At 28.8% G+C, this 461,373-nt stretch carries 419 protein-coding genes, 1 tRNA gene, 1 CRISPR repeat array, 2 riboswitches and 4 other annotated features (2 of these 427 running past the window's edge); of the genes, 104 read left to right on the top strand and 316 right to left on the bottom strand.

Annotation, left to right across the window (positions count from 1 at the left end; all coding sequences use genetic code 11):
- The 9 genes from IC175_RS09340 to treC form a co-directional block, all read right to left on the bottom strand.
- On the bottom strand, nt 1-489 hold the 5' portion of the coding sequence (locus IC175_RS09340) for a glycosyltransferase family 4 protein (RefSeq protein WP_227824754.1). It extends 747 nt beyond the left edge of the window; 489 of the gene's 1,236 nt are visible here — the first part of the coding sequence; it begins with the start codon at nt 487-489; the stop codon falls past the left edge of the window.
- Nucleotides 490-533: 44 nt separating this feature from the next.
- The gene (locus tag IC175_RS09335) at nt 534-1,388 is read right to left on the bottom strand and encodes a hypothetical protein (protein ID WP_227845563.1); all 855 of its coding nucleotides are present in this window, start codon (nt 1,386-1,388) and stop codon (nt 534-536) included.
- Between the two features lie 128 nt (nt 1,389-1,516).
- Nucleotides 1,517-2,692 (bottom strand): phosphoribosylaminoimidazolecarboxamide formyltransferase, encoded by a 1,176-nt coding sequence (locus IC175_RS09330; protein ID WP_227433342.1) that lies wholly within the window; start codon nt 2,690-2,692, stop codon nt 1,517-1,519.
- A 98-nt stretch (nt 2,693-2,790) separates the two neighbouring features.
- Entirely contained in the window at nt 2,791-3,675 is an 885-nt protein-coding gene (locus IC175_RS09325; protein WP_227433343.1) for a fumarylacetoacetate hydrolase family protein, read from the bottom strand.
- Nucleotides 3,676-4,029: 354 nt separating this feature from the next.
- Entirely contained in the window at nt 4,030-4,542 is a 513-nt protein-coding gene (locus IC175_RS09320; RefSeq protein ID WP_227433344.1) for a PTS glucose transporter subunit IIA, read from the bottom strand.
- A gap of 60 nt (nt 4,543-4,602) precedes the next feature.
- On the bottom strand, nt 4,603-5,385 hold the full coding sequence (locus IC175_RS09315; protein ID WP_227433345.1) for a sulfite exporter TauE/SafE family protein: 783 nt from the start codon (nt 5,383-5,385) through the stop codon (nt 4,603-4,605).
- Nucleotides 5,386-5,477: 92 nt separating this feature from the next.
- The gene (locus IC175_RS09310; protein WP_227433346.1) at nt 5,478-6,599 is read right to left on the bottom strand and encodes a radical SAM/SPASM domain-containing protein; all 1,122 of its coding nucleotides are present in this window, start codon (nt 6,597-6,599) and stop codon (nt 5,478-5,480) included.
- Nucleotides 6,600-6,646: 47 nt separating this feature from the next.
- Nucleotides 6,647-8,011, bottom strand: a complete 1,365-nt coding sequence (locus IC175_RS09305) for a sulfatase (protein ID WP_227433347.1) — start codon at nt 8,009-8,011, stop codon at nt 6,647-6,649.
- Between the two features lie 18 nt (nt 8,012-8,029).
- A complete protein-coding gene (gene treC, locus IC175_RS09300; protein ID WP_227851455.1) occupies nt 8,030-9,688 on the bottom strand; it encodes an alpha,alpha-phosphotrehalase in 1,659 nt (552 codons plus the stop codon).
- Nucleotides 9,689-9,969: 281 nt separating this feature from the next.
- On the opposite strand from treC, the gene treB reads away from it, so the two are divergent.
- The gene (gene treB / locus IC175_RS09295) at nt 9,970-11,409 is read left to right on the top strand and encodes a PTS trehalose transporter subunit IIBC (protein WP_227433349.1); all 1,440 of its coding nucleotides are present in this window, start codon (nt 9,970-9,972) and stop codon (nt 11,407-11,409) included.
- A 112-nt stretch (nt 11,410-11,521) separates the two neighbouring features.
- Here treB and treR read toward each other — a convergent pair whose 3' ends face one another.
- The 9 genes from treR to nifV form a co-directional block, all read right to left on the bottom strand.
- The gene (treR, locus tag IC175_RS09290) at nt 11,522-12,244 is read right to left on the bottom strand and encodes a trehalose operon repressor (RefSeq protein WP_413927240.1); all 723 of its coding nucleotides are present in this window, start codon (nt 12,242-12,244) and stop codon (nt 11,522-11,524) included.
- 314 nt (nt 12,245-12,558) lie between these two features.
- A complete protein-coding gene (locus IC175_RS09285) occupies nt 12,559-13,254 on the bottom strand; it encodes a CPBP family intramembrane glutamic endopeptidase (protein WP_227433658.1) in 696 nt (231 codons plus the stop codon).
- 28 nt (nt 13,255-13,282) lie between these two features.
- A complete protein-coding gene (locus IC175_RS09280) occupies nt 13,283-13,594 on the bottom strand; it encodes a helix-turn-helix domain-containing protein (protein WP_227433351.1) in 312 nt (103 codons plus the stop codon).
- A gap of 189 nt (nt 13,595-13,783) precedes the next feature.
- On the bottom strand, nt 13,784-14,305 hold the full coding sequence (locus tag IC175_RS09275) for a nitroreductase family protein (protein WP_227851454.1): 522 nt from the start codon (nt 14,303-14,305) through the stop codon (nt 13,784-13,786).
- 97 nt (nt 14,306-14,402) lie between these two features.
- Nucleotides 14,403-14,897 (bottom strand): GNAT family N-acetyltransferase, encoded by a 495-nt coding sequence (locus IC175_RS09270; protein ID WP_227824747.1) that lies wholly within the window; start codon nt 14,895-14,897, stop codon nt 14,403-14,405.
- A 33-nt stretch (nt 14,898-14,930) separates the two neighbouring features.
- Nucleotides 14,931-15,380 (bottom strand): MarR family winged helix-turn-helix transcriptional regulator, encoded by a 450-nt coding sequence (locus IC175_RS09265; RefSeq protein WP_227482971.1) that lies wholly within the window; start codon nt 15,378-15,380, stop codon nt 14,931-14,933.
- A 242-nt stretch (nt 15,381-15,622) separates the two neighbouring features.
- Nucleotides 15,623-16,615 carry an isocitrate/isopropylmalate dehydrogenase family protein gene (locus IC175_RS09260; protein ID WP_227482972.1) on the bottom strand — a complete coding sequence of 331 codons (993 nt, stop codon included), beginning with the start codon at nt 16,613-16,615 and terminating at the stop codon, nt 15,623-15,625.
- A gap of 20 nt (nt 16,616-16,635) precedes the next feature.
- Nucleotides 16,636-18,561 carry an aconitate hydratase gene (locus IC175_RS09255; protein WP_227433356.1) on the bottom strand — a complete coding sequence of 642 codons (1,926 nt, stop codon included), beginning with the start codon at nt 18,559-18,561 and terminating at the stop codon, nt 16,636-16,638.
- 24 nt (nt 18,562-18,585) lie between these two features.
- On the bottom strand, nt 18,586-19,779 hold the full coding sequence (gene nifV / locus IC175_RS09250) for a homocitrate synthase (protein WP_227433357.1): 1,194 nt from the start codon (nt 19,777-19,779) through the stop codon (nt 18,586-18,588).
- 456 nt (nt 19,780-20,235) lie between these two features.
- Between nifV and IC175_RS09245 the strand changes: the two genes are divergently transcribed.
- Nucleotides 20,236-21,363 carry a DEAD/DEAH box helicase gene (locus IC175_RS09245; protein ID WP_227863168.1) on the top strand — a complete coding sequence of 376 codons (1,128 nt, stop codon included), beginning with the start codon at nt 20,236-20,238 and terminating at the stop codon, nt 21,361-21,363.
- Nucleotides 21,364-21,657: 294 nt separating this feature from the next.
- On the opposite strand, the gene IC175_RS09240 is transcribed toward IC175_RS09245, so the two are convergent.
- From IC175_RS09240 to IC175_RS09185, 13 genes are all read right to left on the bottom strand, one after another.
- The gene (locus tag IC175_RS09240) at nt 21,658-22,848 is read right to left on the bottom strand and encodes a hypothetical protein (RefSeq protein WP_227433359.1); all 1,191 of its coding nucleotides are present in this window, start codon (nt 22,846-22,848) and stop codon (nt 21,658-21,660) included.
- A 646-nt stretch (nt 22,849-23,494) separates the two neighbouring features.
- A complete protein-coding gene (locus IC175_RS09235) occupies nt 23,495-24,310 on the bottom strand; it encodes an MBL fold metallo-hydrolase (protein WP_227433360.1) in 816 nt (271 codons plus the stop codon).
- Nucleotides 24,311-24,487: 177 nt separating this feature from the next.
- Complete coding sequence (locus IC175_RS09230) at nt 24,488-25,939, bottom strand: glutamate synthase-related protein (protein ID WP_227845558.1); 1,452 nt, start codon at nt 25,937-25,939, stop codon at nt 24,488-24,490.
- Nucleotides 25,940-26,072: 133 nt separating this feature from the next.
- Complete coding sequence (locus tag IC175_RS09225) at nt 26,073-26,459, bottom strand: desulfoferrodoxin family protein (protein ID WP_227433362.1); 387 nt, start codon at nt 26,457-26,459, stop codon at nt 26,073-26,075.
- Between the two features lie 37 nt (nt 26,460-26,496).
- On the bottom strand, nt 26,497-26,886 hold the full coding sequence (locus IC175_RS09220; protein ID WP_227433363.1) for a Fur family transcriptional regulator: 390 nt from the start codon (nt 26,884-26,886) through the stop codon (nt 26,497-26,499).
- Between the two features lie 31 nt (nt 26,887-26,917).
- Nucleotides 26,918-27,454, bottom strand: a complete 537-nt coding sequence (gene rbr / locus IC175_RS09215; protein ID WP_227433364.1) for a rubrerythrin — start codon at nt 27,452-27,454, stop codon at nt 26,918-26,920.
- Nucleotides 27,455-27,560: 106 nt separating this feature from the next.
- Nucleotides 27,561-27,701 (bottom strand): [Fe-Fe] hydrogenase large subunit C-terminal domain-containing protein, encoded by a 141-nt coding sequence (locus IC175_RS19655; RefSeq protein ID WP_413926630.1) that lies wholly within the window; start codon nt 27,699-27,701, stop codon nt 27,561-27,563.
- Nucleotides 27,702-27,721: 20 nt separating this feature from the next.
- Nucleotides 27,722-27,820 (bottom strand): [Fe-Fe] hydrogenase large subunit C-terminal domain-containing protein, encoded by a 99-nt coding sequence (locus IC175_RS19650; protein ID WP_413927123.1) that lies wholly within the window; start codon nt 27,818-27,820, stop codon nt 27,722-27,724.
- A 183-nt stretch (nt 27,821-28,003) separates the two neighbouring features.
- Entirely contained in the window at nt 28,004-28,306 is a 303-nt protein-coding gene (locus IC175_RS09205; RefSeq protein WP_227433365.1) for a PTS sugar transporter subunit IIBC, read from the bottom strand.
- A gap of 21 nt (nt 28,307-28,327) precedes the next feature.
- Nucleotides 28,328-28,738, bottom strand: a complete 411-nt coding sequence (locus IC175_RS09200) for a universal stress protein (protein WP_227433366.1) — start codon at nt 28,736-28,738, stop codon at nt 28,328-28,330.
- A gap of 205 nt (nt 28,739-28,943) precedes the next feature.
- On the bottom strand, nt 28,944-30,872 hold the full coding sequence (locus IC175_RS09195) for an EAL domain-containing protein (RefSeq protein WP_227433367.1): 1,929 nt from the start codon (nt 30,870-30,872) through the stop codon (nt 28,944-28,946).
- A gap of 189 nt (nt 30,873-31,061) precedes the next feature.
- Nucleotides 31,062-31,550 (bottom strand): flavodoxin family protein, encoded by a 489-nt coding sequence (locus tag IC175_RS09190; RefSeq protein ID WP_227433368.1) that lies wholly within the window; start codon nt 31,548-31,550, stop codon nt 31,062-31,064.
- 114 nt (nt 31,551-31,664) lie between these two features.
- Nucleotides 31,665-32,675: a DUF4116 domain-containing protein gene (locus IC175_RS09185; protein ID WP_227433369.1), complete on the bottom strand. Its 1,011-nt coding sequence runs from the start codon at nt 32,673-32,675 to the stop codon at nt 31,665-31,667.
- A gap of 512 nt (nt 32,676-33,187) precedes the next feature.
- Between IC175_RS09185 and IC175_RS09180 the strand changes: the two genes are divergently transcribed.
- Nucleotides 33,188-33,532: a hypothetical protein gene (locus tag IC175_RS09180; RefSeq protein ID WP_227433370.1), complete on the top strand. Its 345-nt coding sequence runs from the start codon at nt 33,188-33,190 to the stop codon at nt 33,530-33,532.
- Between the two features lie 162 nt (nt 33,533-33,694).
- Here the strand turns inward: IC175_RS09180 and IC175_RS09175 are convergent, their stop codons facing one another.
- The 10 genes from IC175_RS09175 to nadE all read right to left on the bottom strand — a co-directional run bounded on the left by IC175_RS09175 (nt 33,695) and on the right by nadE (nt 44,239).
- The gene (locus IC175_RS09175) at nt 33,695-35,071 is read right to left on the bottom strand and encodes a sigma-54 interaction domain-containing protein (protein WP_227433371.1); all 1,377 of its coding nucleotides are present in this window, start codon (nt 35,069-35,071) and stop codon (nt 33,695-33,697) included.
- Between the two features lie 98 nt (nt 35,072-35,169).
- Nucleotides 35,170-36,189, bottom strand: a complete 1,020-nt coding sequence (locus tag IC175_RS09170; protein ID WP_413926925.1) for an electron transfer flavoprotein subunit alpha/FixB family protein — start codon at nt 36,187-36,189, stop codon at nt 35,170-35,172.
- Between the two features lie 13 nt (nt 36,190-36,202).
- A complete protein-coding gene (locus tag IC175_RS09165; RefSeq protein ID WP_227433373.1) occupies nt 36,203-36,997 on the bottom strand; it encodes an electron transfer flavoprotein subunit beta/FixA family protein in 795 nt (264 codons plus the stop codon).
- Between the two features lie 10 nt (nt 36,998-37,007).
- Nucleotides 37,008-38,150 carry an acryloyl-CoA reductase gene (gene acrC / locus IC175_RS09160; RefSeq protein ID WP_227433374.1) on the bottom strand — a complete coding sequence of 381 codons (1,143 nt, stop codon included), beginning with the start codon at nt 38,148-38,150 and terminating at the stop codon, nt 37,008-37,010.
- Nucleotides 38,151-38,168: 18 nt separating this feature from the next.
- Nucleotides 38,169-39,401, bottom strand: coding sequence for a CaiB/BaiF CoA transferase family protein (locus tag IC175_RS09155; protein WP_227851453.1), 1,233 nt, complete (start codon nt 39,399-39,401; stop codon nt 38,169-38,171).
- A gap of 137 nt (nt 39,402-39,538) precedes the next feature.
- Entirely contained in the window at nt 39,539-40,879 is a 1,341-nt protein-coding gene (locus tag IC175_RS09150) for a GntP family permease (RefSeq protein WP_227482978.1), read from the bottom strand.
- A gap of 100 nt (nt 40,880-40,979) precedes the next feature.
- The gene (locus IC175_RS09145; RefSeq protein WP_227482979.1) at nt 40,980-41,774 is read right to left on the bottom strand and encodes an enoyl-CoA hydratase-related protein; all 795 of its coding nucleotides are present in this window, start codon (nt 41,772-41,774) and stop codon (nt 40,980-40,982) included.
- Nucleotides 41,775-42,377: 603 nt separating this feature from the next.
- On the bottom strand, nt 42,378-42,536 hold the full coding sequence (locus IC175_RS09140) for a hypothetical protein (RefSeq protein WP_227433378.1): 159 nt from the start codon (nt 42,534-42,536) through the stop codon (nt 42,378-42,380).
- Nucleotides 42,537-42,678: 142 nt separating this feature from the next.
- Nucleotides 42,679-43,401: a YebC/PmpR family DNA-binding transcriptional regulator gene (locus tag IC175_RS09135; RefSeq protein WP_227851452.1), complete on the bottom strand. Its 723-nt coding sequence runs from the start codon at nt 43,399-43,401 to the stop codon at nt 42,679-42,681.
- Nucleotides 43,402-43,483: 82 nt separating this feature from the next.
- The gene (gene nadE / locus IC175_RS09130; protein WP_227433380.1) at nt 43,484-44,239 is read right to left on the bottom strand and encodes an NAD(+) synthase; all 756 of its coding nucleotides are present in this window, start codon (nt 44,237-44,239) and stop codon (nt 43,484-43,486) included.
- 177 nt (nt 44,240-44,416) lie between these two features.
- Between nadE and IC175_RS09125 the strand changes: the two genes are divergently transcribed.
- Nucleotides 44,417-44,803 carry a sulfite exporter TauE/SafE family protein gene (locus IC175_RS09125; RefSeq protein WP_227433381.1) on the top strand — a complete coding sequence of 129 codons (387 nt, stop codon included), beginning with the start codon at nt 44,417-44,419 and terminating at the stop codon, nt 44,801-44,803.
- Entirely contained in the window at nt 44,803-45,174 is a 372-nt protein-coding gene (locus IC175_RS09120; RefSeq protein ID WP_227433382.1) for a sulfite exporter TauE/SafE family protein, read from the top strand. The genes IC175_RS09125 and IC175_RS09120 overlap by 1 nt, the downstream gene beginning before the upstream one ends.
- A gap of 118 nt (nt 45,175-45,292) precedes the next feature.
- Here the strand turns inward: IC175_RS09120 and IC175_RS09115 are convergent, their stop codons facing one another.
- The 4 genes from IC175_RS09115 to hflX form a co-directional block, all read right to left on the bottom strand.
- Nucleotides 45,293-45,937 (bottom strand): YigZ family protein, encoded by a 645-nt coding sequence (locus IC175_RS09115; protein WP_227482980.1) that lies wholly within the window; start codon nt 45,935-45,937, stop codon nt 45,293-45,295.
- Between the two features lie 289 nt (nt 45,938-46,226).
- Nucleotides 46,227-46,670, bottom strand: coding sequence for an NUDIX domain-containing protein (locus IC175_RS09110; RefSeq protein WP_227433384.1), 444 nt, complete (start codon nt 46,668-46,670; stop codon nt 46,227-46,229).
- Between the two features lie 85 nt (nt 46,671-46,755).
- Nucleotides 46,756-47,424, bottom strand: a complete 669-nt coding sequence (locus tag IC175_RS09105; protein ID WP_227845553.1) for a HEAT repeat domain-containing protein — start codon at nt 47,422-47,424, stop codon at nt 46,756-46,758.
- Nucleotides 47,425-47,431: 7 nt separating this feature from the next.
- Nucleotides 47,432-48,715, bottom strand: coding sequence for a GTPase HflX (hflX, locus tag IC175_RS09100; RefSeq protein ID WP_227482981.1), 1,284 nt, complete (start codon nt 48,713-48,715; stop codon nt 47,432-47,434).
- Between the two features lie 208 nt (nt 48,716-48,923).
- Between hflX and IC175_RS09095 the strand changes: the two genes are divergently transcribed.
- Nucleotides 48,924-49,184 carry a cysteine-rich small domain-containing protein gene (locus IC175_RS09095; RefSeq protein WP_227433387.1) on the top strand — a complete coding sequence of 87 codons (261 nt, stop codon included), beginning with the start codon at nt 48,924-48,926 and terminating at the stop codon, nt 49,182-49,184.
- A gap of 107 nt (nt 49,185-49,291) precedes the next feature.
- Here the strand turns inward: IC175_RS09095 and IC175_RS09090 are convergent, their stop codons facing one another.
- The 4 genes from IC175_RS09090 to IC175_RS09075 all read right to left on the bottom strand — a co-directional run bounded on the left by IC175_RS09090 (nt 49,292) and on the right by IC175_RS09075 (nt 53,385).
- A complete protein-coding gene (locus IC175_RS09090; RefSeq protein WP_227851451.1) occupies nt 49,292-49,933 on the bottom strand; it encodes a TIGR01906 family membrane protein in 642 nt (213 codons plus the stop codon).
- Nucleotides 49,934-49,961: 28 nt separating this feature from the next.
- On the bottom strand, nt 49,962-51,512 hold the full coding sequence (locus IC175_RS09085; RefSeq protein ID WP_227433389.1) for an ABC-F family ATP-binding cassette domain-containing protein: 1,551 nt from the start codon (nt 51,510-51,512) through the stop codon (nt 49,962-49,964).
- A gap of 469 nt (nt 51,513-51,981) precedes the next feature.
- Nucleotides 51,982-52,158, bottom strand: a complete 177-nt coding sequence (locus IC175_RS09080; protein WP_227433390.1) for a hypothetical protein — start codon at nt 52,156-52,158, stop codon at nt 51,982-51,984.
- 342 nt (nt 52,159-52,500) lie between these two features.
- Complete coding sequence (locus IC175_RS09075) at nt 52,501-53,385, bottom strand: N-acetylmuramoyl-L-alanine amidase family protein (RefSeq protein WP_227433391.1); 885 nt, start codon at nt 53,383-53,385, stop codon at nt 52,501-52,503.
- Nucleotides 53,386-53,612: 227 nt separating this feature from the next.
- On the opposite strand from IC175_RS09075, the gene IC175_RS09070 reads away from it, so the two are divergent.
- Nucleotides 53,613-54,620, top strand: coding sequence for a SpoIVB peptidase S55 domain-containing protein (locus IC175_RS09070; RefSeq protein ID WP_227433392.1), 1,008 nt, complete (start codon nt 53,613-53,615; stop codon nt 54,618-54,620).
- A gap of 261 nt (nt 54,621-54,881) precedes the next feature.
- Here the strand turns inward: IC175_RS09070 and yunB are convergent, their stop codons facing one another.
- Nucleotides 54,882-55,580: a sporulation protein YunB gene (gene yunB, locus IC175_RS09065; protein WP_227433393.1), complete on the bottom strand. Its 699-nt coding sequence runs from the start codon at nt 55,578-55,580 to the stop codon at nt 54,882-54,884.
- 214 nt (nt 55,581-55,794) lie between these two features.
- On the opposite strand from yunB, the gene IC175_RS09060 reads away from it, so the two are divergent.
- On the top strand, nt 55,795-58,470 hold the full coding sequence (locus tag IC175_RS09060; protein ID WP_227835916.1) for a transglycosylase domain-containing protein: 2,676 nt from the start codon (nt 55,795-55,797) through the stop codon (nt 58,468-58,470).
- A gap of 210 nt (nt 58,471-58,680) precedes the next feature.
- Here IC175_RS09060 and IC175_RS09055 read toward each other — a convergent pair whose 3' ends face one another.
- The 4 genes from IC175_RS09055 to IC175_RS09040 are packed head-to-tail and all read right to left on the bottom strand — an operon-like array spanning nt 58,681 to nt 62,127.
- Nucleotides 58,681-59,616 carry a DUF1177 domain-containing protein gene (locus IC175_RS09055; protein WP_227433395.1) on the bottom strand — a complete coding sequence of 312 codons (936 nt, stop codon included), beginning with the start codon at nt 59,614-59,616 and terminating at the stop codon, nt 58,681-58,683.
- Between the two features lie 39 nt (nt 59,617-59,655).
- Nucleotides 59,656-60,801 carry a M20 family metallopeptidase gene (locus tag IC175_RS09050; protein ID WP_227433396.1) on the bottom strand — a complete coding sequence of 382 codons (1,146 nt, stop codon included), beginning with the start codon at nt 60,799-60,801 and terminating at the stop codon, nt 59,656-59,658.
- 13 nt (nt 60,802-60,814) lie between these two features.
- Nucleotides 60,815-61,279, bottom strand: a complete 465-nt coding sequence (locus IC175_RS09045) for a hypothetical protein (protein ID WP_227433397.1) — start codon at nt 61,277-61,279, stop codon at nt 60,815-60,817.
- 14 nt (nt 61,280-61,293) lie between these two features.
- Nucleotides 61,294-62,127, bottom strand: a complete 834-nt coding sequence (locus tag IC175_RS09040) for a DUF3100 domain-containing protein (protein WP_227433398.1) — start codon at nt 62,125-62,127, stop codon at nt 61,294-61,296.
- Nucleotides 62,128-62,275: 148 nt separating this feature from the next.
- Here IC175_RS09040 and IC175_RS09035 point away from each other — a divergent pair, with 148 nt between their 5' ends.
- Complete coding sequence (locus tag IC175_RS09035; RefSeq protein WP_227433399.1) at nt 62,276-63,148, top strand: LysR family transcriptional regulator; 873 nt, start codon at nt 62,276-62,278, stop codon at nt 63,146-63,148.
- A gap of 130 nt (nt 63,149-63,278) precedes the next feature.
- Here the strand turns inward: IC175_RS09035 and IC175_RS09030 are convergent, their stop codons facing one another.
- From IC175_RS09030 to IC175_RS08995, 8 genes are all read right to left on the bottom strand, one after another.
- Nucleotides 63,279-64,298, bottom strand: coding sequence for a LacI family DNA-binding transcriptional regulator (locus IC175_RS09030; RefSeq protein ID WP_227482987.1), 1,020 nt, complete (start codon nt 64,296-64,298; stop codon nt 63,279-63,281).
- A 169-nt stretch (nt 64,299-64,467) separates the two neighbouring features.
- Nucleotides 64,468-64,830, bottom strand: a complete 363-nt coding sequence (spoVAE, locus tag IC175_RS09025; RefSeq protein WP_227433401.1) for a stage V sporulation protein AE — start codon at nt 64,828-64,830, stop codon at nt 64,468-64,470.
- A gap of 12 nt (nt 64,831-64,842) precedes the next feature.
- Nucleotides 64,843-65,856, bottom strand: coding sequence for a stage V sporulation protein AD (spoVAD, locus tag IC175_RS09020; protein WP_227433402.1), 1,014 nt, complete (start codon nt 65,854-65,856; stop codon nt 64,843-64,845).
- 155 nt (nt 65,857-66,011) lie between these two features.
- Nucleotides 66,012-66,449: a stage V sporulation protein AC gene (gene spoVAC, locus IC175_RS09015; protein WP_021425350.1), complete on the bottom strand. Its 438-nt coding sequence runs from the start codon at nt 66,447-66,449 to the stop codon at nt 66,012-66,014.
- A gap of 238 nt (nt 66,450-66,687) precedes the next feature.
- Nucleotides 66,688-67,452, bottom strand: a complete 765-nt coding sequence (sigF, locus tag IC175_RS09010) for an RNA polymerase sporulation sigma factor SigF (protein ID WP_227433403.1) — start codon at nt 67,450-67,452, stop codon at nt 66,688-66,690.
- A gap of 22 nt (nt 67,453-67,474) precedes the next feature.
- Nucleotides 67,475-67,903, bottom strand: a complete 429-nt coding sequence (gene spoIIAB / locus IC175_RS09005) for an anti-sigma F factor (protein ID WP_227433404.1) — start codon at nt 67,901-67,903, stop codon at nt 67,475-67,477.
- 13 nt (nt 67,904-67,916) lie between these two features.
- Complete coding sequence (spoIIAA, locus tag IC175_RS09000; protein WP_227433405.1) at nt 67,917-68,252, bottom strand: anti-sigma F factor antagonist; 336 nt, start codon at nt 68,250-68,252, stop codon at nt 67,917-67,919.
- An 86-nt stretch (nt 68,253-68,338) separates the two neighbouring features.
- Nucleotides 68,339-70,429 carry a molybdopterin-dependent oxidoreductase gene (locus IC175_RS08995; RefSeq protein ID WP_227851450.1) on the bottom strand — a complete coding sequence of 697 codons (2,091 nt, stop codon included), beginning with the start codon at nt 70,427-70,429 and terminating at the stop codon, nt 68,339-68,341.
- Between the two features lie 178 nt (nt 70,430-70,607).
- On the opposite strand from IC175_RS08995, the gene IC175_RS08990 reads away from it, so the two are divergent.
- Entirely contained in the window at nt 70,608-70,793 is a 186-nt protein-coding gene (locus IC175_RS08990) for a DUF6506 family protein (RefSeq protein WP_413927239.1), read from the top strand.
- A gap of 315 nt (nt 70,794-71,108) precedes the next feature.
- On the opposite strand, the gene IC175_RS08985 is transcribed toward IC175_RS08990, so the two are convergent.
- Nucleotides 71,109-72,722, bottom strand: coding sequence for a DEAD/DEAH box helicase (locus IC175_RS08985; protein ID WP_227433407.1), 1,614 nt, complete (start codon nt 72,720-72,722; stop codon nt 71,109-71,111).
- Between the two features lie 90 nt (nt 72,723-72,812).
- A complete protein-coding gene (locus IC175_RS08980) occupies nt 72,813-73,808 on the bottom strand; it encodes a calcium/sodium antiporter (protein ID WP_227824741.1) in 996 nt (331 codons plus the stop codon).
- Between the two features lie 360 nt (nt 73,809-74,168).
- Between IC175_RS08980 and pflB the strand changes: the two genes are divergently transcribed.
- Both pflB and pflA read left to right on the top strand, forming a co-directional pair.
- Nucleotides 74,169-76,400, top strand: coding sequence for a formate C-acetyltransferase (gene pflB / locus IC175_RS08975; protein ID WP_227433409.1), 2,232 nt, complete (start codon nt 74,169-74,171; stop codon nt 76,398-76,400).
- A gap of 159 nt (nt 76,401-76,559) precedes the next feature.
- Nucleotides 76,560-77,294 carry a pyruvate formate-lyase-activating protein gene (gene pflA / locus IC175_RS08970; RefSeq protein WP_227851449.1) on the top strand — a complete coding sequence of 245 codons (735 nt, stop codon included), beginning with the start codon at nt 76,560-76,562 and terminating at the stop codon, nt 77,292-77,294.
- A 102-nt stretch (nt 77,295-77,396) separates the two neighbouring features.
- On the opposite strand, the gene IC175_RS08965 is transcribed toward pflA, so the two are convergent.
- The 20 genes from IC175_RS08965 to IC175_RS08865 all read right to left on the bottom strand — a co-directional run bounded on the left by IC175_RS08965 (nt 77,397) and on the right by IC175_RS08865 (nt 102,899).
- Nucleotides 77,397-79,067 carry a GGDEF and EAL domain-containing protein gene (locus IC175_RS08965; RefSeq protein ID WP_227851448.1) on the bottom strand — a complete coding sequence of 557 codons (1,671 nt, stop codon included), beginning with the start codon at nt 79,065-79,067 and terminating at the stop codon, nt 77,397-77,399.
- A 127-nt stretch (nt 79,068-79,194) separates the two neighbouring features.
- Nucleotides 79,195-81,810 carry a cell wall-binding repeat-containing protein gene (locus tag IC175_RS08960; protein ID WP_227851447.1) on the bottom strand — a complete coding sequence of 872 codons (2,616 nt, stop codon included), beginning with the start codon at nt 81,808-81,810 and terminating at the stop codon, nt 79,195-79,197.
- 169 nt (nt 81,811-81,979) lie between these two features.
- Nucleotides 81,980-83,683 (bottom strand): hypothetical protein, encoded by a 1,704-nt coding sequence (locus IC175_RS08955; protein WP_227834731.1) that lies wholly within the window; start codon nt 83,681-83,683, stop codon nt 81,980-81,982.
- Nucleotides 83,684-84,668: 985 nt separating this feature from the next.
- A complete protein-coding gene (locus tag IC175_RS08950; RefSeq protein WP_227851446.1) occupies nt 84,669-85,328 on the bottom strand; it encodes a hypothetical protein in 660 nt (219 codons plus the stop codon).
- Nucleotides 85,329-85,337: 9 nt separating this feature from the next.
- On the bottom strand, nt 85,338-85,526 hold the full coding sequence (locus IC175_RS08945) for a hypothetical protein (protein WP_227834732.1): 189 nt from the start codon (nt 85,524-85,526) through the stop codon (nt 85,338-85,340).
- A 24-nt stretch (nt 85,527-85,550) separates the two neighbouring features.
- Nucleotides 85,551-86,189 (bottom strand): nitroreductase, encoded by a 639-nt coding sequence (locus IC175_RS08940; RefSeq protein WP_227433416.1) that lies wholly within the window; start codon nt 86,187-86,189, stop codon nt 85,551-85,553.
- Nucleotides 86,190-86,442: 253 nt separating this feature from the next.
- Nucleotides 86,443-87,252 (bottom strand): prepilin-type N-terminal cleavage/methylation domain-containing protein, encoded by an 810-nt coding sequence (locus IC175_RS19550; protein ID WP_285894813.1) that lies wholly within the window; start codon nt 87,250-87,252, stop codon nt 86,443-86,445.
- A gap of 46 nt (nt 87,253-87,298) precedes the next feature.
- Nucleotides 87,299-87,673, bottom strand: coding sequence for a fluoride efflux transporter CrcB (gene crcB / locus IC175_RS08925; RefSeq protein WP_227433417.1), 375 nt, complete (start codon nt 87,671-87,673; stop codon nt 87,299-87,301).
- Nucleotides 87,674-87,711: 38 nt separating this feature from the next.
- Nucleotides 87,712-88,887, bottom strand: coding sequence for a tRNA uracil 4-sulfurtransferase ThiI (gene thiI / locus IC175_RS08920; RefSeq protein WP_227851445.1), 1,176 nt, complete (start codon nt 88,885-88,887; stop codon nt 87,712-87,714).
- A 45-nt stretch (nt 88,888-88,932) separates the two neighbouring features.
- A complete protein-coding gene (locus tag IC175_RS08915; RefSeq protein ID WP_227433419.1) occupies nt 88,933-90,084 on the bottom strand; it encodes a cysteine desulfurase family protein in 1,152 nt (383 codons plus the stop codon).
- A gap of 657 nt (nt 90,085-90,741) precedes the next feature.
- Nucleotides 90,742-91,464, bottom strand: coding sequence for an amino acid ABC transporter ATP-binding protein (locus IC175_RS08910; RefSeq protein ID WP_227433420.1), 723 nt, complete (start codon nt 91,462-91,464; stop codon nt 90,742-90,744).
- Nucleotides 91,465-91,522: 58 nt separating this feature from the next.
- The gene (locus IC175_RS08905; protein WP_227433421.1) at nt 91,523-92,200 is read right to left on the bottom strand and encodes an amino acid ABC transporter permease; all 678 of its coding nucleotides are present in this window, start codon (nt 92,198-92,200) and stop codon (nt 91,523-91,525) included.
- A gap of 27 nt (nt 92,201-92,227) precedes the next feature.
- A complete protein-coding gene (locus IC175_RS08900; protein ID WP_227831276.1) occupies nt 92,228-93,043 on the bottom strand; it encodes a transporter substrate-binding domain-containing protein in 816 nt (271 codons plus the stop codon).
- Nucleotides 93,044-93,271: 228 nt separating this feature from the next.
- Nucleotides 93,272-93,486, bottom strand: a binding site (T-box leader).
- A gap of 344 nt (nt 93,487-93,830) precedes the next feature.
- Nucleotides 93,831-95,897, bottom strand: coding sequence for an ATP-dependent helicase (locus tag IC175_RS08895; protein ID WP_227824733.1), 2,067 nt, complete (start codon nt 95,895-95,897; stop codon nt 93,831-93,833).
- Nucleotides 95,898-95,975: 78 nt separating this feature from the next.
- Nucleotides 95,976-99,005, bottom strand: a complete 3,030-nt coding sequence (locus IC175_RS08890; protein WP_227851444.1) for an EAL domain-containing protein — start codon at nt 99,003-99,005, stop codon at nt 95,976-95,978.
- Between the two features lie 50 nt (nt 99,006-99,055).
- A complete protein-coding gene (locus IC175_RS08885; RefSeq protein ID WP_227824731.1) occupies nt 99,056-100,516 on the bottom strand; it encodes an extracellular solute-binding protein in 1,461 nt (486 codons plus the stop codon).
- Nucleotides 100,517-100,608: 92 nt separating this feature from the next.
- Nucleotides 100,609-100,983: a hypothetical protein gene (locus tag IC175_RS08880; protein WP_227433426.1), complete on the bottom strand. Its 375-nt coding sequence runs from the start codon at nt 100,981-100,983 to the stop codon at nt 100,609-100,611.
- 180 nt (nt 100,984-101,163) lie between these two features.
- Nucleotides 101,164-101,904, bottom strand: coding sequence for a flagellar motor protein MotB (locus tag IC175_RS08875; RefSeq protein WP_227433427.1), 741 nt, complete (start codon nt 101,902-101,904; stop codon nt 101,164-101,166).
- A 20-nt stretch (nt 101,905-101,924) separates the two neighbouring features.
- Nucleotides 101,925-102,713: a flagellar motor protein gene (locus IC175_RS08870; protein ID WP_227433428.1), complete on the bottom strand. Its 789-nt coding sequence runs from the start codon at nt 102,711-102,713 to the stop codon at nt 101,925-101,927.
- Between the two features lie 95 nt (nt 102,714-102,808).
- Nucleotides 102,809-102,899, bottom strand: a tRNA-Ser gene (locus IC175_RS08865).
- 259 nt (nt 102,900-103,158) lie between these two features.
- Here IC175_RS08865 and IC175_RS08860 point away from each other — a divergent pair.
- Nucleotides 103,159-103,923, top strand: coding sequence for a DeoR/GlpR family DNA-binding transcription regulator (locus IC175_RS08860; RefSeq protein WP_227433429.1), 765 nt, complete (start codon nt 103,159-103,161; stop codon nt 103,921-103,923).
- A 200-nt stretch (nt 103,924-104,123) separates the two neighbouring features.
- Here the strand turns inward: IC175_RS08860 and IC175_RS08855 are convergent, their stop codons facing one another.
- Nucleotides 104,124-105,239 (bottom strand): ethanolamine utilization protein EutH, encoded by a 1,116-nt coding sequence (locus IC175_RS08855; protein ID WP_227433430.1) that lies wholly within the window; start codon nt 105,237-105,239, stop codon nt 104,124-104,126.
- Nucleotides 105,240-105,278: 39 nt separating this feature from the next.
- A complete protein-coding gene (gene glpK, locus IC175_RS08850) occupies nt 105,279-106,805 on the bottom strand; it encodes a glycerol kinase GlpK (RefSeq protein WP_227433431.1) in 1,527 nt (508 codons plus the stop codon).
- 291 nt (nt 106,806-107,096) lie between these two features.
- On the opposite strand from glpK, the gene IC175_RS08845 reads away from it, so the two are divergent.
- Nucleotides 107,097-108,194 (top strand): pyridoxal-phosphate-dependent aminotransferase family protein, encoded by a 1,098-nt coding sequence (locus IC175_RS08845; RefSeq protein ID WP_227433432.1) that lies wholly within the window; start codon nt 107,097-107,099, stop codon nt 108,192-108,194.
- Between the two features lie 358 nt (nt 108,195-108,552).
- Here the strand turns inward: IC175_RS08845 and IC175_RS08840 are convergent, their stop codons facing one another.
- Nucleotides 108,553-109,065 carry a hypothetical protein gene (locus IC175_RS08840; RefSeq protein ID WP_227433433.1) on the bottom strand — a complete coding sequence of 171 codons (513 nt, stop codon included), beginning with the start codon at nt 109,063-109,065 and terminating at the stop codon, nt 108,553-108,555.
- A gap of 551 nt (nt 109,066-109,616) precedes the next feature.
- Between IC175_RS08840 and IC175_RS08835 the strand changes: the two genes are divergently transcribed.
- Nucleotides 109,617-110,495 (top strand): DUF4300 family protein, encoded by an 879-nt coding sequence (locus IC175_RS08835; RefSeq protein WP_227851443.1) that lies wholly within the window; start codon nt 109,617-109,619, stop codon nt 110,493-110,495.
- Nucleotides 110,496-110,728: 233 nt separating this feature from the next.
- Here IC175_RS08835 and hisJ read toward each other — a convergent pair whose 3' ends face one another.
- The 25 genes from hisJ to IC175_RS08710 form a co-directional block, all read right to left on the bottom strand.
- A complete protein-coding gene (gene hisJ / locus IC175_RS08830; protein WP_227851442.1) occupies nt 110,729-111,508 on the bottom strand; it encodes a histidinol-phosphatase HisJ in 780 nt (259 codons plus the stop codon).
- Nucleotides 111,509-111,720: 212 nt separating this feature from the next.
- A complete protein-coding gene (locus IC175_RS08825; protein ID WP_227835907.1) occupies nt 111,721-112,074 on the bottom strand; it encodes a zinc transporter in 354 nt (117 codons plus the stop codon).
- 15 nt (nt 112,075-112,089) lie between these two features.
- A complete protein-coding gene (locus tag IC175_RS08820) occupies nt 112,090-112,506 on the bottom strand; it encodes a DUF3842 family protein (RefSeq protein ID WP_227433437.1) in 417 nt (138 codons plus the stop codon).
- 18 nt (nt 112,507-112,524) lie between these two features.
- The gene (locus tag IC175_RS08815; protein WP_227433438.1) at nt 112,525-112,716 is read right to left on the bottom strand and encodes a CooT family nickel-binding protein; all 192 of its coding nucleotides are present in this window, start codon (nt 112,714-112,716) and stop codon (nt 112,525-112,527) included.
- Nucleotides 112,717-112,866: 150 nt separating this feature from the next.
- Nucleotides 112,867-113,682 (bottom strand): biotin/lipoate A/B protein ligase family protein, encoded by an 816-nt coding sequence (locus tag IC175_RS08810; RefSeq protein WP_227433439.1) that lies wholly within the window; start codon nt 113,680-113,682, stop codon nt 112,867-112,869.
- Between the two features lie 46 nt (nt 113,683-113,728).
- Nucleotides 113,729-114,667, bottom strand: coding sequence for a radical SAM protein (locus IC175_RS08805; RefSeq protein ID WP_227433440.1), 939 nt, complete (start codon nt 114,665-114,667; stop codon nt 113,729-113,731).
- Nucleotides 114,664-115,536, bottom strand: coding sequence for a radical SAM protein (locus IC175_RS08800; protein ID WP_227433441.1), 873 nt, complete (start codon nt 115,534-115,536; stop codon nt 114,664-114,666). The genes IC175_RS08805 and IC175_RS08800 overlap by 4 nt, the downstream gene beginning before the upstream one ends.
- Before the next feature lie 59 nt (nt 115,537-115,595).
- Complete coding sequence (gene acsV / locus IC175_RS08795; RefSeq protein ID WP_227433442.1) at nt 115,596-117,524, bottom strand: corrinoid activation/regeneration protein AcsV; 1,929 nt, start codon at nt 117,522-117,524, stop codon at nt 115,596-115,598.
- Nucleotides 117,525-117,636: 112 nt separating this feature from the next.
- A complete protein-coding gene (gene gcvH, locus IC175_RS08790) occupies nt 117,637-118,014 on the bottom strand; it encodes a glycine cleavage system protein GcvH (RefSeq protein ID WP_003418363.1) in 378 nt (125 codons plus the stop codon).
- A gap of 86 nt (nt 118,015-118,100) precedes the next feature.
- Nucleotides 118,101-120,227: an acetyl-CoA decarbonylase/synthase complex subunit alpha/beta gene (acsB, locus tag IC175_RS08785; protein WP_227433443.1), complete on the bottom strand. Its 2,127-nt coding sequence runs from the start codon at nt 120,225-120,227 to the stop codon at nt 118,101-118,103.
- A 56-nt stretch (nt 120,228-120,283) separates the two neighbouring features.
- A complete protein-coding gene (acsE, locus tag IC175_RS08780) occupies nt 120,284-121,090 on the bottom strand; it encodes a carbon monoxide dehydrogenase/acetyl-CoA synthase methytransferase subunit (RefSeq protein ID WP_227851441.1) in 807 nt (268 codons plus the stop codon).
- Nucleotides 121,091-121,139: 49 nt separating this feature from the next.
- Nucleotides 121,140-122,507: an acetyl-CoA decarbonylase/synthase complex subunit gamma gene (acsC, locus tag IC175_RS08775; protein ID WP_227851440.1), complete on the bottom strand. Its 1,368-nt coding sequence runs from the start codon at nt 122,505-122,507 to the stop codon at nt 121,140-121,142.
- Nucleotides 122,508-122,537: 30 nt separating this feature from the next.
- A complete protein-coding gene (gene acsD / locus IC175_RS08770; protein WP_227433446.1) occupies nt 122,538-123,482 on the bottom strand; it encodes an acetyl-CoA decarbonylase/synthase complex subunit delta in 945 nt (314 codons plus the stop codon).
- A gap of 19 nt (nt 123,483-123,501) precedes the next feature.
- Nucleotides 123,502-124,272: a carbon monoxide dehydrogenase accessory protein CooC gene (locus tag IC175_RS08765; RefSeq protein WP_021383511.1), complete on the bottom strand. Its 771-nt coding sequence runs from the start codon at nt 124,270-124,272 to the stop codon at nt 123,502-123,504.
- Between the two features lie 55 nt (nt 124,273-124,327).
- A complete protein-coding gene (gene lpdA / locus IC175_RS08760) occupies nt 124,328-125,713 on the bottom strand; it encodes a dihydrolipoyl dehydrogenase (protein WP_227433447.1) in 1,386 nt (461 codons plus the stop codon).
- Between the two features lie 41 nt (nt 125,714-125,754).
- Nucleotides 125,755-126,636, bottom strand: a complete 882-nt coding sequence (locus IC175_RS08755; protein WP_003432262.1) for a methylenetetrahydrofolate reductase — start codon at nt 126,634-126,636, stop codon at nt 125,755-125,757.
- A 35-nt stretch (nt 126,637-126,671) separates the two neighbouring features.
- Entirely contained in the window at nt 126,672-127,346 is a 675-nt protein-coding gene (locus IC175_RS08750; RefSeq protein WP_227433448.1) for a methylenetetrahydrofolate reductase C-terminal domain-containing protein, read from the bottom strand.
- Nucleotides 127,347-127,381: 35 nt separating this feature from the next.
- Nucleotides 127,382-128,254: a bifunctional 5,10-methylenetetrahydrofolate dehydrogenase/5,10-methenyltetrahydrofolate cyclohydrolase gene (locus IC175_RS08745; RefSeq protein ID WP_227433449.1), complete on the bottom strand. Its 873-nt coding sequence runs from the start codon at nt 128,252-128,254 to the stop codon at nt 127,382-127,384.
- Nucleotides 128,255-128,345: 91 nt separating this feature from the next.
- A complete protein-coding gene (locus IC175_RS08740; protein WP_227433450.1) occupies nt 128,346-128,978 on the bottom strand; it encodes a cyclodeaminase/cyclohydrolase family protein in 633 nt (210 codons plus the stop codon).
- A gap of 84 nt (nt 128,979-129,062) precedes the next feature.
- Nucleotides 129,063-130,739 carry a formate--tetrahydrofolate ligase gene (locus IC175_RS08735; RefSeq protein WP_227433451.1) on the bottom strand — a complete coding sequence of 559 codons (1,677 nt, stop codon included), beginning with the start codon at nt 130,737-130,739 and terminating at the stop codon, nt 129,063-129,065.
- A 241-nt stretch (nt 130,740-130,980) separates the two neighbouring features.
- Nucleotides 130,981-131,760: an AAA family ATPase gene (locus IC175_RS08730; protein ID WP_227433452.1), complete on the bottom strand. Its 780-nt coding sequence runs from the start codon at nt 131,758-131,760 to the stop codon at nt 130,981-130,983.
- Nucleotides 131,761-132,060: 300 nt separating this feature from the next.
- Nucleotides 132,061-133,980 carry an anaerobic carbon-monoxide dehydrogenase catalytic subunit gene (gene cooS / locus IC175_RS08725; protein ID WP_227433453.1) on the bottom strand — a complete coding sequence of 640 codons (1,920 nt, stop codon included), beginning with the start codon at nt 133,978-133,980 and terminating at the stop codon, nt 132,061-132,063.
- A 612-nt stretch (nt 133,981-134,592) separates the two neighbouring features.
- The gene (locus IC175_RS08720; RefSeq protein ID WP_227433454.1) at nt 134,593-135,504 is read right to left on the bottom strand and encodes a bifunctional enoyl-CoA hydratase/phosphate acetyltransferase; all 912 of its coding nucleotides are present in this window, start codon (nt 135,502-135,504) and stop codon (nt 134,593-134,595) included.
- 336 nt (nt 135,505-135,840) lie between these two features.
- Nucleotides 135,841-136,983: a tetratricopeptide repeat protein gene (locus IC175_RS08715; RefSeq protein ID WP_227851439.1), complete on the bottom strand. Its 1,143-nt coding sequence runs from the start codon at nt 136,981-136,983 to the stop codon at nt 135,841-135,843.
- 17 nt (nt 136,984-137,000) lie between these two features.
- Nucleotides 137,001-138,755, bottom strand: a complete 1,755-nt coding sequence (locus IC175_RS08710; RefSeq protein ID WP_227483006.1) for a B12-binding domain-containing radical SAM protein — start codon at nt 138,753-138,755, stop codon at nt 137,001-137,003.
- Between the two features lie 134 nt (nt 138,756-138,889).
- Between IC175_RS08710 and IC175_RS08705 the strand changes: the two genes are divergently transcribed.
- Entirely contained in the window at nt 138,890-139,096 is a 207-nt protein-coding gene (locus IC175_RS08705) for a hypothetical protein (protein WP_227433457.1), read from the top strand.
- A 4-nt stretch (nt 139,097-139,100) separates the two neighbouring features.
- Here IC175_RS08705 and IC175_RS08700 read toward each other — a convergent pair whose 3' ends face one another.
- The 4 genes from IC175_RS08700 to IC175_RS08685 all read right to left on the bottom strand — a co-directional run bounded on the left by IC175_RS08700 (nt 139,101) and on the right by IC175_RS08685 (nt 144,971).
- The gene (locus IC175_RS08700; RefSeq protein WP_227483007.1) at nt 139,101-140,024 is read right to left on the bottom strand and encodes a hypothetical protein; all 924 of its coding nucleotides are present in this window, start codon (nt 140,022-140,024) and stop codon (nt 139,101-139,103) included.
- Between the two features lie 252 nt (nt 140,025-140,276).
- Nucleotides 140,277-141,977, bottom strand: a complete 1,701-nt coding sequence (gene argS, locus IC175_RS08695) for an arginine--tRNA ligase (RefSeq protein ID WP_227433459.1) — start codon at nt 141,975-141,977, stop codon at nt 140,277-140,279.
- Nucleotides 141,978-142,154: 177 nt separating this feature from the next.
- Nucleotides 142,155-142,571, bottom strand: coding sequence for a DUF523 domain-containing protein (locus IC175_RS08690; RefSeq protein ID WP_227433460.1), 417 nt, complete (start codon nt 142,569-142,571; stop codon nt 142,155-142,157).
- A gap of 21 nt (nt 142,572-142,592) precedes the next feature.
- Nucleotides 142,593-144,971, bottom strand: coding sequence for an endonuclease MutS2 (locus tag IC175_RS08685; protein ID WP_227851438.1), 2,379 nt, complete (start codon nt 144,969-144,971; stop codon nt 142,593-142,595).
- A gap of 322 nt (nt 144,972-145,293) precedes the next feature.
- Between IC175_RS08685 and IC175_RS08680 the strand changes: the two genes are divergently transcribed.
- Nucleotides 145,294-146,745, top strand: a complete 1,452-nt coding sequence (locus IC175_RS08680; RefSeq protein WP_227851437.1) for an aminoacyl-histidine dipeptidase — start codon at nt 145,294-145,296, stop codon at nt 146,743-146,745.
- A gap of 316 nt (nt 146,746-147,061) precedes the next feature.
- On the opposite strand, the gene IC175_RS19645 is transcribed toward IC175_RS08680, so the two are convergent.
- From IC175_RS19645 to IC175_RS08620, 12 genes are all read right to left on the bottom strand, one after another.
- The gene (locus IC175_RS19645; RefSeq protein ID WP_227851436.1) at nt 147,062-149,530 is read right to left on the bottom strand and encodes a diguanylate cyclase domain-containing protein; all 2,469 of its coding nucleotides are present in this window, start codon (nt 149,528-149,530) and stop codon (nt 147,062-147,064) included.
- Between the two features lie 238 nt (nt 149,531-149,768).
- The gene (locus IC175_RS08670) at nt 149,769-150,590 is read right to left on the bottom strand and encodes a nitroreductase family protein (protein WP_227824721.1); all 822 of its coding nucleotides are present in this window, start codon (nt 150,588-150,590) and stop codon (nt 149,769-149,771) included.
- Nucleotides 150,591-150,694: 104 nt separating this feature from the next.
- A complete protein-coding gene (locus tag IC175_RS08665) occupies nt 150,695-151,171 on the bottom strand; it encodes an NUDIX hydrolase (protein ID WP_227433465.1) in 477 nt (158 codons plus the stop codon).
- 211 nt (nt 151,172-151,382) lie between these two features.
- On the bottom strand, nt 151,383-151,961 hold the full coding sequence (locus IC175_RS08660; protein WP_227851435.1) for an HD domain-containing protein: 579 nt from the start codon (nt 151,959-151,961) through the stop codon (nt 151,383-151,385).
- Between the two features lie 103 nt (nt 151,962-152,064).
- The gene (locus IC175_RS08655; RefSeq protein WP_227851434.1) at nt 152,065-154,590 is read right to left on the bottom strand and encodes a U32 family peptidase; all 2,526 of its coding nucleotides are present in this window, start codon (nt 154,588-154,590) and stop codon (nt 152,065-152,067) included.
- A 125-nt stretch (nt 154,591-154,715) separates the two neighbouring features.
- Nucleotides 154,716-155,399 (bottom strand): YoaK family protein, encoded by a 684-nt coding sequence (locus tag IC175_RS08650; protein ID WP_227433468.1) that lies wholly within the window; start codon nt 155,397-155,399, stop codon nt 154,716-154,718.
- Nucleotides 155,400-155,602: 203 nt separating this feature from the next.
- Nucleotides 155,603-156,193, bottom strand: coding sequence for a cell division protein ZapA (gene zapA / locus IC175_RS08645; RefSeq protein WP_227433469.1), 591 nt, complete (start codon nt 156,191-156,193; stop codon nt 155,603-155,605).
- A 23-nt stretch (nt 156,194-156,216) separates the two neighbouring features.
- Nucleotides 156,217-158,610, bottom strand: coding sequence for a phenylalanine--tRNA ligase subunit beta (gene pheT, locus IC175_RS08640; RefSeq protein WP_227851433.1), 2,394 nt, complete (start codon nt 158,608-158,610; stop codon nt 156,217-156,219).
- Nucleotides 158,611-158,626: 16 nt separating this feature from the next.
- Nucleotides 158,627-159,646 carry a phenylalanine--tRNA ligase subunit alpha gene (pheS, locus tag IC175_RS08635; RefSeq protein ID WP_227433471.1) on the bottom strand — a complete coding sequence of 340 codons (1,020 nt, stop codon included), beginning with the start codon at nt 159,644-159,646 and terminating at the stop codon, nt 158,627-158,629.
- 49 nt (nt 159,647-159,695) lie between these two features.
- Nucleotides 159,696-159,930, bottom strand: a binding site (T-box leader).
- A 198-nt stretch (nt 159,931-160,128) separates the two neighbouring features.
- Complete coding sequence (locus IC175_RS08630; RefSeq protein WP_227845533.1) at nt 160,129-160,926, bottom strand: TrmH family RNA methyltransferase; 798 nt, start codon at nt 160,924-160,926, stop codon at nt 160,129-160,131.
- Between the two features lie 199 nt (nt 160,927-161,125).
- A complete protein-coding gene (locus tag IC175_RS08625) occupies nt 161,126-161,797 on the bottom strand; it encodes a potassium channel family protein (protein ID WP_227433473.1) in 672 nt (223 codons plus the stop codon).
- A 216-nt stretch (nt 161,798-162,013) separates the two neighbouring features.
- Entirely contained in the window at nt 162,014-163,390 is a 1,377-nt protein-coding gene (locus IC175_RS08620) for a TrkH family potassium uptake protein (RefSeq protein ID WP_227433474.1), read from the bottom strand.
- 427 nt (nt 163,391-163,817) lie between these two features.
- Here IC175_RS08620 and IC175_RS08615 point away from each other — a divergent pair, with 427 nt between their 5' ends.
- On the top strand, nt 163,818-165,560 hold the full coding sequence (locus IC175_RS08615; RefSeq protein WP_227845532.1) for a peptidase M3: 1,743 nt from the start codon (nt 163,818-163,820) through the stop codon (nt 165,558-165,560).
- A 261-nt stretch (nt 165,561-165,821) separates the two neighbouring features.
- Here IC175_RS08615 and IC175_RS08610 read toward each other — a convergent pair whose 3' ends face one another.
- Nucleotides 165,822-166,130 (bottom strand): hypothetical protein, encoded by a 309-nt coding sequence (locus tag IC175_RS08610; RefSeq protein ID WP_227845531.1) that lies wholly within the window; start codon nt 166,128-166,130, stop codon nt 165,822-165,824.
- 121 nt (nt 166,131-166,251) lie between these two features.
- On the opposite strand from IC175_RS08610, the gene IC175_RS08605 reads away from it, so the two are divergent.
- Nucleotides 166,252-167,070 (top strand): MerR family transcriptional regulator, encoded by an 819-nt coding sequence (locus IC175_RS08605; protein WP_227433477.1) that lies wholly within the window; start codon nt 166,252-166,254, stop codon nt 167,068-167,070.
- 376 nt (nt 167,071-167,446) lie between these two features.
- Here the strand turns inward: IC175_RS08605 and IC175_RS08600 are convergent, their stop codons facing one another.
- Nucleotides 167,447-168,010, bottom strand: a complete 564-nt coding sequence (locus IC175_RS08600) for a GNAT family N-acetyltransferase (protein ID WP_227831293.1) — start codon at nt 168,008-168,010, stop codon at nt 167,447-167,449.
- A gap of 51 nt (nt 168,011-168,061) precedes the next feature.
- A complete protein-coding gene (locus IC175_RS08595) occupies nt 168,062-168,955 on the bottom strand; it encodes a LysR family transcriptional regulator (protein WP_227433479.1) in 894 nt (297 codons plus the stop codon).
- Nucleotides 168,956-169,123: 168 nt separating this feature from the next.
- Between IC175_RS08595 and IC175_RS08590 the strand changes: the two genes are divergently transcribed.
- From IC175_RS08590 to IC175_RS08575, 4 genes are read left to right on the top strand one after another with little or no spacing between them, the layout of a single operon-like run.
- A complete protein-coding gene (locus IC175_RS08590; RefSeq protein WP_227483017.1) occupies nt 169,124-170,296 on the top strand; it encodes an iron-containing alcohol dehydrogenase in 1,173 nt (390 codons plus the stop codon).
- Between the two features lie 24 nt (nt 170,297-170,320).
- Nucleotides 170,321-170,893, top strand: a complete 573-nt coding sequence (locus IC175_RS08585; protein ID WP_227433660.1) for a DapH/DapD/GlmU-related protein — start codon at nt 170,321-170,323, stop codon at nt 170,891-170,893.
- A 4-nt stretch (nt 170,894-170,897) separates the two neighbouring features.
- Nucleotides 170,898-171,446, top strand: coding sequence for a flavodoxin family protein (locus tag IC175_RS08580; RefSeq protein ID WP_227433481.1), 549 nt, complete (start codon nt 170,898-170,900; stop codon nt 171,444-171,446).
- A 4-nt stretch (nt 171,447-171,450) separates the two neighbouring features.
- Nucleotides 171,451-172,011 (top strand): cyclophilin-like fold protein, encoded by a 561-nt coding sequence (locus IC175_RS08575; protein ID WP_227851432.1) that lies wholly within the window; start codon nt 171,451-171,453, stop codon nt 172,009-172,011.
- A gap of 61 nt (nt 172,012-172,072) precedes the next feature.
- Here IC175_RS08575 and IC175_RS08570 read toward each other — a convergent pair whose 3' ends face one another.
- From IC175_RS08570 to infC, 8 genes are all read right to left on the bottom strand, one after another.
- The gene (locus IC175_RS08570; RefSeq protein WP_227851431.1) at nt 172,073-173,158 is read right to left on the bottom strand and encodes a diguanylate cyclase; all 1,086 of its coding nucleotides are present in this window, start codon (nt 173,156-173,158) and stop codon (nt 172,073-172,075) included.
- 656 nt (nt 173,159-173,814) lie between these two features.
- Complete coding sequence (locus tag IC175_RS08565) at nt 173,815-175,704, bottom strand: metallophosphoesterase (RefSeq protein WP_227851430.1); 1,890 nt, start codon at nt 175,702-175,704, stop codon at nt 173,815-173,817.
- Nucleotides 175,705-175,888: 184 nt separating this feature from the next.
- Nucleotides 175,889-177,835: a metallophosphoesterase gene (locus IC175_RS08560; RefSeq protein WP_227851429.1), complete on the bottom strand. Its 1,947-nt coding sequence runs from the start codon at nt 177,833-177,835 to the stop codon at nt 175,889-175,891.
- Nucleotides 177,836-178,411: 576 nt separating this feature from the next.
- Nucleotides 178,412-179,329: an exopolyphosphatase gene (locus IC175_RS08555; RefSeq protein ID WP_227483022.1), complete on the bottom strand. Its 918-nt coding sequence runs from the start codon at nt 179,327-179,329 to the stop codon at nt 178,412-178,414.
- A gap of 538 nt (nt 179,330-179,867) precedes the next feature.
- Nucleotides 179,868-180,404, bottom strand: a complete 537-nt coding sequence (locus IC175_RS08550) for a helix-turn-helix domain-containing protein (RefSeq protein ID WP_227483023.1) — start codon at nt 180,402-180,404, stop codon at nt 179,868-179,870.
- Nucleotides 180,405-180,567: 163 nt separating this feature from the next.
- Nucleotides 180,568-180,924, bottom strand: coding sequence for a 50S ribosomal protein L20 (gene rplT, locus IC175_RS08545; protein ID WP_227433488.1), 357 nt, complete (start codon nt 180,922-180,924; stop codon nt 180,568-180,570).
- 60 nt (nt 180,925-180,984) lie between these two features.
- On the bottom strand, nt 180,985-181,179 hold the full coding sequence (gene rpmI, locus IC175_RS08540; RefSeq protein WP_003418222.1) for a 50S ribosomal protein L35: 195 nt from the start codon (nt 181,177-181,179) through the stop codon (nt 180,985-180,987).
- 27 nt (nt 181,180-181,206) lie between these two features.
- Complete coding sequence (infC, locus tag IC175_RS08535) at nt 181,207-181,716, bottom strand: translation initiation factor IF-3 (RefSeq protein WP_227433661.1); 510 nt, start codon at nt 181,714-181,716, stop codon at nt 181,207-181,209.
- A gap of 28 nt (nt 181,717-181,744) precedes the next feature.
- Nucleotides 181,745-181,887 (bottom strand) — a sequence feature (ribosomal protein L20 leader region).
- Nucleotides 181,888-182,445: 558 nt separating this feature from the next.
- Between infC and IC175_RS08530 the strand changes: the two genes are divergently transcribed.
- Together IC175_RS08530 and IC175_RS08525 are read left to right on the top strand one after the other, a co-directional pair.
- Nucleotides 182,446-183,849: an ATP-dependent metallopeptidase FtsH/Yme1/Tma family protein gene (locus IC175_RS08530; protein ID WP_227433489.1), complete on the top strand. Its 1,404-nt coding sequence runs from the start codon at nt 182,446-182,448 to the stop codon at nt 183,847-183,849.
- A gap of 524 nt (nt 183,850-184,373) precedes the next feature.
- Nucleotides 184,374-187,700: a cell wall-binding repeat-containing protein gene (locus IC175_RS08525; protein ID WP_227851428.1), complete on the top strand. Its 3,327-nt coding sequence runs from the start codon at nt 184,374-184,376 to the stop codon at nt 187,698-187,700.
- Nucleotides 187,701-187,840: 140 nt separating this feature from the next.
- On the opposite strand, the gene IC175_RS08520 is transcribed toward IC175_RS08525, so the two are convergent.
- The 6 genes from IC175_RS08520 to IC175_RS08495 form a co-directional block, all read right to left on the bottom strand.
- Nucleotides 187,841-188,863, bottom strand: a complete 1,023-nt coding sequence (locus tag IC175_RS08520; protein WP_227851427.1) for a LacI family DNA-binding transcriptional regulator — start codon at nt 188,861-188,863, stop codon at nt 187,841-187,843.
- A gap of 55 nt (nt 188,864-188,918) precedes the next feature.
- Nucleotides 188,919-190,517, bottom strand: coding sequence for a sodium:solute symporter (locus IC175_RS08515; protein WP_227851426.1), 1,599 nt, complete (start codon nt 190,515-190,517; stop codon nt 188,919-188,921).
- Nucleotides 190,518-190,557: 40 nt separating this feature from the next.
- Complete coding sequence (locus tag IC175_RS08510) at nt 190,558-191,832, bottom strand: MFS transporter (protein ID WP_227851425.1); 1,275 nt, start codon at nt 191,830-191,832, stop codon at nt 190,558-190,560.
- Between the two features lie 137 nt (nt 191,833-191,969).
- Nucleotides 191,970-193,268, bottom strand: a complete 1,299-nt coding sequence (locus IC175_RS08505; protein WP_255615831.1) for an ester cyclase — start codon at nt 193,266-193,268, stop codon at nt 191,970-191,972.
- Nucleotides 193,269-193,318: 50 nt separating this feature from the next.
- Nucleotides 193,319-194,326: a nuclear transport factor 2 family protein gene (locus IC175_RS08500; RefSeq protein WP_227483027.1), complete on the bottom strand. Its 1,008-nt coding sequence runs from the start codon at nt 194,324-194,326 to the stop codon at nt 193,319-193,321.
- Nucleotides 194,327-194,741: 415 nt separating this feature from the next.
- Nucleotides 194,742-195,332 carry a hypothetical protein gene (locus IC175_RS08495; RefSeq protein WP_227851424.1) on the bottom strand — a complete coding sequence of 197 codons (591 nt, stop codon included), beginning with the start codon at nt 195,330-195,332 and terminating at the stop codon, nt 194,742-194,744.
- A 300-nt stretch (nt 195,333-195,632) separates the two neighbouring features.
- Here IC175_RS08495 and IC175_RS08490 point away from each other — a divergent pair, with 300 nt between their 5' ends.
- A complete protein-coding gene (locus tag IC175_RS08490) occupies nt 195,633-196,130 on the top strand; it encodes an RNA polymerase sigma factor (protein WP_227433496.1) in 498 nt (165 codons plus the stop codon).
- Nucleotides 196,108-196,887, top strand: a complete 780-nt coding sequence (locus IC175_RS08485) for a hypothetical protein (RefSeq protein WP_227851423.1) — start codon at nt 196,108-196,110, stop codon at nt 196,885-196,887. The genes IC175_RS08490 and IC175_RS08485 overlap by 23 nt, the downstream gene beginning before the upstream one ends.
- Nucleotides 196,888-197,271: 384 nt before the next feature.
- Here IC175_RS08485 and helD read toward each other — a convergent pair whose 3' ends face one another.
- The 9 genes from helD to IC175_RS08440 all read right to left on the bottom strand — a co-directional run bounded on the left by helD (nt 197,272) and on the right by IC175_RS08440 (nt 208,523).
- Nucleotides 197,272-199,515, bottom strand: coding sequence for an RNA polymerase recycling motor HelD (helD, locus tag IC175_RS08480; protein WP_227851422.1), 2,244 nt, complete (start codon nt 199,513-199,515; stop codon nt 197,272-197,274).
- A 129-nt stretch (nt 199,516-199,644) separates the two neighbouring features.
- Nucleotides 199,645-200,454: a MarR family winged helix-turn-helix transcriptional regulator gene (locus IC175_RS08475; protein WP_227483030.1), complete on the bottom strand. Its 810-nt coding sequence runs from the start codon at nt 200,452-200,454 to the stop codon at nt 199,645-199,647.
- An 810-nt stretch (nt 200,455-201,264) separates the two neighbouring features.
- Nucleotides 201,265-201,972 (bottom strand): SAM-dependent methyltransferase, encoded by a 708-nt coding sequence (locus IC175_RS08470; RefSeq protein WP_227433502.1) that lies wholly within the window; start codon nt 201,970-201,972, stop codon nt 201,265-201,267.
- 488 nt (nt 201,973-202,460) lie between these two features.
- Complete coding sequence (locus tag IC175_RS08465; RefSeq protein ID WP_227851421.1) at nt 202,461-203,330, bottom strand: Nif3-like dinuclear metal center hexameric protein; 870 nt, start codon at nt 203,328-203,330, stop codon at nt 202,461-202,463.
- A 213-nt stretch (nt 203,331-203,543) separates the two neighbouring features.
- Entirely contained in the window at nt 203,544-203,987 is a 444-nt protein-coding gene (locus tag IC175_RS08460) for a DUF3788 family protein (RefSeq protein ID WP_227483035.1), read from the bottom strand.
- A gap of 52 nt (nt 203,988-204,039) precedes the next feature.
- Nucleotides 204,040-204,507, bottom strand: coding sequence for a VOC family protein (locus IC175_RS08455; RefSeq protein ID WP_227483036.1), 468 nt, complete (start codon nt 204,505-204,507; stop codon nt 204,040-204,042).
- A 531-nt stretch (nt 204,508-205,038) separates the two neighbouring features.
- Complete coding sequence (locus IC175_RS08450; RefSeq protein ID WP_227433507.1) at nt 205,039-205,410, bottom strand: BlaI/MecI/CopY family transcriptional regulator; 372 nt, start codon at nt 205,408-205,410, stop codon at nt 205,039-205,041.
- 959 nt (nt 205,411-206,369) lie between these two features.
- Nucleotides 206,370-207,776, bottom strand: coding sequence for a sensor histidine kinase (locus tag IC175_RS08445; RefSeq protein WP_227851420.1), 1,407 nt, complete (start codon nt 207,774-207,776; stop codon nt 206,370-206,372).
- A 39-nt stretch (nt 207,777-207,815) separates the two neighbouring features.
- A complete protein-coding gene (locus IC175_RS08440) occupies nt 207,816-208,523 on the bottom strand; it encodes a response regulator transcription factor (protein ID WP_227831313.1) in 708 nt (235 codons plus the stop codon).
- A gap of 193 nt (nt 208,524-208,716) precedes the next feature.
- Between IC175_RS08440 and IC175_RS08435 the strand changes: the two genes are divergently transcribed.
- The 7 genes from IC175_RS08435 to IC175_RS08405 all read left to right on the top strand — a co-directional run bounded on the left by IC175_RS08435 (nt 208,717) and on the right by IC175_RS08405 (nt 212,718).
- Nucleotides 208,717-209,631 carry an ATP-binding cassette domain-containing protein gene (locus IC175_RS08435; protein ID WP_227851419.1) on the top strand — a complete coding sequence of 305 codons (915 nt, stop codon included), beginning with the start codon at nt 208,717-208,719 and terminating at the stop codon, nt 209,629-209,631.
- Nucleotides 209,631-210,392 (top strand): ABC transporter permease, encoded by a 762-nt coding sequence (locus tag IC175_RS08430; RefSeq protein ID WP_227483040.1) that lies wholly within the window; start codon nt 209,631-209,633, stop codon nt 210,390-210,392. The genes IC175_RS08435 and IC175_RS08430 overlap by 1 nt, the downstream gene beginning before the upstream one ends.
- An 11-nt stretch (nt 210,393-210,403) precedes the next feature.
- Nucleotides 210,404-211,141 carry an ABC transporter permease gene (locus tag IC175_RS08425; RefSeq protein ID WP_227831315.1) on the top strand — a complete coding sequence of 246 codons (738 nt, stop codon included), beginning with the start codon at nt 210,404-210,406 and terminating at the stop codon, nt 211,139-211,141.
- A gap of 168 nt (nt 211,142-211,309) precedes the next feature.
- Nucleotides 211,310-211,450, top strand: a complete 141-nt coding sequence (locus IC175_RS08420; RefSeq protein ID WP_227831316.1) for a hypothetical protein — start codon at nt 211,310-211,312, stop codon at nt 211,448-211,450.
- A 139-nt stretch (nt 211,451-211,589) separates the two neighbouring features.
- A complete protein-coding gene (locus tag IC175_RS08415) occupies nt 211,590-212,105 on the top strand; it encodes a GNAT family N-acetyltransferase (protein ID WP_255613107.1) in 516 nt (171 codons plus the stop codon).
- A 55-nt stretch (nt 212,106-212,160) separates the two neighbouring features.
- Nucleotides 212,161-212,418, top strand: a complete 258-nt coding sequence (locus tag IC175_RS08410; protein WP_227433515.1) for a TfoX/Sxy family protein — start codon at nt 212,161-212,163, stop codon at nt 212,416-212,418.
- A gap of 15 nt (nt 212,419-212,433) precedes the next feature.
- Nucleotides 212,434-212,718: a DUF3795 domain-containing protein gene (locus IC175_RS08405; RefSeq protein WP_227433516.1), complete on the top strand. Its 285-nt coding sequence runs from the start codon at nt 212,434-212,436 to the stop codon at nt 212,716-212,718.
- A gap of 147 nt (nt 212,719-212,865) precedes the next feature.
- On the opposite strand, the gene IC175_RS08400 is transcribed toward IC175_RS08405, so the two are convergent.
- Entirely contained in the window at nt 212,866-213,111 is a 246-nt protein-coding gene (locus IC175_RS08400) for a helix-hairpin-helix domain-containing protein (RefSeq protein WP_227845516.1), read from the bottom strand.
- Between the two features lie 462 nt (nt 213,112-213,573).
- Here IC175_RS08400 and IC175_RS08395 point away from each other — a divergent pair, with 462 nt between their 5' ends.
- Nucleotides 213,574-214,404, top strand: a complete 831-nt coding sequence (locus IC175_RS08395; protein ID WP_227835886.1) for a MerR family transcriptional regulator — start codon at nt 213,574-213,576, stop codon at nt 214,402-214,404.
- Between the two features lie 71 nt (nt 214,405-214,475).
- Here IC175_RS08395 and IC175_RS08390 read toward each other — a convergent pair whose 3' ends face one another.
- From IC175_RS08390 to IC175_RS08260, 28 genes are all read right to left on the bottom strand, one after another.
- Entirely contained in the window at nt 214,476-214,949 is a 474-nt protein-coding gene (locus IC175_RS08390; protein ID WP_227831319.1) for a cupin domain-containing protein, read from the bottom strand.
- 56 nt (nt 214,950-215,005) lie between these two features.
- Nucleotides 215,006-215,278, bottom strand: a complete 273-nt coding sequence (locus IC175_RS08385) for a EutN/CcmL family microcompartment protein (RefSeq protein WP_227824686.1) — start codon at nt 215,276-215,278, stop codon at nt 215,006-215,008.
- Between the two features lie 12 nt (nt 215,279-215,290).
- Nucleotides 215,291-215,992 carry a TIGR02536 family ethanolamine utilization protein gene (locus IC175_RS08380; RefSeq protein ID WP_227851418.1) on the bottom strand — a complete coding sequence of 234 codons (702 nt, stop codon included), beginning with the start codon at nt 215,990-215,992 and terminating at the stop codon, nt 215,291-215,293.
- Between the two features lie 24 nt (nt 215,993-216,016).
- Nucleotides 216,017-216,643 carry an ethanolamine utilization phosphate acetyltransferase EutD gene (gene eutD, locus IC175_RS08375; protein WP_227824684.1) on the bottom strand — a complete coding sequence of 209 codons (627 nt, stop codon included), beginning with the start codon at nt 216,641-216,643 and terminating at the stop codon, nt 216,017-216,019.
- Between the two features lie 13 nt (nt 216,644-216,656).
- Nucleotides 216,657-217,427 (bottom strand): cobalamin adenosyltransferase, encoded by a 771-nt coding sequence (locus tag IC175_RS08370; RefSeq protein ID WP_227824683.1) that lies wholly within the window; start codon nt 217,425-217,427, stop codon nt 216,657-216,659.
- Nucleotides 217,428-217,526: 99 nt separating this feature from the next.
- A complete protein-coding gene (locus tag IC175_RS08365) occupies nt 217,527-217,814 on the bottom strand; it encodes a BMC domain-containing protein (protein WP_227824682.1) in 288 nt (95 codons plus the stop codon).
- 60 nt (nt 217,815-217,874) lie between these two features.
- On the bottom strand, nt 217,875-219,344 hold the full coding sequence (locus tag IC175_RS08360) for an acetaldehyde dehydrogenase (acetylating) (RefSeq protein WP_227851417.1): 1,470 nt from the start codon (nt 219,342-219,344) through the stop codon (nt 217,875-217,877).
- A 2-nt stretch (nt 219,345-219,346) separates the two neighbouring features.
- Nucleotides 219,347-219,997 carry a BMC domain-containing protein gene (locus IC175_RS19545; RefSeq protein WP_285894768.1) on the bottom strand — a complete coding sequence of 217 codons (651 nt, stop codon included), beginning with the start codon at nt 219,995-219,997 and terminating at the stop codon, nt 219,347-219,349.
- A gap of 6 nt (nt 219,998-220,003) precedes the next feature.
- A complete protein-coding gene (gene eutL / locus IC175_RS08350) occupies nt 220,004-220,657 on the bottom strand; it encodes an ethanolamine utilization microcompartment protein EutL (protein WP_227835882.1) in 654 nt (217 codons plus the stop codon).
- Nucleotides 220,658-220,678: 21 nt separating this feature from the next.
- The gene (eutC, locus tag IC175_RS08345) at nt 220,679-221,572 is read right to left on the bottom strand and encodes an ethanolamine ammonia-lyase subunit EutC (protein ID WP_227831325.1); all 894 of its coding nucleotides are present in this window, start codon (nt 221,570-221,572) and stop codon (nt 220,679-220,681) included.
- Between the two features lie 12 nt (nt 221,573-221,584).
- Nucleotides 221,585-222,949 carry an ethanolamine ammonia-lyase subunit EutB gene (locus tag IC175_RS08340; protein ID WP_227824678.1) on the bottom strand — a complete coding sequence of 455 codons (1,365 nt, stop codon included), beginning with the start codon at nt 222,947-222,949 and terminating at the stop codon, nt 221,585-221,587.
- Nucleotides 222,950-222,965: 16 nt separating this feature from the next.
- Complete coding sequence (eutA, locus tag IC175_RS08335) at nt 222,966-224,399, bottom strand: ethanolamine ammonia-lyase reactivating factor EutA (protein ID WP_227851416.1); 1,434 nt, start codon at nt 224,397-224,399, stop codon at nt 222,966-222,968.
- A gap of 59 nt (nt 224,400-224,458) precedes the next feature.
- Nucleotides 224,459-224,914, bottom strand: coding sequence for a EutP/PduV family microcompartment system protein (locus IC175_RS08330; protein WP_227824676.1), 456 nt, complete (start codon nt 224,912-224,914; stop codon nt 224,459-224,461).
- Between the two features lies 1 nt (nt 224,915).
- Nucleotides 224,916-225,266 (bottom strand): ethanolamine utilization microcompartment protein EutS, encoded by a 351-nt coding sequence (gene eutS / locus IC175_RS08325; RefSeq protein WP_227824675.1) that lies wholly within the window; start codon nt 225,264-225,266, stop codon nt 224,916-224,918.
- Between the two features lie 27 nt (nt 225,267-225,293).
- Nucleotides 225,294-226,424, bottom strand: coding sequence for a 1-propanol dehydrogenase PduQ (locus tag IC175_RS08320; RefSeq protein ID WP_227851415.1), 1,131 nt, complete (start codon nt 226,422-226,424; stop codon nt 225,294-225,296).
- Between the two features lie 158 nt (nt 226,425-226,582).
- Complete coding sequence (speB, locus tag IC175_RS08315) at nt 226,583-227,542, bottom strand: agmatinase (RefSeq protein WP_227824673.1); 960 nt, start codon at nt 227,540-227,542, stop codon at nt 226,583-226,585.
- A gap of 52 nt (nt 227,543-227,594) precedes the next feature.
- Nucleotides 227,595-228,803: an ethanolamine utilization protein EutH gene (locus IC175_RS08310; RefSeq protein ID WP_227851414.1), complete on the bottom strand. Its 1,209-nt coding sequence runs from the start codon at nt 228,801-228,803 to the stop codon at nt 227,595-227,597.
- Nucleotides 228,804-228,887: 84 nt separating this feature from the next.
- On the bottom strand, nt 228,888-229,898 hold the full coding sequence (locus tag IC175_RS08305; protein ID WP_227824671.1) for a choline/ethanolamine kinase family protein: 1,011 nt from the start codon (nt 229,896-229,898) through the stop codon (nt 228,888-228,890).
- Between the two features lie 334 nt (nt 229,899-230,232).
- Nucleotides 230,233-230,415 (bottom strand): hypothetical protein, encoded by a 183-nt coding sequence (locus IC175_RS08300; RefSeq protein ID WP_227851413.1) that lies wholly within the window; start codon nt 230,413-230,415, stop codon nt 230,233-230,235.
- 187 nt (nt 230,416-230,602) lie between these two features.
- Nucleotides 230,603-230,908 carry a hypothetical protein gene (locus IC175_RS08295; RefSeq protein WP_227433518.1) on the bottom strand — a complete coding sequence of 102 codons (306 nt, stop codon included), beginning with the start codon at nt 230,906-230,908 and terminating at the stop codon, nt 230,603-230,605.
- A 342-nt stretch (nt 230,909-231,250) separates the two neighbouring features.
- Entirely contained in the window at nt 231,251-231,424 is a 174-nt protein-coding gene (locus IC175_RS19640; RefSeq protein ID WP_413927238.1) for an MATE family efflux transporter, read from the bottom strand.
- Nucleotides 231,387-231,512: a hypothetical protein gene (locus IC175_RS19635; RefSeq protein WP_413927241.1), complete on the bottom strand. Its 126-nt coding sequence runs from the start codon at nt 231,510-231,512 to the stop codon at nt 231,387-231,389. The genes IC175_RS19640 and IC175_RS19635 overlap by 38 nt, the downstream gene beginning before the upstream one ends.
- Nucleotides 231,513-231,711: 199 nt before the next feature.
- Nucleotides 231,712-232,320: a class I SAM-dependent methyltransferase gene (locus tag IC175_RS08285; RefSeq protein ID WP_227824669.1), complete on the bottom strand. Its 609-nt coding sequence runs from the start codon at nt 232,318-232,320 to the stop codon at nt 231,712-231,714.
- A 447-nt stretch (nt 232,321-232,767) separates the two neighbouring features.
- Nucleotides 232,768-233,550, bottom strand: a complete 783-nt coding sequence (locus tag IC175_RS08280) for a helix-turn-helix domain-containing protein (RefSeq protein WP_227845514.1) — start codon at nt 233,548-233,550, stop codon at nt 232,768-232,770.
- A gap of 396 nt (nt 233,551-233,946) precedes the next feature.
- The gene (locus IC175_RS08275) at nt 233,947-234,390 is read right to left on the bottom strand and encodes a GNAT family N-acetyltransferase (protein ID WP_227433521.1); all 444 of its coding nucleotides are present in this window, start codon (nt 234,388-234,390) and stop codon (nt 233,947-233,949) included.
- Between the two features lie 234 nt (nt 234,391-234,624).
- Nucleotides 234,625-235,551: an SPL family radical SAM protein gene (locus IC175_RS08270; RefSeq protein ID WP_413926927.1), complete on the bottom strand. Its 927-nt coding sequence runs from the start codon at nt 235,549-235,551 to the stop codon at nt 234,625-234,627.
- Nucleotides 235,544-235,762, bottom strand: a complete 219-nt coding sequence (locus IC175_RS08265; protein WP_227824666.1) for a DNA alkylation repair protein — start codon at nt 235,760-235,762, stop codon at nt 235,544-235,546. Before IC175_RS08265 ends, IC175_RS08270 begins: the two co-directional genes overlap by 8 nt.
- A 120-nt stretch (nt 235,763-235,882) precedes the next feature.
- Entirely contained in the window at nt 235,883-236,419 is a 537-nt protein-coding gene (locus tag IC175_RS08260) for a PadR family transcriptional regulator (protein ID WP_227824665.1), read from the bottom strand.
- 124 nt (nt 236,420-236,543) lie between these two features.
- On the opposite strand from IC175_RS08260, the gene IC175_RS08255 reads away from it, so the two are divergent.
- From IC175_RS08255 to IC175_RS08230, 6 genes are all read left to right on the top strand, one after another.
- Nucleotides 236,544-237,914, top strand: a complete 1,371-nt coding sequence (locus tag IC175_RS08255) for an MATE family efflux transporter (protein ID WP_227824664.1) — start codon at nt 236,544-236,546, stop codon at nt 237,912-237,914.
- 361 nt (nt 237,915-238,275) lie between these two features.
- A complete protein-coding gene (locus tag IC175_RS08250) occupies nt 238,276-238,953 on the top strand; it encodes a Crp/Fnr family transcriptional regulator (RefSeq protein ID WP_227824663.1) in 678 nt (225 codons plus the stop codon).
- A gap of 635 nt (nt 238,954-239,588) precedes the next feature.
- Nucleotides 239,589-241,001, top strand: a complete 1,413-nt coding sequence (locus tag IC175_RS08245; protein ID WP_227433526.1) for a DASS family sodium-coupled anion symporter — start codon at nt 239,589-239,591, stop codon at nt 240,999-241,001.
- 36 nt (nt 241,002-241,037) lie between these two features.
- Nucleotides 241,038-242,177, top strand: a complete 1,140-nt coding sequence (locus IC175_RS08240) for an amidohydrolase family protein (protein WP_227433527.1) — start codon at nt 241,038-241,040, stop codon at nt 242,175-242,177.
- 14 nt (nt 242,178-242,191) lie between these two features.
- Nucleotides 242,192-243,175: a hydroxyacid dehydrogenase gene (locus IC175_RS08235; RefSeq protein ID WP_227851412.1), complete on the top strand. Its 984-nt coding sequence runs from the start codon at nt 242,192-242,194 to the stop codon at nt 243,173-243,175.
- 33 nt (nt 243,176-243,208) lie between these two features.
- Nucleotides 243,209-243,907 (top strand): RraA family protein, encoded by a 699-nt coding sequence (locus IC175_RS08230; protein WP_227433529.1) that lies wholly within the window; start codon nt 243,209-243,211, stop codon nt 243,905-243,907.
- A gap of 126 nt (nt 243,908-244,033) precedes the next feature.
- Here IC175_RS08230 and IC175_RS08225 read toward each other — a convergent pair whose 3' ends face one another.
- The 4 genes from IC175_RS08225 to IC175_RS08210 all read right to left on the bottom strand — a co-directional run bounded on the left by IC175_RS08225 (nt 244,034) and on the right by IC175_RS08210 (nt 249,085).
- Nucleotides 244,034-245,923 carry a sigma 54-interacting transcriptional regulator gene (locus IC175_RS08225; protein WP_227824661.1) on the bottom strand — a complete coding sequence of 630 codons (1,890 nt, stop codon included), beginning with the start codon at nt 245,921-245,923 and terminating at the stop codon, nt 244,034-244,036.
- Between the two features lie 813 nt (nt 245,924-246,736).
- Entirely contained in the window at nt 246,737-247,651 is a 915-nt protein-coding gene (locus tag IC175_RS08220) for a hypothetical protein (protein ID WP_227851411.1), read from the bottom strand.
- A complete protein-coding gene (locus IC175_RS08215) occupies nt 247,638-248,393 on the bottom strand; it encodes an ATP-binding cassette domain-containing protein (protein WP_227483056.1) in 756 nt (251 codons plus the stop codon). The genes IC175_RS08220 and IC175_RS08215 overlap by 14 nt, the downstream gene beginning before the upstream one ends.
- On the bottom strand, nt 248,393-249,085 hold the full coding sequence (locus tag IC175_RS08210) for a GTP-binding protein (RefSeq protein WP_227433533.1): 693 nt from the start codon (nt 249,083-249,085) through the stop codon (nt 248,393-248,395). The genes IC175_RS08215 and IC175_RS08210 overlap by 1 nt, the downstream gene beginning before the upstream one ends.
- Nucleotides 249,086-249,275: 190 nt before the next feature.
- Here IC175_RS08210 and IC175_RS08205 point away from each other — a divergent pair, with 190 nt between their 5' ends.
- Genes IC175_RS08205 through IC175_RS08190 form a run of 4 tightly spaced genes read left to right on the top strand, consistent with a single transcriptional unit; the run spans nt 249,276 to nt 252,316 of the window.
- Nucleotides 249,276-249,926: a Crp/Fnr family transcriptional regulator gene (locus IC175_RS08205; RefSeq protein ID WP_227433534.1), complete on the top strand. Its 651-nt coding sequence runs from the start codon at nt 249,276-249,278 to the stop codon at nt 249,924-249,926.
- Between the two features lie 49 nt (nt 249,927-249,975).
- The gene (locus IC175_RS08200; protein ID WP_227433535.1) at nt 249,976-250,983 is read left to right on the top strand and encodes an ABC transporter substrate-binding protein; all 1,008 of its coding nucleotides are present in this window, start codon (nt 249,976-249,978) and stop codon (nt 250,981-250,983) included.
- The gene (locus IC175_RS08195) at nt 250,952-251,719 is read left to right on the top strand and encodes an ABC transporter permease subunit (RefSeq protein ID WP_227433536.1); all 768 of its coding nucleotides are present in this window, start codon (nt 250,952-250,954) and stop codon (nt 251,717-251,719) included. Before IC175_RS08200 ends, IC175_RS08195 begins: the two co-directional genes overlap by 32 nt.
- The gene (locus tag IC175_RS08190; protein ID WP_227851410.1) at nt 251,720-252,316 is read left to right on the top strand and encodes an ATP-binding cassette domain-containing protein; all 597 of its coding nucleotides are present in this window, start codon (nt 251,720-251,722) and stop codon (nt 252,314-252,316) included.
- 201 nt (nt 252,317-252,517) lie between these two features.
- Here IC175_RS08190 and IC175_RS08185 read toward each other — a convergent pair whose 3' ends face one another.
- The 8 genes from IC175_RS08185 to IC175_RS08150 all read right to left on the bottom strand — a co-directional run bounded on the left by IC175_RS08185 (nt 252,518) and on the right by IC175_RS08150 (nt 259,184).
- Nucleotides 252,518-252,667, bottom strand: a complete 150-nt coding sequence (locus IC175_RS08185) for a type I toxin-antitoxin system toxin (RefSeq protein WP_227824658.1) — start codon at nt 252,665-252,667, stop codon at nt 252,518-252,520.
- Between the two features lie 356 nt (nt 252,668-253,023).
- Nucleotides 253,024-253,605: a 4Fe-4S binding protein gene (locus IC175_RS08180; protein WP_227433539.1), complete on the bottom strand. Its 582-nt coding sequence runs from the start codon at nt 253,603-253,605 to the stop codon at nt 253,024-253,026.
- A complete protein-coding gene (locus IC175_RS08175; RefSeq protein ID WP_227824657.1) occupies nt 253,598-253,828 on the bottom strand; it encodes a 4Fe-4S dicluster-binding protein in 231 nt (76 codons plus the stop codon). The genes IC175_RS08180 and IC175_RS08175 overlap by 8 nt, the downstream gene beginning before the upstream one ends.
- 250 nt (nt 253,829-254,078) lie before the next feature.
- Complete coding sequence (locus tag IC175_RS08170; RefSeq protein ID WP_227433541.1) at nt 254,079-254,354, bottom strand: Mor transcription activator family protein; 276 nt, start codon at nt 254,352-254,354, stop codon at nt 254,079-254,081.
- Nucleotides 254,355-254,420: 66 nt separating this feature from the next.
- Nucleotides 254,421-255,722, bottom strand: coding sequence for a DnaB-like helicase C-terminal domain-containing protein (locus IC175_RS08165; protein ID WP_227433542.1), 1,302 nt, complete (start codon nt 255,720-255,722; stop codon nt 254,421-254,423).
- A 272-nt stretch (nt 255,723-255,994) separates the two neighbouring features.
- Entirely contained in the window at nt 255,995-257,389 is a 1,395-nt protein-coding gene (locus IC175_RS08160; protein ID WP_227851409.1) for a conserved phage C-terminal domain-containing protein, read from the bottom strand.
- Between the two features lie 452 nt (nt 257,390-257,841).
- Entirely contained in the window at nt 257,842-258,099 is a 258-nt protein-coding gene (locus IC175_RS08155) for a Mor transcription activator family protein (protein WP_227433544.1), read from the bottom strand.
- Nucleotides 258,100-258,413: 314 nt separating this feature from the next.
- Nucleotides 258,414-259,184, bottom strand: coding sequence for a nucleoside phosphorylase (locus tag IC175_RS08150; protein ID WP_227851408.1), 771 nt, complete (start codon nt 259,182-259,184; stop codon nt 258,414-258,416).
- 423 nt (nt 259,185-259,607) lie between these two features.
- Between IC175_RS08150 and IC175_RS08145 the strand changes: the two genes are divergently transcribed.
- From IC175_RS08145 to IC175_RS08120, 6 genes are all read left to right on the top strand, one after another.
- The gene (locus tag IC175_RS08145; RefSeq protein ID WP_227433546.1) at nt 259,608-259,829 is read left to right on the top strand and encodes a DUF1659 domain-containing protein; all 222 of its coding nucleotides are present in this window, start codon (nt 259,608-259,610) and stop codon (nt 259,827-259,829) included.
- A gap of 309 nt (nt 259,830-260,138) precedes the next feature.
- Nucleotides 260,139-260,363, top strand: coding sequence for a DUF2922 domain-containing protein (locus IC175_RS08140; RefSeq protein WP_227851407.1), 225 nt, complete (start codon nt 260,139-260,141; stop codon nt 260,361-260,363).
- 16 nt (nt 260,364-260,379) lie between these two features.
- Complete coding sequence (locus IC175_RS08135) at nt 260,380-260,529, top strand: YvrJ family protein (RefSeq protein ID WP_227433548.1); 150 nt, start codon at nt 260,380-260,382, stop codon at nt 260,527-260,529.
- A gap of 256 nt (nt 260,530-260,785) precedes the next feature.
- Nucleotides 260,786-261,223, top strand: coding sequence for a LytTR family DNA-binding domain-containing protein (locus IC175_RS08130; protein WP_227433549.1), 438 nt, complete (start codon nt 260,786-260,788; stop codon nt 261,221-261,223).
- A 251-nt stretch (nt 261,224-261,474) separates the two neighbouring features.
- Nucleotides 261,475-262,248, top strand: coding sequence for a CPBP family intramembrane metalloprotease (locus IC175_RS08125; protein WP_227851406.1), 774 nt, complete (start codon nt 261,475-261,477; stop codon nt 262,246-262,248).
- Nucleotides 262,249-262,348: 100 nt separating this feature from the next.
- A complete protein-coding gene (locus IC175_RS08120; RefSeq protein WP_227433551.1) occupies nt 262,349-263,176 on the top strand; it encodes a MerR family transcriptional regulator in 828 nt (275 codons plus the stop codon).
- Nucleotides 263,177-263,882: 706 nt separating this feature from the next.
- Here the strand turns inward: IC175_RS08120 and IC175_RS08115 are convergent.
- Both IC175_RS08115 and IC175_RS08110 read right to left on the bottom strand, forming a co-directional pair.
- Nucleotides 263,883-265,202, bottom strand: coding sequence for an ATP-binding protein (locus tag IC175_RS08115; protein ID WP_227851405.1), 1,320 nt, complete (start codon nt 265,200-265,202; stop codon nt 263,883-263,885).
- On the bottom strand, nt 265,196-265,906 hold the full coding sequence (locus IC175_RS08110; RefSeq protein WP_227433561.1) for a LytR/AlgR family response regulator transcription factor: 711 nt from the start codon (nt 265,904-265,906) through the stop codon (nt 265,196-265,198). The genes IC175_RS08115 and IC175_RS08110 overlap by 7 nt, the downstream gene beginning before the upstream one ends.
- 904 nt (nt 265,907-266,810) lie before the next feature.
- On the opposite strand from IC175_RS08110, the gene IC175_RS08105 reads away from it, so the two are divergent.
- The 6 genes from IC175_RS08105 to IC175_RS08080 all read left to right on the top strand — a co-directional run bounded on the left by IC175_RS08105 (nt 266,811) and on the right by IC175_RS08080 (nt 273,124).
- Nucleotides 266,811-267,392, top strand: coding sequence for a TetR/AcrR family transcriptional regulator (locus IC175_RS08105; protein WP_227433562.1), 582 nt, complete (start codon nt 266,811-266,813; stop codon nt 267,390-267,392).
- Nucleotides 267,393-267,593: 201 nt separating this feature from the next.
- On the top strand, nt 267,594-267,770 hold the full coding sequence (locus IC175_RS08100; protein ID WP_227433563.1) for a hypothetical protein: 177 nt from the start codon (nt 267,594-267,596) through the stop codon (nt 267,768-267,770).
- A gap of 228 nt (nt 267,771-267,998) precedes the next feature.
- Nucleotides 267,999-268,751 carry an ABC transporter ATP-binding protein gene (locus IC175_RS08095; protein ID WP_227483064.1) on the top strand — a complete coding sequence of 251 codons (753 nt, stop codon included), beginning with the start codon at nt 267,999-268,001 and terminating at the stop codon, nt 268,749-268,751.
- Entirely contained in the window at nt 268,741-270,861 is a 2,121-nt protein-coding gene (locus IC175_RS08090) for an FtsX-like permease family protein (protein ID WP_227851404.1), read from the top strand. Before IC175_RS08095 ends, IC175_RS08090 begins: the two co-directional genes overlap by 11 nt.
- Nucleotides 270,862-271,056: 195 nt before the next feature.
- Nucleotides 271,057-271,767 carry a LytR/AlgR family response regulator transcription factor gene (locus IC175_RS08085; protein ID WP_227433566.1) on the top strand — a complete coding sequence of 237 codons (711 nt, stop codon included), beginning with the start codon at nt 271,057-271,059 and terminating at the stop codon, nt 271,765-271,767.
- Between the two features lie 19 nt (nt 271,768-271,786).
- Nucleotides 271,787-273,124: a sensor histidine kinase gene (locus tag IC175_RS08080; protein ID WP_227433567.1), complete on the top strand. Its 1,338-nt coding sequence runs from the start codon at nt 271,787-271,789 to the stop codon at nt 273,122-273,124.
- Between the two features lie 214 nt (nt 273,125-273,338).
- On the opposite strand, the gene IC175_RS08075 is transcribed toward IC175_RS08080, so the two are convergent.
- The 10 genes from IC175_RS08075 to IC175_RS08030 all read right to left on the bottom strand — a co-directional run bounded on the left by IC175_RS08075 (nt 273,339) and on the right by IC175_RS08030 (nt 282,001).
- Nucleotides 273,339-273,908, bottom strand: a complete 570-nt coding sequence (locus IC175_RS08075; RefSeq protein WP_227433568.1) for a GrpB family protein — start codon at nt 273,906-273,908, stop codon at nt 273,339-273,341.
- Between the two features lie 110 nt (nt 273,909-274,018).
- On the bottom strand, nt 274,019-274,747 hold the full coding sequence (locus tag IC175_RS08070) for a HEAT repeat domain-containing protein (protein ID WP_227483068.1): 729 nt from the start codon (nt 274,745-274,747) through the stop codon (nt 274,019-274,021).
- A 42-nt stretch (nt 274,748-274,789) separates the two neighbouring features.
- Complete coding sequence (locus IC175_RS08065) at nt 274,790-274,882, bottom strand: aminoglycoside 6-adenylyltransferase (protein ID WP_227433570.1); 93 nt, start codon at nt 274,880-274,882, stop codon at nt 274,790-274,792.
- Nucleotides 274,883-275,241: 359 nt separating this feature from the next.
- Nucleotides 275,242-276,693, bottom strand: coding sequence for a sensor histidine kinase (locus IC175_RS08060; protein ID WP_255613356.1), 1,452 nt, complete (start codon nt 276,691-276,693; stop codon nt 275,242-275,244).
- 19 nt (nt 276,694-276,712) lie between these two features.
- Nucleotides 276,713-277,405, bottom strand: a complete 693-nt coding sequence (locus tag IC175_RS08055; protein ID WP_227831356.1) for a response regulator transcription factor — start codon at nt 277,403-277,405, stop codon at nt 276,713-276,715.
- Nucleotides 277,406-277,518: 113 nt separating this feature from the next.
- Entirely contained in the window at nt 277,519-278,286 is a 768-nt protein-coding gene (locus tag IC175_RS08050) for a lantibiotic immunity ABC transporter MutG family permease subunit (protein WP_227483069.1), read from the bottom strand.
- On the bottom strand, nt 278,283-279,053 hold the full coding sequence (locus tag IC175_RS08045) for a lantibiotic immunity ABC transporter MutE/EpiE family permease subunit (RefSeq protein WP_227845500.1): 771 nt from the start codon (nt 279,051-279,053) through the stop codon (nt 278,283-278,285). Before IC175_RS08045 ends, IC175_RS08050 begins: the two co-directional genes overlap by 4 nt.
- A gap of 1 nt (nt 279,054) precedes the next feature.
- Nucleotides 279,055-279,753 (bottom strand): lantibiotic protection ABC transporter ATP-binding protein, encoded by a 699-nt coding sequence (locus IC175_RS08040; RefSeq protein WP_227433574.1) that lies wholly within the window; start codon nt 279,751-279,753, stop codon nt 279,055-279,057.
- 380 nt (nt 279,754-280,133) lie between these two features.
- The gene (locus IC175_RS08035) at nt 280,134-280,670 is read right to left on the bottom strand and encodes an IbrB-like domain-containing protein (protein ID WP_227433575.1); all 537 of its coding nucleotides are present in this window, start codon (nt 280,668-280,670) and stop codon (nt 280,134-280,136) included.
- Complete coding sequence (locus tag IC175_RS08030; protein ID WP_227433576.1) at nt 280,667-282,001, bottom strand: phosphoadenosine phosphosulfate reductase; 1,335 nt, start codon at nt 281,999-282,001, stop codon at nt 280,667-280,669. The genes IC175_RS08035 and IC175_RS08030 overlap by 4 nt, the downstream gene beginning before the upstream one ends.
- 961 nt (nt 282,002-282,962) lie before the next feature.
- On the opposite strand from IC175_RS08030, the gene IC175_RS08025 reads away from it, so the two are divergent.
- On the top strand, nt 282,963-283,298 hold the full coding sequence (locus tag IC175_RS08025) for a hypothetical protein (protein ID WP_227824643.1): 336 nt from the start codon (nt 282,963-282,965) through the stop codon (nt 283,296-283,298).
- A gap of 146 nt (nt 283,299-283,444) precedes the next feature.
- Nucleotides 283,445-283,726, top strand: coding sequence for an FMN-binding protein (locus IC175_RS08020; protein ID WP_227845498.1), 282 nt, complete (start codon nt 283,445-283,447; stop codon nt 283,724-283,726).
- 129 nt (nt 283,727-283,855) lie between these two features.
- On the opposite strand, the gene IC175_RS08015 is transcribed toward IC175_RS08020, so the two are convergent.
- Complete coding sequence (locus IC175_RS08015) at nt 283,856-284,017, bottom strand: type I toxin-antitoxin system toxin (RefSeq protein ID WP_227433577.1); 162 nt, start codon at nt 284,015-284,017, stop codon at nt 283,856-283,858.
- Between the two features lie 745 nt (nt 284,018-284,762).
- Here IC175_RS08015 and IC175_RS08010 point away from each other — a divergent pair.
- Both IC175_RS08010 and IC175_RS08005 read left to right on the top strand, forming a co-directional pair.
- The gene (locus IC175_RS08010) at nt 284,763-285,161 is read left to right on the top strand and encodes a DUF6110 family protein (RefSeq protein WP_227433578.1); all 399 of its coding nucleotides are present in this window, start codon (nt 284,763-284,765) and stop codon (nt 285,159-285,161) included.
- Nucleotides 285,162-285,247: 86 nt separating this feature from the next.
- Complete coding sequence (locus tag IC175_RS08005) at nt 285,248-287,347, top strand: heavy metal translocating P-type ATPase (RefSeq protein WP_227433579.1); 2,100 nt, start codon at nt 285,248-285,250, stop codon at nt 287,345-287,347.
- A gap of 167 nt (nt 287,348-287,514) precedes the next feature.
- On the opposite strand, the gene IC175_RS08000 is transcribed toward IC175_RS08005, so the two are convergent.
- From IC175_RS08000 to IC175_RS07985, 4 genes are all read right to left on the bottom strand, one after another.
- Entirely contained in the window at nt 287,515-292,719 is a 5,205-nt protein-coding gene (locus IC175_RS08000) for a GTPase (protein WP_227851403.1), read from the bottom strand.
- A gap of 14 nt (nt 292,720-292,733) precedes the next feature.
- The gene (locus tag IC175_RS07995; RefSeq protein ID WP_227834792.1) at nt 292,734-295,235 is read right to left on the bottom strand and encodes an ATP-binding protein; all 2,502 of its coding nucleotides are present in this window, start codon (nt 295,233-295,235) and stop codon (nt 292,734-292,736) included.
- Between the two features lie 615 nt (nt 295,236-295,850).
- Nucleotides 295,851-297,086 (bottom strand): MFS transporter, encoded by a 1,236-nt coding sequence (locus IC175_RS07990; protein WP_227851402.1) that lies wholly within the window; start codon nt 297,084-297,086, stop codon nt 295,851-295,853.
- Between the two features lie 318 nt (nt 297,087-297,404).
- A complete protein-coding gene (locus IC175_RS07985; protein WP_227433583.1) occupies nt 297,405-297,872 on the bottom strand; it encodes a MarR family transcriptional regulator in 468 nt (155 codons plus the stop codon).
- A gap of 608 nt (nt 297,873-298,480) precedes the next feature.
- On the opposite strand from IC175_RS07985, the gene IC175_RS19430 reads away from it, so the two are divergent.
- A complete protein-coding gene (locus tag IC175_RS19430; RefSeq protein ID WP_255606096.1) occupies nt 298,481-298,606 on the top strand; it encodes a hypothetical protein in 126 nt (41 codons plus the stop codon).
- Nucleotides 298,607-299,095: 489 nt separating this feature from the next.
- Here the strand turns inward: IC175_RS19430 and IC175_RS07980 are convergent, their stop codons facing one another.
- On the bottom strand, nt 299,096-300,556 hold the full coding sequence (locus IC175_RS07980; protein WP_227433587.1) for an NADP-dependent glyceraldehyde-3-phosphate dehydrogenase: 1,461 nt from the start codon (nt 300,554-300,556) through the stop codon (nt 299,096-299,098).
- A 475-nt stretch (nt 300,557-301,031) separates the two neighbouring features.
- Between IC175_RS07980 and IC175_RS19630 the strand changes: the two genes are divergently transcribed.
- The 5 genes from IC175_RS19630 to IC175_RS07955 all read left to right on the top strand — a co-directional run bounded on the left by IC175_RS19630 (nt 301,032) and on the right by IC175_RS07955 (nt 304,517).
- The gene (locus IC175_RS19630; RefSeq protein ID WP_227851401.1) at nt 301,032-301,187 is read left to right on the top strand and encodes a 4Fe-4S binding protein; all 156 of its coding nucleotides are present in this window, start codon (nt 301,032-301,034) and stop codon (nt 301,185-301,187) included.
- Nucleotides 301,188-301,383: 196 nt separating this feature from the next.
- Nucleotides 301,384-301,962: a TetR/AcrR family transcriptional regulator gene (locus IC175_RS07970; protein WP_227433588.1), complete on the top strand. Its 579-nt coding sequence runs from the start codon at nt 301,384-301,386 to the stop codon at nt 301,960-301,962.
- Between the two features lie 181 nt (nt 301,963-302,143).
- Nucleotides 302,144-302,377 carry a hypothetical protein gene (locus tag IC175_RS07965; protein ID WP_227483080.1) on the top strand — a complete coding sequence of 78 codons (234 nt, stop codon included), beginning with the start codon at nt 302,144-302,146 and terminating at the stop codon, nt 302,375-302,377.
- Between the two features lie 8 nt (nt 302,378-302,385).
- Nucleotides 302,386-303,648, top strand: a complete 1,263-nt coding sequence (locus tag IC175_RS07960; protein WP_227851400.1) for an MFS transporter — start codon at nt 302,386-302,388, stop codon at nt 303,646-303,648.
- A gap of 299 nt (nt 303,649-303,947) precedes the next feature.
- Nucleotides 303,948-304,517 (top strand): hydrolase, encoded by a 570-nt coding sequence (locus IC175_RS07955; protein WP_227433591.1) that lies wholly within the window; start codon nt 303,948-303,950, stop codon nt 304,515-304,517.
- Between the two features lie 451 nt (nt 304,518-304,968).
- On the opposite strand, the gene IC175_RS07950 is transcribed toward IC175_RS07955, so the two are convergent.
- The gene (locus tag IC175_RS07950; protein WP_227433592.1) at nt 304,969-306,306 is read right to left on the bottom strand and encodes an ATP-binding protein; all 1,338 of its coding nucleotides are present in this window, start codon (nt 306,304-306,306) and stop codon (nt 304,969-304,971) included.
- A gap of 375 nt (nt 306,307-306,681) precedes the next feature.
- On the opposite strand from IC175_RS07950, the gene IC175_RS07945 reads away from it, so the two are divergent.
- The 3 genes from IC175_RS07945 to IC175_RS07935 are packed head-to-tail and all read left to right on the top strand — an operon-like array spanning nt 306,682 to nt 308,745.
- Complete coding sequence (locus IC175_RS07945) at nt 306,682-307,002, top strand: PadR family transcriptional regulator (RefSeq protein WP_227433593.1); 321 nt, start codon at nt 306,682-306,684, stop codon at nt 307,000-307,002.
- Between the two features lie 11 nt (nt 307,003-307,013).
- Nucleotides 307,014-307,691: a TMEM198/TM7SF3 family protein gene (locus IC175_RS07940; protein WP_227483083.1), complete on the top strand. Its 678-nt coding sequence runs from the start codon at nt 307,014-307,016 to the stop codon at nt 307,689-307,691.
- Entirely contained in the window at nt 307,684-308,745 is a 1,062-nt protein-coding gene (locus IC175_RS07935) for a DUF4097 family beta strand repeat-containing protein (RefSeq protein WP_227835838.1), read from the top strand. Before IC175_RS07940 ends, IC175_RS07935 begins: the two co-directional genes overlap by 8 nt.
- A 248-nt stretch (nt 308,746-308,993) precedes the next feature.
- Here the strand turns inward: IC175_RS07935 and thrS are convergent, their stop codons facing one another.
- The 12 genes from thrS to queG form a co-directional block, all read right to left on the bottom strand.
- Nucleotides 308,994-310,913 carry a threonine--tRNA ligase gene (gene thrS, locus IC175_RS07930; protein WP_227433596.1) on the bottom strand — a complete coding sequence of 640 codons (1,920 nt, stop codon included), beginning with the start codon at nt 310,911-310,913 and terminating at the stop codon, nt 308,994-308,996.
- 63 nt (nt 310,914-310,976) lie between these two features.
- Nucleotides 310,977-311,214, bottom strand: a binding site (T-box leader).
- Nucleotides 311,215-311,421: 207 nt separating this feature from the next.
- Nucleotides 311,422-312,024, bottom strand: a complete 603-nt coding sequence (locus tag IC175_RS07925) for a DUF445 domain-containing protein (RefSeq protein ID WP_227433597.1) — start codon at nt 312,022-312,024, stop codon at nt 311,422-311,424.
- 248 nt (nt 312,025-312,272) lie between these two features.
- The gene (locus IC175_RS07920; protein WP_227433598.1) at nt 312,273-313,091 is read right to left on the bottom strand and encodes a putative sporulation protein YtxC; all 819 of its coding nucleotides are present in this window, start codon (nt 313,089-313,091) and stop codon (nt 312,273-312,275) included.
- Nucleotides 313,092-313,093: 2 nt separating this feature from the next.
- The gene (locus tag IC175_RS07915; protein WP_227433599.1) at nt 313,094-313,855 is read right to left on the bottom strand and encodes a DUF6873 family GME fold protein; all 762 of its coding nucleotides are present in this window, start codon (nt 313,853-313,855) and stop codon (nt 313,094-313,096) included.
- Between the two features lie 161 nt (nt 313,856-314,016).
- Nucleotides 314,017-314,520, bottom strand: coding sequence for a hypothetical protein (locus IC175_RS07910; protein WP_227851399.1), 504 nt, complete (start codon nt 314,518-314,520; stop codon nt 314,017-314,019).
- Between the two features lie 67 nt (nt 314,521-314,587).
- Complete coding sequence (locus IC175_RS07905; RefSeq protein WP_227851398.1) at nt 314,588-315,697, bottom strand: BMP family ABC transporter substrate-binding protein; 1,110 nt, start codon at nt 315,695-315,697, stop codon at nt 314,588-314,590.
- A gap of 40 nt (nt 315,698-315,737) precedes the next feature.
- The gene (locus IC175_RS07900; protein ID WP_227433602.1) at nt 315,738-316,742 is read right to left on the bottom strand and encodes a BMP family ABC transporter substrate-binding protein; all 1,005 of its coding nucleotides are present in this window, start codon (nt 316,740-316,742) and stop codon (nt 315,738-315,740) included.
- 289 nt (nt 316,743-317,031) lie between these two features.
- Nucleotides 317,032-317,880 carry a DegV family protein gene (locus tag IC175_RS07895; protein WP_227433603.1) on the bottom strand — a complete coding sequence of 283 codons (849 nt, stop codon included), beginning with the start codon at nt 317,878-317,880 and terminating at the stop codon, nt 317,032-317,034.
- A 35-nt stretch (nt 317,881-317,915) separates the two neighbouring features.
- Nucleotides 317,916-318,386, bottom strand: coding sequence for a tRNA (uridine(34)/cytosine(34)/5-carboxymethylaminomethyluridine(34)-2'-O)-methyltransferase TrmL (gene trmL / locus IC175_RS07890; RefSeq protein WP_227433604.1), 471 nt, complete (start codon nt 318,384-318,386; stop codon nt 317,916-317,918).
- A 193-nt stretch (nt 318,387-318,579) separates the two neighbouring features.
- On the bottom strand, nt 318,580-319,500 hold the full coding sequence (gene nth, locus IC175_RS07885) for an endonuclease III (protein WP_255615830.1): 921 nt from the start codon (nt 319,498-319,500) through the stop codon (nt 318,580-318,582).
- 188 nt (nt 319,501-319,688) lie between these two features.
- Nucleotides 319,689-321,926, bottom strand: coding sequence for an ATP-binding protein (locus IC175_RS07880; RefSeq protein ID WP_227851397.1), 2,238 nt, complete (start codon nt 321,924-321,926; stop codon nt 319,689-319,691).
- A 105-nt stretch (nt 321,927-322,031) separates the two neighbouring features.
- A complete protein-coding gene (gene queG, locus IC175_RS07875; protein WP_227483643.1) occupies nt 322,032-322,946 on the bottom strand; it encodes a tRNA epoxyqueuosine(34) reductase QueG in 915 nt (304 codons plus the stop codon).
- Nucleotides 322,947-323,525: 579 nt separating this feature from the next.
- On the opposite strand from queG, the gene IC175_RS07870 reads away from it, so the two are divergent.
- On the top strand, nt 323,526-323,930 hold the full coding sequence (locus IC175_RS07870; protein WP_227433607.1) for a RusA family crossover junction endodeoxyribonuclease: 405 nt from the start codon (nt 323,526-323,528) through the stop codon (nt 323,928-323,930).
- A gap of 202 nt (nt 323,931-324,132) precedes the next feature.
- Here IC175_RS07870 and IC175_RS07865 read toward each other — a convergent pair whose 3' ends face one another.
- The 10 genes from IC175_RS07865 to IC175_RS07820 form a co-directional block, all read right to left on the bottom strand.
- Nucleotides 324,133-325,128 carry an aldo/keto reductase gene (locus IC175_RS07865; protein WP_227824629.1) on the bottom strand — a complete coding sequence of 332 codons (996 nt, stop codon included), beginning with the start codon at nt 325,126-325,128 and terminating at the stop codon, nt 324,133-324,135.
- 300 nt (nt 325,129-325,428) lie between these two features.
- Nucleotides 325,429-326,265 carry a deoxyribonuclease IV gene (locus IC175_RS07860; protein WP_227433609.1) on the bottom strand — a complete coding sequence of 279 codons (837 nt, stop codon included), beginning with the start codon at nt 326,263-326,265 and terminating at the stop codon, nt 325,429-325,431.
- Nucleotides 326,266-326,562: 297 nt separating this feature from the next.
- On the bottom strand, nt 326,563-327,126 hold the full coding sequence (locus IC175_RS07855; protein ID WP_227433610.1) for an ArsR/SmtB family transcription factor: 564 nt from the start codon (nt 327,124-327,126) through the stop codon (nt 326,563-326,565).
- A gap of 97 nt (nt 327,127-327,223) precedes the next feature.
- A complete protein-coding gene (gene glsA, locus IC175_RS07850) occupies nt 327,224-328,153 on the bottom strand; it encodes a glutaminase A (RefSeq protein WP_227483645.1) in 930 nt (309 codons plus the stop codon).
- A gap of 345 nt (nt 328,154-328,498) precedes the next feature.
- Nucleotides 328,499-330,166 (bottom strand): nucleoside kinase, encoded by a 1,668-nt coding sequence (locus IC175_RS07845; RefSeq protein ID WP_227433612.1) that lies wholly within the window; start codon nt 330,164-330,166, stop codon nt 328,499-328,501.
- Between the two features lie 73 nt (nt 330,167-330,239).
- Nucleotides 330,240-330,995 carry a TIM barrel protein gene (locus IC175_RS07840; protein ID WP_227851396.1) on the bottom strand — a complete coding sequence of 252 codons (756 nt, stop codon included), beginning with the start codon at nt 330,993-330,995 and terminating at the stop codon, nt 330,240-330,242.
- A gap of 9 nt (nt 330,996-331,004) precedes the next feature.
- Nucleotides 331,005-331,541: a signal peptidase I gene (gene lepB / locus IC175_RS07835; protein WP_227433614.1), complete on the bottom strand. Its 537-nt coding sequence runs from the start codon at nt 331,539-331,541 to the stop codon at nt 331,005-331,007.
- A 174-nt stretch (nt 331,542-331,715) separates the two neighbouring features.
- Nucleotides 331,716-332,252 carry a signal peptidase I gene (gene lepB / locus IC175_RS07830; RefSeq protein ID WP_227433615.1) on the bottom strand — a complete coding sequence of 179 codons (537 nt, stop codon included), beginning with the start codon at nt 332,250-332,252 and terminating at the stop codon, nt 331,716-331,718.
- A 100-nt stretch (nt 332,253-332,352) separates the two neighbouring features.
- The gene (locus tag IC175_RS07825) at nt 332,353-333,663 is read right to left on the bottom strand and encodes an RsmB/NOP family class I SAM-dependent RNA methyltransferase (RefSeq protein ID WP_227834802.1); all 1,311 of its coding nucleotides are present in this window, start codon (nt 333,661-333,663) and stop codon (nt 332,353-332,355) included.
- A 41-nt stretch (nt 333,664-333,704) separates the two neighbouring features.
- On the bottom strand, nt 333,705-334,457 hold the full coding sequence (locus IC175_RS07820) for a PrsW family intramembrane metalloprotease (protein WP_227483648.1): 753 nt from the start codon (nt 334,455-334,457) through the stop codon (nt 333,705-333,707).
- 250 nt (nt 334,458-334,707) lie between these two features.
- Between IC175_RS07820 and sleC the strand changes: the two genes are divergently transcribed.
- Entirely contained in the window at nt 334,708-335,979 is a 1,272-nt protein-coding gene (sleC, locus tag IC175_RS07815; RefSeq protein ID WP_227433618.1) for a spore cortex-lytic germination protein SleC, read from the top strand.
- Nucleotides 335,980-336,197: 218 nt separating this feature from the next.
- Here the strand turns inward: sleC and IC175_RS07810 are convergent, their stop codons facing one another.
- The 23 genes from IC175_RS07810 to IC175_RS07700 form a co-directional block, all read right to left on the bottom strand.
- The gene (locus tag IC175_RS07810; RefSeq protein WP_227845487.1) at nt 336,198-336,854 is read right to left on the bottom strand and encodes a hypothetical protein; all 657 of its coding nucleotides are present in this window, start codon (nt 336,852-336,854) and stop codon (nt 336,198-336,200) included.
- A 363-nt stretch (nt 336,855-337,217) separates the two neighbouring features.
- Nucleotides 337,218-337,793, bottom strand: coding sequence for an indolepyruvate oxidoreductase subunit beta (locus IC175_RS07805; RefSeq protein WP_227851395.1), 576 nt, complete (start codon nt 337,791-337,793; stop codon nt 337,218-337,220).
- Nucleotides 337,793-339,574: an indolepyruvate ferredoxin oxidoreductase subunit alpha gene (iorA, locus tag IC175_RS07800; RefSeq protein WP_227851394.1), complete on the bottom strand. Its 1,782-nt coding sequence runs from the start codon at nt 339,572-339,574 to the stop codon at nt 337,793-337,795. Before iorA ends, IC175_RS07805 begins: the two co-directional genes overlap by 1 nt.
- Nucleotides 339,575-340,000: 426 nt before the next feature.
- Complete coding sequence (locus IC175_RS07795; RefSeq protein ID WP_227433622.1) at nt 340,001-340,396, bottom strand: hypothetical protein; 396 nt, start codon at nt 340,394-340,396, stop codon at nt 340,001-340,003.
- Between the two features lie 411 nt (nt 340,397-340,807).
- A complete protein-coding gene (locus IC175_RS07790) occupies nt 340,808-341,215 on the bottom strand; it encodes a hypothetical protein (protein WP_227433623.1) in 408 nt (135 codons plus the stop codon).
- A gap of 213 nt (nt 341,216-341,428) precedes the next feature.
- Complete coding sequence (locus IC175_RS07785) at nt 341,429-342,751, bottom strand: M56 family metallopeptidase (protein ID WP_227845485.1); 1,323 nt, start codon at nt 342,749-342,751, stop codon at nt 341,429-341,431.
- A gap of 10 nt (nt 342,752-342,761) precedes the next feature.
- Nucleotides 342,762-343,121 carry a BlaI/MecI/CopY family transcriptional regulator gene (locus IC175_RS07780; protein WP_227433625.1) on the bottom strand — a complete coding sequence of 120 codons (360 nt, stop codon included), beginning with the start codon at nt 343,119-343,121 and terminating at the stop codon, nt 342,762-342,764.
- A 204-nt stretch (nt 343,122-343,325) separates the two neighbouring features.
- Nucleotides 343,326-344,105 carry a DUF975 family protein gene (locus IC175_RS07775; protein WP_227433626.1) on the bottom strand — a complete coding sequence of 260 codons (780 nt, stop codon included), beginning with the start codon at nt 344,103-344,105 and terminating at the stop codon, nt 343,326-343,328.
- Nucleotides 344,106-344,392: 287 nt separating this feature from the next.
- On the bottom strand, nt 344,393-345,004 hold the full coding sequence (locus IC175_RS07770; RefSeq protein ID WP_227433627.1) for a hypothetical protein: 612 nt from the start codon (nt 345,002-345,004) through the stop codon (nt 344,393-344,395).
- Nucleotides 345,005-345,096: 92 nt separating this feature from the next.
- Nucleotides 345,097-346,086, bottom strand: a complete 990-nt coding sequence (locus tag IC175_RS07765; protein WP_227433628.1) for an ornithine cyclodeaminase family protein — start codon at nt 346,084-346,086, stop codon at nt 345,097-345,099.
- A gap of 107 nt (nt 346,087-346,193) precedes the next feature.
- Entirely contained in the window at nt 346,194-347,057 is an 864-nt protein-coding gene (locus IC175_RS07760) for a DUF3298 and DUF4163 domain-containing protein (RefSeq protein ID WP_227433629.1), read from the bottom strand.
- A gap of 119 nt (nt 347,058-347,176) precedes the next feature.
- Nucleotides 347,177-347,758, bottom strand: a complete 582-nt coding sequence (locus IC175_RS07755) for a CheB methylesterase domain-containing protein (protein WP_227483650.1) — start codon at nt 347,756-347,758, stop codon at nt 347,177-347,179.
- 39 nt (nt 347,759-347,797) lie between these two features.
- Nucleotides 347,798-348,601 (bottom strand): CheR family methyltransferase, encoded by an 804-nt coding sequence (locus IC175_RS07750; protein WP_227851393.1) that lies wholly within the window; start codon nt 348,599-348,601, stop codon nt 347,798-347,800.
- A gap of 36 nt (nt 348,602-348,637) precedes the next feature.
- The gene (locus tag IC175_RS07745) at nt 348,638-349,078 is read right to left on the bottom strand and encodes a chemotaxis protein CheW (protein WP_227433632.1); all 441 of its coding nucleotides are present in this window, start codon (nt 349,076-349,078) and stop codon (nt 348,638-348,640) included.
- A 12-nt stretch (nt 349,079-349,090) separates the two neighbouring features.
- Nucleotides 349,091-351,217 (bottom strand): chemotaxis protein CheA, encoded by a 2,127-nt coding sequence (locus tag IC175_RS07740; protein WP_227433633.1) that lies wholly within the window; start codon nt 351,215-351,217, stop codon nt 349,091-349,093.
- 61 nt (nt 351,218-351,278) lie between these two features.
- Nucleotides 351,279-352,982 (bottom strand): methyl-accepting chemotaxis protein, encoded by a 1,704-nt coding sequence (locus tag IC175_RS07735; protein WP_227433634.1) that lies wholly within the window; start codon nt 352,980-352,982, stop codon nt 351,279-351,281.
- 41 nt (nt 352,983-353,023) lie between these two features.
- Nucleotides 353,024-353,983, bottom strand: a complete 960-nt coding sequence (locus IC175_RS07730) for a diguanylate cyclase (RefSeq protein WP_227433635.1) — start codon at nt 353,981-353,983, stop codon at nt 353,024-353,026.
- A gap of 146 nt (nt 353,984-354,129) precedes the next feature.
- A complete protein-coding gene (locus IC175_RS07725; RefSeq protein WP_227433636.1) occupies nt 354,130-354,636 on the bottom strand; it encodes a chemotaxis protein CheW in 507 nt (168 codons plus the stop codon).
- Between the two features lie 40 nt (nt 354,637-354,676).
- Complete coding sequence (locus IC175_RS07720; protein ID WP_227433637.1) at nt 354,677-355,162, bottom strand: chemotaxis protein CheD; 486 nt, start codon at nt 355,160-355,162, stop codon at nt 354,677-354,679.
- Nucleotides 355,159-355,743 (bottom strand): chemotaxis protein CheC, encoded by a 585-nt coding sequence (locus tag IC175_RS19625; protein ID WP_227851480.1) that lies wholly within the window; start codon nt 355,741-355,743, stop codon nt 355,159-355,161. The genes IC175_RS07720 and IC175_RS19625 overlap by 4 nt, the downstream gene beginning before the upstream one ends.
- Before the next feature lie 97 nt (nt 355,744-355,840).
- Nucleotides 355,841-356,203 (bottom strand): response regulator, encoded by a 363-nt coding sequence (locus IC175_RS07710; protein ID WP_227433638.1) that lies wholly within the window; start codon nt 356,201-356,203, stop codon nt 355,841-355,843.
- Nucleotides 356,204-356,801: 598 nt separating this feature from the next.
- Nucleotides 356,802-357,302 carry a GyrI-like domain-containing protein gene (locus tag IC175_RS07705; RefSeq protein WP_227824623.1) on the bottom strand — a complete coding sequence of 167 codons (501 nt, stop codon included), beginning with the start codon at nt 357,300-357,302 and terminating at the stop codon, nt 356,802-356,804.
- Nucleotides 357,303-357,429: 127 nt separating this feature from the next.
- Nucleotides 357,430-358,341 (bottom strand): helix-turn-helix transcriptional regulator, encoded by a 912-nt coding sequence (locus IC175_RS07700; RefSeq protein WP_227851392.1) that lies wholly within the window; start codon nt 358,339-358,341, stop codon nt 357,430-357,432.
- 353 nt (nt 358,342-358,694) lie between these two features.
- On the opposite strand from IC175_RS07700, the gene IC175_RS07695 reads away from it, so the two are divergent.
- The 4 genes from IC175_RS07695 to IC175_RS07680 all read left to right on the top strand — a co-directional run bounded on the left by IC175_RS07695 (nt 358,695) and on the right by IC175_RS07680 (nt 362,451).
- Nucleotides 358,695-359,546 carry a DUF3100 domain-containing protein gene (locus IC175_RS07695; protein WP_227483653.1) on the top strand — a complete coding sequence of 284 codons (852 nt, stop codon included), beginning with the start codon at nt 358,695-358,697 and terminating at the stop codon, nt 359,544-359,546.
- Between the two features lie 3 nt (nt 359,547-359,549).
- Entirely contained in the window at nt 359,550-360,020 is a 471-nt protein-coding gene (locus IC175_RS07690; RefSeq protein WP_227433642.1) for a hypothetical protein, read from the top strand.
- A 12-nt stretch (nt 360,021-360,032) separates the two neighbouring features.
- On the top strand, nt 360,033-361,343 hold the full coding sequence (locus IC175_RS07685; RefSeq protein WP_227433643.1) for a M20 family metallopeptidase: 1,311 nt from the start codon (nt 360,033-360,035) through the stop codon (nt 361,341-361,343).
- A gap of 244 nt (nt 361,344-361,587) precedes the next feature.
- Complete coding sequence (locus IC175_RS07680) at nt 361,588-362,451, top strand: MerR family transcriptional regulator (protein ID WP_227834806.1); 864 nt, start codon at nt 361,588-361,590, stop codon at nt 362,449-362,451.
- Between the two features lie 376 nt (nt 362,452-362,827).
- On the opposite strand, the gene IC175_RS07675 is transcribed toward IC175_RS07680, so the two are convergent.
- A complete protein-coding gene (locus tag IC175_RS07675) occupies nt 362,828-363,889 on the bottom strand; it encodes a GGDEF domain-containing protein (protein ID WP_227433645.1) in 1,062 nt (353 codons plus the stop codon).
- 864 nt (nt 363,890-364,753) lie between these two features.
- On the opposite strand from IC175_RS07675, the gene IC175_RS07670 reads away from it, so the two are divergent.
- A complete protein-coding gene (locus tag IC175_RS07670; protein ID WP_227433646.1) occupies nt 364,754-366,295 on the top strand; it encodes an AbgT family transporter in 1,542 nt (513 codons plus the stop codon).
- Between the two features lie 34 nt (nt 366,296-366,329).
- Entirely contained in the window at nt 366,330-367,448 is a 1,119-nt protein-coding gene (locus tag IC175_RS07665) for a M20/M25/M40 family metallo-hydrolase (RefSeq protein ID WP_227433647.1), read from the top strand.
- Nucleotides 367,449-367,626: 178 nt separating this feature from the next.
- On the opposite strand, the gene IC175_RS07660 is transcribed toward IC175_RS07665, so the two are convergent.
- From IC175_RS07660 to IC175_RS07630, 7 genes are all read right to left on the bottom strand, one after another.
- Entirely contained in the window at nt 367,627-368,937 is a 1,311-nt protein-coding gene (locus IC175_RS07660; RefSeq protein ID WP_227851391.1) for a transcriptional regulator, read from the bottom strand.
- Nucleotides 368,938-369,195: 258 nt separating this feature from the next.
- On the bottom strand, nt 369,196-372,318 hold the full coding sequence (locus IC175_RS07655) for a bifunctional diguanylate cyclase/phosphodiesterase (protein WP_227851390.1): 3,123 nt from the start codon (nt 372,316-372,318) through the stop codon (nt 369,196-369,198).
- A gap of 778 nt (nt 372,319-373,096) precedes the next feature.
- Nucleotides 373,097-373,801: a response regulator gene (locus IC175_RS07650; protein ID WP_227433650.1), complete on the bottom strand. Its 705-nt coding sequence runs from the start codon at nt 373,799-373,801 to the stop codon at nt 373,097-373,099.
- Nucleotides 373,792-375,399, bottom strand: a complete 1,608-nt coding sequence (locus tag IC175_RS07645) for an ATP-binding protein (RefSeq protein ID WP_227433651.1) — start codon at nt 375,397-375,399, stop codon at nt 373,792-373,794. Before IC175_RS07645 ends, IC175_RS07650 begins: the two co-directional genes overlap by 10 nt.
- A 263-nt stretch (nt 375,400-375,662) precedes the next feature.
- Nucleotides 375,663-376,841, bottom strand: coding sequence for a hypothetical protein (locus IC175_RS07640; protein WP_227433652.1), 1,179 nt, complete (start codon nt 376,839-376,841; stop codon nt 375,663-375,665).
- A 228-nt stretch (nt 376,842-377,069) separates the two neighbouring features.
- The gene (locus tag IC175_RS07635) at nt 377,070-377,564 is read right to left on the bottom strand and encodes a threonine/serine exporter family protein (protein WP_227824615.1); all 495 of its coding nucleotides are present in this window, start codon (nt 377,562-377,564) and stop codon (nt 377,070-377,072) included.
- Nucleotides 377,565-378,326, bottom strand: a complete 762-nt coding sequence (locus IC175_RS07630; protein ID WP_227483657.1) for a threonine/serine exporter family protein — start codon at nt 378,324-378,326, stop codon at nt 377,565-377,567.
- Nucleotides 378,327-379,012: 686 nt separating this feature from the next.
- On the opposite strand from IC175_RS07630, the gene IC175_RS07625 reads away from it, so the two are divergent.
- A complete protein-coding gene (locus IC175_RS07625; RefSeq protein ID WP_227851389.1) occupies nt 379,013-381,847 on the top strand; it encodes a sigma-54-dependent transcriptional regulator in 2,835 nt (944 codons plus the stop codon).
- Nucleotides 381,848-381,888: 41 nt separating this feature from the next.
- Nucleotides 381,889-383,133 (top strand): D-alanyl-D-alanine carboxypeptidase family protein, encoded by a 1,245-nt coding sequence (locus IC175_RS07620; protein WP_227824613.1) that lies wholly within the window; start codon nt 381,889-381,891, stop codon nt 383,131-383,133.
- A 377-nt stretch (nt 383,134-383,510) separates the two neighbouring features.
- Here the strand turns inward: IC175_RS07620 and IC175_RS07615 are convergent, their stop codons facing one another.
- The 7 genes from IC175_RS07615 to IC175_RS07585 all read right to left on the bottom strand — a co-directional run bounded on the left by IC175_RS07615 (nt 383,511) and on the right by IC175_RS07585 (nt 389,708).
- Nucleotides 383,511-384,896: a sensor histidine kinase gene (locus IC175_RS07615; protein WP_227836367.1), complete on the bottom strand. Its 1,386-nt coding sequence runs from the start codon at nt 384,894-384,896 to the stop codon at nt 383,511-383,513.
- Nucleotides 384,889-385,536, bottom strand: coding sequence for a response regulator transcription factor (locus IC175_RS07610; RefSeq protein WP_227483339.1), 648 nt, complete (start codon nt 385,534-385,536; stop codon nt 384,889-384,891). Before IC175_RS07610 ends, IC175_RS07615 begins: the two co-directional genes overlap by 8 nt.
- Nucleotides 385,537-386,016: 480 nt before the next feature.
- Nucleotides 386,017-386,856: a PTS system mannose/fructose/sorbose family transporter subunit IID gene (locus IC175_RS07605; RefSeq protein WP_227435256.1), complete on the bottom strand. Its 840-nt coding sequence runs from the start codon at nt 386,854-386,856 to the stop codon at nt 386,017-386,019.
- 24 nt (nt 386,857-386,880) lie between these two features.
- Nucleotides 386,881-387,639 (bottom strand): PTS mannose/fructose/sorbose/N-acetylgalactosamine transporter subunit IIC, encoded by a 759-nt coding sequence (locus IC175_RS07600; RefSeq protein ID WP_227435258.1) that lies wholly within the window; start codon nt 387,637-387,639, stop codon nt 386,881-386,883.
- Between the two features lie 43 nt (nt 387,640-387,682).
- Nucleotides 387,683-388,156, bottom strand: coding sequence for a PTS sugar transporter subunit IIB (locus IC175_RS07595; RefSeq protein ID WP_227483340.1), 474 nt, complete (start codon nt 388,154-388,156; stop codon nt 387,683-387,685).
- A gap of 28 nt (nt 388,157-388,184) precedes the next feature.
- Nucleotides 388,185-388,601 carry a PTS sugar transporter subunit IIA gene (locus IC175_RS07590; protein ID WP_413926642.1) on the bottom strand — a complete coding sequence of 139 codons (417 nt, stop codon included), beginning with the start codon at nt 388,599-388,601 and terminating at the stop codon, nt 388,185-388,187.
- A gap of 54 nt (nt 388,602-388,655) precedes the next feature.
- On the bottom strand, nt 388,656-389,708 hold the full coding sequence (locus tag IC175_RS07585; RefSeq protein ID WP_227435264.1) for a galactitol-1-phosphate 5-dehydrogenase: 1,053 nt from the start codon (nt 389,706-389,708) through the stop codon (nt 388,656-388,658).
- A 397-nt stretch (nt 389,709-390,105) separates the two neighbouring features.
- Here IC175_RS07585 and IC175_RS07580 point away from each other — a divergent pair, with 397 nt between their 5' ends.
- The gene (locus IC175_RS07580) at nt 390,106-390,786 is read left to right on the top strand and encodes a phosphoribosylaminoimidazolesuccinocarboxamide synthase (RefSeq protein WP_227435267.1); all 681 of its coding nucleotides are present in this window, start codon (nt 390,106-390,108) and stop codon (nt 390,784-390,786) included.
- Nucleotides 390,787-391,056: 270 nt separating this feature from the next.
- Here the strand turns inward: IC175_RS07580 and sugE are convergent, their stop codons facing one another.
- Entirely contained in the window at nt 391,057-391,377 is a 321-nt protein-coding gene (gene sugE / locus IC175_RS07575; RefSeq protein ID WP_227435269.1) for a quaternary ammonium compound efflux SMR transporter SugE, read from the bottom strand.
- Between the two features lie 72 nt (nt 391,378-391,449).
- A riboswitch (guanidine-I (ykkC/yxkD leader) is annotated at nt 391,450-391,555 on the bottom strand.
- Nucleotides 391,556-391,772: 217 nt separating this feature from the next.
- Between sugE and IC175_RS07570 the strand changes: the two genes are divergently transcribed.
- Entirely contained in the window at nt 391,773-392,600 is an 828-nt protein-coding gene (locus IC175_RS07570; RefSeq protein ID WP_227435271.1) for a carbon-nitrogen hydrolase family protein, read from the top strand.
- A 111-nt stretch (nt 392,601-392,711) separates the two neighbouring features.
- On the opposite strand, the gene IC175_RS07565 is transcribed toward IC175_RS07570, so the two are convergent.
- On the bottom strand, nt 392,712-393,494 hold the full coding sequence (locus tag IC175_RS07565; protein ID WP_227435272.1) for an EFR1 family ferrodoxin: 783 nt from the start codon (nt 393,492-393,494) through the stop codon (nt 392,712-392,714).
- 263 nt (nt 393,495-393,757) lie between these two features.
- Here IC175_RS07565 and IC175_RS07560 point away from each other — a divergent pair, with 263 nt between their 5' ends.
- Both IC175_RS07560 and IC175_RS07555 read left to right on the top strand, forming a co-directional pair.
- Nucleotides 393,758-394,432, top strand: coding sequence for a response regulator transcription factor (locus IC175_RS07560; protein ID WP_227435274.1), 675 nt, complete (start codon nt 393,758-393,760; stop codon nt 394,430-394,432).
- Entirely contained in the window at nt 394,420-395,580 is a 1,161-nt protein-coding gene (locus tag IC175_RS07555; RefSeq protein WP_227851388.1) for a sensor histidine kinase, read from the top strand. The genes IC175_RS07560 and IC175_RS07555 overlap by 13 nt, the downstream gene beginning before the upstream one ends.
- Before the next feature lie 342 nt (nt 395,581-395,922).
- On the opposite strand, the gene IC175_RS07550 is transcribed toward IC175_RS07555, so the two are convergent.
- Nucleotides 395,923-397,911: a sensor domain-containing diguanylate cyclase gene (locus IC175_RS07550; protein ID WP_227435278.1), complete on the bottom strand. Its 1,989-nt coding sequence runs from the start codon at nt 397,909-397,911 to the stop codon at nt 395,923-395,925.
- 590 nt (nt 397,912-398,501) lie between these two features.
- Here IC175_RS07550 and IC175_RS07545 point away from each other — a divergent pair.
- Together IC175_RS07545 and IC175_RS07540 are read left to right on the top strand one after the other, a co-directional pair.
- Nucleotides 398,502-399,170: an ABC transporter ATP-binding protein gene (locus IC175_RS07545; RefSeq protein WP_227483347.1), complete on the top strand. Its 669-nt coding sequence runs from the start codon at nt 398,502-398,504 to the stop codon at nt 399,168-399,170.
- Between the two features lie 2 nt (nt 399,171-399,172).
- Nucleotides 399,173-401,647 carry an ABC transporter permease gene (locus IC175_RS07540; RefSeq protein WP_227851387.1) on the top strand — a complete coding sequence of 825 codons (2,475 nt, stop codon included), beginning with the start codon at nt 399,173-399,175 and terminating at the stop codon, nt 401,645-401,647.
- 354 nt (nt 401,648-402,001) lie between these two features.
- On the opposite strand, the gene IC175_RS07535 is transcribed toward IC175_RS07540, so the two are convergent.
- Nucleotides 402,002-402,517 carry a hypothetical protein gene (locus tag IC175_RS07535; protein WP_227831707.1) on the bottom strand — a complete coding sequence of 172 codons (516 nt, stop codon included), beginning with the start codon at nt 402,515-402,517 and terminating at the stop codon, nt 402,002-402,004.
- Between the two features lie 372 nt (nt 402,518-402,889).
- Here IC175_RS07535 and IC175_RS07530 point away from each other — a divergent pair, with 372 nt between their 5' ends.
- Nucleotides 402,890-403,513, top strand: coding sequence for a uracil-DNA glycosylase family protein (locus tag IC175_RS07530; RefSeq protein ID WP_227435286.1), 624 nt, complete (start codon nt 402,890-402,892; stop codon nt 403,511-403,513).
- 155 nt (nt 403,514-403,668) lie between these two features.
- On the opposite strand, the gene IC175_RS07525 is transcribed toward IC175_RS07530, so the two are convergent.
- The 3 genes from IC175_RS07525 to IC175_RS07515 all read right to left on the bottom strand — a co-directional run bounded on the left by IC175_RS07525 (nt 403,669) and on the right by IC175_RS07515 (nt 405,632).
- Nucleotides 403,669-404,448: an EFR1 family ferrodoxin gene (locus IC175_RS07525; RefSeq protein WP_227851386.1), complete on the bottom strand. Its 780-nt coding sequence runs from the start codon at nt 404,446-404,448 to the stop codon at nt 403,669-403,671.
- 69 nt (nt 404,449-404,517) lie between these two features.
- Nucleotides 404,518-404,943, bottom strand: coding sequence for a MarR family transcriptional regulator (locus IC175_RS07520; RefSeq protein WP_227435289.1), 426 nt, complete (start codon nt 404,941-404,943; stop codon nt 404,518-404,520).
- Between the two features lie 11 nt (nt 404,944-404,954).
- Entirely contained in the window at nt 404,955-405,632 is a 678-nt protein-coding gene (locus IC175_RS07515; protein WP_227851385.1) for a flavodoxin family protein, read from the bottom strand.
- Nucleotides 405,633-405,893: 261 nt separating this feature from the next.
- Between IC175_RS07515 and IC175_RS07510 the strand changes: the two genes are divergently transcribed.
- On the top strand, nt 405,894-406,280 hold the full coding sequence (locus IC175_RS07510; protein WP_227435294.1) for a BlaI/MecI/CopY family transcriptional regulator: 387 nt from the start codon (nt 405,894-405,896) through the stop codon (nt 406,278-406,280).
- A 2-nt stretch (nt 406,281-406,282) separates the two neighbouring features.
- On the top strand, nt 406,283-408,085 hold the full coding sequence (locus IC175_RS07505; RefSeq protein ID WP_227851384.1) for a BlaR1 family beta-lactam sensor/signal transducer: 1,803 nt from the start codon (nt 406,283-406,285) through the stop codon (nt 408,083-408,085).
- Nucleotides 408,086-408,513: 428 nt separating this feature from the next.
- Here IC175_RS07505 and IC175_RS07500 read toward each other — a convergent pair whose 3' ends face one another.
- Entirely contained in the window at nt 408,514-410,592 is a 2,079-nt protein-coding gene (locus IC175_RS07500) for a penicillin-binding transpeptidase domain-containing protein (RefSeq protein ID WP_227851383.1), read from the bottom strand.
- 344 nt (nt 410,593-410,936) lie between these two features.
- On the opposite strand from IC175_RS07500, the gene IC175_RS07495 reads away from it, so the two are divergent.
- Entirely contained in the window at nt 410,937-411,515 is a 579-nt protein-coding gene (locus IC175_RS07495) for a TetR/AcrR family transcriptional regulator (RefSeq protein WP_227851382.1), read from the top strand.
- The gene (locus tag IC175_RS07490; RefSeq protein WP_227851381.1) at nt 411,508-412,167 is read left to right on the top strand and encodes a CatA-like O-acetyltransferase; all 660 of its coding nucleotides are present in this window, start codon (nt 411,508-411,510) and stop codon (nt 412,165-412,167) included. Before IC175_RS07495 ends, IC175_RS07490 begins: the two co-directional genes overlap by 8 nt.
- A 129-nt stretch (nt 412,168-412,296) precedes the next feature.
- Here IC175_RS07490 and IC175_RS07485 read toward each other — a convergent pair whose 3' ends face one another.
- The 5 genes from IC175_RS07485 to IC175_RS07465 form a co-directional block, all read right to left on the bottom strand.
- On the bottom strand, nt 412,297-413,349 hold the full coding sequence (locus IC175_RS07485; protein ID WP_227851380.1) for an ABC transporter permease: 1,053 nt from the start codon (nt 413,347-413,349) through the stop codon (nt 412,297-412,299).
- Nucleotides 413,349-414,089, bottom strand: coding sequence for an ABC transporter permease (locus IC175_RS07480; RefSeq protein WP_227851379.1), 741 nt, complete (start codon nt 414,087-414,089; stop codon nt 413,349-413,351). The genes IC175_RS07485 and IC175_RS07480 overlap by 1 nt, the downstream gene beginning before the upstream one ends.
- Nucleotides 414,090-414,092: 3 nt before the next feature.
- Nucleotides 414,093-414,851, bottom strand: coding sequence for an ABC transporter ATP-binding protein (locus tag IC175_RS07475; RefSeq protein ID WP_227846185.1), 759 nt, complete (start codon nt 414,849-414,851; stop codon nt 414,093-414,095).
- A gap of 101 nt (nt 414,852-414,952) precedes the next feature.
- On the bottom strand, nt 414,953-415,663 hold the full coding sequence (locus tag IC175_RS07470) for a PadR family transcriptional regulator (RefSeq protein WP_227851479.1): 711 nt from the start codon (nt 415,661-415,663) through the stop codon (nt 414,953-414,955).
- Nucleotides 415,664-415,781: 118 nt separating this feature from the next.
- On the bottom strand, nt 415,782-416,390 hold the full coding sequence (locus IC175_RS07465; protein WP_227483358.1) for an MBL fold metallo-hydrolase: 609 nt from the start codon (nt 416,388-416,390) through the stop codon (nt 415,782-415,784).
- A 167-nt stretch (nt 416,391-416,557) separates the two neighbouring features.
- Here IC175_RS07465 and IC175_RS07460 point away from each other — a divergent pair, with 167 nt between their 5' ends.
- The 4 genes from IC175_RS07460 to IC175_RS07445 all read left to right on the top strand — a co-directional run bounded on the left by IC175_RS07460 (nt 416,558) and on the right by IC175_RS07445 (nt 419,513).
- Nucleotides 416,558-417,196, top strand: coding sequence for a TetR/AcrR family transcriptional regulator (locus tag IC175_RS07460; RefSeq protein ID WP_227851378.1), 639 nt, complete (start codon nt 416,558-416,560; stop codon nt 417,194-417,196).
- Between the two features lie 161 nt (nt 417,197-417,357).
- Nucleotides 417,358-417,555 carry a hypothetical protein gene (locus IC175_RS07455; RefSeq protein ID WP_227435321.1) on the top strand — a complete coding sequence of 66 codons (198 nt, stop codon included), beginning with the start codon at nt 417,358-417,360 and terminating at the stop codon, nt 417,553-417,555.
- A gap of 114 nt (nt 417,556-417,669) precedes the next feature.
- Nucleotides 417,670-418,332, top strand: a complete 663-nt coding sequence (locus IC175_RS07450; protein WP_227435324.1) for a response regulator transcription factor — start codon at nt 417,670-417,672, stop codon at nt 418,330-418,332.
- Nucleotides 418,332-419,513 (top strand): sensor histidine kinase, encoded by a 1,182-nt coding sequence (locus IC175_RS07445; protein WP_227825121.1) that lies wholly within the window; start codon nt 418,332-418,334, stop codon nt 419,511-419,513. Before IC175_RS07450 ends, IC175_RS07445 begins: the two co-directional genes overlap by 1 nt.
- A 129-nt stretch (nt 419,514-419,642) precedes the next feature.
- On the opposite strand, the gene IC175_RS07440 is transcribed toward IC175_RS07445, so the two are convergent.
- The 4 genes from IC175_RS07440 to IC175_RS07425 form a co-directional block, all read right to left on the bottom strand.
- Entirely contained in the window at nt 419,643-422,303 is a 2,661-nt protein-coding gene (locus tag IC175_RS07440) for an ABC transporter permease (protein WP_227851377.1), read from the bottom strand.
- Nucleotides 422,300-422,983 carry an ABC transporter ATP-binding protein gene (locus IC175_RS07435; protein WP_227435330.1) on the bottom strand — a complete coding sequence of 228 codons (684 nt, stop codon included), beginning with the start codon at nt 422,981-422,983 and terminating at the stop codon, nt 422,300-422,302. The genes IC175_RS07440 and IC175_RS07435 overlap by 4 nt, the downstream gene beginning before the upstream one ends.
- A gap of 294 nt (nt 422,984-423,277) precedes the next feature.
- Nucleotides 423,278-424,213: a penicillin-binding transpeptidase domain-containing protein gene (locus IC175_RS07430; RefSeq protein ID WP_227851376.1), complete on the bottom strand. Its 936-nt coding sequence runs from the start codon at nt 424,211-424,213 to the stop codon at nt 423,278-423,280.
- A gap of 28 nt (nt 424,214-424,241) precedes the next feature.
- Nucleotides 424,242-424,958 carry a hypothetical protein gene (locus IC175_RS07425; RefSeq protein WP_227851375.1) on the bottom strand — a complete coding sequence of 239 codons (717 nt, stop codon included), beginning with the start codon at nt 424,956-424,958 and terminating at the stop codon, nt 424,242-424,244.
- A gap of 335 nt (nt 424,959-425,293) precedes the next feature.
- Here IC175_RS07425 and IC175_RS07420 point away from each other — a divergent pair, with 335 nt between their 5' ends.
- The 4 genes from IC175_RS07420 to IC175_RS07405 all read left to right on the top strand — a co-directional run bounded on the left by IC175_RS07420 (nt 425,294) and on the right by IC175_RS07405 (nt 430,029).
- Nucleotides 425,294-427,537, top strand: a complete 2,244-nt coding sequence (locus tag IC175_RS07420) for an excinuclease ABC subunit UvrA (RefSeq protein WP_227851374.1) — start codon at nt 425,294-425,296, stop codon at nt 427,535-427,537.
- Between the two features lie 571 nt (nt 427,538-428,108).
- A complete protein-coding gene (locus IC175_RS07415; RefSeq protein WP_227831723.1) occupies nt 428,109-428,774 on the top strand; it encodes a TetR/AcrR family transcriptional regulator in 666 nt (221 codons plus the stop codon).
- Nucleotides 428,775-428,830: 56 nt separating this feature from the next.
- Nucleotides 428,831-429,616 (top strand): type II CAAX endopeptidase family protein, encoded by a 786-nt coding sequence (locus IC175_RS07410; protein WP_227851373.1) that lies wholly within the window; start codon nt 428,831-428,833, stop codon nt 429,614-429,616.
- Nucleotides 429,617-429,675: 59 nt separating this feature from the next.
- Nucleotides 429,676-430,029, top strand: coding sequence for a hypothetical protein (locus IC175_RS07405; RefSeq protein WP_227851372.1), 354 nt, complete (start codon nt 429,676-429,678; stop codon nt 430,027-430,029).
- On the opposite strand, the gene IC175_RS19620 is transcribed toward IC175_RS07405, so the two are convergent.
- The 4 genes from IC175_RS19620 to IC175_RS07385 all read right to left on the bottom strand — a co-directional run bounded on the left by IC175_RS19620 (nt 430,013) and on the right by IC175_RS07385 (nt 434,863).
- Entirely contained in the window at nt 430,013-430,315 is a 303-nt protein-coding gene (locus tag IC175_RS19620) for a DUF4368 domain-containing protein (protein ID WP_413926643.1), read from the bottom strand. The genes IC175_RS07405 and IC175_RS19620 overlap by 17 nt on opposite strands.
- 89 nt (nt 430,316-430,404) lie before the next feature.
- On the bottom strand, nt 430,405-432,522 hold the full coding sequence (locus IC175_RS07395; protein ID WP_227851371.1) for a UvrD-helicase domain-containing protein: 2,118 nt from the start codon (nt 432,520-432,522) through the stop codon (nt 430,405-430,407).
- 251 nt (nt 432,523-432,773) lie between these two features.
- The gene (locus IC175_RS07390; protein WP_227435346.1) at nt 432,774-433,628 is read right to left on the bottom strand and encodes a helix-turn-helix transcriptional regulator; all 855 of its coding nucleotides are present in this window, start codon (nt 433,626-433,628) and stop codon (nt 432,774-432,776) included.
- Between the two features lie 341 nt (nt 433,629-433,969).
- Nucleotides 433,970-434,863, bottom strand: coding sequence for a LysR family transcriptional regulator (locus tag IC175_RS07385; protein ID WP_227851370.1), 894 nt, complete (start codon nt 434,861-434,863; stop codon nt 433,970-433,972).
- 120 nt (nt 434,864-434,983) lie between these two features.
- On the opposite strand from IC175_RS07385, the gene IC175_RS07380 reads away from it, so the two are divergent.
- Nucleotides 434,984-436,306 carry an MATE family efflux transporter gene (locus IC175_RS07380; RefSeq protein ID WP_227851369.1) on the top strand — a complete coding sequence of 441 codons (1,323 nt, stop codon included), beginning with the start codon at nt 434,984-434,986 and terminating at the stop codon, nt 436,304-436,306.
- A gap of 204 nt (nt 436,307-436,510) precedes the next feature.
- Here IC175_RS07380 and IC175_RS07375 read toward each other — a convergent pair whose 3' ends face one another.
- The 5 genes from IC175_RS07375 to IC175_RS07355 form a co-directional block, all read right to left on the bottom strand.
- Nucleotides 436,511-436,867, bottom strand: a complete 357-nt coding sequence (locus tag IC175_RS07375) for a VOC family protein (RefSeq protein WP_227435351.1) — start codon at nt 436,865-436,867, stop codon at nt 436,511-436,513.
- 312 nt (nt 436,868-437,179) lie between these two features.
- Entirely contained in the window at nt 437,180-437,659 is a 480-nt protein-coding gene (locus IC175_RS07370) for a GyrI-like domain-containing protein (protein WP_227851368.1), read from the bottom strand.
- A 426-nt stretch (nt 437,660-438,085) separates the two neighbouring features.
- Nucleotides 438,086-438,934, bottom strand: coding sequence for a PRD domain-containing protein (locus IC175_RS07365; protein WP_227483371.1), 849 nt, complete (start codon nt 438,932-438,934; stop codon nt 438,086-438,088).
- 24 nt (nt 438,935-438,958) lie between these two features.
- Nucleotides 438,959-440,365, bottom strand: a complete 1,407-nt coding sequence (locus tag IC175_RS07360; RefSeq protein ID WP_227836360.1) for a glycoside hydrolase family 1 protein — start codon at nt 440,363-440,365, stop codon at nt 438,959-438,961.
- A gap of 85 nt (nt 440,366-440,450) precedes the next feature.
- Nucleotides 440,451-442,322 carry a beta-glucoside-specific PTS transporter subunit IIABC gene (locus IC175_RS07355; RefSeq protein WP_227836359.1) on the bottom strand — a complete coding sequence of 624 codons (1,872 nt, stop codon included), beginning with the start codon at nt 442,320-442,322 and terminating at the stop codon, nt 440,451-440,453.
- 341 nt (nt 442,323-442,663) lie between these two features.
- Between IC175_RS07355 and IC175_RS07350 the strand changes: the two genes are divergently transcribed.
- Both IC175_RS07350 and IC175_RS07345 read left to right on the top strand, forming a co-directional pair.
- Entirely contained in the window at nt 442,664-443,851 is a 1,188-nt protein-coding gene (locus tag IC175_RS07350; protein ID WP_227435376.1) for an MFS transporter, read from the top strand.
- A gap of 24 nt (nt 443,852-443,875) precedes the next feature.
- Nucleotides 443,876-444,568 carry a FadR/GntR family transcriptional regulator gene (locus tag IC175_RS07345; RefSeq protein ID WP_227435378.1) on the top strand — a complete coding sequence of 231 codons (693 nt, stop codon included), beginning with the start codon at nt 443,876-443,878 and terminating at the stop codon, nt 444,566-444,568.
- A 438-nt stretch (nt 444,569-445,006) separates the two neighbouring features.
- On the opposite strand, the gene IC175_RS07340 is transcribed toward IC175_RS07345, so the two are convergent.
- The 9 genes from IC175_RS07340 to vanR all read right to left on the bottom strand — a co-directional run bounded on the left by IC175_RS07340 (nt 445,007) and on the right by vanR (nt 451,753).
- Nucleotides 445,007-445,471 (bottom strand): VOC family protein, encoded by a 465-nt coding sequence (locus IC175_RS07340; RefSeq protein WP_227483374.1) that lies wholly within the window; start codon nt 445,469-445,471, stop codon nt 445,007-445,009.
- A 163-nt stretch (nt 445,472-445,634) separates the two neighbouring features.
- On the bottom strand, nt 445,635-445,898 hold the full coding sequence (locus IC175_RS07335) for a hypothetical protein (RefSeq protein ID WP_227836358.1): 264 nt from the start codon (nt 445,896-445,898) through the stop codon (nt 445,635-445,637).
- Nucleotides 445,899-445,916: 18 nt separating this feature from the next.
- Nucleotides 445,917-446,339 (bottom strand): SHOCT-like domain-containing protein, encoded by a 423-nt coding sequence (locus IC175_RS07330; RefSeq protein ID WP_227851367.1) that lies wholly within the window; start codon nt 446,337-446,339, stop codon nt 445,917-445,919.
- 100 nt (nt 446,340-446,439) lie between these two features.
- A complete protein-coding gene (locus IC175_RS07325; protein ID WP_227836357.1) occupies nt 446,440-446,811 on the bottom strand; it encodes a DUF2089 domain-containing protein in 372 nt (123 codons plus the stop codon).
- A gap of 339 nt (nt 446,812-447,150) precedes the next feature.
- Nucleotides 447,151-448,398, bottom strand: coding sequence for an ABC transporter permease (locus IC175_RS07320; protein WP_255615828.1), 1,248 nt, complete (start codon nt 448,396-448,398; stop codon nt 447,151-447,153).
- Complete coding sequence (locus tag IC175_RS07315) at nt 448,399-449,286, bottom strand: ABC transporter ATP-binding protein (protein ID WP_227435388.1); 888 nt, start codon at nt 449,284-449,286, stop codon at nt 448,399-448,401. It abuts the gene before it with no gap.
- 133 nt (nt 449,287-449,419) lie between these two features.
- Nucleotides 449,420-450,478: a sensor histidine kinase gene (locus IC175_RS07310; RefSeq protein WP_227836356.1), complete on the bottom strand. Its 1,059-nt coding sequence runs from the start codon at nt 450,476-450,478 to the stop codon at nt 449,420-449,422.
- A gap of 28 nt (nt 450,479-450,506) precedes the next feature.
- Nucleotides 450,507-451,022, bottom strand: a complete 516-nt coding sequence (locus IC175_RS07305; protein WP_227435392.1) for a VanZ family protein — start codon at nt 451,020-451,022, stop codon at nt 450,507-450,509.
- A gap of 35 nt (nt 451,023-451,057) precedes the next feature.
- Nucleotides 451,058-451,753: a VanR-ABDEGLN family response regulator transcription factor gene (gene vanR, locus IC175_RS07300; RefSeq protein ID WP_227851366.1), complete on the bottom strand. Its 696-nt coding sequence runs from the start codon at nt 451,751-451,753 to the stop codon at nt 451,058-451,060.
- Between the two features lie 592 nt (nt 451,754-452,345).
- Nucleotides 452,346-452,442, top strand: a riboswitch (cyclic di-GMP riboswitch).
- A 52-nt stretch (nt 452,443-452,494) separates the two neighbouring features.
- Here vanR and IC175_RS07295 point away from each other — a divergent pair.
- On the top strand, nt 452,495-452,671 hold the full coding sequence (locus tag IC175_RS07295; protein WP_003416990.1) for a hypothetical protein: 177 nt from the start codon (nt 452,495-452,497) through the stop codon (nt 452,669-452,671).
- A 318-nt stretch (nt 452,672-452,989) separates the two neighbouring features.
- Here the strand turns inward: IC175_RS07295 and IC175_RS07290 are convergent, their stop codons facing one another.
- The 7 genes from IC175_RS07290 to IC175_RS07260 all read right to left on the bottom strand — a co-directional run bounded on the left by IC175_RS07290 (nt 452,990) and on the right by IC175_RS07260 (nt 460,301).
- Nucleotides 452,990-453,499, bottom strand: coding sequence for a VanZ family protein (locus tag IC175_RS07290; protein ID WP_227851365.1), 510 nt, complete (start codon nt 453,497-453,499; stop codon nt 452,990-452,992).
- A gap of 727 nt (nt 453,500-454,226) precedes the next feature.
- Nucleotides 454,227-454,787: a hypothetical protein gene (locus IC175_RS07285; RefSeq protein ID WP_227851364.1), complete on the bottom strand. Its 561-nt coding sequence runs from the start codon at nt 454,785-454,787 to the stop codon at nt 454,227-454,229.
- Between the two features lie 174 nt (nt 454,788-454,961).
- Nucleotides 454,962-455,120: a type I toxin-antitoxin system toxin gene (locus tag IC175_RS07280; RefSeq protein ID WP_021369367.1), complete on the bottom strand. Its 159-nt coding sequence runs from the start codon at nt 455,118-455,120 to the stop codon at nt 454,962-454,964.
- A 582-nt stretch (nt 455,121-455,702) separates the two neighbouring features.
- Nucleotides 455,703-455,879 carry a hypothetical protein gene (locus IC175_RS07275; RefSeq protein WP_227851363.1) on the bottom strand — a complete coding sequence of 59 codons (177 nt, stop codon included), beginning with the start codon at nt 455,877-455,879 and terminating at the stop codon, nt 455,703-455,705.
- A 59-nt stretch (nt 455,880-455,938) separates the two neighbouring features.
- Entirely contained in the window at nt 455,939-456,751 is an 813-nt protein-coding gene (locus IC175_RS07270) for a Bro-N domain-containing protein (RefSeq protein ID WP_227851362.1), read from the bottom strand.
- A gap of 120 nt (nt 456,752-456,871) precedes the next feature.
- Nucleotides 456,872-457,054, bottom strand: coding sequence for a CopG family transcriptional regulator (locus tag IC175_RS07265; RefSeq protein ID WP_227851361.1), 183 nt, complete (start codon nt 457,052-457,054; stop codon nt 456,872-456,874).
- A 161-nt stretch (nt 457,055-457,215) separates the two neighbouring features.
- Nucleotides 457,216-458,491: a CRISPR direct-repeat array (repeat unit 29 nt; unit sequence ATTTACATACCACATAGTTAATATAAAAC).
- A gap of 250 nt (nt 458,492-458,741) precedes the next feature.
- Nucleotides 458,742-460,301 carry a cell wall-binding repeat-containing protein gene (locus IC175_RS07260; protein WP_227851360.1) on the bottom strand — a complete coding sequence of 520 codons (1,560 nt, stop codon included), beginning with the start codon at nt 460,299-460,301 and terminating at the stop codon, nt 458,742-458,744.
- A 291-nt stretch (nt 460,302-460,592) separates the two neighbouring features.
- On the opposite strand from IC175_RS07260, the gene IC175_RS07255 reads away from it, so the two are divergent.
- On the top strand, nt 460,593-461,373 hold the 5' portion of the coding sequence (locus IC175_RS07255; RefSeq protein ID WP_227851359.1) for a site-specific integrase. It continues 347 nt past the right edge of the window; only the first 781 of its 1,128 coding nucleotides appear in the window; it begins with the start codon at nt 460,593-460,595; its stop codon lies off the right edge, out of view.

Raw genomic sequence — 461,373 nt, 5'->3', positions numbered from 1 at the left:
TTTTTTTATATTTGATATTATATATTCTTTTTCTAAATCTATAGTATTTAACTGTCTTAAACAAGTCCCATGACAAACAGACATAACTTTAATATCTTTCACAATCTCTCTGACAAATGCTGTTAAAAGATATAAATGATGACATATTATAATATCTGGCTTAAAATCTTCCATAGCTCTGTCTATATTTATTTTAAATTGATGTTTTAATCTATCTATCATTTCTACATTTAAATCTCTATATCTAGTACTTTCATATGGCATAGAATCACTCATTCCTACAACAGGAAAATTTAGTTCTCCACAATTATACTTTACTGGATAAAAACTTATATCACTTGAAAAACAGTTTACATTGTCATTAACATCTATACCTGCAATTACAGCTTGCTCATGACCTATTTTTTCAAACCCTTTTATCATACCACACATGTATATTCCACTACCCGTACTATTTGGTTTTTGTGTTATTATATGAAGAATTTTCACTTTTTTACTTACCGCCCCTCTAAAATTAAACAATTTCATATAATCTAATCATTATATATATCTAGATACAAACAGGATGAATCATCTTTTACTTTAAATCTTGGAACTTTAATTGCTTTATAGTCGTTATCCTCAAAGTCTCTAACTTCATTATGTATATATCCTATACCAAATTTTTCTGCTATACGTATCAATTCTTCTTCTTTTATGAGGTTATACCTATCACATGCACTTGTAAAGCCATCACTTGTTAACATCAATTGAAAATCTTTTTTTATTTCTAAGTATCCATATATTGAATTTTCCACAGCATCCTCATCAAAATCCAATATCCAGTATCCATCTTTGGTATTCTTTTTCAATCTATTGCTTACTATTGTATCCATGACACTTGACTTTATCTCATCAAAAGTCATTTCTTTTAAATTAGAAAACTTACTCATTTCATCAAACACAGCATTATCAAATTTACAGATAGTTCTATCTTTTATGACTTTAGAATCTCCATTTTTAATAAACAAAGCACAATCTCCTAATAAAAAATACTCTACTTTATTTTCATGAAACTTAACAATGACTATAGAACTTGATGGCAAATCTAATTTTTCGACCTTTATTCCATTTAATTTCATCTCATACTCTTTTTTAACTTCTTTTATCCCACTACTGATAATACTCTTTAATGATTCTTCTCTATTCATATTTTTATATAAATACTTATTCCACCACTGAACATACCATCTTGCATCGCTTTCATTTGATACTAAGTTTTTTCCATTGAGCCCTGTCGCACCATCCAAAATCCACGCACCAAATGGGCTTATACCAACTACATCTTCATTAAATTTAGCTGTACCCTGACTACACAATAGGCTATAGTCTCTTATATTTAAAGCCATATCATCCTCCAAATTGAATATCTAAAAATAAAGTTCTATTTAAAATTATACAGCAAATAAAAAAATCTACAACAAAACTTGTTGTAGATTTTTAATTTAATCAGTATTTAATTTATATTCTTTACACTTTAATGATGGAACAATCTATTTTTAGTAAATGCCATAACTATATTGTACTTATTGCAAGTTAATATAACATTATCATCACGAATAGAGCCACCTGGTTGTGCTATAAAACTTACTCCACTTCTTTTAGCACGTTCTATATTATCTCCAAATGGGAAAAATGCATCAGAACCAAGAGCTACTCCTGTTAGAGTTTTAAGCCATGCTCTTTTACCTTCTCCAGTAAGAGGTTCTGGTTTTTCTTCAAAGAAATTTTGCCATATACCATCAGCAAGTACATCCATATAATCATCAGAAAGATATACATCAATAGTATTATCTCTATCTGGACGACCTATATCTTTTTTAAATTTTAAATTTAATACTTTAGGATGTTGGCGAAGATACCAAATATCAGCTTTATTACCTGCAAGTCTAGTACAGTGAATACGTGATTGTTGTCCTGCACCTACTCCTATTACTTGTCCATCTTTAACATAACAAACTGAGTTTGATTGTGTATATTTTAATGTGATAAGAGCTATAATTAAATCACGCTTTGCGTTATCTGTAAAGATTTTATTATCAGTTGGGATATCTTTTAACAGGTCTTCATTTATTAATATTTCATTTCTGCCTTGTTCAAAAGTAATTCCATAAACATCCTTTGTTTCAATAGGTTCAGGAGTATAATTTTCATCAATTTTTACAATATTGTAATTACCTTTACGCTTTCCTTTTAATATTTCAAGAGCCTCATCTGTATATCCTGGGGCTATTACACCATCAGAAACCTCTCTCGCTATAATAGTTGCAGTTTCTTTATCACACACATCTGAAAGTGCTATAAAATCTCCATAAGAAGACATTCTATCTGCCCCTCTTGCCATTGCATAAGCACAAGCTAATGGAGAAAGCTCTAAATCATCAACAAAGTATATTTGCTTTAAAGTATCTGATAAAGGTATACCTACTGCTGCACCTGCTGGACTTACATGTTTAAATGAAGTTGCTGCTGGAAGACCAGTAGCCTCTTTTAATTCTTTTACAAGTTGCCAACTATTAAATGCATCCAAAAAATTTATGTATCCAGGCTTTCCATTTAATACTTCTATAGGAAGTTCTCCATTTTTCATATAAATCTTTGATGGTTTTTGGTTTGGATTACAGCCATACTTTAGTTCTAGTTCTTTTGCCATATACTCATCCCTCTCTATAGTAAATTAATCTTAAATTTGACTAATCCCATATTAATTAAATTATTCGTACTAATAAAATTATATGGCATATTTATCCATTAATCAACTATATTTTTTAAAACTCCTATTCCTTCGACTTTACATTCAACCACATCACCATGTTTTAAATATACTTGAGGATTCATTCCCATAGCAACACCTGCTGGAGTTCCAGTTGAAATTATATCTCCTGGTTTTAGAGTCATTCCTCTTGATAAATCACTTATTACAGTAGGTATATCAAATATAAAATATTTTGTATTAGAATCTTGTCTTACTTCTCCATTTACCACACTACTTATATCCAGTTTTAAAGGATGCTCAAATTCTTCTTTATGTACTATGCAAGGCCCCATAGAGGTATGTGTATCTAAACTTTTTCCTCTATACCACTGCACATGTTTGTCTTGAAGTGCTCTTTCACTTATATCATTCATTATTGTATATCCAAATATATATTCATAGGCATCTTCTTTTGATATATTTATACCTTCTTTTCCTATAATTACTGCTAGCTCTGATTCATAATCCAGCTTTTCTACTAAATCTCCATGCAAACTTATCTTATCATCTACTCCAATTGCCTTATCTGCTCTTTTAGAGAAATAAATTGGATAGTCTGGCATAACTACATTTTTTATAACACCATCTGGAATTTCATTGACATGGTCTTTATAGTTTAGACCTAAACATATAATATCTTTTTTAGGTCTTACAATTGGGGAACATAATTTCACTTCTTCTAACTTATAACACTTTGCATTTTCAAATGAATTGTTTTTTATTTTTTCTAAATCACCTGTAGATACATTTTCAATAAAATCATTCATATCTGTATATAATTTACTTAATCCCAAACTATTAATTTCATATATACTATTTGCTTCTGAGTTAAATACACCTATATTTTCTTCATTGCCAGTACAGAAAGTTACAAATTTCATTTCTATTCCTCCATTCAATAATTTGATTAATAATATTTTATTTTTATTAGTTTATATCAATTGTAATAGATAATATATATATGTCAATATATATTTAAAAATAGAGTTCTAAAAAGTATAACAATTCATAAATATCAGAAATTATTATAAGTAATATAATTAGTAAAAGTAAAATAATTATAAGAATGGAGTTTTAAAAACTTTATTTATGCAGATAAATTTTCTATAAAACACAATAAAAAAAAGGTATCCTTAATAAAATAAGCATACCTACACTCTTTCAATATTATTATATACAGCCATTTTATAGTTATAATATTTTTTATTTAGACAAAACCTCTTGGTAAAACCTATTTACTTATAAACTTTCATTAAATCTTCTCCAATACATATATCTCCAGTTCTTAAAATTTCAACTCTATCTATGTCATAAGAATTGGTTATAACTATAGGAGTTATAACAGATTTAACGCTTTTTTTAATTTTTTCTAAATTAAATCTTATAAGTTTTTGCCCACAGTAAACTTTATCTCCTGCATTTACTAATACTTCAAATCCATCTCCATTCATCTTTACAGTATCTAATCCGATATGTATTAGTATCTCCAAACCATCTTCACTCTTTATGCATATAGCATGTTTAGATGGCAAAAACACTTGAATCACCTCACCATCAACAGGAGAAGATACGACTCCTTCTTGTGGCTCTATAGCAATCCCATCACCTAGCATTTTACTAGAAAAAGCATCATCAGGAACATCAGTTATACTTAATACTTTCCCTGTAAGTGGCGATTGTAATATTCCTTTTATATAATTACTTTTTACTTCTTCATTTTTATTTTTTGAGAATAACTTTTTGAACATATTAAATCTCCTCATTCCAATAATTTAAATTAACTTCTCGTATTATCTACATTATACACTTTAATTCATAAAATATATTACCTGAAATATACTATATATATTTATTCCAGTAATAATTATAGTCATATACGAGAACATATATTTAACTCTTTTGTCATCCATATTTTTACTAATAGAGGAACCTATAATTCCTCCCAACACTGCTCCTATTATCATAAAAGGTAATCCAGATAAATCATATATACCAAACCCTGTATTTATGAAAACTGTAACTAACTTTGAAATATTAGAAAATAAAATAGTTATAATGGAATTAAACGCAGCTTCTTTAACTGATAATCCAAATAATATTGTAAACACGGCCACATTTATAGGACCTCCACCTATTCCTAAAAATGAAGATGTAACCCCTAAAAAAATGCCAACAATAAAATATGTAATGTTAGTATTAAACTTAACATTTAAACTTTTATCTCTATATAAATAAACCATTACTAACAAAATAATCATCATAATATTTTGAGTTATTTTTATTATAGAAGGATTATTTACATATGAAATAGATAAATCTAATAACCTTTGACCTATAGTACCTCCTAATACTGATGCTACACCAATTAAAATAAGTCTAAAGTTTATTTTAAAAAGTTTTGATTTAATTTGTTTATATACAGAAACAATTGCCATCGATAACACAGTAAAAGATGATAACACACTTATAGTTGAAACATCAAATATTCCAATCAAATCTAGTACTGGCTTTATTATTACACCTCCACCAATACCTGTTATAGCTCCTATAGTTGTTGAAAGTACAGCTATTGCAAATAAAATTACATTCATTTAAAACCATCCTAACTAAATTTACTCTGCTCAAAACCCTTTAATTATACATAATTTTTAATCACTTTAACTTAGAATGCTAAATACTAAAATTATTTTGGTATTTGATTTTTATATACTAATACTGATATTTTTTCTAAATCACCAAAAGTAGACATTAAAAATTCTTTATATCCACAGTAATTATTACTAGAATCAATATACATAGAATTTTTCATTCTTTTGCATCCACCACCACATATTTTGTGAAAATTACACTTTAAACAAATACTTTCTTTGTTTATATCTTTATGCAAAAATTCTTGCATTTTAGATTTTCTTAAAATATCCAATAAAGTGTTATCTTTTATATTACCTAAATTAAAGTTATCTAGTACATAAAAATCACATGGATATACACTTCCATCAGCCTCTATTACAAATTGCGGTTGGCATTTCCCAATTATCCCACAGGTACTAGGAATTCCTGTAATTAAAACAGATATAAGATTATCGAACAAATTAATACTTATATAATTTCCTTTATCAAACTCATTTTTCCAAAGCTTAAATATTATTTTATAAAAGTATGCAAAATATTTAGGTTCTAAAGAGTACTCTGACTTAGTTTTACAGTCTAAATCATCTAAACAAGGTATAAATTGTATATACTTCACATTGTTTAATTTTATAAAATTAAAAACCTCTTTTGGATTAAGTGCAATCTGTTTTGTCAAAACACACAGTATGTTAAAGTTTATCTTGTGTGTTTCCAGTAGTTTTTTTGTATTTATTACATCTATATAACTTCCCTTATTATCTGAATATACACGATTTTTATCATGCAAGTCTTCTAGTAAATCTAATGATAATCCTACTAAAAAATTATTTTTCTTTAAGAACTCACACCATTGATTATCAATAAGAGTTCCATTCGTTTGAATAGAGTAGTTTACTGTTATATTTTTTTTTATTTTACTAACATACTCAATAAAATATTGGAAAAATCTTAATCCAGCTAAAGTAGGCTCTCCACCTTGAAAAGCAAATGTAACTATATCTCCATTATCCAAAATTTCAAATGTATTATTTACTATGTTTTTTATAGTGTCTTCCTGCATAATACCATAGGATTTTACTTCTCTTAAATCACTCACATTTCCATAAAAACAATATCTACATCTCAAATTACATAACGATGAAACAGGTTTAATTAAAACTGATATACTTTTCATTATAAAAGACCTTCTTTATTAAATATTTTTTACTTGTTTAATATTTTCTACTTATCAGATAATAGTCTATAATATTCGTCTCTTCCTGGATAAGCTCTACCCTCTTCTATTTCTGTTTTCCATCTACTTGAGCCTGTTCCTTTTACAGGTCCTTTTAAAAGTGGGTCATTCGTTTCTAACATCCAATTATCAACTTTCTTTCTCAATTCCTCTGCTATGTCTTGATAATCTGAATCATTTATCAGATTATTTTCTTCTAGTGGGTCTTTTCTTAAATCATAAAGTTCTTCTTTATCATTAGGAACATAAAATTTATCTCTAACAGCTTTACCTGATAAACTCAAATGTGAATCAACTGTAATATATATTTTAGGCCCATCTTCAAAATTTTTAACATAGCTATATTCATTAGTCCTTATGCCTCTCATTGGTCTATATTGGTCATGCCATGTCATTTCTGTAAAGAATGAGTCTCTACCTATATCTTCATTAGTTTTTAATAAATTGGCAAAACTTTCTCCATCTATATTTTTAGGAATTTCAGCTTCTATTAAATCTAGTATCGTTGGCAATAAATCAACATTACATAATAATGCTTCTTTTTTTACATTTTTTTGAGAGGAATTAGGTAATAAAATTATAAGTGCTGTCTCTAATCCTGCTTCTTTTAACATTCCTTTAGCTCCTGGAAAAGCAACTCCATGGTCTGTTGTCAGTATAACAATTGTATTTTTATCTAATCCTGTTTCTTGTAATTTATTATATATTTTGCCTATTGCCTTATCCAATACTTTTGCTGAACCATTATATAAAGCTATATCTTTTCTTACATCTTCTGTATCGGGTAAAAACTTAAATACCTCTACTTCATCCAATTTATCTGCATAAGGTTTATATTCATCAAAATCTCTATGTGTTTCAAAAAATCCTATATTTAAATAAAATGGCTTTTCCTGATTTTCTTTATATTCCTCTAAAAATTTAACTGCCTCTTTAGCAACCTTAGGAGCTCTATCCCCTGGAACCGCTATAAAATTATCATATCCTAAGTCATAGGTTGAAGAAAATACTCTATCTTTTATTGGTGGTGCTTCATTTATTGTTTCATGGCTTAGTCCTATTAATGTTGTTTCATATCCGTTTTTTTGTAACTCCATAGGAAGTGTTGTATGTTTAGAATCTATACAAAATCCTAGATGTGCAAGTCCCATTAACCCATTATTGTGAGGGTATAATCCAGTTAGTATACTTCCTCTACTTGGACTGCATTGAGGTGCTGCACAAAAATAATTATCAAATTGAATTCCTTCTTGAGCTAATTTATTTATACATGGAGTTTCCACATTATATCCATAGTTACTGAATTTTCTACCACTGTCATGAGAAATCATAAGTAAAATATTTGGTTTCATTAATACTACCTCTTTCCATTATTTTTTTATATCCTTACTATAAAATGCTACTGTTTCATAAGGTCTTAACTCTAACTTAGGTTCTAAATCTCGCTTTTCATAGTTCCCTATCAAATATGTAAATGATTTTCCTAAAAATTCCTCACTAATCTCAACTTCAACTTCACAATCATAGAAGTTGTTAAATACTATTAATCTTTCATCTTCTAAGCCTCTAACATAAGCATAAACCTTATCATTATCTAGTAAAATTCCCTTATAGGAACCTTCAGATATAATATTTAATTGCTTTCTTAAAGATATTAACTTTTGATAGAAGTTAAAAATTGACCCTTCTTTAAGTTCCTTTTCAACATTTATCTCTTTATAATTTTCAGCTATTTTAATCCATGGCTTCCCATTTGTAAAACCTGCATTTAATTTATCTGACCACTGCATAGGTGTACGACTATTATCTCTGGATTTGGACTTTATAATATTCATTATTGTTTCTTTTTCAATTTTATTTTTTAAAAATTCACTATACGCATTATGAGTTTCAACATCTAAATAATCATCTATTCTTTCAAAATTTGGATTTGTCATACCTATTTCTTCACCTTGATATATATATGGTGTTCCTCTTAATAGATGTATTGTAGCAGCTAACATTTTTGATGCTTCAACTCTGTATTCTTCATTACAAAATCTACTAATAGCTCTTGGTTGGTCATGATTATTCCAAAATAGTGCATTCCAGCCACCGCCACTTTCAATCTTTTCTTGCCATTCATTTAAGAGTTTTTTCAACATCATAAAGTCAAAAGGCATATCACTCCACTTTTCTCCATTTTCATAATCTACTTTTAGATGATGAAAATTAAATGTCATTGAAAGCTCTTTTTCTTTTGGAGAAGAATATAATATACAATTTTCAATAGCTGTTGAAGACATTTCTCCAACAGTTGTTATGCCCTCAACTCTTCCAAAAGTTTCTTTATTCATTTCTTTAATAAATTCATGGACAATAGGTTTATCTGTATACATTTCTTTTCCTATATTATTTGTAGAGTCTTTCAATTCTTCATCTTTGCCAATTACATTTATTACATCAAACCTAAATCCCTTAACTCCTCTATCTATCCAAAAATTTACAACTTTATATAATTCTTCCCTAACCTCAGGATTACGCCAGTTGAGGTCGGCTTGTGTAACATCATATAAGTGTAAGTAGTACTTATCTGTATCCCCAAATTTTCCCCAAGCATCTCCACCAAATTTAGATTTCCAATTTGTTGGTAGTTGATTATTTTCTTTGCCATCTCTAATGAAGTAGAAATCTTGATACTTTTTATCTCCTGCCAAAGCTTTTTTAAACCATTTATGTTCTGTTGATGTGTGATTTAACACCATATCCAGCATCAACTCTATATTATATTTTTTACTTTCATCCACTAACTTTTCAAAATCCTCCATAGTTCCAAACATAGAATCTATTGATGTATAGTCAGCAATATCATATCCATTATCCCTTTGTGGAGAAACAAAAAATGGGTTAATCCAAATTATATCTACACCTAATTTATATAAATAAGGTAATTTCTCTATAATTCCTTTTAAATCTCCTATCCCATCATTATTAGAATCATTAAATGATTTTGGATATATTTGATAAATAACTTTCTTCTTGAAATCCATACGCAAATTTTTCCTTTCATTTTTGTCTAGACAATTTTTATATTTTTATAATAAACCTTTTTTTTGTTAAAATCAATATTTACTCTAAATAAAAAAATATATTCCCTATACTCCTTCCAAATTTTCTCTTACTTTTCTGATTTTCCAATAATATACAATTTATATTTTAGTAATTAAATTTCAGAAAAATTTAGGATAACGTTGACATAAAAATTTCTCTATGGTATATTATTTTCAAGATTTGTCTATACAACATCACATTCTAAGGGGGAGGTAATTTTATGAGTACATTAAAAGAAAATACATATCATAAAGAGCAGGTTGAACAAATCCTTGAAGCAATTGGGGGAGTAGAGAATATAATATCTGCAACACACTGTATTACTAGATTAAGATTTGCTCTAAATTCAGAAAGTAAAGTTAATGTAAAGCAATTAGAACAAATAGATATAGTGAAAGGAAGCTTTACCTCAAATGGTCAATTTCAAGTTATTATAGGTCCAGGTCTTGTGAATAAAGTTTATGCTACATTAATAGAAATTACGGGGCTTAAGGAAGCAACAAAATCTGAGGTTAAAGAGATTTCTAATAAAAAATTAAATCCACTTCAAAAAGCTATAAAGGTGTTGGCAGATATATTCATTCCTATATTACCTGCTATAGTTGCCTCTGGTTTATTGATGGGTATAAATAATCTACTTGCTAACCCAGGAATTTTCTATGAACAACCCTTTTTAGAAGTTCATAGCAATTGGGCTGGTATATCTAATATGATTAATCTTATAGCAAATACTTCTTTTTCATTTTTACCTGCACTAATAGGTTGGTCAGCCGTTAAAAAGTTTGGAGGAAATCCTGTACTTGGTATTGTATTAGGTCTTATTTTAATTAATCCAGATTTAATGCCTGGTGCACAATACTCTAAAACACCTGAAGCTGTTACTTACTGGAATATATTAGGTTTTAATATTGCTAAAATAGGCTATCAAGGACAAGTAATCCCTGTTTTATGTTCTTCTTATCTTCTAGCAACAATTGAAAAGTTCTTAACTAAAAAAATTCCTGAGATGGTTCAACTTATTTTTGTTGCTCCTCTTACATTATTAATAACTGGTTTCTTAACATTCTCTATCATAGGTCCTATAACAATGTCATTTGCAAACTTAATTACAAGTGGAATTCTTGGATTATTTGAAATTAATGCAGTCCTTGCAGGAGCACTTTTTGGATTCATATTATCTCCATTGGTTATAACAGGAATGCATCACTTATTCTTAGGTATAAATTTACAAATGATAGGTACTTTAGGATTTGCTACATTATGGCCAATACAAGTTATGGCTAGCCTTGGTCAAGGTGCAGCAGCTTTGACAATGTTCTTTATATTAAAAAATAAAAAAATCAAGGGTGTTGCATTAACAGCTTCAATTTCAGCTTGGTTAGGTATTACTGAACCTGCAATATTTGGTATAAACTTACGTTATCGTTTCCCATTCATAGCATCTATGATAGGTGCAGGTATAGCTGGAGGGGTTGTATCTTACTTTAATGTTAAAGCAAGTTCTATAGGTATATCAGGGTTACCAGCGTTTTTATCTATATTTACAGACCAATGGGGTGTTTACTTCTTGGCAATGGGACTTTCTATAGCCATTACTTGTATCCTTACATACATATTCTCAAAGAGCAAATACTTTAATAAAGAATTTATAGAAAATTAAATAATATATGGTCTAATAAAAAAAGAGTGTCTAAATATACTGAAACTCAATCATTAGAATTTTGATTTAACAATTGAGGGTACAGTACAAAAAAGACACTCTTTTTATATAATTAAAGATTTCTTCTTCTTGCAAAATCTACAAATCTAAATGTATCAACTCTATGTCTAGATTCATGATACTGAAATAATCTTGTATCTTCTAAATAAACTTCACTTCGTATCACTACAACATGTGTGTCTGTTCCAACATCTAGCAATATTTTATCTTCTTCTGTAACAGGAGCTACTGTTACTTCTTTATTTGCATAACCTATTTTTAGTTCTAAATTTTTCTCTATATAATTAAATATTGAACTTTGAACCGCTGTTAATGGTATTTCTGGTATTATTTCAGATATAAAGTAATCTTTATCTAAAATAACAGCTTCTCCATTAATTTTTCTAAGCCTTTCAACTGCTATAATCTTAGTTTTTGTATCTATATCTAGTTTTTTACAAATTTCTAAAGGCATAATCTCCTTTTTATTTTTTAGTACACTTATTTCTGTATCTAAATTTTTATTCTTTTGTAATTCATTGAAACTAATCAACCCTGACCCTTCTATTTCAAATTTATTTATATCTAAAACAATAGCCCCTTTACCTTGTTTTTTTTGTATAAACCCCTTCTCTAGTAAAAGCGACTGTGCTTTTCTAATAGTTTCTCTTGATACTCGATATTTTTGAGCAAGCTTTACTTCTGTTGGTAAAAGCTCTCCTACTTCATATACATTATTTCTTATATCTTTCTCTAAATCTAAATATATTTCATAAAATTTCTTCAAGTAAATCACTCTCATTCATAATTAGTTTTAGTTTGTACACTCATCTTATTTTATATAAATATCATATTATTGGCTAACCTGTCAAATAGTCTTCTTAATATTTAAAAAAATAAATTGTATAAGTAATACAATTTATTTCTTACTTGTGATAGAAAATATATTTACATTCAATTTGTATTGTAGCAATTTATCCAGTTCTTATATAAATTTATTAAAATAACTTCATACAAAAAAATAAACTCCAGATACTAGAGTTTATTTTATATATGTAGCTATCATTTATTCTCTTCATGCACTTATTACAATTATTTAAGTATATATAATCATATTATCTGTCTAGTAAGTATAGTAAACAGACTTCTCAATATTATACAAAAGCTTACATCTTTAAATCTTGACTTAACAATACCAAGTATAATACCAAAAACAGTACCTATAATAATTTTTGAAATAACAACTTCAAATGTATAGTAAGAGTTATTATATAACATTATGTAATTACGTATAACATCTATATATCCTATATTATAAATACCAGATAAGATAGATGTTATACATACAACTTTACTCTTTGATTTTATAAAATTGTTTAAATAATTCCAGATGTACTCTCTAAAAAATAATTCTTCAAATACTGGAATTATTAATACAGATAAAGTCATCATAGTTACATTAAAAAACATATAGCTTCTATTATAATAAATTGAGATTACAGCTAGAGATAAGACTACTATAAAAAGTATCAACTTACACCTTTTTATAAGTACACTATCTTTATTTTCCTTGAAAGCTTCTGTAATCTTTCTATTTCTCATTTTATTATACAAAGAACTATTTTTCAAAAATAAAATTAATGATAATCCAACTAGTGTAAAAGAAATTAAATTTACAATATTAAAATTTTCAAGAGTAAATTCAAATTGACTTAGAAGTATATAATTTAAAATCATTCTTACTATCTGAACTATGAACATCAATGAAATAGAATCTATTATACATTTTTTATAACTATACTTCATCCCCAATTTAAATCACCCCATGTGTATACTAATCGTAAAGTCCATTTAGTACTCTACTCACAGTTGCTTTACTCCAACTTGTTTCACTTGAAATTTCTTTATAGCTTAAACCATCTCTTCTCAAGTTTTTTATATTATTTATATCATCATCAGTAATTTGCTTTTCCTTTGGCTTAAGACTATTTTTATAACTTCTAAGTCTATCTAATTCTGATTTCAAACTATCTACTTCAAATTGTTTTTTTTGAAGCTTACTCTCATAAGAGTCTCTCATTTCATTAAATTCTTTGATGTAATTTACTTTCCAATCCTCATCAATTTTTGTTTTAAATATACCCATATTTGAACCTCCTTAAATTTTGTTACTATAGTTATGTATCGATTATAAACATTAATTTCTATACTTATCTTTAAAATCCTTGTACATAACCCTTATATAAGTTAGTAAAATTCAGATATATTTTTACAATTTTAAATATATATTAACAATATCAAAAAAACATACTGTCTTAATATAATATATTATACATTAAAATTTATTAAAATGGACTTTTTCATAATCCAAATCAGAGTCACAGTATGATTTTTTTTCTTCATCAGGGTAGCCTATAGAAATTATACATTCTACACTGTACTTATCAGGTATGTTCAGTTCATCTCTAATATATTTATCAGCATCTATACTATCATCATGCATCCTATTTCTTACCTGTATCCAACAAGAACCTAATCCAAGCTCATGAGATTGAAGCTGTATATATGAAGCAGCAATACTTGCATCTTCTATCCAAACATCATTTTTTTCTTTATCTCCAATAACTACAATAGCTAAAGGTGCATTTTTTAGGAAAAACCCACCACCTTTAGTCCTACACTGAGATAAATTAGTCAATGTTTCTTTATCGTCTACCACGATAAATTCCCATGTTCTAAGTCCCTTTGATGATGGTGCTAAAAGAACCGCTTTTAATATCTTATCTAACTTCTCTTTTTCTACTTCAATATTTTTATACTTTCTAATACTTCTTCTTTTTTTTAGAAATTCAATCATCTAAATAAACCCTTTCATAATAGCATACATTTGGCTTACATTATTCCCCTACTAGTACTAAAAATGTATCCTTTAGCCTTTGTATGATAAATACTTTTTATAATATTTTATCATAACAATAGAAAGATTTCTCTTTTCCTAGGAAACTCATTTCACCAATTTTAATAAAGCCACATTTTATAAGCAATGAATTCATCTTTGAGTTTATTGAATATGTATCACTCTTTAAATATGATACATTGTTTTCTTTAGCTAATTCTTCAGCAAAATTAACTAGTCTAGATGCAATTCCCATCTTTCTAAAACTTGGATTTACTGCCATTCTATGTACTACCATAGCCTTATCATTAGATGACCAATTTAAATCTATATATTCTTTAGGTTCATCATAATTAATACATATAAATCCTGCTATTTTTCCATCTACTTCTTCTACATATAAATCTTGTTTCTCAATGTCAGAAATAAAGTCTTTATCTGATGGATAATTTTCATCCCACTGTGTATTATTATAGCCTTTCATTTCTTCAACTGTTGATTTTATAATTCCCATAATACTATCTAAGTCACTTATATTTGCTTTTCTAATCATAAAAATATCTCCTTATATTCATCCATTAATTTATTATCTTTTTACTCTAAACCATTCTTCTTCTATATTTTTTCTCATTTTCTCTAGTATATTATTTGCTGTTTGCTTCTCTTCATCTGTAAGATTATTAAAACATATTTCTATACTTCTATTTTCTTCTTCAATTATTAGCTCATATACTTCTAAAGATTTATTGGTAGGAGTTAAATTGTATCCTCTTTTGTCAAACTCATCTTGCTTTTTATCTACATATCCAGCTTTTATTAACTTCTGTATAGCTTTAGTTGTAGTGGCCTTATCTACTTTTAACACATTTGATAATTCTACAAGGTTTATTCCAGGATTTTCACAAATTCGTGTTAAAAAAGTAAATTGCCCTTTTTGTAACTTTAATTCTTTGTACTTCATATCATTTATTGAATTTACTGCTCTAGATAAAGTACCAACTTCTCTTAATATATTACTGTCTAAAGTTTTAATCAAATGCACCTCCAATCAATATCTCTAAATTCAAAATATTTTTAGTTGAACTTTCAACTATATTTGTATATTACCATATATTGGTTGAATACTCAACTAAAAAAACAACTTTTTTACATTTATTTTTGTTTTTGACTGGATGTTTACAAATATATCATTACAAAACTAAATTAAGAGCTGTTAATTGTCCCATATACAATTAACAGCTCTTTTTAAAACTTACATCATATTATTATAAACAACAACTAAATATACTTACATACCTCATCTGCAAATTCGGTAGTTGAAGCTGAACCACCTAAATCTACAGTTAATTTGCTTCCATCAAGAAATACTTTTTCTAGAGCTGTTTCTATCTTTTGTGCATTTTCATATTCTCCTAAATATCTAAGCATCATTACTGATGATTGAATAAGCGCTGTTGGATTAGCCTTATTTTGCCCAGCTATTTGTGGAGCACTTCCATGAACAGCTTCAAATATAGCACAATCTTTACCAATGTTTGCACTTGGAATTATACCCAAGCCTCCAACAAGACCAGCTCCTAAATCAGATAGTATATCTCCATAAAGATTTGGCATTACCATTACATCATAATTTTCTGGATTTAAAACTAAGTTCATAGCTGCTGCATCTACAATTAAATCATCATACTCAACACCATGTTTTGATGCTACTTCTCTAAATACATCTAAAAACAAACCATCAGACATTTTCATTATATTCGCTTTATGTATAGCAGTGACTTTTTTTCTCTTGTTATCTTTAACATAGTTACATGCAAAGTCAACAATTCTCTCACTTGCTCCTCTTGTTATTATCTTTATACTTTCAGCTGCATAATCACCTATCTTATGCTCTATACCAGCATATAAGTCTTCTGTATTTTCCCTTACTACAACTAAATCAACATCTTCATATCTTGACTTTATACCTTTAAAACTCTTAATTGGTCTTAAATTAACATATAAATCTAATGCTTGTCTCAAAGTTACATTTACACTTCTAAACCCTTTCCCCACAGGAGTAGTGATTGGACCTTTTATAGCTATTTTGTTCTTTTTTATACTATCTATAATATATTGAGGAAGTGGAGTTCCATATTCCTCAATAACTGCTTCTCCTGCATTAACTTCTTCCCATTCTATCTCTACTCCAGTAGCTTCTACAACCTTTTTCATAGCTTTCGCAACTTCTGGTCCTATTCCATCTCCTGGTATAAGTGTCACTTTATACATCAATATTCCCTCTTTTCATATTAATTAGCTTGATTCTTAGTGTAATTTAATTTTCCACCTGCTTTTAATACATCAACTTCTTTTGCTGATAATTCTACTTTAACTTTGAAAGAAGCTCCTTTACTTATATTCTTAACCTCTAAAACACCGCTATCTAAATTATCTAAAATATTTGGTATTTCCAGATTATCTAAAAGAGATAAATTTTCATAATCTTTTTCATCACAAAACTCCATTGGAATTATTCCACTGTTTATTAAATTGGCTTTGTGTATTCTTGCAAAACTTTTTACTATTACTCCTTTAACACCAAGATATAATGGTGCTAAAGCAGCGTGTTCTCTGCTTGAACCTTGTCCATAGTTGTCTCCACCAATTATAAATCCACCATTATTATCTTTTGCTCTTTGAGGAAACTCTGTATCCACAGTATTAAAACAATAGTTTGCAAGATATGGTATGTTACTTCTAAAAGGAAGTAACTTGGCATTTGATGGCATTATATGGTCAGTAGTTATATTATCTTCTGTCTTTAATATTACGTTTCCGCTTATAGACTCACTTAGTTCTGTGTTAAGAGGGAAAGGTTTTATATTAGGACCTCTAACTACTTCTACATCACTTCCTACATCAGAAGGCTTTATTATCATACTATCATCTATTAAAAATTCACTTACATCTAAGTTTTCAAATTTAACATCAAATTCTCTTGGGTCTGTAAGTTCTCCTTTTATAGCACTTACTGCTGCTACTTCTGGGCTCACTAAATATACTTGTGCTGATAGAGTTCCACTTCTTCCATAGAAGTTTCTATTGAAAGTTCTTAAGGATACAGAATCAGTTCCTGGAGATTGCCCCATACCTATACATGGCCCACAAGAGTTTTCTAATATTCTAGCTCCAGCACTTATTATATCTCCTAAAGCTCCATTTCTAGCTATCATTTCCATAACCTGTCTTGAGCCTGGTGCTATTACCAAACTTACATTCTTATGAACTTTGTTTCCTTTTAAGATTTGAGCTACTTTCATTAAGTCTTCATAAGAAGAATTTGTACAGCTTCCTATCGCAACTTGGTCTATTTTTATCTTTCCTATATTTTCAACTTCATCTACATTATCTGGACTATGAGGCTTTGCAGCTAATGGTTTTAATTCATCTAAGTTTATAGTAATCTCTTCATCATAAACTGCATCTGAATCAGGTTTTAGTTCCATCCATGCATCTTCTCTTCCTTGACTCTTAAAAAACTCTAATGTTTTTTCATCACTTGGGAATATTGAAGTAGTTGCTCCAAGTTCAGCTCCCATGTTTGTTATTGTGGCTCTTTGTGGAACAGATAGATTTTTAACTCCTTCTCCTCCATATTCGTAGACTTTACCTACGCCCCCTTTTACAGTTTGTTTTCTCAACACTTCTAATATTATATCTTTTGAAGATACCATATTATTTAATTTTCCAACTAAGTTTACCTTACAGACGATTGGTGCTTTTATATAGTATGCTCCTCCTGCCATAGCTAGAGCAACATCCAATCCCCCAGCACCAATAGCCATCATACCAACACCACCAGCAGTAGGCGTGTGACTATCAGAACCCAAAAGTGTATCTCCTGGTGTTGAAAATCTTTCTAAAAATACTTGATGGCAGATACCATTTCCTGGTTTAGAAAAATAAACACCGTATTTGTCAGCTACTGTTTGTATATATTTATGGTCATCTGCATTTTCAAATCCTTGTTGTAACATATTATGGTCTACAAATGCAACACTTCTTTTTGTTTTTACTTTATCTATGCCCATAGCTTCTAATTGAAGATATGTCATTGTTCCAGTGGAATCTTGTGTTAAAGTCTGGTCTATTTTTATCCCAATTGAATTGCCAGCAACAGCCTCTCCATCCACTATATGTTTTTTGATTATTTTATAAACTATATTATCTCCCATACTTTCCTCCTAAACAATTATATCTTAAATATATGAACCTCTAACTGCTTCTTCTTCTGTTGTACCTTTTTCATGTGCTAGTATATCACAATATAATTGAAGAATCTCTTTATCCATCAAACTTCTTTTCAATCTTATAGATGTAGCTCTTATTGCATTTAATAATTTGGTAGCGTTTTCTGGAGAAATATACATTTCATATTCACTCAATTTATTTATTACTGCTGCTCTTCCTGAATGCTTTCCTATTACTATTTTTCTTTCAAGATTTACTTCACTTGGGTCAAATGGTTCATAGTTATGTGGGTCTTTTAATGCTCCATCAGCATGTATACCAGATTCATGTATAAACATATTATCTCCAACTACTGGTTTCCATGTAGGAAGTATTCTTCCTGATGCTTGTGACACATATTCACATATTCCTCTAAATTTTCTAGTATCTACGTTATTTAAATCACATTTATAGATGCATTTAAGTGCCATTAAAACTTCTTCTAATGCTGCATTTCCAGCTCTTTCGCCTAAGCCATTAACTGTAACTCCAACATAATTTGCTCCTGCTGCTAATCCTGCAAGTGCATTTGCAGTTGCCATACCAAAATCATTATGTGTATGCATTTCTATGTCAAAATTAGTTCTTTCGTAAAGAGTTTCTATTGCATTTTTTATAGAAAAAGGATTCATAACTCCTACTGTATCACAATATCTAAATCTATCTGCTCCTGCTTGCTTTCCAACATTTATAAACTCAGTTAAGAAGTCGATATCCGCTCTTGAAGCATCTTCTCCATTTACTGAAACATATAATCCGTTTTTCTTTGCAAATTCAACTGTCTTAGCCATATTCTCTAAAACCCAACCTCTAGAAGTTCTAAGTTTATTTTCTATATGAATATCAGATACTGATATTGATATGGCTACTGCATCAACACCACAAGAAATAGATTCTTCAACATCTTTTATCACTGCTCTATTCCAAGCCATTATATCTGCTTTTAAATTTCTATTACATATGTGCTTTATTACATTTTTTTCGTCTCCACCCATAGTAGGTATACCAACTTCAATTTGGTCAACACCTAAATCACTTAACATTTCAGCAATCATTATTTTTTCTCTATTCGCAAATACAACCCCAGCTGTTTGTTCCCCATCTCTTAAAGTAGTATCTACTATTTTGATTTCCTTTGCTCTATCTTTTGATATAATGCACATATTAATGCCCCCCTTAGTATACATTTAGTTTTAATAATATTAGGTCTTATCTTTCAGTGATGTCTCTAACTTTTGATTATTTTTTTATTTTTTATTCATTTTAATTTCATTTGCAATTTATTTTTTTAGCTTTTCATATCTTGTAATCTATTATATTACTTTATATTAATTATTGCACTATATTTTTTCCTTTTTGTGAAAACTTCTTAAAAATGAAAGTTATTATGTTTTTCTTGCATTTTAATTTAATTTATAAATAGATTTATTTTCAAAAAACCTTTTAAAATAAACCTATAAAATTCTAGCTAAAATCTAATTTAATCTACACTATATTTTAAGAGTTATACACTATATTTTTAAACTATATAAATAATAAATAAATAATAATCGAAAAAATTACTAAAAATACTTACAAATATGATATTATTAATTGATTAATAAAATAGAAAATTTTTCATGAAAGGTAAGATAATAATGGATTTTAAGAGCTTAGGAATTAGCGAAAATACTATAAATATTATAAAAACATCAGGAATAACAACACCTACACCTATACAAAAAGAAAGTATCCCCTTAATAAAATCAGGAAAAGATGTCATAGCCGAAGCGCAGACTGGGACAGGTAAAACACTGGCTTTCCTGCTTCCGATATTTGAGAATATATCATTAGATGTAGATGATATACAAGTACTTGTACTGTCTCCAACTAGAGAACTTGCTATTCAAATAACAGAAGAAGCTATAAAACTTAAAGAATCTAAGGATATAAATATTCTAGCAGCTTATGGTGGAAAAGACATTGGTTCTCAGATAAAAAAACTAAAAGGAAATATTCATATGATTATAGCTACACCAGGTAGACTTCTAGACCACTTAAATAGAAAAACAATTGACCTTAGCAAATTAAAAACTTTTGTTTTAGATGAAGCAGACCAAATGTTGCTTATGGGATTTAAAAATGAAGTTGAAGCTATTTTAAAAGAAACTTCAAATAAAAAACAGACATTATGCTTTTCTGCAACTATGGATTCTCAAGTTAAAAAATTAGCTTATAGATATACAAAAAATCCTGTTGTTGTTTCTATTGAAAAAGAAGAAATTACTCTTACTAATATAAAGCAGGAAGTAGTAGAAACTACAGATAGAAAGAAATTAGATGCTTTATGCAGTGTTTTAAATGAAGACAATCCTTTTATGGCTATAATATTCTGTAGAACTAAAAGAAGAGTTGACAACCTTGAAGAGGCTCTTGCTATACGAGGATATAATTGTCAAAAGTTGCATAGTGATATTGCACAATCAAAGCGAGAAAGAATAATGAAATCATTTAGAAATTTAGAAATACAATATTTAATAGCCACAGATGTAGCTTCTCGAGGTCTTGATATATCTGGAGTAAGTCACATATATAATTACGATTTACCAGAAACGCCTGAAGACTATATTCATCGTATTGGTAGAACTGGTAGAGCTGGAGAACAGGGTTATACTTGTGCTTTTATTGACCCTAAAAATGAGAGAATGTTAAGTGAAATTGAAACAGCTATAGAATCTAAAATTAATAGAAGAATTATAGAATTATAATATATAAGGCAACTATCAAATAATAAAACATATTTTCAATATTTATTGTATAAATAAAGACAGTATAAATAAAAATTGAATAAAGTCATAAATAAAAATGTATGCGTACTTATCCTAGATAAATTCACATACATTTTTATATTTTACTTTATTTTCATATCATTTCATTTTAATAATATTGTTAACATCATTTTAAATTTTTTCTGCTATTAATATTATATTAATTTTTCACTTAAATCATCATTAATGAATCTTTTCTAGACCATCTTTTTATACTTAAACTACTAATTTATACTATAAATTCTCAACATTCTCATCTAAATCAGCTGGCCACTTAGCCTCTGGATGTTCTTTTGCAAATTTCTTATTCTTATAGTGACCTAATGTTAGAAAAGGTATAACTATAGTGAATAGACCAAGATAGCCACAATACCCATATCCATACTTAACTATGTTACTTAACCCTGTCAAAGATATAAGCATTGATACTATCATTATTGCACATGCTGTAAATACTCTTCTTTTCATTTTTGAAGAAAGGAAAGAAAGTGCTTTATGGTCTTCAAATCTATTTACAAGACCAAATATTGTAGTTACTCCTGTAGACATCAAACAAAGGAATAGTGCTACATTATAAATTATGTATATAGTGTTATTTCCAGATTGACCTGCAACATAAAGAGTAGGAAGAGTTGTTTGCCCAGCAGCAGTAAATTCTCTATACCATCCCATTAACATAGTTACAGCAAGCCCCAACGCAACTGCATTCATAACAAATGAAACTAGCATTGCTTTAGTAGCTTCTTTGGAATTTTTAAGAAGTGGTCTTGAACAGCTTGCAAGTGTAGGTATAACAACTGATTGGAATCCTGCATAAATAAGAGTATTAAGTATTGGCTTAAAGTATCCAGGTGTGAAGCTCGTTTTATTTGAAAATATTTCAGATATTTCTGGTACCTTAGCTTTTATACCCACTATGAAAATAGTAAGAGTACATACTAATATAGCTATTGTCATTGCTGTTGCTGCTTTAGATACAAGCATAGCTCCAAATATAGTAAAAACAAGAAGTACAATTCCGATAATAAAGACAGCTATAAAATAATTAATTCCTATACTTTGGAAAACTGCTGCTGCACCTGCTATAACAGCACTTACAGCTATTAAAACCATTAAATAATAATATATCTCCCATATTATTTCAAGCTTTGGATATGGATTCCAAAGTTCACAAAATAAGTCCTTATAATTCTTACAATTATTATTATTATACATTATAATAACTTCTCTCATAGTGGCAGTAAGTATAATCATTGCTAAAATTGCCATGAGTGGTGCAATCCATCCATATTGCACATAATACTGTGTTTCTTGATTACCTGTAGCAAACCCTCCACCTGCATGCGAACTAAAAAGAACACTTGCAACTCCAAATATAGCTAGAATAGAGCCTGTTGCTTTTGCTTTTTTTACATTTTTTTGCATAAAATCATCCTCTCTAGAAATAATAGTAAAAATTTATAATTTAACATACATTTGACAAAAGAATAACATTTTTGTCAAGTTAATTCAACCATAATTTTTCTAAAAATTTACAATTTTAGTTTTTTTATTTCTAATTAGGTAAATTTTATATATTTATTTTATTATTATGAATTAATAATATTTTTATATCTTGTTATTTTATATGAAATCGTTTTTACAGTGTTAAATTTTTTACAAATCAATTTCTATAATTAGAAAATACTTAACATACCTATAATGGTCATAATTATTTATTACTGTATTTGCGTTCTTATTGAAATCATTAAGATTTATATATAAAAATAAATTTATATTTAAAATAATATTGTATTTAGATAAACTAATTTAATTTATTTCTCTTATATCATTATTATTAATACATGATATAATTATCTACTAATGAAAATACTAAATAATTAAAAATAACTCTTCTTTCAACAAATTAATACTATACATTTCTATTTATCTTAAAATAAATACATAATATAAAAAAGATACTTTCTTTTAGAAAGTATCTTTTTGCTTTTAATTTATACACCTGTAGTTGTTGTTAATTCCCTTAATTTTTTTAAATAAAATTTATTTTTCCAAACTCATTATTAATATACTATATATTTATGGTTAATCCTACTCCAACTTCATTTACATTTAACATTTCATTCATCTTGGCTTTTGCCTTAAAAGAAACACAGTGACAAGGATACAACATTTTTATTTCTTCTTTTTTTAAATATTGAATAGTACTATCTAGTCTATCATCCAATTCAAAAAGATGAAAACCACCCAAGATTCCAGCAATTCTATCATCACCACATAATTTTTTGGCATACTCCACTATATTACAAATTCCACTATGAGAACATCCTGTAACAATAAAAACACCTTTATCGGTCTTACATGCTATAGCTGAATCATCTAAAACATAATCATCCTCCCATAAATCTTCTGATTTATATTTTCCTATTTTAGCTCTTTTTTCAAAATTATTTACAGATGGAATCTCTCCTAAGAATATACAATTTTCACTTATCTTAAAAGGTTTGTTAGTTGGTTCATACATAAAAGTATTTCTAACTTTCTCAATAGAAAATGGTGCTCCTATATTATCCTCCCCACATTTTTTAGGTTCAAAACAATTAGGGTGTGCTATAAGTTTAACTTTAGATAAATCATATTTATTTTCTAAAAATTGAATACCCCTTGTATGGTCATTATGTCCATGAGAAAAAATAATATGAGTCAAGTCACCTAAATCTATATCCATTTTTTCAGCATTTGATATAAATATTTCTGAATATCCTGCATCAAATAAAATTCTATTTCCATCAATTTCAATATAGTAACTAACTGCTGGTTCTCCAACAAAGTATCTATCAATATATGTATTATTATCAACGAGAACTTGTATCTGCATTTTTTCCATACTAATCACTCCTTAAATTGTTGTTTAGTTTAATAGTACGATATTACAAGGTATTTTACAATTTAATCTCTCCAATTTTCACATTAAAAAAGAGAATTCTATAATATAAAATTCTCTTTTTATAAAATCTATTTTCTTTTATAAACTCATATTTTTAAATAGTTTTCTTTATAAAATTTATACATGTTGTATATTCGTATAATTTGATATTTCAGAGTTAACTGTATATAAATCATCAACGCTCAAATCATGTATATCTTTATGACCAGAAATTCTAGCAAAAGTCTTAAGTTCTTCTAGACTAACATTTAAGAAATTTGCCACTCTATTTGCACTATTTTCTATATGTAATCTTTTTCTTAACTCCTCATCTTGAGTAGCTACTCCTACAGGACACTTACCAGAACCACATATACGATATTGTTGACACGCTGCTGCCATAAGTGCAGAACTAGCAATAGCAATTGCATCAGCTCCCATAGCTATAGCCTTAGCAAAGTCAGTAGATATACGAAGCCCACCTGTTATAACTAAATCTATATCTAATCCATGTGTATCTATGTATTTTCTAGCACGATAAAGAGCAAATATTGTTGGAACTGAAGTTGCATCCTTAAGTAACTTTGGACTTGCTCCAGTAGCTCCACCACGTCCATCAATAGTCATAAAATCAGGTTTAGCATAAGCTATAAATTCCATATCTTTCTCAATGTGTCCTGCTGAAATTTTAATACCAATTGGACGTCCTTCTGAAACTTCTCTAAGTTCATCTACAAGTTTCTTTAAGTCTTCTTTTGATTGTATTTCTTCAAAACAAGATGGGCTTATAACATCTTGCCCCACAGGTTTATTTCTAACTTTTGCAATTTCTTCAGTTACTTTTTCACCAGGAAGATGACCTCCCATTCCAGGCTTTGTTCCCTGACCAATTTTTATCTCTATAGCATCAGAATTTTTAAGATTTTCTTCAGTTACACTATATTTATTTGGTACATATTCAAAAATATACTTATATGAAGCTTCCTTTTCTTCTGGTAATATACCACCTTCACCACTACACATAGCTGTTTTATTTTTAGCTGCACCTTTTGCTAAAGCTATTTTTAACTCTTTAGACAAAGCTCCAAATGACATGTGAGAAATATAAACTGGATTTTCTATTACCATAGGCTTTTTTGCTTTTTTTCCTATTATCGTTGTTGTATTTACTTCATCATGTTCATTTAGCGGTAATGGATTTAATTGAGCTCCCATAATTAAAATATCATCCCAAGAAATTACTGGTAGTTTAGTTTTCATAGGCTCTATTATAGACTTTCCTGTAACAGCCATTTCATGAATTATATCCATATGTTGTTCAACTTCATCATCTCTTCTTAAATATGTATTTAAATAATTTAAATCGCCTGTTTTTTCACTACTCACATCAGATTTTTCTTGAACAGATGCTTCTATTTTATTTTCTTTCTTTTCTTCACCTTCAAAATACACTGTACTTATTTTTCCAAAATAACTACGACCCTTTGTACATACAGGACATGTCCAGTCTTCACTTAACTCATCCCATGTTTTATCATTTTTAGATTCATCATAAATATATCCACAAACACTACATTTATAAATTGACATATTATTTTCTCCTTATACGCTATTAATCTCAAAATAAATTAAGATTTGAGATTATATAAATTTATAGGAGGCTATTTTTATAGAAATAAATTTCTATTTTTTAGCCTCCTTTTTAATTCAGTTTATTTAAATATTACAATTCAGCTTTCCATAATCCATGTAAATTACAATAAGCATATGCAGATATTACTTTATCGTCATCATTCAAAGCAAATTTAACTACAGGTTCTCCATCTACTGCTAGACATTTACGTTGACCACCTTGTTCAGTCATAAGATACACCCATGCTATATGATGTTCTTTAGTCATTGGATGAGCAACACTACTCACTTTAACAGTAACATTATTTCCATCTACTTCAATCACAGGCACATGTTTTTCAACTGCTGCATCTGTTGTATTAGGAACAAGCTCTTTCATAGGCTTTCCACAACAGAAAACAGGAACACCTGCACTGTGTATCATCCCTATAAGATTACCACAAGTCTCACATATAAAAAATCTTTTTTCACTACACATAAACTCACCTCATTAATTATTTTTAGAATTTGAAAAGTTAACCTACTTGACTACACTTTCTACAATTATTACAAATCCCTTTAAAACTTATGTTATAAGATGTTATTTTTATGTCTGTTTCTTCTGATATTGATTCTTTTAAATTGCTAAGAATTTCAGATTCTAAATCGTACACCTCTCCACATACTTCACATATAATATGATAGTGATTTTCTATTCTACCATCAAATCTATCTGGATTTCCTGGAATACTAACTTTTTTTATAAAACCATGTTCTGTTAGCTGAGCTAAATTTCTATACACAGTCCCTAAGCTTAAACTCGGATTATCTTTTTTTAGACTTTCATACAAACAATCAGCAGTAGGATGAACTGGATTATTTAATATTTCATTTAAAATTAGTTCTCTTTGTTTAGAAAATTTCATAGTTAACATTCCTTTTTAATTATAATAATTTTTAATAGTTTTCAGCTTTTATATTGAAATAAGCTTTTGGATGGTCACATACAGGGCATTTTTCTGGTGCTTCAGTACCTACATACACATGACCACAGTTTTGACATTGCCAAACAACTTCTTCTTCTCTTTTAAATATTTTTCCTTCATTTAGGTTTTCTAAAAGTTTTAAGTATCTTTCTTCATGTTCTTTTTCTATTCTTCCAACAGCTTCAAATAAATAAGCTATTTTGTCAAATCCTTCTTCTCTAGCTTCTTTAGCAAATGTTGCATACATGTCAGTCCACTCATAATTTTCACCTGCTGCTGCATCTTTTAAATTTTCTTCTGTTGAAGGCATTCCATCATGTAAAAGTTTAAACCATAGTTTTGCATGTTCTTTTTCATTGTTAGCAGTTTCCTCAAATATAGCAGCTATTTGATTGTAACCTTCTTTTTTAGCTTTTGATGCATAGTATGTATATTTATTTCTTGCTTCTGATTCCCCTGCAAATCCTGCCATTAAATTCTTTTCTGTTTTAGTTCCTTTTAAGTTCATAATTAATTCCTCCCTTTTTAATAATAGTAATGATTACTATTTCTATATTTATATAGTATATTAATTTCCACATTTTGTCAACTATATATAATATTATTTTTTTTATTTAAATATTCTCATTTTCTAATATATTATTTAACATATAATTTTTAGAATTATATTCTGTATATAAATTTGGTATCAGTTCTGGATAAAATGTTTCTACAAACTTAACCCAAACTGGACAGCAACTTGTAAATTTAGTGATTTATCATTCTTTGTTATAAGCTATATTAATTCAGATGCTTCTTCCATAATGGTTAAATCAGCTGAAAATGTAGTATCAAATACATAATCTGCCCCTAATTTTCTTAAAGCAGAAACCATCTTTTCTTCAACATATATTCATCCCTAAGTATTGCAGGATTGTCCTTTTCAATAGGAATTCTAACTTCAGTAAATGAGTGTTTCATCTAAATATTGTCTAATAACAAATATAATTTAATCCTCAATATTAAAAAAGCTTCAAGTAAATACTATTTACTTGAAGCTTTTCCTATATTTTTAAGATTAATTTAAATCTATTAAAATTTCATTTACTATAGATTTTGCATCACTTATTATATATTTTGGTTCGACCTCATAAAACTCCCTATCTATAAATCTATCAATCTTTTCTATACCCTCTATAGAATCACTTGTAACAAATAACACTATAGATGCATCTTCTATATCATACATAGAAAGTTCATTTTTTATACTTCCATCGTTTTGAATTTCATAAACTAAGTCAAACCCTAAAATATTTGCAGCTTCTTTAAGAGAATTTGAACTTTTTTCACTTTCACAAACTGCTGCTATTTTTTTATTCATATTTCAGATACCTCACTAATTCTACTCCGGTACAATCATTACTATACACTTTGCTTGTTTAACTACACTTGCTGTTACTGAACCTATCATTCTTGTTAGACCTTTTTTAGTAGATTTTGTCATAACTATAATATCTACATTATCTTCTTTTGCTTTTCTAATTATTTCATCTCCTGGATAACCAAAAGTAAAATGAACTTTAACATCATACTCTCCCATTATCTCTGCTGCTCTGTCCAGGATTCGTCTTCCTAAGTTCTCAGAATTCTTTATCTCTTCAGCTAGGGATATGCCATCAATAAATACTAGTTCTTTTACATTCATTATTTCCACTTCGACTTCATCTTTTTTGAATATTCCTTGTATAAATTCCAAAGAATGCATACTTCTTTCTGTTCCATCAATTGGTACTAATATTTTCTTTTTATTCATGTCACATCTTCCTTTCTTACGTTAGAATAATTAAGTAAAATATATATTTTAAGCTATAAAAATATATAATAAATCTTTACTCTAGGAATTAATAATAAATATTAATAATATATATAATAATTTTAATATTTATTATTGTGTTAATTTTATAATATTTAGCTAATAGTGTCAATGAACAAAATTGTAATTAAAAAAATAAAGGGTATTAAACTGTAAAAGCATTTTCTCTCAACAAATCCCTTAAAATTTCCTCTGGAACAGGTTTAGAAAAATAATACCCTTGTAAATATTCACAATTCATAGACTTTAAATCTTTAGCGTATTCAATGGTTTCAACACCTTCTGCTACAGCTTTCATATTTAATTTATTTATAAGAGATATAATAGTTTCAACTGTGAGTTTATGCTTACTATCTTCATTCATAGACCAAATCAGACTCTTATCTAACTTAATTACTGAAAATGGTAAGGAAAGCATATTAGTAACTCCAGAATAACCTATCCCAAAATCGTCAAGTGCAAATTTAACCCCTAAAGTAATTAATTTTTCCATTGTCTCTCTAATTATATTAAATGAACCTGATGCCACAGTTTCTGTAATTTCAAGTTTAAATTTATTTGGTGACACTTTGTATTTTTTCATAATATCAAACAAATCATCAGCCAAATTCTTTTGCATGCATTGTACTACAGAAAGATTGACAGCTATGGTATCTAACTTTAAATCTTCAAAATCATCACTAGCTATAAATTTACATACCTTCTCAAAAACCACTAACCCAATTGAATTAATAAGACCTGTCTGCTCTGCAATTGGTATAAATTCATCTGGTGGTATAAACCCTAACTCTTTATGTTCTAGCCTAATCAAAGCCTCTGCTAAAGCAAATCTATCTTTACTAGTAGAAAATATAGGCTGATAATATACATCAAAGCCATCATTTTCTAGAGCTTCTTTCAAACAATTTTTTATTATATGTTTTTTCTTTATCTTTTCACTTATAGATGCATCTGCATAAATAACTTGTCTTGATTCAGAGCGTTTTGCTTCATGTATAGAGAAATCAATTGCAACTATAACATCTTCTGTCGTTTCAGCATTTTCTGGAAAAGAAACAACTGCAATACTAGTTGATAAGTTAAAACTTATCTCTTCTATTAGCCATGCTTTTTTAAATCTTTCTTCTATCTGTTTAGTAATTTTCTCTGGAGATATACCTAACTGGCTATTAACAACAATAGAAAATATATCTCCTCCTATTCTATACACATGATTTACATCATGAATATGAATCAAATATTTACCAACCTCTTTTAATGCAATATCTCCATTTTTAGTTCCAAAGGTTTCATTCATAAATTTGAAATCATCAAGAGCAATTGTAATGATAAATCCTGATTGTTCAGTATTTATATTTAAATCTAGTTCTTGAATAAAGGATTGTCTATTAAGTACACCAGTAAGGTCATCAATGATAAGACCTCTATTCTGCATGGAGAGATATGTCAAGAGCAAACTACATGCACATGCTGTTCCTGTAAGAAGATACTGTAAAAAAATTGCCTGCAAAATAATTGCTATAATTGAAACTATGAGAAAACCTCTAATAGCCCATATTTTAGATTCATGCATTGCTTTTTTGTATTTAAAAGATAAAAATGCCGAATATATTGCATAAAAGAAAAATGATAAAAAAGTTGCAGCATATCCATAACCACGTACATAACCTGTTTCTTTTGACAGTCCAAATAAAATGTGTGTAAAAGGATTAGTTATAGATAGAATCATACAAATTATAAGTGGTATAGATAAAAATAAAAGCTTTTTTTTCATATATCTAATATCTTGATAAATAATAGCCATGACATAAAATAATACAAGAGCCGCTGGTATTGGCAATAAAAATAAATATATTTGATTCAATGAAGCAGTTAAAAAAATTGGAAGTTTGTCTATATTATTTAGACAAAGTGAGCCTAAAACATTTGAAATTATGAATAAAAATGAACAAATTAAAAGTGCACAATATATTTTATTTTGTAAAGTAGGTATAAATTTACTTTTAAAAAAGTATACCATCAAAAAAATAACTATAATTGCAGAAAAAATTTCATATTCTATATGCCATACCATAAACTTACCTCACTATTATCGTTTAATTTTATCTATTTTATTTAATATAATATGTTTACAATCATATTATAATTCATATTGATAGCATATTGAGTAATTTTATGGAAAATTTTTATTTGTATACAATTTTTACCTTAAATCCCCATTAAAACATTAAACTTATTTCAAGCATTGTTATGTATATAGAAATTAAGCAAATAATTCTTTTGCTTTTGTAGCAATTCTTTCTCCAAATATTACAGCTTTTTCGTCTTGTATTTCTGGTCCTTCAATTGAATGTACATGTCCTAAATGTATAAATGGTTTTCCTAAAGAGCCACCTCCAGAGTACACAAGCATTCCCTTAACCATTAAATGCCCTACTATAGTAAGAATTGCTACATCAGGACCTCCACAGACATAGTCACATGTAGCAAAAACTGCTCCCAACTTGCCAGCTAGATTTATCTTTTTTGAATCCTCATCAAACCATTTTTTTACTTCCCAAGTTGTATTAGCTAAATATGTTGGTGTTCCAAATATTACTGCTTTACTTTCATTTAAATACTCTGTATCAATACTATCTAATCTCATAAGTCTAACTTCTATTCCGTCTACCTTTTTAGCACCATCTTCTATTAACTTAGCTACCCTTTCTGTGTTTCCACTTCTTGTTTGATACAATATTGTAATTTTCAATTTCAATCCCTCCTTAATGTGTAATAAAAATAATTTATTATATGTCAAATTATAGCACTTATTTTACTATCCTACAAAGAACTATCCAATTATTATTTAATTAACTATTTTATATTAAAAAATCCCCAAACTCACCTTTAACTTATTTATTTCAATCTCAACTATATCTGATATATCTTCAAAAGACATGCCTCTATCATGAAGTTTTCCTGCAATTTTGATTTTTGCATTTTCTTCTCCTTTTTTAATCAAAGCTCTATTTTCTTTTTCTATTACATTTCTAACGTATCTTTTTGCAAATGGCTCATTGCCATCGCATAAAACTTTATATTTTTCTTTATCTCCTTTGACAAAACTAAGAGCTCTTTTATCTTGTTTAACAGCCTCTGTGCAAATTTCTTCTGTTTGTTCTTTCACAAATTTTAGAGCCATTCCATATTGTCTCACTGCTTTCAAGCATATTCCAACAGTCTGTTCCTTTACAAATTCTAAAGCCATACCGTTTTGTCTTACAGCTCTTAGACATATTGTTTCTGTCTGATTTTTTACAAACTTCAAATCAAGCCCATTTTGTCTTACTGCTTCCATACATATTTCTTCTGTCTGATTTTCCACCCATTTTAGGTTATAACTACATTGTTTAACTGCTTCCATACATATTTTATCTGTTTGATTTTTTACCCTTGCTAATCCAAATTCACTATTTCTAACTGCTTCTATACATATTTCTTCTGTTTGCTCTTTTACAAATGCTAAAGCTGTACCATTTTTTTCAACAGCTCTTAAACATAATTCTTCTGTCTGATTTTCTATATATTTTAATGCTGTTCCATCTTGACTAAGTGCTAACATACATATTTCTTCTGTTGGATCTTCAACAAATTCTAACATTCTCCAATCTTGCTTGACTGCTTCTATACATATTTTTTCTGTTTGATTATCAACACACTTTATTGCATTACAATTTTGTTTAACAGCCTCCAGACATATCTTTTCTGTTTGATTTTTTATGTATATTAAATTTAATCCATTTTGCTTTACTATTTCTAAATACTCATCTTCTGTTTTATTGTCAAAGTCATCATTATCTATTGATTCAAATATATCATTTTTATTCTCTTGCATATTTTAAGTTCACTCCTTATAAATTTTATAAAATTCAATAAATTTACTATCATTTTTATTTTATCAAATAATATAAGAATTTTTCAGTCTTGTTTTTTTTTATAAAATCATTTGTGTGTTAAAAAATAAATTAATTGCTTTAATTCCAGTATACAATACCCAAAATATGTGGTATATTTTAACTATAATATATTTTTATATATTACAGTTGAGATATTTAAAGTTAAATTTATATAAAATACCTTTATTTATATATCATCTTTATTTATATATCATTTAGATTGGATATATTTTTTATTTTCTTTTTTAGTTTTTCGGGTTAGTAAGGGGTTAGTAATTTAGATTTTCATAGGAAATTATTTTTAAAATTAGTTTTTATTTATAGCTAATTTATTTATGTTGTAATTAAATAAAACTAAATATAATTTAAATAATTCCTTGAGATAAATTTAATAAAACTTAGAGTCCTTATCTAAGCTTAAAATACTAAAATTATTAGGAGGATATAAATTATGGACCAAATTAAGCGCTTACACGAATTGCAACAAAAGTCATACTTAACTAAAGAAGAATTTGAGGAGTTAAAAAACAACACATATATTGAAAAATTTGAATTGAGAGATGAATGTGACAACTCTTATATTTATAATTTTTACACTAATGATAAATGTAATGATATAAAATTTATAAAATCACAATTTATTGTTACTCTTATAAAAAACGGTTTTTTATGTGATTGTGGTGGTGTATTTAGACAAAAGAAAATAGTTGATGAATATGATTACGGATATAATGCTATATATAAATGTGATTCTTGTGGAAAAGAACTTGATAAAGAAGTGGAAAATTATGATTAAATAATAAGATAAATATTTTAAAACATTTTTTATAAATATTAAATAAAGTAAAAATCACTCTAATTTTGAACTATACCCACTGTTTTATACAGTTAAAACAGTGGGTATAGTTCACTGTATAAGGGTGATTTTTTGTGTGCCTAAATCTTAATTCAAGTCATCTTAATTGTTTAATTCAATTTCATACTTTTTTATTTTCTTATACAAAAGACTTTTGTGTATTCCCATAACCTCTGCTGCCTTGGAACATTTCCAATTGTACTTCCTTAATACATCAATAATTAAACTCTTCTCATAATTTTCAACCATTTCATGAATTGAGCAATTACTATCCACATTACATTGAGCTACTCTGCTTATATTATCCATTTTAGATGGAAGGTCACACATCATAATGACCATATCATCACTTACAGCATAAGCACTTTTTATTACATTTTGCAGTTCTCTTATATTTCCTGGCCAAATATAGTTAATAAAACAATTTTTAACTTTATCACTTAAAACCTTCAATTCCTTATATTCAACATTCAATTTATTTAGTATATAATTTGCTAACAATAAAATATCATCTTGTCTGTCCTTTAATTCCATCATATGAATATTTATTACATTTAACCTATAGTATAAATCTTCTCTAAATAATCCCTCTTCAACCATTTTACTTAAATTCTTTCTTGTAGCAGAGATTACTCTTACATCTATTTTTATAGTTTTAAGACCTCCAACTGGTTCTATTTCACTTTCCTGAAGAACTCTTAAAAGTTTTGCTTGCATGGTCAAAGGCATGTCACCTATTTCATCTAAGAAGATTGTGCCATTATTTGCAACTAAAAACTTACCTTTTTTGCCTCCTTTTTTTGCTCCTGTAAAAGCTCCTTCGTCATACCCAAATAGCTCTGATTCTAATAGTTCTTCTGGTATTGCAGCACAGTTTATACTAACCATAGGCTTGTCTGCTCTACTGCTATTATTGTGAATTGCTCTAGCAAAGACTTCTTTACCTGTACCTGTTTCACCTGTTAAAAGCACTGAGAAGTTCGTTTTAGAAGCTTTCATACCTGTTTTCTTAAGTTCTATGAAATCTCTATTTTCACCTATGAGCTTGTCAAAACTACATTTATCCTTGAACTGTTCTTTATAATATTGGAGTTCCATATATTCTGACATTAACTTTTTAGCTACATCAAAGGATTGTAATCTAAATTTAACTTGAGCTACCCCTGCAACTACTTCTCCATTATCATTCTCCACATAAGACCTACTTACTATTACACTTTTTTCTTTTGTTTTTCCACCTGAGTAATGGTGTATAGCTCCTTCTTCACAATATTTATCTCTCATAATATCTAACATTTTTGTATTTGGTATAATACTTTGTATATTGTGTCCTATTATATCGTCTCTTTCTTTCCCTAAGAAGTCACAATATTTATCGTTAATATCTATGATTACTCCATCTTTATTTACAACAATAAAACCATCATCAGTCATGGATAATACTCTTGCAAATATATCCTTATACCAGTGCTCTTTCATTGTTTCATCCCTCCACTATAACCTTCAGCAAAAATAATAAGTCTTACAATACAATATTATAAGACTTACCATTCTATATATTCAATGTTTTCTAGAAGTTACCTATTTAATGATTCTATCATTTCAGGTAGAATTTCATATAAATCCCCTACAATTCCATAGTCACATATACTGAAAATAGGTGCCTTTGAATCTTTATTTATAGCAACTATATATTTAGAATCACTCATACCTGCTAAATGCTGTATTGCTCCAGATATCCCGCACGCAATGTATAACTCTGGTCTAACAGTAGTTCCTGTTTGTCCCACTTGATGAGAATGTTCTATCCACCCTGAATCTACTGCCGCTCTTGAAGCACCAATTTCTGCCCCCAATTTATCAGCTAATTCTTTTATTAGTTCAAATCCTTCTGCCCTCTTTAATCCTCTTCCTGCTGATACTATTATTCTAGCATCAGTTAGATTTATAGATTTCTTTTCTTTTGGAAGAATTTCTACTAATCTAGTTCTAATCATTTTTTCATTAAGTTCTGGAGTAACAACCTCTAAAACTCCAGTCTTTGATTCAGTTCTTACAGCTTTTGCCATAACACCTGGTCGAACTGTTGACATCTGTGGTCTATTTTTTGGACAAACAATAGTAGCCATTAAATTTCCACCAAAGGCTGGTCTTGTTTGTAATAACTTATTATCTGTTGAATCTATTTCAAGTTTTGTACAGTCAGCAGTTAGACCTGTTCCAACTTTACCTGCAATTCTAGGTGCGATATCTCTTCCTATAGAAGTAGCTCCAACTAGTACAACCTCTGGCTTTTTCTCTTCAATTAAACCTGCAATTGAAATTGCATATCCATCAGTTGTGAAATCTTTAAGAAGAGGGTCGTTGATATAATAAGCTTTATCAACACTATAGTGAAGTAACTCCTTTACTTCTTTCTCTACTTCATATCCAGCTATTACAACTGCAAGCTCTTTTCCTAATTGGTCAGCAAGCTTTCTTCCTTCACCAATAAGTTCTATAGTAACAGGATTTATTTTACCTTCCCTTTGCTCTCCTATTACCCAAACACCATTATAATCATTTAAATTTATACCTTGATTAACTTTTGCTCTCATCATCTTAACACTCCTATACTAGTTTCAAATCGAATAGTATTTCTATTAGTTTCTCAGCTTTTTCCTTTTTATTTATACCTTCGATTATTTCATTATGCTTGTCTTTAACTGGTACAAAAGACTTGTAAACATTTGTAGGCGAACCCTTTAATCCAATTTGAGTTGTATCAACAGCTAAGTCTTCAAGTGTTAACACAGTAATCTTTGCATCTCCATTATTGTAAGCTTCTAAGATTCCTTTGACACTTGGATATCTTGGATTATTTAACTCTTTTATAGCAGTTAATAAAACTGGCATCTTTGCTTCTATTAAATAATCTCCTGTCTCTGTATAACGAGTTACTAGTAATTTATCATCTTGAACCTTTACTTCTTTTGCATATGTAACCTGTGGGACACCTAAGAATTCTGCAACCTCTGGTCCAACCTGAGCTGTATCTCCATCTATAGCTTGTCTTCCACAGAATATTACATCATACTTTCCAACCTTCTCTATAGCAGCAGCAATAATTGTAGATGTAGCCCAAGTGTCTGAACCACCAAAAGCTCTATCTGAAATTAAATATGCTTCGTCAGCACCCATTGCCAAAGCTTCTTTTAAAGCACTTTTAGCTTGAGGGGGTCCCATGCTTACAACCTTAATCACTGCTCCTAGTTCATCTTTTATTTTTAAAGCTTCTTCTAAAGCATTTCTATCATCTGGATTGATTATACTTGGTACACCATCTCTTATTAGAGTACCTGTCTCTTTATTTATTTTAACTTCGTTAGTATCTGGAACTTGCTTTAAACAAACAACTATATTCATGCTCTTCCTCCTATCCTAGTACTGCTCTTGAAATAACAACCTTGTGTATTTCTGAAGTACCTTCGTAAATTTCTGTTATCTTGGCATCTCTGTACATTCTCTCTAATGGATAATCCTTCATATATCCATATCCTCCATGGATTTGAAGAGCTAGGTTTGTAACCTCTCTTGCAGTACGTGACGCATTGTATTTTGCCATAGCAGCTTCTTTAGTGTGTCTTTCCCCTCTAGCTTTCAAGTCTGCAGCATAATATACTAACAACTTTGCTGATTCCACCATAGTCGCCATATCTGCTATATACCATTGAATACCTTGCAAAGCTGAAATTGGCTTGCCAAACTGAACTCTTTCTTTAGAATATTTGATACTCTCTTCTAAAGCACCTTCCGCAATTCCTACAGCTTGAGCTCCAACTCCAATTCTTGCTCCATCTAGACAAGTCATAGCTATGTTAAAGCCTTTCCCTTCTTTTCCTAATAAATTAGACTTTGGAACTCTACAATTATCAAATATTAACTCTGCAGTTTCTGAACCATGGATACCCATTTTTTCTTCAATTTTTCCTATTGAAAAACCTGGCGTACCTTTGTCAACGATGATAGCAGACATGCCCTTTATTCCCTTTGATGGCTCTGTCAATGCAAATATTATTAATGATTCTGCTTGACCTCCACCAGAAATAAAACACTTAGTCCCATTTAAGACGTATTCATCAGTTGCTTCATCAATAATTGCAGTTGTTGCAGCTCTTGCAGCATCTGAACCAGCATTAGGCTCAGTTAAAGCAAAGGCACCTACACACCCACCTTCAGCCATCATTGGAAGGTATTTTTTCTTTTGTTCCTCAGTACCAAATTTCAAAATAGCTTGAGCGTATATTGTGTGTATTGATAATATTGCTGCAGATGCTGCACATTTTTTGGCAACCTCAGTAACAACAATTACCTTTTCTATATCTGCTCCACCAGAACCGCCATACTCTACAGGTGTTCCAATACCATTAAAGCCTATTTTAGCCATTTTGCTAAAAAGCTCTCTTGGAAAAATACCTGTTCTATCTGTTTCAGCAGCTATTGGTGCTATTTCATTCTCTGCAAATTCTTTTGCTACTCTTTGAAGCATTAGTTGTGCTTCTGTTAATCTAAAATCCATAAAATTTCCTCCTATTCATTAACGTACTTCACATGTTTCTTTATTCATTGCTACAATTCCAGACTCAATTAGAACTTCTATATCAGAATCACTGTATCCAAGCTCTCTCAATATCTCATCTGAATGTTCTCCTATAAGTGGAGCATCACAAGTCATGTTAACTTCAATGTTCCCAAACTTAACTGGAGTGGATGCAAGCATTGTCTTATTTCCACTTTTACTTGTATGTTCATATATATAGTTATTAGCAATAGCTTGTTCATCAGTTACCACATCATTAACATGTTGAATTCTCTCATGGGCTATATCCGCAGTAGTAAGCTTTTCAACCATCTCATTTTGAGTAAATTTTGCAAATTCACCATCCAAAATATTAATAAGTTCTGTAGCATTTTTCTTACTTTCTACTGAAGATGCAAATTTCTCTTCTTTTATTAAATCTTCTCTTCCAAATAATCTGCAAAGTGCCTCAAAATATCTTTCATGCTCTAGAATGCTTAAGAATATCCACTTTCCATCCTTACAACGATAAGAGTTTATTACTGGAGAAATGGCATTTTTTCTAGTTTTTGGATACTCATCACTAAACTGTGTAGATGCTAATAAAGATGATGCATTCCATATTGCTTGTCCAAATAAAGATGCCATTACTTTTTGTCCTTTTCCAGTCTTAGCTTGTTGGTATAAAGCTGCACATATACCTCCAGATAAACTGCAAGAAGTTGTGGCATCTCCAAAGGCTATAGGTGGGTTTATTGGACTTGTATCCTTCTCTGCAATATCAAGCATAGCTCCACTTCTTGCCCAAAAAGCAACTGTATCAAAACCTGCATTATCCTTAGCAGGTCCGAAATCACCAAAACCATTTATTTGTCCCCAGATAAGATGTGGATGCTTTTTACTTAATGATTCATAGTCAAGACCTAGTCTTTTTAGCGCTCCTGTTCTATAGCTTGAAACAAATACGTTTGCTTCACTTAAAAGCTTATCCATAATTTCAATTCCAGCCTCACTCTTAAGATTTATAGACAAGCCTCTTTTATTTGAATTATATGTGCTGTAAAAAGGATTATTATAATCATCTATTGGCATTGTCATTGTTGCCCCTGTCTTTCTTCCTGGGTCTCCAAAGCTTGGTTCTACCTTAATAACATCAGCACCCCAGTCAGCTAATATTTTAGAAGTACCTGGACCTGCTACAAAATATGTTAAGTCAATGACCTTAACTCCTTCTAATGGTTTATTTAACACTTTCAATTCCTCCTTATACTGTCAACTTGTTATTTTAAATATGGTATTTATGTTATTAAAACATAAAATTTATTATACATACTTTGAAAATTGATTCTACAATATCAAAATATAATTTATACTTTTTATCTTTTCTGTTATGGTAATCCTGGGAACATCGTAAACAGAAGAACTGCTACTACAGTTCCAATAATCGGGGTTAAAACAGTTACCCAGAATATTGGCATATAAGCATCCTTATGTGATTCATTACATAGACCATTTGTTACAGTAACGATATATCCATTATGTGGAAGCGAATCTAATGCTGCTGACGAAATTGCCATAGTTCTAGTTAATGCAGCAGCAGAAACACCCTTAGCTAAAAATACTGGTCCAAGAAGTGGAGCCGCAATTCCAAGTCCACCTGAAGCTGACCCACAGATACCTGCAATAACTGTAGTCCCAACTGCAGCCCCTGCAATAGGAGGTCCAGGAATATTAGTCATAGCATTAACTATGAAGTCAAAACCAACTGCTGATTTTACAACTGAGCCAAATGCAACTACAGCACAAGTATTACATATTGCTACTACTGTAGTTTTACATGCATCACCAACATGTCCAACTATTTTGGTATTATCTTGATATTTATTTAACAATAAATACACTAATAAAGCTCCAATAAATACTCCTACCTCAATTGGTACTATTGCTTTTCCATTAATTTTCACATTGATTATCAAGATTGATACTATTAATGGAATTAATGCAATTAGACCATTAGGACCATTTTCTCTCTTGGAATTAGTTGCTGCTACTTCATCAAATGTATCTGATTCATGTGCTATAAAATGCCCACCATTAGCCTTTTCTTTTGAAACCATTTTGTATAAAATAATGCTTCCAACTATAAACATTACTGCACATGATATAAATCCATTTACTGCTCCAGCCATAATATCTGTTCCTAATGTTGAAGCTGGGACAATATTCTGAATCTGAGGTGCCCCTGGTGCAACCATAGCAAAAGTTGAACATCCAAAAGTCAAGGCTGCTGGTATAAATCGTCGTGGCAAATCAGCTTCTTTAAAAATTTCTAAAGCTATCGGAAACACAGCAAAACTTACAACAAAAACGCTTACTCCCCCATAGGCTAATATTCCACAAGCTATTGGAATAGAAAGTAATGCTTTATCCTTCCCAATCCATCTTACAATCATCTTAGCAATAGATTTTGCTCCTCCAGTAATCTCCATTATTTTTCCCATTAAGGTACCTGTTAGGAAAATAAAGAAATTTGCCTGAAGAAATCCAACAAATCCTGTCATATAATCCACCTTAAGTGCATCATACACATTTAAATTTCCTGTTATAGCAACTAATAATGAACATACAATTGCTATTATAAAAATATTTACGCCCTTCATAACCATTACAACTAGAAGGGATAGGGCTATGATAATCCCTACTAAACTTATAATTACTCCCGTATTCATAAATTAACTCCTTTTAAAATTAAACTATAAAACTATATGTATTTTTTCACGAAATTTAGATTTTAAATATGTTCTATATTTGTTTCAATAGTTATAATAGCTACTTATTTTCAAAAATCGGTTTTCTCTTTTCTATAAAGGCATTCATTCCTTCTTGCTTATCTCTTGTAGCAAAAGTTAAACCTGCAATATCTTTCTCTAATTCAAGAGCATTTTTTAAATCCATATCTATCCCCTTATTAATAACAACTTTTGCATATCTTATTGCTATTGGTGCTTTTTCAACTATTTGGTTCATCATATTCATCGACTCTTGTAAAAGCAAATCACTTGGAACCACTTTATTAATAAGACCAATAGATTTAGCTTCTTCTGCATCTACTTGCCTTCCTGTAAAAATTAATTCTTTGGCTATCCCAGTTCCAACAAGTCTTGATAATCTTTGAGTTCCACCAAAACATGGAATGACTCCTAAATTAACTTCAGGTTGCCCAAATATAGCCTTTTCTGATGCAATTCTAATGTCACAGCTCATAGCAAGTTCACATCCACCACCTAATGCATATCCATTAACTGCTGCTATTACTGTTTTCTCAAGAGCTTCAATTTTATCGAAAATCCCTTGGGCATAACCTGCATATTTTCTGCCTTCTTCACTTTTATAGTTTTGCATCTGACGTATGTCAGCTCCAGCTACAAAAACTTTGCCTTCTCCAGTAATAATAACTCCTAATATTTCATCCTTTTCTGATACTACATCAATAACTTGAGATAATTCTCTAAGAGTGTCATTGTTAAGAGCATTTAAAGCTTTAGGTCTATTTATAGTAATAACACAGACTTTATCCTTAACTTCCACCTTAAGATTTTTCAAATTGTCCATTACAAATCCCATCATATTCCCCCCATTATTTATTGTTATTTTTTCTACACTTTCTTGTTAATATATAGTAGCAAGTTCTACGCCAACTTATATTTAATTTCTCTATTTTTGTTAAAAAACTGTTTTTTTTGATAAAATAAACAAAATATACATAAATTTCACTGAATTTTTAATAGTTTTTAACTTTAGAATTGATTAGATTGTAATTCACGAAAGAATTTTTATCCAATAAAACCCATAAAACAATATTTTTGTCTCATTTTCGAGAAAATACTTAAAAAACACAGTCTCATTTTTGAGAATGTGGTCTCATTTTTGATATTTTCATTAAAATAGTTTAAGTAACATATCCACAAGTTTATTTGAACTCTAATAAAGAAGCCTTTATTCAACATATAAATAGTTTATTCTCTATTAATTTAAATAGTTAATACTTTAGTTTAGTACATCTATCTATCTGTTCCAATAGTATAAATTTTTTAACGAAAATAGGAAAATCCAAAAAGACTTAGTGTCTAAATAGATTTTCCTATCTTAAATGCTTCTGATAATTTTAGATTTGATTTACAATTTTTAGAAGATAATGAATATTATATTTATACTTTTCCTCTAAAATTAGATAACTCCATTTTCTTTTAAATCATTTATTTTACCACTATCAAAGCCAAGCCAACTTCTATAAATTTCCTCATTATTTTCTCCTAAAGATGGCGCTGGTACATTAATTTGAGCTTTTGTTGTCATCAACTTAACTGGATTTCCATTGACTCTCATATCTCCTATAATAGGATGTTTAATATCTACAATATTTTATAAGATATATTTTTATAGACATAAAAACACCTCTGAACCATATTAACATATTATTATGCAAACATGGCTCAGAGGTGTATACATTTCTAAGATATTAGAATATTTATTCTTCCATTTCCCAGTTATGATATATATCTTGAACATCATCATCTTCTTCAAGCATATCAACTAATTTATTCATCATTTTTAAATGAGATTCTTCAGTTAGTACAGTTGTAGTTTGAGGTATCATCTTTACATCAGCAGATATAAATTCATACCCTTTTGCTTTTAATTCATCACGAACACTAGAAAAATCTTCTGGTGTAGTTATTATTTCATAACCATCTTCTTCTGTTATAAAATCTTCAGCACCTGCTTCTAATGCAACATCCATTAATTCTTCCTCTGAAACGTCATCTCCTGCACCAACTAATATTTGTCCTTTGTTATCAAACATAAAAGACACACATCCAGTAGTTCCTAGGTTTCCTCCGTTTTTATCAAAGTAATATCTTACATTACCAGCAGTTCTATTTTTATTGTCAGTTAAAGTCTCTACTATAACAGCAACCCCACCAGGTCCATATCCTTCATAAACTATAGTTTCATAGTCTTCTCCAGCACCTGCACCAGCACCTTTAGCAACAGCTCTATCTATATTATCATTTGGCATATTATCTGCCTTAGCTTTTTCTATAGCTGTTTTTAATGCTGCATTATATTCTGGGTCTGCTCCACCTTCTTTAGCTGCAACGGCTATTGCTCTAGCATGTTTAGTAAATATTTTTGCTCTTTGAGCATCTTGTTTACCTTTTCTATTAATTATATTTCCTATACGTCCCATATTTCCACTCCTTAATACGTACAATTAATTATTCTAATTTTTATCACTTGTAAATTTTATCACAAATCTTGAAAATAGTAAATTAGAACTTAGGAGGTTGTGCAGGCGTTTTTCTCTTGTGTTCACTTATTCTATGAAGTCTTTCTATTATCTCTTGGTCTCTTTGAGGAACTTCATCTAATCTACCTTCTAATACAGCATCTATCATATTGTAAGTAGTTCCCATTTCATTTTCATCTGTTTGTCCTTCCCAAAGACCTGCTGAAGGAGCTTTATTTATTAAATCTTCATGAACACCAAGTTCTTTTGCCCATTCGTATACTTCAGCTTTAGTTAAATTTGCAATTGGTAAAATGTCAACTCCACCATCACCAAACTTAGTAAAGTATCCAGTGTGTATTTCTGCAGCATTATCTGTACCAACAACTAAATATCCTAAGTTATTAGCAATTGTGTAAATAGTACTCATTCTTACTCTTGCTCTTAAATTTGCATCTGTCATTTTTAAATATTCTTCTCTATATAAATGTTTCTCTTTTAAATTTCCTACCACCATGTCTAATATAGCACTTTGTGGTTCTATAAGGTCTAAATCAAGATATTCTATATCACATCCTTCTATAACCTTAAGTGCATCTTCTCTATCTTGAGGATTACTTTTTATGCTCATTATAACTCCCATAGAGTTTTCTGGAAAAGCTTTTTTAATTAAATTGGCAACTACTGCTGAATCAATTCCTCCAGATACACCAACAATTAATCCTTTTGCATTTGCCTCATTAACCTTATTTTTAAGCCATTCTACAGTTTTGTCTATTTGTATTTTTATATTCGACATTGTTATCTCCTCTCAATTTACTACTTTGTTTTAATATATTATACCATATATTAATATGTTGTTTTAACATGTTTTTTTTTATTCAAATTTAAGCAAAAATGAAAGATTATATTTAATATTATTTTATATAAATATAATTTGCCTATTTTGGTAAAACTATTTTAGAAGGTGGTTTTTATGAAAAATACTAATAACTTAAGGAAAAAATATTTTGATTTCAATATAAAAAATACGATAATTGGAGTATTTACAGGATTTATAAACGGAGTATTTGGCTCTGGAGGTGGTACTCTTTTAGTCCCAATATTAAATGATATTGTGAAGGTAGAAGAACATAAATCTCATGCAACAGCTCTTTCTATAATCATTTTCTTGACAACAGCAAGTTCTGTTTTATATGTTTCTAAAGGAACTTACGACATTAACTTAACAATAAAAGTTGCGGCAGGAAGTATTGTTGGTGGTATTATAGGGGCTAAATTACTAAATAAAGTTACTGGAAAGTTTCTTAGGATTTCTTTTGGCTTGATTATGATAATTGCAGCATTAAGGATGGTGTTTTAATGTTATTTGCTTTAATTGGATTTTTTGCAGGAATTATTGGAGGAATGGGAATGGGCGGTGGAACTATTCTTATTCCTGCTCTCGTTTTACTTGCTGGTATAGATACTAAAATAGCACAGAGTGTAAACTTACTTTCCTCCATACCTATGACTTTGATAGCATTAGCTATACATATCAAAAATAAAAACGTAATTTTCAAATTAGTTATTCCAATAGCTGTATTTGGAGTGTTAGGAGCTATATTTGGCTCACTATTAGCTAATTATTTATCGTCTGATATATTGAAGAAAATATTTGGAGTGTTTTTACTTTTAGTTGGTTTATTTGAAGTTAAAAAAGGATTCTGTGCAAAGTCTGATAAAAGCCATTAAATTATTTTAATATAAATTAATGGCTTTTATTTTCTATATAACTATTCTATTTTTATGCTTTTATCTTCTATATTGCTACTCTACTTTTTTACTTTTAGCTTAAATTACAGTAAGATTTTTATAGTAAAATTTCTCCATCCTGTTCAGATAAATAAAATTCTTCTCCTAAAACTATCTTTCCTGTTCCACTTGTTATATCAATCATTTTCTCTGATAGTTTTTCCACATCTTCTAACTTTGAATATACTATTATCTCAACATTATCCTCATATATGGTATCTTTTATAAAGTACCCTAAATTCATCAGTTCATTTTGTACCTTTCCAAGTTGAGTATAATCTATCTTAACTTTAACTTCTTGGTACATTACCTTACTAATTATTTTTCCAGCTTCTAAGCCTAATTTAGCACCTTTTGTATAAGCTCTAACCAGACCACCTGCACCTAATTTTATACCACCAAAATATCTAGTGACTACTACTACTACATCTCTCAAGTCCTCTTTTTTTATGACTTCTAATGTTGGTATCCCTGCTGTTCCTTGTGGCTCTCCATCATCACTATACCTTTGTATATTCATATTTTGTCCAACTGTATAAGCCCACACATTATGATTTGCATCTTTGTGTTTTTTCTTTATTTCATTTATAAATTCTACTGCTTCTTCTTCACTTTGTATAGGCTTAGCATATCCAATAAAAACAGATTTTTCAATTGTTATTTCATCTGTTCCAAATTCGTGTAATGTCCTATAATTACTCATTATAACTCCTCCTATTTTTGTCATTTGCTAAAATATATCTTTATTTATAAAAATTACTCCAATTAAAATGTAAATAGAATTTTTAGTATTCATTTAGTTAGCATTATAAGATAATTATATAATAAAATCACAAGATTTTTAATTTTTATTTTTAATATAATTTATTGATACATAAATCAATATAATTTATTAAAATACAAATCAGATAAACTATAAAGTATACATTTCTAAAACTTGGAATTAAAAAAGGAAGGGTCTATCCCTTCCTCAAAACTCTATAAATTCACTACTAGTTTGCTGGAACATCGTCGCCCTCTGAAACTAATTTCTTTAATTCTTTAAACTTTTTATAAGATACTTCAACTAAAGCTTGCTCTTTATGATGTGACAACATTTCTAAAGCATCTTTTATCTTGTAAAATCCACCTTCTTGGAATTCAGGAGCAAGTACACATTCAGTATTACAAGCTTCCATAACATACCACATTATCGCATTGCAAACTTCTTGTTGTCTACTTCTTGAGAAAAATTCATACATAGTATCGCCAGCTACATCTATCATTTTAGCGTCTATGCCAGTTTCTACTTTAACTCTTTCAACAGCACTTTCATATGGAAGTCCTCCTCCAAGTATCTTTCCTTTTGGAAGTGTCCATTCACCTCTATCATTTTTTACAATAAGTACTTTATTAGCATAAAACACTACTCCACCTGCACAACGTCTTACTATCATTTGAAACCCCTCCCATTAATTTATTAATTACCTTGTTAAACTCCATAAATAAATCATTAAGTAAACAAATTGCTTTAATAAAAAATTACTTTTTCAAATTTGATAATGCTTCAATGGCTTCATCATAAGCTCTAAGCACGTACTCTTTTTCAAAATTCTTATTCTTATCTTTTAACTGCTGTAAAATCTTTAAACTGTTTTCATCTCCTAATTTTGAAAGAGCTTTTGCACAATATTGTCTAGTTTGTGCATTTTTATCGTAGAGACCTTTTTGTAAGACTTCTCTACTACTTGGTGACTCAATCTTTCTTATTGCTGAATAAGTTATTCTTCTAATATCTGAGTGTCTGTGGTTTGTGAGCTGATGGAGTAACTTCAAAAATCTATCATCTTTTAGCTCACCTGTTGCCCAAATTAAAACAATCAAATCTTCAGCATTTTTTTCTACAAGGATTCTTTTGAAAACCTTTCTCTTAAAGTATACCATTTTTTCGTCATCTAAGCTATCCATAAAATCAAGTCTCTTAATTTTATCTAATTCTAAAAATTTATCTAAAATGTCCTTAGATGCCTCAAAATCATCTTTTTGCATTTCTTTTATCTTCAACTTTGCTTGTATAAGTTGCTCACTTGCTTCAACATTTGAAATGTTTCTAATTTTACTAATTTGAGATACTGTTTTAGATTCTTTGTAAAGAAGATAGGTTATAAAATAATCTTCAAGATTATCTATATTTTCCCAATTTATATCCATATCAAACCTATTTTTCTAATATGTACTCTCTATAGATATTAAAATCTTCTTCATCTAAATTTACATCTAATGTTACACCATTTTCCCCATACTCAAAATTCTCCACATTGTATTTATCTTTTATTCTACTAAATATATCACCTCTTTCATAAGGTAACATCAAACTTACTGAATAAGTATTTTCCATTAAAGCAATTTCTATCATATTTAATAGTTTATCCATATTTATGCCTTGTTTTGCAGATATATACACAATATCTTCTTGACTCTTAGGATATATATCTAACTCTAGCTTATCTACTTTATTGTATACAAGTATATGTTTTTTATCATTTGCACCAAGTTCTTTTAATACACCTTCAGTTGTACTTTTTTGCAATTCATAACTAGTGTTCGTTGTGTCAATTACGTGTAAAATTAAATCTGCATATTGTACTTCTTCTAGTGTAGCCTTAAATGCCTCTACTAAATCATGGGGAAGTTTACTAACAAATCCAACAGTATCTACTACTAAAAATTCTTTCTTGTTTGGCAAAAGAGCTTTTCTTAAAGTTACATCTAAAGTTGCAAAAAGCATATCTTTTACAAAAACTTCTTTTTCTTGTTCATAATCCTTGTGTGTCTTTATTAATTCGTTTAGTAAGGTCGATTTTCCTGCATTTGTATATCCAACAAGTGCTACAATTGGTATATTTGATTTTAAACGCTTAACTCTTTGTGTCTCTCTATTCTTTTTTACCTCTTTAAGTTCACGTCTTATATCCGCTGCTTTATTAAGTATATGTCTTTTATCTACTTCTAACTTTTGTTCACCAGGTCCTCTCGTTCCAATTCCTGCACCAGTTCTACTCATTTCACCACCCATTCCATAAAGTCGTGGTAATCTGTATTTTAATTGTGCTAATTCGACCTGTAATTTACCTTCTTTACTAAGTGCTCTTTGAGCAAATATATCTAAAATTAAGGTAGTTCTATCTATTACTTTTTTTCCAACAACATTTTCAATATTCCTAATTTGAGCGCCAGATAATTCATCATTAAAAATTACTAAAGTAGCATCTAATGATTCACTATATGCTCTTATTTCCTCTACCTTACCTTTTCCTATATAATAAGCTGCATCAACAGCTTGCTTATTTTGAATTAAGCTACCTACAACCTCTGCTCCAGCAGCCTTCGCTAATTCTTTTAGTTCTTCCATGGATTCGTTAGTGTCTATATCATCACTTTTTTTAACTATTGTTGTCAAATTCAGACCTACAAGAAGTGCTCTTTCTTGAATTTCTTTCACTTAATCACCTCATTTTTTGTTATAAAACATAATCTAATTGTATTAAAAACACTTACATTATTTCTCTGTTGACTAATTATACCATTAATAATATGATTAAGAGTACTATATTATCAACTATTAATAAAAATATTGTATAATTATATTATCACCAAAATCTTATATAGTTATAAAAGATTTCATATTTTATTTAAATTAGGAGGAAAATATGGGCGAAAATTATAAATTTTTTAATCACAAAGATTGTGAGTTTTTCCCTTGTCATAAAACTGATAAACCAGAAGAATTTAACTGTTTATTTTGCTATTGTCCTTTATATGCTTTAGGAGAAAATTGTGGAGGAAACTTTAAGTACACAGAGAAAGGCATTAAAGATTGCAGTAGCTGTATACTACCTCATAAAAAAGATAATTATAATTATATTATGGGAAAATTTCAAGACTTAGTTAAAATTACTTGCAAAAAATAATTTTTTATTAAAAATAGCTATGCATAAATATTTTTTGACTCCTTTTCGTCTAAATAATATTACATAGCTATTTTTATTATATAAGTTTTAATTTATATCGCTCTACCTTATATCTTTCTACTTTTAAATAATTTACATAATTTATACATTGCAAAAATCAACATGCTTACTGCAAAAATCAATATTAAAATCATCATTCCAGCATGAAAGAAAAATTCTTCTGGAAGCATATTTATAACTGGGTCTAAATCAGGATTAAATATCCAATAATCATTTCTAAATAATAATTTATGAAAAATAATAAATGATTTTTCAAAATTCAACAAAATAGGAAATGCTAACACTACTGGCATTATTATCAATGTCATTGATGTAGTTTTTAGTAGTTTTATATTTTTATTTTTTATACTTAATATAATTCCCACCAAAGAAATTATCATTAATAACTTAGCTAATTTATTGATATTTTGAAATATATTTCTCACTTCTTCAAAATGTATTTTCCCTTCTGGAGAAGATTCTAATGTTGGTAACTTAAACTCAGATACATCCTTGCTTAGGTTGTAATCTATTAAGTAATCATAATTTAATTTTATATCATCTTTAGATAAACCAGATAACTCTGATATGTTTAAATAATCAATATCAAAATAATAAAGTTGCTTAAATCCAACAGTAAAATTAATAGCACCTACTATTACAACCACACTTATACACACTGAAAAAATTATATTTAGAAACTTTTTCATGAAATCCCCCCAGTAACAAATTAATTACCTAAACGATTTTAGTAGTGAAATCTTCTATATTCCATACATCATCGACAATTTCTGAATAGAATTCTGGCTCATGGCATACTAAAAGAACTGTACCTTTAAATTCTTTTATAGCTTTCTTTAATTCGTCTTTTGCATCTACATCTAAGTGGTTTGTAGGCTCGTCTAATACTAAGAAGTTTATATTTTTTAGCATAACTTTACAAAGTCTAACCTTGGCAGCTTCGCCTCCACTTAATACTCTCATTTGACTAGTTATATGCTCATTAGTAAGTCCGCATTTTGCAAGGACTTGTCTAACTTCAAAATTCGTAAGACCAGGGAATTCACTCCAGACTTCATCCATAGGTGTATTATTATTTTCTCTTGAACTCTCTTGTTCAAAATATCCAACTTCTAAATAATCTCCCAATCTAACATTTCCACCAAATGGTTTTATTATTCCAAGTAATGTCTTTAATAATGTAGATTTACCAATACCATTCATCCCTTTTAAAGCAACCTTCTTTCCTCTTTCTAAATGGAAGTTAAGTGGTTTTGTTAACGCTTCATCATAACCTAAAACTAAGTCTTCTGTTTCAAAGATTATCTTGCTTGCTGCTCTGGCATCTTTAAAAGAAAAAGTAGGTTTTATCTTTTCCTTTGGTCTTTCTAGTATTTCCATCTTATCTAGTTGTTTTTGTCTACTATTAGCCATTCCTCTTGTTGCAACTCTAGCTTTATTTCTGGCTACAAAATCTTCTAACCTTTTTCTTTCTTCAACTTGTTTATCATAAGCTTGCTCTTCTTGACGTTTCTTTATATCATTCAGTCTTACAAACTCATCATAATTACCTTTATATCTATTTAACTCGCCATTTTCCATATGATATATTACATTACAAGTATTATTTATAAAGTCAATATCATGTGATACTAGAACAAAACTGTTTTCATATTCCTGAAGATATCTAGTAAGCCATGTTATATGTTCCTCATCTAAATAGTTTGTAGGCTCATCCAGTATAAGAATAGTTGGATTTTCAAGTAAAAGTTTAGTCAGAAGTACTTTTGTTCTTTGACCTCCACTTAAATCAGTTACATCCTTATCAAGACCAATCTCTCCAAGACCAAGACCATTTGCAACTTCTTGTATCTTTGCATCTATCATATAAAAACCACTATTTTCAAGTATAGTTTGTATTTCTGCTGTTTCTTCAAGAAGCTTACTCATCTCATCATCACTAGCTTCTCCCATCTTGTCATACATAGCAATCATTTCTTGTTCTAAATCAAACATATGCTTAAAAGCTTCTCTAAGCACTTCTCTTATACTTTTACCTTTACTTAATACTGTATGTTGGTCTAAGTAACCTACTGTAGCTCTTGAAGACCATTTTATATTTCCAGCATCAGGCATAAGCTTTTTCGTTATTATATTTAAAAAACTCGATTTTCCTTCTCCATTAGCGCCAACTAGTGCAATATGTTCACCTTTTCTAAGTCTAAAGGATACATTTTCTAATATTGTTCTTGCTCCAAATCCGTGGCTTACGTTTTCTACTACTAGCATTCTAACACCTCTCAAAAAAATTTTACACATTCTATACTATAATATATTCTTTTTAAACTTAAATCAAGTATTACCAATATTTTTAGTTATATTTACAATAATTTAACTGAGAATAAACTTTATAGCTGTATTATGTAAAATAAAAATAGATACTTTCATCAATGATAGAACTTCTTTATCGACTAAAAAATACATGCATGCTATAATTTCTTTGTAGCCTGTTTAATCTTGAAATTATAAAATGGTTTCTGATTGATTCTCAAATAAACAAAATTTCTTATGAACATTAATATAAGTTTTTGACACAATGCAAATCATTTGATATTTACAGACACAATTATTAGAATAGAATAAAACCAATTTACGTTTGCTTGCCTTAGGCGATAAGTGGTGCTACAGGTTATTTATCTAAACGGAGGTGAAAAATAGTTATTAAACAGAAAAAATACTTCATTATTATTTATATTATTTATGCATTGCCAATTCCATTTTCTCTAATAACATGGATTGGAACTATCATTTCTGTTGCTGATTTAGGAATGGTAAACTGGAAGATTTTCAGTGAGATTATACAATCTGTGATTGCTTTAATTACTATGCTACTTGCTGGTTTATATCCTATCTCATATATTATTTCATTAATCAAAACTCGTGATAGTAAAAAGTTTTCTTTATTTAGTTTTATTCCTATAATACACATAATTCTTTTTGTTGTTTTCTTCTTTTTTTGGTCTTTTCTTAATAAAGTATATCAGCTTTAAATTCTTCCTAAATATTATCTAACTTTACAAAACTATATAGTTAGGGTTTATTATGAAAATATAGTCATATATGTAAATGTCTATTTTTCCATTTAATGTAGGTTTGTAGTCTCTTATACAAACAGGTATGTAGCCTTGTAATTTGCTTTTTCACTATTATTTGAATAAAAAATAGAGATAAAAATTAGGAAAATAGTACCATCCCAATTTTTTTCTCTATTTATGTTTTATTTAAAATATTCATCTAATCCATCCGCTACACATTGCATCATTTTTCTTTGATATTCTGGATTTGACATCATTTGGTCTTCATTATAGTTGCTCATAAATCCCATCTCTACTAATACAGCTGGCACTTTTGACCAGTTAAATCCAGTCAAATCTCCTCTTTGAACAATTCCATTTATCTGTATCCCAGCTTGTTCCATGTTTGTTTTGATGAATTCTGCACATCTATTACTATCTTCATATATAGGAGCTGTATATTTTCCATCCTTCTCAGGAACTAATATAGATGCACCAGTCTTTGAAGAATTATTTAAACTATCTGCATGTATTCTTACAACCATATCTGCTTTTTTCTCATTAGCAAGTATTGCTCTTTCTGAGTTACTTATATTTACATCATGTGTTTCTCTAGTCATTATTACATTGTAACCTTTAGATTCTAATATATTTTTTAAAACTACAGATGCTTCAAGATTTAAAACATACTCTGCTTTCTTTGTAGCTATACCTTCTGTTCCTGAAGATACTCTTGCTTTTTGAGATGAAGAACCTGGAGCTACTGGTTCTAAATTACTATCCCCTTTTCCTTGATGCCCTGGGTCTATACAAATTAAAAACTTTTTATTTTTTTGAGTTTCTGTTTTATTATCTGATTTATTATCCTCTGACTTATTATCATTTTTGCTTTTTGAATTTGATTTATTTTCATCTTTATCTTTATCTTTTATATTTTTATTTTCATCTTTATCTGTTTTTTCATTTTTAGTAGTGCCTGAATTAATTAAATTTGTTGTCTTGTAAAAATTGGTAACTGGATTTGATGTACCTATAATTATAATTCCCATGGCAATTATACAAGTAACTAACAATCTATATTTTTTCATCTTTTGCTCCTTTCAATGATATACAGCTATTATCTATTTTAAATTTATATGAATATGTATCTATTTTATCATATACCTTGTTTATTTTATTTATTTTTATGAAAACTAAGGAGTTATTGCGTCAGTTTTCCAAGCATCAAAAACTGATTCTTGAGCAACATAATATTGAAGCAGCAAGAAAATTTCAATTTTATTATTAAAATATTTTAATAAGAAAGAGGTGTTCTATGCAATTTAAAAATTTTTATTTTAAAGATAAATCTTTAAGTAAAAGAAATAACTTAGCTAAGTCCAAATTTACAATTGTTTTAACATTTTTATTTTTATTATATTTTTTCTCAAATAATTTAATTTATGCACAAAATTTACAAAAAAGTGAACCTCAATATTTAATACCTATAGGAAATGTTCTTCAAATTGATGCAGAACTAAAAAATATCATCGTTAGAAGTCCTGGTGAAGCATCTCCATTTAGATTAGGTGATGCTATAATCAAAGTAAATAATATAGAAGTTGATGGATATAGTGATTTTGCTAATACACTAAATGCTTTACCAGAAGAAAAACCAGTGTCTATTTTATTAAATAGAGGTGGTCAACTTTTAACAATGAAAACAACTAAACACATATTAGAAAAAATTAGTTTTAATAACTTACTTTCTGGATTTGCTACTTTGACTTATATCAATCCAGAAACCTCAGAATTTGGTGCCGTAGGTCACCCAATAAGTGTTGGTAATTCAAGAAAAATACCTATAAAATCAGGTTCAATTTCTACAACTAAGCACCTCGACATAGAAAAATCCTATCGAGGTAGTGTGGGATGTATAAATGCAAAAAGAGAAAATATTATTGGTAGTTTTACAGAAAACACTGATTTTGGAATAAGAGGTCAAATTAATAACTTTGATATTTCTAGCTTAAAAAAATATAAGGTAGCTTCACTAAATGAAGTTAAGCTGGGAAAAGCTCAAATAATTTTACAAAACAACTCTAATGAATGTAAAAAATATAATATTGAAATTATAGATATAGAAAACCAAAACCATCCTGAGAGTAAAAGTTTTAAAATTAAAATCACTGACAAAAACCTTTTAGCTCAAACTGGTGGTATTGTACAAGGTATGAGTGGTACTCCAATAGTACAAGATGATAAAATAATAGGAGCAGTTTCTCATGCCATTGAAAATGACCCAGCTGTAGGTTATGGTGTATTTATTAAATGGATGCTTTAGATAATAAATTATATAAGTAATTTGTAACTCTTAAATCATCATTAAATAAATGTTTATAATATATTTGGTCTGAAGACATAATTCTTCACTCTACAGACCAAATATATTAAATATTTTACATACTTTAAAACATAAATTTTTATTACAATTATATTAATTTTTATTACAACTATATTGATTCTTATTTATTACTTATTATTGACATAATTTTTATTTATAAACTATTATTTCAAATTTATTAAAAAATAAATATCATTAATATTATTTGTTAGCATTTTTTCCAGTGTTAGGTAAAACATTGCCAAGGTTCTTTTCAGGTATATTTACATAACTTTCTGGAACATCACCTACTATTATAGTCTCACAGATAGGTATCTGAGCTTTAATTTGTTTTGTTGAAGTTATAAGTGGGATTACTACTTTCACTTGAGTTTGAGCTTCTAAATATATCCTATGTCTTGTTTGATTTATGCCTGAAGACTCAAATTCCGTTTTAAAGTTTACTGATACTGTTCCTATAGGTTCAATAGATACTTCAAGTTTAGGGCCGTATTTAGCTAATATAGGACTTCCTAATGCTGTTCCTATAGGTATGTAAGAATCTGCTGTTTTACCTTTTTTTAATTCATCTTGTATTTCTAAAGCTATTGCAGATGCAATTTCATTCATCATAATAGTATTTGCTTGTATCATAGTTATTTTTCCGTTATTGTCAAGCTGTATATCCATTAAATCTTCATAATTTATTTTCCCTTCTACCATTTCAGCAACAGCTTTATTTATAGACCTGTTTGCCAATTCAAGAGCTTTTGTTTCTGCTAAAACTGTAATTGTTGGTCTTAAACTTTTATCTATATATATGAAACTGCCTATAAATACAGACAAGAAAAGAATTAACAAGAAAATAGCTACAATTTTTCTAAATTCATTTTTCTTTTTTCTATCTACTATCCTATTCAAATTTATCCCCTCCTATTTATTTATATGTAACTTTGGCATAATTTTTATAATATTTGTCAAAAATAAATAAATAAAAATATAGACTTATTAATACATTTTGTTTATACATATCTACAATGTACAGAATATTATAGCAAATTCATTTTTTCTATTAATTACAAAATTACTCCTATTTGTGTTATAATATTGCATTAAGTAAGGAGGTTAAAATCTTATGAATAACGATAATGATAAAAATGGAAATAAAATAAGAAGAAAAAAGGTTAGTTCATCTAGTAACTCAAATAAACCAGTTAATAGAAATTCAGCTAACAAAACTCATTCAACTAAAAGCAAGAAGAAATCTAAGAAAAGCGATAAATTTAAAAAACTAAGAGTATTTGGTATAGTATTTTTAGTTTTATTAGTTGTTGGTGCAGCAGGTACTGCTGGATTAGTATTTGCATCATTAAGAGATGTCTCTCCAGTTACAGAAGCTGTTTTAGACAAGCAAACAAACCAAACAACTACAATTAAATACGCTAATGGAAAAACATTATCTACTGCTCCAAGTGTAAATAAAAAGACACCCGTTCCATTAGATAAAATTTCAACTCATCTTCAACATGCAGTAATTGCAATAGAAGATGAACGTTTTTATGAACACAAGGGTGTTGACATTAAAGGTTTATTTAGATCAGTATTAAAAACTCTTACTGGTACTAAGCAAGGTGGTAGTACTATTCCTATGCAGGTATCTAAGATGCTATTGACTACTGAGCAACAAACTCTACCTCGTAAAATAAAAGATATTTATTATGCATATGAGATGAGTAAGACAGTAAGTAAAGACAAAATACTAGAAACTTATTTAAATAACTTCTTCGTTGGAAAGGGTCTTGCAGGAGCTGAGGCTGGTGCACGTGGTTATTTTGATAAGTCTGCATCTGACCTTACTATAGCTGAGTCAGCACTTCTTGCTGGTTCAACTAAAAATCCATCTAGGTTTTCAGCTTACAAAACTTCTAAATTAGATGGAAATGAAACTAAGAGTGACTTAGAGAATAAGTTGTTATTTTTTGTTAATACAACTGATGATGATTTAGATGACCCAACTCAAGTAGACTTTGATATGATTGAGAAATTAAAAACTTGGGAACTTATATCTAGTGATACTTATAGACAGCTAAAAGCAGGTACATTAGTTGTTAGAAAAGCTATAAACAACCCTGAAGCTAAGAAAAGACAAGAAATTGTTCTAAAGAAAATGTTAGACCTAGGATATATAAAACAAAAAGAATATGATGAAGCAATTAATGCTAAGATAGAAATAAAATTACCTAAATCAGCAGATAAAGTTTCTTCATCTGTAGAAGACCTTATTGAAAGTGAAGTTATAAATGCCCTAATGGAACAAGGACATACAAATGATGAAGCTCAAAACTTATTCTACAATGGTGGTCTAATTGTAAATACAACTATAGACCCTAAAATGCAGGATGCTTTGGAAGAAGAGTTTGATAAAAATAGCAATTTCCCAGGACATATGGTTGGACCTGATGGAGTTAGCCAGCCACAGTCTGCAATGGTAATTTTAGATTACAAAAATGGTGAAATAAGAGCACTAGCTGGAGGCCGAAACATAAGTGGCAGAAAAACTTTAAATCGTGCTACTAGCCCTCATCAGCCAGGTTCTTCTATAAAACCTCTAGCAATTTATACACCAGCTATTGATACTTTAAAGATTACACAATCAACTGCTCTAAATGATGTTAGAGGAGGATATAAATTTGAAGAAAACACTAAATGGAATCCAAGAACTACCACTAGTGGTCATGGCTCTATGAGTTTACGTAAAGCTCTTGCTAAATCTTCAAATACAATAGCAGTTAAAACTGCTGAGATGCTTGGAGATTCTTATGATGAATGTATAGATATAATGATGGACTACTTAAAGAACTTTGGTATAACAACTGTTAAAAATAGCCAAACAGGAGCAACTGATAGACAGTTCCCAGCATTAACACTTGGTGGTATGGCAAGTGGTATTACTCCACTTCAGATGGCTGCTGCTTATGGTACATTAGCAAATCAAGGAGTTTATGTAGAACCATCTATTTACACTACTATAACTACTTTTGATGGGCAATTATTAGTTAAAAACGCTCCTGAAGAGCATAAAGTTGTAGACCCAGAAGTAGCTTATGTTGTTACAGATATGTTAGAAAGTGTAATTACTGAAGGTACAGGTGGTATTGCATCACTTCCTAAAGGAATGCCTGTTGCAGGTAAAACAGGTACTACAAATAGCGCATATGATGCTTGGTTTGTTGGTTATACACCTTATTATGTAGGAGCAACATACATTGGAGATGATGCTGGTAGAAAAGATGATGCTGGTAACACTATAAAACGTAGAGATGTTCCACATGGAAGTACTAGTACAGCAAAACTTTGGCAAAAAATCATGGCAAAAATACATGCAAATTTAACAGTTACTGAATTTGAAGTTCCTAAAAATGTATATTTTACAAAAATTAATTTAGAAGATGGAGGAAAGCAATCTTCTGGCTCTAAAGCAGCATTTATTGAAGGTACTGCTCCTTCTAGAGTAAGTTCTCAGCCATCTCCTGAAGATACAAAGAAACCAGATAATAATCAACAAGAAGAAGAAAACAATAATAACAACAATAATTCAGGTAATAATGGTGGTGGCTCTACTCCTCCTGATAACGGTGGAAATAGTGGCGGTACTACTACTCCTCCTGACAATGGTGGAAACAGTGGCGGTACTACTAACCCTCCTGACAATGGTGGAAACAGTGGTGGTACTACTAACCCTCCTGACAATGGTGGAAACAGTGGTGGTACTGTCACCCCTCCTGATGGTGGTGGAAATACAACACCATAGTTTAATAAAAGATTACATTTAAATATTAATAAATAATTAAAATTAAAATTCAAACAAAAATATAAGGAGTTGCCTCAAAGTGATTTTTAGAAATCCTCGATGAGACACTCCTTTTTTAGTAATTATAATTAATGTGGCGATTGTTATAATATTTATATATTACAAACTATATAAACTTATTACAAACTATATAAACTTTATATTTTTTGCTTATTGTATACCAAAAGTTTGGAATGCGTTTAATTTCCCATATCTTTTGATAAGTATATCCCATTCTTCCTTATCATAAAAATCACACTTATTTACACCAAATAATTTGCCAACTTCAATTGCAAATCTACCAGCTGACTCTAAATCACTAAAATGAGTTGCACCTGTAGCACATCCAGCAACAGGCATTTCTGTAGTAATTGCTACTCCAACTACTGGAGAATTTGTAGCAACTGCTGGCTGTAAAATACTATTCAAGTGATACAGGTCATTTCCATATGGTGTTATATCTTGAATAGATAAAGGAAATACAAATGGAGATTTTCCAGTTACAGTCTGTATAATATCTAAAAGATTATCACTAGTTTTCAATATGTACCCTTCTTTGACAGTTGGCGATATTGCAAATCCTCTAGTATTGATTATTCTATTACCTTTAGTAGTATCGATTGAAAGTATTGCATCACAACTACTGTCAACTTCATTTTCATTCATAGTTGTCATATCTATTGGTGAATCCATAAAAGGTGTAGGATAATGCTCTTTAGTTGGAGCATCTGGACAAATATGAGTAGAAATTATAATATCTCCTTCTAGCACATCTCCTTTTCGTTGCATATCTAAAAGTTTCGCTGCTACTGAAATTGCTACTAATGCTCCATCACCATCTGAAACAAAACCTATTACATCTGGTCTTGCTCCAATACCTCCAAGTCTGCCTAAAATACCTAGAGTAGGGGCATTTCCTCCGTTTAATTTACCATTCTTACCAGCAATTGTAAGCTTAACTAAGTCTGTAGAACCTTTACTTGATGATAGCTTTTTTACTATTATATTTTCTCCACCATAGCTTTGTAAGTATGTCTTCACTTCTTCTCCACTTGCAGTTGATTTGTCTAAAATGTCATAAACCTCTAATACTTGTTTTAATATCATATTTAGTCTCCTTTCTTCATGTATTTTTTTAGTAATACATTATTTACTGTACAAAACATCTACACCACACATTGCTAGTACTTTAATTGCTTTTATAAGTGCTATTTTCCCTTCTTCGCCACCAGCAGCTACAGCAAATTCTTCTGTATGAGTTGCAGTGTTTTCTTTTAATTTTATATATGCTTGTATTGCAGGTATTTCATGAGTTAAATTTCCAGTATCAGTTGAACCAATACCTTGAGTTAAATCTCTTTCAATATAATCTTCACCCAATACTTCAAAATTTTCTCTAACTATATTTACCAATCTTGAATCATTTTTTATCTCTTTATATATTTCATCTAATTGAATTACTTCTACACTAGTTCCTGTAGAAATTGCAGCTCCCTTAGCACAATCTTTAAGCATATCACAAATTTCATTTAGGTATTCTATACTTAATGCTCTTACATTAAATATAGCTATAGATTTTTCAGGAATTATGTTATGTATACTACCTCCATCAGTTATAATTCCATGTACTCTTGCATAATCTTTAAGATGTAATCTCATGCTATTTACACTATTGAATAATGCTATTACTCCACTTAATGCACTTCTTCCTTCCCAAGGATAAGCAGCAGCATGAGAAGCTTTTCCACTAAAATCAAATTTTAAGTTAACTTGAGCAAATGATATATCATCAGGTATTGAAGCATCACATGGATGTAAAATTAATGCAGCATCTACATCTTTAAATACCCCTTCTCTAATCATAGTTATTTTTCCACCTACTCTTTCTTCTGCAGGTGTTCCAAATACTTTTACAGTTCCTTCTATATCATATTTTTTTATAACTTCTTTTAAAATAATACCCGCTCCAACAGAACTTGTACCTATTATATTATGTCCACAAGCATGTCCCATACCTGGAAGTGCATCATATTCAGCTAGAAAAGCTACTGTCTTTCCACCAGTTCCATTTGAGTAGACTGCCTCAAAAGATGTTTCTAATCCTCCTACACCCTTTGTCACATCAAATCCATTTTCTTCTAATAAATTACATAATGCTTTTTGTGATTTAAATTCTTCAAATGCTAATTCTGGATTTTCAAATAAAGATTTGGATACCTTTTCAAATGATGCTTTTTTCTCATCAGATAACAGCTTTATATCTTCTTTGATTTTTAATTTTAATTCTTTCATACTTACTACCTCCTTAAATCATTCCATTTATTTTTAGAACTGTTTGAGATATAAAAGCAGAACCAAAATAAGTAGATGTCATAACTATAAATGATATAACTACTAGCTTCCAACTCAAAGTCTTTAATATGTCTAATTGGTTACCTACAGAAATTCCTGCAAAAGCTAATAATGGTGTTACTGTAGACATAAAATTGATTTTTCCTATATTACTTGCTATAAAATCTCCAACTGGTGATATTGGAAGTGATAATACAAACGCAACTAAAGTCGCCCATGCAAAACCTGGTAAATTTGGTCTCTTAACAAAATTCTTTATTACAATAGCAATTATTACTAATATAAACCCAAATACACTTCCAATCAACAAATCTTTAGCCTGTGTTTTAAGTGCTATAGCCTGTCCAAAGCAAATAATAATATATATGAACATTACTATTTTTATCTGTTCCATAATAGTCTTCAAAGTCTTTTCCATCTATACATCCTCCATTATAAGACATCTCTTGTTTTTGTTTTTTTTCTACTTCTAAACTTCTCAATAATCGGAGCCACTTTACTATAATAATAATTAGCAACTGGTAATGATAAAAATAATTCTATGTATATTCCAGTAACAGCTGTAATCAATCCACTGGTAGCTGAATAAGCTAAAATCTGTTCAGACATATTTGGGACAGTATTCATCAATGATGCTGTTGCAGCCCCCATCATAGAACCACTTCCCATTCCTGATGCCATTGCTAAAGCATATGGATGAAAGCCTATAAGAACACCCAATGGTGCCAAAAATGAAAATAATAATGTTCCAAAGATACTACCACTTATATAAGTTCCCAATGTTCCTATACCTTCTGGTGAATTTAATCCATACTTATCCCCAATAATTCCTAGTGCTGTGTCACGACATAATGAAAAAGTCCCTCCTAATGCACTTCTTCCAAGACCTAGTGCTACTCCAACAGGTAATGCTATCAACATTGTACCCATATGACCAAACTCTTGTAATAAAAGTGCTGGTCCTGCTTGAAGTAATATACCAACTTTAGGACCTGCATTAATTCCAAACATTATTCCTAATGGATATAGAGTTAAAGATAAAAGATATGGAGATACATTTATTTCATTATCTCCTATAAACTTTTTTAAAGCTGGTATAACCCTTCCTAACAAATGAGGGGAAACAGCCATACCTATAAAGATAGCCCATAGTATACTAAGTAAAGTTATATTAATACCCATAACTTTAAATGAAATAGGCCCAATTAATTCAGCCAATACTGTAATTATACAGGCTGCTATCAGAGCATTTTTAATTCCTTTCATTTTTATACCTCCTTGCAATTTTTATAATTTTCTTACAATATAAGTATTAGTGATTTAATTATATATTCTCTCATCGATAATGTATAATATAAATGTTTCATTATTTTTATATGCTTTTAGTCATAAAGCAAAAGGAGGATTAAGCATCATGGATTTATTACAATTAAAATATTTTCAAGTTGTAGCTTGTACTGAAAATATGACTAATGCTGCTAAGCAATTACATGTAACACAGTCAGCACTTAGCAAAAGTATAGCTCTACTTGAAATGGATTTAGGTGTAAAATTATTTGACAGGAAAGGAAAATCTATTAAATTAAACTATTGTGGAAATATTTTTCTTAAAAGAGTTGATTCTATACTTAATTTATTAGATACATCAACTAAAGAAATAAAAGATTTAGCTTGTAGTGAATTTGACCAAATCAAATTAATCGTACTTACTGCATCAGGGTTAATTTTAGATGTACTTAGTGAATTTAAAAAATTACATCCAAATATTTCATTCAAATTAATGCAACATATTCCAAAATCAACATTTGACTACGATTTTGATATATGTATTACTTCATATTGCTTTGAATTTAAGTCATCAAATTATGAAGTATTAACTAGTGAAGAAATATTTATAGGTGTACCTTACAGCAATCCACTATCAGAGCTTAATAGTGTGTATTTTAAAGATGTACAAGATGAGAATTTTATATGTTTAGATGAAGGTACAAATTTCAGAAAAATTACAGATAGATTTTGTAACTATGCTGACTTTGAACCTAATGTAGGTTTTGAATGTGATTCTCCTTCAACCGTTTATAATTTGATAAAAGAAGGTCATGGAGTTGGATTTATTCCTGAAAAATCATGGTGTATAGATTATGAATCTTCTATTAAACTATTACCTATTAATGATATAAGATGTGAGCAATTTATTGAGCTATATTGGACAGATAATAAATTTTTAAACAAGTCAACAAGAATGTTTATTGATTTTATAAAAAACTATCTTAATGAAACTACTTAAAAAATAATAAATCTCAATGTTGTACCGAGACTCAAAAGTTAGATTTTATACTGGAATGAACTTTCATTCCAGTATTTTTATTTATTCAAGTTTTTATTGATATTAAATTCTATAATCAACTGGATTACTTTTAGTCTTTTATTCTATTAACGCTGTTTCTTATAATTAGTCTTGGATAAAGTTTTCTTGGGATATGTTCTGTGCTCTTTTTATTTATTGTATTTACTAAACTATCTACTCCATTTTTTATAACTTGCTCTCTTGGGTCATCTATTGTCGATAAGTGTGACCTAAAGTAAGATATTAATTCAATATTATTATATCCTATTACAGATAAGTCTTCTGGTACATTTATACCATAAGTAGTTTTTAATTCTTGTATTATAGAAATAGCTGGTACATCTTGTTGCACAAATATAGCTGAAGCCTTTTTTATTTTATCAATATGATTTCTTAATAGTTCAACTTGAGATTCAAAATCCATTTTAGATTCAATTACATCTGTCTTTAAATTAGCTTCTTCCATAGCATTTAAATACCCTTTGGTTCTATCTTCATGCATTTTTGAACTCTTATCTTCTGAAGTTATTGTTATTATATTTTTATGACCATGGTCGATTAAATGTTTAGTAGCTATATAGCCTCCATATACGTTATCGTCCCAAAAGAAGTTATCTACCTCTCCTACAAAAGATGGCTTAAAATATATGAATACGTGTGGAAAATTATTGTCTTTTAAAAACTCATACTCTTCTTTTTTTATTGATTGAGACACTATTACTAATCCATCAACCATTTGTCCATTAACCATTTTATAGACATTACTATCACCACTAATGTTGTTATTGGGCTGTATTATAAAGTCGTACTTATTAGTCTCAATAGAATTTATAGAACTGTCCATTATATCACTAAAAAATTTTCTAGTGTCTTGATGATTAAAATTATTTGAAAAGATTACCCCTATTCTATTTGTTTCTTTTTTTGCTAGATTTCTCGCATTTACATTAAAATGAAACCCTAGCCTGTTAGCCTCTTCCACTACCTTCTTTTTTGTTTTTTCAGATACATTAGGATTATTGTTTAAACACCTAGAAACAGTTGAATAGCTAATGCCTAGGTTCCTTGCAATATCTTTAATAGTTACCATCTTTATCCCCTACTTCACTTCATTTTATTTTTGCTAATATAATACTACACCATGTTGTAAATAATTGTCAACTTGATTATGTAAACGCTTGTAAGTATAAAAAAATAGGTAGAATCTAAAAAGATATCTACCTACTTTATACAAAAAATTATCATATATTTAAGTGGTTTTATGGTTTTGCTTTTGGTGTAAATACTACCGACATAATATATCCAAAAAATATAGCTGCGGCTATCCCACCAGCTGTAGCAGTTGTTCCACCTAGGAAAATACCTAAAAATCCATCACTTTGTATTGATTTTATTACTCCTTTGGCAAGTGAATATCCAAATCCTATTATAGGAACTGTTGCACCTGCTGCTGCAAACTTAACTAATGGTTCATAAAGTCCTAGAAAAGTTAAAACTACACCAGTTGTTACATATGTCACCATAACATATGGAGTTTGCATTTTAAAGTAGTCCATCATTACTTGAGCTATTAAACATATAATTCCACCTACAATAAATACTCTTACGTATTCCATTAACATATATATCACTTCCTACTCATTTACTATTACTACTGCATGTGCAACACAAGGTATTGTTTGCTTTTGTAGTGTACTTGTTGGTGATAATAGTGCTCCTGTTGATACAAGCATTACTTTGTTAAATTCTTTTTTTCTTAATTTTTCATATATATATCCTGCAAATACTGTAGCTGAACATCCACATCCACTCCCACCACAGTGAACATCTTGCTCTTTAAGGTTAAACATTTCTATACCACAATCAGTATAACACTTTGAAATATCTACACCCTTCTCTTTCAAAAAGTCTTCTGCTATTTGTTTGCCAAGTGTACCTAAATCGCCAGTAGCAATTATGTCAAAGCTATTTGGGTCATCATTAGTATCTTCAAAATAAGAATATATAGTATCTATTGCTGCTGGAGCCATGGCTGGTCCCATATTATTACCATCATCAATACCTTTATCTATTACTTTTCCAACTGTAACATATTTTACTTTAGGACCTTCTCCATTAGGAGCTAATAAAACACTTCCTGCTCCTGTAACTGTCCATTGAGCTGTCATTGGCTTTTGATTTCCTAATTCTAGTGGAAATCTAAATTGTCTTTCTGCTGTACAATAATGGCTTGATGTTCCTGATAGCACTAAATCTGCAAAACCACCATCTACAAGCATAGAACCTATGCAAAGTCCTTCTGCCATTGTAGAACAAGCGCCATATATACCCAAAAATGGAATTGCTAATTCTCTTGCAGCAAAAGATGCTGGTACTATTTGATTGATTAAATCCCCGCCTAGCATATAATTTACATCTGACAGTTTTTTTCCTGCCTTCTGTATGGCTTTCTGAGATGCAGTCTCTACCATTTTACTTTCAGCCAATTCCCAAGTTTTTTCACCATATAAATCATCAGTCATAATCATATCAAAATAATCTTTTAATGGTCCTTCACCTTCTTTAGAACCTACTATAGTACCAGCTGATATTATTGTTGGTTTATTCTCTAGCTTGACTGTTCTTTTTCCAATTCTTTTATTTTTCATATTTTCACACCTTTTTAATTTTGCATTTTAATATTTAATTTTTTAATATTAATTAAAATCTGCATGATTATTTCCTAACTAACTACTTCCATAACTATTTTTCAGATTTCATATCTTCTTCATAATTAATAAAATTTAAATTAAATAAAAATCCTCTAAAACATCTTAAAAATATAATAAATAATTCCACATAAAATAGAAGAACCTATACCATAAACTAAAACTGGCCCTGCAATTTTAAATAAGTTTGCACCTACACCTAATACATATCCTTCTCTTTTATACTCCATAGCAGGAGATACTATTGAGTTAGCAAAACCTGTTATTGGTATTATAGAACCAGCTCCTGCTCTTTTTCCGATTAGGTCATAAACTCCTAATCCAGTTAGAAATGCCCCTATAAATATCAGTGTTATTGATGTAGCGGAACTAGCACCTAATTTATCAAGACCTCCAACTTTCATGTATAAATCACTTATGGCTTGCCCTATCATACAAATAATTCCACCTACAATAAATGCAAGTGTATAGTTTTTTAAATATGTAGGTTTTGGGCTTATTTGGTCTACATATTTTTTATAATTTTTATCCATACTAAACACCTCTCTAAAGTATTATTTGTTAATTTTAAAAAAATAAACCTATTATTTATTTTAGACACTCAAAGTTTTGTCAAAAAATAAAAAAGATGCCTAATAAAGAAAATAATTTATTTTCTATCATAAAGACACCTTGTTTTTTAATATTTTTTATTTGAACTTATAATTCTTTAATAGTAACTTAAAAACTTAATATAAAAATTCTAAAAAGTTTAATATATCATAAGTATTATCATGATATATATTCCTTTAACTTAGATAATACTTTTTTCTCTATTCTTGATACTTGAACCTGTGATATATTGAGCATTTCTCCTATTTCACTTTGAGTCATATCTTCAAAATATCTGAGAACTATTATTTGACGTTCTCTCTTATCCAGTCTTCCAAGTATATCCTTTAATAATATATTATCTACAACTTTTTCTTCCTCACTTTCTCCTTTCATGCTTATCTTATCAATAAGGCATATTGGAGAACCTTCTTCTTCATGAATAACACCTTGCAAATACTCTACATTAAAATTAGCTTCCATAGCCATTACTAAATCTTCTTTTTCTACATCTAATGCTTGAGCTATTTCTTCTATACTTGGTTCTCTGCCTAGCTTTTTAGTTAAAGCTTCACTTTCCATCTTGGCCTTTACAGCTATTTGCTTCAATGACCTTGATACTTTTATCATACCATCATCTCTTAAGTATCTCTTTATTTCACCTAGAATCATTGGTACTGCATAAGTAGAGAATTTAACATTAAATTTAGGGTCAAATTTATATATTGATTTTATTAAACCTATAGAACCTAATTGAAATAAATCTTCTCTATCATACCCTATATTTAAAAATCTAGATACAACGCTCCTAACTAGACCTAAATTACTTGATATTAATATTTCTTTTGCCTCTTCATCTCCATTTTGAACTTTATCAATAAGTTCTAGAGTCTCTTCATGACTAAGAAGAGGTTTTTTTTCTTCTCTGGCAACAGTTACTTCCATAATAAAACCTCACTTTTGGACTTTATTTAGGCAAATTTATTTTTTTAGTCATTTCAATTCTAGTGCCATTATCTTTTCTAGAACTTACCTCTACATCGTCCATAAAGCTTTTCATAACTGTGAATCCCATTCCTGATCTATCAAGTTCTGGTTTTGATGTATAAAGTGGTTCCATTGCCTTCTCCACATTTTCTATTCCATACCCTTCATCTTCAACTACGATTTTTATAGTATTTCCCTCTATCTCACATTTCAAAAAAACAAACTTAGAACTGTCTTCTTCATATCCATGTATTATAGCATTTGTAACAGCCTCAGAGACAGCAGTCTTTATATCAACTAATTCATCTACTGTTGGGTCTAATTTTGCTGCAAATGATGCTACTATAACTCTTGCTAAACTTTCATTTTCTGATAGTGCCGAAAATTTAACTTCCATAATATTATTCATCACATACTCCTCCCTACAAAGAACTTAGAGCTTCTTCATACGTATCATAAATGCCAATAATTTTATTTAACCCAGATAAATCAAAAATTTTCTTAACTCGTGAACTTATATTAATTACTGAAACTCGTCCCCCTTCATTAGAAATTTTTTTATATCTACCTATGATGACACCTATACCTGAAGAATCCATAAAATTAATATTTCCAAAATCAAATACAACATTTTTTACTTGATTAACACTTAATAAGTTATCTATTTCTTCCCTTATTTCATTAGCTACATGGTGGTCTAGTTCTGAGCACATAAATTCTATGTATAGATTCTTATGTTCTAAGGAATATTTTACCATCAAAATCCCTCCTTCAATAGTTTTGTAAAAATAGTAACTTTTAATCAATTCTATAATCGCATTTCTATTCCTTCAATGAAATTTAACTAGTTTTGTCGTATTATTTCTACCATCGTTTCATTATATGTTACTTGACCACCAATATCAGATATACCAGTATCTGTTAAACTATTAGGATTGCCATGTTTCTTCCACCATCCAACATACATTTTTACTATATAATCACTTACTCCACTATCTATATTTATCTGTACATCTATTTTTGTTTTTTTTGACTTTAAAGTTACAATATCCTTATTGTTAACACCTATTTTTCTAGCCATAATTTGATTTATATACGCTTGAGCTATAGATGTCTTATCCATAAAGTGTTGACTAAACAAAGTATCTGCATGGTGATTAGTTAGCAGTCTAAAAATATTTTCCCTATTTTCATCTTCAAAGTTTCTAGTTTTATTACTTATATACACTGGAATTGGACTAATTCCTAAATCTCTTATCCTTTCTGAATAAAGTTCATATTTTCCAGATGGAGTTTCGAACTTCTTATCTTCCCAAGCAATAGGATTATGTATAGTAAAATAACTATTTTTAAGTTTCTCTATATCTAGACTTTTCTCAAAACGTTTAAGTGGCTCAATTACTTTTTCTAAGTATTCTTTTTTTGTTACAAAAGGATAACCTTCTAGTTTCATCTTTTTAGCTAACTCCATAAAAAAATAATACTCATCCATCAATTCATGCTTTGGTGTTACTGCTCTTTCATTGTATGTTATATATGGATTGGTCATTGAACTATAAATTATATCTTCACTTTCAAGCGTATTTGTACAAGGTATAAATAAGTCACATAAAGTAGCTGTGTCAGTCATAAACATATCAAAGCATACTTTAAATTCAATCTTTGAAAAAACTCTTTCTAACTCTACTAAATCTGGCAATTGATTTAACATATTACTTTTAGTTATTACTGCCATCTTTATAGGAATATTTCCTTTTAGTGATTTACTTGACATCTTATCAAACTTGTTCAATGTATTATTTGGTTTCTCTAATGTATTATTAACTTCATCTGATATATTGTCTTTTAAGGATTCTTCTATAAACTTGCTAATATTACTTACATAAAACTCCCTATCTTCGCCATATGATTGGCTATTATAAGGGTCAGCATCTATCATATTTGGATAAACCTTATTAGCATAATTCACTCCACCACCACTAAATCCTATTTGACCTGTTATAGCTCCTAATGCATCTATCGCTCTTATTGTATTTCCTCCATTTTTATACTTTTGAAGACCATAACCTACATTTATACTTGAATATTTATTAGCATATAAATCAACTAATGCACTTATATCCTTTTCTTTAACACCACATTCATCACATAAAAAGTTTAAATCTAGTGAATCCAAATATTTTTTATATTCCTCAAAACCAACAACATACGAATTTATATATTCTTCGTCCTGCAGGTTATCTTCTATTATAATTTTTGCCATAGCCATAGCTAATGCTCCATCTGTTCCAGGGTTCACTTGTATGTACTTATCTGCAATTTGAGCAGTCTTTGTATATATAGGGTCAATGACTACTATTTTTATCCCTTTTTCTTTGGCTTTTTTAATTATTTGCATAGTATGAATGGTAGTATATGCTGGATTTTTTCCCCATATAAATATACTCTTGCTGTTTAGCATATCTTCTATAGCATGTCCCTTAGCTACTCCAAAGTCATACTTTTGGGCATGCATTCCTGCACTCCAACATGGCCCACCCTTATGCCTACTAACTCCTCCATAAAAATTAAAAAATACATCTCCTATATATTTTAATATAGACCCACTTCCATATTGGTCATAGTGCATAATAGACTTTGATGTATAATGTTCTTTATAAAATAGGAGTTTATCTGCCATTATCTCTAATGCTTCATCAAAAGAAATCTTTTTCCATATACCATCTACCTTTAACATTGGAGTCTCTATCCTATCTTTATGATTTAATCTATCTAAATGAGCAAACCCCTTTTTACATATAAATCCTTTTGTATAAGGATGATTTCTATCTCCTTCAATTTTTATCACATTATTTCCTTTAGTATAAACATTAAATTTACAACAATCATGGCAATCTAGTGTACATCCATGACTTAATTTCTTTATTGTATCCATAAAATATCTTTATCTCCTTATAAAAGTTACATATTCACTATATTTTCATTAAATTTCATATACTTAAAATACTCTGTTTAAGACATAAGTATATTTTATCAAAATAAATTTAAAAATACCTTATAAATATGATATTCATATAAAATTACTTTTAAGCAAATTAAATTGAGAAAGTACTATGCTATCATTAGAATTACAAGAAAATGAGGAAAAAGGATATACAGCTATTGAGCTATGTGCTGGTTTCGGCAATGAGGGTATTTATAGAATTAAAAAGGCTGTTGGACCTAAGGTTGCTGTGGGTGCAGTTAAATTTGATTTTCATCCAGCTTTTGGCTTTAAGAGTGGCGATGAAAGATTCTAGTAAGTGGTGTTTTTCTCTATACATGTACCTATCATAAAGTGATAAATCAATCTCTTACTTCCCATTATCAAATGAAAATCATATATTAATTTTTATTTGATTATTTATTTTCTAATATATTTTTTATACTTATGGAAATAAGGCACAAACAAAATTTAAAATGTCTTTAATAATACTATTATATAAAACAATAAAAGCCTTATGTTGTTGACTCTTACAGATTATTTATCATCTGTTTTGAAAACACATTAGGCTTTTTAAATATTCAATATACTATTTTATATATCTTTCGATTATATTTTTATATACTATATATTATTTTTTCTTTTTATTGGCTTTTTCTATATTAATTTTGTTACCTTTTATCTTAATATCTTTCATTTTTTCAATTACTGTTTTTGCATCTTTTTTAGGTATTTCAACAAAAGTATACTTATCATATATATCTATAGTTCCTACCATTTTACCTGGTATTCCAACTTCTCCAGCTATAGCACCAACAATATCTTTAGCTTGTATTCTTTGATTTCTACCAATATTGATAAACAATCTAATCATACCATCTTTAGCTCCAGTAGCACCTTTTCTATCTCCACGTTCTCTTCTAGGTTTTTCTTCTATTATTTCTTCTTTCATTTCTTCCCCTAGAGATAACTTAACAAGTGCAGCAGCAATATCAACCATTGCATAATCTTCATCATTACAGAAACTTTCTAACCATTGTAATTGTTTAGTTAAATGACCTTCTTCTATAGTTTGTTTAACTTGTGCAAAGAAAGAGCCTACTTTTTTCTCTTCAACATCAGTTATTGTTGGTATATTATGCTTGATTAATTTAGATTTAGTATATCTTTCTATATCTTTCATCTTTCTCATTTCTTTTCCAAATACAAAAGTAAATGACATACCTTCTCTACCAGCACGACCAGTTCTACCAATTCTATGAACATAGTACTCTTCATCTTGTGGTAAATCATAGTTAAATACACATTCAACATCATCAACATCTATACCTCTAGCCGCAACATCAGTAGCAACAAGTATATCTATTGTACCATTTCTAAACTTATCCATTACTATATCTCTTTGTGTTTGTTTTAAGTCACCATGTAATGCATCTGCAAAATATCCTCTTGCTTGTAAATCTCCTACTAACTCATCTGCTTTTCTTTTAGTATTACAGAAAACAACAGATAATTTAGGGTCATACACATCAACTAATCTACATAATACTTCCAATTTATTTGATGATCTAGTTTCTATATAATATTGTTTTGTATTTGAAACTGTAAGTTCTTTTCTAACAACTTTTATATGTTCTGGGTCTTTTTGATATCTCTTAGTTAAATCTAAAATTCCTCTTGGCATAGTTGCTGAAAAGAAAGTTGTTTGTCTTTCTTCAGGAATCTTACTTAAAATCATTTCTATGTCTTCTCTAAATCCCATATCTAGCATTTCATCTGCTTCATCTAGTATAATCATTTTTACATTATCCATCTTTAATGTTTTACGATTAATATGGTCTATTGTACGTCCAGGTGTACCTATTACAACTTGCACACCACTCTTTAGAGATTTTATTTGTCTATCTATTGGTTGACCACCATATATAGGTAATGTCTTTATTCCGTGCGAGTATTTAGCTAGTTTTCTTATTTCTGTAGATACTTGTATTGCAAGCTCTCTTGTTGGGCAAAGTACTACAGCTTGTAAACTTCTATTATTTGGGTCTATTGTTTCTAGTATAGGTATACTAAAAGCTGCTGTTTTCCCCGTACCAGTTTGTGCTTGTCCTATAACGTCTTTACCTGACAAAATTGCAGGTATAGACTGTGCTTGTATAGGAGATGGCTCTTCAAACCCCATTTCAGCTATAGCTTTTTTTATTCCCTCACTTATTGGTAAATCTTCAAACTTTGTTATATTCATATATTATTCCTCTCCGTTATCAATTAATCTTAACCTATCCATTATATACTTTTTTAGGATATTCTGCAATTAATATTTTTAACAGTATGATTAAATAATATACATAAAATACAAAATTGATATATATATAAAATATGTAAATAACATTAATACACCTTGTAGTCTACTAAGTCTATTTGATTTAAGAGTTGGTACTATTACTAATAACAATAATAATATCATGAATGGTATATCAAGTTTTCTATTTTGAGATAATATTGGTATGTCATTTGGTATTGCTGATACAGCTATTACTGATACTATATTCAATATATTTGCACCTAGAATATTTCCTACAGATATTTCATGATGATTTTTTCTTATGGCAGTAATTGAAGACACTATCTCTGGTAAAGAAGTTCCAAGTGCTATTATAGTCAAACTCACTATACCTTGAGGTATATTAAGAAAACTAGCTATTCTTACACCACTCTCTATAAGAATTTGAGAACCTATTATCATCATTATTAAGCCTGTAGCAAAAAGTATTAGTATTTTTATAATTTCTGCTATAGAAAAACCTCTGTACTGTTTACTCTTCTTTATAGGTATTTCTTTAATAGTATCTTTTTGAATACCTCTGTTTTTAGTATTCGATTTTCCTACAACACTCTTATAGTTATTAACCATATAAAAAATCAATATTATTATAAGTAATAATGAATCTCCTCTTGTTATAACTCCATCTAACCCCAATAAAATTAAAACTATAACAGATACCATTAATAGTAAAGACTTAGAAAAAAACATTTTTTTATCTACATTAAATGGACTTAGAAAAACAACTAAACCTAATGCTAACCCTGTATTACATATTATAGAACCAATTGCATTTCCTAAACTCATTGTAGTGTGACCATCAATAGAAGCAAGTAATGACACTGTAAATTCAGGCAATGTTGTTGCAAAACTAACAATAGTTGCTCCAAGTATAATTTCTGAAATATTCGTTTTTCTACCTATCTCTACAGTACAATTTATAAAGATATCTGCGCCTTTAGTAATTAATAGGAAACCTACTAAAAATAATATCACTGTGATAAACAATATATCACCTCCCCCTATTAAATAAATATTCAAGTTATCAAGATGTATGCTTTTTCTTTTTTGTACTGAGATTTATTTATTTCTAATTTATAATTTTTTCAAATATTACCTTATTATTTTAGATATTTATTTGTTTCATTTTATTAATATATGGGTATAATTTCATCACATTACTAACATATAATTTGTTTTATACTTTAAAACGACATTTTTTTATTTTTCTTGTATACAGAATACGCATAATATGTTATTATTATATTAGAAAATATATTTTTAAAAAAATATATAAAACAAATTAAGTATATAAAAATTAATTTTAACAACATTATTTATCATTTAAATCTAAGGAGGAAATACTTAATGAATGCATGGCAAGGATTTAAAACAGGAAGATGGACTAAAGAAGTAAATGTCAGAGAGTTTATACAATTAAACTATTCTCCATATGAAGGAAATGACTCTTTCTTAGCTGGTGCTACTGAAAACACTAAAAAACTATGGGACAAAGCAATGGTCTTATTTAAAAAAGAAAGAGAAAATGGTGGTACTTTAGATGTAGATACAAAAACTATTTCTGGAATAGCTGCATATGCTCCAGGATATTTAGATAAAGTATTAGAAACAATAGTTGGATTACAAACGGATGCCCCTTTAAAAAGAGCGGTTATGCCATATGGTGGTATAAAAATGGTTGAAAATTCATGTGATGCTTTTGGATATGAATTAGACCCTGAAATAAAAGAAATATTTACTAAATATAGAAAAACACATAACCAAGGAGTCTTTGATGCATATACTCCAGAAATGAGAGCTGCTAGAAAATCTGGTATAATAACAGGTCTTCCAGATGCTTATGGTAGAGGTAGAATAATAGGTGACTATAGAAGAGTTGCTTTATATGGTGTTGATGCCTTAATAGAAGATAAAATTGAACAAAAGAAATCGTTAGAAGTTTCTTGCATGGATGAAGAAGTTATAAGACTAAGAGAAGAAATAACTGAACAAATATCAGCTTTAAATGAACTTAAAAAGATGGCTGAATCTTATGGCTTTGATATATCAAAACCAGCAACTAACTCAAAAGAAGCTGTACAATGGTTATACTTTGGTTATTTAGCTGCTGTTAAAGACCAAAATGGTGCTGCAATGTCTTTAGGTAGAACATCTACTTTCCTAGATATATACTTTGAAAGAGATTTAAAAGCTGGAACAGTGACAGAAGAAGAATTACAAGAATATATGGACCATTTTGTTATGAAATTAAGAATGGTTAAATTCTTAAGAACTCCTGATTACAACAATTTATTCTCTGGAGACCCAACTTGGGTAACTGAGTGTATAGGAGGTATGGGAGTAGATGGTAGAACATTAGTTACTAAAAACTCATTTAGAATGTTAAATACTCTATATACATTAGGACCATCACCAGAACCAAACTTAACAGTTTTATGGTCAACTAGATTACCTCAAGGATTCAAAGATTTCTGTTCTAAGGTATCTATAGATACAAGTTCAGTTCAATATGAAAATGATGATTTAATGAGACCATACTGGGGAGACGATTACGGTATAGCTTGTTGTGTATCTGCAATGAAAATAGGTAAACAAATGCAGTTCTTCGGAGCTAGAGTTAACTTAGCAAAAACTTTATTATATGCTATAAATGGTGGTATTGATGAAAAATCTGGTGCTCAAGTTGGACCAAGATTTGAGCCTATAACTTCTGAGTATTTAGACTTTGATGAAGTTATGAGTAAATTTGAACCATTTACTGATTGGTTAGCAAACTTATATGTAAATACTTTAAATGTAATACATTATATGCATGATAAATACTCTTATGAAGCATTAGAGATGGCATTACATGATAGAGATATATTTAGAACTATGGCTTGTGGTATGGCTGGATTATCAGTTTGTGCGGATTCATTATCTGCTATAAAACATGCTAAAGTTAAGACTATCAGAAATGAACAAGGAATAGCTGTTGATTTCGAAATAGAAGGAGATTATCCAAAATACGGAAACAACGATGATAGAGTTGATAGTATAGCTGTAGAGCTAGTTGAAAGCTTCATGAATAAGATAAGAAAAAATAAAACTTATAGAAATTCTTATCCTACTCAATCTATACTTACAATAACTTCAAATGTTGTTTATGGTAAGAAAACTGGTAATACACCAGATGGTAGAAGAGCTGGTGCTCCATTTGCTCCTGGTGCAAACCCAATGCATGGTAGAGATACTAATGGTGCTTTAGCTTCATTATCTTCAGTTGCTAAATTACCATATGAGCATGCTCAAGATGGTATATCTAATACTTTCTCTATAGTACCTGGTGCTTTAGGAAAAGATATGGATGAAAGAATAAATAATCTTTCTGCAATGATGGATGGTTACTTCGCTCAAAATGCTCATCACTTAAATGTTAATGTATTTGATAGAGCTACTTTAGAAGATGCTATGGAACATCCAGAAGAATATCCACAATTAACTATAAGAGTTTCTGGATATGCAGTTAACTTCATAAAATTAACTAAAGAACAACAATTAGATGTTATAAACAGAACATTCCACGGTAAAATGGCTTAGTCTTTAAATTTTTATACTTTAGCTAAGATTACTACTGTGTAGAAAATAAAAATAAATGGCTATCTTATACTTGAATTATTTCTGGTATAAGATGGCCTTTTTTAGAGAAATATTATAACTATTAATAAAGTTATCAAAATATATTGTGAGGTGAACTCTATGATTAAGGGAAAAGTACACTCTATAGAAACATTTGGTACTGTAGATGGTCCAGGAATAAGATACATACTATTCTTTCAAGGATGTCCTCTTAGATGCAAATACTGTCATAATAGAGATACATGGGATACCAAATCTGGAAAAGAATATACAGTTGATGAAATAATAACTGATGCTCTTAAGTATACTTCTTTTATGAAGTTTTCTGGTGGAGGTATTACTGCTTCTGGTGGCGAGTCTACTCTTCAACCAAAGTTTTTAAGTGAGCTATTTAAAAAAGCTAAAGAAAATAACATACACACTTGTCTAGATACATCTGGATTTGTAGATATAGAAACTATAGACTCAGTTTTAGATAATACTGACTTAGTTTTGCTTGATTTAAAACATATGGTTGAAGAAAAATCTATTGATTTGACTGGTGTGGGTATGGATAAAGCTTTAAAACTTGCTAAACACTTAGAATCAAGAAATATTCCAGTATGGATAAGACATGTTTTAGTTCCTGGAATTACTGATGATATAGACAACTTAGAAAAATTAGGTAAATTCGTTGCTACATTAAAAAATGTAGAGAGATTCGAATTACTGCCATATCATTCTATGGGAATACACAAATGGGAAAATCTAGGTATTGATTATGAATTAAAAGATGTTCCTGATGCTACCAAAGAAGATATTAAAAAAGCTAGTGAAATAATCTCTAAGTTTGGAGCAAAAGTGTATAATAGCTAATACTACTTGAGATTAATAGTTATCACAATAAAATAAGGTAAAATATAAGATTTAAAAAACCTTATATTTTACCTTATTTTTAGTATACTTTATCTACACTCATCAATTTGATAATTGAAGTCTATAAAACTCAGATGCACTTACAGGTCTACCAAATAAAAAACCTTGAATAATATCTACACCTAAACTCTTCACTATATTGTATTCTTCATAGGACTCAATACCTTCAACACAAACTTTTAAGTTGATAATATGAGCTAATTTAATAATATATTCTAGGAAGGTATGTTCATAACTATTATATGTAATATTCTTAACAAAACTTCTTTCAATCTTTATTATATTAACAGATAACTCTTTAAGATAATTTAAAGATGAATATCCAGTACCAAAATCATCAATTGCAATATGTACTCCAATACTTTTTAAACTAATAAACTTATCATTCAATAAATTTATATCTGGTACCCAACAATTCTCTGTTAATTCTAAAATTAAAAATTCAGGTTTTAATTGATATTCTATCAAACATTCTATTATAAAATCTCTAAAAAAATCTTCCTTTAGTTGAATATATGATACATTTACAGATATCTTGAAATCTGGATTTACTTTATGCCATTCTTTACACTGTTTTACAGCCTTTTTTATAATCCACTTTCCTACTGGTATAATTAGATTACTTTGTTCTAGTATTGGTATAAATTCAACAGGAGATACTTCTCCATAAGTATTTGAATGCCATCTCAAAAGTGCCTCTGCTCCTATGACATTTTTGTTAAATGCATCTACCTGTGGCTGGAAAAATAATTCAAGGTCATTAAAATCATTTTCAACACACTCTCTCAACTTCTGTTGCATTGAAATTACTTTTAACTTATTTTCATAGAGTTCTTTTGAAAAAAACTTCATTCTATTTTTACCACCAATTTTTGCGATATCTAACGCAATATCAGCATGTTTAAATAAGTCCAAATAATTATCTCCATCTTCTGGATACATAGCAACCCCCGCAGTTATTGTACAATAATATTTATTTGATTCGATTTCATGCTGAATATTTGTATACAATTGTATTTTTTCATATAAATTTTCTATAGTTTCTTTATTGCACATAGGGTAAAAAAATGCAAATTCGTCTCCATCTAATCTGTACAATCTAACATCCTTAGGTAAATATTCTAAAACTTCTGTAGCAATTGCACGCAAAACCTTGTCACCATAAGAGTGTCCATATTTCTCATTTATATTTTTAAAATTATCAATATCCATGATAAACATAGCTCCACTTGTATAGATTTTCTCTTTTGTAATACAATTCATTCTGTATTCAAATTGTTCTCTATTCCATGTCCCTGTGATAGAATCAAATTTATTCTTTTCGCCTATATTCTTTATCCTACCAACCATAATTATAGTTTTTTTATCATCTGATACATAAGCTTTACCTCTACAAGAAACCCATACTATCTCTTCATACTTGTTTATTAATCTATACTCTAAATTGTGTTCATCCTTTTCTCCATTTAGCAAGACTTGTATATCGTCTTTCCACACTTGAACATCATCTGGATAAATAATTTTGCTCCAACAATCGACTAAATCATATTCTATATCTTTACTTAGATTAAATTCATCAAAAACGGTTGAGGATATTTTAAAATTATTCTTATTTATATCCCAAAAAAAAATATAATCTTCTGTATTTTGAGATAAAAGTTCAAAGAAAATTTCTACCTGATTTAAATCTAAAGAGTTTAGTTCTTCTCTCATCTTTTCCCCCTACAATATAAGTAATATAGTAAGATTATAACCCTACTTATAATAAAAATAAAAGTAGGGTTATAATTTATTACTATTGGTGTAGTTTAATCAACAAAATATTCTTATTTAGATTATATTATTTTACTAATTTTTTTATCTCATTAAATGCATCTTCATTTCCATTTCCTCCTACCTTAGTTATCTTATCAAATTTCTTACTTTTAACTAAAGTTTTTTGAGACTCATCAAGTGATTTTGCTACAATCATTACTGGCGATTTATTTTTACCTGCTAAAACACCTACTGTTAAAGCATCTATTAAATCATTTTCTCTTAGCATCCCATTTTTTGTTACATAAAGATTTCTTAATTCTTTATCCTTATAAAACTCTTCTATTACTTTTGAATTTGTTTTATTTCTATCTTCTCCACCTATTCTCTTTGGATTTGGAAATTGTTTTTCTATAGATTTTGGCAAAGAAGTTTCTCCTCCTATAATATAAGATTTTGATACTTCTTCTTCATCTATAAATTTTTTAATAGATATCATCTCATTTTTTACATTTGTAAGAATTATTGGAGTTTTATTTTGTGCTGAAATACCACCAACACTTATTGCATCTGCTAATCCATCGTGTCCATTGACTACAGATACATTTTCTACATCTACTATTTTATCTATTTCTTTAGCAAGTCTTAGAGAAGTTGAATATCTATCCACTCCACCTATTCTTATAATAGTAAAACCTTTTAATTTTAATTCTTTTTCTAAATCAGAACTTAATGTATTTTCTCCACCTATTATATAAATATTTTTTGCTTTTAATCTTTTTATCTCTGCTTCTGTATTTGTATTTAATTTATTTTTTTCAGTTAATAAAATAGGTGCATTTTTAGTAGATGAAAATGGAGTTGCTGATAGGGCATCTGGTATTGATGTACTATTTACTAGTATCACATTTTCAGCTGATTCAAAACCTCTTTTACTTATTTTTATAGCAGTTTCATATCTATCATCACCTGTCAAATTTTCTTCTGATGGGCTAGTTGTATTAGTAGATGAGCCTCCACTACTTCCACCACTACTTCCTCCACTATTTCCACCTGAATTATCATCTCCACCTGAATTATCAGATATCTTTTCCCATTGAGCATAAAGTGTTATATTATCATCAACATTAATTATCTCACTTCCATCACCTTTATATGGAGTTCCACTACCATCTGGTTTTGTATTCCATCCAATAAATTTGTATCCTTCTTTTGTAAGATTTCCTGTATTCGCTTTTACACTTGTATTTGCATTTCCATCATGCAGTTCATCTTCAGGTACATCTCCTTGTCCACCATTATTTTCATATTTAACTCTGTATTTATCTGTCCAAAATGCATAAAGGGTTGTATTTATATCCTTTATGTTAAACTTTTCTCCTGATTTATATCTACTGCCTGTATCATCTGCTTTTGTACTCCAATAAAAATTTCCTCCTCTACCAGAGGGTGCTACTAAACCATTATCACCAAGTACAGTAACTTCATCTCCTTTTCCATATACATTATTATCTATTGGAGCTGTACCTGTACTTCCATTTTTATCATATGTTATTCTACATTCCTCTTTCCATTGTGCAAATAAAGTTGTATTTTTCGTAAGGTTAAATTTATCACCATCTCTGTATGAAGTCCCTTCACCATTATTTTTTGTATTCCATCCCATAAATATTGATCCAACTTTAGATGGTATCTGGCTTGTAACAGTTACTTCAGCGCCTTTTTTATGTTTTTCTTCTGATATACTTCCTGCTCCTCCATTTAAGTTATAATCTAATTTATATCCCCATTGTGCATATATTGTATCTCCTGAGATATCTGGCGGAATAGGGTCTCCTTCTTTAAAAGATGTACCACTTCCATCTTCTTCTGTATTCCACCCTATGAATTCTTCATCACCATTGATAAGTCCACCTGACCCTGGGAATTTGTCAGCCTCTCCTGGTTTTGGCAAATCTGGAAGTGCACCTGTTCCTCCATTACCATCCAGTTGCAAATCATACTCCCATTGTGCATAAAGTTCTATGTTAAAATTGTCATACCTGTCTAATAATACCTTAAAACTTGAGCCTAAATTATAAGATTTTCCTGTGCCATCAGCTTTTGTATTCCATTTTGTAAGTTTATAATTTGTTTTTTTAAGGCTACCTTCATTTTCTTTAATTTGCAAATTATCATTCTGATGATACTTATTTGAATCTGATGGAACATTACCTGAAGTATTTCCATTTCCATTATATCTTACCTGTAAAAAGTCTGGAACCCAAATAGCATAAAGTGTTATATCTCTGTCTATATCCATTCCTGCTAGCTGTTCTCCTTCTGAATATGGTTGAGTACCACTTGCCAAATGGTCCCTTGAGACACTCCAAGCATTACTATGATAGTTTCCTCTTGTAAGGTTGCTACTTAGTGCTAAATAAGAACTAAAGTCATCAAGGTTATATACTTTTGGACCTGTTATTACTGGTCCAGAAATAAACGTTCCTCCACTAAGTATAGCTTCATTTATTGTTCCTCCAGTAGCTCCATTATCATCATAAGTTATTGTAATATTATTAACTCTCCTTAAGCTTTTATCTTGAATCTGCTTATTAAATATCTTATTTAAATCATAATCAGCAAAAACATTTGAATAATTTAAAGGAATTATAGCAAATGTAAGTATGCATATAGTTAACTTTTTTAACTTTTGATTCATCAAACCCCTCCTCCTCATATACAAAATGATTTTATTTTTCATTTTGTAAAACAAAGAAATACTGATAAAATCTATATCAGTATTTCTTATAACTACTAGAATCTTATTCTTATATAAATATTAAATAAGATTCTAGCTTATAAATTACAATAATAAACAACTTACAGTACTAATTTTTTTGCCACACTGCATATAATATGATATTTCTCTCTTCCATAGTGATTGTACCTGATACTATTGTTGATGGATCATTTCTAACTGTACTCCATCCTACAAATGTATAAGTATCGGCATCAAGACCATTAACATTTCCTAAAACAGTCACAGTATCTCCTTTTTTATATTCTGTTGTATCAATAGGAGTTGTACCTGAAACAAATACTCCTGAAGGGAAGTTTGAACTATAAACCACCCTATAAGTTTTTTCGGCTACAGTAAAGTAAATTGTATTTGGAGTAATTCCAGAAGAATTAAGTATAACTGTTTGAGACTGACTTGCTGGGTCTAATTTATATCCAGCAGGAACCTTTGTAGAATCTGGAGTTATTGTATGGTTTCCAAGTACAGCATTAACAACCTCTGTGTATGTATCTCCAACTCTATTACCATCTTTATCTTTAAAACCAATTGTTAAAGTACGTTCTGCTTCTGAAGGCATCTTACTTACTGTAAAGTAAACTCTATCTGGTACAAGACCACTTGTACTAAGATTTACCATTTCAAATTGATTATCTGGATTAAGTACATATCCATTTGGTACCTTTGTAGAATCAGATTCCACTCTATGATTTCCATATTCAGCTGGTAGTGTAACTGTATATGGGTCTCCAATTATTGCTTCACTATCTTTATCTTTAAAGTTAACTGTAACTATACGATTTACAAGTGGAATATCAGGACTTACTGTAAAATAAACAATACTCTTGTCAAGACCTGTTGGTTGTAAATTAACAGTCTGAGTTTGATTAGAAGGAGCAAGCTTATAACCATTAGGAACTTTTGATGTGTTTGGTGTTACATCATGTGAGCCTAGTATATCTGGAATTTCTTCTATATAAGTACTTCCAACATTATTTCCATCTTTATCTTTAAATCCAACTATAAGAACACGATCTTCTTCTGGAACTCCTGCATTATCAGGAATAACTGTAAAATCAACTACATTTGGATTAACTCCATTTTGAACAAGATTTACTACTTTAGATTGACTTGCTGGATCTAATTTATATCCAGCAGGAATTTGTGTAGTATCAGGTGTAACAGTGCTATTTCCATACTTAGCTGGAACTTGAGTTGTATATGACCCAACTATAGCTCCTGTTTCTTTATTTTTATAATTAACCTTAATAGAAAGTTTTGTATTTGAAATCTCAGTAGATGCATATGATGTTCTTGTAGCGTTTCCATTACCTGTATTAGGTGATGTATAGCTCCAACTTACTCCAGACATGTCTCGATTTGTAACAAAAGAATAAATTCCTGTCATTTGACTTCCTGTTATCCCTGCAGATGGTATGCCATTAGGAAATCCATAGCTTGTTCCATAAATAGTTGAAACTTTTTCCCCATTAATTTGTAATACCCAACCTTCTTGAGAACCTCCTTTTGGATCATTCCCCCATACATATTTTACATTTAATGAGTTACCACCACATGGGACAAATAATGAGAAAAATGTTACATATCCATTTCCCATATTTGCACGAAAATCTACTTGATATCTTCCATTAATATCATATCTTCGCTCTGTATTTTGTAGTACTTCATTATTAACTTTATCTGGTAAAGTTTGTCCATATGATGGTACTCCTACACCAACAACTAAAGCTAAGGTTGCCAAAAAAGATGTTAGTTTACTCAATCTGTGTTTCATTAAAAATCCCCCTCCAATATTTTTTATTTCAAACAGATTTTTCATACTTTATTTTGCATAGTCTTTATCAAAACTATTTATTTAAAGTCTAATTAATCTATTATGAAGTCTATCTTAAAAGTGAAGTTTTTATAGTTTATTTAATTTTCACTTGAAATCCTTTTTATTAAATAAAAAATATATTTAATTTTTACACAAAGATATTAATGCTCTATAGACTAGACATTTTAATTTTATTTTTGTAGAATTAAACAACCTAAAAAACAATAAAGTAAGATATTTTATATATTTATATTACTTAAAGCAATTAACTTTAATTGTTTTCAATTTCATAAAAATTAGTTGTGATATAAGTATGATATGTATTTAGAGTATCAATAATTTTTTAATTAAAATAATTATTTCAATTAAAATAATTATTTTAATTATGGTTATTATAGTTTCCGTTTGTTATAAAAAAGTCACTATTTATATGATTAATAGTTTTTTTTACATTTATATACATTTTTTTCAAAAAATTATATATATATACTATTAAAATTATAATTATTTCTTTATCTTGTAAACAGTCGTTCAGTACTTTTACTGATAATCAATTATTAGAAGTGGCAAAAAATTTTGAATGGCTTTGATATATATTTTTTATAATATTCTTATAGTTTTTTTTACATAAAAAAAAACCCTTTTATAACTAAGGGTCACTTTTTCCTTTATTTTACATTTATTGTATCATGATTTTTTATTTATTTCAATCTTATACCACTTTTTCCCAAAATATTATTATTATTTTTTTATCTTTTTCGACTTTATATTCTTTATACATAATACTTAAATTAATTAAACTCATTTTATTATTCTATAAACATAAAATAATAGAAGACAAGATTAAAACAAATAATTTTTTATTTTTAACCTTGTCCCTTCTATTTTCAATTACATAAAACTTTATAACTGTATCTCATAATCCAAATAAAAATGTATCTATCTAAATAGTAGTATCAATTCTTCTATGAGGTTTGTTTTCTAAATTAGCAATTTCCATTATGTATTCTACTTTATCAGTTTCTGTATATATTTTGTTTTCTTTTTTAACATTTTCCTCTTTAATATTTTCAGTACTATTTAAAACAGAATTTTTATACTTATCAACTGAATCATTTGATATAATTATATGTTCTTCAGTAATAACATCCATAGATTCTTGTTTATTTTCATAAATTTCTTCTTCCTTACTCTTTTCATTTTCTTTAATTTCTTCTAGCTTTTTATTATTATCTTTAATTTTATCTGTACTAGCATATAGTTGTTCTCCAAAAGACATATTAATCTTGCTTAAACCGCTACTTAATTTACCACTCTCAAATAAATCGAATTTGGTAGGTGAATGACGAGTTTGACTACTCATTTCCATATTCTTAGTACGAATATCATCAAATAAACTAATTCTCATACTATTAGTTTTAGAAATATTTTTTATATCACAATCAGATGACACTAAAGTCTTTGTGGTATAGTAAGTTAATCCTTTTGCATAATCGTATTTATATTGAGAATTTTCTTGATTAATATCAGATTGTTTAGATTCTTTTTTAAGTGTACCCTCTTTGATTAATTGACTTGCATATTCCTGTTTTTGATTTTTCAAATCATTAATTTATTGTTGTAATGCTTCAATTTTCATATTTTTTATCTTAGAATCCATATTTTTATCAGTTTTCAAATCTGTGATAAAACTTTCTAGCTTCTGTATTTGCTCATCAAACTTTTCTAACTTGTCATTACTTTCATTGCTATAATTACTCTGATTTACATGTGTACTTCTTGTATTAACAGATATAGACATTATAACTACTCCTACTCAGATATTCTAAACTCTAGAGACTTTATAAACTACATTTCTAGCTTGTGGTAAATTCCCTTCTGGGACACCAACAGCAATACCAAATGGTACAGAATATCCTTCTGGTATATCTAGTAATTCTCTATATTTTTTATTTGTATCAAACTTCATCTTTATTGAATCTGATTCTTTTACATCATTGTCATCCAATACACTAACAAGACCTACAATATCCCCTTGCTCAACAGGTGTAAATAGACCCCTAACCATTCCTATTATGCAACTCCCAAGCCCTAAAGCTTGTGCAGCTGTTGTTATGTTTCCTGTAAGTATTCCCACATCATATGGAGCCCATGAACTCTCTTCATCATAAGAAATAAATAAAACAGTTGGTGCACCATAAAATAATTTAAAATTTTTATTTATTTCAACATTACTAACTTCATGAATTCTAGAAAGAGTATCATCACTAATCTCTTTTAAAAGTTTCTGGTCTTGTACAACAGTTATGTGCCATGGCTGTTTATTACACCCTGAAGGTGCTGCAAATGCACAATGTAATAATGTATCTAATTGTTCATCTGTAATTTGCTCTGTTGTAAATTTTCGTATACTTCTACGTTCTTTTATCAAGTTTATTGTTTGATTATCTTGTAAATTATTCATTATATCGATTCCCCTTTTTATGTATTTGTTAGTTTAAATACAAAATCTTTAGAAAATTAATTTTATAATTAAACTACTTTATATTCTTATTATAATTATTTTAAGTTTATATGTGAAGCTTTTATAACATCAAAACATCAATATATCTACCTCACAAATAAACTTAAATACAAAACTGGTATCACTCAACTATAGAAAATATCATTTTTCTATAGAACGATTAATACCAGTAAAGTTGATAAAATTTACTATATTAATTTAAAGGACCCCAACCAGCTTTTGTATGAATCTCTGTTTTTACAGATTTAGTCTTACCATCAGCTGAATCAACATTCCATGACCTACCTGCAACAGAAATACCATTGTTACCTTTATACCATCTACCTTCATCATAATCATAAACTAAAGATGTGTACCAATTACCTCCAGTCTTATCATTTGCAAATACAACTACAGTAGCATCAGATTCAGTAGGGTTATATGCATATGGTTGTATATATAATGTTGCCTTACTTAAATTATATTTCTTTTTAAATTCATCTGGAATTGTAGGCCAACCATTTTTATATTTATTATTTAGTAAATAATTTCTAAAAGCATCATTCCCTTTTGAAGTCCCTGGTATTACAGAAGGGTCTACTGCAAATGATGCAATCAAGTCCATCATACTTTGGTGTACATCTCTAGCCATCTCAACACCATCTGGATGTTCTGTACAAGTAACATAAACTTTTGCAATACTTTCTTCTCCAGTTATTCCATCATAACCATCATCAAACTCTGCTGAATATGTTCCACCTGACTTACACTTTGGCTCTGTTTCAAAATACTTACCATCCGTATTTTTTAATACATCTTTTATAACTTCTTTTTTATCTTTGCTAGGTTCCTCAGCCACAGCAATAACAATTTGAGTCTTTATATTTTCTCTATTAGAAAGACATGTTACTGCTTTACTTTTCTCTATATTTTTAAAAAGCGCTGGTAACGCAACTATAACCAAAATTCCTATTATAGATATAACTACCAATAATTCAATTAGTGTAAAACCCTTTTTATTCATAATAATCATTCCCATTAAATAAAATTATAGTGTTTAATTTAATCTGCTATACAGTAATAAAGTGTCTACATAAAGTCCTTCCAACAAAAACTCCCAAAATACTTAATGCCAAATTAAAAAATATGTTTAGTCCAAATAATATATAATTCCCACTATCAAAAAACTTTACAGTTTCGAAGCTAAAAGTAGAAAATGTAGTTAGTCCTCCCATTAAACCAGTTGTCAAAAACAATTTTAAATTATTAGAAATAGAATCTGTCCTTATACTCATTTCCATTACAAAGCCAATTAAAATTCCACCCAGAATATTGACCACCAAAGTCCCAAATGGAAACTTAGTTCCTACAAACTTTAGAGATATTAAATATCTTAATATAGCTCCTAAAAATCCACCAATACCAACATATAATACTTGAATCACATATAACACCTACCCCAAATAACTAAATCACTTCCATATTAAAATTCTATGTCTTCAACCTCTATTACGTCAATTGCATCCTGTACTAATTTTTCAATATCAAGTGACAACTCAGATTTTTCTATTTTTTCTAGTCTAGGTTTAGTAACAGGTTTTCTAGGAGAAAATACGCTACAGCAATCTTCTTCAGGTATTATAGATGTTTCAAAAGTCCCTATTTTCTTAGCTATATCAACTATGTCTGATTTGTCCATAGCTATAAGTGGTCTAAATACTGGTAAATTTACAACAGCATTAGTGCAAGTAAGCCCTTGTATAGTTTGAGATGCAACTTGACCAATACTTTCACCTGTAATCAAAGCATCACAATGTCTTTTTTCAGAAAGTTTTTGTGCTATTCTCATCATAAATCTTCTTGAAAGAATAGTCGCTTCTTCTTCATTACAATTCTCGCCAATTGCTTTTTGTATTTCTAGTATATTTACCTTATGAAGCCTTACTCTACCACAATATTTAGCTAATATCTTAGCTAAATCTTTAACTTTTTCTTGTGACCTTTCACTTGTGAATGGATAGCTGTGAAAATGCACTGCTTCTACTTCCATACCCCTTTTTGCGACCATCCATGTTGCTACTGGGCTATCTATACCACCAGACAAAAGAGACATCGCTCTACCATTAGTTCCAAGTGGTAATCCACCGTATCCAGGTATAGTATCACTATAAACCATAGTATGAAATTCTCTGTATTCACATTTTATTTTAACTTCTGGATTTCTTACATCAACATCAATTCTATCTCCTACCCTTGATAATAAGTACCCACCTATATCCATACTCATTTCTTGAGAAGTTAATCTAAAAGACTTATCTCCTCTTCTTGACTCTACCTTAAAAGTTTTATATCCAGCATCTATTTTTTCTTCTAGCATCTTTAAAGCTATTTCTTTTAATGTATCATAATCTTTTTTAGCTCTTACTCCAGGACACACACCTACTATACCAAATACTTTTCTAACTTCTTCAATAACTTCTTCATAATCATAATCTTCTAAATCGACATATATTCTTCCATACTCTTTATATACATTAAATTTGCCAATTGGCTTTAACATATTTCTTATATTTCTTATAAGTCTATTCTCAAATATATATCTATTTTTTCCTTTTACTCCAATTTCTCCATACTTTACTATTAATATATTATACACCATTTCACCTCTTAAACTACTTTCTTCTTATTATTTATACAGTATTCTTTATTTCTTTCTCATTATTGACCTTAAATCACAAATTGATTCTTTTAATACTTTCACAGCTTCAGATATCTCATCTTCTGTATTCATATCAGATAGGCTAAACCTTATTGTTCCATTGATTTCTTCATTTGTAAGACCTATGGCATTCAAAACATGACTTCCTTTTTTCTTAGAAGAACATGCAGATCCAGTTGACACATAAATTCCTTTTTGCTCTAGGTAATGAAGTAAAACTTCTCCCTTTGTACCTATAAATGATACATTTAATATATGACATACGCCATCTTCTGGAGAATTAATTTTTATATCTTCTATATTCTCAACTATTTTATTTCTAAATATGTTTTTTAAGTTATTTATCTTCAAAATAACAGCATCTAAATCTTTACTTAATATATTTACAGCTTCTCCAAGCCCATATATTCCAGGTACATTTTCTGTTCCAGACCTAATTCCAATTTCTTGTCCTCCTCCTGTTAACATAGGCTTTAAGCGATTATTTTCCTTAATATACATAAATCCAATTCCCTTTGGACCATGAAATTTATGTGCACTTACACTCATAAAATCTATATTGTATTTAGATGGTCTAAAGTTTATTTTTCCATATGATTGAATAGCGTCTACATGGAAATATATCTTCTCTTTTAAAGACTTCAGATATTTTCCAACTTCATCTATTGGCTGTATAGTTCCTATTTCATTGTTAACATGCATCATACTTACTAAACATGTAGCTGATTTTATAGCATTTTTCAAATCTTCTATATTTATCTTTCCATCTTTTCCGACCTCTAAGTAAGTTACTTCAAATCCATCTTCTTCTAAATCTTTTAGTGTGTTTAAAACAGAAGGATGTTCTATATTTGTAGATATTATATGATTTCTTCTCTTCTTATTTAGATTGGCAATACCTCTTATTATAGTATTATTACATTCTGTTCCACCTGATGTAAAATAAATCTCTTTATCTTTCGCGCCTAGAGATTTAGCTATAATCTGTCTTACTTCTTTTATACCTTTTTCAACTTCCACACCTTTTCTATGAACAGAAGAAGGATTTCCATAATCCGTACTAAGTGCATATACCATTTTATCTATAACTTCTGGATAAGGTTTTGTAGTTGCACTATTATCTAAGTATATTTCCAACTTAATTACACCTGCCTTTATTTAAAATCTTCAACTCTAATTATTATACCATTAATTACAGTATTTTTTTTGTTAATCTTTATTAAAAAGATAATCTTAAGTTTATAGAATCTTCTTTCATAAAAATCTAGTTTTTTCACTTAACTACAAAATTTTATGCTAAAATATAATATATTTATACTATACCCTACAAAAATACGTGATAACATACAATATATGATAAAATAATATATTATATAAAATAAATATATTATATTATACATATACTTATTTTTGCTATAAAGTCTATTTTTATAAGCTTACTTGTTATAAAAATAACTTTTATAATTTATATCAAAAAAAATATTGATTTTTGTGTCGCATTTTGTTATAATAAATTAAGGTTATCCCCCTGGTAACCCTAGTTAGTTAATATATCTATTCCCAATACCCTTTCATAAGGATATATTTTATATTTATTAAAAATCGAATTAATATCGGAAACTAATTCGATGGAAAAAAAGAGCTTACCCCGAGCTCTTTTTTTTTCTGCAAAAATATGATATTAAACTAAGATAAAGTTAATGTCAGTATAATTTTAATTTTAAAAATCATATTAATTAGCACTAAAAAAGGATGTATTGAATTTCTAATATCAATACATCCTTTTTTTATATATTATAACACTTTTGCTAAGAATGATTTTGTTCTATCGTGTTTTGGATTTCCAAAGACTTCTTCTGGAGAATCCTCCTCAAGAATACTTCCTCCATCTATAAAGATAACTCTATCTGCAACTTCTTTAGCAAATCCCATTTCATGAGTTACAATTGCCATTGTCATTCCTTCTTTAGCAAGTTCTTTTATAACATCCAAAACTTCATTTACCATTTCTGGGTCAAGAGCAGATGTTGGCTCATCAAATAACATCATATCTGGTTCCATAGCAAGAGCTCGCGCTATTGCTATTCTTTGCTTTTGCCCTCCAGATAATTGTGATGGATATGAATCTTTTTTATCTAAAAGACCAACTCTACTTAATAAAACTTCTGCTTTTTTTTCTGCTTCTTCCTTAGTCATTTTTTTTAATTTAATTGGTGCCAATGTTATATTATCTAAAATAGTCTTATGTGGGAATAAATTAAAGTTCTGAAACACCATACCTATATTTTGTCTAACTTCATCAATATTAGTTTTTTTATCAACTAAATTTTTTCCTTCAAATATTATCTCTCCACCTGTAGGTATTTCTAATAAATTCATACATCTAAGAAGTGTACTTTTACCAGAGCCACTTGGACCTACTATAACCATTATTTCGCCTTTAGCGATTTCTAAGTCTATATTTTTTAATACATTTAAATCTCCAAAAGATTTACTTAAATTTTTTATTGTAATCATATTATCACTTTCCTTTTTACTATTCTATGTTTTCCCTAAATGCTAAACATGCTCTCATCTAGTTAGACACAGATAGTTTCTTTTCTAATAATCCAACTAATCTTGATAGAGTAAATGTTATAACAAAATAAATTGCTGCTGCTACTATTAATGGCTCTAATGCTCTGAATGCTGCATTTTTTACTATATCAGCAGTACGCATTATCTCAACAACACCTATTACAGATATTATTGAAGATTCTTTTACAAGTGTAATAAACTCATTTGCTAATGAAGGTAGTATATTTTTTATAGCTTGAGGTATTATTATATATCTCATAGTTGACCAGTAATTTAATCCTAATGATCTACTTGCTTCCATTTGTCCATTATCAACTGATTGTATACCTGATCTAAGTATCTCTGCCACATATGCACCAGAGTTTACTGACAATGCAAATGCACTAGCTATAAATTCACTTGGTATACCAAATAACATAGGGAATCTTATTCCTAATTGAGGTAATCCAAACCATACTATATATATCTGTACTAATAATGGTGTTCCTCTTAAAATCTCAATATAGATTGATGATATTACTCTTAATACTTTACTCTTTGATATTTTTGCCATACAGATAATTATACCTATTACAAATCCAAAGCATAATGCCACAAGAGAAATTCCTACTGTCACACCTGTTCCTTCCAAAAAAGAAGTCCCAAATCTACTTAAAAAACTAAAATCTAAACTCATAATTTCATCTCCCACATAACTTTCTTACTAATTTGAAGCAGCTTCAGTAGATGCTTCATTTAAAAATTCTTCTATTTTTTTACCATCTTGTAATTCTTTTATTTTTTTATTTAATAATTCTATAAAGTCTTTGTTGTTATCAGCTTTTTTGATTGCTGCTGCCATACCTTCTGTTACATCTTTACCAACTTCAGTATTTGCCATTTTTATTCCATCATATTTTTTAACATTTATTAAAGAAACTGCCTCATTAGTAACAACTGCATCTATGTTTCCATTTTTTAATTCTGTAATTAAATCAGGTATTGCTTTTAAAGATTTTGTAGTTGTCATTTTTAGAGTGTTAACTACATATTCTTCTTGAATGCTTCCTGCCTGTACCCCTACTCTAAGTTTTTTCAAATCGTCTTCAGTTTTTACTTTGTCTATATCTGCATCTTTAACTATAACTGCATTTCTACTTAAATAATATAATTCTGAGAAATCAACACTCTTTTCTCTTTCTGGTGTTGGAGACATCCCTGCAAGAACCATATCAACTTGGTCTGCATTTAAAGCACCTATTAATCCATCAAATGACATATCTTTAATTTCAACCTTTACACCAAGTTCTTTTGCAAATTCTTCAGCCAACATTACATCGAATCCTTTTATTGAATCTTTACCATCTACTACTTTATGAAATTCAAATGGTGGGAATTCTGCACTAGTACCGACAACTAATTTTCCACTTTCCTTTATTTGCTCTAATTTTGTTTTTTCTTCTCCACCACTACATCCTACTAGCGATAATGTTAATCCTAATACTAATCCTAAACTTAATAATTTTTTAAATACTTTCATTTTAACTACCCCTCTCTTTTAATTATAATTTTCCCTCAAATTTTTAATACTTTAATGTTTCGAGTTACAAAAAAAGTCCCTCAGTCTTTAATGACTAAGAGACGACTTTACCGCGTTACCACTCTTATTGATAAATACTTATACAACCTTCAAAATTTGTGAATTTTAGCCTTTATAGCTACAGGGATATTTTAATTTTAAAATCAAAAAAGTCCCTTAGCTTTACAGCTAAGAGACGAATTATATCCGCGTTACCACTCTTTTTGATAAGTAAGTACTTATCCTCTCAATCCCTTAAGGCGGGCAAACCAATTATCATACTAACTAAAACTTCTGATAATTTCCTCCAGAGCTCTCTTCACATAGACTTCATTGCTAGGCTTACACCAACCCCTAACTCGCTGTAAATCCATATATGCTACTTTCTCTATCACTGGATTTGTTTCCTTAAATTGTTAATACAATTGTACTTCCTTCTAATATTTTTGTCAATAAGTTTTTTATTTTTTTAATAATTTTATTTTCTAAAATTTAGATATTGTATTACATGCTTGTTGATATTATCCATATATTTATAAATAATGTATTTCTTATTTGTTTCTGTTCTTTAGGTAATTACAAATAATATACTTCTTATTTGTTTCTATTTCTTAAATGCTTATAAATAATATTTTTCTTTTTATTTCCATTATTTAAATACTTATAAATAATATTTTTCTTTTTCATTTTCATTGCTTAAATACTTATAAATAATATATCTTATATTTATTAAATTTTATATACTAAGTTAAATAATATGGATTATATTCTTCAATAAACAAGTTTTCAAATCTAAAGTTCGCTCTCTATCTTTAAACTTTATCGTAAACATGTTTCCATCTTTTTTGATTATTTCGCCTTCGTGAAATTTTTTATGGTATACCTTATCACCAACACCAATACTATCAATTTCTTTTTTAGTTGGAGATTTTATATCATTGATAAACAATGATTTATCAACTTTTTTACCATATTTATTTAAAGTAGAACTTATACATAGTTTTTCTTCAGCTCTTGTAATAGCTACATACATAAGTCTTCTTTCTTCTTCTAATTGTTCCTCTTTTTTTTCTTCCTTACAAATATCATATGATTTTTCATGAGGTATTGTTCCTTCATTTGCACCTATAATATAGACATTCCTAAATTCTAATCCTTTTGCACTATGCATAGTTGTAAATATAACACCATCAGTCTGTTTATTTTTGTTATTTTCCATTAACTCAATCTTTACTCTCTCAATATGGTCTAAAAACTCCGTCACTGTATTGAAATTTGTAGCAGAGCTCTCAAGTTCGTTTAATATCTCTACAAGCCCATTAGTCTTTATCTTTCTATTGCTACAGTAATCCAAGACATATCTATCATAATCAAGACTAGTTCTAATATAAGATATTGCATTTTTAGGATTTAAAGTATTCAAATAGCTCAAGTCTATCTCCAAATCTGTTATTGTTTTGACTTGTTTGGGATGAAGGTTACATTTGTTTATTAGTGCTGTTACAAAATCTTTTTCATCTTTAACCATATTTACATTATCTTTAGATATATATCTAAATGGCTTATTTATAATTCTTAACCAATCTTTATTTGATTTTGGATTAATACCTATTCTTAAATATGCTAGTATATCCTGACTTGCCCAATGGTCATATATTGTAATTACTGAATCTTTTACTACAAATGGAATTCTCATATCCATAAATACATCTACTAAGGCTCTTGACTGTATATTAGTTCTATAAATTACTGCAAAATCTGAATACTCTACATAATCCTTTTTTATTTCGTCAATTATTTCCTTGGCAATATGTAAAGCTTCTTCCTCTGAATCATATGGAGAAATATAACTCACAATGCCTCCCTTACCTTGACTACATTTAATAACTTTTTCATATCTATTTCTATTTTTTTCTATAAGCCTGTTTGCAGTATTTACTATTTCACTTTTAGACCTATAATTTACATCCAGCACTATTTTTTTAGTATTATTAAAATATTTTTCAAATTCAAGCAAAAAATCTGGTCTAGCTCCTCTAAAACCATATATACTTTGGTCTTCGTCTCCAACCGCAAATATGTTGTTTAGTGGATTACAAATTAACTTTAAAACCTCAAATTGCACTTTATTTATATCTTGGAATTCATCTATCAATATATATTTATATACATTCCTAACCATTTCTAAGGCTGATTTATTATTCAAAAGCAAATAATAAGTCTTTATAAGCATATCATCAAAATCAATCTTATTAACTTTTGATTTTTGCTCTTCATATAAATTATATACTTTTAAAAACTCATCTTTTGTCAACACTTCTGAGCTAAATTCATTCTTATCCATAAGTTCATTTTTTACATAAGATATTTCATTTATAACTTGACCTATATTTTCATCATCATCTGCATTTTCTATATTTAGACTTTTTAATATTGCCTTTATTGTTATCCTCTTTGACTTTTCATCAAATATGCTATCTAAATTGTACCTTTCAAAATACCTCAAAATCTTAAAAAACACAGAATGAAAAGTGCCATATGTTACCTTATTGAGTCTTATATCATCACTTAAACTCAATGCTCTATTTTTCATTTCTACTGAGGATGCTTTGGTAAAACTTATCGCCAATATTCTTGCTGGTGCTATATTTTTGTTTACTACCATATTAGCTATTCTATATGTAATTACCCTAGTCTTACCTGAACCAGGCCCTGCAAGTATCATGCAAGGCCCATCTATATGTTCAACTGCTTCTAGTTGATTTTCATTTAACTGTCTTATATCTATATTTGTTGTGATTATTACATCCACCACCTTAATTTATAATCATCCTATTTTCTTTTTTAATTATAAACTAAAAGTATCCTAAAAATACATTTAATTTTTCTTATATTAAACTATATCATCTCTATTTTCATAACATATCTTGAGTTCCTGTTTAATTTTATCACTTATATCTTGAGGAACAAATTCTGGTTTACCAATGTAATATCCTTGAATATAATCTATTCCAATAGCTACTAATGCTTCCATTTCACTTTTGGTTTCTACACCTTCTGCTATAACTTTAATATTTCTTTCTTTAGAATATGAAATAAGGTTTTTTAGTATTTTTCTTCTATCTTCATCTTTGTCAATACCTCTTACAATAGACATATCAATCTTCACATAATTTGGCATTATGTACAGTAGTACAGCATCGCCATTGTAACCTGTTCCAAAATCATCTAAAGCAATTTCTATATTCCACTGATTTATATACACTTTCTTTTTGTCAATAAAATCTTCACTAATCTTATCATTCTCTGTTATTTCTAGCACTACCCTATTTAGATAATTACCATATAAATCTTCTATTTCTTCAAAATCAACTTTTGATAAATTATTATTTGGTATAGAGTTTAAGAACAATTTACACACTCCAAACTGTTCCCTATATCTCTTAAAAGATTTAAGTGCTTTGAACCATGTGATACGTTCGATTTGATATAACTTAGACTGTGAACGAGCCAATCTAATAACATCCATTGGAGAACTAAAAGTTTCCATTTTGGGTCTCATAAGTGCTTCATATGCAAATACTTCACCTTTACAATCCACAATAGGCTGAAATGCATATTCAACCAATTGACCATCAATTAATTTATTTAACTCTTCTCTATTATGCAACAAGAATGAATCTTTATTATATATATTGACATCAAATTCACTTACTTCGCCTTTAATTGTATTTTTAATTTGATACATAGCAAAATCTGCATATTTCATTAGTTCATCATAGTTAGTTGAATCGCTAGGATACCAAGAAATTCCTGCTGATGCTCTTATTTTAAATTCTGTCCCATCATGAAGCTTTAATAAAGTATTATTCATCTGTGTCTTAACAGAGTTAATAATAGTTCTTATGCTATCTTTACTTTCATACCCATATATGAATACATAAAACTCATCCCCTGAAAGTCTAGAAACTATACCATTCCATGATATAAACTTTTTAAGTATATCTGCTGCACATCTAATATATTCATCACCAGCATCATGACCATAGGTATCATTAATATATTTTAAATTATCTAAATCCCACATTATAAATGCAGCTATTTTAATCTCTTTTTTATTTTCAAATTTTTCTCGTACTTGTGAATAAAAAGCTCTCCTATTTAGAAGATTTGTTAAAATATCAAAATCTCTTTCATACTCAATTTTCATTTTCTCAATAAACTCTTTTGTAACATCAACAACAACACCTAATATCTTTAAGTCATCTTCAACAATATTTAATCTTATCCACTTAGAAGTTTTATCTTTAGATTCAAATTTATATATGTATATATTTTCTGTCTTATAATTTTTCTGTAAATATGTATCCATTTCATTCATTTTTTTTATAAATTTACTTTTTGATATATATCCATATTCTTGAAATTCATCATCCGTAGTAAATATACTAAAAAATCCTTTTGTACAAAAAACATTATCTCCATTTTTATATAATTCAAAAGCTCCAATTGGCATATCTGCAATTTCAATAATTTGTGATAATTTTGATGAGGAATCTGCAACATTTGCACTAAGTAGCTCTATGGCTGAAGATAATTCATCTATTTCAGATATGTTTATTTTATCAAGATTTACTGGTTTTGATGGATTACTATTTCTAACTTTATTAACCAAAAGAACAATTGGTTTTGTAAACAATCTCGACGCAATATAAATACCTATAAGCCCTATCACTAAGGAAACTGCAACAGACACTATTACCAAGGTTTCCACTCTTTTTGAAAAACACAATAAACTTTTTTCTTCAATAATTCCCAAAAGAGCCCAACGCTCATTTTCAAATGGAGTATTGGAATTGTATAAATCTAAATATTGTACACTAGCATAAGTACTTTCTTTAATTTTACCATCATCTTCATTTTTAACTTTATATACATTTTTATAAGATTCTTTTTGCTCAAGGTTCGAATGTAAACCATCCCAAAATTTGTCTTTAAATGTATAACCATTCGAAACAACATTTTCAAATGCCAAATCATCATTTCTATCTACGCCTAAAATATAATTACCTTTTTTATTTTCATTTATCTCCCCATATGGAAGCAACTCTCTTAAATAATTTATACCTAAATCTATTCCAAGTACTCCATATACAGTTCCATCTTCATAAATAAGAGGAACTGAATATGTTATAACTCTATCGCCTTCATTTGTTAATAAGAACTGACTTCCCCAGTATCCTAAATTAGAACTTGATGTATTTGGATTATCAATTGCAGCTCTAAATGGTTTATAAAAGAAATTATCTCCTTTTTCCTCATTTTCACTTTTAAAGGAAAACTTTGGAGCCCAATAACTATCCATAGATATTCCAAAACTTCTTGCTATCTCTGAGGAGCCTCTTTCAATTAGCAAATCAGAATTATCATTTGGGTTAAATTTAGGGTCTAGGTCTCTTATATACAATCCTGTCTTACTTATTTCATCTTTACTATTTATTGAATCATATTCAATATCTTTGTTATTTAAAATTATGAAAGAACCTGTAACAGAATTTTTTCTCAAAAGATATATTAAATCTTTTGATATATTTTTTATAATTTCTTTATTAATTTCTTCGTTTATACCCACATCTTTAATTGAGACATTATTTTCATCTAAAACCTTTTTTACAGATGAGTTAATAGCTAGTTCTGTCTCGCTTGTCTTTGACCATCTTTGTAACATCTCATTTTGTATATAATTTTTACGATTAATTACTCTTTCATTTAAAATATCAAATGAATTATCATTTAGTCTTTTAATAGTTCCTCCCCATAAAATTGTGGCACAAAATAAACTTGTTTGAATTAGCATAACAATAATTAGAGGAAATATCATCTTTTTCATTATTGAGTTATTCTTTTTTAGATTATTTTCCATATTTATTCCACCCATACCTTTGTGCATTTTGGTACACGTTGCCAATTCACCTACTCTTTTACAGCATTTTCAAGCTCAGTCTTAAAATTTAAAAACCATGCTGAAAAATTTTCATTATTATTAAATTGTGCTACTGCATTCTCTTTAGAGGTTCCATTTTTTATTAATTCATTTATTTTATTTAAATCTTCTTTAGCTTTATCAATCATTGAATACTCAAGGATTTGTCTGGCTTTTGTCCCACCATCAAATGCTTTATTAGTGTACAACTTACAACTATTAATCTGTTCAATAGATGAAACAATTGAACTTTCCACTTTACTTGATACCTTTAAATCGTCTTTATTCATAACATCCTTTATAACATCCAAATTATTTGTTTTTTTCTTTACTGGTAGATATCCAGAAGCAATAGAGAATTTTACATTAGACTCTTTATCTGTAAACCATTTTAAAAATTCTACTGATGCATACTCTTCTTCTTTAGTAGATTTTGTTACAGCCATTCCTGCCCCTTGTTGTACAGCATATTTTTCTTTATCTTTAAAACGTGGAGCTTGAAAGACAGATGTCTCAATTTTATAACTCTCATTATCATTTAACATTACTTCATCTGGAAAATATGATGCTCCTGAACTAGAGCCAACAAGAGCTAGTATATCTCCTGTTTTTGCATCATCAGAACGGAATTTACCATAAGATGCAAAATATCCATTTATATATGGGACATAAAAATTATCCCATAATTTTTTCATAACCTTTTCATCAAGATTCAATGTAACTTTTCCATCTTTAACTGAAAAAATTTCTACTCCTAACTGCTTACTTCCTATAATAATATAATTTGCTAGAGCATCTCTTCCAAAAAATGCTTTACCATCATTAGGCTCTTTTGTTAAACTATCTGTCCATTCATAGTATTTCTTTGATGTCTCTACTAATCCTTCAATTGTTTGTATATCATTTATATTTGAATTTGTTGCTTTGGCAAACTTATCCCAATCTGTCTTATTTAACATCAAAATCTCAGTAGACTTTGCAATCGGAAAAAGCTTAAGTTCGTTATCAGAATTTAGTCTACCTTCATCTACATATTCTTCTATATACTCATTTAATTCATCCTTACTTATGTACTTATCAATATCTACTAGTAGTTTTAATTTATCCATTTCATATGCAGTATCTGAGTACGCTGCAAAAATATTTGGAACATCTTCAGAACCAACCTTTTTATTAGCAGAATCCAGCACCTTTTCAGATAAATCAACTACATTTCCCTGACTAAACGCTTCAACAATAATTCCTTTTTCAGCACCTACAGTGTCATTAAATTCCTTAACTAGCTTATCAAACGCCATTTTTTGCTGTCCATTATAATAATGCCAAATTTCTATTGATGTCGGATTTTCTGGATCTAGTTTATAACTCTCTTCCTTTTTCAAATCACACCCTGTAAGTAATAAAATAATCATTGATGTGATAATTAATTTTACAAATCCACTCCTATTCATAAAATCGACTCCTTCAAATGTATAAAATTTATTATAGCATTAAAACCGTAACTTAATTACTTATATTAATTATAAAATATTTACTGATATATTTAAATAGGACTAACAGTATATTTAAAAGCAACTAGAAAACAAATGATTACAAATATTGAAAATATACCTTTAGCATAATTCTTCTCTCTAAATGCACCAAATGATACCAAACCTTGTTGAATAGCCACTGTAATTACTAAAAGTGTCATTATTATATTAAGCTGAACTAACTTAAACAGATAAAGTAAAGAAAATATTACTAAAAGAACACATAATACAATACTAGATTTATTAATAATAGTAGTAATCTTATCTTCTTTTTTATGTTGTTTATTAGATTCTTTTAACTTCTCTTTATTTAAAGTTTCAACCTTTTTATTATACCTTGCCCTTGTTTTATCTTTATATTTTGTGTTTTTATTCTTATTACCCATTTATTTACTCACCTTTGATATCAATTTTAAAATTGAGTCCTTTCATAATTTAAATATTATATATTTAAGATACCATATATTTATCACAAAAAGGTAACTTACTAATCATCTATTTTTAATTTTCGCATAAAAAAGCTATCCCTTATTAGAAATAACTCTGTATTGAGATAGCTTATTTAACTATTTATTTTCTCCAACATTTTCTACATCATCGAACTTACTATCAACCAAGACTATATCAACTCTTCTGTTTTTTGATTTGCCATCTGGAGATGAATTGTCAGCTATTGGTCTAAATTCACCATATCCTACAGCAGACAACTTATTTGGTGCAATACCTGCACTATCAATAAGAAGTTGGACAACATTGGTTGCTCTCATGACTGATAAATCCCAATTAGATTTAAATTCAGAATTTTTTATAGATAGGTTATCTGTATGACCTTCTACTCTTATATAACTATTCATTTCATTTAACATCTTACCTATTTGAATAATCTTATCTCTAGAATCATTTATTATAACAGCTTTTCCAGTATCAAATAATATAGTATCTTTAAGGCTTATTACTAGCCCTCTATCTTGAGCTTTTAATGATACCGAATTTGCCAATCCACTTTCATTTAAATACTTTTGAATATTTTCACCAACTTCTTTAAACTCAGGATTTTGTAAACTATCTAGATTATTATTGTTTTGGTCAACTACTGGTTCTATTTTATTTTGTCCACCTTCAATAACTCCAGATGAACCACCAAATGCAGAACTTAGAGATTGAGATAATTGTTTATATTTCTCTGCATCAACATTACTCATAGAATACATTATGACAAAGAAAATCATAAGTAATGTTATGAGGTCTGAATAAGTTAAAAGCCATCGCTCATTATTTTCTTCTTTTTCGTCTTCATCATGTAACATAAATATTCCATCCTTTTATATTATTCAATTCTACCATCAGCTTCTCCAAGTTCAATTAATTCTTTTGAATTTAAAAATATCTTTAATTTTTCTGTCATTAAATTAGAATTATCTCCCTCAAGTATAGATAGTATCGCTTCTATCACTAAAAGTCTTTCATTAGTTTCTTGCTGATTTATAGCTTTAAGCTTTGATGCTATTGGTAACCAAATTAAATTGGCGGAACCAACACCGTATAAAGTAGCCAAAAACGCTACAGATATCTGAGGTCCAAGTGCATCTGGATTACTCGAAAGATTTCCTAAAATATGTACTAATCCCATAACTGTACCTATGATTCCCAGTGTAGGTGCATACCCTCCTGCTGAATCGAATATTGCTATTCCTTCTTTATGTCTTTTTGATGTTATTTGTATTTGAGATTCTAATATATTTCTTATTGTAGCTGCATCAACGCCGTCTACCATAAGTTCAAGACCTTTTCTAATAAATGGGTCCAATTCATCATTTTCGCTTATTTCTTTATCAATACTAAGAAGACCTTCTTTTCTGGCCTTGATTGCAATTTCTTTGAAATAAACTATGTTTTCTATATTGTTAGGCTTTTTATTTTTAAAAGCTAACAACATTATCTTTATGGACTTTTTGAATACAGGAAATGGTGTTGAAGCACCAACAGCCCCTATAGTTCCACCAAAAACAACAAGTGCTGATGAAAATACAAATAAGGCTCCAATGTGTCCCCCATCAATAACGAAAGCAACCACTAAAGATGCTATTCCCACTATAAAGAAAATTAAAGTTGTCATATATTACCTCCTTTCTTTAATTATGTCTGCTAGGTTGTTTTTATTAATAGACATTACAAAAAAGACTACCTTCAACAAGGATAGCCTTTGATAATTGGCGGAGAAGGAGGGATTCGAACCCTCGCACCGGTTACCCAGCCTAATCCCTTAGCAGGGGATCCTCTTGAGCCACTTGAGTACTTCTCCTTATTTCTATGCAATTAAATTATATAATAAAATTATATTTTAGTCAATTAATTTATGAAATTTAAGGTATTTTAAGTCATTAAATATCTATTTTCACTTTTTTACTTAAATGTAAGTTTGAAATATGGTAAAATTATCTTGCATAACGCTTATAATATTATTTACTAAATATACACACATTAACATATAGACATAAATCCTTAATTCATCATAAGTTATGCTTAAAACTAAAATAATATTAATCCAAGGAGGATTTTCCATGTTACCACAGGAAAGATATGAGAAGATTTTAAGTATTCTCGAATCAGATAATATAATTAAAATAAATGACATAGTCCAAATGTTTGATATATCAATAGAAACAGCACGAAGAGACCTAGCACATATGGAAAGTATTGGACTTTTAAAAAGAGTTTATGGTGGTGCTATACCAGTTATAGCAAGTAGCGTAGAACTTAACTATATTAAAAGAAAAAAAATAAATTCAAATGATAAAAAACAAATTGCTCTTAAATGTAGTGAATTTATAAATACAAATGACACTATTTTTATGGATACTGGAACTACTGTTCTTGAAGTTGCAAAAAGTTTAAAAGACAAAAAAAACTTAACTGTAATAACTAACTCAATTTTGGTTGCAAATGAACTTATGAATACTAATATAAAAGTATATGTACTTGGTGGATATCTTAGAGAAACTGAAGGTTCTTTTTCTGGACCACTTACATTAGCAGCCATTGAACAATTTAATGTTGATAAGGCAATTTTAGGTGCTGGAGGTATTACACTTGAAAATGGTATTTCTGACTATCACTTAGAAGAATCACTTGTTCGAAAAAAAATGATTGAAAGGTCTAGAAAGTCAATAGTAGTTGTTGAGCCACCTAAGTTTGGAATAAATTCATTTGCTTCTGTTGCTCCTATAGAGCATATAGATACTATTATTACATCTGCTAGTATAGACCACGACATAATTATAGAATTTTCTCAAAAAGGAATACCTTTAGTCATAGCTGATAATTAGCTTATATGATTGCTTTTTAGTTCCTTATAAAATATCATTGATTAAAGTTAAGGAGCCAAATAATTATTTATTTAGCTCCATTTATACCTAAACTATACAGTGTTTTTACTATGTCACTATGTCTTTTTTTATTTACCTTATTTTTTTAACTTAACTCTATTTTTTAATTTAGCTTAACGCTTACTTTAACATTAATTCTTTTATACAACCTCTTTTTTCATTTTACTACTTTGCTCTTCTTCTGCTGTTAAATCTTTTGTCATTACCATAGCAAGTGCAATCGCCAATACTCCACCAACTAACTTTCCAATTACAACAGGTGTAATCATCTCTGGCACTACTCCTGCTGTAAATCCTAGGTGATCACCTAGTGCTGCTGTTGCACAAACTAACCATGCTGTATTTACTACTTTTCCCTTTGGGCTCATGTCTTTCATCATTTTATACACTGGAATACTATTAGCTAAAGTGAAAACTAATCCAGCTGCACTTGTTGCATCCATACCTAATTTTCCACCTATTGCTGTAAGTGGTTTATTTAAAACTTTAACTAATAAATGTAGTATAGGAAAAGTACCCAATAATACTATTGCAATACTTCCAATTACTTGAATACCCTCTCTTATAGGTGTCATTCCTTTTATAAGTACTACCCCTGTTATTTCTTGAAATGCTGCTGCACCTAATCCTATTGTTATCAATATAGATATAATTTTTCCAAAAACTAAAGACCCATTTATCATAAGTGTTGAGTTTACTTTCAGACCTATTGCTAATATTACTGCTAATATTATTACTGGCACCATATTTATAATCACCATTGATAAATTAAATCCTGCTATCATTCCTCCTACAATCCCTCCAAAAGGTATTGTTATTAATCCTATTAATAACCCTTTTGCAAAAAATGGTCTGTCTTCATACTCTATAAGGCCTAATCCTACTGGGATTGAAAATACAAGTGTACACCCAAGCATTGATGATACAACTAATCCTGCAAGCATCCCTGCTTCTTTATTGTGTGCAAGTTCCATCGCTAATGGATATCCTCCCATATCATTTGCTAATATGGTTGCAAACATAGATGGGTCTGCTCCACATAAATTGAATATTGGTATTATTACTGGTCCTAATACATTTGAGATAACTGGAGCTAAACAAACTATACCAACCATCCCTAAAGCTAGTGGACCCATTGAATTAAAACCTTCTTCGAATTGTTCACCAAGACCAAATTTATTTCCAATTATCCTATCTAATGCTCCTAAAAGCACCCCTACAGCCATTATATATAATATAACTTTATCAAAGGGCATATTTAATTCCTCCTATACATGTAAATACTATGTTGTACTTTAATTAGCACACATCTTTTTGGTATCGTTTTCCCAGTTCATAGCTCTTTTTACTGCTTGATTCCATCCAAGCAAAATTTCTTCTCTTTTTTGTTTTGTCATATTTGGAGTGTATTCTTTACTTATTGTAAACTCATTTCTAATTTCATCAATACTATTCCAAACACCACAGGAAAGACCTGCCATATATCCTACTCCAAGCACTGTTGTCTCAGGATTTTCTGCAATTTCAATTGGTATATCTAATATATCGGATTGAAACTGCATTGTAAAATTATTTTTTGTAATTCCACCATCCACTCTTAGCATTTTTATATCCTTTCCTGAAGCTAAATTCATAGAGTCAACAACATCTTTGACCTGAAGTGCAACAGATTCAAGAGTAGCTCTTACTATATGCTCTTTCTTAGTACTGCCTGTTATACCAACCATTGTACCTCTTGCATATTGGTCCCAATAAGGTGCTGCAATCCCTGCAAACGCTGGAACAAAATATACACCACCAGTACTTGGTATTGAGTTAGCCATATCATCAGTTTCTGAGTAATTTTTTATAACTCCAATTCCATCTCTAAGCCACTGTATTGCAGCACCTGCTATATATACTCCGCCATCATAAGCATATGTAATTTTGTCTCCTATTTTCCAAGCAACAGTTGTTAATATACCATTACCCGCTATTTTCAACTCTTCACCTATATTCATATATAAGAAACATCCTGTTCCATAAGTATTTTTAACCATACCTGGCTCAAAGCATCCATTTCCAAATAGAGCTGCTGGCTGGTCAACCATCGAAGCAGTAATTTTTATTGATACACCACAAAATGCCCCTTTGTCTGTAGTCCCAAAATCACCACTTGTAGGCATTATATCCGCTAAAATACTTCTAGGAACTCCTATAATATCAAGTAATTCTCTATCCCAATTCATATCTCTTATATTAAAAAGCATGGTTCTTGCTGCTGTAGAAACATCAGTTAAAAAAGACTTTCCTCCTGTCATTTTCCAAATTAACCAGCTATCTAATGTTCCAGCAAGTACTTCTCCATTTTTGATTTTTTCTTTTACACCTTTTACATTATCTATTATCCATTTAATTTTTGTCCCTGAAAAATAAGGGTCTATGATTAGTCCTGTTTTATCTATTATCTTATTTTCTAATCCTGGTATATTCTTTAAATTTTCAACATAATCATAAGTTCTTCTGCACTGCCATACAATTGCATTGTATAATGGCATACCTGTATTTTTATCCCATAGCATTACTGTTTCACCTTGATTATCTATACCTATTCCCTTTATATCACTTTCATCTATTCCACTTTTAAAAGCTTGTTGTAGTACATTATTACTTACAGTTTTTGTGTTATTCCAAATTTCTATAGGGTCATGTTCGACGTATCCAGATTGTGGATAGATTTGAGTATGCTCCATATAATCACTAAAAACAAACTCTGATTTTTCATTTATTAATACTGCTCTTGTTCCTGTTGTTCCTTGATCAATTGCTAATACATATTTCACTTTAAGCGTCCCCCTTTATTTTCAGAATTAATAGATTTTTTATTATTTTTTGAATATAAAATCTATTCAACTTATTTATATTCTATATCATCTTGGGGATTTATACAATATTTATTACAATATTTTTTGTATATTTTTACTTTTTTTGATTGTTAAAGTATTTTAATTAAAATATTATTGCAATATTATTAGTTTTATTCTATAATCTAGTTAAATTAACACATAAACTTTTAATATATGCACATAAACAGTCATCATAAAATTTAAATTAAACTTTAAGGAGGATTTGCAATGAAAAAAACATATCTATTTAGTCCTGGACCAGTAATGGTTACAGATAGGGTTAGAAATTCACTTCTTCACTATGATATATGTCATAGAGGAAATGAATTCATGAATTTATTTAAAGATACACAACAAAAAATCGGTAAATTATATAATGCAACTTCTGATTATTATTCTCTAGTTGTATCTGGTTCTGGAACATCTGTAAATGAATGTGTATTATCTTCTATATTTGATAAAGAAGATGCTGCTTTATTAGTTAGTAATGGTGTATTTGGAGAAAGGCTAGAAGAAATATTATCTGCTTATAGTGTTAAGACCTACAAACCAGACTTTAAATGGGCTGAATATCCAGACTTAGATATTTTAGAAAAATACTTACTTGAAAATCCTGACATAAAAGTAATTGCTATGGTATTTCATGAGACTAGTTCAGGAATGATAAATCCTGTACCTGAATTAGGAAAACTTGCAAAAAAATATAACAAAATATTTTTTGTTGATGCAATAAGTGCATCTGCTGGTGAATACATTGATGTTGATGAGTTTAATATAGATATAATAACAGGTGTTGGTGGTAAAGCCCTTGGGGCATTTCCAGGCTCTGCATATCTTTGTGCTAAAGAAAGCGTTTTACAAAATATTAAAGAAGATCAATGTAAAAATGTGTATCTTAGCCTTTACAAACATTATAAGCTTGCAAAATCATCTTCTCAAACACCAAATACACCTAATGTCACTTTAATATTTGCTCTTAATGAAGCTTTAACTGAATTTTTAGAAGATGACAGTAAGATAGAAAGATATAAAGAATGTTCTGCTATTTTAAGAAATGGTATGGAGGAACTAGGTCTAACATTTTTACTTCCAGATAAATATATGTCTAATACTGTTACGTCTGTATTTCTTCCTAAAGAAATTGATATAAATAGATTTATATTAGAACTAGAAGAAGAAAATGGTTATGTGGTATATCCAGGAAAAGGCAAATTTCTAGATGATAATATGTTCCAAGTTGCAAATATGGGAGAAATTTATCCAGACGATTGTTATAAATTCCTTGATATTTTAAAATCAAAGCTAGAAGTTAAAAAAGCCATATAAATATCTCAAGACCATAAATAAAAAAACTATATAAATATCTCAAGTTAAACTAGATTATGGTCTGTAAATAACAGCTATCTATAAATAATCACTCTATATGAACATATTCAAAAATATACTTGAACATTAAATATAGCCAGATGTTGTTTTATATTTTCATATAGGGGTGAACTCTAATATGTAAAGTTCACCCCTATATGAAAAATTTATTTTTATACAATTCTTTTTATATTTAATTCTTTTATATTTTTGATACAATTCGGCTATTTAACTGTATAGATTGTTATAAATTTAAAATCTATACATGATACTATATACTTTTAAATCTGATTCTTTTTTTAATTAAAGGCTTTAAATATTACTTTTCAAGCTCATCAAAGTAATTATATACAATAACTTCACCTGTTTCTTTATCTGTTGTCTTTATAATCCCTTTAGCTCCATTTACCTCTTCTTTTGTGAATTCATCGTCTAGTACAACTTTAAATTTATCTTCATTTCCATATCCTTGCTGAAACTCAGCTCTTAAAATTACATTTTTTTCAGCTTTTGGTTTTAATTCAAATTCAATTCCTGATTTCATTTCATCAAAATAATTTAAAACTACAACCTCATTATTCATTTTATTAGTTGTCTTTATAATCCCTTTAGCTCCATTTACTTCTTCTTTTGTAAATTCATCATCTAGCACGACTTTGAATTTATCTTCCTTTCCATACTCTTCTTGAAATTCTTTTTTCATTTCACTGTACTTAGTCTCAAATTCTTCACTCCTGTTTAATTCCATAGCTGATACATTTATCAGTGACGTCCCAATAGTTATTATTGTTAATGCCATGACCATACCAGTTTTTAATTTTTTTAACTTCATATTTTACCTCCTAAATTAAATGTTCTTAGTGAAATTATATAAATAAAAATCTAATTTTTACAGTTTCATTCTTGTAACTAAAATTACTATTATGTAACCAAACTTTTTAATTTAACTATTCCTTAAAACCTAATTTTTTGGGGAATAGTTGAATTAAAAAAATAAAATTTTTAAACTTTTAATGAGTCTAATAGTATATTTATTGAACTTAATAAATTTTATTTTTAATAAAGTAAAATTTATCATATATCTCAAACCTACTTATTTACCAAAATACTACATCCAAAAAACTAGTCTCACTATATATTTCATTGATAGCTTACTCATTTTTTACTTATAAAATTCTATAATCAATCTCCAAATAAATTAGTTAAAAATTCAAAGAATATATACCCCTATTTAGTATATATTTTTATATATTAAAAAAAAGTTTTAAATAAAGTTATATTTTTTGCAACAGTTTTGTAATTAAAAACATATTGAAGCTAAAATTAAATGTACTATATACTATAAATATGTCGACAAAATAAATTTATAAAGGAGAAAAACAGGTGAGAAAAAATTTACTAATAGCAATATTGTCTGCTATTTTAGTGTTATCAAGCATACTTACAATCTTTGCATATTCAACTATTAAAGATAATAGCAGATTAGTATACTCTAACATAATAGATAGAAAGACACAAAATCAAGTGAAAAATGTATTAGAAAAAAATAAAATAAATAAGAAAGATATTGATATTTTTATTAAATCAGTTAGGAGCTACAACAAACTTCAAATTAAAATACTTCAAAACAATGTAAATATATCTAAGTCTGGATATAGTTCAATTAACACAAAACAGGTTCCATACAATTTAGATAAATTACAAAGTAACTGGATGGAAAAGTTTCCTAACTATATGGATGTAAATTGTAGAATAACAGCATTTAGACTTTTTAAAGATTTCATCAACTCAAAAGAGAAGTTTACTGGAGATTCTATCGATTTAAGTATTGATTTAGATACTATAATAAATAATAGAGATGCAAAATTTAACTCAAAGGATGTAGAAAAATTTATTAACTTTTTCTCTGCAATACCAACTCAAGACACAGATGATATAAATAAAAATGCAGAACAAATAAAAAAAGAGTGGAAAAAAAGAAAAATATCTTTTAAAGATAATAAAAATATGTCTATTATAAGTGGCTTTCTTCGTTATCCAGAAACTAAAAATGTATTTATAGGTCATACAGGTATATGTATCAAAACTGATAAAGATATCTTATTTATAGAAAAATATGGTTCTACATCACCTTACCAAGTTACTAAGTTCAAAAGTAAAAAAGATGTGAAAAATTATATGTTCAATAGATTAAAGATGTCAGAAGGAAATGTAGAATTACTAGACCCAATAATAATGGAAAATGATAAACTTATGCAGTAATATCTCTAAATACTAAAAGCACTTTATGATTGTTAAGATAAGTAAAAATAGGCTATATCCATGAAAAAATATTAATTATAAAACTTTCATACTGAACAAATCTATAAATATTTTTCTAATTTAACAAAAAGACTGTAAGTAGATTTATTTTACATAAATCTACTTACAATCTTTTAAATAAATACTTTAAAAGTATAAATTATCATAACTTTTGGATTATAATATATACACCTTTATCCTATATCATAATTATTTATTTCCTCTGCACAGTGAGAATCTGAGCCAAGAACTAATGGAATATCATATTTTTTTGCTAATTCTAATAAGTATCCATCTATATAAGGCTCTTTACAATATTCTTTTCTGTTTCCAGAAACATTGTAATCAAGTTCATATCCTTTTTCTTTAACTAACTTTATTAATTCTTCAAGAACTTTATTTCTTTCATAATTATATGGAAATACTTGATTAAACTTTCTAACTAAATTTAAATGACCTATTCTCTTTGGTTTATATGTACCTAAATCAGCATTTACAGCTTTTATTAATGTTTCATAATACTTATTATAAACAGCTTCAATGCTTCCAAGCTTATCAATCAGATTTTGAAACTCTTCTACACTATAGTCCACACAACAATAGGCACCATCAATTTTAATTATATGTACTGATAATAGAGAATCCTCTAATTCATCACCATATTTATCTAAATTGTTTTTTATGCCTTCTTCATAACCTTCAAGAAAATCTACTTCCGCTCCTACATTTATCTTAATTTCGCTCTCATATTTATGCTTGAAATTTTTAACATCATTAAGGTAATTTGATAAATTTTCAGGATTCATGCAACTATCATTTTCAGGTGCAGGGTCTTGAAATCCATTTGGATATGGAAAATGCTCTGTAAATGTCATTTCTGTTAGACCAACATCAATTGCCCTTTGTATATATTTTTCAAAATCATCCTTACTTCCATGAGGACAATAAGGTGAATGTATATGACCATCTTTCATAACTAATTCTCTCCTTTTATTAAATTGAACTACTCCTCCTTAACTATCTCCAGTAATATTTGAAGCCGAAGATATATTAAATAACTCAGTTTTATAATAAATTTCCTCATTAAAGTATAGTACATACTCATTAGAAATTTCAATAATTAAATATAAATAAGGCATAAAAAATCGCCTATATCAAAATATATAAGCGATTTTAACAATCATATTTACATATGTTTTTTAGCCTCTAATAACATTTTATTTGCTTCTTCCATACATTCTATAGCTTTTTCAATACTCTTTGCAGTTTCTTCTTTTCCAATAGCTCTAGCCTTTTCTACCCATTCTCTAAATCCTTCTTCATGAGTCTCATTGTGATTTATCCAATGTACTAAAAGTATTTTTAAAGTTTTCTCATCTTTAGACTCTGATGATTCTTCATGATTATGTTCGTGGTCATGGTCATGAGTATGGTCGTGTGGATGTTCATGGCACATATCTCCATGAGTATGTTCATGGCAATGGTCGTCATGGTCATGGTGCCCATGGTGGTATCTTATAATCTCTCTATCAAACATCATTAGTTATTCCCCCTGTTATTTTATATTAAATTCTTTTTTTATAACATTAACAGAATCTTTTACAAGTAGTGCTAATGGTTTACCTTCTAATCCAACTAACTCTATATTTTCTGGCATAATAGGTAAAAGTATCTTAAGTGCCTCACTATCTGCAATAGCTTCACTTATATTACAAGTGACTTCCCCCATCATAGAATTAGGTATTATTACAGAAATAGGTGCAACTATTATATTGGCTTTTCTAGCTGATACTACTATAGCATTTTCCCCTGTAGCTCCTTTATTAGCATGAGCCTTCATCATAGAACTAGTTGCTATAGAATTAGTTCCTAGTGCATAAATTTCTACATATGTAGGTAATTCTTCTCTCAGAGAAGAAACTATCTGGGCTCCTATACCTCCACCCATTCCATCTATCACTGCTATTATCATATGAAATTCCCCTATTAATTAATTTTCTTGTATTATTATCTTATGGTCCATCAATCTTATTTCTTTAATTATTCCATCTATTATTTTTTGTTCTCCTAATAAATCAGTTAAATAAATCTTTCCATCACAAGGGTCTATATTAACCACATTCTCCATAACCTTTTCTAATTCATTGTTATTCTTACAAATGAAAGCTGATGATTCACACATATAAATCTCCTCCTAATATGATTTTTATTAAAAATCAAAAAAAGACTTCCTCAGGTATTTCAATACACCAAAGAAACCTTCATGATTTCAATTTTCGTATATTATTATACCTTAAGTATATCACTTTAATTTACTTAAAGTCAATTAAAGTTAACGCTTTTTATTATACTCTTCATCCTTGTATTTTTTATATAATTCTTCAGCTAATTGCTTTTCATAATCAGTCAAGTCTTCTTCTACAAACTCAACATTAAATTGACTAGCCAGTCCTTTTATTAGATTAGCTTGTAGAATATCTATGTCTATTTTTTTACCAATTTCATTCTCTATTCCACTGGCCTTTTTAGCTGTGAATTTCATTGCTCTTTCTTTTAGTTCTGGTGTTTTAGCCTTTATTAATTTAAACAATTTTTCTACATCAAAATCCATTATTATTGAACCGTGCTGTAACAAAACACCATCTTTTCTACTTTGAGCACTTCCAATTACCTTTTTATTATTAATAGTAACTTCATATGATGCATGTGCATTAAAGCATGCAGCTGATAAATTTTCTCTACCTATTCTCTCTCCACTATTTAAGTTATCTGTTTCTATACCACTTAAATTCAATCCTCTAACTAAACCTTCACTTATATATCTATAAGATAGATTTATACTTTTATCAATTAAAGGATTATCTTCTCCTATAATTATACTATAAGTTAGCTCATTATCATGTAATACAGCTCTTCCTCCTGTGATTCTTCTGACATAGTCTATATTCATGCACTTACACTTATCTAAATCTACCTCATCTTCAAGTTTTTGAAAATATCCTACACTCAAGCAAGCTGGCTTCCAAGTGTAAAATCTAAGTGTTGGCTTCACACATCCTTTTTTATATGCAGTAAATATAGCTTCATCAATTGCCATATTCATTGCACCATCATATGATTTATTATGTATAACTCTCCACTGATTCATGATTATTACGCCCCAATCTTTAGTATAAATATATTCAAGAAATCATTTACAGATTTAGTTCTCTTATAGCCAAATCTATCTCATCTTGATTTAAAGGTCTTGAATAATTATATATAGTACTTCCTGGTCTTTCATTATAATATGGTCTATTACAATCCTTACAGCCTCTTATCTCAAAAGGGTAACCCCTGTTTATATCTGATACAGTCTCATCATCTAGTTTTATATTTTCCAAGTATCCATTTTTGAATTCAAAGTATTCTTGTGAATAACCTTTATTTATCATATAGGACATTAGCTGTACTCTTCTGTAACTTTCTATATTTGGTTGACTTATTTTTTCCATTTTAGTTCCTCTAACTGGAGTAAACGCAAATAAACTAATAGTTATATTGTTCTTCTTTAAATAAGTATATAGGTTGTATATGTCTTCATGACTTTCTCCCATACCAACAATTATATGTGTGCTGATTTTATTAGGATATAACTTTGACATTTTTGTTATAAAATTCAATTTTTCATCATAATTATATCCTTTTATTTTTTCATATAAGTCTTTACTTGCTGCATCTATCGCTATTCCTATTTTATCTACTCCAGCAGAAAAAAACTTGTTTATTTCTTCATCACTTTCTAATTTTGCAGACAATGAAATAGGCATATCTATTTTACCATTTATGTAATTTATAAAATCTAAAACAGATTTATGTGCCTCTTCACTTGCCATTGATTGTATACATATTCTCTTTATATTTTTCCCGTTATATGCTCTCAAAGCATTCAATATTTCCTCTTTAGAATACTCTGGCCAAACTACTCTTGATAATTTATCTTTTCTAGTACTGCTTTCTATTGATTGAGAACAAAAACTACATTTGTTTATGCATTTTTCCCCAATCATTATATATGCTGTAGTAGGAGGTATATCGCTTTTTTTATTTAATATTCCAAGTTCTATTGCTGTCCCTGATGATAATCTAATCATAAAACGCAACACTCCTTACATTCAGTTATTGTCATATTCATATCTATAGCCTTATTCTTAGCAGATTTTGATGGAAGAACTATTCTATTAACTCCACACATTATAGCTAATTGGTCTAGTTCTTTTCTATACACACCTCTAGGTCTCATACAACCTAGGTTAATCTCGGTATTTGGTAAACTAATTCTAGCTTCACATAAAACATCTGTTACTTCTTTCAAATTAGGAGGTTCTACATCTTCATATTCAGTACCTTTTGTAGGAATAAGAACTATAAATGTCAGTTTATTAGGAGGATTTTTTTGTAAGTATTCTATAATCTCATACTCACCTTTTACTTTTCCTCCTTTTAAACCAATACATATATGTGGTGCTACTTCTGTATTTTCTCTTATTGTATTGTAAGCTTTAATATAATCTTCTTTGCTTTTATCCATTTTATAAACTTCTTTTATAGTTTCTTTATCGAATACCAAGTCGAAAGAAACTATATCTAAATACTTACATAATTCTATAATACTCTCTTTATCCATAAGCCCTAAATGAGCATTTAATCTGTATCCTTGTTCCTTTAACTTTTTAATGGTCTGTATATGGGTATTTATTGGGACATCACCTTCATAACTACAACCACCACTTAATAAAAAACTAGTTATATTTCTTGATTTAACTTTTTCTTTATAGTCCTCAATTGGTATCATATTTTCTAAATAATGACCATTACAATGAGCACATTTAAGACTACACTTATTACTAGTAGTACTAAGAGCTAGAGTCTGATTCGGATAAGCAAACTCTATCTCATTTCCGAAATTTCTTAATTTAATGTCAAACGCAGTTCTCATTTTCTCAGACAAATCCTTATACATAATTTAATCCTCTACATTTATGTTTTAATGCTCTACCTATGCATCTATATTTTGATATTTTACTCTTCTAGTAGTTGCTTTGCAGTTGGGAACTGCTCTATATTTGTATGTGGTAAGAAGCATGCAGAAATAAATTCGTCCATGTAACTTGGATAAACACTAAGTTCAACATAAGTTATTTGTTTACCTATTTCTTCAAGTTTATTTTTGGCATCTTTACTTATAAGAGCCAAGTAAGAACCTACAAGTGAACTATTTCCTATATAAGTAAATTTCTCTCTATCGATATCAGGAAGTAATCCTATAATTATTGAATTTTCTATATCTAGGTTATTTCCTATACCACCTGCTATATAAACTCTATCTAATATACTAAAATCCATACCCAAGCTATCTACAAGAGTATATGCTCCTGAATATATAGCTCCTTTAGCTCTAATAAAATTATCTATGTCCACTTCATTTACTACTATATCATTTTCCAAATCAAATTCTTCTTTAAATGCTAATACATACTCTCCTATTTCATGTTCATTAAATCTGACTCTCTTATTATTTAAATCTCTATATATCTTACCTCTTCTATCTATTACACCCTTAGTAATCATTTGGCAAATTAAATCAATTATACCAGAACCACATATACCAACTGGTGCACATTCATCTATTATTTTTAATGTAGGCTCTAAAGTTCCTTTATCAATAGCCACCTTCTCTATTGCTCCTGCTGATGCTCTCATTCCACAGCTTATGCCTCCACCTTCAAATGCAGGACCTGCTGAACATGCACAGCTCATCATATAGTCTTGATTTCCAAATACTATCTCTCCATTGGTACCTAAGTCTATAAATAAAACATTTTCTTCACTTGACCATATACCAGCTGATAATACCCCTGCTGTTATATCTCCTCCTACATAACTTGCTACAGATGGAGCTAAGTACACATATGCACTATCATTTACAAAAAGACCTACATTTTCACCCATAAGTTTTGGAGATTTTAAAAATGGTGGTATATAAGGTTCTTGTCTTAAAAAGTCTGTATACACCCCTAAGAATAAACTTGTCATAGTTGTATTTCCAGCAGCTACTAAAGTGACTACATCCTCCTTATTTATGCCATTTCTTTCATATAATGTTTTTAATAGAGGATTTATAGTTTCATCGACTATAGCTTTGTGTAAAGTTTCTAATCCATTTTTCTTAGTCGAATATATAATCCTATTTATAACATCTGCTCCATATTTTATCTGAGCATTTCCAGATGATGCTTTATCTACTACTTCTTTTGAATATAAGTCTACTAAACATACAACTACCGAAGTTGTACCAATATCTATTGCAACTCCATACAGAGAATTTTCCTTATTTCCTTCTTCTATATTTATGATTGTAAGTTTCTTTTGTTTTTGAACATATGTTATTGTAACTTTGAAATCGCTCTTTCTAAATATCGTTGGCATCTTTCTAAGTATATCTAATCTAAAATCTATTTCATTGTATCCCAGATGATTTCTAACATGTCTTTCTAATCTATCTACATCACTTATATTGTCATCTAAGTTTGGCTCTTCCATTTCTATGTATTTCTTTTTTATATTTGTCTTAAATTGTAAGTTATGCTTTTCTATTATTTTTTTAGCTCTCTCAAAAATTTCTCTATCTTTTTGTTTATTGCTACCTTCAATCTTCATACCATGCATAGAAGATGATACTTTAGAAGGAACTTCAATTTCTATATCTGAGATTACTTTTGTACAACAAGCTAATATATAACCTTGCTCCCATTCGTCATCTGTTATATGTCTCGTTTTTTCTGTATCAACCTTACCTTTTAACAACTTTACCTTACATTTACCACAAGACATATTTCCATTACAAGGAGCATCTATAAATATATCAGCATTTCTTGCAACTTCTAGTAATATATCCCCCTCATTACAATAAACTTCTTTATTGTTTGGCATAAAATTTACCTTTATCATGATATCCCTCCCAATTTGTTCTATATATTATAAAAGGAAAGTATAGCTAAATTTGCGTGCACTCAAATTTTACTATACTTTCCCCAATTATAATAACATCCCTAGTCTTTAATTATTCTAATCCAGCCTCGTATTCTTTATCACTTAATAATGTATCAAGCTCAGCAACATCAGCTAGTTTTACTTTTAATATCCAGTTTTCGTATGGGTCTTCATTTATACATTCTGGTTCATCTTCTAATTTTTCATTAACTTCTAATACTTCACCATTAACAGGAGATATTAAATCAGAAGCTACTTTAGAAGATTCAACTACTCCAAAATCTACTCCCTTAGTTACAGTATCTTCTACTTCTGGTGTTTCAACAAATAATATTTCTCCTAATTGATCTTGAGCATAATCTGTTATACCTATATATACAACATCTCCATCAATTACTTTTACCCATTCATGATCTTTAGAGTATTTTAATTCTGGTAATAATTTCATTTCGATAGACCCCCAATATTATATTATTGATTAATTTATTTAAATCATATTAATATTATATCACATTATTTTAAATTTTCCATCAATTACATTACACTTTCCATAGCTAATGCTGGATGACCTTTTTCTTCTAAGAAAGCTAATACTCCTTCAGAATCGTCAGCGATAGTTTCATCACAAATCATATCACAGAAGTTCTCTATTCCAGTCATTTCTTTAACTGTAGCATTTAATTTATCAGCTACATAATCTTTTAATTCTTTTGGCATCCAAACTATTCTTTCTGGTCCACCTTCTGCATAAGCGAATTTTTTAGAAGATATGAAATGTCTTCCGTGTCCCATGAATCCTGGAGTTTGAACTCCTCCACCTGTCATAGAAGCAAGTTCTCCGAAAGTCATACCAACTGGAGTAACGCTTGGGAATTCTCTGTTAACTACAACAAATCCATTTGCTTCTGGCATTATACCACAGATACACTCGAAGCATCCACAAGAAGTCATAGGGTCTTCTAATATAGAGTATAATGTAACAGCTTCAACTGCACCTTGAGATATTTGGTTTACAGTTTCATTTACAGAGTTCCATACACCTGTTCTATCGTCTAAACATTCACCTTTTTCTATTGGTTGACAAGGACCTGTAGGGTCTAATTCTTTAGTAGCTTTAGCATCTAACCAGCTAACTGCTCCACAAAGACCAAGTCTTTCAGGAGTAACAACACAAACGTGAGCTGGTGCAAATGATTGACATAAGTTACAAGAATAGAAAGTCTCTACACTTTCATCAACCAATGAAGCTAATCTCTCATCTCTAGCATTGTATTTAGCTATTGCTTCACCTTTTAATTCAGAAACTTTTTCTGCATCTGTAATTATAGTTATTTCACACTTATCAACAACTGATTCAAATTCATCTAACATCTTAGCATATAAAACTTCTCCTATATGCTCAAGTCTAAATCCTTTATCAAATGCATCTTTAGAGATTCTTACCCAAGCCATATCTCTTTGTCCAACGTGCATTACACCTTCTATATAGTTTAAGAAGTAGTGGAAACGTCTTTCAAGAACTGGTTCGAAATCTTCTTGCATGTTTTTACCAGCTATTTTAACTATTACAGCAAGTGGTAATCTTAATACACCATCTGCTTCAACTTCATCTATGTTTGGTCCTATTATTTCTATCTTATGGTCTTCAACTTCAGCAGCTTCTTTCTTAACAACAAGCTCCCAAGCTTCAGTTTTATTTCCACCAAATTCAGCAAACATGTCGCTCTTTCTAATTCTTTCACCTTCAAATGCTGCTGCAAATGAAACTGGTATAGGTATTTCAGTAACTTTTATTTTTATTCCTCTAGCTTCTAATGAAGTAGCTACTATCTTATCATAATCTTTTTGAGTTAATAAATTCATTGGAACTTCAAGAACAGTTTGGTCAGTTACAACTGGGAATCCTAAAGCTATTGCTCCAGCACCTGCAGATACAACTAATTCACTTAATGGTCCAAAAGCATTAACAAATGCAGGAACTCTATTAGCTGTGTATTCTAATAATCCGTTTAAATCACCAGGAGTTAATCCACCGAATATTAATGCTGCTCTTACTGCAACAGATACAACGTGGATAACAGAAGTTACATCATATCCTAGAGGTATAACTCTTAGTTCAAGACCCATTTTTACTCCAGCTTCTATAGCTTGGTCTATAACCTTACCAACTAAGAAAGTTAATAAACCTTTAGATTGGTAGTCTTTTATAACTTTTGCTGCTGATTCAGCATCAGGACATTCTCCAAGAACAACTGCAACACCAGGTATATCTCCTGTAACTAGTGGTACACCAAGTGATCTGATTATAGGGTCAGTTATATGACCTGCACATGGCTCACTATATGGAGCATCCATAGTTGAGTATTTTAATGCTTCAATTACTTCTGCAGCTAAAGCAGTAGCTAAACCAGCATTAAAAGCATGTTCTAATAAATGAGTTCTATTGATTAAAGATTTTACTACTTCTAAAGCACCTTCTAAGTCCCCTAAAGTGTTCATTTTTTGTCCTGTTGCAGCATATATACAAGGTAATGAATATGCTGTATCAGGGAAAGCTACTTTATGTTCTTTTCCGTTTTTTTCTATAGCTTCATTTAACATAGCTTGAGCTGCACCCAAAGCTTGTTCTGACCCTGTAAAGATTATATTATATAGATTCATTCTATTTCCCCCTTTAATATTTACACCTATTTTTTATTAACTATACCCTAAAAACCCTAGAAAGCAAATCCACCTTCATTTAACTCTAAGAAAGAGTCTGCATATAAAGATGCCCCGTTGATTATGTCACAAGATTTTACAGTTTTCATTAATTCTGGGTCACATGGATTCATTATAGCTGAACTAAATCCATTAGCCATTGCCATTGCTAAGAATGCACTATCTAAAACAGGTCTAACATGTTTAGGACATCCATTAGATACATTAGATAATCCTCCTGTAGTTAAAAGTCCCATTTCAGTCATCATCTTTATAGCTTCTAAAACTTCTACTTGTTTTTCTTGCATACCTTTTATAACTAAGCATAATGGGTCAAATAATATATCAGTTGGCTCCATTCCTAGCATTAAGCCTTTTTCTAGTATCTCTTGGCAGTAAGCCATACGTTCATCATTATCTCTTGGGATACCTTCTTTTGCACATAAACCTATAACCATTGATTCATATTCAGCTGCTATATCTATTAAATCAAATCTTGAACTAGCATCAGCAGAGTTTATTATTGGTTTTGCATTAGTTCTATCATAAACCTTAAGTCCAGCTTCGATAGCTTTTTTATTAGCTGTATCTAATGCTATAGGAACATTGTTAAATTCAGATTGAAGTAGCTTAACTCCCCATGTCATTATCTCTTCGCCATCTCTTTCAGCAGGCCCTATATTGAAATCTATATAGTGTGCTCCTGCTTCTAATTGTTCTTTTGCTCTTTTTAATATTGGAGCTGGATCTCTTTCTGCTAATGCCTTTCTTATTGAAGGTGAGATACAGTGTATTCTTTCACCTATAATCATAAATTTTTCCATTTATAATGTCCCCCTTTAAATTTAATATTAATAGTTAGTTAATATTTTATTAGTTTGTTTGGCATGCTTTTTCTTGGTATCCTTTTAAGAACTTAGGTAATTCCATAGATTCTTCTGGTCCTATAACTACATTCCATCCTGGTAAGTTATCTTCTATATCACCTTTAAGTACTGCAACTTTTCCTGGAATGATAATGTCTTTACAATTAGTTACTTCTTCTACTTTACTTTCTTTGATGAAAGCAGAGATTGAATTTCCACCAAATTTACCAGCAGCCCAAGATGTAAGAACTGAATATCCACCTGCATCTGGTATTACTAACCATACTGGAACTTTTGATCTTTCTATATCTCCAGCAACTATGAAATAAGTTAATGCAAAGTCAACAGTAACTAATACTGGAGAATTTTCATCTGGGTTATTAATTGGGTAAATCTTTGGTTCAACTCTCATTGGTCTTTGTGGGTCAGTGTATATATTTTGTCTTAATGCAAATAATGGTAATGCTTTAGCATAACTAATATCATCTATTACTATTATAGAACCATATTTTATAGTAAATATTGATGATAAAGCAATTTCCATCATAGGATTTGAGTTAGATAATCTATTTGCAAATACTATTGAAGGATATCCAAATGTTCTATCTTGTTCTTTTAAAGCTATTCTTCTAACTTGCACAGCATTAGTGTAAGTATCTTTTATATTTTCTCCAGTTACATCTAATACTAATTCTTTATATCCAGCAGATTGAACTAATTCAACTGTTTCATATAATTCTTCTAAGCTAGCTGCTTTTACTCCTAATGGTAGGTTTGACCCTTTAACTACTTCTATCATATCTTTGTAGTTATCTTTAGTTGCTCCATATACCATTGGTCTAGCATCTTTTAATACTTCAACAGCTTCTTTAACTGCTTGTGCATCATCACAAGCTAAAATATAAGCTACTTCTAATCCACTACCTTTTATTTTGTCTATTAGTTTTAAATATGCATCTTTGTCTCCACAGTATTCTAAAACAACCATTTCAACTTTCATTTGTTCACCAATTCTTATATAGTCAACTTTTTTCATGTTAGCTATTTTAGCGTCTACTGCTTCATCACTCATACAAGTACAGAATGAAACTGCATATCTATTTCTACTTACTAATGTTTTTTCATGTCTAAATAATACTGTTTCCCCGCCTAGTTCATATTCAGATGCTCCAGTACCAACTTTTAATGCTTTCATTAAAGGTGCTGTAGCTTCTGATAGTTTTGCTATAGCGTCATCAGACATATGTGGGCATTTGCCTACTTCTACAGCTCCTGAAGCAACCTTCATAGAGAAAGCCATACAAGTTGGGAATCCACAATCCTTACAGTTTTTCTTTGGTGTTAATTTAAATATATCTAAAGCTTTTAATGCCATTATTTTCTCCCCCTAACCTTAACAATTTAATTAAGCTAATGCGTTAACCAATTCTTTTATAGTTTCTATTGATTTTGGATGACGAAGTATAACTGCGTTTGAACCACCTACTAAAACACTTGCTGCAGTTGAAACTTCCATTGCTATAGTTCTTTCTTCTGGACAACCCCAATCTGGTTCATCTTCTACTGGAGCTATAGCTTCTTTAACATGACCTACTTCGAAAGCTACTGGTGTTATGATAGGCATTTGTAATGTCTTATCATTTTGACCAAATGCTGCAAGTCTAATTCTATCCATAGTAGATGCAACATATTCATATCCATAACCAACTGCTGAACATCCAACATTCATAACTATATTTTCACCTTTAACGCCTAATTGAGTTAACAGTACGTTTAATTGTTTTGCTAGGTTTATATCAACAGAAGATTCTGCTCCAACTTTGTGTGAATAAGCCATTCCAGCTGATGCTCCTACTCCTTTGTAGTTATCTTCTACTGCTGACATAAATAGACAGTTATGCCCATCCAACGCTTGAGCTAATTTTTCAAACAGTTTACCATCTTTTTCATGATTTCCTGAACCAGCTACTACTAAAGGCAATGTTATTGCTTCAACTACTGCTTTAGCAACTTCAGCACAGTCATCAACTGATTTATCTAATCCATTTGGGTCAGAACCATCAAATTTTAAACAAATAAAATCTGCTTGTGTATTAGCTTCAACATATTTAGCCCATTCTACTGGACAATTAGCTACATCTTTGTATAACTCTTTATATGAATCAGTCCAGCTTTCAGGATAAACATCTGATATTTCTATACCTATTTTTGGAGTATTCCCTACTTCTCCATCAAAACTATAAAAAGGTAATACATTTTCCCCACCTAATTTAATTGCTTTTTCCCCTATTCCTACTTCAACTTCTGATATTTTTCCAGAATATTTTTGAGTAGACATTTTAAATGCCATATTTTTTTCCCCCTTAAGCCTATTTTAATTCTAATTTAGCAAAAATCTCTTTCATAGCCACTTTAGATTTTGAATCTTCAGGTAAATTAACTAAAGGAATACCTGTAGAATCATATTCATATATCAATTCATCCATAGGTACAACACCAATTAGCTCTAGGTTATGTTTTTCTATTTCCTCTTTAACACCATCATTCATAACCCCATTTGGAACCTTATTTACAATTAGAAGTATTCTTCCAACATTTAATTTTAGTTCCTCAGCTAAATCTCTTATTCTAGCAACAGCTTGTATGCTACGTCTTGAGCAATCACTAACCAATAAAAGTGTATCAACATGTCTAGTAACTTTTCTGCTTAGATGTTCCATACCAGCTTCGTTGTCCATGACTAAGTATTTGTAGTGACCAGATATTTTGTTTACTTGTTCTCTAAGTATCCCATTTACAAAACAGTAACATCCTTCCCCTTCTGATCTCCCCATTACTAACAAGTCATATCCTTCTCCTTCTTCAATTATAGAATTTAATCTAAATTGTAGATATTGTGCTTTTGTCATACCACCTGGGAATGCATTGCCTAACTTTTCTCTTTGATTTACTTCTTCTCTTATTTCTCCTATTGTTGCTTCAACTTCAATACCTAATACTTCATTTATGTTAGCATTAGCATCAGCATCTACAACTAATACTGGTCCCTTATTGTCCTTAACCAAATAATCAATCAAAAGCCCTGTGAGACTTGTTTTACCAGTTCCACCTTTTCCTGCAACAGCTATATTGTATCCCATTTTAAGACTTCCCCCTTAAATCTAGCCACAGAGCCTTATGTACTCTGTTTACTTATTATAATTTAGGTACAGAATGAACACATTCTCCATGTACATCATGAAGTGCTTCCATTAGTCCTTCAGATAAACTTGGATGTGGATGTATTGCATCCCCTACTTGTTCTACAGTTAATCCTAGATGAACAGCAAGTGATAACTCTGTTAATAAATCTGTAGCATGAGGACCTACTACTGCTGCACCTATTATTTTATCTGTTTCTTTATCAGCTATTATTTTTACAAATCCTTGGAAATGTCCTATAGCCTGTGCTTTTCCAAGTCCTCTAAAATCAAATTGACCTACATTGTATTCTACACCTTCAGCTTCAAGTTGTTTTTCAGTTTTACCAACACCAGCAACTTCAGGTTCAGTATAAACACATCTTGGAATTGCTCTATAATCTACTACTTTAGTTTTTCCTAAAGCATTTTCAACTGCAACAATACCTTCTTTAGAAGCAACATGTGCTAAGAAAGGAGTATCTATTATATCACCTATTGCATATATACCTTCTACATTAGTTTCAAGATGCTCATTAACTACTACTTTTCCTCTTTCCATTTCAATTCCTATATCTTCTACTCCAGAATTATCAAGGTTAGGTCTTCTACCAACACATACTAATGCATATTGTGCTTCTATAACCTTTCCATTAGAAAGAGTTGCAACAGCTTTACCATCAACTACTTCACAAGTTTGTACTCCAATACCTGTAATAACTTTAATCTTATCTTTCTTAAATTGTCTAAGTAGTTGTTTTGCTACATCTTTATCTTCATTTAATAGTATCTGGTCAACCATTTCAACTATAGTTACTTCTGTTCCTAAGGCTCTAAAGAATTGCCCTATTTCACATCCTATAACTCCACCACCTACTATTAACATAGATTCAGGTATATCTTCAAGTCCAAGAACTTCATCACTAGTTATTACAATCTTTCCATCATATGGGAACATTCTTGGTACAACTGGAACAGAACCATTAGCTAGTATTATCTTATCAGCTTTTATAGATTCTACTGTTCCATCATCTTTTGTTACTTCTATAGTATTTTTATCAATTAATTTTCCAAAACCATTAACTAGTTTTACTCCTCTTTTCTCAAATAGGAATTCTATACCACTTATTAATTGATTTACAACTTTATTTTTTCTTTCCATTATGGCAGTGAAATTTGGTGTAACTGTACCATCTATCTCTATACCAAAATCCTTTGCTTCCTTCACAGTATTTAATACCCCTGAAGAAGCAAGAAGTGCTTTAGTTGGTATACATCCTGCATTTAAGCAAGTTCCTCCTACTCTTCTTTTTTCAACAACTGTCACCTCTGCACCAAGCATAGAAGCTTTTATAGCTGCTACATATCCTCCTGGTCCACCACCTACTACTACTATTTTCATCCTTAATTCCCCCAAACCTTATAATCTACAATCTTGTAATACTATAAACCTGCGGCATCTAGTATAGCAGGTATATTTTCTTCTGCCCCAATTGCCATTATATGAACACCATCACATAAATCTTCTTCTTTTAATTGTTTGATAAGTTCTCCTGCCATTTTTATTCCTTCACTTACCCAGTTTTCTTTTCCAGCTGCTCTTAATCTTTCGATTTGTTCATCTGGCACAAATATTCCTGGTACATTTGCAGTCATAAATTTAGCCATTCCTGGAGATTTTAAAGGTACTATCCCTGCCAATACCTTGCAATCCATATCTCTTGTTAGTTCTCTAAACTTTCTCATTGTATTTATGTCATAAAGTGCTTGAGTTTGGAAAAATTTAGCTCCAGCTTTTATTTTCTTTTGCATTTTTAATAATTGAACTTCTATTGGAGAATATTCTGGAGTTACTGATGCTCCTAGATAAAAATCTGGAGAACCTTTTAATTTATTACCAGCCATATCCGTACCTGCCATTAGAGTTTCAGCAGTTTGAAGTATCCCTACAGAGTCTAAATCAAATACACCTTTAGCTTGTGGATGGTCTCCTACGCTAGTATGGTCTCCTGTTAATGCCAACAAGTTGTTTATCCCAAATACACCTGCTGACAACATTTCTCCTTGTATAGCTATCCTATTTCTATCTCTCCCTGTTATTTGAATCACTGGCTCTAATCCAGCATCTTTTAGTAATTTACATGTAGCAAGAGAAGTTGCTCTCATAACTGCTGATTGAAAGTCTGTCACATTTGCTGCATGAACTCTTCCAACTAACGGCTTTGCACATTCAATTAAATGTGAAAGGTCAGTCCCTTTTGGAGGAGCCATCTCAGTAGTAACTGCAAATTTTCCACTCTCTAATGTTTCTCTTAATAAGCTCATCTCTAATCCCCCTTTTAACCTTCTAAAAAAAACTTTTATGAATTGGCTGTTGCTTCTTTCTTTTTCTTTGCACTTAAGCTTCTTGGATTATTTTGCTTAGAATAGTCTTTTGGCGGTCTTATTTCTGCTAAATTATCTAATTGCCCTATAGATTCCAATCTTTCATATATTTTTATCCAAGCACAATCATTTTCTGGATTTACTTCACATTTACCATTTTTAGCTCCACCACAAGCCCCATTCATAAGACCTTTAGCACACATAGTTACTGGACATATTCCACCTGTCCAACCAAGTTCACAGTCTCCACAAGCCTTACAGGCTTCCTCATATTCTCCAACCCTTTGTACTTCCCCTATAAACAAAGTGTTGTTAGCTGGATAAACTGGTTTATTTTTTAGGTTTTTAACTATTGTTTGTGTCCCATCTCCACATGCTAAAGATAAAACTGCATCAGCTTCTTTAGTTTCTTCTTTTAGAGCCTTTAAGTCCTTTTTAGACTTTAAAAGGTTACAAGCAGGATCAAGCATTACATATCCTAAGATTTTTTTGCCCTCACCTTCAAGAGTTTCCTTCATTTTTAGAACTTCTTCTTCTCCACCACTCTTACAAGTCGCTGCACATTGATTACAACCAACTAAAACTAGCTTGTCAAAATTCTTTAAGTACCCTAGCACTTCTTCCAATGGTTTATTTTCAGAAATTATCATATCTACTTCCCCCCTAAACCTTCCACAATATCTATCTATTTATTGTTTTGCAACTTACAAGCTTTAACTACATGTTTTGCAAGTATAGATGTTGTAACTGAACCAACCCCCGCTGGAACTGGAGTTATCATCGATACTTTATTTAAAACTGCATTTGTATCAACATCTCCACATAAATTTCCTTCTTCATCAACATTTATACCAACGTCTATAACTACTGCTCCATCTTTCACAAAACTTTCATCTACCATCTTAGCTCTACCAATAGCTGCTATCAATACGTCCGCTTCTGCAGCTACATCTGATAAGTTTTTAGTCTTTGAATGGCATATTGTAACAGTTGCATGTTCACTTAATAAAAGCATTGATACTGGCTTCCCAACTACCATTGATCTTCCAAGAACTGTTACCTTACTTCCTTTTAAATCAACATTATAATGTTTTAATATTTCTACTACTGCTGTAGGAGTACATGGTGGGAATCCACTCTTATCTCCTTCCATGACTTTAGCAGAGTTTATTGGGCTAAAACAATCTACATCTTTTTCTGGTGCAATGACATATTTTATAACTTCTTCATTTAAGTGTTTTGGAAGTGGTCTAAAACATAATATACCATTAACATCCTTGTCATCATTAACTTTCTTTAAAACATCAATATATTCTTCTTGAGTTATATCTTCAGCTAATTCCAACACTTCAGTTGTTATACCAATGTTTTGACATCTTTTTAGTGCTCCTCTTTCATATGATAAATCATCGCTTCTTGCTCCAACTCTAACTATTGTTAGCTTAGGATTTATACCTTCTTTAACTAGTAACTCGACTTCTTTTATTAAGTCTTCACTAATCTTATCAGCTACAGGTTTTCCTTTTATAATCTGTCCTTTAGTTGACATTACTTCCATATATTCACAACTCCCCTACAAGCAAACTTAAATTAATTTATTCTATATACCACATATTAATAACATAGTATCTACTTTCGTCATTTAAAAATTATTTACCAAGCGCTTTTTCAACTTTAGCATAAACTTCATCACAAGTTTTAACGCCATCTTCAACTAATTTATCTACTTCTGTTTTTACTTTACTAACATATTCTTGATCTTGTATAGAATTTATATTTATAACTACATTTAATTGTCCACCAAGTATAGCAGCTCTTAAACATTGAACCCCTACACCAACGTCGCTTATAGCAAGTCTTGAACCTTTATCAACTAAATCTTCATGTAACTTAATAGCTTCATAACAAACTCTTACTATATTTAATGGTACTTCACAAGCAACTTTTAGCGCTTTTTCCATTGTTTCTGCTTTTATTCTTTTTTCCTCTTCTGTTTCTTTAGGAAGCCCATAAGCTTTTGATAATGGTAAGAAACATTCTGCATCATCATCTATCATTTTTAATAAATCTTTTTCTAATTTTCCTGCTTTATTTAATATATCTTTTACACTTTCTTCATACTCAGCATACTTTTTCTTTCCTATTGTAAGATTGCATACCATACTCCCTAAAGCCATACCAATTGCACCAACTAGTGCGGCAGCTCCTCCGCCACCTGGTACTGCTTCTTTAGAAGATAGTACTTCTACAAAATCAACACAAGTTTTATCTGCTATTTTCATGATAATCCTCCTTAAAAGGATGTAGGAAAATATCCTAAATTATCTTAGAGATATTTCCTACTCTTTATTTATAAATTAATACACTTAGAATAATCCAGCTATTACTCCATTTTCATCAACATCTATTTTTTCTGCTGCTGGAACTTTTGGTAATCCTGGCATTTTCATTATTTCTCCAGTAAGTGCAACTATAAATCCAGCTCCTGCTGAAATTGATGCTTGTCTTACAGTTATTCTAAATCCTGTTGGTCTACCTAATTTAGTTTGGTCATCAGTTAAAGAATATTGAGTTTTAGCCATACATACTGGAACTTTAGTAAATCCAAGTTTTTCTAAGTTAGCTATTTCTTTATCAGCTTCTGGAGTATAATCTACACCATCTGCTCCATAAATCTTAGTAGCTATAGCATTTATCTTATCTTTTATAGATAAATCATCTTCATAGCAGAATCTAAAATTATTTTCTTCTTCATCTAATAATCTTAAAACTTCTTTAGCTACTGCAATTCCACCTTCTCCACCTTTTGCCCATACTTCAGAAAGAGCAACATTAACGCCTAATTCTTTACACTTGTCTTCAACAAGTTTAAGTTCAGCTTCAGTATCAAGTGGGAATCTGTTTATTGCAACAACTGCTGGTAATCCATATACTTGAGTTATGTTTTCAACATGTTTTAATAAGTTTGGAAGTCCTTTTTCAAGAGCTTCTAGATTTTCTTCGTTTAAGTCTGCTTTAGCAACTCCACCATTGTATTTTAATGCTCTTACAGTAGCAACTATTATAACAGCATCTGGTTTTAAATTTGCCATTCTACATTTTATATCTAAGAATTTTTCTGCTCCAAGGTCAGCACCGAAACCAGCCTCAGTTATTACATAATCTGCAAAGTGCATAGCCATTCTTGTAGCTATAACAGAGTTACATCCATGAGCTATATTTGCAAATGGTCCACCATGTACAAATGATGGTGTTCCTTCAAGAGTTTGAACTAGGTTTGGTTTTAAAGCATCTTTTAATAATGCAGCCATAGCACCATTAGCTTTTAATTGTCTAGCTGTTACAGGTGCACCTTCGTAGCTATATCCAACTATTATGTTTCCTAATCTTTCTTTTAAGTCAGCTATATCACTTGCCAAACAGAACGCTGCCATTATTTCAGAAGCAACAGTTATATCAAATCCATCTTGTCTAACTGCTCCATCGCCTTTTTTACCCATACCATCAACGATATTTCTAAGTTGTCTATCGTTCATGTCTACACATCTTCTCCAAGTTATTTTCTTAGGGTCTATTCTAAGTTCATTTCCTTGATGAATATGATTGTCAAGCATAGCAGCTAAAAGGTTATTAGCAGCTCCTATAGCATGAAAGTCTCCTGTGAAGTGTAAGTTTATATCTTCCATAGGAACAACTTGTGCATATCCTCCACCAGCTGCCCCACCTTTAACACCAAATACTGGTCCTAGAGATGGTTCTCTTAGAGCAACTAATACATTTTTATCTAATTTTGCAAATGCATCAGCAACACCGATAGTAGTAGTAGTTTTTCCTTCACCTGCTGGAGTTGGGTTTATAGCTGTAGTTAATATTAACTTGGCTTTTTTCCCAGTTTCTCTTTTTAGTAGATTGTAGTCAACTTTGGCTTTGTATTTACCATATAGTTCTACATCTTCTTCACCTAGTCCTAATTTTTTTGCAACCTCTCTAATATCTTGAGGTTTAGCTTCTTGAGCTATTTCAATGTCAGATTTAAATCCCATAACTGAATCTCCTCCCACAACCTAAATAGATTTAAAATATAATTTTTGTATAAATTGTATTAATATGTAAAAATTATATTTTATAAGATAATTATACATGTAAAATTGCTTAAAAACTAGCTACTAAGCTATTAAAATATCTTTAACTTAATAGCTAGTCATTTATCTAATTAATCATTTATTACCTATCTAATACCTATTTATTGCCTTTAACCAACAACCCAATTATAAATCAAAATTTCTATTTATCTTTAAGTGACATTAATTTCTCTTTTATTTCTTTAATTTGTGCCTTTGTTGTTTCACTAGAATCATATGGAGATTGATTAGCTCTATCAGAATCTATAACATCTTGATTGTAATAGATAAATCCTAAAGATTCCCCATCTTCTAAGTTTTGTATTATAAATTCTTCATCTTCTTTATTTCTGATTTTGTTACCTACAACAAATACCTTATTTACGCCTATATCATGACCAAGTTTTTTAACTTTTCTATATGTTTGGAGACTTCTTTCTCCTGGCTCTACAACTACTATAAAAGCATCTACACCTTGAGCTGTTCCTCTTCCTAAGTGTTCAATTCCAGCTTCCATATCCATAACAACTACATCTTTATTTTGTAGTATTAAGTGTGAACAGAGTCTTTTTAAAAGAACGTGCTCTGGACATACACATCCAGTGCCACCAGAATCCACTGTTCCTAATGTAAGTAATCTCACTCCGTTGTATTCTTTACAGAAATTTTCAGGTATATCGTCTACTTTAGGATTCATCTTAAACATTTTTCCAAATGAACCTACAGAAGCAGCTGTTCTATCTGAAACTAACTTTTTCATTTCTGATATAGGTACTATTGATTCATATACTTCTTTTGGAAAACCTAGTGCTAAAGCTAAATTAGCATCAGGATCGGCATCAACAGCAACAACTCTGTATCCGTCTTCAGCAAACATCCTAGAGAGCATTGAAGAAAAAGTCGTTTTACCTACTCCACCTTTACCTGTTATTGCTATCTTCATAATCCCTACCACCTTTATTACTATTTGCTTTTTATTTTATTTATGTTTTAGTGTAGTTATCTATTTTTTAAACACTAAAAATAAACTACAGCTAGTCCTTACAGGAACCAATTACATTTACCCTACTAGCTTTTCAAAGCAGCATGTATAGTTTTAGTATTCTTCATTATATTGTTTATATTTTATTTATTCAGTATATTCATTGTATTTTGATGTTCTTTTCTTTAATATTTGACTTTATTCAACTATAAAACCTTTATTTAGATATAAAATCGTTTTTTCTAAGGCTTTAGCCATTTTCTAAGCTTCTGCTTCAACACCCATTTTTTCTTCAACTAATGCTTCGAAGTGAACACGTTTCTTTTCTATATCTTCTATTATTGTAGCTGCTAACTCTTTTGGATTTGTATTTACAGTAAATGTTGCACCAACTTTATCTTTTAATTCGCTAGTTAATATATCTACTGCTCTTGAAGAACCAGCTATTGGAGGCATTATTCCTAAGTAAGTGTCTATACCAGAAGCTACAACATAGCATCCTATAGCAACTGCTTTTTCTGACATCCACTCTGGAGCTATACCTACAACTGGAAGGTCACACATATCCATATCTAAGTAATTAGCTGCTGCTCCAACTAAATCTAATATACGGCTTATATCAACGCAAGAACCCATATGTAGTACTGGTGGGATTCCTACTAATTTACAGACAGTTGCAAGACCTTTACCTGCATATTTTTCAGCTGCATCAGTTTCCATTAAACCAAATTTAGCTGCTGCTGAAGCACCACATCCTGTAGTAACTACTATTATGTCGTTTTTAATTAATTCTTTCATTATTGTTACGTGAGCCTCATTTGAAACTCCTTTAGCATTGTTACATCCAACTACACCAGCTGCTCCTCTTAATACTCCAGATTTTAAACAGTCTGTTAATGGCTTAACTGTTCCTGCTGGATCTATATGAGAGTTTACAACTCTGTCTAATTGATTTACTACTGCTTCTACACTATACCCAACTGTTGCCCCTGATTTTAATTCAGGTATAAGTACTTTTGATTTATCTCTATTTTTAAAGTTTAAGATAGCTTCTTTAACTATTGATTTAGCATCATCAAGAGCTTGTTCTTCTCTAAATTCAATATAAGTTGAACCTGTTATTTTAGCTTTTGGAGAAGTTGTTACAAATTTAGTGTGGTAACAATCTGCTACTCTAGCTAGTGCAGGGAATATACATTGAACGTCAACTATTACAGCCTCAACTGCTCCAGTTACTATTGCAAGTTCTTGTTGATGGAAGTCTCCTGCTATTCTTACACCATGTCTCATTGTAATTTCATTACCTGTACAACACATACCAGCTAAGTTTATTCCATCTGCTCCAACTTCTTTAGCTAAAGCTATTAAGTCTGGTTCTTCTGCAGCTAAAACTATCATTTCTGATAATGCTGGCTCATGTCCATGTAATATTATATTAACTTTATTTTCTTCTAATACTGCTAAGTTAGCTTCTGTTCTTCTTGGTACTGGAGTTCCAAATAAGATATCGCTTAAACGAGTACCTATCATAGAACCACCCCAACCATCAGCCATAGAAGTTCTTAGACTCATGTGTATTAAACTATCTATATCACCAGTACAACCTATATGAGTAGAGTGCATTATTGTTGCAATTTCTCTATCTATAGCTCTTGGTTCTATAGCATATTCTTTCCATATTTTTTGTCTTGGTTCTGGCGCATTTTTTATAAATCTTAATGTCCCAAAAGGTTTACCAAATTCCATTAATGCAATTTCTGCCACTTCATGTGCTACATCATAGATATCTCTACCTTCTGTTTCTACATCCCATTCTTTAGCTAAAGTAATTAATTTAGCTTCGTCTCTTATTTTATAGTTTCCATTTGGATCAGCTAATGCTAATGTATGTGCTATATCTCTAGCATGGTCTGAATGGGCAGCTGTCCCACCAGCAACCATTCTTGCAAAGTTTCTACCTACTATAGTGTGTTCGTCTGCTCCACATAACCCTCTTGGAGTTTTAGGACTTATTCTACATGGTCCCATTCCACATATTCTACAGCAAACCCCTTGAAGACCAAAACCACATTGTGCTTTAAAGCCTTCTTTTCTATCATACATTGTTTCTACGCCTTCTTCTCTAGCTTTTGCTATCATCTTCTGGCTGTTTAAATCAATTGTTAACATTTTTTCATCCATATTCCTATCCCCTTTTTTTGATTTTTAAAATCCCCCAGGTGACTGACTTCATGTCATAAAATAATAAAATAAATGCTTTCTAAGTTGATTATATACTAATTTTCAGCACTTTGCTTTAGATTTAAATATTTTTTTAACAAAATTAGATAATACATAAAAATTTTATTTTTAATACCTAATTTAAGTTAATTTAACTACTCATTTTTGGCTATTTTTTAATACTTGAGCCTACTTTTTTGATATTTTAGTTTAATTAAATTATGTTTTGATTTTTTTAAATCAATTTTGAATTATTTCTAGTCAATTTTTTGATATTATATCTTATTTGTGTGTTTATTATTTCTCACTACTTTTTTGGACTTGTTACAGATTTTTACTCCCTATACCATAATTAGTAAAAACTTCTTAGAATAGCATTTTTTGGACTAATTTTTTGAAATTTTTTTATTTTTCTTACTTTAATATTAATTATAGCTTCAAATTGAACATTTGTATATATTCATTTGAAGCTATAATTATTTTTTATATAAAATTTTTTTAATATTGCATTAATTTAGATATTATGACTACATTTTATCTTTTAACGCAATTTATTTTACACACTTAATGTTTTTATTTCATACTTTTAGCTACAATAGCTCCATACGCAATAGAGTACAATTTAGATTCATGTGAATCAGCTCTTGATACTAAAACTATAGGAGCTTTTGCGCCCATAATTATACCTGCTGATTTAGAATCTGCCATGTATGTAAAGGCTTTTCCTATGCCATTACCAACTTCTATTGTTGGAACCAACATAATATCTACATCTCCAGATACTTCACTTTTAAATCCTTTTATCTCACTAGCTTCTTTTGAAACTGCTAAGTCAAAAGCTAAAGGACCTTCTACAATTACATTATCTCCAAATTCTCCTGCTTGACAAGCTTTTGCTAGCATATCTGCATCTACAGTAGCTTGCATTTTAGGATTTACTTTTTCCTTAGCTGCTAAGCATGCAACTTTTACAGTTTCCATACCTAAAGCTTTTGCTGCTTTTATAGAATTTTTTAATATCTTTGCCTTTTGTTCATAGTCAGGAGCTATATTCATTCCTCCATCTGTAGTTATCAATAGCTTATGGTATCTTTCTAACTCATATACCATAACATGACTTAATAAACTATCAGTTCTAAGACCATAATCTTTATTTAACACTTCTTTCAAGATAACGGATGTATCTAATAAACCTTTCATTACAAAATCAGCTTCTTTACTTGATACTAATTTAACTGCTATTTCAGCACAGTCTTTAATATCATCCTTGTCAATAATTTTAATTCCACCCAAATCAAATTCTATTTCTTTTGATATTTCTCTTATCTTTCCTTCATTTCCAACCAATATAGGAGTAATTATATTTCTTTCTACAGCATCCTTTATAGCCATTAAAACTTCTTTGTCGTGAGCTGCTGCTACAGAAAGTACTATTTTTTCTCCTCCTTTAAGCTGCTCTAAAATATCATCTAATTTCTTTATCAAAAGTAACCCCTCCCTTATATATATTTAACTAAATAATACCATATTTGATATGTCTTTTATCAATTTATTTTTTATGTTACAAAAAATTTGTACAACTAAAATCTGCTTTAATATTTAATTATTATAAATTCAAGATACTTATGAAATATAATATTACAAATAGTAAATAAGAGTAAAAATACTTAGACAAAGTAAATAAAAAAAGTGGTACAACATAATAAATGTTCTACCACTCTTAATTAATAAAATTTAATAGCATCAGATAAAACTCGCTAGCATCAAATCTAACCTAATAAAGTAAAACCTAATAGAATCTAATACAATCTAATAACATTCTTACTTATTTATACCAAGCTCTCTTAAACAAGCAATCGTAATCTCATCCTGTGGATTTAATTCATAAGCTCTTTCTATATAGTAAGTTGCATCATCAATTTCACCATTGTTTAAGTAAGCCATACCTAAATTACAAAGAATTTCTGGGCCCTCTTTTATCTTAGCAGCTTGCTCAAAATACTCTATTGCTTTATCTAAATTATATTTAGAAGCTTCACAAAGCCCTAATTCAACTATAGCATCTACTTGCTTAGGTTTTATTACTAATATCTTCTCAAAATACATCTTAGCCTGCTCTATTTCGCCCATACCCTTATATCCTAGCCCTATCATAAACAGCAAATTCCACCAATCCATATGTTCTTCTTCCAGTGGCAGTAATTTTTCTAATCCCTCTTTAAACTTACCATGGAATATAAGTGTATATCCTTCTTCATACTGTACTTTAAAATCCATCTTTCCTAAATTTTCTTGTATCTCAGCCACTAAGTCAGCATCTAAACCTAATCTTAATGCATCTTCCCATGTCAATTTAGTCTTCAAATATTGACCTTGATTATAATAATGATAACCTAAATGATAATAACCTAATGCAAAATCATTATCAATATCTATTATCTTTTCAAGTTTGGCCATTGCCTCAAGTAAAAATGCATTCATAGCCTTATCATCTAGGTCTTTTTGATATTGTTTTGCTATCTCTTGGCACACAATTGCATAATTATACATTGCATCTAAATCATCTGGATACATAGTTATAAATGCTTTTATATATATTAAAGAATCTGTATGCTCTCCAATCTCAAAGTATTTTCTAGACATGTATCCCATATATGCTTTTAAATCTAAGTTAATATCCTTAGACAAAGCATCTAAAAACTTTTCATATTCTCCATTATTTTTAAATTTACTATCTATACCAATTATATATATCATTGCATCTGCTATAGACATTGAGTTTAACTTATCTTGAGCAGTTTTTTCTTTTATACCTTTTACTAGTACCTCATTTTTTATAGGTACATCTAGCCCACCTTTTGGCACATCATAACTCTTTAATTTAAATTCTCCACCATGCTTTATAGTTATAAAAGCTAGTTCTTCTGCCTTCTTCAGTAAATACTTTTCTATTTTAAAATCCATTGTTTCCTCCTAAATACTTAAATTTCTACTTTATGAGTTTTAGATTTCTCAAATATTTTTTTATCATCATATTCAAATAAGACTATATTTTCTTCTTCTCTTATTTCTGTATTTATATTATTTTTTAAATCCACAATATTAAATTTAAATGGTTCAAAATGAACATATTTTATTATATGTTTTGCTGGTTTATCAACAAAATTAGGTAGATATGTTGATAAGTTATCATTATCTTGTAAAAATACATGACATCTATTCTTAAAGTCATCCACATCTAACTTATTAAAAAACTGTGGTATATTTGATGTCTTACCTAGTGAAATGTAGTCATACTTTAATATATCATTAAATACATCATTGTCTATATTTATTTTTTCATTATAGAAATCCAGTAATATTTTGTATAATTGATTTTTCCCCTGTGCCAAGTCAAAATACCCATTTTCATCAAAGTACTTAGCAAAAGTTTCAAAAAATTTAAAAGGACTTTGTTTATAAAATTTGCCTATAATATATCTCATGGACAACACAAAGTTTTTAGAATTGTAGTATCTTTCAAGTACATCTTCTATATCCTTTAATTTCAATGTTTCTTCATAGCTTATATAATTATTGTATAAAAACTCATATGGAGCATAATCCTTATATTTAAATCCATGCTCATCTGCTACCTTTCTCATACCTGTACCCTTAATCATCTTTAAGAAACCTAATTGTAAGTGTTCTATCCCTAGATTAAATACATCATTAAATGAGTTCTCAAAGCTTTCATAATCCTCATAGGGAAGTCCTGCAATTAAGTCTAAATGTTGATGTATATTTCTATAAGATGCTACTGTCTGAACAACATGAGATAACTTTTTGAAATCATCTCTTCTTCCTACTGCATCAAGTGTTTTTTCATTTGTCGACTGTACTCCTATTTCAAACTGGAAAAGCCCTTCTTTACAGTCAGCCAAAAACTCTAGCATCTTGTCATCTATCAAATATGCTGTAACTTCAAAATGATAGGTTGTATATCCATTATCATTTTTCATAAGAAAATCCATAATTTCCATAGCTACTTTTTTATTTGCATTAAAAGTTCTATCAATAAATTTAATTTGTGAGACTCTTGCATCTATTAAAGCTTTTAAATCTCTTTTTATTCTATCTAAGCTGAAATATCTCAGACCAGGAATGGTAGAAGATAAGCAGTATTGACAGTTAAATGGACAACCTCTTGACGACTCATAATATACTATTCTATTTTCATATTCCTTTGGATTTAAATTTTCATAAGGACTAGGAATCTCGTCCAAATTTTGAAGAAGTTCCATAGGTTTATTTACTATTATCTCGCTTCCTTGTCTATATACCAATCCGTCTACACTTTTTATTTCTTTTTTTCCTTTAAGATGAAGCACTAAATCTCTAAAGATTAATTCTCCTTCTCCATAAAGTATATAATCTACAAAATCGTATTTCTTCATTGCCTCATAGCTATCATAACTCACTTCTGGCCCGCCCAAAGCTATTTTAGTATTTGGTCTAATTTTTTTTAGATTATCACAAAGTTTAACTATATCTCCTATATTCCAGATATATGTTGAGAATAAAATTATATCATATTCATTTTTGTATATATCTTTTAAAATATAATCTAAGTCATTGTTTATCGTATATTCTTTCATGTCAACTTCTAGCAAATTCCTTACAAATTCTTTTAGGTATCTTATAGCTAAATTTGTATGAATAAACTTAGAATTCAACGTTGTTAATAAAATTTTCAAATATTTCTCACCTCTTTTTAATATTATACTGCTTTTTGTACCCCTTATAGGTTAAAATAGTATATGTAAAGTCTATATAACATTTATATAATTAGATTATTAATTTCAAGTAATGTGAGGAAAGGAAGTTTTTTATGGAATTAATTGAAAAAGTATCTATCAACTCTTTATCAAAAAGAGATTTACTGCTTATTATAAAGTCTCTTGAATACACTAATGAAAATACCCAAATTAGTGATTTTATCGACCTTAGAAATAATATAGTAAAAGAATTATGTTTCTTAACTGACACTAAAGAAAAAGATTTTTTGGATTACTTAGAAAAAAACAGTAATCTCTAGTAACCTAAACCTTTTTAAACTTTAATATATAAATACCTGATTTAGAATGTATCTTTATGCTTAATATATTATCACTAAAGGTTTTCGACATAACTGTTATTTGATTAAATATGGGGTCTATTGTAGTATCGCCTTCTTCAAGGCTTATAAGACTTCTTGGTTCTATTTTTTTATTATACATTTTAACCCCAATTTTATATTTTCTCAACTTAACAACATATTCTGACATAGAAAGAATAAAATCTATATTATCTTCGTTTAATTCAGTCTCTTCACCTAAAATAGATAATATAGATTTTTTCATGCTTTTAATTCCTTCATTTTCTACATTTCTGTCTTCTATATAAATATCATATAAAATATTTAAAACACTTGATAGAATACTTTCTTCATCATAATCTTCATATTTTAAATCAATATATTTATCAATTAATTGTATTGTGCCTATCCTTGCCATCTGAAACTTTACAATATCAGACTTGTCTAATTCTATAGAAAAACCTATTATCTTGTCTTTAATATTTTGTAGTAATTCGACATATTCAATTTTACTGTTATTTATAAGATTGTGCATAACAGAATTATATGCTACAGAACTTAATAAATAATCAAATAAGAATTCCTCTTTTCTAAAGTAACTCACATATTTTTTTATTAATTTAACAACCTCATCTTCACTTTTTTGAATATTAGTATTTGATAAAATTAATGGTAATAAAATATTTAAAAAATTGACATTACCTATTTTTTCTCCATAAAATCTAAAGTAAATAAGTTCATCTTTCAATCTCTTTTCGTCTATATATACACATCTTTGAGTTTTATCATCTATTAAGGATTTTGTATTTATTATAATTAAATCTTTAAGAGTCTTACTTCCATTATTAAAAGAAGATGTGTAGACTTTTTTTATTAATACGTCATTCATAAATATATCCTTTCTCAAAAACTTAATTTAAATATCCTGCTATTAAAAAAAAAGAGACAGCCCGTTAAGAAGCTGTCATATATAGGGGGATAGTAGTGTACAAAAATCATTGTAATCTACTATCTATATATTATTATACGATACTACTTTTTTATATGTAAAGCATCAGTTTTCGACATCCCTATATTCTACAGTTATACAAATTGCGTACTAAGTTCAATTTTATTCTTTTTATTTCAACATTTTGTTGTATTACATTCTTTCTGGAGCGTGCATTCCCAACAGCTTCAGAGAATTTTCTAAAGTTTGTTTTGTGGCTTGTACCAAAGCAAGTCTCGATTTTCTAATCTCTAAATTTTCCACTAAAATTGGATTGTCATGATAAAATTTATTAAACGCTTGAGCTAAATCTAGCATAAATCTTGTAACTATATGTGGTTCATTCTTCTTTAGAGCAAGTAAAATATTTTTATTAAATGACTCTATAACTCTAAGAACTTCTGCACTATCTTCATCAGCCAATAGACTATAATCTATATCAGAAGTGATTTCTTCTTTTGCTTTTCTTAAAACTGCACAACATCTAGCATGTGTATATTGAACATATGGCCCAGTCTCTCCATCAAAGCTTAATGTTCTTTCCCATGAGAAAGTATAGTCTTTTATTCTACTATTAGATAGTTCTTGGAATACTACAGCTCCAACACCTACTTGTTTAGATATTTCATCTACATTTTTAGCATCTGGGTTTTTAGTTAGTATAATATCCTTAGTTTTATCTATAGCTTGATTTAATGCATCTTCTAAAAATACAACTCTTCCTTTTCTAGTTGACATAGTCCCTTCTTCAAGAGCTACCATACCAAATCCAACATGCACTAAGTCTTTTGCCCATTCATATCCCATAAGTTCAATTACTTTAAACCATTGTTGGAAATGTAGGTTTTGTTGAGAACCAACTACATATATACACTTATCAAAATCATAAGTTTCTTTTCTATATATTGCCGCAGCTAAATCTCTTGTCATATATAATGTTGAGCCATCATTCTTAGTAATAAGAGCTGGTGGCATCTTATATTCTTCTAAATCAACGATTCTTGCACCTTTAGACTCTTGTAAAAGATTTTTCTCTTCTAATAACTCTATTACTCTGTCCATCTTATCAGAATAGAAACTTTCACCTGCTAAAGAATCAAATTCTATATCTAAAAGTTTATATACTCTACTAAATTCTTTTAGACTTTCATCTCTAAACCATTGCCATAATTCTTTTGCTTCTTCGTCACCATTTTCTAATTTAGTAAACCATGCTCTTGCTTCATCTTCCATTTCTGGATGTTGTTCTGCTTCCTCATGGAATCTTACATATAATTTTAATAATTCTGGGATTGGATTAGATTCTACTACTTCCTTTTCTCCCCACTTTTTAAAGGCCACTATTAACTTACCAAATTGAGTTCCATAGTCACCTAAATGATTTATTCTTATAGTTTTGTATCCTTGTGATTCATATATCTTATATAGAGCATTACCTATTACTGTAGTTCTTATATGCCCTATATGGAAAGGCTTTGCTATATTTGGAGAAGAGTATTCAACTATTACAGTTTTATCTTTTCCAAAATCACTACGACCATAATTTTCTTTTTCATCTAATACTTTTTTGATTACAGTTTCTGCTAATTGAGATTTGTTTACAAAGAAATTCACATATCCGCCTAATTGTATTACTTTTGTTATCTCTCCACTAGCTTCTATACTTTCTGCTAATTCACTTGCTATCATGTTTGGAGCTTTTCTAAATACTTTAGCTAATTTAAAGCATGGAAAAGCATAGTCACCCATGTCCTTGTTTGGTGGAACTTCTATAAGTGCCTCTATCTCTTCTATCGACAGTTCTTCTATTTTCTCTTTAAGGCAATTTGATATTGCTACCTTGAAATCTTGCATCTTGTTGCTCCTCTCTACATTGTTCCTGGTTTATATTGTGCTTATCTCTTTATGTTAAATCAAATTTAGTGTTTTTTCAAGTATTTCATTACAGGGCAAAACACTTTAATAATTATGTTTTCTGTATATATTAAAAATACTATAATTACAGTTTTTATCTATACGATTATTGCTTTTCTATAAGTCTTTTTCACTCTTGACTTTTATTCCTTCTTCTTCCAGTAACTTTGCTGTGATACCTTTCCCTGGTATTTTTTTGCCTGAAAAACTACCATCATACACTAGATTACATCCACAAGAGGGGCTACCCTCTTTTAGTATTGCTTCGCTACATACATATAATCTTGCTATTTTTAGAGTTTCTTCAGCCCCTCTTACAAAGTTTTCTGTTACATCTTTATTATCTTCTTTTGTGATTACTTTTCCATCAACTATCTCAGCAGGAGGTCTTGGTGTAGATAAACCACCTAACTGTTCTGGACATACAAGAGTAAAATCTTTACCTTTTAGGTATTCTTTTACTTCTTCATTTTCATTATTATCGCCACTATATTTACAATTTATTCCTATTAAACATGCAGATACTAATATCATAAAAATGTGCTCCTATACAAATTATTTTAGTTTAACAATTGTTACTCCTGCTCCACCTTCTCCATACTGGCCACCTCTTTGTGATTTTACATGTCTATTTTTTCTTAAAATGTCTTGTAGTCCTGATTTTAGCACTCCTGTACCAATTCCATGTATTACTGTTACAGATTCTAGACCTGCTACATATGCATCATCTAGATATTTTTCGACTTCCATTATAGCTTCTTCTAAATTTAAACCTCTAAGGTCAACTTCACTTTTTATATTTCCAGATTTTGCCCTTATGATATTTCTTGTTGATTTAGTAACGTGTTTTGAAACATCCTTGTGAGATTTTTGTAAAGATTTAAAAGGTAGAGTCATCTTCATTATACCAATTTGCACTACTGCTTCTTTTCTCTTTTTGTCTACAGAAACCACACTACCATTTTGATTTAAAGTTATTACTCTAACTTCTTCCCCTGGTTTTAGGTCTTTTATTTCTTTACTTGAAACTTTTGGAACTATCATACTTTTTACTGTCGGTTGAAGACTTCCCATAGAACTAGTCAATTCTTTTCTAAGTTCTTCTATTTTACGATTTTTTTCTTTAGAAGCTCTTTCTTGTTCTAAACTTCTAAGTTCCTTTATTATAAGGTCTACTTCTTCCTTAGCTTGTCTTGTTATTGAAAATGCTTCTGATTTAGCCTTTTCAATCATCTTATCTCTTTGAGTAACTAATTTTTCAAGTTTTTCGTCGTATTCTACTTTTAGTCTTTCTATCTCTTCCTTCAATCTCTCAGCTTCTTCTCTATCTTCAATAGCTTTGATTCTGTTCTTTTCAACATTTTGTAATACATCTTCTAAAGCTATGTTATCTGTGTTTATATATTCTTTGGCACGTGAAATTACATAGTCACTAAGTCCAAGTTTTCTGGAAATCTCAAACGCATTTGATTTTCCAGGAACACCTATAAGTAACTTATATGTTGGACTTAAAGTTTCTATATCAAATTCAACTGCTGCATTTTCTACACCAGATTTAGTAAGAGCATAATTTTTAAGTTCACTATAGTGAGTAGTTGCTATACATTTCGCTCCTACAGAGTTTATATCTTCTAATACTGCTATTGCAAGTGCAGCTCCCTCAACAGGGTCTGTTCCTGCTCCTAATTCGTCAAATATAACTAAAGAGTCTGCTGTTACGGTTTTTAGTATTGATACTATATTTGTCATGTGAGATGAAAATGTAGATAAACTTTGCTCAATACTTTGTTCATCTCCTATATCTGCAAATACATTATCATATACACACATACTACTTCCATAATCAGCAGGTATGTGAAGTCCACTTTGTGTCATAAGTGCAAATAAACCTACAGTTTTTATTGTAACTGTTTTACCACCTGTATTTGGACCTGTTATTACCAATGTGTGGAAGTCTCTTCCTAAATAAATAGTATTTGCCACTACTTTTTTCTTATCTAATAGTGGATGTCTTCCATTTTTTATATTTAAATATTTATCCTCATTTAATGTAGGCTCTATACCTCTCATCTGTATAGAAAGTTTTCCTTTTGAAAATGCAAAGTCTAATCTTCCAAGCATCTCTTGATTGGATATCAAATCTTCACTTACTTCTCCAACCATTGCAGAAAGTTCTGATAAAATTCTCTCTATCTCTTCTTGCTCTCCTAATTTTAGCTGTCTTAACTCATTGTTCATCTCTACTATAGTCATTGGCTCTATAAAAAGTGTCGCACCAGAAGATGACTGGTCATGTACTATACCAGCTACTTGCGACCTATATTCAGATTTTACAGGTACTACAAATCTATCACCTCTTAGAGAAATTATGGCATCTTGTAAGTATTTTTGATAAGTAGTTGAACTTATTATTGAATTTAATTTAGACCTAATGGATTGATTTTTCTGAGCTATTCTTCTTCTGATATCTCTAAGTGTACTTGAAGCATTGTCAGATATTTCTACTTCACTTATTATCGCATTGTATATCTGTTCTTCTATATCTTTATATACATATAGAGAATTTGATAGAGATTGTATTATTGGATAATTAAAATCTTCTTCATCACTGCTAGATAGACTATTTTTTAATCTTCTAGCTACTCTTAAAGTATCCGCTATCATAATTAAACTTCCTGGGTCAAGAGATGCACCTATATAGGCTCTTTTAACCTTATCTTCTATATCATGAATACCATCCAAACCTACTGAACCTCTCTTTATAATAATTGATTGAGCTTCACTAGTTTCTTCTAGCATGGACTTTACTTCTACAAAATCAGTATTTGGAACTAAACTTTCTATATATTTTAGACCTAAAGAAGATGAGGCTTTCTTCTTTAATAAATCTATTATTTTATTGTATTCTAGAACTCTTAACGATTTCTCATTCATTTTTCTATATTCACCATCCTCAATATTTTAACTTTTTTCTTTAATATTTAAAATGTATGCTTTCCAAGCATTTTCAATAAAAACTGCAAGTTTTATTTCTTTTTTATTTCTAAATTTATTATATTTTTTCTCTTTTAGATATATTTTAAACATATTTTGTATTATACTATGTATGTAGCTATCTATATATTATACATAAACATGCTTTATTTGTAATATAATCTGTTAAAAAATCTTCTTTAATATTTTTTAAAGGAGTTTATTTTAGCTTATTTTATAAAAATAGCTACTTATATAGATAAATTAAGGAGGAACACAAGTCATGGGAAACGTATTAGAAGGATTAAAGCCAGAAAATGTTTTTAAAAACTTTGAGAAAATATCTCAAATTCCTAGAGGTTCTGGAAACGAGAAAGGCATAAGTGATTATTTACTTAGCTTTGGTAAAAATTTAGGGCTTGAAACTATCCAGGATGAAAGTTTAAACATAATAATAAGAAAGCCTGCTACAAAAGGATATGAAAATTGTCCAGGAGTAGTTCTTCAAGGACATATGGATATGGTTTGTGAAAAAGAAAAGAATGTTGAACACGATTTTCTTAAAGACCCTATAAAATTAAGAATTAATGGTGATATGATATACGCTACTGGAACTACTCTTGGAGCTGACAATGGTATCGCTGTTGCTATGGGTATGGCTATATTAGAAGATAATACTTTAGAGCATCCAGCATTAGAAGTTTTAGTTACTGTTAATGAAGAAGATGGTATGAACGGTGCTGATGCATTAGACCCAAGCTTAATCAAAGGTCAATATATCCTAAACATGGACTCCGAGGAAGAAGGATATCTATTAGTTAGTTGTGCTGGTGGTAAAACTTGTGTTGTTAGTCTACCTGTTGAGTACAAAGAAGTTGGAGCTGACAAGCAAGCTTTATTAGTTGAAGTTACTGGATTATTAGGTGGACATTCTGGTATGGAAATTGTTTTACAAAGAGCAAATGCTAACAAAGCAATAGCTAGAGTATTAAGCGTACTAGATGTTGATTACGAATTAGTTTCAGTTGATGGTGGTACTAAGCATAATGCTATACCTCGTGAAGCTAAATGTGTAATAGCTGTTGATAAAGCTGATGTTGAATCTGCTAAAAAACAAATAAATGATATTTTAACTGCATTTAAACATGAGTTTACTACTTCTGACCCTGATATGGCTTATTCAGTAGTTGAAACTTCTGCAACTAAAGCTCTTACTAAAGACTGCAAAGAAAAAGTTATTCAAATGTCAAGCTTAACTCCTCATGGTGTTCAATCTGTAAGTCTTGATATAGAAGGATTAGTTGAAAGTTCTACTAACTTTGCTATAATTGAAACTAAAGAATCAACTATTGAATTCTTAACTTCTGTTAGAAGTTCTGTTATGTCTATTAGAGATGAGATAGCTGATAGAATAAGACTTTTAGCTCAAGCTTTAGGTGCTGACTATGGTCTTACATCTCAATATCCAGCTTGGGAATTTAAAAAAGGTTCTAAATTAGAAAAAATATGTAGTGAAACTTATGAGAAATTAACTGGTAAAGTTCCTACTGTTATGGCTCTACATGCTGGTCTTGAGTGTGGATTATTACTTGATAAACTTCCTCATGCTGAAGCTATATCTATAGGACCAGATATGTTTGATGTTCATACTCCAAAAGAACACGTTAGTATACCTTCTATTGCTAATGTTTGGGATTATGTTATTGAAATATTAAAATCTATGAACCAATATTAAGACTAAGTTTTAAGAAGCAGATTTTAATTCTAAGTAAATCCATATAAAATTAACCTGTAAATTAATACTAATGTTAGCATCAAGTTTAATTTTAGTATTAATTTATAGAAATAAAGCCTAATGATGATAATAACATACGTCATTGGGCTTTATTATTTTTACTTTAAAAAGATTTATTAGATACTTTTTATTTAAAAATTTATTATATTTTTATACTGAATCTTATATAAATTAATACATCTCTTTTATGTACAATTATACAAAACTCGTTCAATTGTATCTTATTTACAATTTTTATAGTAAATCTTACTAAAAATTATACTCCTACTATTTTAAATTTATTTCTTCCTTGCTTCTTAGAATCATAAAGAGCATCATCTGCCATTTGATATAATTCATCATATTTCTGTCCATATTTTGTTATTACTACACCCATACTTATAGATATGCTTTTCCCACTTGGCAGTTTTATGAGGTGAATTTGTTTATATACTTCATTACATTTATTGATAAGTTCTTCCTTATTTATTATATCTTTAATATAGATACTAAACTCGTCTCCACCCAATCGACCAACAATATCATTTTTTTCAAAACTTCTAGCAAGTACTTTTGCAACATCAATTAATATTTTATCTCCAATTAAATGCCCATAAGTATCATTAATAGACTTAAAATAATCAATATCTAAAATTAACAAAGCTCCATTTTTGTTAGGAGATAAATTAGATAAACTTTCTGTAGTTAACTTTCTAATATATGCTGAATTAAGAATATTTGTTAAGCCATCTTTTTGAACCTTATCCAGTAACTTATCTTTTTCCTCTTTTTCAGAATCAATATTAGATATTTTTCCAATTACATACACTGGTACACTTTTTTCATTATAAATTATTTTTGAAGTAATTCTAATCCAGTGACAACTACCATCAGCGCATATAGAATACATTTCAGTCGTCCCATTCTCCTGTGACTTGATTACATCAAAAAACTTTTTATTATGTTCTATTTCAATCTCACTCATAGCACTCTTACTTATACCATAATAAGTACTAATTCCTTTCCCTTTCATAGAAACTATCAATTTATCTCGTTTATAATCATATTCAAAAAAGTATTCACTTGCCATTTCATAAACTTCAGCATGCTTTTTAAGTTCCAAAGATATTTTCTGATTCATACTTTTACGTGTATGCAGGCTCCATGCCATACCTCCAATAATGCAAAGTAATAAACTAGCAACTATTAAAATAGTTTCAATTGGATTTTGTTGCATAATATAAAGTAGTGAAAAGTCTTGTCTATATGTAGTGTTTTGATAGATAATTGATTGCATCTTTTCTGATGGAATGCTTATAATAGCTTTATTAAATATACCCAATAATTCCTGCTTACTTGGTTTAACTATTCCAAAGCAAATACTCTGTGATTCATAAGTCTGTGGAACTAAACGTACGTTTTTGTACTTAGGTTGATTAATATAGTACTGTATAGAATATCCTTCTCCATAAGTATAATCTGCAAACCCTTTGTTAACAGCTTCTATACACTCTTCCAAAGTATCATACCATATGACATCCCCATTAAAATAATTATCATAACCAGTCCCTTTAGGTAGAGCTAGACGTTTTCCATCTAAACTATTTTCATTTAATTTGTTATTAATCATCATAATATATTGGGTGGAAACAAATGGTCGAGACATAGTCACATTGTGTTTACGAGAATCTTCATAATCATAAATCATTCCTGCTACAATATCAATTTCATGATTTTTAGTCATTTTATCCAAATCTTTTTGTGACTTTACAGGCACCAGTTCAAACTTCAATCTAGTTTTATCAGATATGTGATTTAATAAATCTATTGATATACCCTTTAATTCTCCTGTTTTTTTATCTATGTTTTGAAATGGTGGCTTATTTAAAAGTACTCCAACTTTTAATGTATCTATATCTTTAATATATGTAGTTTCATCATCAGACAAAATCATCTTACTATTTTCTGGTGTAAAATATTTTTCATACAAAGCAGTCGAAAAATATGGGTCTGTCTGTTCGATATTATTAATTGCTGAATTGAGTCTTTGAGTTAAGTCTGTACTTCCTTTAGGTGTAATAAAATAGAATGGCTTTGGTGAGAATTTAGCTATAGTACGCACACCTTCCATTGGACTCACACTCACATTAAGCAGTGCATCTGCTTCACCAACCTTTAGTGCTTGTAATTGTTCTTCTTGTGACTTACAATATACCAATTTAGGTGATATTAAATTCATCTTGCAATATTCATTTAATTCTTTAAGCCTAGTATTAGAATTCTCTATTACAGCAATACGAATTTCTTTCATAGCTTCTAAACTTATACTATCAATAGCTGTATTTTCATATAATACTTGTAATACTGTATTTACTACTCCATAACTATTACCTGCATAATTATACAATTTTTCCATCTGCTCATTGTATAACATGCTTCCCATTATATCAATCTCACCTTTTTCTAACATTTTCATTAGTTTTGTAAGAACTTCATTTTCATCACCAGATACTTGAACAAATTCATAATTCCATCCAGTATATTGTGCAATTTCTAACAGATATTCGTATGTATATCCAGAGTACTTACCTTGTTTATCTAGTTCAGTTAACCCTTTTTGAATAGGATAAGCAACCCGAATAGTACGATTATCACTACCTAGAGCATTGACATTAAAAGGAAATATGCAAGAAGTGAATATGGATGCAATTACAATAATTAATAAAAGTAATTTTTTTGAATTCACTACACTAATCCTCCATATAATTAAGATTTACAATGCAAATTACTACTTAAACTTTTAGATATGAAAAAGTAGATTAGCATAAAAAAGGATATAAAAATTTACTTAAAAATTTAAATATCCTCACCATATACAATATACCTAGATTATAACTGATTTATTTGATTATTACAACAAATTTACTATATTAAATGTATACATTATCTTGTGCTAATCTTGAGTATATAATACATTCTAAGTTCTATCTTATTTCAAATTTAGCACTATTTCTATTTACAGTTCTCTTATATTTTACACTTGGGTATCCCAATATAAATGAAGTTATAACTGCTTCATTATCATTCATTCCCAATAATTCCTTTAACTTTGGCTCTACATTTGATGCCATAACAAAGAATCCATTGTAGCACATTCCTAATCCTTGAGAATAAGCCATAAGCTCCATATTAGACGCAGCTAATCCACCATCTACATATACACTTCCTCCTAAAGAAGTATCACCAACTACTACCATAAGTAATGGTGCATCATAGAATAGAGAATCATATCCTTCTTCTTTATATCTTTTGTACATTCTCTTAAATGTATTTTTATATATAGAACGTACAGGGTCTTCATCATCAGTATTTAATGCCAAGTTATAAAGCCCTTCTATTGCTAATTCTTTTACTTCTTTTAGTTTTTCTTTTACTAATATGTATCTTATCGGTTGTCTATTTCCACCTGTTGGTGTGTATCTTCCTGCTTCTACTATGTTTTTTATTTTTTCTTCTTCTACCTCTATGTCTTTATAGCTTCTTATACTTCTTCTAAATTTGATAAAGTTTAGTAATTTTTCAGGCTCTAGTTCAAAATTTTCATGATTGAATTCTAATACTTCATTTTTATCAAATCCCTGCATTTCTATTGCATCTGTTGGACATATAGCCATACAGTGACCACAATTAATACAGAGAATATTTTTCACCTTTGCTTTATCTTCTTTAACCCTTATTGCATTTACAAGGCAGTCTGACTCACACATACCACATCCTACACATTTGTCTAAATTTATGTCTATCATTCCAGATTATTCCTCCATTTTAAAATTTTTACTCTAGTATAAATCAAATAGTTGTCCTAGTCAATTTTTATTTTTTTAACAATACATAGGCTTTAATTTTTTAATTAATCTAAAAAATTTACACTGTAATCTTTCAATTTACCATTATCATATGTTATCTTTGCACTAAAAATTTTGCCTTTTTTAGCCCAATCTAAAAATAATCTGTCGCCTTCCCACATATTTAAGTCAAATATTTTATCATTATCAACCCAAAGTAACTTGCCTTCTTTACAATTATCTAAATCTTTGTTAGATAAAGTTCCTTCAAATTCATCTGAAAAATACAAAAACATATACCAATCTTCTTCATCTTTAAATTTTGGAAAAGTTATCAATCCTTTGTATGTTAATGACTTAAGAGTAAGACCTGTTTCTTCTTTAACTTCTCTAACTATACATTCTTCTGGTGTTTCTCCCTGCTCAAATTTTCCACCAACACCTACATACTTACCTTCATGTACATCATCTTTCTTCTTATTTCTATACAACATTAAAGTCTTACTGTCTTTTTCTATATAACAAATAGTCGTAAGTTTCATATACTTCGCCTTACTTTCTCTTTTCTATTTTTCATTTACTTATTTTATATATTTAAGTTTATTACTATAATTACTGATGCAAAGAATCACTATAATTACTCATTGCAGTCAATTATTAACAAGTTGACCTTAAGTTTATATTAATTATAGTCATTTATTTAAACTAATTATTGTCAATTCACATTTTTAAATTTATTGTTATTTTCCTTATTTACTCATTTTCATGGTTTTCAAGTACATCACTAATATTTTTCATTGCATTAAGAGAAAGCTCTGCAAATTCATCAAATGGAATCCCTATATCTTCTATACTTCTCATTGCATCTCTATTTACATTTGAAGCAAATCTTGTTTCTTTCATTCTTTTAATTACAGATTTTGTCTTTACACTCGTAAGTTTTTTATCTGGATAAACTAAAGCTATTGCAGTTATAAATCCAGTTATAGGGTCTGCTGCATATATAGCTTTTTCCATTAAACTAGTTCTTGTAACCCCCATACCATCATGATGACCAAGTATTGCTCTATACATTTCTTCATCACCAAAATTTTCTTTTTTGAGAAGTTCTACAGTTGTTGTTGCATGACCTTCACAGATTTCTCCTGGCTTTCTTCCAACTATATCTGAATCCAAATCATGTAAAAGACCTGCAACCGCCCATTTTTCTTCTTTCTCTGGCTCTAGTCTTTTGGCTAAATCTTTCATAACTGCTTCAACTGCATAGCAATGTTTTCTCATTCTATCAGTTTCTAAATACTTAAATAAAATGTCTAAAGCTTCTTCTCTCATTTTCAGTAATCCCCCTGTTTTTTCATAGATATGATATTTTTATATATTAATACACATAAATTCAAGAGTTTTTATATATTTATGTATATTTTTCATGTTATATCTATTCTACACCTTTATAGTAGTGTCCTGCAACTGTTCCAATTTCATCCAATTGCTTATATAAGTTAGTAGCTTTTTCTCCAAGTTTATAATTATTGTTTAAAACCTCAATATGAGCTTCAATAACTTTCTCTACCATTTCACTATTTTCCACTGTAAAATCTATTCTAAATACATCTACTCCAATCTCATCTAATTCATAAAGATTATCCAACATACATGTTACCTTTGAATTGTAAATAGTGCTTCTACAGAATATATCTTGTGTTATCCTATAACTTGCATCTGTAAAATCTCTTAGAGCATAACTGCTCTCCTTACATTTAGCTACTCTCTTATCTTTTTTACAATCTCTAACAACAACCCCCATAGGGCAGTATTCTGTGACCATCATAGGCGTATATCCATATATCACTGCTTCAATTTCTGCATCTGTATATTTTAATGTTTGTTCAATTTCACTTAAATTTAACTCCTGTGATAAACAAACCGTACTTGCTCCTGTATCCCTAAAGTGATTTATACTTTCACTATTAAAAGTATTCAAATAGCAATCTATATTTAGATTTTTATCTTTAAAATAATCCATAGAACCCCAGTTACCAATTTGAATTTTATTAAGCCCTTTTATATTATCTAATACTTCAAACTGTTTGTATTCTCTATTTCTAATAATTCTTGGTGCTGAATAGATTAATCTATCTTCAAAGCTAGATGTTCTTTCACTTGAAACATTTACATCATCTATATTTAATGAAGAATTTACACTATCTATATTTGAACTTAAATTAACTGATTCTTTAGAAATACTTGAAGCTATTTCCAAAGCTTCAAATAGCGTATTTATATCTTCATAATAAATTAAATCTACATTATATTTTAGTACTGCTTCTAATTGCTCTAAATTCTTAACTTTAACTCTAAGTTTAGGAGTTGTATTAAATTCTTTATGTCGATTTATTTTAGCTGGTTTATATTTTAATTTACTTTCCTTAAATCTTCTCTCTTTTATCCTTATTCTTTCCTCATCCAAAAGCTCAATACAATCTCTTCTCATTTGATTTAATATACTTATAGGTATACTTACACCTTCGTCTAAATCAATGTCTATATCTTTTAATTTATAAGGCGTATTTCCAAGTTTTTGAATCTGTGTTTCGATTTTTTCTTCACTTAAAGCAACTTTTATAGCTTTTTCAGCTACCTTTTCACCCTCTACAACTGCTTTATTACCACAAAAATCACTTATAGAGAGTACTGGCTTTTCACCCAATTTAATACTTACTTTTGCATTTATGTTAGTTTTTATAAGTTCTTTATCTTGCTGAAATGTAGACTGTACTTTGTCCATTAATTCACTGTCTGAAGTCTTGAATATAAGTTGATTTCTCTTTGCTTCCCCAATAAAATCTAATTCGATTAAATCTCCTTTGTGTGCTATTGTAGTTATCTCTCCATCTTTTATAATTCTTCCAATAGTTCCTCCACCTAAGTTGATTCCATCTCCTTTTTTAAGGGTATTCTCTAGTATCACTCTAAGTCTCTTTGTTTTTCTATTATGGTCTAAGACTTTTCCAACATATAGACCTTGATTGTTAGGTCTATCAGAATTCATTATATCCTTACCAACTTCACCTAATATATATCCTTTAGTAAACTTTCTATTGAAGATAGTATACAAATTATTTATTATTTCCTCAGAAATATTTATTTTATTCTCACTTATAAACTCATTAATCGCTTCTCTATATCCTGAAACTACAGTAGCTACATATTCTGGCTTTTTCATTCTTCCTTCAATTTTTAGAGATAATACCCCTGCTTCGATTATTTTGTCTAAATCTTCTATAGTACTTAAATCTCTAGGGCTTAATAAGTAATCTCCATTACTATTTACAACTTCACCTGTATTTATATCTATTAACTCATATTTTTGTCTACATGGTTGTGCACATCTTCCTCTGTTTCCAGACCTGTTTCCTATCATACTACTCATAAGACATTGACCTGAATAACATACACATAAAGCCCCATGCACAAATACTTCTACATCTATAGTTGTATTTTCACAAATCCATTTTATCTCATCAACATTTAATTCTCTTGCCAAAACTACCCTATCAAATCCTACGCTTTTAAGGTATTTTACATCTTCTAGCGAATGAGCTACCATCTGAGTACTTGCATGTAATTCAAAATCAGGTAGTAATTTTTTTATAAGCCTTGCCATACCTATATCTTGAACTATTAATGCATCAATATCTATATCATATAAAAATTTTACATACTCGACAAAATCTTCTATCTCATACTGTTTTATCAATGTATTTACAGTGACAAATACTTGTACTCCTCTTATATGACAATATTTAACAGCTTCAATCAACTCATTTCTATCAAAGTTATTTGCAGATGCTCTCGCACTAAAGTCTTTTCCACCTAAGTACACAGCATTTGCCCCATTTTGTACTGCTGCTTTCAAGGAATCAAAAGAGCCAACTGGTGCAAGTAATTCTATTTTTTTCATATTTTTCTCCTCTATATATACTTGTTAAACTTAATGTTATCATGTCTATAATTTACACATTTACACTAAATTTATATACTACTTACTATATTTAAAGTATATCAAATAATGACTCTATTGTTTTGTTAATTTAAATTAAAAGAATCATCTTTATTGATAAACATAACTATAAAGACTACTGATAAAATAAGGAAACATATTAATATAGATTTTTCCACAAAAATCTTTGTAAAAACAGTTCCCAAAATAGCTCCCAAAATAAAGAATATAATAATAGCATAATACTGCAAACTCTTCTTTATCATAAAAATATTTTTAGTTTGCACATAATGAAATAGTGTTTCTGTAGCACTTCTTAAATTACCAGTACACATTGTTGTTGCAAATGTGTTGCCATTTACCTTTCTAAAACTCTCAACTTGCATTGAACAAATGAAAGATATAGCAACATTTACAAACATATTAAATTTTCCTTGAGGAATAAAAGAAACAATAAGTATAGTAATCATTTCAATTCCAATGATAACTTGTCGCCAATGAATCTTTCTATTATTATTTTTAAAATGATTTCTTATTTTTTCTGCTATCAACACCCCTAAAATAAAAGCCAAAATAGGAATAAAATAATAAAAAGATTTCCTGACATTACCTTCTGCTATGTTAAGACCAAATAAAACTATATTTCCAGTCTGTGCATTAGCAAATACTTTTCCTCTTACTACATAAGTATAAATATCTAAAAATCCTCCTGTTATTGCCAATAAAGCGCATAAGAAGAATGATTCAGACATCTGGCTCTGTTTTGTCATATATAAACATCTCACTTTCTATTGATAGATACCAAATCAAAATTCTTTTAGATATTATTTTTTATTTTAATATTTTAAAAAAATTTTATATTTACATATTATTTATACACTAGTTATATGTATACATTACATGTTATTTATATTTATTATTTATAAATTAAAAGAAGCTGTCTCAAAAAACAAGAGACAGCAAATCTTTTAATTTATTCCACGTTTTTTACATCATTATTTAACCCTGTACATTTTAGCTGTAAATCATAAGCCTTGTTTTGAAACTCAGAAGCTAAATTTTCAGCTATAGTAGCTCTTTCATTTGATTCTTCAAGCTGAGCAGTTAACTCTTCTATCTTGTTTTTATAAGCATCTAACTCGGCTTTAGAGCCTTCTGTTGTATTACTAAGTTCAAATATTTCTTGCTTTTTATTTTCTATAATCTCAATTAACTCTTTCATTTTAGCTTCAGTTTCACGATTTTCTGCTTCTTTTTCTGCTATTGTAAGTTTTAAAGATTTGATTTCTAATTGAAGTTCTTCGTTGGATGAACCAACCTTCTTGCTCAATTCTTCATTAGCTTTAATCAACCTCTCATTTTCATCTGAACATTCAAATAAAAGGTCTGATATATTTAATGCAGTTAATATTGCAGCAACTGATAAGCTTAGCTTCGGGTTTTGACGTGTTATCTTATCCATTTCTTTGTCAACAAAATCAGCAATACTAATCATAAATTTCTCTGACTTGTCTCCAACCATTGGATACTCAGCGCCATGGATTTTTACCATTACTTTGTTCATCCTAACCTCCCCGACATTAGTTGTTAATTTGATCTTAAGTTAGCATTCAATTTTTTGCTTAATTCACTTAATATCTTATCATGCACCTTAGCTACTTCTTCATCTGTTAGAGTTTTATCTTTACTTCTATAAGTTATTGAATATGCAATTGATTTATATCCAGCTTCTATTTGAGAACCTTTGTAAACATCAAATAATTTGTAGCTTTCTACTAATCCTTGACCATTTTCCTTTATTATATCTTCTATTTGTTTTACAAATACATCATCCTTAACAATAAGAGCTATATCTCTAGATGTAGATGGATATTTTGGTAATGGTACATAATTCTTTGTTCTATCAGAATTATCAAATACAAAATCAATATCTATTTCAGCAACATAAACTCTTTGCCCTAGATTGTAGTTTTCTATAACATCTGGATGCAATTCACCTAATGTACCTACATATTTATTATTATACACTATTTTAGCACATCTACCAGGGTGGAAGGTAGTATTATTATCTTGAGGTTCAATTTCATAATCTTTAAATCCTACATTTACAAGTACAGTTTCTATAGCTCCCTTTAATGCAAAGAAATCTACATCTTTACCATACATACCTACACACATTCTATTTGCTTCCATAGGAAGTTCTGAATCTTGTGGTGTGAATATATGTCCACACTCAAATGCTGATACTTCTTCTATCTTATGAGATATATTAGTTGATAAAACATCTAACATATTTGGTATTAAAGTAGTTCTCATTACAGAAGTTTCTTCTCCTAATGGGTTCATCAACTTGACAAAGTTTCTCTTTATATTACCTTCTGGTACTCTTATCTTGTCAACTCCCTTAGGGCTTACAAATGAATATGTTAATATTTCATTTAATCCTACAGCAGTTGAATTATTTTTTAGCGCTTCCATGAATTTTTGTTTTGGAGTTTTAACCCCTGCTGTTGTATTTCCTTCTAATTGTACAGAAGGTATATTTTCAAATCCATAAATTCTAGCTATTTCTTCCCATACATCAGCTTCTTGCTCCATATCTGTTCTGAAACTTGGTACATCTACTTCTAGCTTATCATCAGCAATTAAATTGCATTTAAATTCTAATGATTCTAAAATTCCTACAAATTGTTCCATTGGTACATCTACACCTAAAAGATGGTTGATTCTTTGAGGATTTACTACTAATTTTTTAGGTTCTGGTTTATTTGGATATACATCAACAGTTCCTTTTAATACTTTTCCAGCACCTAACATTTCAACAAGTTGTACAGCTCTATTTGCTGCTATTTCTGCAAGATTAGGGTCTAAGGCTTTTTCATTTCTTGAAGATGCTTCTGACCTAATTCCCACTTTTTTAGCTGTCATTCGTATGTTTTTTGGCTTGAAATTGGCACTTTCGAAAAGTACAGTCTTTGTCTTGTCAGTTATTTCTGAGTTTGCACCACCCATTACACCAGCTAGACCAAGTGATTTTTCTCCATTTGTTATAACTAACATATCTTTGTCTAATGTTCTTTCAACATCATCTAGTGTTACAAGCTTTTCTCCATCTTTAGCAGTTCTTACTACTATTCTTCCTGTTTCTACTTGATTTATATCAAAAGCATGAAGTGGTTGACCAAGCTCTAACATTACAAAGTTTGTTATATCAACTATGTTACTTATAGGTCTTACACCTGCTTCTGTAAGTCTTCTTTGCATCCAGTATGGAGAAGGTTCTATTTTTACATCAGTTACCATTTTAGCAACATATCTTCTACATAAATCTGGATTATCTATCTCAACTTTGAAGTCTATTTCCTCGTCACTTTCTTTTACTTCTATTTCAGGATATTTTACTTTTGTTCCTATAGTTGCAGCTGCTTCTCTAGCTATCCCCATCATACATTTGCAGTCAGGTCTGTTTGAAGTTAATTCAAAATCTATTAAAGCATCATTTAATCCTAAAACATCTTTTACATCTTTTCCTAATTCATAAGAGTCTTCGTGGTCTAAAATATATATACCACCTCTTTTGTATTCTTCAATATAATGTTCATCTATACCTAATTCAGCTGCTGAACACATCATACCATCTGATAATTCACCTCTGAAGTCAGTTTGTTTAATTTCAACTCCTCCAGGTAATTTAGAACCATTTACAGCTACTGGAATATAATCTCCTTCTGATATATTTGTAGCTCCTGTAACTATTTGAACAACTTTATCTCCAACATCTACTTTAGTTACAACTAACTTATCAGCATTTGGATGTTGTTTTATTTCTAAAATCTTTCCAACTAATATATTTTCTACTTCTTCACCATAATAATCTATTGTTTCAACTTTAGTTCCTGTCATTGTCATTTTATCAGCGAACTCTTTTACATCCATGTCTATATCGACATAGTCTCTAAGCCATTTTAAAGATACTAACATCTACACACCCTCCTAATTAAAATTGATTTAAGAATCTCATATCATTTTCGAATAATAATCTAATATCATCTATTTCATATTTAAGCATTGCAAGTCTTTCAACCCCAACTCCAAATGCAAATCCACTGTAAACTTCTGGGTCTATTCCACAATTTCTAAGTACATTTGGATGAACCATACCTGAACCTAATATTTCTATCCAACCTTCATACTTACACATTGGGCAACCTTTACCACCACATTTGAAACAAGTAACATCAACCTCTGCACTTGGTTCTGTAAATGGGAAGTTATGAGGTCTAAACTTAGTTTTGATATCAGAACCAAACAATTTTTCAACGAAGATATCCATAGTTCCTTTAAATTCTGCCATAGTAACATCTTTTCCAACAACAAGTCCTTCTATTTGATGGAACATTGGTGAATGTGTCGCATCTGGTGAATCAAATCTAAAGCATCTACCTGGTGCTATTACTTTAATTGGTAACTCTTGGCTTCTCATAGATCTTACTTGAACTGGAGACGTTTGAGTTCTAAGTAATACACCATCATTGATATAGAATGTATCACTCATATCTCTTGATGGATGGTCTTTAGGAGCATTTAATGCATCAAAGTTATTTTCAACTGTTTCAACTTCTGGACCTTCTGCTATAGAGAATCCCATTCCGATAAATATATCTGTTACTTCATCTATAATTTGAGTTATTGGATGTTTCTTTCCAACTTTCAATACTTTTCCAGGTTGAGTAACATCTATTACTTCTTCTCTTAACTTTCTTTCTTTTTCAATAGCATTTATTTCTTCTTTTTTGGAATTTATGCTAAGTTCAATATTCTCTCTTACATCATTGGCAACTTTTCCAACTACTGGTCTTTCTTCAGCAGATAATTTACCCATCTCTTTAAGTATGGCAGTTATCTCACCTTTTTTTCCTAAATACTTAACTCTTAAACTTTCTACATTTTCTATGCTTTGTGCCTCTTTTATTTCAGCTAAAGCTGCTTCACGTAAAGCAAGTAATTTTTCTTGCACACATATCACCCTTTCGTTTTTTTGTATAAAAAAAGCCCCTCAATCCCTGTCTAGGGACGAAAGGCTATAGTTTCGCGGTACCACCCTAGTAGTTTAACAATCTAAAAATCATCAAACCACCTCTAACAAACTTAACGCGTTTTTCACGTCAAAGCCTACTATCAAATTTCAGCTTTGTTACTCTAGAGGGAACTTCTCCTGACCTCTTAGAAAACACTCCCAGCCTAGGTGTTTATCTCTTTACTAAGTTTAATCAAAATACTTTCCTCTTTCATTGCATTTACAATATTATATTGTTTATTTTAGTATTATATCATTTATATCTACATTTTGTGATTATCCATATGATTATTTTATTGTAACTATTTTAAAGTACAATCATATAATATTTTTATCAATCATATTTAAAATATATTGACTATTTTTGATACTCTACTATTTAATTCAAGATTATAACACGACATTATATTTATTACAATACATTAAATTAAGTATTTTTTTATTTCATACATCAATATAGCAGAACTTATTGCTGCATTTAACGACTCAGCTTTGCCATATATAGGTATTTTAACCAAAATATCAGATTCTGATACAAGCTCTTCATTTATCCCATTTGCTTCGTTTCCTATCACCAAAGCTACTTTTGAACCGTAGTCTATTTTGTCATAAAAATTATCTGTATTTAAATAACTTGAAACTATATTAAATCCTTGTGATTTAAGTATATCCACAGTTTCATCTTGTATGCCATTGATTATATTCATATCGAAAATAGAGCCCATAGTTGACCTAATTACTTTTGGATTGTATATATCGACGCATCCCTTTAGTGCTATTATTGCATCTACTCCAGCAGAGTCAGCAGTCCTTATTATTGTTCCCATATTTCCTGGGTCTTGTATTCTGTCTAAAATTAATACAAACTTATCTTTTTCATTTATACTTTCTTTTAAATTTTTTTCCTTAAATGAAACTACACCTATTATACCTTGAGTATTTTCTGTGTCTACAAGTTCCTTAAAGTTTTTATTAGTAGTCTTATATATATTTGTGTTTTTTTTATCTAAGTTTTCTAATAATTCCATGTGTTCCTTTTTATTTTCAAAATCCTCATTGATAAATACATAATCAAGATTTGCATTACATTCAAGTGCAAGCACTACTATTCTGTACCCTTCTATTATGAACTTTGATTCTTTTGTTCTATTTTTTGACTTTAATAATGCTTTAGTATATTTTAATCTTTCATTATCCTTACTGCTTATAGTTGTAATCATTTTATATAAATGCTAACTTGATATTAGCACAACCTCCTTATCATTCTTTATCCTACTTCTAAAATCTTTATTTCTATTAAAATTCTATTCTCGATTGAAACTCTATTCTCGATTAAAATAAAAATAGTATCATATAACTATTCATAATTATATGATACTATCTACTTTCATTGCAATCAAATATATCTTAAATAATAAACTATCTTCTTCTAATTATACCCTTATTTCCAGATGTAATAGCTGTTATACTAGTGTTTTGACCAATTATAACCAATATACTTCCAGCTGTAAGTTCCTCATCAGGAGAAGGTGTCACATTTATATTTTTACCAGTCTTGATAGCAAGCACAGTTATCTCATATCTAGCTCTAAGCTCAAGTTCTACAAGTGTTTTACCAACCCAACCATTTGGAGTTACGATTTCAACAATTGAATATTCTGGGTCAAGTTCAATATGGTCTAATATATTGTCAGAAACTAAATTATGTGCAACTCTTACTCCCATATCTCTTTCTGGAAATACAACTCTATCTGCACCAATCTTATAAAGAACTTTGGCTTGTAATTCATCTTTTGCCTTACATATTATTAACTCTACACCCATTTCTTTGGCTATAAGAGTCGCCATTATAGATGCTCTTATATCAGAACCTATTGCAACTACTGCTACATCAAAGTTACCTAAACCCAATGATCTTAATGCTTGTTCCTCAGTAACATCCACTATAAGTGAATGAGTTACTTTATCAGATATACTTTGAACTGAATCTTCATTTTTGTCTATTGCCATTACTTGATGTCCTAAAAGATGCATAGTAGATGCAACTGAACTTCCGAATCTCCCACATCCAATGACTATATATTGCTTCATCTCGAAACTTCCTCCCTAATACACAATTTGTATAATATCTATTAAATTAACTTTTATATAGATAAATTAATTTTAATATTTTTATTTTATTAATCATAGCTAAATTTATTTGCTAGATTATTTCTATCATTAATTGATTTATTTAATTGATTATATCTAAGTTCATTTTCCTAGATTATATATCATTATTAATAGATTTATCTAATAAATGGTACTCTAACCAACCATAATCTTGCCTTCTGCGTATCTAACTGGCTGACTCTTTCTTCTACCTCCAGAAAGTATAGCCATAAATAAAGTAAGAGAACCAACTCTCCCCATAAACATAAAGATTATTATTATAACCTTACCTAAAGCATTTAGATTTGCACTTCCAGCTAAACTTGAACCAACTGTAGCTAGTGCTGATGTAACCTCAAATGCTGATTGAACTAGTGTAAACTTAGGTTGAGTTATTGAAATAATCAAAGTTCCAAAAATAACTGCGGATATACTAATTACAAATATCCCTAGAGATTTTTTTATAGTTGTTGGAGCCAGTCTTCTCTCAAAAGTTTCTATATCAGATTTTCCTGATAAAAAACTTCTAACTGTAATTATTAAAACTGCTAATGTTGTTGTTTTGATACCTCCACCAGTAGATGCAGGTGATGCTCCAATAAACATCAAAATTATCATTATAAATACACTACTTTCTTGTAAAGTAGCTAAATCAAGTGTATTAAAACCAGCAGTTCTTGCTGTTACTGATTGAAATATCGCTGATAATATTTTCCCTTTTACAGGTAAATCTGCCATAGTGGCCTTTTGGTTAAACTCTATAAGAAAAATAAATATTGCACCTACTAAAATAAGTATTGCAGTTGAAAATAAAACAACTTTAGAATGCACATTTAATTTTGAAAATCTTCTTTTTCTTACAATATCAAGAACAACTGGAAATCCTAATCCACCTAACACTATAAGTGCACAAATAGTCATTGATACTATAAAATTGTTTACATAAGAATTTAGCGATGTAAATGGCCCACTTACACTACCCATTAAGTCAAATCCGGCATTACAAAACCCTGATATTGCGTGAAATACGCTATACCATATCCCTCTAGATAAACCAAATTGTGGAATAAAGACAGTTGATAAGACTAGTGCTCCTATTCCCTCTATGGTTATAGTTATTATTAATACAAACCTTGTAAGTTTTACTAGCCCTGATAAGTCTGCTTGGTTTAATGATTCTTGTATCAATAATCTTTCTCTTAGTTGTATTTTTTTTCGTGCCATAAGTGAAAACATTGTAGCTACGGTCATAAATCCAAGACCACCAATTTGTATCAATGTTATTATTACTATCTGTCCAAATAAACTCCAATAAGTTGCTGTATCTACCATAACTAGACCAGTAACACAAACCGCTGAAGTAGCTGTAAATAGAGCATTTAATAAACCTATACTCTCTCTACTCTGTGACGATATCGGGAGTGTTAACAATATTGCTCCAATTAAAATAGTTGCTGCAAACCCAGATACTATTATTTGAGTAGGTCGCATTCCATCTGCGTAGAGAATAAGTCTTCTAACTATTGTTTTCAACTTTCTTTATACCTCCTTAACATAAAATCATTACTGTTAAGACCTTTAATTTGTTTATTTTTAGAGTTTTCCTCTAAATTATTACTCTATTATAGTATAAATATTGTATAAAGACAATGATATGAATTTTTATAAATTTTGTTTAGAATATTGCAAATTTTTATATATGTCTTTTAATTTCAATTACATCAAAAATTTCTATATTTTTTGCATATAATAAGTCTAATAGTAGAATAGTTTTTCGTATTTTATACTTAAAATTTATTTATCATTTTACCAATACAATTTTCATATATTTTCTTGAAGTTAAATTTTTATATTATCTATAATCTTGTCCATATTTTTATATTAAATTTTCTTAATATGCATTTTTTATATTTAATATAGTAAAATAACTAATAACTATATCCATGATTGGAGGATTTCTATGATTAAATCCAAGAAAAGATTATTTATTTCTCTAATTTTAATTGTAATTTTTATTATATTTGCATTATACATAAAAAATTATACTAATGATTCAAAAAAAGATTCAGTTAGAGGAACTATTCCTTTTGAAAAAATGGAATATAAGCGTCCTGACATAAAGTCAGTATGCGAAAATATTAACACATATAACGATAAACTTTTAACATGTAAAAATGCCAAAGAGCAATTGAACGTATTTAGTAATGTCGATAAGATTTACCAAGACTTTTATAGTACACTTACTATAGCAAAACTTAGAAATAATATTGATTCATCAGATGAATTTTACTCTAAAGAATACAAATACCTTATGAGTAAGTCTGTGGATGTCGATATGGCATACAAAGATTTTCAAGATACATTTGTAAATTCTAAGTTTTCTAAAGAACTAAAAAAAGAAATTGGAAAAGATGGATTTAATTATTTAAAAAACATTGGAAAGCTTAATTCAGAAGAAGTAGAAAACCTACTTAAAAAAGAGCAAGACTTAGTTGTTAAATATGAAGACTTATTATCTAAGTCTACTGTATCAGTAGATGGGATGGAAATAGACTTTGAAGAAGCTATGTCAAAACCCAATCTCACTTATGAAGAATATGTAAAAATCTATTCAGATTACTTAAAAAAATACAACCCTATATTTGGTAATATTTTTTTAGAACTTGTACAGACGAGAACTGAAATAGCAACTAAGCTAGGCTTTAAGAATTATACAGATTATGCTTATTTAAATTTAAATAAAGATTACTCCCAAGAGGATGCAAGAAAATTTAGAAGTGAGGTAAAAGAGTACATAGTTCCATTATATAGGAAAGTTACATCACAACCTTCTGACTCTTCTATTTATATTAAGGCATATAAGAATCGTTCATTTAGAAAATTTGATAAAGTACTTGAAGATATATCTCCAAAATTAAAAGAGTGTTTTAACTACATGAAAAAGTATGACTTATACGATTATTCCTCTGGGAAAAATAAATCACCTGGAGGTTATACTACTTATATAACCAAGTACAAAGCACCCTTTTTATTTAATACATGGGACAATTCTTTTTTAGGTGTTACTAGCTTTGCTCATGAGTTTGGTCATTTTTTTAATTACTACAACAGTATTAACTCAAATAATACAATACAGCCAAGTATTGATATATGCGAAGTTCATTCAACATCTTTAGAAATTTTATTTTACAAGTATTTTGATGAATTCTTTGGAAAACAATCTGAAGCAATAAAAAAAGAACACTTATCGATTGTTTTAAACACAATTATTGATGCTTGTCTTTACGATGAGTTTCAAGAAATTATATATAAAAACCCATATATGAGCTTAAATGATATAAATAAACTATTTTTTGATTTAGAAGAAGAATATGGAGTATCTAATAAGATACTTAAAGATAAAAATGCTCCATTTTGGATACTTGTATCTCATAATTTCCAAGTTCCTTTTTACTATTTAAGTTATGGTCTTGCATCTGATATATCTCTTCAAATATGGGAGTTATCACAAGGTGACTATAGAAAAGCTGTTGATGTATATATGGATTTTTTAAATCAAAATACAGATGCAGGATTTAAAGATGTAGTAGAAAAAGTTAATCTACAATCTCCTTTTGAAAGCGGAAACTTGGAGGAAATAAGCTCAGCTTTATACGATTATTTTGGTATAGAGAACCCTCTTGAATTAGAAAATGCTTCTTAGTATTTAATAACTTATGATATATCTAATAAATATTTATTAATACTTATTAACTCATGTTATGTCTAGTACGTACTTATTAATACTTATTAACTTATGTTATATCTAGTAAATATTTTCCATACTTAGTAACATATAATAAAACCGTCAGAAATTTTATAAACCTTTACCTTTATTACTTCTGGCGGTTTCATATGTTTGACTGATTAGATTAATATTTAATAACACTTGCACCAATAGTTATAAGTTTCATTTCACATCATCTCATTTGATAATATTTTCTATTAAAATATCAATAAATTTATCTCTCTGATGTTTAACTTTTATATTTGTACCACTATATAATTGAAATGATTCTGGTGATAAAGCCTTCATTTGTATATGTAAAATAGTTTGTAAGGCAATAGTTCTTAAACTCATTTCGTCTTTTTCGTCCCCAAATATATTACGAAGCATAGAAATGATAGCAAGTTGTGCCTGCATATTTCCATTGATTATACATTGATTCAATATAAAAGATAGTACCTTATCATAACCTACCTCCAAAACATTTACATTTTTCGTTCTAAACATGTTCAGTATAATATTTTTTTATTATTTGTCAATATATAATTTTTAGTTGACTCTACCACTATGATATGGTTTATATTGATATTGAGCTCAAAAATAACACCTTTATAAAGGAGATGTAAATATGTTTAAGATAGGCGATTTTTCAAAACTTAGTAAAATTAGTATTCGCATGCTACGTCACTATGATGAAATTGGACTTTTAACACCAACTCATATAAATAAAATTAATGGTTATAGATACTACAGTGCAAATCAACTTTCCACTACAAATAGAATCCATGCCTTAAAAGATATGGGATTTAGCTTATCTTCTATCAAAGAAATTTTGACGGAATACAATGATAGAGAAAGCTTGATAAGGTATTTAAATATTCACTATTCTCAAGTAAGAGAACATCTAGAAGACACGCAAAAAAAACTATTAAAAATAGAAACTACTATGGAGAGAATTGGAAGGACTGATATTATGAAAAATTATGATGTAACTATAAAAGACTTTGCTCCAAAATATATGATGACTTTAAGAAAAACTATACCTACTTATCAAGATGAAGGAATGCTATGGCATCAATTATTCTCAGAAACAAAAGGGCATAATGTACAAGTTGATGTTCCTAACTATTCTAAAGCAGTCTTTTATGATGTTGGGTATAAAGAAAATTATGTTGATGTTGAAATACAACTTGCTGTATCTGGAAATTATAAAGATACTGAAAATGTTAAGTTTAGAACTGTTCCAAGTGTAACTGCTGCAACTGCTATTGTAAAAGGAAACTTCAATCAACTTACAGATGCTTGTGAAGCTATTGGTAATTGGATATCTGACAATAACTATGATGTAGACGGCCCTATGTTTAATATTTATCATATAGGACCTGGTCAAGACAGTAATTCTGATAATTGGGTAACAGAAGTATGCTTTCCAGTTAGAAAAAAATAAGTTTCAATGATGTTTTATTTATATAATATTTGTATTCTAGCTCTTGTTGTACTTTTTTATAAGTCTTTTAAACATAGATTCATACTTTAAGTACTACTTTTGAATAAACATCCCAATTAATGACTAAGAAATTGCTATAACCATAAATTACAATAGGCTTTAGATTCTTTAGGTTTTTCAAACTTTGCTAGAATGTCTGACAAGCTTCCTAACTAATAGGAACTTGTTGGACCTCACATTTTATTTCTTTACTGAGTATAAATATCCTTTGCTAAACTTACAACCTAGGGAATAATATTTATTTTTATTCTAATCTCTTATTTTCCAGACATCGAACTACTAATAGCAAAAGTATATTTTTTCATAGCATTGTTAACTACTCTATTGAAAGTATCATATTCACATTCTCACCTTCTGGATAATCACCTTGACCCCATTTATCGAAGTATTTCCCATAATACTCTTTAGGATTAAAACAATCACTTACCACAAAACCACATTTTTCATAGGCCTTTATAGCACGAGAATTTTTAATCCATGGTCGAATAATAAATGTGCCTACCTCATAGTCTCTAGTCAAGCTGTCAATTAACAACTTCATAGCTTTTGAACCAATCCCCTTCCCAGTATATTTCATTGAACGCAACCACATATCTAGCTCCATATTAGGTATCTTACCATCATTGTATGCATGAGAAATGGTACCCACAATTTGATTATCATATTCTATAAGCAAGTATTTATTAAGACCAGGAGTACTACTAAAAAAGTAAGATTCTTCATCATGAATGTCAGACCAGTCAAAATCCTCTTTATTGTCAAACATTGACTTCCATATCTCATCTTCCTCAAATGCCATATCATATATTAGTTTTCTATCATAATCTTCAGCATAAAAAAGTTTTATTTTATCTCTCATTACATATAAATCTCGCTTCATAAAAATCACTACCTTCATATAAACAATATTATAAATTAAATAGCTGTCTCTCTATTCTGATACAAAATTATTAATTTCGCTTTGCAATTTACTTAAGAACATTTTAGTTGCCTTAGAAAAAACCTGATACTTTTTCCAGACAATATTTAAGTGTGCTTCTAATCTCGGTTCTAAAGGTCTAAAACAAAGATTGCTATTACCTGTTGTATTGATTAGCTTATCCAAGCAAAGAGCATACCCAACCCCTTCATCTACCATAAGAGAAGCGTTGTAGACAAGATTATAAGTTGCCACTATATTAAATGCTTGAAAATCTTGCCCAGACCAACCAGAAATTACATTTTGAACCAATGTTTGACGTGAAGTTAAGATAGGAATTTCCTTCAAATCATCTGGACATACCGTTTTCTTTTGAGCAAGCTCACAATCTTTTTTCATAAGCAATCCCCATACATCATTAACAGGAAGTTTGATATAATCATACTTTTCCATGTTGGCAGGTTCGATTAAAATTCCAAAATCTAAAAGCCCTTTATCTAGTCTTTCCGTTACATCATCAGCATTTCCACTAAATAGATGATAACGGATATGAGGGTATTCTTTCTTCAATTCTTTCGCAGTTTTGGCAATAAAACGCATAGCATCTGTTTCTCCCCCACCAATATAAACATTTCCTCGTATATCATCACAATCATTGTTAAAATCTGAAGTAGTTTTATCTGTTAAGTCAATTATTTCCTGTGCACGTTTACGTAAAAATAAGCCATCCTCTGTAAGTGTGATTTTTCTGTTACCACGCAAAAACAACTTTTTCCCAAGTTCATCTTCAAGTTCCATAAGTTGTTTTGAAAGCGTAGGTTGTGTCACATTAAGTGATTGAGCTGCACTTGTAATACTTTCCTCTTTTGCAACTGCCAAGAAATATCTCAATACTCTAAGTTCCATTATCTATACCTCCTATTTATAGTGTACTTTTCCCTACTATGCCTGTCAACTATGGGAAGGCATTCTTTATAAGTATTTGCTATTATATTGTTTCGTTAATATAATAAACGTATAGAAACTATGATATAAATTTTAATAAAAACAATAACATAAAAAGGAGAAAAAAATATGAATTTTAATATGTATATACCAACTCGTTTTATCTTTGGAAATGGACGCTTAGATGAATTACATCAACAAAAACTACCTGGAAAGAAAGCCTTGCTTGTTATTTCAAGTGGAAAATCAACTAAAGAAAATGGTGCACTTGCCCGAACAGAAAAACAGTTAAAAATGGCAGGAGTAGAATTTGTGTTATTCAATGAAATAGACGCAAATCCTAATAAAAATTCTATCATGAACGGGGCTTTCTGTGCTTGTAAAACAGAATGCGATTTTATCATTGCCTTAGGTGGTGGAAGTGTCATGGACGCTTCAAAGGCAATTGCAATGATGGTGACAAATGATGGTGACTTATGGGATTATGTAAATGGAGGTACTGGAAAGGCTCAACCATTACAAAGTGAACCACTACCAGTTGTTTGTATTACAACCACTGCTGGAACAGGTAGTGAAGCTGACCAATGGGGAGTTGTTACAAATGAAGAAACCCATGAGAAAATTGGTGTTGGTGGTTATGATTCTTTATTCCCTGTTTTGTCCATAATTGACCCAGAATTGATGAAATCTGTACCACCTGAATTTACTGCTTATCAAGGATTTGATACTTTATTCCATGCCGTGGAAAGCTATATATCTTCTTTTTCCAGTGTTATGAGCGATATGTATGCTTTAACTGCTATCGAAAATGTAGGCAACTATCTTGCACATGCAGTAAAAAATGGTAATGATATGAAAGCAAGAGAACACATGGCTTTTGCAAATACAATTGCAGGAATTGTCATGACAATCAGTGTCACTACAGCACAGCATTCTTTAGAACAAGCTATGTCTGGTTATTACCCAAGACTTCCTCATGGTGCAGGTTTGATTATGATTTCTAAAGCTTTCTTTGGATTTTTTATAGAAAAACATGCTTGTGATGAACGCTTTGTACGCATGGCACAGGCATTGGGAATGAAAGATGCTAACAAAGCAGAAGATTTTATTACGGCTCTTAGCAAATTACAAGAAGCTTGTGGGGTTGCAGATTTAAAAATGTCCGATTATGGAATTACACCAGGAGATTTTAATCTAATAGCAAAAAGTGCACGAGAAACAATGGGAGGTTTATTTGCAGCAAATCCTTGTGAAATGACACATGAGGATTGTGTAGAAGTATTGAAAAAATCTTACAGTTAATCAGAAAGGATGTGCAAAATGAACTTGAACTTAAATACATTTTTAGAACACCTTAATCAAGGACTTACTGTTGTTGGAGGTTCAAAGTTACATCAGTTTATGAGTGAACTCAGCAATGAAGCCATGAAAATTACATCTAAATTAAACAATCATTATCATGAGCCGGAAGAAATTAGAACATTATTTTCAGAGTTAATTGGAAAACAGGTAGATGAAACATTTAACATGTTCCCTCCATTTTATACTGACTGTGGAAAAAATATAACAATAGGTAGAAATGTTTTTATAAATTCAGGATGTCGATTTCAAGACCAAGGTGGTATTACTATAGGAGACAATTCGTTAATTGGTCATAATGTAGTATTGGCAACTTTGAATCATGATTTTGCTCCAAGCAAACGAAGCACTATGCACCCAAAACCTATTGAAATAGGGAAAAGTGTCTGGGTTGGTGCTAATGTCACAATAACTCCTGGTGTAATAGTAGGAGATGGGGCAATCATAGCAGCTGGAGCTGTTGTAACAAAAGATGTGACACCTAATACATTGGTGGGAGGTGTACCAGCAAAGTTTATAAAAAAAATTGAGGAGGAATAAATAAATGAACAAAAAAGTCTTAATTATATCTACAAGCTTTCGCAAAGACGGAAATTCTGAAATGTTAGCAGATATGTTTTTAAAAGGAGCAAAAGAATCAGGAAATATTGTTGAAAAAATCTGTTTGTATGATAAAACTATTCACTTTTGTAAAGGATGTCTTGCTTGTCAGAATACAAAAACAGGACATTGTATAATGCAAGATGATGCCGATATGATTGTACAAAAGATGATGACTGCTGATGTAATTGTTTTTTCAACTCCAATCTATTTTTATGAAATGAGTGGACAGATGAAAACATTACTTGATCGTTCTAATCCACTATTTCCCTTAGAGTATTCTTTTAGAGATATTTATCTTCTAGCAACTGCTGCTGATAAAGAGGAACATGCAATGGATGGTGCAGTGAAAGGATTGCAGGGCTGGATTGATTGTTTTGAAAATGCAACACTTAAAGATGTTTTGCGCGGTACAGGTGCAGATGAATATGGTTCTATCTCTGCTTTACCTAATCTATTAAGTAAAGCATATCAAATGGGAAAGGTAGTATAATCATATGAAGCAATGTAATCATATAAAAAAGATTATAACCCTCATGTTAACTGCACTCTGTAGCTTTGCACTATTAGGTTGTACAAATATTCCAGCCTCAAAACAAACAGTAAAACAAGAATCTAAAAATAATACTTTGACTGCAACTCCTATTTCTTATAAAGAAAAAGAAGTAATAACACCAACTGAAAATAAACCAATTAAAAATAACATTATAACTGCCAATCTTAAAATTGGAGATAAAGACTTTGTATTGAAACTTTATAATAATTCCTCTGTACAGGCATTAATAAAAAAAATGCCACTTACAATAGATATGAAAGATTTAAATAAAAACGAAAAATACAATTACTTTATAAAAGATTTGCCATCAAATGCAGAATCCGTAAAAAATATTAAAACTGGTGATTTTATGCTCTACGGCTCTGATTGTTTGGTTCTATTTTATAAAGATTTTCAAACCTCATATAACTACACTAAACTGGGGTATATTGAAGATACCAGTAAGCTTGCTGAAATATTAGGAAGTGGAAACATACAAATAGTACTTAGTATTATTGATTAAAATAATAGTGTCATCATGGCAAATGCATCTACTATGATGACACTATTAAACCAAACGTTCTCTAACTTACAATTCTATTTTTCCCATTATTTTTAGCTATGTAAAGTTTTGTATCAGCTCCTTTTACTATCTTCTCCATAGTCATATTTTCAACATACTCCTCTACACCACCGCTGACTGTAATTTTGTCCACTAAATCAAATAATTTTTTGTCACTAGAAACATGTATGCGAATACGCTCTGCTACCTCAACCGCTTTAGATTTAGTAAAGCTAGGCATTACCACTATAAACTCTTCTCCTCCATATCTTGAAACAATTCCATCATTTCCAACCTCTTCAATTAAAATCTCACTAAATCGAATTAATACATTATTTCCACATAGATGACCATATTTATCATTTATTTTTTTAAAATCATCTATATCAAATAACACAATGGACATAATTCTTTCTTCCAATGGTTTTTTTAATATATCGGACATATATTGTATTAAATATCTTCTATTATATAACTTTGTCAAATCATCTATAATTGCCTGCTTTTCAAGTCTTTGGTTCAATTTATATACTTTATCACGCTCATGAGAATACTCTTGTAAAACCACAATCATTACTATACATAAAAACAATGAAACTATAATAAAATTACTTATCGTATCTGATGCACGAGATTCACCTATAGACACAATTAAGTTTGGGTAATTAAATGCCAAAAATATACATATACTATACACAAGTGTAGATACAAATATCATAACTATTCTCTTAAGACCATCAAGAGTCAATGATATAACACATATTCCCAACAAGAAATAAAACATCATACCACTATCCACTCCACCACTTATAAAAAAGAGTACTGGAAATAAGAATATATTAAGTCCTATATTAATTACTAGGCACCCTCTATCAATATCTTGTGTTTTAAGAGAATAGATTGCCAATATTGACATGATACAAAAACAAGAAAAACTCCCCCATACAGATATACTAGGAAGATTACTAAAAAGAGCTGCAACAAAGGCTAAAAAGGAACAAACAACTCCAGCAAAACAAAAAAGATAAAAAAGTCTTTCTTGTAAGTTTAATTTTTTATTGAAATACTTCTCCATATAATCTTTAATAGACTGTTGTATAGATGCCAAATATTTAATCTCCTCCTTTATTAAGATATTTTAATTTAATTATACTTATAATATTATATCATATAATAAGTATGTTTAAATAATAGCTTATATATCCAATATATGGAATTAAATTTATCTAATAAGTATATATAATAATAAAAGTATGTAGAAAAATATTAAAAGTAAAACTTATAAAAAATAACAGACAATTACATGTATAAAATAACAAAGCAAAGCACTCATATTATATTAAAGTGCCTTGCTTTGTTTATATATTCTATAAAAATTTATAACTTATAATTTTTATTCCAACTCAAATGCCCCTGTATAAAGACTATAATAAACAAAAAATGTAAAGGAAAAATATATTCGATTCTTTATAGATAATTTTACTGGTTTGTAAATAGAAAAAAGGGGTTTAAATAGAAAAAAAGAAGAACATCAAATATAAAGGTTCTTCTCTTTCATCTTAGTATACTATTTTTTAGTGTTTTAACTATATTCAAATATATTTTTTATATAAACATATTCTTACTAATAAATCTAATATTACATTGTATCTAATTGTATAATTATGGTATAAATTTGCTTTGTTTTTATTGATTTACTGCTTTATCAATTTACTTATTTATTGTATTAATTCATCTTTATTGTCTCACTTAATATTTATTGTTCTACTTCATTTTTATCGCCTTACTATATTTATTGATAATATTCCATGTCCCATTTTCTTTTCTTAATTCAAGACTTATTTTTGAATAATACTCTCCATCTTCACTAGATTGTGTCACTATAACTTTATTTCCAGACTTATTCTTATAGGTACGTTCTTTTATCTTATTTTTGGTATGCCCAACTACAATAGCATCTATTCCATCTACTGTAGTAGCAAGTTTTTTTATCTCGCTACTTGGATTTTTTAAATTTATATTATCACTATCTGAATGTACAACTGTGACAATTACATCTGGATTTTCTTTTTGCATAACCTTTACCCACTCATTTGCATCCTTCACTAAGTCATTAGTATATAATCTATTTGTTTTTTTAGAATTTTTTTCTGAACTCGAATCATTGGTATTTTTTTCATCTTTATCTATGGTAAGCCCCAATATTCCAACCTTTATATCACCTTCCTTAGTCTCAACTTTATGCATTATATAAGGTTTTACATAATTTTCTCCAGACCCATCATATATATTAGCTGATAAAACAGGAATTTTCATTTCCTCAAAGTTTTCTATAATAGAATCCAATGTAGACTTTTTTTCTTCAAAATCATTTTTTTCAGATAGAAGTTCATGACTACCAAGTACTACAGCATCATAGCCGAGATAAACAATAGGCCATTCGTTTATTCTTTTATGAATACCTTTTTTTGTATTATACTGCCACTCTTTAGACCATCTAGTCATTTCTTTTGTATTAGCATCAAAAAAATCTCCAGTATCAATAAAGATTGGCTGTACAGCTCTATATCTTTCATTAAATAAACTAACTGCCATTTCATCTGAAAAATTTGAATGTAAACCAGATGTCGTAATTATATTTACTTCTTTTCCAAATACCTTTAATTCACTATGCTTATCTTTTATAAACCACTTATCATTCTTCTTATCCAACTTAAAATTAATCTTTGATACACTATCACCATGAGCTCCAGGCTGTGTCACTATCACTTCTTCACCAGATTTATTCTTAAATGTATGTTGCTCTATCTTTTCATGTGTATGACCAGCTACAATAGCATCTATTCCTTCTACTGTTGTTGCCAGCTCCTTTATTCTATTTCCTGGGTTTTTAGGATTTTTAGGCTCTTCACCTGAATGTACAATGGCAACGATTATATCTGGACTTTCTTTTTTCATGATTTTTACCCATTTTTTGGCATCTTCCACCAAATCATTTGCATATAATTTACCTTTATATTGTGCTTGTTCTTCAAGTGCTCTAGCTTTTTTATCTTGCTCAAAGCTTTTAAATCTTGAACGTTCTCCTACTTCTTTTATAGTAAGCCCTAGTATTCCTACCTTTACATTCCCTTTTTCTGTTTTGACATCTTTCATTATGTACGGTTTTACATAGTTTTTTCCAGATTGTTCATATATATTTGCAGACACTAATGGTATGTTATTATTTTTAAAATCAGAAACTAACCTATCAAGACATTGCTTATCATTGGAAACGAACTCATGATTTCCAAATGTAACTGCATCATATTTTAATTTTGCCATTTCTTTAGCTATAGGAACTTCTCCTTCACGTGGCTCAGCTATTTTTTTAAATTCCGGCATACCATCATTAAATCGTACTAGTTTTTGACCAGTAAACCATCCATTCATATCAATACTTTGTATGTCAAAAAAATCGCCTGCATCAACCATTAGCAAGTTTTCATCGTATTTTCTCTCTTCTTGCACATAAGAAACTAGGTTTTCTGGGACTATTGAATGTAAGTCGCTTGTACCAAGTACATTGATTTCTATATCTTTAGTACTTTCACAGCCCACTAATAATATTATTAGAAATATTATTGATGTAACTATAATAAATTTTATTTTCATAAAAGCCTCCCCCTTAATTTTTTTGATGATAATAAAATTTACTCTTATACCTTATCTTTACTATATAAGTTTGTACTGTTTATTATACTAAAAAAACTATATGTAAATTCCTTTTTAAATAAATCTACATATAGTTCTTGATATTTTTCAGTTACAAAACAAGGCTTACTCTAGTATGCTAAAATTATTCAACCTCAATTGTTTTACTAGATTTATCATTAATAACCCATGAACCCTTTTCTTTTTTCACTTTAAAAGTAATTTTAGAATAATATTTACCATGTTCACCTGGTTGTGTCACTATAACTTTACCTCCAGACTTATTCTTATAGTCATGTTCATCTATCTTTTCATGAGTATGACTAGCAACAATAGCATCAATCCCATCTACTGTAGTTGCTAGTTCTTTTACTCTATTTCCTGGATGCTTGGGATTTTTAGGCTCTTCTCCTGAATGTACAACTGCAACTATTATATCTGGATTTTCTTCTTTCATCACTTTTACCCACTTCTTTGCATCTTCTACTAAATCATTTGCATATAATTTACCTTTATATTGAAATTGCTCTTGTAAATTTACATTTTTAAGACCTTTACCTACCTCTTTTATCGTAAGACCCAATATTCCTACTTTTACATTTCCTTCATTTGTCTCCACATCTTGTATGACATATGGTTTAACATAGTTTTGTCCAGATTGTTTATATATGTTTGCTGATAATACAGAAATTGTTGTCTGTTCAAAATCCTCTACAACGGCATCTAAAAGACGCTCATCTGCCCAAAATTCATCATTTTCGGATACAAACTCATGATTGCCAAGTACTACTGCATCATACATGCCCTTATGCATAGCTATTGCCATTGGACATCTACTAATTACTGTATCAGTATTATTATCCCTTATAGCTTTCCACTCTTTATACCATTCAATCATTTCATCTGTCTGAGAATCTAAAAAGTCTCCTGCATCTACTGCAACAGGTTCAATTGGGTTACTTCGTTCATTAACAAGACTGACTAATAATTTGTCAGAAAAATGTGAATGTAAATCTGCAGTAGCAACTATATTTATTTCTTTATCAACTATTTTTAATTTGCTAGTTTTTTCCTTTATACCCCATTTACCATTCTTCTTATTTAATTTAAAACTAATCTCTGACACACTATCTGCATGCGAACCTGGTTGTGTAACAATTACTTCTTTCCCAGATTTATTTTTATATGTATGTTGCTTTATTTTCTTATGAGTATGACCTGCTACTATTGCATCTATTCCATCTACTGTGGTTGCTAGTTCCTTTATTCTATTTCCTGTATTATCAGAACTCTTAGATTCTTCCCCTGAATGTACAACTGCAACTACTATATCTGGATTTTCTTTCTTCATCACTTTTATCCATTTCTTTGCATCTTCTACTAAATCATTTGCATATAATTTACCTTTATACTCAGCTTGCTCTCCAAGTTCTCTTGATTTAGTTTCTTTTTCAATATCTTCAAATCCTGAACTTTTCCCCACTTCTTTTATAGTAAGACCTAGTATTCCTACTTTTACATCACCTTTATCTGTCTTAACATTTTTCATCACATATGGTTGTATGTAGTTTTTTCCAGATTGTTCATATATATTTGCTGATACTACTGGTATATTATTATTTTTAAAATCAGAAACTAATTTATCAAGACCTTGCTTATCATTTGAAATAAATTCATTATCACCAAGTACTACAGCATCATATCTCAATGGTATCATGTCTTTAACTATAGGTACTTCATCTTGACTATTCTTAACTATGTCTTCATATTCTGCTGTACCACTCTCTCTAATATTAACTAGTTTTTTCCCAGAGGTCCATTCCCACATTTCTTTACTTTGTTCACCAAAAAAATCTCCTGCATCTACCATAAGTATATTTTCATTCTTTGCTCTTTCTTCATTTACATATGAAACTAGAGAATCTGTCACAACTGAATGCAAATCACCTGTTCCTAATATTTTTACTTCTGTATCTGATACATTAACTTTTGTATCTTCTATTTTAGTTTCTTTATTTTTATTACTTTGACATGCCACAAGCAATCCCACTAAAAACACTATCAATACCATTATAATAAATTTTATTTTCATAAAAGCCCCCCTCATAAATTTTTAGATTATAATAAAATTTAATATCATGCTTTATTTTAAACTATAGCAGGTTATAGGATTATGAGCAACATTCATTGGACTAGTAGATTATTACCTGTAAATATATCTATAATTTAAAGATATACATTTCATTTCTTATGTCATGGTATTTAAACATACTTAATAATATATTTAAATATACTATTAGAAAACTTTAAATAGATACTTCAAATAACAAACTTTTATTTAACACAGATAGCTATGATGAGATTGTAGCGATATTAAAATATATGGAGAAAATCGAGTATAAAATATTATTTGAACAGTTAAGTAACCAGAATAGTTGTAAAATTGATAAAGGGACTTGTGTATTTTTGACTGTATTATGTATATTTTATCTTATATTCAAAATATAGAAATACAAAGTAATTTTATATCCTCAGATATGATTGTTGCATATGTAAGCATCCTCAATATGCATGCTTATAGGAACTTCATTGTACCACTTCAATTTCTTATGTTAAAAGGTACAATGAAATTCTATTTTATTTATACTATCCTTTATAAATTAGACCATTACTTCTTAGGATTTATAAGTTCATCAAGCAACATTGGAAGTAACTCGTCTATTTGTTCATCATTAAATTGGCAAGTCCCAACAGCTTTGTGACCTCCACCGCCATACTTAAGCATTAGACTACCAACATCAACATTTGAAGTTCTATTTAAAATACTATATCCTACAGCTACAGAACACCCTTTCCCACCTTTTCCATTTACAATCCAAGCAGAAATATTTTGTTCTGGATACATACTGTAAATCATGAAACGATTACCTGTATAAATTGGCTCTACTCCACGTAAATCAGAAATAATAACATCTCCTTCTGTACGTGTGTATTTAGCAACCATTTCTTTAAATTTATCTGTTTGTTCAAAATAAACTTCTATACGTTCCTTTACATCTGACAGATTTAAAATTTCTTCTGTATCTAAAGTTCTACATGCATCAATTAACTTTTCCATCAATTGATAGTTAGATATAGTAAAGTTTCTCCAACGCCCCAACCCTGTTCTTGGGTCCATAAGATAACCAATTAAAATCCATCCAGTTGGATTTTGTACCTCTTCTATAGTAAGATTTCCAGAATCAACTTTGTCTACTGCTTCTAACATTTCATTAAAATGAGAAAATTTTTCATTTCCACCATAATACTCATAAATAATTCTTGCACAAGAAGGAGCAATACGACTTTCGCCTTTATACCTTCCTTTAAGCTCATTTCTCTCAAATTCACTAGAATGATGGTCAAACCAAAGACCACACCCTTCTACAAATGGTACATTGGCAAGACAATCATTTTCTGTCACCTCAACCAACCCATCTTGTAAATCCTTAGGATGAGCAAATTTCCAATCATCAATAATACCTGCTTCTTTTAATAATGCACCACAAACTAATCCATCAAAATCAGAACGTGTAATCAATCTCATATGTTTCAACCCCTTTGCTTTAAATATATGCCTATAGATATTGTAATTTTTTCCTTAAATATATAATATCACTTTACATGTCAGCTTGATATACATTTCAATATATACTAACAAAACTTATTTTTGGGACTATAAATAGCTTTATTTATTATCTAAAGTACAACATTGTCTTTTACTAAGAATATAGTTATAACTTGCCTAACAGCCAAAATTAAATCAAAATAAAATACTTATATTACTATGAATATACTTATATTTTGTTGTAGTCTTAAATATAACCTATATCACGTTATATCAATTCATCATATAAATTTTATAAATTAACATAAAAATATCACTTATCACTTATCACTTATCACTTATCACTTATCACTTATCACTTATCACTTATCACTTATGTAAAGTTTAACATGCTAAAATAAAAATAGAAATTTGATATAGAAATCAAACTGCTATCTTTATTTTAAAACTACCCTCAATATTTTATTTAATCATACTAGCTTATATATTGTTTACACTGCACTTCAACAATTTTACTTTATTCTTCTTTAGGAGGTGCAATTATTAATCCTATAGAGTGCATTTTGCGTCCTTCTCCTGATGAGTTATTTCTTAAAGGTTCTAGTATATCACCGATCTTTCTAGCTGCTTCAGTTATTTCTTCTAGATTCGCATATATTGGACAGACAGAAAAAACAGAGCCATCCTTTAAAATATCTTTTTCTTCTCTTTTAGCATAATCATAAAACTCCTTCATAAATGCCATCATATATTGAGTAAACAGCTGTACATATGCTTCTGCTGAGTTTTCATTTATCATTTTTTTTGCATCATCATCAATATCTGACTTAACAGCATATACCTTTTCAACAGTTCCTCGTATTTTATTTTCTTCAACTACCTTTAGAATATTATCCTTTAACATTTTATCAAGATAACGATAAAGTGTAGCTTGTGATATATCCTTAAACTTCTCTGCTAATTGCTTTGCTGTAGTTTGCTTATTTGAATAAATCTCAAGTAACAACTTGCATTTAACTGGATTTATGAAGCAATCCATAAGTTTATCATTCATATTATACTACCTCCTCATTATTATTAATAAGATAATATTATTATATTGATAATATTTAATCAAGTTTATTAAAAATTTTATATAAACAAATAATATTCAAAAAATAAAAAAAGCCCTTGAATTATTTAAATAATTCAAGGACTTTTTTTATCATGATTTAATACTAAGCTAATTTTGCTTTAGCAACTTCTGCTAATTTAGCAAATCCATCTGGATCTTGTATAGCCATTTCAGATAACATTTTTCTGTTAACTTCAATACCAGATAATTTTAATCCATTCATTAATCTTGAATAAGATATTCCATTCATTCTAGCTGCTGCATTTATTCTTTGTATCCAAAGTTTTCTGAAGTCTCTTTTCTTTAACTTTCTTCCTATATAAGCATTTTTTAATGCCTTCATTACGAATGTATTTGCTGGTCTATATAATTTGCTTCTAGATCCTCTGAATCCTTTTGCAAGTTTTAATATTTTTTTATGCTTCTTACGAGCGTTCATAGCTTTTTTAACTCTTGCCATCGTTATGACCTCCTTTTATATCCCTCTTCTATAGTTATTGTTTATAATCCGTATCCTATCCTAGTATGGTAATAATTGTGCTATTCTCTTAGCATCTCCATCACTTACTAGAGTTGATTTTCTTAAGTTCATCTTAGTTTTTGCAGATTTTTTAGTTAATATATGTTTTTTATAAGCTTTAGCTCTCTTTAACTTTCCTGTTCCTGTTTTCTTTAATCTCTTTGCTGCACCTCTATGAGTTTTCATTTTAGGCATGACAAATTCCTCCTCTCAGTTAATCATCTATTTTTTTGGATCTATAATTACAACCATATTATTACCCTCAAATGCAGGGGCTTTTGTTGGTTCTCCAAACTCTTTTATTATCTCTAAAAACTTTAACATAACTTCTCTACCTATATCTTTATGTCCTAGTTCTCTACCTCTAAATCTAAGTTCAACTTTGACTTTATCCCCTTTTTTAAGGAATTTTATAGCATTATTAGCTTTCGTATTTAAATCATTTTGTTCAATACCTGGTCTAAGTCTTACTTCTTTTACAACTATAGTCTTTTGTTTTTTCTTAGCTTCTTTATCTTTTCTCGCTTGCTCATATCTAAACTTTCCATAATCCATTATCTTACACACTGGTGGATTTGCATTTGGCGAGATTTGAACTAAATCTAAGTTTTTACTAGTAGCCATTGCTTGAGCTTCTTTAGTAGGCATTACTCCAAGTTGTTCACCTGTAGGTGAAAGGACTCTTATTTCCTTGTCTTTTATTTGTTCATTGATTGCTAATTCTTTGCTAATTGTAGGACACCTCCAAAATTTTTATAAAATATAAAATAAAAAGCGGATGACATAATCATCCGCAATATAAGTTACCAAATTTAAACAAGCTTAAATTACTATTAAGCTTTAACTTATATTTACCTTACTAACCATCGGCGTAAGGTGAGAAGCGGACTTCTTCTTTGTTTTATTCTTACCCTATCTACTATATCATTTTATCAAATTTTTTGCAACTATTTTTTTAAGTTTAATAAATTTTTACTAAATTAACTGCTTTTTTATTTAAACCTACATATATTTATTATAAGGTACATAGTATTTGCATTTAATTATTTCTTCCTAATACTTATTATATGCTTGTACTATTTATTTTGCTCTTATTTTTCAAAATTTAATTAAAAAAATTCAAACTTCAACTTTAAAATCTTTTATTATCCTACTACTCTATATAGTAAATACCTAAAAACACTTCTTTAGCCAATTTTATACTGAATACTTTACTTTACATCCTTTAATATCTATATTATGGTTTTTTCATCATTTCAATTTTATCTTGATTTGTCGTATTTTTTTAGTATATAAAGTTAATTTGCACATATTCATAAATGACTTTTTTCAATTAAATTTATGAATTTATTTTTATTTAGATTGCATGTATATTTTTTCCATAAAAAATAAATAATAAAAAATAGTAAATATGGAAAATATAAAATTGATTAACAATAATTAATTACCTGAGGTGTGAATATGAAAATGCTAAACAACTTTTTTAAAAAAATTAACAATCCAGTTCCTGTCTTTGCACAGACAAAAATGGAAAGAGAAAATCAAACAGATGATTCGCTTTCTACAAAACCAAAAACTACATTTAGAGATGTAGCTGGATTAGATGAAGTAAAAGAAGAACTATTTGAAATAGTTGATTTTATGAAGTCTCCACAAAAGTATCAAAAAATGGGTGCAAAAATACCTAAAGGGGTATTATTTTATGGTCCTCCAGGAACAGGAAAAACATTACTTGCATCTGCTGTAGCTGGTGAAACAAACTCATCATTTTTCAATGTTACAGGTTCTGAGTTCGTTGAAAAATACGTAGGTGTAGGAGCAAAAAGGGTAAGAACTCTATTTGAAAAAGCTAGAAAAGAAGCTCCAAGTATAATATTTATAGACGAAATAGATGCTGTAGGAGCAAAAAGACATCTTGAAAGTAACAATGAGAAAGACCAAACGTTAAACCAACTTTTAGTTGAAATGGATGGATTTAATAAAGACTCCAATGTATTAATAATAGGTGCTACCAATAGACTTGACTTATTAGATGAAGCTTTACTTAGACCAGGAAGATTTGACAGACACATTCATATAGGTGCACCAAATTATCACACTAGATTTGAAATTCTAAAGGTACATACAGATGACAAGCCTATAGACAAATCTGTAAATCTAGAACTTTTAGCTAAAAAAACTCACGGTTTCAACGGAGCCCATCTTTCAAATATAGCAAATGAAGCAGCTATATTTGCAGTTAGAGATGACAGTGAATATATTACAGCAGAACACTTCGACAAAGCACTTGAAAGAGTTATTGCAGGATTAGAATCTAAAAACTCTTCATTAGTTGAAAAAGAGAAAAAGATAGTAGCTTATCATGAGGCTGGACATGCTCTTGTAAGTGATATCGTTGGAATTTGTCCTATACAAAAAATATCTATAGTACCTAGAGGACAAGCATTAGGTTATGTTCTTCAATTACCTGATGAAGATAGATATATTTATACTAGAGATGAACTGATTGGAAAAATAAAAATATTACTTGCTGGAAAAGCATCAGAAGAATTAATATTTAATCATAAATCTACGGGAGCAAAGGATGACTTAAAGAAAGTTACTGAGATAGCTAACCAAATGGTTTGTGAGTATGGTATGAGTAACTTAGGATTTATGACTATTGATGGAAATGATAAGACTTTCTTATGTGATAAAATTCAAAAAGAAGCTAATCGTATAGTTGAAAGTTGTTATAAGGAAACTTTAGAGATGTTAAAGGATAATCTTGAAGATTTACATTCTGTTTCTAAATTCCTATTTGAAAAAGAAACTATGACTCATGAAGAATTAAAAGATTTAATAGGAAAAGAAGCTGTAAATTAATTTGATAGTATTTTAAATAATTCTTACATTAAAATTAATAATTAATCTTAAAAAGAATTTCAATATTTAAAATGTACCAAAATACTTTAAGATGATATGTCTTGAGGCTGTAGATAGATTTGTGTAAAAACAAATTTACCTACAGCCTCTTCATTAATTTTATAGCCTCTGACTACTCTATTCTTTCTTCAAAATCCTATATTTGTGATTTGTCTTTATCAGTTACATCTATAGCAATTAGATTTTTGTATATTAAAACTACACAACTTTATCCTTATGTAAATATGATAATCTCTTAATGTAAACATGACAATCTCTTATCTGATTTTAAGAATCATTTATAGATTGTCTCTTTTTATTTATATGCTTAATAATAAATGCTATCTTCCTGTAAACATAAGATTAACATTACTATGATATTGTTTTGTATATAAATACCAATAGACTAATATATAAGACACTAATAAAAAGTAAATTTTAAATGTTAAACACATAAATAATACATATAAAAAGGGGGAAATATCATGAATAAAAAATTAAATGCAAGAATTATATCTACAGGAATGGTTATGACTACACTAGTTACAGGAGTTGCTCAGGCACAAGAAACTGCTCAAGGTAATACTAATATAGAAAAGTCAGAAAAAACAACACAATCTAAAAGTAGAGAAGAAATTAAAACTAGTAGTACTACATATAGTCAACTAGCTGATTTTCTTTTACAATCAGCTAAATCATATAATTCTAATATAGATAAAAAGAAAATCCTGTCTGGATACGAAAAGAAAGAAAATCAAAAAGTTAATAGACTAGATGGTCTTATCATGATAAGTAGAGCTTTTGGAACTTTATCAGCTCCAAAAGGTCAAAATGAAAGAGTGGCAGATAAAAATGTAAGTTTTACAGATATCCCTGTTTCTGCTAAGTCTCATATAGATAACTTAATAAAGGGTGGAGTTATGGTTAACACTAAAGACAAAAAACTTCATGGTAGTGATGTTATGACTGTAGGAGAAGTTGATACTATGGTTAGACGTATCTGGGCATTTAAAGGTAGCAATCCAAAAGATGATTTTTATAATTTTGTAAATAAAAAGTCTTTGGAAGAATCAAAGCTTCCAAGTGACGAAGCAGTATCTGGTGGTTATGTTGATATTGAAAATGAGAACACAAAAAAAATTAATGCTATTATTAAAAAGATAGTAGAAGGGAATCATAAAAAAGGTAGTGAAGAGCAAAAGATTAAAGATTTCTATCTTAATATACTAGACATGAAAAGCAGAAATGAACTTGGAAATAAACCAATAAAAAAATATCTTGATGCTATAGATAAAGCAAAGAATGTAAAAGAACTTAGCGATATTCAAAAAAAATCACTTGAAGAAATAGGAACTGGTGGTTTGATTACTCTTTCTTTAATGCAAGACAATGTAGGTGAAGCAAAATATGCTTTATATATAGGAACAATAGCTGATACACATTTATTTAGCTCCTATTCAAATGATGAAGTAATAGAAAATAGTAAAACATTTTTTAAAAAACTGTTAATTTTAAGTGGAGAAAGTGAAGCACAAGCTAGTAAGCATGTTGATGAGTATATAAACTTTGTAAAAAAAGTATCTGGAGGTGAAGAAAATATTGATAAGAGGATGACTTTAAAAGAGATGGAAGAAAAAATGCCAAACTTAGAGTTGTCTAAAATGCTTACTGTTTCTGGATATAGTAATCTTCCTAAAGAAATCAAGCTAATGAATCCAAAAGATTTAGAACTATTTAATAAGGCATACACTAATAACAATTTAGAAGTTTTAAAAACACTTTTTAAAATAAAACTTTCTGAAGAAAATGCGCAATTTTTAGACCAAAAATATCTAAATGTTTGGGCTGAAAATTTTAATCCTGGTGCAGATGCTTCACAAAGTAAAATAACTGAAAAAGATGCATCAGTATTAACATCAGAAAGGTTCAATTCATATCTTGGAAAATTATTTGTAGAGAAATATTTTCCTGAAAAATCAAAGAAAGATATTGAAGATATGATTAAATCTTTTGTAGAATTATATAAAGAAAGAATTAAAAAACTTGACTGGATGAGTGAATCTACCAAAAAAGAAGCTATAAAAAAACTTGATAAAATGACATTTGTAGTTGGCTATCCTGATAAATGGGAATCTGATACAGAAAATGTAGACATTAAAGGTAAAGAAAATGGTGGAAATTATTTTGATAATATAACTGCTTTTAAACTTGCACGTCTAAAAAAGGATGCTGAAGATACAGGTAAGGTAGTACCAAAAGATAGATTTAATTTAGCAACATTTACTGTAAATGCAGTGTATGGAATGTATGATAATGCAATGACTTTCCCAGCAGGTATTTTACAAGCACCTTTATATGACCCAAATGCATCAAGAGAAGAAAATCTAGGTGCAATAGGTGCAATAATAGGTCATGAAATTTCTCATGCATTTGACAACAGTGGAGCCAAATATGATTCAAGTGGGAAAGAACATGATTGGTGGACTAAGGATGATTACAGAGAATTTCAAGAACGTTGTAATGATGTAGTTAATTTCTATGATGGATGGGAAATAGCTCCAGGTGTAAAAGCAAATGGTAAGATAAGTTTAGGTGAAAATATTGCAGATATAGGTGGTGTAGGAGCAGCCTTGGGAATTTTATCAAAGATGGAAAATCCAAATTATGATAAGTTCTTCAAGAGTTATGCAAAGTCATATACTAGATTATACACAAAAGAATATGCAAAGAACTCTACAGGAGATGAGCATAGTCCAAATACTTTAAGAGTAAATCGTGTCTTATCAAATTTCGAAGAATTCTATAAAACGTATAATATAACAAAGAATGATGGTATGTATGTAGCTCCTGAGGATAGAGTAAATTTATGGGATAATCTAGACACTAATGTAAAATCTAAAAAAATGACTGGAGATGACAGATTCGAAACAGCAGTAAAAGTATCTAAAGAAGGCTGGAAAACTTCAAATACTGTAATACTTGTAAACGGTACTGATAAGCACTTAGTAGATGGATTATCGTCTACTCCACTTGCAAATACAAAAAATGCACCAATGTTACTTTCTAATGGAAATAATGTAGATAAATCAACAATGGATGAAATTAAAAGATTAAAAGCATCTAATGTAATAGTTGTAGGTGGTGAAGCTTCAATATCCAATTCAGTTGTTAACCAACTAAAAGGTGTTAATAAATCTATGAATGTAAAAAGAATAGGTGGGAAATCAAGATATGAAACGTCTTTAAATATAGCTAAAGAAATGTCTGGTAATAACAATATTGATACAATATATGTAAGTGCTGGAGATGGAGAAGCTGATGCACTCTCTATTTCATCAGTAGCAGGAAAAAATAACTCTCCTATAATACTTACACAAAAAGATGGTTTAGATAAAGATACATATGATTATATTAAATCTAAAAAAATAAAAACTTCTTACTTTATAGGTGGGGAAACTAAAATCTCTCAAAAAGCTATAGAACAAATTAATAATGTAACTTCAAATGATGTATCAAAAAATAGAATTGCTGGAAATGACAGACAAGAAACTAATGCCCATGTTATTGAACGTTTCTATAAAGATAATAGCATAAATGGGGTGATATTAGCTAAGGAAAATAATCTGATTGATGCTTTATCAGTAGGTCCATTTGCCTCAAAGGAAAATATGCCAGTTGTAATAGCCACAAGTAGTTTAAATAAAGAGCAAGAAAATATATTAGATAAAAAAAACTCAGAAAAAGTATATCAAGTAGGTGGTGGCATAAAATTATCTGTACTTAATAAATTGAGACTTTTATTAAACAAATAATATAAACAAAAAAATATACTATAAATATAGGTTTACTAAATTAATCACAAGTATTCAAGAAAGTATTCTTCATTTTGAATTTGAAGAATACTTTTCTTGTTTATACAGTATTATTAGTATATCTTTAATATAATTTTATCCTAAATGGTAGAATCTCTTTTAATTAATTCAGGCTTAAGCATTTCAACTACTGGCTCACAACCATCTTCTTCTAATAAGATTTTAAGTATATTAATCGTTTTTCCAATTAATAAGTCTAATGGTTGTCTAATCGTTGTTAAACTATAACTTTTCCATGAAGCCATCTGAATATCATCATATCCCATTACTGATAAATCCTCTGGTATCTTCAATTTATACTCAAATCTTGCAGCATCCATTACACCCATAGCTATCAAATCACTTGTACAAAAAATTGCTGTTGGAGGACTTGATAATGCTAACATTCTCTTTCCAGCTTCATATCCAGAATCATAATCATAATTTGCAGATTCTTCTTTAAGATTGTGAATTCCATTTTGTCTTAATTTAGAATAAAATCCAATTTTCTTTTCCATTTCCTCACTTGTTTCTCTTGTAAATTGAATGTATCCTATATTTTTATGTCCCCTATCAATTAGGTATTCAGCAGCCATTCCTCCACCTTCAATTGGGTCTACATAAACTGTACTTATTTTTATACCTGGTATAAAACGATTAAAAAGAATCACAGGAATATTATTTTCTTCACATGTCTCAGCCATTACCTTATTCATAGCTGAAGCTGTAATAATCACAGCTTCCACTTGAAACTGAATTACTCTTGAAATTATATTATCTATTCTTTCTTGTCTAGGAACCTTAAAAACAAGACACTGTTTACCTATTTCTTGAATCTTTTCCACGAATAAGTTAATAATTCTGTTGTAAAACGGACCTAGATTATCACCAACTATCAATCCTATAACATTTGTTTTGCCACTAATCATTCCTCTTGCAACTAAATTGGGAACATATCCAATTTCATCTGCTACACGGAAAATTTTTTCTCTCACTTCAGGTTTTACACCTTTTCCATTTGCACTACCAAATGCCCTTGAAACTGATGACTGCGATACTCCTGCTAATTTTGCAACATCTTTTGAAGTAGCCGATTTATTATAATGAACTTTCTTTTGATTCATTTAGTATTTCTCCTTAAACATCTTGTATTTCTTTTTAAACATCTTGCATTTCTCATTAAAATTGTATTAAAAATAAGATTATATATTGGACAACGAAAAAAACTAACACAATTAACTCTTGTTTACCTAAAGAAAATGGCAATACAGACACTCCATCTACTTTATCTATTCCTTGTGAAATAAGTTCTTTTCTCATACCAAATACAGTATATTTTTTAATATCTTCTATATTATGATTATTCTTTAAAATGATACTAAAAATATATCCAAATATTAATGTTATTGTAGCACCTATTGCTGGATTCCACAACCAACTCACATTATATTTATTAGAAATAAAAAATCCTAAAACTAATCCTATGATAAAACCAATAGATACCCCTTTATCATGAGCTTTGTATGTAAACATAGCCAATATAAATGCACCAGTAGCTGGACCAGCAAAATATGAAATATAGTTACCAACAAGGTCAAGAATTGATTTGATGCTTCCTCCAAATCCCATAATAATAAAACATGTCATAACAATACCTATAATCATTGTTATAATCATCGTGACTTTTAATGACGATTCCTCATTATCTTTTTTAAAATAAAACTCATAAATATCCTTTGTAAAAACAGTTGTCATACTATTTAATATAGAGTCAATACTAGACATCGCCGCTGCAAATACACCAGCAATAATAATTCCAATTGCCCCTACTGGAAGTTCATTCAAAATAAAAGTAATCATTATTTCATTTGAAGTTTCAAATGTCCTTCCCTTATAATAAACAAATAAAATCACTCCTACTAATAACATAAAATAGTAAGCTAAATTCATAACAAATGCACTAACTACAAAAGAATTTTTGGCTCCTTTTAAAGATTTAGATGTCAAAACTCTTTGAACTTGAGATTGGTCAAAGCAGAAATATCTTATCCACATTACAGTTCCGCCAATCAGAGTAGCCCAAAAAGTATTTGTAATTGAAACATCCATATTAAAATCAAATGTATTTAATTTACCACTCTGTTGTGCAATTTGCAATGTATCAAAAAAGCCAAGATTCATTCCTTTTAGTGCTGTCATACTTACTATAAATACAGCACCTATTACTACTAACATTTGAATACTATCAGTCCATATAACTGCTTTAATTCCCCCTAGTAGTGTATATATAATTGCTACACATACAACTATTGGAACCAAAATATAAAGTGACCAACCAGTGATTATTTGAATAATAAGTACTGGTATATACACCATAGAACTCGCTTGAATCAATGAATTGATAAAAAATTGAATAATAGTTAAGCCCCTTGAATAATTGCCTAAACGAAGTCCCATATATTCATATACAGATGTTATTTTTAATCTATAAATAACTGGGGTGGTAATGCTCAGTGCAAAAAATATTGCTAAAGGGACTGTAATGTTAACCATTACTGGATACATTCCATCCATATATGCCCATCCAGGCCCCCCTATAAATCCATTAGCACTAATCATAGTAGCAGCAACTGACAAAGCTATTGGAATCCATGGCATTGACCTACCTGCTAAGAAATAATCTTCTTGATTTTTATTATCTTTTCCTGAATAATAACCAATAACCAACATTAACAGCAAATATCCTACTATAATACACACATCGATTACTGAAATCATAAGCCACCCCTTTCTAACCAACAAAATAGTTCTTAGAATTCTACTCTTTCTTGTTTAATGTTTCTGGTAAGAACAGCCATACAATAGCACCTGCTACAAATACTGCTGTTGATATATAAAAAATAGTTGTCATACCTAAAGCACCAGAAGCTGTACCAGCTATTGCAGGAATTGCAAATGTAGATATAATTCTTCCTCCATTAAATGACATTCCAGAGGACAATGAACGATATTTACTTGGGAATAACTCTGTATAGTATGCTCCCCATGCTCCAGAATACCCAACAGCAATTCCTAATAATACTGATATCATATAAAATGCTGTTGTATTATTTCCTCCTAGTTTTGTATATATAAATACAAATACTGCTGCTAATGCCATCCCTATAAAAGGTACTTTTCTTCCAAATTTATCTGCTATTGAACCCCAAAATAAATATCCTACTAACTGCCCAATTCCTTGTAAACTATATATAGAACCTGCTACTGCTGCTGTCATTCCTATCCCTGTTACCAAATATGTAGTTGCATTGTTTGAAAATGCTGAGTATGCTGTGAAGTTAGCACCTGATAAAATAATTGTTCCTAGTCCAATCCACAAATATTTCCCCTTATACATACTTACATAGCTAATTTTTTCACCTGTTTCTTTTCCTTTTTTAACTAATTCTCTTGTATACTCTGAATCATCTGGTACAAAGAAAAATGCCAAAATAGCTCCAACTATAGGTGGTATAATCGCAGTATACATTAATATTTGCCAATTTGCATCACCTAAAAATCCATACACTTTCCCACCAAAAATCATAGCTAGTGAAAATAATGCAGTTAATACAGCAGCTAACTTACCACGATATTTGCTTGGAAACATATCTGCAACTAGAGGCATAGCTGTTCCAAATACACCACCCAATACTACCCCTGTGCATAAACGTGCAATTTTCCACAATATAATATTTGTAGGAGATAACATTGGAATAAAAGTCGTCAACCCAATTAATAAAGCTACACTAATTAAAGTTTTCTTTTTACCAAGCTTTGTAGAAATTACTCCAAAAATGAATGTACCTGGAATTGTACCAAAGGACATGACAGCAAATATTTCTTCTGTCTGTTTTAATGAAAACCCAAATCCACCTTCTGCCAAAGTATAAATCATTGTTGGTTTAATAAAGGTACCTACCATAAAGTTATAGCAATAGAAAAAGTATATTAAAGCAATCGAAAAAAATGCAATTCCCCTTTTTAGATTTGAATAATCTTTTCCTAGTATAATATTATTTTCTATCACATCTGTTGTTTTCATATTATTCATAATTACCCCTCCCTTACTATTAAGCATACTATTGCTAAAACTTTAAATTTTTACTTTTCATACATATTTCTTGCTTAAATTATATAACAAGAATACTTATTATATAATTTCTAAAAATATTTATACTCTAAACTATCTTACTCTTCTACACCCATGTACATCTGCTTCAAAACATCCATACCATCAAAAGTCATCCATTCTTCCTTTACCTTACCTTGTAGTACATGATAATGATTAATTCCCATTGCCTCTACATGCTTACCAGAAGGTTGTCCAAAAAATCCAATGCCTTCATTTATTCCACGTAGTCTCCATCTCACAGATACATCATATCCTTCATTTTTTTCCTTTTGATTACAAGTTACTCTTTCTACTTCATAACTGCCATTTGGAATTGAAGCAAGTAAACTTACAATCATTCCTTGAATCTCATCATACCCATTTAAATCTTTATCACATATGAAATGTACTACTGCATTATCGTGATAGTACTTTTTAACTTCATTTATATATTTATAATTGTAAATACGACTTGTCATCTCAAGCATCATTTCACCAACAGAATCATCTTTAGCTTGATACTTTGCTGGCATAAATTGACCATCCATAGACTCACAAATACCATAAGTTGATTGTAAACTCAATACTTTAGATGCACTTGCCTTTGCCATATTTTTTGCCACTTCTTGAGGATTTAACCCTAACTGAGTAACAATCCATAGATTATCTCTAACTAGCCATTCTTCATGGATTCTATTATTCGTAGTAGCACAATCAATTACAGTTCTAAAATTTATCTTTTTTCCAGTTGCTGGAGCAAAATTACTGTCACCTAAATTAGTTGCCGTAGACAAAACACGATGAGAAGACAAAAAACCATCAGCACCAAAATTAGACCATATTACATTTTGACCAATCAGCCTTCTATCTGGAAACGCATGTAAAGTTTGAAGAGTATTCGAAATAACATCTTTTATACCAACTAAATTAGAAGAACCACAGTGCATTGTTACATTATTGTGATATGTATCATAAATAACTCCAATACCTTTTTCTTCCCAAATATTATGTGTAATTTTCATAATATAGTCTACAAAATCTCTATATTTGGAATCAAATCCAGGTAACTTCTGCTCCCTTTTTGTTTGATTTGAAAAATCATTATAATCCATTACTCCAACAGGTGTTACTTCTAGTGAATCTCCATAGTAAATTTTTGTAGACTCCATATTTGTTTCTCCCTTCAATGTAATTTCTTCAGCTTTTTTAATAGTATTATTCTCATTGATTTTATCTATATTAGCTTTATTTACTTCAACATTATTAGCTTTATTTACTTCAACATTACTTAATTTAATCTCATTTATATCAACTTCTTTTGCTTTTGCTTTTTCTTTATCTTTTTCTCTTACATCATTTTTATCAATATACTTCAATTTACATTATCTCCTTTCTTGAATACGTATTCAAAATTAATTATTAAAAATTAAACATTAAAAATACTTTTAGTTCTTTCAAGAATATCAAGACCTTGTTGTTTTAACCAGTATGGAATATCAATCAACACCCAATTTTCTTTAAGTTTATCTCCTTTACGATAGTAAACATCAACGACTTGCATATCTGCCTTAACCTCTCCACCTGGCAATCCTAAAAATCCTCCACATGGGATATTGCTTAAGTTAGGCCATCCAAAGAAACAAGCAAAATTACCTTCTGCGAATCTACATACATGTCCATTAAAAGTCTTTCCTTTTAAATTATTTCTAAATGGCAATTGATGTTGTTCTTGATATCTAGGTATAGTATAAGAAGCTCCAATCCCCCCTGGTCCATACCAAATCATATCTTTAGCCCATGATTTTTCAAGTATCTCTGGTGGGCATCCCATAGAACCACTGTCATTTAGTTCAGACAAATCATCTACCATTTTATTGACTAATGCTAAAGTCTTAACCCCCTCTACTTCATCTGCATCTTCAAAAAGTAATCCATTATGGTCAATTGGTCCTGGATATACAAAATATGAACCTGTTTGTGGTGGCAATGGATTGACACCTGCCTGAATCATAAATCCAATTATATCTACAAATAATCCAGTTTTGGAAATTCTACCATCCTTCACACAGTTAAATTCCGCATATCTTAAGCTAATCATCTTGCGAGTATGCTTAATCCCAAGCCAATCATTATCAAAAAGTCCCATAAAATGACCCATACTCATTACCCACTCACTGTTATCAATTTCATTAGTACCTGCAATGAAGATATCTTGTCGTCTTTGCATATTACTCAATGAATGCTTTAAAGGCTTCCAAAATATATCTGCTACATTTTCAACTCCTTTTTGTTCACGAAATGGATATACGCCTCTCCAGTCATAATCTGACTTCATGTGCTGTTTTAAAATTTTTTTAATTTCATCTCCATTGGCATTTTCTAATGCTTCAAAGTAATTTCTTACAACTCTTTTTGATTCTTGATATTTTCCCATGATTATATCCTCCCAAATTTATAAAGTATAATCTAACTTTATTGACTTGTCATTGCATACGTTTTCTTTTTTATAGCCTTTTTATCTATTTTAAGGCTATTTTATGAATACATATGCATTTTTCTAAATATTAACATATATCTAAAAAATTGTAAAGAAAATGTTATCATAAAAATGTAAATTGTAACTTATATCTACTCAAATTTATATGTTTTTAATCATTCCTAATAAAACTAATCTTTATCTCCCATATTTATTGAAATACTTGCACCAATAAACAACTATAAAAAAATAAAGGTGACAGTCTTTTTAAAGCTATCACCTTTTTGATTTAGTCAATAATATGTTTTTATTTGTATTCTGATATTTATTTTTTAACCTTTAATTTAATTGTTTATTTATTGAATTTCTAACCCTATTTTTTATCAGTATCTTTTTTTTCACCTTTAATTTCTTCTTTAGTATTATTTTTATTAACCTCTTCTACTTGTTCATCAGTTGCTGTTTTAGATTCATAAATTTTTTCATATTCTTTTATATTATTTTTCTCAGTATCTGATTTATTTTCAGACACTATTTTTTCATCTACATTTTGGTTTTCAAATCTTCCACATTTCTGATATTCATTGTTTTCTTGATAATTTTTAGCATCAAATTCTTCATTTTCTTTAAATTCTCTGTAAGTTCTTTCATGACCACTTGGTGCAAATCCTTCATGACCTCTATATTCTCTATTGCCATGACCTCCTTCGTATCCTCTTGGCGCAAATTCTTCATGACCTCTATATTCTCTATTGCCATGACCTCCTCCGTATCCTCTTGGTCCAAATCCTTCATTGCCTCTGCATCCTGCATGTTCATGAAATTGCTTGTATCCTCTTGCTCCAAAGCCTTCATGACACATCATTTCAAATATTTTGCACCCTTCACATACATGATTCCATGGATGTCTATGAGGACCTCCATATCCTCTAAATCCTTCTCTTTTATCTTTGTAATAATTCATATTAACTCCTCCCAATTAACTCGATTTTTTCTGTTAATTTATTTTTTAAGTTTTATTAAGGTACCTTATCTATTTCTAATTATAAAGGTACCTTATAATTTTGTCAACACTATTTTTAAGGTACCTTTGTATTTTCTTCAATTTCTTTTATTTTCTATTTTCAAAATGAAAAAAATTAGGGATACTCCTACTAATAAAATAATTATTTAAAAAAAGTGAACCATTTATAGTAAAATTTTATCTAATAAGTGTAAGGCAAAAAAGTAGCGCTACGATTTGCATAGAAAGGTAGGAGTACAATTGGATAAAACTACATTTATTAATAATATTCTTGAGTCAGAACAGACTTTGTATCGCATATCTAAGTCTATTTTAGGAAATGACCAAGATTGTGAGGATGCTGTCAACAATGCTATTTTAAAGGCATATGAAAAATTAGACTCACTAAAAGAACAACAATATTTTAAGACTTGGTTGATTAGAATAGTCATAAATGAATGTAATTCATTAAGACGTAAACAGTTTAACCTTCTACCCTTTGAAGAAATTCTCAAGAACAAAAAAGTAGAAGAAGATGATGATTACAGTGATTTATATATTGCTATTCAAGGTTTATCTAAAAAAATTAAGATTCCAATAGTTCTTTATTATATCGAGGGATATTCAATAGATGAGATTAAAGAAATATTAGATATACCTCAAGGAACTGTAAAAAGCAGATTATCAAGAGGTAGAAAATTATTAAAAACTAAATTAGAAAATGTGGAGGTAATGTATGAACAAAAACAAATTAAATAATTCATTTCCGAAAGCTCCAGAAAGCTTTCATAATAGATTAAATAAAACATTAAATAGTCTACCAGAAAGAGGGGAAAATTATAAAATGATTAATAATAAAAAACATAAATTACCATTTAATTTATCATTCAAAAAAGGATTAATTGCAACTTTTGCTGTTACTCTACTTTTGGGTACAACAGTTCTTGCTGCAGGAGAGATATCTAGTATAATTGGAAAATCAAGTACTAGGGCTACCTATACATCTATCCCAACTACAGAACAAGTAAAAAAAGACTTTAAATTTGCCCCTAATATAGTTTCTGAATTTAGTAATGGATATAAATTTAAAGGAGCTTATACTATAAATGAAAAAGGACTTGATAAGGAAGATAACATTTTAGGCGAATTAAAAGCACTTGATTTTACCTATGAAAATGGTAATGATGAAATATCTCTTAAAACATCAAGTAATGTACTTGGAAAAGATTCTGAGAATATAAAAGTTGTAGATACATACAAAGATGTAAATATTTCTTATGAGGAATTCAAGCAAAAGTATGTACCAGAAGGTTATAAAATGACAGAACAGGATAAACTTGATGAAAAATCAGGTAAATATGTATTTAGTGAGTGGTCAGGTGATGTGGAAGTTAATGAATATAAATATTTGAGCTGGAAACAAAATGGAGTTTATTACTCATTTATAGTTCAGGACTCAAATTTATCTATGAATAATTTAGTAGAGATGGCTCATGAAGTAATAGATACAAAATAAAGATAAGTAACATAAAGCATATCTAACAATTGAATTATTTATGAGTCTATTATTTGTGACTTTAATTTATTTATTAGTAAACATAACCATCTCTTTTATATTAATATTTTTTTTAGAATTTATATCAGATTTTAACTATTTAACTGCTATACAAATTCTAACTAAATAATACTACTAAAAAAGCCCTTAAAAAACATCTATTTTGAATTTTAAGGGCTTTAACTTTATCATAAAATACTCATATAAATATTCATTACAAGTACATAATAAATATATAATAATCCTAAAAAATTAGAAAAGAGTTAAAATTTCATTATTTTAATATTACTTCAATATTATTTTAATATTGTTTTAATATCGTTTTAGTATTACTTTAATCTTACTTTAATATTGTTTTAATAAAGAACTTATCTCATCTAAATAATATATGTTTAGTACATGAAGAGCTCTTGTACAACAAGTATAAAGGAGCAACCTTTCATCTTCATTATTATAATTTTTATTACTTGCATTATATATAATAACCACATCAAATTCAAGCCCTTTAGATAGATATGAAGGCATTATTAACACGCCATTTATATACTCATCATCATCTTTTGTTATACACTGTACATCAACATCATTCTCTTTTAAAAACTCGTATACTTCTCTAGCTTCACGAACTGTTTTTGTTATGATACCAACAGAGTTATAATTTTTCTTTTTATAACCTTTTATATCTTCAATAAGTTTTTTATTCAGTTGATTTTTATCTTTAAAACCGATTATCTTAGGCTCATCACCATGTCTTTCAACATATTCATCATTTATAGATTCAGTAAGAAGTTTTCTTGAAAATCTAGTAATTTCCATTGTTGAACGATAGGTTTTACTTAGATTTATTATACAAGTATCATTCTTTAATATATCATGAATATTATTGTAATCTCCAACATTCATAAATGGATTGATTGATTGGTTGATATCTCCTAATATAGTCATATTTGCAGAATTAAAGAGTTTATAAAATATTTCATATTGTAATGGACTGTAATCCTGTGCTTCATCTATGATTACATATTTAATTTGTGATGTATTTGGGATACCTCCAAGAACCCCTTTTAAATATAAAAGAGCAATTTGGTCCTCATAATAAAGGCTCTTTACACTCAAATTATCCATTGTATAAGTTCTTATATTATCTATAAGATTTTTATCATACTCAATATTCGTTTTATCTAAAAACAGCTCCAAATTCTCAAATAGATTTTTATAAGTGTCTATCAAGTCTAGCTCTGTCATTTTTAAAACTTTAGAATAGATTTCTTTCAAATTTTCTTTTACAATAAGAGTACTTTTTTCTATCATTTCTTCTTTTTCTATATAATCTCCAGATTCTTCAAGTTCTTTAAATATTTCATCAACCCAAATTTTTTCATATGGTTCAATTAGAAACATTATTCTTGATTTTATCTTTTCTAATCTTCTCTTGATTGGTAGATTTGAATAATCATTGGAAAACAAATCTTGCAAATCCTTAGATGAAATTATCAACTTGCCTCTCACAATAATATCTTCAAAGCATCTATCCTCTGTCTCTAGATGAGTTATATATTTTTTTAATATATCCACAAACTCTGAAGATGTTTTAAATTCTATATTTTCTATCCTATCTCTATATGTTATTTTTTGATTATTATCAAATATATACTCCATCATTTCTGATGGACTTTCTTTTTTAAAATCATTTCCTAATTCTTGATGCATATAGTCTTTAAATGTGGTCTGGCAAATATTATCTTCACCAAGTTGTGGTAATACATTTGATATATAATCGTTAAATATGTTATTTGGAGAAAATATTATTATATTTTTAGATGTTATTTTATCCTTATGTCTATATAGTAAATATGCAATTCTATGAAGTGCTATAGATGTTTTTCCACTTCCAGCGGCCCCTTGTACAATTAAGTTTTTATAATCTTCATTACGAATCACTTGATTTTGCTCTCTTTGAATAGTTGTAACTATAGTTTTCATTTTCTCATCAGAGTTTTTGCCTAAAAGCTCTTGTAAGACATCATCATCAATATTTAGATTGCTGTCAAACATATACTCAATTTTTCTATCTTTTATTTTATATTGTCTTTTCTTAGTTATTTCTCCAGAGATTAATCCTTCTGGGCAATCATAACTTGCTTGTCCAATCTCATAGTCGTAAAACATACTTGAAATAGGAGCTCGCCAATCATATACAAGAAAATCATAATCATCATCAATGAGATTTGATAGCCCAATATAACACTTTTGAGTATCAACTTCATTATCTTCAGTAAAGTCAATTCGTCCGAAATAAGGAGATTCAATCATTTTTTCGTATTTATCTTTGAGCTTTTCAGTAAATTCATGGCTCCTTTTTTGATGCTTCATAACATCCATAAATGACATAAACTCAGAAAGTTGTTCTAATCCATTTTCAATAGAAATAGCCCCCAAATCACTCCATAATTCCCTTTGAGTTTCTATAGCATCTTTTTTTAGTTTATCCTTTTCTCTACGTTTTTCCTCAAGCTGTCTGTTAGCTTCTTTAAGAACTTTTTGGAGCCATTCATTTTCAAGATTCAATTCAAAATCATTTAGATTCATATTATAATCCTCCTCAATTGAAATTAACGTTTAATCCGCTATATCAATTATATAGAAATGAGGATATATTCATAGTCTTAAAAAAACTTTTTATTTATGATATAATTATAGTGGGAATATAGATAGTTTCTAATCTTCATTAACATCCTTTTCGCTATACTTTTCATCCTTAGATACATTCTGCTCATCAAATTCCTTATTCTTGAAAAACTCTGGATGTTCTTTTACTATCTGTTCAAAAAATCCTGGATGCTGTTTCGTCATTTGTTCAAAGAATTCTTCTCTATTAAAAAAAGCTTGAAATGCTTCCATACGTGGATTGTAAAACTCTTTTTCTTCTTGAGAACTTGGATGTGGTTCCTCATGTGGATTTGGATGTGAACCCATATGCCCCATTCCAAAACCTTCTCTTCCATTAAAACTTAAGCGTTGACCAGGATATGGTCTTGAGTGTGCTCCCATATGCGCCCCATCAAAATTAATATTATCATCATTTTTTATAGTTCTCTCCAACTCATTAGTAATCTTAGTAAGAATATCACTTAGAATACTTTTTTCTTCTTTTTCTAAAATATCGAATATTTTATTAGTTGGGTCTTCTTCCTGCTCAATTTTATTAATTTCATCCATACCCTTTGATGTCAGTCTTACTACCATTACTCTACGGTCTTTTTCTGAAGGTGTACGAGTAATAAATCCTTGATTTTCTAGTTTTGAAAGCAACTCTCCTAAAGATTGAGGTCTCATATCAAGCAAATAAGATAGTTCTTTTTGAGTAATTTCTGGTTTTATTTTTAGCATAGATAATACTCTTCCTTGACCTCTATGCGTTCCTCTAAAAAAACCATGTGATTTATGATTTTGAAGGTGAAATTTATGTAGTAACGATTGTACTTTAAAAAATTGCTCTAATAAATTTTCATCTTGAGTTTCATTCATGATTTTTACCTCCTAAATTAATTATTAATTTTGTAATCATACATTTTACTAATTATATGATTTTTTTCGAATAAGTCCTTTAAAAAGGTACCTTACTTGTATTGAGTATAAGAGCAAGCCTTCGATTTGTCAAATATTTTAACACTTTATTACACTTTTTATATTTTTTAGCACCATAATAAGATACTTGTATTATCTCTTTAAATAAATAATCAAGTTTAATTTTTCAAATTAAAAAATCCAATATCTATGCTAATAAAACTCTATTCCTTATTAAAGTTACTAAATAAATTATATATTTTATTTTCTTATTTATTCATTAATACTATTTTCTTATTTTATTAGTACTACTTTCTAGCAATTAACACTATCTTATACTAATTGGTACTATATTCTACTTATTAAGAATATCTTTTAAGTCCACTACAACTATACATAAATATATTCAATTTATCCTATATAATTTAAGTAATTTTAACTTTACTATATTATCTATCAAATTTTCTATTTCATCTTTTTTTACATTATTTTGTGTACTTTCACTCATAATTTCACCCCCATATTAAGTTAGACAATTTAAAAAGTACTTTGTGACATAAAATTTTTATTTTTAGTATATTATTACAAAATAAAAATACCCAATCAACCTAAATAGTCCAATTGGGTATAAATTCTCTAAAAAATCATTTTGTATTTAAATAATCATCTTTATATTTGAATAATTATTTTTGTATTTGAATTTTTATCTAACTCTAATCTTTATCTGATTCAAATCTTTATCAAGCTCTAGTCTTTATCTAACTCCAACTTTTATTTAACTCTAGCTATTAGAGAAATTGTATTAAAATACTTACCATCTTCTACTTCCATCATTTTTTTATCATTTTTTGCATAAGAATTATCGCAGTTTAGCCAATCTTGCCATGCTTCTTCATGACAACTTAAAGCTTCACATTTCTCTAAAATCACAGACTCCGATTCTGACCAAAGCTCATTCCACCATTTAAGAGAATGAAAATTCATGTTATCTTGCCAAAATGGAATAAGTTCATCAGGTATACAATCTACAAAATCTTGTTTTAATCCTGGCATTGCCATTGCAATTATTCCACCCTCTTTTACAAGAGGCGATATGTGATTTTCTAAAAAACCTTCTTTATTTCCAAAGTAGTGATAAGAATGAACACTTATTACTGCATCAAAAAAACCTTCTGCATAAGGTAATTCATGTGCCTCTGCTTGTATTGGAAATATTTTATTATCTAAGTTAAAGTCCTTAAATCTTTCATAATTCTCAGTTGGTTCTATCCACAAATCTGTTGCAAATACAGTTGCATCAAATTCATTTGCTAAAAATATAGAAGATATACCTCTTCCACATCCTAAATCTAAAATACGCATTCCCTTTTCTAATTTTATCTTATTTGTCAGTTCCTCTAGTATTTTTATACAATTAGGTCCCATCATATTTTTCATGAGGAACTCTTTGTCATACTTATTACTTTTCGTAAATACCATTCTATCTTTCCTTTCCTTATAAATTATTATTTATTTAAATTGTTTATATTTTAATGTATATACTAATTAATCTATTTAGTTTAGCGGATATTTGACACTTTACCTTTTATTATACCATTTATTCTCATAAATATAATAATTCTATTATTTTAAAATTAATATTTATAATAATTTAAAATAAATACTTATAAAATATAGTTTATCATAATAATACTATAAAAAAACATCGAAAAATAAGTATTCTATAGTGAAATAGGAAAAATAACCTTGATATATGTTAGCTATAAAATATGAACAAATAAAGAAGCAGATATGCATGGATTTTGGAATATCTAAAAAATCTAACTCCAAGACAATTTTTTTAAATTCTCCAGAGAGTATTACGATACTACATTATAAAGCTAATTAAGATATTATTCTAAAAACAATAAAATAGGCAGTCAGTAAACACAAATTTTTACTGACTGCCTATTTTTGTTTAATATCTATTATAAATCTTCTAAATAATACTTTCCTTCTAAGAATTCTGATTCTAGCCCTAGATTTTTGAAGTAATTAACTAAAGACATACATGCAAATTTTTCTGTAGAATAATGAGTAGCACCTATAACATTAATTAAATTCTCTTTTGCAATTCTATGAAATTCTAATACTGGCTCAAAATGTTTTAAAGGCTTGGTAAATCCAGTAATATATAAATTTATACAAAGCTCATCAACTTCACTTGCTACAAATGGATAACTTCCTCCCCCTGCTGCAATAGCTACTAAACCATCTTTTAAAAAAGAGCTTCCATAATCATATAGTTTCACATCATGTCCAACTGCTTTTTTAACAAGCTCCTTAATCTCTTCTACTGACTTTAAGGATGTTTTACATATAACTCCTACCTTGATTTTATCATCATATTTGCAGAATGGTTTGACAATTTCAAGACCTAAAGCATTTGCAAAACTAACAGAAGTTGAATAATCACTATAATTGTCTAATGGAGAATGTAATACATAAAAAGAAATTCTACGTTTTTTCATCTCTTCCATATAAGATAGTGGAATGTCATGAAATGGAAAACCTTCATCAGATGCTATATATCCCATTGCATGGTGTGAAAAAAGTAAGATATCTCTTTCATCTTTATCTATGATTTGCTGAATTATTTCTTTATCTGGAAAAGTAACTGTATATACTTTATTAATGTCTTGAGCATTATCTAATACTAAACCTATGTATTTTTTCTTAAACTCTGGAGTAATAAAATCATTTTCAAAATTCATAAAACTCCAATCATCATCAATATTTTTAATATCAAATTCTAAGTCTAACTTTTTATAAAGTTCTTTTGCTTTAATACTAATCACTCCTTTACAATAATATTTAACTAATATCTATTTATACAAGAGTTCTATAGTATACTTATACTTTAAAAATCAACTATATCTCAAAACACTATAAATACTCACTCATCTTAAAGTATAATTTATTTTTCTAGTATACATTCTATCTCAATACTCTTGTCTAGAAATATCTTTTCATTTTAATTTACATCATTAATCTTGTCAAATACGATTATTTTATATGATTAGATTTTTTGGAGGCTTTTTCTTAACTTCAATAATCTTTAAAATATCATCAAGCTCTTTCTCATTCTCCACTCTATAATTTATCCATCCTCCACTTCCACAAGGGTATCGCTTATTCCAAAATTCATTTGTCTTTGGTAATAAGTTATCCAGTATATCTAATAGCTTGTCTACATCATTACTTCCAATTTGAATAGTTGTTGTAAAGCAATCTTTCTCAAAAAACACATAAAATAGATGCATTGTTTTATGTGAATACTTATATCCCCAGCCATAATTATTTCCAAAAGGAAATCTTAATTCTTTACGCAAATCATATTTTTTATCTAATAAATTCTCAAGATGCAAAATAAGATTAAAATGTTTTTTGCCAACATACTCAGAAATCTCTTTTTCTGATGGCATAACACTTTTATTCAACATTCTTTCATACAATTTTAATCACCACTTTTGATTTATTTTTAATCTGAAAATACTAGTAACAAAATTATTCACTCCTTTTACATTCCTCTACAAATTCAATTGGATGTTGAATAATCTTAGAAACTTCTTCTACAGAATACCCTTCATCTAAGTATCTTCTAGCTATAACTTCCATAGCTTCTCCTACCTCAATAATATGCTTATCAGGGTCATAAATACGCACTACTCTCTGTTTCCATTCATATTTTAGTGGTTGGTGAACATACTCTACATCTTTATATGATTTAAGTTTTTCAATAAATTTATCAAAATCATCAGCTTCAAAATAAAGTTCCATATTGTGTGATTTTTTCACAACTGTATCTGGATTTAGTCCTGTTAACCATGCGAAATCCTCTTGTATTGCAAATCCTCCACTAAAAGTTACATTTTTCCCTAAATCTAACACAACTTTTTGGTCAAACAATTCTCCATAAAACTTTTTTGACACTTCTACATCATTTACTGCCAATAATGAACATTGATATTTCATAAATATCCCCCCTAATTTTTATTATTATTTTATTTTACCAATTTAAACTTGAAAGCTATATGTCATATTTATAAAAATTATGAAATTATGTATTCTACACAACTACAATCCATATGCAAAAAGCTACCCTAAAATATAGTTATTTAATTGATAACTAAAGGTAGCTTTTTATATTGAATTAATAGAATTGTCCATCATTAATTTACACTCATATTTAATTTTATTTTGGTTCATATTACAATCCACTTATAATTTATAATTTTCAAATACAGATATACTACATATCATAAATATACTGTATATGATTTATGTTTATATTATACAAAATTTTGCTTTAATTTTGCTTTAAGATTGTATTTTTATAATATTTAATTTACATATAATCTATTAAATTACATAAATCACCAATCTAATGTTTTACTTATATTATACAAGCTCACAAAATTTCTAAAAATAAGTTTTCATATTTTTAGGTATCATGTTTTATTTTACAAATAGCTACTATTTTTCTTTAATCTTATTTTCTTATTTTTATTTAATACTTCTTAACCACTCTTCAATAAAAAGTATATCTTTTTCACTTATATTATCATCTGCATGAAGTGATAATAATAAGCTTTTTATAGAGGAATCATGAATATTACTAAAAAATTCTCTCGTTTCAACATTCAAGTAGTCCTTTTTATTAATTAAAATCTCATACTGTGTATGTTTATTTACCTTTTTAGAACTTAAAAATCCTTTAACTACTAATCTAGATAAAATAGTTAAAGTTGTCGTTTGCTTCCATTGATATTTTTGCTCCATAGCTAAAATAATATCTTTTGATGTTATTTTGGAATCTACTTTCCATATAAATTTCATTATCTTCAATTCTGATTGTGGCAACTTTTTTATTGGCATAATAAACCTTTGCTACTCAGAATACAGACAAGCAATATTCACAGTAAAACTTTCATCAATTTAATTGATGTTATATTCATTTAAATTACTGTAATTTTATAAGATTTTCTCAATCTTAAATTCTAAAGTTAGCTATTTGTACATAATAAACATGTGTAAATAGTGTCAGAATTACTTTATATTGCTTAAGTTTTATGAAATATCTTGTACTCAGCTATATACTTCTGGATACTTGTCTCAGTAGCTCTCCCTTCTTTTAAATTTTTCTTTCTAGTTTTAAGCATTTATATTTTAGTAATCTTACTTCTTTTAATTTTGACTTATTGCTTCTCTAGCTTTTAAAAAAAGAATCTCTCATTTATGATTTTTTTAATCCAAACCTTTTCCTCAACAGCTCTTTATAGCTCTAATTTAATTCAACATATCTAGACATCTATACTTTATATCACTAAAAATCAGACACCAAAACTCTACTTTAGTAGAGTTTATATGGTCAAAAAATGTCTATTTAAGATGCTCTTTCGCTCTAAATACAAGGTTCTAATAAAATATTCCTCTAATAATTACATAAAAGTTCTTCTAATTAAATCTGCTCTTAAAATCTGGTTATCTTCTTCTCAAAATTAAAAACTACTATATTATAATTCTATTTTAGTAGAATATTTTTGTCAATAATATTTTAAGTATTATTGAAAAATATTAAAAAAAAGGGAACTATTTAAAGAGTTTAACAGTCTTACAATAATTCCAAAATATATTATTCCTATGAAAATTTTGATACCATGAGTAACTTAGCTCTAAGCGCATAAAGCAAAAGTTACTATTTTATTTAATAAAACTTGACAAGAAAAGAATTTATATTTATTCTACTACGATAGAACATTTTTGTCAATAAATAATAAAATTATTTTCAAAATATTTTCATTGTTCACGCTTATTTATTATTTTATCATAAAATTTTACTTTGCTAGTGGTAATTTTAAAGTTATTTTTAGACCATGACAATCATCACTTGTGATATTTAATTTACCTTTATGTGCGTTTATAATACCTGCTACTATTAAAAGACCCAGACCATGATTCTGACCTTTAGCATATGCATCACTCAAATTATATTGATTATTCAATAAATAACTAATTTTATCTTTGCTCATACCTTTTCCATCATCTTCAATAGTTATATAACAAAAATCTAAATCAGACCTTGAAACTACATTTATATTACACCCATGTTGATTGTGAGTTATACTATTTTGTATCAAATTGCTAATAGCTCTTTTTAATAACTTTTTATCTGCATCTATAATAATATCTTCATCCAATATATTAATCTCAATATAAAAGTTATTATCCAAATTATTATTTATAAAATCAGAAACAACCTCTCTCAAGAAAACAGAAACTCTAATTTTACCACAATCCAATGGTTGCATATTGTATTCCAATTTAGAGACTAAGTTAAGGTCGCTTACTAATTCCCTAATCTTAATACCTTGATTACATATAATAGATACTTGCTCATGTTCTCTTTGAGAAAGATTTTTACTTTCCTCAAGCTCTCCAGCATATCCTATTATCATTGAAAGTGGTGTTCTTATATCATGAGATATTCCTGCAATCCAATTAGACCTAGCTTCTTCTCTTTTTCTAAGCTTTGCATTTTTTTCCTGTAATTCTCTAGATACAGAGTTAATAGATTTTGAAATATCACTAAGTATTCCCTTTTCTTGAAGAAATACTGGCTCGCCCTTTGAAATAAGCTTCATCCCTGTAATAATTGGCTTTATAGATTTTACCATTTTTAATCCTATGAACAAAGCTATTAAAAAAGTAATTATTGCATTAAGCAAAAGCATAACTAATATTAACCTTGGAAATTGCTCTATTTCTCTAATGGTATAAGTAAGGTTAAACCTAGTATACTTGTCTTTTGGATATCCTGTAACTAGAAGCCCCTCAGGATGCTCCCATACATACACAGGATAGTCTTTTAAAAAGAATTTTGAAAATTTAGCTACATCCGTTAAAGTATAATGCTTTGGTATTTCTTTGGGTAAATCATACTCCCATATTCTGTCCCCATTATCATCAATTAACATTGCCCAAGCTTGATTTTTATGTAACACATCTTTGATAGATTCATCCAAAACAAATTTACCATCTTTTGAGATTAACTTTTCCTCAAGCATCATTAAATTTGCTTTAGTCTCTCTGCTAGTGCTTATATCCGATTCTCCCAAGTATGGATATATAAAGGTTACGTATGAAAATATCAAAAATCCTGTTATGTTTAAGATAATTAGAAATAATGAAATCAAGATACTTGAACCTATAAATCGCCTCAATATATATTTTACACTATCCAAAGTTAAATCACTCCTCTTGAAATCTTCATATGGCATAAATCAATTAACAATTAATTTATATCCAAGCCCTCTTACTGTAAGAAGATGCTTAGGAGAAGATGGTGCTTCCTCTATCTTTTCTCTAACTCTCCTAACATGTACCATAAGAGTATTTTCATACCCATACATGTCATCTCCCCATATAGCTTGACATAGTGCATCACTAGTAACAATTCGCCCTTTATTTTCATACAACTTTAAAAGCAGGGAATGTTCTTTAGCAGTTAAAGATATTTCTTGTCCATCTTTTTTTACACATGCAGTATTTAAATTTACAACAACAGAATCTCCTAGTTTAAATACTGGCAACTCCTCTTCTTCCATAGGAATATATACACGATTTAGTATACCTATTAACCTTAAAGTAAGTTCTTTAGGTAAAAATGGCTTTACTATATAATCATCAGCTCCTAAACCCAAACCAATCAATCTATCTTCATCCTCTCCTCTTGCAGAAAGAAAAATAACTGGTATCTTAGACGTCTCTCTAATTTTTCTCATAATAGAAAATCCATCTCCATCTGGCAATACTACATCTAAAATTGCACAGTCTGGTTTTATATTTTTAAATACTTTCACAGCTTCTTCATAACTAGAGGCTAGAAAAATTCTATTAAATCCATCTTTTCTTAAGATTTCATCTATCATTTTTAATAATTCTTTATGGTCATCAACCACAAGTATTTTTTTATCCTTTATTGTTTCCATAATCATCACCCTCCATAAGTATATCATATACCCATTTTTATAACTTTACCCCAATAGACTATTTAAGGTTATCGTAAGGTAAACTTCAGCTATCTGAAATGTAAGTACTTTATTGTATTAATATAAGCTACAAACACTACTATATGTAAGTCATAAAAATTCATACTAAATTATAGAAAAGAGGATAAAACATATGGAAATGATAGTTAAAACAAACAGACTTTCAAAAGAATACAATAAAATATTTAGAGTAAAAGACTTAGACCTTAGAGTACCAAAAGGAGCTGTATATGGCTTTTTAGGCCCTAATGGTGCTGGTAAATCTACTACTCTTAAAATGCTACTTGGACTTGCAAAACCTACACAAGGAAATATTAGTATTTTAGGTAAAGAGTTAAATGATAAAAACAGAATATCAATTTTAAATGATATTGGCTCATTGATAGAATCTCCATCATATTATGGACACTTGACAGGGCTTGAAAATATGACTATTATGCAAAGACTATTAGATTTACCTAAAAAAAATATACATGAAGCCTTAAAAATAGTAAGACTAGAAAATCAGAAAAATAAGAAGGTCAGTCAATATTCACTAGGTATGAAACAACGCCTTGGCATTGCCATGGCAATAATGAAGTTTCCAAAACTATTGATACTTGATGAACCTACAAATGGACTTGACCCAGCTGGAATTGAAGAAATTAGAGAACTAATAAAATCTCTTCCAGAAAAATATGGCATGACAGTTCTTATTTCTAGTCATCTTCTAAGTGAAATTGACCAAATCGCCACATCAATAGGAATAATAAATCATGGTGAACTTGTTTTTCAAGATAGTATAAAAGAACTTCATGATAAAGGTCAAAGTCATATTGCTATTAAAACACAAAATCCAATATCTGCTCAAAAACTTTTAAATACACAAGGATATATGTCACTTATACAAGATGGATATTTAACTATTGAAAATTTAAAAAATACAGATGTAGCTAAAATAAATAACATACTTGTACATTCAAATATGGATGTATTTAGAATAGAAGAACATAAAAAGAGCTTAGAGGATATATTCCTTGAACTTACTGGCAAGGCGGTGACTTTATAATGAAATATCTTAGTTTAGAATTTTATAAAATTAAAAGAAAGAAAATTATTTTGATGACATTTTTATTTGTAGCTGTTGAAATAATATGGTGTATCATGAATTCAAGTAGAGCTCTTACAAAGAATCCAGACATGCTAAGTGGATTTGAATATTCATACATGATTATGAGTTTTACAAGTTTAAATGGATTATTTTTTCCTATCTTAATATCAATAATTACTTCCCGAATAAGCGATATAGAGCATAAAGGAGATACATGGAAACTTTTAAAGTCTTCTGCTACACCCTTAAATAGTATTTATTTTTCTAAATTTTTATGCTCTACTATTTTGATATCATTATCTATACTTATACAAATATTGGCTATTTTAGGTTTTGCATCTTTTAAGGACTTTATCGAACCATTTTCTATGTCCTTAATTGTCAAATATACCTTAGGTACGATACTAGTTAGTATAGCTATAATAGCACTGCACCAATGGGTTGCAACTGTATTCCAAAATCAAATGCTTGCTGTTACACTTGGTATGTTAGGTAGCTTTATAGGTTTAACATCAGGACTATTTTTTCAAGGTATTCGTAGATTATTTATATGGTCTTATTACATAGAATTAACGCCTCTAAATTATGCTTATGACACTGCCCTTGGTTCATCAGTTTACAAAGTAAATATGAATTTTTCAATGACTGTTTTAATCTTCTTTGTTGGAATGTTAATTTATTATATTGGAAAAAATCATTTATTAAAAAAGGAAATATAGGAGGGATTTAAATGTTAAGAAAATCAGTTTTGGGAGAAATCCTAAAGTTAAAAAATTCTTTTATATGGTATATATTATTGGCTTTACCACTTCTAAGTGTGCTAATTGGTACTGGAAACTTTTATCTAAATCAAGATATCCTTAAGAAAGAATGGTATAGCTTGTGGACTCAAGTTAGTCTATTTTATGGTGAGTTTTTCTTTCCTATATTAATAGCAATCTTTTGTGCCTATGTTTGCAGACTTGAACATATGAATCATAATTGGAATAATGTAATGACACTTCCAATCAATTTAAAAAACATTTTTTTATCTAAACTTATAGTTATTTCAATACTTACGGCTATCACTCAAATTGTTTTCGTTATTTTTTACATAGTTGCTGGAAATATGATTGGATTTTCCCAAAGTGTACCTAATGAACTCACTGGCTGGATTGTTAAGGGTTGGATTATTTCAATTTCAATAGCTTCTATACAACTATACCTATCTATAAAGATTAGAAGTTTTGCTACTCCTATTGGTATCAGTCTTTGCCTTTCTCTATTTGGAATGGGCTTACTAATAGCACAACCTTCTATTGGTATATTTTTCCCATACTCTATGTTAGGAAGTGCTATGGGTATTATAAAACAATCTGCTTTAAACGTTAATGATACTATAGTTACAATATGTGTTGCATTTGCCACTACTATAATATTTTCTGAAATCGCTAAGAGAAACTTTAGAAAAAATGATGTTATATCTTAACCTTACAATAAAATTATATATGACAAGATGGTGTCATCCTCTTGTATTATAATAAATCAAGTATGTATGATAAATAATTCAAATCACCTCTTGACCATCTAATCAATAAAAAAGACTTTCATGATGTAGTATGGTAAAATATAAAAAAGCTTGCCTATATTTGCAATTATGTCATATGAAAAATCTGGATTCAAGAAATCTGATAAGGCAATGACTGATTTTTTATTAGATGAATATGTATCTCTCTATGGAGCTGGAGATTATGTAATAGATGGAACTGCTATTTTGGTAAAACACTTAGATGTGTAATGCATTTTATTATGAAAAGTGATAAAACTATTGATAAGGCTATAGTACACTGCTATTTTCATTTTCTAGAATTAACCTTAATAGAATTAGCTTTAATATAACAGATAAAAAAATTTAATCCACAGGAGTATAAATTAAAATGATAATTAGACAAGAAAAAGCCAGTGACAAAGATAAAGTATATGAAGTTATTAAAGCTGCATTTACAAATGAAGAATCTTCTGACCATGATGAACAAAACCTTGTTAATCGATTAAGAAATAGTACTAGCTTTGTTCCAGAACTTTCACTTGTTGCTGAAGATGATGGAGATATAGTTGGGCATATTCTATTTACAGAAATAAAGATTAAAAATGATGTACTACTTGCACTAGCACCAGTAGCAGTTTCTCCAAGTGTCCAAGGCAAAAAAATAGGTTCAAAGTTAATTGAAGAAGGACATAAAATTGCAAAGTCAAAAGGATATAAAGGTTGTGTAGTTTTAGGTCATGACAAATATTATCCTAAGTTTGGCTATCAAGTAGCAAGTAAGTTTAATATAAAAGCTCCATTTGAAGTGCCAGATGAAAATTTTATGGCTATAGAGCTACTAGACAATGGATTGAAAGAAGTGTCTGGTACTGTAGAATATGCAAAGGAATTTTTTGAACAGTAGTTATAAACTATGATTGGTAATTCTATTTAATATTTAAGATATAAGGAGTGATATAATGGGTGAACTTTCTAAATTACCAAATATAGGTCCTGTAGTTGAAGGTCAATTAAACCAAGTTGGAATCACAACCTATGAACAGTTAAAGGAAATAGGTAGCAAGCAGGCATGGTTAAAAATAAAATCTATTGATGCTTCTGCATGTATTAACCGTCTATATTCACTAGAAGGTGCAATTCAAGGCATCAGAAAAAGTCAATTATCTTCAGATGAAAAGGAAGAATTAAAAGAATTTTATAATATATTTAAGTGTTAGAAAAGGAGAGTTTATATGTTTGAATCAAGATGTGGTGTACTCTGTAACAGTTGTGCAAGAAAAGAGAAAGTAAATTGTAAAGGATGTACTCAAATGAAAGGTCCATTTTGGGGTGGTGAATGTAAGGTTAAGACTTGCTGTGAAAGCAAAGAACTTAATCATTGTGGAGAATGTGATACTTTTCCTTGTGATATGCTTTCAAATATGGGGAAAGAGCAAGGTTTTGACCCTACAATAAAGATTGAACAATGCAGAAAATGGCTAGCTGAAGAAAAATCTTTAAATGATTCTCTTAATTAATTTAATTCATTGATTGAAATACATATTATGTTAAGATACATATGATGAGTGAGGTATTATAAAGGAGCTAAATAATAGTTTTAATTATTATTCAAAACTGATATTTAACTCTTTTATAATCACTCTTTAGTCTTTTATAATTATTCTTTAGTCTTTCCAATACCACCACTTTAGTTTTTCTGGGTCTGGGTTTTCTGTTGATGCAAAATATATTGCACAGCGGTATACATATAGTTGACATCTATCTATATGTTTCCCACTCATTAAACATTCTTTTTGGTACAACTCTTCTGGATTGGCATCTTTAAGGGATTCAATTGTTGTATATCCCAACATTATTAGGTCTTTTTCAGTTTCCTTTCCTACCCCAGGAATTTTTCTCAATTCTCCCATGTTATACCTTCTTTCTAGGATATGTGTTTTTATATTTTATTGTATATTAAATATTATTTTTATGCTACATCTAATATTAAAATTTCATAGTACTTAATTTATATTTTTTAATATAAATTAATAATGCTGACTAAATACTACTTTTTTGATATAAAATATTATTATTGTATGCTTTTTAATAAAATAAATTACTTAGTTACAACCTAAGTGATACCAAACACTTCACCATTCAATTAATATTTACTTTCCCATAAAAATGGTCATAGAAAATCAGTTCTTTATACTTCACTTTTTGCCTGTTTTTTGGTATTATTATGTTAAGAAAATTAATATAATTTAGTATTATCAAATTAAATTAGTTTACATTTTCCTAAAAAGTTTATTTAAACACCTTATATGACGTCTATTAAAAGCCTATCTTTCCTTTTAAAAATTTTTAGCTTAAAATAGGAGGTAAATATTGTGCATAATAAACTTTTGTCAATTACCCAATTAGCAAAACTTAGAAACCTTACAAGTGAAACACTAAGATATTATGACAGAATAAATCTTATAAAACCTAACTACGTAGACCCTAATACTAAATATAGATATTACTCTATTCTTCAATATGAAGAGTTAGGAACTGTAAAAGAATTAAGACAATTAGGAATGTGTATTAATGATATTACAAGTTATTTTAATGACAGAAATTTCAAAAAATCTATTGAAATTTTTGAAAAATACCAGGAAACACTTCACTCAGAAATCAGAGAAAAAATAGAGCTTGAAAAGGTATTAAATAAAAAGGTTGAATTTTTAAAACAACTAGATTCTCTATCTCCAGTAAATACAATTACAGAACTTACACTTCCAGATAGATATATGATTACCTTTGATAAACCAACTGGTGGACCTCATGAATTAGCTCTTGCTGTAACTGAATTGGAATCTCATTTAAATGAGATTGCTCCAATTGTTGCAAGTGATAGAGTGGGTGCTTATGGTAATGATTTAATTTTAGACGAATCTAAAGATTATATTCCTTTATCTCCATTTATATTCATAGAAGATGATGATATACAGTCCCCTTTAAAAAAACTTGTTCCAGGGGGGTTATATCTTTCTATGTATTATGATGGTGATGAACTTGAAAGATACCATCCATCTTTTGATTTTATAAAAGAGTATATGAGTGAGCACAACCTATGCCTTAATGGCGATATTTATCAAATATTTAAAATAGATGTGACTCTTACTAGTTACTTAAATGAAACGCTTATGGAAATTCAAGTTCCAGTAAAAAAAATATAGTCTATTACATAAAGGCTATGATTGTTAGCTTATCATAGCCTTTTTACTTACTTTTATCCATAGTCTTTTTATTACTTTTGTGATTCCCAATCTGCTGGGTATGTTACATATATAAACCTAGCATAATTAGGTACTGAAAACTTTATACTACTTCCTTTTGGTATGAGTATTAGTTCCCCTTCAGATGCTGTTATCTTTCTGCCATCTATTAATATATCTAAAGTTCCTTCTATTATATAGTCTACTTCATCATAATTTAAGGTCCAATCGAAAGTTGTTTCTTTCATTTCCATAATTCCACAACCTAGTCTTGGACTTTCTTCTAAAGTAAATAAATCTTTTGTATAAACTATATCATTTGGATTACCAGTATCTAATCTATTACTTTCATCTACCTTTACTCTTGGTAATTTTATAGAAGTTATTCCACTTATATCTTTGTGTCTATTAAAATCTATATTATTTTTAGAACCATTTAAATTTTCTTCTATTATTTGTCTAACTAAGACTTCCAACATATCTTTGTTTAATGTACTTATATCCATCTCTTATTACCTCCTTAACCTTATATCTCTATATCACCAATACTTTTACTCATTTGTTATTCATCCGCAAATTCAAGAGAATCGACTATACCAACTATAGTTGCATCTATTGGAACACTCTGTCTTTCTATTGAAGTTCTAGCAGCAGAGCCTCTAGTTATAAGAACTAAATCTCCATTCCCTGCCCCTGCATTATCTGCTGCTACTAAAAAACCTTCTTTATATGTATCTTTAGCATTTAATAGTTTCACAACTAAGAATTTTTGTCCATTTAACTTTTCATCTTTTCTTGTTGCCCATACATTACCAACTATTTTTCCTATTTCCATAAGTCTCCTCCACTATATTCTTTTTACTGTTATATTATGTATTCTTATAAAATCAATAGCTAATGGAGTTATTATACTATTTTTGCTTACGATAATATCCTTAGTTCCACTTATCATAGGCTTTCTCAAATCAGACTCAGATATAAGCCTTTTTTGTGTCAAATCTATGCTAAAATTATCATCTATTTTTACTTTTTCTTCGTTCAATATTTCTTCATTCAATATTTCTTTATTAAACGTTTCCTCACTAAATGCTCTCTCACTTAATGTTATCTCATTTAAATTCTTTATAATCTTTACTCCATACCTACAAATATCCTCTTCATAAGCTCTGTATTTATTGTATAGTGCTTTAGGTGCAGTGTCTTTATAGAGTTTGTATTCTATTCCTTCATCTAACACATATACTTTCTTACCTTTCATAAGCATTTTTAATAGAAATATTTCTTCATTTGAAAAACTATTTCCTAATGCTAAGTTGCAAATACCCCTCAAACAAAGTTTTGATACTATTACTGCATCACAATCTTTTGTAGCACTATCAAATATTTCTATATTAAACTTATCATTTAATAAGTCAAATTTACTTTTATCATTTTCATATAATATAATTACTTTTTTTCTATTTTCATTTTCTATATATCCAACATTCGTAGTATTTATTTTTTTGTAAAGTTCTTCTACTATAATCTCTATAATATTGTTGTAATCCATAAGCTTTCCTTTCTAGATATATAGCTATCTCTTTATTATCCTTGCAATACTTCCTTTTGAATATGCGCATGCATTTGCCTCATCGTAATCTATGTGCATATAAGTTTTAAACTTATCGCTAACCCTAACAACTACATCATCAAATATTAGAGGTCTTTTACCAAATACTTTAACTTCAACTATCTCATTGTCTCCCACATTAAATTTTTTGGCATCTTCTATCGACATGTGTATATGTCTTTTTGCTACCATAAGACCTTTTTGAAGTTCAATCTCTCCTTTTTCTGTAGCTATTTTAATACCTAAGGTATCTTCTAAATCTCCACTTTGCTTTATTGGTGGCTTCAATCCTAATATGGAACCATCTGTTAGTGATATTTCTACTTGTGTTTTCTTTCTACAAGGTCCAAGAACTACAACATTTTTTAATGTACCCTTTGGTCCAATTATTGTAACTCTTTCTTTACAAGCATATTGACCTGGTTGAGATAAATCTTTTAATTTTGTTAATATATATTCTTTACCAAATAATTTTTCTACATCTTCTTCACTTAAATGTACATGTCTTCCTGACGCTTCAACTTCTATAAATACTTCTTTTTTAACTCTACTTACTACTTCTTTTACTATTTCATTTAATAGGTTTTCCATAAACTTCCCCCAACTACTGGTATTGTCCAGTTCTTATTTTATAAATTATAATCCAGAACACTGATGACAATCTATTAAGAGCTTTTATTAAATCTTCTCTCTCAACTTCTCCATATTCACCTTTAAACGCTTCATATGCACAGAGTTCAGCTTCCCTAGTACTAGTTCTTATACTATTTATGAGTACTACTTCTTCACCCATTTTATAAGTTGGAAATTCATGACCTATACCAAAATATTTTTTAGGATTATGAGAATGCTCTCTCAACTCTTTTTCAGATAGACCTAAAAGCTTAAAGCTATCTAATTTTTCTTCTAACACTTCACATCTCATTATTTTCCTTACAAACTCTAATATTTCTTGTAATTCATTTACTAATTTTCCAAGACTCTTTTTGTTGCATAAAACTTGAACTTCTAGTATTTTTGATTCTAACGAGTCTATCTTTCCCCTTAAAATTATCCTTTTATGGTCTTTAAATACTAATATATCTCCATTTAAATGAGTCATATGTTCTGGCTTTTCATTTAACTTAGCTCCAAATACAGTTTTGTACTTATAAGATTCTTCTCTTACTGTTTCTTTTATAGCTTCCTTATTCTTATTATTTTCATTATTTTCATTTGAAATATTATCAATATATTTTATTTCAATCTTTTTTTCGGCTAAAAAAGACTTTGCTAAAGGAGTTATAATTTGACCTTTTTCAATGTAATATTCAGTTATATTCCCTTTATTTTCACGCATTTCTTTTCTTATTTGATTCTCTGTTAAAACACTCATTTTATCACATCTCCTATTAGATGTATAAAAGGGGACCCCTCAAAATATATTGACATCCCCTTTTTATCAAATTTAAATTTTATTTACTATATAAACTTATTAATCAACATTTACTTTTGGTAATATAGCATCTACTTCAAAGTGTGGTCTTGGTATAACATGAACAGATACTAAATCTCCAACTCTCTCAGCAGCAGAAGCACCTGCATCTGTAGCAGCTTTAACAGCTCCAACATCACCTCTTACCATTACTGTAACTAAACCTCCACCTACTTGCTCTTTTCCAACTAATTGAACATTGGCAGCCTTAACCATTGCGTCTGCTGCTTCTATTGCTCCTACTAATCCTTTAGTTTCTATCATCCCTAATGCGTTTGCATTTGCCATAATGCTTACCTCCAAAATTTTATATTAATATTTTTTAAAATTATTTTAGTTTTTCAAAATCTAACATAGCTCTAAAGCTATCTTTTTTACTAATACATTTATTAGTTCTTCTCTATCCATAGAGTCAAATATTGATTTTTCTACTTTAGAATTTGTACCTCTAAGTTCTTCTATTTCTTTAACTCCATAGGCTATTTTCTTTATATTTAATAAGTCTAATGGTCCTACATTATTTGAAGTTGAACTTCCACCTATAGCTCCACACCCTAATGTTAAAGCTGGTGATAAGTTTGTTGCTCCACCTATTCCTCCAAGTGCAGATGGTGCATTTACTATTATTCTTGATACTGGCATATTAAGTGCAAATTTCTTTACAAGTTCCTCATCATTAGCATGCATTGAGAATGTGTGACCAGCACCTTCATTTAAAAGTATCTCTCTAGATTTTTGCATAATAGATTCAATATTTTCCTCTACATAAAATGCAAGTATTGGAGTCAGTTTTTCTCTAGAATAAGCTACATCATTTCCTACTCTAGATTCTCTTGCTATAAGCACTTTAGCATAACTTGGCACATTACTTAAATTAGCTAATTTAGCAAGTGTTTCTACACTCTTTCCAACTATTTGAGGATTCATTGTTCCATTTGCTCTTAATATAAATTTAGACAGCTTTTCACTTTCTTCTTCATTTAAGAAATAAGCCCCTTGATTTTTCAGTTCATTAACAATTATATCTTCCATAGATTTTTCTACTATTATAGATTGTTCAGATGCACATATTACACCGTTATCAAAAGTTTTAGAATCTAATATTCTTTTAACTGCTAACTTAATATCTGCACTCTTATCTATAAATGCTGGTCCATTTCCTGGTCCTACTCCTATGGCAGGTGTTCCTGATGAATAAGCAGCTCTAACCATAGCCTCTCCGCCAGTTGCTAAAATAAGTTTAGTATTCTTATGCTTCATTAATTCATTAGTACCTTTAAGGCTGGGATTAGTTATACCTAATATAATATCCTCTGGACTTCCTGCTTTTATAGCTGCCTCACTTATTATTTTTATAGTCTCAAGTATACATTTTTTTGCATTTGGATGTGGTGAGAAAATTATTGAATTTCCTGATTTTATAGAAATCATAGCTTTGTAGATTACTGTTGATGTTGGATTTGTTGATGGTATAAGCCCTGCTACTACTCCTACTGGTGTAGCTATATCAACCGTTTTTTCTGCCTTATTTTCACCTATTATCCCAATAGTCTTCATATCTTTTATTGCTTCATATAACATTTTAGATGCAAATGTATTTTTAACTATTTTATCTTCATATTTTCCAAACCCAGTTTCTTCATTGGCCATTTTAGCCAACTTAGCAGCATTTTCATATGCTGCCTCTGCCATTGACTTAACTATTTTATCTATTTGTTCTTGGCTCATTCTGGAAAGTTTAACTTGAGCTTCTTTAGCTTTTTTTACAAGATTTCTAACTTCTTGTATAGATAATAAATCTTTATCTAAAATTTCCATCTTTATTTATCCTCTCTAATCAATTTATAAACTAAATCTACTAGGTCTTCTTTTCTTAAAGAATTTAATTCTTTATTAGTCAAAGAAGAATCGTATTCTCTAGCTAAAGTTTTTAATTCTTTTATATTCATATTTAATAAATTTCTATTATTAGTGACCTCATCTTTTACTGGTTTTACTTCATTTAAAGTTTCTATATTTGTATTTTCATTTTCTTCAATTTTTATGTCTTCTTCTAAGATTTCTGTATTTGTATTTTCATTTTCTTCAACTTTTACATCTTCTTCTAAAGCTTCTACATTTGTATCTTCATTTTCTTCTATCTTCATATTTTCTTTGATTGGTATTTCGCTAACTTCATTATATTTCTGAGTAATTCTTTCTTCTTTTTTAAATAAATTATCAGCTACTTCTTTATGTATCCTTGGTATTACATGAGTTGCTCTTAATACTCCAACCTTGTTTACAGCTACTTCTCCAGCTTCTATAGCTGATTTAACTGCGCCTACATCTCCAACTATTGTTAATGTAACTATTCCCGCTCCTACTTTTTCAATGCTAAGTATATTTACACTAGCAGACTTTACACATGCATCACATGCCTCTATTGCAGCAACATATCCTATTACTTCTATTAAACCTACAGCATTCATTTATCTTTAAAACCTTGTTGGGTCATCAGCTACAGATTTAACAGCTTCAGCAAAAGCATCACAAGCTGCTTTACAAGCTGATTGAGAACCTGTAAGCAATGCTCCACCAAAGTTTGTTTCAGTTGGAGGTGCAAATAATTCACATAGACTTACATCTGCTGCTTTTAATGCTGCATCTAGTGCATACATAGCTTCTAAAGGTGGTGCTACTAAATAAGCTATGGCTTCTCCTTCATTGATTCCTGCCACTTTAGAAAGATATGTTCCTGTTCTAGATACACAGTGAGCATAATATACTATTGAATCATCATCATTTGCACTCATAAAAGTTGCTCCATATTCCAGAAAATCAACTACTGCATTTAATCCACTTCTTACTTCAGCTGGACTTGGTCCTGCTATTATACCTAATACTTCACCAGCAAGTTTTGTTGAAGCATTTGTAGCTCCTGCATACATTGACTTTGCATATACAACATCAACTTCTGAAGCTTTAGTTGCTTCATCAAGAGCAGTATATGTTACATCATCACAATCAGCAGTTATAAAACCTAAACTTTTATGGTCTGAATTTAATTCTAACTTTTTTGCCATTTCTGGACTTATGTTTGAAATCATTTTAATTCCCAGTATTTTAGGACGAATTATATCATTTTTCATAACTTGTACTCCTTTAAGTTATTATTTTAAATCAATTCCAGAAGCTTTCTTATCTAAAATTGTTTTTATAAGTTCAGCTATATGTGCACCTGCTTCAACAGCAGTAGTTCCACCTTTATGGATGTTTGACACCACTGTTCTCTTGGCTTCTGCTATACCAACTTTAGGCTTATATGTAATATATGCTGACATAGATTCTGCTGTAACAAGACCTGGTCTTTCTCCAATTAACACACATACAACTTCACAGTCTAACTCTTCACCTAAATGGTCCATAGCCCCAACTCTACAATGTTTAACAAATACAATATCTCCCACTTCAATTCCATACATCTTTAAACCTTGCTTTATAGCCATAATACAGTCATTTGAATTGGCCTCTATAGCAGCTGAACTTAGTCCATCACCTGCCATTATTAATACCTTCTGATTTGTACCTATTTGCGTTTTTATAAAATTTATAGTTTCACTTGAAAACTTTCTTCCAAGGTCTGGTCTAGTTAAAAATTCATCTTTATCCTTACATAAAGTTTCTATTTTTATTAAGTTGCTATTTTCCACAAAATCTTCATCTACATAAGAGAAAACAGCATCTTGTGCAGCAGCATGGTCTGCTCTAAATCTTAAAACTGTTTCTGTTTTATATCTAGCTCCACATCTACCTATACCTATTCTTGCAGGAGTTTTAGATTTCATATCTAAATAGGCTTCTGCATCCTTAGGATTTTTTACTAATAATTGCTTTTTTAAATCTATTTCCGTTATATCTTCTATGCAAGCATCATCGTCTATTGTACTTTTATTTACTTTGTCTACTGTATTTTCAACAACTTCATTTACAACACTAGAATCAATTTGACCAGCCATTTGATTTACTAACTGCTCTACTAATGCTTTTAAATCTTTTTCATTCATACTTAAGACCTCCTACCCTAATAATATTGATGCATCTCCAGCTTTTTCTGTTAATTTACCATCTTTAGAGAAGCCCATTTGTTCCATCCAAGCATCAAACTCTTTTATTCCTGTAAGTCCAAACATTTCTCTAAGTGATGCTGTCTCATGGTATCCTGTAGTTTGGTAGTTAAGCATTACATCATCTCCATGAGGTATGCCCATAAAATATGTACATCCAGCTGTAGTTAATAATATCGCTAAATTTTCCATATCATTTTGGTCTGCTTTCATATGGTTTGTATAGCAAACATCAACACCCATTGGTAATCCATGTAATTTACCCATAAAGTGGTCTTCTAGTCCTGCCCTCATTACTTCCTTTGCATCATATAGATACTCTGGCCCTATAAATCCAACTACTGTGTTTACTAAAAACGGCTCAAACTTTTTAGCAAATCCATAACATCTAGCTTCCATAGTAACTTGGTCTATCCCATGATGTGCTTCTGAAGAAAGCTCTGAGCCTTGCCCTGTTTCAAAATACATTACATTTGGACCAGTAGCTGTTCCATGCTTTAAAGCTAAATTTCTTGCTTCTTCAATAGTTTCTGAATTAAATCCAAAAGCTTCATTTCCTTTTTCAGAACCAGCTATTGATTGGAATATTAAATCTGTTGGAGCACCATTTCTTATAGCTTCCATTTGTGTTGTAACGTGTGCCAACACACAAGTCTGAGTAGGTATTTTATATTTTTGTTTTACTTCCTCAAATCTCTTTAATACTTTAGTTACACTTTCAACTGAATCATCAACTGGGTTTAATCCTAGTACTGCATCACCTATTCCAAAAGTTAATCCTTCTAGAAGTGATGCAAGTATTCCATCTGGGTCATCTGTTGGATGATTTGGTTGAAGTCTAACTGATAAAGTACCTTCTTCGCCTATTGTTGTATTACAATGAGCTGTAACTTTAATTTTTTTTGCTGCATAAACTAAGTCCATATTTGACATTAGCTTTGCAACTGCTGCTATCATTTCTGAAGTTAATCCTCTTGAAACTCTTTTTATATCTAAACTACTTGTTTCACTATCTAATAGCCACTCTCTAAGTTCTGAAACAGTCCAGTCCTTTATTTCACTATAAACTTTTTCATTTACTCCATCTTGAATTATTCTTGTGACCTCATCTTCATCATAAGGAACTGCGGGACTGTTTCTTATATCCTCTAATTTTATATGAGATAAAACTACTTTTGCTGCCACTCTTTCTTCGGCACTTTGAGCTGCAAGACCAGCTAACTTATCACCAGACTTTTCTTCATTTGCTTTTGCCATTACATCATATAATCCTTTGAACTGATAAGTACGCCCAAATAATTTTGTCTTTAAAATCATCTCCTTACCCCCTTTTTTAATTAAAAACTAATGTCTTTATTACTACAGGTAACACCTTACCTTCAGCTATTGGCTTTCCAATATCTATGTAGTCTCCATTTTCAACCTTAATACTATCTATACAAATAATATCTTTTTTGTAATCTAAAACTGCACAAATAGATTGTCCTAATACTTTTGCCATGTCATTTTCTATAATTACTACAAATGGCAAGTCATTTTCTATAATTTCTTCCATACCACTCACTAATCCACGTGCATACTCTTGAATTTCTAAAAAGCTTGGATTTTTACTTCCTTCTATAGCGATAACAATTTTTTGTAAGTCATTTTCTAACTTAAACCAATTTAACTTATTTTTTATACTTTCACTTAATGCCTTTTCATTGCTAGTTTCTTCTTCTCGTGATAGTTTTAAAACAGGTAAGTTTTTAAGTGGAAAATCTTCACTTGTATAAGTTATAGTACTTCCACTTACTTCAGTAGTATGAGAACCAGCACCTACTACTGTAGCTCTAATAGTTTCTAATGGAGTTATTACATTTATTTTTTTTAGTTCATCACAATTTTTTATCGCTTGACCTAATAAAATACCTAAGTCTCCATATTTAAAATATTCATCTATTTTTTTATCATAGTAGATATAATCAGCGACCCCACCAGAAAAAGATATGTTATCTATCTTTTCACTTAAATTTATAGATTTATTAGTTACCATAAACTCAAATAGACTCGTTTTCTTTTTTATTCCTATACTTTGTAATATTAAATCAACCATTATATCTATTATTGGCTTTGTGTTTTCTATGGTTGCTATAGTTCCTATTTGAAGACCTAAATTATAATCTTTTATGATTTTTTCTATCTTAGGTGATATATAAGTTATTTTTTTACTATGCTTGTCTATTTTTATAAGTCTTCCACCTATATCTAGACAGCCAGTATCTAATACTTCACCTCTTTTAAATAAAGCTAAATTGCTAGTTCCTCCACCTACATCTAAATTTACAACATTAGTTGAATGATTTTTAGAATAAATATGGGCTCCTGCTCCTTTGCCAGATATGATACTTTCTAAATCTGGTCCTGCTGTTGCCACCACAAAGTCTCCTGCAAACCCACTTAAATTATGAAGTACATAATTTGCATTTTCTTTTCTTGCAGTTTCTCCAGTTATAATAACTGCACCTGTATGTATGTCTTCTTTAGATATATTTGCTTTTTTATATTCACTATCAACTATGTTTTTTATTTCATTTCCATTTATCTCATTGTTGGAGATAAGAGGTGTAAAGTATATTTCACTTTTATATACAATTTCTTTGTCTATTATACTTATCCTAGGTACTGAAAAACTAGATGCAGTGTTTTCAACTATCAATTTAGAAAATATTAGTTGAGTAGTACTTGTCCCAATATCTATCCCAACACTTAATAACTCTTCTCTCATTTTCTCACCTCATAATTTAAAAGTATTTCTTAAACAAAGAAGTTAGATTGTTCTATAGACTAGCAATATTTTTCTTCCAATGAGCTTATCTCATTTAAATATTCAAATAATTCATCTATACCTACATCATCTATTGTGTCTACTTTAAATATTTTATTGACTCCTGCTAACGTTAATCTTTCTATTCCTAAATCTATTTGATTTTTATCTAATTTATTTATCTTAGTCAGAATGCCTATAGTTTCTTTACAAAATATACTTGCAAAACCTGGTGCCATATAATTTTCTTCTTGAGTTGCATCATAAACTATAGCCACTACTTTAGCATCTACAGCTGTAGTTATTAAAGCATTATACAATGCTCTATTTTCCATATATTCACCTGGTGTATCTATTGCATTTTTATAAATTTCTATTGACTGTGTTTTCTTATATTTAATCTCTAGCTCATCTAGTTTTTGGCAAAGAGTCGTCTTTCCACTACTTGTTTTTCCCATAAAAATTATATTTTTCATTTTATGTCCTCGTTATCTTAGTTGATGAAAAATTCAACATCTCACCTAACACTTCTAATACTTCATTTAATGCAGATTCTACAGAACTCACATCTCCAGATATTACTAAAGACCCACTAAATCTATCTATAAATCCAAGCGTTATATCTGATGATTTTGTTGCTACATCTGCTGCTATTATTGAAGCTTCACTTGGTGTTATTGTAAGAATACCGATTGCATCTTTTCTATCTAGTATTAATCCTAACTTTTTGTATATATCCTCATTTGGATTAGCTATTATATGAGCAAGTGTTACTTGCTTTCCTGGAACATATTCTTGTATAATTCTTTGTTTAGTTTCTTCGTTCAATTTTGCCCCCTAATTTTTATCACATTTTTACTTAATTTTATTTAGTATTTCTATTATGTCTTCTTCTATGGGAACTTTAGGATTTGCACTAGTACATCCATCTTGAATAGCCAAAACTGCTATTTCACTCTGTAAATTACTTAGTTCTTCCAAATTTACATTGCATTCTCTCAATTTAGTTGGCATGTTTAATTCTTTTTGTAGTTTTTTTATTTCATTAATTAAACTCTTTACACCACTTCTTGTGTTTGAGCTACTAAGACCTATTAACTTTGATATTTGTGCATATTTTTTTGCTGATAATGAGTAGTATGTATTTGAATATCCTGTGATATTAGCATTGTATTCTATTATATATGGCAATAATATTGCATTTGCTCTTCCATGTGGTATATGAAACTTTCCACCTAGAACATGTGCTATGGAGTGATTTATTCCTAATGATGTTTGATTAAATGCCATTCCAGCTAGACAAGATGCATTATGCATTTTTTCTCTAGCCTCTAAATCGTTTCCATCCCTATATGCTTTCAATAAATATTCAAATACTAGTTTTATTGCCTTTTCAGCAAGTGCATCAGAAAAATCATTAGAATTTACTGATACATATGCTTCTAATGCATGTGTCAAAACATCCATTCCAGTATCTGCTGTTATAAAATCTGGCACTGTTTTAACCAACTCTGGGTCTAGTATTGCTATGTCTGGAATTAATTCATCTGACACTAGAGGATACTTTGCACCTTTTTGCTTATCTGTGATTACAGAAAATGATGTTACTTCTGAGCCAGTTCCACTTGTTGTTGGGATAGCAATAAATTCGATTTCATTAGTTCTTAAAATTTGCTTTGAAAAGTCCTTTATAGCTTTGGCTGCATCTATTGCAGAACCTCCACCTAAAGCTATTACTGTATCTGGCTTTATATTTTTTAATACTTCTATGCCTTGTACTACTGTATCTATAGGTGGGTCTGGTACTATATTACTAAATACTTCATATGTACTGTGTTTTAAATTTACTAAGATTTTATCTATAGTTTTTGATTTAACCATAAAAGGGTCTGTTATAACCAACACTTTTTTATCTTTTATCTCTTGTAAATATTCTAAAGAACCTACTCCAAATTTTACTTTGGTTTTTATTTCAAAATTATTCAATCTAATCTCCTCTTTTATAAAAACTTATTTAAAATTAAACAATTGTTAAGCAAAAGCCCCACAGAACAATCTATGGAGCTTTTATTAAGCTTTCAATATTTCGTTATGACATTATTTTAGTAAATATTGGATTTTAGTAAAGTCAAGAATCTTGTATATTAATACTTTATGTTATGCTTTTTCTTATAAGCTATATGAGATATAAATTCATACATTATACCCGCAGCTGTAAGTGAAGTAACATTTCCAGCATCATATTGTGGCGCAACTTCAACAAGGTCATAGCCTACTATATTTAACTCCTTTAATCCTCTTATTATTTCTAATGTTTGGGCAGATGAGAATCCACCTATAACAGGAGTTCCTGTCCCTGGTGCATATGCTGGGTCAACAAAATCTATATCAAATGTAAGGAATGCTTTTGAATCACCAACACGTTGTTTAATTCTTTCAATTATTTCTTCTGTAGTCATCTTATGACATTCAACAGCTTTTAAAACTTCATACCCTAAATCAGTTGAGTGGTACTTATCTTCTTCACCATAATAACCTTCTCTTATTCCAACTTGAATTGATTTAGATGTATCAACAAGGTTTTCTTTAGCAGCATGGTAGAAAGGTGTTCCATGACTATAAGGCTTTCCAAAATATTCTGCTATTGTATCATAATGAGAGTCAAAGTGTATTAAAGCAACTGGTCCATGAACCTTATGACAAGCTCTTAATTCTGGTAATGTTACACTATGGTCTCCTCCCATAGCTATTGGAACTACACCATTTTCAAAGATAGGTAACATCCCCTCTGTAATTACATCAAATGTATCTTCTACATATCCTGGTACAGAGCCTAAATCACCATAGTCTACCCCAGAACAATAGTCAAATATACCAACATCAAGAACTGGATTATATGGTTTACAACCTAGAACTGACATTTCTCTTATTGATGATGGACCAAATCTAGCACCAACTCTAAATGTAGCACATGAATCAAATGGTATACCAACAACAGCAAAATCTACATCGTCTGTTGTAACTACATTTTGTAATCTCATGAATGTTTTAATTCCTGCAAATCTAGGTGATTTTAAAGAATTTATTGTTTTATATTTAATCATAACTACTCCCCTTAATTTTCTTTGTTTTTATTATTTTTTTATCAATTTTACTCTAAACTTCAGCTACCTCATCTTCTTTTTCCATCTTAAGAACGTATGGAACTGCAATTAATTTTGCAAATATTATACCTATTACTCCACCTACTATTTGACCAACAAGTATTGCAATAACCAAGTTTGGTTGGAAATTGACATTGAAAGCTATAAAATCTCCTAAAGAATATCCTGCACAAACTAAAAACGACATAGATATTACTTTACTTGTTGGTTTCATATCTTTCACTAGTCCAAAAATTGCGATACCATTTGCCATACATGCAACTAATCCAGCACTACCAGCACTATCTAGCCCAGCTATTGAACCAAGCTTTTCCAGTGGCTTTTTAAAATACTTACGTATAAGGTAAACCATTGGAAATGCTCCACAAAGCATCATTGCAATACTCCCTAGAAGCTCAATAGACCTAAACATTTCTTTCTCATCTGCAAACATTGGGTCAAATCCCCAACTTCCAAATACTTTAGTGAAAATACCTGTATAGTGTTCAACAATAGATGATACTACGACTATTATTAATATGCTTGTAAGACCTTTTCCAAAATACATGAATCCTTTTATCATTCCATTAGGGAACAATTTTAACCCTAATGCAAGCAACACACACACCACAACAATAGGAATTAGATTTTGGAAAATCATTAGCATACTTAAATTTAAAGTATAATTAGAATTTCCTACTGTAGAAAGTGTTGTACGTATTGTAGGATTTGTAAGTAATGCAACCATATATGACGTGAATACTCCAAAAGGTACTGATAAAAATCCAGACATAGCTCCTAAAGCTAGGTACTTGTAATCTTTTTTATCTAAAATTGAAAGTCCTATTGGAATATTAAATGCCACTGTCGATGCACACATAAATCCAACTGCTAATACTATCACTAATATTTCACTTGTTTTCCCAATTTCTATAGCTAAAGCATATGAACCGCAATCTGGTGGCATAATCATAGCTGCTGCTACCACTGGGTCTGCGCCAAACATACTAAACAACTTTCCAAATATTTTCTCTACCCCGACCTTTAGATACGGAACAGATACCATAAGACCTACTATTGGTATAAACATCGTTGCCATAGTATGTAAGCCTTCATCAAAAGATTTAGCTAGCTCCGATTCTTCTTTGAAAATCTTTGCTAAACCTCCAGCTACACAACAAGCCATGATGATATACAGTACTGAGTCTCCTAATAATTCCATACAGTATACCCCCTATGTACTAAAAACATTAATCAGCTCTTTATTACTTAATTTTTATTTAATATTTCTCATAATAAATACTTCTTATGCTAGTGGTTCTACAGATTCTGTAAAGTTAGGGTCATTTATTATATCTAAGTAATGTTCAAAGTTTTCATCCTTCATAAACTCTATACAATCAGCTGCACGAGTTCTTCCATATTCCCAATAGAAGTCATGGTCTTTACCATATGTTATTTGAACTAATGACCATAAAGACCAGTGTGCATTAACTAAAAACTTACTTGTAAGCAATCTTGCTCTTTGTTCTTCTGTTGGTTCTCCGCCAAAGTATGTTCTTACATAAAGCTCCTCTTTATCTTTTGGAAGAGGATTTTCCACACACACACATGCCATATCGTAAAATCTATCATTTGTTCCACCGTATTCCCAGTCTATTACACGCATAACTTTTCCATCATACATAAAGTTTTCTGCTAGTGTATCATTGTGACAAGGAACTAATTTTTGTGGATTATTTTGATAAGCAACTTCTATTATATCTACTTTTTCTGTTATGCTATCCCATCCATCATATCTCTTATCAAAACCATTTTCTTTAAGTATTTGTATGTACTCTTTCATCTTAGCTATTGGGTTAAATACACTTTTAAACTCCATTCCACTATCATGGTATTTTCTCATAATTTCTGCTGATTTCATGACTACATCTGAATTATTTATAAAATCCTCTGCATGCATTGTATCTGATTTTATAAATTCACAAAGTTGTGAACCTGTTTTTGGGTCATAGTAATATATTTCTGGAGCTATTCCAAGACATGACATTAAAGAAGCATTGTGCTTTTCTGCTGGACGATTTATATATCCTGCTGTTCCTACTCCTGCTACACGCATTGCTATTTGAGTGCCATCTTCAATCTCAAGCTTAAAGTTTTTATTTGTAAGCCCGCCTGGCATTATTTCTATTTTGCTAAGTTCTTGGCTAAATGCTGTTTTTGTTAAATTGATTAACCTAAGGAAATCTTGAATTTCATAAGGTTGTATTACCTCTCCAAATACTGACATATTTTCTCTTATACTTTCATTTTTCATAATAATTTCTCCTTTGTATGATTTGTTTTTGGTTGAAACTTTTTCTATTAAAAACCATTTTCCTTTGATTAGAATTCTATATCTTTGTGCAACACAAAGGTCAATACTATTTTTGTTTAATTTTTTGTTATAATGGATTTTTTTATATATTTTTGGGATTCTATCTCTATTTGTGGAAATAAAAAAACTTTTAAATAAAGTTATTTAAAAGTTTTTCATCATATTATTAAAATTATGTATACAAAAAATATTTATTATAGTATTGTTTTATTTATTCAATTTATAATTCTCTACTTTATGAACTTTATAAAATTGATAATTCTTTTGTCTATTTTTATTTATCAATCTTTATATTTCCATTTCGACTTTCCAGCTTAACTGTAACATTTGGTGCAACTCCAACACTTCCTTTTAGAATATTATCATTTATAGATAATTTGTCTTTGAATGATGTGGAAATAGCCCCATTAAAAGTATGAATAATACCAAACACCAAGAACTTAGTATCTAAAGCCACATTTTTACAACGAAAGACCCCTTCTTTTATACCCTGTTCTACAATTAGAATTTTATTAAAGCTATTGCACTAAAAAAAGAAACCACATTCTGTTTTTATATAGAATATAGTTTCTTGAACTTTAAATACTTAAAAGCAATATTTTATTTATTTTTTGAATTTTCTAATTTTATAGTAGACAAATTTATTAGTTAACTCTTAAATTTTTATCTTCTCTACAAAACTTTCTTCTTATTAAAAAATATGCAGAGATTACAACAAGCTCTATCGCTAAAAATATACCATAAGTAGCTATAGAATCTATGCTGTCTATACCATTTCTAAAGAAAACTAATGCTATTCCTGCTGCTATAATTCCTATAGCATTTTTACCTATAGCATTCTGACCAAAACCATAAAAAGAAGGGAAGTTTCCTTTTATCTCAACAAATGTCAAAATTAATCCAATTACTATAAACAATACTCCTACAACTTCCATAATCATACTAGCCATTTTACACCCTCCTTATTAGAGAATTAACCACTACTATAAAAATAGCTTGCTTTTATAATTACATTATATATTCAATTGGACATTTTTGGAAGTATTAGTTAAAAATAATTTTATATTCTATTTAAATATATCTTTTATATTAAAATCATCTCAATTTTTATATAAATATTAATCTAACCTTTATAGTTTTATAAATTAAAAAGGTTTAGCATAACCATCTCCTATTATAACTTGACCAATATTTTTAAGATGGATGGTAACAATAGCTCAATAACTCCAGTAATAATCAATGAAAATATTATTGATACCAAAAACGAAGTAGAAATCAAACTTTCTGCTTTTTTATGCTCTTTTGCCCCCAATTGCTTGCGAAAGTAAAATAGATATACCATTTGTAGCCCCAATAGCTATAGATGTCAGAGTTAAAATAATTGGCGTGGAAGTTGTAAGTACTGCCATAGCAGTCTCTCCTAATAAATTACCAATCCATATACTGTCTACTAGATTGTATGCCATGTTTAAAAACATAGCTACTATTAATGCAAAGACATCTTATTAGACATTTCTTTGTGTCCTCTGTGATAAAATCCATTTTTGTACTCATGTGTCCTCCTATTTATGAATGAATTTCATTCACTGATTAATTTTAAAAAATACCTGAGATTTAAACAGGTTTGAGTTAAAAATTTACAAAATTATAAAGTATCATATGTTTTATTTTTTATGCTTTTTTATGTTTTATGTTTTATTTTATGTAATTTTCTTTATATGTTTTTCTCTATGTGTTTTTCTTTTATACTTTCTTATTTTATGCTGGTCACAATATATGAAGTATGATTCACGCTCTTCCACACAATGTTTCTAAAATCTACAGCTAACAATTTACATATTTCTTTTTCTGAGTACATTTTTACATCTCCATCTTTATTGTACTTCATAAAAATATTTATTATATGTCTAAATAAAAATGGTTGCCAACAGTCACAAATTATTAGGGTTCCTTCTGGCTTTAATACCCTACATACCTCTGACAATACCTTATTAGGTTTAGGATAATGATGAAAAGAATCATTACAATATACAACATCAAAAAATTCATTTTCAAATGGCAAATACTCTGAATCTCCTAAAACTAAGGTAGCATTCCCTTTTAGTTTATTTTTTGCTATATTTAGCATATTCTCAGAAATATCAATTCCATAAGCCTTCTTCCTACAATCTTCATTTAAAATAGCTTGCAATACTGCTCCTGTTCCACACCCTAAATCTAAAATAGTATCATATGAAATATCTGAAAGTGTTTTAAGTAAAACTGGATAAAGATTTCTTGCATGTTGTCCCTTTATATCTTGGTCATAGGTATCTGCTTGATTATTAAATGTTTTTCTTGATTTTTCTTTTATATTTGTCATATCTAAACCCCTCCTTTCTTGTATTGTTCACAGTATATCATGGGTAGTTCTTTATGTCAATGAATGATATTCATTCACTACTAATGTTAATATAACTATATTAAGTTCTCTATAGTTATATTAACATTCAATTTATACTATGTGTATTATGATTAAGTTATATTATGCATACGATTCTTAAATTATACTATGTGTATTATGTTTAAGTTCCATCATTCACATTTTTCTTAAATTATGCTATATATATTATTTTTATTTGGTCAATTTGACCTTTTAATATTTTTTCTTTCTTCTAACTTTTATAAAATAATACTAAAATAAAGTATCATAATAATTACTCATACTTATCATACATTTTGCTGTTTTATCGTGACCTTTTATCCTGTCTCTGTAAATTTCACAATTAATACCTTGCCCTAACTAGCTCCTACCTTTAAAAATTTACTTTTAGAACCTATCAATTTTATTCTTTAATTTTCTCTTTACTTTAAAGATAAATCGGTCACAATACTGTTCGTTTTTTACCAACAGCTCATATGCATCCATAATCCCAATGGATTGTACGAAACCAAAAATACCAACTGCCAATCCCAAAAATACAAGTAAATGATATTCTGCCCATTCAATGTACCCTCTAACTGTTACTGCGATAATAAGAATACCAACCACAAACAAAAATGTACTTGGGATAGCAACTAACTTATATTTTTTCTTGATTGAAATATATTCCTTTGATAATTCTTTCAAAAACTCATAATCAAATAACAGTGGCTCTTTTCTCAAGATTTTATAATCTTCTTGTTCTGCAAATATTCCAAGTATAACAGCACCAATACCTAAAGCAACACAAACTGCAATTCCCAAAATACGCCAACTTGTATGAGTTGGAAACATTACATAAGGAATACCTGCTAATGCCCAAAACAAAAAACCTAACCCCAAATATTTGCATTCTCTTTTCTCATTGATAAGATAACCCCTTGCCACTTCCTTGCTTACATAATATCCCTTTTCATTTGCTCCTTTTATTGATTTCTCCTCTTTTAATAAAAAATCAGTTGATACTTCAAAAATATTAGATAGTAGTAAAAGTTTTTCTGTTTCTGGAAATCCCTGATTGTTTTCCCACTTACTAACTGCCTGTCTTGTTGTTCCAACTTGTTCTGCAAGTGCTTCCTGTGATAATCCTTTTTCTTTTCTTAACTTAAATAATTTTTCACCAAAATTCATATATTATTACCTCCTGTGATTTGATATCCAAATATTATCAAACTATACTGTTAAATTCTATATTTTAAGAAATGCACATTGTCAACTTTAAGTTGCACTCATGTAATTTGTTGCTAAAACATGATTTTGTAATAATTTTGCCTCTCTTTTTGTATTATAGCATCAATGGAAATCTAAATCCTTTCCTTTATATTTTGAAAGTAATATTTATCAAAATATGATTTTATTAAGTGTATAACCATTTGATTAACAATAGGTTTTTTGCAAACTATTCTCTAATATACTGTTTTATAGTAATAGAAAAGCACATCTTTTCAGACATGCTTTCTGCAACACTTTATCTACTTTATCACGATTCTTTATTTTATATATAACACTTTATCTTCTCATTAGCATCTAGAATTTATATTCTAAATACAGCATATCCACACATTGAGATTCCCCTTCAAAAATTGGCTCTGGATAATTATCTATAAAAAAGTTTTTAATCTTATGTGAATAAACAAATCCAAATTTCTCATAAAACGGGATTCCACTTTCAGCTGTACCCACAACCATTGATGAATACTGTTCACTATAAACATCTAAAATATGATTTATCATCTTTGATGCATAACCCCTATTTTGAAAATGCTCATATGTAGCAATATTTTTTAATTCACAGGTTTCTTTAGAAATTTCAATTACAACTGCTATACAAGTAAGTTCATCATTATCATATAGAGCATACATAATGCCTTTATCAAGATACTTATCAATCATTACCTCATATGGGTCAGCTCGCAACAAAAGGTCAATATGACCTTTTTTATTTTCATCTATAGTTTTTATTTCTATCATATATATCCCCCCTTCCTTTTAACATATATTTCCTTTATGTATTTAATACACTTCACTATCCTTTACATATTTGATACACTTAACTAAATGATAATACAATTGAAACATTGAATAATTATTACTATCTAATTTCATTGTATTTATTGTTTTTTAGTTTTTACTTTTTACTTTTTGCTATTTAATTTATAATAGAATAAATTTTTAGAAGAATGAATAGTAATTGCAACTTATAGCTTAAAAAAACTTTAATTGCATATCTGATTTCTTATACGCTTCTATAATATCTTTCATCTCTGTCAAAATACCATAACGAGCACATTCTTTTTTTAGCACTTGTTCACATCTCTTTCCATTCAAGCTAGGACATACATAATTTAAGCCATACGTTTTTTGATACTGAAATACTAGTTTTGGTGATATATTCTTTAAATGCTTATAAAAAAATTCTCTCTGACCATTACGCATTGTCATTCCATACATACAATAGATAAACTTTGCATTAGCCTTATGTGCTTTTTCAACAATTGCTCTTATTTCATTCTCATTGTCAGTCAAAAATGGTATCAAAGGTGTCAATAATATACCACAAAATATTCCAGCATCATTGAGCTGTTTTACTGCTTCAAATCGTTCAGAACTTAGACTCACATTAGGCTCGATTTTCTTTGCTAACTCATCATTTGCAGTGGTTATAGTAACTTTGACAATAGCAGAATTGTTTCTTGTTATTTCCTTCAAAATTGGTATATCTCTAACTACCAAACTACTTTTTGTATCAATAGATACTCCAAAATGATTTTCTGAAATTAAATTCAAGGCTTGTTGAGTAATGCAAAGGTCTTTTTCAAAAGGATTGTATGTGTCAGACATAGCTCCAATACCAACAACTCCTTTTTTTCTCTTTGAACGTAGCTCCTTTTTTAGAGTTTCTATCACATTTTCCTTATATCTCACTTGGTCAAAATTTTCTATGTTGTATACTGTGCTACGACTGTCACAATAAATACAACCATGAGGACAACCACGATAGAGATTCATATTATAATCAATCCCAAACCATCTTGAGTTGTCAAATTTAACTTTCTGTAAAATTTGTTTTGCTGGTATGCTTTTAATCATTATCTTATCCCTAATTCCATCATATAATTTTTTGTTATCCATTGGGATATCTTGTAATCAATACAAATCCTACTCTTTTCAAGAAAATACTATTACACTTTGTCCATCTTGTTATAAGTGGCTGTACATAAGGAGTATTTTCAAATAAGTTTTGGCAGGATAAGTCGTAAATATCCAATGAATAAAATTCAGATGACCATTTTCTAATTTGTTTCTTAATTGCTTGTAGTAGGTCATCAATCGTTTTAGTCAAAATCCTAGCTTCATAATATCCATTTTACCACAATGAGATTGCTAATTCAGATTGCTAATTCAGATTGCTAATTCATGATGACCTTTATATTACTTTGCAATCTCTCTTAGATGAGTGAGATTAATCTCTTTCACTGTCAACATCTAGAATAACCTTTAGAGAATTCACCCATGTTTCTAATGTTTGAGCTAATACCAATTGCTGGTCTAAAATAGCCTTACCTGTTTCTGGTACATTCGATTTTGTATTTATATTTTCCTCTATATACGACTTCAATACTTGTATATTTTCTTCAATACTATTAAGACACAACTTTTGCTTTTCTGGTGTAAGACTGTATAAATTTACTATTACAGCATTGAAATCCAGAAAAATATTTACTGGCTTTGAAGCTGTATCAAACATTAAGTCTAAAAAATGTTTTTCACCCAATTCTGTTAAAGAGTAAATTGCTTTTTCTGGCATTCTCCCCTCTCTTACAATTGTGCTTTGGATATAACCTTTTTCTTCTAGTTGAATTACCTTCTTATAAATTGATGGTGTACTGATTTTAACCCAACGTGATATATTTCTATATTCCACCACTTTTTGAATATCATAAGCACTCTGAGGCTGTTGCTTTACTATACCCAGTACAATTAAATCTATTGTTGCCATAAAAATTCTCCTCTCGTTTTCTCTCTATTGACAAATACTATAATTTATAGTAGCATTTTCTTTATTACTATAATTTATAGTAATATATTTTAGAGCTAATGTCAATAGAAAGGGAGTGTTTAGCATGAAAGAAATCAACAAAAAAATTGAATTATTAGGGTCTGCCCCAATACCAAAAGCCTTGTTATCTATGGGATTACCTACTATGATAGGTATGATGATAACTGCATTGTACAATTTGGTAGATGCATACTTTGTAGGTGGTCTTGGAACAAGTCAAATGGGTGCTATATCTGTTGCATTTCCACTAGGTCAGATTATTGTGGGATTAGGATTATTATTTGGAAATGGAGCTGCTTCCTACATTGCCAGACTCCTAGGTCATGGAGATAAGGAAAAAGCAGGCAAAGTTGCTAGTACAGCTATTTACAGCAGTATAATAGTTGGTATATTATTTATTATTGTCATTATGATTCTTCTCAATCCTGTTTTAAAATTATTAGGAGCTACAAAAAGTATTATGCCTTATGCAATGTCTTATGCTAGTATCTATGTCGTATCATCTATTTTTAATGTATTTAATGTCACTATGACTAATATTGTCACAAGTGAAGGAGCTGCTAAAACAACCATGTGCGCTATGCTATTAGGTGCATTGCTTAATATAGTTTTAGACCCAATATTCATTTATACCTTTGGCATGGGTGTAAAAGGTGCTTCCATTGCAACTGCTCTTTCTCAGATGATTTCAACACTTGTTTATATCAGGTACATTTTTAGCAAGAAAAGTATGTTTAGTTTTAGAATTAAAGAATGTTGTTTTTCAAATGAAATCATGTCAGAAATTTTAAAGATTGGTGTACCTACTTTAATATTCCAGTTATTGACTAGTCTCGCTATTACATTAACTAATATGGAAGCTACAAAATATGGTGACTCTGTGATAGCTGGAATGGGTGCAGTAACACGAATAATGTCTTTGGGAAGTCTTATCGTATTTGGGTTTATAAAAGGCTTCCAACCAATTGCTGGTTATAATTTTGGCTCAAAGAACTATGATAGATTACACCAAGCAATAAAAACATCTATAGCATGGACTACTCTATTTTGTGTAGTACTTGGTCTTGTAATGGTGTTTTTTCCCACAGCTATAATTTCACAATTTACAAGTGGTGATGTGTTATTAATTGAAAATGGTAGTAAGGCTCTTAGAGCAAATGGATTTTCATTTATGTTATTTGGTTTTTATACAGTATATTCTACATTGTTCCTTGCACTAGGAAAAGCAAAGGAAGGTGGGTTACTGGGTATGTGTAGACAAGGTATATGTTTTATTCCTATAATCTTGATTATTCCTATATTTTGGGGATTAAATGGTATTTTATATGCACAACCAATAGCTGATTTTGCTGCTGCAATAATCGCAGGTTTTATGGCAATAAAACTACATAAAGAGCTTCATACTTTAAAAATAAATTCTATTTCTTCTAAATAAATATACTTCAAGATATGTTCTAGTTATACAAATCTAATATATATATTAGTTATACAAATCTACCATCAGAAAAGATATAAAATTATTTCATGCATTTTGTAGGCTCAAAGAATTGTATGATAAATTCATTATCAAACAGCTCTTTCAGCTTACAAGATATGTATATTATAATTCATTAATTTACATGCTTAATATGACTTAATCTACTTACAAATAGGCAATAATATATATTAACATATATTTTCTACACAAATCATACTATTAATATACAATTGAATAATCCTTTTTCACAAACTACTTGTTATTTTATCTATTCACTTGTATTATTGGATTATAATTATTTTAGGAAAGGAATCACTATATGCTTTCACAAAACGATATTGATATACTTACACAAAGTTTATCTTTTTGGGATAAACTCACTGACTCACAAAAAAGCTTATTAATCTCTTCAGCCAATATATCCCACTTTAAAAAAGGAAACTCAATTCATTGTGGTGATAGTGATTGTATTGGTATTTTGATTATAAAGTCTGGAACAATACGTACATACATACTTTCAGATGAAGGGCGTGAGGTGACACTTTTCCGTCTTGATAATGGTGATGTATGTATCTTATCAGCATCATGCATTCTAAACACAATAACTTTTGATGTATATGTGGATGCTGAGACAGATTGCGATATTATACAAATTAGTTCTTCTGTTTTCTCAAAATTGTCTACAGAAAATATTCACGCAGAATTGTTCTCATATAAGCTAGCCACTGAACGTTTTTCTGATGTTATGTGGGCAATGCAACAAATCCTTTTTATGAGTTTTGATAAGCGTTTGGCATCTTTTTTAGTTGATGAAATAACTAAAAACAATAATACTACTATAAATATGACTCATGAGCAAATTGCTAAGTATATGGGAAGTGCTAGAGAAGTTGTGTCTAGAATGTTGAAATATTTTGCTAGAGAAGGTCTTGTGTCTGTATCTCGTGGTGGTGTAAAAGTATTGGATAAAGATAGACTTCGTTCTTTAACATTATAAGGAGATGTTTCAAAATAAGAATTTGAATCATCTCCTTCTTATCTCCTTTTCATCTCTTTCTTCAACTTCTTCTTTAAAATTTCCACTTTTATTCATAATGTAAGCACCCTTTTTTATTCTATCAATTCTTCATTAATTTAATCTTATTTTCCATATAATTGCCTTCCACTTTTATAAATACTGATAAATTTAATTTGAACTTTTATTTGCTAATAAAATACCTTTGTTTTGCTTCTATTAGTAATATGAAATAAGTTTAAATTTTTTTAAAGTTTATTCTTATGATTAGTATAACTTACCTACGACTTTACCTGAAACTTCTCTATCCATTTCATCAAGAATATATATCTTTTATTGTTATGTTAACAATTCAAACACTATATTTCAATCGGAAATATTGCATTTCAAATTGAAATATAATATTTCTATTTGAAATATAATATAAATAAATATAATATTATTTTATCAAACTAAAAAAAAAGATTTTAATAAAATTGTATTAAAGTAATTTGATTAACAGTTAAATTACAATAAATCACATAAAAAAACAAATAAAATATTATTAATCTAAAAAGTTGGCATATTTCGTGCTTTTATAATTTAGTATAAATCTAAAATTAAATAAGGAGAAGAAAATGAATAAAAAACAGTTGATGAAATTCTTACTTGTTGCAGCTATACCAATAATTATATGGAATTTACCTGCACCACAAGGATTAAAAAAAGAAACTTGGGATATTGTTGCTTTATATCTAGGTTTACTAGCAGGTCTTATTATTAAACCATTTAAAGAACCAATCATTACTTTAATCATTGTAGGTGTAGCACTTATGTTTATGGATGAGTCAATACTACTTCATGGATATTCAGATAAGATGACTTGGTTTTTAGTTGTTGTAACTATTGTCTGTACAGCTTTTGTAAAGACAGGATTAGGAAAACGTATGGCATACAACCTTTTGCTAAGAGCAGGAGATTCTACCTTAGGACTTGGATACCTAATGATGATAAGTGATTTAATACTTAGCCCTGCTACAGGTTCAAATTCATCTAGAACAACTATTATCTACCCTATATTTAGAAATATAGCAGAAGGTGCAGGTTCTAAACCTGATGATGAGCCTAAAAAATTAGGTGCATATTTAACAGTATTAACATATGTAGTATCTCAAGGAACAGCAGCATTATTTTTGACAGGTATGGCAACCAATGCGATAACAGTTTCTTTGGCAGCAAGTATGTTAGGTGTTAACTTAACTTGGGGAACTTGGTTTATGGCATCAATCGTACCAGCAGGTTTATTCTTACTAGTAGCACCACTTATAGTATATAAGATATACAAACCAGGTTTAACTCATTTAACAGATATTAAACCACAGATAAGAAAAGATTTGGAATCATTAGGTACTATTACAAAACATGAAAAGATACTAGTTGTATTCTTTATTCTTGCTATTCTTGGATGGATGTTTGGTGAAAAAATACCTTTTATAAACTTAAATATGCAAGTAGTAGGATTTGTATTCTTAGCATTAGTCCTTATAGCAGGTATTTTAGATTGGGATGATGTTATTGGTGCTAAAGGAGCATGGAATATATTTATATGGTATGGTGCATTTTATGGTATTGCTGGCTCATTAGCTGATGCAGGTTTTTACACTTGGTTAGCTGATAAATTAGGTACAGTATTAAATCTATCAGATGTAAATGGATTATTAGTTACAATAGTACTATTGTTAGTGAGTTTGGCAGTTAGATACTTCTTTGTATCAAACAGTGCATTTGTAGCATCTTTTTATCCTGTACTATTTGCAATAGTTTTATCTACTAAAGCAAATCCGATGGTAGTTACATTATTACTAGCATTCTTTGCAAGTTATGGAGCTTTATTGACTCATTATGGAAATGGAGCTGGTCTTATAGCCTTTGCATCAGGATATGTATCTCAAAAAGATTTCTGGAAAGTAGGCACTATCATGGTAATGGTTGCATTAGCAATATTCTTAGTAATAGGCTTACCTTACTGGAAAATAATTGGATTATGGTAAGTACACATTAAATTTATATATTGGAGATGAATAATTATGCTAGATTTACTTATTGTAAATGGACACGTAATAGACCCTAAAAATAATGTAAATGGCAATAAAACAATTGCTATATACAATGGAAAAGTAACTGAATATAAACATGGTGATAAGGCAAAACACACAATAGATGCAAGAGGTAAATTTGTTTTTCCAGGGCTGATTGATGCACATGCTCATATGTTTGCAGATGGAACTGAAATTGGTATATATCCAGATAGCACATATCTTCCAACAGGCGTTACTAGTGCAATTGATTGTTCAGCAGGAGTAGCAAACTACCAACTCTTTAAATCTTCAATTGTGGCTAGAAGTAAAGTAAATATAAAAAGTTTCTTACAAGTTTGTTCAGCGGGATTAGTAACTACTAGCTATCATGAATGTATTGACCCAAAGTATTTCAATCATGAAAAAATAGAACGAATATACAATGAAAATAAAGATAATATATTAGGTCTAAAAATAAGATTAAGTGAAAATTTAGTAGAAGGTCTAGGAATAGAGCCATTAAAGGAGACTATTAAAATAGCTGAAAAAATAGGATGCCCTGTTGAGGTGCATTGTACAAATTTACCAGTTCCTACAGAGGATGTGTTAAATATCTTAAGACCAGGAGATATATTTGAACATGTATATCAAGGTGTTCAAAACACTATCCTCGACTCAAATGGCAATTTATACGAATGTGTAAAGAAAGCAAGAGAAAGAGGAATCATATTTGATACAGGAGAAGGTAGAAAACATGGTGATTTTGAAGTCATGCAAAAAGCAAAAGAACAAGGATTTATAGCTGATATTTGTAGTACAGATTTGGTATTGGAAAGCATGTTTAGAAGACCTATATTCTCTCTACCAAATCTTATGTCTAGATACATATGTATGGGAATAAGTCTATATGATGTTGTAAAAATGACAACACAAAATCCAGCTAAACTTATGAAAATGGAAAATCAGATAGGATGTCTATCAGAAGGTGCAAATGCAGATGTAGCAATATTTGACATCATGGATGTTAAACAAACTTATACAGATTGGAAAGGTAGTAAATTCGAGGCAGATAAATTATTAAAAACAGAAATGACAATTAAAAATGGATTTATAGTATATTGTGCCCCAGATTACATATATGAAAATTAATTAGGAGGAAAAAAATGGGTTGGAAAATATTATTACCACAAGAAATAATGCAAGAGGGAAGAGATTACTTAGAAAGTAGAGGACATGAACTGATAACTGGTTCAGGCATGGAGACTAAAGATATAATAAATGATATAAAAGGTATTGATGCAATTATAGTTAGGTTATCTAAAATAACAAGAGAGGTATTTGAAGCTGCTGATAACTTAAAAGTAATAGTACGTCATGGAGCAGGATTTGATACTGTAGATTTAGATGCAGCAAAAGAATTTGGTGTTCAAGTATTGTATTGTCCAGTAGCAAATAGTACTTCTGTTGCAGAAGTAACACTAATGTATATGTTATACTGCTCTAGAAATTATACAAAAGTAAGAAAAAGTTTTATAGATGACTATTATAAAGCTAAGCTGAGAACTCCTAAATGTGAGCTTGATGGAAAAACTGTAGGAATTATTGGATGTGGAAACATAGGTTCAAGAGTTGCTAAGATGTGTATGGATGGATTCAATATGAAAGTGGTTGCATATGACCCATATAAACCATCTAAAGACTTCCCACAAGGTGTAGAAGTAACTAGAGATATAAGCAAAATATATAAAGAAAGTGATTTTGTTTCTGTTCACTGTCCAACAACTTCTGTCACTAAACATTTTATAGGAAAAGAACAGTTTAGTATGATGAAAGAAACAGCATTTTTTATAAATGCAGCAAGAGGAAGTGTTGTAGATGAACAAGCTTTATATGAAGCATGTAGAGATAATATTATAGCAGGTGCTGGCTTAGATGTATTACAACAAGAGCCAGTAGATTCTAAAAACCCTATATTGTATTTAGATAATGTTGTGGTATCTCCTCATATAGGAGCAGCAACTAAAGAAGCTACTAATAGAGCCTCTTTACACTCTGCAATTGGAGTTAATGAGGTATTTGAAGGTAAAAAACCTACTTGGCCAGTAAAATCAATAGATTGGGACAATGCAACGATATACAATGATTAGTAAACAATAAACACTTATTAGGAGGAACTTAAAATGACAATAGGAAATAGAGTATATTTAAAAAGAGATTTACCAGATAAAGAACTTGTAAAAAGATTTAGTGTATTACCAGCAGCTAATGTAGGAGATTGTATGTATAGGTCAAGTGCATTAAGTTCAGAAATAAAGTTAATGTCTTCACCAAAAAACAAAATGTGTGGAGTTGCGTTAACAGTAAAATCAAGACCAGGAGATAATTTAATGCTTCATCAAGCTCTTAATATAGCTCAAGAAGGCGATGTAATAATACTATCTAATAATGGAGATAGAACACAAGCCATCATGGGAGAAATCATGTACAAATATCTTGCAGATTTCAAAAAAGTATCAGGAATTGTAATAGATGGTCCAATAAGAGATATTGATGTTATATCAAAGTCTAGTTGTCCAATATATGCTACAGGAACTACTCCAGGTGGCCCATATAAAGAAGGTCCTGGTGAAGTGAATGTACCTATATCTATAGGAGGAATTGCTGTTAATCCAGGAGATATAATATTAGGAGACAAAGATGGTGTAATCGTAATCCCTAAAAATGATGCAGTAGACCTTATTGATAAAGCAGAAGCAAATGCTAAACAAGACCATGCTAAAGTGGTAAAGGCTTCTGAAGGAACTGCAAATAGAGAATGGGTAAATGAGACATTAGAAAAAAAAGGTGTACAAATTATAGATGATGTTTACAGAGTTTAGTAATAAATGACTTTTACTCTATGTATATAAAATATTTATATATAAAAATTTTAAAATAGCAGGTGCTGTTACATAACGATTCTAAATTGTTATGTAACAGCCTCTTTTATTTTATTCAATAAATATTTAATCTGAAAGTTGATACTTTTTAAGTTTACGCCAAAGAGTAGTAGTACTGATACCCAACTGACTTGCAGTAACAGATTTTACTCCATTATTTTTCTCTAACGTCTCAAGAATTAATTTTTTTTCATAATCTACGATTTTATTCTCTTCCAAAATAGGAGAATAATCTATTGTAGTAGTTAAACTTATATCCTTTCGAAAATGTGGCTCAGAAGTTAAAATTTCAGAAACTAAGTACTCATCTATAAAATTATCATCACACATAACTACTAGTCTTTCTACTATATTTTTTAATTGTCTTATATTACCAGGAAAGTCATATCTACTTAAAATTTTAAGTGCAGAATCAGATATTGACACTGGTTTGTTATAATGAGATATAATAGCATATGTAAGTTGTTCGATATCTTCTTTTCGCTCTCTAAGAGGAGGTAAATCTAACTTCAACACACAAAGTCTGTAAAATAAATCTTCTCTAAAATTATTATTATCAATCTGCTCCACTAAATCTTTATTAGTAGCTGTTATAACTCTTACATTAATAGGTACAACTTTAGTATCCCCTATTCTAGTGACTTCCCTCTCCTGTAATACTCGAAGTAGTTTGACTTGAACATCTTTAGAAATTTCTCCAATTTCATCTAAAAATATAGTCCCATTATGTGCCAATTCAAAGACACCTGCTTTACCTTCATTTCTAGCACCTGTAAAAGCTCCCTTTACATATCCGAATAATTCACTTTCAAGTATATTTTCAGGTATAGCTGCACAGTTTATAGCCACAAAAGGTCCATTAAATCTATTGCTATAGTTATGAATACTTTGAGCAAATATTTCTTTTCCAGTACCAGATTCACCAGTAATTATGATTGTAGAATTAGATTTAGCAAATTTCTTAGCCATGTTTACCGAGTGCATTAATGCATCACTTGAACCCAATATATCGTTAAAATTGTTCTTTGCACAATGAGATTTTGAAATTAAACTCTCTCTTATTTCTTTTTCTGTTGATTGAATATTTTCGATATCTTGTATGGTTGCAACACATCCAAAATGCAAACTATCAATTATAATCGGGAAACAATCAAATGTAAGGGAAGAACCTTTAAAATTAATTATATTGTTACATATAGAGTGCCCATTTTTTAGTGAATCTGAAATATCACCAGAAGTTAAATAATCTTTTATAAATTTATCAACTTGGTTAAATAGTAACCTTTTTGCTTGATTATTTATAAAAAGTGGTGAGTGATTTTTATCAATGGCAATTATACCACTATGTGTACATTCTAGAATTTCTTCTGTAATAGAGTTATTTATTCTCTTTTCAATTCCTATGTTATATAGATGAATTGCTTCATTGATAGACGCATGAATAGAAGACTTTTCAACTTCAGTCTCTATACAGAGTTTATTGTATTTAGAGGTGATTTCTTTTGTTGTTTTACCACCTATGAAAATCTCAGTGCCATTATCAATTAATTCTTTTATTGTATCTTCAAATTCAGAAAGAGAATTTAACTTAGGTATTTCTAAATCAAAATTGGAGATTTCTTTAAATCGTTTAGCAGTTTTATATGATGATTCTAAACCTATAAATCCTATTTTTGAAGAATACTTAAGTGCTTTTTTATATGAATAAAATATGTCTTCGTATTTGTATCCAACATCCACTATAGGAATTGAGACATGTTTACGCAATAAATCAACATTTTGTCCACGAGTAATTATTACTTTAGTGCCTAAGTTAATTATGTTATCTGCTAGTTCTATAGTTTCTTTACCTGTAGCAATGTATGATGGAATTTTTATATGTAATTCTTCAAGTACTTCATATACAGTATCTGAAAATAACTTAGAGGGAGCAATGACTACTATCTCATTTTTCATATCATAAAACCTCCTTTTGTTAGTCTATTTTTTATATTATTTTTTCACACAAAATAATGTCTTCAGAGTGACACTCAATTTTCTACTCACAGGATTTTAAAAATATTCACCTCAGAATTACTTTACTATTTACTTTTGCAGTAATTTTCTCAATTGAAATTGTTTTTCTTTCAAAATCTACATTCTCCCATGACGGACGTAATATTTTGGATGTTCTCATACCCAGACTAATATTTAAGTTTATGTGAAGTTCTAATTCAGTATCTTTGCATACTTCTAATAGTTTTATTATTTACTCTTCATCATAATTTTTATTTTAAATTTGTTTTGATTTAACTAAATCTACTCCTTTAGTTGAATTCTTATCATTTTTAAATCAAAAGCACTTTTAAATACAAGTTTCATTATATGGATGTAAATTTTTAATGACTTGGAACTTAGTATATCTGATAAATTATTCACATAACGATATATATGTATTGTATCAATATCTTATACTCTCATTTTACCATGATAAAAGGTGATGTCTCAAAATAAAAATTTGAATCTTCTTCTTTTTTTATATAAAAACAGAAAAGGAGTTCCTAAGAACCCCTAATCTATATGATAATTGCTCTGTTAAAAAACAAAACTCACATTATAATTATATCGACTATGAATATTATAATTAATCGACAGTACCATTAGACATTGAAACAATTCTCCTCTAAGATGATTCAATAAGATTACTTAGCCTAATTATATATATCCATAAATATAAAATACTATTAGTCACAAACAATAATATACAAACAATAAGTAAAAATAAATATATTATATATACATATTATAAACCTCAAAAAATTCTTCAGTCGTAACTGTATCTAACCATTTTTTAGAAGGATATAAAAACTTATACTGATTATCTTTAATAAGACTATCATCTATAGTATCATAGATGCAAGATAGTAATGATGCAGACTTCACAAAAGAATTACAAAACTCCTTAGATACAAGAGATTTTAATACCTCTAACATAGTCTTTTCGTCTAATGATTTACTTGCAGTAATATAAGATGGCAATGCTATAGCCCCATCATCAGGATATGACATAAATAAATCTTCATTATTAGCACGCTTTGCATATATACTAGGAGTTATAGCTAATCTATACGAACCATTTTTTACATCATTAAATGATTGTATTGGCATATCTAGTATAGTTGAATTGGACAAAAATCTCTCTACATACTCTTTTCCATACCTACTCCAAATGGCTTTAACAACAGATTTCGCACCAGAGTTATTTATACCACCAATGACAGTTTTTGTATCAGTGTCAATTACGTTTTTTATAGAATCTATCAAACCCTTGTAATTCTGGTTATAAGAAAATACTAATGGTATAACTAAAAATGGAAGTAATCTTTCATCAAAATATATAGATGATGATTTAATCTCACTCTTAATATTGAAATAATTCGATAATGGATATAAGTTACTTGAAAACTTTGAATAGATATTCTTGTCTTCATACACTTCTAAATCTGTAGAAACTATAATATCTGGAATTAAAGCGTCTGTTTTTTTTAAATATTCATTAAGTTTGTAAGGATAACCTATACCAAAATAAGTTACCTCTAAATTAATATCCTTCTCTTTTAAAGACATAATTAAATTATCTAAATAGTTTTTCTCATATTTATGAAGTATACAAATATTGCTCCAATACAACCTAACATTTTTCATGAAGAGTCTCTCCTTTTCTTAATTTATATTGACATTCTAGTTGAAATTCATATATATCTTTAAGTTTGCCTAAGATTTCTTTTTCTTCGTTAGTCTTATTGATTACTTTGAAGATTGAACCATTTTTCATTATTATACGCTTCTCTGCTATAAGTGCTGTATGAGGGTCATGAGTAACTATAAAAATCAGTTTATCACTTTTCAATAAGATGTCTAAAGCAACATTTTTATTTATTCCAGCATTCTCTATTTCATCTATCAAAACAATAGGATTATTTGAAATGAGAGCAACATCTGCAATCATTAAGGCACGTGTCTGTCCCCCACTCAATGATGTAAGGTCTTGAGATAGGGAAATAGGTTCTGCTGTTATGGAATTTGCTACATCTAGTACTTCTTTTATTGAGACAGAAGTATTGTTTTTACATTCTTTATGTATAACTAAAAATTCCTCGACTGTAGAATCAAGAACAAACCTCATATTTTGGCTAAGATGAGAAATGAGATTTGTAGAAAATTTATTTCTTTCCTCAATAGCAACTTCCATATTATCAATGACTACTTTTCGATTAGTCAAAGAATCTTTATTGACAAACTGCTCTATATCTTTGATTAACCTGCTTTTACCAGAACCAGTATTACCTACAATGGAATAAATATGACCTCTATAAAAAGTTAGAGATTCAAAGTTCTCTGTATTACCAAGTTTGTTTTTTCCAGGATATATGGTTATACTTTTCATTAAAATTCACCTCTAAAATTCATTTTAGAAACTATGCCTTGTTGGAATTCATCACCAATTCTACATTCTCCAATACAATAAGAACACACCCCACTTGGCATTGTATGTCTCAATAAATGTTCGTCATTGTTTAGAATATTAGCATTGTTTATATAGTTTGAAATTAGCTCTACACCAAAACCAACTAATCCATCTATAAAGAATATATTAGAATTAGGATTTATTTTTTTTATATTGAATGATATTATCTCTCTTTCTGCTTGTGATACCATGTCTATTTTACTTAGAACTATGGCATCACTTTCACTTAACATAGGACCTAGTTTTTGAGGAGTCTTAAAGCTAGATGTACAATCACATACACATATGTGTAGTGTTTTATTTGTTGCAGGTGAACACCTATTGCAAAGCCCAGCAGTTTCTATTAGTAAAATATCGCTACTTTTATTTTTAGCCCAAAGTATAAGTTCGTTTATGTTTGATATAAGAAAATGGTCTGGACATATGTCTTTACTAAGTCCAACAATATAAGGTATATTCAATTTTTTATATATTAAATCATCATCAGTAGCTAGACAATCTATCTTACATATTGAAGGGTTAAGCCCATTAGACTTAAGATATGGAATTAAATGTTTTATTAAAGCGGTCTTCCCTACAGAGGATGACCCAGAAATTAATATAGTTTTCATGGCTTATGTAAAGTCTCCTTTCATATTTTGTTAAGAGATATGATAGCATTAAAAACTACTAAAAATTGTATCAGATGAGACAATTAATAAATAAACTTGATTGAAAATAATTATCAATATTATTGAATTTTGGTAAATACTGTGATATTATTGCAATCAAAGTGAATATTTATCAGAAAAGGTGATGACTTTGAATGAGAAAGAAGTACTAATAAATAGTAAGTTATTTTCTGAAAGATACATTGTAGAAGATAAGATAAAAGCAAAGAGTTATAAAAAAGGTCAATTTATAAGTGATTTTTTTGATAAAGAATATTATGTAGGTGTAGTTAAAGCAGGACAAGTATCCATCTATTGTATATCGAGTGATGGAACTGAAGTTAACATGTCTATTCTAAAGGAAGGAGATGTTTTTGGAATTTCTAATATATTTGATGAAGAATCCTTAGATACTGTACTAAAATGCAAAAGTGATGTTTATGTAGTTTTTTATCCAAAAAAATGCTTTATAGATATGATGAAGTTGGACATTTCTGTAGCTTTAGAGTATTCAAGATATTGTAATAGAAAAATACAATTTTTACTGAGAAAGATAGAGTTTTTAAATATACAGTCTAGTAAAAAGAAAGTTATTGAATATTTACTAGAAAAAACTAGTAAAAATGACACTATCCTATTAGAATGTTCTAAGGAGGAGTTAAGTAAAAGGATTAGTGTAAGTCGAGCATCTTTATATAGGGAATTACAATCATTACAAAATGAAAATTGTTTAGAGTTTGGTAAAAAGTGTATAAAAATATTGAATAAAGAAAAGTTAACACAAATTCTATATGAAATATAAACTTAAATAACAGATTCTATATAAAATTAAATACTAGGAGGAAGGTTTTATGAAAAAGAAATTATCAATATTATTACTGGCATCATTAATAATAATTTCATTGGTAGGTTGTGCATCAAACCCACCAGAAAAACAAACAAAAGAAGAAACTAAAGTAGTTGCAAAGGTGACAGCACTAAAAGGTCCTACAGGAATGGGAATGGTTAAGATGATTGGCGATGAAAAGGATAAAAAAGAAAAAGATTATGAATTTTCAATAGCAAATTCTGTTGACGAAATTACACCTAAGCTTGTGAATAAAGAACTAGATATTGCTGCTATTCCCGCAAATCTATCATCTGTTTTATATAATAATAGCAATGGTGAAATAGAAACACTAGCCATTAATACTTTAGGAGTTTTATACATAATTGAGAATGGAAATTCTATAAACAATGTAAATGATTTAAAAGGCAAAACTATTTATTCTAGTGGTAAAGGCTCTACTCCTGAATATGCTTTGAATTACATATTGAAAGAAAATGGAATTGACCCAACTAAAGATGTCAACATAGAATACAAATCAGAACATACAGAATGTTTGGCGGCATTATTAAACGATAAAAATGGAATAGCACTACTTCCCCAACCTTTTGTAACAACAGCATTGACTAAGAGTGATAACTTAAGAGTAGCTTTGGATTTGACAAAAGAATGGGATACTTTAAATAAAGATAAAAATACTGAAAGTGCTTTAGTAACAGGAGTTGTTGTTGCACGAAAAGAGTTTGTTGATAAATATCCAGAAAAGGTTAAAAGTTTCTTAGAAGAATATAAGAAATCAGTTGATTTTACAAACAATAATATAGAAGAAGCTTCAAAACTTATTGAGGAAAATGAAATAGTTCCAGCACAGATAGCAAAAAAAGCAATTCCAAAGTGTAATATAACATTTATAGAAGGTAATACAATGAAAGATAAATTAAGTGGATACTTACAAGTACTTTATGATGCTAATCCAAAGTCAATAGGAGGAAAGATGCCAGGTGAAGATTTCTACTATACACAAGAAAATTAGTAAAACTCATATACTAGCAATAATCTTTTGGCTTATCGTTTGGCAAATAAGTAGTATGATAATTGGTCAGGAGATACTTTTAGTATCTCCTTTTTCATCTTTGAAAAGGTTATTCGAATTATCTATGAAGTTTGAGTTTTGGCAATCTATACTCTTTTCTTTTCTGAAAATAACAACAGGATTTATATTAGCCTTTATCATTGGAATAATATCTGCCATAATAGCATCTAATAAAAAAAATTTTAGGATACTTATTGAACCCTTAATACTTACAATACAATCTATACCAGTAGCTTCGTTCATAATATTATCTCTAATATGGATATCTTCAAAGAACCTGTCTATTTTTATATCCTTCTTGATGGTATTGCCAGTGGTATATAGAAATATCCTAGATGGAATAAATAGTATATCTAGAGAGTTAAATGATATGGCAAAAGTATTTAAAGTCAGTAAGATAAAAAAAATAAGGTACATATATTTGTCTGAGGTAGCACCATATCTAAGAGCAGCATGTAGTGTTTCTTTAGGTCTATGTTGGAAATCTGGAATAGCAGCAGAGATAATAGGAATGCCTGCTAATTCTATAGGTGAAAACTTATACAAAGCTAAAGTATACTTAAATACACCAGATTTATTTGCATGGACTATAGTTATCATTATAATAAGTATTTGCTTTCAAAAGGGATTTTTATCATTAATAGACTATTTATTAAAAAGATTGGAGATAAACTAAATGGATATAGTAATTGAGAATCTAAGTAAAAAATATAATGATAAGGTTGTTTTAGATAATTTTAATAATGTATTTAAAGATAATGCTATCTCATTTATAACAGGAACCTCTGGTATTGGTAAGACAACATTGATAAGAATATTAATGGGTTTGGAGAAAGCAGATAGCGGAAAAATTGTAGGTATTAGTAATAAAAAGATTAGTGCAGTATTCCAAGATGATAGTTTGTGTGAAAATCTAAGTGTGTCATTGAATATAAAGTTGGTATGTGAAAATCTAGGTAATTCAGAAATTGAAAGTGCCTTAGAGGTATTAGACTTAAATGATTGTATGAATAAAAGAGTAAGGGAATTAAGTGGTGGTATGAAAAGAAGGGTTGCAATATTAAGAGCTTTATTATATGATTTTGACTTGCTTATAATGGATGAGCCATTTAAAGGGCTGGATACAGAAACTAAGTATAAGGTTATGGATTTTGTAATAAGAAAGATGGAAAACAAGAGTGCTATAATAATTACTCATGATATGGATGATATAAAATACTTTAAAAATCATGAAAAGTTAATAATTGATTTTAAAATGCCTTCAATATATTGATTTTAAAATCAACTAAAGTTTTTATATGAATGTTATTTCAAACTTACTAATTCTGTATACCAAAAAGGCTGTAGGCAAATTTATTTTTACATAAAAAAGTACCTGCGATTAAAACAAGTACTTTACATATTTTTTCTAATTTGTGATATAATAAAAGCAAGAAGAACTACAATCTATTTGCAGTAGAGTGGAGTTCGTAAATTAGTGTTTCTTGTTGAACTTAATCTTTAGTTCAAAACTAAAGTCACTCCTGCCAGAGTGGCTTTTTACTTTTTTAAACAATTTATCAGTTAAGTAAACTATTAAACTGGCAACTAAACTTGCTAGTACACCTTGTAAAAAATTATCCACACATACTCACCTCCCTTCTATACGTTGGGAGGATAACCTTTTGTATGAACTCCACTCTATAAATTGTAGATTACATCTTCTTGCTAAAACTATTATAACATATAATTCCTACATATTTTACCTATTATATAGTTATTTTCCTATCTCCTTCACCCTCTTTTTCTTTCCCTTTCTGCCTCTTTCATTGCTTTATATTCTATCTTATTATTTAATTATTATTGCTATCTAAATTCCTTGTATCCACTCTTTTTAATTCTTCTACTTAATTAATACCCTTACACATAAAAAAGAAGCATAGACAAGTTTATTTTATACAAACTCTATCTATACTCCTTACATATTCACATAAATTCTCTCTATATAGACTTACTCTTTGCCTTACATATCATCTGAGTCATAGTACCCATAGGACAATAAACACACCATGAACGAGGCTTAAATAGTATCATCGTAATCAATCCAAGAACAGTCGATGTAAGCATAACACTATAAAAACCAAACGCAAACTGTACCACCCAAGGTGAAACTAAAGTCCCATGATATGCCCATTGCCAAGGCATCTTTATAGTCCAAAGCAAAGTCACTACCTCTTTAAAATTTCTACTACCCTCAAACACTAGATAAGTTGAAAAAAGCATATTAGCGAACATCACCATAAAAAACGTCAAAAAACCATATCTAAACCACTTGCTTCTAATAAATTTAGGAATATCTTTATTTCTTGACAACTTTAATTTATTTCCAAGCAAATTAAACAGCTGTCCTCTTCCACAATACTTATTGCAGTACGCTTTATTTCCTTTAATAATAGAAATAAGTAATGGAACAAAGAAACAAATTAACCCAATCCAAGCGAAAATAATATTTACAAATCCCAATATCAAATATATAGAAGAAAAAATCCATAAATAGTCATACCAGTGTTTTTTATTATTCATGACACTTACCTTCTTCCTCTTTTAATATTGTTATAATCTCAATCACAGATGCTGGACATACCTTCTTACAAATACCACATCCAACACATAAGTCTTTATCAATTTTTGCACTAATACCATATGGTACTGAGATAGCTCTCCTTGGACAAACTTTTATACAGCTACCACAGGCTACACACTCATTTTCTAAAATATTTGCATACTTCTTTTTTTTATTAGACATAATAACCTCCCTGTATTATTAATCTATAAGAATTATAACAATATATTTACTTTTTATCTGTGACTTAATCACATAAGATATCGAGATTAGAAATTATACTCTAATTGTAGAAGGATTTTAAGTAAATAAGCGACATTGAGTTGTTCAAATAATCATAACTTTATACACAGTCTTACTCTATTATTCACAGTTTAAACTTAATTATAGTCGTAACTTTATACACATCACACTTACCTTATCCACAATATATCTATTTTTTTCTAACAATGTACCTGACATTAATAACACTCATATCAAACATTCTAGCTAATTCCATATAATTTTTTCCATTAAACAATTTAATCATAAGCTCATTTCTAGCCTCTTTTAAAGCACCCTCCACTGTCTTAATATAAAAATATGTTCCCCCACTTTGTTGACACAATTTCAGATACTCCAATAAATTATACTTATGTAACTCCTTTGGAATACTCACTTCTATATTGTGTTCTTCAAGCAATTCTATGATTTCCTCTAATTCTAACATCTTTTCACCTCATATTTTATATTATTTTTCGACTTTCAATAAGCTTGTTATGGCTATCTCATTACTCTAATAATTTAGTTCTTGAAAATGCAACCTATCCCCATAGTAACAAAAATGCTTATGCCTAGTCTGTCCATCCCTACACTTCGCAACTATTAAATCAACAATCTTAATTCCCCTGTACTCTGCTTCTCTAACTAATTCCTCACTTTCTCTTATATCTTTTACTGCTTCTTCATAATCACTCCCTTTTAATTGATGTATATAAACCACATTGTTGCTATCGTGGTAGATGGCTTTACTATCCCTCATAGGTCTATCTCCATAAGGTCTAAAATCTTTCATTTCATCATTTAATTGACTTAACTGAATTATTGGTATATCAAAATCCAAAGTCATACTTTTTAATTCTCTAGAAAAAGTGGCTACTTCTCTTTCTCTTTTTTCCATACTTTTTTGAGATGTAAGAAGTTGCACATAATCAACAATTAATAAGTCTGGCTTTATTTGCCTTATCCTCTTTCTAATTGCACTGATTGTGTCTATCTTGTCATTTATATAAATTAAGTTATTCTCACGTAAATCTCCTATTGCATTTACAATTAGTTTCCAATCACTTTCACTTATCTCTTTAGATTTCATATTTCTTGTACTTACTCCTGTTATCTTGCATATATTTCTCATAAACACTTGCTCACTTGTCATTTCTCTACTTATAAATAGAGTCTTTTTCCCTTGCTTGGCCGAATTTAACATTATTTGAAGAGCTAAAGCAGTCTTTCCAACCCCTGATTTAGCTGCTATTGTCGTTAGCTCTCCTTTAAAAAGACCTCCTATAGTCGAATCAAGCAAACTTATCCCAAACTTAAATCCAACATCCTTTTTACTTTCTAAAAAATCAAGGACTTTTTCTGCTATGCTATGTACATCATCATTTTCATAAGTATCTTTATCCAAGATTTTTCTTATATTATTTTCAAATTTATAGATGCAAGTATCAATATTTTCTCCAAAGTTTATGCCTTCCAAGAGTCTTTGACAATTTTGATTTATGCTTCTTCTTGCTAAGTTTTCTTTTAAAATTTTTATATAACCATCAATACCAAAAGTTTGACCCCATGTAATTACACTAGTTAAACTACTCATTTTAATTGCTAAAGATTTCTCATCTATCTTTGATTTTACAGTTGCTACATCAATTATTATATTTTCTTTTCTAAGTTCTTTCATGATTTTAAATATTTCAATGCATGTAGAGTTCATAAACATATTTTCATTTAAGTCATCTAGTTTGTAGTTTAATTTATTGTCTAAAATAATTGTGCCTAAAATAGCCTGCTCTATTTCAACAGCTTTTGATTTAACCATATAAATTAATCTCGCTTTCCTCTTAAGTTTTATATTTTAATATTATTAAGTCTTTTATTTTTATATTAGATTTCAACGATATTGTCAGTTAGAAATATACTTTTAATTATAAAAGATATAAATATATTACTAGTTAGAAATGCATTATCAGCTATAAAAAGGTATAAATGCATGGTCAGTTGTAAAATGTGTAAATACATGTTAGCTAGAAACACATTATCATCTATAAAATATATAAATTCATTCCACCTATAAACGCATTATCAGACTAATTAAAATTCACAGATTGGATTCCAATACCTTGCATTTTCATGTTTTTTTCTTTCACGATTGCTGTCGTCATACGTGGTATAGTCAGAATACATATAATTATTACTGCTATTATTGTCGCTCTTTTTACACTGGTAAACATCACTTTGATTTTTTACAGATATGTTTTCATTAACATAGGATTCAAATTTATGGCTAAATAAGGTCTCTGGTCTTATATACATTTCCATTATGGTATCTTTCCACTTAGCTACTTTTACCTCAATAACTTTGTAGAAATCTTCTAAGACATAACCTTCCTTTAGTCTTTCGTTGATAAGTTTTATGCTCGTTGGAGAATTGATTTTAAAGTTTTTTCCTGTTTTTTTATTTAGCATATTTATAATGCTTTGCTGTATATTTTTTTTATTAAATTTATTTAAGGATTCTTTTTTATTTGTTACAAACTTATCTTCTTTTTGTGTATCATGAATATTATCAAAACCACTCTTTTTACCATCTCTATTCATGCTACTAAATACTTTACTATTACTTAATTTTATAGCATTTTTACTTTGATTATCTTCTATGTCATTTTTAGTTATTTTATCTATGTCATTACATGTTTCATTAAATCTAACATTTGAAGACCTCGATTTTAAATTAGAGTTTTCGATTTTAAGTTCTTCTCCAATAAGTGTTTTTTTGGTATAATCTTTAATTTTATTAGTTACATTAGTAAAATTAATAACAGATTTTTCAGAGTTGATATTTTCATTGTTGATATTTTCATTATTAGAACTAGTATTTTTACTAGAATTTTTTATTCCACTAGAAGCTAAGTCATTGCTTTTTTTATTGGCAGAATTATTCTTACTACTTAATATACTACAGTCATCACAACTACTACATTCTGTATTATCATAAGCACTATCGTACTTTGACATTCCACCACCATAAATACAATCTTCATCAATACAACCTTTATTTTCAATATTTCCATAACTATACTCTAAATTACTGAATTCATAGTTCTCAACACTGTTATAGTTAAAATCTATAGTTTCATCACTATCAAGTAAATTCTCACTAGTACTATCAAATAAATCTTCACTAATTTCTGAACTGATATAGCTATATATAGAATGCATCTTCCCCCTTGTTCCCTTAGACACAAGCCTTATTACTCCTAAATCTGAAAACTCTCTTACAAGCCTACTTATAGTAGAAATAGAAAGTTGTAAATCTGTAGCAGTTCTTCTTACTGTCATATAAAATTGACCTCTTGGTAAAGTACCTTGCAATCTCTGTATATTTTCTTTTCTCATTATATAATGATTAAATCTTATTTTATTAATATCATTTGTTATATCAAAGCCTAATACTACTGAATTCAATTTATAAAATCCATTATTCATATCTACTAACCCCTTTTCTACTAATAAGTAATCATTTCTCAATAATTATTACTTTATATAGATAACATAAAGTTTAAATTTAAATATATATTTATTTTAATATATTTTAAATATACTTATTAATCCCTTAAAATCCCTATTTATATTCTTAAATATGCAAATATATTATGTCATATTTATTTATATTTTTTTATTTATATAGCTTATTTATTGTTTTTTCCCCTTTATACAAGCAATTGTATCATTTTGTTTATTTTTTATCCAACAAATATTTTCGACTATTTTTTTTGAATTCTCAATATATCTCCATTATTTAACAGAATATTTTATAGAATATACAATCTATTTAAATTAATAGGCAATAAATTTAGTAATTTTGTCTAAAAAAAACTTTATAAAATGTCTTTTACCTACTTCACACTTAATCTTTACAAAATACTTTGTATAACAACTTATATACTGTTTTCATTTATTATTCGCTTAATATTGCTTACACACATGTTGTGTTTAATGGCGAGCTCCCCATAATTAACCCCATTAAATTGTCTCACTATCTCCCTATTTCTTGCATATCTAAAAATCCCCTTACATGTAGGTATATAAGTGTTTGTACCTCCATACAATTTAGCAATCTCTACAAACTTATCAATACCCACTATTTCCACCATTGCATGAAACTGAACTGGTATATCTTCTAATTTTACTTTCATAAACTACACTCTCCTTTAAAATATTTTTAATAACTTTAGTAGCTTTAATAAAAATTTTAATGGTTTAAGAGTAAAATGTTAATATTGGACTTTTAACTTTTTTATTTACAGATTAAATTTAATAATTTTTTTAACATAAACCTTAGACTAAAACGAACACTTTTAAAGCATTTTTAATATAATAATATTTTTCCAGAAGGAGCATATAGCTATATATCACTTTTAAATTCAACAATAAAAAAAGCAGTAAACCTTAATCGATTTACTGCTTTGGTAATTTTAAATTAAAAAATACAAGTTAAAAGACTTTAAATTTACAACTTAATAGCACACTCCATTGCAAGCTCAAAAGTATGTACTTTTTGTGAAATAGGATGTATAGTTAATCCTCGTTGTTCCCATACATCTGAGTTTAGATTATCACAAGCATAAACAAACTGTGAAAATATAACATTTCTAAATTGTGCTGCGACAGCTACAGCAGCACATTCCATATCAACTGCAATACACCCCTGTGTCTTCCGTGTAAGTATTTTATTAGGTGTTTCACGATATGGAGCATCAGTAGTCCATATTTTACCTTTTATGTATGATAATCCTTTTCTTTTAAATACAGATTCAATAACTTTAACTCCATGTGGGTTAAGTATAATTTCATCAGAGGCTGGTTGATAATGATAACTTGTGCCCTCATCATGGATAGCTGATGTTGGAATGATTAGATACGCATCATCAATAGAATTGTCTAACACAGCACATTCTCCACAGATAAATATCTTCTTTGCTCCTAACTCAACTAATTCTTCAAAGTTGGTTACACATGCTGTTGCACCTACCATAACCTGACAAATTCCAATTCTTACATTCTTGAAAAATACTTCATAAATTGGTATATCTCTAGCAACATTAATTAAACGACCTATTTTTTTACCATTATACTTTTCAACAATTGTTTGTATCATAGATTTTGAAAATTCACATACGATAGTCTCAGGAAAATGACAATCAGGTTTTTCTATTACATATTCTGACATCAAAATCCCTCCCAAATCAGAGTCAAACTGTTCCAACAGAATTTCACTCACAATATAACCTCCTCTCAAAATTTAGTATAGCATATTGTTGTTCAATATCGTGTTCCTGTTCAACATATGGAGTATATTATATCACGATGAACTAGCTAAAATAATTAAAGGTATATACTTACAATCTAGCTACTGGACACAGATACTGGATACATCTAGATAGTTCATTCTAAACAAACATATTAAACATTTTATCCCCTCTAGAAAATATTCTAAGCAAAATCAATAAAAAACTATTGCACATAGAGCATACAAACATTCAATCAATCATTAAAATATATATACTTATAAAGTTTTCTATAAGATTTTAACAAAAAATCTTAAGAAATTACGGTTTAACTCCTATATTATCTTATATGATACTATAGATTTAACAAAGAAAGTCGACAAATCTTTGAAATTAAATTTTTAGGAGGTAGTTTTATGGCAGTTGTTTCAACAAAAAATTTATCTAGTATAAAACTGAAATTGGATGCTGGTTTTGATGATAAGGGTAAGGCAGTTATTAAAAGTAAATCTTTCGCAAATGTAAAGGCAGAGGCATCAAATGATGATGTTTATGCAGTTGCAGAAGCAATCGCAAATCTTCAAGAAAATCCTATTGTAGATATTTTAAAACTAGATAGCACATCACTATCTAAATAGTAACTTTCAAATATAGTCTATACTAATGATTATAGTCTACATTAAAATTCATCAACTATTTATATATCATGTTCAATATATAATACACTTGATATTATATAAATTTAACAAATTATACACTTAATATATTGATACTTTAAGCAGTTTAATATCTTAAGTAATTTAAATATGTTCGTAAATTAAACATGTTAGTTATTTTAAATACTGCTTTGCTTTAAGTATAACAATACCAGAGTATTTTCTACCCTAACAATAATTAAAATACTTAAAGCAATTAAAAAAATAAATTATTATCGTGGAGGTAACTGTATGGAGATTAAGAAAAAATTAGTCATGAGTTTCAAGAATACAAAGGATAAACAAGTTTCTTTTTCTATAGAAAATCCAAAGGAGGACTTAACTGAAGAAAATATAAAATCTGCTATGGATTTGATATTATCTAAAAATGTTTTTTCAGTTGGAGGATTTGACCTTGCTTCTGCTGTTGAAGCTAAGATTGTAGAAACTAATACTACTCCTTATGACCTAGTTTAGGATGGGAGGTAATTTTATGGATGATAGTTTACAATTGTTAATAACTAATGTTGGTTTTCCTATAGCTCTATCCATGTATTTATTGGTTAGAATTGAGGGCAAATTGAACACACTATCTAACAGCATTGATGTACTATCTAAAAATATTTTGACATTTGAGAAGTAATTTGACAACATATGTAAGTCATAAGATAGGTCTATTTGTATAATAATTAGAGATATTCTATGAAAAGTACTACGATATTTGGATAACATTTCCAAATAGTCGTAGTATTTTTTCGAATTTTACCACTTTAAATTTGAATTTTACTATTTTAAATTTGAATTTAACTGTACTTAATTTGAAATTTAGCACTCATCTAGTTGGACTCAATAAAATATAATGCTATTCTAATGACAGTAATAAAATGAGGTGATAATTAATGAAAATACATGTCGAACAATCCACTAATTTTGATGATATTGAAATAATTATAAAATGCTCTGCCATTGACAATAATATTGAAAAAATAATTTCACTACTAAATACACCATTACTAGATATAAATGGTAAAAAAGCAGGAGAAATTTATAAGCTTAATATTTGCGATATTTTATACTTTGAGACAGTTGGCAATAAGACATTTGCTTACTATAAAGATGATGTATTTGAAGTTGACCTAAAAATATATGAATTATCAAACCGATTACACAATACATCTTTTTTACGAATATCTAAATCTATGATTTTAAATATGGATTACCTAGAAAGTATAAAAGTAATATCACATAATCGCATGCAAGCTACTTTATCAAATAATGAAAAAGTTATTATAAATCGCCGTTACATAAAAAATATTAGAGATAAGCTAAATATTTAATAAAAATTATAAAAATCGAAAATATTTTATTAATATCACTAATTATCTACTTATTAATCAACTTTATAGTCAAAATAAAATAAATATAAATTAAACCACTATTAACAAAATGAAAGGATAGTGAACATAAGATGCAATTATATAATCCCCATTTTAATTCAGATAAAAATTTAATTTTTTTCTTTACAAGCACTCTATTATGGACTTGGCTATTTAGCTTTACACCTGTATTATTAGGAGTTACAAATACCATGCTTGGAAAACTTCTTTTTTACTTCGCATATACAGCCCCTTCTGTCATAGGGCTACTTTTTATTTTCACAATATATCCAAATAGCGCAAGAAAAGATTTTCTTTACAGGAGCTTTAGCTTCAAAGAAATAGGAGTAAAATGGCCATTATTAACAGTACTCTTTTTTGCTTTAATTGTAATTTGTTCTTTACTAATAGGAAAATATTTTCATCTAGAAATTAATGATGTGGATTGGATGCACATAGCTATTTATACACCTTATAAAATACCACTTATGCTATTTATAAGCTTTATACTAAGTATACTTAGCCAAGGATTTGGATGGATAGGGTATTCTCTTGATAAATTATTAGTCAGGTTTGGATTTACAGGTGCTTCAATTATTTTAGGTACTATTTGTGGAGTTTGGTATTTGGGATGGTATCTTACACCTGGTCAAATCCCATATAATCTACTGCAATATTCTTTATTTGATGCACTTTTATTTATACCATCTACTATACTTCTAAACTTTGTTATTACATTTGTATATATTAATACACATAGAAGTATTTTAGCAGGTGGATTTGTACATATGATGTGTGACTTCTTTACCATTCAACTATATTCTTACTACCCTATTGAAGCCTACGTAATGGCTCAATATGTAAAAATAATATTTTGCCTCATATTAATTATTTACATAATTTCTTCTGCTAAATTTAAACAGAAAATTAATTCTGAAATTGAGAAGATAAAATCAGACGAATTTGAATTTGAGTTAGACTGCTGATTATAGATTAAACTGATAATTAAATGCATTTTCCTAAACACTTGAAGTATACAAAAACAAAATATATACTGATTATAAGTGAGAAGGGGGTCATATTTTCATGTTTAAAATTGGAGAATTTTCAAAACTAACACAAGTCTCTATTCGAATGTTACGTTATTATGATGAACTTGGTATTCTAAAACCAGCAAAGATAGATAAATACACAGGTTATCGCCTATACTCTGCTGACCAAATTTCAACTTTACAAAGAATTATTTTACTAAGAGATTCAAAATTTACTGTTTCAGAGATATCAAATATTATTCATAATTGGAACGACGAACTTGTGATTAAAGAATTGAATCGAAAAAAAATTGAAATACAAGATGAAGTTAAAAAAGAACAACAAAGAATAAATAATATTAATAAATTGATTAAGGCTATAGATGACAATAAAGATGAGATTCATTACAATGTTATCTTTAAGGAAATTCCCAGTTATAAGATTATCTCGCTTAGAGAAATAATTCCAGACTATCACCATGAAGGTATACTGTGGGAAAAATTATATGAATTTATTAAAGAAGAACATATAGAAATATCCCACCAAGCAAGCAACAATATAGCACTTTATCATGATGAAGAACTGAAAGATTGTGGTGTAGATATAGAGGTTGGAACAGTTGTAAAAAAATTAGGAAAAAACAAATCTGGATTTATATATCGTGAGACAGAGGCAGTTGATATGATGGCATGTAGTATGGTATATGGCCCATATGAAAATATAGCTGGTGGGTATGAGTCATTTGCTTACTGGCTGGATAAAAATAGTGATTATAAAATGTCTGGTATCAATAGGCAAATTGGTCATAAAGGGGTTCATAATGAGGAAAATCCTGAAAACTATCTTACAGAAATTCAAATACCAGTGATAAAAGTTAAATAGATTTGTAATAAAAATACACAAATAAAAATAGCTAACAGATTGATTCTGTTAGCTATTTTTATCCAATAATTCTTATCTATATCATATAAAACTTCTTATCACTATTATGTTATTTAAGAAGTTCTCTCTAAACTCACAAGCTACCTTACTAAATGTAAAGAAGCTATACATACCAATACCGATTAGATATATCGCTTTTTTCTCTTAGTCACTCTGTTTTTTATTTATAACAACTATTTATGTAGCTTTTAGACACTTATCAGAATACATTAATTATTGATTTACATTTGTCTAAAGAATCTATCATAATTAAGACCTCCTTAAGTTAATAAAATGTTTTCTTTCAATATTTTTTAATAAATATTTATTGCTAATATCAAGCCACTATCTATCAATTACTCCTTTACTATTTTTATGTTACTCAATATAAGTTTTATTAATCTTATATTTTGAATTTTTTTCATTTCTTACTCCCTCTTTGTTGCTGAATCATTCCAAATATTAATATTGTAATAATATATATAAATATAAATCATATTATTTTTGTTATATTATTTTATTTAAAATTAAAAAGGATGTTATCTTATTAACGCAAGATTCGATTATTTTTATTAACTCCAAATTTTCTATGCTTAGCAGATAACATCCTCTATATTATTTTTCAATACTATTACTCCAACTAGGCACTTTAAATTTCCAACTGGAATTATTTTCTAGATAATGGTATATAAATAGTAGTTGTAAACTTATTTTTATCTGAATATATTTCTATATTTCCATTATATTTTTCTACTGAGCTTTTTATACTACTTATTCCTATTCCATGTAAAAATGAGTCTTTTTTATCTGTAATAATTTTATTATTCTTTAATATAATCTCATTTATTTTTGTATTTTCACATTTAATTACAAATAATCTATTTATAATAGTTCCTCTTAATTTAATCTTTTTTTGTATATTTGTATCGTAAATCTTATTACAAGCTTCTATTGCATTATCTATCATATTTGAAAATATGCTACACACATCCGCCATTTCTATAAAATTGCATTCTAAAAAATTAATATCTACTAAAAAATCTATGCCATTTATATCACAAATAGATTTTTTCTCACTTAAAATAACATCTAAAATCATACTTTGTGTATTAAATATAGTATTACATTCATTTATTTGCTTATTTATATCTTTAATATACTTCTCTGCAATCTCATTTTTACCATAAATATTCTTAATACAAATAATATGATTGTTCATGTCATGGTATAGTTTTCTTATTTTCGACTGATATTCCTGTAAATTTAAATAGTATTTATATTGCATATTTATCTTTTCTTTTGTAATTTCATGTTCCATCTTTAGGTTATTGTCTTTTATTATTCTACCTATAATACTTACTAACGAAATATTTGAAAGTAAAAATACAATTGATATAACAAGTATTGTCAAACTTTCGGTAGGATTAATACTCTTATCTTTAAAAATAAATCCAAATACAACTATTATGCTAACAATATTTGCTATTAAGGGGAAAAATAAATAGATACAATCCTTCTTGTTTATTTTTATTTTTAATCTAATAGCTTTAAGTAATGGTATTAATCCTATTAGTAGTGATTTAGATATAATTATTAATTCTAGTTTTAATAAATTATTATTTAATAAATCACTCATCTCTTGTATAGAGTTAAGTGTGCCTACTATACTTAATCCAGTACTATCAAATCCGATTAATAACATCCAATATAATAAACTTATAAACACACTTTTCCATTGGTCCACCACATAATTACTTCTATACAATAGATATGTAATAAATATACATATAAATAACTTAACCTTTATATCAAATTCAATTATAGTCAAGGTAGTAATTATTATAATTGCAATTAGTAGACTACTATTTAAAACTGACTTGCTCTTTCTTAGCTCACTAAGTTCATCTAATATAAATTTTAATACAATCCATTCTATCATTGTAGAAAATAAAGTTAGAATAATCCCCCATACATCTATCCCTAACATAATACATCTCCCAATACATGTGTTAATTTTGTCTTTAAATCAGATATTCTATATTTACTGACTGGAATATTTTCATTATTAATAACTACAGTATTTTTGCATATAAGTTGAATATATTCCATGTTTATTAAATAGCTTTTATGACATCTAAAAAAATTATATTTTTCTAATTCTAACTCTATTTTATCCATACTATTATTAGTATTATAAATACCATCTGTAGTATGTATAGTCAAAACCTTTTTCCTGACCTCTATATACATAATACTATTAATTAAAATTTTGTTGATTATACCTTTATTTTCTATCAGCATAAAGTTTTCTCTTTTTTTAATAATATCTGATATACAATTTAAAATATTTTCATTTAAATCCTCAAAATCTATAGGCTTTAATAAATATCTATAAGCCCTTACCTTATAACCTTCTTGTATATAGTCGACTATTGAAGTTATAAATATTATTTCAGAAGTATCATTTGTTTCTCTAATTATTTTAGCTACATCCATCCCTGTTAGTTGAAGCATTTGAATATCTAAAAAATATATATCAACTCCTTCTAAAGCAGACTCCAATAACTCTTCTCCTGAATTAAACTCTAATAGTTCAATTTGACTAGAAACTCCCTCTAAGGATTTTAGTATACACTCTCTTAAGAAAACCATTTGTGTAATATCATCCTCACAAATAACTATTCTATACATAAAAATCCCCCCTTATCCCTTAGATAAAAAAAACAGTTAAGGCTACACATTTATAAACTACAGTACCTCCTTACTATTCCTAAACTTAAAGAGTTGGCTATCCTATTTTTGCTTAATCCTTATTCCTTTAACTTTTTATATTCTCTATCTCCTTTTTTATTCTATTACCCTCTTCATTAATCCATTTTCATTTTTTCTTTTCACGCTTCTTTTTTCATTACTTATAGAATGTTTTTAATAAGTATCTATGATAGTTTTCATACATTTTTATTATCTTGATGTTACACTGAGTCTAACATCATATAAATGGTAACAAAACTTTGTCATTTACAACAAAAAATTCTCCTCTATTTTTAGCATGTTTGCACTAAAGATAAGGAGATTTTACAGATTTATTAATAACAATCAATACTTAATATGGTTTAAGCTTATTGCCTCATTAATAATTTTGTATACTTTTTAAATATCGAAATTATTAATGTTTTATGATTGTTATGATAATATTAAAAGATGATAACAATATAAAAAGCTCCCTAACTAGAGTACTCTCTTACCAAGAATGACTGTATAAAAAGCTAAGAGTAAGTCGCCAAACTTAAGAACTCATGACTTTTTTATTTATTTTTTATTTCATTATAATATAAATTTTAACATAATTCTATTTATTAGTATACAATCTTTAATAATTATATATATTAATACATGATTGATAGAACACCTCTTAAACTTAGTATCATATAACCTTATTTATCATGTATTTAACAAGACAATTATAAAAAAACTTCCCCATACTATCCTCCTTAAAAACTATCCCTCCATTGACATATAAAAGCTTTCGTGATAGTATCTAAACGTGTATTAAACACGTTTAATTTTTTTATGAGGAATTCTTAAGGGGAAAAATATGAAAATAGATTCAAAAAAAGAGCAACTAATTAACACAACAGTTCAGCTATTAACTTCAAATAGAGATATTTCAAGTATCACAGCTAGAGAAATCATAGCTAAAGCAAACGTCAATTTGGCTATGATTAATTATTATTTTAAATCTAAAGAAGCACTAATTAATACTGCTATTAAGAGAATTTTAAAATGCCATATGGATGAATATAAAACTACACATGATAAGCAAAATCTAACACCTAAGCAAGAGTTAAAAGAAATGTTAATGACATTTTGTGATGTTATAATTTTATATAGTCAATTTATAGAGATTTCTGTACCTTACATATTAGTTCAAGAAGACATTATTTATCCATTTGAAATATTGCCTTTGATTAGAGCTCATTATAAAAATCACGACAACAATAAAACTGAAGAAGATTACAAGGTTATTGCATATCAAATAACTTCATTTATACAGTTAGTTCTTCTTCGTTCTAATGCCTTTTTAAGATACAGTGGTATTGATATTATGGATGCAGAGAAAAGAAGTGCTTTAATTGACTCTCAATTAGAGTTATTTTTAATAGACACCATAAAGTAGTACTATTTCAGTTTAGTATTTATATCTATTTAGTATTATGTCTATTTAATACTATTTCAGTTTAACTATATATCTATTTAGTACTATTTCAGTTTAATTATATGTCTTTTAGTTTTGATACATAACTCAGCCATACTCTGACAGAACTTAAAGATATTCTCATGGACTCAAATACTTACATTAAATAAAGGGGGAATTTTAATGTTTTTTACATTTATAGGGATAATATCAGCAGTTTTATTGATATGTACAATTATATGTGGACTTTGGATAAAACTTAATAATCGCAATAATGACTCAAATTCTCACTTTACTTTTTCAATACTTTCAATTGTATTTTCGTTATTGATTGTGGTAGCTTTTTTAGTAAAAAAATAGTGTTTTTATATTATAAAATAAAAATAGATAATTATTTTACAAAAAAGACTACCATTTATACATCAACATATCTTTTATCTAAATAATCGTAACAATACCTTTTCAAAAATTTTTCTAACTCAAACATTACAAAAAAACACCCAATTCTTACAACGAGACTTATATTCCCATACCCCTTTCAAATGCTATCATTAACTTACAAGATAAATGAAAGCGAGGATGATATATATGCTTAAAGTAAACAATTTATGTAAATCATACAAGACAGGTAATAAAACATACCCTGTATTAAAAAATATTTCTTTTGAAATCAATAAAGGAGAATTCGTTGCAATCATGGGTGCATCTGGAAGTGGAAAGACAACTCTCTTAAACTGCATTTCATGCTTTATACCAATTGATGAAGGTGAAATAACTCTTGGAAACAATAATATAAGAAACCTACAAGAAAAAGAACTTTCCGAAGTTAGAAATCAGCAGTTGGGCTTTGTATTCCAAGATTTTATGCTGTTTGATGGTCTTAGTGTCTTTGAAAATATCTGTGTTCCACAAATTATCAAAGGTAGTAAAGTTATACAAATGGAAAACCGTGCTACTAGCCTATGCAAATTATTTGGTATTGAGCATATACGCAAAAAATACCCTGCTGAAATATCTGGTGGTGAAAAACAGCGTACAGCAGTAGCAAGAGCTCTTATGAATAATCCAGATTTGATATTAGCAGATGAGCCAACTGGTAATCTTGATAGCAAATCTTGTCGTACAGTAATTGACTCATTCCTAAAAGCAAAACAAGAGCTAGATGCCACTATATTCATGGTTACACATGATAGCTTTGCTGCAAGTTTTTGTGACCGTGTTATTGTCCTTAAAGATGGAATGGTCTACAAAGAAGTCGTAAAATCAAATTCAAGACGTGAATTCCTAGATGAATTATTGGAACTTTTAAAAGAAATGGGAGGCGGTCAAGATGACAATTAATAAATTATATGGAAAACTTCGAGCCTACAATTGGAAAAACTATACAACATTATTCTTTTGTATAATACTTTCTGTAGTCTTAGTAACTTCATATGCTTTAATTTATTTTAGTCCTACAGTGCAAACAATCCTTCCAACTGGAGGAGATAGTAGAAAACAAGCCATAATGATATTTGCAGTTGCTATATTAGGATGTGCTGTTTTTACTACTTATGCCTCTTCCCTATTTTTAAAATTTAAAAGTAGAGAAATTGGTATTTTTATGGCTCTAGGGACAGATAAGAAAAAATTGAAAAAAATTCTATTTTCAGAAATACTCCTTATTTCAATAGTCTGTTGTCTTTTAGGTCTTCTATTGAGTATGCCTGTATCTTTTGGTATATGGAAGATATTCCAATTGGTAATTATTGATACAAGAGAAATGACATACCACTTTGGAACTCAAGGATTTATATATGGTTTCATATTTTGTATATTTGTAACTCTATGTATTTTCTTACTTTCAGTAAAATTCATCAATCGTACAAATATAATTGATATACTAAATGACCAAAGAATCTCTGAACCAGTTCATGAGGTAAAAAGTTGGTATGGTATATTGGGAACATTTTTTATGGTATTAGGACTTCTTCTAGGTTATGTAGTACCTTCAATAGTCATAAGTGAACTTAATTACATGATGCCATCTATATGGAACATTACGTATGTATTCTCTGCTATTGGAATTTACATGATTATGACATATGTAGTAGTACATGCAAAAAGAGGAAAACATCCAGAAAAATACTACAAAAATATTATATCTACTAGTATGATGAGATTTATGGGCAAGCAAACTGTAAAAAATATGTGTGTTGTTGCATTTTTAATTGCAGGAGCCTTATTTGCTGTATTCTATATACCTAATGTGATTGCAGGAATTAATGAAAATACTAAAAAGAATCCTATAGATTACACATTCACTTATAACCAAAGAGTGAATCAAATATCTAAAAAAGAAATTGAACAGTTGGCAGATAAGCATAAAGTAAAAATCCAAAACTATATGGAACTTCCTTCTATTGAATTAATTGTAGATGGTACAGAATCAATATTTAATAAAGATAGAACTATTGATGATGTATATATGAAAAAACATTCTTTAGCCATGTTCTTTAATTCTAAGGATTTCTCTAAATTAATTGATAAACCTATCACTATAAAAAATGGTGAATATCTTGCTGTTGTAAGTAAAGAAAATAATAATAGAGATTATGATTTTCCAAAATTTATATCAAGCCCAGCCACAGAAAAAGAAACTCCTTTTAAATATTCTGGAAACCTAATATTTAATGGTTCTTTCTTTCAAAATGCTCGTATGACTGCTTACGTCCTTAGTGAAGACGATTATAATGCATTTACTAAAGGTTTATCTATAAATAACTACAATAATTCTATCCTATTTAATGTAGATAAAACTACAGATACCTATGCTTTTGCTAATGATTTAAAGTCAGAGATTATAAAAAGAACACCTAAGGAAATGGGAACATACACTATGTATGATGAATATGTGAAAAAACGCAATGAATCAACTGGTCAAAAGTATTTTTTGGATGAAGAATATCCAAGTGGAGAAGGTTCTTTAAAATTAACTCCAGATAATAATCAATTATATCTCCAATGGAAGTACTATCCTAATTTTAAAACTTTGCAGAGTCAAGATATGATAAAAAATACAGCAGTATTCTTGATGTTATTTATCTATGTAGGTATAATCTGCTTTACGGCTGTGGGAATCATTGCATATACAAGAGGTGTTACAATAGCAGTAAATCACAAACAGATTTTTATAGATTTGAGTCGATTAGGTGCTAACAACGACTATATAAAATTCTGTATTCGCAACCAATTAAAGAAAATCTTTTCATACCCTCTTATTACTGGAAGTTTTGTAATATATCTTTTTAACTTTATGATTATGGTAAACAATGATGGTAGAATTGTTCATAGTGAAGTCAATGCTCTTTTGATAAATCTAGGTTTACTAGTGGTTTGTGGGGTTTATATGTACCTTATATATCTGTTGACTTACAAAAAATTTAAAGAAATTGTTGGAATTTCAAAATAAGTTTGCTTAAATTATTTTAGATAAAACTTCTCTGAGTAAGTCTATATAATTCTTATCTGTACGATTTTAGTCAAAACTTATTTAATTAAGACTCTACTTTGCTACCTAGACATATTTTCTCTTTTATGTATCTAGGTAGCTCAATTTATTATATACTTAATTATATAAATATAAAACTTGAAAGGAGAATAATCATTGATTTCAATTTGTATTTGTGATGACGAAAAACAACAAAGAAGTATGCTAAATAAAATCATCACAAGAGAAATGGATTTATGGGGCTATCCCTGCCAGATAAAAGAATACTCAAATGGAGAAAGTCTAATATATAATCTAGAACATGAAAATTATTATATGGACATCATTTTTTTAGATATTGAACTTGGAGAAATTAATGGAGTTGATATAGCAAAAGTCATTCGAAAATACTCAAAAGATACTATAATTATCTTTGTCACAGGTTTTTCTGACTATGTATTTCATGGATATGATGTAGGAGCTTTAAACTATATCTTAAAACCTTATAAAAGTGAAAAAATATGTGAAGTCTTAAAAGAAGCACTAAAAAAATTAGAACAATGGAAAGAACACTTTATTACGATTCAGATTGGAACTAACCTTTGTAAAATCAATACAAAAGACATTCTCTACTTTAAAAGTGAATTAAGAAAGCTGACTGTAGTAACCTCTGACAAATCTTTAGAGTATTATGGAAAACTAAATGATATGGAAGATATTCTTCCATCTAATTTTATACGTACACATCAAAGATATATTGTCAATCTAAACTATGTAAACAGTATAAATCAAACATATGCTAAAGTACAAAATGAAAAAATTCCTATAAGTCGTCAAAAATATCAAGAAGTTGTAGGAAAATTTACAAGACATATGCTAGAATCTTAATTTTTAGAAAGGTTTTCAAATGGATACTTATTCAATAATATCAAAAGCTACAATTTATATTACAGTTTTACTTAGCATTTTTATGGCCTTTTTTCTTTATAAGCTAACATCTTATTTTATAGATTTTAGGAAACATTGGATTTTTAAAATAATATTGATTTTGGGTTATTCTATTATTGGTCAAATGATAATATGGCTTTCTGACCCTGTAAATATACTTTTTACACTACTTGGATATTTTATACTCCTTATAGTCTGTAGTAAAAGTAGGTTGATTCCTATAATATCAGTTATAATGATACTCTATCCTATTATAGTTGGTGTTAATTTTCTTTTTATAAACAATCCTCTATATAGAGAACTTGTAAGCTCAAGTGAGTATACTGTAGTACTTTCAATCTTTAAGATAGTTTCTGCCATAATTAAAGTATTTTTATGGTTTTTGATACATTTTTTCTTAAAAAATAGATTAGTTAATATAAAACAGTACCTTACAAATCGCATATGGATTTTTATTGATATAGTATGTATATCCTCATTTTTATCAATATTAATTGCCATTATTTTGCCACCCACTAATTTAATTCCTATGGGTAGCGATTATAATATTATCTTAGGTAACTTACCTTATGGTACTTATCTAATTATTTTATCTGCAATCATAGCTAATATTGGTGTGATACTTCTTTTAAATCCATTAATTGAAAATGTAAAGATGAAGTTAGAAAATCAATCGAATCATATAAAAGAAGAATATTACGACTTACTAGAGAATCAACAGGTTCAGATACGCAAAATACGACATGACATAAATAACCACTTCCAAATGATTGAGTCTTATTTAGAAGTTGAAGATATTGATGGAGCTAAAGATTATTTTACACAATTAAAACTTAGCTTTGGGACTTTAAGTGGTAAGCAATTTTGTAAAAACCCTGCCCTTAATTCAATTTTAAATCTTCGTCATACAGAATTGGAAGAAAATAGTGTTGATGTTCATTTTAATATAGATATAGACAATCACTTTGGTATAGAACCAATGGATTTATGTACTATTTTTTCAAACTCTTTGGATAATGCTATAGAAGCATCCTTAAAGATTTCCGACTTATCAAATAGAAAAGTGGTGCTAAAAGCACGTTGTGAAAATGAGTATTTTAGCTATTTATTAACAAATAACAAGGTAAATCCTATCATTAAAAAACATGGTTTATTTATTTCAGATAAAGATAATAGTAAATCTCATGGATATGGTGTTGAAAATATCAAGGAAATTGTTGATAAGTATAGTGGAGAGTTGAATATTTCTTATACTGATACAGATTTTTCTTTATTTCTTTATATTAGGTTGTGTTAGTATTAAGCTGAGAATCTTAATATATTTAAAAAACTCCAAAAAGGAAAGCCAGAAATGACTTTCCTTAATTTATATTTTAATAATAATATAAACACATATAAATTGTGAGCTTTTTCAACTGTCTCAAAGTGATTTTAATATTTCATTTTTAGTAAGCATTGATATATTAAACTTAAATTTAAATATATTAAACTTAAATATAGTAAATAACATCCTAACTGTATCTATTAGAATACAATTTCCTAGATTTTTCAGTTACCTTTTTAATAAAATCTGATTTATTATCTGTATAAGCATCACGATTATGCTCATATTCCTTCCATAATTTCAACTTAAGATTCTCATATTCCTTCGCAACGCTTGGATTATCAATCAAATAATCTCTAAAAAATAATTCATCATTGTCTCCTGCATATCTTATATGTAAATGAAAAACTCGTTCTGCAAACCCATCTACTGTATATCCTTTATTAAATGAAATCCTATCACCACTTTCAGACATGCAAATATAGTCATCTGACTCAATTATCTCTTTAATCTCTTGCATATTACACTCAGGCTTTATCTCCATCAGTATATCAACAATCGGTTTTGCATAAATTGTATTCACAGCAGTACTTCCAATATGACTTATTCTCACAATTTTTTGCATAGGAAGTAGTTCAGTTAGTCTAGATTCTTCTTCTTTAAACCAATCTTTCCAACATTCCCTATGATTAGTTAAAAATATAGGAAATAGCTTCCATAACTCTTCTAATGTCATATCTGACAGCTGTTTTCTCATAAACCAGTTTCCCCCTTTTAGATTAGCAAATTTGATTGTTCTTTATACAATTTTATTGCTTTTGATTTTATTTCCTTCTACAACTTTATTAATTTTGATTTTATTTCTTTCTACAACTTTATCTCTTTTTTAATCTTACTTAGAGAACACTCAGCTTCATTTTTTATTAAATCATTTTTATCACTATATAAAACTTGCTCAAGAATATCTATACTTTCTTGAGTCTTAAAAGAAGAAAGGCACATTACGCATTTCCAAATAATTAAATCATCTTCCGAATACTTTTCCATTACACTTACAATCTTTTTAAAGTAATATTCACTAGCTACACCTTGATTATAAAATATCATAAATCCTATAGCATCAATTACCTCAGAAATCTTAATCCTATCATCACTCTCTAAAACGTCAAACAATACAGGTAAAATCTCTACATTCATCCTTGCTAAACTTCTTGCAATTATATCCCTTGCTAATGGATAACTCTTCTTTTTAGAAACCCTGTCTGGCAAATATTTATGTTGATTATTTCCTATTGTTCCAAGATATTTAATCATCTGTTTTGCAGTATAAGTATTCCCATTTTCAAGGGCATTACAAAGCTCAATCTTCGTATATAGAGATTTTTCAACGCAAAGCTTTCCTAACAAAAACTCTACAAATTCTTTATTTTCGACTCCATATCTTTTTGACATCAAATTTATATAAACTGACCTTTCAACTGCTTTTGATGAACTTGCTAGTTCCAATAACTCTTCATCTGAATAAGATTGAAATTTATTGATATATTCTTCTGTAATAAAACCTCGCTTTATCAACTCTTCATTAGTACTTTTCATAAATTAACCTCATACTATTATTTTTTATCAGACATAAAATAGTTAAACAAGATTAGTGATATAATAATTTATCATATCCATAGAATAAGGAACTTCTTCTCTCCAAATCCCTTTTGCCACATTATTAAGACACATCAAAAATTATTACAATCGCATATAAACTCATTTAGAATGTGATTTCTACTGGACAAACAGGTAAATATTTTTTCATATTATTCTCCTTAACTAACTTAAAGTTATATATTTACTTTTAATTGGTACAGTTATATAATACTATATTTATTACGTCAAGGTAACAGATTTTATTTGTAGAAAGTTTCTTTATTTATTGTAGAAACTTTCTATATTCATTTAAGAACTTATAAGATATTTTTTCAATACTCAAATACAATAAGAGGTATCAACATATTGCTGATACCTCTTTTATATACTTAACATAATCACTTATTAATATATTTACAATATCTACACAATAAAAAATTAAATATGAATGATTAGAGATTAAATATTTTATGCTGAAATATAACACATGCACCACCACATTCCGCATTTTCTATTCTGATTGAACCACCAAGCATCTCAACTAATTGCTTGACAATGTACAACCCCAAACCAGAATGCCCATCCTTAGTTTGTCTAGCCTCATCACCTCTATAAAATTTTTCAAAAACTTTATGCATATCTTTAGCACTAAATCCAGTACCAGAATCACAAACCTCATATGAGATATATTCTTTTTCTGCCTTTGCTGATATTTTGATTTTTCCACCTTCTGGAGTATATTGAAGACTATTGGATACGATATTATCAAAGATTCTTTCCAATTTCTCTATATCAATCAAAATAGATTCTTCTATATCACTTTGAATGTTTAAAGTGATAGATATTTCTTTTTTCCTAGCCTCTAATTCATAGTAGTATACTTTTTGCTCCAAAAACTCAGTCAGATTTATAGGAACTAACTGTAACTGAATACAAGATTTTTCAAGTTCAGAAGTATATTGCATTTGCTGAACTAGTGAGACACTTTTATCTACATTTGCTTCTATAACTGCAAGATATTGACGTTGTTCTTCACTAATCTCAGTATCATCAATCAGAGCTTCTGAATATACCTTTACAATAGATAATGGTGATTTCAGGTCATGTGCCAATGCCTCTACCATTTCTACTCGTTCCTGTTCTATTTTCCACTGTGCAGATAAGGATTTTTTTAATTCTTCTTTCATTTCTGAAAAAGCACTACATAGATTTCCTAGTTCATTATCCGCGTAATAATCTATTTCAAAATCAAGGTTCTTTTCTTTAATCTTCTGTGAACTATCCATCAAGAGTTTTAGTGGTCGATTGATATTTTTAGCAAGAATTCGAGAAAATAGTATTGTAAATCCTATAATATATATAAAAGGAGATAACAAAACAAGAATAATAACCCTATCGTCTCTCCACAACTCATTTTCATTTCCATTTGCATAAGTAAGTTTCAACTGATAAGCAAGAAGGACAGCCCCTTTGATTTTTCCACTATCATCAATAACAGGAACAATCTTGACAAAATTTCCCGAATCTATAATTTTAGTATTTAGTTTATTAAATAATTGTTCCTTTGTTTCAAAAATTTGTTTCTTATATGTACCATATAAAAAGTTACTGTCATTATCTACAACCTGATAGAATAATCCGTCACCATGAATCATATTGTTCAAATCTTCTGCATTTGAAGGAGATAGAATAGTTGTATTTTTTTTATGAATGTATTTTTCTATTTCTGGTATCTGCTGTTCATAATAATTTTCGCCATATATGTCATTATTATTTAAAGCTCGAATAAACAACATAATTACTCCAGCATAAGTAATCAGTGACGCCAATATGCTGGTGATTATAATTAAAAAAAGTGTTCTGCGAAACTGTGCTGAAAGTGACCGATTCTTTATGCTTTTCATTATATGAAAATCTCCTTCTCTAAAATTTGTTCCATTTATACCCAATCCCCCAAACAGTAGAAATATATTCAATTTTAGGTGTTACCACAGAAAATTTAGCACGAATCTTCTTAACACGCTCAACAACTGTTGAATCTTCACCTTCTGAATCATATCCCCAGACTTTTTCATAGATTTGTTCTCTAGAAAAAACCTGTCCTGCATGCAATGCAAGTAATTCTACAATATCATATTCTCTCTTTGTCAAGTGAACATCCTTGCCATCAATTTTGACTGCACGCTCTTGTATATCTAAACATAGTTTTCCAAAATACATTTTTGGACGTTTATTTTCCATATTGATATATTGTGACCTCTTTTCACGGCGTAGATTAGCTTCAATACGTGCCATCAATTCTCGTAACCCAAAAGGTTTCACTATATAGTCATCTCCGCCAAGAGTTAATCCCTTTATTTTATCTGTTTCTGATTGCTTTGCACTTAGAAAAATGATAGGGCACACTACATCATCTCGTATGGTACTACAAACTTCAAAGCCATCAGCCCCAGGCATCATAATATCAAGTATAATAAGGTCTGGCTGTTTCTTTGCTAATTCAATTCCATCATTTCCATTATATGCGATAAGTACTTCATGCCCTTTTGACTTCAGTTTTTTTTCTAATAAGGTCACCAATTCTCTTTCATCATCAACAATCAATATTTTGCTCAATTTTAATTATCCTCCAATACTTATGCATTATTAACAAGCCTGTATTGTGACCTGCTCATATATTATCTGATAATTTTTCTCATTGGTCAAGTTTATAAAAATGTCCATAGTCATTACTCATTGCATGCTCTACCTTCCCATCTATTAAACCATATAATTCCACCAACTAGAAAAATGATAAGCCCAATTCCTGTTAAATTAAGTGCATTTATTAGCTGTGACTCTGCTCCTGAAGAAATTGCAGTTGATAAGGTAGTCTGAAAATAAATAGATGGAAACATTGACATCTTTACTGGCCAAGCCCAAGGAACAAACACCCAGATTTTACCCCCAAGACTTGTTCCTCCAATCAAAGCAGCCATTAAAATACCACCCATGCTTATTCCGATGGATGCTCCCATCCCCCATAAAAAACTGACCCACAAGTGAATAGATAGAATTGGAAGTGTCCCTATTACTGCAAGTAAGGATGCCATCATAAATAGAGAAATGCTACCTCCATCAGGTATTATAATATTCATTCCTACACATATTATAAGTGATGAAATAAAAGTGCTGACTGCCATACAAAAAATCAATATAAAAAATTTTCCTAAGTATAACTTAATTCGGGAAACTCCTGTATTTAAAAAACCATTGAACTCTCCAGCAAGTTCCTCCTCATGTATAATAAAGCTTGATAGAAGACTTATTCCTACTGGAATGATAATTGCTGTCCATACTATAAAATAACCTTCAAAAACAAATTTATATGTAACTTCAGACCTAATTGCCAGATAAGCAACAACACAAAGTGCAATGACTACAGGCATAAAGAATGTAAGCCAACGAATTGCTGTACGTTTTGTTTTTAGCCACTCTGATGATAATACTCCTATCATTTTACTTCCCTCCTATTAAACCAAATACCTGTAATTACTGTAATTACAACAAATATAACCACAGATAAGATAATCCCAACAGGAATCACAGATGAATCTAAAAGTGGATTTCCAGTCTCCAAAATAGCGCCATTTGGATGCACACCAGCAATAGGACACATCAGTCTCATAGCCCAACTCCACGGTACTGCAAACCATAAAGATTTTATTGCTGTAAGAACACCTATCATCATACCTACAAGTGCAATTCCCATACTTAAGAATGTTCCTTTCCATGTAGCTGCCCACAGCTGAATAGGGATAAGTGAAAGAGAAACAAGCCAACAAACAAAACCTCCAGCAATAATCTTACCAAATGGGATTGCTCCTTCTGATAAAAACAAACCAGTCATAATTGTTGAAACTATCAAAACTAGTGTTGATAGCAGAGTGTAAACTGCCATAGCCATAACCTTATCAGTCCAAAGAATCATAGGTGAAACATTATATGCACGCAAAGTGCGATAATTCCCAGCTTTTCTTTCCTGACTAGCTACCAAAGTAGCAAACAATCCCATACCAAGAGGTAAAAATACAAATGGCCACGAATTAAAAACCAAGGCTAGAAGGCTGTCCCATGACCAAGAGCTACTTTGAGATAATGGGTTTTTCATGATTGTTGATTGTGTTATCCCTGCATATAATGCAAAGAATATTGGAATAAAAACAATCAATTTCCCCATAAATGTTCTTTTGTATTTTAAAAGTTCAGATTTAAGTCCATTCATTTTACTTTCCTCCTTTTAAGATTACATCAGAGAAGAATTCCTCTAGATTTTCATTTGGGTCTGGTATACCTTGAAATAATAGCCTTCCTCCACTAATAATTCCTATTTTATCAACTACCTGAGCAACCTCTGATAATATATGACTTGAGAGAATTACTGTAATTCCCTTTTCAGGAAAAGATGCAATCAACTCACGTAGTTCTTGAATTCCAAATGGGTCAAGCCCGTTGGTTGGTTCATCTAAAATCAATAGTTCTGGATTATTCAAAAGTGCAATAGCGATTCCAAGTCGTTGTTTCATTCCCATAGAAAATTGTGAGGCTTTCTTTTTTCCAGTATTTTTTAAATCAACTGTGTCTAATACTTCATGAATTTTTTCATGTGGAATGCCTAGAAGTCTTGTGTGAACTAGTAGATTTTCCTCTGCTGTAAGGTTTCCATATAAAGCAGGTGATTCGATTAAAGAACCGATTTTTGTAAGAGACTCTCGTTGCCAAGGCTTTCCATTAAAAAAAATATGTCCTCCTGTTGGATGAAGAAGTCCAACAATCATTTTAAGTGTTGTTGACTTACCTGCACCATTTGGTCCAAGAAGTCCATATATACTATTACGTTCAATTTGAAGTGAAATATGGTTGGCTGCCATCTGCTCTCCATATCTTTTTGATAAATTTTTTGTTTCAAGAATTAAGTCTTTCATGTCTATTCATCCTTTCTTGTAATAATCTAAATTCATTTTCTATAAGAAGATTAACATGAAAAAATAACAATTTTATAACACTTATAATTTTTTTATTAAAATATACTATTTATTCATAAATGAAAAAAGTTAATCAGTACTAACAAAGAAAAAGAGCAGGATATCCTCCTACTCTTTTTTCTTTGTTAATATTATGTAATTTATATCTTACACTACTCTATTCTCAATACTTGTATTTATTCAAAAGCTTTAAACTCAAGTATATTTTCTTTAATATACTGCTTCATATTTCTTTAATATACTGCCTCATATTTCTTTAAAACACTGCTCCAAAAAGGTTAATAGTATTTCTATAGTGTTTAGACTAAAAACATATCTTTTTAATTATCTTGTTTAGTATCAGAATCAAAAGGAATCCATGCACGTCCAAACTCTTTATCTTTAAATAAATAGGATAATCCAGTTATTTGCTTTAATCTAAGAATCTCCTCAATATCCATCCCTAAGTGCTTTGATATCCATTTATCAGATTTTCCAATATCACAAAGTTCCTTTATAATATTGCTCATTAAATCCACATTATGTGAACCTCTTGCACGATTGTGACGAATAGTACTTGCCATTCTCTCATCAAGTGATTTATCAATTACTGAAACAGGAAGTACTCCACCTTCTCTATCATATATATCCTTATTTTCAAGCATTATTCGATATCTATGAAAACCATCTACAATAACATATTTGTCATTTTCTGGATTATAATAACAGACAATCGGCATTGTATATCCATCTTCTTTTATACTTTTATACAGCAACTGCATTTCTGGTGGAGCTACTGCATTTGGATTATAGTCGTTAGATTCTATCTTTTCAATTGGGACAGCGATGATTTCATATACAGGACTTTTATACTTCATAGCATCTTAACTCCTATCTTAGAAAATTTTTCATACTTTTTCTTAATGTATTCTGTTTTCATTCTTTGCTCTTTTGTAGGACCAAATCCCATAAACTTACACATATGGTCATTTTTTAAAATACAATAACACATTCTTTTCCAACTTGGTATATCTTTAGTAAATTTAATATCATCTGTGTCATCAGGTATATCTCCTAAGAATACGACTCTACTTTTTTTATCTTTTGTATGATTAGAAATTCCATTTATTTCTATATTATACCCTTTTCTTATCAACTCACATATAGCGATTTCTGGCAAACCACCACCCTTTTTATGCCAAAAGTCGATAGATGTTGAAAATTTTTTAATATAATTATTTCTTATATCTTCAGGTAGTGTATCAAGCAGAAAATAAGTGAAACTTTTCCATGTATGTCCTTCTGGCAACTTTACACTACGATACCCCATAGCTTTTGTTTTTCCATAAATAGAAGTAAAATTAGCCCCTTGTACTCTAGCAACCAATTTCACCCATACTTCTGGGTCCAATATCTTATATAAGTTTAAACTCTCTTTTGCTGAATCATTGAAAGGAGATGCTACTCTCATTTTTCTTGGAGGCAATCCAGCTTTATAGAACAAATCATAGATTTTATTGTACTCATAGTCGAATTTATAATTGGCTACCCAAACATCTTCTAGTCCCCAGTCATATAAAGGAGATGCTGTCCATACATTTTTAAACTCCTTTGTTATCCAACACTTTCCTTTATATCCATGCTGTTTATTCACAATAGCACAATAACGTTGTAAGGATTCTGAAGCTCTTGTTCCAAGTAAACAAGCAACTTTTGCACCCTTATGCTTGTTTCTCATCCACCTACCAAATTGCTTTGCCAAACTTTCCTGCTTCATCTTATACTTATAGTAGGTAAAAAGATTATTTTCTTGATTTATTACGTATTCTTTGTCTGGCATTTTTCTTACCCATAATTCTTCTTTCTCATCATCCCATGGATACCAAAACATTTCATGATTACCTACAGCTGTTCTCGTAGCCATTGGCAGACATACCCAATATGGTTCAATATCTTCAAGATTGTCTTCAAACATTTTTTCAACATATTCTGTTGTCATACTATATTGAGCCTCAAAATCTTGATGAAATACTCCTATTTTGGATTTTATATTATATTTTCTTTTATAATCCAAAACTAAATTCAATAATAGACCACTATCTTTTCCTCCACTGAAAGATACATAGATATAATCAAATTCACTGAAAACATAAGAAAGTCTGTCTTGAAAAGCTTCAAATACACTGGATTCCAAATATCTTTTATCCATTTGTAATCTCCCCTTTCAAATAGAAGTTCATGAAAGCTTATAACATAATATTATATATGCACTTTTAGTAGTAATCAGCATAAATTATGAATCCTCTAAGTGCATAAATCCAAAAAAATAAATATAATTATAATATAAATCAATTTTTCTATTATAAACTATATTTTACCATTATTTTACATAATTTTCCAACAGCATAATTATCATTATTTCTTCAGTATTTAGCTCAATATTTTGTATTTTACATATGTTTTAAAATCAAATTTTTATTTTCCAAGTTTATAATTTTTTAGATTATATATTTCTTTTATATATTTCTTAGGTAAATTTTAAAAATGTCTTTGCTTTTTTTATTGTTTTATAAGAAAAATAATATAAACATATATAATATTTAAAATAATATAGACATGTATAATGTTTAAATATACTATTAACTTATAAGATAGTAATTTTATACATCAATAATTTTTATAAAAATCAACTATTTTTAGTTAAATTGGGTAATAAAAAATAAAAGGATGGTGATTTGATTGAAACTTAATAAAGGTGTCAAATTTACAATAGGATTGCTTATTGATATAGGAATCAGCTTAGTTTTAGGTCTTAACCCCCTATTAACAACTTTATTTGCTCTACTATATATAACACTTTATATTCCAGATATTTGTAATATCATAAAAAAATAAATATTCATCTGAAATAGACTATATAGAAAAAGCTCCCTACTTAAAAGACTATTCTAGCTTAAATTCAATTGATTTTTATGTAGTACCACATTTCCAAAATTGAGAATTTGGAAAAGCTGTAGAAAAAATAGTAAATGCGTATTCTAAAACTTTAGAATTAAAAGCTATTAATGATAATCAAGCAATATTAATTGAAAACGACAGTGTTAGAATTTTAAAATAATTTAATATAAATAGCACCAGAAAATTATAAACACTACATTGTCATATCTCTGGTGTTTTTCTATGCAATAAGTTTTAAAATAGCCCTCGATGAAATCAACATTGACTTTGAAAATACAGACTACCCACCTGGGGAAAAAGAAACCTTCCGTGTTGGTGAAGAAATCAATGAAAAAATAAAACAGTTACTAAAGACTAGTATCTTATCAGGAGAACTTAGAGAAGATATTGAAATTATGCCTACTATATTTTCACTGTGGGGAATGTTATCTGGCATTATACAGACAGCACCAAATAAAGAAGCTTATATCAAACAAGAAGTAAAACTTTCTAAACAGGAATTTCTTAAACACGGATTTGATATGCTTTATCGCTCTATTCCCAAATAGATAAGATAAATCTACAAATATACAACTATACAATTTCTTATAATAGACATTATTACTTTATATATTTGAATATATCTGAAATTAAATTAAAACAAAAGATATTCAAAACAATTACCAAATACAATTACAAACAAACAGTGGAAAATATGACCTTTAAAAAAGTAAATATCTCTGACATTGCTGATGGAACCTGTGTTGGAGAATGTAATATAAATATCATATCTGCTAAAGTAGAAGTCACTGTAAAGAGTGGTAAAATTTCAAACATTAATCTTTTGGAACATAAAAATGAACGAGGAAAAAAAGCAGAAAAAGTTATTGATAAAGTACTTAACAAGCAAAAAGTAGATGTAGATGCTGTATCAGGTGCAACAAATTCAAGTAAAGTTATAAAAAAAGCAATAGAAAATGCATTCATAAAAGGATAACTATACTTAACAAATTTCTATAAGAGTAAAAATATTGTTTTTGAATATCTGTACCAATTTGTGGTATAATAAAAGCAAGAAGAACTACAATCTATTTCGTCGTAGAGTGAAGTTCATAATTAAATGAAGCTATTTGAACTTATGGAACTTGATTTTAAAATCAAATTCCCAGCCACTTTTACTCTTGCCACGAGTTGAGTGGCTTTTTACTTTCGTAAATACTTTACAAATTAAGTAAAATATTAAACTAGCAACAACGCCAGCTATTACATTAAGTAAAAAGTTATTCATACTTCCCACCTCCTTTCATTAGGAAGTAGGTTTTATCCTAGTATGAACTCCACTCTTAAATTATAGGTTACATCTTCTTGCTATAAATATTATAACATATACTTTCCCATATTTTACCTGTGTTTTTATTCTAATAACTCCCTTTTCTTTTCAGCATTATATCTACCTACTATCATCAAATATTGTTTAAAAATTAGATTTAATATAATAAAATCAACTATAAACAAGAATAAGTTTGTTTCTCTAAGCAATGTAATGCTTATAGGAATGTGTTACAAATAAAACTCTCAATAATTGAGCCTTGAGTAGTTATAAAATAATATTTTTCATAAAATAAGCCAATTAATTGATATAAATTATCATTTTCTGTTGAAAATTACATTCATGCGTGCTATACTTAATTGCATAAATGGTAATAAATGTCATATGATTTTACAATTCTATTAATAACAATTATTATTAACTTTTTAATTTTCGAAATAAATATCAAGAATTTTCTAAAATACATGATAATTCTTTAAAATATAAGAGAATTATTAAAATGTAAAAGAATTATATAGACTATATAAAAAACACATAAAACTATACAAAAATATATAGGATTATACAAAAGCGTATAGGACTCTCGAAACATAATAGAACTATATAATACTACTTTTGTAAAATCGCGCTCTATTTTTAACATTTATTACTTTATACATAAGATATATAAATAAAATTTAACTTAATGAAAGGATATGATAAAATGAATATTTTAAAAATGAAAAAAACAGGGATATTTTTAGGAGGAGTACTTTTAGGTACTGTAGGTGTCAAAATACTTTCAAGTGATTGTGTAAAAAAGTCTTGTACTAAAGCAACTGCTGGAGCGTTGAAAGTTAAGGATTCTGTTCTTGAAACAACTACTAAAATCCAAGAAAATATGGAAGATATTTTAGCTGAGGCAAAAGAAATCAATGAACTAGAAGAATTATCTTCATCTAAAACAAAAAATGTACAGGAAGATACTAAAGTTGTACAAGAAACTATTAAAGATGAAAATGTACAAACTGTAGAAAAAAATACTGATTCTGATAGCATTAAATGTGAAGACATCAAGGAAAATACTACTGTAGAAAAAAATAGTACTTGCACAGCAGAATAAATTTAACGATTATTATGGTTAATAATATCAGGTGTTATGATTAATAATATCAAGTATTATGATTAATAGTATCAGGAGGAAGTAAATTGAATCTTTATATAAAGCATGAAATCAGAGGTCGTATACGTTTTGATTTACAACTTGGTAAATTGAATAACAAACAGGCAGATACTCTACTATATTATTTGACTTCTATAAATGGTGTTACCAAAGCAAAGGTTTATGATAGAACTGGTGACGCTGTTATTTATTACACAGGTGAAAGAGACTATATAATAAAAGAAATCACTAAGTTCAGTTTCAACAATAGCGAAATAGAAAAACTAGTCCCTGAACACACTGGTAGAGAGTTAAATAATTACTACAGAGATAAATTAGTAAATAAGCTATTTATAAAGAGTGTATCTAAGATATTTTTCCCAAAATATTTAAGATTTTTTTTTATAGGACTTCACTCTATAAAATATTTCAAAAAAGGTATATCTTCTTTACTAAATAAAAAGATAGAAATTTCTGTTTTGGATGCAACTGCAATAGGTATCTCCATTTTTAGGAAAGACATAAATACAGCTGGGTCAGTGATGTTTCTTCTTGGTATAGGCGAATTACTAGAAGAATGGACTAGAAAAAAATCTATAGATGATTTAGCTCAAAGCATGTCATTAAATATTGAAAAAGTATGGTTAAAAAAGGATGATAATGAAATTTTAGTCCCAATTTCAGAAATAAAAGAAAACGATTTAGTTAGTGTAAATATGGGAAATATGATTCCATTAGATGGAATTATTGAATCTGGTGAAGCAATGATTAATCAGGCCTCTCTTACAGGTGAATCTCTTGCAGTTAATAAAAAAGAAGGCTCTTACATCTATGCTGGAACTGTAATAGAACAAGGTAATATTGTAATGTGTGTCAAAGAAAAAGCTGGTACTACAAGATTTCAAAAAATTGTAACTATGATTGAAGAATCTGAGAAACTTAAGTCTTCTGTAGAAGGAAAATTTGAACATCTAGCAGATACCTTGGTTCCATATAGTTTTTTAGGAACGCTATTTACTTATGCAGTTACTAGAAATCCTATAAAAGCACTTTCTATTTTGATGGTAGATTTTTCTTGTGCATTAAAGCTATCTATTCCTATTTCTGTATTATCAGCTATGAGAGAATGTAACAATTATAATATTGCTGTAAAAGGTGGGAAATTCCTTGAAAATGTTGCCTATGCAGATACTATTGTATTTGATAAAACAGGCACATTGACAAAAGCTCAACCAACAGTTGCAGATATAATTACCTTCCAAGATTATAATAAAAAAGATATGTTAAGACTAGCTGCTTGTCTAGAGGAACATTTCCCACATTCTATAGCTAATGCAGTAGTTCATGAAGCTGAAAAACAAGGTCTCAGTCATAAGGAAATGCATACAGAAGTAGAATATATTATTGCACATGGTATTTCAACAAAAGTCGATAATAAAAAGGTTATAATAGGTAGTAAACACTTCGTATTTGAAGATGAAAAATGTATTATACCAGATGGCGAGGAGTATAAATATAATAATCTTTCAGACGAATATTCTCACCTATTTATGGCAATATCAGGAAAATTATCAGCTGTTATTTGTATTAATGACCCTTTACGAAAAGAAGCTAAAGATGTAATTTCAAACTTAAGAGAATATGGACTCAAAAAAATTGTAATGATGACTGGTGATAGTGAAAAAACAGCTAGGTCTATAGCTAGTAAAATTGGAGTGGATGAGTATTATTCAGAAGTTCTACCAGAAGACAAAGCCAATTTTATTAAAGATGAAAAACTAAAAGGTCGTAAAGTTATTATGATTGGAGACGGAATCAATGATTCCCCTGCTATATCTGAGTCAGATGTTGGAATTGCAATGAGTGAAGGTGCTGAAATAGCAAGAGAAATTTCAGATATTACTATATCAGCAGATAATTTAAATAATTTAATTACTTTAAAACAGATTAGCAATAAACTTATGAAAAGAATTGGTTTAAGTTCTAAGTTTATTATTGCTTTCAACTTAGGTTTGATTTTTCTTGGTGTAGGTGGATTTATTAGACCAAGTACATCCGCGTTTTTGCATAATGCTTCTACTGTTGGAATAAGTTTAAACAGTATGACAAATTTATTAGATAAACCTAATACTTATAACTACAATTAAACCCCCTTGTATAACACATTTATACATAAAAAATTTATAATTCATATTAAAAAAAGCACTTTTAAACAATTAAACAGTAATATTTAAAAGTGCTTTTTTGACTAAATTTCCATAATATTTCTACTTAACTACTAAAAACACCCTTCCTTAAACCTCACTTAAAACCGCTATATTTCAATTAATCTCTGTTCATAGCATTTTAGTTCATTTTGTTTTAGATAGTTAAATTCAGACTCTACATAGATACCACAACCAATAAACTCAACTGTCAGATTTGGTATATTCTCTTTCAGTATACTCATCTGCTCATATATAATTTTTTCCCACAAATCAGCCTGTAATATAGAGAAATACTTCATAATTTCTCCATTGTTATCCATATCCTTTTTAATTTCAGACCAGTTTTTTAACAAAACGCCTCTTTTATCAATGTATCCAAGTTTTTTAAAGCTCTCTATACTCTGATTCCATGCATCTTTGCTACTCTTCTCAAAATATGACTCTAGCTTTTTATTCTGCTCACTTGTCAATAGGTCATAAGAAAGCTTCTTATTAAAATGTGCTTTCAAAGAAAGCTTAGCCATAGAATATGGGCTTCTACCAGAGTTTAATCCCGCATTTTTAAACTTTTCTATTCCTTTATCTTCTATTGAAGACCATATAGAGTTTACTGAATCTGAATCATCATCTTTTTTATATTTAACATCCAAGCCATGTGTAATATCGATATAATTTTGTGGAAATACATATTGATAGTGCATATCTTTGTTATCATCATATAGAGAAAAATATCCTTTATCATATAAATGCATATGTACATTTATTTTTAAACTATCATCTAAAATATTTCGTCTAAGATTAGGTATATTTGCATAAATAGTCACATATTTCATTGCATCATAGTTTTGATTTAGTGGAATTTCAAAGCTAATTTCTTCTCCTGTCAAAAGCTTTTTCACTTCTTCTTCATTACAATCATATAAAGAAAATGTATTTTCAAATCCCACACGTGATTTTCCTGCTAAACTTCCTGCTAATGGTATTTTCAAAATATGATTATCTGTCTTTTGCCATTGATAAGTATCTTGAACTAAAAACTCTTTAATTTGTCTATTCTGTTCCTTTGCCTGCTTTAGCACCTCATCTTCATTTTCTGTTATCCCTACATGACATCTATTTAAGATATTTACTATATTGCTTCCAAATGGAAATGTCCATAATTGAAAAGCTGCTGCCTCCAATTGGCACAAATATCTAATCTGATTCAATTCAATTTGATGAATAAGCTTTTTCTGATACTCATTCATCTGGTTACCACTGTCTGACATTTGATAAATCAGTTCTCCCATTGCAAGATTATCTTTTTTCTTGTCAATCTTATCAGTAATAATAATCTGAGCATCCATCATATCCTGTACTTTTTTGAAAATCCCAGAAATATCCTCTGAATTTTCCATTTTCAAGATTTCAAACTTCTTAATTAATTCAGTTAGGACATCTTTCATTTTTAGTCTGCTTATTTCATTTTCAAAAATATCCTGATTTTTAACTGTAGTATCAAATCCGTCTACAAATGGTATAATAGATTCTTTCAATGTTTTATTTTTGAACTCTTCCATCTGAATATTTAAATTATCTAGTTTTTTAATATTATCCTCTTTTGACTTAATCGCATCTTTAACTACTTTTATTTTATCTTCAAAGCTAGCTTTTACATTTAGACAATTATTAACACTACTAATTGCTGTATTAATAAAAGAACAACTTGCACTACCAATGCTTAATACATTTTTAATAGTTGCTGTTTTTTGCTGTCTTTTAATAGATGCTTTACACTTCTCTAGTGCAACCAATTTATCTTTTTGTTGTTTATTACTATAATTTGCTTCCAACATACCCATTTCTTTTTTCTGAATGCTTGTGTATATTTTTTCATATTCGCCTTCATCCAAGCCATTTTTTGCTACTGCAATGTCATTTTCTTTCCCTTGGTAGTCATTATTATCTAAGGACTTAGTCATAATCTCTTTAATTTTATTAAAATTATCTCTCTTTCCATCATCAACACCGACTAATTTATTTGTCATTGCTCCTAAAGCATTCTTTCTATCTTCATTTAACTGAGTTCCAAGGACAAAACTCATACCTTCAGAATCTATTTTGAAATCTGAAAAATTAACCATTCTGTTAGTCCATTGATACTCTTCTTCCTTAGCTGAAAGATTTTCTTTTAAAGATTTTGCACTATCAAAAGCTCCTAAGCACGCTTGACCAATACCACTTAATGATGATAGTAAACTCAACGCACTCTGTATTCCAGAAAGAATTAGTTGTATTTTCATCTGTTCTTGAAGTTTTTCCTTCTTTTCTTCTAGTTTCTTTATATCTTCTTTTTCATCTTCTTTTATCTTTAGAATTTCTTGAATCAAAAGATTCATTTTTGCTCCAACAGAAAGCATTTTATTTTCAAGCTCTTTTTTCAAAACTTCTATCTGTTGATTTCCTGAGTTAATTTGAGTTAGAACACTTTCCTTATAGGTATTGAAATATGATTCTTTTAATTCATCTTTCTTTCCTTGTTCCAATTCTTTTAAAGTCTTCTCTAGATAATCTGTCAGAGTTCGAATATCTGTAACACGATTTCCTCCAATTTCATCTTCCTCTATCATCTGCATGTAAAATGCTGCCTTCTGTTCTAATGCAAATAAAATCATACTCCATTCACTAAAACTCTGATTTTCTTTTACAAAAGCTTCTATTCTATTAGACTGCATCAATTTATTTATAAGGTAGTCATAAATCTCTTTTGCTTCTTGGTAAAACGCTTTCTTAATATGCATATCATCTAAAGAAATTACTTCTTTATTTTTCTTATCAAATTTATAATACTTCTGAAGAATTTCTCTATTTAACTGCATTTCCACTTTCTCAACTGCATTAAAAATCTCATAAATATGCGAAATTTCTAAAATATCAGCTTCTAAAATTCCTACTGCACATAAAAGTTTAAGATTTCTATATCCTTTACTTCCAGAAAAACCAAATCTTTCAAAGAATTGATAGAAAAATGTATCCATTGATAGAGAATACTCTTGCTTTAACAATTCGTTTTCTACTAATGACTTTCCAGGATTTCCTTCTTTTCCCTGTGCTCCATCTAGACCTGAGTCTGCAAGCTTTTTAATTGTCCAGTCCTTGTGTTTTGTATAAAGATCATCTAATGCCTTTCCATCATCTGCTGTTTCCTCACTATCTGAACCACTCCCTATCACATATCTATCAAAATAGTAATAGTTTATGTCACTATAACCCGTTTTACCAGAAATTCCTGTATACATTCTTGCTTCTTCAAAAATTCCGCGGATTCCTCCAAGACCCCCAGCTCCACCTTTTCCTCCAGAACCGCCTTTTCCAGCTAAGCCATGTCTTCCGTCTATTTGGCTTATAGAACTTTTTAGAACTGTTGCTTCTCCAAGGAGATAAATCTGTCCAGCCTTACTTCCAAGACCAGCATTTCCACCATCTCCACCTGTTCCTCCAGTATTTCCTTGTTTTCCTTTTTCTGCTTCTATTATATAGTATTTTGCACCTTTTTCCTCAGCAAACTCTTTTTTCTCTGGTTTAGAGCCTAGTTTTGCATTTGCTCCAGCTACTCCAGATGCTCCTGTTTCTCCTACTTTTCCATCTTGACCATTTCCACCTTGTCCACCGTCAGCATAAAGCTTAAGTTCGCCTTCTTTTTGTATATGTTTAAAAGATATTAAAATATCGCCTGAGGTTCCTGCATTATTTCCGACTCTTCCATTCATTCCGTTATAAATAGAACTTTCTCCATCCAATTTTTTTGCGTCATTTCCAGAAACATTAATTGAATAAGAACCTTTTGGTATACATAATCTTTCAACTAATAGAACTATATTTTTACCTGAGAAAACATCCTTCTTCATATCACAATCTATTTTTAGCTCACACTCTCCATACATATATATAGATGATAATTCATTAAGTTTATAGCCAGATATTATTTTAGTTAAATCTGATAAATTCACTTTAGGTACAGGAATATATATAGAAAGCACTTTATCTTTTTCATATGATTTTATATATGTACAATTTTGGATTTTTTCTCTTCTGTATTCTGCATCTAGAAGCTTCTCAGCTTCTTCTTGTTCCAATTCCTTCTCTGCTATCCAGTATTTAATACATTTTAATGTATCTTCCAGTGTTGTATTTAATAATGACTTTAATAATTCACTTAGACCGACAATATTAGTTTCTTTGCAGTAACTATTTAGCTCTAGAACAAGGTGTATTTTTTCTAATATATTTACTTTTTGCACTCCATCACCATAGAAAAGCCCTTGTACAAACTCCATAAGTTCTTCAATACTATTTGTTTTACATAAACTCTGATACATTTGTTCCAACTGAGATTTTTTTTCTTTTAGATTTTCTATAGAAGATAAAATGGAAATAGAATCTTCTAATGCCTTTTTTACACTTTCTATATAAGGAGCTAGAAGTTTTTCTAGTTCTTTATATGTTGTGTCAACAGCTTTTTGTATCTCTATTTTACAAGAAGCAGTAAGCATTAATCCCATATCAGTTTTCTTGAAAGTAGTTGGAAGTTTTTCTAATTCTCTCAATAGATTTTCTGGCTTTGTGTCTAGTGGATTACACAATTCTATAGAAACATTATCTGCTAGTACCACATTTAACAGATATACCAGTTCCTTATAACCTTCATAATATTTTTCTTGGCTATCTAGGTCTTCTTTTACTTTTTTCAGTATATTTCTAACTTTCTCTTTTGTCACGTTACCACTAAGTGGCTTAGGTATTTTATTGATAAGAAAGAAAAAATTTTCCTTATACTGTGTATATTCATTAAACATATCTTTTAAGTTTTTAGCTGTATCAATCAACAGTGTATGTCTAGAGTCCAGTAAAGACTGGTAGTCTAAAATGACTACTATACCTTTTACTTTTAAAGATGCAGATATAGTTTCTCTTACAAGCATTGCTCCTGCAATCATATACTCTGCTCCACGATTATCAAAAAATCCAGGACAATCGCATAAAGAAAATGCTTTATTTTCAATATCTACAACTTCTGGGCATAAAGTCTTAGAATATACACCATTACCAATATCAACTGCTGAATCTTTAGCTGTGATGTACACTTGTCCAGTTTCCGCATCTGTTTTTTCTTCCATATCACAACCTTTTAAATAGTTGATACAAGTGCTTTTTCCAACCCCTGAAGCACCCAGGAATAACAAAATCGATTTTTCTTTTAAATTGTATCTTTCCAGTTCATTCCTTCCATTTTCCAAAAGATTTATGATTCCATTATACAATTCATTTGACATATATCCATCCCTTTCTATACTTCAGCACAATAGTTTTGATATTTCTCTTTAACAAAGCTTTCTTCAACTTTTAAAACTGCTGTTGATTTTTTATAATTTGGATTATTATATCCTCCAGATTCTCCTCTATCTCCATAATCAGCATACTCTCTTGATGGACCTTCTTTTCCTTTTTCCCAACTTCCACCTTCAAGAGTTATACGATAACTAGTAATACTAGTTAGTTTATAATCCCAACTTTTAAAATATCCTGTATAGTATACAGTAGAATCTATAGCACTTGGAGAGAATGAAAGTGTATTATAACCATGATGACCACCTTTTCCTCCACTTCCACCAAATCCTGGTCTTCCATCTGGACCTCTTTCTCCATCTCTTACTGTTATATCACAACAACTGATTAACTTCTCTCTCTTTTTATCTGAATCTGCCAAGAAGTAAATATTTCCTTTACTTCCTCCATTTCCACCTCTTCCAGCATTTCCTCCTTTTTCTCCTTTTCCTCCTTTTGCACCACTTGTTCCTTCTGCAAAATAACCTTTAAACATTTGTCCATAGAAATAACTTGTATATCCTGCATCACTTCCATTTCTACCTGTGCTTCCAGCCACACCATCTTTACCATCTGTTCCTCTTGAACCATTTCCTCCATTTGCTATTAGTGTAAGGCGATAGTTTCTAATTTCTTCTTTAATGTACAAATAAATATTTCCTGCATCTCTACCATCTTCACCATTGATTCCATATATAGAATTATCTATAAGATTTCCACTCTTTCCACTTACATTAATCTTAGAATTACTACTTACATCAAGATTCTCACAAGAAATAATGATATTTTTTTCTGATGCAAAATCCATTCCAAGATTAATATCCATATAGATAGTGTCTTTAGCTAAAAACATAATTGTAGAGACATCATCTCCCACATTTCTATTTCTAAAAGCTTCTAAAACACTGCTAATTACCAAGTTTTTAATTAATGCTTTAACTTCTATTACCGTCTTTTCTTTAAGTATAAATGATTTTATTATAAATGGATTTAAAATATATTTACTTACAAGATTTCTAATTATTTCATTTCCTTTTTCTCCATATGCATTTAATCTTGTTATATTTGCTTCTAATTCTTCACTATTTCTATCTGTAAGATTCTTTAAAATAGGCTCAAAATCACGTTTACTATATATGTAGTCTGTTTTATTTGCAACTTCCATCAATTTATCTCTATTTGATAATGTCCATACCTGTTTTTGTACCTCATAAGAAACTAAAATCTCTTCTATTTTCTTTCTTATAATAATAAATTTTTGTTCCATTATACTTTTACTTGTTTTTTCTATAATAGATTCCATATATACAGAAGATAGTGAAATTTCAGCATTTCCATGGTCTGTATATTTATTTAAATCTTTAATTATATCTAAGTTTCTTCTTATCTCATTTTGTAATTTTATACATGTGTCTTCCAAGAATAATCCACTTTCTCCTGACAATAAATTGATAAATTTATCTAAAGTAATACTTTCTGCATTAACTGAACTTTCTAACCAGTTTTTAAATATGTCTACTACTCTTTCATATTTTGACATTTCTTGAATCATTGTTACTCTTTCAACCTTCTTAATAAAGTCTTCTGTATATTCCTTGACATAAACTTCTAGTCTAGATACTACACTACTTTGAATATCTTTTATTAATGTATCTAAAACTAATCTTGCATCTGCACTGATTGGATATTGGAATGCTGATGTTTTATCTTTTACTTCTTCTAATTTTATTACTTCTTTTAATAATCCTTCTCTTTGCTCTGCTTCAAGTGGTTTACAAAGATGAATATTTTTTCCTTCTCCTTTTAGCAATTCTTCAAATAACCAAGCTTTATCTTTTATATTATTTTCTGGACTTTCACACAATTGTTCGTATTTTTTTCTAATCACATTATATATTTGTTTTTCTGTTCTTCCTAAAAAGCTTTTAGAAATAAAGAAAGTAATACTTCCTCTAAAATTCTCTTTATGAAGACACATATTTAATTGTTGAAATAAATCAAGTACTTTTGTAAGTCTAGCCTCTAATATATCTGCTTCTGGTATTAGTACAACTACTCCACATATAGATGCAGAATTTCTAAACACCTCTCCTAACGAAACTGCTGCACTAATGTCATGTGCTACTCCTCTGTTATCACTAAATCCTGCAGTATCACATAATTTTGCATCCATTCCTTCTACTTCTCTTCTCATATCTACAATATTTGGATACAAAGTTTGTGAAACAGCTCCTGAGCCAATTTCTGCAACAGGGTCTACACATTCAATATAGGAGATACCAGTATCTTCATCTTCTACTTCCTTCATTTCACATCCTGCAAGATAATTAATTGCTGTACTTTTCCCACAACCTGTGCCTCCAAGAATCAAAATTAGATTCTTATTTATAGCTTTATCTATTGCTACTTTTCCTTCATCTAGTAGGATTTTGATTTCTTCTAAAAGCTTATTTTTTTCTCCCATGTATTTTCTCCCTTTTTTATAAAATTTTTTAATATTAAAATAACTGTGCTTGTAAAATAAAGCCTTTACTAACACAGTTATTTTATTTTATATATCTAATTATATTTTTTATTTTATATATCTAATTACATGTTCTACTTTTTTCTTCACAAAGAAGAGCTTTGAAAATCATAATTTCTGCTAAATAATCCTTAGGAGCCTTTGTAATTGCAGTAGCATTACAAATAAATTTTAAATTTGTACCTGCTACAACTTAAGTAGCAACGATAAGTGTTTCATAATCAACATCTTTTAACATTCCTACAGCTTAATTGAATATTTCTACTTATTATTTTTCTACTGGTCTAAATTTTGACCATCCTCCACAATAAATATTCATATAACAAACCTCCTTATATGCTTAAATTTATTTATATAATAGTACGAATTTTCTAAACATTCAACACAAACTGTGTAACTAGTCGATGAAAGTGCATAACTGGACACATAGTCATCATAAAAAACTTTTAAAGTCAAATTTATCTAATTAAAAATAATATAATACAAAAAAACAGTCAATCTATTAAAATCAACTGCTCCATAAAGTGAATTTTTACTTATTATATTTTACAAAGTTTACACATTTACATGTGTCCCTTTATACAAAACTAATGTTGCCACTCCTATAAGTATCATGCCCATAAAAGCAGGTGTCGCATGACCAAGAAATACATAGATTTGACCTCCAATGATAGGTCCAATTATTCTTGCTAAAGATTGAATGGATTGACTACCACCTTGAATCCTCCCTTGCTCACTAGAATCGACAGACTTGGATAGCATCCCATTGAATGAAGGTCCAAAGATAGAATCGCCAAAACCAAATATAAACATTCCAACAATAAAAATAGGATAGAACGAAAACAAGGCTGATGCTGCAATAAAACTGTAACCTATAATCTCTGAAACCATTCCAAGAATTGCTATCTGTACATCACTAAGTTTTTTCAAAAGCTTTGGCATTATAAAACCTTGTGAAATGATGTCTTGTATACCCATAATTGAAAATACAAGTCCAATTAGTGCGGGTTTCCAATTGAAAGTGTCTATTGTAAATTGTGAAAAAACTGACTGTAAAGACCCATTTGGTATCCAAAGTAAGAATGCTGATAAAAGTAGCCTTTTTAAGTTTTTTACAGAAAGTACATTTGCAAGCTGTATAAATGGATTTAGCCTTGCAAGTGTAATCGACTTTAATCTATTCTTCTTATCAAGGCTCTCAGGCATATACAGGAATCCATAAATAACATTAAGTAAAGTTATTATTGCTCCAAAATACATGGGTACAGAATAACCAAACTTAGCAAGTAATCCACCTACAGTTGGACCAATAACACAGCCTACACCTGAAAATGCACTCACCCATCCAAAGTATTTACTTCTATGTTCTCTAGGAGTAATATCTGCAAAATATGCGAAGATAGTGCTTATGCTCCCACCTGTTACACCTTCTATTATACGTCCAACAAATAATACCCATAGAGCTCCTCCTATTCCAAAAACTAAGTACCCTATTGCAGAACCCAAAAGGCATAATAAGAGTAATGGACGACGTCCATATCGGTCACTCAAAGCTCCAAGCCCAGGAGCTGCAAAAAACACACAGATTGCATAAACAGAAGTTAGCATTGTAACAACTATAGCTTGTTCTTCTGGACTATTTGTATAAGGTTGCACTAAGAATGGAACGACAGGTGCTATGATAGTGGATCCGATTCCGCAAAGAAACGCAGATATAAGACCAAATATCAAAGCCTTTTTATCTACAATTTGTTCTGTATTCTGTTCATTGTTTGATTTAAATATAAACACTTAAATTCTCCTCTCAAAAATTATAATTTTGTTTCCTTTAGAAACATATTTCTTTATTTCTTTTTTACTTTTTTACCTCTTTATGTCTTTACCTCTTTGCTTTTTTCATTATTTTATTTCCCTAGTAGCATGTTCATCTTTTATCATTTCGCCTCATTTGGAGGTATATTCCTATATTCGTTTTTTGATTCCTTGGAAACATATTTATAGTATCATTTTTTTGTTTCCTTGTCAACAAAATAGATAACAATAAAAATACAGCCTATTCTCAATAGAGTTAGGCTGTATATGATTTCATTTTCATTATTCTGATTTATTCTACTTTAATATTATCCCCTGTTTTTTTATTTCTTCATCCAAATGTCGGTTATAATTTTCGACAAAGCTAATCATACTGTCAAATTGTTCATCAGTTACCTGCTCAAATACAACTTTATCACGTTCTTGAAACTCTTTATGAAGTTCCTCATGGATATTATAAACTGTTTTACCTTGCTCAGTAAGTCTAAAATAGATTTCTTTTTTATTATCAGGCTTCTGGTAACTTTCAATAACACCTTTTTTTATTAGCTTTTTAGTTACTTTACTTATGGCACCTCTAGTCATATAAAAGTATTCTGCCAGTTTTGTCACATTGCAGTCTACATTTCTTCCAATGTATTCAATGCAATGTACTTCAGAAGACTTATAACCCTTGAGACTCTCTTCCATCTTAAATTTATTAAGCCAAACAGTCTTATTTAGTAAATCTCTAAAACCCATCATGACCTGTTCTTCTTTATTCATGGTATATATCCTCCCACCCATTAGTGCATTAACAATATTATATTAAACTTTTGTTTCTATTTCAACAATGTTAAAATAATTCTTTTAGGAATCGAACTATATAAAATAAAGAGATAGAATCATCTAATTTAGACCTACATTTAATTTTATACTCTGCACCATACTTAGATATTAAATTTTTCTTAAATTCATAACTTTAAGTTACTTTATTGAATAATAAAACTTATATGAAATACTTGCTGTTACAAGGATGCAACTCAACATTGACAAAAAACATAGTGAGATTAATAGTATGTAACCTGTATATTTGTTAAAATTTTAGAATAAAGATTGAGGAGGAAAATAAAATGGATATATCTACAATAAGAAATCATTATATTAAATTATTTATATGTATTTTTTTATTTTTCAGTGATATAGTTTTATTTTTTCTGATATACTACTTATATAGAATAAAATCCATTAAATTACCACTCTTAAATTAATCATCTAATCTTTTTATATAACTCTTATTCGAATCATAATATCACAGATAAAAACATTGAATTCTAGTTATAATTTCAAGAATTTTATAACTTTAATTAAATATATTTTGAGGGGGAAAACAAATGAAAAAAACTAAATCAAAGGTATTAAGTTTAACACTAGCAACTACTTTTTTTGTAGCAACAACAGCAAATTCATATGATATGTGTGCAAAATCTTCAGATATGGACATGGGTAAGAAGTCATAGCTTATGTATTGCAAAAACTGTGATTTAGAGTTTGATGATACTACAACTATATGCCCCAAGTGTAACCACACTCTAACATCTCATAGACAAAATTTATCACAGATATCTATGAAAAATAAAGTTGATGAATTCAAGCTAAATAAAAAAGTTAGAAATGGAAATATACTAACAAATATAATTATTTTGACATTAATAATTCATATAATACTTATTCTTTTCATACAAATCCATATTGAAGATTATTATGATATTTATATTAAATATTGCCCTACTGCAATATCTGGATTAGTTTTAGTTCTTTCTCTAAAAAGAGGAGAAAAAAGGTTCACCCTAATTAGAGTGAACCTTTTTTATATCTATATAATTTATACAAAATCTATATCCTGATTAAAACTTCATTATTTTCTAGAGCTATATAAAGCTTTAAAAATCAAAATATAAAGTGGAAAAAATTAATTTCTCCACTCTATCCAATATTACTAGTATAATCTACAGACCCTTAACATTTACTACTACTGCCTTAGGTCTAGTCATAGCCTCAATTGAATACTTAACGCCTTGAGTTCCCATTCCAGATGCCTTTACCCCTAAAAATGGGAAGTGGTCTGGTCCCCTCTCAGTCTTATTATTTATTTGAACAGTACCAACCTCAAGCTTATCAGCTATATAAAAAGCCTTATCAATATCACTTGTAAATACTGATGATTGAAGCCCATACTCTGATTGATTAGCAATCTCAATTGCTTCATTTATATCTTTAATTCTTATAATTGGAAGTACTGGTCCAAAAGGTTCCTCCCAAGCAATTTTCATATCAACACTTACATTATCCAATAATGTTGGATAAAATAAATTATTTTTTCTAACATTACCTGTTATTAATTTAGCCCCTTTATGCAATGCATCATCCACTAATCCTTGAACAAAATCAGTTGATTTGTTATCTATAAGAGGTGTAATAACTACTTCATCCATTGGATTCCCAACTGTTAACTTCTCTACTAACGGTTTTATTTTTTCAACTAGCTTATCAGCCACACTATCTTGAACCAAAATTCTCTTTACTGCCGTACATCTTTGACCTGAATATGAGTAAGCTCCAGCTACTATGTTTTTAGCTGCAAAATCCAAGTCGGCATCTTCTAATACAATAGCAGCATCTTTTCCACCAAGTTCCAATAATAACGGAACCATTTTAGATATTTTAGATATATGTTGACCAACTTCAGTACTACCAGTGAAATTTATAAAGTTGATTCCCTTATGAGTTACAACATAATCTCCTATTTCACTACCTCTACCTGTAATTGTGTTGAGTACACCATCTGGTATACCAGCCTTTCTCATAATTTCTACTAAATGAAGTGCACTAATAGCTCCTTGTGTAGCAGGTTTTAGGACAACTGCATTTCCACCAATAAGTGCTGGTGCAATTTTTGACATTGATAAATTTACAGGATAATTAAATGGAGATATAGCTAAAACAGTACCCAACGGAACTCTTGAAACATAAGACATCTTATTACGTGTTCCACCAGGGAAATTGTCACCACTAATAGCCTCACCTTCCATATTCTTTCCTACATCTGCTGTGTATCTCAAAAAATCTGCTGTTCTTTCAACTTCTGCTCTTGCAGATTTTATATCTTTAGCTATTTCAAGTACCAATATATTAGCTATTTCATCCATATTTTCTAGCAATAAGTCAGCTGCTTTATGAAATATATTAGCCCTCTTGTATACAGGCATATCAGCCCATACCTTTATACTTTCTTTTGTATTTTTAATAGCTTCATCTACTTCATGCTTTGTCATAGATTGTACTTTTCCAACAAGTGAGTTATCTATTGGTGAGTAAATTTCTATTGGTTTTTTTGAATTGGATTCTACCCATTTCCCATTTATTAAATTTTTATATACATTTTCTTCGGTTTTAAGTTCATTAAACATATTTTTATTCCTCTCTCTGATATAACATTATGTATTTAAATTATAGCCATTTATTTGTTATGTAAACATTTCTTTTTCTCATAAACGTTTACCTTTAAAAAAAATTTTGTAATCCTTATTTTTTGTATTTTAAATACCGTTTTAATTAGAAGTAGCTTTTTAATTTAAATACCTATTTTTTAATATGTCTCTGTAGTTTAAGTACTTATTTTAATGTATTTTTATTTTAAATAATTCCTCATCATTTCATACTTAAGTTTCTTACAAGATATAATTACACATATCATAATGTCAGCAATAATAGAACATATTATACAATTAAAAGAACATTATTTTGTTAATTATTGACCCTAATCTACCTATGTGATATAATTTAAACAGAACACTATTCTGTTTTAAAAAAGAAACATCACGAAAAGAAATAAAAAGCTATCCAAAATCCAATTTTTTAGTAAACACACTTTTTCATAAAATAATGGACCGTTATATAAAGAACTGTTCATGCAATGATAAATATTTCACAGTTTGGGATGATTGTATTTCTTGCGGATTATGTGCTAAAGTATGCCCCTGTAAAACAATTAAATATGCCAGTTATCAAATGCACATACATAGAACCAATAACCTATAAGGTCATTCCTTATGGCTATTGGCTCTTTTCATATAACTGCCTCTACTATAATACTACTTGCAGATTGTAGCAAAAAACCGTTGTTTGTTAACAAAATCATGCTTGACAAATTCATAAATGGACAATACTATATATGTATGACTAAAAAAATATTTTAAGTCATACATATACATACTTATGGAAAGGATTGATAAATATGGCTAAAAGCTTTACAGAAGTTGAAAAAAACAATATAAGAGAAAGATTAATTTTAGAATGTGAAAACCACTGGTCTAAATATGGATATAAAAAAACTAATATTGATGAGCTTTGTTCAAAGGCAGGAATTGCAAAAGGCTCTTTCTACACATTTTTTGATTCAAAAGAAAAGTTATTTTTTGAAGTATTAAATGGAATTCAAAATAGACTTATATCATCACTATACGAAATCTTGAATAGTATGCCTACAAAAGAAGGATTTGTAGCATCTTTAAAGATGTTATATCGCTTATATGATAAAAATCCATTTTTATATGCTCCCAGAGATCATGATTCTATTGCTTTTTTAAACAAATTACCTAAAGACATGGTTTCAAAGCTTGAACATAACAATATACAAAGCTTCTATGATTTAATTGAAAAGTATGATTTTAAACTAAAAATAGATAAAGAAAAAGCCTTTGGTGTTTGTAATGCTCTATTATCAAGTCTATTGTTAAAAGAAGATATTGGATATAACTATTTTGAAGTATTCGATTTCATGATAGAGAATCTTGTAGATGATATATTTGAATAATATGATGTGCTAATTTTACTAGATTATATAAGTAAAATAAATGATTATGTAGAATATGTAACTAGTAGAATAGTTAATTATAAAATAAATTAAATAGACAAATTAAGTGAATTACACAGCAAAAATAATAAATTTTGTTTTTCTGCTAAAATTCCTTTAAAATTCTTTTGGGAGAGTCCATATGATTGAACTAATACAAAAACTAAACGATATTATATATAAAATAAATGAAAAATTAAACATACATACAAAACTTGTAGACCCTAGTAGTGAACTTATGCCTTTCTACTCTACTCTATCTATAATGTTTGCTATATTTTTAATAGTGTTAGGAATTAAAATAAAAAGAAAACTTCTAGTAGTAATTGCTGTTATAACAATTATTATAAATGTTTTAATAATCTTAGATAGGTAGGTGTATATATGACAAAATCACTAAATACTTTCAACAAAAACTTCAACTTAATGGTATTAGGTCAAATAATTTCACTGTTTGGTGCCTCAATACTTAAATTCGCTTTATCCTTGTACATACTTGATATGACAGGAAAAGCAGGAATATTTGCTACGATACTTGCAGTATCTTCAATTCCAATTATAATATGTTCCCCTATTGGTGGAGCTATTGCAGATAAATTTAATAAAAGAAATTTAATGGTTATTTTTGATTTTTCAAGTAGTTTAACTGTTCTAGTCTTAGCATTATTTTTATTTAACAATAAAGGTTCAATACTGATTGTAGGAATTATCATGACTATACTTTCAATAATAAGTACGATGTATCAACCCACTGTTCAGTCGAGTACACCTATCCTAGTTGATAGTAAAAATTTAATGAATGCAAATGGTGTCGTAGCTGGAGTTGCATCTCTTACAAATATCGCTGGACCTGTACTAGGTGGTGTTTTATATGGAATTCTTGGAGTTAATGCTATTGTAATTATCAGTTGTATAAGCTTCTTTTTATCAGCTATTATGGAAATGTTTATTCAGATGCCTTTTGTTAAACAAGAACAGTCTGATAATATCATAAAGTCTATCTTTAATGATATAAAAGATGGTGTTGTCCATATATGTAAAGAAAATCCTACTCTATTAAAAATATTATTTATAGCAATGGCATTAAACCTCTTTTTAACTTCAATGATAATTGTAGGTATACCATATATAATAAAAATAACAATGGGTGCTAATGATACCTTATATGGTACTGCACAGGGAGCAATATCATTTAGTTCACTAGTAGCTGCTATAAGTATTGGCATGTTCTCTAAACATATAAAAATTAGTAATTTATATATATACCTTTGTATATGTGCACTGATGTTTATTCCAATGGCATTTTCGGTATATCCATCTATATTACAAACAGGGTTGGCAGCACCATTTTTAATTCTTGTAATATCCTCTATGTTAATATTTTTCATGACAACAATTATTTCAATATTTGCCATAACAATAACTCAATTAGAAACTCCAAATGAACTGTTAGGAAAAGTAATGGCGATACTTTTTGCAGGAACAGCTGCTGCAATGCCTCTTGGTCAGGTCATATATGGTAAACTTTTTGATTTATTATCAGATAGAGTTTACATTATTATCATAGGAGTTGGTATAGTTATATTCTTTATAGCAATTATTTCAAAAATAATATTAAAAGACAAAAGTGCTAAGTACAGCAAATAGAGATTTTATTATATTCTAATTGTATTTTTTACAAATAATATAAGCAGAATATTTATATTCATAGATACATTATGATGTTTGATTTTAGTCTTAATTTTACAAAATATACAAAACTATACGACTGTAGCATAATATATGAATGTGTCATATATACTGATAAAATTTTAATTTTCACTAATTTCTGAATTTAAATGCAAAATTATGCATTAGTGTGTTGACGTATTGGAAATTGATTGATATAATCAATGAAAAATAAGCTTTATAAAAATTCAAAATATTCAGCTAGAGGAGTGATAGTAATGAGTTACATGCCAAATTTAGAGCAAGCATGGGAAATCTTAAAAAAATACAATAAGGAAGAATTTCATATAAGACACGCTCAAATTGTATCTGGTGTTATGAGATATTATGCAAAAGAATACGACCCTGAAAGAGTAGAATTTTGGGAAATCGTTGGACTTTTACATGACTTAGACTTTGAGATGTATCCTGAAGAACATTGTGTTAAGCAAAGAGAATTAATGACTGAACTTGATTTAGATAAATCAATAATTGATTCTACTGTAAGTCATGGATATGGATTGACTGGCTCAGACGTTAAACCAGAGCAATTTATGGAAAAAGTTTTATTTGCTGTAGATGAACTTACTGGATTAATTGGTGCTGCTGCAATAATGCGTCCTTCAAAAAGTGTATCTGATTTAGAATTAAAGTCTGTTAAAAAGAAATTTAAAGATAAATCTTTTGCTGCTGGCTGTTCTAGAGATGTTATAAGAAGTGGTGCAGAAATGCTTGATTGGGAACTTGACAAACTTATACAAACAACTATAGAGGCTATGAGAAGCCTAATTCCAGAAATGGAAATATAGGCTATCATACATATAAAGTAAGTATAATAAAACCAAATTAAATACTAGAACAACTTTATTTATATAGAGTATCTGATTATGTATTTATCAATTTAATAGTTTCACTAATAAGCAGTTACGTTGATACAAATGTTTTGTTGATTTTATCAATATAACATAACTTTAGTTGCAATAGAAGTTACATCTCTAAAGAGTTTTTCTCCTTTCGATGCAACTTCTTTTTTATGTTATTTTGTCTACTGATTCCACCCCTGTTATCTACTTCCAGCCACATTACCTCTAAATCTCAGACTTTATATTTTAAAACTCATTCTATGTACGACTCACTATATGTACAACTCACTATATGTATGATTTACTATATAACACACTAATTTAAATAGATTCTTATAGGTAATAATTAAGTCTATTATCTTTATAAAATTATATTATTTACTCATGACACATCAAATTATATATTAATTGCTTTTTTTACATTCCTAAGTGGTATAGCAATCTTAACTACAAATTTTTTATCATCATATTCAATTACAACGTTTCCTCCATATTTATTTACAGAATTTTTTATACTTTTTATTCCTAGACCATGAAGTGCATCTTTTTTATCTGTTACAATTTGTCCGTTCTTTGTGATAATTTCATTTACTTTAGTGTTTTCCACTCTTATAAGATAAAAATTTTGTAAAACATCACCTTTAACACAAATTACTTTACTCCCCTCCTCAATTTTTTTACATGCTTCAATTGCATTATCTAAGATATTTGAAAATATATGACATACATCTATTAATTCAATAGCTTCACAGTGACCAAAATTTATTCCTATTTTAAGTTCTATATTATTTTTATCACAAACTTCCTTCTTCTCACTCAATATAGCATCTAAGATAAAATTACCAGTATTAAATAAAATATCATTACTTTGAATCTCCATCTGTAAGTCATCTAAATATGAAGTAACATCAATACCTTTTTTAACCATAGTTTTTATACATAAGATATGATTTTTCATATCATGACTTAATAATCTAGTTTTTAAATGTTTCTTTTCTATATCCTCATAATATTCATTTTTATTGTGTAAAACGTTTTTAATCATATTATTTTCTGCTATTAATGCATTATATTCTTGTAATTTTTTAGCAACTAAAATCAAGATAATACTCGATAGAAGTAACATGATAGAGATTATAAGTAATTGATAATTATGTATTAAACTACCACTAGTTTTAGGATTAAATATGTATTCAAAAATAGCAAAGAAAGACGCTATATTGGCAATTATAGGTATAATTACATATGTTAATGTCTTTTTATTTATTTCTATATTCAATTTTATTTTTAATGTCTTATATAAAAATAAAATTAAAAGCAAAATTGTCTTTCCAGATACAATTGACTCAATTCTATATATATTTTCTGTTAACATTTGGCTCATATCATCTATTGAATTAATCCAAATTGTTAAAGACATGCTCAAAGCATCTATACCCATTAACAACATCCAATACATTAAAGATATTAGTATGGCTTTTGTAAGCCTTACTCTATATGAAATTTTGTAAAATGCAATCATAATCATCACAGATATAATTACTCTTATATTTGGAATTACGTCAAAGAAATAAAATATATTAGCAAAAATAATAATACCTATCATGTAAAGATTTATTCTTTTATTGGAAATTTTTTGTATACTTGTGTAATCTAGTATTTTTTTACAAACAAACCATTCTATGATAAAAGACATAGCAATGAAAATATTCCAAAACAAATTTGACTTTATCATAATATTTTCTCCTAGTGTATTAATAATTTAATTTTTAAAATTTTCCATATAACTTAATTATATACGACTCTACACATGTAGTAAATACCTTGATAGAATTATCCTAAATAAATTGAATTTTATTTTATTTTATTTTTTAATAATATCATTACATATGCTAATATATTTAAGCATTCTTCCTTCTTCCAATTTAATAACAACATCATTTCTCTATAAATAACTATAAAAGTACGTTTTTCATATGATTTAGTATGTAATTCTCTCCTAAAACGATATAAAACTGTAAGAATTATAATAAAATAAATTTTATCACACGAAATACATTGACAGGCGAGGTATATAAAAGTATTATATACTTAAACGGAGGTGATGTTTATGAAAATCGCATCTGATATGATAAGAGGTCATACAGAAACAATTATCTTAAAGCATTTACTTGAAAAAGATAGCTATGGTTATGAGATTAATAAATCTATATTAGAAAAAACACAAGGCTTGTATGAGTTAAAAGAAGCAACCTTATACACAGCCTTTCGTAGACTTGAACAATCTGGTGCAATAACATCTTATTGGGGTGATGAGGCTACTGGTGCTAGAAGAAAATATTATTCTATAACAAGCGAAGGTAGAGAAAAATATAAAAAAAGCCGTGAAGAATGGGATAATACAAAATTGTTAATAGACACATTAATTTAGGAGGTGAAAATATGTTAGATAAAATACATGATTATATTGAACAAAGCTTTACAGAAGTTAAAGAAACAAGAAAGGTCAAAGAACTTAAAGATGAACTATTCGAAAATCTAAAAGAAAAATACAGCGACCAAATACAAAATGGTAAGTCAAAGCAAGAAGCATATAATTCAGTAATATCTGGGATTGGAGATTTATCTGAATTAATTGAAAGTGTTAAAGAACCATATTTTATGTCTTCTGAATTAATTGAAGAAAGAAAAAAAAGAGCTTTGAGAGTATCAATAGCAATTGCTCTTTTTATAATAAGTCCATTTTTAACTGCTGTTTTAATTGTAAACTTGGGTATCCAACCAACTCTGGCTAGTCTTCCAATGTTTATATTAATAGCAGTTGGAACAGGTCTATTAGTATACAATGGAATGACAAAGCAAAACTATAGTCCATCTGATGATACTATTGTAGAAGAATTCAAAGAATGGAGAGTAAAAACTAAAAGTACAAATCTTGCTTATAAATCATTTATGAGTGCATATTGGATGATAATAGTTGGCATTTTTTTAATTGTTAATATATGTTTTGATGCTTGGAGCTTTTCATGGATAATATTCATAATAGGTGCTGCGGGAATTCATATAGTCGAAGGTGTACTACAATTAAAAGACGCGGAGGATGATGATAAATATGAATAAAAAATTTTTAAAAATAAAAATTATTGTTTGGAGTATTGTGGCTATAGTATTTTCTATAATATTTATTATTTTCCTTACAAATACTATTACTTCATCTAAATATGATGTCAAAGATTTGATTAAAGGTTCAGTTAAAAATGAAAGTTTTTTATCCTCTAATAAAAATTATGATAAGTATATAACTGTTAAAAGTGAGAGTTTTTCAAATAAAATAAATAATATTGATGTTGACTGGATTTCAGGTGAAGTTAGAGTTTTAAAGAGTGATTCTAATAAAATCAAATTAATTCAAAAAGCTCCTTCTAATTTTTCAAGGAAAAAGATTGCAAAAATAAAGGTTGATGGTAATACCCTTTCTATCATTGATAATTCTGCAAAAAAATTCTTCATTGGAATTGGACTTCCAAAATCAACAGTACTTGAACTATATTTACCTGAAAAATTATATAACAATATAAATGTATCTACTACTTCAGCAGATATATATAGTACTTATCTTAAAAGTAACATGGCGTATATTGAATCAGTTTCAGGTAATATAGAAATGTATGGTAAGATTGACAAAATGACTTTAGAGACAACTAGTAGCAATATCAACATAAAAAAACTTGATAGTAAAAGTGTTACCTGTAATTCAGTATCTGGTAAAATTCAACTTTCTGGTAAAACTGACGATTTGAAGATAAATACAACAAGTGGAGATATAGATTTAGAAAATATGGACAATAAGAATCTTATATGCGAATCAACTTCTGGTAAAGTTAATATAGAGGGTAAATTTTCCAATATCAAATCTGAGACAACTAGTGGAGATATAAAAATTAATTCAAGTGCAATGTTGTCTTCTTTCAAATGTGATACTACTTCTGGTGATATTGATTTGTATATTCCTGAGAATTCAGGATTTATCTTAGATTTTAGTAAGGTCTCTGGTAATTTAAATAGTAGTTTTAAATTACTTCAGGATGGCGATTCATATGTTTATAAAAATGGGACTGCAAAGATGTATGTGGATACTACAAGTGCCGATTTAAATATTATAAAAAATAACTAACAAAAAATAGCGATATTAAAGCTTTGTATAAACTACATAAAGATAATATACATTAAAAAGTTATATAAATTACACAAAGATAAATCTTTATATCTTATAAGCAAAAATTAGAGGCACATTATCATAAAAAATATGACTAAATGTGCCTCTAATTATAATTATTTATTCACAAGATACTTATCTATACAGAAAATATCTATCTATACACAAGTTAACATTTTATATATCAATTAACTTTATTTTATATATTAGTTTTGAATAACACTTTCTCTTGACTCAATTTCTTTTGAAATACTAGCTATAAACTCATCTAATTTAATACTGCCTATTTCACCTTTATCTCTTGATCTTACAGAAACATTATTTTCAGCTACTTCTTTTTCACCTACTACTAACATATAAGGAACTTTTTCAAGTTGAGCTTCTCTTATTTTAAATCCAATTTTTTCAGCTCTATCATCTAATTCAACTCTTATACCTTTATCAAATAATACTTTTTTAACTTCATTAGCATAATCCATAAACTTATCAGATATAGGAAGTATCTTAACTTGAGTTGGAGATAACCAAACTGGGAATTTGCCAGCATAATGTTCAATTAATATACCTATAAATCTCTCTATACTACCAAAAGCAACTCTATGAATCATAACTGGTCTATGTTTCTCACCATCTTGTCCAATATAAGTATTATCAAATTGTCTTGGAAGTTGCATATCTAATTGGATAGTACCACATTGCCAAGTTCTTCCTAAACAGTCTCTTAAATGGAAGTCTATCTTAGGACCATAGAATGCCCCATCACCTTCATTTATAGTATATGGTAGACCTAACTCTTCTAAAGCTTCTCTTAATCCATTTTCAGCTGCTTCCCACTCTTCTTCGCTTCCCATAGAATTTTCTGGTCTTGTAGATAATTCTAGATTGTATTCAAATCCAAAAGTCTTGTAAATACCATCTATTAGATTAGCTACACCTTTTATTTCATCTTTGATTTGTTCTGGTAACATGAATATATGTGAATCATCTTGAGTAAATGCTCTAACTCTCATTAATCCTTGTAATGCTCCAGATAACTCATGTCTATGAACTCTACCAAGTTCTGCAACTCTCATTGGGAAATCTCTATATGAGTGTAATTGAGAATTGTAGTAAATTAATCCACCAGGACAGTTCATAGGTTTTATAGCATAATCCTCGTCATCTATTTTAACTGTATACATATTCTCTTTGTAATGATACCAGTGACCTGAAGTCTCCCATAATTTTCTGTTTAATATAATTGGAGATTCTATTTCAATATATCCAGCTTTTCTGTGTATTTCTCTCCAGAATTTTAATAATTCATTTTTAAGTTCCATTCCTTTTGGTAAGAACATAGGGAATCCAGGACCTTCATCAGGTATCATAAATAAACCTAATTCTTTACCTAATTTTCTATGGTCTCTTTTTTTAGCTTCTTCTAATAAGTGTAGGTACTCTTCTAAATCTTTATTTTTTTCAAAAGAAGTTCCATAGATTCTTTGAAGCATTTTATTTTTTTCGTCACCACGCCAGTATGCACCTGCTACACTTTGTAATTTAACAGCTTTAACCTTTTTAGTAGATGGTAAATGTGGTCCTCTACATAAATCAGTAAAATCACCTTGTTTGTAGAAAGATATTATTTCACTTTCAGGTAAATCAGATATAAGCTCTACCTTATAATCTTCTCCTTGCTCTTTCATAAGTTCTAAAGCTTCATTTCTAGGAAGTTCAAATCTTTCTATTTTTAAATCTTCTTTAGCTATTTTTTTCATTTCAGCTTCTATTTTTTCCAAGTCTTCTGGAACTAATCTATGTTCTAAATCTATATCATAATAGAATCCATTCTCTATACTTGGCCCTATAGCAAGTTTTGCTTCTGGGTAAAGTCTCTTTATAGCTTGAGCTAACATATGTGCTGATGTATGTCTAAAAACGTCTTTTCCTTCTTTATCTTCAAATTTAAATAAGTTTAAATCACAATCACTATCTATCATGTGGTCCAGACCTACAACCTCTCCGTTCACAGATGCTGCTACCACATTTCTAGCTAATCCTTCACTAATGGATTTAGCCACATCCATAACAGAAAGAGCATTTTCAAATTCTTTTATTGAACCATCTTTTAAAGCAACTTTAATCATTGTTTTTTCCTCCTTATTGAGATAATTTTTAAATTTTTTGTAATAAAAAATCGCCCCAAATATATTTGGGACGATATTAATTCGCGGTTCCACCCAAGTTGGTGTATACAAATATATACAACCCTCTTGATGACTATAAGGTAGTCACCCGAGCACTTTCACAAATCGTGTAAAACAAATATTGCTAATAAGCTCAGCTCCAAGGTAGTTTTCAAATAGACCTATTACATGGGTTTTCAGCCATAGACCCAGATTCTCTGTGAATGGTTTCCACTCTACTCTTCCTCTTCAACACTATAATTTTTGATATATTTTCATTATAACAGATAGTCATACATCAATCAACATTAATGTAATATATTAATTACCCATTATTTTTCATCTCAATCAATTTTAAACTAATATTCTTATATTTTATATTAATTTAATCTTTTGATTTATAGTAATATTATAATATTTTCACTAATTTTAAATTTTTAAAGCATATCTACATGCATGATAGATATAACTAGATAAATATAGTCACTAATCCTTGAACTATACCTATTAAGAAACCTAATACAAGACCTAAGATTTCTATATGTTTTAATTCATTTTTAGCTATTCTTATGATTATTTCTTCTAGTTCATATAAATCTAGTTCATTAATCTTATCTTCGACCATTTTTTGTATATCTATACGCTCATTTGCTTTATTTATTATATTTTTGCTCAATTCATCTATGCTCTGTTTCACTTCAGATTCAATTATATCTCCTAAATAGTCCTGAATCATGTTCTTTATACTGCTTGGTATAAATGAAACTTTCTCATGTATGATAATTTTCACCCTTGCTTTTATGTATCTTACAACTTCTTCCTTATCTTCGTCAGTAATGATATTTGCAAGTATTTCGTCCATTGAAAGAAATTCGTTTTGAATTATTTCACCTACATTTGCTGCTATTTCTGCTCTTCTCTTTGGTATAAGACCTACTATCTCTATATTTAAAATAGGTATCTTAATAGGTACTATTGGTCTAAATATCAGTCTTATAGCAACTACATTTGTGACATAACCTATAAATCCACCAATAACAGCTAATATTAGTATCCTAATTAAATTATCCATTATAAAACTTCTCCTTATCAATTGTATATTTGTTAGCTATATTTTATCTTTAATAACTCTAGTTATATTATAGCTTTATATACAATTATAAGTCTTTCGTGTCGATTTCAAAAGAATTTTTTGATTTCTAATTTTTATTTTTATTATTTTAGTTGTATTTTACTATCTTTTAACTCTGATTTATCTGTAATTTGAGTATATTTTTATTTTTAACTATCTTTTCAAATCTTAAATTATATCTTTCAATTCTAATTTTCCATAATTATACTAACTTTATTTTCAAAAATTGCTTCTACTGTATCTATGATTTCCTTTGAGCAATTGTTATTTAATAAATCTAATATTTCTATCTTCTTAGGGCATAAAGTTAATAAGGTACTTATTAAAAAGTCCTCATAATTTAAATTTTCTCTTATGACCATATTTATAATTTCTTCATCATCTATACTGTCTATTTTATTTCCATTTTTATCGTATAAAATAAATGTATTATCTTCCATTATATGAACTTTAAGTAAATCTATCTTTTCTTCTTGAGTATCTATAAAATATTTTAAAACTCTTATAAACTCATCTTGGTCTCTTTTTATTAAATACTCTTCAACTGCAATATCACCTATAGCAGAAATATATTTCATAAATTCTCTCATTCTAAATCTAATAAAACCTTCGACATTTATAAAATCATTTTCCTCTATATAGTTCCTAACCCTTGTAAATACTGTTTCTCTCATAAAAATCTCTTTTTTAGCAAATATGTTTAGTGAATATATGTATATATTATTTTTATCTTCAGGATATGTACGCCCATAGCATTTTAGAATGTATTCTTTTAAAAGTTTCTCTTTCATTATACTTATTATCATACTAGTTATTTCTGTAGATATTTCATCAATATTTAGAGCTCTTTGTTCAGTTTTAGTACCATTAAGTATCTTCTTATTTAATACTTCTTGCTTTGCAGAATCAATTACGACTTCTACAATGTCATTTGTATATATTAATCTATCGTTTACATTATTATTCCTCAAAAATTTCATAGAAGAAATATTATCCTTCTCAACCAAAGTTATCGCTCCTTTCTCGTCATGAGAGGAACTATAGAACCTATATCGAGTAAATTTTCACTACTAAGTGTAACTATCTCCTTGTTTTTACTTTCTATAAAACTTTTTATACGTTCATAGTCAGGATGTTTTTTAACATCTCCACAAAAAGCTAGTTTATCCTTAGAAATTAACCCTGTACATCCACCTATAAATCCATAATTCATCTCAAATAAATTTATATGACCTTTTTCTATTAATAAACACTCTATTTCTGTATTCTTCATGCTTTTCCAAATACCTTTATCTGATGTTATTATAGATGTTCTATCTACTATACAGATTGAGCATTTAGAATAGCCCTGCTCTATATTTATCTTTTTAAGTTTATTATTTTCAATATAATCTAATATCGCTCTGTCAGTGTACTTAAAATTGTGTATGGCATAATCACCAACTATAGCAATATTGTAAGGTATATCATAAGGATATTTATTTGATAAATTAGCTTCTCCCTTAATTATATTAAATTTATGTTTACTTAATAACTCTTTGTATTGATTATATACATTCGGCGCAACAATTATATCTCCTTTTCCTAAATTACAAATACATATATCTGGGTGATATTTTATACTTTCATATAATTCTTTACATTCTATTGTTTTTATTATTTCTATATTTCTTAATTTTAATTCATTTTCCATTAGATAACTAATTCTTTTGTCCACCAAAGCTAGACACAAATCGTCATCTAGTATAAATGGCTCTCTTGTAAATTCCATTTTTTACTCCTTTTTATTTTTTTTGATAAATTTTTTATTTGAATATAAATAAAGTGTGCAGTAGATTTTTTCTACTTACACACTTATTATTGGACTTTTATGTAATTAATCTAAATTAATTAATGTATTTTTTGATAAATTTTTATAAAAACTCTACTCTATCATCTAATTGATTTTAATTTAGCTATATCGTTCCAATTGCTTGCTGTTACTATTTCAATTTTATTTAAGTCTCTTTTTATCTCTTGTGTGTCTCCTTTAACAGCTACAACATGTCTTTCTGTATATTCTAATTCTACCTTTGTGTCTTTTAAATCTTTTTTAATTTCTACTAGATTATTTTCTATCTTATCTAATCTAGAGTCTATTCCATTAAATCTAGCATCTACTTTATCTAGTCTTATGTCAACTTCATCAAATCTAGTACCCATCTTCTCTAGTCTTATGTCTACCTCATCAAATCTAGCATCCATTTTATCTAGTCTTATGTCTACCTCATCAAATCTAGCATCCATTTTATCTAGTCTTATGTCTACCTCATCAAATCTAGCATCCATTTTATCTAGTCTTGTATCCACCTTATCTAATCTGTTTTCTAATTTATCAAATCTGTCGTTAATACTGTTTTGCATTTTGTCTAGAAATTGCAAAATTTTGTCTTCCATATGTATCAACTCCTCTATAGATAATTATAACATTCTACACAAATACTATACATATCTTCAGCAATAATTAGTATGTACTTTTCACCTTATTGTACTCTTTTTTTACATATTCCAAAACATCTGGTGGTATGTTTCTATTGCTATTTGGAGTAAGTCCAATTTCTCCATCTTTTATCTTAAACTCTATGACTTTACTTCCCTTAAAACCATCCTTTACAACATTCTGTATCAATTCATAAACAGGCTGTTCTACATCCTTTACAATCGAACTTATTACATTATCTGGAGCCATATCATATTGGTCTTTATTAATAGCTATAACTTTACCACCATTTTCTCTAGCTACCTGAATAGCTCTTTTCCCATCATCCTCTGTGGCTGAAAATACAACATCTCTATCAGAATCTCTCATTTCTTTTGCAATAGTTCTAGCTGACTCAGGATTTTCAAATACATTTGCATACTTTACCAATAAATCAGCATTTTTATTTGAAGTTTTAAGACCTTTTCTAAATCCAGATTCATATTTGTCTCTACTAGAGCCTTCAACCCCTCCTATAAATCCTACTTTACCAGTGTCAGTCATTTTTCCTGCAATAAGACCTGCCAAATATCCAGTGGAATTATCTTGAAATGATACAGAAATTACATTAGCTGGTTGAACCTTATAATTATAATCAACTATTGCAAATTGCTGTTTTGGATATTTTGTAGCAGCTTGTTTAATCGGTTCTGCAAATCTAGCTCCAACTGCTATTATCAAGTCTGGTTCATATTTATATAATTTTTCTATGCTATTTGCAAAGTCATTAAAAGTCTTTGGTCTTTCAATCTTCTCTCTAATATCAAAATCCTCATCAGCTCTTTTTAAAGCTGACAGTACATTATTATTATACGATTCATTACCTAAATTTTCAGTATCTAACAATACTCCAACAGTTTTTCTTACATAAGAATCATCTTCCAATTCATCCTCATCATTGCTACTTTCACTATTTGACTTATCTTTATCAGACAAAGTTGACACATTCTTAGATTCACTTTGTTTAGACTTATTATTATTTATATTAGAATTATTATTTACTCTATTAAATCCAAAATCAAAATTACAGATAAATAGTATAAAAACTGTAAAGAGCATGACAAAACAAAACATCAATATCCTTTTTATTTTCACAAAACTCACTCCCTGACATAGAACATGAAGTCTCTATAAATTATTTATTGTTCTTATTTACATATTCTAACACATCAGGAGGAATATTTTGAGAACTATTTTGAGCAAGTCCAGTACTTCCAGACTTCATTGTATTTTCTATAACTTTACCACCCTTATAATCTCCTTTTACAAAGCTTTGTATTAAGTCATAAGTAGGTTTTTCAAAGTCCTTTACAATAGAACTTATAACATTTTCTGGAGCCAACTCATGCTGATCTTTATTAATTGCTATCACTTTTTTATTCTTTGCTCTAACCATATTTATTACACTCTTTGAATCATCTTCAGTATTAGAAAAAATAATATCTACTCCACTATCCATCATTTTTTTAGCAACAGATTCAGCAGATTTACTATCTTTAAAAATATCTACATACTCAACTGAAATATCTTTTATATTGCTATTAGAAAATTTAACACCTTCTTTAAAGCCAGATTCAAATTTATTTCTACTAGAACCCTCTACTCCACCTATAAAACCAACCTTATCTGTTTCTGTCATCTTTCCAGCAACTAATCCAGCCAAATATCCAGTCTTATTATCCTCAAAAGAAATTGAAGTTATATTAGATGGTTGTTTGTCATACTCATAATCTACAATGGCAAACTGTTGCTTTGGGTATTTCTTGGCTATCTTTTCTAGAGGCTTTGCAAATCTAGAACCAACAGCTATAATCAAGTCAGTATTATCATTACATAAAATATCTATGCTATTAGAAAAAGTTGATGAATCCTCTGATTCCACTTTATTTGTATCTATGTTAAGATTTTTTTGTGCAGTATCTAACGCTAACAAAGCTGAATTATTCATGACTCCATTATTTGACCCTTCAATATCTAATATCATAGATACAGATTTTTTTGAATTTTCTTTGTTACTTAGCTTATTTTTATTATCTTGATTAGAACTAGAATTATTACTTGAATTACTGCTACATCCAACTAACATTCCAGCAGTCATTGCTACAGTTAACATTAATACCAACAATTTTTTTAAACGCATCAAAATCCACTCCTTATATTTTTGTGACATTTTTATATCCTATTTACTTTTACATACTATATTACTGATTTGTTATACCTCATTTGCAAGTATTTATTTAATTTTTTCAATAAACTTACCATAAAAAAGTGTGTAATAGATTTCTATCTATTTACACACTTCCCTAAAAACTCAACTTAATATATCAACACTTAATTCTATCTAAAACAAATCATATCTAGTGTATCAATGTTTAACATATCTTATCATAAATTAATAAAAAAATAAATAATCCCAATATAAAAAATTGTTATTTATTTTTTAGACATATAATTCCAGTTACACCAGGACCAGCATGTGCACCTATACACACACCAATTTGGAAAAATTTAATTTCCTTAGGTCTCAATTCATCCTCTATAACTTTAGACAATTGTTCTTTTTCCTTAATGTCATCACTATATCCTATATATATAACTTGGTCTGATAAATCATCCCCACAATTCGATTTTATCAAGTCCATCATCTTAGAAATTACATTCTTCTTACCTCTTACTTGAGATAATTGTGAGACTAACCCTCCTTTTATTTCAAGAATAGGTTTTATATTTAATATACTTCCTATTGCCGCCTTAGTAGATGATATTCTTCCTCCCTTTTGTAAGTACTCCAATGTATCCACTGAAAATATAACAAAAGCTTTTTCTTTTAATTCATCTAAAACAGGTAATATTTCATTAATAGATTTTCCTTCACTTGCAAGCTCTCCTGCTTTTATTACAAGCAGACCAGTTCCCATACAAAGTAAGTTAGAATCATATGTATATATTTCACCTTCTACATCATTCTTCGCCATTACAGCACTTTGATATGTTCCTGTAGCTGTAGCCGAACCAGCTATATAAAGTATTGCTCTACCTTCACTCGTGTATTTTTCAAAAACTTCCTTAAATTGGGCATAAGTAGCTTGAGAAGTTTTTGGATATGCATTTTCTTCTCTAAGTTTTTTATAAAATTCATCTCCAGATATATCAATCCTATCCTTGTATTCTTTTTCTTCTAATATAACTGTTAATGAAACAATATCTATATCATATTTATCTAACAAATCTTTTGGCACGTCCGATAAACTGTCACAGATTATCTTTAGATTTTTCATTAAGTATGCTCCTTTCTAATTTAGGATTATTTAAACTACCTCATATTAGGGTATCCTATTTGTCTTAAAGCCTCATATACTACTATAGCTACTGAATTTGATAAATTTAATGACCTAGCTTTTTCAACATCTAACATAGGTACTCTAATACAAGTATCCATATTTGCTTTCAACAAAGACTCTGGTAATCCCTTTGTTTCTTTCCCAAATACTATAAAACAATTTTCTTCATATTTTACATCTGAATGCGATTGTTTAGCCTTTGTTGTAGAAAAAAAGTATCTACTGTTTGGATATTTTTCTTGTAATTCTTCAAAGCTATCGTAATATTGTATATCAGCTATATCCCAATAGTCAAGACCACATCTTTTTAAGTGCTTATCATCCAATGAAAAACCTAATGGTTTTACTAAATGCAAAGTTGAACCTGTTGCTGCACAAGTTCTTATTATATTTCCTGTATTTTGAGGTATTTCTGGTTCTACTAATACTATATTTAATGACATTTTTATCCTCCTAAATATCGTTCTTGTTTACTAAACTTTATTTTATAAACAGAATAACAATAATATTATACTATCATATATAATAATGTTAATAATAATTTTTATTTTATTATATATAATAGTTTTCTATCTAACATTTTCATAAGTATTATTATATCAGAAAATCACTCTTGTACAACTTACTTTAGAAAAGTTATTTCATTTCTTTAAGTTCTTGATAATAATTACAATCATCTTTTATTGGACAGTTTTCACACTCTGGATTTCTAGCTTTACACATTCTTCTTCCATGAAAAATTAATACATGATGTGAGTGTGACCATCTTTCTTTTGGTATGGCTTCCATAAGTGCAAATTCTGTTTTTTGAGGGTTTGGCTCATCTACTATTCCAATTCTATTACTGACTCTAAATACATGTGTATCTACTGCTATTGCTGGATGATTAAAGGCATTACTAAGAACAACGCCTGCTGTCTTTCTCCCAACACCAGGAAGTTTTACAAGCTTTTCTAAAGTATCTGGTACCTCACCATTATATAATTCACACAACTGTTCAGATGTAGCTTTTATTTTTTGAGCCTTACTTTTATAAAGACCACAACTTTTTATCTCTTTACTAATTTCTTCAATACTTAAATCTGCAAAATCTCTTGCTGTATTGTACTTCTTAAACAATTCTGCTGTAACTTTATTTACTCTTACGTCAGTACATTGAGCGGATAATATAGTTGCTATTAAAAGTTCAAAGGCTGTCCCATAATTTAGTTCACATGTAGCATCTGGATACAATTTTTCTAATTCATCTAAAATTTTATTTACATCTTTTTCGTTTTTAGATTCTTTCTTATCCACAGATTTACTTTTAGCTTTCTTATTACTCACTTTTTGTATATTTTTACTAGATTTATTATCTTTTAATTTACTATCTTTTTCACTTTTTTGAGCATCTTTTTTGCTAACTTTGACACTTTTTTTATTATCCTTAATATCTACAAAATTTTCTATATCTTTTTCATCAATTATTTCATCTACTTCTTTTTGAGTTTCAATTTTATTTACATCATTCTTAGTTACATCATTCTTACTTATATCTTTCTTATTTACACTTTTCATAATTATCCCCCTTAAAATACCAATTTATAAAACATTATTTATATATAGTTTAATCATATCAACAAAAAATAAACATCAACATACAAAACAAAACTTACTCTACAGATATTTCACAAAAAAAGCAAAAACTTATTAAAGTTCCTGCTTTTTATTATACATATAAATACCCATTAAATTCTATTATAAACTTATTCTTTTGCCTCAATTTGTATCTTACTAAAAGATAGTAGTTTTTCTTTGACCAATTTTTTTATTTCTTCAAATTTGACATCTGTCAATATCTCTATAGCTTCTTCTACTCTTTCAACTGTATATATTTTAAATTTTCCATCTTTTATGGCATCATTAACTTCATCTGATAAAACAAGATTTCTCTGATTTTTTTTAGGAATTATTACACCCTGTTCATTGTTTAAGCCTTTAGTTTTACATATAGAATAAAATCCTTCTACTTTTTCACTTATTCCACCAACTACTTGTATATCTCCCTTTTGATTTATAGAGCCTGTAACTGCAATATTTTGCTTAATTGCTACACCACTAAGAGATGATAACAATACATATAACTCCGCAGAAGATGCACTATCCCCATCTATACCTCCATAATTTTGCTCAAAACAAATATATGCATTTAATGACATCAATAAATCCTGTGCAAAGTTTTCAGAAAGATATCCCCCTAATATAAGCACTCCTTTATTATGTATTGAGCCACTCATATTTACTTCTCTTTCTATATTTACTATACCATTGCTTCCTGGACTAGTAGTTGCTGTAATCCTTGAAGCCCTACCAAAAGAATATTCTCCTGTACTTAAAACTGATAGCCCATTTATTACTCCAACTTTTTTCCCTTCTGTTTCTATTAGAGTAAAACCATTTTCAATTGATTTATCCATGTGTGTCTCTACTCTATTAATACGCTTTTTCTTTTCACTTATTGCTTTTTTAATATCATCTCGCTCTGTATAATTGGAACTTCTAAATTCTGCATATGCACTTCCTTCTATTATAACTTCCATTATTTTATTAAACTTAGTTGATAGCTTCTCTAAATCACCAGACAATTTAGTGCTAAACTTAACAACTTCGTCAACTGCATCTTTTGTAAAATGTTTTAAGCCATTTTTATTGCATTGATATGCTATAAATCTAGCTATTCCATCTTCATTATTTTTATTCTTATCCATTTCGCTATCAAAATCTACAAATATTTTAAAATATTTTCCAAAATCTTCTTCATACCTATATAAAATATCATATATATAATGACTTCCTATCAATATCACTTTGACATCTAATGGCATATTTTCTGGTTTAATTGCTGTCTGTGTTTCCAAAATTACTTTTTTTGTTTGCAATGTCTTTTTAAGAATTTCCCAAGACATAGTATACTTTAATAACTGGTCTGCATAAAGCACCAAATATCCGCCATTAGCTCTATGAAATGCTCCTGATAATAATTTTGTAAAATCAGTCTTTATATTTCCGTTTGCATAATCATATTCTGCCTTTCCAAATAGGTTTGATGGGCTTGGATTTATCTCTACTATGACAGGTGCTGATTCCTTCTTTTTCGAACCTCCATTATCTACAAATAAATTAATTTTATACTTTATAAAGTGTTCTTTATCATACTTATCTTTCAATTCTTCTTCATCTAAGTAAAATAAATACATGTATTCTATGATATCTTTTTTTATATTTTCTAAGTAAAGTTGAATTTTTTCATAACATTCATATTTTTCGCACAACGTTTTAATATGAGGTTCTACTACAAGCTTAGCTATCTCTTCTTCAAGCTCTAACACAGCCTTTTCAGCTTTTTCTTCCAAGTTTCTAATTTTATATACAACTTGTATTGCCATGTTTTCGAGTTCTCTTTTAGCCTTATAAAACTCTTCATCTGATATATCACTTTCTTCTTCATCTTCCTTCAAAGGTATGAAAACTATTCCCATTTTACTTTGTTTTAGTTTAAATCCTTTTTCTTCTCCATATTTTTTAATCTGCTTTAGTAACATATCTTTTTCTATTTCATATTCATCCAAAAGTTTATTTTTCTCTATTTCAAAATCTTCACTTTCAAATGCATTTTTAAAATCTTCTAAAAGACTTTCTACTAACTTTTCCATATCTTTCTTAAGTTCTCTTCCAAACCCTTTTTCTAATTCAACTATCATAGGTTCTCTAGGGTTTTCAAAATTATATATATAGCACCAATCTTTATGTGTACTTTTTTTAGATGCATATTCATTTAAAACCTTTAAGGCATAAGTACTTTTACCTGTTCCAGATTCCCCAGCTAGGTATATGTTGTAGGCTGGATTATTTATCTTTAAACCTAACTCCATAGCTTCTACTGCTCTTTCTTGACCCAATATACTATCTAGTGGACTTATTTCAGATGTATTATTATATTTCAATATTCCCCCACCTCCTCATATTTAACTTTAATGATATAATATGACTTTTACACCATAAGTGTTAAAGTAAATACACATTAAAGTATATGAAATAGACTCTTATTATTAGTCATCATACTTATCTAAAATTATTTCCATATTTCTCTTTATTATATTTTTACCCCTCCAGCTAAAGGCTCTATCTCCATATCTCCTCTTAAATTCTTTATTTGATATATTTTGTATCTCATCATAATCCAAATAGTCTATTATATCTTCCTTAAATTCCAAGATGTGAGTTGTTGGTATTTCAATATTATGAGGACATACTTCTTGACAAATATCGCACCCAAATATCTTTTTACTTTTCTTTAAAACATACTTTTCTTCCTCTGACAAATCTCCCTTTTTTTGAGTTATATATGATAAGCATTTTTTAGGATTCATATCATAATTTCCCAATATAGCATTTCCCGGACAATATTTTACACACTTTCCACATTTAAAACAGCTTTTTTCTAGTGGTTTATCTTCTTCAAACTTATAATTATTTACTATATATCCAATAAATATATAAGAACCATATTCATCAGTTATAATATTATTATTTATTCCAAAATATCCAATACCTGATAAATAAGCTAAATATCTGTCAACTAATGGTCCATTATCAGCAAATATCTTATATTTAAAACCTTCTACATTTTTGGAAATATAATCACAAATTTGTTGTAAAAAATCTTTTACTACAATATGATAGTCCTTTCCATGACAATATTTTGATAAATTTGAATTTTTATTCTTTTCTTGTCTATTTATATGGTATGGAAAAGCACACACTATTATAGAATTAGCATCTTCCATTATATTTCTAGGATTAATTCTATTTTCAATTATGGGTTCTTCCATACCTGTTAAATAGTCTTTTTTCTGTCTATTTTCAAGTATCTCTCTCAGATTTTCATACTTGTCTACTCCAGCTATTCCTACACACTTTAATCCTATGAGGTTACAAAATTCTTTTAATCTGTTATTATCCATAAAATTATTCCTTTTCAACTTAAATTCTAAAATCACAATTATGCTACATATGTTTCTTTGTTTAGACATAACAACATTTATATAGTCTAAATAATCTAATTTTTAAAATTTACATGTCTATATAATTTATTTACTATATAATTTGACTTTTATATGCTGTTATCTTAGTATAATTTAACATCTATCTATTTTTAATTTTTAACTATTTTACTCTTATAACACTACTTATTCTTCACTATCTATATTTTGTTATTCTACAATATTTGTATAGTTTAGCTTTCATCCATATTATATCTTTAGCTATTTTACTCTTATAACACTACTTATTTTTCACTATCTATATTTTTGTTGTTCTACAACATTATTATAATTTAACGTTCATATCTCTTCCCTCTATCGCTACCTTGTATTTCTTCTATAATATAACTTTCATATCTACAACAATCTAATATATATTACACTATTAAAATCATATCTTATCCAATTAGACTTTGTTATTCAGAAAGGTACAACAAATAAGAATTTGCTTTTAAATCATCCACAGATTATAATAAATACTGTATAAGGATGGTGAATAAATTGATTAAAATAACAATACCAGGTAGACCCATTAGTAAATCTAATTTTAAACTTCATAATATAAATGGTCAAGCATGGATGCCTTCAAAGGGAAAATATTCTAAGTATTTAGCATATGAGAACATGATTGCAGGTTTTATAAATCAACAGTATCAAGGAGAAACTGTTGAAGAAAATTTAATAACAGTGTTAAAATTATTCTTCCCTAACAAGAGAATGGGCGATTTACATAACTATCCAAAGAGCATTTGTGATGGTATTGAAAAAAGTGGAATAATAAAAAATGATAAGCAGCTTAAGCCAGTACTTTTATTTGATTTTATAGATAAGGACAATCCTAGAGTTGAAATTGAACTTTATCCAATATCTAAATACGATATATCTTATAATATTTTTGAAAAATAAAAATCTGTATATGCTATATAAATCTATATTGATGCAAAAACAATATTTATATAATAATTAATACTTGCATAAACATAACACTTAATAATTGCACAGACATAACACTTAATACTTTCATAAACACAATCTTATCATAATAATTATACTTACATAAAAAAAGAAATCGGCGTAAATTTATTACACCGATTTCAATAAGTAAAATCTATCCTAGCTTTTCAACAACAGTCTTCAACATTTCTCTTATAGGAAGTTCATATGGACATCGACTTTCACAAAGACCACAGTCAATACATTCAGTAGGTTTAACATCCATAACCTCATATTTTTCCTTAGCCCACTCCTCTAATCCATATCTAGTGTAATATCCTTCGCATAAGAAGCTTAAAGGTATATTTATTCCAACAGCACAAGGCATACAATATTCACATCTTCTACAGAATTTTTTACCTAGAGAATTTCTTATTTCTTCAATTTTTTTCTCATCATCCTCATCTAATACAAGATTTTCAAGCACAGCGACATTTTGTCTAACTTGTTCAACACTATCCATTCCTGGTATAACCACATCTATATAATCCTTAGACAATATATACTTAATAGCCAATGTAGCATTATCTAAAGCTCCACCAGCTAAAGGTTTCATTACTATTATACCAATTCCTTTTTCATGAGCTTTTTTAAATACCTCATCTGCTTGTCCTTCAACTATATTGTAAGGAAATTGTATAGTATCAAATTTGCCACTTTCTAAAGCTCTTTCTATAGTGTTTAAGTTATGGCTAGTTATACCAATATGTTTTATCTTCCCTTGTTCTTTTGCTTCTAAAAGGGCACTATAAGCCATTTTATCTTTAAAAATATTGTCATACTCTTCTTCTTTAACATTGTGAAATTGATATAAATCTATAAAATCAGTTTTAAAGTTATTTAAACTTATTTCCACATCTCTCTTCATTGAATCATAATCCCTAGACATACTTTTAGTAGCTAGGAAAAATTTATCTCTTTTTCCTTCTATAGCAATTCCAATAGCTTCTTCACTTATTGTGTATCCCCTTGCGCTATCAATAAAGTTTATTCCTTGTTTTTCTAGCTCATTTATAACTAAATTAGTATCCTCTTGTGTAATTCTTTGTATTGGAATTCCCCCAAAACCGACTCTTTTTATCTTCATACTAGTCTTGCCTAAATTTCTCATAGCTTTCCCCACCTAACTTTTAATTAATTTTAAACATTATTAACATGTTACTTTTAATTATACAACAAATTATGAGAATTTTTGCAATCTATTTATATACTATTTAAAATATATACACATTTTATCAAGTTTATTTATATAGTTTATAATATACTCTTTTATATTACATCAAAATTTTATTTAATATGCTTCATAATATACCAATCTATATTTCACTAGCATATAATCTAAATTTAATCCAAATATAATCAAAATGCTACTTAAATAGCATCAAAATATTATTTACATCATATCAAAATACTATTTACTAGATAAAATTTCTTTAATCATCTTAATCTCTCTCTTATGACCTTCTTCATCAAAAGGTGTTTCTAAGAAGAATGGCAAATCTTTAATGCTTGGATGTTCCATAAAATCAGTTAAAGCTTTTAGCCCTATCTTACCTTCACCTATAGGAGCATGTCTATCTTTTTTATCCCCAAATGGCATCATACTATCATTTAAATGTATAGTTTTTAATCTATCTATACCTATAATCTTGTCAAATTCCCCTAAAACTCCATCCAAGTCATTAACTATATCATAACCAGCTGAAAAAATATGACATGTATCAAGACACACACCTATTCTTTCTTTATGTTCGACATTGTCTATTATGCTCTTTAACTGCTCAAAACTAAATCCTATTTCAGTCCCTTTTCCTGACATTGTTTCAAGGAGTATAGTTATATTTTCATCTCCTTTAATAGCATTGTTTAGCCCTTTTACTATCCTATCTATACCAAAGTCTACTCCACCACCTACATGACTTCCAGGGTGAAAACACATGTATTCTATACCTAGTGAATCCATTCTTCTTATATCTTCATCTATTACTCTTGTTGCGAATTCATAAACATCATCCTTCACTCCACCTAGATTCATAGTATATGGAGCATGTGCAAGTAATGGTGCAAAATTGTTTGCTTTTCTAATTTCTTGAAATTTAGCTATATCTTTCTCATCAAATTCTTTAGCATTTCCTCCTCTTGGGTTTCTACTAAAAAATTGAAATGTATTTGCATCAATATATACAGCTGTTTCGGCTGCCTTTGCAAATCCTTTTGCTATTGAAATATGTGTTCCTAATTTAATCATATTAATCTCCTTTTGGTTGTACATAATTTTAATTTATAAATTTTTGATACTTAAGTCTTAATTTTAGTATAACTATAATTAATTTCGTATATATTAATTCTAAATTTTAATATTTATAGTTTAATTATACCCATTTTGATAAATTTCAAAGAGTATATTTAGTCATTCAAATAACAAAAAAATAGAGATTAAAAATCATTATTTTACTCATGCTCAAAAGTATTTTTTGATTATTAAGTAAATTCTGATGTTCAATCTCTAATCTTATGTTTTATAACTAATACATAATTAATGATTCTAATTAGGACATTCTTCTTCAACTGTAGGAACTACAACCATAGCTATATCATACTTAGAACCTTCAACGCTGTCTTGTCTTTTATTTAAAATTTCATCTATCTTTGATTTCATAGTATCATTAAGTTCAACTAATTCATCATGAGTAAGAGAAATATCATGATAATCAACTATATTTTCATTTTCTAAAACATCTTCCTCTGCTGCTTTATAAAAAACTTCACTCATATTTTCAAATCTTGATATGTACAATTCTTCTTTTTCTTCCCCATTGTCTAAAGAAAAATTAAGTATCCTATTCCCTATAACCACATTTTTTGCACTTGGATAATAATATTTTTCCACAATCCCCGACTTTATTTTTTCCTCAACTAATTCTAAAATACCAACTTTGTATAACATTTTTATGTGGTAGTTTATTTTTGCATGAGGTTCTTCCAATAATTGAGATAATTGTTTTGCTGACAATGGCGATTTGTCAAATGCTTTTAGAATATCTATTCTACGTGGATGTGCAATAGCCTTTATGCACTCCAAATCTCGTAATACCAATACCTCTTTCATTGACCCCTCCTAAAAAATTTATTTAATTCATATTTCTTTACAATTTAATTATATATTAAATTATATGTTGTTGTCAAAAAAATCCTTTCTTAAAATTTTAAAAAATATTTAATCTGAGTTTATTTGACAACTCCTCTAAAACTTTAACTCCTGCGACGCTGTTACCTTTTTTGTCAAGTGCAGGTCCATAAACACCAATACCCATACGTCCTGGCACAGAAGCCATTATACCACCCCCAACTCCAGATTTTGCAGGAATTCCAACTTTAATAGCAAATTCCCCAGAAGCATCATACATTCCACAAGTCATCATAAATGTCTTGACAATTCTAGATACCATTTCACTCATTAAATGCTCTCCATTTTCTATGTCTACTCCATAATTAGCAAGATTTATACCAATTCTCGCTAAATCTATAGAATCTACCTCAATTGAGCATTGTTTAAAATAAAGGTCTAAAACATCTTCTACATTACCTCTGATAAATCCATCACTTTTTAACAGATAAGCCATAGCTCTATTTCTATCTCCAGTCATTTTTTCAGACTTATAGACATCATAATTTATTCCTATGTTATCATTTCTTGCCAACTTTCTAAAAAAGCTAAGCATTCTTTCTTCTTTTTCTTCCAAACAGCTCCCATTTATAAGAGAAGTGGTAACTATTGCTCCTGCATTTATCATTGGATTACAAGGCTTTTTAGTATCATTAATCTCAAGTTTCATTATAGAATTAAATGGGTCTCCACTTGGCTCCATTCCAACATTTGAAAAAACGTCTTCCCAGTCATTGTCCATAAGTGCCATGGCAAGCACAATTGGTTTTGAAATACTTTGTATTGTAAATTTTGTGCTACAATTTCCAGCACTATAAATGTTATTTTCACTATCTATAATACAAATTCCTAAATCATTTCTACGAGCATTTTTTAATTCTGGTATGTAACTAGCAACTTGTCCATAATTTGTATATTTTTTATTAGAACTTATAATTTCTTTTAATAATGTCTCATCTAACGTATTCATATGCACCTCATCATCTTATGTTATATACTCTATTTTAGCACAAGTTTATACTATAATAAAACAGTGTTAAAAGAAATTATACTTTAAAACTATTTTTTGCAGACTTAACTTTATTTTTCAAACATATTATAAAAAATATCATAATATTATAAAAGGAGTATTAAAGTTAAATAGTATTTATTATCTATACTAATTCTCACAAAACAAAGAATTTTTGATAACTAAATAGAATTTTCACTTTAATACTCCAGCAATATTACTTAAAATATAAACCATAGATTATTCAGTATCTCTAAAAAAATATTTAGTTCAATATGAGTACAATAAAATAATCAATAATACATGCTAATCAACTATTTTACTTCCTCCAATAAATTCCCTAAGGATTGAAGTTCCTGGTATATCAGAAATATCATCTAGTTCAACAAAATACTGTAAAAACTTTAATAATCTAGTAGCTTCAATATAAGCAGGATTATCTTCATCTATTTCCTCCAATAGAGGCTTAGCAAATCGCTTTAAAACCGCTAATTCATACACACAAGCGGAATTAAATATAGCATCTGCTTCATCTTGATAAGGGAATATATTTTTCTTTTCTCCTCTTCTAACTGATGCCCATTGCAAAATAGTATTATCAGCGCTATATCCTCTAAAATTATAATCTCTAACAATTCTTCTTATCATTCTCAAATCGGCAGTAGGAATTCTATTATGGTCATCTAAATTTATTTGAGTAAGGGCACTTATGTATATCTTAAATTTATCTTCATCTGGTATGGATGCTGTTAAAATAGGGTTTAGCCCATGTATACCTTCTAATATAATTGGTTGATTTGAGTCTATCTTTATCTTTTTACCAGTATATTCTCTTTCCCCAGCTTTAAAGTTAAACCTTATATCCTCAATTTCTTCACCTGCTAAAAGTTTATTTAAATCTAAGTTGAATCTCTCTAAATCTATAGCATAAATTGACTCAAAATCATAGTTTCCATATTCATCTAAAGGAGTATGTTTTCTATCTATAAAATAATCATCTAAAGATATTGAAATCGGATTTAAGTTATTTACTCTAAGATGTATTGATAGTCTATGAGCAAAGCTTGTTTTTCCAGATGATGATGGCGCTGCTATTAAAACTACTCTCTTATTGTTATCTTTTATCATATCTGCTATTTGAGATAGTTTCTTTTCATGTAATGCTTCAAATGTTCTTATTATATCTCCATATTCATTATTTTCTATTATTCTGTTAAGTGATACTACCTTATCAATTCCCATTAGTCTTGACCATTCTTCTGCTTCATAATATACGTTTGATAGCTTAGGTTGAGGTATAAATTTCATAGGTAGAGTCTTATCTTCTTCACTAGGCCCTAAAATTATAATACCTCCATTGTAAAGTATGATATCAAACGATTTTATATAACCAGTTGATGGCAACATATATCCATAAAAATGGTCTATATAGTTTCTACATTTATATACTTTAGCACTATCATATTCCTTGTATTTCAAAAGTTCTGCTTTTTCATACATCTCATTATTTTCAAATATAGAAATAGCTTCATCCCTCGTAACTTCTATTTTTTCTATAGTGTAGTCATTATTTATTATCTCTTTCATTTTATTTTTTATATTTTCAACATCAACTTCTTTAAGTTTTCTCTCTATATGAACTTCACAATATAGTCCACCAGATAGTGAATGTTCTATTGTAACTCTGCTGTCCCAAAATATCTCTCTACAAGCCATCACAAACACAAATGACATGACTCTAAAGTAAACTCTTTCTCCATCTTCATTTGTCGTATCCAAAAACTCTATCTCACAATCCTTTTTCACTCTATAATTTAACTCTTTCAATTTATTATCTACAACCGCAAGTGTTATATATCCTTTATGTTCATCACAAAACTCTTTTGCTATATCTCCTAGTCTAATTCCCAAAGAATTTTCGTCTAATGAATACTCCTTACTTCTTCCGTCTATTTTTAAATTTATTTTCTTCACTTCAACATCTCCTTCCTTTTGATGAATATACATTTTAATCAACGAGGCATATCAACAAGATAAAGAGAGGTATTTAACCCTCTCCTACAATATGATTCAATTTACTTATAGTATCTTCAATGTCTTCGTAATTTATTTCTAATACTAAATATTCTGCATCTAATTTTAAAACCTCTTTAACACTCTCTTCAGATAAAATACCTCTTCCTATACCAACATGTATATCATTGATACCATCATTATCACTTAAATGTATCAATTTTATCTTATCTTTCAAGTTATTTAAATAATCATCCTCATCAATTAAACAGTGTCCAGCATCGTAACAAAAACAAATCTTAGAATTTTTAATCCTCTTAAATATATATTCAAAATCATAGGATATATTTCCAATATTTGAAAAATCCCCACCTTTTGAATAAGTATTCTCTATACAAATATGTGAATCTGTATTTATTTTATTAAAAAAATCTACACTATTATCTAAATACTTGTCCCTATTATTTTTAAGTCTATTTGTCATAACATAACCCAAATGAAGATTAAAGTACCTTATATCAAATCCTTCTAGCTCTAATTCTATCTTCTCAATAAAACTTATCCATGAAGCTCGTATATATTCTATATTTTCACAAGTGTTTAATTCCATAGGTAAATGTATCCCTATAGACAACCCTAGTTTAGAAATTCTCTGCTTATATTTACATAACTCACTACATTCATATATATTATCAATACCAATTTCCAAATGAGTTATTTCCTTTGTACTTTCACAAAGTTTTAAAGCACCCTCAATATTAAATAACAAAGATGCCACACCAACTGCCATACAAATCACCTACTCAAAAATACCTATTTGTGTAAAAGGAAACACTCTTAAAATAACTTTTCCTTTAATATTTTGTTCATCCACTAATCCTACTTCTTTATACCTACTATCTAAACTTACTTCTCTATTATCTCCCATAGCAAATACTTTACCTTGAGGAATCACCATATCAATCTCGCCTTCAGTATAATTATCATGTATATATGAAACTTCATTTAATAACTTACCATTTATATAAACCTTAGAATCTTTAATTTTTAAATGGTCTCCTGGTACACCTATAACCCTTTTTACTAACTCTTTTTTTCTCCCATTATCTTGCAACAAGTCAGTCTTAAATATCATTATATCTCCACATTTTGGTTCTGATAATTTATATGTTATTCTATTTGCCACTAAGTAATCGTGTGGTTTAAGTGTTGGGTACATTGATTCTCCATTTACTAATGTTGGTTTTATAAAGCGAGTTATAATAAATGCCAAAAAAAGTGCAGTAATAATTATTTTTATCCACTCTACAATCTCTTCTTTAATAGTTTCATTCATTCACAAATTCTCCTTTATAGTTATATTATCTTTATTGATAATGCTACTTTTAAGCACTATCTTTTAGATAAGTCTACTAAATAAGGTGTTGTCTTTTTTATATAGACAACTATTGTGCATGGTCTGGTGATTTCAGTTAATCAGCGATTGCTCCAAATTTTATATTTATAATGTTTAGTCAATAGTTCCTATCTTAGAAAATGGATACAATCTGACTAGAACTTTTCCTAGAACGGTGTGCTCGTCGACCAATCCAACCTCATCGTATCTACTATCTAAACTTCTTTCTCTATTGTCTCCCATTGCAAATAATTTTCCTTCTGGAACTACTATATCAATATCTCCATCAGTACGATTATTATGTATATAGGAAACTTCATCTAACAATTTATCATTTACATATACCTTGGAGTCTTTTATCTTTACATGGTCACCAGGAACCCCGATAACTCTTTTTACTAAATCTTTTTTCTTTCCATTTTCTTCTGTTAAGTCGGTTTTGAATACTATTATATCTTTGTATTTTGGCTCTCCTACTTTGTACGCAATTCTATTGACTATCAAATAATCACGTTCTACAAGCGTAGGATACATTGATTCTCCTTTAACTATTGTTGGCACTATAAAACGCGTTATTGCAAATGCCAAAACAAGAGCTATGACAATCACTTTTATCCACTCTACAACTTCTTTTTTAACTGCTTCACCCACTAAAATCGTCTCCTCTGTGTTCAATATTAAGTCAATCTACAGCAAAACTAATCTACCATAAACTTACAATATAAATATTATACTTCTTTTTTCTAATAGTTTAAAATACTTTTCTAAGACCTTTAGGGTAATGATTCTTAATTGCACCAGCAGATTCTTTTCCCCAACCTAAAGGTATATCTTCAACTGATACCAAAACCCATCCTCTACTTTCATTAGAATTTATAACATCCCCTTTTAAATATTTAAGAATCGATTCGCTTTGTACACTAAAGTTTTCAACGTTTTTTACATCTTCAACTTTTAAGTAATGAGATAATGCATGAGAAGGCTCAAATCTATTCTTCTTTAAAACCCCTAAATGCAAACCGTATCTCAATACTTTTAGTTTTTTTGTATCTGGATATATTTCAGGAAGTAGGTACAAATTTTCTCCTCTTAAATAAAATTTATTTTTTTTATTACTATAAAAATCAGTCTTTAAAAATTTCTTTTCAAACTCCCTATAATCCTTTATTTCTTTATCTAAATTTTTTATTTTTAATTCTTTTACATTACTTTCTTCTTCTTCTAATTTTTTTATCTTAGCTACAAAATGACCTTCTCCCTTTATTTTATGAGGCCATAGCCTTTCCATCTCAACAAGTTCTGCATGTGGATATTCACTGATAAACTCATTTATAACATGTTCATTCTCCTCTTTTGAAAAAGTACATGTTGAGTAAATTAAAATACCATCTTTCTTTAACATTTTATATCCATCTCTTATAATCTCTTTTTGAATAGATTGGCATTCAATTACTTTTGCCTGACTCCAATCTAAGATGGCCACTTCATCTTTTCTAAACATCCCTTGCCCAGAACAAGGAGCATCTATAATCACCTTATCAAAATACCCATTAAATGTCTTTCTTAAGCTATTAGAATCAGTATTTGTTATTATACAATTTCTCGCCCCAAATCGTTCTAAGTTTTCTCCTAGAGCTTTAATTCTACTTGTATTAATCTCATTAGAAACCAATAAACCTGTGTTGTTTAATCTAGATAATATATATGTAGATTTGCCACCAGGTGCAGCACACATATCAAGTACTTTATCTCCTTCTTTAATATCTGCTTTTGGTATTACACTCATTGCAGAAGGCTCTTGTAAATAATATGCTCCAGCCTCATGTAATGGATTTCTACCAGGCCTATTAATTTTATCATCATAATAAAAACCTTCATCTGCCCACGGTATCTGATATAAATCAAATAAATTTAAATTCAATAGTTTTTCTTTATCAATTTTTAGTGTATTTATTCTAAGACCAGTAGTCTTTTCTTCATTATAACTTTTTATAAAATCATCATATTCATCTTCTAGTATTTCTCTAATATCTTCTAAAAATTCTTTTGGTAAATTTGCCAAATTTATAATCCCCCTTTTTATCTGCGTTACTTGTTCGTCATTTATTTTCTTTTCTTTTTCTTTAAGTTTCCAAAAAACACTTTTTTAGAGTTATTCATATATTTTTCAAGTTTATCAAGATTTATTTTCCACAAAATTATGACATAAACTATAAATAATATAATAGCCCATCTATATTCTATCATCAATATAAAATCAAAAACTCCATGTAATAAAATCGGAATTAATACAGCCATAAATAAGTATTCACGTTTTTTAATTTCATTCCCCTCAAACTTATACTTAGAAATATAATATCCCATAGTAATAGCAAACATTACATGAGCTGGAATGGAGATAACTGCTCTATTAATACCAACCTGTAGTGCTAAATTTCTACTTTCAGAGAAAATATAAACTATATTTTCAATTGTTGCAAATCCTAAAGATAAAAATACAGAATAAATAATACCATCTAATTTTTCAGTAAAATGCTTTTCTTTAATCAATGAAGGAATTAGTATTAAAGCTTTTACACCTTCTTCCACAAGACCTGCAACTATAAATGATACATATAATAATTCTGAATATCCTTCAAATACATTAAACTTCATTAATAGATTTTCTAAAAGAATAATTATAACACTTAAAAAAGCACCTATCATAAAAAATTTAATTAAATGGATTAGTGGCTCTCTACAATATTTATCTTTAGATCTTATCCAAAACATACCTATTAATATAGGTACTACTGCTAATAAAAATAAATCCAGCTTCATAGGTAATTTTCCTTTCAAAGTTTTTAATTCATTCATGTTTTATAATTACTACTTATTTTTAGTTTATTTGTGTTTTAAATATACACTTACTTTTAGTTTATTTTCTTTCAGCTTTTATTTTAAATTTTTCTACACTCAAATTTATATACTAAACTCTTTATCATTTGATAGGTTAAAAATACTTAAAAAAATTTAAATTTATATCTATATTATTTAACAAATCTCAAGCCATATTCATATCTTGAAATATAAGGGAACTAAATTCATTTAAAGAAAGGGTGATTTGATGCAAGATGGTTTCTTAACAGTAAGTATAATTGATGCTACTAACAATAGACCCATTCAAAATGCAACAGTAAACATATATTCAATGTCTAATGGTAGCCAAAGCTCATCAACTTTATACCAGAACCTAATAAGTAATGAATCTGGCCAAGTGACTGGATTAGTATTACCAGCACCAGATGTAGATTACTCTCTACAACCATCTGATGTTAGACCTTACAGCCAGTATATAGTAGAAGCTATAGCGGATGGATATGAGACAGTTGTCATAGAAGGGACACAGTTACTAGCTACAATTGAGGCGAGACAAGGAGTTCCTATGTTTCCTAGAACAAGAAGTAAGCGTTCCTTCTCAAGACAAAGTGAATTGATTTTTGATATAGGAGAACATACTTTATACGGTACTTATCCTCCTAAAATTCCAGAAAGTAACCTAAAACCATTACCACCACCTACTGGTTTTGTTGTATTAGATAACCCTGTAGTGCCTGAATTTATAGTAGTTCATGATGGTTTACCAGAAAATACATCAGCGGCAAATTATTGGATTCCATTTAAAGAGTACATTAAAAACATAGCCTCATCTGAAATATATTCAACTTGGCCTGAGCAGACAATCTACGCAAATGTAATAGCTATAATATCATTTACTTTAAATAGAGTCTTTACTGAATGGTACAGAAACAAAGGATATAACTTTACAATCACCTCATCAACAGCATATGACCATAAATTTATAAACAATAGAAACTTATTTGAACCAATTAACGTAGTTGTAGATGCTATATTTAATACATTTATAAAAAGACCTCCTACATCAAGACAGCCACTACTAGCTCAATATTGTGATGGTCAAAAATCTCAATGTCCTAATCAAATGACTCAATGGGGTAGTAAGGACCTAGGTGACCAAGGATACGATTATGAAAGAATACTAAGATATTTCTATGGAGACGAAATAGTGTTTGAAAAAGCTCCAGTAGTTAGTGGTGTACCAGTATCATTTCCTGGAACTACACTACAAGTTGGTTCTTCTGGACAATACGTTAGAACTATACAAAACCAGTTAAATGCTATATCTAATTCTTATCCAGCTATACCAAAAGTGAGGGAAGATGGAATCTATGGTACAGATACAGAAAATTCTGTAAAAATATTCCAAGGAATTTTTGGTTTACCTCAAACTGGAGTAGTTGACTTTAAGACATGGTATGAAATATCCAGGGTTTACGTAGCTACAACTAGAATAGCTTCTTTAAATCCTCTAATTTAGATTTTAACTAACTTATTAGCTTAACATAAAAAATGGCTGTTATAAACTACTATCTGTTATAAGTTTTTTAACCTATAATCATAATAGTCTTAGCAGCCATTTTTTGTAGTTATAACTTATTATTTTAGAACCTTAAAACTCTTAAATGGGGGATTTTAAGCTTCTTAAAAACAGCAATCAATAATTCTAACTTAATAACTCTAACTTTATTAATAATCTTAATTTGTAGCTTTAGATTTATTGGCTAATGCTAAAATTAATCCTAGAGCTATAGATGCAAAAGCAGAGGCAATTACTCTATATTCAGCAGGGAACAAGAATACAATTGTATGACATGGTATCCAGAAAAATGGTATAGTTTTCAAAACACTAAAACCAAGATATGCATTCCAGTCTACAACATTTACTACATCTTTAAGAACTACCTTAACACCCTTTCCAACTTCGTATTTTTTATCTATAAAGCAATCCATAACCTTATGGAATAAAAATACAGTTGGTGACATTAATATATTCATAGTTGCACTCTTAAATAGAGCATTTGCAAAAGCTATTCCTTCAAATGGAAGCATACCATCTACTTGTGCCTGCCCTACACCTGCTGAGTAAATTGACATAGCATATGTTGTAACTACACCTATAATTCCCCAAACTACAGCTCTGTAAAAGATTCCTACTGGTATTTTCCAGTCTTTATGCAAAATTCTAGCACCAAGTAAGTCTCCCATTGTTGCTAACACAGCAAACTTGAAAAAACCTCCAATATATGGATGTGCACCTGTTGCTTCCATAAATACCGCTCTACTACTTGGCATCACTAAAATAGCAATAAGACAAATAAGAACTCCACTCCATATAAAATCGCCTTTTTTCATATTATAAATACTATTTAATAATCTAAATAGTTCTCCTTCCTTTCAAGTATTTATTTTATTGTTATCTCTATATAAATATATTTATTAAATATTGCTTACTTAGGTATTCATTTTCCATGTTTAAATTGATAAAATTTCATTTTTAAATAACTATCTTAGTAAATAGCTATTGCATTAAATAACTATTACATATAGTTTTTTTTTGAAATTATTTTTTAACCCTTTATATATTATATTTTTAATTAATCTTTCCTAACCCTTTTTGTATTATATCTATAATTAATCTTTCCTAACCCTTTGTATATTATATATAATTATTTTTTCTGGTTCTTTATATAGTTTTTTATCTGTAATTTTTATTTTCTAAATATTCATTCCTTCTCTTAAAGCTTTTATATTAATTTCTATAAACTTAGGTTTAACCTGTTGTGATACTATCTTTTCCCAATCTATATCATTTTCTAACTGTAAAGCCTTAATCAATGCTCCCAAAAGTACTACATTCATAACCTTCTCATTTCCAAAACCTCTGGCAATATCAACTGCCTTTATCACTGTTACATCCACTTTTTCTTTAATATCGTCTATTATATTTTTAGGATAATCCACTCTACCTGTTAAAATTGGTGCAGAAGGCATTTCATAATCATTTACTACTAATTTACCCTTAGGCTTAAGAAAATCAAGATATCTTAAAGCCTCCATAGTCTCAAATGAAACTAATACGTCAACATCTCCTTTTCCAAGTATAGGAGAGTGTACTTTTTCTCCATATCTAACTTGTGTTGTTACACTTCCACCCCTTTGAGCCATACCATGAACCTCTGACATCTTAACATCATATCCAGCATCTATAAGACCAGCAGAAAGTATTTTACTTGCTAAAACAGTACCCTGACCTCCTACTCCTGATAACAATACATTTTTAACCTTTTTCATTACTTTTCACCAACCTTTTTTATAGCATTTACTGGACATACTTGTGCACATACTGTACATCCTACACATTGAGCCTGATTTATACTTGATTTCTTTTTAGATTTATCAAATCTCAAAGCAGGGCATCCTGTTGTAAGGCATTTCTTACATCCAATACATTTCTCATCATCTACGCTACAAATTGATGGTGTAAGGTCGAATCTTTTTTTATCATCTTCTGTAAATTTTTTTAATGCACATGGCCATCTAGTGATTATTACTGAAGGTTCATCAATTGATAAAGCCCAATTTAATGCTTCTTTAACTTCATTCAACATGTTAGGATTAACTACCTTTACATTTTTACAACCCAAAGCTTTTACTATAGTCTCAATGTCCATCATTTCAGTAACATCACCTTGCAATGAAAATCCAGTTCCAGGATTTTCTTGATGACCAGTCATTCCAGTAATTCTATTATCAAGAATACATGTTACAGTATTACTTTTGTTGTAGATTATATCTATGAGACCATTTATTCCTGTATGAAAGAATGTTGAATCTCCTATTGTAGATATAGTCCTCATGTTAATATTATTTTTAGTAAATATCTTTTGTGCTCCATGAGCTACACCTGGCCCTCCTCCCATACATATACAAGTATCTTTAGCATTTAAAGGCTCTGCTCCTCCTAGACCATAACATCCTATATCTCCACTTATAAGTACATTTTTAACCTTTCCTAGCTCATAGAAAAATCCTCTGTGTGGACATCCTGCACATAAAGTTGGAGGTCTGCCAACTATTTTTTCTTGGCTATACTCTATTAGTTTTCTTTTTTCTCCCAAAATTGATTGAGCTATAATATCTGGATTTAACTCACCTATATTAGGTATCTTTTCTTTTCCAATACATGGTATGTTCTTTTCTTTAAGATGTTCTTCTATATAAGGTTCTAATTCTTCGATTACATAAACAGTTTCTACTTGTTCTGCAAAACCTCTTATCTTCTTTGTTGGAAGAGGATATGTAAATCCTAATTTTAAATATGATACAGTATCTCCAAACACATCTTTAGCATACTCATAAGAAGCTCCTGAAGTTATCACGCCTATTTTCTTATCATTCCATTCTATAAAGTTTAAGTCAGTTTCATTAGAAAACTCTTCAAGCTTTTTTAATCTATCTTCAAGTTTAATTCTTAATCCTCTTGAAGTTGCTGGAATAGCATCAAACTTAGAAAGATTTCTTTCATATTTTTTTACAATTGTTTCTTCTTTTTCTCCTAACTCAACAAGTCCTTTACTATGACATATTCTAGTCACCATTCTAAATAAAACTGTTGTATCGTATTTTTCACTTATCTCAACCGCAGCCTTTAGCATATCCTTACATTCTTGGCTGTTGCTTGGTTCTATCATAGCTATCTTTGCAAATTTAGCATAATGTCTATTATCTTGTTCATTTTGTGATGAGTGCATGCCAGGGTCATCTCCAGATACAATAATCATCGCACCATTTACTCCCATATATGCATATGTAAATATTGGGTCTGCAGCAACATTTACTCCAACATGCTTCATAGCTGCAAGGGCTCTACCTCCTGCAATAGAGGCTCCTATTGCTGACTCTACTGCTACTTTCTCATTTGGTGCCCACTCTGCAATTATGTCATCTTTATATAGTGCTATATTTTCCAATATTTCAGTACTTGGTGTTCCTGGATAAGCAGCTGCATAAGATATGCCTGCTTCGTAAGCACCACGTGCTACTGCCTCATTTCCTGTAAGCAATTGTTTCATGCTTTCCCCCTCCTTAGAAATAATACCTCTTTGATAACTTAGTGTATTTGTTAGCGATACATTTTAGAAGCTATCAACTATATATTTATTATCAATACAATTTAAATATTGATAGCAAATAATAATATGAATCCATAAATTTATAATATTGTTCTTATTTTATTTACTAAGCAATTGCCATGCCAATAGCCTTAATTTTTTTAAAACTCACTTTTAAAATACCAAATTGCCATTTTTCTTTAAATTTTAATGACTCTAATAATTAAGAATTAATTTTCGTTAGAATTTTCATAATATTTTCAATATTATTTTAAATAAAAAAAAAGTAATGTTAACATTTCTTAACATACATTAAAAAATGTTAACATTACAAGCTGAATTAGTACTCTTACTTTGTCTAGATTTACTTTTGTATCATTTAATTATTTAACGACCATAGAAACCTATCAATCCATTTCCATTGTCTATTCTAATAGGTTTCATAATCTTTAAACCTTCATTTTTTATCTTTTCTAAATCTTTTTCCATACTCTTAATTGTATTTTCAAGGTCTTGTGAACTTAAGTCTTTAACTTGTGTAGTGTCTTTAGCATACTCTTTTAATTCTTCAATACGCTTAGCATATTCTTCATAAGTGTAATACTCAACTCCATATTTTTCTAAGTCAGCAGGCTCAGTTATTCCTGATTTTATTAGAGAATCAAATTTATCTAACGTAATATTAGATACATCACTACTTCCATCTGCAAATACTGCTCCTGTTCCTCCTAATACTATAGCAGATGCCATCATTGTACTTATAAGGGATTTTTTTATTTTCATAACTCATATTCCTTTCTTAGAGATTTATTTGGGTAGTGTAGTTCACAATGACTATTGCAATAGTTATTAACTACACTTTCAGACTATCATAATAGTCATATTTATGTCAAGTATTTCTACAACGTTTTTTAGTAAAAATCCATATTTTGAATAAAAAAAGTAATGTTAACATTTCTTAATACATATAAAAAATGTTAACATTACAAACTGGGTTTAATACTTTTACTTTGACTAGATTTATTTTTATACTATTTAATTTGTTTATTTTTTACTTCTCTATCTTCATATAGACTTTAAGCCTTTTGTTATCGTTTATTTGTTACTTGTTTTGTTCTTGTTTACTATGTTTAATTACGCTTATTTAGTTTTTTAAATACTTTTTCAAGCTATATCTAAAAAATTTAATATTGATTATTCAGCTCTAGATAAAGAAACTGCCAATTGAGTTCCATCTTCATTATCTATTACGATAGGTTTCATTATCTTTAAGCCTTCAGTTTTTATCTTTTCTAAATCTTTTTCCATAATCTTAATTGTATCTTCAAGGTCTTTTGAACTTACATCTTTAACTGCTGAAGAGTCTTTAGCATATGCTTTTAACTCTTCAATCTGCTTAGCGTACTCTTCATAAGTATAATACTCAACTCCATGTTTTTCTAAGTCAGCAGCATCAGTTACACCTGATTCTACTAGAGATTTAAACTTAGATAACTCAATATTAGATACATCGTCATTTCCACTTGCAAATACTGCTCCTGTTCCTCCTAGTACCATAGCAGATACCATCATTGCACTTATAAGGGATTTTTTTATTTTCATAATTTATATTCCTTTCTTAGAGATTTATTTGGGTAGTGTAGTTCATTATGACTATTGCAATAGTTATTTACTACATCTTTAGACTATCATAATAGTCATAATTGTGTCAAGTATTTCTATAAAATTTTTTAATAAAAAATACTATCTCAAAATAAATTTAATTATTTTAAGATAGTATTCCTAATTCTCAACCCATCCTTATTTGTCATATATCTAGTTGCTTTCAGAATCTTTATACTGCAATTTATTATTTGTTAAAATCTTCATACTTTTTGTTACAGATATCTTCTTAGAAATATTATCAGTTGGTACAACTGAATACTTTGACATATTAGAATACACTTCTTCTACATCAACCTTTGAAGTAATTTTCTGCATTTTATATGTTTCTGATGTACTTAAATCAATGCTTTCATCACTTTTAGCTGATAATCCCACAGAAATATTTGTATTATTTATCTTAGATTCTATTTTTAATGGCTGACCTCCTATTGAAAAGTCGTTTTTATTACTTTGCTCAATTTCCATTAGATTAAAAGATTCAACTTCATCAATTTCTTTATTTCCAGTTGCAAAAACAACACTAGTCCCACAAATTAACACAGCTGAAACTAAAAAAGTAATATAGGTTGATTTTTTAAACTTCATAACATTAACTATTCTTTCTTCTATCTTTGTCTTTCCAAATCCGTTATAAAGTGTCATTGGAAATGTATTATGTTCCTCTGCCAAACTTATAAGCGCAGTTGCATAATCAGCTCTATATTCTTCACCAACTATACTCATTACCTTTTCATCACAACTAAATTCTATATCTTTATTCAATAAAAAAAGCATTACCCAAACTAAAGGATTGAACCAATGGACAGCAAGAGCTACAATCATAAACAACTTCAATATATTGTCAAACCTATTGATATGAACCAATTCATGAGTTAAGACAAAGTTTAGAGTTTGGTTATTGCTATAGTCCATTTGTTTTGGCAAAATAATATTCGGTTTTAAAATACCAGTTGTAAGAGGTGTTTTAGTAAATTCAGAAATACAAACAAAGAATTTTCTAAAACCTCTATTATCATATGCCCACTTTTTAATAAATTCATGATTTTTTATATGTATCGAAGTTTTAAAAAGATTAATCGTCCTGGTATACTTAAAGCATAAAAACATAATAAAAGTAATAGAAATTCCAAACGTTAAAATACTTGATATTTCCAATGCTGTAAAATTCTCAAGATTGAATAAAGCCTTAGAATCTCCAAAATTATTCTTACTGATAGAATTATTATTTTTCTTAATTGAATAATCCACAGCGGATGCATTTCCCAATTGAGCATCAAAATTTGACTCAATAATGCTATAAATACTAAAAGTAGAATTTAAACTTACTGGTACTAAAAGTTTAAACAAAACAACTAGCCATAATAATACAAATACTTTTTTAGGCAATTTTTTAAACAAACATGCTCTTATAAAAATAACAATTAAAATTAAAACCCCAGAAGTAACACTCATTTCTAACAATTTAGTGAACATTAATCTTACCTCACTTTAATTTCTCAACAATTTGTTTAAGTTTTGTAATCTCATCACTTGAGAGATTTTCTTTATTAATAAAAGCTGAAAGAAATTTCTCTGAAGACCCTCCAAACATTTTATTAATTAAGCTTTCTGTTTCATGCTTCTGAACTTCTTCTTTGCTTATTAAAGGTCTACAAACAAAGTTTGGTTCAATTCTTTCTATTGCACCTTTTGATACTAATTTTTTTATAACTGTATACGTAGTGTTTCTATTCCATCCTGTTTCTTCCTTTAAAACTTTTACTAATTCCCCTGCTTTACTTTCTCCTATCTCCCATAGAACTTCCATCACCTTAAGTTCTGAATCAAATAATTTTATTTCCATATAAAATCGCTCCTCAAATATGGTTATCACAATAGTCAATATTATAATTTAAAACTATCACAGTAGTCTATGTGATGTCAACCATTTATTTTTTTAATAACAAAAACTGTCCTTTAAAGAAATAGTTCTTGTAAAAGACAGTCTTGTCATTTTTATACTTTAATATCTAAATAAAGCTTTATTTTATTTAACTATAAAACCATCTTAATACATAGAATAAGATTTTTCCTTATCTAATAATATATCTTCTACATCTGGATTATCTTTTAATAATTCTCTATAGAAATTACAATTAGTAACTCCTATATATGGAATTAACCATAACAAACCTATTCCTAAAGTGAATATAGTCAATATATACCATCCTATAAAGCTAAGATTTAATATAAATAGTTTAAGTACATTACCCTTCATCATATCTAAACTAGCACCCATTGCTTTAAATACACCAAGATTATCTTTATCTTCACATATTAAAAAAGCAGCTTGAGAAATGTATAATAACAATATATAAACTGGCAACATCAACACAATTACTATAATAACTAGAGTTATGGCAGTAGAAATTACAGTTCCTACTCCAACATTATTACTTGATAGGTATTCAATTGCTCCACTAGTGAGTAAAACTCCAAATGACAAAAATGCTCCGATAATTGTGATTATAAAAGAATAAATATAAACAGCAATTGATTCTAATATATAAAGTCCAAAACTTCTTAAATAAATTCTTCCATTTACGAAGATATCTCCCATCTTGACTTTTTTATCTTTAGTAATCTTTAAAAACATACATGTAAATCCTGCTGCAACTAAAAAACCTATTATCGCTACTATGATAGTAGTTAAGGGTTCAAAAGGCAATCCTATAAATGATATAGCTACTATCAACGCAATATATATTGCCATATTAATTGCACATGTTCCCCAGTTTCCAGATAACTGAGCTTTTGATACTCTTTTTAATTCTTGCCTTGATAACATAAAAAACACCCCTTTCATTTTATATAAAAAATCTCCCTAAAAGCATATAAATAAACTTTTATCATATAATATAATATTAATATATCATATTTTCGACTATATAACACACAATTATTCACCATGTTTTATCAAGATATAGCATAATTGTATTGAAAGTTTTATATAGTCAAAACTGCCAAGTATATCAAACAAATTTGAAAAATAGTATTCAATAAATAATAAAATAAACTATCTTTCAAACAGTTTATTATATGTTTAAAAGATAGTTTTAGTGTCTTTAAAATAAATTAAATTGTATATATTCCTTCACATAATTTTTGTATATTGCTAGGTGGTTGCCATTTACCATCTTTTTTTGTATATGTAATTGAAGTTGTAACATCTTTCGTTGGCTTTTTGTTATAAAGGTCTATAATCATTTTTGCCATATCATCTTGAACTTCTTTTTCTGCTTTATTGTAATTATTTTTATCAGTTACATATGATTTTACTAAATCGTTTGCCTCAGACATTACTTTACTAGTATCCAATGCTTTACTTACAACTTTTAAAGTTATCTTATCCTTACTAGAAGAATCTACTGTTACTGTTTTTTCAACACCTTGTATTAATTTAACAATTGTGTCATATATCTTTTCAGCATTCTCTTTTCCATAAAGAGGTGTTAATTGAGCAAGCATTGAAACTTTATCTGTGTTATTATAAGTTTGAATTTGTTTATATTCAGCTTCTGTTAAAGCATCAGAAATGCCTTTTTCATCGTATTTATACATTTCTAGTGCTGCTAAATTAGCTTCAAAATTCGACTTTACTTTTTCTTCTGCATTAGAACAGCCTATAGTTAGAACTAAAACTAAAGCCATAATAGAAGATAAGATTAATTTTTTTACCATTTTCATACAAATATCCTCCCTCAGTTAATTGAATAAAAAAATTTATTTATTAATATTATAGCATAATTTTGTCTAATTATAAGTTTATTTTGAAAATTTTACCATTCCCAATCTATTCCAATCCCTCTATCTTTTGCTTTATCATATATTCTTTTCGCTGTTACGACATCTTGTACACCTATTCCGACACTTTTAAACACAATTATTTCGTCATCATTTTCTCTTCCGGAAATAGTTCCATTTATAACATTTCCCAAATCACCACTAAAATCAGCTTTGCTTATTTTACCTTCTTCTAGAGGAATTAATATATCTCCTGATTCTGATAAAACTGCATCTGTTGATTCAAAAAATATCTTAGATGCTCTAGTTAAACAAGTTGGACACATCTCTTGCATATCTGGTAAGTATGAACCTACAGCACTCACTAATGCTCCCTTTTTAACCAAATTTCCATCAAATACTGGTTTTTTTGATGTTGTTGCTAAAACTATTACATCAGCATTATCTATGGCTTCATCAGATGACTCAGCTGCAACTATTTTAGTATTATATTTACTTAGCTTTAAGTTCATCTCTTTTGCAAATTTTTCTCTACTTTCTTTATTTCTACTGAAAACTCTTACTTCATCTAAATTTCTAGCTTCTAACATAGCTTCAAGTTGTGACTCACCTTGTCCTCCCAAGCCTATTAAAGCCCCTATCTTAGAATCTTTTTTGGCTAAAACATCTATAGCTGCACCAGATGCTGCACCAGTACGAACTTGAGTTATATAAGTACCATCTAAAGCAGCACATACTTCTCCAGTCTCCCCATCTAATAATAATACTGTTGCTGGAATTACTGGTTTGCCTTTTTGAGCATTTTTAGGGAATACAGATACAATTTTTATTCCTGCACACCCTAAGTCCTCTACATATCCTGGCATAAATAACATACTAGCATCCTGACTTGGAACTGGTATATTAGTTCTCAAAGGAGTTACACTTTTTCCTTCACAATAAATTCTAAAAGCCTCTTTATCAGCCTCAATTGCATCTCTCATAGTAAATACTTTTTTTATGTCGTCTTTTTTTAAAAGTAGCATTTTATATACCCCCAATTTTAATAAGTTTCTATGCTAGATATTATAACATAACATTTTAATACAAATTCTATTTCATATTAAATAAATATATTTCAAATTAAATAATCCTATTTCAAATTAAACAAATCTACATACTCCGATTTTAACATATAGCTTATTAGTTTTTTGTTTATTGAAAATTCTGGTATTCCTGCTGCATATGGAGTTATATCGTATAAATCAAAATATATAACTAAGTTATCATCTTGCAAATAAAAATTTTGATTTTCTTTTATCCCTTTAAAATTATATATTCCTACATTTTCTTTATCTTTCTTTTCTAAATCAGTTATTTGTTGTTTAATTTCCTCATCTATAACTTCTTTATATTTAGTATTATCTTTAAATAGGTCCATTAATTCTAAAAACTTCCCTGTTCTCATATCTACATTATAAGCTATATCTTGATAATAACCATGTGCTCCACCACTGTAAGTATAATATCTTACCTTTATACTAAGAGCAGAATCAGTATTCTTTTTAAGTTCAAAGTCTACATTTGCAACAAATTTATTTTCTTCATCAGGATTATCTTTAAGGTATTGTTTTGCCTCTTTATACGATTTGTTATAAAATTCAAATATATCATTTTTTATTCTATCATTTGTAGACCTTTCAACAATCTTATTTGAATTTGTTATTATAGGCATATTTATAGTACTTTCTATATATTCATCATTTTTCACTATTGTCTTACTTCCTATTGTACTTACTGATAAAGTTTGTTTACTATTTGTAGTATCTTTTGGCAATGATTGATTACTCATAACGCTTACAGCTTCTTTGTCTTTATTTAGATTAAGTAAAGCATCTTTCCCCAAATTATTATATCTATAGTCATGTTTAATTGCTAAAATAGCTATTATAGTCAAGGATAAAACAAACACATATCTTAAAACTCTAGCTTTCGTATTTACTTTAAAAAATTTCATCTTATTATTTTCCTCCTAAATATAAATCTCTCTTATTATATTTGGAGTTTCTAGGGTTTTTTATCCATATAATTTAATAAAAGATTAATTTTTATTTATAAAAATTAATCTTTTTCTTTTCAAATATTAAGATGACTTATCAGACAACTTGAAATTTTATCAAGTGGTAATTGGATTACAACAGAACCTCTATCAAATGCTACCATTGGCATTCCATATACAATGCAAGAATTTTTATCTTGCCCAATTGTAAATGAACCTTTCTCTCTCATTTTCAAAAGTCCAGTTGCTCCATCTGAACCCATTCCTGTAAGTATTATTCCTACTGAGTTTTTACCTGCTACTTGTGCTACTGAATCAAACAAAACATCTACAGATGGACAATGTCCACTTATTCTTTCACCTTCTTCACAAGTTACATAATACCCATCTTTATCTAAATGTAATTTCATTTGATATCCACCAGGTGCAATAAGTACATTTCCTTGCTCTACTCTATCATTATTTTTAGCTTCTCTTACATTCATAATACACTGCTTATCAAGTCGTTGTGCATACATCTCAGTAAATATAGCTGGCATATGTTGAGCTACAACAACCCCTGGTGTAGATTTTGGTAAGTCTTTTATAATCTCAAGTATTGCTTCTGTTCCACCTATAGATGCGCCTATAGCAATGACCCTGTTATTAATATTTTCCACATTACCGCCCCCACAAAATCATATATCTAAAATATTCTTCTATTTTTTATAAACAGCAGGTTTTACATAGTCGTATTCTGTATTTCTTCTATTTACTATCTCTGCATGACCTACAAATAAAAATCCATCTTTTTTAGTTACATCATAAAATTTATTTATAAGCTCTTCTTTTGTTTTTAAATCGAAATAAATCATAACATTTCTACAAAAAATCAAATCAAAAAGTTGATGTGAGAAATCTTCAATTAAATTGAATGGTTTAAAAAATACACTTTTTCTAATCTTATCACAAACTTTAAATGTACCATCTTTATTATCTATGAAATATTTTTTCTTCCATAATTTTGGAACATTATCAACATTTGATTCTGTGTATACAGCTCTTTTAGCTTTTTCAAGTGAATTCATTGAAATATCTGTGGCTATAATTTTAATATTCCACAGGTCTTTCCTACTCCCAAAATAATCATCTAAAGTCATAGCTATTGAATATGCTTCTTCTCCACTAGAGCAACCTGCACTCCATATATTTAAGTTTCTGAGTTTATTATTTTCTTCCCAAAAAGGAAGTATATTATTATACATATACTCAAAATGCTGATGTTCTCTCATAAAAAATGTATGATTTGTGCTCAACCTATTTATTAAATTTATAGCTTCATTTCCTGTCTTATCTCTAAATAATAGGTTCATATATTGACTAAAAGAACTAAACTTTCTCTCTCGCATTGTATTATATAGTCGTCCTTCAATTAATACTCTTTTTTTGCTTAAATCAATTCCGTACTCTTTTTTTATATAGTTTCCAAGAATTTTAAATTCTTCATCAGTGAGTTTTATCATACAAAAAACTTCCTCCTGCCAATTTATCAAAGCTAATTACATGCTGTCAATTAGAAACTTTCGAATATCTAAAATTAGTATAGACTTATCTCCAACTTTTACAATCTCTTTTATAACTTTATTTATATTTATGTTGTTAGAAATAGTTGTCTCTAGTAAGTTTAAGTCATCTATAAGAACGACATCAACAACTTTATCTACAATAATTCCAACTTGATACTCATCAATTTTTATAATTATTATGCATGTTCTCTCATTATAATCAACTTCAGGAAGATTGTATCTAATATGCATATCAATAACTGGTATAATTCTTCCTCTCAAATTAATAACTCCATTTATATAATTTGGAAGACGTGGTACATATGTTATTGGTTGAAACCTTATAGTCTCAATTACATTTTCTAATTCTATTCCATAAATAACATCATTAACATAAAATGTTAATACTTGTTTTATAATATCATTTGTAGACATACTTTAAATCCCCTAATATATTTCCATAATGTTATCTGCATCTATAATCAGACTTATACTTCCATCACCAAGTATTGTGCATCCTGAAAAACCATTGTTTTTCATATTAAATCTGTTAAAATAAACTGGAAATGGCTTTACTACAACCTGTTGAGTTCCTATTATTTCATCCACAAAAATACATACTGCTTTATACTCATTTTCTATGATTATCATATTTCCATTTACTAATTCAGTTATATCTGTATGAATATCATATATTTTATGCAATCTTATAATAGGAATACATGCTCCATATATTGTAATTAATTCTGTTCCACTACCATCTTTAATTACTTGGCTTAAATCTGCAAGTTTAAATGTACTTCTTATTGATGATATTGGCAAAGTAAACATCGAGTTTCCAACTTTGAACTCCATACCTTCTACTATAGAAAGTGTCAGTGGTATTTTTATAGTAAATGTTGTTCCTTCATCTTTTGTACTTTTTACACCAATTGAACCACCAACTTTTTCAATACTTTTACGAACAATATCCATCCCTACTCCTCTACCAGAAAATTCAGTTATAGATTCCTTTGTAGAAAATCCTGGAGTCATAATTAAAGAGTTAATTTCATCATCAGTATATTCATTAATTTGATGTTTAAGAAGACCTTGTTCTTTAGCTTTTTCCAAAATCTTATCTTTCATGAGACCTCTGCCATCATCTGAAATACTTATGACAGCTTCTCCGCCTAAATTTTCAGCAGATAAAATTATAGTTCCTATTTCTTTTTTACCCTTAGATATGCGTTCATCAGCAGGCTCTATTGCATGGTCCATAGCATTTCTTATAAGATGCATAAATGGTTCTGCTAAATTATCCATTACATTTTTATCTACTTCTGTTTCATTTCCTATAGTTACTAGTTCAACATTTTTATCTAATTTTTTATTCATGTCTCGTACAATTCTATGCATTTTTTGAAATACACCTGCAATTTTAACCATACGCATTGACATTACTATATCCTGCAATTCATCTGTAAGCTTATGTAATTGTCTGGTTGCTTTATTGAAATTATCTATATCAACACCTTTAGAATCTACACTATTTACAACCATTGATTCCATAATTACAATTTCTCCAACTATATTTTGAAGTAAATCTAGTTTTTCTAAATTTACAGTCATAATATTTTGTTTACTTATAGGAAGATGCTCATTTCCTTCAATTAAAACATCTTGCTCTAAGTCAATTTTCTCATTTAAGACACTTTCTTGTAATGCACTTTTTTCTTTTACAAAATTATTTTCATCTTTAGAATTTGTCTCCAAATTAGTTTTTGGGTTTTTCACCAACATATCATCCTGTTTTTCACTTGTATATATATCATCTTTATCAACATTTGAATACTCTTTTACATATAGATTATCTTTTATTGTTTTATAAATTATGTTTTTATCATCTTTAGCAATAAATTGTATATAAAATCCATATTTTTTAATATATTCTGCTGTACCTGTATTCTTTTCTATGTCTTCAGGATAAAATGCTAGAAATTCACAGTAATCTTGCAATTCAAATGTAAGCATAAAAGCTCTTACATTTTCCATCATACAATCTTGTTCAAAAACTATTTTGACTATGTCTGAACCTTCCTTATATGAAAAATTTAAATTATTTATTTCTTTTTCGTATGTGTCTTCTAAGTTCAACTTATCTTGTAATTTTGTAGAACTTGATAGTTCTAGAGTACTTACATAATCTTCAATATCTTTTATAAAGCTAGAGCAATCAGAAGTTGTACAATCTCCTGATTGTAATTTACCAATATCATATTTTATAAAATCTAATGCTTGAAAAACTAAATCAAACAATAAATCATTATCTATAATCTCTATTTTTCTTTCACGTATAATATAAAATAGGTCTTCTACACTGTGTGCTAAAGCAGACATATTATCTAGACCCATCATAGAAGCTGAGCCTTTTATTGTATGCATAATTCTAAAAGTTTCATTAATATTACTGTCGCTAAATATTCTTTCTTTTTCTGTCTGAATCATAATTTCATCTAATTGCTCAAGTAATAGACTTGTCTCAAATATAAACATATCTAACATTGGTCTCATACTTGGTTCAATGTAATTCATATTTATCACCTACAGTCGACAAATAAATTTCTATTTTTTCTTATATATAATATTCTATAATCTAAATCCACGATGATTTTCTTATCTCACTTTCTTTTAGATGAAATTTTTCTACTAATTCTTTTAAAATTTGTGCTTGAGCAGACATTTCTTCTGAAGCTGCAGCACTTTCCTCTGCTGTTGCAGAGTTCATTTGAACTACTATTGAAATTTGCTCTATTCCAGATAAAATCTGTGTAATTGCTATCTCTTGACTATGCACAGATGAAGAAATTCCATTAATATAATCAGTAGTTTTTTCTACACCATTTACAACTAAGTCTAATGCTTTTGCAGTTTCTTTTGCAATTTTGACACCATTTTCCACTGTTTTAATAGCTTCTTCTATAAGAATTGCTGTGTTTTGAGCTGCTTTAGCACTTTTTCCAGCCAAAGACCTAACTTCATCTGCAACAACTGCAAATCCTCTACCATATTGGCCTGCTCTTGCTGCTTCAACGGCTGCGTTTAATGCAAGAATATTAGTTTGAAAAGCTATCTCATCTATGGTTTTGATTATCTTTGATATTTCATTTGATTTTTCACTTATTGCCTCCATTGATGTCATCATATCATCCATACATCTACTTCCAAAACCAACTTGTAATGCTGATTGGTCAGATACTTCACATGCAAGACTAGCACTATCTGCACATTGCTTAATTCCATCAGATATCTCATTAATTGTAGAGGCTAATTCTTCTACTGAACTAGCTTGTTCAGTAGCACCCTGCGAAAGAGCTTGTGCTCCTGCTGCTACTTGTTCTGATGCACTTGCAACTTGCTCAGCTGACAGATTTATTTCATAGAAATCATCATTAAAAGAATTTATTATACTTTCTAATGATGTTTTGATTGATTTAAAATCTCCTATAAATTCTTGTTCTATGTCTATTCTTAAATCCCCTTTTGCAATGCTAGTTAATGTACTGTCTATAAGGTCTATATAATTTAATAACATATCTTGCATCTTTTTGACAGAACTTACTAACATTCCTATTTCAGATTTACTTTCTTCAACATCTATACTTGTTCTTAAATCACCCGATGCAATTCTTGAAAAATGTTTTTCTACTTTATTAATAGGAATTACTATCTTTAGTTTTATTACTGCATATTCTATTATTGTTAATATGATTAATAGTGAGAGTATAAATATCGTTCTTAGTATCAAACTTTGTAATTCTTTTTTAACTTCTACAATTTCAGAATTTGAACGAGTAACTACATCCTCTTGAAATTCATCTATTAAAGAATCCATTTTTTCCTGAGATTCTACATATTCGCTACTAAAAATTATACTTTGAGCTAAGCTCTTGTCATTACTTTCAACTGCATTTATAGCACTTTGTTCTTTTGGTACCAAAGAATCAGATATCTCCTTAGCTTCCAAAATTTTATTTGACTCAGTCTTTGTAAGACCAATTTTTTCAAGTTTATTTAAAGCAGATTCTCTTGTTTTTCCATATAGCTCTTTTTCATAGACATCTTTATCCTTTTTTTCACCTGTAAAAACGTACCTTCTTAACATGTCACAAACTTCTCTTGTTGTGTCTTTTATATACTGACTTTCATTTCTCAAATTGTTCATGTCATTGATACTTTTTTCCACTTTTTCAAATGCTTTATAAGATGAAATTGAAGAAAAAATGCCTGCCATAACAGCTAGTACTATAATAATTAGCAATACTATTGCCAATTTGGAAAGCTTTACTTCTCTTTTCATATCTATACTCCTTTATAAAGTAAGTTTATCAAGATATCAATCTATATCTTCTTTAGTCCATTCATTGTACTTACTACACTGCAATCTTTTCCTAGATTTTTTCCCTCGTACATTGCCTTATCTGCTAGGGATATATTTTCTTCTAATGATATGTTTGAGTTTACCTCTACTACTCCTAATGTAATAGTACACTTTATTTCATTTCCTTTATAGTTAAATTCAAATTCCTTTATTTCTTTGCGAATTCTCTCTGAAAGTATTTTTGCCCCTTCTATTGAAGTATTAGTGAGCATTATCAAAAATTCTTCTCCACCCCATCTTGATACAGTATCAATTTGTCTACAATTCTTTTTAATTATACTTGAGATTACTGTTAGCACAAAATCTCCTGCTTCATGACCATAAGTATCATTAATAACTTTAAAATCGTCAATATCTCCAAGAATAAGAGATACTGTTTCATGACTATATCTATTAATTTTTCTTTGTTCCATAAGCTGATTAATTATATGACGTCTATTGTAAAGACCTGTTAGATAATCCCTTACAACTAATCTATTTAATTTTTCAAGAGAAGATTCCAGTTCATTATTTATTTTTCTTAATTTATCTTGAGATTTTTTGACTTCAATATGAGCCATAACACGAGCTTTTAATTCTGTCATACTAAAAGGTTTTACCATATAGTCTATTGCTCCTACTCCAAAACCCTTTACTACATCTGTATCTGTATTTTTTGAAGTTATAAAAATTATAGGTATATCTTCTGTACGAATATTAGATTTGAGTTCTCTACACAATTCAAATCCAGAATTGTCTGGCAAAATTATATCAAGCAGAATAATGTCTGGTGTACACTCTTTAATACACTCTTTTGCCTCTATTGCATTAAATGCTTTTATGACTTTAAAATTATCTTTTGTAAGTGTTTTATCTATTAAATCGCACATTAGAACACTATCATCAACAACTAAAATTGTTCCTTGTTGCTTATTTTCCATATCCAAACCTCTCTTAAACATAATATATTCAAATTTTAATAATTTAAAATTCTTACACTTAATAATTATACCACTATAGTTCTAAATGTTCTCATTATAATATAATTACAATGCCACTAAATTATATATCTGTGTTACATGATAGTTTAATTGTATTTAAAAAGCAATTCATCTATCAAAAGTTCTTCTTCATCAGTCAAAAGCTTCTTCAAATCTAACAAGGTAATTATTTGATTGTCTATCTCTCCAATACCACTTACAAAATAATCTGAATATTCAAGAGTAACCCTTGGTGGAGGTGATATCTGATTTTCTTCTAAATCTATTATCTCCTCAACTTTATCAACCATAAATCCCACTACTAAATTTTCCAATCCGGCTATTACTATATATACATAATCAGTAGTATTTAAATTATTTTTCCTCAGTCTCAAATGCATATCTATTATCGGGATAATTTTTCCCCTCAAATTTATTATTCCTTTTGAATAGGTTGGAAGTTCTGGAATAAATATGATTTCCTGATTCCCAACAATTTCTATGACTTTTTCAAGTTCAATACCAAAGTTCTGTTCATCCATTTTAAATTTTAGGTACTTAATCCCCTCATCTACTAACTCATAACCTAAATATGGGTCATCTGGAAATCTCATTTAATACCTCCCCCTTAAATATCTTCTAAATAAAAATAATCTATATTTTCTTCTTTCCTTTATTTATTGAGTCTACAATTAAATCGCCTGTCTCAGTATAAAAGCGTATTGTTCTTCCATAATTCATTCCTGTATCTTCTGCTATTATTGGAATTTTTAAGCTTAAAAGAGTTTTTTTTACTGCTTCAACATTCCTATACCCTATGCTTGCAATTGATGAATTACTATTTCCTAAAAACATCTGGGCTCCTCCAGCTATTTTTGCTTTTATATATGTCCTATTTGCACCTATATGCTCCATAGACTTAATAAGTTCCTTTATTCCTGTGTCAGCAAATTTATATTTATTTTCAATGTGAATAGCATCTTTACTATATGGCAACATAACATGTAACATTCCACCAATTCCTGCTGTTTTATCTATTAAACATACTCCTACACAAGAACCAAGTGCATAAGTAACCAAAACATTTGGTTTATACACTATTTTCATGTCTGCAATATTTACTACTATCTCTCTACTCATACTGATAATCCCAATCTTACTAATATGTCTTTAAGCGAGTCCATTTCTGGAATCATCAATATGTGGCTAATAAAATAATTATCGCTATTTTTAAATTTATTTTCTATAAATAAAATTTTGTCCCCAACATCAGAAAATCTTATCATAGGAACATTCAACACAGCTCCGACCATATCAATACACATATCTGGAACCGAAATACTTATGTTCATGTTTAGCATAGATGCAATAGCATTTACATAAGAACTTGCCATAATATTTCCTATTTCTTTGATTGCAGAAATTTCAATACCTGTAATTTCGTCTAAGAAAGCTTCATCTTTATTAAAAAGAGAATTAAGCATAAGTTTAGTGATTGATTCATCCAACAAAAACATAAATATCCCATTAATATCGCCTTTCATATCAAGTAGAATACATACAACCTTGTTTTCTGGACCTCCAAGTAAATTTGTAGCTTCATTATATTCAAGTATCTTGACCATGGGTATTAATACTTCTATCTTACTATTTATCATGGATGCAAGTGCAGTAATTGCATTCCCAGAGCCTATATTACCAATTTCTCTAAGAGCATCTATATGAATATTATCAAGTTGTGAATAATTTATAATATAAACCCCTCCCTCTATTGTTACATTTATGTATTTTTACTATATAAAGGTGTATTTACAGCCTTTATTTTAAGGCATTATTTACAACTTTAACCAATGTTTCTGTTTTAAATGGTTTTACTATAAAATCTAGTGCTCCAAGCTTTATAGCTTCCACAATCATATTTTCTTGCCCTATTGCAGAACACATCACCACTTTAGCATTTGAATCCAACATTTTTATTTCCTTTAATACCTCTAGACCATCTTTTTTAGGCATTGTAATATCAAGTAATGTCAAATCAGGCATTTCATCTTTAAACATATTATAAGCTTCTTCTCCATCACTTGCTTCTACTAAATTCTCGTAGCCACTTTTACTCAGAGCTTCTTTAATCATCATTCTCATAAAAATAGCATCATCTACTATTAAAATTTTATTTTCCATAAAACTAACTCCTCCATACTTGTAACAATAAATGCTATTATTTTTCAGTCATTGTTTATACTTACTGACTATTTTCCCTACATAATAAATACATTTCATCTATAAATAAAAGTACATATTCATGCTATACTATATTCAACTTTATTAATACAGTTTATAAATTAAAAAACTTATATATCTATTGTAATATATGTTTTGCATTTTGACGAGTTATTAAAAACATAATCACATAAAAACGTAAAAAACACAAAAACGTAAAAAGTTGTCAAAAACCAATTATATAGATATATAATAAATTGAAAATATTTATATAATATACATCTATTATCGGCTGAACTATAATTAAATTTATATCCTATTATTAATTAATAAATTCTTACATATTGCTAAAGGAAGATTTAAATTATGAACAAAATATTGATTATAAACGATTATAGATAATTTTGTGAACTATTCAAAAATTGTATACTTAAAGAAATCACAATATTATCACTTTTAAAGATAAAATAAAAATTGGGAGTGTATAGTACACTCCCTCATGATTATCAACTTGTTTATTCCTATAATAAGTTTTATATATTAAAATTTATCAATGAATTTATCTTATTCCAATGTAAATATGAACTTCTTGCTTATTCATATCATATGTATTATTTTGATATTCTTCAAAATCACTTATATAAGTTCTATCAAAATCCATTTTCCAAAACTCAAACCAGAATTCTCCTACTGACTTTTGTATATCTCCTGTTATAGTGAATTTTGCATATTTACCACCTGGTATAACTTTGCTTATAACAAACTCTCCACAAATACCTTTTTCATTAAATTCACTTAAGTTGTTGTCCTTATCATCTTCACTATTTACTTCACAACATGCTACAAAGTTATATGGATTTGTAAAATCACCTTGATAGTCTGTATATAAACCTATTGTTTTATCATTTTTTTTACCTTTTATAGCATTATAGATACCCTTCCCCATAAAGCTTTTCCATAATTCACCTATGTCTTTTACTGCTTGTCCGTTGTTATTTGTAGTTTCTTTTGATACACCCACAACTATTTTTTCACTTATATGTACTATTTCATAATCCATACTTTATACCTCACTTTAGCTTTATTAATTGCTTTTGATTATCTGTTTCTTTAATTTAATTATAATTTATAAAATACGACATCTATATGTCATATATTTTAATATAATTAAATTTAGTAATAGTAACTTATAAGGAATACATCTTAAACATCTCTTTCAATCTATTTATAACATTATCTCTAATGAATTTAGGTTCAAGTACTTCAACACTATCTCCAAAAGATAAGATATATCCATAAATCCACTCTCCAATTGGGAATTCTGCAATTACATCATATGTATTATCTTCATTTTTAGTTATTAAATCATTGTTAAAATCATCAAAAACTCTATAGAGCATCTTTTCCTTAAATCTTAGCCTCAGAGTTACAGTATCTTCTTTAATTATTTTAGAGTCATCTAAGTATGCCTCTTCAATTATCTTTCTTGAAAATATGTCTTCTTTTACTACTAAGTTTTTCATTCTACTGATTCTAAATATTCTAAAATCGTCCTTTAATTTGCAAAACCCATACAAGTACCAAGTCTTACTTTTATACATTAGCTTCATCGGTTCAACAGTCCTATTTGTCTGACTTGAAAAACTATTTACATAATCAAAATTTATAGTATTGCGTCTTAAAATAGCATTTTTTATTTTTGTAAATTTATCATCCTCATTAAAATTACTTCCCCATTCAGTAAAATCTATTTCAATCCAGTTTGCAAAATTACTTTCTCCAAATATTGAGCCAATTTTATCTACTACTGAATTTATTTCTGGATACTTTGTTGCTTGTAATGTTTGAAGTGCTATTATTAAACTCTCCTTATCTTCCTTTGACAATATAGTTTTGTCTATAGAATATTCTTCTATTAAAGATATTCCTCCTCCTTTGCCTTTAGTCATATATACTGGTACTCCTGACATAGACAGAGTTTCTATATCTCTATATATAGTTCTTGTAGAAACTTCAAACCTATCAGCCAATGCTTTAGCAGTAACTAATTTTTTATTTAATAGTATTACTATTATTTCTGTTAATCTATTTATTTTCATCTATTATCACCTACTAAGATTATTATATTTATCTTTATTTTCTATAATTATATTATTTATTTTAAAGCTTTTTATATTTTATTCATACAATATTTAAGTAAATTTTTAATAAATAAATTTATATGTTAATATTTTGAAGTTATGTAATATTTTACATATTTTTTCGTTGACAATGTTAAATTTTTGATTTATCCTTAATTAAGGACATGTTATTGACAGTTCTTAAACTTATTTGAAAAACAATTTTACTATATAATTTTATGTAATTTAGGAAAACGTATTATATTCAAGAAAACGTATTTTCTATTTCAAATTCAAATAAGTACAATATTTATTTTTTTAGGGAGGCAATCATGGAAATTAATAAAAAACACTTTATTCAAGTCTTTTTAACTTGCTTAATCTTAGTAGTAGTATGTGAATTTATAGGACAAAGAACATTAGCTATTGGCTCAGCTTCTATAATACTATTTCCAATGCTTTATGCAGTTATAATCGGACTTATAATAACACCTGACTTATTAGGCAAAAAAATTAAAGCACTTAAAAAAGTTATTGGAGAAAAAGAAATCAATATTGCTGGTGAAGTTGTTGGAATTGCGCTAGTAATGCTTGGTATAAAATATGGGACTACAGTTGGCCCAAACATCGATAAGATAATTCAAGCTGGACCTGCATTTCTTGCTCAAGAATTTGGTCACATACTTGCACCAATAGTTGCATTACCTCTTGCATTAATATTTGGTATGAAAAGAGAAGCTATTGGAGCTACTGCAAGTATAAGCCGTGAACCATCTTTAGGAGTTATATCTGAAAAATATGGGATAAATTCTCCAGAAGGTAGTGGCGTACTTGGTACATATTTAATGGGTACAGTTCTTGGTACTATATATTTTAGCGTATTAGGCTCAGTCTCAATTTATAGTGGCCTTCATCCATATGCTTTAGGAATGGCTTGTGGTGTTGGTAGTGGAAGTATGATGACTGCTGCTGCTGGCTCACTTTCTACCATGGTACCTCCAGAAATGGCAGATACAATACTTGCCTATGCAGCAACAAGTAATATGATGTCTAGTATAACAGGAATTATATTCTTGGTCTTTGTATCTTTACCATTTACTAATTTTATGTACAAAATTTTAGAACCTAAATTTTCAAGAAGTAAAAAAACTGACAAAACAAAAACTACAAAAGGAGAGTGCTAATAAATGTTTGCTAATTTAGATTTAAAGAAAAGTTCATATCAATTATTGGTTATGTCTATTATTGGAGTTATAATTCTTATAGGACAAAGAATTAGTGTTGGTACATCTATAGTAACAGCTTTTCCTGGAATGGTAATGTTAATATTAGCTGCTATGGCTGCTATGATTATAAAGGATTTATTTCCTAAATCAATATTTCCTGCTTTTGGATTTGCAACTATAATAGGTCTTTTACTTAGTATGCCATATAGCCCAACATCTGAAGTATTCTTAACTAACACTAATAATATTAATTTTATGGCTATAACAACTCCTCTATTAGCTTTTGCAGGAATTTCTGTTGGAAACAAAATAGAAGCTTTAAAGGAAATGTCATGGAAAATAGTTATAATATCACTTGTTGTCTTTACAACTATATTCTTTGCATGTGCAAGTATAGCTCATATAGTTTTAAGTATTCAAGGTAAAATATAGGAGGAACTTATTATGAATAAAGAACAATTAAAATCTCTAGTAATAAAGACTATCGATGAAAATAAAGAAAAAATATTAGAAATAGGTCATGGAATCTACAAAAACCCAGAATATGGATATAAAGAGTATAAAACTACAGAAGCTGTTTCAAACTTTTTTGAACAAGAACTAAACTTATCTGTCGAAAAAAATATAGCTGTTACAGGATGTAAGGCAGATGCAAATTCTAGTAAAGAAGGTCCTCATATATCTATACTTGGAGAATTAGATGGTATATCATGCAAAGAACACAAAGATTCTAATGAAATAGGTGCATCTCATACTTGTGGACATAACATACAAATAGCTGGAATGTTAGGTGCAGCTATTGGTTTAGTAAAAAGTGGGGTTTTAGAACATTTAGATGGTAAAATATCATTTATGGCTACTCCTGCTGAAGAATTTATTGAATTGGAATACAGGGAACAATTGAAAAAAGAAGGAAAAATAACTTACTTTGGTGGAAAACAAGAACTAATAAAAAGAGGTTACTTTGATGATATAGACATATCTATGATGTTTCACTCTTCAGATTTAGGAGAAGATAAAGCTCTAGTTGGTCCTGAAAGTAATGGCTTTGTCGGCAAAAAAGTTAAATTTATAGGAAAAGAATCTCATGCTGGTTCTGCTCCACATGATGGAATAAATGCTTTAAATGCAGCAATGCTTGCTATAAATAATGTAAATGCACTTAGAGAGACTTTTAAAGAATCTGAAAGAGTTAGATTCCATCCTATCATCACAAAAGGTGGAGATATAGTAAATGTTGTTCCTGCTGATGTTCATATGGAATCATATGTAAGAGCTAGAACTATAAACGGCATGATAGATGCTAATAAAAGAATAAATAAAGCATTGATGGCTGGTGGAATGGCGGTTGGAGCTGATGTTGAAATAACTGAAATTCCTGGGTATCTACCAATATTAAGATACAAAAACCTTGATAACTTATTTAAAAATAACCTTGAAGATTTAGGTTTAAAAGGAAAAATTATTGATGGTGGAGATTTCACTGGTTCATTTGATTTTGGAGATGTATCTCATATAATGCCTACCCTTCACCCTATGATTGGTGGTGTAAAAGGTGCTCTTCATACAAGAGATTTTGAAATAATTGATGAAGACTTAGCTTACATAGTACCTGCTAAGGCTATGGCACTTACAGTTATAGACCTTCTTTTTGATAATGCTAAAGAGACTAAAGGTATATTAGATGCCTTTACACCAGTTATGACTAAAGAAGAATACTTAACATTCTTAGAAAAACACGACAAAACTTTATAGGTCTATTAAGTATTCTTTTTATAATACAAAGGTGGTATATGCTTTAAAAGCTATACCATCTTTTCTTTTCCTTCGTAAAGTCCTCAATATTTATTTAGAAAAAATATAACAAATATATTCATCCTCATGTATAGTAATAGCATACATTAGTAGTTAGAGATAGCATTTACAAATACTGTATATTTCTTATAAAAAAATATTAGCTAACTCTCAATTATTAGGGTACGAAAGAAGGTGAGTTGAAATGATGACATTAAAACAAGTTTCTTCATTAACTGGTGTCAGTATACGTACTCTACAGTTTTATGACGAAGTTGGTTTATTTAAACCTACAAAAATAACTACTGATGGATTACGATTATACGATGATAACGCATTAGAAGTTCTACAAAAAGTTACATTTTTTAAAGAACTTGATTTCACATTAAAAGAAATTGAAGCAATCATGGAAAATCCTCAATTTGATTGTCTAACTGCATTTAAAAATCAAAGAGAACTAATCCAAATAAAGCGAGATAGATTAAATGCTCTATTAGAATTACTTAATAAACTTATAAAAGTAGATAAATGTGTGGATTTTAAAGATTTTAATATGAGTGAGTATTTTCATATTTTAACTGAGTTCAAAGAATCTCACACTGATGAGATTGTCGCACAAACTGAAAGCATTGAAGATTTTGATAAAATAACTTCAGAAATCAAATCATATGAAAATGAAATAGCAAATATGGCAATTAAGCAGTTTGGAAGTCTTGAAAAATACACAAAGGCTATGGAAAATAACTTTCAAAATTTTTTATCTAACAGTACTACTATTTCTCAATCAGAAGTACTTAACCTTATTAAAAAAGGTGATGATATTACAAGAAAACTTACAAAAAATCTAAGTAAAGATGTTGCATCTTTAGATGTCCAAGAATTAGTTAAAGAACTGATTTCTTTTACTAATAAAATTAATAATGGAATAGATATGGGAGATAATTATTGGCCTATTATGTCTGAAAATTATATATCAAACCCTGTATTTATTGAGGTTAACGATAATAAATATGGAGATGGAGCATCAAAATTTATTGGTCTTGCTTTAAAAGCATACCTTGAAAAATAAAAACTTGATATTACAGTTAGCACTTTATACTATAAATTTGCAAAAAATAGCATTGGTAAACATAATAGATATTTACTGATGCTACTTATTGTAATATTTACAAGGTTACCATTTTTGTAGAAAGCATACAATATTTAGAACGTTGAATTTGAACAGAGTGGCTTCCTGACTCTAGTTATAAATATGTAGAAAATATTTCAGATATAGAAGTTTACTTAAATTCATACCTACAAAATGCAGAACATGAAGTCTGGCTTCCAGTTACAAAAAAATCAGAAAAGAAAAATGGCAGTTTCAAAATTCCAGCTGAAACTACCGTTTTTCTTTTTAAAAATTATATATTACATATACATAAAAATCATGATAAAATATTAAATCAGTTTATTCGATAACACCCTTTTCCTGCTTCCTTTGCTGCATAAAGAGCTTCATCTGCCTTACTATATAAATCTTCAAAATTAGCAATGTTTTTATCACAAATTGAACATCCTAAACTAATATGAAATACATAATCATTTTGTGATAAATCTTCCATATTATCTAATGCATCAAATAATTTCTCAAAGCGTATTTTACAATTCTCCTCATTCTTTAAATCCTTAGCATAGATGGCAAATTCATCACCACCTAATCTTAAAACTACACTATCATAGAAAATATTCTTTATATTATCAGCTACAGCTTGTAAATAACGGTCACCTACAATATGACCATAGGAATCATTGATATATTTAAAATCATCTATATCGATAAGAATAAAAGCACCATACTTTTTTTCGTCCATAAGATGTTCAATCATTTCAACACCAGCACCTCGATTATATATACCTGTCAATAAATCAATTTCTGATTTAGTTCTATATTTAATGTAGTTTTCTACACTTTCGATACGGTCATTCAGAATAAAAAAGTTAACACCCACAGATAAAAAATAAAAAGTAACTAAATCAACTAAATCCGCCATAAACATATTTATATCCTTTGCTATAAAGCAACAAATACCATAGATTATAGCAGTTCCTGTTATGTAGAGAGTAATTCTCCATGGTTTATCCAATATGAATAAAGGAAGTACACATATAAAGACCATAATTGTGATTGATGGTTCTGTTTTATCTAGAAAAGTTCCCATCAAAATACCCATTATCATAACTGGAGTTAATGCCAAATAAAAGATAAGCGTTATATGCTGAAAGTGTTTTTTTAAGTAAAATTTAGAAATAATATAAAGAATAAAAAAGTATCCAAGTATAATAAAAAACTCTATATTAAAAGTAACAACTTCTGATAAAATCAATCCAAATACAAACACCATAGCTGAAATAGTGAGTCCTAATAATGACAAACCGCAGAAACATCTATAATTTCTCAATCTAATTTCAGATTTATACAAATTCATCTTCTTTGCTTTAAAATTCTTTAATATTGTTTCTAACATCCTACCTCCCTTGTACATTCCACACTCTTATTCATGAATTATTTTAATACTTCTATAATTCAACTACTGTTGATACACTTATAAATGAACTCTCACATTATTTATTAATTTAAAGAGTGATTTAACTATCATATAGAGCTATTATTCATATTTTTTCATTTTTCTATTAAAATTAACCCAATAATTTCCAATTATATAAATTGATTATATTTCCAATATATTTTTTATAAAAATATAATAATATTACTATCTAGTTTACAAAAACATATAAATAACTTAATATTTTTAATTTTATTTTAATATTTCTTTACTTATTGTTAGAATATATTATATCATTCTCATATACAAAAGTCATTAAAAAGAGCTCCTACATAGGTTATATTCATCATAATATAAACTTGTGTATTTTACTATTTCTCTACGATTCTTTAATCTTTTTATATTTTTCATATAACCTTATGACAATTTATCCCCTTACATATTATTTTTTAGTTCTAACCTAAATACTCCACTTGAGTTGTTATTTAGTTGTTATAAAGTTTTGTATTTTATTAATTTATTCTTTTACTAACTTAATATTCCACTAGATTTTTATAAAGTTTTGTTTTAAAATTAATTTTAAAGTATATATATAATACAAATAACTTAGATATAATTCGTCATTAATCTACTTAAAGCATATTTAATTAACATCACTCATCCAGAAAATTCAGAAAATTACATTGACATAGGAAAAAGTTTATTTTATACTTTTTTTAGGACACATTGTGGACACGTCTTAAATTGACAGTCATAATTTATATTATAAATTTGACCACAATACTTATTTTCAATATTATATTTTAAAAACATAGGGAGGATATTATGAATGATAACGTAGTTAAAAAGAAAAACTTTTTTGACAGAACATTAAACAGAATAGAAATTGTTGGTAATAAGCTACCAGACCCAGTTACAATATTTCTAGGATTATGTGTACTTTTACTTATACTATCTAGCATAATCGGTTCTATGGGTATATCAGTAGTTCATCCTGGTACTGGCGAAACTATAACTGCTGTAAATTTATTAACTGTAGAACAACTTCAGATTTTATTAGGAAATATTGTTAGTAATTTTCAAGGCTTTGCACCTTTAGGACTAGTTTTAGTTACTATGATAGGCGCTGGTGTTTGTGATAAAACTGGACTTATGACAGCAACAATAAAGGCATCAGTAAGCAAAATTCCTGAAACAAAAGTAACTCTTGTTGTAATGACTATAGGTATGCTTGCAAATATTGCATCAGATGCAGGTACAATACTATTCCCACCATTGGCTGCACTTGTATATCTTGGTGTTGGAAGACATCCACTTATAGGTTTATTTTCTGGATATGCCGCAGTCTGTCTAGGATTTGCAGCAAACATCATGATAAGTGTTAACGATATACTTGCTGCAAGCTTTACAGTACCAGCAGCTCAGATGATTGATTCTGGATTTGAAGCTAATGCAACAATGAACTTATTTTTTATGATAGCATCAACTTTTGTATTAATATTGTTAGCAACTTGGGTAACAGAAAAAATTGTAGCTCCTAGATTTGGTAAATACGAAGGAAATGCAGAGTTAGATGTTGATGGTAGCCTTAGTGATGTAGAAAAAAAAGGGCTTAAAAAAGCTGGTATAAGTATATTAATATATGCAGCAATTATGATAGCACTTAGTGTAATTGGTCAAAAACCATTCTTAGCAGACCCAGAAACAGGAGATTTATTATCAAATAATGCTCCTCTTATGAAAGGTATGGTACCTATAATAGCTTTAGCTTTTTTTATACCTGGTGTTGTATATGGAAAAACTATAGGTAAGATAAAAAAGGATAAAGATGTTGTCTCTATAATGGCTGGTGCAATGAGTGATATGGGCGGATATATAATACTAGCATTTGCTGCTTCACAGTTTTTGCAATTATTTACAAATAGTAATTTAGGTTTGATACTCGCTGTAAAAGGTGGAGAGTTTTTGAAATCAGCAGGAATAAATGGTCCTTTATTATTGATAGGATTTATTATATTATCATGCTTTATAAATTTATTTATAGGAAGTGCATCTGCAAAGTGGGCTATACTTGCACCAATATTCGTACCAATGTTTATGATGGTCGGATACAATCCAGCACTTACACAAATGGCTTATCGTATAGGTGACTGTATAACAAATCCACTTAGCCCCTTATTCCCATACTTCCCTATTATACTAGCATTTACAAGAAAGTATGATAAGGATGCTGGTATGGGTACTGTAATAGCTAATATGCTACCATACTCTATATCATTCTTGATAGTATGGACTATACTATTGATACTATTTATGGTGTTTAATATTCCATTAGGACCTGGAATATTCCCTTCTTATAGTATGTAATTTATTTAAATTTTTCTAAAAGGAGAAATGATTTATGTTAAGTAAAAATAGACTTATAGATAACTTTATGGATATGGTTAGGATTGACAGCCCATCTAATCAAGAATTAGAAATGTCCAAGTGGATAGTAAACTATCTAAAAGAAAGAAATATAGACGCTATTATAGATGATGCTGGTGAAAAATATGGTGGTAATACGGGAAATGTTATCGCATATATAAAAGGAGAAGAAGGAAGTAGACCTCTTTGTTTATGTGCTCATATGGACCAAGTTCAACCTTGTTTAGGTGTAAATCCAATACTAGATGGTAATGTAGTTAGAAGTGATGGAACTACTACACTTGGTGCAGATGACAAAGCTGGTATAGCTGCTATCCTAGAAGCTCTAGAACATGTTATTACAGAAAAAATACCACATAGAGATATATATCTATGTTTTACAATTTGTGAAGAAGCTGGTATGCATGGTGTTAAAAACTTTAACCCTGATAACTTACCTTGCAAGGATATGGTGATTTTAGATTCTGGTGGAGCTATTGGTTCTATAGCATATAAGGCTCCTGCACAAGAATCTATAAAAATATCTTTTGATGGTAAAAAAGCACATGCTGGTATAGAACCTGAAAAAGGTATAAATGCTATATTGGTTGCCTCTCATGCTATAAGTAATATGCATATAGGTAGAATAGATTCTCTGACAACTTCAAATATAGGTAAAATAGAAGGTGGTGGAGCTACAAATATAGTAACTGATAAGGTTACATTGACTGCTGAAATCAGGTCTCATATCCCTGAAACTTTAGAATATGAACTTAATCATATGGAAAAATGTTGTTCAGATGCTGCATCTAAATTTAATACTACTTACACTTTTGAACATAATATGTCTTATCCAAGTTTTGAACTTAGTAGAGACAGTCATGTTTTTAAATTAAGTGAGGAAGCAATAAGACAAGTTGGTGTTGTTCCAAATCCAATGATAATTGGTGGTGGTAGTGATGCAAATATACTAGCTAATCTTGGATATAATTGTGCTATATTAAGTTTAGGGATGTATGACGTACACACAGTTAATGAATATGTAAATATAGATGAATTATATGATACTGCTAAAATAGTTTATCATATGATTAAGTTAAATGATGAATTGTAAAAAATTAATGATAAATTAGAGTACTATCACTAATATAAATACTTTTATACAATACTACTCTTTAACTCTCATAATTAAAAACCTATGTATTTTCAACTCTATAAGTACTATTTTAAAAAGTTGATTTACATAGGTTTTAGTATTTTATATGACACTTCATACAATCTTATATAATATTTTAAAACAATATCTCAGTAATATTCTTTGGTCTACCTCCACCAATACTAGTTTCTTTAGCACATATTCTCCCTAGATTTGCACTTACTATTTTATTCAGTATACGCCTTGCACTTCTTTCACTTACATTTAGATATTCTGCCAATTCTTTTGAATCGTAAATCTTGCTTTTTCTATTTTCACTTATAGCTATAATTTTTGCTACTGATTCGCAACTCATTCCAGTTTTTTTAGATATTTCTATTACTTTTTCATCAGACAATACTAAGGAGTAATTTAATTCATTTTCTGAGGCTAAAGGACCTCTTATATTTTCATCTTCATCTACTAAATATATACCAATTTCTTTTGAATCTATTGAATGTCTCAATGCTTTATGTGCATTATTTTCAGCTTGATATGCAGTTACTCCAGTCCCAATACCTATACTAAGAGAAAATCCCATGTCTTTTATATCTCTTTTTAACTTAAATAATTTATCATAATTGTACTCATTATCAGCTACACCTTTATGAACAAATACCACATAATCATTTCTTCCAAACGAAAATAAAGAACCTTGAATACTTCTTGCATAGTTTACTACAAGCTTATCCATATCTGATTTTTTTATCATATCAGAATAATAGTTTTCTATCTTCTCTTTATAATCTATTAGACTCAATATTTCTACTGCAATTTGAGAAAATCTAGCCTTACTTAGAGCATATTCACTCTTCACTTTCTCATAACTTTCTTTGATTAATTGTATGGTTGCTTGTAGCCGAAATACAGGATAACCTCTTTTCTTTAACTCATTGTACACTGCTCCAAAACCAGTTATCATTATCTCGGTCTTATTTTCTTCAAACAATTGTATATGCCACTTTGCAAGTTCAGATTCTCCTACTTCTAAAGAAAATGGCCTACAAAATATACTTGTAGCTTCAATATCAAACTCTTTAAGTGCATCTTCTACAACATATCTATCAACTACATCTATACTAAATTTATCTAGCTTTATATTTTCGCTCTTTATTGCCCAAAATGCTTTCATTATACTTGTCCCACTTCTTGGAACAAATGAATGTGGTTTACTTATTTCATGTTTAGATTTTATAAACTCATAGACTCCACATCCTGTAAATATAATAGCATCACATTCATCTTCACATTTTGAAATAACTTCTACTGTATCTACTACTTTTTCTCTTACATATATTTTAGTTTCTAAATTGCTATCTATCTGTTTTAAGTCTTCCTTTATCTTAAAGCCAGAGTCTGAAGGACCTATAATACCCACTATCATAAACTTCGCTCCTAATCCATCCATATTATACTTACTAAAAAATTATAATGTCATTGCTTTTATTTTTTATTTAATTTATTATCTCACATTCTATATTTATGGTAAAGAAGTTCTATACAAGCGTTTAGAATAAAAATCTCTAAAAATTAAATTTTAAATACTATAAAGCCTGTATATATTTCAACCTTGAATTATTAATTGACTGAATATATACAGACTATCTTACATTTAATTTAGACAACCTATCACAGAATATATTACATTTAAATAAAGTATATTATTTTAAGTAGTTATTAGTTTACTATCTTGATGATTATAAAGTAAACTTTCAAAATCTAGACTTGGAATAGGCTTACAATAGTAATATCCCTGAATTACAACACAATTCAAACTAGCTAAAAATTCTGCTTGCTCTTTTGTTTCTACACCTTCTGCAACTACATCCATTTCTAGGTCCTTAGCCATGGCTATAGTATGCTTTAAAACAATTTTTTCTCTTTCTGTAATTTCTTTTTCATTGAAAAATCCACAATCTATCTTTAATGTATCAATATTTATATTTTTTAGCATATTTAATGAAGAATATGCCGAGCCAAAGTCATCCATATTTAATATAATACCATCTGTTCTAAGCTCTGCTATTATCTTGGCAAATAGCTTTATATTTTTAATAAATAAGCTTTCTGTAAGTTCTAATTCCAAAAATGATTTTGGTATATTATATTTATTTATTAGACCTAAAACAATATATCTAAATTGAGGATTATACAAATGTAATCTTGATACATTTACAGAAATCGGTATTGGCTTCTGACCTAAGTCTATCCATTTTCTTATCAAAGTACATACTTGCTCCCATATATACATGTCTAGTTTAATAATAAACCCATTCTTCTCAAATAGTGATATAAATTTATTTGGAGGTATTATACCTTTTTCTGGATGTATCCATCTAACCAAGGCCTCTGCTCCTACAATTTCATTTATTTCAAGATTATACTTAGGTTGTAAGTATACATGAAACTGTCCATTTTCCAATGCATACTCCATTTCTCTTTCCATCTGTTTTTCTTCAATTGCATCATTCCTCATAGCTTCATCGTAAAACATATGATGACTTATACTTTGCTTCTTTACATTTTTATGTGCATATCCTGCCATTTCACAGGCATTTGTAACTGATATATTATTATCCAAAATCCTATAAATTCCAAAGCATGGTACTAACATATATTCAAATTGCTTTATACTTAAATTTTTTGTAATCTTATAAATTAATTTATCTACCTCTTTATCATGATAACACTCATAAAAAATGCAAAACACATCTGCATACATACGACAACAGATTCCCTTAGAAGTAATATTTTTTTTAATCAGTTCTGCAATATATATTAATGCCCTATCTCCCTCTTGAATACCATAAATATCATTAATTACCTTGAACTTATCTATATCCATCATTATAGCAACATAATGTTTATTAGGATGTTTTTTGAGTAATAAGTTTGCTTGTTGACAGAAGCCTTCGTAATTATATAGCCCTGTCAATATATCTCTTTGCCTTTTACGTATTTGCATAATATGGTCTATATTTTTAATAGAAAGCAAAATATGCGTCTGATTTTCACCAAATTTATTTTTACTGATGACATTTAGGATACACATAGATGCCCAATAGTACCTTTTATCCTCTCCTAAACATCTACATTCAAAACTCAACTTTAAGTCCTCTTGCTTGTTATTTTTTGAATCATCAAGAAACTTTGAATAAAGATTGGAGTAAAATATAGCTCTATCATCAGGATGAACTATATAGTTTCTAATGTATAAAAATGTTTTTTGTATGTTCTCTTTTACAGAAATTTTAAAAATATTGTTTTCTGATTGATAGATTGGAGTAATTAAGTTTTTCTCTAAGCAAATATCTAAGATAATATCATATGTATTATAAACTAATTTTTCATAAGTTTTGGAATATCCATCACTTGTTATACTGTCAAAAGATTCTTTAGTCTCTAAATCTTCATATGTAGATAAAATTCTTTTTTCTGAATCATTTAAATTGCTTATCTCCTCTAATTTATTGGTCCTTAATTTATTTTTTTCATAATATCTTTGCTTATCTTGGTACATTCTCTCGTCAGCAATTTTAGTCAACATATGTATATTTATATTATCTTCACTCCAAGTGCTTCCTATTGCTACACTATATACCCTAGTATCTTTAAACTCCTCACTTAACCAAGTAACCTTTTCTTCAAATAGTTGTTTTGAAATTTCCTCACATAATACAACAAACTCATCTCCACCAATACGATAAATATTATAGGAATGAAAGTATTTTTTTATAATTACACAGGTTGATACAATAGCAGAATCGCCACTAGCATGTCCAAAGTTATCATTGATATCTTTTAATCCATTTATATCTATAAACACAACCCCCATAGATTTAGCTTTATTGCTGTAAAAATTATCTATGTATTTAATATATTTATTTCTATTGTAAACCCCAGTCAAAAAGTCATAATAGCTCATATGATTCAATTTATTTTCTACTTCTCTCTTTTTCATTTCAGTCAATAAAAAATAAGATAGAGAAGTCAAAAGAGATGTGTCCTTAACAGCTCTCTGTGGATTGTCAACTCCAATAAATCCAATAATTTTATCATCTTGCTTTAATGAAGATGCTATTAAACTTTCAATATTTTGAGGTTTTAAAATTTCATACTCAATTGGTTGTGTTTCTTTTAAACTTTCTATATTGTCTACTATTATAAAACCTTTTTCATGAAATAATAAAAACCAATTTTTTAGTGATTCAATATCAATATCTTCAAGGAATTGTTTTTGTCCCTCAACCCCTTGATTACACCATTCATATGTATTATTTATCTTTTTACCATCTGCTGACACTTCAAAAATATATGCTCTATCAGCCTTATGAAATTTCCCAATACTGCCTAATACAAGATTTATAGCATCTGAAAAATTAGTTTCTGTTATAAGATGTTTAATACACCCAACTAGTAATTCTTTTATTTCTAATTTTTCTTCTATCGACTTACTTATATTTTCCTTATCAGTAATATCAAGAGCTATTTCCAGTCGTGCAGCTCTGCCTTCCCACTCAATTAATTTATCTTTTAATATAAAATGTCTGTCTATTTCAGTGTTTGTATTTTCCCATATGTAATATTCATCATCTTTCAAAAAAGAGTTAGTACAAAATTCACAAGGAGAATCTCTTCCTTGTAATGCTTCATAACATTTTCTATGAGAAATATCATCAAGTCCTAATAGCCTTTTCCCATTTTTATTAATATATAAAAGTTCATATGTATCCAAGGAGGAAACATATATAATTTCATCTAATTCATCTACTAAGTTTCTCACACTCATTTATGTATAACTCCTTTTATTCAATTTTTTAAATTCTTGAAACTATGTCAAGTTTTGATGCACCTTTGATGATGCTATTGTACTTTTTTATAAAAAAAAAGAATACAATAGCATCATCTTTTTTGACAAATAGAGCTCATTATCATATTACTCATTGAGGCTCTCTAAAACTTAAATTATCATAAATATCTTTTGCTGTACATACTATTTTTTTAATCTTCATATAATTCTTGTTATTCATACCTTAACTTAGTTCTAAGCAAGTTTTACATTATAAAAATTATATTTTATACTCATATCTTCATTCAATATATAGTATAAATATTTACATAACTATTAAATAAATATTTATATTATGAAAAATCAAACTGCTTTACCCATTTAAAAAGACATAAGTTCTCATTGCTAAAAAAGTACATTCTACAATGAATTACAGTGTTGTTATTATAGTTATATTAATAATATCATAAAGACCATTATAAAAAGATAAAAATAGTAACTTTTTTATATTAAAAAATATTTATTAATAAATAAAATATTTTATATATAAAAATTTTTATAAAAAAGAAATATCAAATTAACTAAAGCTCAATTTGAAATATATTTTATTTAAATAAAGATATAGTCTTTATTAAAATATAGTTTTTGTATTAAAAATCGCCATGCAAATATAATATTAATAGGCTGTCTTTCCTCCTACTTATTATAAAATACATGGCTATTTATATTTAGTTAAAATATTACTAGTTTAGATTAACTAATACTTTTAATTTGATACTTATTCATCTGTCATGCGATATCCTACTCCAACTTCAGTTAAAATATACTCTGGTTGAGCAGGATTTTTTTCAATTTTTCGTCTTATACTTGCCATAAAAACTCTAAGGGATTGGTTTTCACTTTCATAGTAATTACCCCATACCTTATCTATTATAAATTTATGTGTTAAAACTCTTCCTGAATACTTAGACATTAATTCAACAAGTTTATATTCAATTGGAGTTAAGTGTATCTCCTCACCATTAATAGATACAAGATGCTTTTCATAATCTATCTTTAGATTTTTAACCTCAAAGGTGGTAGGAACGTCACTATTTATCTTACCTTGTTGAACTTTATTTCTAAGGGCCACACGCACTCTAGCCAAAAGTTCTGTTACACTAAAAGGTTTAGTTAAATAATCATCTGCTCCGCCATCTAAAGCCTCAACTTTATCTCTTTCATGCTCCCTTGCTGAAACAACAATTATTTTATTATTTTTAGCACAAGCCCTAACTCTACCTATTACCTCAATTCCATCAATATCTGGTAAACCTAAATCTAAAATTATTAAATCTGGGTCAAGAGAATGTATAAGTGATATAGCTGTGCCTCCATTGTCAGTTTCTACACATCTATAGTTTTGAGTTTCCAGAGACACTTTTATAAATTTACAAATTGGTCTATCGTCTTCTACAATTAAAACCAACGGCTTTACTTCCATTCGTCTTTCACCTCCCCTTTATCTAAAGGTATACTGAATCTAAATGTAGCTCCTCCAGAAGGATTATTGAAAGCAATAATTTCTCCACCATGAGCTTGTACTATAGACTTACATATTTCTAAACCAAGACCAATCCCTCTTCTTTCAAGATTTCTTGCTTTATTCTTTGTATAAAATCTATTGAATATATTCTTAATATCTTCACTTGGTATTCCTTTTCCGTTGTCTGCCACTTCAAATAATACATTTTCAGCTTCTTTGCTTACAGTTAATTCTATCTTAGAATTTTTAGGTGTATGTCTTATAGCATTGTCAATTAAGTTTACTAAAACTTGCTCTATCAATAATACATCCACATGAACTATTATTATTTCATCTGGTATATTGGTTTGTATCTCTCTACTATTGGCAAATTTTTTAACTCTTAATATAGATTCCGCAATTATTTCATCTACAACCTCTGGACGTTTTTCAATATCCAATTTTCCTTCATCTATTCTGGTCATGCTAAGTATATTCTCAACAGAGTGTGTTAACCAACTTGTATCTTCATATATATTTTTTAGTAGCTCTACTCTAGTTTCTTTATCTATTATGTCATCATTTTCAAGTATAGTTGAAGAAGAACCTAGTATACTTGTAAGTGGAGTTCTCAAATCATGAGAAATTGATCTAAGTAAGTTTCCTCTTAATCTCTCTCGTTCTGTTTCAAGATTAGCTTTTTTATTCTTTTCAAATAGGTTTTCTCTATCAATTGCTAATGCAACCTGTGTTGAAACTGCTTCTAACAATATCTTTTCATTTTCCGTAATAATATCAATTTTAAAACATGCAATACCTATAACACCAAGAACATTGGATTCTTGACCTTTTATAGGAAAATAGTAAGCACTACTATTTTTACAATATTTTGTTCCAATCCCAACTGGTTCGCCTGTTCTAAAAGCCTCTTTTATAGCTTCCTTTTCTAATACTGAGTGGAATATATTCTCACTTCCATCATTATTACAAATATAAATACTTGGCTTACCTAGATTATTATCACCATCTGCAATAGTTACTATAACAGTTCTATTTAACATGTTTACCAAATTAGACCCACAAAATTCAATTATTTGATTTTTATTTTTTGCTTTAAGAAGTGTTTTATTATTTTCATAAAGCAACCTTATCATTTTCTCTCTTTTATGAGAAAGTCTTACTTCTTTTTTTATTCTAGAAGTTAAAGTGCTTGTTATAATTGCTGCCAAAAGCATAATACAAAAGGTCATTGGATAATCTTTTCTATAAGCTATAAAAGTATATAATGGGTGTGTAAAGAAAAAATTAAATGATAGCACTCCTATTACTGAAGAAAGTATTCCAAAAAAATACCCATGTGTTATACTTGTAGCAAATAATACACCTAATATATACACTAAAATAATATTAGATTCATTAAAACCTACTTTTTTAAAAGCTACTGATATTCCAGTAGCAATTATCATAACCAATATAGTTTTTATAAAGTCCTTAATAATTATTTTCTTACTGAGATAGTCATCTTCATCATAATCATACTCTTTTAAGTCTTCATGATGTAGTCGTTCTTTTTTCATTTACTGCAATTCCTCCTTACTGTTACTGTTTAAATTGACTCTAATGTATATAATACAATTTTATCATAATAAATTCAATCAATACATTTAATTAATACCTTCAAATTACTAAAAGGTGCTGTCTTAAAATGAAAATAAATCTCTATTTCAAAACAGCACCTTTATATATTTAAATCACTAATTTAATTTTTACATATTTAAATTGTTAATTTGATTCAATCTAATAAATTATAATATCTTAATATTTGATTTTTAAAACATTCCTATCCAACAAGCATAAATATAAAGTGGGCACATACACCTGCACATAAACCACCTATTGTATGCGAAAGAATCGCTTTACCAGCTAATGGTCTTGCATCTAAAGCATCCATCATACCAATGTGTGTACTTAAATATCCACTCCAACACATACCCATTGCTGTAAATACTGCTATATCATTAGGAGTTACAGCACCTGATTTTATAAATTCTGGCACTAGAGATATTGCTGCCCCAACAGCACCTAATGCAGTTACAGGGAATGCTATTGCTTCTGGTGAAGTAAATCCAAATAATGGTTCTATTATAAAACTGATTTTGTCACCAATAGCAGGTAATAATTTTATACCTTCATATGCAGCTCCTGTGTAAACAGCTTGACCTGTAGCAGGGTCTGTAGATGGTCCAAAAGTTAATAACATAACTAATGTACAAACTACTAAAACTCCTGGTATTATAGCCATACCCATTTCAACACCTAGCTTACCACCTTCAAGTATAGCATCCAATCCTCTTTGGAATACATTACCATCTCTTATTTCTCTAAACTCTTCAATCTTTTCACCTTTTCCATTTGCTTGTTTGTCATTATCAATTTTAGGGTCATAATTATAATACTTTTTAGTAAAAGTCAACATAATTCTAACACTAATAATACTACCTATTATTGCTCCAACGTTACCAATTATAGCTGGTAATACATATTCTTTACCTTGAGCTATCATGAAAGTTGTTACAATAAGTCCCATACCAAAAGCTGTTCCTAAGTTACATAAGGCAGGTATTTGGTATTTTTTAAAGTATTGTGTAAATGTTTTGTCTTTAGCGAATGGTATAATAGCTGGGTTATCAGATAAATAAGTTGCCACTACTCCTGCTATACTAGCACCAGGTAAGCCCCATATAGGTCTCATAAGGCCCTTAAAGATCTTATTTACTAAAGATATTACTCCAAATTCTGAAAGTAATGCACTAAGTGCACCTGCAAGGACTGCCATTGCCATTATCAAAAATACTGTTTCTAGTAAAAGTGCATGTGCTGTACTCATTATTACTTTGAACATCATTCCTGCACCCATGATACTGCCTACATAGCCAAATCCTACCGCCAAAAGTACAATAAATACGAAGGTTTCCATACTTACTGCCTTGACTCTCCTCTTCTCTGACAGCTTCTCCATTGTGAATCTTCCCCCTTTTAATTTAGAATTAAGGTTTCTACATTAATACAAATTTGTTAATACAAAACAAGTTCTAAAACTTACATCTGTGATTCAAGTTGTCGGTTTGTTGAAATAAAAAACCGTGACTAATATTATGACAATAAGAATATCTAATTTAATAAAAGATATTCTTATTCTATTTTATGTTATTATATTATCATCCTTTGGCATAAAAGTCAATTTTTTCTATTTCTGTGGTTTAATTTTATTTATGCTCTTCTTATATTTTTCATTATCTTTTATCTTTGAAACTATTCCATATAGATTAACTTTCCTAAATACTGTGGTTATAAATACTAATCCCAATGCAATCGAACTTGCACAAGATAATGTACTTACCCCATACTCTACTGCCTTAATATAGTCATTAGTTAAAACAGAATACATAGTGTTATATATTCCATAACCTGGTACTAGAATTATAAGACAACAGACACTTAAAGTTGTCGATGGAGTCATATAAATCCTAGCACATAATTCACAATATATTGCAAAACATACTGTAGCTATAAAAAAGCACAAATTTACTGATACACCCATATTCAAACAAAACTTATATGAAAACCATGCTATACTTCCACCGACACCTGATATTATCAAGTTTTTTCCCTTCATATTAAATAGAATTCCAAAACTTAAGGCTGTAAAAAAAGCTGCTACTACTTCTATAAACAATTTCATTTATATACCCCCTAACTTGAAGTATAATCCTAGTACCAAAAACATTCCTACTGCTATGGATACACCTACAAAAAATACTTCTGCCAACTTTGCAAGACCAGATATCAATTGACCATCTAACAAGTCTCTTAACGCATTAGTTAAAGCAAGCCCTGGAACCAAAAGCATTATTGCTCCTGCTATTAAATGGTCCATAGTCTTTATAAATCCAAGCTTTAGAATTACAATGGAACAAAAAGCTATGACAACTGCTCCTATTGCATTTACAAAAAAATCGTTTAGTGAAGACTTATTTAAGTACATAATAACAAATTTAGTCATTATTCCCACCATAAACGCAGCTATAAATTCTTTTAAATCTCCTCCAAATAATATAGAAAAAGTTGCTGCTGCAATACCCGCAAAAATTATTGTTACTATATCTGAATAATAATTGTCTTCACTTATCTCATCTAAAATCCTCTCACATAACTCAATATCTAAATCATTTATACTGATTGCTCTCGATAATGAGTTAACTTCATGAACTAAGTTTAGGTCTACCCTTCTTGAACTTATTCTTTTAATTGCTGAGTGTAGTTTTCCATCTACAAAAACAGATGCCATTACAGCTGTCGGAGTTGCAAATACATCTACATGCTCTATACCAAAAGATTGGCATATTCTACTTATCGTTTCTTCAACTCTATAAGTTTCTCCTCCACTCTGCAACATAGCTTTACCTGCATTTGAGGAAAAATTTAAAATTCTATCTATATCCACAAAACATATCTCCCATTCTTTTATAATATTATTCATATTTTATTACAATATATTAATTATTTAAACTAGTTTAAATAATTAATATCCAATATTTAGATTTTATGAAAAAATTTGTTTTTTATGCTTGTCAAAAATAAATTATAAAGTTATTTACACCATAAAATGGCTGAATTAATATTTCATAGACACTTTCAACCATTGATATATAACCTCTTTAAATTTTATAAGCTTATTTTTCTTTTCATTATTTTTGTTTCAATAAAAAATTATCTCTCCACCTAGTATTCATTTTATTAATTCTTCATTGAATACTTTAAAATCTACTATAATTTATGATTTACAATAACTATAATTTTAAATCTGTACACTTGCAAATTGCTCATAAGATAATAATTAATTTTTATGTTTATTTAAATAATTAGTTTTTATATTTATATGAACATTAAATAAAAGTGCTACATACATTACAAAGTTTATACTTATCTAATATAACAACATAATGCCTTATGTAAATCCATAAAAATCCATATCTCATATAATGCAACTATTATTTTAACACCAACTACTACACAAAACAACATATTAAAAAGTAAAATACAAAATATCCACTATAAACCTTATTTTAATATAAAATATATATTATAATATATTTTATATAACTTAAATATAAAGAAAGGGAGTACTATATGTTAAGAAAAGATAAAGTTTTATTATCACTACATAAGTTATGTAATAATATAACTTTAAAAGACCTACAATCAGAGAAAACAGGATTTACTACTCTTGAAGTTGCTAACAATTCATCTCTTGATAGAAGTAATACTAGTAAAGAATTAAATAATCTATACAATGAAAAGAAAGTTGTAAAAATATCTGGTAAACCTATTTTATTTTTACATGCTGGTATTATTGAAAATTTGATTGGTCGTACTTTAAATAGCTCAGAATATTCTATAAGCAATTGTAATGAACTATTTAAATCAACTAAAAATGATTCAGAGGATATCTTCTCAACATTACTTGGATATGATTCTAGCCTTAAATTAGCTATAGAAAAAGCTAAATCTGCCATACTTTACCCTCCAAAAGGTCTTAATACATTACTTATAGGGCCTACTGGTGTTGGAAAAAGTACATTTGCTGAAACAATGTACAAATATGCTATAGAAAGCAAAGTCTTTTCTTCTGAAAGTAAATTTGTAGTATTTAATTGTGCTGAATACGCAGAAAATGCTAACTTACTTCTTAGTAATTTATTTGGTTATGTTAAAGGTTCTTTTACTGGTGCTAACAAGGATAAATTTGGGATAGTTGCACAGGCTAATGGTGGTATATTGTTTTTAGACGAAATACACAGATTACCCCCAGAAGGTCAAGAGATGCTTTTTCTTTTGATGGATAAAGGTATATACAGACGATTAGGAGAATCTGATGTCGTACACAGAGCTACAGTCTTTATTGTGTGTGCTACAACAGAAGATATACAGTCTTCCTTACTTGGAACTTTTCTAAGAAGAATTCCTGTTACAATTAACCTACCTGCTTTACAGGATAGGTCTTTAAAAGAAAGATTATCTCTCATTAAGTATTTCTTCATTATAGAATCTAAATATACTAATGCAACTATAAGAGTTCATAAAGATGTAATTAAATCATTACTACTTTATGACTGTTTTGGTAATATAGGTCAACTTAAGTCTGATATACAACTTATGAGTGCAAGAGCATTTTTAAATTATAAGACTGAATTAAAAGATAACATAGAAATAGACTTGTCTCTTGTTCCTGACTATATTTACACTGGTCTTTTAAAGTTGAATGAAAATCGCAGTAATTTAAACAAATTATCAGAACTTGATTATATGCTTTTTTATGAATTCAATGGTAACAACTTAGAAGTTGAGTATACAAAAGAACTATCTAAATACAATATAGATACATCAAACAATGGATTTAGATACTCTACAGAGATTCCTTATCTAGAAAATGATATAAGGAGTATGTTTATAAATTATATGGAGAAATACTCTACAAAATTACTTTCAGTATCATCAGTGACTCATTCTGATTATACAAGTAATGAGATTTTTAAAGTAATCAACCCAAAGATTTACTATGCTGTTGAACACTCTTTAAAAGAAGCTGAAAAAATATCTAGAAATAAATATACAAAACAGACTTATGTTGCTCTTTCAATGCATATAAGTGCTCTAATAGAAAATATAAACCAGGATACATATAATCCTAAGTACAATCTATATAATGATAAAATTTTCTTAGAGAAAGATTTAAATATAGCTAAAATAGTTTTAAGTATAATTGAAAATGACCTACAGATATCTTTACCCAAAGATGAAGTAAAATTTATATCTATGTTTCTAAATAGTACATACCTTGAGCCTAATAATCACGCTGAAAGTATTGGAGTTATAATACTTGCTCATGGAAATTCAACAGCTAGCAGTATGTGTGATGTAGCCAATTCACTACTTGGTACAAACCATTGTAATGCAATTGATATGCCTTTGGATGTGAAAGTAAGTACTATACTTGACAAAGCTATAGAATTGGTAAAAGAATGTGATAAAGGTAAGGGAGTACTCCTTTTAACAGATATGGGCTCTCTCATAGCTTTTGGAGAACTTATTTCAGAAAAGACAAAGATTAAAACACGCTCTATTGAAATGGTGTCTACTCCAATAGTTTTGGAAGCAGTAAGAAAAAGTACTCTACCGGAAATGACCTTAGATGAGTTAGCTAACTCTTTAAGCTCTTTAAATCCATATATTGGACGAGCTGCAATTGACTCATCAGAAATAGATTACCCTGAAAAATCAAGAGATTATGTTATAATAACTACTTGTATAACAGGTTATGGTTCAGCTATGAAAGTTGCAGACTTTATAAATTCTTCACTTAAAAATATTAATAAATACAATATTAACTTAGTTCCTCATAATATAGAGAGTTTTAAAATGTATAGGAATAAATTTAGTAATACTAAAATTTTAGCAGTTGTTGGTAGTGTAGACTTTAATGTTGCTAACACTCCATTTATACACATAGAAGAACTTCTAAATGGATATGGGCTTGATATGTTAAACAAGATAATAGAAGGTACATTCAATGCCAACATTATCACTAATATAAAGGAAACAAATCTATCATATAACAGCTTAATAATAAACTTTATGTCTCAGAACTTAGAGTTATTAGACTCAGTTAAATTATTCAACTATGTTAATTCATCATTATTTTCAATAATAGAGTTAATAGACAAAGACCTTAAGAGTAAATTTAAACTTGGATATATATTACACTGCTCTTTTATGATAGAAAGATGTTTTAAAAATACAACTTTTCCATATAATAACATTACTGATTTAATTGGTAAAAATTATAAATTATATGAATTAATACGAGAAGCTTTTAAAACAACTGAAGCTTACTTTAATATTTCGATACCAGATGAGGAAATTGCTTATATAATAGATATGATTAATGAATATCTAAATAAATAAAACTGATAGTTCCTATCTTGCGCACATAATTAGTATATGAAATGGAGGATGAAATTTTGAAAAGAAAAATAAAACACTTAGCAATACTTGCATTAATTTTTACATTTATAACACCTGGATTCTCATTTGCAGATAATCCACCAGTCCCAAATTCGTCAAGGGCGGCATTGCTTATAGACCAAGATACTAGAAGAATATTATTTGAAAAAAATAGCGACGAAAAAATGCCTCTAGCTAGCTTAAGTAAGATGATGACATTTTTACTTGCAATAGAGGCAGTAGATAAGAATCAAGTTAAAGAAACTGATATCGTAAAAATAGACAAGTCTACAGCTTCTGTTGGAGGTTCTACTTGTAAGCTTAAAGATGGAGATGAAATACCTCTAGGAGAGCTTATGCAGGGTCTTATGCTTGTTTCTGGAAATGATGCAGCTATGGCCATAGCAAAATACATTGGTAAAGATGAAAAGAGTTTTGTAGATATGATGAATAAGAAAGCTGAAGAAATAGGAATGCATGATACGTATTATTTTAATCCAAATGGTCTTCCTAGATATACTGACCCAGAACGTAAAGAGCCTCCTATAGAAAACATATCAACAGCTCATGATATAGTTACTCTTGGAAAGTATATGTATGACCATTATGAAAGTCAGGTTACTAGAATAACTACTATGCAAGTTTATAATGATACTAAAAAGGATTTTACACACTACAATACAAATCCTCTACTTGTTTCAGTTCCTGGTGTAGATGGAATAAAGACAGGTTATACAGATAATGCTGGATATTGTTTTGCATTTTCTATGATGGTTCCTAAAGATGCTAAAAATGAAAGAAATCATAGATTAATAGGTGTTGTGCTTGGTGATGGTAATAAGAAGAGTAGAATTTCTTCTTCTGCTAGTTTATTGAAGTATGGTAAAGATAATTTCCATTCTAAGAAGATAGCTCATAAGGGAGATACTATAGAAACTCCTTGTGTTGATGGTATTGATGATTTTAAGATAAAGGTTAAAGTAGATAAAGATTTATATGGTGTTGTTTCAGATAATGAGAATATCAATCCTAAGATAGTGTTTAAGAGCATGAGCTATCCTATCAATAAGGGAGATATTGTTGGTGTTGCAAAGTATTATAATGATTCTGGTAAGTTTGTTGGAAGTGTTAATGTGAGAAGTGAAAGCAATATAGGGTGTATCCCTTTGAAGGACAAGATTAAGATTAAGGTTGCTAAGATAAATAGAGAGCTTGAAGGTAAAAATTCTGTTTGTTTTAAGGCTTAGTGCTTAGATAAAAGTTAAGAGATTGAATGAAAGTTGAAAGTTATGGAAAACTCCACTGTATGGTGGAGTTTTTTGTTGTTGTGTTTTTACAAAAAAATTAAAATAGTGGCAACAATTGAGGATGTGAGGGAGAGTTGCCACTATCTATATAGGGTATTATATTATGTTTTTAAGCTAGTTTTTACTATCTTCTATGTTTATATAATAACTCTTGTGTGTGAATTTAATAGAGAATTCATGTGAATGTTATGTGAAGTTTTATTTTTATCAAGATAATATTTAGAATATAATTTAAACCTGTAGTCATATTTCAAACAACAACTTTATCCATCAGGGAAATAAATTAATTCACTGTATTCTTATAAAATAATACATAACTATATAAATATAATATAAAATTCTATCTTTCCATCACAAATTTCAACCTTATATCTAAAATTATTTTCTTCAAGTATAGTCTTAACTATTGTAAGACCAAGACCAGTACCTGAAAGTTCTTTACTTCTTGACTTCTCTAAGACATAAAAAGGCTTCCATATATCATCAATATCATCTTCTCTATCATAATCTATTCCATTTTTTATAGATAAAATAATCTTATCCTTATCTCTAAAAAGATTAATCTCTATCTCATTATCACTAGTATACTTTATTGCATTACTAATCAAATTATTAAGTACCATGTCTATACTATCTTTATCAGAATTTATTATAAGATTTTTATCTTCTATATCGCATTTAACACTTATATTATCCTTAGATATCAATAATTCATAATTTTTTAAATTCTTAAGCAGTCTTTCCTTTAAGTCTACTTCACACAAACTAACTTCTTTTTTCTCATATTTAGCCCAATATAAAAGAGTATTTATTGTATTAGACATATTTTCTGCCTGTTCAATTATTGTATCTGTATAAGTACCATCATCCAAACCATCTTTCATACCTATAGCATATGCTTTTATAAGTGCTATTGGAGTTTTCATTTCATGAGATGCATCAGATATAAAAGATTTTAAATTTTCATTTCTTTTATTTAATTCATTGTGTGCCTTTTCAAGCTTCACACTCATTATATTTATGCTATAAGCTAACTCCTCTATTTCATCATTCGTTTTTATAGCCTCAGTTCTAAAATTTAACTCAGATATATCCTTCGATAAAAGCTTTAACTTTTCCATAGGTCTTATAATTCTGTTTGACAGTATAAATGTAAGTATAGTTATTATAATTACTGAAAATATCCCCATTATTATATTAAATCTATTTACTATACCAATTGTTTCTTCTGAATGTTCTATTGGTATAGATATAGCAAATAAATAATTATCCTTTTTCATAAACTTTACTAGTAGACTATATTTGGTTTTTCCCTGATTATATATTTTATTAATACTTTTATTGTCAATATCTTTTAAAACACTTCCTTCAATCCAAAATTTATTTAAGCTCAAACCTTTATTCCAAAAAGCGTCTAGCAAATCTTGATTTATTTTATCTATACTATTTTTATTTTTGTAATTTTTATCTAATGTTACATATACAATGGCTGTATTACTTTTTTCTTCAATTAATTCAATATTTGACTTTAATTTATTCATATCCTTATGTTTTATTTCATTTTCAATGTTGTTCAATACATTTCTTTTTTCATGTAAATAATACCTATGAATAAACATACTATTTATAGCTATAGATATTATATAAACAACTACAACTACTATTGATATACTTATAGATAACTTCTTATTTAGTTTAGTCATCAAAATCCTCCAGACTATACCCTAATCCTCTGTAAGTTTTTATTATATCTTCTCCTACTTTTGTTCTCAGTCTTCTTATATGAGTATCTACTGTTCTAAAATCTCCATCATAATCCAATCCCCAGACTAAATCTAAAAGTCTTTCCCTAGATAAAACTATTCCTTTATTATTTACTAAGCAATGCATTAATTCCAGTTCTTTTTTAGTCAATAGTAGTTCATCATTACCTTTAAAAACTTTATTTGACTCAAAATCTATTTTTAAATCTCTTATATTAATTGTATCTTTATAATTTACCAATTTCTTAGCCCTTATTATTAAGACTCTAGGGTCAAATGGCTTTTTAACATATTCATCTGCACCTATATTGAGTGCCTCGATTTCATCTTCGCTTTGACTTTTAGCTGTCAACATAAGTACCTTTGTGTTACTATTTTCCTTTATCTCTTTACAAACCTCTATTCCATCAATTACTGGCATCATCCAATCCAGTATTGCTAAATCTATTTTATTTTCATAAAAAACATCTAAAGCCTCTTCCCCATTTTTTGCAGTAAATACATTGAAGCCTTCTTTTTTAAAATAAGCACAAAGTATCTTAATCATACTCACTTCATCATCAGCAATTAATACATTCATATATTCACATCCCTAAATTTATTATATTTCATATTATATCCATTGTTTCAATTATATAAAATATATGTTACAAGAAGTTTACAATTATTACTAAATACCAATATAAAATAGAGTACAGATAAGCTTTAATACTAAATCTATAAATTTAAACACATAGTTAACTCTGCAAAATTTTTAAATATAATTGTTACTCTCTAAATATTAATATAAAGCAGAAACCTACAAAATAACTCTTCTATATAAAATTAATATTTTTATCCAATCCCATAAGATTTTATACATAAATAAAAAAGTATCTCACCTATGATTTAAAAATCATTTTGAGATACCTTTTACAAAATTATATATTCTACACGACTTATCTAAGCTTAAAGCTTAAATCTTAATCTATTAATAATCTAATTTACCCTAATTGCTATTGTATTTTATAGATATAGCCAATTTATCTAAAATCCTCATCAATACATCATATGCATTTATTTAAAATAATCCTAATATACCTGTAATAGCACCTACCACTATCAATATACCCATTATTTTTATTGGAGAAAGACCTTTCTTTAAAGCAAAGAGTACCAATAAAGTAAGTACCAAAGGAATTAATCCTGGAAATATCTTATCAAGTAAATCTGTCTGAAGACTAAATTTAAAATCTCCACTAGTATAACTTATTGGTGTAGATAAATTAATAAATCTACCTACTAGTCCGCCCATAACTAAAGTCCCTAGTATCGAAGCACCTTCTATAACTTTATTTACTATTCCACCCTGAAGTATACTTTCAACAGCTTTTTTACCATACTTGTATCCATTTGTCCACATTCCAAATGAAATTGAGGTCATTATTATATATTGAGCCAATACAAATAATATCGGTCCTGCAATTGATGCTCCTCCCTCAGTTAAACCAATACAAACAGCTAATACTATAGGTGTTATAACTCCTTGAGTTAAAGTATCTCCAATGCCTGCCAATGGTCCCATTAAACCTGTCTTTATGGCATTCATACCATCACCACTTATTTCATCTGCACCATTAGCTTTTTCTTCTTCCATAGCTATTGTTATTCCATGTATAACACATCCACATATAGGCTCTGTATTAAAAAATGCCAAGTGAGTTTCTACTTCTTGCTTTAACTCTTCTTTATCTGGATATAACTTCTTAAGTACTGGTAACATTGAATGTGAAAATGCTGTTGATTGTAATCTTTCATAATTGTAGTTAGATTGTGCAAAGAAAAACCATCTTAGCCATGACTTTATCACATCTTTTTTGCTTAACGTTTTCTTAGCTACTTCACTTTTTGTATCTGACATAATTTTTTCCCCTTTCTTATATATTTAAGATGTCGCACCATCTTTTCCATATTTAATTGAAGTAATTGTAAGAGCAAGTATTACTCCAATAACAGATATTACTATTATATCTACTTTAAAATAAACAGCCATTAATATACCTAATATGAAAAATGGCATAGTAAACTTATTTCCAATTAATTTTAAGTTCATAGCAATTCCTAACGCTGGTAACATAGCTCCAATTACATTGAATACATGTAACACATTATCATTCATTACTTCTAACATTCCATCTATTGCATTTGGCCCAAAATAAACAACTAATAATGCTGGTATAAAACTCATTACAAACAATAGTATCTGAGGTGGAACTATATTTATAAATGCTACTTTATCTATATTTCCTTTTTGAACCTCTCTATCTGCCCAGTGTGCAAAAAAAGAATTGACTGTCATTTTACCTATCCAAAGTACAGTTGCAACAGTACCTAATGGAACAGCTATTGCCATTGCAGTACTTACATCCAAATTAGATGCTATAGCTAAAGCAGTCCCCACATATCCTGCAAAAGCTGGGTCTCCCATTTGAGCCCCTCCTGCTGATATGAATCCTAAATATATCATATTTATACCTGCACCTATAATTGCTCCTTGAACTGGGTCTCCTAGTATAATTCCTGTTACAAATCCAGCTAATAAAGGTCTATTCCATGTAAAAAATCCAACATAAGTTAGCCATGGACTCCAAGAAAGATAATAAAAAATTGCTATTAAAACTGCTTGAATTAGTGAAATTTGCATGTTCTTCCTCCTTATTTAATTTTAAATATTTACAAAATAGGTCTTACAACAATGTTCCTACATCAATTTTCTTTGCATCTGGAACTATTTGTATAAAACACTTAACATTCTTTGATATTAACTCCCTAAATATTTCTTTCTCTTCATCTGATACTGATATATTCTTATAAAAACTTTTTCTTCCAAGACCAGCACCCATACCCCCAACATTTAATTCTTTTAAATCTACTCCATTATTTACTAGACCTAAAACAGTTTTAGGATATTTAACTAATACTATTAAATTTTCATCTCCATCATATGATTTTAAAACTTCAGCACCTGATTCTATATCATGCACTTCAACCTTAACAGTTGAAGGTGCTGCCATTTGTAATACTTGAACTATAAAAGGGTCTTTTACAACTAAATCATCTACTATTACTATCCTCTTTGCTGATGTAATCTTACACCAAGCAGTTATAACTTGCCCATGTATTAATCTATCATCAATTCTTGTTAATGCTATATTGCTCATAATAATTCCTCCAAAATTTTAATTTATTTTATATATTTAAAGCTGCTTTTACATCTTTAATTCCTGAAACTCCAACTTCTTCACATAAATTTTTTAAATCTTTTAACTTCATAGTATCTCTGTTTAAAAACAGCTCTAAAAGCATAGGCAAATTTACACCTGTTAAACATTCTAATTCACATTCCTTAGCAAATTTATTTATTATAACAGCAGATGTATTGAAAGGAGTTCCTCCATAAAAATCAAGTAATACTAAAATACCTTCATCTTTATATTTTTCAATTCCATTTTCTAATTTTCTACTAAACTCATCTATACTGTCACCATGGTTTAATCCTAAAGTTTCTACTTTTTCTTGTTTCCCTACTATTAATTCAGCACTTTCTAACATTGCTTTAGCCATATTCCCATGTGCAGCTATAATTATTCCTGCCATATGAATCATACCTCTCTTAACTTTTTTATATACATTATAAATTACTATCTTTATTGCTCTACCTTAATTAGCCACATTAATCATTATCTTACCAAAGAAAATGTCTCTTTTGTATATTTTTTCAAAATAATCTGGCACTTCATCTAAGTTTATTCTGTGTGTCACCAATTTCTCAACATTCATGTCACCTTTTTGCATATGATACAAGCCAGCACTCCATTCTTTTCCTGGAAATGGAAATGAATTTCCAAACCAAGTTCCTTTCACAGTTAGCTCACTTCTCACTATCTTCTCAAATTGTTCTCTGCTTAAAGCTACATCTCCATATGGTACTCCTGCATACAGTACTGTCCCACCTTTTTTGGCTAATAATAATACCTGACCACATGTCATTGGAGTTCCTGCTGATTCAATAACAATGTCTGCTCCAGCTCCATTAGTTAATTTTTTTATCTCTTCTACAATATTTTTTTCTTTTGCATTTATACAAATATCTGCTCCTAATTCCTTCGCTAATTCTAATTTCTCATCAAATACATCTATAGCCACTATTTTTGTAGAACCAAATATTTTTGCCCATTGTATTGAAAATAAGCCTATTGGTCCTGTTCCAAGTACTACAACAGTATCTCCTACCTTAGTTTCTGACCTAAAAAGTCCATGCCCTGCTATACACACTGGTTCTAAAGCAGCAGCCGTTTCATAACTTATTTCTTCTGGTATTTTTATCAAATTTCTTTCCTTTACCTTTGTATATTCAGCAAAACATCCTCCAAGCTCTTTATTGCCTATTATTGCTACATTATTACATCTTGAATACAACCCTTTTTTACATTCATCACATTCAAAACATGGCATAGCTGGACAAACAGCAACTCTATCTCCTATTTTAAAATCTTTTACTTCTGTACCAACTTCTGCTACTTCTCCTGAAAATTCATGTCCTAAGATTTCTCCAACCATATGAGGGCCTGTCTTTGAGTATTTTGATATATCAGAGCCACATATACCAGCAACTTTTACTTTAACTATTACATCATCTTTTTCTAATATTTTAGGTATATCTGCATTCTCTACTCTTGTATCTCTTACACCATAGAACTTAACTGACTTCATATTAACCACCTCTATTGTTTATTTTATTTAGATATATACTCATCTTTTTTATGTAAAATATATAGAGCAATTTTTATGCCAACATTTGTAAATATAGTTTTCATGCCATTTATCACACTGTTATTATATGTGTGTCAAAGTGTGTCAAAAAATTTTCCTACAAAAACTTATGTGTGTTAATACAAATGACACTCACTTTCTTTCTGAGTACTTTTCTAAAATTTTTCATAAAATGTACTTTTTTTATTATTTTTATAAAAATGTTCGGAAAAATTCTCTATTTTTGTGATATAATATTAAATATAAGGCATCAATATAGATTTTTATACGAATACCAGAACTTTTTTGACACTAATGCCTTATTCAATATAATAATTTAATATTTTGGAGGTTGTTTATGAAAAAAGTGTATCAAGGAAAGACTAAAGATGTTTTTGAATTAGATAATGGAAATTTCTTACTTAAATTTAAGGATGATGTAACTGGCAAAGATGGTGTATTCGATCCAGGTGAAAATACTGTAGGGCTAAGCATAGATGGAATTGGTAAGGCTAATTTAGAAACATCTGTTAAGTTCTTTGAAATTCTAAACAATGCTGGAATTAAAACTCATTATGTAAGTGCTAATTTAGAAGATGCAACTATGGAAGTGTTACCAGCAAAAGTTTTTGGTAATGGATTAGAAGTTATTTGTCGTTATAGAGCTGTTGGTAGTTTCTTACGTCGTTATGGTTCATGTGTTGAAGAAGGAGCTAAGTTAGACTGTTATGTAGAAGCAACTTTAAAAGATGATGACCGTTGTGACCCACTTATAACATCTGAAGGTTTAGAAGCTTTAAATATTATGACTCAAGCTCAATTTGATTCAATGAAGAGTATGACTCAAAAAATTTCTAACATAGTTCGTGATACTATAGCTGAAAAAGGACTTGAACTTTATGATATTAAGTTTGAATTTGGATTCTACAATAATGAAGTAATATTAATAGATGAGATAGCATCTGGAAATATGCGTGTTTATAAAGATGGTGTAATAGTTGACCCTATGGATTTAACTGCTTTATTATTAGCAAAATAATTATACAGAATATATACATATAATTTTCAAATACAAATCTAATAAACTTATAAATAAAAACAAGCTATGAATCAGAAATTCTATAAAATATCAATTACTTTAAAACATTTTATAATTTCTAATTTCATAGCTTTTTTATTGTATTATTACAACATTTTATAATTTCTAACTTTATAGCATCTTTTATTCTGCTGATGCACTTAATTCCTATAAATTAGCTTCTATATTCTATAACTATCACCTCCTACTATTTATCCTAATTCATACTTATTAGTTACTAGATAATAATTTCAATCCTACAATCCCCACTACAATAAGACCTATACATAAAATTCTAGCCATATTAACTGGTTCATTTAAAAGAGCAATTCCTACAATAGCAGTTCCAACTGTACCAATTCCAGTCCATATGGCATATGACGTTCCAAGCGGAAGATGTTTAAGCGCCAATGATAAAAAATAAAAACTAACAATCATCCCAACAACAGTAAGTATACTTGGAGTCAACTTAGAAAATCCATGTGAATTTTTTAATTGAAATGCCCAAAAAACTTCAAATAGTCCTGCAATAAATAAAAATAACCATTTCATATAAATCATCCCTCTTTTCAAATAATATATCTCTTTTTTAGCAATAAAATAACCTGAGAAATATTATAAAATATCTCCCAGGTTTTTATCCTTCCGTGTTCACAACAAAATTATGTTGTGGGTTTTATCTTGGACCAGACCAATCATTAATAATTGCGGAACCCTATAAAACTCTAGTATTATTTTATTGTCTTTAAAATAATACTATCAACATAGGTAAAAAAAGTCAATATATTGATATGATATAAATTATAAGAGTATAAATTAAAATATATATCTATAGTAATTTGTACTCTTTGGTTATATAACATATTCAACTTACATATTTTGTATTTATATCTAATTTTTATTTAATATGTTATAATAACATAAAAATATCGAAAGGAGTAATTTTTATGAATTCCTACAAAATTGCAGTGTGTCAGATGATTACTACAGAAAACAAGATTGAAAATATTAATCATGCTGTAGAAATGGTAACAGAAGCTGCCAATAATGGGGCTAAAATTGTGGTTTTACCGGAAATGTTTAATTGTCCATATGAAAATAAATACTTTCCTAAATTTGCAGAAGAATATCCAGGTGAAACAACAAATACATTGAGTAAACTAGCCGAAAAACATGGTATTTATCTAATTTCTGGTAGTATTCCAGAGTTAGAAGATAGCAAAATCTATAATACTTGTTATGTATTTGATAAAAATGGAACTTTAATTGGAAAACATCGCAAAATGCACTTATTTGACATTGAAGTTACAGGAAAAGTTAGCTTTAAAGAATCTGATACTCTTACTGCTGGAAATGATGTTACTATAATAGATACTGAATATGGAAAGATGGGTATTGCTATTTGCTATGATATTCGTTTCCCTGAATTATCACGTTTAATGGCTCTTGAAGGTGCAGAAATCGTTATCTTGCCAGCAGCATTCAATATGACAACTGGACCTGCACATTGGGAATTATCTATCAGAATGCGTGCTTTAGATAATCAGATATTTTATGTTGGTGCTGCACCTGCTCGAAATAAAGATGCTTCTTACATAGCTTTTGGTAATTCAAGAATTTCAGACCCTTGGGGAAAAATTATAGCTCAGGCTGATGAAAAGGAATGCATTATCTATGCTGATATTGATAGAGATTTAATTCCTGACATAAGACAACAATTACCATTACTTAAACATAGAAGAACAGACTTATATGAACTTAATATTTTAAAATAAAAAATTATAAAACCCCCTAAATTAATTATTTAAAATATTTATGGGGTTTTTATTATGGTAATTATCCCAACTACTCTTAGTTACTAATTGATTAATAGTAGTCATTTTTTATTAAATATCTTTACTTTTCTCACTTATCATATCTTCCAACTTTATATTTGGATTATGGTATCTCTTTTTATTTTTAGTTACATCTTTCCATTGAATCGCTTGCTTAGGACACCAATGTACACATGCTAAACAATGTTCACAATTGTGTAAAAACTTCGGTCTCCCCTTTTCAACGTCTATATTATTTACAGAACATACTTTTGAACAAATACCACATTCTATACAGGTATCTTCAACTGAAAAATGGCTATCTTGATTTGCACAAGATGAAATATATTTTTTATAAAACTTCTTGTATATAAAATTTGTTTTGCCAATTTTATTACTTTTCTTATTTACAATATCTTCTGACACTTCATTAACCTTGATTTCTGCTTTTCTAAGTAAATTATCAATTTTTTTATCATCTTTTATTTTAAACTCACAAATGTAATTAGAAACCATCTGTATCCTTGAACCTAGATTTAGTCCATGACCCTTCTCTTTCAATAAAGCATTCACATCATGAAGCGCACTTCCACCTATCATGCCTCCACAAGTTACTACAGCAAAAATATATGGTTTATCACTTTTAATATTTAGATTTGATATAAATTTAGAAACAAGATTAGGTAACTCCCAAAAATATAATGGAAATACAAATCCTATCATATCACTATTACAATCTACATCAGTTGTTTCACATATTCTAATTATATTTGCATTTATTTTATTCGATATACTCTCTGCTACACTTAGGCTATTTCCAGTTGATGTAAAATAATAAATAACTTTATCTTTCATAAAATACTCCTCCCAAGATGCCCTTTTGGAAAATTATTCATCTTTATATATTAAAATTAGAATACTCAAATAAAGACTATTAACTACATGCTTAAATTTTCCAATAATTAGACACTTGATTTATTTAGTATATAAAAATATACTAATTTTAATCATTAAAACTATTATATTTTTATGTAAATTTAATAATTTGAGAAATTCTTGAGATTTTTATACTAAAATAGAAGTTGTTTAAAAAGTTTTATTTAGAAAGGAGAATTTTTATGAACAGTAAAATACTTGTTGTAGATGACGAGAAAGGAATCACCACTTTATTAAAAGATTATTTTGAAATAAATGATTATGAAGTTTACACTGCTCAAAATGGAAAAGAAGCACTAGAAAAAATATCTAAAAATCCAGACATTATTCTACTTGATATAAACATGCCTGAAATAGATGGAATTGAAGTTTGCAGTAGAATTAGAAACTATATATCATGTCCTATCTTATTTTTAACAGCCAAAATTGAAAACTATGATAAAATTAATGGTTTTCGTGTTGGTGCTGATGATTATATTGTAAAACCTTTTGATTTAGAGGAACTTGGGGCAAGAGTCTCTGCTCACTTAAGACGCGAACAAAGAAAATCAAATCATACTAAAGTCAATTTTTATAAAGATTTAGTAATAGACTATGAAAAAAGGTCAATTTCCATTGATAATAACCAAGTTTCACTTTCAAAAAAAGAATTTGATATCGTAGAACTTCTCTCTACGAACCCTGGTCAAGTATTTGATAGAGAGAGAATTTATGATAGAATATGGGGCTATGATAAAAATGGAAATAGTGATGTTATAATGGAACATATCAGAAAAATACGAATTAAATTATCAAGATATACTCTTGAAAATTACATAGAAACAGTATGGGGAGCTGGTTACAAATGGATAAAATAAAGAATATGTCATTAAAAAAATCTTTTTTCTTTCTCACTCTATCTTCATTAATTATAGCATCAGTACTTACAACAGTCTCATACATTTTACTTAATTACATATATCACTCTATACAAGACAAATATTTACAAACTCCTTTATACACAGAAACTATAACCATAGTGCAAAATAATTTAAATCAATATAATGATTTTGATAAAGTATTGATTAATATAATTAGCACACTTCAGCTTATACTCCCACTCGTATTTTTTATAGGACTTCTATTATTGGCTGATATAATTTTTTATAAGGTAAAATTAAAGATACCTATTGAAATACTTAATAAAGGAGCAAACGAAATATCCAATAATAACTTAGATTTTTACTTAGAATATAAGAGTAATGACGAATTAGGTAATCTGTGTAGTGCTTTTGAGAAAATGAGGTTGCAACTAAATAAAAATAATATAAAAATGTGGACTATGATAGACGATAGAAAACAGCTTAATGCTGCTTTTTCTCATGATTTAAGAAATCCTCTTACTGTTCTAAAGGGATACTCAGATTATTTAATAAAATACATGCCAACAGGAAAACTTAGTGATAAAAAAATTTTATCAACTGCACAACTTATGTCTGAACATATCAACAGAATTGAATACTATGTAAATAGTATGAGTAATGCTCAACGATTAGAAGACCTAGTTATTACAAAATCTACATCAAGTATAAATGCTTTTGTAGAAAACTTAGATAGCAATATCTCCATTCTATCAAAACAAGCTGGAAAATCTTTTAAAATTACAAATAAAGTGGATAATATAAACGTATTATTTGATGAAAATATTATTCATAGAGTTATTGAAAATATAATATCAAATGCATTTAGATATGCAAAAAATAAAATATCTATACTTATATACCTTGAGCAAGAATTCCTTACTTTCGTAATTGAAGATGATGGTGTGGGATTTAGTGAAGAATCTATAAAATCAGCATTAAAACCTTTTTATAAAGATAAGACTTTAAATAATAACAACTTAAATTTTGGTATGGGTCTTTATATATCTAAAGTATTATGTGAGAAACATGGTGGCTCTATTTTTATTGAAAACAATCCAATTGGTGGTGCTAAAATTACAACAAAGTTCTCAACAAAAGACTAGAGGTACTTTAATTTTTAATCTAGATTTTCTTGTATAAAACATAATAAACTTTTAAGTTTTATTAAAATATACCCTATAGCGTACATTCTAATAAAAAGACGCAACCTTAAACATAAATATAATCTATCTGATTTTTTTAAATCAGATAGATTTACACAACACATTTCAAATACATAAAAATCTATTTCGCTAATTAAATTTAATTTTTATAATACAATAATAAATTTATCTGTCAATTAACTCAGTCCATTATCATTCAAATAACATACTAATGCTTCTGCTTAAATAACTTCTTTACTCTTTATGTATAAATTTATGTACAGATAAACTTGAAACTGTTTATTAAATATTTTTTTCTTTCAATCTATCTGAACCTTCTAATACATCAGTATTATGTCGATAGCGTCCTGTTGCACGATGGTTATGATAAAATTCTTTTTTATCAGCATACATGAGTTCGTCTGCAGTTTTTATAATGAATTGAATATTTTCACAATTTTCTTCCCATTTTGAACCAATGGCAGCTTTACATTCATCATTCATAAAATTATTCCTTAATTTTTGAACTTTTTCATTGAATTCATTCTCACTTATATCTATGCAAATAATTACAAATTCATCACCACCAATTCGATAGTAGGAACCTATTTCAAAGCTATTTTGAATGATTTTTGCACATGCTTTAAGCAACTCATCACCAGAATCATGTCCCAAATTATCATTGATTTCCTTGAGTCCGTTTACATCTAAATATACTACGCCAATAGAATTTTTTTCGCCCACAAGGTTATCAATATCGTGAATATAACGGTTTCTATTATAAAAAGAAGTAAGAGTGTCTAAATAACTTAAACGATAAAGAACTTCCTCATTTTCATTTCTATGCATTGCAATCATAATAAAATAACTAAGAGTTTCAAGAAATGTAGCTGCATTTTCCGTTAAGTTTATAGAGGGGTTATCAAGTCCAATACACCCATCTAATTTTCCATTACGCTCTAATGGAACCATGACCAGACGCTTAATTTTCTGTTGTAAAAGAATCTCATATTCAAACTCCATAGTCAATTTTAAGTCTTCTATATCATGAATAACTACATTGCCTCGCTTTTGAAACACATTGAGCCACATTGCAAAATCTGACTGTGGTAAATCCTGTAGGTTATCAATTTGTGGAATTATACCTTCTTTACACCATTCTGCAATATTAGATAGATTATCACCATGAAATAAGAAAATGTAGGCACGTTCAGCTAAAAACAAATTTCCTACCTGTTCCAATACATAATTAGTAGCATCTAACGTTTCATGATTGCGATAAAGTTCTCGAATACACTCAACAAGAACATTATCTCTCTTCAAACGGCTCTCTAGTTCAATTTTTTCATTAGTTGCTTCAGTAATATCAAATGCAATTTCCATTCTTGCTGTGCGGCCCTCCCACTCCATTAATCTATCTTTTAATAAGTAGTGGCGTTTAGTGATTGGGTTTGTATGTTCCCAAGTATAATTTTCATCCTTTTTTAGAATAGAATTCTGACAGAATGAACATGGAGAATCAAATCCCTGCAATACTTTATAACACTTCAAATGCTCTTCATCATTGATATTGAAAGTTTTCTTTCCAGCTTCATTGACAAATAGCAAATCATAGGTATCAATGTCTGATATATACATTAGTTCTGTTATTTCATTTATAGGAACAAGCAATTCTTGCAACCTTTTTGATAACTGTTCGTTCTTTAGTTTATTCTCATTTTCAACTTCAATCAATCTTCTGCGACGTTTATCTTGGCAGAAAGCAAAAACAGTACATAGCCCTGCCATCAATATAAACACTATATTAATATAAAACAATAAATTTCGAGCATCTTGAACGATTTTATCAGTATATACCTCTGCAGCCATTACCAACTGGTCCGCTAAGTTAAAGTAATCTTCACTCATCTCAAACAGTTTGTCCCCAGAACCGCCATCTCTATAACTCATGATTTCTACCTTAATATCTGACCAATCCTTTTTCATTTCTACTAATAATGATTGATACTCTTCACTTTCAAGTCTTATTAAATTAAGTTCAGCACTTCCATTAGAAAGCCCTGTTAGTATATCATCTAGATGTGCAATCAAACTATCATCCTGTACATGAGCAAGTTCTTTTTTTATCAGTCTCTGTGTAGCACCACGGATAATACCTGTATAATTGATAACACGTGCATCTCCCTCAAGGTTGTTGATAGAACGAACTGACAATATACCTGTCAAAATTAGGGCAATGCTCAAGATAAGTGGAACTGCACCTATTCGCAGTTTTGCGAATACTATCTTCATATTGTATAGTCTTCCCAATATTCTATAGTCCTCCCAATATCTGGTTTAATTTTATGTTTACAATTATTATATCACAATAATAATCCATAACAGCTTTATATTTCAAAGCTACAGTTAATTTTATTAGTAGTTATCCTCCTATATCAACCACTATGAACAAATAAAAATATTAAGTAAAAATGTTCATAGCAACTCCTACTTTATTTTGGAATCTTTTTTTTTAATAGTAAATTACATCCATTTAACCCTTATACCCCTACGAATTGAATTGTACTCAACAAATACCCTTAAATCTGCCTAGTTTTAATAAATTTTCTTTAAATATTTTCTTTAAACTAATTAAACTTCTCTAAGGAAATTTCATTTTAATTTTTTATTCTTATTTCTTTATTAAATTATAATTTCTATTGAGATTCAAAATAATAGATATAGATAAGTCTATCTATCTTATTTTTTAATACAGTATTTCAAATATATTTATATTCTTTTTGTCTATAATTTACTTTTATTTATATAATTATATAAAAATTGAGAGAAAATTGAGTTTTATGACTTACACTCTTCTTATACAAAAAAGGAGTGTGTTTTTTATGATTATAAAAGCAAAACAACTATCAAAAATATATGGTTCTAATAACAACAAAGTTATTGCATTAAACAACATTGATTTAGAAATAAACTCAGGTGAATTTGTTTCTATCATTGGACCTTCTGGAAGTGGAAAAAGTACACTTTTACATATCTTGAGTGGATTAGATAGTCCTACATCTGGGCAGGTATTACTTGATGGGAAAGATATGTATAAATATAGTGAAAAGGAACTTTCCACTCTTAGAAGAAAATGTTTTGGATTTGTATTTCAACAGTTTAATCTACTACCAGTTTTGACAGCTTCAGAAAATATTTCAATGCCTGTATTATTAGATAAAAGACAACCTGATAAAGAATACTTAAATGAAATTTCATCATTGCTTGGAATCTCAGATAGATTGCATCATCTTCCACATGAACTATCAGGAGGTCAGCAACAAAGAGTTGCTATTGCTAGAGCATTAATTGCAAAGCCAAATGTAATATTTGCAGATGAACCTACAGGAAACTTAGACAGCAAAAGTGGTAGTGAAGTTATGAATCTTCTTATTAAAACATCAAAACAATTTAAAAAGACTCTAGTAGTAATAACTCATGATGATAGGATTGCAAAGCTTGCTGACAGACAGCTTTCAATAATTGATGGTGTACTTATGGAGGTGAAATAATAATGAAGAATTACCTTTCACTTTCAATAAAAGAGTTAAAAAACCAAAAACTTATGACTACATTAATTGTTATTGCAATAATAATGTCAACTATAATGACAACTGTAGTAGGTCAATCAATTGGCATACTTCAAAACTTAAGAAAAGAGCAAGCTCGCTCTTTTAATGGTGATAGACATGTATCCTTTCACCAACTCAATAAAACTCAAGTTGATAAACTAAAAAAGGATAATAGAATCTACCAAGCTGGTCTTTCAACAACACTTGGTACTAGTAAAATAAAGAATACAGGTATCTCTATACTTGTAAAAGAATACGATAAAATAGGACTTTCCAACTATCCAAAACTAATGAAATTAAAGTCTGGACATCTTCCTAAAAATAAAAATGAGATTGTCTTAGATGAAAATACATTACAACTCATGGGAATAAAACCAAAACTTGGTATGACTATTCCTATGGATTTAAATATCTCACTCTTAAATGATACAGAACAACCCTATGGTTATAAAACCAATTTTAAACTAAGTGGTATTTTAGAAAATGACTACACAGGCTATGCAAGTGGAATAGTAAATAGTGTTGTAGGTAAAGGTACATCAGAAAATCTATTACCTAAAAGATATGCTTTATCATCATTGGATTTTAAAATAAAGCAACAAAATAAATTTCAGGAAATTGTAAATCAATTAGCCAAAAAAGTCAATATTTCTCGTAGTTCAATTCAATACAACTGGGTTTATTTAAATACATTAGGAATTAACTTTGAAGGAGATAAAAACAGTTCCAATAGTGATAGTATGTCTATAATTATAATAATATCTTTATTTGTTGCACTCTTAGTACTACTGGCCTCTGGACTTGTAATCTATAATATTTTAAAAATTTCTGTTACAAAGAAAATCAAAGAGTATGGATGTTTAAGAGCAATTGGAGCTGAACCAAGGCAACTATATAAAATTATTATCTTACAAATTTTATTTTTATGCGCTATTGCTATACCTATTGGAGCTATAATTGGAATTGTTTCTTCTGAAAGCATAACTGAGATGGTTACGAATATTTTAAATCCAGATATATTTTTAGTAAATGACAGTAAACAAATGCCTGAGATTATACAGAGAAATTCAACAGCATACTTAATTCCACTATTATTAAGTGTTAGTATTTCACTAGTATTTTCATTTGTTGCGGCTTTACCATCAGCAATATATGCTTCACATGTTTCTCCTAAAATTGCTATGGCTGGTAGCACTATCAAAATCAAAAGAAAAATTAAGATTAAACGAGAAAAACCAATCAAAAACTTCGAAAGACATCTAGCATGGCTAAATCTAAAAAGAAATAAAGGTAGAACTATAATAACTATACTATCATTATTTATGAGTATAACAGTATTTGTTGCACTGAGTGAATTTTCTAATGTATTAGATGTATCCAAATCGGTTAGTGACTTAAAAAAAGGAGATTTTTCTTTAACAAATGAAGTGCCTGGCTTTGATAAATCTACGCTAGATAAAATAGTTAACATGAAAAATATCAATCGTACCTCTTTTATCAAATACTCTGAATATAAACAAGGGGAAATAAATACAGATATTAACTTTAAAAATGGTTCTGAAATGTTAAAAGTTATTGGAGTTGATGAACAAACTCTTAAAGAATTAATACCTTCTGTAAAAGATTCTTTATTGGAGGATTTCAAAAATGGCTCTCTATGTCTTATAAAAAATCCAATTGCTATTTCTACATCAGATACAAAATTTAAGGCTACAAATCTAAAACCAAAGGATAATATTACAATTAATAAAAAACAATTAAAAGTATACAATACTGTAGATAAAATGATTAATTTGCAGGGTAATGGTTGGTTAAATGGTATTGATGTTATTGTATATGATACTGTATATGACACCCTAACAAATAAAAATAGATTCAGTCAGATAAATGTTTATGCTAAAGATAAATCAAATTTAGAAGAAATAAAATTATCTATTGAACAAATTTGCAAAAACAATCCAGGTTCTCGTTGGATATCGTATATTGAATCAGACAACCAACTTAAAGAAAGTTTCAAACAAATACAATTTTTAGCATGGACTATTATACTATTTGTAGGTTTGATTGGTACTTTAAACATTATTAACACAACTCATACAAACATTAATACTAGAATTAATGAAATTGGAGTTAAGAGAGCTATTGGTATGAGTAACAGTAGTTTATACAAAATGTTTTTATGGGAAGGTTGTTATTATGGAATCTCTGCTTCTATATTTGGTTCAATTGCAGGATATGCCAGTGCTATTATAATAAACATGGCTACTATAGAAAAAATTGATTTTACTAATATCCCAATTGTTTCGATTTCACAAGCTACACTTGTTTCTATAGTTGCATGTATTATAGCCACTCTTATTCCTTTAAGGAGAATTAAAAAAATGGATATTATTGATTGTATAGATATTATAGAATGATAATAATAAATTAATATCTATAAATAAAACATAATAAGTTATCTTTTTAAAACTATAATCCTATAGATTTTTTGATTATATATCTTTATGACCACAAATATTGCTATCGCCTTTATTTATGGTCTTTTTTTATGTTTTCATTTGGTGTATATTTACATATACTCTCGTATCTTGATATATTTTATGGTTTAAAAGTAGTAAATTAGCAAAAATAGTATATAAGTTTAATACAATTTGTAAAATCAAACGATTTTGAGAAAAATCACATTAATTGACTTTTAAATACACAGTTATCTATTTCTTTTGATTTTCTACAGTATGTCAGCTAGATTTAATTTGCCTAATTTAAAGTATTTATTCATCTATAAGATTATATTTCTTTATACATCTAACATAATTTGCTACTAAATAATAATTATTTATATCATCTTCATCTAATCCTTTAAATGAAGTTATTTCATCAGCAAGTTCACTACTACCTTCCACAAAAACACAACCTGTTTCAAATTCCATACCTACAACAATAGAACAACCACTATAAACTTCTTCTTGATTTTCATATAAAGTCTTTGCTTTTCCTTCATTTTGAATTGTAAATACAATAGGTTTCAATTCTTTATTGCTCGGTATCTTTTTTGAAAAAGGTTTGTTTAACTTAATATTATTAATGACTACATTTTTAAATTCTTCCGAAGCTTCTTCTTTTAGTGTATACTTTTGTTTCAAATATTCTACTAATTCCAAAATAGACTTAGCATTTACATTTAAAGTACTTCTATATTTTTCATATACAGCTTTCCATTCTTTAACTTTTTGTTGTAATACTTCCTGTGTATCTATATTTATTTTTCCTTCTGGCATTTTTTTCATATAAAATCTCCATCCAATCTTTATGTAATCTTATTAATACATTTCATTATAAAAACATTGATTTATTAATTTTAATATTTACATCGTACTTCTAAAAACTTTACAAGTCAATGTAATTTTACTATCTTTGGTTTATAACAGTTTAGAATTAATTTCTTTTATAATGGTAATAGATTAATATTATTTCTGGAGGGCATATTTATGTTTTTAAATAGAATTGAACTTTTCAAAGGATATTCTTTATATAAGATATTAATTAATAAACATGACATTATGTTGTCATGTTTATTGTGCTATTATGTTTTTAAAATTCTTTTGCTTTACAATTACTTTTTATAGTATTTAAGGCTTAAAATTAAGGAGCTTAAACATATGAAGATAAATATAAAATCAACTTTAAATGAATTTATTAAAAATAATAATCTTTTTGAGGATAATGAAGTCTTATCATATCTTCCCAATATAACAATAGATACAGACTCTATAAAAACTATAATGATTAACGAAGTTGTACCAAGTAATCCTAATGATGATTTTTATAGTTTAGATGAGCATGCTGACTACTTAAAAAATACAATCCCTTTATTCCAAAATGCAGGTATAAAAGTATCTAGCATAAACGATATCTTAAATCTAGGCATATATATAACAAATGCAGTAAAATTACCTAAATCAGAATATACAATAACTCGCGACACTATTCAATCGCACATGCCTATTTTAGAAGAAGAAATTAAATTATTCAGTAATCTAAAGGTAATAATGTTAATGGGAGATGTAGCAAAAAAATCTTTTAATATGATTACTAAAAAACATACAAAAAAGAATGCAGTTCCTTCTATTTCAACATACAAACTTCGTAATAATGAACTTTATTATGACAATTTACGAATATTTCCATCATATATTATGACTGGTGGGAACTTATTGATTGAAAAATCAAAATTCGAAATGGCCTCAGAAGATATTCAAAAAATGATAGAACTTATAAAATAATAAAAAAGTGCCTCATAAAAACGCTTTGAGGCACTCTACTTTTCAAATCATAAGTTATAATTATAGTACTTTTTTTATAGTAAATTTAAATTTTTATTTAATATTATTTATCACTAACCTTTAATATTGTCCATCATTGAACAAATCAAACTTATCTATTTTTCTAAAAATATATCCTTCACTGTAACATCTGGATGGTGATATTTCTTTCTATCTGTCAAAAACGATTTTTTTATATTAATAGCCTCTTTTGGACACCAATGAAAACAGGCTAAACATCTTTCACACTCATTACCCCACTTTGGTTTTCTGTCAACTATACTTATGTTTTCTAATGGACAAACTCTTTTGCATGTTCCACACCCATTACAATTATCTTCGGCAAAAAATTTAGTGGTGGCAATCTGCATGTTTTTACCTACTAGACGAAGCACAACACTATCTATATGTGACTTTAAATTGTTTTTTCCCTCTATATTTCCAAATTCCAAGTTATTGATACATTTTGCAACTTCAGCTACTCTATTAGTTTGACTTCTCAATCTTTCCTCTTCAACATCTGGAGGTGTTATCAAAGCATTTCCAGGCATATTAATTAAAAAACCAGCAGATAATTTTTTACCCTTTTTCTTAAGTAATTTATCTATAGTAAATAAACTGTGTCCAGCCACCCCATTGCAAGTGGCAATAGCATATATATGAGTATTACTATTAAAATTCAACTTATCTATAAAAAACTTTACTATATCAGGAACATCAGAGAAATAAACTGGAAAAACAATTATCAATATATCTTCATTTACGTCTATATGTCTTTCTTTTCTATGTATAGCTAAAGGTATTACTTCCCCATTTTCATTTAACATTTCTTTTAAAGTCTTTGAAACCACTAAAGAGTTTCCTGTTCCAGAAAAATAATAAATCTTAGAACTCATCCCTATCCCTCTTTCTATTGTTTTGTATCATCAATGAGTTAAAAAGACTTCTTAAAACATAATTTATATTTATTTACTGAGTTTATCTAAAGCTTCAGTAAATAAAGACAGCTCCTCATCTGAAATAGTTTTAAATGTCTCTGTTGCATATATATCTGCAATTTTATTTAATGGCTCTTCTAATTCTCTTCCTACATCTGTTAAAAATATTTGAAATTTTCGTCTATCTTTAACATCTACTTTACGAACAATTAAGCCTTTATTTTTCATAACATCTAAAATTCTTGTTGTATTAGATTTATCCTTACATGATTTTTCGCACAAATCTATTTGAGAAATTCCATCTTGTTCCCATAGAAATCTTAATAAAGCATAATGATCAGTTGTTATATCATACCCATTTTGCTTAAACATCTTTTTTAAATCTTCTTTTACTTTCAATGAAGTACTTATTAACTTACTTGTAACTTCATATAATTTCTCAAAATCTCTCATAATACCTCCATCTAAATAATACCTTGCGCCTCCCATCTATCAATTATTCCTTTATATTGCTCAATATTTTTAAATGCCATTGGCTTTAAAATAATATTCATAGCAATAAAATCGTAGATTTGAGAAAACACAGGTGGATTTTTCTTTTCCTCTATACAATAAACAAATTTTTTAGATACCTTTTGTATCTTTGATTCTACTCTTTCAACTATAGGATTTTGATTAAATCCAACCTTTACAGATAAATGACCACAAACATAACCTCCTGAATCTAAAACCATTGATTTCATAAAAGAAATAGCTTTTGAACCACGAGCATTTTCATATGTTGTAACTGCTATACATGGTTTATGATACAATAATCGCTCTAACATCATATGAGCTCTATCTGTAAACACCTTAAAAAGACCAGTTATACTACTTCCATAAGTTGGACTACCAAATATAACGCCATCACTCTTAGTAATTATATCATGAATATACTCTACTTTATCATTTTGATTAATACACTTACCTATTTTATAACAATTTAAACAACCAATGCAATATGATGGATTGACTTCACTTAGATTAAAAAAATTGATTTTGACATTTGGTTTAATTTTTTTTATATCTTTGCATAACTGAGTCAAAACCTTTGATGTTGCCCCATTTTTTCTAGGGCTTCCATTTATAACTGTAATTATCATAATTTATACCTCCATTTTAGTTGTTGTATCAACAATAAGTATATCAACCATTTTTTTAACTGTCAATATAATCCTTATATTTAATTTTTTACCATACATACAGATTAATTAGTCATAGATATACAGCTTAATTAATACTATTTATATTTAAATACATGTACTTTCTAGATGACTAAAAATGAACTATTTAAAAAAATTGACAAAGCAAACTAATGATAATATACTTTATATATTACAAATGTAAGTATAAGGAGGTATCTTATGAAAAAACTACCACAGATTTCAGAAGCAGAATATCAAGTAATGAAAATCATCTGGAAATATGCTCCTATTAGTACGAATGAAGTGATTGAAAAGCTAGTAAAAACAAGTAAGTGGAGTCCTAAGACTATTCAGACAATGTTGTTGCGTTTGGTTAAAAAGGGAGCTTTGGCATATGAAAAAAATAGCAGAGTCTTTGTTTATACTCCAATTGTTAAAGAAGAAGAGTATGTATCTACAGAAAGTAGTTCTTTTTTAAATCGCTTTTATAATGGAACACTTAATTCTATGGTACTAAATTTTTTAGAGAATGATAAATTATCAGAAGATGATATAGAAGAATTAAGACATATTTTAGATAAAAGGAAAACTAAGGAGGATAAGTAAGTATGTATGCTCCATTTTTTATTCGATTCTTGCTTAGCACAATAACCTTATCTTTTTTAATTATTATAATTTTGCTTGCTAAAAAAATATTAAAAAAACATATTTCTGCAATGTATCAATACAATATCGGGTTTATGATACTTATAATGTTAATAATCCCATTTATTCCGCTTAAATATACTAATCATTTAAATATATTTAGCTATATATCTAGTTTTACTCAGATTGAAAATAATACAGCAAATACTTCTATTGTAAAAAACTCTTCAGACAGTATAATTAATAATTCAAATGCATTAAAAGATTTTTCGGTATCCTTGAGTCAATCTAATTTCGATAATTTAAATATTTTATTGCTAACATTATGGATAATTGGAATTACAACCATGATAATTATTACAGTTCATTGTAATTTTAAAATAAGAAATATAAAAAAATCAGTACAAATTTTAGAAGATGAAGAGATACTTTCACTTTTTAAGCACTGTAAAGAAGATATAGGTTTAGATAAGGATTTTATACTATGTAAATCATCTATTATAAATACACCTATTACATTTGGACACTTTAGGCCACATATTATATTACCAAGCGAATCTATATCTAAATTATCTTTAAAAGACATAAGATATATTTTACTTCATGAATTACAACACTCTAAAAACAAAGATATTTTAGTAAATTATCTAATGTGTTTTTTCCAAATATTATATTGGTTTAATCCTCTTATCTGGTATGCACTTAAAGAAATGAGATTAGACCGTGAGATTGCATGTGATATTTCAGTTTTAAAAAGACTTGATGAAAATAGCTACATAGAATATGGACATACCATAATAAATTTTATAGATAATCTATCAAAGCCATCTAATCTCACACTTACTTCAGATATTGGTGGTTCAAAAAAGCAAATAAAAAGACGTATATTAAAGATAACAGATTTCCAAATTGAGTCAAAAGCTTTAAAACTTAAAAGTATTTTAATTTTTACAATAATAGCTTTAATTGTATTTGGAAGTAGCCCTACACTATCCATTATGGCAGATGTCAATGAAAAATATAATATTACAAGTAATCAAACTTTATATGAAGATTTAAGTCAGTATTTCAAGGGTTTTGATGGAAGTTTTGTAATGTATGATTTAGAGTCCAATCAGTATCATATTTATAATGAAGAAAAAAGTAAAACGAGAATTTCACCAGACTCCACTTATAAAATTTATAGTGCTTTGTTGGGATTAGAAAATGGTGTGATAACAAGAGATAATTCATACATTCATTGGGATGGGAAGTATTCTACTAATGATTCTTGGAATAAAGACCATGACTTATTTTCTGCTATGGAAAACTCTGTTAACTGGTATTTTCAAGATTTAGACAAAAAAAATGGTATGAAAAACGTACAAACTTATCTAAAAAAAATTAACTATGGAAATTGTGATGTTTCATCTGGGATATCAAACTATTGGTTAGAATCTTCTTTGAAAATCTCACCTATTGAACAGGTAAATTTACTTAAAGATTTTTATACAAATAAATTTAAATTTAAAGATGACAATATAAAAATTGTAAAAGATTCATTATTGATATCTAAAGAAGCTGGAGTATCGCTTTATGGAAAAACTGGTACTGCTAATATAAATGGAAAAGATGTAAATGGTTGGTTTATAGGCTATGTAGAAAAAAATGGAAATACTTATTTATTTGCAACAAACATTCAAAGTAAAGATTATTCTAATGGTATCACAGCATCCAAAATAACATTGTCTATTTTAAATGATAAAAAAATATATAAGACAAATTAATGCAAATATACTTTTAAAATTACAATAAAAAAATTTGATGGTTGTAATTTGTTTACACATATCTATATAAATACTCTAAATATGGGATTTTATTTATAAATAGTTTAAATATTTATGTAAGTTTTTATTTATTTACATAAAACCTAATACTTTTTCTTTAAGATTTAAAAACTTCATACAATATTCAAATTAATTCTCTATAAAATTCATATACAAGGTTTATTATATAAACATAGAAGATAGTAAAACTAGCTTAAAAACATAATATAATACCCTATACAAATAGTGGCAACTCTCCCTCACATCCTCAATTGTTGCCACTATTTTATTTTTTGAACTAATAAAAAACTTCACTATATAGTGAAGTCTCTTATTAGTTTGACTTTTATCTAAAAATAAGCCAAAAATATAATCTCTAATACATCATATTAATCTTCAAATACTGATTTTATAATAGGTATAACATAATGGCTTCCTCCACGATGTTTCACATCTTCGACCATAGCTAATGCTAAATACTGTTTGTCACTATTTTCATCAACTGTAAAAGCATTAAACCATCCAAGCTCTGTTCCAGTAGTATCATCTTTTGATGCTTTAATTTCTGCTGTACCAGTTTTTCCAGCAATAGTAACTCCTTCAGTTTTAGCACTATGGCCTGTTCCATTTGGATTTTCAATAACTTGAATTAAATCATCACGAATAATTTTCACAGACTCTTTAGAAAACACATCTTTTTTCCAGAATTCAGCCTGTGAATTTTCTTTAAATTCAAGATAAGGCCTTATCATACTTCCATCATTGACAAAAGTTGAATATATTGATGCCATATGTACTGGATTTACAAGTACTTTACCTTGACCATACCCACTATCTGCTAATTGTATTTCTGTATCAAATTTATTGTCAGTACCAAATTTTGAAGAAGCTAATCCAAATTCAAATGGTATACTTTCTTCAAATCCCAGTTTTAACAATTCTTTTGATAATACATTTTCACCTATTTTTAATGCTGCTTTGGCAAAGTAAATATTATCAGAGTAAATCAATGCATTTTTCATATTTACAGTATTTCCATAATCCTTTAATGTAGTTACCTTATAACTTCCCCAACTAGAATCTTTTTGCCAACTAAGACCACTATGTCCAAAATTTTCATTAGGATTAATCTTTCCTGTTGTTATACCAATACCAGCAGTAACTGGTTTGAAAGAAGACCCAGGGCATAGTCTGGCTTTAAATCTATTATACATTGGTTTATTTTCATTTTCATTGAGTTCCTTCCATCTATCCCCTGACATACCTAGTATAAATTCATTTGGATTGTATGATGGACTACTTACAAGAGATAAAATCTCTCCTGTTTTAGGATTCATAACTACTGCGCAACCTTTATCATTTTTCAACTGGTCATATAATTTACTCTGTATCTTCGAATCAATGGTCAGTTTGACATCTTCCCCATCTTGCTTTGGAACAATTGCTAAAGTTTCTTTTTTATCTCCATATCTATCAGTTATGATAATCTCACATCCATCAATACCACGTATTCTGTCTTCCAATAAACTTTCTAAACCAATTTTACCTATTATGCTATTAACATTGTAGTTCTTTCCCTTTTTTTCTTTTAATATTTCTGCATTCACATTTTGAACATACCCAGTTAAATGACCAGCTTTTTCACCTAGTGGATATGCTCTTACCTCTGTATTAGATATTTTAACTCCTGAAATGCTAAGTAATGATTCTTGTAATGATTTATCTTTTTCTTTTACAGATCCATCTGGATTTTCTTCTATTTTTTCAATAGTTTTTATAGGTACCATTGAGTTTTCTTTTACCCAAGATGCATCTAATTTTTTTTGGATTTTCTCAACTGGTATATCTAGTAAATCAGATAGTTTTTTTAGGTCTTCTACATTATTACTCATCTTTCCAGGCACTAATCCTATAACAGATGCAAGACCTTGACCAGCAAGTACTTCACCATTTCTATCTAAAATATTTCCTCTTTTAGCTTTAAGTGTTGATACTAGAACCTTATTATCATTTTCAAGTTCTGGAAATATAACTTTTGACTGCCATCTTATTCTATAGTTTTTTTGCTTGTCTTTAGTCAACAATACTTCATTTGAAAATGAGATTTCTCCTGCTAAAGTGTTTATTTTAGAATCATAATTTATTTTTGTACCTTCATCTTCATCTTTTTTAATGTCCTTAATATCAATACTTATATTGTGTGCACTAATTCCTTCGTATATTTTTTTATTTCTAGAGATAAAATCTTCTTTTTTGTTTTCTAGTTTACTTTTCTCATCTAATAGATTGTACATTTTTTCATATTGTCTTTCATTTGCGAAAGACATATACTGTTTTAATACTTCATCTGGTTTGATTTTATTAAATCCATTCAATACAAAATTAATTGTAAGACCAATAATAACTGTAACTAAACAGATTAAAGCTCCAAGGATTAGTAATTTCTTTGTTTTTATCTTTTTTTTCATACAAACCCCCTTATTCTTCAATACATTACATATGTAAGCTTTAAATTTAAAATAAGCCCATAAATATATCAATTATATACTTTTTTATTGGTCTATTGTTTTTAAATATACTCATAAAAAATATGTATCTTAAATATTATAATTGATAGTAATTTATATATTACATATGTAAGTTTTAAAAGTCAATATTATTATTACTATCTTTAATAAATTTCTTTCTTAATTTAAAATAAATTAAGTTATCTTACACCTAACTGTTTTATACTATATAAATTTAAATTGACAAAGCGACATAAGTGTCTTATAATCAAAAGCGACACGCATGTCGCAAAGGAGGAAAATCTATGGCAACAAAAGGAATGCAAACTAAACAATTTATTATTGATACTTCAATAAGGTTATTTTCTGAAAAAGGCTACAGTAATGTAACTATGAAAGATGTTTGTGAAGCATGTAATTTAAGTCGTGGTGGTCTATACAGACATTTTAATTCAACAAAAGAAATTTTTATTGATATGCTAAATTCTCATAAAGACAATGCTAAAAATTTATTAGATGAAAGTATCAAAGAAAATATATCAGCTAGGCAAATGTTAGAGTATTTTCTTAATCAACAAAAGTCAGAAATACAAAGTGAATATTCTGGACTAGATTTTGCAATCCATGAATTTGCTTTTGTAGAAAAAGACCAGCGTGATTATATGAACAAAAGATATAACTCAGCTATTACAATGCTTTCGAAGTTAATAGATTATGGACAATCTAAAAATGAATTTAAAAAATGTAATTCTACAATACTTGCAACACACATAATGTTCTTGTTTGATAGTATGAAGACATCCGCACCTGTTTTAATACTTACAGATAACGATATTGATAATCAAATAAATCTTATAAAGGATATGGTGATTTTATATGAATAAACAACAATTCCATAAAATTGACTTACAAAACTGGGAACGATATACACATTTTTATTATTTTTCAAAGATGACAAATGTAGGATTTGATTTAACTATAGAAATAGATATTACTCATTTACTTGATGAAACGAAAAAGAAAAATATCAAATTTTATCCAGCATATCTATATATAGTAACAACTTGTTTAAATCGATATAAAGAACTAAAGATTGCATATAATGAAAATGAACTAGGATATTGGGATACTTTAACTCCATTCTATGCAATTTTTCATGATGATAATAAAACTTTTTCATCAATATGGACAGAATACAATAAAGATTTTTCAATATTCTATAAGAGTTACTTAAATGATGTTGAACAATATGGAAAAAATTATGGTTTTTTAGCAAAACCTAATCCTCCAAAAAATTGCTATACTGTTTCATGTCTTCCATGGATTAGTTTTAAAAGCTTTACTGTACATAATCATGGTCTTGAAAATTATTATTTCCCTACAGTTGAATCAGGTAAGTATCATCAAAAAGATGAAAAAATACTTCTCCCTCTTTCTATAACAGTACATCATGCAGCTACTGATGGATACCATGTAAGTTGTTTTATTGATGATATACAAAAAATGTGCTTTAATACTGATACATGGCTATTCTAAAAAACATCTGTATTATAACCATGTATTATAATATTTATAATCTAGGATAAACAATCACATTGCACTAATAGGATAATGTGATTGTTTACTTATTTTAATTATAACTATTTATTTTTTCTTTAATTTTATTTAGTTCTCAATTTTATTTAAATATTTTACTCTTTTAGTGCATCCCACAGTTAACAAAATTAAAGCTACTATTATTGCTGTTAAAATATAAATATAGTTCATATTAGAAAACCATCCTTTCCCATCTTCCATGTAAGTGGAAATACTTATAAACCATCGTATGGGACTTATGATACTCATATTTTGCAACATAGTAGGCATTTTATCAATTGGAATAAATGAACCACCAACAAGTGATAATATAAGAGATATACCAGTAGCAAATAAATTTGCATACATCTCTTTATTAAACAAGGAAGATACAAATGTTCCAAAAGAAGTTGCCAAAGCCGATATCCATACACCCATTAAAAGTAAATTTATATAACTGATACTAATATCAATATTAAATAATTTAATAATAGTTATAGAAACTAGATATTGAAAATATGTGATTGCAAAGTTATATAGCATATTCCCTAACACATATCCTCTTATATTTTGTGGTGAATATAATATTCTTGTAAATGTACCTGAATTCTTATCTTTAATAATCATTGATGCTGTAATAGTAGATGTTATCATTAAAAATAATACAATAAAAGCAATTATTCTTTGCAAAACCCCTAATGTATTTTCTTGTAGTTTACTTATATTTATAGGTGTTGAATCTTCTTTATATGATTCTATTAAATACTCTAATATACTATTTGTACTTTTATCTTTTATAGAATAAAGTTCGAAATTACCCTTATTAAAATATATAACAGCAGAATATTTTCCAGTTATAATATCAGTTTTAACTGTTTTAAAATCTGCAGTTTCAACATCAATTCCTTGAGTACTTTTTAATGCCTTAACCATATCTGTATAAATATTCTTTTCAGATTCATTTAAAACTTGCTCATTTTTATACTCACTTAAAATACCAATATTAAAAGATGGTTTACTTATGTAGTTTGCCATTACTCCAAGTATTACTATAATTATTGGAAATAAGAGTGTTACTAAAAATCCTGATTTTTTATTTATATTTCTTTTAAAATTATTATTAAAAATACCTATTAAGTTCACTATATAAATGCCTCCTTTTTAAAAAATTTAACTGTAAGTACTGTAATTAAAATACTTATCATTACAAATATAGATGATATATAAAAAATAGGTTGAAAATTATTATCATAAATACAAGTAACTATACTCCTATTGACCCAAGTCAATGGTGATATATTAATTGCTAATGAAACAATTGGGTTTAATGAACTAACTGGAAAAAATACTCCTCCTAAGAAACCAAAAATCACTATTGGTATATTAATGATATTACGTAGTATATCTAAGTTTTTGCATGCAAGACCTAAAAATAAACCTATAGTTGATACTACAGTTGATTCACACACTAAAAGAAAAATAATAACTAAAAAATTCCCACCAAAACTTATCTGAAAAACACTTTTTATTATCATTAAAGTTATTACATTACACAGTGAAAGTATAATTGTACAAGAAAAAAGTTTTGAAAGTACTAGTGCTGTTATAGAAATAGGAGAAATCATATAACGATATGATGTACTAGAAATTTTCTCATCTTGTGCCGCATATGAAACACTAATAATTCCCATAAGTACACAAAATGGTATTGTGACAATAGTATAATAGTTATATGATGTAAATTCTGTTCCATAAGATTTTGATGTTAAATATCCTAATAACATTATGATTATTAATGGAAAAACAATATTATAAAATAAAATAAAAAAATCTTTACTTCTTCTCTTTATTCCTAATCTAAACAATGGTAAAAAATATCTCATATATTATTCCTCCGAATCTCTCAAATTTGTACCTGTAAGATATAAAAAAATATCCTCCAAGGTCTTGAAACCAAGTTTTAAATACTTATCTTTGTATACGCTCTTATCTAAGTCTTCTAAAATTACTCCTTCATCAATTAAAATAATCCTATTACATAAAGCTTCTATTTCCTCCATATAGTGACTAGTGTAAATAATTGTTGTACCATTCTTATTAATCGTTTTAATTGCTTCCATAATTTTATTTCTCGATTGAGGGTCAATTCCAACTGTTGGCTCATCCATAATGAGAATTTTAGGACTATGTGCGATTGCACAAGCTATATTTAATCTGCGTTTCATTCCTCCAGAAAATTTTGATGGAAGTTCTTTGTGTCTACCCCAAAGTCCAACAAACTCTAAGGCCTCTTTAGTTCGAGATTTGAGTTCGTTTCCTCTAAAACCATACAATGAACAAAAGAATTTAACATTATCATATGCACTTAAATCTTCATATATTGCCAGTTCTTGTGGCACAACACCAAGATCACTTTTAAAAACATTTTGCTGATTTTTGATACTTTTACCTTTATAATATATATCTCCACTATCTGGAGATACAATCGTAGTAAACATATTAATAGAGGTGCTTTTTCCTGCTCCATTTGGCCCAATAAAACCTAAAATGTCCCCTTCTAGTATTTTAAAACTCTCCCTTGATACAACTTCCTTATTTTTATATCTTTTAGATAACTTTTCAATCTCTAATAGTACATTTTCCATTTATAAAACCTCCTAATATTTTAACCAATATTATATATCCAATATTGTATATATTGTTTTTTTAAAACACGAGCCTTTGACCCGTGTTATTATGAATAAACTTATTTTTTATTTTGTAATTTTAGTATTATTTTATCTATATTTTCTATAGCTTTGTCTGGATTATTAATTATTTCATCTCTGAGTTTTTGAACCTCTAATAGTTCACTTGTTGCCTCATTTGCAAATAAAAAATCTTCTTCTATATTTGAAAAATCTATAGATTTAATGACGTTCTGTGTTTCATAACCAACAGATATGTACTTATCAATATTATTTAGTATTTCCTCATGCCATAGTATTTGATAATTCAAATTATCTATTGTCATATCAAAGGCAATTCTTTCTGTTGGAAGGCTTTTTTTATCAATCTTTTTAATTTCTTTCCAGTTTTCCCAATACTTTTTCTGCTCTATCAGATGCTTTATATGCTTTTCAAGATTGGTTTGTATAGTATCTCTTGGTAATACATCTAAAATATTATACAACAAAAACTTATTTGAACCTATTGGAACTATAGGCATTTGCAGTTCTTTTTGTAATTCTTCTCTTAGCTCCACTTTACCACTTTGTGTAATATCATAAATCTTACGAATTCTAGCACCATTTTTTTCTTCTCTCAAAACTCTAACTAATCCATCTTTTTCTAACTTTGTCAAAGCATAGTAGATTGAACCAGATTGTATTTTGGTCCACCTATCTGCACCAGAAACTTGTAAAAATTTTTGAATTTCATATCCATGTGTTGGCTTAATATTTAAATAATATAAAATTAAAGTACGTATCAGAAAAATTCACCACCTTATACTCTATCTTGGATATTATACTATCACCAACGTTGTATATAGTCAATAGTTATTATTTTAAATAATGTATCATAAGTTATTATTTTTATTCTTTAGTACAAGGGCTTCCATGAGACATACATATCCAGTTGTATTTTAAATTTTCTAACTCATTTACAGATTTCATCATTTTTTCAGAGTCCCAGTTCCACAGATTAGGATATGGAATTATATTTCCGTTCTTATTCTTAACTAAGTCTCCTGCAAATAAAACATCTTCAAAAAGCATACAAACATGTCCTGGTGTATGTCCTGGTGTATGAATAATTTTTATATTTCCAACTTGCATATTGTCTCTATAAGGCTCTATATCTTTAATAATTCTTTTTGCAATTGTCTTTCCAATAAATTTTTTGAATCCAGGTCTATCCTTCTCTCCTATAATAAATGGGATATCTTCCATATGAGCCCACACTTTTGCTCCTGTATATTCTTTCAATAACTTAATATTAGACATATGGTCAACATCATGATGAGTCAGTAAAATATGCTTAATATCAGTTAGTTGAATCCCAAGTGTTTTTAATTCTTTAATTATACCATTCCCCATAAAAGGAAGTCCTGTATCTATCAATGTAATCTCTTCATCAAACACAATAAAACAATTTGCACCACGAGTACTATCTAACAACAAGATATTTTCTTTTATTTGCATAAATAAATCCCCCTTTTTTTATATTTTACCTATATAATTAATTAGTAAAGTTATAATAAATTATAGTGCTTTACATTAATTTTATTCGCAATAGTATACCGTTGTTATATAAGTATGCCATCAGTATACTATTTTATCAATGGAATCAGTAAAAAGGAGTGTTTTATATGCCAGAATTATCAAAAAGAGATAAAGAAAAAATCCAAAGAGAAAATGAAATTGTTGTCAAAGCAGAAAAATTATTTTGTCTTAATGGATTTGATAACACCTCTATGAATGAACTAGCAAAGGAAACAGAATATACAAAACGTACTATATATAAATATTTCTCATGCAAGGAAGATTTGTTTTTTGCTGTTGTACTAAGAGGGTATAAAAGACTTTGGGATAGTGTTAAAATAGAAAGTTCAAAAGGTAAAAATGGATTTGAAAGATTAAAATTTTCATATTCTGCATTTCATAAATTCTACTGTAAAGAACCTTCTTTACTAGCTTTAATGGGAATGATTGGACTTGTACAATCTAAAAACTCAGACTTAGAGATACCTTTTAAAGAAAAGTTTTTTTCTTTCAATAAGTTTATGTTTGAAGAAATACAAGAACTATTTGAAATAGGAAAAGTTGATGGAAGTATTAGGTCAGATATTGAGATACCCACTCTTATGTATTCATCAATATTTACACTTACAGGATTTTTTAATTTATTATCTATAACAGGAAAATCGTATCTCAACAATTTTAATATAGAAGAAAAAAAATTTATTGAAACCACTCTTGGTCTTTTGATAGATTCACTTAAAGCGTAGTTTTAATTTATAAGTTTTTTGACAGGAATTTTATTTTCTGTGCAGGATAATCTAGAGGATAAAATGATAACTTTGTTGTAGAACAAGGATTTCCATTGTGTATGATTTTGTGTATCTGTATAATATCTGTATAAATAGAAATTTACGTTGGAGGACTGTGTATGGAAGAAAAAGATAAAAGAAATAGTTATGTTACTTTATTTATGTTTATAGGTGCAGGTATTGGTATTGCTATCGGTTTTGCGATTGGTATCTCTCAAGGAAAAACTGGAATATCTATGTGTTATGGATTAGTATTTGGAATGATAGTAGGAGCTGGTCTTGGAACTATTATAGAAAAGAGCAATAGTAAAGATTAAAACAAATTCCAGTTTGGTAACTGAATATTCAATATCACACAAGCAGTTAGTTATTTATGCTGATAACCATATTTTTACACTATAATTTCTTTTAAATGAAAGGACTGAAAATAAATGGCAAAAATACTTCTTTTAGAAGATGATGATACAATTGCATTTGGGATAAAAGCTTCCCTAGAAAAGAAAAACCATGTAGTTTGTTGTTATAGTACAATCACTGAAGCTAAGAAAAAATTTGACAAAGATATCAATTTAATTCTACTTGATTTAAATTTACCTGATGGGATTGGATATGAATTTTGTAAATATGTTAAAAATATAAGAGATATTCCAGTGATATTTTTGACAGTGCGCGATGATGAAAAAGATATTGTACAAGGTTTGGATATGGGTGCAGACGACTATGTGGTTAAGCCATTCTTACTTTCAGTACTTCAATCTAGAATTAATGCTGTACTTAGACGTACTCATTCTAACACTACTAGCACTCTTACATGTGAAAATATAAGATTGAATAAAGATGAAGTCAAAGTATATTTGGACAATATTGAAATCTCTTTGACAGCAGGAGAATACAAACTACTCCTAAGTCTAATGGAGAATAAAAATAAAGCACTTACTCGTGCAAAACTCTTAGAAATGCTCTGGGATATAGATGGCAACTTTGTAAATGATAATACTCTTACTGTTACAATAAAGCGACTTAGAGAAAAACTAAAAAATCCATCCTGTATAAAAACCTTGAGAGGTATAGGATACAGAATGGAGGACAGCTAGTGAAAATAAAAAAATATATCAATAATACTGTTATTTTTATAGTATTCTGTTTAGTTATTACTATTTTGTTAAGTATAATTCTAACAACTGTAACTTCTTCTGAAGAATATAATATGATAGCTAAAACCATTGGTACATCCTATCAACTTAATCCTAAATCTACAGAACATATTTTAGAATCACTAAAAAATTCAGATTCTCATGACTTTAATGTGGGAAATGAGATTTTATTAAAACATGGTTATACTAAAAATACATTTTGGTATAAAAACTTTTTTTATTTCATGATAGTGTCCTTTATTATAGTGTCAACAATGGCTATAGTTATGTTTATAATTCAGTATAGAGAAAAAAGAAAAAATATGAATAGAATAAATATGCTTACGAGCTATTTAGAAGAAGTAAATTTAGGAAAAGAATCTGTACTTTTACGTTGTGAAGATGAGTTTTCACATCTTGAAGACGAGATATACAAAACTGTGGGAGAACTTCGTTGCTCAAAAGAATTTGCTTTAAAAGAAAGACAAACTCTTTCAGATAATCTTGCAGATATCGCACATCAACTTAAAACTCCAATTACTTCTATGTCGCTCATGGCACAGTTACTTGCAGAAAGTTGTCCCGAGGAAGAAATAGATTACCTCAACAGACTTACAAATCAAATATTAAGATTAGAAAGATTGGTGTCATCCTTACTTACTTTGTCAAAGTTAGATGCAAATACTTTAATATTTGAAAGTAAGCTTATAGATGTCCATTCTCTTCTTACTCATGCAGTTGAACCTATAGAAGAAATTTTAAAAGAAAAAAACCAGACATTTCTTATTGAAGACTCTTCGTTTGTAGAATTTAACATTGATATTAACTGGACTTTGGAAGCTCTTTTAAATATTCTTAAAAACTGTAGTGAACATGTAGAAGATGGTGGACAGATTGTTGCTTATTATAGTAAAAATCCTCTATACATTGAAATTATTATAGAAGATAATGGTAAAGGTTTTGCTCAAGAAGACCTGCCATATATTTTTAATCGATTTTATCGTGGTAAAAATGCTAGCAAATACAGCATTGGTATAGGTCTTGCTCTATCAAAGTCTATTATCGAAAATCAAAATGGTACTATACATGCAGAAAATTGTCATCATGGTGGTGCAAGATTCATAATTAAGTTTTATACATAAAAAACTGGATTATAGGAAAACACCTATAATCCAGTTACATTATATCTTATTTATCATTTATACATTATTTATAACTTACACACAATATTATTTAAAGTTGCTTTTAAAAAATATTCAAATAAATCTTGTTTATATTGTCTCATTTTTTATAGATTCTACTATGTTTTCATTATTTAATTGTTTACATCCCATAATATACGATGCTATTACTACAATAAGTATCAATATGGTAAAGCTCGTCACTATGGATATTGGTGCAAATAATAAGTACTCCATAAAACTTATTTCATTTATATGGATGAAAGCATACAATATAGCTATTTGCACAGGAATACTGAGTAATAATGGTGTAAGACCAAAAAATAATCCTTCTAAGATAATCATCTTTTTCATGCCATTTGGAGACAATCCTGCAGAACGTAACATAGCAAATTCTTGTCGCCTACTTCTAAGATTCCCTGAAACAGTCGCCCATACATTTGATAAACCAATTGCAGCTAACAATGCTGTAATAAATCCTACTATTAAATTCATAGTTATTTGTCCACTATCACTTAACTCTTCATTTTCTACAACATCATTAATCCTATAATCACCTGACCCATAATATTGGTTGCAAATAGATTCAAACTCTTTTCTTACTTTAGAAATATTATCATGATTATCTATTTTAAATAGCCCTGTTATCCTATTTGATTTTAATCTACGATTTTCATGGTAATTTTTAGACATATCTTGTACTGTAGACATTGGTACTACTTGAATTAGTGTGTATCTACCAAGCCTTTCTGCTATTTGTGGAAGTGTATCTGTAATAGCTCCTACTTTCATGTTAAAAGTATAATTTCCCTCATCTTCATCATATACTTTTTCATTCAATGTAATGTTATCTCCTACAGAAAGATTTAAATAATCTATATATACTTTATCCCTACGTGTACTACGCTCAACATCTTCCTCACGATTATATACAATTGAAATTGGATTTTTTGTATCATAATATGGTTTGGGGTCTATAGAAAGTTGTTTGCAATATTTTGCAAAACTCTCGTCATCAAGTCCAATCATAGTTGAAGTGATACGAAACTTACCATCACGTTCTATAGGAGAATATTTTTTAGCTGAGACTATATTTTTAAATCCTCCACTCTTTGCAAGCTCTTTTGAAGCATCTTTTTCAGTTAACCAAGTTGCTGCAGACATTTTTAGATAATATAATGTACTCTCTACACCTTGTGTATTGTTTAATTGCTCTAAAAACTGTTTTTCTGTAGGTTCACTATTTTCCAAATACAATGATATATCCCTTTGACTCGCATAAATATCACTACCATAAACACTCTCTGCACCTTTTTGACATGCAATTATATTTAGAAAGCTTGTCAATAATAAAAAAGAAAGTGTTAAAGATATTGTTGCAGTACGATAAGATTTTTTACGGGCACGAAGCGCATTTACTGCAAGTTCTCCTTCTATACCAAATAACCTTGTTAATGAGTATTTATTAGAACTTTTAATTTTAACACTATCACCTTGTCTGATTGCTTCTATAGGTGCTAGTTTTGATACTCTACGTGCTGGTATCAGTGCGGAAACCCATACTGTTATTATTGTAAGTAAAACAGCTGGTAAGAAAGCAGGAATACCATAAGTAAAGATTACCTGTTGATTATCAATATTAATATTTACTGAATTAATATAACTTACAAGACCATTACACAATGCCCACCCTAAAAATAAGCCTATAGGTAAAGGGATAATTGTCAATAAAAAACCTTCAAAAACTACAGACTTTTTAATCTGCTTTGGAGATGCTCCAATGCTAGCTAGTATGCCCAATTGAGTAAGTCTAGCATTTGCTGATAATGCAAAAGCATTATAAATCACCATTACAAATACAGCCACTGTAAAGATTGCTATTGTTAAATACATAAGAGGTGTTGAAAATTTTTCTATACTGTTCATAGATGCTTTCTGTTCTGGAGAAAAGACTAACATCTTTAAAAGATAATTACTATTATACTTAAGATTGTATTTTCCATATTCATTCATTTTCCATCCTAATGATTTAGCAAGCTTTGGAAGCTCTTTATATGTATCTCTAATATTTTTAAATCGCAAATATACAGTAATATTATCACTAGGCTTTATACTTGCTCTATCAAGATAACCAAGAGCTGTATATGCAGGTACAACTGATGAAGTAGTAACATCTATTTTCCCTACTATTGTCAACACAGTTTCTGAAATCTTTCTAAAACTTTCACCTTTTGCTGTTGGTGCTGTAGGTACAATATAATTTCCATTTAAAACCCTATCTCCTATTGGGATAGTAATCTTATCACCAACTTTTACATTTGGATTACTTTCAAAATATTGTTTTGAGAGTGCAATTTCATTAGCATTATTTGGTCGACGCCCCTCTAGTATAGTGTCTTTTTCTGGCATAGAATTCCAATATTCTGATGTGGCATTTCTATAAATTATGTAATCCCTTTTATCATCATTAATTTTACCTACATACCATGGTCCTTTAATCATCACATCATCAACTGAAGAGAAATTTTCAATTAATGATAAGTCACTTCCATGAGTTTCATCAAATAATTCTCCATGCCAATTACCTTCTTTCTCAACTGAAAGTCTTATAAAATCACTCCACATTGTATATAATAATCCACATAAAGAAGACATCATAGTTGTAGTAAGTAATATAGCCAACATTATAGCTATACTACTACGCTTATTACGACGTACAAAATCTAAGGTGTATTCTTGAAGAATATTCATTTCTTCACCACCTTTTCAGAAACTATCATACCATCTTCCATAGTTATAATGCGATTTGCTTCTAATGCTATTTTTTCATCATGAGTAATAAGAAGTATTGTTTGATTAAATCGTTTATTTGATAAGTTTAGTAAATCTACAATTTCTTCAGAATTTTTTCTATCAAGATTACCTGTTGGTTCATCTGCTAATAAAATAGCTGGTCTATATATTAAACTTCTAGCTATAGCTACTCTTTGCTGTTGCCCACCTGAAAGTTGACCTGGAAGATGTTTTAGCCTATCAGTTAATCCCAAGGTAGATACAATTTCCGAAAACCTATCTTCATCCACTTTCCTCTTATCAAGTAACATTGGTAATAATATATTTTTTCTAACATCAAGAGTAGGTATAAGATTATAAAATTGATATATAAGCCCTACTTTTCTGCGTCGAAAAATTGCCAATGCTTCTTCTTTTAAGCTTGCTATCTCAGTATCTTCAATATAAATTTTTCCAGATGTAGGTCTATCTACTCCTCCAAGCATATGAAGTAATGTAGATTTTCCAGAACCAGAGGCTCCTACTATGGATACAAAATCACCTTTTTGAACTGATAAATTCAAATTATTAAGAGCCGTTACCATAGTTTGATTTGAGCCATATGTCTTTGTTAAATTTTCACATTTTAGTATTTCCATATATAATCATCTCCTTTATAGTTAAAGTTTAGCAATCCAAAATGACATTATAGTGACACTTCAAACTAAATGTTGACTCTCTCTCAAAATACTTTTTTCAATTAAATATGATACTTTACATAAACACCTTATAAATTTTAACCAATATAAGATTATTTTTTATTAAAATTTTGCTCATATCCTTTTACATATACTTAAAATAATATAAATAAAATAAAAACTATGCAATATATTTATCAATTCATTGCATAGTTACTTAAATCTACCTAATATTTTAGTATAAAGTTATGTCTATTATATAGTATTGTAATATTTCTTAATTATATCAATTGCAATCTCTTTTACTTTTGGTCCTCCGATTTTTTTATTAGAATCATCTGATTTAATAGCAAAGTAATATGTATCATCTTCATTTTCTACCATCCCAACAAACCATGCATCAACACATTGCTTCTTTTCATCAAATCCTGTTCCAGTTTTACCATATACATTTATTTTCTTATCATTTGTATCTATTTTCATAATCTCCTTCAAGAGATTAATATTCTCTTTTTTAAAACTTGTATCACCCTCAAAAATTTTAGTTAATACTTGTGTTTGCTCTTTGGGAGAGATTTTTAATGAAGATTCTAACCAGAACCCATTTAAATCTTTACTTCCATTTTTTAAATTTCCTTCCCACTCACTAATGTCACAATTCCCATATTTTAGATTATCTAGTGTATTTTGAACAAATTTAGCATCAACTTGATTCATCAGTTTTCTATGATACCAAACACAAGATACTTTAAATGCTTCTTCTAAATTAAGATTTCTATTCCAATCTTCAAGCTCATAAATTGTGCCATTATACCCCATAACTGATTCTTTTGAATTTACTATTCCTTTTTCTAAACCAATTAATGTTGAAATTATTTTAAAAGTAGAACAAGGTGAAGCCCTTGTTTCAATTAACTCTTTATTGTATATATTATATTCTTTATTTTTACTACTATAAAAAACAGCCCCTCCACTAATATCTTTGAAACAATCACTATAATCAACTACATTAACTTTATCTTTTTTCTGTTGTGTACTATCTTTACTATCCAATTCATTTGATTTAAAATTTGTATTGTTACTCTTAATATTTTGTTCTTTACTCTTTTGATTACTTTCCATTGAATGTTTTGCTATAAATGCAATGATTAATAGAATAATTATTAAAATAAAACTTGTCTTTCTTTTCATACCTTACTCCTTCCCTATATATGTATATTTATGATCCTCCTTTAAAATAATAGACATCATCTGTAATATACTCTAAACGTGGAGCTTGAATGTGTTTATTTATAAAATCTAACTCTGGCTTATTTCCTTTTAAATCTTTAAAGAATACAATCCCATCAACAGATTGTAATTCAGCTCCAAAGAAAAAACAAACTGATTTTTTATTACCAACTATCTTAGTTACATCTACATTTCTATTTAACTTATTTATTTTATTTACTACTTCTTCGGAAAAAATATTTTCTAACTCCTTTTTGCCAAGTTTAATATTTAGATTATATTCAGAATTTAACTTTTTTTCATCACATGCTTTTAAGACTGCTTGTGCAACCTCTATATAATCCTTTTTGTAAAGTTGGAATCTAAAACTTTCACTTGGTCTAGGAAGAAATATAGTAGATATACTTATAAAAGTACAAACTATACATCCGATTACTTTTCTTTTATTTAAATCTTTTCTAAGATGTAGCTTAATAATATGTACACAAATCCATATGAAAGCAATCAACATTAATGGTATTGCAAATAATCCTATGAATAGTAAAATCACTCCTCCTCTCAATATAATATTTCCACAAAGAAATAAGAAGTCACTTACAAGAAATAAAGCTACAGGAATAATTATTCCTTTTATATTTTCTTTACCTAATATAATTATGTTGATTAAAGCTATTATAAAAACAGCTATTATAACTATCAGTAACATTGTTCTCTCCTTTCAAGTAGTAAAATTATGTCTGAGTATACACTTAAAACTTACTATTGTAATATTTTAAATATTACAATAGTAAGTTTTAAAAGTCAAGTTATTTAAATCTTTTAAACTAGCTCATTTTTACTAAATTCTAAATAAGTTTTATAATAGGAGTTTTGTTTTTATATGTAGCATACTAATTAATACTGTTTACACTGTAAGTAAATTTAAAAATAATATCTGTAATATAGCAGAATATATCATGAAAATAAATTTTAATCTTATTATAATATAACTACATAATATAATTATGCTACTAAAATATATAAAGAAAGGGCTTAGTATTTATGTCAGATATCATAATAAAGGGACTTACACATAATAATTTAAAAAACATCTCACTTAAACTTCCAAAAAACAAAATCATTGTCTTTTCTGGAGTTTCTGGCTCTGGAAAATCAAGTATTGTATTTGACACAATTGCGGCAGAATCACAAAGACAAATGAATGAAACATATTCAGCATTTATTAGAGGTCGACTTCCAAAATACAAAAAACCTCATGTAGAACTGATTGATAATTTAACTGCTTCTGTAATCGTAGACCAGTCTCCTCTTGGTGGCAATGCACGTTCTACAGTAGGAACTATAAGCGATTTGTATTCTTCACTAAGATTATTATTTTCTAGAATTGGCAAACCATATATAGGAACAACATCATATTTTTCGTTTAATGACCCAAATGGTATGTGTAAAAACTGTTCTGGAATTGGTAGAGTCAAAGCGATTAATATTGAGTCTATTCTAAATCCTGAAAATTCATGGAATTCAGGTTGTGTAAATGACTCTCTATTTAAACCTAATTCATGGTATTGGAAACAGTATACTGAATCTGGACTATTTGATTTAGATAAACCTCTGAAGGATTATTCTATGGAGGAATATAATTTATTGCTATATGGCTCAAAAGATGGAAAAAGCAAACCTGAAAATTCAAAAGTTGAAGGTATTTTTAATAAATACAATCAAACATATCTAAATCGAGATATTAGCAATATGAGCAAACACACCAAAGAAAAGTCAGAAAGACTTATAACTGATGAGGAATGTCCTGAATGTCATGGAAAAAGATTAAATAAAGATGCTCTTAACTGCACTATTTTAGGGTATTCTATAGCAGATATGAGTAATATGGAATTTACTGAACTTTACAATTTACTCTCTCAAATAAATGATGATAGAGTTGAAACTGTTGTAGATACTCTTACTGATGGCTTGAAAAGAATGATTGATATTGGACTTCCTTATTTACATCTAAATAGAGAATCAACTTCTCTATCTGGAGGAGAAGCTCAGAGATTAAAACTTGTACGCTATATGGGAAGTAGCCTCACAGGTCTAACCTATATTTTTGATGAACCCAGCACTGGAATGCACCCAAGAGATGTACATCGTATGAATCAATTATTAAAAAGACTTAGAGACAGAGGAAATACAGTTCTGGTGGTAGAACATGATAAAGATGTCATATCTATAGCAGATGAGATTATAGATATTGGTCCAAATGCTGGTAAACATGGGGGAAATATTATATTTCAAGGTACCTATAATGAATTACTTCTAGCAAATACACTTACTTCAAAAGCTATGAATTTGTCATTATCTCTAAAATCTAATACTCGTAAACCAAAAAACTTTCTTCCCATTAGAGGAGCTTGTTTGTATAATCTAAAAAATGTTGATATAGATATACCGGTTGGAATCATGACAGTTGTTACTGGAGTTGCTGGTTCTGGAAAAAGTACTTTGATTTCTAGTATTTTTGCAAAAAAATATGAAAAAGATGTTATTAAAATTGACCAAAACCCTATCACGACTACAAATCGCTCTATGCCAGCTACATTTCTTGGTTTTTTTGATGAAATAAGAAAACTTTTTGCTAAAGAAAATAATGTTGGTGAAAGTTTATTCAGCTTTAATTCTAAAGGGGCTTGTCCTATTTGTAATGGAAAAGGAGTACTTGTTACAGAACTGGTATTTATGGACCCTGTTATTAATATATGTGAAGCTTGTAGAGGTACTCGATATAATGAAGAAGTCCTGTCAAAATTGTATAAGGGTAAAAATATAGTTGAAGTTCTTTCCATGACAGTAGATGAATCACTTGAATTCTTTACGGAAAAGAAACTTTGTAAAATATTACAAACTATGAAAGATGTTGGATTATCTTATATGACTTTAGGTCAGCCACTTAGTACACTATCTGGCGGAGAATGTCAAAGAATTAAACTAGCAAAAAATCTTAATAAAAGAGGTACTATATATATTCTAGATGAACCAACTACTGGTCTTCATATGTCTGACATTGACAAGCTTATGTTGATTTTTGAAAGAATAGTAGACATAGGTAATACAATTATTATCATTGAACATAATTTAGATGTTTTAAAGCAAGCAGATTGGGTGATAGATATTGGACCTGATGGTGGTAAAAATGGTGGTCAGGTAGTATTTGAAGGTACTCCATCAGAAATGTTAAAAAAAGGTAATACTATAACATCAGACTTTCTTAGAAAATCAATAAAAAAATAAGAACAATGGTGTAAATAAAACTACAGAAAAAATGCTTTTTATTTTAAAAAATATCTATTAAAGTATGGAATAAAAATACACATAATTATATATTTTATTTATGGCTTGTACAGTTCTAATTACCTCAAATAGTACTTCTGATATTTTGTTAATTCTATAGAAGACACTTTAATCTATAGAATTAACAAAATGATTAACAAAATCTCAGTATTTCCCCTATCAGAAATCAACAAGGGAAAAATCGTTTTATCCAGTGCTGGCGTAGTTTAAAGTGCCTCCTCCTTGATATAGTAGCGGATACATTGCTTTAATTAGTGCTAAGCTTCATGTTCCGACTTACTTTACCACACAATCATTTGTCTTCACGTCGTTTTCGGTTCCTATTCCCACTTCGTTCTACCTGATACCAGCCGCAGTTTTATTAACAGCTATGTTGCCTGCGATTGACTGGACCACATCCACAATATTAAAATGACACATTCGTCATTTTAACATTGACATGACATAGAAAAGAGAGTATAGTATATCATATAATAATGACGATAAAGTCATTTTAAGGGAGGTTTATGTAATGCCAAAAGTAAATGAACAGTATTTGGAGGAAAAACGGGATCAGATACTGGATGCTGCATTTGATGTTTGCATGTCCAAGCCAGTATATACAGTTAAAATGAAAGATATTATTGAGAAAACAGGCTTTAGTCACGGGCTTGTATATCGTTATTTTACTAATTTGGAGGATATCCTATTTGCCCTCATTAACAGAGACACATCAATTATTGACGTGTCTGCTAAAGTTGATGAAATACTGCACTCAGGACATTCTCCAGAAGATGTTGTAAAGCAGCTGTTTTCGCTATATTTTGATGCGATTATGATTGGCATCACTGGGTACGGTAAGATTTTAAATGAAATGCTTTCTACGCTTGCCAGCGACCAGCAATATTATCAGAGGTTTCGGGCAAATGTGAAGGTTGCATCCCATAGCGATTATTTACAAACGCAAGCATATCAATATATTGAAGAGCAAATACAAAAAGGCTATTTCTCTCCTAAACAGACGTTAGATGAAATATATTCTTTTATTACAGTATGTCTCAGCGGAATCGAAAGGGACTTGATTCTAACAAGGTGCTACCCTGCTATGCAATATATTCAGTTGAATACGGATGGATTACTGTTCAGCCTGTGTACATCTGTCCTTTTCATGTTGGGAAGCAGTAACCAGCCTGTCTGAAAATAAGGACAACAAGAATGAGTCCATAGTTTATTTACAATGAGGAGGTTATGCTGATGTGGAATTATTATGAGAAAAAACCCATACTACAATACTTATTGCTTGTATTTTTAATTGCATGGAGTGCTACAACAATCGTCATAATAGGCGAACGGCTTGAATGGTTTGCAGGACCGATTGGAACTGTCGTATACTACTTACTAGTTGGTTTCTCAATTGGATTTGCTCCAGCTTATGCTGTTACGATTCTTCTTAAAAAAAGTGAACAGATTCATGGGATTAAAGAACTTTGTGGCCGTATCGTCAGAACCAATCATCTATCCGGCTCTCGCGCCCTGATTGTTGCTATTTTCTTTGCCAGCCAGATTGTGATCAATATCCTTTGCAATCGATATCTAGGAAAGCCTTGGTATACGATACTCCTTATGTTTCCATTCATGATTATAGGAGGCGGATTGGAAGAGCTTGGCTGGCGCGGTTTTTTGCAGCCAGCATTAGAGCAAAAACTCCCTTTTTTTGCTGCATGTCTTCTCACAGGCGTGATATGGGCCATTTGGCATCTTCCGCTCTGGTTGCTACAGAACGCAAACCAATCCTCCATGAACTTCATCTCGTTTTTGTGTTGGTGTATCGCGATGTCTTTTATGTTGGCAGTCTTATACAGGCTGGCTGGAAGTGTCCTAATCTGTGTGTGTTTTCATGCGTGGTGCAATGCGATTGGTGGTCTATTCACAATGGACCTTCTTATCCAGCCAATACAAGCAAAGTCAATTGTGCTTCTAGGTCTCCAAGTTATTTTAGCTATGATTGCTTACATACAGATGAATTTGTCTTGGAAGTAACTCAGAAGATACAATGCCTCATATCGAAACGCAAGTTTGCTGAACTGTAAGGAGTTCATATGGCTAAAGAAAATGCAAATATACCTGACAAAACCGTTTATTTGCTTTCTATGACAGATTATATTGAGTTGAAAGGTACACTTGTATCATTTATTCAAAATTTTAATTATAACCTTGTTCCTTTTATGATTACTATTTTTTTTATTAAATTCTTAGATAGAAAAGAATCAGTTGATATTCTTACAAAACGATTAGAATATCTTGAAAAAAGCAATATAGGTACTTCAAAGCAAATAGAAATTTTGAAATCCCAAGACTTACCTACATATATTATTTGCAACGTCAAGCACAGTGCACAAATTATTCAAACAGATATAATATCAACGAAAAAACTTATTAACACGATAAAATAAATTGATGAAACTGGAGAAGCGTAAATGCTACCCCAGTTTCTTTCAAATAATGGCGACACGGGTTCCTGCCTTGATAAACTTCTGGTAAGGGCATATACGCCCTTAGCCAGCCATATCCTCGGATTGGAGGACTACCTTCTTGGCTACCCTTGCGGTAACGCTCATGCACAACAAGGATTTTTTCAACAAACTCATTAAGCATAGTTGTTGTCATGGTTTCAAAGTTTTTGTATTTGTCAATGAGGTCAATAAGCTCCCCATTAAGAGCACAAGCGGAAAAGCACATAAAATCAGATTTTCAAGTAATTGAGTGGCAAGGTGTTATACCTCATAATAAGTTAGAAAAATCAATCTTTACAATGTAAATTATATATCTCAATTAAGTTCTATCAACTGTGTTAAATTTCCAGTGTATGTAAGCTTAAGTTTATGCATAGCCCGTGTACAAGCAATATATAATAAACTACGATCGTAATCATTGTAATATGTTTTATTATTTACTGAAGGAATAACAACTTCATCAAACTCTAGCCCCTTTGACATTTTAATAGAAGTAATTGATACACCTTTTATAAAACTAGAACTTTCAGGAGATATTAAATTAACATCATATTCTTGCTTAATAACATCATATATTGCTTTAGCCTCGCTGTTGGTTTTTAGTATAATACCAAGGGTAGCATTGTTGCTTTCCTCAAACTGCTCAATCTCCATTTTTATCTTCTCTATCTCATCTGGTTCGTTACTGCATTTAATCACAACAGGCTCCTCACCATGTCTTTCAATAGCCTCCAGCGAAGTTATATTTTGAATTTTCTTGGCAAAATTAATAATCTCAAAAGTAGAACGATAACTCTTGTTTAACATTACTAACTCTCCACCATCATAAATCTGTACCATGTCATCTAATGTATGTAAATGATTAGGGTTGATTAGTTGTCCAAAATCTCCAAGAATAGTTTTTTTACATTTGAAAAGTAAGTTTATTACAGCATATTGAATAGGAGTGTAATCCTGCATCTCATCAATAACAATGTGTCTTATCACTTTGTCTTCTTGTAATCCCTCATATGCAGCATGAAGATATATAAATGGATACACATCTGCCCACTCAAGAGTATTCTTTGATGGCATTACAAACATATCTTGAATATTCATCTGTTTGAAGAAGTCCTTATACAGTACTAGAGTATTTTTTATTGTTAGCATTCTATTTAAACTTTTCAGTATATTTTTTACTTTTGGTAAGTCATCTTCCATAATATTATCTGATTCAAATCTATAATGAATATCTTCTGCTACCATCTCCAGTCTTCGCTTAACTGGATATTTATTGTATGCATCAAATCTTTTTCGTATCCAGTCACTTTTAGCTATAAAACCTCCAAAAGTGTAATCTTTAGGAATAAAGACCATATTTGGCATTTGCTTTATATATTTATCCATAAGCTTTAAAAAATCAAGTGTAGACTTGAAACGCACTCTTTTTTCCCATTGTACATCATTTACTTCCAGAGAATCTTTTTCTCCCTCAAAATCAATAATCCTCTCTAATTGAACTTCTGCTATATCTTCAAAACTTAATTCACATAGAGGCTCTTCTCCTAGTTCAGGAAGTACATTAGAAATATAGTCACCAAAGACTTTATTAGGTGATAGAATAATTACATTATTTGCTGATATCTTATCTTTAAATCGATAAAGAAGAAAAGCAATTCGATGTAAGGCTATAGATGTTTTTCCAGAACCAGCTACTCCTTGAATAATGAGGGTGTCAGCCTTGTCATTTCTAATAATTTGATTCTGCTCTTTTTGTATTGTTGAAATAATGGATTTCATCTTTTCATCTGAAGTATTACTAAGTTCCTGTTGAAGAATATCATCTTGTATATTCATAGAACTTTCAAGTACATACTCCAGTATTCCATTTTTAATTTTAAACTGTCGTTTACGTGTTATTTCTCCATCTATCCATCCAAGTGGTGCATTATACCCTGCTGGTCCTATCTCACAGTCATAAAACATACTGGCCATTGGAGAACGCCAATCTAGTATTAGAAGTTCATTTTCATAATCAAATGCAAATCGACCAATATAATACTTTGAATCATAACCTTCATCTTTTAGTTGAAAATCTATCCTAGCAAAATATGGCGAATCTTTCATTTTAGCAATCTTGTCTCGAACTTTTACCATAAAAGCCCCATAACTATCTATTTGCTTTAGTGCCAGTTCATTTTGGAACATTTCATGTGGGTCTATCTCTCCACGATTTTTTACCATATATAATTTAGCATCCATGTAATCTTTATCTAGTTTATCAACTGAATTTTCTGCATTCTCCAAAGCATTATCCAGCTTATTATTTATATCTATAAGATATGCAATCTCATCTGGAAAAGATGTTGCTAACTCCATCTCTTGCCCAGATATATTATGTTTAGGATTGGATGTAATAGAATTACAACTTTCTAATTGCTGATTTTTAGACATTTGAATCCTCCTTGCCAATTAAGTATTATCTTAAATCATTATACTGAATTGAATTTTATATTTTTTAATCATTCTTGCTCTTTGATTCAAATTTAGTTTTTGTTTTAAATTTCAGCCTCAAAATTTATATTTCTTTTTAAATAAAAAATACATTTTCTTATATTTATAATCAAAGTTATGAGAAACATGGACAGCAAAATAAATACACCTAAAAATGTAAAATTATTTTTTAATACAATAGATTATTAGTACTATTCAGTGTCTTTTTCATTTTCAGAAGACAGAATAAATTTTTGAGTAGGATACCCAAATTCAGTCAATAATTCAGCTTCTGCAAAACCTAACTTCTTTATCATATTCCGATGTCCTGTATCAGCTTTATCTCCTTCTCTAAAAGTTGTGATTGAGATAGATTTATCTATCAAAAAATTCTCAATAACCTTTTTTAGAAACACCTGTGCAATATCTGAATTACGATATTGAGGGTGTATTCCAAAAAAGTCAATGCTCCCAGTTTCTTTATTAAATACCATATTTGCAATAGCAATGTTATTAAATTTTAATATCAAGGCTCTTTCTTCCAAAATATATTGTTTTAATTGAGAGATATATTCTTCCTCCTGTAAATTTGGGAATCCATCTATGACTAATCTCACTAAACTCATCCATGATGGTATATCAGATATTTTAGCAAGTGTAATATCTTTTTCTAATTCCGATATATCTTTTGAAAATAGATTTTCTTTTTTCAAAACAAATCTTAGCTGCAAAGGATAAAATTCTTGTTCTTTTCGATATTTATTTGGAGATTTTTTATACATATCTTTAAATACAGAAGTAAATGCTTGTTGACTTTCATAGCCAGCTATCAATGCAATTTCAATAATTGTTTTTTTAGAAAATACTAATAGTTTTGCTGCCTCTGTGAGTTTTCTTCGTTTTATATAATCATGCATTGTCAACCCAACAGAAGTTGTAAAAGTTCTATGTAGATGATATTTTGAATAATGAACAGCATTAGCAACTATATCTAAATCCAGCTTTTCTGATAAATGCTCCTCTATATAATCAATAGCAGTTATAACATTATTTACTTTATAAAACATTGCAGCTCTCCTCCTTTTATCCATGAGACATTATATCAATTACTTCTTAGTCATATTTAATAAATCTTGCTATTTTTTATAATGTGAAAATTATTTTTTATATGTTTATCTCATCTTGTAACCTATTTTTCAATTTTCTTACATATTTCTAACTTAATAATATACATTTTTTCATATAATATAATCATTAAAAAAGAAAAATAGAGTATTTCATTTGAGATTCTTAATATTCTCTTGAAATACTCTTCTTTATATAAATATTTCTTTATTTTTAAATATACACTTAATTTATTTAACTCTAAATAAACTTTTAACTTTAAGATTTACCATCTTCTCTTCTATTATTTAATTAAAGACTCCAACCCTTTAATTTTCAATAGTTTTTCGTTTAATAAATCTAAAAATTTATCTATTATTTCCTGTTTATTAGATTCTTTAACTAAATAATAAATAAACCTATCTGGTGGAGCATCTTTTATGTAATGTATCTCGATATTAGATATTTCTTTAAGGTGATATGCTACTGATACTGGCACAATGGCCCATACATTTTCTTGTCTCATAAAATACTCTAAAAGAGACATTTGGTCTAAAAATACTTTAGGTTGAAGAGTTGAACGAAACCAAAAATTATGCCACAAATCATATTCAGGATTCCATGGAAGTCTTATTTCATCGGCAACATCTAAAACAGATGGATGCAATTCTCCATTGTATTTTGAGCCATAACTTGTTACCAGTAACATGGCTTCTTTAAATATTGGTATTGTTTCTATGTCATTAAAAAACATATCATCTGAAATAAGAGCTATATCAACTTCCCCCTTGGAAACATAATCATATGCTTCATAAGAATGATAGTTATAAAAATTTACATTATACTCTGGATATGTATTCATAAAACAGGAAAATACATCTGGAAGTATGTATGAGCTAATACTTCCTATAGAGGATATATTTATAATTTTACTTCTATCAATCTTAGTTATATACTTAGCTTCTTGTAAGAGAGTTTTATATTTTTCTGCAATTGGAACAAATGCCTTCCCTTCTTCTGTCAACTCTGATATTCGTACTCCCTTTTTTCGATTAATTAATTTGTATCCCAATTCAGCTTCTAATGCATGTATGCGTCTACTTAAAGCTGGCTGAGTAACATATAAACTTTCAGCAGCAGCAGAAATGCTTCCCAGCTTTATAATAGTCAAAAAAGCTTGTATCTCAAGTTCTGTCATAATCTTACCCCAATTCATAATATAAATATTTATTTATATTATATGGATAAAAACAGCATTTTACAATTATTTAATCTGACTGTAAACTAATTGTATCTTAAAATTTAACGAGGTGCCATTATGAAATATACAACTAACTTAACAGAAGGTTACATAAAGAAAGAGTTGGTCATACTCATGTTCCCATTACTTTTAGGAAATATACTCCAACAACTTTACAATACTATTGATGCTATTATAGTTGGTAGGTTTGTAAGTCAAACTGCTTTTGCTGCTGTAGGTGTAGCTGGAACTATTATGAACCTTTTTATATTTGTACTAAGTGGAAGTTGTACAGGTATATCAATTATATTTGCACATTTTTATGGAGCTAGTGATTTATCTTCATTTAGAAAAGAATCTTTTCTAGCAACTATCTTTGGCATTACATTAACTTTAGGATTAAGTATATGTTCAATATTTATACTTTCTCCATTACTAAATCTAATTCATACACCACAAGAAGTTTCAAATATCGCGATACCATACCTAAATATTATTTTTTGTGGACTTATCGCAACATATTTTTATAATTTATTATCAGCAGCCTTGAGAGCTGTTGGGAATACTAAAGCTACCCTAATTATCTTAATGCTTTCAATGATAATAAATACTGTTTTGGATATAGTTTTTGTTGCAGTATGTGATTTTGGAATCCAAGGAGCAGCTTCTGCAACTGTACTTTCACAGACTCTTGCATCAATTCTTTGTTTTATTTATATAAGAAAAAACATTCCATTTCTTTTGTTTAGAAAGGAAGATATGAAGTTTGAATGGAAATTATTAAGATTAACTCTATCCTATAGTCTAATTTCAGCTCTTCATCAATCCAGTTTATATATTGGAAAATTACTAGTACAGGGAGCTGTAAATCTAATGGGAGCAGACATGATTACAGCATACACTGCTACAACAAAAATTGAAGGCTTTGCTAATTCTTTTGGTGATAGTGGTGCTGAGGCTATCTCTATATTTGTCGCACAAAATCTTGGAAATGAAAATAGAAAAAGAGCAAAGCAAGGATTTTATACAGGATTGATTATCCTATTGTGTCTAGGAATTGGGCTATCTTTGATAATGTATTTTTCTGCTAAGGCTGGTATTAAATTTATGATGAATAATGCCAATGATAGAATTATGGTAAATGGCATAGAGTACATGAAAACTATCGCTATTTTCTATGTTTTATGTTTTATAGGAAGTGCATTTGTTGGATGGTATAGAGGAAGTGGAAAAGTAAATATTCCTGTAATTGGAACCGTCTTACATATATCAATTCGTGTTATTATTTCTTATTTGTTTATTCAACAATTTGGTTTAAAGACAATTGCATTTGCTACTGGCATAGGATGGGTTTCTGTTGTGACATTTCAGTATATTATTTTTTGTAGGTCAAAAAAATAGAAAGGTGAACTCTATCCAAAGTTCACCTTTTATGTAAATAACTTTTTTTATTTTGATACATATTAATCTAATTTATAATATATCAGAGTTAAGATTAACAAATTAAACTTTTGAGTATATAATATATTACCCTAAGCTATTTATTAATAACTCTATTTTAAAGTTAATCCTGTGTTTGAGTTAATCCCATATTTTGAGCTAATTTTATTTTGTATGCTGAACATACTCTATAATTGTACCATCTGGATGTTTTACTGTCATATTATATCCTGTAGGAACTTTTTTCTTATCTCTTATTACTACTGCTCCACTTTGTAGCAGATGACTTCTCCATTCATCCACAGAATCAACCATAAAAGTAGCTTTCGTTTCTATAAATGGCTTAAGAGCAGTATCAGAACCAGATAACAGCAAAACATTTCCTACTTGAGCCAACTCTAACCCCACTTCTTTATAAGAAAAACGTAAAGAACATTTATCTTTTAAAAGATTTTCATAAAAAGGAATTGCATTTTCTATATCCTTAATATAAAAACGTGTTAATACATCATATATCTTCATATTATTTACTCCTTTATTTATCTGTCTTGTTTCTTCTCGATTATATCATTTTGCAAATATTATGATAATATCTCAATCATTAAACCACAACTATAATAATTACCCTAACAAGTCCTTATTATCACATAACAGGTAGTAACTTTCAATAAAAACGTCTATTAGTCACTCATTAAGTAACAATTCAATCTGTCATATCATAAACAATCCATATAAAAAACAAGTTAACTACCATTCATAGTAAAATGGTAGTTAACTTGTTTTTTATTACAGCTAAACCTATGTATCCACAGAATTTCTATTCTGTTTTGTTATTTATAGAATAGGTAACATCATTTTAGTGAGATACTCACTTTCAGGACGATTTAAATCATTCAAGTACTGATAATAGATATCTCCATAAAGTTCATATCCACTATCCTTCGCCCACAAAAATAATTCTTCAAGTGTAGGGTCTTGCAGTTCATATGGTCCTAAATCAATTGCAGTTATTATTTTCTGTGTTGGAACAATCTTTTGCAAAATTTCATTTTCTGTATCCATATTATTAAATACAGAATGATTAGCTACAGGAAAACCTACTTCAACATCTAATTTTTCTAAGTCCATGTTATGAAAGCATACAATTGGTGCTCCTGCAGACAATATTCCCTTTTCTTCCAAATAGTTGGAAATTTTTCGAAAACTTTGCTGTGAAAACTCTGAAAATTCTACCATAAAGTCAATAGTTTTTCGTATTGCTAAAATGCAATACGAAGGCTGTTCAGCCATCGTTATATTAGATATTCTAGCCATTTCATATCCTCCATTACTTTATTTTTATTTCTTAGCCTCTGTTTCGTAGTTTTTATTCTTAGTTGCATCTTTATATTAACAGTATAACAAAACCAATATTATGATGCTTGTCACACAGTGCTCTTATTTTGAGTAAATACAAATGGATTGAAAATAATGAATAACTCAAATAAGAAATAGTACTGCTTATTATAAATCACTAGTATTCATCCTTGAAATGCATAAAGAAAATCAATATTAATCTTGTAGTTCTTCTAATATATAAATAACATTAGAATTAAACATATTTTCTAGGTTACTACTTTTAGAGTCATTTTTTACATAAAATTAAGAGATAGTTTAATAGCTATCTCTTAAAATAATTCTACTATTTAAATTTAACTAAATCTTATTTTTATTATCAAGTTACTAATATACTAAAACATTTTAACAGTTTTCATCTAGCTCCCCTAGAATCTTATGAATATGAATCATTAAATATAATTCCTCCTGACGAGGCAATTTTCTAGAGTATTCCTTGTGTATATAGGCTCCTATTTTCTTTACACATTCATATTCTTCCTTACAATTTTTACGCACTTGATTATATATAAAATCTATCTTTTCTTTTGATGGTTCATTAGCCAGAAATCTTTGAGAAAAAGCCTTTAGATGCATTACAAATCTCATATAATAAAATGATTCTTTATTATATACAATAGAAAAGTGATAATGAACTATTTGTAAAATGGCATTCACAATTTTAGCACTTCTCTTATTTCTATCACTATAAGGATTGTCTTGTTGTGCATTTATAAAATGGCCTGCTATATTACCAATTTCCTCTTCTGGTAGGTCTAGACCAAGAACCTCCTTAAAAACAGTAATCGCATATTTTCCTATATCATATTCTTTTGGATTAAATTCTTTAATTTCAAACAAATAGTAATTCTCAATCATTATACCTTCTTTAAAGCGTCTCACTGCAAAGGCGATGTGGTCAGTTAAAACCAAGTATATATGGTTCATAAGTTTTAAATTATACTTTTCTATTCCATATGAGATTATCATTTGAGCTATACCAAAGTATTCTGCATCTATTTCTGATGCAAGTTGTACAATACTCTTTTTTATATTTTCATCATGAAGAACGAAAGTTTTTTCTATATCTTCTTTATTTAACTCAGACCCAATCTTATAATTATGACCAATTCCTTTTCCCATTAATATTATCTCTTCGTCATTATCATCCTTTGCAAGTAGCAACGAATTATTTAATACCTTTGTAATGTACATACTAAAAACCTCAATATATTATATTTATTTTGTTATTCCATTACTATTTATGACTTCTTTATACCAATAAAAACTATCTTTCTTTATTCTTTTTAAATCTAAGGTTTCATGGTCTGTTCTGTTTATGTAAACAAGCCCATAACGTTTGTTGAAACCTTGTGAAGAACTTAAAAGGTCTGTAAATGACCATAGACAATATCCCATCATTTCTACACCATCTTCAATAGCTAATTTACATGCATTTATATGAGTATTTAAATAATCTATACGATAGTCATCATGAATTTTACCATCTTCAAGGACATCTTTAGCTCCAAGACCATTCTCCGTTATTATAACAGGTAAGTGATACCTTTGCCAATATTCATTCAATGCAACTCTAAGTCCTGATGAATCTATTGATGCTCCATACTCTGAAGCCTTTAGATTAGGATTCATTGACATCTTAAATAATCCATACATACTAAAGTCAACGGTTCCTTCTCTTAGTCCAAATTGATGTTGTGAATCCTCAGGTAAGGCCTCTGCACAGTTTGTTCTATAATAATTTACAGCTATGAAATCCATTTTAGCTTTTTTAAGTACTTCTTTATCTTCATTTTCCATATGAGGGACTATATTTCTTTTCTCAAGATAATTCATATAATACCCTGGATACTCTCCATAATAATGCATATCAAGCATGTAGTACACTTTAAAGTTGTCATTCATTCTTGCTGCATATACATCTTCTGGTTTAGATGTAAGAGGATATGTTACAGATGATGATACTGCTGCTCCAATCTTGCTTCCTTCTATCATTTCATGGCATGCATTAACTGCCAATGCATGGGCTAAACAAAGATTATAATCCATTTGAGCACGCATTTTATCTATCTTCCATGGGTCTGTTTCATTATATATATTAATTCTCTCTTCTACTCTAACTATTAAATTCTGTTCATTATGAGGTTGCCAATATTTCACTCTATCTCCAAAATGCTCAAAGCATACTTTGGCAAATCTTTCAAAGGCATAAACAGTCTCTCTACCTTCCCAACCATTATACTTCTCCACTAGTGCAAAAGGTAGGTCAAAGTGATATAAAGTTACAAATGGCTCAATGTCACACTCTATTAATTTATCTATTACTTTATTATAAAAATCTATTCCCTTTTGGTTTATTTCTCCTTCCCCATCTGGAATTAGCCTTGCCCATGAAATTGAGAAACGATAAGTTTTCATTCCTAATTCTTTCATCAGTTCAATATCTTCTTCATAATTATGATAAAAATCTGATGCTACTTTAGTGTCTGCTTGCAAGTGAGACTTTTTAAAAGAATTGTAATCAGCCACTGTTTTTCCTTTATTATCTTTATCCCAAGCTCCTTCCACTTGAAATGCTGAAGATGATGCTCCCCATAAAAAATCTTTTGGAAATCCTGTATTCATAAGTGTCACTCCTTTTATATTAATGTTTTAATCGTTTTATTTGTTGCTTTATTGCACTAAGCTAATTTTTATAGTTCTAATCAATTTAATTATTAACTAATGAAATTATTTTATCATTTGTAGATACATGACTGGATTTACAAGAAATCACCTGTGCAAAATCAAATGTATTATTTACTATAACTGGTGTAGTTACATCATATCCAGCTTTTTTTATTTCATCTATATCGAAGGTTATCAGTTTAGAACCTTTTTTCACTAAATCTCCTTGATTAACATGTTTTACAAAGTGTTTTCCATTTAACTCTACTGTATTAATTCCAACATGTATCAACATTTCTGCTCCATTATCTAGCTTTAATCCTATTGCATGTAGTGTTGGAAATAAAGAAGCTACTTCACAATCAGTAGGAGCTACTATTACTCCTTTTGTAGGTAATACAGCTATACCTTCTCCCATAGCTTTTGATGCAAATACATCATCTTTTACTTCTGATAATTCTATACAATCTCCTTCCACAGGTGAAGTTATATCAACAATGCCCTCTTTTGTTTCTACTTTTATAGTAGAGCTATTTCCTTTAGAAGATTCTTCTAAATCTTCAAACCCAACCAGATAAGTTAAAATAGCTGAACCAAAAAATGCTATAGCACAACCTCCTAGATAACTTAAAAAACCTAACGTTCCTGCTTCAGCATATACAGGTATAGTTAAAACACCTTGGTTTGCGAATGCGTTACCATAAGAGCCACCCATTCCCATTATGCCACCTCCAATTGCACCACATATTACAGCACATACCATTGGTTTTTTTAACCTAAGATTAGCTCCATATATTGCAGGCTCAGTTATACCAAATAGTGCCGTTATAGTTGCAGACATAGAGATTGTCTTTAATCCTTGATTTTTAGTTTTAAAGAATACCCCTAGAGCAGCTCCTGCTTGCGAGAAGTTTGCGGCTCCTGCAAAAGCCAATAAATTCTGTCTTCCAGTTTGAGCAACATCACTTATACCTATTGGTAGTAGTGCTCTATGTGCACCAAATATAACTAATACGCACCATAATCCACCTATGAATGCTCCACACAATGCAGGGCTTAGTTCATAAATATACTTGTAAACAAAGTTTATAACATTTCCTATATATATCCCAATTGGTCCAAATAAAAACAATGTTGCAGGTAAGATTATAACTAATGATAAAGTTGGAACCATTATTATTTTAATTACTTCAGGTATATACTTTTCCAGTATTTTTTCAACATATGAAAGAGCCCATATAGCAATAATTATTGGAATAACAGATGATGTATATGTGGCCTTTGTTACTGCTAATCCTAAAAATCTAACTGTTTCTTCCCCTGCCATCAAAGCTGTAAAGGCTGGATAACAAAGTGTTGCCCCTAATACCATAGATATTATTTTATTTGCATTAAACACTTTAGCCGCAGTATATCCTAGTATGATAGGCATAAAATAGAATATAGAATCAGCCATAGCATTTAGAATAATATAACTTTGAGTCTCTTTTATATCTACACCATTTTTATTCATATAGTACATAGCAAGAACTGATAAAATACCTTTAATCATACCAACCCCTGCTATAGCAGGTATTGTAGGTGTAAATATTCCAGCTACAGCAGATAATATAGAGTTCATGATACCTTGTTTTTCTTCATTTCCATTTTTATTATCTATTTCACTTGATTGAGGTACCATTTTTACAATCTCATCATACACTTTTTTTACTTTATTACCAATTACAACTTGTATCTGACCCATACTCTCTACAACAGTTATTACTCCTTCAGTTCTGGCTAACTTATCCTTATTAACCTTAGAGGTAATTTTAACTTTGAATCTAAGTCTCGTCATACAGTGAGTAACTTCATTTATATTCTCTTTTCCACCTACATTTTGTAGAATTTCTTGAGCTACTTTTTTATAATCCATATATAAATCCTCCATCTTTAATTATAGGCTTTTTGTTTTTATGGCCAATTAAACAAAAAAATCGAACCAAATAAATAGATTATACCCATAGTACTATATAGGTAACCTATAAAAATTGATTCGATCTTGCCTGCATCACCAGTAACACGTCTACTGTAATATTCAAATTTGTTAACTTTATAGTAACATAAGCGTTTTCTTAATTCAACTATAAAATATAATTTTTCAACAAATAATTCTTATTGTTATATCGAAATTTATTTTTAAAATTTTAAAATACTTGATTTACTAAACAAAATGGTATATTATTTCCATTATAAACATACCATTCGGAGGATAATATGAAAAAAATATTTAATCAAAAATTACTTTTACTCTCTATTGTTGTATTTTTCTGGTTTTCACAATACGTATACATACCTTTTCAAAATCCATATTTAAGTATATGTCACGTATCTACAAACATGATTGGTATAATAATAGGCTCATATGGAATCTCACAATGCTTACTAAGACTTCCTATTGGGGTTTTTGCAGATTCTATAAACAAACATAAAATATTTATACTATGTGGAATTTTATTTGCTGGTTTGGCATCTCTTATAAGAGTTATTTCTCCTGGAGGAGAAGGATTTCTTATAGCTAATATCTTATCTGGAATAGCATCATCAACTTGGATTTCTTACATGGTTCACTACACTGATTTTTTTTCCATAGAACATCAACAAAAAGCTACAAGTACAATAATTTTGGTAAACAACCTAGGAATGTTAATTGGATTTGTCATGAGTACCTTATTTTATGAAAAATTAGGAATGGTAAATTTGTGTATTATGAGTGTAATATCTTCAATCATTGGTACACTTCTAGCCTTAAATGTAAAAAATCATCACTCAGGAAAAATAACCGAAAAAATCCCATTTAAAAATTATTTATCTATATGCAAAGACAAAAGACTTGTATTTTTTTCTTTTATGGCATTGATTCAACAAGGAATCCAAATGTCTACAACAATGTCATTTACTACTCAAATTCTTAAAGAACTAGGCTCTAGCTCTACCATTATAGGCTTATCTTCTATATTTTACATGGTATGTGCTGTTGTATCTTCTGGATTTGCTTCTACTAAATTTTGTACAAAGCATGGACCAAAATTTTGGATTCCCTCAGTGTTTTTTTTGATTTCAGTTTATTGCTTTCTAGTTCCAACAGTAAAAAGTATTAATATAATATTTATGCTACAATCGTTACCAGGAATATCTACAGGTATACTTCTTTCTTACCTTACTAGTGAGTCTATGAAAAATATACCAAAATATCAAAAATCTACTGCAATGGGATTTTTTCAAGCAGTTTATGCTATAGGAATGTCTATATTTCCAATGCTAGTGGGTAAAATATCAGATTATATTTCAATACAATATGGTTATTTTACTTTAGCTTTTATTGCTATAATTGCTTCCATATTATCTTATACATACTATAAAAAATTAAATTTACCTCTTAATTGTGATATAATACACTCATAAAAAATTATATGTTTAGGAGTTTTTATGACAAATTTAAGTGCCACTGAACAAATTATTGATTATATTAAAGTAAATATTCTAAATGGAAATTTTAAAATTAATAGTAAATTGCCAAGTGAAAGAAAGATTGCTGAACTATTTAATATAAGTAGAATTCCTGTAAGGAATGCTATAGACAAACTTTGTAAAGAAGGAATACTTAGGTCTATTCCCTATTCAAGCCCCATAGTTGAAGGATTTAAAAAAGTTGACCTTTTTTCTGATAATGAAGTTTATAAAAATCATAATATACAAGAATTTTACGTTGAATCTTTAAGAGCAAGACAACTTATAGAAAGTGAAGCTACTAAGTTAGCCATTTTAAATGCTACTTCTGAAGAACTTCAGAGAATAAGATATGCTTACTTGAAATCTGTAGAAGAACTAGACAAAGTTTCACAAGGCTTAATAGAAGAATGTTATGACGCTGACCTGCAATTTCACAAAGAAATAATTTTAGCTTCTCATAATCCAATTTTTATAAAGTATTATGAATTAATACCTAAAACTGTGTCTTCTAATCAACACTTTGGCTTTAAATATAGAAATTCACTACAAGATATGATTAGTCATCACAATGAGATAATGATGGCTTTTGATAGTAAAGATGCTAATTTGGGTTATACATCAATGTATAACCATTTAGAGGGAGTTATTCAGTTATTTCAGCGTGATTAAACTTCTATTTGTAGGTCTTATAGTTAAACTCGTGAGAATTATAGGTCTAATAGTTCAGACTTATGAGAACTAAATATTTATAATATGTACTATAAAGAGCTTATTTTAATATACTACTAAATATAGTGTCCAAATAAGCTCTGTTTTACTATTCATAGATTATTTTATTAAGTATTATAATTAATATTAGATTGTATATAATCGTTACTTAAAAATAAAATTGACTGTAATATAAACAATTATAAAGCATTATTTGGTAGCCTTCTTTTTTCCTAGTTTAGGTATTTTTAATGATTATCATATCATTTTTTTAATTATGCATATAAAAAACAGTAAATCATGAGAATTTACTGTTTTATATTTTGATATTTAGAATTACTTAGTTTGATATTCAAACGTACTTAATTTGATATTGAGATTTACTTAATCAGCCATAATTTAGCCTTGTAAAATTTGATTAACATCATCAATAGTTATATCCATTCTCGTCGCCACTTCTGTAAGATTCATACCTTGTTCTTGGAATCTATTAACTACTGATTTCATAGACTCACCTATTTCAATTAAATGATTATCCAAGTCATAAATTCGAACTACCTTTTGCCCCCATGGTGCTTCTTCTACATCACGAAGTAAAGTAACATCATTTCTTACATTTAGTTTTGATAGAAACTCTTCAAAAGACTCTGCTTCAAAGAATATTTCACAATTATTCTCTTTGTCTTTCATATCTTCTTTCGAGATTCCTGTCAACCAATCAAAATCTTGTTGCAATGACAATCCACCCTCAAATACAATGTTTTTTCCATAGTCAACAATAACTTTTAAATCAAATAATTCTTCATAGAATTTACGAGCAATTTGAATATCTTTTACTGCAAATAAACAACCTGCATATTTCATAAGTTACCTCCATCAACATTAGTAAATAGATTATAACATTAGTACTAGAAAAAAATATTGTAAAAAACGGACATGTTTTCGTCATTTTTAAGTCAATAAATATAAGTGTTCTCAGTAAATGTAAGTTCTCTAAATAATAGTAATATACAAAATAAACACTACTTTATAAGCGAATGGATACAAAAGTGCCATCCTGAGTTTCCACATGAACAATCTCAAGTCCCTTGTACTGCTTAAGAACAGACTGACATTTTCGAACGAGTTCCTGTAGAAATTTTTTGTTAATGACTTCCTGATATGGCTCTGGAAGTGATTTTTTAATCTCTTCAATAACCGATTCTGGCAACAAAAGAACTGCAGTATTTGCTAGAAACAATGGTATGGGTAGCCACAAATTTGTTTCTTTTGAGCGGACAATAATGCGCATAAACCTATTCTCCTAGTATTATTTTATAAAAACTTTAACTGTAGTGCCATCAGCAGAGTCAACCTCTATGATATTGCCAAGTGTTTCATTATCCAGACATTCAAGAATAGAGGTAGTAAGAGCATCTAGGTCTATACCTTGCAAATCTTCACTCTTAATTGGCAACTTACCTGTCATTTTCAACACTTGACGTATAATCTTTACAGGAAGTTGCACATTTACTTTATCACCATCTGGAGTGTCCACAATAATCTTCAACATCTTATTTTCATATGAAGTACTGCTTTGTTTAGTAAAAGCTTGACTATCAAAGTCTTCTGAATAATTCGTATACTCCTCTTGAGATGTAGTTTTATCTAATGCATCAATCAAGTCAATTGCCTCTTTGGCAGAAAGCTTTCCCTCCTCTACCATTGTTAAAATCCTCATTTTTTCATCCATATTATTTTCCTCATTTCTGCTCTTCTGTATCCATTCCAACAGAAATAGCCTCATATTTTGGTCACTACTCCTAACTACTGTCAGAAATAGAGATAGAGCTTCATTTATTTTCTTTTATTTGTTCTAATGCCTCTGCTGGAGTGATTTCTCCTTTTTCCAGTGCATCTAAAATCTCCTTTTTATGTGAATCAGAAGAAGATGTCACATTAAATTTTCCGTCTAGTTTTTGGATAATATCATCTAACCTAGAACGAACAGTTGGATAAGAAATCTTTAGTTCTTTTTCCACTTCTTTTATATTACCACGACATTTTAAAAATGTTTCTGCAAAGAATAAATCATCTGCAGATAGATAGTCAAATGCACTGAGGCAGAAATCATTTTCAATCACTGTATCACAGTTTTCACATTGTAGCTTGACAACTTTAAGTTTTCTTCCGCAGACAGGACAGCGGCTGATAACTTGATACATCACATCACCTTCTTTCTATCTAATGTTTATAATATAAATCAAAAAATTAATAAAGTCAATATATACATTAAAATAATTAATATTTATATTAAAATAATTAATACATATCTAAAATCAGCAATAGATATATCAAGAATAGTAGATGTACCAATCGAGGAACTATTCATTTTCGATTAATTTTTGTATCATTGATAATATGTTTTAAATACACATTAGAAAATGGCTACTTTGATTTTATTTCAGAGCCACCATTTTACTAACACCTATATTTAAGATGAAACATTTCTATTCCTAAACAAAGGTTTTTAACTACTAAACAGTTGTTCACAGAATGTTGATTTATATAACCTGATGTTTGTTATAAGCCCGTATAGCAAGAAGAAGAAATACAGGAATTTCAATTATTGATGCCACTATTATGACATAGGGTGACCAGATGCTTGCCTGTCCAATATGCAGATAATTAAAGCTAGTCAATTGGTACAGTAAACTATTTTGCATACCTATTCCTGCTGATGGTAAGATAAAAGTAAGCCAATTGGCTCCAGCCGAATACGTAAATATTGGAAGTAAACATGTTACAATAGCAATTAGGATAACAGAGAGTGAATCCTTGCATTTAGCTGATAAAAACAGTGTGAAACTGACAGTTGCCAGCAGTGAAATAAGCCCTCCTATTGCCAAAGTAATCTGAAGCTGCCCTAAATTAAGTGCAGGCAGACTGATAACTGAAAATAGCATCTGCATAGATGTTTTCATACACTCAGTTCCAAATGCTAGATTTGAAATTGTCAAATGAATTGAAATACATATGACAAATGCTACAGTAAAAATAGTAAGTGCAGCCATAATCTTTGCAATTGCTAATCGAGAATGTCCATGTTTTGTACAGCGCAAAATACTATCTGAACCCGTTTGGTATTCATTAGAAAACGTAGGGGTCACAGCCGCTGTACAAAGAATGACTAGGAGAAAAATAAATAGAATAATATAATCAAATGCATCTCTTGAATATCCAGTATAAAGCTGAAAAGGCGTATTTACTTCTACATATTTTTGTATCGCATGTTTCTGTGCGGTTGGATATTTCTTTTGCTCCATCTGCATGATATCTTTAAGATGTTGCGTAGTCTGCTCATAAAAACCATCTAATTTATCAGGAGAAATATCCATTAAGCTTATTCCCTGACCAGTCTTTGGATTAGAATAGGCTTCTGGCAGTCTTGCCAATAGAGATTGAATGGGAAATACCTTTTTTATATAAATATCTGTAGGGAATTCACCACTACTAAGGCTGTCTTCTCCATATGGCAAAACTGCACTTTGATAGATATTCAAAGCTTCTTTGAGTTTTTCCATAGTAACTTCTCCATTATTTTCAGAGCGAAGTGATTTTTTATAGGCAATTGCTTCCAGACCATTTAATTCTGCTACCTTGTTGCCGTTTTTATCATATTGATTGATGTCCTCATACAATACCGGAAGCCAAGCCATCACAACAGACATGAATAGTGAAATAAGTAATAAAATGATAGAACGACGTGATTTCAACACACGTTTTATTTCAAGACGATAAATACGAATCATTTACTTTCCCTCCTCACTTATTTCCTCTTGCGGAAATAACCATAAATATAAGTCCTCCAAACGGGGCGAAGCCATTATTGAGTCACTTGTTTTGGCTTCATCTGCCAAATAACGAACTGATACCTGATTATTACCTTCACTACGTTGATTAATAATACGAAGCTGCATTTCATACATAGGCATCTTTTCAGCAGGTATGATACAATTCCAAACTTTACCTGTAACTTGTTTGACCAATTCATCTGTTGTCCCTACATCAAGAATTCTTCCTGATTTCATAATGGCATTTTGAGTAGCAATATACTCAATATCAGATACGATATGAGTTGAAATAAGGACAATCCTGTCATGAGAGAACTCTGAAATAAAGTTTCGGAAACGAACTCGCTCTCCAGGGTCAAGTCCAGCTGTTGGTTCATCCATTATTAGAAGTTTCGGGTCATTTAACATTGCTTGTGCAATTCCCACTCGACGTTTCATTCCACCAGATAACTTGATAATTTTTTTATTTTTGACATCAGTCAAGGTAAGTGTATGCAGCAGACTGTCAATCTTTTTTCTTGTTTCTCTAGCAGGAACGTCCTTTAATGCAGACACATACTCCAAATAGTCCTTTACTGTAAAATCTTGAAAGAAACCAAAATCCTGTGGTAAGAAACCGAATAGATTTCTGTATTCTTCTCCCATTGAATGAATATCCTTACCATCAAAAACAATTTTTCCACTAGTTGGTTTTAGAATATTCGCAATCATTTTCATAAGCGTAGTCTTACCAGCACCATTAGCTCCAAGAAGCCCCCACACACCAGGTGTAAGATTTAAACAAACATCATCAACTGCGGTTTTATTCTTAAAATTTTTTTTAAGATTTGTAATTGTTAATTCCATGTCTTTTCTCCTTTTTTATAATACAAAGACAAACGTCCTTGTTCAGTTTTATTTTACTAAACAAGGACGTTTTAAACTTTAATATTAACAGGATAAATTCCTAAGAAAATCCTAATATCCAATTAATGTTTTCCTAAGACTGAATTGGAAGTAATACAGTAAAAATAATCCTATCATTTTCACTTTGAGCCAAAATTTCTCCACCATGTAAAAGAATAATTTCATTGGCAATAGAAAGCCCAAGACCTGCACCACCACTGTCCGATTTACGAGCATCATCTAAACGGTTAAATTTTTCAAAAATTGTAGATAATTGTTCTGGTGGAATAGTATGTCCTTGGTTTTCAAATTTAATTTTAATCTTATCCTGTTCCTTTTGAACGTAAATAAGAATTTCTGTATTAGGATAACTGTATGCAACAGCATTTTTGAGCATGTTGTTAAACACTCTAGCTAGTTTCTCAGAATCAGCATAAACCATCAAATTCTCATTTGCGTTGAGTATAACAGAATTTCCTTTAGCAGATAATACAGGATAAAACTCATCAATGAGTTGCACAAACATATAGTATAAATCTACATTTGTTTTTGTTAGTTGAATTTGCTGTGTATTGTACCTTGTGATTTCAAAAAATTCATCAATGAGCTTTTCCAGACGCATAGACTTCTTCAAAGCAATTCCAACATATTTTGCTTTCTGTTCTATAGGCATGTCAGGTGCTTCATCCAGCAGACTTAAATAACCTATTACAGAGGTAAGAGGTGTGCGAATATCATGAGCTAAATACATGACTAATTCATTCTTTTTGTTTTCAGCTTCTTTTACAGCTTGCTGGCTAAGTAGAACAGCCATTTTTATTTGGTTCATCTGCTTTTCCATATCTTTGAGTGGTTCAGATAATTCAATGGTGCTGTCATTTAGTTGATATATTATTTTAGTGGCATTCATGACTTCCTGCAAATATTCCCATGGTTTTTTCCAGTAATGATAAAAAATACAGACAAAACCTATAATCAAATATAGAAAATAAATTAAGTCAATTCTAAGATGTAGCCACAGAAAAAATGTGTTTGAAAATCTACTGAATCCATAATCGAATAATATTACCAAAATATACCCAGCTAAGGTATATATAATTAAGCTTATAAATAGTTTCATACGTAATTTCTTTTCTGTACCAATATTTGTCATTGCTATCACCTCCATATCTATACATTTATTAATTGGATAACAGAAGAACTGTCATCAGTGCTAAAAAAAGAACTGCAAAGATTCCAGCTAGAGTTGAAATTACTATATCTGTTTTTTGCTTATCTTTTAGTATTTTCAGCAGTAATGCATATAGACCAATACCAATTATTCCACCAAACATATTGGTGATTAAGTCTGTAATATCTGTACTTCCGATAGCAAGAATATACTGAATCATTTCAAGGATAAAACTGCTTCCAAAAATAATAAGAACTTTATTTTGTAGTTTCATTCTTGATGACAACATGGAAAGTAAAACTCCGAAAGGAATAAAAATTAAAATATTATCTCTCACTTCCTCAAAATGAAACTGTTCTCCAACAGAAGTAGAGTAATGAAATGGAATCAAGTTGATACTCCTTGTGTAACCTATATCGCTTATTCTGAATTGTAGTTTAAACAATATAATCCATACTAATAAAATTAAATAAAGTATGAATAATACACAACTAATTATTTTTAAATGTTTCTTTTTTTTATTCATAGCGTAATTTTTCCTCTCCTCATAGTGAGTTGTAGTTAAATTTTATAACCGACTCCCCATATAGTTTTGATATATTTAGGTTTTTCAATAGTATCACCCATTTTTTCACGCAAATGTCGTATATGAACAGTGATTGTATTGTTACTTTTGCTATAATACTCATCTTGCCATATTTTATAAAATAATTCCTCTGAACTAACAACAGTTCCCTTGTTCTGTAGCAAAATACAAAGTATGGAATACTCCGTTGGTGTAAGTGAAATAGGATTTCCGTCAATTAGACAATCATATGTCTTAGTATTAATTTCTAAACCTAAATAACATAAAACAGAACTTGTATCAGATTCTTCTTGTATATGATTGTATTTTTTATATCTACGCAGCTGTGCCTTTACTCTAGCAATTAATTCAAGGGGACGAAAAGGTTTTGTGACATAATCGTCAGCTCCTAAAGTTAATCCTGTGATTTTGTCAGTTTCCTCATCTTTTGCAGTTAGCATAATAACTGGAAAATTGTACTTCTCACGTATTTTTCGACAAATATCAAATCCATTTACATCAGGCATCATAATATCCAAAATAGCAAGGTCAAGCTCTGTATTTTCTATACAAGCAAGAGCTTCCTTAGCTGAATAATACTTAAATACGATATAGTTTTCATTTTGCAGATAGACCTCTATTAAGTCCTCTATATCATGTTCATCATCTACTACAAGAATTTTATCATTCATAACTGTTTTCCTCCTTTCGCGCATATACAAGGTATTTTATTATTGTATCAAAAGAATCTTTACTATTTATGATTTTCTGCATAAGAAATTATTAAGAATTTCCTAACTCTACAGCTTTTTACGATTATCTTTCGGTTTTTCTGCTTCTTTTTGTATCCACCAGATACAACTAAAAGGTATAATACTTGGTATTCATTTTCTTTACAGAGTTTTTGTACCCTGCGCTCTGAAATCCTCTGAGAAAAGGAGTACCATTTTCAAAGTACTCCTTTGATTCTCCATCTTTATTTCGTTGTATCCTAACACTCTATATCAACTACCACAGAAACATTGATATAGTTTTTAATGACCTTATGTCTGATTTTATCAGCATCACCTGTGAATACGATATACTCGCAAAATTGCCTAAAACATAGAATTTCTACATATCAACTCGTTGTATCAATACTACAGGTAAAATTTTACATATATTCTACTATTTTAGTTTGTTTTTATATATAAAAAATACTATTCATATCCATAAATTTATTCAATTTTCAAACACATATGTTGAATAATAACTAATTACATTGTATTATTAAATTGTAGAATAAAACTAAATAGGCAAAACTAGAGAAATTTAGTGACGCAAAGCTATAGGGACTAAGACTTGTAAAATATCTTATAAGTTATGTCAGCCAGTTGCCAAAAGGATATTGTTCTTTTTGTTTTTATGAAAGTTTTTTAGGGGGATAATAATATATGTTTAGAGATAAAATGGATAGATGTACACATATGTTGACTGCATATATTGGTAGTTCATATGATTATTGTGATTTTATAGATACACAGTTAGATGATTTTATACTAGAGTACGGAGAAAATGTAGTAGAATCTTGTTTGCATCAAGTAATGGTATTGGTAAGTAAGTATAATTAGATAGACATTATTTTCTAGAAAACCCTTTTTAGTTTTATCTACATTTAATAAATTGCTAATAAAAAACAATTGAAATATATTTATATCATTCAGAGTTTAATTTCTTGTTAAACAGAAATTAAAGTTTGTGTGAATTGTGCATTAGATTTATTAGAAGAACAAATAAAAATCAAAAATTAAATATACAAAAGTTTCAGGATGTAATAATTCTTTAATACTTTAGGAAAGCACCTTTATATAGATGCTTTTCATGTTTAAGTAATTTTATATGTAATTGTATTTTACTGTCTATTTTAAGCTAAGTCTGTGCACTTATTTCTATAAGTTTGCAATAATAAGTAAGCCTAAAAATAATACCACAATAGCTGTTACAATCAATGCCAATACATTAATAATTTTCATTGTCTTATGCTTAAATATTTTTGACAATAACATAAAAACAACTATTCCTATAATTCCTCCTAGTGTATTCCCTATCAAATCGGTTATATCACTTGCACCTATTGCAAATATATATTGAAGTGTTTCAAATACCAAACTAATTATAAAAATAGGTACAATCTTTTTTATAAAGCTAAATTCTTCTTTTAGTATACACAAATATATGCCAAATGGTACAAATATAGCTACATTTAATATAATCTCTGATATATCTACTCTATTATTAACTATAAGTGAACCAGCGAAAGGTACTAAGTTTATATTTCTAAGATTCATAGTTTCAAGTGATGAAATATCAAATTGCATCTTAAATAGTATTATCCATGTCAAAAGAATTATATACACTACAAACAACCCTTTTGTAATATTGTATTCTTTGGATTTCATTCATTACCACCTCATTGTTCTATTGTATTAATAACTTAATACAATAGTATATTAATTCAATTTATCTGTCAACTATTTCTGTTAAATTAATTTTAAGGTGTCTTGAGTAATATTATTGATAGTTTATACATTAATAAATTTCAAAAAATAAGCACTCCTATAAAAGGGGGGTTTTTAATGTATATTTATGAAACATACAATATAATTATAACATTTCTTATGTTTTAGTATGATGCTTTTCGTTCGCTTTATTGTTACAACTTCTACTATAATTTTATATAATTTTTTTAACTAATAAAAAATTATTTTTGAAGTAGAATATATTAAAAAAGTGATAGAAATTATCTATCACCTTTTTGTCTAATATTTAAATTTAATTTATCTACTGCTAAAATAAATCTAAATGCAATTTAAGAAATTAAATAGTTGAATAGTATATTAAAGCATAATGGTAAAGACAAAAATATAAAATTCTTTATAGTCATAAGTTTTATCTCATCATTTTTATTTTCTTCATTAAAGTAATTGTCTTGATAAAAGGTGGCTCTATTTTGATAACCTGTTTTTAATACCCCATTTTGAATTAATAGGAGTATAAAAAATATTGCTAATAAAATAAAGTTGTAATTTTTTTCTTTTAATATAAAATTAATTGTAATAACTATAAAACTATATAAAACATATAAAAAAATTTTCATAAAAAGCACCTAAATTCCATATTTATATTTTATGTTAAACCAAATCTAGTTCCTATAAAAACATCTACATAATCAGTCCAAGTGGCACTTGATACACTTCTCTTTACTGTTAAATGAGCCTGTGCATTTACTCCACCTGCTCCACTAGCATCATAGTAGTAATTAGAACTTGGAGAAAATGAATATGTAGAACCCATTTTTGGTGAATTCCATGTTGTAGAATTAAATTTTTCTATTCCAGAAGTACGATTACCTGTAGCATTAAGATATCTACTGTAACCAGAAATTGAACGTAGATATAGTTTTGTAGGAGTCATTTGTGGGTCTGACTTAGATATAACACCACCACTCACATTAGTTATTTTATATCCAGGATATCCATCAGGCAAATTACGTTTATCATATGTCATTTTTACAAAATACTTTACATCTGCAAGTATTTCTTCCTGATATTTGTTAAGTATAGCTCTAGTTACTATTACAGTTGCGTCAAATGTTTCTGAATCTTTATTTTCAGCTATTTTTACAACATCTAATATTGTATCTTCTTCTGTTGATATTAAATTTTTGATATCTTTACTGTTTAACATTACTTTACTCTTAGGGTCTTCATTTCTAGGTCTAATGTTGTGATTTGCTAAATCTATTATCCTTTCTTTTTATTGACTATAAAAAATATTATAGGCAATATTTTTGCTAATTTGTGGTATAATAAAAGCAAGAAGAACTACAATCTATTTGAAACTAGAGTGAAGTTCTAAAAATTAATGTTTATTTCTTTTAAACTTGATTGTAAGTTTAAAGTCAAAGTCACTCTTAGTCGTGTTTGAGTGGCTTTTTACTTTTTTAAATAACTTACTAGTTAAGTAAACTATTAAACTGGCAACTAAACTTGCTAGTACACCTTGTAAAAAATTATCCATACATACACACCTCCCTTCTATACGTTGGGAGGATAATCTTTTGTATGAACTCCACTCTATAAATTGTAGGTTGCATCTTCTTGCTACAATTATTATATCATATAATTCTTACATATTTTACCTGTATATTACTTTTTACATTATAATTACATCCTTTCAATAAAAAACACCTACCATAAGCAAGTGTTTTTGTATAAATATTCATAGTTTACATCTCATGTCATTTTTTAACTTTGATGTGTATAAAGCTTGTTTATCTGTATTTACATTTAAAAACATCCTATGTCATTCTTTAACCACTTAAAAATGTACATTCCTAAATAAGACAACCATTACAAATGCTAGCACTAATCAAATTTATCCCAAGTGTCTTTAAATTTCGCATGTTTTTACCTAGCGATTCGCTAGGACGGTGATAATTGCTACATTTTACAACTATCTTTGCGAGTGCCTATCCCAAATCACTTGGGATGACCTCACATTTAGGATGCGTAATCACCCTATATTTAACACTACAATTATAGCATATTTTGGAATATAAAGAACTTTTATGTACTTACTAAGTGCTTTATCCATATTATTTTACTTATTTTCTCTCTCTTGTTGTTCTCTAAGAATACCTCTCAATATCTCTGCATATTCATAAAACTTTTCTTCATCATTCTCTTTCAATTTATATAATAATGTAGCAAACTTCACAAAGTATTCTACATCTTCATCAGTTTTTAAATTATATTCATTAAGTAAATTCTCACGCATTGTATTAATCCCCCTCAAAACCAAAATAAACTAAAATATATTATTTAATACAATATCATTTACTCAATTTTATAAACCACATGATAATTCTTCTCCTCACCTGCAATCTTTGTAGGTCTATTATTCTCCTCTATCCAATTTCTTATTTTATCTATTACACTTTCTGAATACTTATTTACACTTCCACTCCAACCTTTTTTACTTTCCAGTACTACTAATTTTTCATTATCTTGTATATTTAACTTCTTAATAATTTCACCTACTGCATGAAACGCAGGTTTATTAGACTTAGAATAAATATTTAACTTAGTTGCTATTTGTACTGTGTCAAAGAAGTGTTCCTTTTCTTCTATTTCAAGAGGTAACTCTATTCCTGCCTTTTTGTAGATAGTCTTTGCTGTAAGTAACTTTGCTTTTTCATCTATTCCAGCATTATCAAGAAAAGGTGTTAATATTTCTATAGTCTTGTTAACTGTATCTAGACTTTCTATTTCGTTTGCTTTTTCTCTCAACTTATCTGGATTAGCATTATCAGTTATGTATGCACCATTTTGTCGAATCTGAGGTAGTACTTCATCACTTATCCAATCTTGAAATTTCTCTGCTTCTTCTTTTCTTGATTTAAAGATTAATTTATACACTCCACTTTCAGTAAGAAAATTTTCTCCAGCATTATTAAGTTTTCGGATGTCAGTATTACTGATATCCGAATTTCTTAACTTTACAAATTGCTTTTCATTCATAAGTCTTATATTCTCATTAACATTTTTTATGTCTAAACAGTTTGCTACATCTTTTGAGTTGAATAAAATTCTTCCTTCAAATTCGAATACTTCAATCTCTTTTCCTTCAAAATTCATTAACTCATTCATAGTAAAATCCTCCTTAAATTTGATTGTAAGAAGTACCTTACTATGATAGAATATATTTCATAGAAGGTAACTTCTTTGGGAAACAGTCGCAAGTGCTTTGGTCGGTGCAGCGGCTGTTTTTTATTTGTTTTTGTCAAGCTTCTCTTTCACCAATTCAATTCCTCTAATTACAACATCTGTTTTAGATATTTTAAGATTTTCAGCACACTCATTTAATATATCAGCTTGTTCTTGATTAAGTCTAACTTCAAATCTCAGTTTTTTAGAGTCTTTTTTTGCTGGTCTGCCTAATTTACTGGACATCTAATCACCTCTCTTTTTATTGTCCGTACTTAAATTATAATACAGTACGTACAATAATTCAATAGGTCTCTACCATTTTTTTCTAATTACTTTACTCAACCGACCAAATTTGAGCAAAACAAAAGCACCTACAATAAAGTAAGTGCTTTCTTTGTTTATTAAGTTTGAATCCACATAGTTAATATAAAACATGAACAACAAAAAAGATTTAATGATGATGTTAGAAAATTTACATACCACTTAGTTAATATAAAACCTTTTAAAGACAATTTGAAAAGTAAAGGTGTAAATAGATTTACATACCACATAGTTAATATAAAACTATAGAGTGCATAGGAATAGACATGAGTGTAATTTAAATTTACATACCACATAGTTAATATAAAACAATCTTTGACCAAGATGGAGAAATAATTGCAATATAATTTACATACCACATAGTTAATATAAAACAAACAATATAGCTAGTACATTAGGTAATCCTTTTGCGATTTACATACCACATAGTTAATATAAAACCTGACTCAGACAAGACACTCGGAGTTGCTGTAACTGGATTTACATACCACATAGTTAATATAAAACGCATATCCACTAACTTTTTTGTGTACAGATATAATATTTACATACCACATAGTTAATATAAAACGTTTTGTAATAATTGTAAAAAAGTTATACAAGCCTCTATTTACATACCACATAGTTAATATAAAACGATGTATCTTTATCCAATTTTGTTATGTCAGTTACCTATTTACATACCACATAGTTAATATAAAACAGAGGATATAAAAAGATTTGAAGTAAAATTTTTCAAATTTACATACCACATAGTTAATATAAAACCACAAACTAAAGTTGACGCTATTAAACTAATAACTTATTTACATACCACATAGTTAATATAAAACTAAAATCAATGCCAACAGTAGGAATAGTGTCTACTGGATTTACATACCACATAGTTAATATAAAACAATAGCACTAATAACTTCTGGAGCAAGGGCAATGACATTTACATACCACATAGTTAATATAAAACAAGAAAATGAAGAAGTAAGAAAAACACAAGAAATAGATATTTACATACCACATAGTTAATATAAAACAAAAACTATAAATTGCCAATGCCAACCTTTTGTTTAAATTTACATACCACATAGTTAATATAAAACCATTAACACCATACCAATTATAAACTGCAATAAAAATATTTACATACCACATAGTTAATATAAAACGAAGTTGCTAAGCCTATACCTCCTGTGATAATCAGATTTACATACCACATAGTTAATATAAAACAAAAAATCCAATCGAAGTAGTTGCAATGCTTGAAAAAATTTACATACCACATAGTTAATATAAAACCAACAAATGTTAGAGTTGCTTGTAGTAGTATGTATAAATTTACATACCACATAGTTAATATAAAACCCTAAAATAAACCAAGTATTTTCAATACTTACACATATACAACTCTCTCAAATTTGCAGTGAACCATGAGTAGTGCAATTGATAACACTTATCATATGTTCTCAATGCCTTACATTGCAACTGTTAACCCCTAATTTGCCACAAATATCGCTCACTGCAAAATTTCTATAATTTTATTATATCATAAATATATTATTTTTGAATATTTATATCAATTTGTAGTTTAGCTCATTATAATAAATATTTATGTTTAATTTATTCCATCTATATCATTGTCAAAAGGATTATTCTCTGATGGAACGAATATAATATTAACATCATCAACATCTCTATTATAATGCTTATTTGGCTCTGGATTTGGGTTTACATCATGATATGATACTAATTCTTCATCTTGATTTAAACGCTGTATATCATGAACAGTCCATGTATCAGTATTTATAAAAACCCAATATGAATCTATTCCAGAACTCTCATACAATACAACCACATAAAAATCAGTACTTATATTATGTTCTTCTCTATCTAGTATCAAATCATCTTCACTAATACCATATTTACTAGAGCATGCTTCAAATGCAATATCAATTGCTTTTCTCTCTTTCAAATAACCTTCCGCATCAAACCTCTTTATTGTATTATTTGAATACCATTCTAATATATCATTTAAATTATTCATATTTATTAAAAATCTAAAATCATCATCATCAGCGCCAATTACATAATAGTCTTTACCTTGGTAAGTAAAGTTTTTAATATAATACCTAAAACATTCATCTGGGTCTGTTTTGGCTTTAATACTAGATTCATAATCTACAAATACTTTTTCATCTAAAATATAAGCTATTCTTTCAGTCGCTTCTTTTACAGTATACTTTCCTCCAGTAGTTGGACTGGCAATGTTTTTTGTTATGTTTAGGGATTGTTCAATAGCATTATTATTTAAATTTCCTATCGATATTATTTTAGTTGCACCTTTTAATACAGTCTTATTACTATTATCATCAACTAGTACAATTGGAGTATTTTTAGCCATTGTAGAACCAACAAGTGCATATACTAAATCTGTTCCACTAGCTATATAAAACTCTTTTGCTCCATTATAGAACTTATTTATTATCTTCTTATTAGTATCATATCTATCTACTCCACCCAATCTAGTTGAATTAGTATCATTAACTAGTTTATCACTCATTGATGAAGTTCCACCTATTGCATAACTTTCTATTCCAGTAGTATTAAATGGTACACTTTTCCCATCAGTCAATACTATAGGTGCTTTGTCTCTAACAGCTACAGAGGCAACACTCATAACATCTGGCTCACCTTTAAAAGCATTAGTTAATATAACTTTATTTACTTTATTAATAGAATTTATCTCTTTTGCTACATTATAACTTGTCTTAATTCTATCACTACCTTGAAGCCTTTTAGTTTCTATTCCTTTATCTTTTAGAAAAGTTTCTGTTGCCTTATCAATAGAATTTTCTCCACCAATTATGTACACTTTGTTAGCTTTTTCTACCCTCTTAATAGTTGCATTTGGTATGTTATTCTTCTTAGTCAAAAGAATTGGCGCATTTGTAGCTCCTGCAAGTCCACTCGCACTTAGCCCGTCAGCCATAGTACTATCTGCATTTACAAGTATTGCAGTGGTATAGCTTTGTTTATCTGCAATAATCCCAGCAGTTTCATATTTATCTGCACCTTTGATTGCTTCAATTTTATCAAGTGCATTTGCAGATACAGGAAAACCAGCAACAAACATTGACATAGCTAACCCTAATGATAATAATTTCTTTGATTTCAAAATATCTCCCCCTTTTTTCATGTCTATCAATTAAATTGTATAACAAACATATATTATATGTTGTCGAAAGTACAAACTATTTCTACTCATTTAACGACATTAAGTAACATTTGAATAAAGCATTTTTTTATAATCTTATTCTCTATAATTTAAAAATCGTATCAATTAAAATTTATGTTATTATTTTCCATATACCTATTTTTAATATATATTTTTTAGAATATATTTAATTGATATAATATAATTAGGGCATTTAGCTCTGATTATTTAATTTTGAGAGGAGAAATTTTCATGAAAGGTGGAATAAGAAAACGTGGAGAAAAATGGTATTACTACTTTGACTTAGGGACTATTAATGGTAAAAGAAAAAAGATAGAAAGAGTTGGTGGCAAAACTAAAAAAGAAGCCGAAAAAGCGTTAAGAGATGCTTTAAGCGAGTTTGAAAATGAAGGTCAATTATTTTCAGATAATGAAATGAGCTTCTCTGACTTCTTAGATTTTTGGTACAAAGAATATGTTTTATTAAATTGTAAATATGGTACACAAAAAAACTATGAAAAAATCATAAAAAATCATTTAAAACAGGATTTAGGAAAATACAAACTAAAAAATCTTAATCCTGCTATATTGCAGAAATTTTTAAATGATAAGTCAAAATTTGGTCTTAGCAAAAATTCTATCAATAATTTTTATGGTGTTTTAAGTGGAGCTCTAAAATCAGCCGTATATCCATTTAAATTTATAAAAGAAAATCCTATGCAATACGTACATATGCCTAAAATGCAAGAAAATAAAAAAAATGATTTAAAAATTATAAGTTTAAAAGATTTTAATAAAATCTTAGAAAGATTCCCACAAGGCTCTAGTTTCTACATTACTTTACAAATAGCATTTAATACTGGAATGCGTGGTGGCGAAGTAACTGCTTTACAATGGGATGATATAGACTTAGAAAACAAAATTATACATGTTAGACATACTTTGATAAGTAAAGGAAAAGAAGGTTTTGAATTAGGTACACCTAAGACAGAAAGCTCTTACAGAAAAATAAATATCGGTGATACATTAACAA

This window comes from Clostridioides sp. ES-S-0123-01 (assembly GCF_020658415.1).
In the GTDB taxonomy this organism is placed as follows: domain Bacteria; phylum Bacillota; class Clostridia; order Peptostreptococcales; family Peptostreptococcaceae; genus Clostridioides.
The sequence above is the reverse complement of the archived record's forward strand: the minus strand, read 5'-3'. Positions and strand labels throughout refer to the sequence as shown.

Coding starts and splice junctions, on each gene's coding strand:
- IC175_RS09335 (WP_227845563.1), bottom strand. CDS start 1,388: ATGGCTTTAAATATAAGAGACTATAGCCTATTGTGTAGTCAGGGTACA.
- IC175_RS09330 (WP_227433342.1), bottom strand. CDS start 2,692: ATGGCAAAAGAACTAGAACTAAAGTATGGCTGTAATCCAAACCAAAAA.
- IC175_RS09325 (WP_227433343.1), bottom strand. CDS start 3,675: ATGAAATTTGTAACTTTCTGTACTGGCAATGAAGAAAATATAGGTGTA.
- IC175_RS09320 (WP_227433344.1), bottom strand. CDS start 4,542: ATGTTCAAAAAGTTATTCTCAAAAAATAAAAATGAAGAAGTAAAAAGT.
- IC175_RS09315 (WP_227433345.1), bottom strand. CDS start 5,385: ATGAATGTAATTTTATTTGCAATAGCTGTACTTTCAACAACTATAGGA.
- IC175_RS09310 (WP_227433346.1), bottom strand. CDS start 6,599: ATGAAAAGTATATCAGTTTTAATTAAACCTGTTTCATCGTTATGTAAT.
- IC175_RS09305 (WP_227433347.1), bottom strand. CDS start 8,011: ATGAAACCAAATATTTTACTTATGATTTCTCATGACAGTGGTAGAAAA.
- treC (WP_227851455.1), bottom strand. CDS start 9,688: ATGGATTTCAAGAAGAAAGTTATTTATCAAATATATCCAAAATCATTT.
- treB (WP_227433349.1), top strand. CDS start 9,970: ATGAGTACATTAAAAGAAAATACATATCATAAAGAGCAGGTTGAACAA.
- IC175_RS09285 (WP_227433658.1), bottom strand. CDS start 13,254: ATGAAGTATAGTTATAAAAAATGTATAATAGATTCTATTTCATTGATG.
- IC175_RS09280 (WP_227433351.1), bottom strand. CDS start 13,594: ATGGGTATATTTAAAACAAAAATTGATGAGGATTGGAAAGTAAATTAC.
- IC175_RS09275 (WP_227851454.1), bottom strand. CDS start 14,305: ATGATTGAATTTCTAAAAAAAAGAAGAAGTATTAGAAAGTATAAAAAT.
- IC175_RS09270 (WP_227824747.1), bottom strand. CDS start 14,897: ATGATTAGAAAAGCAAATATAAGTGACTTAGATAGTATTATGGGAATT.
- IC175_RS09260 (WP_227482972.1), bottom strand. CDS start 16,615: ATGTATAAAGTGACACTTATACCAGGAGATGGAATAGGACCAGAAGTT.
- IC175_RS09255 (WP_227433356.1), bottom strand. CDS start 18,561: ATGGGAGATAATATAGTTTATAAAATAATCAAAAAACATATAGTGGAT.
- nifV (WP_227433357.1), bottom strand. CDS start 19,779: ATGTGCATTATATCAAAAGATAGAGCAAAGGAAATCAAAATAGTAGAT.
- IC175_RS09245 (WP_227863168.1), top strand. CDS start 20,236: ATGAAAGGTAAGATAATAATGGATTTTAAGAGCTTAGGAATTAGCGAA.
- IC175_RS09240 (WP_227433359.1), bottom strand. CDS start 22,848: ATGCAAAAAAATGTAAAAAAAGCAAAAGCAACAGGCTCTATTCTAGCT.
- IC175_RS09235 (WP_227433360.1), bottom strand. CDS start 24,310: ATGGAAAAAATGCAGATACAAGTTCTCGTTGATAATAATACATATATT.
- IC175_RS09230 (WP_227845558.1), bottom strand. CDS start 25,939: ATGTCAATTTATAAATGTAGTGTTTGTGGATATATTTATGATGAATCT.
- IC175_RS09225 (WP_227433362.1), bottom strand. CDS start 26,459: ATGTGTAGTGAAAAAAGATTTTTTATATGTGAGACTTGTGGTAATCTT.
- IC175_RS09220 (WP_227433363.1), bottom strand. CDS start 26,886: ATGAAATTTTCTAAACAAAGAGAACTAATTTTAAATGAAATATTAAAT.
- rbr (WP_227433364.1), bottom strand. CDS start 27,454: ATGAACTTAAAAGGAACTAAAACAGAAAAGAATTTAATGGCAGGATTT.
- IC175_RS19650 (WP_413927123.1), bottom strand. CDS start 27,820: ATGGTTTCTGCTTTAAGAAAATTAGGGGCAGATTATGTATTTGATACT.
- IC175_RS09205 (WP_227433365.1), bottom strand. CDS start 28,306: ATGAATAAAAAAATAGCAGCAGTTTGTGAAAGTGAAAAAAGTTCAAAT.
- IC175_RS09200 (WP_227433366.1), bottom strand. CDS start 28,738: ATGAATAAAAAGAAAATATTAGTACCAATTGATGGAACAGAAAGAAGT.
- IC175_RS09195 (WP_227433367.1), bottom strand. CDS start 30,872: ATGGTATGGCATATAGAATATGAAATTTTTTCTGCAATTATAGTTATT.
- IC175_RS09185 (WP_227433369.1), bottom strand. CDS start 32,675: ATGCAAGAGAATAAAAATGATATATTTGAATCAATAGATAATGATGAC.
- IC175_RS09180 (WP_227433370.1), top strand. CDS start 33,188: ATGGACCAAATTAAGCGCTTACACGAATTGCAACAAAAGTCATACTTA.
- IC175_RS09175 (WP_227433371.1), bottom strand. CDS start 35,071: ATGAAAGAGCACTGGTATAAGGATATATTTGCAAGAGTATTATCCATG.
- IC175_RS09170 (WP_413926925.1), bottom strand. CDS start 36,189: ATGAGAGCAAAAGTTAATCAAGGTATAAATTTAAATGATTATAATGGT.
- IC175_RS09165 (WP_227433373.1), bottom strand. CDS start 36,997: ATGAATATAGTTGTTTGTTTAAAGCAAGTTCCAGATACTAACGAAGTT.
- acrC (WP_227433374.1), bottom strand. CDS start 38,150: ATGGATTTTAGATTAACAGAAGCACAACTAATGCTTCAAAGAGTAGCA.
- IC175_RS09150 (WP_227482978.1), bottom strand. CDS start 40,879: ATGAATACGGGAGTAATTATAAGTTTAGTAGGGATTATCATAGCCCTA.
- IC175_RS09145 (WP_227482979.1), bottom strand. CDS start 41,774: ATGGGATTTGTAATGGACAATTTGAAAAATCTTAAGGTGGAAGTTAAG.
- IC175_RS09140 (WP_227433378.1), bottom strand. CDS start 42,536: ATGAGAGTCAATGGAAATCCAGTTAAGTTGATGACAACAAAAGCTCAA.
- IC175_RS09135 (WP_227851452.1), bottom strand. CDS start 43,401: ATGGGACGTATAGGAAATATAATTAATAGAAAAGGTAAACAAGATGCT.
- nadE (WP_227433380.1), bottom strand. CDS start 44,239: ATGTCGAATATAAAAATACAAATAGACAAAACTGTAGAATGGCTTAAA.
- IC175_RS09125 (WP_227433381.1), top strand. CDS start 44,417: ATGAAAAATACTAATAACTTAAGGAAAAAATATTTTGATTTCAATATA.
- IC175_RS09120 (WP_227433382.1), top strand. CDS start 44,803: ATGTTATTTGCTTTAATTGGATTTTTTGCAGGAATTATTGGAGGAATG.
- IC175_RS09115 (WP_227482980.1), bottom strand. CDS start 45,937: ATGAGTAATTATAGGACATTACACGAATTTGGAACAGATGAAATAACA.
- IC175_RS09110 (WP_227433384.1), bottom strand. CDS start 46,670: ATGATAGTAAGACGTTGTGCAGGTGGAGTAGTGTTTTATGCTAATAAA.
- IC175_RS09105 (WP_227845553.1), bottom strand. CDS start 47,424: ATGGATATAAATTGGGAAAATATAGATAATCTTGAAGATTATTTTATA.
- IC175_RS09095 (WP_227433387.1), top strand. CDS start 48,924: ATGGGCGAAAATTATAAATTTTTTAATCACAAAGATTGTGAGTTTTTC.
- IC175_RS09090 (WP_227851451.1), bottom strand. CDS start 49,933: ATGAAAAAGTTTCTAAATATAATTTTTTCAGTGTGTATAAGTGTGGTT.
- IC175_RS09085 (WP_227433389.1), bottom strand. CDS start 51,512: ATGCTAGTAGTAGAAAACGTAAGCCACGGATTTGGAGCAAGAACAATA.
- IC175_RS09075 (WP_227433391.1), bottom strand. CDS start 53,385: ATGAAAAAATATAGATTGTTAGTTACTTGTATAATTGCCATGGGAATT.
- IC175_RS09070 (WP_227433392.1), top strand. CDS start 53,613: ATGCAATTTAAAAATTTTTATTTTAAAGATAAATCTTTAAGTAAAAGA.
- IC175_RS09060 (WP_227835916.1), top strand. CDS start 55,795: ATGAATAACGATAATGATAAAAATGGAAATAAAATAAGAAGAAAAAAG.
- IC175_RS09055 (WP_227433395.1), bottom strand. CDS start 59,616: ATGATATTAAAACAAGTATTAGAGGTTTATGACATTTTAGACAAATCA.
- IC175_RS09050 (WP_227433396.1), bottom strand. CDS start 60,801: ATGAAAGAATTAAAATTAAAAATCAAAGAAGATATAAAGCTGTTATCT.
- IC175_RS09045 (WP_227433397.1), bottom strand. CDS start 61,279: ATGGAAAAGACTTTGAAGACTATTATGGAACAGATAAAAATAGTAATG.
- IC175_RS09040 (WP_227433398.1), bottom strand. CDS start 62,127: ATGAAAGGAATTAAAAATGCTCTGATAGCAGCCTGTATAATTACAGTA.
- IC175_RS09035 (WP_227433399.1), top strand. CDS start 62,276: ATGGATTTATTACAATTAAAATATTTTCAAGTTGTAGCTTGTACTGAA.
- IC175_RS09030 (WP_227482987.1), bottom strand. CDS start 64,298: ATGGTAACTATTAAAGATATTGCAAGGAACCTAGGCATTAGCTATTCA.
- spoVAE (WP_227433401.1), bottom strand. CDS start 64,830: ATGTTAATGGAATACGTAAGAGTATTTATTGTAGGTGGAATTATATGT.
- spoVAD (WP_227433402.1), bottom strand. CDS start 65,856: ATGAAAAATAAAAGAATTGGAAAAAGAACAGTCAAGCTAGAGAATAAA.
- spoVAC (WP_021425350.1), bottom strand. CDS start 66,449: ATGGATAAAAATTATAAAAAATATGTAGACCAAATAAGCCCAAAACCT.
- sigF (WP_227433403.1), bottom strand. CDS start 67,452: ATGGAAGTAACTGTTGCCAGAGAAGAAAAAAAACCTCTTCTTAGTCAT.
- spoIIAB (WP_227433404.1), bottom strand. CDS start 67,903: ATGAATAATATTATGGAAGTTAAATTTTCGGCACTATCAGAAAATGAA.
- spoIIAA (WP_227433405.1), bottom strand. CDS start 68,252: ATGGTAAAATATTCCTTAGAACATAAGAATCTATACATAGAATTTATG.
- IC175_RS08995 (WP_227851450.1), bottom strand. CDS start 70,429: ATGGATACAATAAAGAAATTAAGTCATGGATGTACACTAGATTGCCAT.
- IC175_RS08990 (WP_413927239.1), top strand. CDS start 70,608: ATGCTATCATTAGAATTACAAGAAAATGAGGAAAAAGGATATACAGCT.
- IC175_RS08985 (WP_227433407.1), bottom strand. CDS start 72,722: ATGAATATAACAAAGTTTGAAGATTTACCAATAAGTGAGGGAATAAAA.
- pflB (WP_227433409.1), top strand. CDS start 74,169: ATGAATGCATGGCAAGGATTTAAAACAGGAAGATGGACTAAAGAAGTA.
- pflA (WP_227851449.1), top strand. CDS start 76,560: ATGATTAAGGGAAAAGTACACTCTATAGAAACATTTGGTACTGTAGAT.
- IC175_RS08965 (WP_227851448.1), bottom strand. CDS start 79,067: ATGAGAGAAGAACTAAACTCTTTAGATTTAAATCAGGTAGAAATTTTC.
- IC175_RS08960 (WP_227851447.1), bottom strand. CDS start 81,810: ATGAATCAAAAGTTAAAAAAGTTAACTATATGCATACTTACATTTGCT.
- IC175_RS08955 (WP_227834731.1), bottom strand. CDS start 83,683: ATGAAACACAGATTGAGTAAACTAACATCTTTTTTGGCAACCTTAGCT.
- IC175_RS08945 (WP_227834732.1), bottom strand. CDS start 85,526: ATGTCTATATCTGTTAATACAAGAAGTACACATGTAAATCAGAGTAAT.
- IC175_RS08940 (WP_227433416.1), bottom strand. CDS start 86,189: ATGAATAATTTACAAGATAATCAAACAATAAACTTGATAAAAGAACGT.
- IC175_RS19550 (WP_285894813.1), bottom strand. CDS start 87,252: ATGAATAAAAAGGGTTTTACACTAATTGAATTATTGGTAGTTATATCT.
- thiI (WP_227851445.1), bottom strand. CDS start 88,887: ATGGTGTATAATATATTAATAGTAAAGTATGGAGAAATTGGAGTAAAA.
- IC175_RS08910 (WP_227433420.1), bottom strand. CDS start 91,464: ATGATTACAATAAAAAATTTAAGTAAATCTTTTGGAGATTTAAATGTA.
- IC175_RS08905 (WP_227433421.1), bottom strand. CDS start 92,200: ATGAGTTTAGATTTTAGTTTTTTAAGTAGATTTGGGACTTCTTTTTTG.
- IC175_RS08900 (WP_227831276.1), bottom strand. CDS start 93,043: ATGAAAGTATTTAAAAAATTATTAAGTTTAGGATTAGTATTAGGATTA.
- IC175_RS08890 (WP_227851444.1), bottom strand. CDS start 99,005: ATGGAAAATAATCTAAAAAAGAATAACTCAATAATGAAAAAGATGATA.
- IC175_RS08885 (WP_227824731.1), bottom strand. CDS start 100,516: ATGAATAGGAGTGGATTTGTAAAATTAATTATCACATCAATGATTATT.
- IC175_RS08880 (WP_227433426.1), bottom strand. CDS start 100,983: ATGGGTAATAAGAATAAAAACACAAAATATAAAGATAAAACAAGGGCA.
- IC175_RS08875 (WP_227433427.1), bottom strand. CDS start 101,904: ATGTTACATGATGAAGACGAAAAAGAAGAAAATAATGAGCGATGGCTT.
- IC175_RS08870 (WP_227433428.1), bottom strand. CDS start 102,713: ATGACAACTTTAATTTTCTTTATAGTGGGAATAGCATCTTTAGTGGTT.
- IC175_RS08860 (WP_227433429.1), top strand. CDS start 103,159: ATGTTACCACAGGAAAGATATGAGAAGATTTTAAGTATTCTCGAATCA.
- IC175_RS08855 (WP_227433430.1), bottom strand. CDS start 105,239: ATGCCCTTTGATAAAGTTATATTATATATAATGGCTGTAGGGGTGCTT.
- IC175_RS08845 (WP_227433432.1), top strand. CDS start 107,097: ATGAAAAAAACATATCTATTTAGTCCTGGACCAGTAATGGTTACAGAT.
- IC175_RS08840 (WP_227433433.1), bottom strand. CDS start 109,065: ATGAAGTTAAAAAAATTAAAAACTGGTATGGTCATGGCATTAACAATA.
- hisJ (WP_227851442.1), bottom strand. CDS start 111,508: ATGAAAGATGGTCATATACATTCACCTTATTGTCCTCATGGAAGTAAG.
- IC175_RS08825 (WP_227835907.1), bottom strand. CDS start 112,074: ATGATGTTTGATAGAGAGATTATAAGATACCACCATGGGCACCATGAC.
- IC175_RS08820 (WP_227433437.1), bottom strand. CDS start 112,506: ATGATAATAGCAGTGATAGATGGAATGGGTGGAGGTATAGGAGCCCAG.
- IC175_RS08815 (WP_227433438.1), bottom strand. CDS start 112,716: ATGTGTGAATCATCAGCTTTCATTTGTAAGAATAACAATGAATTAGAA.
- IC175_RS08810 (WP_227433439.1), bottom strand. CDS start 113,682: ATGAATCAGTGGAGAGTTATACATAATAAATCATATGATGGTGCAATG.
- IC175_RS08805 (WP_227433440.1), bottom strand. CDS start 114,667: ATGATTAGATTATCATCAGGGACAGCAATAGAACTTGGAATATTAAAT.
- IC175_RS08800 (WP_227433441.1), bottom strand. CDS start 115,536: ATGTATAAGGATTTGTCTGAGAAAATGAGAACTGCGTTTGACATTAAA.
- acsV (WP_227433442.1), bottom strand. CDS start 117,524: ATGATAAAGGTAAATTTTATGCCAAACAATAAAGAAGTTTATTGTAAT.
- gcvH (WP_003418363.1), bottom strand. CDS start 118,014: ATGAAATTATTACCAGAATTAAAATACTCTAAAGATCATGAATGGGTA.
- acsB (WP_227433443.1), bottom strand. CDS start 120,227: ATGAATCTATATAATATAATCTTTACAGGGTCAGAACAAGCTTTGGGT.
- acsE (WP_227851441.1), bottom strand. CDS start 121,090: ATGGAAAAATTTATGATTATAGGTGAAAGAATACACTGTATCTCACCT.
- acsC (WP_227851440.1), bottom strand. CDS start 122,507: ATGGCATTAAAAGCTTTAGATATATTTAAATTAACACCAAAGAAAAAC.
- acsD (WP_227433446.1), bottom strand. CDS start 123,482: ATGGCATTTAAAATGTCTACTCAAAAATATTCTGGAAAAATATCAGAA.
- IC175_RS08765 (WP_021383511.1), bottom strand. CDS start 124,272: ATGGGATACAATATAGCTGTTGCAGGAAAAGGTGGAACTGGTAAAACA.
- lpdA (WP_227433447.1), bottom strand. CDS start 125,713: ATGAAAATAGTAGTAGTAGGTGGTGGACCAGGAGGATATGTAGCAGCT.
- IC175_RS08755 (WP_003432262.1), bottom strand. CDS start 126,636: ATGAGCTTATTAAGAGAAACATTAGAGAGTGGAAAATTTGCAGTTACT.
- IC175_RS08750 (WP_227433448.1), bottom strand. CDS start 127,346: ATGATAATTTCTGAAAATAAACCATTGGAAGAAGTGCTAGGGTACTTA.
- IC175_RS08745 (WP_227433449.1), bottom strand. CDS start 128,254: ATGGAAGTAATGTCAACTAAAGGACAGATTATAAAAGGAAAACCTGTA.
- IC175_RS08740 (WP_227433450.1), bottom strand. CDS start 128,978: ATGAAAATAGCAGATAAAACTTGTGTTGATTTTGTAGAAGTACTATCT.
- IC175_RS08735 (WP_227433451.1), bottom strand. CDS start 130,739: ATGGGATTTAAATCTGACATTGAAATAGCTCAAGAAGCTAAACCTCAA.
- IC175_RS08730 (WP_227433452.1), bottom strand. CDS start 131,760: ATGAAGATAGCAATAACAGGTAAAGGTGGAGTAGGTAAAACGACTTTT.
- cooS (WP_227433453.1), bottom strand. CDS start 133,980: ATGGATGAAAAAATGTTAACAATTGATTTAAACAGCCAGAAGATGATA.
- IC175_RS08715 (WP_227851439.1), bottom strand. CDS start 136,983: ATGGATTTTAAAATAGAAAAGTATTTACTGAAGAAGGCAGAAGAACTA.
- IC175_RS08705 (WP_227433457.1), top strand. CDS start 138,890: ATGGAATTAATTGAAAAAGTATCTATCAACTCTTTATCAAAAAGAGAT.
- IC175_RS08700 (WP_227483007.1), bottom strand. CDS start 140,024: ATGAATGACGTATTAATAAAAAAAGTCTACACATCTTCTTTTAATAAT.
- argS (WP_227433459.1), bottom strand. CDS start 141,977: ATGCAAGATTTCAAGGTAGCAATATCAAATTGCCTTAAAGAGAAAATA.
- IC175_RS08690 (WP_227433460.1), bottom strand. CDS start 142,571: ATGATATTAGTATCTGCATGTTTAATAGGAATAAATTGTAAATATAGT.
- IC175_RS08685 (WP_227851438.1), bottom strand. CDS start 144,971: ATGAATGAGAAATCGTTAAGAGTTCTAGAATACAATAAAATAATAGAT.
- IC175_RS08680 (WP_227851437.1), top strand. CDS start 145,294: ATGGGAAACGTATTAGAAGGATTAAAGCCAGAAAATGTTTTTAAAAAC.
- IC175_RS08670 (WP_227824721.1), bottom strand. CDS start 150,590: ATGATAGACATAAATTTAGACAAATGTGTAGGATGTGGTATGTGTGAG.
- IC175_RS08665 (WP_227433465.1), bottom strand. CDS start 151,171: ATGAAACTTACGACTATTTGTTATATAGAAAAAGACAGTAAGACTTTA.
- IC175_RS08660 (WP_227851435.1), bottom strand. CDS start 151,961: ATGAGAGAAGAAGCTTTAGACATTTTATTTAAGTATTTAGAAACTGAT.
- IC175_RS08655 (WP_227851434.1), bottom strand. CDS start 154,590: ATGAAAAAAATAGAATTACTTGCACCAGTTGGCTCTTTTGATTCCTTG.
- IC175_RS08650 (WP_227433468.1), bottom strand. CDS start 155,399: ATGACAAAACAGAGCCAGATGTCTGAATCATTCTTCTTATGCGCTTTA.
- zapA (WP_227433469.1), bottom strand. CDS start 156,193: ATGAACAAAGTAATGGTAAAAATCCATGGCGCTGAGTATCCAATGGTT.
- pheT (WP_227851433.1), bottom strand. CDS start 158,610: ATGTTAGTATCTTTAAAATGGCTTAGAGACTATGTCGATATAGACATG.
- IC175_RS08630 (WP_227845533.1), bottom strand. CDS start 160,926: ATGATTACAACTATAAGCAGTAAGGATAATGAAAGATTAAAATATACT.
- IC175_RS08625 (WP_227433473.1), bottom strand. CDS start 161,797: ATGAAGCAATATATAGTCATTGGATGTGGGAGATTCGGAAGTTCAGTT.
- IC175_RS08615 (WP_227845532.1), top strand. CDS start 163,818: ATGATTAAATCCAAGAAAAGATTATTTATTTCTCTAATTTTAATTGTA.
- IC175_RS08610 (WP_227845531.1), bottom strand. CDS start 166,130: ATGTTTAGAACGAAAAATGTAAATGTTTTGGAGGTAGGTTATGATAAG.
- IC175_RS08605 (WP_227433477.1), top strand. CDS start 166,252: ATGTTTAAGATAGGCGATTTTTCAAAACTTAGTAAAATTAGTATTCGC.
- IC175_RS08600 (WP_227831293.1), bottom strand. CDS start 168,010: ATGAAGCGAGATTTATATGTAATGAGAGATAAAATAAAACTTTTTTAT.
- IC175_RS08595 (WP_227433479.1), bottom strand. CDS start 168,955: ATGGAACTTAGAGTATTGAGATATTTCTTGGCAGTTGCAAAAGAGGAA.
- IC175_RS08590 (WP_227483017.1), top strand. CDS start 169,124: ATGAATTTTAATATGTATATACCAACTCGTTTTATCTTTGGAAATGGA.
- IC175_RS08580 (WP_227433481.1), top strand. CDS start 170,898: ATGAACAAAAAAGTCTTAATTATATCTACAAGCTTTCGCAAAGACGGA.
- IC175_RS08575 (WP_227851432.1), top strand. CDS start 171,451: ATGAAGCAATGTAATCATATAAAAAAGATTATAACCCTCATGTTAACT.
- IC175_RS08565 (WP_227851430.1), bottom strand. CDS start 175,704: ATGAAAATAAAATTTATTATAGTTACATCAATAATATTTCTAATAATA.
- IC175_RS08560 (WP_227851429.1), bottom strand. CDS start 177,835: ATGAAAATAAAATTTATTATAATGGTATTGATAGTGTTTTTAGTGGGA.
- IC175_RS08555 (WP_227483022.1), bottom strand. CDS start 179,329: ATGAGATTGATTACACGTTCTGATTTTGATGGATTAGTTTGTGGTGCA.
- IC175_RS08550 (WP_227483023.1), bottom strand. CDS start 180,404: ATGAATGATAAACTTATGGATTGCTTCATAAATCCAGTTAAATGCAAG.
- rplT (WP_227433488.1), bottom strand. CDS start 180,924: ATGGCAAGAGTTAAAAAAGCTATGAACGCTCGTAAGAAGCATAAAAAA.
- rpmI (WP_003418222.1), bottom strand. CDS start 181,179: ATGCCTAAAATGAAAACTCATAGAGGTGCAGCAAAGAGATTAAAGAAA.
- IC175_RS08530 (WP_227433489.1), top strand. CDS start 182,446: ATGAAAATGCTAAACAACTTTTTTAAAAAAATTAACAATCCAGTTCCT.
- IC175_RS08525 (WP_227851428.1), top strand. CDS start 184,374: ATGAATAAAAAATTAAATGCAAGAATTATATCTACAGGAATGGTTATG.
- IC175_RS08520 (WP_227851427.1), bottom strand. CDS start 188,863: ATGAATCAAAAGAAAGTTCATTATAATAAATCGGCTACTTCAAAAGAT.
- IC175_RS08515 (WP_227851426.1), bottom strand. CDS start 190,517: ATGATTTCAGTAATCGATGTGTGTATTATAGTAGGATATTTGCTGTTA.
- IC175_RS08510 (WP_227851425.1), bottom strand. CDS start 191,832: ATGAATAATATGAAAACAACAGATGTGATAGAAAATAATATTATACTA.
- IC175_RS08500 (WP_227483027.1), bottom strand. CDS start 194,326: ATGGGAAAATATCAAGAATCAAAAAGAGTTGTAAGAAATTACTTTGAA.
- IC175_RS08495 (WP_227851424.1), bottom strand. CDS start 195,332: ATGAATTATTACAAAGATAAAAGAGAAGGATTTAGAGGATATGGAGGT.
- IC175_RS08485 (WP_227851423.1), top strand. CDS start 196,108: ATGAACAAAAACAAATTAAATAATTCATTTCCGAAAGCTCCAGAAAGC.
- helD (WP_227851422.1), bottom strand. CDS start 199,515: ATGAATCTAAATGATTTTGAATTGAATCTTGAAAATGAATGGCTCCAA.
- IC175_RS08475 (WP_227483030.1), bottom strand. CDS start 200,454: ATGAATGAAACTCAAGATGAAAATTTATTAGAGCAATTTTTTAAAGTA.
- IC175_RS08470 (WP_227433502.1), bottom strand. CDS start 201,972: ATGGTATTTACGAAAAGTAATAAGTATGACAAAGAGTTCCTCATGAAA.
- IC175_RS08455 (WP_227483036.1), bottom strand. CDS start 204,507: ATGAAATATCAATGTTCATTATTGGCAGTAAATGATGTAGAAGTGTCA.
- IC175_RS08450 (WP_227433507.1), bottom strand. CDS start 205,410: ATGCCAATAAAAAAGTTGCCACAATCAGAATTGAAGATAATGAAATTT.
- IC175_RS08440 (WP_227831313.1), bottom strand. CDS start 208,523: ATGGAAACAATAAAGGATAAAAAAATACTTGTGGTTGATGACCATAAA.
- IC175_RS08435 (WP_227851419.1), top strand. CDS start 208,717: ATGGAAATGATAGTTAAAACAAACAGACTTTCAAAAGAATACAATAAA.
- IC175_RS08430 (WP_227483040.1), top strand. CDS start 209,631: ATGAAATATCTTAGTTTAGAATTTTATAAAATTAAAAGAAAGAAAATT.
- IC175_RS08425 (WP_227831315.1), top strand. CDS start 210,404: ATGTTAAGAAAATCAGTTTTGGGAGAAATCCTAAAGTTAAAAAATTCT.
- IC175_RS08420 (WP_227831316.1), top strand. CDS start 211,310: ATGTCATATGAAAAATCTGGATTCAAGAAATCTGATAAGGCAATGACT.
- IC175_RS08415 (WP_255613107.1), top strand. CDS start 211,590: ATGATAATTAGACAAGAAAAAGCCAGTGACAAAGATAAAGTATATGAA.
- IC175_RS08410 (WP_227433515.1), top strand. CDS start 212,161: ATGGGTGAACTTTCTAAATTACCAAATATAGGTCCTGTAGTTGAAGGT.
- IC175_RS08405 (WP_227433516.1), top strand. CDS start 212,434: ATGTTTGAATCAAGATGTGGTGTACTCTGTAACAGTTGTGCAAGAAAA.
- IC175_RS08400 (WP_227845516.1), bottom strand. CDS start 213,111: ATGGGAGAATTGAGAAAAATTCCTGGGGTAGGAAAGGAAACTGAAAAA.
- IC175_RS08390 (WP_227831319.1), bottom strand. CDS start 214,949: ATGGATATAAGTACATTAAACAAAGATATGTTGGAAGTCTTAGTTAGA.
- IC175_RS08385 (WP_227824686.1), bottom strand. CDS start 215,278: ATGGAAATAGGAAAAATAGTTGGTAATGTATGGGCAACAAGAAAAGAT.
- IC175_RS08380 (WP_227851418.1), bottom strand. CDS start 215,992: ATGGATTACAACAATATTATAGAGATTATAGTAGAAGAACTTTACAAA.
- eutD (WP_227824684.1), bottom strand. CDS start 216,643: ATGGAAAACCTATTAAATGAAATAGTAAAAGAAGTAGTAAGTAGAGTT.
- IC175_RS08370 (WP_227824683.1), bottom strand. CDS start 217,427: ATGAGTGTTTTAACAGAGAATCAAATAAGAAAAGAAATGCGTGAAAAT.
- IC175_RS08365 (WP_227824682.1), bottom strand. CDS start 217,814: ATGGCAAATGCAAACGCATTAGGGATGATAGAAACTAAAGGATTAGTA.
- IC175_RS08360 (WP_227851417.1), bottom strand. CDS start 219,344: ATGGAAATTTTAGATAAAGATTTATTATCTATACAAGAAGTTAGAAAT.
- IC175_RS19545 (WP_285894768.1), bottom strand. CDS start 219,997: ATGAATGCTGTAGGTTTAATAGAAGTAATAGGATATGTTGCTGCAATA.
- eutL (WP_227835882.1), bottom strand. CDS start 220,657: ATGAAAAATGATATAATTCGTCCTAAAATACTGGGAATTAAAATGATT.
- eutC (WP_227831325.1), bottom strand. CDS start 221,572: ATGAATGAAAAAGATTTAAAAGCATTAGTAGAGCAGTTAGTAAATCAA.
- IC175_RS08340 (WP_227824678.1), bottom strand. CDS start 222,949: ATGATTTTAAAGACAAAATTATTTGGGCGTACTTATCAGTTCAAAGGA.
- eutA (WP_227851416.1), bottom strand. CDS start 224,399: ATGAGAGAAGAGTTATTAAGTGTTGGGATAGATATTGGGACAAGTACT.
- IC175_RS08330 (WP_227824676.1), bottom strand. CDS start 224,914: ATGAAAAATATAATTTTTATGGGAAAAACAAGTAGTGGAAAGACGACT.
- speB (WP_227824673.1), bottom strand. CDS start 227,542: ATGATTAAATATAAAACAATAAATTCTTTAAAATCACCTAGATTTGCA.
- IC175_RS08310 (WP_227851414.1), bottom strand. CDS start 228,803: ATGGAATTATTAGGAGACTCAGTACTGTATATCATCATGGCTTGTTGT.
- IC175_RS08305 (WP_227824671.1), bottom strand. CDS start 229,898: ATGAAAAATGAAAGTATAAGAGAAAATATGTCAGTATTTGGAGAGGTA.
- IC175_RS08295 (WP_227433518.1), bottom strand. CDS start 230,908: ATGGCTAGTATGATTATGGAAGTTGTAGGAGTATTGTTTATAGTAATT.
- IC175_RS19640 (WP_413927238.1), bottom strand. CDS start 231,424: ATGGCATACAATCTAGTAGACAGTATATGGATTGGTAATTTATTAGGA.
- IC175_RS19635 (WP_413927241.1), bottom strand. CDS start 231,512: ATGAGTACAAAAATGGATTTTATCACAGAGGACACAAAGAAATGTCTA.
- IC175_RS08285 (WP_227824669.1), bottom strand. CDS start 232,320: ATGACAAATATAAAAGAAAAATCAAGAAAAACATTTAATAATCAAGCA.
- IC175_RS08280 (WP_227845514.1), bottom strand. CDS start 233,550: ATGAATTTTGGTGAAAAATTATTTAAGTTAAGAAAAGAAAAAGGATTA.
- IC175_RS08275 (WP_227433521.1), bottom strand. CDS start 234,390: ATGATAGAAATAAAAACTATAGATGAAAATAAAAAAGGTCATATTGAC.
- IC175_RS08270 (WP_413926927.1), bottom strand. CDS start 235,551: ATGGATAACAAAAAATTATATGATGGAATTAGGGATAAGATAATGATT.
- IC175_RS08260 (WP_227824665.1), bottom strand. CDS start 236,419: ATGGCAACAATAGATTTAATTGTACTGGGTATAGTAAAGCAACAGCCT.
- IC175_RS08255 (WP_227824664.1), top strand. CDS start 236,544: ATGAAAGAAATCAACAAAAAAATTGAATTATTAGGGTCTGCCCCAATA.
- IC175_RS08250 (WP_227824663.1), top strand. CDS start 238,276: ATGCTTTCACAAAACGATATTGATATACTTACACAAAGTTTATCTTTT.
- IC175_RS08245 (WP_227433526.1), top strand. CDS start 239,589: ATGAATAAAAAACAGTTGATGAAATTCTTACTTGTTGCAGCTATACCA.
- IC175_RS08240 (WP_227433527.1), top strand. CDS start 241,038: ATGCTAGATTTACTTATTGTAAATGGACACGTAATAGACCCTAAAAAT.
- IC175_RS08235 (WP_227851412.1), top strand. CDS start 242,192: ATGGGTTGGAAAATATTATTACCACAAGAAATAATGCAAGAGGGAAGA.
- IC175_RS08230 (WP_227433529.1), top strand. CDS start 243,209: ATGACAATAGGAAATAGAGTATATTTAAAAAGAGATTTACCAGATAAA.
- IC175_RS08225 (WP_227824661.1), bottom strand. CDS start 245,923: ATGAAAAATGAGATAGTAGTCATTGCTCCCTCTAAGTTATTTTCAGAT.
- IC175_RS08220 (WP_227851411.1), bottom strand. CDS start 247,651: ATGAAAAATGTTAGGTTGTATTGGAGCAATATTTGTATACTTCATAAA.
- IC175_RS08215 (WP_227483056.1), bottom strand. CDS start 248,393: ATGAAAAGTATAACCATATATCCTGGAAAAAACAAACTTGGTAATACA.
- IC175_RS08210 (WP_227433533.1), bottom strand. CDS start 249,085: ATGAAAACTATATTAATTTCTGGGTCATCCTCTGTAGGGAAGACCGCT.
- IC175_RS08200 (WP_227433535.1), top strand. CDS start 249,976: ATGAAAAAGAAATTATCAATATTATTACTGGCATCATTAATAATAATT.
- IC175_RS08190 (WP_227851410.1), top strand. CDS start 251,720: ATGGATATAGTAATTGAGAATCTAAGTAAAAAATATAATGATAAGGTT.
- IC175_RS08180 (WP_227433539.1), bottom strand. CDS start 253,605: ATGAATAATAAAAAACACTGGTATGACTATTTATGGATTTTTTCTTCT.
- IC175_RS08175 (WP_227824657.1), bottom strand. CDS start 253,828: ATGTCTAATAAAAAAAAGAAGTATGCAAATATTTTAGAAAATGAGTGT.
- IC175_RS08170 (WP_227433541.1), bottom strand. CDS start 254,354: ATGTTAGAATTAGAGGAAATCATAGAATTGCTTGAAGAACACAATATA.
- IC175_RS08165 (WP_227433542.1), bottom strand. CDS start 255,722: ATGGTTAAATCAAAAGCTGTTGAAATAGAGCAGGCTATTTTAGGCACA.
- IC175_RS08160 (WP_227851409.1), bottom strand. CDS start 257,389: ATGAATAATGGATTTTATAAATTGAATTCAGTAGTATTAGGCTTTGAT.
- IC175_RS08155 (WP_227433544.1), bottom strand. CDS start 258,099: ATGAAAGTAAAATTAGAAGATATACCAGTTCAGTTTCATGCAATGGTG.
- IC175_RS08145 (WP_227433546.1), top strand. CDS start 259,608: ATGGCAGTTGTTTCAACAAAAAATTTATCTAGTATAAAACTGAAATTG.
- IC175_RS08140 (WP_227851407.1), top strand. CDS start 260,139: ATGGAGATTAAGAAAAAATTAGTCATGAGTTTCAAGAATACAAAGGAT.
- IC175_RS08135 (WP_227433548.1), top strand. CDS start 260,380: ATGGATGATAGTTTACAATTGTTAATAACTAATGTTGGTTTTCCTATA.
- IC175_RS08130 (WP_227433549.1), top strand. CDS start 260,786: ATGAAAATACATGTCGAACAATCCACTAATTTTGATGATATTGAAATA.
- IC175_RS08125 (WP_227851406.1), top strand. CDS start 261,475: ATGCTTGGAAAACTTCTTTTTTACTTCGCATATACAGCCCCTTCTGTC.
- IC175_RS08120 (WP_227433551.1), top strand. CDS start 262,349: ATGTTTAAAATTGGAGAATTTTCAAAACTAACACAAGTCTCTATTCGA.
- IC175_RS08115 (WP_227851405.1), bottom strand. CDS start 265,202: ATGTTAGGGATAGATGTATGGGGGATTATTCTAACTTTATTTTCTACA.
- IC175_RS08110 (WP_227433561.1), bottom strand. CDS start 265,906: ATGTATAGAATAGTTATTTGTGAGGATGATATTACACAAATGGTTTTC.
- IC175_RS08105 (WP_227433562.1), top strand. CDS start 266,811: ATGAAAATAGATTCAAAAAAAGAGCAACTAATTAACACAACAGTTCAG.
- IC175_RS08100 (WP_227433563.1), top strand. CDS start 267,594: ATGTTTTTTACATTTATAGGGATAATATCAGCAGTTTTATTGATATGT.
- IC175_RS08095 (WP_227483064.1), top strand. CDS start 267,999: ATGCTTAAAGTAAACAATTTATGTAAATCATACAAGACAGGTAATAAA.
- IC175_RS08090 (WP_227851404.1), top strand. CDS start 268,741: ATGACAATTAATAAATTATATGGAAAACTTCGAGCCTACAATTGGAAA.
- IC175_RS08080 (WP_227433567.1), top strand. CDS start 271,787: ATGGATACTTATTCAATAATATCAAAAGCTACAATTTATATTACAGTT.
- IC175_RS08075 (WP_227433568.1), bottom strand. CDS start 273,908: ATGAGAAAACAGCTGTCAGATATGACATTAGAAGAGTTATGGAAGCTA.
- IC175_RS08070 (WP_227483068.1), bottom strand. CDS start 274,747: ATGAAAAGTACTAATGAAGAGTTGATAAAGCGAGGTTTTATTACAGAA.
- IC175_RS08065 (WP_227433570.1), bottom strand. CDS start 274,882: ATGTGTCTTAATAATGTGGCAAAAGGGATTTGGAGAGAAGAAGTTCCT.
- IC175_RS08060 (WP_255613356.1), bottom strand. CDS start 276,693: ATGAAAAGCATAAAGAATCGGTCACTTTCAGCACAGTTTCGCAGAACA.
- IC175_RS08050 (WP_227483069.1), bottom strand. CDS start 278,286: ATGATAGGAGTATTATCATCAGAGTGGCTAAAAACAAAACGTACAGCA.
- IC175_RS08045 (WP_227845500.1), bottom strand. CDS start 279,053: ATGAATGGACTTAAATCTGAACTTTTAAAATACAAAAGAACATTTATG.
- IC175_RS08040 (WP_227433574.1), bottom strand. CDS start 279,753: ATGAAAGACTTAATTCTTGAAACAAAAAATTTATCAAAAAGATATGGA.
- IC175_RS08035 (WP_227433575.1), bottom strand. CDS start 280,670: ATGAAGTATAAAAGTCCTGTATATGAAATCATCGCTGTCCCAATTGAA.
- IC175_RS08030 (WP_227433576.1), bottom strand. CDS start 282,001: ATGGATAAAAGATATTTGGAATCCAGTGTATTTGAAGCTTTTCAAGAC.
- IC175_RS08020 (WP_227845498.1), top strand. CDS start 283,445: ATGACCTTTAAAAAAGTAAATATCTCTGACATTGCTGATGGAACCTGT.
- IC175_RS08015 (WP_227433577.1), bottom strand. CDS start 284,017: ATGAATAACTTTTTACTTAATGTAATAGCTGGCGTTGTTGCTAGTTTA.
- IC175_RS08010 (WP_227433578.1), top strand. CDS start 284,763: ATGAATATTTTAAAAATGAAAAAAACAGGGATATTTTTAGGAGGAGTA.
- IC175_RS08000 (WP_227851403.1), bottom strand. CDS start 292,719: ATGTCAAATGAATTGTATAATGGAATCATAAATCTTTTGGAAAATGGA.
- IC175_RS07995 (WP_227834792.1), bottom strand. CDS start 295,235: ATGGGAGAAAAAAATAAGCTTTTAGAAGAAATCAAAATCCTACTAGAT.
- IC175_RS07985 (WP_227433583.1), bottom strand. CDS start 297,872: ATGAATAAAGAAGAACAGGTCATGATGGGTTTTAGAGATTTACTAAAT.
- IC175_RS19430 (WP_255606096.1), top strand. CDS start 298,481: ATGAAAAAAACTAAATCAAAGGTATTAAGTTTAACACTAGCAACTACT.
- IC175_RS07980 (WP_227433587.1), bottom strand. CDS start 300,556: ATGTTTAATGAACTTAAAACCGAAGAAAATGTATATAAAAATTTAATA.
- IC175_RS19630 (WP_227851401.1), top strand. CDS start 301,032: ATGGACCGTTATATAAAGAACTGTTCATGCAATGATAAATATTTCACA.
- IC175_RS07970 (WP_227433588.1), top strand. CDS start 301,384: ATGGCTAAAAGCTTTACAGAAGTTGAAAAAAACAATATAAGAGAAAGA.
- IC175_RS07965 (WP_227483080.1), top strand. CDS start 302,144: ATGATTGAACTAATACAAAAACTAAACGATATTATATATAAAATAAAT.
- IC175_RS07960 (WP_227851400.1), top strand. CDS start 302,386: ATGACAAAATCACTAAATACTTTCAACAAAAACTTCAACTTAATGGTA.
- IC175_RS07955 (WP_227433591.1), top strand. CDS start 303,948: ATGAGTTACATGCCAAATTTAGAGCAAGCATGGGAAATCTTAAAAAAA.
- IC175_RS07950 (WP_227433592.1), bottom strand. CDS start 306,306: ATGATAAAGTCAAATTTGTTTTGGAATATTTTCATTGCTATGTCTTTT.
- IC175_RS07945 (WP_227433593.1), top strand. CDS start 306,682: ATGAAAATCGCATCTGATATGATAAGAGGTCATACAGAAACAATTATC.
- IC175_RS07940 (WP_227483083.1), top strand. CDS start 307,014: ATGTTAGATAAAATACATGATTATATTGAACAAAGCTTTACAGAAGTT.
- IC175_RS07935 (WP_227835838.1), top strand. CDS start 307,684: ATGAATAAAAAATTTTTAAAAATAAAAATTATTGTTTGGAGTATTGTG.
- thrS (WP_227433596.1), bottom strand. CDS start 310,913: ATGATTAAAGTTGCTTTAAAAGATGGTTCAATAAAAGAATTTGAAAAT.
- IC175_RS07925 (WP_227433597.1), bottom strand. CDS start 312,024: ATGGATAATTTAATTAGGATACTAATATTAGCTGTTATTGGTGGATTT.
- IC175_RS07915 (WP_227433599.1), bottom strand. CDS start 313,855: ATGGAATTTACAAGAGAGCCATTTATACTAGATGACGATTTGTGTCTA.
- IC175_RS07910 (WP_227851399.1), bottom strand. CDS start 314,520: ATGGAAGACAAAATTTTGCAATTTCTAGACAAAATGCAAAACAGTATT.
- IC175_RS07900 (WP_227433602.1), bottom strand. CDS start 316,742: ATGCGTTTAAAAAAATTGTTGGTATTAATGTTAACTGTAGCAATGACT.
- IC175_RS07895 (WP_227433603.1), bottom strand. CDS start 317,880: ATGAAAAATCTAAAGATAATCTGTGACAGTTTATCGGACGTGCCAAAA.
- trmL (WP_227433604.1), bottom strand. CDS start 318,386: ATGTCATTAAATATAGTATTAGTAGAACCAGAAATACCTCAAAATACA.
- nth (WP_255615830.1), bottom strand. CDS start 319,500: ATGAAAAGTGTAAATAAGAAAGATATAAGTAAGAATGATGTAACTAAG.
- queG (WP_227483643.1), bottom strand. CDS start 322,946: ATGGATAATAACAGATTAAAAGAATTTTGTAACCTCATAGGATTAAAG.
- IC175_RS07865 (WP_227824629.1), bottom strand. CDS start 325,128: ATGAGAAATTTAGGCAAGACTAGTATGAAGATAAAAAGAGTCGGTTTT.
- IC175_RS07860 (WP_227433609.1), bottom strand. CDS start 326,265: ATGATTAAATTAGGAACACATATTTCAATAGCAAAAGGATTTGCAAAG.
- IC175_RS07855 (WP_227433610.1), bottom strand. CDS start 327,126: ATGAAAGAGGTATTGGTATTACGAGATTTGGAGTGCATAAAGGCTATT.
- glsA (WP_227483645.1), bottom strand. CDS start 328,153: ATGAATACGTTAGATGAGACATTATTAAAAGAAATTATAAGTTCTAAT.
- IC175_RS07840 (WP_227851396.1), bottom strand. CDS start 330,995: ATGGCAGTTGGTGTGGCATCTTTGTTATTTAATATTGAGGGTGCTTTA.
- lepB (WP_227433614.1), bottom strand. CDS start 331,541: ATGAATGAAACTATTAAAGAAGAGATTGTAGAGTGGATAAAAATAATT.
- IC175_RS07820 (WP_227483648.1), bottom strand. CDS start 334,457: ATGAATGAATTAAAAACTTTGAAAGGAAAATTACCTATGAAGCTGGAT.
- sleC (WP_227433618.1), top strand. CDS start 334,708: ATGCAAGATGGTTTCTTAACAGTAAGTATAATTGATGCTACTAACAAT.
- IC175_RS07810 (WP_227845487.1), bottom strand. CDS start 336,854: ATGAAAAAAGGCGATTTTATATGGAGTGGAGTTCTTATTTGTCTTATT.
- IC175_RS07805 (WP_227851395.1), bottom strand. CDS start 337,793: ATGAAAAAGGTTAAAAATGTATTGTTATCAGGAGTAGGAGGTCAGGGT.
- iorA (WP_227851394.1), bottom strand. CDS start 339,574: ATGAAACAATTGCTTACAGGAAATGAGGCAGTAGCACGTGGTGCTTAC.
- IC175_RS07795 (WP_227433622.1), bottom strand. CDS start 340,396: ATGAAAATAAAAAAATCCCTTATAAGTACAATGATGGCATCTGCTATA.
- IC175_RS07790 (WP_227433623.1), bottom strand. CDS start 341,215: ATGAAAATAAAAAAATCCCTTATAAGTGCAATGATGGTATCTGCTATG.
- IC175_RS07785 (WP_227845485.1), bottom strand. CDS start 342,751: ATGTTCACTAAATTGTTAGAAATGAGTGTTACTTCTGGGGTTTTAATT.
- IC175_RS07780 (WP_227433625.1), bottom strand. CDS start 343,121: ATGGAAATAAAATTATTTGATTCAGAACTTAAGGTGATGGAAGTTCTA.
- IC175_RS07775 (WP_227433626.1), bottom strand. CDS start 344,105: ATGTTATCAAGGCAAGAATTAAAAAGAGTATCAAAAGCTCAGTTATCT.
- IC175_RS07770 (WP_227433627.1), bottom strand. CDS start 345,004: ATGAAAATGGTAAAAAAATTAATCTTATCTTCTATTATGGCTTTAGTT.
- IC175_RS07765 (WP_227433628.1), bottom strand. CDS start 346,086: ATGCTACTTTTAAAAAAAGACGACATAAAAAAAGTATTTACTATGAGA.
- IC175_RS07760 (WP_227433629.1), bottom strand. CDS start 347,057: ATGAAATTTTTTAAAGTAAATACGAAAGCTAGAGTTTTAAGATATGTG.
- IC175_RS07750 (WP_227851393.1), bottom strand. CDS start 348,601: ATGATAAAACTCACTGATGAAGAATTTAAAATTCTTGGAAACTATATA.
- IC175_RS07745 (WP_227433632.1), bottom strand. CDS start 349,078: ATGTCTACAAATGATATTATAAAACAAGTATTAACATTTTATGTTAAT.
- IC175_RS07740 (WP_227433633.1), bottom strand. CDS start 351,217: ATGAATTACATTGAACCAAGTATGAGACCAATGTTAGATATGTTTATA.
- IC175_RS07735 (WP_227433634.1), bottom strand. CDS start 352,982: ATGAAAAGAGAAGTAAAGCTTTCCAAATTGGCAATAGTATTGCTAATT.
- IC175_RS07730 (WP_227433635.1), bottom strand. CDS start 353,983: ATGGAAAATAAGCAACAAGGAACAATTTTAGTTGTTGATGATAGTGTT.
- IC175_RS07725 (WP_227433636.1), bottom strand. CDS start 354,636: ATGAGATTTCCAGATGACCCATATTTAGGTTATGAGTTAGTAGATGAG.
- IC175_RS07720 (WP_227433637.1), bottom strand. CDS start 355,162: ATGAGTAGAGAGATAGTAGTAAATATTGCAGACATGAAAATAGTGTAT.
- IC175_RS07710 (WP_227433638.1), bottom strand. CDS start 356,203: ATGGAAAATAAAATTTTAATAGTAGATGATGCTATTTTTATGAGAATG.
- IC175_RS07705 (WP_227824623.1), bottom strand. CDS start 357,302: ATGGATTATGAAATAGTACATATAAGTGAAAAAATAGTTGTGGGTGTA.
- IC175_RS07700 (WP_227851392.1), bottom strand. CDS start 358,341: ATGAAAATAAATAGATTAACAGAAATAATAGTAATACTATTAAATAAA.
- IC175_RS07695 (WP_227483653.1), top strand. CDS start 358,695: ATGGAAATTAATAAAAAACACTTTATTCAAGTCTTTTTAACTTGCTTA.
- IC175_RS07690 (WP_227433642.1), top strand. CDS start 359,550: ATGTTTGCTAATTTAGATTTAAAGAAAAGTTCATATCAATTATTGGTT.
- IC175_RS07685 (WP_227433643.1), top strand. CDS start 360,033: ATGAATAAAGAACAATTAAAATCTCTAGTAATAAAGACTATCGATGAA.
- IC175_RS07680 (WP_227834806.1), top strand. CDS start 361,588: ATGATGACATTAAAACAAGTTTCTTCATTAACTGGTGTCAGTATACGT.
- IC175_RS07675 (WP_227433645.1), bottom strand. CDS start 363,889: ATGTTAGAAACAATATTAAAGAATTTTAAAGCAAAGAAGATGAATTTG.
- IC175_RS07670 (WP_227433646.1), top strand. CDS start 364,754: ATGAATGATAACGTAGTTAAAAAGAAAAACTTTTTTGACAGAACATTA.
- IC175_RS07665 (WP_227433647.1), top strand. CDS start 366,330: ATGTTAAGTAAAAATAGACTTATAGATAACTTTATGGATATGGTTAGG.
- IC175_RS07660 (WP_227851391.1), bottom strand. CDS start 368,937: ATGGATGGATTAGGAGCGAAGTTTATGATAGTGGGTATTATAGGTCCT.
- IC175_RS07655 (WP_227851390.1), bottom strand. CDS start 372,318: ATGAGTGTGAGAAACTTAGTAGATGAATTAGATGAAATTATATATGTT.
- IC175_RS07650 (WP_227433650.1), bottom strand. CDS start 373,801: ATGGAAGTAAAGCCGTTGGTTTTAATTGTAGAAGACGATAGACCAATT.
- IC175_RS07645 (WP_227433651.1), bottom strand. CDS start 375,399: ATGAAAAAAGAACGACTACATCATGAAGACTTAAAAGAGTATGATTAT.
- IC175_RS07640 (WP_227433652.1), bottom strand. CDS start 376,841: ATGGAGAAGCTGTCAGAGAAGAGGAGAGTCAAGGCAGTAAGTATGGAA.
- IC175_RS07635 (WP_227824615.1), bottom strand. CDS start 377,564: ATGAAATTGTTTATAGAAGTAGTAGCAGCTTTTTTTACAGCCTTAAGT.
- IC175_RS07625 (WP_227851389.1), top strand. CDS start 379,013: ATGTTAAGAAAAGATAAAGTTTTATTATCACTACATAAGTTATGTAAT.
- IC175_RS07620 (WP_227824613.1), top strand. CDS start 381,889: ATGGAGGATGAAATTTTGAAAAGAAAAATAAAACACTTAGCAATACTT.
- IC175_RS07615 (WP_227836367.1), bottom strand. CDS start 384,896: ATGACTAAACTAAATAAGAAGTTATCTATAAGTATATCAATAGTAGTT.
- IC175_RS07610 (WP_227483339.1), bottom strand. CDS start 385,536: ATGAATGTATTAATTGCTGATGATGAAGTGAGTATGATTAAGATACTT.
- IC175_RS07605 (WP_227435256.1), bottom strand. CDS start 386,856: ATGTCAGATACAAAAAGTGAAGTAGCTAAGAAAACGTTAAGCAAAAAA.
- IC175_RS07600 (WP_227435258.1), bottom strand. CDS start 387,639: ATGCAAATTTCACTAATTCAAGCAGTTTTAATAGCAATTTTTTATTAT.
- IC175_RS07595 (WP_227483340.1), bottom strand. CDS start 388,156: ATGAGCAATATAGCATTAACAAGAATTGATGATAGATTAATACATGGG.
- IC175_RS07590 (WP_413926642.1), bottom strand. CDS start 388,601: ATGATTCATATGGCAGGAATAATTATAGCTGCACATGGGAATATGGCT.
- IC175_RS07585 (WP_227435264.1), bottom strand. CDS start 389,708: ATGAAGTCAGTTAAGTTCTATGGTGTAAGAGATACAAGAGTAGAGAAT.
- IC175_RS07580 (WP_227435267.1), top strand. CDS start 390,106: ATGAAAAAAGTGTATCAAGGAAAGACTAAAGATGTTTTTGAATTAGAT.
- sugE (WP_227435269.1), bottom strand. CDS start 391,377: ATGAAATGGTTATTTTTATTTATTGCAGGACTATTTGAAGTTTTTTGG.
- IC175_RS07570 (WP_227435271.1), top strand. CDS start 391,773: ATGAATTCCTACAAAATTGCAGTGTGTCAGATGATTACTACAGAAAAC.
- IC175_RS07565 (WP_227435272.1), bottom strand. CDS start 393,494: ATGAAAGATAAAGTTATTTATTATTTTACATCAACTGGAAATAGCCTA.
- IC175_RS07560 (WP_227435274.1), top strand. CDS start 393,758: ATGAACAGTAAAATACTTGTTGTAGATGACGAGAAAGGAATCACCACT.
- IC175_RS07555 (WP_227851388.1), top strand. CDS start 394,420: ATGGATAAAATAAAGAATATGTCATTAAAAAAATCTTTTTTCTTTCTC.
- IC175_RS07550 (WP_227435278.1), bottom strand. CDS start 397,911: ATGAAGATAGTATTCGCAAAACTGCGAATAGGTGCAGTTCCACTTATC.
- IC175_RS07545 (WP_227483347.1), top strand. CDS start 398,502: ATGATTATAAAAGCAAAACAACTATCAAAAATATATGGTTCTAATAAC.
- IC175_RS07540 (WP_227851387.1), top strand. CDS start 399,173: ATGAAGAATTACCTTTCACTTTCAATAAAAGAGTTAAAAAACCAAAAA.
- IC175_RS07535 (WP_227831707.1), bottom strand. CDS start 402,517: ATGAAAAAAATGCCAGAAGGAAAAATAAATATAGATACACAGGAAGTA.
- IC175_RS07530 (WP_227435286.1), top strand. CDS start 402,890: ATGAAGATAAATATAAAATCAACTTTAAATGAATTTATTAAAAATAAT.
- IC175_RS07525 (WP_227851386.1), bottom strand. CDS start 404,448: ATGAGTTCTAAGATTTATTATTTTTCTGGAACAGGAAACTCTTTAGTG.
- IC175_RS07520 (WP_227435289.1), bottom strand. CDS start 404,943: ATGAGAGATTTTGAGAAATTATATGAAGTTACAAGTAAGTTAATAAGT.
- IC175_RS07515 (WP_227851385.1), bottom strand. CDS start 405,632: ATGATAATTACAGTTATAAATGGAAGCCCTAGAAAAAATGGGGCAACA.
- IC175_RS07510 (WP_227435294.1), top strand. CDS start 405,894: ATGAAAAAACTACCACAGATTTCAGAAGCAGAATATCAAGTAATGAAA.
- IC175_RS07505 (WP_227851384.1), top strand. CDS start 406,283: ATGTATGCTCCATTTTTTATTCGATTCTTGCTTAGCACAATAACCTTA.
- IC175_RS07500 (WP_227851383.1), bottom strand. CDS start 410,592: ATGAAAAAAAAGATAAAAACAAAGAAATTACTAATCCTTGGAGCTTTA.
- IC175_RS07495 (WP_227851382.1), top strand. CDS start 410,937: ATGGCAACAAAAGGAATGCAAACTAAACAATTTATTATTGATACTTCA.
- IC175_RS07490 (WP_227851381.1), top strand. CDS start 411,508: ATGAATAAACAACAATTCCATAAAATTGACTTACAAAACTGGGAACGA.
- IC175_RS07480 (WP_227851379.1), bottom strand. CDS start 414,089: ATGAGATATTTTTTACCATTGTTTAGATTAGGAATAAAGAGAAGAAGT.
- IC175_RS07475 (WP_227846185.1), bottom strand. CDS start 414,851: ATGGAAAATGTACTATTAGAGATTGAAAAGTTATCTAAAAGATATAAA.
- IC175_RS07465 (WP_227483358.1), bottom strand. CDS start 416,390: ATGCAAATAAAAGAAAATATCTTGTTGTTAGATAGTACTCGTGGTGCA.
- IC175_RS07460 (WP_227851378.1), top strand. CDS start 416,558: ATGCCAGAATTATCAAAAAGAGATAAAGAAAAAATCCAAAGAGAAAAT.
- IC175_RS07455 (WP_227435321.1), top strand. CDS start 417,358: ATGGAAGAAAAAGATAAAAGAAATAGTTATGTTACTTTATTTATGTTT.
- IC175_RS07450 (WP_227435324.1), top strand. CDS start 417,670: ATGGCAAAAATACTTCTTTTAGAAGATGATGATACAATTGCATTTGGG.
- IC175_RS07440 (WP_227851377.1), bottom strand. CDS start 422,303: ATGAATATTCTTCAAGAATACACCTTAGATTTTGTACGTCGTAATAAG.
- IC175_RS07435 (WP_227435330.1), bottom strand. CDS start 422,983: ATGGAAATACTAAAATGTGAAAATTTAACAAAGACATATGGCTCAAAT.
- IC175_RS07430 (WP_227851376.1), bottom strand. CDS start 424,213: ATGAAAAGAAAGACAAGTTTTATTTTAATAATTATTCTATTAATCATT.
- IC175_RS07425 (WP_227851375.1), bottom strand. CDS start 424,958: ATGTTACTGATAGTTATAATAGCTGTTTTTATAATAGCTTTAATCAAC.
- IC175_RS07420 (WP_227851374.1), top strand. CDS start 425,294: ATGTCAGATATCATAATAAAGGGACTTACACATAATAATTTAAAAAAC.
- IC175_RS07415 (WP_227831723.1), top strand. CDS start 428,109: ATGCCAAAAGTAAATGAACAGTATTTGGAGGAAAAACGGGATCAGATA.
- IC175_RS07410 (WP_227851373.1), top strand. CDS start 428,831: ATGTGGAATTATTATGAGAAAAAACCCATACTACAATACTTATTGCTT.
- IC175_RS07405 (WP_227851372.1), top strand. CDS start 429,676: ATGGCTAAAGAAAATGCAAATATACCTGACAAAACCGTTTATTTGCTT.
- IC175_RS19620 (WP_413926643.1), bottom strand. CDS start 430,315: ATGTGCTTTTCCGCTTGTGCTCTTAATGGGGAGCTTATTGACCTCATT.
- IC175_RS07395 (WP_227851371.1), bottom strand. CDS start 432,522: ATGTCTAAAAATCAGCAATTAGAAAGTTGTAATTCTATTACATCCAAT.
- IC175_RS07390 (WP_227435346.1), bottom strand. CDS start 433,628: ATGTTTTATAAAGTAAATAATGTTATAACTGCTATTGATTATATAGAG.
- IC175_RS07385 (WP_227851370.1), bottom strand. CDS start 434,863: ATGACAGAACTTGAGATACAAGCTTTTTTGACTATTATAAAGCTGGGA.
- IC175_RS07380 (WP_227851369.1), top strand. CDS start 434,984: ATGAAATATACAACTAACTTAACAGAAGGTTACATAAAGAAAGAGTTG.
- IC175_RS07375 (WP_227435351.1), bottom strand. CDS start 436,867: ATGAAGATATATGATGTATTAACACGTTTTTATATTAAGGATATAGAA.
- IC175_RS07370 (WP_227851368.1), bottom strand. CDS start 437,659: ATGGCTAGAATATCTAATATAACGATGGCTGAACAGCCTTCGTATTGC.
- IC175_RS07365 (WP_227483371.1), bottom strand. CDS start 438,934: ATGTACATTACAAAGGTATTAAATAATTCGTTGCTACTTGCAAAGGAT.
- IC175_RS07360 (WP_227836360.1), bottom strand. CDS start 440,365: ATGAATACAGGATTTCCAAAAGATTTTTTATGGGGAGCATCATCTTCA.
- IC175_RS07355 (WP_227836359.1), bottom strand. CDS start 442,322: ATGGATTATAAAAAAGTAGCTCAAGAAATTCTACAAAATGTAGGTGGA.
- IC175_RS07350 (WP_227435376.1), top strand. CDS start 442,664: ATGAAAAAAATATTTAATCAAAAATTACTTTTACTCTCTATTGTTGTA.
- IC175_RS07345 (WP_227435378.1), top strand. CDS start 443,876: ATGACAAATTTAAGTGCCACTGAACAAATTATTGATTATATTAAAGTA.
- IC175_RS07340 (WP_227483374.1), bottom strand. CDS start 445,471: ATGAAATATGCAGGTTGTTTATTTGCAGTAAAAGATATTCAAATTGCT.
- IC175_RS07335 (WP_227836358.1), bottom strand. CDS start 445,898: ATGCGCATTATTGTCCGCTCAAAAGAAACAAATTTGTGGCTACCCATA.
- IC175_RS07330 (WP_227851367.1), bottom strand. CDS start 446,339: ATGGATGAAAAAATGAGGATTTTAACAATGGTAGAGGAGGGAAAGCTT.
- IC175_RS07325 (WP_227836357.1), bottom strand. CDS start 446,811: ATGTATCAAGTTATCAGCCGCTGTCCTGTCTGCGGAAGAAAACTTAAA.
- IC175_RS07320 (WP_255615828.1), bottom strand. CDS start 448,398: ATGATTCGTATTTATCGTCTTGAAATAAAACGTGTGTTGAAATCACGT.
- IC175_RS07315 (WP_227435388.1), bottom strand. CDS start 449,286: ATGGAATTAACAATTACAAATCTTAAAAAAAATTTTAAGAATAAAACC.
- IC175_RS07310 (WP_227836356.1), bottom strand. CDS start 450,478: ATGACAAATATTGGTACAGAAAAGAAATTACGTATGAAACTATTTATA.
- IC175_RS07305 (WP_227435392.1), bottom strand. CDS start 451,022: ATGAATAAAAAAAAGAAACATTTAAAAATAATTAGTTGTGTATTATTC.
- vanR (WP_227851366.1), bottom strand. CDS start 451,753: ATGAATGATAAAATTCTTGTAGTAGATGATGAACATGATATAGAGGAC.
- IC175_RS07295 (WP_003416990.1), top strand. CDS start 452,495: ATGTTTAGAGATAAAATGGATAGATGTACACATATGTTGACTGCATAT.
- IC175_RS07290 (WP_227851365.1), bottom strand. CDS start 453,499: ATGAAATCCAAAGAATACAATATTACAAAAGGGTTGTTTGTAGTGTAT.
- IC175_RS07285 (WP_227851364.1), bottom strand. CDS start 454,787: ATGTTAAACAGTAAAGATATCAAAAATTTAATATCAACAGAAGAAGAT.
- IC175_RS07280 (WP_021369367.1), bottom strand. CDS start 455,120: ATGGATAATTTTTTACAAGGTGTACTAGCAAGTTTAGTTGCCAGTTTA.
- IC175_RS07275 (WP_227851363.1), bottom strand. CDS start 455,879: ATGCGTGAGAATTTACTTAATGAATATAATTTAAAAACTGATGAAGAT.
- IC175_RS07270 (WP_227851362.1), bottom strand. CDS start 456,751: ATGAATGAGTTAATGAATTTTGAAGGAAAAGAGATTGAAGTATTCGAA.
- IC175_RS07265 (WP_227851361.1), bottom strand. CDS start 457,054: ATGTCCAGTAAATTAGGCAGACCAGCAAAAAAAGACTCTAAAAAACTG.